General features: G+C 53.8%; 377 protein-coding genes, 2 tRNA genes and 1 pseudogene. 196 read left to right on the forward strand and 184 right to left on the reverse strand.

The features are described 5' to 3' along the window. Window positions 1-713 precede the first annotated feature (713 nt). A complete protein-coding gene (locus ACTUJZ_RS08845) occupies window positions 714-1,256 on the forward strand; it encodes a gamma carbonic anhydrase family protein (protein WP_463635947.1) in 543 nt (180 codons plus the stop codon). Here ACTUJZ_RS08845 and aroE read toward each other — a convergent pair. Further along, on the reverse strand, window positions 1,229-2,128 hold the full coding sequence (gene aroE, locus ACTUJZ_RS08850) for a shikimate dehydrogenase (RefSeq protein ID WP_463635948.1): 900 nt from the start codon (window positions 2,126-2,128) through the stop codon (window positions 1,229-1,231). The two genes, ACTUJZ_RS08845 and aroE, sit on opposite strands and share 28 nt — an antisense overlap. Between aroE and ACTUJZ_RS08855 the strand changes: the two genes are divergently transcribed. Next, entirely contained in the window at window positions 2,061-2,489 is a 429-nt protein-coding gene (locus ACTUJZ_RS08855) for a group II truncated hemoglobin (RefSeq protein ID WP_463635949.1), read from the forward strand. The two genes, aroE and ACTUJZ_RS08855, sit on opposite strands and share 68 nt — an antisense overlap. Before the next feature lie 2 nt (window positions 2,490-2,491). On the opposite strand, the gene hemF is transcribed toward ACTUJZ_RS08855, so the two are convergent. The 6 genes from hemF to ACTUJZ_RS08885 are packed head-to-tail and all read right to left on the reverse strand — an operon-like array spanning window position 2,492 to window position 7,271. Beyond that, window positions 2,492-3,406, reverse strand: coding sequence for an oxygen-dependent coproporphyrinogen oxidase (hemF, locus tag ACTUJZ_RS08860; protein ID WP_463635950.1), 915 nt, complete (start codon window positions 3,404-3,406; stop codon window positions 2,492-2,494). 1 nt (window position 3,407) lies between these two features. Continuing rightward, window positions 3,408-3,971, reverse strand: coding sequence for an L-threonylcarbamoyladenylate synthase type 1 TsaC (tsaC, locus tag ACTUJZ_RS08865; protein ID WP_463635951.1), 564 nt, complete (start codon window positions 3,969-3,971; stop codon window positions 3,408-3,410). Between the two features lie 19 nt (window positions 3,972-3,990). Then, window positions 3,991-4,527: a DNA topoisomerase family protein gene (locus ACTUJZ_RS08870; RefSeq protein WP_463635952.1), complete on the reverse strand. Its 537-nt coding sequence runs from the start codon at window positions 4,525-4,527 to the stop codon at window positions 3,991-3,993. Window positions 4,528-4,547: 20 nt separating this feature from the next. After that, entirely contained in the window at window positions 4,548-5,024 is a 477-nt protein-coding gene (locus ACTUJZ_RS08875; protein ID WP_463635953.1) for a DUF494 family protein, read from the reverse strand. 1 nt (window position 5,025) lies between these two features. Beyond that, the gene (dprA, locus tag ACTUJZ_RS08880) at window positions 5,026-6,144 is read right to left on the reverse strand and encodes a DNA-processing protein DprA (RefSeq protein WP_463635954.1); all 1,119 of its coding nucleotides are present in this window, start codon (window positions 6,142-6,144) and stop codon (window positions 5,026-5,028) included. A 38-nt stretch (window positions 6,145-6,182) separates the two neighbouring features. Then, complete coding sequence (locus ACTUJZ_RS08885; protein ID WP_463635955.1) at window positions 6,183-7,271, reverse strand: LysM peptidoglycan-binding domain-containing protein; 1,089 nt, start codon at window positions 7,269-7,271, stop codon at window positions 6,183-6,185. A gap of 194 nt (window positions 7,272-7,465) precedes the next feature. Between ACTUJZ_RS08885 and def the strand changes: the two genes are divergently transcribed. Genes def through trkA form a run of 4 tightly spaced genes read left to right on the forward strand, consistent with a single transcriptional unit; the run spans window position 7,466 to window position 11,658 of the window. After that, entirely contained in the window at window positions 7,466-7,975 is a 510-nt protein-coding gene (gene def, locus ACTUJZ_RS08890; RefSeq protein ID WP_463635956.1) for a peptide deformylase, read from the forward strand. An 8-nt stretch (window positions 7,976-7,983) separates the two neighbouring features. Continuing rightward, window positions 7,984-8,940, forward strand: a complete 957-nt coding sequence (fmt, locus tag ACTUJZ_RS08895) for a methionyl-tRNA formyltransferase (protein WP_463635957.1) — start codon at window positions 7,984-7,986, stop codon at window positions 8,938-8,940. Further along, window positions 8,937-10,250 carry a 16S rRNA (cytosine(967)-C(5))-methyltransferase RsmB gene (rsmB, locus tag ACTUJZ_RS08900; RefSeq protein ID WP_463635958.1) on the forward strand — a complete coding sequence of 438 codons (1,314 nt, stop codon included), beginning with the start codon at window positions 8,937-8,939 and terminating at the stop codon, window positions 10,248-10,250. The genes fmt and rsmB overlap by 4 nt, the downstream gene beginning before the upstream one ends. Before the next feature lie 28 nt (window positions 10,251-10,278). Continuing rightward, window positions 10,279-11,658, forward strand: coding sequence for a Trk system potassium transporter TrkA (gene trkA / locus ACTUJZ_RS08905; RefSeq protein WP_463635959.1), 1,380 nt, complete (start codon window positions 10,279-10,281; stop codon window positions 11,656-11,658). Window positions 11,659-11,694: 36 nt separating this feature from the next. Here trkA and ACTUJZ_RS08910 read toward each other — a convergent pair whose 3' ends face one another. Then, window positions 11,695-13,146: a TrkH family potassium uptake protein gene (locus tag ACTUJZ_RS08910; protein ID WP_463635960.1), complete on the reverse strand. Its 1,452-nt coding sequence runs from the start codon at window positions 13,144-13,146 to the stop codon at window positions 11,695-11,697. A 123-nt stretch (window positions 13,147-13,269) separates the two neighbouring features. Next, window positions 13,270-13,923: an isoprenoid biosynthesis glyoxalase ElbB gene (gene elbB / locus ACTUJZ_RS08915; RefSeq protein WP_463635961.1), complete on the reverse strand. Its 654-nt coding sequence runs from the start codon at window positions 13,921-13,923 to the stop codon at window positions 13,270-13,272. Window positions 13,924-14,332: 409 nt separating this feature from the next. On the opposite strand from elbB, the gene polA reads away from it, so the two are divergent. Then, window positions 14,333-17,089 carry a DNA polymerase I gene (gene polA / locus ACTUJZ_RS08920; RefSeq protein WP_463635962.1) on the forward strand — a complete coding sequence of 919 codons (2,757 nt, stop codon included), beginning with the start codon at window positions 14,333-14,335 and terminating at the stop codon, window positions 17,087-17,089. 349 nt (window positions 17,090-17,438) lie between these two features. Here polA and yihA read toward each other — a convergent pair whose 3' ends face one another. Then, the gene (gene yihA, locus ACTUJZ_RS08925; RefSeq protein ID WP_463635963.1) at window positions 17,439-18,047 is read right to left on the reverse strand and encodes a ribosome biogenesis GTP-binding protein YihA/YsxC; all 609 of its coding nucleotides are present in this window, start codon (window positions 18,045-18,047) and stop codon (window positions 17,439-17,441) included. 169 nt (window positions 18,048-18,216) lie between these two features. On the opposite strand from yihA, the gene ACTUJZ_RS08930 reads away from it, so the two are divergent. From ACTUJZ_RS08930 to ACTUJZ_RS08945, 4 genes are all read left to right on the forward strand, one after another. Further along, entirely contained in the window at window positions 18,217-18,840 is a 624-nt protein-coding gene (locus ACTUJZ_RS08930) for a c-type cytochrome (RefSeq protein WP_463635964.1), read from the forward strand. A gap of 346 nt (window positions 18,841-19,186) precedes the next feature. Next, entirely contained in the window at window positions 19,187-19,855 is a 669-nt protein-coding gene (locus ACTUJZ_RS08935; RefSeq protein ID WP_463635965.1) for a class I SAM-dependent methyltransferase, read from the forward strand. A gap of 6 nt (window positions 19,856-19,861) precedes the next feature. After that, on the forward strand, window positions 19,862-20,347 hold the full coding sequence (gene yihI, locus ACTUJZ_RS08940; protein WP_463635966.1) for a Der GTPase-activating protein YihI: 486 nt from the start codon (window positions 19,862-19,864) through the stop codon (window positions 20,345-20,347). Window positions 20,348-20,356: 9 nt separating this feature from the next. Further along, window positions 20,357-20,815: a DUF2489 domain-containing protein gene (locus ACTUJZ_RS08945; RefSeq protein ID WP_463635967.1), complete on the forward strand. Its 459-nt coding sequence runs from the start codon at window positions 20,357-20,359 to the stop codon at window positions 20,813-20,815. Here ACTUJZ_RS08945 and ACTUJZ_RS08950 read toward each other — a convergent pair. Further along, window positions 20,812-21,402 carry a DNA-3-methyladenine glycosylase I gene (locus ACTUJZ_RS08950; RefSeq protein ID WP_463635968.1) on the reverse strand — a complete coding sequence of 197 codons (591 nt, stop codon included), beginning with the start codon at window positions 21,400-21,402 and terminating at the stop codon, window positions 20,812-20,814. The genes ACTUJZ_RS08945 and ACTUJZ_RS08950 overlap by 4 nt on opposite strands. Before the next feature lie 115 nt (window positions 21,403-21,517). Between ACTUJZ_RS08950 and glyQ the strand changes: the two genes are divergently transcribed. The 3 genes from glyQ (at window position 21,518) to ACTUJZ_RS08965 (ending at window position 25,021) form a co-directional block, all read left to right on the forward strand. Continuing rightward, a complete protein-coding gene (glyQ, locus tag ACTUJZ_RS08955) occupies window positions 21,518-22,423 on the forward strand; it encodes a glycine--tRNA ligase subunit alpha (protein ID WP_463635969.1) in 906 nt (301 codons plus the stop codon). 2 nt (window positions 22,424-22,425) lie between these two features. Further along, on the forward strand, window positions 22,426-24,498 hold the full coding sequence (gene glyS, locus ACTUJZ_RS08960) for a glycine--tRNA ligase subunit beta (RefSeq protein WP_463635970.1): 2,073 nt from the start codon (window positions 22,426-22,428) through the stop codon (window positions 24,496-24,498). 76 nt (window positions 24,499-24,574) lie between these two features. Next, window positions 24,575-25,021: an early set domain-containing protein gene (locus tag ACTUJZ_RS08965; protein WP_463635971.1), complete on the forward strand. Its 447-nt coding sequence runs from the start codon at window positions 24,575-24,577 to the stop codon at window positions 25,019-25,021. A gap of 347 nt (window positions 25,022-25,368) precedes the next feature. On the opposite strand, the gene gyrB is transcribed toward ACTUJZ_RS08965, so the two are convergent. The 4 genes from gyrB to dnaA form a co-directional block, all read right to left on the reverse strand. Then, window positions 25,369-27,789, reverse strand: coding sequence for a DNA topoisomerase (ATP-hydrolyzing) subunit B (gene gyrB, locus ACTUJZ_RS08970; RefSeq protein WP_463635972.1), 2,421 nt, complete (start codon window positions 27,787-27,789; stop codon window positions 25,369-25,371). A 9-nt stretch (window positions 27,790-27,798) separates the two neighbouring features. Beyond that, window positions 27,799-28,887, reverse strand: a complete 1,089-nt coding sequence (gene recF / locus ACTUJZ_RS08975; RefSeq protein WP_463635973.1) for a DNA replication/repair protein RecF — start codon at window positions 28,885-28,887, stop codon at window positions 27,799-27,801. Window positions 28,888-28,973: 86 nt separating this feature from the next. Beyond that, window positions 28,974-30,077, reverse strand: coding sequence for a DNA polymerase III subunit beta (dnaN, locus tag ACTUJZ_RS08980; protein ID WP_463635974.1), 1,104 nt, complete (start codon window positions 30,075-30,077; stop codon window positions 28,974-28,976). Window positions 30,078-30,107: 30 nt separating this feature from the next. After that, complete coding sequence (gene dnaA, locus ACTUJZ_RS08985) at window positions 30,108-31,553, reverse strand: chromosomal replication initiator protein DnaA (RefSeq protein ID WP_463635975.1); 1,446 nt, start codon at window positions 31,551-31,553, stop codon at window positions 30,108-30,110. A 637-nt stretch (window positions 31,554-32,190) separates the two neighbouring features. Between dnaA and rpmH the strand changes: the two genes are divergently transcribed. From rpmH to mnmE, 6 genes are read left to right on the forward strand one after another with little or no spacing between them, the layout of a single operon-like run. Beyond that, window positions 32,191-32,325: a 50S ribosomal protein L34 gene (rpmH, locus tag ACTUJZ_RS08990; RefSeq protein ID WP_014290886.1), complete on the forward strand. Its 135-nt coding sequence runs from the start codon at window positions 32,191-32,193 to the stop codon at window positions 32,323-32,325. Between the two features lie 22 nt (window positions 32,326-32,347). Continuing rightward, entirely contained in the window at window positions 32,348-32,704 is a 357-nt protein-coding gene (rnpA, locus tag ACTUJZ_RS08995; RefSeq protein ID WP_463635976.1) for a ribonuclease P protein component, read from the forward strand. Continuing rightward, window positions 32,671-32,940 carry a membrane protein insertion efficiency factor YidD gene (gene yidD / locus ACTUJZ_RS09000; RefSeq protein ID WP_463635977.1) on the forward strand — a complete coding sequence of 90 codons (270 nt, stop codon included), beginning with the start codon at window positions 32,671-32,673 and terminating at the stop codon, window positions 32,938-32,940. The genes rnpA and yidD overlap by 34 nt, the downstream gene beginning before the upstream one ends. Before the next feature lie 10 nt (window positions 32,941-32,950). Then, window positions 32,951-34,615: a membrane protein insertase YidC gene (gene yidC, locus ACTUJZ_RS09005; protein ID WP_463635978.1), complete on the forward strand. Its 1,665-nt coding sequence runs from the start codon at window positions 32,951-32,953 to the stop codon at window positions 34,613-34,615. A 49-nt stretch (window positions 34,616-34,664) separates the two neighbouring features. Next, entirely contained in the window at window positions 34,665-35,147 is a 483-nt protein-coding gene (locus ACTUJZ_RS09010; RefSeq protein ID WP_463635979.1) for a YajQ family cyclic di-GMP-binding protein, read from the forward strand. A gap of 6 nt (window positions 35,148-35,153) precedes the next feature. Further along, window positions 35,154-36,536: a tRNA uridine-5-carboxymethylaminomethyl(34) synthesis GTPase MnmE gene (mnmE, locus tag ACTUJZ_RS09015; RefSeq protein ID WP_463635980.1), complete on the forward strand. Its 1,383-nt coding sequence runs from the start codon at window positions 35,154-35,156 to the stop codon at window positions 36,534-36,536. A gap of 76 nt (window positions 36,537-36,612) precedes the next feature. On the opposite strand, the gene ACTUJZ_RS09020 is transcribed toward mnmE, so the two are convergent. The 8 genes from ACTUJZ_RS09020 to ACTUJZ_RS09055 all read right to left on the reverse strand — a co-directional run bounded on the left by ACTUJZ_RS09020 (window position 36,613) and on the right by ACTUJZ_RS09055 (window position 43,205). Beyond that, on the reverse strand, window positions 36,613-37,272 hold the full coding sequence (locus ACTUJZ_RS09020; RefSeq protein WP_463635981.1) for a LuxR C-terminal-related transcriptional regulator: 660 nt from the start codon (window positions 37,270-37,272) through the stop codon (window positions 36,613-36,615). A 175-nt stretch (window positions 37,273-37,447) separates the two neighbouring features. Further along, a complete protein-coding gene (locus tag ACTUJZ_RS09025) occupies window positions 37,448-38,293 on the reverse strand; it encodes a hypothetical protein (RefSeq protein ID WP_463635982.1) in 846 nt (281 codons plus the stop codon). Next, a complete protein-coding gene (locus tag ACTUJZ_RS09030) occupies window positions 38,283-39,917 on the reverse strand; it encodes a fimbria/pilus outer membrane usher protein (protein WP_463636305.1) in 1,635 nt (544 codons plus the stop codon). Before ACTUJZ_RS09030 ends, ACTUJZ_RS09025 begins: the two co-directional genes overlap by 11 nt. Before the next feature lie 12 nt (window positions 39,918-39,929). Next, window positions 39,930-40,757: a hypothetical protein gene (locus tag ACTUJZ_RS09035; RefSeq protein WP_463635983.1), complete on the reverse strand. Its 828-nt coding sequence runs from the start codon at window positions 40,755-40,757 to the stop codon at window positions 39,930-39,932. Then, on the reverse strand, window positions 40,741-41,412 hold the full coding sequence (locus tag ACTUJZ_RS09040; RefSeq protein WP_463635984.1) for a fimbrial biogenesis chaperone: 672 nt from the start codon (window positions 41,410-41,412) through the stop codon (window positions 40,741-40,743). The genes ACTUJZ_RS09035 and ACTUJZ_RS09040 overlap by 17 nt, the downstream gene beginning before the upstream one ends. Window positions 41,413-41,414: 2 nt before the next feature. After that, entirely contained in the window at window positions 41,415-42,113 is a 699-nt protein-coding gene (locus ACTUJZ_RS09045; RefSeq protein ID WP_463635985.1) for a fimbrial biogenesis chaperone, read from the reverse strand. A 61-nt stretch (window positions 42,114-42,174) separates the two neighbouring features. Continuing rightward, window positions 42,175-42,402 carry a hypothetical protein gene (locus ACTUJZ_RS09050; protein WP_463635986.1) on the reverse strand — a complete coding sequence of 76 codons (228 nt, stop codon included), beginning with the start codon at window positions 42,400-42,402 and terminating at the stop codon, window positions 42,175-42,177. A gap of 359 nt (window positions 42,403-42,761) precedes the next feature. Next, entirely contained in the window at window positions 42,762-43,205 is a 444-nt protein-coding gene (locus tag ACTUJZ_RS09055; protein WP_463635987.1) for a hypothetical protein, read from the reverse strand. Window positions 43,206-43,598: 393 nt separating this feature from the next. Here ACTUJZ_RS09055 and mioC point away from each other — a divergent pair, with 393 nt between their 5' ends. The 17 genes from mioC (at window position 43,599) to ACTUJZ_RS09140 (ending at window position 58,941) form a co-directional block, all read left to right on the forward strand. Next, entirely contained in the window at window positions 43,599-44,033 is a 435-nt protein-coding gene (gene mioC / locus ACTUJZ_RS09060; RefSeq protein WP_463635988.1) for an FMN-binding protein MioC, read from the forward strand. A 1-nt stretch (window position 44,034) separates the two neighbouring features. Further along, window positions 44,035-44,697, forward strand: a complete 663-nt coding sequence (locus ACTUJZ_RS09065; protein ID WP_463635989.1) for a DnaT-like ssDNA-binding domain-containing protein — start codon at window positions 44,035-44,037, stop codon at window positions 44,695-44,697. Between the two features lie 44 nt (window positions 44,698-44,741). After that, a complete protein-coding gene (locus ACTUJZ_RS09070) occupies window positions 44,742-45,569 on the forward strand; it encodes an ATP-binding protein (protein ID WP_463635990.1) in 828 nt (275 codons plus the stop codon). A gap of 624 nt (window positions 45,570-46,193) precedes the next feature. Then, entirely contained in the window at window positions 46,194-48,095 is a 1,902-nt protein-coding gene (mnmG, locus tag ACTUJZ_RS09075) for a tRNA uridine-5-carboxymethylaminomethyl(34) synthesis enzyme MnmG (RefSeq protein WP_463635991.1), read from the forward strand. Between the two features lie 56 nt (window positions 48,096-48,151). After that, window positions 48,152-48,736 (forward strand): 16S rRNA (guanine(527)-N(7))-methyltransferase RsmG, encoded by a 585-nt coding sequence (rsmG, locus tag ACTUJZ_RS09080; protein ID WP_463636306.1) that lies wholly within the window; start codon window positions 48,152-48,154, stop codon window positions 48,734-48,736. Window positions 48,737-48,747: 11 nt separating this feature from the next. After that, window positions 48,748-49,542, forward strand: a complete 795-nt coding sequence (locus ACTUJZ_RS09085) for a ParA family protein (RefSeq protein WP_463635992.1) — start codon at window positions 48,748-48,750, stop codon at window positions 49,540-49,542. 48 nt (window positions 49,543-49,590) lie between these two features. Continuing rightward, complete coding sequence (locus ACTUJZ_RS09090) at window positions 49,591-50,475, forward strand: ParB/RepB/Spo0J family partition protein (protein ID WP_463635993.1); 885 nt, start codon at window positions 49,591-49,593, stop codon at window positions 50,473-50,475. Between the two features lie 197 nt (window positions 50,476-50,672). Further along, complete coding sequence (locus tag ACTUJZ_RS09095; protein WP_463635994.1) at window positions 50,673-51,056, forward strand: ATP synthase subunit I; 384 nt, start codon at window positions 50,673-50,675, stop codon at window positions 51,054-51,056. A gap of 81 nt (window positions 51,057-51,137) precedes the next feature. Beyond that, entirely contained in the window at window positions 51,138-51,998 is an 861-nt protein-coding gene (gene atpB / locus ACTUJZ_RS09100; protein ID WP_463635995.1) for a F0F1 ATP synthase subunit A, read from the forward strand. Between the two features lie 90 nt (window positions 51,999-52,088). Next, complete coding sequence (gene atpE / locus ACTUJZ_RS09105) at window positions 52,089-52,310, forward strand: F0F1 ATP synthase subunit C (protein WP_012520222.1); 222 nt, start codon at window positions 52,089-52,091, stop codon at window positions 52,308-52,310. Window positions 52,311-52,357: 47 nt separating this feature from the next. Continuing rightward, window positions 52,358-52,828, forward strand: coding sequence for a F0F1 ATP synthase subunit B (gene atpF, locus ACTUJZ_RS09110; protein ID WP_463635996.1), 471 nt, complete (start codon window positions 52,358-52,360; stop codon window positions 52,826-52,828). A 14-nt stretch (window positions 52,829-52,842) separates the two neighbouring features. Then, window positions 52,843-53,376 carry a F0F1 ATP synthase subunit delta gene (atpH, locus tag ACTUJZ_RS09115; protein ID WP_463635997.1) on the forward strand — a complete coding sequence of 178 codons (534 nt, stop codon included), beginning with the start codon at window positions 52,843-52,845 and terminating at the stop codon, window positions 53,374-53,376. A 13-nt stretch (window positions 53,377-53,389) separates the two neighbouring features. Further along, on the forward strand, window positions 53,390-54,931 hold the full coding sequence (atpA, locus tag ACTUJZ_RS09120) for a F0F1 ATP synthase subunit alpha (protein WP_463635998.1): 1,542 nt from the start codon (window positions 53,390-53,392) through the stop codon (window positions 54,929-54,931). A 53-nt stretch (window positions 54,932-54,984) separates the two neighbouring features. Next, window positions 54,985-55,845 (forward strand): F0F1 ATP synthase subunit gamma, encoded by an 861-nt coding sequence (gene atpG / locus ACTUJZ_RS09125; RefSeq protein WP_463635999.1) that lies wholly within the window; start codon window positions 54,985-54,987, stop codon window positions 55,843-55,845. 33 nt (window positions 55,846-55,878) lie between these two features. After that, window positions 55,879-57,279 (forward strand): F0F1 ATP synthase subunit beta, encoded by a 1,401-nt coding sequence (gene atpD / locus ACTUJZ_RS09130; RefSeq protein ID WP_463636000.1) that lies wholly within the window; start codon window positions 55,879-55,881, stop codon window positions 57,277-57,279. Between the two features lie 66 nt (window positions 57,280-57,345). After that, on the forward strand, window positions 57,346-57,762 hold the full coding sequence (locus tag ACTUJZ_RS09135) for a F0F1 ATP synthase subunit epsilon (RefSeq protein WP_463636001.1): 417 nt from the start codon (window positions 57,346-57,348) through the stop codon (window positions 57,760-57,762). Between the two features lie 228 nt (window positions 57,763-57,990). Beyond that, window positions 57,991-58,941, forward strand: a complete 951-nt coding sequence (locus ACTUJZ_RS09140) for a hypothetical protein (protein WP_463636002.1) — start codon at window positions 57,991-57,993, stop codon at window positions 58,939-58,941. Window positions 58,942-58,952: 11 nt separating this feature from the next. On the opposite strand, the gene ACTUJZ_RS09145 is transcribed toward ACTUJZ_RS09140, so the two are convergent. Further along, on the reverse strand, window positions 58,953-59,525 hold the full coding sequence (locus ACTUJZ_RS09145) for a tRNA-uridine aminocarboxypropyltransferase (protein WP_463636003.1): 573 nt from the start codon (window positions 59,523-59,525) through the stop codon (window positions 58,953-58,955). 31 nt (window positions 59,526-59,556) lie between these two features. On the opposite strand from ACTUJZ_RS09145, the gene ACTUJZ_RS09150 reads away from it, so the two are divergent. The 3 genes from ACTUJZ_RS09150 (at window position 59,557) to ACTUJZ_RS09160 (ending at window position 61,934) form a co-directional block, all read left to right on the forward strand. Continuing rightward, window positions 59,557-59,901, forward strand: a complete 345-nt coding sequence (locus ACTUJZ_RS09150; RefSeq protein ID WP_463636004.1) for an MGMT family protein — start codon at window positions 59,557-59,559, stop codon at window positions 59,899-59,901. Between the two features lie 52 nt (window positions 59,902-59,953). Beyond that, complete coding sequence (locus tag ACTUJZ_RS09155; protein WP_463636005.1) at window positions 59,954-61,150, forward strand: HD-GYP domain-containing protein; 1,197 nt, start codon at window positions 59,954-59,956, stop codon at window positions 61,148-61,150. 145 nt (window positions 61,151-61,295) lie between these two features. Beyond that, window positions 61,296-61,934, forward strand: coding sequence for an OmpA family protein (locus ACTUJZ_RS09160; RefSeq protein WP_463636006.1), 639 nt, complete (start codon window positions 61,296-61,298; stop codon window positions 61,932-61,934). 33 nt (window positions 61,935-61,967) lie between these two features. Here the strand turns inward: ACTUJZ_RS09160 and ACTUJZ_RS09165 are convergent, their stop codons facing one another. Continuing rightward, complete coding sequence (locus ACTUJZ_RS09165) at window positions 61,968-62,798, reverse strand: DUF5694 domain-containing protein (RefSeq protein WP_463636007.1); 831 nt, start codon at window positions 62,796-62,798, stop codon at window positions 61,968-61,970. 156 nt (window positions 62,799-62,954) lie between these two features. Between ACTUJZ_RS09165 and ACTUJZ_RS09170 the strand changes: the two genes are divergently transcribed. Continuing rightward, window positions 62,955-63,509, forward strand: coding sequence for a YceB family lipoprotein (locus tag ACTUJZ_RS09170; RefSeq protein WP_463636008.1), 555 nt, complete (start codon window positions 62,955-62,957; stop codon window positions 63,507-63,509). A 15-nt stretch (window positions 63,510-63,524) separates the two neighbouring features. On the opposite strand, the gene ACTUJZ_RS09175 is transcribed toward ACTUJZ_RS09170, so the two are convergent. Then, window positions 63,525-64,130 carry a lactoylglutathione lyase family protein gene (locus ACTUJZ_RS09175; RefSeq protein ID WP_463636009.1) on the reverse strand — a complete coding sequence of 202 codons (606 nt, stop codon included), beginning with the start codon at window positions 64,128-64,130 and terminating at the stop codon, window positions 63,525-63,527. A 115-nt stretch (window positions 64,131-64,245) separates the two neighbouring features. Beyond that, window positions 64,246-65,109 (reverse strand): YicC/YloC family endoribonuclease, encoded by an 864-nt coding sequence (locus ACTUJZ_RS09180; RefSeq protein ID WP_463636010.1) that lies wholly within the window; start codon window positions 65,107-65,109, stop codon window positions 64,246-64,248. A gap of 235 nt (window positions 65,110-65,344) precedes the next feature. Here ACTUJZ_RS09180 and rph point away from each other — a divergent pair, with 235 nt between their 5' ends. From rph to tusA, 3 genes are read left to right on the forward strand one after another with little or no spacing between them, the layout of a single operon-like run. Further along, a complete protein-coding gene (gene rph, locus ACTUJZ_RS09185; protein WP_463636011.1) occupies window positions 65,345-66,058 on the forward strand; it encodes a ribonuclease PH in 714 nt (237 codons plus the stop codon). A gap of 9 nt (window positions 66,059-66,067) precedes the next feature. After that, entirely contained in the window at window positions 66,068-66,709 is a 642-nt protein-coding gene (pyrE, locus tag ACTUJZ_RS09190; RefSeq protein WP_463636012.1) for an orotate phosphoribosyltransferase, read from the forward strand. Window positions 66,710-66,711: 2 nt separating this feature from the next. Further along, window positions 66,712-66,963 (forward strand): sulfurtransferase TusA, encoded by a 252-nt coding sequence (gene tusA, locus ACTUJZ_RS09195; protein WP_463636013.1) that lies wholly within the window; start codon window positions 66,712-66,714, stop codon window positions 66,961-66,963. A gap of 20 nt (window positions 66,964-66,983) precedes the next feature. Here the strand turns inward: tusA and ACTUJZ_RS09200 are convergent, their stop codons facing one another. The 7 genes from ACTUJZ_RS09200 to ACTUJZ_RS09230 all read right to left on the reverse strand — a co-directional run bounded on the left by ACTUJZ_RS09200 (window position 66,984) and on the right by ACTUJZ_RS09230 (window position 71,974). Further along, window positions 66,984-67,778, reverse strand: a complete 795-nt coding sequence (locus ACTUJZ_RS09200) for a DUF1206 domain-containing protein (RefSeq protein WP_463636014.1) — start codon at window positions 67,776-67,778, stop codon at window positions 66,984-66,986. A 19-nt stretch (window positions 67,779-67,797) separates the two neighbouring features. Continuing rightward, window positions 67,798-68,037 (reverse strand): hypothetical protein, encoded by a 240-nt coding sequence (locus ACTUJZ_RS09205; RefSeq protein WP_463636015.1) that lies wholly within the window; start codon window positions 68,035-68,037, stop codon window positions 67,798-67,800. Continuing rightward, window positions 68,037-68,486, reverse strand: coding sequence for a hypothetical protein (locus ACTUJZ_RS09210; RefSeq protein ID WP_463636016.1), 450 nt, complete (start codon window positions 68,484-68,486; stop codon window positions 68,037-68,039). The genes ACTUJZ_RS09205 and ACTUJZ_RS09210 overlap by 1 nt, the downstream gene beginning before the upstream one ends. A gap of 101 nt (window positions 68,487-68,587) precedes the next feature. Next, entirely contained in the window at window positions 68,588-69,175 is a 588-nt protein-coding gene (locus ACTUJZ_RS09215; RefSeq protein WP_463636017.1) for a YqaA family protein, read from the reverse strand. Window positions 69,176-69,181: 6 nt separating this feature from the next. After that, window positions 69,182-70,474 (reverse strand): metal-dependent hydrolase family protein, encoded by a 1,293-nt coding sequence (locus ACTUJZ_RS09220; RefSeq protein ID WP_463636018.1) that lies wholly within the window; start codon window positions 70,472-70,474, stop codon window positions 69,182-69,184. A gap of 83 nt (window positions 70,475-70,557) precedes the next feature. After that, window positions 70,558-71,133, reverse strand: coding sequence for a DUF1285 domain-containing protein (locus ACTUJZ_RS09225; protein WP_463636019.1), 576 nt, complete (start codon window positions 71,131-71,133; stop codon window positions 70,558-70,560). Next, window positions 71,120-71,974 carry a DUF3014 domain-containing protein gene (locus ACTUJZ_RS09230; protein WP_463636020.1) on the reverse strand — a complete coding sequence of 285 codons (855 nt, stop codon included), beginning with the start codon at window positions 71,972-71,974 and terminating at the stop codon, window positions 71,120-71,122. Before ACTUJZ_RS09230 ends, ACTUJZ_RS09225 begins: the two co-directional genes overlap by 14 nt. Before the next feature lie 276 nt (window positions 71,975-72,250). Here ACTUJZ_RS09230 and ACTUJZ_RS09235 point away from each other — a divergent pair, with 276 nt between their 5' ends. Further along, window positions 72,251-72,559, forward strand: a complete 309-nt coding sequence (locus ACTUJZ_RS09235; protein WP_463636021.1) for a DUF6482 family protein — start codon at window positions 72,251-72,253, stop codon at window positions 72,557-72,559. Here ACTUJZ_RS09235 and ACTUJZ_RS09240 read toward each other — a convergent pair. From ACTUJZ_RS09240 to ACTUJZ_RS09250, 3 genes are all read right to left on the reverse strand, one after another. Next, window positions 72,556-72,837 (reverse strand): hypothetical protein, encoded by a 282-nt coding sequence (locus tag ACTUJZ_RS09240; protein WP_463636022.1) that lies wholly within the window; start codon window positions 72,835-72,837, stop codon window positions 72,556-72,558. The genes ACTUJZ_RS09235 and ACTUJZ_RS09240 overlap by 4 nt on opposite strands. An 89-nt stretch (window positions 72,838-72,926) precedes the next feature. Continuing rightward, window positions 72,927-73,454, reverse strand: a complete 528-nt coding sequence (locus ACTUJZ_RS09245) for a DUF6702 family protein (protein ID WP_463636023.1) — start codon at window positions 73,452-73,454, stop codon at window positions 72,927-72,929. After that, window positions 73,444-75,918 (reverse strand): M1 family metallopeptidase, encoded by a 2,475-nt coding sequence (locus ACTUJZ_RS09250; RefSeq protein ID WP_463636024.1) that lies wholly within the window; start codon window positions 75,916-75,918, stop codon window positions 73,444-73,446. Before ACTUJZ_RS09250 ends, ACTUJZ_RS09245 begins: the two co-directional genes overlap by 11 nt. Before the next feature lie 207 nt (window positions 75,919-76,125). Here ACTUJZ_RS09250 and proB point away from each other — a divergent pair, with 207 nt between their 5' ends. The 3 genes from proB (at window position 76,126) to ACTUJZ_RS09265 (ending at window position 78,658) form a co-directional block, all read left to right on the forward strand. Beyond that, the gene (gene proB / locus ACTUJZ_RS09255; RefSeq protein WP_463636025.1) at window positions 76,126-77,226 is read left to right on the forward strand and encodes a glutamate 5-kinase; all 1,101 of its coding nucleotides are present in this window, start codon (window positions 76,126-76,128) and stop codon (window positions 77,224-77,226) included. A gap of 65 nt (window positions 77,227-77,291) precedes the next feature. Beyond that, entirely contained in the window at window positions 77,292-77,732 is a 441-nt protein-coding gene (locus tag ACTUJZ_RS09260) for an acyl-CoA thioesterase (protein ID WP_463636026.1), read from the forward strand. Then, window positions 77,729-78,658 carry a D-2-hydroxyacid dehydrogenase gene (locus ACTUJZ_RS09265; protein ID WP_463636027.1) on the forward strand — a complete coding sequence of 310 codons (930 nt, stop codon included), beginning with the start codon at window positions 77,729-77,731 and terminating at the stop codon, window positions 78,656-78,658. Before ACTUJZ_RS09260 ends, ACTUJZ_RS09265 begins: the two co-directional genes overlap by 4 nt. A gap of 7 nt (window positions 78,659-78,665) precedes the next feature. Here the strand turns inward: ACTUJZ_RS09265 and ACTUJZ_RS09270 are convergent, their stop codons facing one another. Together ACTUJZ_RS09270 and ACTUJZ_RS09275 are read right to left on the reverse strand one after the other, a co-directional pair. After that, window positions 78,666-82,403 (reverse strand): translocation/assembly module TamB domain-containing protein, encoded by a 3,738-nt coding sequence (locus ACTUJZ_RS09270; protein WP_463636028.1) that lies wholly within the window; start codon window positions 82,401-82,403, stop codon window positions 78,666-78,668. Then, entirely contained in the window at window positions 82,400-84,196 is a 1,797-nt protein-coding gene (locus ACTUJZ_RS09275) for an autotransporter assembly complex protein TamA (protein WP_463636029.1), read from the reverse strand. Before ACTUJZ_RS09275 ends, ACTUJZ_RS09270 begins: the two co-directional genes overlap by 4 nt. Before the next feature lie 199 nt (window positions 84,197-84,395). Between ACTUJZ_RS09275 and ACTUJZ_RS09280 the strand changes: the two genes are divergently transcribed. Next, window positions 84,396-86,417 (forward strand): alpha/beta hydrolase family protein, encoded by a 2,022-nt coding sequence (locus ACTUJZ_RS09280; protein WP_463636030.1) that lies wholly within the window; start codon window positions 84,396-84,398, stop codon window positions 86,415-86,417. Window positions 86,418-86,573: 156 nt separating this feature from the next. Continuing rightward, complete coding sequence (locus ACTUJZ_RS09285; protein ID WP_463636307.1) at window positions 86,574-87,749, forward strand: multidrug effflux MFS transporter; 1,176 nt, start codon at window positions 86,574-86,576, stop codon at window positions 87,747-87,749. 77 nt (window positions 87,750-87,826) lie between these two features. On the opposite strand, the gene ilvC is transcribed toward ACTUJZ_RS09285, so the two are convergent. Beyond that, window positions 87,827-89,308, reverse strand: coding sequence for a ketol-acid reductoisomerase (ilvC, locus tag ACTUJZ_RS09290; RefSeq protein ID WP_463636031.1), 1,482 nt, complete (start codon window positions 89,306-89,308; stop codon window positions 87,827-87,829). Between the two features lie 166 nt (window positions 89,309-89,474). Between ilvC and ilvY the strand changes: the two genes are divergently transcribed. After that, entirely contained in the window at window positions 89,475-90,338 is an 864-nt protein-coding gene (gene ilvY / locus ACTUJZ_RS09295; RefSeq protein ID WP_463636032.1) for an HTH-type transcriptional activator IlvY, read from the forward strand. Here the strand turns inward: ilvY and ACTUJZ_RS09300 are convergent. Both ACTUJZ_RS09300 and ACTUJZ_RS09305 read right to left on the reverse strand, forming a co-directional pair. Next, window positions 90,320-91,840: a YifB family Mg chelatase-like AAA ATPase gene (locus tag ACTUJZ_RS09300; RefSeq protein ID WP_463636033.1), complete on the reverse strand. Its 1,521-nt coding sequence runs from the start codon at window positions 91,838-91,840 to the stop codon at window positions 90,320-90,322. The two genes, ilvY and ACTUJZ_RS09300, sit on opposite strands and share 19 nt — an antisense overlap. 82 nt (window positions 91,841-91,922) lie before the next feature. After that, window positions 91,923-92,537 (reverse strand): trimeric intracellular cation channel family protein, encoded by a 615-nt coding sequence (locus tag ACTUJZ_RS09305; RefSeq protein WP_463636308.1) that lies wholly within the window; start codon window positions 92,535-92,537, stop codon window positions 91,923-91,925. Between the two features lie 461 nt (window positions 92,538-92,998). On the opposite strand from ACTUJZ_RS09305, the gene ACTUJZ_RS09310 reads away from it, so the two are divergent. From ACTUJZ_RS09310 to ilvA, 3 genes are read left to right on the forward strand one after another with little or no spacing between them, the layout of a single operon-like run. Then, on the forward strand, window positions 92,999-93,934 hold the full coding sequence (locus tag ACTUJZ_RS09310) for a branched-chain amino acid transaminase (RefSeq protein ID WP_463636034.1): 936 nt from the start codon (window positions 92,999-93,001) through the stop codon (window positions 93,932-93,934). Window positions 93,935-93,953: 19 nt separating this feature from the next. Continuing rightward, the gene (gene ilvD, locus ACTUJZ_RS09315) at window positions 93,954-95,804 is read left to right on the forward strand and encodes a dihydroxy-acid dehydratase (RefSeq protein ID WP_463636035.1); all 1,851 of its coding nucleotides are present in this window, start codon (window positions 93,954-93,956) and stop codon (window positions 95,802-95,804) included. Next, window positions 95,804-97,339, forward strand: coding sequence for a threonine ammonia-lyase, biosynthetic (gene ilvA, locus ACTUJZ_RS09320; RefSeq protein ID WP_463636036.1), 1,536 nt, complete (start codon window positions 95,804-95,806; stop codon window positions 97,337-97,339). The genes ilvD and ilvA overlap by 1 nt, the downstream gene beginning before the upstream one ends. Window positions 97,340-97,382: 43 nt before the next feature. Here the strand turns inward: ilvA and plsB are convergent, their stop codons facing one another. The 3 genes from plsB to ACTUJZ_RS09335 form a co-directional block, all read right to left on the reverse strand. After that, window positions 97,383-99,824 carry a glycerol-3-phosphate 1-O-acyltransferase PlsB gene (gene plsB / locus ACTUJZ_RS09325; protein ID WP_463636037.1) on the reverse strand — a complete coding sequence of 814 codons (2,442 nt, stop codon included), beginning with the start codon at window positions 99,822-99,824 and terminating at the stop codon, window positions 97,383-97,385. 116 nt (window positions 99,825-99,940) lie between these two features. Beyond that, on the reverse strand, window positions 99,941-100,357 hold the full coding sequence (locus ACTUJZ_RS09330; protein ID WP_463636038.1) for a DUF2177 family protein: 417 nt from the start codon (window positions 100,355-100,357) through the stop codon (window positions 99,941-99,943). Further along, entirely contained in the window at window positions 100,347-100,814 is a 468-nt protein-coding gene (locus ACTUJZ_RS09335; RefSeq protein ID WP_463636039.1) for a GNAT family N-acetyltransferase, read from the reverse strand. Before ACTUJZ_RS09335 ends, ACTUJZ_RS09330 begins: the two co-directional genes overlap by 11 nt. 353 nt (window positions 100,815-101,167) lie before the next feature. Here ACTUJZ_RS09335 and lexA point away from each other — a divergent pair, with 353 nt between their 5' ends. The 5 genes from lexA (at window position 101,168) to ACTUJZ_RS09360 (ending at window position 106,627) form a co-directional block, all read left to right on the forward strand. Beyond that, window positions 101,168-101,797 (forward strand): transcriptional repressor LexA, encoded by a 630-nt coding sequence (gene lexA / locus ACTUJZ_RS09340; protein ID WP_463636040.1) that lies wholly within the window; start codon window positions 101,168-101,170, stop codon window positions 101,795-101,797. A 588-nt stretch (window positions 101,798-102,385) separates the two neighbouring features. Then, window positions 102,386-103,507, forward strand: coding sequence for a cytochrome c oxidase subunit II (gene coxB, locus ACTUJZ_RS09345; protein WP_463636309.1), 1,122 nt, complete (start codon window positions 102,386-102,388; stop codon window positions 103,505-103,507). 9 nt (window positions 103,508-103,516) lie between these two features. Continuing rightward, on the forward strand, window positions 103,517-105,133 hold the full coding sequence (gene ctaD, locus ACTUJZ_RS09350; protein WP_463636041.1) for a cytochrome c oxidase subunit I: 1,617 nt from the start codon (window positions 103,517-103,519) through the stop codon (window positions 105,131-105,133). 2 nt (window positions 105,134-105,135) lie between these two features. Beyond that, window positions 105,136-105,717, forward strand: a complete 582-nt coding sequence (locus ACTUJZ_RS09355) for a cytochrome c oxidase assembly protein (protein ID WP_463636042.1) — start codon at window positions 105,136-105,138, stop codon at window positions 105,715-105,717. A 31-nt stretch (window positions 105,718-105,748) separates the two neighbouring features. Then, on the forward strand, window positions 105,749-106,627 hold the full coding sequence (locus ACTUJZ_RS09360) for a cytochrome c oxidase subunit 3 (protein WP_463636043.1): 879 nt from the start codon (window positions 105,749-105,751) through the stop codon (window positions 106,625-106,627). 3 nt (window positions 106,628-106,630) lie between these two features. Here ACTUJZ_RS09360 and ACTUJZ_RS09365 read toward each other — a convergent pair whose 3' ends face one another. Further along, window positions 106,631-106,840, reverse strand: coding sequence for a DUF2909 domain-containing protein (locus ACTUJZ_RS09365; protein WP_463636044.1), 210 nt, complete (start codon window positions 106,838-106,840; stop codon window positions 106,631-106,633). A gap of 60 nt (window positions 106,841-106,900) precedes the next feature. On the opposite strand from ACTUJZ_RS09365, the gene ACTUJZ_RS09370 reads away from it, so the two are divergent. Genes ACTUJZ_RS09370 through ACTUJZ_RS09395 form a run of 6 tightly spaced genes read left to right on the forward strand, consistent with a single transcriptional unit; the run spans window position 106,901 to window position 111,291 of the window. Continuing rightward, complete coding sequence (locus tag ACTUJZ_RS09370; protein ID WP_463636045.1) at window positions 106,901-107,551, forward strand: SURF1 family protein; 651 nt, start codon at window positions 106,901-106,903, stop codon at window positions 107,549-107,551. Window positions 107,552-107,554: 3 nt separating this feature from the next. Further along, on the forward strand, window positions 107,555-108,121 hold the full coding sequence (locus ACTUJZ_RS09375; protein ID WP_463636046.1) for a hypothetical protein: 567 nt from the start codon (window positions 107,555-107,557) through the stop codon (window positions 108,119-108,121). Window positions 108,122-108,134: 13 nt separating this feature from the next. Then, window positions 108,135-109,142, forward strand: coding sequence for a COX15/CtaA family protein (locus ACTUJZ_RS09380; RefSeq protein WP_463636047.1), 1,008 nt, complete (start codon window positions 108,135-108,137; stop codon window positions 109,140-109,142). Next, window positions 109,126-110,040 (forward strand): heme o synthase, encoded by a 915-nt coding sequence (cyoE, locus tag ACTUJZ_RS09385; protein ID WP_463636048.1) that lies wholly within the window; start codon window positions 109,126-109,128, stop codon window positions 110,038-110,040. The genes ACTUJZ_RS09380 and cyoE overlap by 17 nt, the downstream gene beginning before the upstream one ends. Then, window positions 110,037-110,702 (forward strand): SCO family protein, encoded by a 666-nt coding sequence (locus ACTUJZ_RS09390; RefSeq protein WP_463636049.1) that lies wholly within the window; start codon window positions 110,037-110,039, stop codon window positions 110,700-110,702. Before cyoE ends, ACTUJZ_RS09390 begins: the two co-directional genes overlap by 4 nt. Beyond that, window positions 110,692-111,291, forward strand: a complete 600-nt coding sequence (locus ACTUJZ_RS09395) for a GNAT family N-acetyltransferase (RefSeq protein ID WP_463636050.1) — start codon at window positions 110,692-110,694, stop codon at window positions 111,289-111,291. Before ACTUJZ_RS09390 ends, ACTUJZ_RS09395 begins: the two co-directional genes overlap by 11 nt. On the opposite strand, the gene ACTUJZ_RS09400 is transcribed toward ACTUJZ_RS09395, so the two are convergent. Then, on the reverse strand, window positions 111,288-112,355 hold the full coding sequence (locus tag ACTUJZ_RS09400) for a polysaccharide deacetylase family protein (RefSeq protein ID WP_463636051.1): 1,068 nt from the start codon (window positions 112,353-112,355) through the stop codon (window positions 111,288-111,290). The two genes, ACTUJZ_RS09395 and ACTUJZ_RS09400, sit on opposite strands and share 4 nt — an antisense overlap. Before the next feature lie 93 nt (window positions 112,356-112,448). Between ACTUJZ_RS09400 and ACTUJZ_RS09405 the strand changes: the two genes are divergently transcribed. After that, a complete protein-coding gene (locus ACTUJZ_RS09405; protein ID WP_463636310.1) occupies window positions 112,449-113,726 on the forward strand; it encodes an MATE family efflux transporter in 1,278 nt (425 codons plus the stop codon). Here ACTUJZ_RS09405 and ACTUJZ_RS09410 read toward each other — a convergent pair. Together ACTUJZ_RS09410 and nfuA are read right to left on the reverse strand one after the other, a co-directional pair. Next, window positions 113,686-113,943 (reverse strand): hypothetical protein, encoded by a 258-nt coding sequence (locus tag ACTUJZ_RS09410; protein ID WP_463636052.1) that lies wholly within the window; start codon window positions 113,941-113,943, stop codon window positions 113,686-113,688. The genes ACTUJZ_RS09405 and ACTUJZ_RS09410 overlap by 41 nt on opposite strands. Before the next feature lie 35 nt (window positions 113,944-113,978). Further along, window positions 113,979-114,557, reverse strand: coding sequence for a Fe-S biogenesis protein NfuA (gene nfuA / locus ACTUJZ_RS09415; protein WP_463636053.1), 579 nt, complete (start codon window positions 114,555-114,557; stop codon window positions 113,979-113,981). Between the two features lie 129 nt (window positions 114,558-114,686). Between nfuA and ACTUJZ_RS09420 the strand changes: the two genes are divergently transcribed. After that, entirely contained in the window at window positions 114,687-117,296 is a 2,610-nt protein-coding gene (locus ACTUJZ_RS09420; RefSeq protein WP_463636054.1) for a M14 metallopeptidase family protein, read from the forward strand. Here ACTUJZ_RS09420 and ACTUJZ_RS09425 read toward each other — a convergent pair. Then, window positions 117,259-117,969: a ComF family protein gene (locus tag ACTUJZ_RS09425; RefSeq protein WP_463636055.1), complete on the reverse strand. Its 711-nt coding sequence runs from the start codon at window positions 117,967-117,969 to the stop codon at window positions 117,259-117,261. The genes ACTUJZ_RS09420 and ACTUJZ_RS09425 overlap by 38 nt on opposite strands. 24 nt (window positions 117,970-117,993) lie before the next feature. Here ACTUJZ_RS09425 and bioH point away from each other — a divergent pair, with 24 nt between their 5' ends. The 3 genes from bioH to ACTUJZ_RS09440 all read left to right on the forward strand — a co-directional run bounded on the left by bioH (window position 117,994) and on the right by ACTUJZ_RS09440 (window position 119,944). After that, window positions 117,994-118,794, forward strand: a complete 801-nt coding sequence (gene bioH / locus ACTUJZ_RS09430; protein WP_463636056.1) for a pimeloyl-ACP methyl ester esterase BioH — start codon at window positions 117,994-117,996, stop codon at window positions 118,792-118,794. Window positions 118,795-118,858: 64 nt separating this feature from the next. After that, on the forward strand, window positions 118,859-119,086 hold the full coding sequence (locus tag ACTUJZ_RS09435) for a hypothetical protein (RefSeq protein WP_463636057.1): 228 nt from the start codon (window positions 118,859-118,861) through the stop codon (window positions 119,084-119,086). Window positions 119,087-119,089: 3 nt separating this feature from the next. Beyond that, a complete protein-coding gene (locus ACTUJZ_RS09440; protein WP_463636058.1) occupies window positions 119,090-119,944 on the forward strand; it encodes a putative metalloprotease CJM1_0395 family protein in 855 nt (284 codons plus the stop codon). A 7-nt stretch (window positions 119,945-119,951) separates the two neighbouring features. Here the strand turns inward: ACTUJZ_RS09440 and ACTUJZ_RS09445 are convergent, their stop codons facing one another. Beyond that, window positions 119,952-122,273, reverse strand: coding sequence for a Tex family protein (locus ACTUJZ_RS09445; protein WP_463636059.1), 2,322 nt, complete (start codon window positions 122,271-122,273; stop codon window positions 119,952-119,954). Between the two features lie 126 nt (window positions 122,274-122,399). After that, window positions 122,400-122,777, reverse strand: a complete 378-nt coding sequence (locus tag ACTUJZ_RS09450; protein WP_463636060.1) for a hypothetical protein — start codon at window positions 122,775-122,777, stop codon at window positions 122,400-122,402. Window positions 122,778-122,995: 218 nt separating this feature from the next. Here ACTUJZ_RS09450 and arfB point away from each other — a divergent pair, with 218 nt between their 5' ends. Then, a complete protein-coding gene (gene arfB / locus ACTUJZ_RS09455) occupies window positions 122,996-123,409 on the forward strand; it encodes an alternative ribosome rescue aminoacyl-tRNA hydrolase ArfB (RefSeq protein WP_463636061.1) in 414 nt (137 codons plus the stop codon). Here arfB and greB read toward each other — a convergent pair. Then, complete coding sequence (gene greB / locus ACTUJZ_RS09460; protein ID WP_463636062.1) at window positions 123,404-123,889, reverse strand: transcription elongation factor GreB; 486 nt, start codon at window positions 123,887-123,889, stop codon at window positions 123,404-123,406. The genes arfB and greB overlap by 6 nt on opposite strands. Before the next feature lie 178 nt (window positions 123,890-124,067). On the opposite strand from greB, the gene ACTUJZ_RS09465 reads away from it, so the two are divergent. Then, window positions 124,068-124,337 carry a hypothetical protein gene (locus ACTUJZ_RS09465; protein ID WP_463636063.1) on the forward strand — a complete coding sequence of 90 codons (270 nt, stop codon included), beginning with the start codon at window positions 124,068-124,070 and terminating at the stop codon, window positions 124,335-124,337. A gap of 244 nt (window positions 124,338-124,581) precedes the next feature. Here the strand turns inward: ACTUJZ_RS09465 and fkpA are convergent, their stop codons facing one another. After that, window positions 124,582-125,370: an FKBP-type peptidyl-prolyl cis-trans isomerase gene (gene fkpA / locus ACTUJZ_RS09470; protein ID WP_463636064.1), complete on the reverse strand. Its 789-nt coding sequence runs from the start codon at window positions 125,368-125,370 to the stop codon at window positions 124,582-124,584. A 206-nt stretch (window positions 125,371-125,576) separates the two neighbouring features. On the opposite strand from fkpA, the gene ACTUJZ_RS09475 reads away from it, so the two are divergent. Together ACTUJZ_RS09475 and ACTUJZ_RS09480 are read left to right on the forward strand one after the other, a co-directional pair. Beyond that, entirely contained in the window at window positions 125,577-126,536 is a 960-nt protein-coding gene (locus ACTUJZ_RS09475; protein ID WP_463636065.1) for a WD40 repeat domain-containing protein, read from the forward strand. Then, on the forward strand, window positions 126,529-126,768 hold the full coding sequence (locus ACTUJZ_RS09480; protein WP_463636066.1) for a SlyX family protein: 240 nt from the start codon (window positions 126,529-126,531) through the stop codon (window positions 126,766-126,768). The genes ACTUJZ_RS09475 and ACTUJZ_RS09480 overlap by 8 nt, the downstream gene beginning before the upstream one ends. Here the strand turns inward: ACTUJZ_RS09480 and ACTUJZ_RS09485 are convergent. Then, window positions 126,762-127,877 (reverse strand): DUF748 domain-containing protein, encoded by a 1,116-nt coding sequence (locus ACTUJZ_RS09485; protein WP_463636067.1) that lies wholly within the window; start codon window positions 127,875-127,877, stop codon window positions 126,762-126,764. The two genes, ACTUJZ_RS09480 and ACTUJZ_RS09485, sit on opposite strands and share 7 nt — an antisense overlap. Before the next feature lie 190 nt (window positions 127,878-128,067). Then, complete coding sequence (locus ACTUJZ_RS09490; protein ID WP_463636068.1) at window positions 128,068-128,274, reverse strand: YheV family putative zinc ribbon protein; 207 nt, start codon at window positions 128,272-128,274, stop codon at window positions 128,068-128,070. A gap of 145 nt (window positions 128,275-128,419) precedes the next feature. Here ACTUJZ_RS09490 and ACTUJZ_RS09495 point away from each other — a divergent pair, with 145 nt between their 5' ends. From ACTUJZ_RS09495 to ACTUJZ_RS09510, 4 genes are read left to right on the forward strand one after another with little or no spacing between them, the layout of a single operon-like run. After that, entirely contained in the window at window positions 128,420-130,321 is a 1,902-nt protein-coding gene (locus ACTUJZ_RS09495) for an ATP-binding cassette domain-containing protein (protein ID WP_463636069.1), read from the forward strand. Beyond that, entirely contained in the window at window positions 130,305-130,805 is a 501-nt protein-coding gene (locus ACTUJZ_RS09500; RefSeq protein WP_463636070.1) for a TIGR02444 family protein, read from the forward strand. Before ACTUJZ_RS09495 ends, ACTUJZ_RS09500 begins: the two co-directional genes overlap by 17 nt. A 7-nt stretch (window positions 130,806-130,812) precedes the next feature. Next, the gene (locus ACTUJZ_RS09505) at window positions 130,813-131,847 is read left to right on the forward strand and encodes a hydrolase (protein WP_463636071.1); all 1,035 of its coding nucleotides are present in this window, start codon (window positions 130,813-130,815) and stop codon (window positions 131,845-131,847) included. After that, entirely contained in the window at window positions 131,847-132,086 is a 240-nt protein-coding gene (locus ACTUJZ_RS09510) for a YheU family protein (protein WP_463636072.1), read from the forward strand. Before ACTUJZ_RS09505 ends, ACTUJZ_RS09510 begins: the two co-directional genes overlap by 1 nt. Here the strand turns inward: ACTUJZ_RS09510 and ACTUJZ_RS09515 are convergent. Together ACTUJZ_RS09515 and ACTUJZ_RS09520 are read right to left on the reverse strand one after the other, a co-directional pair. Next, window positions 132,083-132,478, reverse strand: a complete 396-nt coding sequence (locus ACTUJZ_RS09515) for a septal ring lytic transglycosylase RlpA family protein (protein WP_463636073.1) — start codon at window positions 132,476-132,478, stop codon at window positions 132,083-132,085. The genes ACTUJZ_RS09510 and ACTUJZ_RS09515 overlap by 4 nt on opposite strands. Continuing rightward, a complete protein-coding gene (locus tag ACTUJZ_RS09520; RefSeq protein ID WP_463636074.1) occupies window positions 132,468-133,001 on the reverse strand; it encodes an outer membrane beta-barrel protein in 534 nt (177 codons plus the stop codon). Before ACTUJZ_RS09520 ends, ACTUJZ_RS09515 begins: the two co-directional genes overlap by 11 nt. Window positions 133,002-133,291: 290 nt before the next feature. Between ACTUJZ_RS09520 and ACTUJZ_RS09525 the strand changes: the two genes are divergently transcribed. Continuing rightward, on the forward strand, window positions 133,292-134,899 hold the full coding sequence (locus ACTUJZ_RS09525) for an OpgD/OpgG family glucan biosynthesis protein (RefSeq protein WP_463636075.1): 1,608 nt from the start codon (window positions 133,292-133,294) through the stop codon (window positions 134,897-134,899). Further along, window positions 134,880-136,826 carry a glucans biosynthesis glucosyltransferase MdoH gene (gene mdoH / locus ACTUJZ_RS09530; protein ID WP_463636076.1) on the forward strand — a complete coding sequence of 649 codons (1,947 nt, stop codon included), beginning with the start codon at window positions 134,880-134,882 and terminating at the stop codon, window positions 136,824-136,826. Before ACTUJZ_RS09525 ends, mdoH begins: the two co-directional genes overlap by 20 nt. Here mdoH and ACTUJZ_RS09535 read toward each other — a convergent pair. From ACTUJZ_RS09535 to nudE, 3 genes are read right to left on the reverse strand one after another with little or no spacing between them, the layout of a single operon-like run. Then, window positions 136,823-137,401, reverse strand: coding sequence for a YceI family protein (locus ACTUJZ_RS09535; protein ID WP_463636077.1), 579 nt, complete (start codon window positions 137,399-137,401; stop codon window positions 136,823-136,825). The genes mdoH and ACTUJZ_RS09535 overlap by 4 nt on opposite strands. A 50-nt stretch (window positions 137,402-137,451) precedes the next feature. Beyond that, on the reverse strand, window positions 137,452-138,270 hold the full coding sequence (gene cysQ / locus ACTUJZ_RS09540) for a 3'(2'),5'-bisphosphate nucleotidase CysQ (protein ID WP_463636078.1): 819 nt from the start codon (window positions 138,268-138,270) through the stop codon (window positions 137,452-137,454). A gap of 3 nt (window positions 138,271-138,273) precedes the next feature. Further along, the gene (nudE, locus tag ACTUJZ_RS09545; protein ID WP_463636079.1) at window positions 138,274-138,837 is read right to left on the reverse strand and encodes an ADP compounds hydrolase NudE; all 564 of its coding nucleotides are present in this window, start codon (window positions 138,835-138,837) and stop codon (window positions 138,274-138,276) included. Between the two features lie 68 nt (window positions 138,838-138,905). On the opposite strand from nudE, the gene yrfG reads away from it, so the two are divergent. From yrfG to ACTUJZ_RS09560, 3 genes are all read left to right on the forward strand, one after another. Next, window positions 138,906-139,598, forward strand: a complete 693-nt coding sequence (gene yrfG / locus ACTUJZ_RS09550; protein WP_463636080.1) for a GMP/IMP nucleotidase — start codon at window positions 138,906-138,908, stop codon at window positions 139,596-139,598. Continuing rightward, the gene (gene yjjX / locus ACTUJZ_RS09555) at window positions 139,595-140,140 is read left to right on the forward strand and encodes an inosine/xanthosine triphosphatase (RefSeq protein ID WP_463636081.1); all 546 of its coding nucleotides are present in this window, start codon (window positions 139,595-139,597) and stop codon (window positions 140,138-140,140) included. Before yrfG ends, yjjX begins: the two co-directional genes overlap by 4 nt. Before the next feature lie 197 nt (window positions 140,141-140,337). Continuing rightward, on the forward strand, window positions 140,338-141,714 hold the full coding sequence (locus tag ACTUJZ_RS09560) for an NAD-dependent succinate-semialdehyde dehydrogenase (RefSeq protein WP_463636082.1): 1,377 nt from the start codon (window positions 140,338-140,340) through the stop codon (window positions 141,712-141,714). 101 nt (window positions 141,715-141,815) lie between these two features. Here the strand turns inward: ACTUJZ_RS09560 and ACTUJZ_RS09565 are convergent, their stop codons facing one another. Genes ACTUJZ_RS09565 through gspC form a run of 12 tightly spaced genes read right to left on the reverse strand, consistent with a single transcriptional unit; the run spans window position 141,816 to window position 153,158 of the window. After that, window positions 141,816-142,571 (reverse strand): type II secretion system protein N, encoded by a 756-nt coding sequence (locus tag ACTUJZ_RS09565; RefSeq protein WP_463636083.1) that lies wholly within the window; start codon window positions 142,569-142,571, stop codon window positions 141,816-141,818. Beyond that, window positions 142,568-143,047: a type II secretion system protein GspM gene (gene gspM / locus ACTUJZ_RS09570; RefSeq protein ID WP_463636084.1), complete on the reverse strand. Its 480-nt coding sequence runs from the start codon at window positions 143,045-143,047 to the stop codon at window positions 142,568-142,570. The genes ACTUJZ_RS09565 and gspM overlap by 4 nt, the downstream gene beginning before the upstream one ends. Beyond that, window positions 143,044-144,243: a type II secretion system protein GspL gene (gene gspL, locus ACTUJZ_RS09575; protein ID WP_463636085.1), complete on the reverse strand. Its 1,200-nt coding sequence runs from the start codon at window positions 144,241-144,243 to the stop codon at window positions 143,044-143,046. The genes gspM and gspL overlap by 4 nt, the downstream gene beginning before the upstream one ends. After that, on the reverse strand, window positions 144,243-145,232 hold the full coding sequence (gene gspK / locus ACTUJZ_RS09580) for a type II secretion system minor pseudopilin GspK (protein ID WP_463636086.1): 990 nt from the start codon (window positions 145,230-145,232) through the stop codon (window positions 144,243-144,245). The genes gspL and gspK overlap by 1 nt, the downstream gene beginning before the upstream one ends. Beyond that, window positions 145,229-145,861, reverse strand: coding sequence for a type II secretion system minor pseudopilin GspJ (gene gspJ, locus ACTUJZ_RS09585; protein ID WP_463636087.1), 633 nt, complete (start codon window positions 145,859-145,861; stop codon window positions 145,229-145,231). The genes gspK and gspJ overlap by 4 nt, the downstream gene beginning before the upstream one ends. Further along, window positions 145,854-146,264: a type II secretion system minor pseudopilin GspI gene (gene gspI / locus ACTUJZ_RS09590; protein WP_463636088.1), complete on the reverse strand. Its 411-nt coding sequence runs from the start codon at window positions 146,262-146,264 to the stop codon at window positions 145,854-145,856. The genes gspJ and gspI overlap by 8 nt, the downstream gene beginning before the upstream one ends. Further along, window positions 146,261-146,911, reverse strand: coding sequence for a type II secretion system minor pseudopilin GspH (gspH, locus tag ACTUJZ_RS09595; RefSeq protein WP_463636089.1), 651 nt, complete (start codon window positions 146,909-146,911; stop codon window positions 146,261-146,263). The genes gspI and gspH overlap by 4 nt, the downstream gene beginning before the upstream one ends. A gap of 5 nt (window positions 146,912-146,916) precedes the next feature. Further along, on the reverse strand, window positions 146,917-147,351 hold the full coding sequence (gene gspG, locus ACTUJZ_RS09600; RefSeq protein WP_463636090.1) for a type II secretion system major pseudopilin GspG: 435 nt from the start codon (window positions 147,349-147,351) through the stop codon (window positions 146,917-146,919). Then, window positions 147,351-148,571: a type II secretion system inner membrane protein GspF gene (gspF, locus tag ACTUJZ_RS09605; RefSeq protein WP_463636091.1), complete on the reverse strand. Its 1,221-nt coding sequence runs from the start codon at window positions 148,569-148,571 to the stop codon at window positions 147,351-147,353. The genes gspG and gspF overlap by 1 nt, the downstream gene beginning before the upstream one ends. 3 nt (window positions 148,572-148,574) lie before the next feature. Next, the gene (gene gspE, locus ACTUJZ_RS09610) at window positions 148,575-150,131 is read right to left on the reverse strand and encodes a type II secretion system ATPase GspE (RefSeq protein WP_463636092.1); all 1,557 of its coding nucleotides are present in this window, start codon (window positions 150,129-150,131) and stop codon (window positions 148,575-148,577) included. Between the two features lie 2 nt (window positions 150,132-150,133). After that, the gene (gspD, locus tag ACTUJZ_RS09615; RefSeq protein ID WP_463636093.1) at window positions 150,134-152,179 is read right to left on the reverse strand and encodes a type II secretion system secretin GspD; all 2,046 of its coding nucleotides are present in this window, start codon (window positions 152,177-152,179) and stop codon (window positions 150,134-150,136) included. Between the two features lie 16 nt (window positions 152,180-152,195). Beyond that, complete coding sequence (gene gspC, locus ACTUJZ_RS09620; protein WP_463636094.1) at window positions 152,196-153,158, reverse strand: type II secretion system protein GspC; 963 nt, start codon at window positions 153,156-153,158, stop codon at window positions 152,196-152,198. 122 nt (window positions 153,159-153,280) lie between these two features. On the opposite strand from gspC, the gene hslR reads away from it, so the two are divergent. After that, complete coding sequence (gene hslR, locus ACTUJZ_RS09625) at window positions 153,281-153,685, forward strand: ribosome-associated heat shock protein Hsp15 (RefSeq protein WP_463636095.1); 405 nt, start codon at window positions 153,281-153,283, stop codon at window positions 153,683-153,685. A 21-nt stretch (window positions 153,686-153,706) separates the two neighbouring features. Beyond that, complete coding sequence (gene hslO / locus ACTUJZ_RS09630; protein WP_463636096.1) at window positions 153,707-154,606, forward strand: Hsp33 family molecular chaperone HslO; 900 nt, start codon at window positions 153,707-153,709, stop codon at window positions 154,604-154,606. A gap of 3 nt (window positions 154,607-154,609) precedes the next feature. Here the strand turns inward: hslO and ACTUJZ_RS09635 are convergent, their stop codons facing one another. The 3 genes from ACTUJZ_RS09635 to ACTUJZ_RS09645 form a co-directional block, all read right to left on the reverse strand. Next, entirely contained in the window at window positions 154,610-156,436 is a 1,827-nt protein-coding gene (locus ACTUJZ_RS09635; protein WP_463636097.1) for a lipoprotein N-acyltransferase Lnb domain-containing protein, read from the reverse strand. 14 nt (window positions 156,437-156,450) lie between these two features. Next, on the reverse strand, window positions 156,451-156,807 hold the full coding sequence (locus ACTUJZ_RS09640) for an adenosine deaminase (protein ID WP_463636098.1): 357 nt from the start codon (window positions 156,805-156,807) through the stop codon (window positions 156,451-156,453). 309 nt (window positions 156,808-157,116) lie between these two features. Next, complete coding sequence (locus tag ACTUJZ_RS09645) at window positions 157,117-157,620, reverse strand: lactoylglutathione lyase family protein (RefSeq protein ID WP_463636099.1); 504 nt, start codon at window positions 157,618-157,620, stop codon at window positions 157,117-157,119. Between the two features lie 97 nt (window positions 157,621-157,717). On the opposite strand from ACTUJZ_RS09645, the gene ACTUJZ_RS09650 reads away from it, so the two are divergent. Next, window positions 157,718-158,611: a LysR family transcriptional regulator gene (locus ACTUJZ_RS09650; RefSeq protein ID WP_463636100.1), complete on the forward strand. Its 894-nt coding sequence runs from the start codon at window positions 157,718-157,720 to the stop codon at window positions 158,609-158,611. A gap of 50 nt (window positions 158,612-158,661) precedes the next feature. Here the strand turns inward: ACTUJZ_RS09650 and ACTUJZ_RS09655 are convergent, their stop codons facing one another. Then, a complete protein-coding gene (locus ACTUJZ_RS09655) occupies window positions 158,662-159,771 on the reverse strand; it encodes an NADH:flavin oxidoreductase/NADH oxidase (RefSeq protein WP_463636101.1) in 1,110 nt (369 codons plus the stop codon). Between the two features lie 150 nt (window positions 159,772-159,921). Here ACTUJZ_RS09655 and ACTUJZ_RS09660 point away from each other — a divergent pair, with 150 nt between their 5' ends. Beyond that, window positions 159,922-160,839 (forward strand): LysR family transcriptional regulator, encoded by a 918-nt coding sequence (locus ACTUJZ_RS09660; protein ID WP_463636102.1) that lies wholly within the window; start codon window positions 159,922-159,924, stop codon window positions 160,837-160,839. Between the two features lie 2 nt (window positions 160,840-160,841). On the opposite strand, the gene ACTUJZ_RS09665 is transcribed toward ACTUJZ_RS09660, so the two are convergent. From ACTUJZ_RS09665 to prmA, 10 genes are all read right to left on the reverse strand, one after another. Beyond that, window positions 160,842-162,332 (reverse strand): serine hydrolase, encoded by a 1,491-nt coding sequence (locus ACTUJZ_RS09665; RefSeq protein ID WP_463636103.1) that lies wholly within the window; start codon window positions 162,330-162,332, stop codon window positions 160,842-160,844. A gap of 52 nt (window positions 162,333-162,384) precedes the next feature. Then, window positions 162,385-163,695 (reverse strand): two-component system sensor histidine kinase EnvZ, encoded by a 1,311-nt coding sequence (envZ, locus tag ACTUJZ_RS09670; RefSeq protein WP_463636104.1) that lies wholly within the window; start codon window positions 163,693-163,695, stop codon window positions 162,385-162,387. 14 nt (window positions 163,696-163,709) lie between these two features. Then, window positions 163,710-164,432: an osmolarity response regulator transcription factor OmpR gene (gene ompR / locus ACTUJZ_RS09675; protein ID WP_463636105.1), complete on the reverse strand. Its 723-nt coding sequence runs from the start codon at window positions 164,430-164,432 to the stop codon at window positions 163,710-163,712. Window positions 164,433-164,549: 117 nt separating this feature from the next. Next, window positions 164,550-165,452: a phosphoribulokinase gene (locus ACTUJZ_RS09680; protein ID WP_463636106.1), complete on the reverse strand. Its 903-nt coding sequence runs from the start codon at window positions 165,450-165,452 to the stop codon at window positions 164,550-164,552. A gap of 90 nt (window positions 165,453-165,542) precedes the next feature. Further along, the gene (purD, locus tag ACTUJZ_RS09685) at window positions 165,543-166,832 is read right to left on the reverse strand and encodes a phosphoribosylamine--glycine ligase (RefSeq protein ID WP_463636107.1); all 1,290 of its coding nucleotides are present in this window, start codon (window positions 166,830-166,832) and stop codon (window positions 165,543-165,545) included. Between the two features lie 19 nt (window positions 166,833-166,851). After that, window positions 166,852-167,664: a class I SAM-dependent methyltransferase gene (locus tag ACTUJZ_RS09690; RefSeq protein ID WP_463636108.1), complete on the reverse strand. Its 813-nt coding sequence runs from the start codon at window positions 167,662-167,664 to the stop codon at window positions 166,852-166,854. Window positions 167,665-167,860: 196 nt separating this feature from the next. Beyond that, window positions 167,861-169,459 (reverse strand): bifunctional phosphoribosylaminoimidazolecarboxamide formyltransferase/IMP cyclohydrolase, encoded by a 1,599-nt coding sequence (gene purH / locus ACTUJZ_RS09695; RefSeq protein WP_463636109.1) that lies wholly within the window; start codon window positions 169,457-169,459, stop codon window positions 167,861-167,863. Between the two features lie 86 nt (window positions 169,460-169,545). After that, window positions 169,546-169,839, reverse strand: a complete 294-nt coding sequence (gene fis, locus ACTUJZ_RS09700; RefSeq protein ID WP_018982332.1) for a DNA-binding transcriptional regulator Fis — start codon at window positions 169,837-169,839, stop codon at window positions 169,546-169,548. A 31-nt stretch (window positions 169,840-169,870) separates the two neighbouring features. Then, window positions 169,871-170,869, reverse strand: a complete 999-nt coding sequence (gene dusB / locus ACTUJZ_RS09705; RefSeq protein ID WP_463636110.1) for a tRNA dihydrouridine synthase DusB — start codon at window positions 170,867-170,869, stop codon at window positions 169,871-169,873. 221 nt (window positions 170,870-171,090) lie between these two features. Further along, the gene (gene prmA / locus ACTUJZ_RS09710; RefSeq protein WP_463636111.1) at window positions 171,091-171,972 is read right to left on the reverse strand and encodes a 50S ribosomal protein L11 methyltransferase; all 882 of its coding nucleotides are present in this window, start codon (window positions 171,970-171,972) and stop codon (window positions 171,091-171,093) included. 203 nt (window positions 171,973-172,175) lie between these two features. Between prmA and ACTUJZ_RS09715 the strand changes: the two genes are divergently transcribed. Beyond that, window positions 172,176-172,934 carry a substrate-binding periplasmic protein gene (locus tag ACTUJZ_RS09715; RefSeq protein ID WP_463636112.1) on the forward strand — a complete coding sequence of 253 codons (759 nt, stop codon included), beginning with the start codon at window positions 172,176-172,178 and terminating at the stop codon, window positions 172,932-172,934. Between the two features lie 21 nt (window positions 172,935-172,955). Here the strand turns inward: ACTUJZ_RS09715 and ACTUJZ_RS09720 are convergent, their stop codons facing one another. The 3 genes from ACTUJZ_RS09720 to ACTUJZ_RS09730 form a co-directional block, all read right to left on the reverse strand. Further along, on the reverse strand, window positions 172,956-173,249 hold the full coding sequence (locus ACTUJZ_RS09720) for a high-potential iron-sulfur protein (protein WP_463636113.1): 294 nt from the start codon (window positions 173,247-173,249) through the stop codon (window positions 172,956-172,958). A gap of 205 nt (window positions 173,250-173,454) precedes the next feature. Next, on the reverse strand, window positions 173,455-174,090 hold the full coding sequence (locus ACTUJZ_RS09725) for a flavin reductase family protein (RefSeq protein ID WP_463636114.1): 636 nt from the start codon (window positions 174,088-174,090) through the stop codon (window positions 173,455-173,457). Next, a complete protein-coding gene (locus ACTUJZ_RS09730) occupies window positions 174,083-174,274 on the reverse strand; it encodes a zinc ribbon domain-containing protein (protein WP_463636115.1) in 192 nt (63 codons plus the stop codon). Before ACTUJZ_RS09730 ends, ACTUJZ_RS09725 begins: the two co-directional genes overlap by 8 nt. 102 nt (window positions 174,275-174,376) lie before the next feature. On the opposite strand from ACTUJZ_RS09730, the gene ACTUJZ_RS09735 reads away from it, so the two are divergent. From ACTUJZ_RS09735 to ACTUJZ_RS09745, 3 genes are all read left to right on the forward strand, one after another. After that, a complete protein-coding gene (locus ACTUJZ_RS09735) occupies window positions 174,377-174,670 on the forward strand; it encodes a hypothetical protein (protein ID WP_463636116.1) in 294 nt (97 codons plus the stop codon). A 115-nt stretch (window positions 174,671-174,785) separates the two neighbouring features. Continuing rightward, window positions 174,786-176,945 carry an exonuclease domain-containing protein gene (locus ACTUJZ_RS09740; RefSeq protein ID WP_463636117.1) on the forward strand — a complete coding sequence of 720 codons (2,160 nt, stop codon included), beginning with the start codon at window positions 174,786-174,788 and terminating at the stop codon, window positions 176,943-176,945. Between the two features lie 14 nt (window positions 176,946-176,959). Beyond that, complete coding sequence (locus ACTUJZ_RS09745; RefSeq protein ID WP_463636118.1) at window positions 176,960-177,229, forward strand: TIGR03643 family protein; 270 nt, start codon at window positions 176,960-176,962, stop codon at window positions 177,227-177,229. On the opposite strand, the gene ACTUJZ_RS09750 is transcribed toward ACTUJZ_RS09745, so the two are convergent. The 8 genes from ACTUJZ_RS09750 to cutA form a co-directional block, all read right to left on the reverse strand. After that, a complete protein-coding gene (locus tag ACTUJZ_RS09750; RefSeq protein ID WP_463636119.1) occupies window positions 177,226-177,672 on the reverse strand; it encodes a hypothetical protein in 447 nt (148 codons plus the stop codon). The genes ACTUJZ_RS09745 and ACTUJZ_RS09750 overlap by 4 nt on opposite strands. 200 nt (window positions 177,673-177,872) lie before the next feature. Next, window positions 177,873-178,751: a hypothetical protein gene (locus ACTUJZ_RS09755; protein ID WP_463636120.1), complete on the reverse strand. Its 879-nt coding sequence runs from the start codon at window positions 178,749-178,751 to the stop codon at window positions 177,873-177,875. A 295-nt stretch (window positions 178,752-179,046) separates the two neighbouring features. Beyond that, window positions 179,047-180,390 (reverse strand): acetyl-CoA carboxylase biotin carboxylase subunit, encoded by a 1,344-nt coding sequence (accC, locus tag ACTUJZ_RS09760; RefSeq protein WP_463636121.1) that lies wholly within the window; start codon window positions 180,388-180,390, stop codon window positions 179,047-179,049. Window positions 180,391-180,404: 14 nt separating this feature from the next. Beyond that, the gene (gene accB / locus ACTUJZ_RS09765; RefSeq protein ID WP_463636122.1) at window positions 180,405-180,866 is read right to left on the reverse strand and encodes an acetyl-CoA carboxylase biotin carboxyl carrier protein; all 462 of its coding nucleotides are present in this window, start codon (window positions 180,864-180,866) and stop codon (window positions 180,405-180,407) included. 13 nt (window positions 180,867-180,879) lie between these two features. Continuing rightward, window positions 180,880-181,320 (reverse strand): type II 3-dehydroquinate dehydratase, encoded by a 441-nt coding sequence (gene aroQ, locus ACTUJZ_RS09770; protein ID WP_463636123.1) that lies wholly within the window; start codon window positions 181,318-181,320, stop codon window positions 180,880-180,882. 178 nt (window positions 181,321-181,498) lie between these two features. Next, the gene (locus ACTUJZ_RS09775; protein WP_463636124.1) at window positions 181,499-182,263 is read right to left on the reverse strand and encodes a M23 family metallopeptidase; all 765 of its coding nucleotides are present in this window, start codon (window positions 182,261-182,263) and stop codon (window positions 181,499-181,501) included. A 3-nt stretch (window positions 182,264-182,266) separates the two neighbouring features. After that, entirely contained in the window at window positions 182,267-184,087 is a 1,821-nt protein-coding gene (locus tag ACTUJZ_RS09780) for a protein-disulfide reductase DsbD (protein ID WP_463636125.1), read from the reverse strand. Next, a complete protein-coding gene (gene cutA / locus ACTUJZ_RS09785) occupies window positions 184,084-184,413 on the reverse strand; it encodes a divalent-cation tolerance protein CutA (RefSeq protein WP_463636126.1) in 330 nt (109 codons plus the stop codon). Before cutA ends, ACTUJZ_RS09780 begins: the two co-directional genes overlap by 4 nt. 169 nt (window positions 184,414-184,582) lie before the next feature. On the opposite strand from cutA, the gene ACTUJZ_RS09790 reads away from it, so the two are divergent. From ACTUJZ_RS09790 to ACTUJZ_RS09810, 5 genes are all read left to right on the forward strand, one after another. Beyond that, a complete protein-coding gene (locus ACTUJZ_RS09790; RefSeq protein WP_463636127.1) occupies window positions 184,583-185,089 on the forward strand; it encodes an FxsA family protein in 507 nt (168 codons plus the stop codon). A gap of 236 nt (window positions 185,090-185,325) precedes the next feature. Next, window positions 185,326-185,616 carry a co-chaperone GroES gene (locus tag ACTUJZ_RS09795; protein ID WP_262992162.1) on the forward strand — a complete coding sequence of 97 codons (291 nt, stop codon included), beginning with the start codon at window positions 185,326-185,328 and terminating at the stop codon, window positions 185,614-185,616. 33 nt (window positions 185,617-185,649) lie between these two features. Next, window positions 185,650-187,296: a chaperonin GroEL gene (groL, locus tag ACTUJZ_RS09800; protein WP_463636128.1), complete on the forward strand. Its 1,647-nt coding sequence runs from the start codon at window positions 185,650-185,652 to the stop codon at window positions 187,294-187,296. Window positions 187,297-187,452: 156 nt separating this feature from the next. Then, a complete protein-coding gene (locus ACTUJZ_RS09805) occupies window positions 187,453-191,139 on the forward strand; it encodes an FG-GAP repeat domain-containing protein (RefSeq protein WP_463636129.1) in 3,687 nt (1,228 codons plus the stop codon). A gap of 118 nt (window positions 191,140-191,257) precedes the next feature. Continuing rightward, a complete protein-coding gene (locus ACTUJZ_RS09810; protein WP_463636130.1) occupies window positions 191,258-192,568 on the forward strand; it encodes an IS4 family transposase in 1,311 nt (436 codons plus the stop codon). 103 nt (window positions 192,569-192,671) lie between these two features. Here the strand turns inward: ACTUJZ_RS09810 and ACTUJZ_RS09815 are convergent, their stop codons facing one another. Continuing rightward, on the reverse strand, window positions 192,672-193,880 hold the full coding sequence (locus ACTUJZ_RS09815; RefSeq protein WP_463636131.1) for a serine hydrolase domain-containing protein: 1,209 nt from the start codon (window positions 193,878-193,880) through the stop codon (window positions 192,672-192,674). 142 nt (window positions 193,881-194,022) lie between these two features. Here ACTUJZ_RS09815 and ppiC point away from each other — a divergent pair, with 142 nt between their 5' ends. Continuing rightward, window positions 194,023-194,298 carry a peptidylprolyl isomerase PpiC gene (ppiC, locus tag ACTUJZ_RS09820; protein ID WP_463636132.1) on the forward strand — a complete coding sequence of 92 codons (276 nt, stop codon included), beginning with the start codon at window positions 194,023-194,025 and terminating at the stop codon, window positions 194,296-194,298. Window positions 194,299-194,353: 55 nt separating this feature from the next. Continuing rightward, a complete protein-coding gene (locus ACTUJZ_RS09825) occupies window positions 194,354-194,794 on the forward strand; it encodes a DUF2177 family protein (protein WP_463636133.1) in 441 nt (146 codons plus the stop codon). Window positions 194,795-194,857: 63 nt separating this feature from the next. On the opposite strand, the gene ACTUJZ_RS09830 is transcribed toward ACTUJZ_RS09825, so the two are convergent. The 3 genes from ACTUJZ_RS09830 to ACTUJZ_RS09840 are packed head-to-tail and all read right to left on the reverse strand — an operon-like array spanning window position 194,858 to window position 198,559. Then, the gene (locus tag ACTUJZ_RS09830; RefSeq protein ID WP_463636134.1) at window positions 194,858-197,056 is read right to left on the reverse strand and encodes a xanthine dehydrogenase family protein molybdopterin-binding subunit; all 2,199 of its coding nucleotides are present in this window, start codon (window positions 197,054-197,056) and stop codon (window positions 194,858-194,860) included. Beyond that, the gene (locus ACTUJZ_RS09835; protein WP_463636135.1) at window positions 197,046-198,068 is read right to left on the reverse strand and encodes an FAD binding domain-containing protein; all 1,023 of its coding nucleotides are present in this window, start codon (window positions 198,066-198,068) and stop codon (window positions 197,046-197,048) included. The genes ACTUJZ_RS09830 and ACTUJZ_RS09835 overlap by 11 nt, the downstream gene beginning before the upstream one ends. After that, window positions 198,068-198,559, reverse strand: a complete 492-nt coding sequence (locus ACTUJZ_RS09840) for a (2Fe-2S)-binding protein (protein ID WP_463636136.1) — start codon at window positions 198,557-198,559, stop codon at window positions 198,068-198,070. The genes ACTUJZ_RS09835 and ACTUJZ_RS09840 overlap by 1 nt, the downstream gene beginning before the upstream one ends. Before the next feature lie 301 nt (window positions 198,560-198,860). Here ACTUJZ_RS09840 and speA point away from each other — a divergent pair, with 301 nt between their 5' ends. Beyond that, window positions 198,861-200,777, forward strand: a complete 1,917-nt coding sequence (gene speA / locus ACTUJZ_RS09845) for a biosynthetic arginine decarboxylase (RefSeq protein WP_463636137.1) — start codon at window positions 198,861-198,863, stop codon at window positions 200,775-200,777. Between the two features lie 29 nt (window positions 200,778-200,806). On the opposite strand, the gene ACTUJZ_RS09850 is transcribed toward speA, so the two are convergent. Then, entirely contained in the window at window positions 200,807-201,907 is a 1,101-nt protein-coding gene (locus tag ACTUJZ_RS09850) for a serine hydrolase domain-containing protein (RefSeq protein ID WP_463636311.1), read from the reverse strand. Between the two features lie 251 nt (window positions 201,908-202,158). Between ACTUJZ_RS09850 and ACTUJZ_RS09855 the strand changes: the two genes are divergently transcribed. The 3 genes from ACTUJZ_RS09855 to ACTUJZ_RS09865 are packed head-to-tail and all read left to right on the forward strand — an operon-like array spanning window position 202,159 to window position 204,898. Further along, window positions 202,159-203,556, forward strand: a complete 1,398-nt coding sequence (locus ACTUJZ_RS09855; protein WP_463636138.1) for an AlkA N-terminal domain-containing protein — start codon at window positions 202,159-202,161, stop codon at window positions 203,554-203,556. Then, window positions 203,553-204,017 (forward strand): methylated-DNA--[protein]-cysteine S-methyltransferase, encoded by a 465-nt coding sequence (locus tag ACTUJZ_RS09860; protein ID WP_463636139.1) that lies wholly within the window; start codon window positions 203,553-203,555, stop codon window positions 204,015-204,017. The genes ACTUJZ_RS09855 and ACTUJZ_RS09860 overlap by 4 nt, the downstream gene beginning before the upstream one ends. Then, window positions 204,008-204,898: a DMT family transporter gene (locus ACTUJZ_RS09865; protein ID WP_463636140.1), complete on the forward strand. Its 891-nt coding sequence runs from the start codon at window positions 204,008-204,010 to the stop codon at window positions 204,896-204,898. The genes ACTUJZ_RS09860 and ACTUJZ_RS09865 overlap by 10 nt, the downstream gene beginning before the upstream one ends. On the opposite strand, the gene ACTUJZ_RS09870 is transcribed toward ACTUJZ_RS09865, so the two are convergent. Next, window positions 204,895-206,316: a sensor domain-containing diguanylate cyclase gene (locus tag ACTUJZ_RS09870; protein ID WP_463636141.1), complete on the reverse strand. Its 1,422-nt coding sequence runs from the start codon at window positions 206,314-206,316 to the stop codon at window positions 204,895-204,897. The two genes, ACTUJZ_RS09865 and ACTUJZ_RS09870, sit on opposite strands and share 4 nt — an antisense overlap. Window positions 206,317-206,523: 207 nt before the next feature. Between ACTUJZ_RS09870 and glmU the strand changes: the two genes are divergently transcribed. The 10 genes from glmU (at window position 206,524) to ACTUJZ_RS09920 (ending at window position 216,797) form a co-directional block, all read left to right on the forward strand. After that, a complete protein-coding gene (gene glmU / locus ACTUJZ_RS09875) occupies window positions 206,524-207,885 on the forward strand; it encodes a bifunctional UDP-N-acetylglucosamine diphosphorylase/glucosamine-1-phosphate N-acetyltransferase GlmU (protein ID WP_463636142.1) in 1,362 nt (453 codons plus the stop codon). A 103-nt stretch (window positions 207,886-207,988) separates the two neighbouring features. Further along, entirely contained in the window at window positions 207,989-209,026 is a 1,038-nt protein-coding gene (locus ACTUJZ_RS09880) for a Gfo/Idh/MocA family oxidoreductase (protein WP_463636143.1), read from the forward strand. A gap of 61 nt (window positions 209,027-209,087) precedes the next feature. Further along, window positions 209,088-209,864, forward strand: a complete 777-nt coding sequence (locus tag ACTUJZ_RS09885; RefSeq protein ID WP_463636144.1) for a DeoR/GlpR family DNA-binding transcription regulator — start codon at window positions 209,088-209,090, stop codon at window positions 209,862-209,864. Window positions 209,865-209,868: 4 nt separating this feature from the next. After that, complete coding sequence (gene glmS / locus ACTUJZ_RS09890; RefSeq protein ID WP_463636145.1) at window positions 209,869-211,701, forward strand: glutamine--fructose-6-phosphate transaminase (isomerizing); 1,833 nt, start codon at window positions 209,869-209,871, stop codon at window positions 211,699-211,701. Window positions 211,702-211,936: 235 nt separating this feature from the next. Next, window positions 211,937-212,140, forward strand: coding sequence for a tyrosine-type recombinase/integrase (locus ACTUJZ_RS09895; RefSeq protein ID WP_463636146.1), 204 nt, complete (start codon window positions 211,937-211,939; stop codon window positions 212,138-212,140). A gap of 68 nt (window positions 212,141-212,208) precedes the next feature. Then, window positions 212,209-212,865, forward strand: coding sequence for a hypothetical protein (locus ACTUJZ_RS09900; protein WP_463636147.1), 657 nt, complete (start codon window positions 212,209-212,211; stop codon window positions 212,863-212,865). Between the two features lie 23 nt (window positions 212,866-212,888). Then, a complete protein-coding gene (locus ACTUJZ_RS09905; RefSeq protein ID WP_463636148.1) occupies window positions 212,889-214,142 on the forward strand; it encodes a DUF3644 domain-containing protein in 1,254 nt (417 codons plus the stop codon). A 69-nt stretch (window positions 214,143-214,211) separates the two neighbouring features. Further along, window positions 214,212-214,655, forward strand: coding sequence for a hypothetical protein (locus ACTUJZ_RS09910; protein ID WP_463636149.1), 444 nt, complete (start codon window positions 214,212-214,214; stop codon window positions 214,653-214,655). Between the two features lie 180 nt (window positions 214,656-214,835). Continuing rightward, a complete protein-coding gene (locus tag ACTUJZ_RS09915) occupies window positions 214,836-215,504 on the forward strand; it encodes a hypothetical protein (RefSeq protein ID WP_463636150.1) in 669 nt (222 codons plus the stop codon). 786 nt (window positions 215,505-216,290) lie between these two features. Beyond that, on the forward strand, window positions 216,291-216,797 hold the full coding sequence (locus tag ACTUJZ_RS09920; RefSeq protein ID WP_463636312.1) for a WD40 repeat domain-containing protein: 507 nt from the start codon (window positions 216,291-216,293) through the stop codon (window positions 216,795-216,797). Between the two features lie 36 nt (window positions 216,798-216,833). Here ACTUJZ_RS09920 and ACTUJZ_RS09925 read toward each other — a convergent pair. Further along, window positions 216,834-217,007: pseudogene (locus tag ACTUJZ_RS09925) on the reverse strand (DUF6435 family protein). A gap of 188 nt (window positions 217,008-217,195) precedes the next feature. Here ACTUJZ_RS09925 and ACTUJZ_RS09930 point away from each other — a divergent pair. The 5 genes from ACTUJZ_RS09930 (at window position 217,196) to ACTUJZ_RS09950 (ending at window position 221,450) form a co-directional block, all read left to right on the forward strand. After that, window positions 217,196-218,152 (forward strand): mechanosensitive ion channel family protein, encoded by a 957-nt coding sequence (locus ACTUJZ_RS09930; RefSeq protein ID WP_463636151.1) that lies wholly within the window; start codon window positions 217,196-217,198, stop codon window positions 218,150-218,152. 170 nt (window positions 218,153-218,322) lie between these two features. Continuing rightward, the gene (locus ACTUJZ_RS09935) at window positions 218,323-218,661 is read left to right on the forward strand and encodes a hypothetical protein (protein WP_463636152.1); all 339 of its coding nucleotides are present in this window, start codon (window positions 218,323-218,325) and stop codon (window positions 218,659-218,661) included. Window positions 218,662-219,152: 491 nt separating this feature from the next. Next, a complete protein-coding gene (locus ACTUJZ_RS09940) occupies window positions 219,153-219,587 on the forward strand; it encodes a YeeE/YedE family protein (RefSeq protein WP_463636153.1) in 435 nt (144 codons plus the stop codon). A gap of 11 nt (window positions 219,588-219,598) precedes the next feature. Beyond that, window positions 219,599-220,021, forward strand: coding sequence for a DUF6691 family protein (locus ACTUJZ_RS09945; protein ID WP_463636154.1), 423 nt, complete (start codon window positions 219,599-219,601; stop codon window positions 220,019-220,021). Between the two features lie 43 nt (window positions 220,022-220,064). Continuing rightward, window positions 220,065-221,450, forward strand: coding sequence for an MBL fold metallo-hydrolase (locus tag ACTUJZ_RS09950; protein WP_463636155.1), 1,386 nt, complete (start codon window positions 220,065-220,067; stop codon window positions 221,448-221,450). A 117-nt stretch (window positions 221,451-221,567) separates the two neighbouring features. Here the strand turns inward: ACTUJZ_RS09950 and nagA are convergent, their stop codons facing one another. From nagA to ACTUJZ_RS09975, 5 genes are all read right to left on the reverse strand, one after another. After that, the gene (gene nagA / locus ACTUJZ_RS09955) at window positions 221,568-222,692 is read right to left on the reverse strand and encodes an N-acetylglucosamine-6-phosphate deacetylase (protein ID WP_463636156.1); all 1,125 of its coding nucleotides are present in this window, start codon (window positions 222,690-222,692) and stop codon (window positions 221,568-221,570) included. Then, complete coding sequence (locus tag ACTUJZ_RS09960; protein WP_463636157.1) at window positions 222,689-223,573, reverse strand: glucosamine kinase nucleotide-binding domain-containing protein; 885 nt, start codon at window positions 223,571-223,573, stop codon at window positions 222,689-222,691. The genes nagA and ACTUJZ_RS09960 overlap by 4 nt, the downstream gene beginning before the upstream one ends. A 100-nt stretch (window positions 223,574-223,673) precedes the next feature. Then, window positions 223,674-224,804, reverse strand: a complete 1,131-nt coding sequence (locus ACTUJZ_RS09965; protein WP_463636158.1) for an SO_0444 family Cu/Zn efflux transporter — start codon at window positions 224,802-224,804, stop codon at window positions 223,674-223,676. Beyond that, on the reverse strand, window positions 224,801-225,226 hold the full coding sequence (gene zntR, locus ACTUJZ_RS09970) for a Zn(2+)-responsive transcriptional regulator (RefSeq protein ID WP_463636159.1): 426 nt from the start codon (window positions 225,224-225,226) through the stop codon (window positions 224,801-224,803). Before zntR ends, ACTUJZ_RS09965 begins: the two co-directional genes overlap by 4 nt. A 60-nt stretch (window positions 225,227-225,286) precedes the next feature. Next, on the reverse strand, window positions 225,287-227,020 hold the full coding sequence (locus ACTUJZ_RS09975) for an alpha-amylase family glycosyl hydrolase (RefSeq protein WP_463636161.1): 1,734 nt from the start codon (window positions 227,018-227,020) through the stop codon (window positions 225,287-225,289). Between the two features lie 266 nt (window positions 227,021-227,286). Here ACTUJZ_RS09975 and ACTUJZ_RS09980 point away from each other — a divergent pair, with 266 nt between their 5' ends. From ACTUJZ_RS09980 to arsB, 3 genes are read left to right on the forward strand one after another with little or no spacing between them, the layout of a single operon-like run. Continuing rightward, on the forward strand, window positions 227,287-227,619 hold the full coding sequence (locus ACTUJZ_RS09980; protein ID WP_463636162.1) for a metalloregulator ArsR/SmtB family transcription factor: 333 nt from the start codon (window positions 227,287-227,289) through the stop codon (window positions 227,617-227,619). Window positions 227,620-227,631: 12 nt separating this feature from the next. Then, window positions 227,632-228,099, forward strand: coding sequence for an arsenate reductase ArsC (locus ACTUJZ_RS09985; RefSeq protein WP_463636163.1), 468 nt, complete (start codon window positions 227,632-227,634; stop codon window positions 228,097-228,099). 14 nt (window positions 228,100-228,113) lie between these two features. After that, entirely contained in the window at window positions 228,114-229,127 is a 1,014-nt protein-coding gene (arsB, locus tag ACTUJZ_RS09990; RefSeq protein ID WP_463636164.1) for an ACR3 family arsenite efflux transporter, read from the forward strand. A gap of 248 nt (window positions 229,128-229,375) precedes the next feature. On the opposite strand, the gene gpmA is transcribed toward arsB, so the two are convergent. Next, window positions 229,376-230,122, reverse strand: coding sequence for a 2,3-diphosphoglycerate-dependent phosphoglycerate mutase (gpmA, locus tag ACTUJZ_RS09995; RefSeq protein ID WP_463636165.1), 747 nt, complete (start codon window positions 230,120-230,122; stop codon window positions 229,376-229,378). Between the two features lie 185 nt (window positions 230,123-230,307). Between gpmA and ACTUJZ_RS10000 the strand changes: the two genes are divergently transcribed. Continuing rightward, a complete protein-coding gene (locus tag ACTUJZ_RS10000; RefSeq protein WP_463636166.1) occupies window positions 230,308-230,532 on the forward strand; it encodes a hypothetical protein in 225 nt (74 codons plus the stop codon). A gap of 30 nt (window positions 230,533-230,562) precedes the next feature. Here the strand turns inward: ACTUJZ_RS10000 and ACTUJZ_RS10005 are convergent, their stop codons facing one another. Then, window positions 230,563-231,603, reverse strand: coding sequence for an alpha/beta fold hydrolase (locus ACTUJZ_RS10005; protein WP_463636167.1), 1,041 nt, complete (start codon window positions 231,601-231,603; stop codon window positions 230,563-230,565). Between the two features lie 161 nt (window positions 231,604-231,764). Here ACTUJZ_RS10005 and ACTUJZ_RS10010 point away from each other — a divergent pair, with 161 nt between their 5' ends. Further along, entirely contained in the window at window positions 231,765-232,385 is a 621-nt protein-coding gene (locus ACTUJZ_RS10010; RefSeq protein ID WP_463636168.1) for a flavin reductase family protein, read from the forward strand. Window positions 232,386-232,408: 23 nt separating this feature from the next. Here ACTUJZ_RS10010 and ACTUJZ_RS10015 read toward each other — a convergent pair whose 3' ends face one another. Further along, window positions 232,409-232,885 carry a DUF2721 domain-containing protein gene (locus ACTUJZ_RS10015; RefSeq protein ID WP_463636169.1) on the reverse strand — a complete coding sequence of 159 codons (477 nt, stop codon included), beginning with the start codon at window positions 232,883-232,885 and terminating at the stop codon, window positions 232,409-232,411. A 321-nt stretch (window positions 232,886-233,206) separates the two neighbouring features. Between ACTUJZ_RS10015 and ACTUJZ_RS10020 the strand changes: the two genes are divergently transcribed. Together ACTUJZ_RS10020 and ACTUJZ_RS10025 are read left to right on the forward strand one after the other, a co-directional pair. Beyond that, window positions 233,207-234,499: an NAD(P)/FAD-dependent oxidoreductase gene (locus ACTUJZ_RS10020; protein WP_463636170.1), complete on the forward strand. Its 1,293-nt coding sequence runs from the start codon at window positions 233,207-233,209 to the stop codon at window positions 234,497-234,499. A gap of 87 nt (window positions 234,500-234,586) precedes the next feature. Beyond that, window positions 234,587-235,015: a hypothetical protein gene (locus tag ACTUJZ_RS10025; protein ID WP_463636171.1), complete on the forward strand. Its 429-nt coding sequence runs from the start codon at window positions 234,587-234,589 to the stop codon at window positions 235,013-235,015. Window positions 235,016-235,062: 47 nt separating this feature from the next. On the opposite strand, the gene ACTUJZ_RS10030 is transcribed toward ACTUJZ_RS10025, so the two are convergent. Continuing rightward, complete coding sequence (locus ACTUJZ_RS10030) at window positions 235,063-235,566, reverse strand: GNAT family N-acetyltransferase (RefSeq protein ID WP_463636172.1); 504 nt, start codon at window positions 235,564-235,566, stop codon at window positions 235,063-235,065. A 420-nt stretch (window positions 235,567-235,986) separates the two neighbouring features. Between ACTUJZ_RS10030 and ACTUJZ_RS10035 the strand changes: the two genes are divergently transcribed. Then, a complete protein-coding gene (locus tag ACTUJZ_RS10035; RefSeq protein WP_463636173.1) occupies window positions 235,987-237,294 on the forward strand; it encodes a sensor domain-containing phosphodiesterase in 1,308 nt (435 codons plus the stop codon). Here the strand turns inward: ACTUJZ_RS10035 and ACTUJZ_RS10040 are convergent. From ACTUJZ_RS10040 to ACTUJZ_RS10050, 3 genes are all read right to left on the reverse strand, one after another. Then, on the reverse strand, window positions 237,279-238,469 hold the full coding sequence (locus ACTUJZ_RS10040) for an MFS transporter (protein WP_463636174.1): 1,191 nt from the start codon (window positions 238,467-238,469) through the stop codon (window positions 237,279-237,281). The two genes, ACTUJZ_RS10035 and ACTUJZ_RS10040, sit on opposite strands and share 16 nt — an antisense overlap. Window positions 238,470-238,645: 176 nt before the next feature. Next, on the reverse strand, window positions 238,646-239,194 hold the full coding sequence (locus tag ACTUJZ_RS10045; protein WP_463636175.1) for a BON domain-containing protein: 549 nt from the start codon (window positions 239,192-239,194) through the stop codon (window positions 238,646-238,648). 188 nt (window positions 239,195-239,382) lie between these two features. Beyond that, window positions 239,383-239,799, reverse strand: a complete 417-nt coding sequence (locus tag ACTUJZ_RS10050; RefSeq protein WP_463636176.1) for a VOC family protein — start codon at window positions 239,797-239,799, stop codon at window positions 239,383-239,385. 157 nt (window positions 239,800-239,956) lie between these two features. Here ACTUJZ_RS10050 and ACTUJZ_RS10055 point away from each other — a divergent pair, with 157 nt between their 5' ends. From ACTUJZ_RS10055 to ACTUJZ_RS10065, 3 genes are all read left to right on the forward strand, one after another. Next, window positions 239,957-240,127, forward strand: coding sequence for a hypothetical protein (locus ACTUJZ_RS10055; RefSeq protein ID WP_463636177.1), 171 nt, complete (start codon window positions 239,957-239,959; stop codon window positions 240,125-240,127). 3 nt (window positions 240,128-240,130) lie between these two features. Then, complete coding sequence (locus tag ACTUJZ_RS10060) at window positions 240,131-240,895, forward strand: TSUP family transporter (protein WP_463636178.1); 765 nt, start codon at window positions 240,131-240,133, stop codon at window positions 240,893-240,895. Window positions 240,896-241,051: 156 nt separating this feature from the next. Next, window positions 241,052-242,146: a methyl-accepting chemotaxis protein gene (locus ACTUJZ_RS10065; protein WP_463636179.1), complete on the forward strand. Its 1,095-nt coding sequence runs from the start codon at window positions 241,052-241,054 to the stop codon at window positions 242,144-242,146. An 84-nt stretch (window positions 242,147-242,230) separates the two neighbouring features. Here the strand turns inward: ACTUJZ_RS10065 and ACTUJZ_RS10070 are convergent, their stop codons facing one another. The 4 genes from ACTUJZ_RS10070 to ACTUJZ_RS10085 all read right to left on the reverse strand — a co-directional run bounded on the left by ACTUJZ_RS10070 (window position 242,231) and on the right by ACTUJZ_RS10085 (window position 245,818). Further along, a complete protein-coding gene (locus tag ACTUJZ_RS10070) occupies window positions 242,231-242,962 on the reverse strand; it encodes a glucosaminidase domain-containing protein (RefSeq protein ID WP_463636180.1) in 732 nt (243 codons plus the stop codon). Window positions 242,963-243,219: 257 nt separating this feature from the next. Continuing rightward, complete coding sequence (locus tag ACTUJZ_RS10075; protein ID WP_463636181.1) at window positions 243,220-244,566, reverse strand: ABC transporter permease; 1,347 nt, start codon at window positions 244,564-244,566, stop codon at window positions 243,220-243,222. Between the two features lies 1 nt (window position 244,567). Further along, window positions 244,568-245,266, reverse strand: coding sequence for an ABC transporter ATP-binding protein (locus ACTUJZ_RS10080; RefSeq protein ID WP_463636182.1), 699 nt, complete (start codon window positions 245,264-245,266; stop codon window positions 244,568-244,570). Window positions 245,267-245,524: 258 nt separating this feature from the next. Continuing rightward, window positions 245,525-245,818, reverse strand: a complete 294-nt coding sequence (locus ACTUJZ_RS10085) for a YebG family protein (protein WP_463636183.1) — start codon at window positions 245,816-245,818, stop codon at window positions 245,525-245,527. A gap of 90 nt (window positions 245,819-245,908) precedes the next feature. On the opposite strand from ACTUJZ_RS10085, the gene ACTUJZ_RS10090 reads away from it, so the two are divergent. From ACTUJZ_RS10090 to ACTUJZ_RS10100, 3 genes are read left to right on the forward strand one after another with little or no spacing between them, the layout of a single operon-like run. Beyond that, on the forward strand, window positions 245,909-246,325 hold the full coding sequence (locus ACTUJZ_RS10090) for a S24 family peptidase (protein ID WP_463636184.1): 417 nt from the start codon (window positions 245,909-245,911) through the stop codon (window positions 246,323-246,325). Beyond that, entirely contained in the window at window positions 246,313-247,584 is a 1,272-nt protein-coding gene (locus ACTUJZ_RS10095; RefSeq protein WP_463636185.1) for a Y-family DNA polymerase, read from the forward strand. The genes ACTUJZ_RS10090 and ACTUJZ_RS10095 overlap by 13 nt, the downstream gene beginning before the upstream one ends. A gap of 16 nt (window positions 247,585-247,600) precedes the next feature. Further along, window positions 247,601-248,107, forward strand: a complete 507-nt coding sequence (locus ACTUJZ_RS10100; protein WP_463636186.1) for an HAD family hydrolase — start codon at window positions 247,601-247,603, stop codon at window positions 248,105-248,107. Here the strand turns inward: ACTUJZ_RS10100 and ACTUJZ_RS10105 are convergent. Beyond that, window positions 248,104-248,265, reverse strand: coding sequence for a hypothetical protein (locus ACTUJZ_RS10105; protein WP_463636187.1), 162 nt, complete (start codon window positions 248,263-248,265; stop codon window positions 248,104-248,106). The two genes, ACTUJZ_RS10100 and ACTUJZ_RS10105, sit on opposite strands and share 4 nt — an antisense overlap. A gap of 108 nt (window positions 248,266-248,373) precedes the next feature. On the opposite strand from ACTUJZ_RS10105, the gene ACTUJZ_RS10110 reads away from it, so the two are divergent. Beyond that, a complete protein-coding gene (locus tag ACTUJZ_RS10110; RefSeq protein ID WP_463636188.1) occupies window positions 248,374-250,269 on the forward strand; it encodes a ligand-binding sensor domain-containing protein in 1,896 nt (631 codons plus the stop codon). A gap of 171 nt (window positions 250,270-250,440) precedes the next feature. Next, on the forward strand, window positions 250,441-252,330 hold the full coding sequence (locus ACTUJZ_RS10115) for a hybrid sensor histidine kinase/response regulator transcription factor (RefSeq protein ID WP_463636189.1): 1,890 nt from the start codon (window positions 250,441-250,443) through the stop codon (window positions 252,328-252,330). On the opposite strand, the gene ACTUJZ_RS10120 is transcribed toward ACTUJZ_RS10115, so the two are convergent. After that, a complete protein-coding gene (locus ACTUJZ_RS10120; RefSeq protein ID WP_463636190.1) occupies window positions 252,323-252,805 on the reverse strand; it encodes a hypothetical protein in 483 nt (160 codons plus the stop codon). The genes ACTUJZ_RS10115 and ACTUJZ_RS10120 overlap by 8 nt on opposite strands. A gap of 365 nt (window positions 252,806-253,170) precedes the next feature. Here ACTUJZ_RS10120 and ACTUJZ_RS10125 point away from each other — a divergent pair, with 365 nt between their 5' ends. Beyond that, window positions 253,171-253,941 (forward strand): sugar-binding protein, encoded by a 771-nt coding sequence (locus ACTUJZ_RS10125; RefSeq protein WP_463636191.1) that lies wholly within the window; start codon window positions 253,171-253,173, stop codon window positions 253,939-253,941. Window positions 253,942-254,000: 59 nt separating this feature from the next. Here ACTUJZ_RS10125 and ACTUJZ_RS10130 read toward each other — a convergent pair whose 3' ends face one another. Both ACTUJZ_RS10130 and ACTUJZ_RS10135 read right to left on the reverse strand, forming a co-directional pair. Beyond that, window positions 254,001-255,713, reverse strand: coding sequence for a potassium/proton antiporter (locus ACTUJZ_RS10130; RefSeq protein WP_463636192.1), 1,713 nt, complete (start codon window positions 255,711-255,713; stop codon window positions 254,001-254,003). A 212-nt stretch (window positions 255,714-255,925) separates the two neighbouring features. Next, window positions 255,926-258,145, reverse strand: a complete 2,220-nt coding sequence (locus tag ACTUJZ_RS10135) for an ATPase, T2SS/T4P/T4SS family (protein ID WP_463636193.1) — start codon at window positions 258,143-258,145, stop codon at window positions 255,926-255,928. A 555-nt stretch (window positions 258,146-258,700) separates the two neighbouring features. Between ACTUJZ_RS10135 and rpsJ the strand changes: the two genes are divergently transcribed. From rpsJ to waaA, 12 genes are all read left to right on the forward strand, one after another. Next, on the forward strand, window positions 258,701-259,012 hold the full coding sequence (gene rpsJ, locus ACTUJZ_RS10140; protein ID WP_010179497.1) for a 30S ribosomal protein S10: 312 nt from the start codon (window positions 258,701-258,703) through the stop codon (window positions 259,010-259,012). A gap of 18 nt (window positions 259,013-259,030) precedes the next feature. Then, window positions 259,031-259,669, forward strand: coding sequence for a 50S ribosomal protein L3 (gene rplC, locus ACTUJZ_RS10145; protein WP_463636194.1), 639 nt, complete (start codon window positions 259,031-259,033; stop codon window positions 259,667-259,669). Between the two features lie 18 nt (window positions 259,670-259,687). Then, window positions 259,688-260,293 (forward strand): 50S ribosomal protein L4, encoded by a 606-nt coding sequence (gene rplD / locus ACTUJZ_RS10150; protein ID WP_137168355.1) that lies wholly within the window; start codon window positions 259,688-259,690, stop codon window positions 260,291-260,293. Beyond that, on the forward strand, window positions 260,290-260,589 hold the full coding sequence (gene rplW / locus ACTUJZ_RS10155; RefSeq protein ID WP_463636195.1) for a 50S ribosomal protein L23: 300 nt from the start codon (window positions 260,290-260,292) through the stop codon (window positions 260,587-260,589). Before rplD ends, rplW begins: the two co-directional genes overlap by 4 nt. A gap of 14 nt (window positions 260,590-260,603) precedes the next feature. Next, window positions 260,604-261,428: a 50S ribosomal protein L2 gene (gene rplB, locus ACTUJZ_RS10160; RefSeq protein ID WP_463636196.1), complete on the forward strand. Its 825-nt coding sequence runs from the start codon at window positions 260,604-260,606 to the stop codon at window positions 261,426-261,428. Window positions 261,429-261,442: 14 nt separating this feature from the next. Beyond that, a complete protein-coding gene (gene rpsS / locus ACTUJZ_RS10165) occupies window positions 261,443-261,718 on the forward strand; it encodes a 30S ribosomal protein S19 (RefSeq protein WP_013785731.1) in 276 nt (91 codons plus the stop codon). Window positions 261,719-261,729: 11 nt separating this feature from the next. Then, entirely contained in the window at window positions 261,730-262,062 is a 333-nt protein-coding gene (gene rplV, locus ACTUJZ_RS10170; protein ID WP_463636197.1) for a 50S ribosomal protein L22, read from the forward strand. 9 nt (window positions 262,063-262,071) lie between these two features. After that, window positions 262,072-262,773 carry a 30S ribosomal protein S3 gene (gene rpsC, locus ACTUJZ_RS10175; RefSeq protein ID WP_463636198.1) on the forward strand — a complete coding sequence of 234 codons (702 nt, stop codon included), beginning with the start codon at window positions 262,072-262,074 and terminating at the stop codon, window positions 262,771-262,773. Between the two features lie 2 nt (window positions 262,774-262,775). Beyond that, complete coding sequence (gene rplP / locus ACTUJZ_RS10180) at window positions 262,776-263,189, forward strand: 50S ribosomal protein L16 (protein WP_137168350.1); 414 nt, start codon at window positions 262,776-262,778, stop codon at window positions 263,187-263,189. Continuing rightward, on the forward strand, window positions 263,189-263,380 hold the full coding sequence (gene rpmC, locus ACTUJZ_RS10185; RefSeq protein ID WP_191023725.1) for a 50S ribosomal protein L29: 192 nt from the start codon (window positions 263,189-263,191) through the stop codon (window positions 263,378-263,380). Before rplP ends, rpmC begins: the two co-directional genes overlap by 1 nt. Beyond that, window positions 263,380-263,637 carry a 30S ribosomal protein S17 gene (gene rpsQ / locus ACTUJZ_RS10190; protein WP_463636199.1) on the forward strand — a complete coding sequence of 86 codons (258 nt, stop codon included), beginning with the start codon at window positions 263,380-263,382 and terminating at the stop codon, window positions 263,635-263,637. The genes rpmC and rpsQ overlap by 1 nt, the downstream gene beginning before the upstream one ends. Before the next feature lie 188 nt (window positions 263,638-263,825). After that, on the forward strand, window positions 263,826-265,154 hold the full coding sequence (gene waaA / locus ACTUJZ_RS10195) for a lipid IV(A) 3-deoxy-D-manno-octulosonic acid transferase (RefSeq protein ID WP_463636200.1): 1,329 nt from the start codon (window positions 263,826-263,828) through the stop codon (window positions 265,152-265,154). A gap of 259 nt (window positions 265,155-265,413) precedes the next feature. Here the strand turns inward: waaA and ACTUJZ_RS10200 are convergent, their stop codons facing one another. Beyond that, window positions 265,414-267,213 carry a cation:proton antiporter gene (locus ACTUJZ_RS10200; RefSeq protein WP_463636201.1) on the reverse strand — a complete coding sequence of 600 codons (1,800 nt, stop codon included), beginning with the start codon at window positions 267,211-267,213 and terminating at the stop codon, window positions 265,414-265,416. A 197-nt stretch (window positions 267,214-267,410) separates the two neighbouring features. On the opposite strand from ACTUJZ_RS10200, the gene ACTUJZ_RS10205 reads away from it, so the two are divergent. After that, window positions 267,411-268,310, forward strand: a complete 900-nt coding sequence (locus ACTUJZ_RS10205) for a hypothetical protein (protein WP_463636202.1) — start codon at window positions 267,411-267,413, stop codon at window positions 268,308-268,310. Between the two features lie 27 nt (window positions 268,311-268,337). On the opposite strand, the gene ACTUJZ_RS10210 is transcribed toward ACTUJZ_RS10205, so the two are convergent. Both ACTUJZ_RS10210 and ACTUJZ_RS10215 read right to left on the reverse strand, forming a co-directional pair. Then, the gene (locus ACTUJZ_RS10210; RefSeq protein ID WP_463636203.1) at window positions 268,338-270,257 is read right to left on the reverse strand and encodes a methyl-accepting chemotaxis protein; all 1,920 of its coding nucleotides are present in this window, start codon (window positions 270,255-270,257) and stop codon (window positions 268,338-268,340) included. A 177-nt stretch (window positions 270,258-270,434) separates the two neighbouring features. Continuing rightward, window positions 270,435-272,615 carry a M3 family metallopeptidase gene (locus tag ACTUJZ_RS10215; protein ID WP_463636204.1) on the reverse strand — a complete coding sequence of 727 codons (2,181 nt, stop codon included), beginning with the start codon at window positions 272,613-272,615 and terminating at the stop codon, window positions 270,435-270,437. A gap of 256 nt (window positions 272,616-272,871) precedes the next feature. Here ACTUJZ_RS10215 and ACTUJZ_RS10220 point away from each other — a divergent pair, with 256 nt between their 5' ends. After that, entirely contained in the window at window positions 272,872-273,396 is a 525-nt protein-coding gene (locus ACTUJZ_RS10220; protein ID WP_463636205.1) for a YgjV family protein, read from the forward strand. A 2-nt stretch (window positions 273,397-273,398) separates the two neighbouring features. Here the strand turns inward: ACTUJZ_RS10220 and purU are convergent, their stop codons facing one another. Together purU and thpR are read right to left on the reverse strand one after the other, a co-directional pair. Beyond that, a complete protein-coding gene (gene purU / locus ACTUJZ_RS10225; protein WP_463636206.1) occupies window positions 273,399-274,253 on the reverse strand; it encodes a formyltetrahydrofolate deformylase in 855 nt (284 codons plus the stop codon). A gap of 97 nt (window positions 274,254-274,350) precedes the next feature. After that, complete coding sequence (gene thpR, locus ACTUJZ_RS10230; RefSeq protein ID WP_463636207.1) at window positions 274,351-274,968, reverse strand: RNA 2',3'-cyclic phosphodiesterase; 618 nt, start codon at window positions 274,966-274,968, stop codon at window positions 274,351-274,353. A 92-nt stretch (window positions 274,969-275,060) separates the two neighbouring features. Here thpR and hrpB point away from each other — a divergent pair, with 92 nt between their 5' ends. Both hrpB and phbB read left to right on the forward strand, forming a co-directional pair. Next, window positions 275,061-277,553, forward strand: coding sequence for an ATP-dependent helicase HrpB (gene hrpB / locus ACTUJZ_RS10235; RefSeq protein WP_463636208.1), 2,493 nt, complete (start codon window positions 275,061-275,063; stop codon window positions 277,551-277,553). Between the two features lie 156 nt (window positions 277,554-277,709). Then, window positions 277,710-278,432 carry an acetoacetyl-CoA reductase gene (gene phbB / locus ACTUJZ_RS10240; protein ID WP_463636209.1) on the forward strand — a complete coding sequence of 241 codons (723 nt, stop codon included), beginning with the start codon at window positions 277,710-277,712 and terminating at the stop codon, window positions 278,430-278,432. Window positions 278,433-278,470: 38 nt separating this feature from the next. Here phbB and ACTUJZ_RS10245 read toward each other — a convergent pair whose 3' ends face one another. From ACTUJZ_RS10245 to phaR, 5 genes are all read right to left on the reverse strand, one after another. Continuing rightward, entirely contained in the window at window positions 278,471-279,688 is a 1,218-nt protein-coding gene (locus tag ACTUJZ_RS10245) for a lytic murein transglycosylase (RefSeq protein WP_463636210.1), read from the reverse strand. A gap of 74 nt (window positions 279,689-279,762) precedes the next feature. Beyond that, window positions 279,763-280,980, reverse strand: a complete 1,218-nt coding sequence (locus tag ACTUJZ_RS10250; protein ID WP_463636211.1) for a polyhydroxyalkanoate depolymerase — start codon at window positions 280,978-280,980, stop codon at window positions 279,763-279,765. Between the two features lie 104 nt (window positions 280,981-281,084). Beyond that, complete coding sequence (locus ACTUJZ_RS10255) at window positions 281,085-281,435, reverse strand: phasin family protein (protein ID WP_463636212.1); 351 nt, start codon at window positions 281,433-281,435, stop codon at window positions 281,085-281,087. A gap of 34 nt (window positions 281,436-281,469) precedes the next feature. Beyond that, entirely contained in the window at window positions 281,470-282,270 is an 801-nt protein-coding gene (locus ACTUJZ_RS10260; protein WP_463636213.1) for a phasin family protein, read from the reverse strand. Between the two features lie 162 nt (window positions 282,271-282,432). Then, on the reverse strand, window positions 282,433-282,852 hold the full coding sequence (gene phaR, locus ACTUJZ_RS10265) for a polyhydroxyalkanoate synthesis repressor PhaR (RefSeq protein WP_463636214.1): 420 nt from the start codon (window positions 282,850-282,852) through the stop codon (window positions 282,433-282,435). A gap of 242 nt (window positions 282,853-283,094) precedes the next feature. Here phaR and ACTUJZ_RS10270 point away from each other — a divergent pair, with 242 nt between their 5' ends. After that, complete coding sequence (locus tag ACTUJZ_RS10270; protein ID WP_463636215.1) at window positions 283,095-283,493, forward strand: DUF4168 domain-containing protein; 399 nt, start codon at window positions 283,095-283,097, stop codon at window positions 283,491-283,493. A gap of 69 nt (window positions 283,494-283,562) precedes the next feature. Here ACTUJZ_RS10270 and ACTUJZ_RS10275 read toward each other — a convergent pair whose 3' ends face one another. After that, complete coding sequence (locus ACTUJZ_RS10275; protein WP_463636216.1) at window positions 283,563-285,338, reverse strand: PHA/PHB synthase family protein; 1,776 nt, start codon at window positions 285,336-285,338, stop codon at window positions 283,563-283,565. A gap of 12 nt (window positions 285,339-285,350) precedes the next feature. Beyond that, window positions 285,351-285,593: a DUF6489 family protein gene (locus ACTUJZ_RS10280; RefSeq protein ID WP_463636217.1), complete on the reverse strand. Its 243-nt coding sequence runs from the start codon at window positions 285,591-285,593 to the stop codon at window positions 285,351-285,353. Between the two features lie 159 nt (window positions 285,594-285,752). Between ACTUJZ_RS10280 and mrcB the strand changes: the two genes are divergently transcribed. Then, on the forward strand, window positions 285,753-288,068 hold the full coding sequence (mrcB, locus tag ACTUJZ_RS10285) for a penicillin-binding protein 1B (protein WP_463636218.1): 2,316 nt from the start codon (window positions 285,753-285,755) through the stop codon (window positions 288,066-288,068). A gap of 131 nt (window positions 288,069-288,199) precedes the next feature. On the opposite strand, the gene ACTUJZ_RS10290 is transcribed toward mrcB, so the two are convergent. The 3 genes from ACTUJZ_RS10290 to ACTUJZ_RS10300 form a co-directional block, all read right to left on the reverse strand. After that, on the reverse strand, window positions 288,200-288,463 hold the full coding sequence (locus tag ACTUJZ_RS10290) for a hypothetical protein (RefSeq protein ID WP_463636219.1): 264 nt from the start codon (window positions 288,461-288,463) through the stop codon (window positions 288,200-288,202). A gap of 274 nt (window positions 288,464-288,737) precedes the next feature. Beyond that, a complete protein-coding gene (locus ACTUJZ_RS10295; RefSeq protein WP_463636220.1) occupies window positions 288,738-289,667 on the reverse strand; it encodes a DUF808 domain-containing protein in 930 nt (309 codons plus the stop codon). 59 nt (window positions 289,668-289,726) lie between these two features. After that, window positions 289,727-290,422: a hypothetical protein gene (locus ACTUJZ_RS10300; protein WP_463636221.1), complete on the reverse strand. Its 696-nt coding sequence runs from the start codon at window positions 290,420-290,422 to the stop codon at window positions 289,727-289,729. A gap of 205 nt (window positions 290,423-290,627) precedes the next feature. Here ACTUJZ_RS10300 and glnK point away from each other — a divergent pair, with 205 nt between their 5' ends. The 6 genes from glnK (at window position 290,628) to ACTUJZ_RS10330 (ending at window position 296,750) form a co-directional block, all read left to right on the forward strand. After that, the gene (gene glnK, locus ACTUJZ_RS10305; RefSeq protein WP_463636222.1) at window positions 290,628-290,966 is read left to right on the forward strand and encodes a P-II family nitrogen regulator; all 339 of its coding nucleotides are present in this window, start codon (window positions 290,628-290,630) and stop codon (window positions 290,964-290,966) included. 29 nt (window positions 290,967-290,995) lie between these two features. Next, window positions 290,996-292,240 (forward strand): ammonium transporter, encoded by a 1,245-nt coding sequence (locus tag ACTUJZ_RS10310; protein ID WP_463636223.1) that lies wholly within the window; start codon window positions 290,996-290,998, stop codon window positions 292,238-292,240. A gap of 330 nt (window positions 292,241-292,570) precedes the next feature. Continuing rightward, a complete protein-coding gene (locus tag ACTUJZ_RS10315; protein ID WP_463636224.1) occupies window positions 292,571-293,329 on the forward strand; it encodes a PRC-barrel domain-containing protein in 759 nt (252 codons plus the stop codon). A gap of 49 nt (window positions 293,330-293,378) precedes the next feature. After that, entirely contained in the window at window positions 293,379-293,918 is a 540-nt protein-coding gene (locus tag ACTUJZ_RS10320) for a hypothetical protein (RefSeq protein WP_463636225.1), read from the forward strand. Window positions 293,919-294,106: 188 nt separating this feature from the next. After that, on the forward strand, window positions 294,107-295,786 hold the full coding sequence (gene ggt / locus ACTUJZ_RS10325; RefSeq protein ID WP_463636226.1) for a gamma-glutamyltransferase: 1,680 nt from the start codon (window positions 294,107-294,109) through the stop codon (window positions 295,784-295,786). 55 nt (window positions 295,787-295,841) lie between these two features. After that, complete coding sequence (locus tag ACTUJZ_RS10330) at window positions 295,842-296,750, forward strand: Dyp-type peroxidase (RefSeq protein WP_463636227.1); 909 nt, start codon at window positions 295,842-295,844, stop codon at window positions 296,748-296,750. Here the strand turns inward: ACTUJZ_RS10330 and ACTUJZ_RS10335 are convergent. From ACTUJZ_RS10335 to ACTUJZ_RS10345, 3 genes are read right to left on the reverse strand one after another with little or no spacing between them, the layout of a single operon-like run. Continuing rightward, complete coding sequence (locus ACTUJZ_RS10335; RefSeq protein ID WP_463636228.1) at window positions 296,747-297,859, reverse strand: adenylate/guanylate cyclase domain-containing protein; 1,113 nt, start codon at window positions 297,857-297,859, stop codon at window positions 296,747-296,749. The two genes, ACTUJZ_RS10330 and ACTUJZ_RS10335, sit on opposite strands and share 4 nt — an antisense overlap. 19 nt (window positions 297,860-297,878) lie before the next feature. After that, window positions 297,879-299,159 carry a glutamate-1-semialdehyde 2,1-aminomutase gene (gene hemL, locus ACTUJZ_RS10340; protein ID WP_463636229.1) on the reverse strand — a complete coding sequence of 427 codons (1,281 nt, stop codon included), beginning with the start codon at window positions 299,157-299,159 and terminating at the stop codon, window positions 297,879-297,881. Between the two features lies 1 nt (window position 299,160). After that, window positions 299,161-300,177: an aspartate carbamoyltransferase gene (locus ACTUJZ_RS10345; protein ID WP_463636230.1), complete on the reverse strand. Its 1,017-nt coding sequence runs from the start codon at window positions 300,175-300,177 to the stop codon at window positions 299,161-299,163. A gap of 304 nt (window positions 300,178-300,481) precedes the next feature. Here ACTUJZ_RS10345 and ACTUJZ_RS10350 point away from each other — a divergent pair, with 304 nt between their 5' ends. Then, window positions 300,482-301,201 (forward strand): DUF2982 domain-containing protein, encoded by a 720-nt coding sequence (locus ACTUJZ_RS10350; protein WP_463636231.1) that lies wholly within the window; start codon window positions 300,482-300,484, stop codon window positions 301,199-301,201. Window positions 301,202-301,216: 15 nt separating this feature from the next. Here ACTUJZ_RS10350 and ACTUJZ_RS10355 read toward each other — a convergent pair whose 3' ends face one another. After that, window positions 301,217-304,357 (reverse strand): hybrid sensor histidine kinase/response regulator, encoded by a 3,141-nt coding sequence (locus tag ACTUJZ_RS10355; RefSeq protein WP_463636232.1) that lies wholly within the window; start codon window positions 304,355-304,357, stop codon window positions 301,217-301,219. Window positions 304,358-304,564: 207 nt separating this feature from the next. Here ACTUJZ_RS10355 and parC point away from each other — a divergent pair, with 207 nt between their 5' ends. Further along, the gene (gene parC, locus ACTUJZ_RS10360; protein ID WP_463636233.1) at window positions 304,565-306,871 is read left to right on the forward strand and encodes a DNA topoisomerase IV subunit A; all 2,307 of its coding nucleotides are present in this window, start codon (window positions 304,565-304,567) and stop codon (window positions 306,869-306,871) included. A gap of 36 nt (window positions 306,872-306,907) precedes the next feature. Beyond that, window positions 306,908-307,444, forward strand: a complete 537-nt coding sequence (locus ACTUJZ_RS10365; protein WP_463636234.1) for a heme NO-binding domain-containing protein — start codon at window positions 306,908-306,910, stop codon at window positions 307,442-307,444. Window position 307,445: 1 nt separating this feature from the next. Here the strand turns inward: ACTUJZ_RS10365 and ACTUJZ_RS10370 are convergent, their stop codons facing one another. From ACTUJZ_RS10370 to ACTUJZ_RS10380, 3 genes are read right to left on the reverse strand one after another with little or no spacing between them, the layout of a single operon-like run. Further along, entirely contained in the window at window positions 307,446-308,402 is a 957-nt protein-coding gene (locus ACTUJZ_RS10370; protein WP_463636235.1) for a sugar-binding transcriptional regulator, read from the reverse strand. Then, a complete protein-coding gene (locus tag ACTUJZ_RS10375; protein ID WP_463636236.1) occupies window positions 308,395-309,063 on the reverse strand; it encodes an HAD family hydrolase in 669 nt (222 codons plus the stop codon). The genes ACTUJZ_RS10370 and ACTUJZ_RS10375 overlap by 8 nt, the downstream gene beginning before the upstream one ends. A gap of 47 nt (window positions 309,064-309,110) precedes the next feature. Then, a complete protein-coding gene (locus ACTUJZ_RS10380) occupies window positions 309,111-310,376 on the reverse strand; it encodes a hypothetical protein (RefSeq protein WP_463636237.1) in 1,266 nt (421 codons plus the stop codon). A gap of 383 nt (window positions 310,377-310,759) precedes the next feature. Here ACTUJZ_RS10380 and ACTUJZ_RS10385 point away from each other — a divergent pair, with 383 nt between their 5' ends. Together ACTUJZ_RS10385 and ACTUJZ_RS10390 are read left to right on the forward strand one after the other, a co-directional pair. After that, complete coding sequence (locus ACTUJZ_RS10385; RefSeq protein ID WP_463636238.1) at window positions 310,760-312,475, forward strand: purine-cytosine permease family protein; 1,716 nt, start codon at window positions 310,760-310,762, stop codon at window positions 312,473-312,475. A 9-nt stretch (window positions 312,476-312,484) separates the two neighbouring features. Beyond that, a complete protein-coding gene (locus ACTUJZ_RS10390) occupies window positions 312,485-314,005 on the forward strand; it encodes a mannitol dehydrogenase family protein (RefSeq protein WP_463636239.1) in 1,521 nt (506 codons plus the stop codon). A gap of 85 nt (window positions 314,006-314,090) precedes the next feature. On the opposite strand, the gene ACTUJZ_RS10395 is transcribed toward ACTUJZ_RS10390, so the two are convergent. The 8 genes from ACTUJZ_RS10395 to rpe all read right to left on the reverse strand — a co-directional run bounded on the left by ACTUJZ_RS10395 (window position 314,091) and on the right by rpe (window position 322,581). Then, complete coding sequence (locus ACTUJZ_RS10395; protein ID WP_463636240.1) at window positions 314,091-314,897, reverse strand: 2-oxoadipate dioxygenase/decarboxylase family protein; 807 nt, start codon at window positions 314,895-314,897, stop codon at window positions 314,091-314,093. Between the two features lie 13 nt (window positions 314,898-314,910). Beyond that, window positions 314,911-316,380, reverse strand: coding sequence for a succinylglutamate-semialdehyde dehydrogenase (gene astD, locus ACTUJZ_RS10400; RefSeq protein WP_463636241.1), 1,470 nt, complete (start codon window positions 316,378-316,380; stop codon window positions 314,911-314,913). 15 nt (window positions 316,381-316,395) lie between these two features. Beyond that, the gene (gene astA / locus ACTUJZ_RS10405; protein WP_463636242.1) at window positions 316,396-317,430 is read right to left on the reverse strand and encodes an arginine N-succinyltransferase; all 1,035 of its coding nucleotides are present in this window, start codon (window positions 317,428-317,430) and stop codon (window positions 316,396-316,398) included. Between the two features lie 16 nt (window positions 317,431-317,446). Next, window positions 317,447-318,655 (reverse strand): aspartate aminotransferase family protein, encoded by a 1,209-nt coding sequence (locus ACTUJZ_RS10410; protein WP_463636243.1) that lies wholly within the window; start codon window positions 318,653-318,655, stop codon window positions 317,447-317,449. Window positions 318,656-318,950: 295 nt separating this feature from the next. Beyond that, the gene (locus tag ACTUJZ_RS10415; RefSeq protein ID WP_463636244.1) at window positions 318,951-320,111 is read right to left on the reverse strand and encodes an HDOD domain-containing protein; all 1,161 of its coding nucleotides are present in this window, start codon (window positions 320,109-320,111) and stop codon (window positions 318,951-318,953) included. Between the two features lie 139 nt (window positions 320,112-320,250). After that, complete coding sequence (locus tag ACTUJZ_RS10420; protein ID WP_463636245.1) at window positions 320,251-320,856, reverse strand: anthranilate synthase component II; 606 nt, start codon at window positions 320,854-320,856, stop codon at window positions 320,251-320,253. A gap of 10 nt (window positions 320,857-320,866) precedes the next feature. Then, entirely contained in the window at window positions 320,867-321,874 is a 1,008-nt protein-coding gene (trpS, locus tag ACTUJZ_RS10425) for a tryptophan--tRNA ligase (protein WP_463636246.1), read from the reverse strand. Between the two features lie 32 nt (window positions 321,875-321,906). Beyond that, window positions 321,907-322,581 carry a ribulose-phosphate 3-epimerase gene (gene rpe / locus ACTUJZ_RS10430; RefSeq protein ID WP_463636247.1) on the reverse strand — a complete coding sequence of 225 codons (675 nt, stop codon included), beginning with the start codon at window positions 322,579-322,581 and terminating at the stop codon, window positions 321,907-321,909. A 384-nt stretch (window positions 322,582-322,965) separates the two neighbouring features. Here rpe and ACTUJZ_RS10435 point away from each other — a divergent pair, with 384 nt between their 5' ends. The 3 genes from ACTUJZ_RS10435 to ACTUJZ_RS10445 all read left to right on the forward strand — a co-directional run bounded on the left by ACTUJZ_RS10435 (window position 322,966) and on the right by ACTUJZ_RS10445 (window position 324,512). Then, window positions 322,966-323,688 carry a TorF family putative porin gene (locus ACTUJZ_RS10435; protein WP_463636248.1) on the forward strand — a complete coding sequence of 241 codons (723 nt, stop codon included), beginning with the start codon at window positions 322,966-322,968 and terminating at the stop codon, window positions 323,686-323,688. Window positions 323,689-323,905: 217 nt separating this feature from the next. Then, window positions 323,906-324,172: a hypothetical protein gene (locus ACTUJZ_RS10440; RefSeq protein WP_463636249.1), complete on the forward strand. Its 267-nt coding sequence runs from the start codon at window positions 323,906-323,908 to the stop codon at window positions 324,170-324,172. After that, on the forward strand, window positions 324,126-324,512 hold the full coding sequence (locus ACTUJZ_RS10445; protein ID WP_463636250.1) for a DUF2970 domain-containing protein: 387 nt from the start codon (window positions 324,126-324,128) through the stop codon (window positions 324,510-324,512). Before ACTUJZ_RS10440 ends, ACTUJZ_RS10445 begins: the two co-directional genes overlap by 47 nt. Before the next feature lie 9 nt (window positions 324,513-324,521). On the opposite strand, the gene ACTUJZ_RS10450 is transcribed toward ACTUJZ_RS10445, so the two are convergent. The 10 genes from ACTUJZ_RS10450 to pilM all read right to left on the reverse strand — a co-directional run bounded on the left by ACTUJZ_RS10450 (window position 324,522) and on the right by pilM (window position 335,129). Next, complete coding sequence (locus tag ACTUJZ_RS10450) at window positions 324,522-325,370, reverse strand: Dam family site-specific DNA-(adenine-N6)-methyltransferase (protein WP_463636251.1); 849 nt, start codon at window positions 325,368-325,370, stop codon at window positions 324,522-324,524. 221 nt (window positions 325,371-325,591) lie between these two features. Beyond that, on the reverse strand, window positions 325,592-327,043 hold the full coding sequence (locus tag ACTUJZ_RS10455) for a sensor domain-containing diguanylate cyclase (RefSeq protein ID WP_463636252.1): 1,452 nt from the start codon (window positions 327,041-327,043) through the stop codon (window positions 325,592-325,594). Window positions 327,044-327,196: 153 nt separating this feature from the next. Next, complete coding sequence (locus ACTUJZ_RS10460; RefSeq protein WP_463636253.1) at window positions 327,197-328,675, reverse strand: SPOR domain-containing protein; 1,479 nt, start codon at window positions 328,673-328,675, stop codon at window positions 327,197-327,199. 26 nt (window positions 328,676-328,701) lie between these two features. Beyond that, window positions 328,702-329,769 carry a 3-dehydroquinate synthase gene (aroB, locus tag ACTUJZ_RS10465; protein WP_463636254.1) on the reverse strand — a complete coding sequence of 356 codons (1,068 nt, stop codon included), beginning with the start codon at window positions 329,767-329,769 and terminating at the stop codon, window positions 328,702-328,704. An 18-nt stretch (window positions 329,770-329,787) separates the two neighbouring features. Beyond that, window positions 329,788-330,306, reverse strand: coding sequence for a shikimate kinase AroK (gene aroK / locus ACTUJZ_RS10470; protein ID WP_463636255.1), 519 nt, complete (start codon window positions 330,304-330,306; stop codon window positions 329,788-329,790). Between the two features lie 271 nt (window positions 330,307-330,577). Next, window positions 330,578-332,263, reverse strand: a complete 1,686-nt coding sequence (locus ACTUJZ_RS10475) for a type IV pilus secretin PilQ (RefSeq protein WP_463636313.1) — start codon at window positions 332,261-332,263, stop codon at window positions 330,578-330,580. 82 nt (window positions 332,264-332,345) lie between these two features. Beyond that, window positions 332,346-332,888, reverse strand: a complete 543-nt coding sequence (locus ACTUJZ_RS10480; protein ID WP_463636314.1) for a pilus assembly protein PilP — start codon at window positions 332,886-332,888, stop codon at window positions 332,346-332,348. Then, window positions 332,878-333,495: a type IV pilus inner membrane component PilO gene (locus tag ACTUJZ_RS10485; protein WP_463636256.1), complete on the reverse strand. Its 618-nt coding sequence runs from the start codon at window positions 333,493-333,495 to the stop codon at window positions 332,878-332,880. The genes ACTUJZ_RS10480 and ACTUJZ_RS10485 overlap by 11 nt, the downstream gene beginning before the upstream one ends. A gap of 3 nt (window positions 333,496-333,498) precedes the next feature. Then, entirely contained in the window at window positions 333,499-334,077 is a 579-nt protein-coding gene (locus ACTUJZ_RS10490) for a PilN domain-containing protein (protein WP_463636257.1), read from the reverse strand. Beyond that, complete coding sequence (gene pilM / locus ACTUJZ_RS10495; RefSeq protein ID WP_463636258.1) at window positions 334,065-335,129, reverse strand: type IV pilus biogenesis protein PilM; 1,065 nt, start codon at window positions 335,127-335,129, stop codon at window positions 334,065-334,067. The genes ACTUJZ_RS10490 and pilM overlap by 13 nt, the downstream gene beginning before the upstream one ends. A gap of 142 nt (window positions 335,130-335,271) precedes the next feature. Between pilM and ACTUJZ_RS10500 the strand changes: the two genes are divergently transcribed. The 4 genes from ACTUJZ_RS10500 to ACTUJZ_RS10515 all read left to right on the forward strand — a co-directional run bounded on the left by ACTUJZ_RS10500 (window position 335,272) and on the right by ACTUJZ_RS10515 (window position 342,480). Next, on the forward strand, window positions 335,272-337,908 hold the full coding sequence (locus ACTUJZ_RS10500; RefSeq protein WP_463636259.1) for a penicillin-binding protein 1A: 2,637 nt from the start codon (window positions 335,272-335,274) through the stop codon (window positions 337,906-337,908). Window positions 337,909-337,971: 63 nt separating this feature from the next. Beyond that, on the forward strand, window positions 337,972-339,663 hold the full coding sequence (locus tag ACTUJZ_RS10505; RefSeq protein WP_463636260.1) for an NAD-dependent malic enzyme: 1,692 nt from the start codon (window positions 337,972-337,974) through the stop codon (window positions 339,661-339,663). Between the two features lie 485 nt (window positions 339,664-340,148). After that, window positions 340,149-341,000, forward strand: coding sequence for a glutathione-dependent disulfide-bond oxidoreductase (yghU, locus tag ACTUJZ_RS10510; RefSeq protein ID WP_463636261.1), 852 nt, complete (start codon window positions 340,149-340,151; stop codon window positions 340,998-341,000). Window positions 341,001-341,166: 166 nt separating this feature from the next. Further along, entirely contained in the window at window positions 341,167-342,480 is a 1,314-nt protein-coding gene (locus tag ACTUJZ_RS10515) for a Na+/H+ antiporter NhaC family protein (RefSeq protein WP_463636262.1), read from the forward strand. Window position 342,481: 1 nt separating this feature from the next. Here the strand turns inward: ACTUJZ_RS10515 and ACTUJZ_RS10520 are convergent, their stop codons facing one another. The 8 genes from ACTUJZ_RS10520 to argC form a co-directional block, all read right to left on the reverse strand. Then, window positions 342,482-343,345: an alpha/beta hydrolase family protein gene (locus ACTUJZ_RS10520; protein WP_463636263.1), complete on the reverse strand. Its 864-nt coding sequence runs from the start codon at window positions 343,343-343,345 to the stop codon at window positions 342,482-342,484. A gap of 160 nt (window positions 343,346-343,505) precedes the next feature. Continuing rightward, a complete protein-coding gene (locus ACTUJZ_RS10525) occupies window positions 343,506-343,904 on the reverse strand; it encodes a hypothetical protein (RefSeq protein WP_463636264.1) in 399 nt (132 codons plus the stop codon). Window positions 343,905-343,990: 86 nt separating this feature from the next. Next, the gene (gene argA / locus ACTUJZ_RS10530; protein ID WP_463636265.1) at window positions 343,991-345,307 is read right to left on the reverse strand and encodes an amino-acid N-acetyltransferase; all 1,317 of its coding nucleotides are present in this window, start codon (window positions 345,305-345,307) and stop codon (window positions 343,991-343,993) included. Between the two features lie 6 nt (window positions 345,308-345,313). Continuing rightward, entirely contained in the window at window positions 345,314-346,696 is a 1,383-nt protein-coding gene (gene argH, locus ACTUJZ_RS10535) for an argininosuccinate lyase (protein ID WP_463636266.1), read from the reverse strand. 10 nt (window positions 346,697-346,706) lie between these two features. Then, a complete protein-coding gene (locus ACTUJZ_RS10540) occupies window positions 346,707-347,918 on the reverse strand; it encodes an argininosuccinate synthase (protein ID WP_463636267.1) in 1,212 nt (403 codons plus the stop codon). 16 nt (window positions 347,919-347,934) lie between these two features. After that, window positions 347,935-348,846 carry an ornithine carbamoyltransferase gene (locus ACTUJZ_RS10545; RefSeq protein ID WP_463636268.1) on the reverse strand — a complete coding sequence of 304 codons (912 nt, stop codon included), beginning with the start codon at window positions 348,844-348,846 and terminating at the stop codon, window positions 347,935-347,937. Continuing rightward, on the reverse strand, window positions 348,843-349,637 hold the full coding sequence (argB, locus tag ACTUJZ_RS10550) for an acetylglutamate kinase (RefSeq protein ID WP_463636269.1): 795 nt from the start codon (window positions 349,635-349,637) through the stop codon (window positions 348,843-348,845). The genes ACTUJZ_RS10545 and argB overlap by 4 nt, the downstream gene beginning before the upstream one ends. Then, a complete protein-coding gene (argC, locus tag ACTUJZ_RS10555) occupies window positions 349,634-350,650 on the reverse strand; it encodes an N-acetyl-gamma-glutamyl-phosphate reductase (protein WP_463636270.1) in 1,017 nt (338 codons plus the stop codon). Before argC ends, argB begins: the two co-directional genes overlap by 4 nt. Before the next feature lie 410 nt (window positions 350,651-351,060). Between argC and ACTUJZ_RS10560 the strand changes: the two genes are divergently transcribed. The 6 genes from ACTUJZ_RS10560 to ACTUJZ_RS10585 all read left to right on the forward strand — a co-directional run bounded on the left by ACTUJZ_RS10560 (window position 351,061) and on the right by ACTUJZ_RS10585 (window position 357,219). Beyond that, on the forward strand, window positions 351,061-351,474 hold the full coding sequence (locus ACTUJZ_RS10560; RefSeq protein WP_463636271.1) for a methylglyoxal synthase: 414 nt from the start codon (window positions 351,061-351,063) through the stop codon (window positions 351,472-351,474). A gap of 30 nt (window positions 351,475-351,504) precedes the next feature. Beyond that, window positions 351,505-352,476: an alpha/beta fold hydrolase gene (locus tag ACTUJZ_RS10565; RefSeq protein WP_463636272.1), complete on the forward strand. Its 972-nt coding sequence runs from the start codon at window positions 351,505-351,507 to the stop codon at window positions 352,474-352,476. Window positions 352,477-352,562: 86 nt separating this feature from the next. Continuing rightward, window positions 352,563-353,027, forward strand: coding sequence for a tRNA (uridine(34)/cytosine(34)/5-carboxymethylaminomethyluridine(34)-2'-O)-methyltransferase TrmL (gene trmL, locus ACTUJZ_RS10570; protein WP_463636273.1), 465 nt, complete (start codon window positions 352,563-352,565; stop codon window positions 353,025-353,027). A gap of 100 nt (window positions 353,028-353,127) precedes the next feature. Then, on the forward strand, window positions 353,128-355,260 hold the full coding sequence (locus ACTUJZ_RS10575; RefSeq protein WP_463636274.1) for a TonB-dependent siderophore receptor: 2,133 nt from the start codon (window positions 353,128-353,130) through the stop codon (window positions 355,258-355,260). A 16-nt stretch (window positions 355,261-355,276) separates the two neighbouring features. Further along, window positions 355,277-355,804, forward strand: a complete 528-nt coding sequence (locus ACTUJZ_RS10580) for a hypothetical protein (RefSeq protein WP_463636275.1) — start codon at window positions 355,277-355,279, stop codon at window positions 355,802-355,804. 2 nt (window positions 355,805-355,806) lie between these two features. Beyond that, complete coding sequence (locus tag ACTUJZ_RS10585) at window positions 355,807-357,219, forward strand: PepSY-associated TM helix domain-containing protein (RefSeq protein WP_463636276.1); 1,413 nt, start codon at window positions 355,807-355,809, stop codon at window positions 357,217-357,219. Between the two features lie 58 nt (window positions 357,220-357,277). Here ACTUJZ_RS10585 and gpsA read toward each other — a convergent pair whose 3' ends face one another. Genes gpsA through ACTUJZ_RS10605 form a run of 4 tightly spaced genes read right to left on the reverse strand, consistent with a single transcriptional unit; the run spans window position 357,278 to window position 359,535 of the window. Next, complete coding sequence (gpsA, locus tag ACTUJZ_RS10590) at window positions 357,278-358,285, reverse strand: NAD(P)H-dependent glycerol-3-phosphate dehydrogenase (RefSeq protein ID WP_463636277.1); 1,008 nt, start codon at window positions 358,283-358,285, stop codon at window positions 357,278-357,280. A gap of 8 nt (window positions 358,286-358,293) precedes the next feature. Beyond that, entirely contained in the window at window positions 358,294-358,791 is a 498-nt protein-coding gene (secB, locus tag ACTUJZ_RS10595; protein ID WP_463636278.1) for a protein-export chaperone SecB, read from the reverse strand. Between the two features lie 55 nt (window positions 358,792-358,846). Beyond that, a complete protein-coding gene (grxC, locus tag ACTUJZ_RS10600) occupies window positions 358,847-359,101 on the reverse strand; it encodes a glutaredoxin 3 (protein ID WP_463636279.1) in 255 nt (84 codons plus the stop codon). An 8-nt stretch (window positions 359,102-359,109) separates the two neighbouring features. Continuing rightward, window positions 359,110-359,535: a rhodanese-like domain-containing protein gene (locus ACTUJZ_RS10605; protein ID WP_463636280.1), complete on the reverse strand. Its 426-nt coding sequence runs from the start codon at window positions 359,533-359,535 to the stop codon at window positions 359,110-359,112. Between the two features lie 157 nt (window positions 359,536-359,692). Between ACTUJZ_RS10605 and ACTUJZ_RS10610 the strand changes: the two genes are divergently transcribed. From ACTUJZ_RS10610 to ACTUJZ_RS10620, 3 genes are all read left to right on the forward strand, one after another. Continuing rightward, window positions 359,693-360,853, forward strand: a complete 1,161-nt coding sequence (locus ACTUJZ_RS10610) for a murein hydrolase activator EnvC family protein (protein WP_463636281.1) — start codon at window positions 359,693-359,695, stop codon at window positions 360,851-360,853. Window positions 360,854-360,897: 44 nt separating this feature from the next. Further along, window positions 360,898-361,653 (forward strand): divergent polysaccharide deacetylase family protein, encoded by a 756-nt coding sequence (locus ACTUJZ_RS10615; RefSeq protein WP_463636282.1) that lies wholly within the window; start codon window positions 360,898-360,900, stop codon window positions 361,651-361,653. 179 nt (window positions 361,654-361,832) lie between these two features. Continuing rightward, window positions 361,833-362,264: a MerC domain-containing protein gene (locus ACTUJZ_RS10620; protein ID WP_463636283.1), complete on the forward strand. Its 432-nt coding sequence runs from the start codon at window positions 361,833-361,835 to the stop codon at window positions 362,262-362,264. A gap of 4 nt (window positions 362,265-362,268) precedes the next feature. On the opposite strand, the gene ACTUJZ_RS10625 is transcribed toward ACTUJZ_RS10620, so the two are convergent. From ACTUJZ_RS10625 to rsgA, 4 genes are all read right to left on the reverse strand, one after another. Next, window positions 362,269-362,964 carry a glycerophosphodiester phosphodiesterase gene (locus tag ACTUJZ_RS10625; RefSeq protein ID WP_463636284.1) on the reverse strand — a complete coding sequence of 232 codons (696 nt, stop codon included), beginning with the start codon at window positions 362,962-362,964 and terminating at the stop codon, window positions 362,269-362,271. Between the two features lie 2 nt (window positions 362,965-362,966). Then, window positions 362,967-363,836 (reverse strand): DMT family transporter, encoded by an 870-nt coding sequence (locus ACTUJZ_RS10630; RefSeq protein WP_463636285.1) that lies wholly within the window; start codon window positions 363,834-363,836, stop codon window positions 362,967-362,969. Beyond that, window positions 363,837-364,712 (reverse strand): archaetidylserine decarboxylase, encoded by an 876-nt coding sequence (gene asd, locus ACTUJZ_RS10635; protein WP_463636286.1) that lies wholly within the window; start codon window positions 364,710-364,712, stop codon window positions 363,837-363,839. Window positions 364,713-364,815: 103 nt separating this feature from the next. Further along, a complete protein-coding gene (rsgA, locus tag ACTUJZ_RS10640) occupies window positions 364,816-365,844 on the reverse strand; it encodes a small ribosomal subunit biogenesis GTPase RsgA (protein WP_463636287.1) in 1,029 nt (342 codons plus the stop codon). Window positions 365,845-365,931: 87 nt separating this feature from the next. On the opposite strand from rsgA, the gene orn reads away from it, so the two are divergent. The 8 genes from orn (at window position 365,932) to ilvN (ending at window position 372,196) form a co-directional block, all read left to right on the forward strand. After that, the gene (gene orn, locus ACTUJZ_RS10645) at window positions 365,932-366,477 is read left to right on the forward strand and encodes an oligoribonuclease (RefSeq protein ID WP_463636288.1); all 546 of its coding nucleotides are present in this window, start codon (window positions 365,932-365,934) and stop codon (window positions 366,475-366,477) included. A gap of 117 nt (window positions 366,478-366,594) precedes the next feature. Next, a tRNA-Gly gene (locus ACTUJZ_RS10650) sits at window positions 366,595-366,669 on the forward strand. Window positions 366,670-366,711: 42 nt separating this feature from the next. Continuing rightward, a tRNA-Gly gene (locus ACTUJZ_RS10655) sits at window positions 366,712-366,786 on the forward strand. A gap of 315 nt (window positions 366,787-367,101) precedes the next feature. After that, the gene (locus ACTUJZ_RS10660; RefSeq protein WP_463636289.1) at window positions 367,102-368,376 is read left to right on the forward strand and encodes an MFS transporter; all 1,275 of its coding nucleotides are present in this window, start codon (window positions 367,102-367,104) and stop codon (window positions 368,374-368,376) included. A gap of 166 nt (window positions 368,377-368,542) precedes the next feature. Then, window positions 368,543-369,007: a hotdog fold domain-containing protein gene (locus ACTUJZ_RS10665; RefSeq protein ID WP_463636290.1), complete on the forward strand. Its 465-nt coding sequence runs from the start codon at window positions 368,543-368,545 to the stop codon at window positions 369,005-369,007. A 394-nt stretch (window positions 369,008-369,401) separates the two neighbouring features. Beyond that, the gene (locus tag ACTUJZ_RS10670; protein ID WP_463636291.1) at window positions 369,402-369,797 is read left to right on the forward strand and encodes a MaoP family protein; all 396 of its coding nucleotides are present in this window, start codon (window positions 369,402-369,404) and stop codon (window positions 369,795-369,797) included. A gap of 183 nt (window positions 369,798-369,980) precedes the next feature. Next, window positions 369,981-371,699, forward strand: a complete 1,719-nt coding sequence (locus ACTUJZ_RS10675) for an acetolactate synthase 3 large subunit (protein WP_463636292.1) — start codon at window positions 369,981-369,983, stop codon at window positions 371,697-371,699. Further along, entirely contained in the window at window positions 371,699-372,196 is a 498-nt protein-coding gene (ilvN, locus tag ACTUJZ_RS10680; RefSeq protein ID WP_463636293.1) for an acetolactate synthase small subunit, read from the forward strand. Before ACTUJZ_RS10675 ends, ilvN begins: the two co-directional genes overlap by 1 nt. Here the strand turns inward: ilvN and ACTUJZ_RS10685 are convergent. Then, window positions 372,193-373,116, reverse strand: coding sequence for a hypothetical protein (locus tag ACTUJZ_RS10685; protein ID WP_463636294.1), 924 nt, complete (start codon window positions 373,114-373,116; stop codon window positions 372,193-372,195). The two genes, ilvN and ACTUJZ_RS10685, sit on opposite strands and share 4 nt — an antisense overlap. 291 nt (window positions 373,117-373,407) lie before the next feature. Between ACTUJZ_RS10685 and tatA the strand changes: the two genes are divergently transcribed. The 7 genes from tatA to hemB are packed head-to-tail and all read left to right on the forward strand — an operon-like array spanning window position 373,408 to window position 378,937. Next, window positions 373,408-373,641, forward strand: coding sequence for a twin-arginine translocase TatA/TatE family subunit (gene tatA / locus ACTUJZ_RS10690; RefSeq protein WP_463636295.1), 234 nt, complete (start codon window positions 373,408-373,410; stop codon window positions 373,639-373,641). Continuing rightward, window positions 373,641-373,943 (forward strand): Sec-independent protein translocase protein TatB, encoded by a 303-nt coding sequence (tatB, locus tag ACTUJZ_RS10695; protein ID WP_463636296.1) that lies wholly within the window; start codon window positions 373,641-373,643, stop codon window positions 373,941-373,943. The genes tatA and tatB overlap by 1 nt, the downstream gene beginning before the upstream one ends. Then, entirely contained in the window at window positions 373,940-374,701 is a 762-nt protein-coding gene (tatC, locus tag ACTUJZ_RS10700; protein ID WP_463636297.1) for a twin-arginine translocase subunit TatC, read from the forward strand. The genes tatB and tatC overlap by 4 nt, the downstream gene beginning before the upstream one ends. Before the next feature lie 24 nt (window positions 374,702-374,725). Next, window positions 374,726-375,268 (forward strand): hypothetical protein, encoded by a 543-nt coding sequence (locus tag ACTUJZ_RS10705; protein ID WP_463636298.1) that lies wholly within the window; start codon window positions 374,726-374,728, stop codon window positions 375,266-375,268. After that, a complete protein-coding gene (locus tag ACTUJZ_RS10710) occupies window positions 375,269-376,036 on the forward strand; it encodes a TatD family hydrolase (protein WP_463636299.1) in 768 nt (255 codons plus the stop codon). Next, window positions 376,036-377,931, forward strand: a complete 1,896-nt coding sequence (locus ACTUJZ_RS10715) for a sensor domain-containing diguanylate cyclase (protein ID WP_463636300.1) — start codon at window positions 376,036-376,038, stop codon at window positions 377,929-377,931. Before ACTUJZ_RS10710 ends, ACTUJZ_RS10715 begins: the two co-directional genes overlap by 1 nt. A 4-nt stretch (window positions 377,932-377,935) precedes the next feature. Beyond that, window positions 377,936-378,937, forward strand: a complete 1,002-nt coding sequence (gene hemB / locus ACTUJZ_RS10720) for a porphobilinogen synthase (RefSeq protein ID WP_463636301.1) — start codon at window positions 377,936-377,938, stop codon at window positions 378,935-378,937. A 23-nt stretch (window positions 378,938-378,960) separates the two neighbouring features. Here hemB and ACTUJZ_RS10725 read toward each other — a convergent pair whose 3' ends face one another. Both ACTUJZ_RS10725 and rhlB read right to left on the reverse strand, forming a co-directional pair. After that, entirely contained in the window at window positions 378,961-380,472 is a 1,512-nt protein-coding gene (locus tag ACTUJZ_RS10725) for a Ppx/GppA phosphatase family protein (protein WP_463636302.1), read from the reverse strand. Window positions 380,473-380,475: 3 nt separating this feature from the next. Further along, complete coding sequence (gene rhlB, locus ACTUJZ_RS10730; RefSeq protein WP_463636303.1) at window positions 380,476-381,753, reverse strand: ATP-dependent RNA helicase RhlB; 1,278 nt, start codon at window positions 381,751-381,753, stop codon at window positions 380,476-380,478. A gap of 101 nt (window positions 381,754-381,854) precedes the next feature. Here rhlB and trxA point away from each other — a divergent pair, with 101 nt between their 5' ends. Both trxA and rho read left to right on the forward strand, forming a co-directional pair. Further along, window positions 381,855-382,181, forward strand: coding sequence for a thioredoxin TrxA (gene trxA / locus ACTUJZ_RS10735; RefSeq protein ID WP_139757485.1), 327 nt, complete (start codon window positions 381,855-381,857; stop codon window positions 382,179-382,181). A gap of 416 nt (window positions 382,182-382,597) precedes the next feature. Then, a complete protein-coding gene (gene rho / locus ACTUJZ_RS10740) occupies window positions 382,598-383,863 on the forward strand; it encodes a transcription termination factor Rho (RefSeq protein ID WP_463636304.1) in 1,266 nt (421 codons plus the stop codon). Window positions 383,864-384,182: the final 319 nt, after the last annotated feature.

A 384,182-nucleotide genomic window follows, 5' to 3' on the forward strand; every position in this document is an offset into this window, starting at 1 on the left:
CAAACTCTTCAATTAAAAATCGAATATATCTATGAATCGTCGGTTGACACTCTTAACGAGTGCCCACACAGATTGTCTTGTTATACATTGTTAAAGAACAGTGCGACTGACCAACTGGCCTTGCCGCTTGCTTCATTTACTCCCCGAAGCGGGATGCGCATTCTACGCGATTCGTTTTCGGCGTCAACACTTTTTTGAAATCTTTTTCTCAAAGCGTGTTAGCTTTAAACGGCTTCAGAAGAGTTATTTAAACCTTGCTGAAGCGAGGTGAGCATTCTACGCCACCCGGGTTATTTGTCAATACTTTTGATTAATTTATTTTTCAAAAGTATTTTTTGAAACCCTTGCCACCACTTGCTTTAAAAGTAAGTATTGACTAACTCTTCTGGTCTGTCTTGCGACTTTCCCGTTGAAGAGGTGGCGCATTCTAGAGATTTTTAGCGCACCGTCAATAACTATTTTCATAATTTACAAAATTGCGGTTTGTTTGCTGACAAACTGTTCAAAACGGTGGTTTTACAGGCTAATTCTACTTTGGGCTTCGTTTTTGACAATTAATGGTATCTGTCTGCCCCCATTGCCTAATGCGGAACGGATAGTAATAAGGCGCGCAGTTAGCCTACCTGCCCGCTCCTACGATCAATGTTGAGCATTTGGCCTTAAGGAACGACAACGCTGTATACTGACTCGCCCCTATCTATAAGGAGACAATAATGACTATCCGTGCTTATAAGAAGACTACCCCGCAGTTTGCCGCCGGTTGCTATATCGATGACTCAGCTGTGCTGGTTGGCGATATTGCTCTGGGTGAAGACAGCAGTGTGTGGCCAATGGTTGCAGCACGTGGTGATGTGAACCATATTCGTATCGGCAAGCGCACCAATGTCCAGGACGGGGCGGTATTACATGTCACCCGTCGTTCGGCGACCAATCCTGACGGCCACCCGCTGATCATTGGTGATGAGGTGACGATTGGTCATCAGTGCATGTTGCATGGCTGCCGGCTGGGAAACCGCATTTTGGTCGGCATGGGAGCGGTGATCATGGACGGTGCTGTGGTCGAGGATGATGTGCTGATTGGAGCCGGTACGCTGGTGCCCCCAAACAAGACATTACAAAGCGGCTACTTATATGTCGGTAACCCCATGCGCCAACAACGACCGCTGCGCCAGGCCGAGCTGGATTTTTTAGCCCAGTCGGCGCAAAACTATGTTGAATTAAAAGATGACTATTTGGCCGAGGTCGCCGCCAGCTGAGCGCGTAAGGCCTTGATGACCGGCCGGGTCTGAACTTGCTGTTCCGTCCAGATAGTGAATGCAGCGGCTGCCTGGGCCACCAGCATGCCTAAGCCGTCGGCGGTGTGCCGGGCGCCATGATGGCTGGCATGGCGCATAAACATTGTTGCGCGTTGCTGATAAACCATATCGTAGGCCAGTTCACAGGCGTTAAAGGCAATATGCTGGACATCTGGCAAGCTGTCGGACAAGCTTGCCGAGGTGGAATTGATCACAATGTCCGGGGTATACGACATCAGCCCGGCACTGCCCAGCGCCATGACCCGACTATCGCTGACCTCTTCACACAATTTTTTGGCTTTATGTTCTGTGCGGTTGGTGATGGCCAGTGTGGTGACCCCTTCATTTAATAACGGGTGGATCACACCCCGGCTTGCCCCACCCGCGCCAATGATTAACACCGCTTTGTCTGCCAGACTAATGCCCTGCTGTTGAATATCAGCCACCAGCCCCAATCCATCTGTATTGAACCCGGCCAGGCGTCGATCGGGCAAGCGTTTTAAAGTATTAACCGCACCCGCCAGACTGGCCGCATCGTCCAAGCTGTCGGCCAGAGCCGCGGCTTGTTCTTTAAAAGGCACCGTGACATTGCACCCTAAACTGGCAGGCTGGGTAAAAAAGTTGCGCACACTCTCGGCAAAACCCTCCAGTGGGGCTTCCAGTTTGTCATAGGTAATCGACAGCCCCACCTGTTTAGCAAACATCTGATGGATGCCAGGTGATAAACTCTGACTTATTGGATTTCCGAATACAGCAAACTTGTTCATGAAATTATTCAGCTTCTTAACCCGTAAAAAAGATTCTGCGACGCCAGCCTCACTGTATACCGCCATCGGGGGCCGCCCGGTGGTCGAGGCTATTGCGCACAGTTTTTACGATATCATGGAAACAGATCCGATGGCGCAGGAATTACTGGCGATCCATCCGCAGCCCATAGATGAGCTGCGCGACACTTTTTTTGTCTATCTGATGATGTGGATGGGCGGGCCGGACGAGTTTCAACCCCGTTATGGCCATCCGCGTTTGCGGGCACGGCATCTGTCTGTCACGGTGACGCCGGCATTAAAAGCCCAGTGGATGTATTGTATGCGCAAGGCGGTGATGCAGCATGTACCAAATCTCACGCTGGCCAATAAAATCCTGCAGCCGCTGGATCAACTGGCTGACCATATGGTGAATCAGCCAGACGCCTGATATTACCAGTCTGTGGGCTGCAGCCACTCTTGCAGGCGGGCTTCGGCACTGCCGGGGGCCGGATCATAACCATATTCCCAGCGCGCCAGCGGCGGCATCGACATCAATATGGATTCGGTTCGGCCGCCGGTTTGCAAACCAAATAAGGTGCCGCGGTCCCACACCAGGTTAAATTCAACATAGCGACCGCGCCGGTATAATTGAAACTGGCGCTCGCGTTCGCCATAGGCCATAGCCTTACGCCGCTCGACAATCGGGACGTAGGCGTCCAGAAAACTGTTACCCACCGCCTGCATAAAGGAAAAACTCTGTGCAAAGCCCCATTCGTTAAGATCATCAAAAAACAGGCCGCCTACGCCACGGGTTTCATTGCGATGTTTAAGAAAGAAGTAGCGGTCACACCAGGCTTTATAATCTGCATAAACCGTATCACCAAATGGCGCGCAGGCTTTTTTGGCCACACTGTGCCAGTGCTGCACATCTTCTTTAAATGGGTAGAACGGTGTCAGGTCGTAACCGCCGCCAAACCACCAGATGGGTGCCTCGCCAGGTTTTTCTGCAATGAAAAAGCGTACATTGGCATGTGAGGTGGGCACATACGGGTTGTGGGGATGGATCACCAGCGACACGCCCATGGCCTGAAAACTGCGGCCGGCCAGCTCAGGTCGCGATGCCGTGGCCGACGCTGGCAGGGTGGCACCCTGCACATGGGAAAAGTTAACCCCGCCCTGTTCAATCAACGCGCCATTTTTCATCACACGCGAGCGCCCGCCACCACCTTCCTCCCGCTGCCAGGTGTCTTCGGTGAAATGGCCAGACCCATCCGCCAGCTCCAGGGTTTGGCAGATGGTATCTTGCAGGGTCAACAGATACTGCTTAACCTGTTCAACATCTTGCGGGTTTACGGTGTTTGTCATATTACTGCCTGATTATTTGCCCGGTATCACCATCGCGGATGGTGCTGGGATTGGTATAGCCGCCAAGCGGACCCTCAATATAGAGCACGCCATCGCCAAAATAGGCTTTGGCTTCGGCCAGGCTACGCGCCGGTTCCTGCCCGGATGGATTAGCACTGGTGGAAACCAGCGGCTTACCTAGTTTTTCGCATAATTGTTTCACCTGCGGATGATTGGTCACCCGCACGGCGATTTTGCTGTGCGCGCCGGTGATCCAGGCCGGAGCACGGGCGGATTTGGGCAGCAGCCAGGTATTCGGGCCCGGCCAGCTGGAAAAAATTTCGGTGCGCCGGTCTAAGCGGATAGCGTTATCGTCCACATAGGGCAATAACCGCGAATAGGTATCGGCGATGAGGATCATGCCTTTTTCCACTGGGCGCTGTTTGATCGCCAGCAGGCGGTGAACCGCTTCTTCATTGTCCGGGTCGCAACCAATCCCCATGACCGCTTCGGTGGGATAGACCAATAGTTGGCCACCCACAAAGGCATCGACAATAGGATCGGACTGCGAGGTTGAGTCTGGCATCAGGTTGTTCTCTACGAAGTTATTGCTCTTGCTGATAATCGCAGGCTGGCTGGGGACAGCACACCTTGCCTTTTTTATTGATCAGCAACTGCCAGCCACATTCAGGGCAGGATTGCGCGATAGGCGGAAAATTTACCACATATCGGCAGGCAGGATAATCATCACAGGCAAAAAAGCGTTTGCCATACTTGTTGGTGCGCTCAAGCATGTGGCCTTTCTGGCACTTGGGACAGGTTATCTGGGTGTCCTGTTGTGTTTTAATCGGCTCTATATGATGACACGCAGGAAAATTAGTACAGCCGATAAACATGCCATAGCGGCCTTTTTTGATCGCCATGGTACAGCCGCACTCGGGGCAGTCGGTGCCGGCAATTTCTTTTAATACGGTGGTGTGGTTGTCATGCAGTGGCTTACTGAAAGTGCATGACGGATAAGCGCTGCAGCCCACAAACGGCCCGGCTTTTCCCTGGCGGATATGCAACGGCGCATCACACTCCGGGCAGGTGCCGTCCGCCTGGGACGGCCCGGAGAACAAACTAGAATCAATTTTTGACATGAACTCTCAGATAATGGGGCTTAGTGCAAGACGCCATTTGACTCTTCAAACAACAGATCTTCCATTTGTGCATAGGCATTTTCTTTACCCGGCACATTAAATAAGACCATCAGCACAACCCATTTAAGATCTTCTAAGCAAAATTCGGTGGAATCAATTTCCATGACCCGGTCAATGACCATTTCGCGGGTACTGGCATCCAGCACACTCACCTGTTCTAAGAACAGTAAAAAGCCACGACATTCCACATCCAGCCGCATTTGCTCATGCTGGGTATAAATCCGGCTGAGGCTGGTAGTGATCCCATTGCTCAGATACGGGGTTTTATCTGTTTCCTGCAGCGCAGCTAATTTTTCAAGCCAGGCCAATGCTTTGTATATTTCGTCATGATGAAAACCGGCACGCACCAGCTCTTCGGTCAGCTCGTCCTGATCGACCCGAATCTCTGTTTCGCTGTGGATAAAGTTTTCAAACAGATACATGAGGATGTCAAACATACTATTTTCCCCTCAGTTTAATGTAGCCGCCAGGAACAGCCGCTACCAGGCCACGCAGCTCATATTGTAATAATGATGCCAGCACGTGAGATACAGGCTGGTCGCTACGCTTACAGATGATGTCCACACTGGTAACATCATAATTCACACTAGCTAATAATTTATCGGTTGCCAAGCATTCTCCTTGACTTTTTTTGCTCTCAGACGTGCTTTTGACACGGGTATCGGCCACTAGCGGCGGCAATTCTGCCAGAATATCACTGGCCTGGCTGGCCAGTATTGCCCCTTGTTTAAGCAGATGATGGCAGCCGGCGGTAAGCGGGTTATAGATATTGCCGGGTATGGCAAATACATCACGGCCTAGATTTGTGGCCAATTTGGCAGTTATCAAGGTGCCACTTTTAATTGTGGCCTCTACCACTACAGTGGCATGGCTCAAAGCGGCAATCAGCCGGTTGCGCTGAGGAAAGTGCGCTGCCCGTGGCGCACTGCCCGGCCAAAACTCTGTAGCCACCGCCCCACCCTCCATTACAATTTGTTCATGCAGGCGCTGATGACGCCGTGGGTAAATGATATCGGGTCCGGCCCCGGTCACCGCCACTGTGCGCCCACCCTGACCAAGCGCGCCGCGATGCGCCGCCCCGTCAATACCGGTAGCCAGGCCGCTGGTCACACACCAGCCGGACGCAGCCAACTGGCTGGCAAAGTCAGTCGCCATCTCCAGCCCCTGGGCTGAAGCCCGGCGGCTACCCACCAGCGCAATTTGTGGCTGGGCCAGCCGTTCCACAGCCCCGGTCACATACAAGGCCAGCGGCGGTGACTGCAGCGCCTGTAACATCATTGGATAGCGGGCATCATCCGGGGTCAGTAAGTGATGCTGCTCACTGGCGGCCAGCCAATCCGTACAGCGGCTTACCACCTCGGGCTGCTGCAGTGCCAACTGCGCCTGCACCTGGGTACGCACGCCGTCATCGGCGCAGCGCCACTGGCCACTGATAAGCTCAGACGCACTGATCTTGAAGCGCGCCAATAGCGACAGCCACTGGCCCGGGGTGACCCGGGGAATGGAGCTTAAGCGCAACCAGGCTTGCTGGCTGTCACTTAATGTTGTTTCATGCATGCCGTTTCCTTACTGCACCACGGCCCGCAGCGCTTGGCTTAAGGCCGTGCGACGATATCGCCGTTTTTCACCATCTCCCGTGCTCGGGTGATGATGCCATAGCTGGCGTTTTCAAAGGTTTTAAATACCACCAGCTCACCAATTTTCAGCGCCGGCTGTACCACTGTTGAACCATCCTTGAACGGGCTGCGCACGGCATTGGCCTCACTGGCATATTTGGGCGCGTCGCCGTCAATAATATCCGGCCCCTGGGCGTAGATTCCCATCACCATGCCCGGCTGCAGGGCAGCGTCGCCAAGATTCAGCACCACCACATCGTTTTTACCTAACAGCTGATGCTGATGCAGATTGTCAATCACCTGCCCCTGTTGTTCGGTGGCCGGCTGCAAAATCATATTCTCTGGCGCTGAGAACTCGCCGGCATACAAACGGTCACCGCGGCGCGCTTCAAGATTCGACGCATCGACCTTCACCAGCCACTGGGTGGGAATACTGCTTTCCACCATGGACGCATCGGCAATGTGGTGAATCTGAATGCCCAGCACCGCGCCATCCACATCGGTGATAGTAGATTGTTTACGGATCACGCGATACTGATCGAAAGGCCGGCCGTAGCTGCGGCTAAGCACCAAATCTTCATTAATAAAGCGAATGTCGCCGGTTTGGTTGCCCAGCAGATGCGGCAGAATGTCGTATTGCTGTTGCGAAATAATTTCGTTTTGGTTGATGTAGGGTGCAATGGCACTCCAGGGCAGCGTGTTGATCGGCATCGGCTTGGTTTGCTTGACCGTCGACGGGCTCAAGGTCAGACGCTTTTTCTCGCGGGCCACTTCCAGCACCGGCTGGCCATCCACCATACGAATGCGCAGCACATCGCCCGGGTAAATCAGATGCGGATTCACAATCTGGGTATTGGTACGCCACAGCTGCGGCCACAGCCAAGGCTTGTCTAAAAACAAGTTGGCAATATCCCACAGGGTATCATCCTGCTGCACTGTATAGGTTTTTGGCGCATTGTCTTTCAGGGTCACCGCGGCCTGTACCCAGGATACCGGCAACCATACCAGTACCAGCAGCCACCCCCAGCGCGACGCCCATTTTTGTTGCTTGCCCAGGCTTGCGGTCATCGATCCCCACCCTTTGATTGTTGATTTTTTATCCAGCGCCATCATGTTACACTATCCAGTGAACGGCCTGATTGCCCGATTATCGCTGCACGTATAACCTTTATACGGTAGAATAGTACCCTATCTTCAGGTGTAAATAAGCCTGGCAATTGGATCGTATAGTAATTCATACAGCAAGAGTGTAATAACGACAGATGGCGATATTAGACGTATTACGGTTTCCCGACGAGCGGCTACGTACAGTGGCTAAGCCGGTGGCCGAAGTAACTCCCGAAATTAAGCAGCTGGTTGACGACATGTTCGAAACCATGCGCGACGAAAATGGTATTGGTCTGGCTGCGACCCAGGTCAACCGACACGTTCAGGTGGTGGTCATGGATGTTTCAGAAGACCAGGATCAGCCGCGTGTGTTCATCAACCCTGAAATCATTGCCAAAGACGGCAGCACCATCAGCGAAGAAGGCTGTTTGTCGGTGCCGGGCAACTATGCCAAGGTAGAGCGCGCCGAAGCAGTCACCGTTAAAGCGTTGGACGCAGACGGTGAAGAATTTGAGCTGGAAGCGCATGGCCTGCTGGCGATTTGTATTCAGCACGAACTGGACCATCTCAAAGGTAAATTATTTGTGGATTATCTGTCGCCGCTGAAACGACAACGCATCCGCAAAAAACTGGAAAAAGAAGCCCGTCTGGCCGCCAGAGCCTAAGGAGTCCTGTGGCTAACTCGCTGCGAATAATTTTTGCCGGTACGCCGGATTTTGCTGCTGACCACTTGCGCGCGCTGCTGGATACACAGCATCAGGTGGTGGCCGTGTATACTCAGCCAGACCGGCCCGCCGGTCGCGGCAAAAAACTGACCGCCAGCCCGGTGAAACAACTGGCCCAGGCCAATGACATCACCGTTCACCAACCAGCCAGCTTAAAAGCCGAGGATGCCCAGCAGACGCTGCGCGAGATCCAGGCCGATATCATGGTGGTGGTGGCGTATGGTCTGATCCTGCCTAAACCGGTCCTCAACACCCCGCCATTGGGTTGTATCAATGTGCACGGTTCTATTTTGCCGCGCTGGCGCGGTGCGGCACCTATTCAGCGCGCCATCTGGGCCGGCGATGCCATCAGCGGCGTGACCATTATGCAAATGGATGAAGGACTGGATACCGGTGCAATGCTGCATACTGCGACCCTGCCTATCGCGGCGGATGAAACCAGTGCCTCGTTGTACGATAAGCTGGCCACCTTAGGCCCTAAGGCGCTGGTAGACGTGCTCAACGATTTAGACAGTGCGGTTGCCACCGAACAGGATGACAGCCAGGCAACGTATGCCAAAAAACTGTCTAAAGAAGAAGCTCAACTGGACTGGCAACAACCGGCAGAACAACTGGCACGCAATGTGCGAGCCTTTAATCCCTGGCCGGTGGCCTGGTGTGACATCGCCGGCGAAAAAGTCAAAGTGTGGGCAGCTTCCGTCTGCTCCAATAGCAACGGCAAAGCGCCCGGTACTGTGCTGCAGGCAGATAAACATGGCATCGTGATCGCCTGTGGCGAGCAGGCACTGTGCATCACCAGTTTACAGTTACCCGGCAAAAAGCCGCTGCCAGCCGCCGATGTGATCAATGCCCGCATAGCCTGGTTCACGCCTGGCCAGCCGCTAGGTGGTGAACCTGCTGCATGAGCCGACTTCCACGCCAGCCCAATTTACGGGCCGATGCAGCCTGGGTGCTGTATCAAATTCTTGAGCAAGGCCAGTCCTCCCGCGAATGTTTAGCCACTGTCCAGCAGCGCCATAGCGCCAAGGACAATGGCTGGCTGCAGGAAATGACCATGGGCGCATTGCGCCAGGTACCGCAATTACAATTATGGCTGCGTCAACTGCTGGATACACCGCTAAAAGGCAGCAATAAGATTGTTGAGCATCTGCTGATGCTGGGCTTTTATCAACTGGCGTTTACCCGCGTATCAGCCCATGCTGCCGTGGCCGAAACCGTCAATGCCGTGCCTATGCTGGCCAGCCAGCGGTTAAAAGGGCTGGCCAATGCTATTTTGCGCAATTTTCAGCGCCAGCAACTTGATCAGCATCCCAGTGACAATCCGATTGTGCAAAGCGGCTTGCCCAAATGGTTGTACAAAGGCCTGGCCGAGCATTATTCCGACGCCCTGCCTGAACTGCTCACCCAGACCAATCAGATTGCGCCCTTGTGGCTACGGGTGAATACCTCCAAAGTGAGCCGCAAGGCATATCTGATGCATCTGCAGTCCGCTGGGGTGGACTTCACCCTAAGCGATGCCCATCCGGACGCTGTGGTGTTAACCGGCCGTTACGAGGTAACCGGGCTACCCGGCTTTGCCGAGGGCTGGTTTGCGGTGCAGGATGGCGCGGCGCAACTGGCCGCCGCCTACCTGGATGCCCAGCCTGATGAGCGTATCCTGGATTGCTGTGCGGCGCCGGGCGGCAAAACCGGCCATCTGCTGGAGCGCCAGCCGGCATTGGCGCATTGTCTGGCGCTGGATTTTGATGCCAGACGCCTGGACCGAGTGCGCGAAAATATGCAGCGCCTGGGCCATGCACCGGCGGTTGCCCAGGGCGATGCCGCCACCCCCGATGCCTGGTGGGACGGCCAGTTATTCGACCGTATTTTATTGGACGCGCCCTGCTCGGCCACCGGCGTGATCCGGCGCCATCCGGATATCCGCTGGTTACGTAAAAAATCCGACATTGCCCAGCTGGTCGAATTGCAACAGGCCATTTTACAAGCACTGTGGCCGCTGCTTAAACCCGGCGGTACCCTGCTGTATGCCACCTGTTCAATTTTACCCGATGAAAATCGCCTACAGATGCAGCGGTTTTTGCAGCACCAGCCGGATGCCAGTCTGGTGCCATTGCACAGTGGCGATACCGCGCAACATCCTGGCCGCCAGATCCTGCCCGGCGAGCAACAAATGGATGGTTTCTACTATTGCAGGCTGTTAAAGTCTGAAAAATAATGACATTACATAGCGATAGATCGGTTTAATGAAAATCATCATCCTCGGCGCCGGTCAGGTCGGCGGTACCCTGGCGGAAAACCTTGTTGGTGAAAAAAACGAAATCACCGTCATCGATGCCAACCCCAACACCCTGCGTACCCTGCAAGACCGGCTGGATTTGCAGGTAGTGGTGGGCGTGGGGTCACACCCGGATGTGCTGAAAAAAGCCGGCGCCGAAGATGCCGATATGCTGATTGCGGTGACCAGCAGTGATGAAAGCAATATGCTGGCCTGTCAGGTGGCCTACAGCTTATTCAAAACGCCCACCAAAATCGCCCGGGTTCGGTCTGAGCAATACATCATCTATCAGGAACAGTTGTATAAGCAGCAGGATATTCCGGTAGACCATATCATTGCGCCGGAACAGCTGGTCACCAAAGCTATCAAACGTTTGATTGATTATCCCGGCGCCCTGCAGGTAGTGGAATTTGCCGAAGGCAAAGCCAGCCTGGTGGCGGTTAAAGCCTATTATGGTGGCTTACTGGTTGGTCATGCGCTGTCAGCGTTAAAAGAACATATGCCCAATGTGGAAACCCGGGTGGCTGCTATCTACCGGCGTGGCCGGCCTATCCGTCCGTTAGGCACCACGGTTATCGAAGCCGATGATGAAGTGTTTTTTATTGCCGCGACCAAACATATCCGCGCGGTGATGAGTGAGCTGCAAAAGCTGGAGTCCAGCTACAAGCGGATCATGATTGCCGGCGGCGGTCTAATCGGTGCCGGGCTGGCTAAACGGCTTGAGCACAACCACAATGTGAAATTGATTGAGTTTGACCGTGACCGCGCCAACTATCTGTCGGCCCACCTGGATAAAACCATCGTATTTTGCGGCGATGCCTCCGACCCGGAGCTGTTAAGCGAAGAAAGCATCGAAGATGTGGATGCCTTTATTGCCGTGACCAATGATGATGAAGCCAACATCATGTCGGCCATGCTAGCCAAACGGATGGGCGCGCAAAAAGCCATGGTGCTGATCCAGCGCAGTGCCTATGTGGATTTGGTCCAGGGCGGCGAGATTGATATTGCTTTTTCACCGCAGCAGGCCACCATCTCAGCGCTGCTCACCCATATCCGTCGCGGCGACATTGTAAATGTGTACTCACTTCGCCGTGGGGCCGCAGAGGCTATAGAAGCCATCGCACACGGTGATGAAAATACCTCGCGCGTGGTAGGCCGCCAGATTGGCGATATTAAGCTGCCTCCCGGTACCACCATCGGTGCCATTGTGCGCGATGACCAAGTGATCATTGCCCACAGCGATACCGTGGTGGAAGCCAATGATCATGTCATTCTGTTTTTGGTGGATAAAAAATACATCAACGATGTGGAAAAAATCTTCCAGCCCAGCGCATTTTTCTTTGGCTAAGCTGGCCGGCTCCTTGGCTAAGCTTGCAGGCGCTGCCTAGCTGCGCCAAAAGGTGGGCGAAAACAGCACCAACAGCGAAAACACTTCCAACCGCCCGAACAGCATTGCAATCACCAGCAGCCATTTGCCCGGGTCACTGACCTCGGCATAGTTGGCCGCCACACTGCCCAGGCCCGGGCCTAAGTTGTTCAGGGTGGCTGCTGTAGCGGTGAAGGCCGAAAGGTTGTCCAGGCCAGTAGCAATCATGCCAATCATGATCACTACAAACACGATGGCATAGGCTGAGAAAAAGCCCCATACCGCTTCCACCACCCGATCTGGCATGGCCCGTTCACCCAGTTTGACCGAATACACTGCTTTAGGGTGGATCAGCCGGTCGATTTCACGCCGGCCCTGCAAAAACAGCAAGAATACCCGGATCACCTTCAGACCGCCGCCGGTAGAGCCGGCGCAGCCACCAATAAAGCTGGCAAAGATCAGGATAATCGGCAAAAAGGTTGGCCAGGAGGCAAAGTCGGTAGTGGCAAACCCGGCGGTGGTACTGATGGACACTGCCTGAATCATGGCCTGGTCGAGCGCTTCTTCGGCCGAGGTGTAATAGCCGGTCAGGACCAGCACCAAAAAACACAGGATTATCAGACTAGCCTGGATGGTGAAAAAGGCTTTGAACTCCGGATCGTGAAAATAATTTTTAAACGACCGGGCGCTGACAGCAGCATAATGCAGCGAAAAATTAAGCGCAGCGATCAGCAAAAACACCGCACATATCACATTGATCATCGGGCTGTTAAAATAGCCCAGGCTGGCGTCATGGGTCGAAAAGCCGCCGATGGCAACCGTAGAAAACGCATGGCAAATGGCATCAAACCAGCTCATCCCGGCCAGCCAGTAGGACACCGTACAGGCGGTGGTCAGCGACAGATAGATGTACCAAAGATGCTTGGCGGTATCGGCAATCCGCGGTGTCATTTTGGAGTCTTTGACCGGCCCGGGCATCTCGGCGCGGTATAACTGCATGCCCCCTACCCCCAGAATCGGCAGGATGGCCACCGCCAGCACAATGATCCCCATCCCGCCCAACCATTGCAGCTGCTGGCGATAAAATTGAATAGAGTGTGGTAAAAATTCAATGCCTTCAATCACCGTGGCGCCGGTGGTGGTAAGCCCGGAAAAGGATTCAAAAAAGGCATCGGTGACCGTCATTGACGGCTGTTCTAATAAAATAAACGGGATAGCACCAAAGCTGGCCAGTACGGTCCAGAACAAGGCAACAATCAAAAACCCTTCTTTAGCCCGCAGGTCACGGCGATGTTCGCGGTTGGGATACCACATGGCGGTGCCGGTCAGTACGCATAAGATAAACGCCATTACAAACGGTAAGCCACTGCCATCCTGATACAGCAGTGAGACCAGCGCGGGCGGGATCATGGTCACGCTGAACAGCGCCACCAGCAGCCCGAGAATACGTACAATCGCACGGTAGTGCATGGTTAACTAAGCCTTGTTTTTATTAGAACTACATCCTGGCAGACACGCGATTGTGGCTGACGCCCGGGTATTATGCGAAGAACCGGGCGAAAGGCAAAGCCTAAATCGCCCTATTGTATAGGCTTATTGCATCGACAGCACAGTTTCGACCATTTTTGTCAGGCCGGCTTCGGCGTCTAAGATATCGTCTGCCAGCATATAGGCAGGCGTGGTCACCAGTTTGGCGTCGGTATCCACAACAATCTCATCCACCACACAGCGCACATGCTGCGCGCCCATGGCATCGATACCCTGGGCTGCCGACTCGTCGGTGCCGATAGTCATCTTGGTTTTGTTGCCATACACCGAGGCCGCCAGGGCCGGCGCGATGCAGGCATAGCCGGCGGGTTTTCCGGCTTCGGCAAACGCGCGACACACCGCCAGCACCTGCTCGTCAGGCTGACTGTCTGCCCCTTGCAGCGCAAAAGTACACAGATTTTTTGCCGCACCAAAACCGCCCGGCAGGATCAGAGCGTCAAAGTCTTCCACCCGGCATTCTGTGACCGGCTTTATCTCGCCCCGTGCGATGCGCGCAGCTTCCACCAATACATTGCGGCTTTCGCCTGGCGCTTCTTCGCCGGTAAGGTGGTTAATCACATGATGTTGCGGTTTGTCCGGGGCAAAGCACTGGTACTGGGCGCCCTGGCGACGAATCGCCAGTAAGGTGATGACAGCTTCATGTAACTCAGAGCCATCAAACACGCCACAGCCACTTAAAATCACGGCAATTTTTTTCATTAACTGCTCCTGTTTAGCAATCGGGCTTTATATCGTTTTAGGGCAAAAAACGAACAAAGCGGTTAAAAAAAGTTCTGAAATAACACTTAGCCTGATGTTAACGGTATGCTACATTACTCCACCGTTTTGGGGAAAGCCGAAACCGCACAGAACATTAATCACGAAGTTATCCACATTTACTCGGATGTAAAATTACGCAAGGCAGCGGATCACATCTTTTTCTCTAAGCCAAGTATTTTCTGATCTTCCTCGCAGGATCCCCTGATTGAATTGGGGCTTGCACTGATCTGCCGGCTTTGTTAGATCACAAAGTTATCCACAAGCGATCACAAGTTCTTACTGCTGTGTATAGCGATCAGCCCAGCCCTATGGCATCCTTGCGATAATTTTTCCCACACGACGAAGGCATATGGCTAACATACAAAACCCACCGTTTATTCTGGTGGACGGATCGTCTTATCTGTTTCGGGCGTTTCATGGTTTACCGCCCCTGACCAACTCTAAAGGACAGGATACGGGCGCCATTTATGGCGTGATCAATATGCTGCGCAGCCTGATCCGCCAGTATCATCCTTCCAACATTGCGGTGGTCTTTGATGCCAAAGGTAAAACCTTCCGCGATAAGATCTATACCGACTACAAAGCAAATCGCCCGCCGATGCCCGAAGAGCTGGGCGCACAGATCCAGCCGCTGCATACCATTATCCGGGCTATGGGCCTGCCGATCATTGTCGAAGACGGCGTGGAAGCCGATGATGTGATTGGCACCCTGGCCCGCCAGGCGTCCGAGCAACAGATTGCCACGCTGATCAGTACCGGTGATAAGGATATGGCGCAGCTGGTCAATGAGCATGTGACGCTGATCAACACCATGACCAACACCGTGATGGACATTGACGGGGTTAAGCAAAAATTTGGAGTGCCTCCGGAGCTGGTCATTGATTTTCTGGCCTTAAAAGGCGACAAGGTCGATAACATTCCCGGAGTGCCGGGCGTGGGTGATAAGAGTGCCCAGGCGCTGCTCAATGGCATCGGCGGCATTGATGACATCTATGCCAATCTGGACAAGATTGCCGGGCTGGATTTTCGCGGCAGCAAGTCCATGGCCAAAAAGATGGCCGACCATGAAGAACAGGCGCGCCTGTCCTATGAGCTGGCCACTATCAAGTGTGATGTTCCGCTAGACTTTACCCCGGAAAGTCTGGTGCCGGATGAGCCGGACAATGCCCAGCTGGCAGAGCTGTTTGCCGAATACGAATTTAAACGCTGGCATAGCGAAGTGTCTTCGCAGGAGGCCGCCGAATCTTCCGCGGTCAACGATGCAACCAGTGAGACGCCGGAGCAGGCCATCGACACCAGTGGCTATGAAACCATATACGATGAAGACACTTTTGCCCGCTGGCTCGACAAGCTCAACAAGGCCGAGCTGTTTGCCATTGATACCGAAACCACCAGCTTAAACTACATGGAAGCAGAACTGGTGGGCATCAGTGTGTGTGTGGCCCCGGGTGAAGCGGCTTATATTCCGGTGGCCCATGACTATCCCGATGCGCCGGCACAGCTATCGCGCGAGTGGGTGTTAGAACAGCTGACTCCATTACTGGAAAGCACCAAGGCCCAAAAGATTGGCCAACATATAAAATATGATATGAATGTGCTGGCCAACTATGGCATCACCCTGCGCGGGGTGGCCTTTGATACCATGCTTGAATCCTATGTACTCAATAGCACCGCCAACCGCCATGATATGGACAGTCTGGCACTGGCCCATCTGGGTCACAAGACCATCAAATTTGAAGAGATTGCCGGTAAAGGCGCCAAGCAGCTGACCTTTAACCAGATCCCGCTGGAGCAGGCTGCGCCCTATGCCGCCGAAGATGCCGATATCACTTTGCGCCTGCACCAGGTGTTGTGGCAAAAGCTGGAAGCCGAGCCGGCGCTGAAAACCATGCTGGTGGATATCGAAATGCCCCTGGCCAGTGTACTGGCGCGTATGGAGCAGCTGGGCGTGTTTATTGATAGTCAGCGGCTGGCGCAGCACAGCCAGGATCTGGCCATTCGAATTGACGAGCTGGAGCGTCAGGTACACGACGAAGCCGGCGAGAAGTTTAATCTGGGCTCGACCAAGCAATTACAGCATATCCTGTTCGACAAGCTGGAACTGCCGGTGATTAAAAAGACCCCGAAAGGCGCCCCCTCCACCTCCGAAGAAGTGCTGCAGGAGCTGGCCCTGGATTACCCCATTCCTAAAATGATCATGGAATACCGCGGTCTGACTAAACTGAAAAACACCTATACCGACAAATTGCCCAAGATGACCCATCATCGCACCGGGCGGCTGCATACTTCCTATCATCAGGCGGTGACCGCTACTGGCCGATTGTCGTCTACCGAACCCAATTTGCAAAACATCCCGATCCGCAATGAAGAAGGCCGCCGGGTACGCCAGGCCTTTGTGCCGCGCGACGGCTATCAGATTGTGGCCGCCGATTATTCGCAGATTGAACTGCGCATTATGGCGCATTTGTCGCAGGACAAAGGCTTGCTGGATGCCTTCTCGCAAGGTAAGGATATTCACCGCGCCACCGCCGCCGAAGTGTTTGACTGTAACTTAGACGAGGTAACCGCGGAGCAACGACGCAGCGCCAAGGCCATCAACTTTGGGCTGATTTACGGGATGTCAGCCTTTGGCCTGGCTCGTCAACTGAATATACCGCGGCATGAAGCACAGCAATACATGGATTTGTACTTTGAGCGCTATCCGGGCGTGCTTAAGTATATGGACGACACCCGAGCCCTGGCCAAAGAAAAAGGCTATGTGGAAACCGTTTTTGGTCGTCGTCTGTATTTGCCGGATATCAAAGCCAGTAACGGTGCCCGCCGCAAAGGTGCCGAACGGGCAGCGATCAACGCACCGATGCAGGGCACCGCTGCCGATATCATCAAGATGGCCATGCTGCAGGTGGACGACTGGTTGCAACGCTCCGGCACCGACGAGGTGTACATGATGATGCAGGTGCACGATGAACTGGTATTTGAAATCAAAACCGAGGCAGTAGAACGCGCCAGTGCCAAGATCGTTGAACTGATGGAACAGGCTGCCACCCTGTCGGTGCCCCTAGAAGTGGAAGCCGGGACCGGCAATAATTGGGACGAGGCCCATTAAACAAGTAATATAATTACATATTTTTTGCTTATAACCGCAAAGCCTGGCTGTTTTGGTAATTTAATTACGGAAATGACTTGCGTTTTTGGTCGGTTATTGTACCCTTAGCAGCGTAGGGTACAGAGGTGAGAAAGCTGTTTTCAAACCTTTGCTTTAACCCCGGCCTGTGTTGCCGGGGTTTTTTTATGCCTGCGATTTTTTTCCCTCGAAGCATGACCTCGAAGTTAGCCTTCACACCCTTTTAAAAAAATCTTCACTCTGATGGAACTTATTGAGCAGGCGCTGACTCTTATCTACGGTTTTTATGTGTTTTCTCTTTGATTATCCCCACCCTGGCGTGGGGATTTTTTTATTCTGGCGCCTGGTCCAGAGCAAACCAGTGCAGCAGCTTTTGTTCCAGTTGCGGCAATCCCAGCTTGGAGTTCGCCGAAAACGCCTGCACGGTCACATCGCCCATAAACGCCAGCGCTGCTTCTTCGGCCATCATCACCTGTTGTTTACGCTTGCCTGATTTGAGCTTATCCGCCTTGGTCAGTACCGCCTGCACCGGAATGCCCGCATCGACCGCCCAATAGATAAGATCCTGATCCAGCTCTTTAAACGGATGGCGGATATCCATCAGCACCACCAGCCCTTTTAAGCTTTTACGCTTTTGCAGATATTCACCCAGCGACTGTTGCCACTTCTTTTTCATGGCCAGTGGAACCTGGGCAAAGCCGTAGCCGGGCAAATCAATCAAACGGCGATCCACCTCCAGCTCAAACACATTGATCATTTGGGTGCGGCCCGGCGTTTTACTGGTACGGGCCAGGTTTTTTTGCCGGGTTAACGCATTTAGCGCGCTCGACTTGCCGGCATTGGAACGGCCGGCAAACGCCACTTCGATCCCGGTGTCATCTTTAAGATGGCGGATGTCTGGCGCGCTGGTGGAAAAGGCGGCTTTGGTAAAATAAGTCATGGTGTCACCATTGGCACTGCAATTTTGGCTAAAATATGTCACCAGCATTGTACATTTTTACACCACCGCTTTAGTATGGTATTTGTACATCTGGCATCGTAAGTGTGCTAAATAACAATAATACCACGTAAATCCGCTGAACCCCTGGTTCCTTTACGGAAGATTACTTATGAAAAAACTGTGTTTGTTGGCGTGTCTTACCCTGAGTTTATCGGCCGGGGCACAATCAGACGGTGATATTGATGCTGGCCAGAAAAAATCAGCCACCTGTGCTGCGTGTCATGGTCAGGATGGTAACAGCAGTATTCCTATGAACCCTAAACTGGCCGGGCAGCATGTCAACTATCTGGTCAAGCAATTAAAAGAATTTAAGCTCGCCTCGCAAACCGGTGGCGAAGAAGGACGCAACAATGCGGTGATGAACGGTATGGCTGCCGCCCTTTCCGAGCAGGATATGCGCGATATCGCCACCTATTATTCTGAACAACAAATCAAACTCGGTAATACACCCGAAGAAGCGGTGGAACCCGGCCAGGCGCTGTACCGCGGCGGCGATCTGGAGCGCAACCTCACTGCGTGTATTGCCTGTCACGGGCCGCGTGGCAACGGTATGCAGTTAGCCGGCTTTCCGGACATCAGTGGCCAGCACCCCGAATACATTGTGGCGCAGCTCAAGGCATTTCAGGCGGGTACCCGGCACAATGATATGAACGGCATGATGCGGGACATTGCGACAAAATTGACCGAGGAAGAGATGCAAACCCTGGCCAATTACCTGGCCGGACTGCATTAAAATTCGTTGCACAACAGCGACATGTTAAATATCTGTTAACACAGGTGTTGTATTCAAAAATTTTTCGTGTAAGCTAACCCCTAGTTTTGAGAGCCGCTTGTCACGGGCCCGCAAAACCAATAATAATAAAAGTGATAATAATAATAAGAGCACGGAAGAACGGAAAAAGCGTCAGGAAGGCCCAAAACTAAAAATACCGCTCTGTAAAAAACAACAAAAAGGGGAGCACTTCTAGCAGTGGAAGCAATAAAAAAGCACATGAGGTGCAACGGGAGAAGTGTCATACGACACTAAAATATAGAGGTGATGACGCAAGTCATCACCTTTTTTCTTTTGCGGAACCATTATGATTGCCTGCCCGCTGTGTCATCACCCCGACAGTCATTTTTATCACCAGGATCGCCGACGCACCTATCAGCAGTGCCCCCGCTGTGATCTGGTGTTTGTGCCACCGGCCCAGTTACCGGATCGCACCACCGAACAGCATGAATACAGCTTGCATCAAAACACGCTGGATGATCCCGGCTACCAACGCTTTTTAGACAAAGCAGCCTCCCCGCTGCTACCTCACCTCGCCCCGGCCTCCAGTGGCCTGGATTTCGGGTGTGGCCCTGCACCGCTGTTGGCGCAGATGCTAACAGCTCATGGCCACAGCATGGCGGTGTACGACCCGCTGTATTTTGACCGGCCCGAGGCCTTACAACGCACCTACGATTTTATTACCTGTACCGAAGCCATCGAGCATTTTCATTTCCCTGCCACCGAGTGGCAGCGGCTGGATGAGCTACTCAAGCCCGGTGGCTGGCTGTGTATCATGACCAAGCGCGTACTGGATAAACAGCGCTTTGCCCACTGGCATTATAAGAATGATCCCACCCATGTATGCTTTTTTTCTGACCACACCTTTACCTTTTTAGGCCAAGTGCACGGATATAAGGTGCACCTTGTGGCTGCAGATGTCGTATTAATGCACAAGCAAAGTTATAATGTGGCTAACACAGAGCAACCAGATTGAGGGCTTATGCCTCGTAAGAAAAAATCCAGAAAAGTCGGCCAGATTGGCGTTCGCAAAGATCCCGACCACAAGTCCAAGCGCGTCACCGTCCCAACCGGTAAAAAACCGGGCAAAGGTAAGCAGCCGGGCTCGCGCAATGCCGATACTGATAATGGCGGTCAGCGCGGCGCCGGCAAGCAGGGCCAGCGTGATCCCAGAGTGGGCAGTAAGCGCCCTATTCAACTGATTAAAGCCGAGGAAAAAAAATACGCCACTCCGGCGGCCGAACTGGCTGCGCTGGAAGCCGATGACAAGCTGGCCATGCTGTTGGACAAGCTGGATAACGACCAGCCTATCTCTGCCAGCGAGCAGCAATATGTCGATACCAAACTGGAGCGGCACCGGGTGCTGTGCGAATTGTTGGGGCTGGACACCGACGACTCCGACGAAGAGGACGACACTGATCCGATGGACGAGCTGGACGCAATCAAACTCGACGACTATAAAAAATAGAGGTATTTTATGGTGTGGACCATCGCTGCCATCGTGGGCGTGCTGATTATTCTGGGGCTGGGATTTTATGCCGGCCGATTGTTGTTTTTACTCAAACAGCAAAACCATCGCCACGCTACCGCTCGGCAGGAGCGCACTACCACCATTACTGACAGCATTATCCTGATTGCTAAGGCAATGGAACAACAGCAATGCGAACTATCCGAAGGCGCCATCCGCATTTGTAATCTGTTAGAAGCATTGCCATTGAAGTCGCCCCCGGATTACCGGCAAAAATTTCCGCATATTTACGAGCTATTTGTGGCCATTAGCGGGTTTGCCATTTTAGAGGAGCGCCGTAAGTTACCGAAACAGGAAAAGCGTAAGCAAGACAGCGCCCGCGAAGAGATTGAGTCGGCACACGAAAGCCAGGTACTGGCCGAACTGCCTCATATCCGCGCGTATTGCGAACAGCTGGTTCAATCCTAGCGACGCGCCTCTTTACACGCTGCTGCATAACAGTGGCAGCGTGTTTCATGGTCGTTGACCATTCCTACCGCCTGCATAAAAGCATAGCAAATTGTTTCCCCGACAAATTTAAATCCGTGCTGTTTTAATGCCTTGGCCATAGCCTTGGACGCTGGTGTACTGGTGGGAATCTGAGCCTGATTATCCCAGGCATTAATGTGTGTCTTGCCATCGGTAAACTGCCAGATAAACTCACAAAATGGCCTCTTTTCTTCAATGGCCAGATAGCCCTTAGCGTTAGCTACAATTGCAGCGATTTTTTGCCGGTTGCGAATAATGCCGGGGTTGCTGGCACAGGCGCTCAGCTCAGCCTCGCTCATCTGCACAATTCGCTGGGGATCGAACTGGTGAAACGCTGCTTCGTAATTGGCTTGTTTTTTTAAAATGGTCAGCCAGGACAAGCCGGCTTGCTGGCCATCCAGACACAATTTGGCAAACAATTGCTGACTGTCGGTTTCAGGCCGGCCCCACACGGTATCGTGATAATGCAGGTATTGTGGATCCTGGGTGACCCAGCCGCAGCGGGGCAAAGAGGGATTTACAGACATAATTCTCCTGGCAACGTTGATTTTGTATGCATTTGCCGGCTCAGGCCTACATACTGTGCCTGACAAATTGTATACTATGCCACCTTTAATCCGTGAATAACAAAGCAGCGATTGTATGCCCAATTACGATATAAAAACCTTTCAGGGTCTGATCCTGGCATTGCAGGAATACTGGGCCCGTCAGGGATGTGTGATTATCCAGCCGCTGGATATGGAAGTCGGCGCCGGCACCTTTCATCCAATGACCTTTTTACGCTCGCTGGGCCCGGAGCCCATCAGCAGTGCCTATGTGCAACCTTGTCGCCGCCCGACCGATGGGCGCTATGGCGAAAACCCTAACCGTCTGCAGCATTATTATCAGTTTCAGGTCATGATGAAGCCTTCTCCAGATAATCTGCAGGAACTGTATCTGGGCTCGCTGAAAGAGCTGGGCTTTGACCCACTGGTCCACGATATCCGCTTTGTCGAAGACAACTGGGAATCGCCTACCCTGGGTGCCTGGGGCTTAGGCTGGGAAGTCTGGCTCAACGGCATGGAAGTCACTCAGTTCACTTATTTTCAGCAGGTCGGCGGATTAGAGTGTAAGCCGGTCACCGGTGAAATCACCTACGGGCTGGAGCGCTTAGCCATGTACATCCAGGGCGTCGATAGCATTTACGATCTGGTGTGGACCGATGGCCCCATGGGCAAAGTCACCTATCGCGATGTGTTCCATCAAAACGAAGTGGAACAGTCGACCTATAACTTCGACCACGCCAATGTCGACTTTTTGTTTGCCACTTTTGATGAGTGCGAGGCAGCCTCGAAAAAGCTGATTGACCATCGCCTGCCGCTGCCGGCGTACGAGCAGGTCATGAAAGCCTCGCATGCCTTCAACCTGTTGGATGCCCGTCACGCTATTTCGGTCACCGAGCGTCAGCGCTATATCTTACGGGTGCGCACACTGGCCAAAGCCTGTGCCGAAAGTTATTACCAAGCCCGTGAAGAGCTGGGCTTTCCACTTTGCCAAAAGGAGCAGTAACGGTGCGAACAGAAAACTTACTTATCGAACTGGGCACCGAGGAACTGCCACCAAAAGCACTCAAGCAGCTGGGCCAGAGTTTTGCCGATAACTTTCAGCAGGCGCTGCAAGGTGCTGAGCTGTCTTTTGATTCAGTCAACTGGTTTGCCGCACCGCGCCGTTTAGCACTGCATGTCACCGCGCTGGCTGAGTCTCAGCAGGACAAAGTGGTGGAAAAGCGTGGGCCAGCAGTATCAGCCGCCTTTGATGAAGCGGGTAACCCGACCAAGGCCGCCATGGGCTGGGCCAAGGGGAACGGCATTGAGGTTGACCAGGCCGAACGCATGGTGACCCCAAAAGGTGAATGGCTGCTGCATAATGCCAATGTGCCGGGCCAGCCCATTGCCACCTTACTGGAAAGCCTGCTGACCCAGGCGTTGGATAAACTACCCATTCCAAAGCCGATGCGTTGGGGCAACCATTCCACCCAGTTTATTCGCCCGGTACATACATTGACCGTGTTGTACGGCGCCGAAGTACTACCGGTTTCTGTCTTGGGCAAAGCCAGCGATCGTGTGGTTCAGGGCCACCGCTTTCACGGCGACAGCCGCTTTGACCTGGATCATGCCGATAATTACGCGCAAGCGCTCAAGCAACAGTATGTCGTGGCCGATTTTCGTGAGCGTACCGAACTCATTCGCAACGGCTTAGAAGCTGCTGCCAGCGAGCTGGAGCTTAATGCCGATTATGACACTGCCCTGCTGGAAGAAATCAGTGCGCTGGTGGAGTGGCCGGTGGTATTGACTGCCTCCTTTGATAAAGCCTTTTTGGCCGTCCCCAAAGAAGCACTCATCTACACCATGAAAGATGACCAAAAATATGTGCCACTGCTCAATGCCGATGGCTCACTGGCCAACACCTTTTTGTTTGTCACCAACATCGAAAGCCGCGACCCGTCCATGGTGATTAGTGGTAATGAAAAAGTAATTCATCCGCGTCTGGCCGATGCTGAGTTTTTCTTCAACGCGGATAAAAAGGTTAGCCTCGAAAGTCGCCTGCCCAGCCTGGCCGCCGTGTTGTTTCAAAAGCAGCTGGGTACGCTGGAAGAAAAATCGCAGCGCATCGCCCGCCTGGCTGAATTTGTTGCCGGCCAGATTGACGCCAACCCGGAGCATGCCAGCCGTGCTGGTTTGCTATCTAAGACCGATCTGATGACTGAAATGGTCATGGAGTTTCCGGAGGTGCAAGGCGTAATGGGTAAATATTATGCCGAGCATGATGGTGAGCCCTCAGACGTGGCGCTGGCCCTGTATGAACAGTATCTGCCGCGCTTTGCCGGCGATGTGCTGCCCTCAACCCCGGTCAGTGCAGCGGTATCACTGGCAGATAAACTGGACACCCTGGTGGGTATTTTTGGCATTGGCCAACTGCCTAAAGGCGATAAAGATCCGTTTGCCCTGCGTCGCGCGGCCATCGGTGTGTTGCGTATCATCAGCGAGCAAAACCTGAATCTGGATTTAGAAACTCTGGTGGCACAGGCGGTTGAGGTTTACGGAGACAAGCTCACCAATGCTGATACCCAACAACAGGTGGTCGACTTTGTATTGGGCCGTTTTGTGTCATTATTGCAGGACCAGGGCATTAGCATTGATGTGATCCAGGCTGTCTCGGCCCGCCGGCCTACCCGCCCGGCAGATTACACTGCGCGCATTGATGCAGTGGCTGCATTTAAACAACGCGAGGAAGCTGAGGCACTAGCTGCCGCCAACAAACGGGTGGCCAATATCCTGACCAAGCAAGGGATCACCGGCGAACCGGCCATTGATGCCAGCCTGTTGCAGGAAGCCGCCGAAAAAACCTTGTATGACGCACTGTCCCAGGTCAAGCCGGATGTAGATACCGCGCAGCAGCGTCAGGCCTATAACGAAGTGCTCAGCGCGCTGGCCACCCTGCGTGATCCAATTGATGCATTCTTTGATAATGTAATGGTAATGGCCGACGATGAGGCAGTGAAACAAAACCGGCTGGCTTTGCTGGTGATGTTGCGCAGCATGTTTTTGCAAACCGCGGATATCTCACTGCTCGATAAAGCCTGATGGCGAGATAGTTGAACCTTTGTAATATGCCATGCCCAACCTGTGTCGTTGGGCATTTTTTGCTTAAGGAGCAGGTGTGAAAAAGTTAGTGATTGCGGTCGCCGTGTCTCTGCTTGGTGGCTGTGCCAGCAACAGTGTGTTGAACCCATTACCGGGTGTCTCCGAAACCAAAAACATCGCTTTTGATGAGCTGTACTTACGCGGTGTATTTAACTGGTGGGAAGCCTCGTCCGGTTATCAGCTACAACGCGGTAATAGTAGCTGGTATGTGGATGTGGAATTGATTGCCGACGGCCAGCCGTATGATTTTAAACTGGCTGATGCAGTATGGTCTCCTGCCCAGACCTGTGGCGGCAAGTACAAAGGCCAGCCGGCAACCTTGAGCGGTACCACTTATCTGGTATGTGGCTCAGATGCTGAAAATGTGCAATTTGTTCCGGCCACCACAGCTACCTACCGGTTCTCTTTTGCCCGTGCCAGTGCGAATGAAATCCGCCTGGATATCAGCCGTGCCCCGCAATAATTAAGGAAATCCCGCTGGTTCTTTCACAGCCAGCGGCACTTTTTTCGCTTTTTCTACTATCCCACTTCGCCAACTTTCACCGCGCGTACGATTCAAACGCTTCTCATCGTGATTGCAGCTTTAGTTTATCTCCCTGCAGCGCTGTAAGGCTTGCGTTGTTGCCCACCCGCCCGCTATATCTGGCTGCCTCGCTAACATGGCTGGTGAAGCGCCTAAGGCCAACAATTAGCACTCTATCTGCCCGCTGACCAGCGCGTACTATCGCTCCCTGATTTAGCGAAATATACGCAAAAAAAAGCCACGCCCGAAGGCATGGCTTGTAATGCTTAGAAAGCAATACCCCAGACCTACACGTCGAGGTTTTCTACCTTCAGTGCATTGGCTTCGATAAATTCCCGACGAGGCTCGACCTGGTCGCCCATCAGGGTTGTAAACAATTGATCACAGCCAATCGCATCTTCGATGGTCACCTGCAGCATACGGCGCCCTTCCGGATCCATGGTGGTTTCCCACAGCTGGTCCGGGTTCATTTCACCCAGCCCTTTGTAACGCTGGATATACTGGCCTTTTTTCGCTTCGTTCATCAACCACTCAATGGCAGATTTAAACGAGTCAATGGGTTGCTTACGCTCACCACGCTGGACATAAGCGGTATCACCCATCATGCCGTTGATGGCTTCGTTTAGTGCGCGGATACGGCCGTACTCGCTGGAGTCGATAAAGTCATGGCCTATCTTATATTCATAATCGATACCGTGCATACGCATGATAATCGCGATATAAAATTCGCTGAGTTCATCATCGCGCTTGATTTCATAGCGGTAGGTGGCACCATCATTTTCTTTATCGTTCATGCTCTGCACAAACTTCTTCGCCACCTGATCCAGGGTATCCCGGTCTTTCAGGTCTGCCAGGTTTAGCGTGGGTGAGTAAATCAAGCGATACAAAATGGCCGGCGGCATCAGGCGATACAAACGCTCGATCATTTTTTCCACGCCCTGATATTGTTTCACCAGAGTTTCAAGCCCGGCGCCACTGATCCCCGGGGCATCTTCGCTGGTGTGCAGCGAAGTGCCGGTCAGGGCAATATTAGTCAGGTACGCAGTCAGCGCATCATCATCTTTGAGGTACTGCTCCTGCTTTCCTTTTTTCACCTTGTACAGCGGCGGCTGCGCAATATACACATAACCGCGTTCGATGATCTCTGGCATCTGGCGGTAGAAGAAGGTTAGCAATAAGGTCCGAATGTGTGAGCCATCCACGTCGGCATCGGTCATGATGATGATGCTGTGATAGCGAAGTTTGTCCGGGTTGTACTCATCCCGGCCGATACCACAGCCTAAGGCAGTGATCAGTGTGGCCACTTCCTGTGACGATAGCATCTTATCGAAACGCGCTTTTTCCACGTTCAGGATCTTACCTTTCAGCGGCAAAATCGCCTGATTTTTACGGTTACGGCCTTGTTTGGCAGAACCACCGGCTGAGTCACCCTCCACGATATACAGCTCGCTCAACGCCGGATCTTTTTCCTGGCAGTCAGCCAGCTTGCCTGGCAGACCCGCTAAGTCCAGGGCGCCTTTACGGCGTGTCATCTCACGGGCTTTTCGTGCTGCTTCCCGGGCGCGGGCGGCATCCAAAATTTTACCGGCGATGATTTTACTTTCGGTGGGGTTTTCTAATAAGAACTCCGCCAGCTTTTCATTCATTGACGACTCAACTGCCGGGCGCACTTCGGAGGACACCAGCTTATCTTTGGTCTGAGAAGAGAACTTTGGATCCGGGACTTTTACCGAAACAACCGCAGTCAGGCCTTCGCGAGCATCGTCGCCGGTGGCGCTGGCTTTGGCTTTTTTGTTCAGCCCTTCACTTTCCATGTAGTTATTCAGGGTTCGGGTCAATGCGCCCCGGAAACCAGCCAGGTGAGATCCCCCATCGCGTTGCGGGATGTTGTTGGTAAAACAGAAAATGCTTTCCTGGAAGCTATCGTTCCATTGCATCGCCACTTCTACCGAAATGCCATCTTCGCGGTCCAGACTAAAGTGAAACACCTTTTCATGCATCGGTGTTTTTTTCTGGTTCAAGTATTCAACAAAGGCGCGAATGCCCCCTTCGTACTTGAATAAATCTTCTTTGCCATCGCGCTCATCCACTAAGCGAATGGCCACACCTGAGTTCAGGAAAGACAGTTCGCGTAATCGCTTAGCCAGGATGTCATAGTGAAATTCCACATTGGTAAAGGTGGCGTCGCTTGGCCAGAAGCGCACCGCGGTACCGGACTTATCGGTTTCCCCCATGACTTCTAATGGCGCCTGCGGCACCCCATGATGGTATTCCTGCTCATGGGTTTTACCGTTACGACGAATACGTAGCTTTAATTTGCTGGACAGCGCGTTAACCACTGAGACACCCACGCCGTGCAGGCCCCCGGAAACTTTGTAGGAGTTATCATCAAATTTACCACCGGCATGCAGTACGGTCATGATCACTTCAGCGGCTGACACGCCTTCTTCCGGGTGCATTTCAGTCGGAATGCCACGTCCGTCATCGGAGACGGAGACAGATCCGTCCACATGAATTTGCACAACGATTTCCGAACAATAGCCAGCCAAGGCTTCATCGATGGAATTATCCACTACCTCGAAGACCATGTGGTGCAAGCCGGTGCCATCATCGGTGTCACCAATATACATACCAGGACGTTTGCGTACTGCATCCAGGCCTTTAAGAACCTTGATACTGGATGAGTCGTAGTTATTCTGCTCTGACATAATGTGTCTTTACTCCTCTTTCACCTGGCCATGTTCCACGTGAAACATTTTTTTATCATTGTATTTTTTTACAAACTTTAGCTGCTGCGATTCGATGGCGGTCACCACCACTTGTGTATCCATCGCTAACAGGCCGTCGATAAAGCGTTCGCGTTTATCGAGATCTAGTTCTGCCCCAACATCATCCAGTAAAAAGATACTCTTGCGTTGGGTTTGCTCGGTGAACAAGGCCGTCTGTGCTAGCTGCAGTGCAGCCACAGCCATTCGAAGCTGACCACGTGACAGCACTTCCTGAGCGTTAACGCCATCGACTTTGAAACGTAAATCTGCTTTGTGCGGGCCCACCGAGGTATGACCTACCCGACTGTCGTAGTCGAGCTTTTTGGCCAGGGCATCACTGAGTTCAGTGTCTTTATCCCAGCCGTGATAATATGCAATTTCGACGCTAAACTCTGGGAGAAAGTCAGCACAGATATTATCAAATATCGGCCTGAGATTATCCACATAGCGTTGTCTCATTGTATCTAATGTTGCCCCTGCTGTAACCAACTGTTCATGCCAGAATCGATGCTCAGGCGCATTTAATGAGGCTTGCTGTTTAAGTAAGGCATTTCGCTGACGAACTAATTTGCTGTAGCTTTGAAATAGACGATGAAAAGAATGTTCCACGTGGAACAATCCCCAATCACAAAAGCGACGTCGTTCGGCCGGAGAGCCTAAAATCAAATCAGTACTTTGTGGAGTGAATAGCTGTACTGGAATCAGGCTGACCAGGTCAGCAAGACGGTGAGAGTGTTCACCATTCACTGCACAGGTAAATTTATCATCGCGGGTACGCTCTAAGCCGACTTTAAATTGCAGGCCCTGCTCATCGTGCCCTTTAGCAAACACACTAAAGCCGCCCTGCTCATGCTGAATAACCGACGGATGTTTTTTGGTTCGAAACGAACGTCCAAAACCCAAATAGTATAAAGCTTCAATCAACGAGGATTTGCCACTGCCGTTTTTTCCGGTGATCACCGAAAGCTGAGGAGAAAGAGTCAGGGTTGCAGCGTGGATATTTCGAAAGTGGGTGAGCTGGACAAGGTCCAGTTTCATGATGCCGCTCTCACAAAAAGAAAAATTTAGAAAAGATAATGATTTTCAGGGCTGCCATCGCTATGTAGCAGCCCTTACTCAAATCATTACAACCGCATGGGCATAATAACATACAAGGCAGCATCATCCTCGGCTGCTTCGATCAATGCACTGGAATTGGAGTCTGATAAGGTAAGTTTAACTTGCTCAGTATTCATGGCATTCAGAACATCAATCAGATAGGCCACATTAAAGCCAATTTCTAAATCATCGCCCTGATAATCCACATCCACCATTTCCTCCGCTTCTTCCTGCTCAGGGTTGTTGGCGGTAATTTTAAGTTCACCACTGGCTAGATTCAGACGTACGCCGCGGAATTTTTCGTTCGACAAGATCGCCGCGCGGGAAAAGGCATCTTTGAGCACAGCCTTGCTGGCTATTACCACTTTGTCGCCATCCCGGGGTAGCACTCGACGATAGTCAGGAAACCGCCCATCCACCAGTTTGCTGGTAAAGATAAATGCCGGCGCCTGCAGACGAATATGGTTAGCACCAATCAGCACCTGAATAGGTTGGTCGTCATCATTGATCAACCGTGAAATTTCCAGCACACCTTTGCGCGGGATAATCACCTGCCGTGCCGGTAAACTGGCCTGCTCGAAATGCTGTCGGCATAGCGCTAACCGATGCCCGTCGGTAGCCACCGAGCGTACCAGATTTTCTTCGGTTTCCAGCGACATGCCGTTAAGATAATAACGCACATCCTGTTGCGCCATCGAAAAATTCACCGCATCGATCAATCGTTTCAGTTCACTGCCGGTCAGCGACAATTCTACTTCACTTTCCCAATCTTCCAGATTGGGATAATCATTGGCCGCCAGAGTTGATAAGGTATAACGACCGCGACCAGCGCGCAGCAGGGCTTTATTGGCATCTACCGAAAAATGAATTTGTGTTCCTTCAGACAAGCCGCGAATAATGTCGAATAACTTTTTTGCCGGTACAGTGATTTCCCCTTCGGTAATCTCACCCTCCAGCATCACGCTGGACACCAACTCGACTTCCAAGTCTGTTCCGGTTAACCACAAGGCCCCTTCTTTCACCTGGATTAATACATTCGATAAAATAGGCAGGGTATGGCGGCGCTCGACGGCACCAGAAACCATTTGCAACGGCTGTAAAAAATTTTCTCGGCTGATACTAAATTTCATCGATTTTTCTTCTCGCGTCGTGCTGTCTGGTTAAGAAGACAATGTCCGTATAAGGTTTTTATAGTCTTCCTTTATATCATGACTTTCTTCTCTAAGCTGCTCTATTTTTCGACAGGCATGTAGCACTGTGGTGTGGTCGCGCCCGCCAAAAGCATTACCCAATTCTGGTAAGCTATGGTTGGTCAGCTCTTTGGCCAATGCCATGGCGACCTGGCGTGGGCGGGCCACACTGCGACTGCGCCGCTTAGACAAAATGTCAGACACTTTAATCTTGTAGTAATCGGCCACTGTCTTTTGAATGTTATCCACAGTGACCAGTTTTTCCTGCAGTGCCAGCAAATCCCGCAAGGCTTCGCGCACAAAATCAATGGTAATGGGCCGGCCGGTAAAATTGGCATTGGCAATCACCCGGTTAAGCGCCCCTTCCAGCTCGCGCACATTAGAGCGTAAACGCTTGGCAATAAAGAACGCCACTTCATTGGGTAGATGTATGCGGTTTTCGGCTGCTTTACGCATCAGAATCGCCACCCGGGTTTCCAGCTCCGGTGGTTCGATAGCAATGGTCAGACCCCAGCCAAAGCGCGACTTAAGACGATCTTCCACCCCGTCAATTTCTTTTGGATAACGATCCGAGGTCAGAATGATTTGCTGATTGCCCTCCAGCAACGCATTGAAGGTATGAAAAAATTCTTCCTGCGAGCGTTCTTTATTGGCAAAAAACTGAATATCATCAATAAGCAGCGCATCTACCGACCGATAAAACCGTTTGAAATCTTCTATCGCATTGTTTTGTAATGCTTTAACCATATCCTGCACGAAGCGTTCAGAGTGCATGTAAACAATTTTGGCATCTTCACGATTGGCCACAATGCCGTTGCCCACTGCATGTAACAAGTGAGTCTTACCCAGACCAGTGCCACCATAAATAAACAGCGGGTTGTACGACCCGCCCGGATTATTGGCCACCTGGGTAGCTGCCGCACGTGCCAGCTGGTTTGATTTACCCTCAACAAAGTTATCAAATTGATAGTTAGGGTTAATATTACTCTTATGCTTCATGCCCTCAGGGATAGGGATCACACTGGGGGCGCGCTGCGGGCTGGCAGCCCGCCGTGGGGTCGGCGCCTGCTCAACTGGAGCGGGTTGCGGTGCAGCCGCCGGAGCCGGCGCGCTTTGCTGAGCCTGGGCTTGGGCCGGTGCCGGGCTGTCCTGACGCGGTGTCGTGGGTGCAGGCGCTGCCCGCGATACCACTTCTAAGCGCAACAGGGGAGCATCCGGCCCACAAAATTCGGTGAACAGGGCAGTGATTTTATCACGGTATTTATCGCGCACCCAATCCAGCACAAAGCGGTTAGGCGCGTACAGCGTAACTTCTTTAATGTCTTCGTGGGCACTCAGTGGCCTTATCCACATACTAAATTGCTGAGTCGGCAATTCCTGACGCAGACGGTCAAGACAATGATTCCATAAGGACATGTAAAATAGGGCTCCGAAAGTCGCTACGAGACCAACAATGCAGGACAGCAATACATCGCAGATGGACCTATGCTGATCACAGGTTACCCGCAAGCATTGGTTGGGTAATGAGCAGAGAAAGTTGTTTTTTATGTTATCGCTGTGGATTATCTTATTTTACACACAGAATGTAAACGGCGATCTTCGATGATCGCGCGGATCAGTACGCTAACCCACTAGTTTCTAGACAATATTTAGTTTTCTTTTATACCGCTGATCAGCATCAATCAAAGTCCTGTACAGGCGATCAGTGCTTAAGATCCGCGTTGAGCAAGACGATCATTCGCAGTTTTTGCACAGACCTTTGTGGATAACCCTCTTTGTTATGGATAATTATACACAGCAGCCCCCTGCCCGATGCTGTTTTTGGCCCTCCGGTTGGACACGCTCACCGTGCTGGCTAAAAAATGGCTAGTTTTTTGGCTTTATCCGGCCAATTCGATTGACAGCAGGCCACGGGATCTCTAGAATTCGGCATCCTTTTGGATAGGCAGTGTTCGTTACCTAACGACATCGGGGCGGCAACATACCGCTAGACCTGATACCCATCGTTATTTCAATACCGCCTGTGTTTAACTAGATAAGTGAGACTTTGGTCATGAAAAGAACATTTCAACCGAGCAACTTAAAGCGCAAGCGTTCACACGGTTTCCGTGCTCGTATGGCGACTAAAAATGGTCGTAAAGTACTAGCGGCACGCCGTGCAAAAGGTCGCGCTCGCCTTTCTGCTTAATATAAAGAAGTACGACTTCAAAGTGGGCGAAAATCATTTTTCCAGGGAGTTACGTCTGTTAACTCCCTCCCACTTTACCTATGTGTTTGATAACGCAACACCTGCTGTTTCTCCTGCCTTTACCCTGTTAGCCCGTCACAATACTGCAGACACACCACGTCTGGGGATTACGCTGTCTAAAAAACGGGTGCGCAAAGCCCATGACAGAAACCGGCTGAAACGCCTGATACGCGAAAGTTTTCGCCATCGTAAACAGGCCCTGCCCAATGTCGATATCATTGTGGTCGGCAAATCCGGTGCCGATAAGCTAACTAATCAGGAAGTGTTTGCCCTATTAGACAAGCAATGGAAAAAAATCATAAAACGCTGCGCAAAATAAGCATTCTGTTGCCGCTGCTACTGATCAAATTTTATCAGTGGTGCATTTCCCCCATGCTGGGCCAACGTTGCCGGTTTCATCCAACTTGTTCTTTTTATGCCATAGAAGCACTAAAAACACATGGTTTGCTAATTGGCGGTTGGTTATCCATCAAACGCATTATAAAATGCCACCCTTTGCATTCGGGCGGCTACGATCCGGTACCTGAAAAACACGACACTAAACACTCAAAATAAAGAGACCTCTATGGAATCGCAACGCAGTTTTTTGTTGATTGGCCTGGCGCTGGTCAGTTTTCTGCTCTGGCAGCAATGGCAGGAAGATTACGGCCCCAAGCCGGTTAAACCTGTTCAGTCACAGCAATCCACGCAAAATCTGGATGATGATATGCCAGCGGCATCTAATGCCCAGCTGGAAGACATGCCATCCAGTGATGGCGATGTGCCAGGCGCTGTTGCCCAGGCACCCGAACCGTCTGAGCGCATTGTTCGGGTTCGCACCAATGCGCTGGATGTGCAGATTGACCTGCGCGGCGGCGATGTGATCTCAGCAGATTTACCGGACTTTCCGGTCAAGCAAGGCTCTGATGAACCCTATAGCCTGTTACGTGCCGGTGATGGCCTGTATGTAGCGCAAAGTGGCCTGGTCGGCCGTAATGGTCCGGACAGCAGCCGTGATGGCCGCCCGCGCTATACCGCCAGCCAGAATGACTTTGTGATGCAGGGTGAACGTTTAGAAGTGCCGCTGACCTGGCAAAATGACCAGGGTCTGACCATTACTAAAACCTTTGTGTTTGAGCAAGATTCACACACGGTCGATGTGGTGTACAGCATTGCTAACCAGTCAGGCGAAGCCGTGCGCATGCAACAGTTTGCTCAGCTCAAGCAAACCACCGTAGTACCGGATGGCGGCAACATGTTTATGCCCACCTACCGGGGTGCCGCCTACTCCACCGAAGACGACCGCTACGAAAAATACGACTTTGGCGACATTGAAGATGAAGCGTTAAACAAAACCACGCCGGGTGGCTGGGTCGGCATGCTGGAGCATTATTTTGTATCAGCCTGGGTGCCGCCACAGGATCAGACTAATCAGTTGTACTCCAAGCTGTCTGGCAACCAGTACGCCATCATTGGCTTAAAAGGCCAGCCGGTGACCATCGGCGCCGGTGACAGTGCCACTATCAGTGCCAAGCTGTATATGGGCCCGAAAGACCAGGAAATCCTGGCCAACCTGGCTCGTGGCTTAGACCTGACCGTGGACTACGGTATTTTATGGTGGATTTCACAGCCGTTGTTCAGTCTGCTGCAGTTACTACACAGCCTGGTCGGCAACTGGGGGGTGGCCATTATCCTGATCACCGTGGTGGTCAAAGGAATCATGTATCCGCTGACCAAGAAGCAGTATGAATCCATGGCCCGCCTGCGCAACCTCGCGCCGAAGATGCAACAGCTTAAAGACCGTTTTGGTGATGATCGTCAAAAGATGTCTCAGGCCATGATGGAGCTGTACAAAAAAGAAAAAGTAAACCCCATGGGTGGCTGTTTACCGCTGCTGCTGCAGATGCCTATCTTTCTGGCTTTGTACTGGGTACTGCTGGAAAGTGTGGAATTACGCCACGCCGACTTTTTCCTGTGGATCACTGACCTGTCAGTGAAAGACCCGTACTTTGTGCTGCCCGTGCTTACCGGTGCCAGCATGTGGTTACTGCAAAAACTGCAGCCCACCACGGTCACCGACCCCATGCAGCAAAAAATCATGCAGTTTATGCCCGTGGCCATGAGTGTGTTCTTCCTGTGGTTCCCGGCCGGACTGGTACTGTACTGGTTGGTCAGTAACATCATCACGCTGATTCAGGCTAAAATCATTTATGCCTCGATGGAAAAGCGCGGGATAAAAACCGGAAAATAACCCCCATCAGCCCGCTTTTGCGGGCTGTTTTGTCAGTAAGGATAACCCTATGCCCTCATTTGATATTGTGTCAGAAATCAATATGGAAGAAGTGCGTAATGCCACTGAAAATGCCAACCGGGAATTGTCGACCCGCTTTGATTTTCGTAATGTGGAAGCCAGCTTCGAATACAAAGAGAAAACGGTGGTGATGACCGCGCAGGCCGAATTTCAGCTGCAGCAGATGGACTCCATGTTTCGTGGCGCCTGTGCCAAACGCGGCCTGGATACCTCGGCCATGGAGGTAAAACCCATGGATCAGCACGGCAAAACCTGCCGCCAGACCATTATCTTTAAACAAGGCATTGAGCAGCCGGTCGCTAAAAAGATTGTGAAGTTGCTTAAAGAGTCCAAGATCAAAGTTCAGGCCGCCATCCAGGGTGACCAGTTGCGGGTTACCGGCAAAAAGCGCGACGATCTGCAACAGGCCATGGCGTTGGTCAAAGCCGAAGATTTGGGCCAGCCGGTGCAATTTAACAACTTTCGCGATTAATCTGTTATGACAGCATTTTCCTCAGACACCATCGTGGCGCAGGCCACCGCCGCCGGTCGCGGCGGCGTGGGCATTGTGCGCGTGTCCGGGCCCCTGGCGCAACAGGTTGCTAAGGCTGTGGTACCGGCTTCCCTACCGGTGCGTAGCGCAGTTTATACGCCGTTTTACGATGTCAACGGCAACATTATTGACCAGGGCATTGCCTTGCTGTTCAAAGGCCCGAATTCGTTTACCGGCGAAGATGTGCTGGAGCTGCAGGGTCATGGCGGCCAGGTGGTGATGGATATGCTGATTGATGCGGTCTTGCACGTAGCCGGCACCCGCCTGGCCCGGCCTGGTGAGTTTTCCGAGCAGGCGTTTTTAAATGACAAGCTGGACTTGGCTCAGGCCGAAGCCATTGCCGATCTGATTGATGCCAGCTCGCAACAAGCCGTGCGCAGTGCGCTGCGCTCATTGCAGGGCGAGTTTTCTAATGCCATCACAACCCTGGCTGAACAGGTGGTCCAGCTGCGCATGTATGTCGAGGCTGCCATTGATTTTCCAGATGAAGAAATCGACTTTTTGTCTGATGGCAAGGTGGCCGGCGATTTAGCGCAGATTATCCAGGCGCTGCATATTGTTAAAGCCCAGGCCAAGCAAGGCACTCTGCTGCGCGAAGGCATGCAGGTGGTTATTGCCGGGCGCCCCAATGCCGGTAAATCCAGCCTGCTCAATGCACTGGCCGGCCGTGACAGTGCCATTGTCACCGATGTGGCTGGCACTACCCGGGATGTGCTCAAAGAGCATATACATATCAACGGCATGCCGGTGCATATCATTGATACCGCCGGGCTGCGCGATAGCCCCGACAAGGTGGAACAGATTGGCATCGAACGGGCCTGGCAGGCCATCGGAGACGCCGACCGGGTGTTGTTTGTAATTGATAGTACTCAGACTAGCGTCATCGACCCGTACGAGATCTGGCCGGAATTTATGGCGCGCTTGCCTGCCGGCATCCCCACCACGGTGGTGCGTAACAAAGCCGACTTGTCTGGTGAAGCGATAGGTGAGCAAGTTCTAACTACCGCCCATGGCGATATCACTGTAGTCGGGTTATCTGCTCAAACCCGCGCCGGCGTTGATAGCTTGCGTGATCATCTGGCTGCCACCATGGGCCTGGATACCACCAATGAGGGCCAGTTCATTGCGCGCCGCCGGCATCTAGATGCGCTGGCCGTGGCGCAGCAGCATGTTGACCAGGGCCAGGCGCAATTAGAAGAGAATATGGCGGGAGAGCTGTTAGCCGAGGAGTTGAGGCTGGCGCATCAGGCACTGACCGAGATTACCGGCGAGTTTACCTCAGACGATTTACTGGGCCGGATCTTTTCTTCATTTTGTATTGGTAAGTAGGACAAGGCGGACAGTATGAAGACGGCGTCGGTAACCCGTCCGTGGGTCACACAACAATACAGAGTGGCTGGCAAAATCAGGCGGAATAGGTACGGCTAAATTTTTCGATGGCTTCTTTGCGACAGCACACATTGAGCTTTTTGTAGAGTTTATAAATGTGGGTTTTCACCGTACTTTCGGCCACAAACAGGGCCTCGGCAATCTCCAGGTTGCTTTGCCCTTTAACCAGCCGTTCCAAAATCTGTTTTTCCCGTCGGGTCAGATTATCCTGATTGCTGACCGCCTGCAGATTCATCGCTGCCGGCTGATAATGTAGGAGCATCTGCGCCATCAGTTTGCGCGGCAACCAGAACTCCCCTTTGCGCACTGCATCCAGACACCTTGATAAATGCTCAATGGGCGCATTTTCGTGCAACACCCCTTTTAAATTGGGGCAGGCAAATAAAGTTTTTTCTGACATACACCGGGGCACATCGTACACCACCAAATCAGCGTTCAGGGTGGCACCGGCAATAAATTCCCGCCAGTTACGCTCCGCCAGTAAAAACCCCGATACCATAATGATATCGTGCTGCTTAAAGGGCGGCGCCGCACAGGCGTCGCTGAGGCTTTTACGGGTGAATTTATGATGGCCGTGTTTTTCGACTTCACGCTGAATAAACTGACTTTGGATACCATAATCACCCAGTAATAAAATGTTTGAGGCTACATCTTTATTATCAATTTGAGTTTGCATAACCATTTCTCAGTATGGTGCTTGAGCTTGTAAGTATTGTTAACGATATCTTCTATTTCAAGTGTGAAGTGTGGCTATCGTAAGACAGTGAAAACCGCTGGCAATCTGCTTACTGCTGCAGCCAATCTGCGCGATTTAGTTGGTGTGCATTCCCTGGCATGCCCGGCCAGAACAGCTACTGCTGTGTCAGCCTGGGTTCAATCGATATTTGCAGCGTATCGGCGTATTGTCCTCCGGGTTTGTGTTGGGTATCGCCAATGATAAATGTCATTGGCAGGGTTTGCCCTGGTGTAGGCTGTGTCCATGCGAGGCGAGCATCTTCCTGCGCTAAATCCACAGTATAGTCGGCTATCGACAAAGTGTAGGGAATATCCCACTGCGCGCTATCAGACTGATGCCGCAATGCGCCCTGATGTTGTGAATCTATGCGTACCGTGTAGCCGGTATTGCTTTGTACCCACAACCGCGGGCTGGTGATTTTTTTACCGGTCGTCAGAGTGCCCATATCCAACGCATACTGATCAGCGGCAATGCCGTAGAATTGGATCTTAGTCACCGGGGCAACACTGACAGCTATTGGTAGCAAGGCGATGGGTTCGTTTTGTGCCGCCAGGGTGGCCTCAATCTCGTTACGGTACTCACCAGCGGCCAGCCATTGCTGACCGCTAAATCGCAGGCCAATAATGGCTTCTGGCTGGCTATGTGACAGCCTGATTAGCCAGTGAACGCCGGATAACTGGCCACCGGCGCCTGACCAGTCGAACATCAGGCGGCCGCCCTCACTGCTTTGTAGCGCCTGGCTACCATCAGCCATAGACAGATTCACGGCTATTTCGCATTCTGGCGTACTGATGCTCGCGCTTATGTGGATGTCCTGCTGCAAGGCCACCGGCGCGCTGGAGAAAATATTATACGGGCTGGCTGTGGTTACCGGCGTAAGCCGCAGGTTACTGATCTCACAGGCCTGGACCTCAACGAAGCCAATCATCACTGCTAGCACACCTATTTGCTTAATCCACATAGACAGCCCCCATTCGTATCAACATTCCCTGGTCGTCATCTAACCGCAGTGTCACGGTGGCACTGCGTGTGGTATTCAGCTGCAACTCATAGTCGCCGGGTCGCAGCCCTGAGATGGCAAAGACCCCACTACGGTTGGTAAAAAACTCCACCGGGGTCTGAGTCTCATCGCCCAAATACACCGCTGTCCCGGCGACCAGGGCAATGGGCGCATCATCACTTAGACTGAGTAATTTTCCGATGACGGTAAGCACTGCATCCGAGCCCACCTGCAGGTTGTAGCCGCGTTTAAAGCCAGGCTGCAGCCAGAAAGCGCCATCCCCCAAATCATAGCCGGGGGGCAGGTTGTCTACCTCATAGCTTAGCTGTTGCGGGGTATAGGCCACCAGGTCCGGGACCAGCGCCGGCGCATCATCATTAAAGGCCCGCGCAACATGTTCCCCGGCTGGCCCCACGGCTACCCGGTGCCCGTCGAGGCTGTCGTGTTTTTTGACCAACGCAAACGCTTCACGAACTGGCCGCCCGATGGCCACCGTATCACCGGCAAAAGCCACCGACGATGCCACCGCCAACCGGGTATTATGACTGCGCCGATCCTCATCCAGACTTTCCAGGCGGGTAGCATGCCCGGCGCGGGCCTCATACTGGTTAGCAAAATAATTAAAGCCCACATCCACATCGGCATCGTTGTCTTCATCGTTGATAAACGAGCTGTAGCTGCTCATGCCGCCACTGTAGCCCACCTGATGTTGATAGGTATGATCCACAGCCAGCTGACGGCGCTCACTGTTGTAACGGCCCACCACCCGGGAGGTGTCACTCAGTGGCCAGCTTAAGGTTAATGCCGTACTCCACTGCGGCCCTTCGGAAGCATGATGCAAATAATTTAGCCGGGTACTCCAGGTGGCCGGGGTAGAAAAAAACCGGCCCGATAAACTGCTGCCAACGCTCCAGACATTCTGCGTGGTGTCATCCCCTGCGCGATACGAAAAATTGGCGGCCGCCCGTAATTCGTCACTGATTTGCACCGAGCCAAAGGCGGAGACAAAATGATTGACCGGATTCAGGCTGCCAGTCAGCCCGCTGATACTGTTAATGCCACTAAAATAAGCCGACTGATATTCATACAACAGATTAAATTGTGGGGTCAGTGTATTGGCCGGGTCGAATTGGGCATCAAAGGCCAGCCGTAACGCCTGGCCAGTGCCAAACTCCGGATGCTGACTATGTGATATCGCCAGTTCGGTGATCCCCAATTGATTGGCAAATAACGCTCGCCCGCCATACTGATAGACTGCCTCCCGCGATTGCGCGTTTAGACCCAGGGTGAGCCAGGGTGCCACCCCAACATCCACATAGCCATGCATTACCCGCTCATCAAACAGATACGCACTGTGGTTTCCAGCCAGCTCCCGGGGCGCCCCATACATCAGGCTATACTCAAATTCACCGGTATTGAGTAGGTTAAAGCCAGTTGCCACCGAAAAGCTTACGCGTTCTTGCTGGCCTGCCCGGTCAGTGATAACAAGCTCCACATCATTAAGGCCCTGCGCCAATGGAATATTGCTTAAATCATAACTGCCGGCATCCAGAATGAGGCGTTCTACAATCACGCCATCCACCATCACATCCACATTCTAGGTACGCTGCAGGGTAAATGCCTGGCTGGCCTGAGGGCGGGCATTGCGGGTTGGGATCAGGTTAAAGTCCCGAGTCAGCCCAATGCCCAGAATATCTTTACCATCCTGAAACGTGGTGCCCAAGTTGAACATATCACCTACGGTCAGCCGAGTGCCCTGGTCAGCAAAATCCAAATTTAAGCGGGTCCCCTGACGGGAAAACAATGCCGCAGCATCGGAGCGATTTTCTAGGCGTGCTTCGTACTGCAAATTAACCCGGCCAATATTGAGTGCAGCTTCAGTAAAGGCACTGTACACCCGTTGCTTGGAGGTTTGCTGCAACACATTTTGCACATCAGTAGCCGCGCCGGTCAGATTAATAAAGCCACTAAGAAATGCCGGGTCAATAAAGTCGGTATGCTGCTGATCACCGTCCAGCCTTAGCTGCTGTGTACGGCTGAGTTCGGCCGGCACTGATAACTGTAACTCCATGCTGGCAGCATCAAAGTTCAGCTGCAAACCGACCTGGGAAAAATGCGCCGCTGATAGTCTGCCATCATCGCCCAGCTGAGCCAGCTCAGCCAACGTATGCGGCTCCACCTTGTGCTCTAACAATTGCAAAGTACTGTCTTTGGGCACCATAATCTGGTTGTCAGCGGTAATAGTGACCTCGGTGTCGCCCAGTACACTGTCGCTGACTTTGATCAGCGACACCAGGGTAATGTCCTGCCCGGTAGGGTTAAGCATGACCGAGACAGCTGCAGCGGGTACGCTAACGGCAAAAAACAGGACCAGTGTTGCCGTCAGGCAGCAACGCCGGGTGAAAGACTTAGAAAACCAGGCCATGATATTGCCCCGCCGGAATGTCTTGGCCAACCGGCAAGCGGGTCACCGACTGTGGTGGAATAAAACGCTCGCCCAGCACCTCGTCCCACCGCTTTTCCTGCGCTTGTTCAGGCTGACTAAATGTCACCGCGCTGGTATAGGTAAACCGGTTTCCGCGGTTAACCAAAAATCGTTCGCCCTGCTCGTTAACCTGTAAAACAACATCTGCCTGGTGGTTATCAGCCACCACATGCAACAATGCACTGTAGTGCAGTTGAAAGGCGACCTGGGAGGCAGCAGGCGATGGTGTGGGCTCGGTCAGCGTCAGCTGGCTAAAGCGAATAAAATAGCTAAGTGACTGCTTCGGCGGGGTCTCTGCTAACCATTGCACCCGAAAGGTTTGTTTGGCCCCCGGCGCTAATACTGTGGCTGGTGGAAAAACCAGTAAATTATCATTACTGACCCAGTGGGTTGAATATGCACCATCTTTATCGAACTTTAATTTAAACACCCCCACTTCCAGGGGGAGTTTTTCACTGGATGTATTGGTAACAGTAAATTGTGACACCGCGCTTTTATCTGTATTCATTTCCACTACAGCAGGCGAAATAATTACAGCCTGGGCATAAAAATGAAAAAAGAATAATACCCACACTGCTCCTCGAAGCACGCTCATGATTATTCCTTCAATATTTGAATAGATAATGAGTCTGGATTGAAATTATCAAGCGGTTTCATTTTAAAAAACCGCGTGGAGTTAGGAAGAACTAATGTCCCTGCTAAAAGCTGGCCCACTTGTTTACCGCTGAGACGTATGTCGCGACTACCATCTGAAATTAACCAACGGGTGCGACTAAGACGGCCGTAACTATTGCCACTATTTTCTACTTCTATTAACCAGTCATTATTGTTTTGTTCAATGCTTTTGATAGCTAGCCGTGATTCGCTATTTTCTGGTGTAACATTGATCAGTGTATTGAATTGTAGCAGTAAGCCCATTTGCGCAGAATCGGAATGGTTACCAGCTACCCGCACTTGCTTTACAGCCACCCGATACGCCTTAGACTCAGAAATAGCCGGGTCGCCCAGATAGCGTATCATGACAGTTTGCGACCGACCGGGGGGAATCACAGCAGTCATGGGGATCACCAGCAGGTCTTCATCAGCCGGCGCGATGGTTTCCACCCCAAAGGCGTCCATGGTCATCGAATAAGAAAGGAGTTCGACAGTAAGGGGGGCAGGCGATGTATTATCAATACGCAATGTGGTTTGCGCGTATTTGCCGATAGGCCGCATGTCCATTGACATAGGTTCTACTTTGTATGCCTGCACACTGGCACACCAAAAACAACATAGCATGATAAGTAAACGGACCATGGTTATTTATCCTTGCCTGAAAGGGAAAATAGAGGCGGCATGGGCCGCCTCTGCAGGTAGATTAGTTAGAAGTGACGTTCACTGTCAGGGTGTCAGAATAACCACCCGCCCAGATAGAGCTTCCAACCGTAGTGACAGATAATGTCGCGGGAACGCCACCGGCAAGAAGAGACGAGCCTGGATAAGAATTGCTTTGTGAAAAATTGTTGGTTGCAAAGCCGCCCGGCGCATTCATTGTAAAGCTGCCAAGACCGGCGGGGTTAAAGGTTGCATCATAAGCCAATGCCACATCTTCAGCATCGTCTGATTCCAGGCCCCTTCGGCGCTTGTCAATGTCACGGTGGCGCCATCTACGTCGTTACATAAAAAGAACATACCGATAGATACATTCTGACCAGGGTTGGTGACATTACCAAAATCCAGTAATTGGGTGGCTAAGCCCTGACTTCACACGTGGGAGAAACAAATCCCACCAACTGGACATCCCCGGGGCCGGCATTGGCTTGAGAGGCAAAAATTGCGGTTACAGCTGCTGCACATAATGATAGCTTTTACATGAGTAAGCTTCCTGATTGTTTAGGTTGTTGTTGAGCCCATAAACAGCAGAGCGAGTGTTCCTGCAGTGGTCTGCAGAGGTGCTACCTGATGCTACATTGTGGCGTTATGTATGGAGGGGGTAACCTCGATTTCGATAACGTCTTTATAATGACCCGCGTAAAGCAGGTTGTTTTCTAGCGTAATACTCAGTTGCCCGCTGGTGGCAAACGGAATTACACCGGAACTGGTCACCGACTGACCTTCGTGTAAATCGGTGCTGGTAGTATCTAATTGCATATTGGCAATATTAAATGATGCCGATAATGAATAAAGATTGACTGTATTGCTGCCCTGCGCCAAATGTTTAAGCCCGCCATGTTGTGAAAAAAGCCTGACCCGCATCGGCTGATTGCAATAAATATCCAGCGGCAAACTTAAGCTTTTTTGCGTTGAAAAATCCATTTTATTGCCTGCCGGGAATTGTATTTCACATCGTGATTCGATCATGCCGTGAACAGACAATTCTAATGTGTTCGATAAGCCGATCGAGGACACACATAAACTCATCGACAAACAAATTAATCGTCGCTTTGTTAATTGGATAATCGAGATCATTTGTGAACAAATTTTAATTATCGTTAATGCTGAATAACTATAATTGCTATATTAAAAAATGAAGTAGTAATGCAGGTGGAACGTGGTGCCAAAAGTTGTAAAAAAAGTTGTAGGAGGACGAATTTACAAGGAATGAGGTTGTATTTTTCTCAATATAGCCAGTCACTCACAGGGATAACGTTCTACAGGAGCTGCTAAAGCCAGGCTGGCTTGTGTCGTTTTCATCGATCGTGGTATTTTTAGCCGGTATACTAGGGTGCTGACCCACCGCCAGCTTTTGCTAATAAGTCAGAGCTGCCGGTTTCTTCTTTTTCTCTCTTCGGAATTTTATCTATGTCTCAACACCTTACAATTTTAGTCGGTTCTGTGCTTGGGGCAGCCGAGTATGTGGCTGATGCCCTGGCCGAGTCCGCCCAGCAAGCCGGCTATACCACCGACATTCAGCTAAGCCCGGATTTAGACAACATCAAAACCGGTGCCACCTGGGTCATCTGTACCTCTACTCACGGGGCCGGTGAACTGCCAGACAATATTCAGCCTTTTGCCGAACAGCTCAAACAAGCCAGCCTGAGTGGTACTCAGGCCTATATCATCGGTTTGGGCGACAGCAGCTACGACACGTTTTGCCATGGCGCACTGGAGATGGAAACTTTGTTGCAACAGGCAGGCGCCACCTTGTTGGCAGAACCGTTACACATTGATGTGCTGAATCACCCCATTCCTGAGGATGCCGCGGTGGAATGGTTTGCAGGAAAACTGAGCGCCTAGCATGTTTACCCAGGCAGAATATCACGCACTGTGTGGCGGGCTGGCCAATGATGCCCGGGTATTATATTGCCTGGGCCTGCGGCCCACGGCTAATCTGGCCACCACCACCAGTGAACCGCTCAATTACAAATTTTTGCTGACTCTGCTCAATGCCGAACACAGTGCCGAGCCGCCGTACACTCGCGGCCGGCAAATCAACAGCTTATTACGCCATTTAGAGCAGGCTGGGCTGGTCGCCCTGCCCCAGCATTTAAGCTTTGAACAGACCCTCAATGGCAAAACGGTGTTGCTGCCGCTGTGTACCGAAAAGCAAGACGACTTTGCCCATCTGCACCGTCAACATCAGCCCATGCGCCCGTCCTGGCAACCGGATGCGGCTTTGTTTGAGCAAATGGCCAGCCTGATGGGACTCATCGATAAAACCTTCGATGAGCAGGATGTAGGCGACTTTATTGCTTATTGGCTGGGCCGTCCCAATGTCGTATTCAGCCATTTTCAATGGACTCAAAAATTTGCCTACGCGCAGCGCTATAAACGTTTAGCTACAGGCAGCACGCCCAAGCAAACCGTTGGCAGCCAGCAGGTGCCGGTTGCACCAGGTATTGAAGCAGATGATAATGCCCGAAAGCTGGTTGAAAAATATCATGCACGCAAGTCGTCGTGATAACCGCTTTTCCGCCACCTCACATGTAACAGAAGCGTTATACTATGGATTCAATCAAAGATCGTATTAATCGCCTGGCCCAGGCTTTGGGCAAAAAACAGGGTCCGGTGGACGATGAATATATCGATTACAACACCCTGAAAAAGCACTACGAACAACAGGCCAATGACGAAGTTCGCCAGATGCAGATGCGCTCGAAAAAAGAACGGATCACGGCTATCCACGGGCGCTCCGATTTGAATCCACACTGGACCTTCAGCAACCTGGTGGAAGACAGCGACGATGTGATTGAAGCGGTCTCTATCGCGCAGTCATTTATCGCCGCCCACGATGATCCTGCCTGGCGCCAGGCAGGCTCACACATGATGCTGTTTTACGGTGACTACGGGCGCGGCAAATCGCACATTGCCGGCGCCATCGCACACCAGCTGATCGATCAATACGAAATTTCGGTGCTGTACCGGCAACTCTCCACTTTGCTGGAGATGCGCTATTTTTCCTACGATTTTAGTGCCAAAGACGATATCGGTCAGAAGTTTCGTGCTGCCCACCAGGAACTGCTGGATGTGGACTTGCTCATCCTTGATGAAGTCTGTGTGAATGAAAGCGTGCTGAAAAAAAACACCCAAAGCTGGCTGGGCAACCTGTTGCGGCAACGGTTGGTGAATAAGAAAAACTGCATCTTGATTACCAATCATAACCTGGCCGAGCTGGAGCATGCCATCGGCCGCTACTGCTTTGAGAGTATCAAAGAATACGACACCTACCGGGTACGCTTTTCCGGACCATCACGGCGCGCCGGACTGGCTAGTGCCGAAGCCGAACCCTCAAGTGCGGCCCCTGAACGTTATCAACCCAATCAGGTTCGCTAATCTGATGTAACCAAGCGCTGGCCTTCAGCGCTTTTTTTTGGCCATTTTTCACTTATTATTTTTTAGGCAATGCTAGCGGCGCACTGATCACGATCGCCATTTGCGATCAATGTGGACAAGATCGCCTGTGCAAAACGATCTGCCTGCAGCACCCGCTACCGCCGGATCCTGCGATCATTTTGCCCACAACATCGACAACTTATCCCCATTAGGATCACAGTTTGATCACTGTTGTGGATATGATCCCCTAGCCCGCTGTGTATAAGCTTTGATCAGTAACGGCATAAGTTTGCCGCCAATTGCCAGTGTGGATAAGTAGGGGGTTTATACACAAGATCGCGCCCCGGTTATGATCGCCTCCATACACCAGTTGTTCATTGCGTAAGATCCTGTGATCTATACAAAATGATCGCTTATCAACAGATCTGCCCGATCCTAATAGATATAAATATAAAAAGATCTTAAGAGATCATATATTAATTAACGCCAGCCGATCCCTTACCAGCCGGGCATCAGTGCAGAAGATTTAACCATTTTCATTAGCCGCCAAGTCAGCTAAAATACGCGCCCTTTTTTCGAAAAAGTCTCAGATCATTTTCCCCCTGTGCATTTGTGAGGTTTGCCATGTTCTATCAACAAGAATTTGATGTCATTGTGGTTGGCGGTGGCCATGCCGGCACCGAAGCCGCAATGGCTGCAGCTCGCATGGGATCCAACACCCTGCTGCTGACACACAACATCGAAACGATCGGCCAGATGTCGTGTAATCCGGCGATCGGTGGCATCGGCAAAGGACATCTGGTGAAAGAAATTGATGCTCTGGGCGGCGCCATGGCGCTGGCTACCGATCAGGCCGGGATCCAGTTTCGCACGTTAAACTCCAGCAAAGGGCCAGCCGTGCGCGCTACTCGGGCTCAGGCTGATCGCAGTTTGTATCGTCAGGCGATCCGCACCATGGTAGAGCAACAGCCCAACCTCACCCTGTTCCAGCAAAGCTGTGACGATCTGCTGGTAAAAAATGATCGGGTGTACGGTGTGGTCACCCAGATGGGGCTGAAGATCAAAGCCAAAGCCGTGGTGCTCACAGTAGGTACATTTTTGGGTGGGACGATCCATATCGGCCTGGAAAATTATCGTGGCGGCCGCGCCGGCGATCCGCCGTCTATCGCGTTGGCCGATCGTTTGCGGGCGCTGCCGTTTCGGGTTGATCGCTTAAAAACCGGCACTCCGGCCCGTCTGGATGCGCGCAGCCTGGACTTTAGTGTGATGCAGGCGCAACCCGGCGATGATCCGGTGCCGGTGGTGTCCTACATGGGCGATCGCAGTATGCATCCAACGCAGATCCCGTGCTACATCACCCACACCAATGAAAAAACCCACGACATCATCCGCCGCGGCCTAGATCGCAGCCCGATGTTTACCGGAGTGATCGAAGGGGTGGGTCCGCGTTACTGCCCCAGCATCGAAGATAAGATCACCCGCTTTGCCGACAAAACCTCGCATCAGATCTTTGTGGAGCCCGAAGGCCTGACCAGCATGGAAGTGTATCCCAACGGGATCTCCACCAGTTTGCCGTTTGATATCCAGATGGAACTGGTGCGTTCCATCAAAGGCTTTGAAAATGCGCACATTGTGCGCCCGGGCTATGCCATCGAGTATGACTTCTTTGATCCGCGCGATTTGAAGCAAACGCTGGAAACCAAGTACCTGAATGGCTTGTTCTTTGCCGGCCAAATCAACGGCACCACCGGTTATGAAGAAGCCGGTGCCCAGGGCCTGGTGGCCGGCGCCAATGCCGCGTTGCAGGTCAAACAGGCTGACCCGCTGATGTTGCGCCGCGATCAGGCTTACATGGGGGTGCTGATCGACGACTTGGCTACCATGGGCACCAAAGAACCTTACCGCATGTTTACCAGCCGGGCTGAATATCGCCTGCTGCTGCGTGAAGACAATGCCGATATGCGTTTGACCAGCCTGGGCCGCGAGGTTGGCCTGGTGGATGATGCTCGCTGGCAGGCCTTCAATCAAAAAATGGAAGCAGTGGAGCAAGAGCAACAACGCTTGCGCAGTTTGTGGGTCCACCCGCAACATGCCGCCTGTGGCGAGCTGAACCAAAAACTGAAAAATCCCATTAGCCGTGAGCATTCGCTGGAAGAGCTGATCCGTCGGCCGGAGATGACTTACAGCCGCCTGATGCAGGTGGAAAGCTTAGGCCCGGGCTTAAGCGATCCTATCGCTGCTGAGCAGGTAGAAATCCAAATAAAATATGCTGGCTACATCACCCGCCAGCTGGATGAAATTGCCAAGACTCAGCGTCATGAAAATACGCTGTTGCCAAGAGATTTTGATTACAGCAAAATCTCCGGCTTATCCAATGAGGTGGTGGCCAAACTGACCGAAGCACGGCCCGAAACCATCGGCAAAGCCTCAAGAATTTCAGGCATCACACCGGCAGCCATCTCGTTGCTGCTGGTGTATCTGAAAAAACATGGCCTATTACGAAAACAGGAGCAAGCCAGCGCGTGAGCACTGCGGTAGATACAGCCAAACTGGCCAGAATACTGGAACAAGGCATCGCCACCATGGGCTTATCGGTGTCTGCTGAGCAACAGCAGCAACTGGTCGCCTATGTGACGTTGATGCACAAATGGAACAAAGCCTACAATCTGACCTCGGTGCGTGACCCCGAGCAGATGATGGTCAAACATATCCTGGATTCGCTGAGCATCATGCCGCATATCCACGGTACGCGAGTGATTGATGTGGGCACCGGCCCGGGTCTGCCCGGTATGCCGCTGGCCATTGTGTTGCCCCATTGCCACTTTACCTTGCTGGACAGTTTAGGCAAGCGGGTACGCTTTATGAAGCAGTGCGTGCACGAGCTGGGCCTGCCCGATGTGATGTGCGTGCACACCCGGGTTGAAGACCACCCCGGTGATCCGGCCTATGATGTGGTGCTTAGCCGGGCCTTTGCATCGTTAAAAGATATGTTGCACTGGTGCGCGCATCTGGTAGATTCAACAGGCAACTTCCTCGCCCTCAAAGGCCAGTTTCCGCACAGAGAGATTGAAGAAGTGAGTGATCACTTTCAAGTTATCAACGTGCAGCCGCTTGAGGTCCCCGATCTGGTCGGCGAACGCCATTTGGTGACAATTAAAAAAGCATAACAGGATGACGTGTGGCTAAGGTTATCGCGATAGCGAATCAAAAAGGCGGTGTGGGCAAAACCACCACCGCGGTAAATGTGGCAGCGTCGATGGCGGCGACCAAGCGCAAAGTCTTGCTTATCGACCTCGATCCCCAGGGCAATGCCACCATGGGCAGCGGCCTGGACAAATACGAAGTGGATGCCACCTGTTTTGAACTGTTAATTGAAGAAAAGCCCATCGATGAGGTAATTGTCAAAAATACCTCGGGCAAATACGATATCATTCCGGCCAACGGCGATGTGACCGCTGCTGAAATCAAGTTGATGGAAATGTTCGCCCGCGAGGTGCGCCTGCGCAATGCCTTGAGTTCGGTGATGGACTACTACGACTTTGTCTTTATTGATTGTCCGCCGTCACTGAACCAGCTGACGGTCAACGCGCTGGCTGCTGCCGATTCGGTGCTGGTGCCGATGCAATGTGAATATTACGCGTTGGAAGGCCTGACCGCCCTGATGGATACCATTCAAAAACTAGCCTCGGTGGTTAATCCGGCGCTGAAGATTGAAGGGGTCTTGCGCACGATGTACGATCCACGCAACCGTCTGGCCAACGATGTCTCAGAACAGCTCAAACGGCATTTTGGCGAGCAGGTGTATCGCACCGTGATCCCCCGCAATGTGCGGCTGGCCGAAGCGCCCAGCTTTGGTACGCCGGCCATGTATTATGATAAGTCGTCTACCGGTGCCAAAGCCTATCTGGCACTGGCCGGGGAAATTTTGCGCCGCCGTGATAAGGCCGGAGCGCCCGCTGCGCAGGCCAGCTAAGCCCGGTGAAGCAGACGCACAAGTCTGCAAAGAGTGATTGAGGAAATTATGTCAGCAAAAAAAAGAGGGCTGGGGCGTGGATTGGATGCTCTGTTGGCAACCAGCCAGTCATCGGCCCAAAAACAACAGGCGCAAGCCGACGCCGACCTGACCCCGGTGCAGTCTGAATTAAAAAAGCTGCCTATCGAATTATTAGGCCCGGGCAAATATCAGCCACGTAAAGATATGTCGCCCGAAGCCTTGGAAGAACTGGCTTCCTCCATCCGCTCGCAGGGCGTGATCCAACCCATTGTGGTACGCCAAACCGACGACCAGCGTTATGAAATTGTGGCTGGTGAACGGCGCTGGCGCGCGGCGCAGATGGCGCAACTGGAAGTGGTACCCTGTTTAATCAAAGATGTGCCGGATGAAGCCGCTGTGGCCATTGCCCTGATTGAAAACATTCAGCGCGAAGATCTGAATGCCATGGAAGAAGCGCAGGCACTGCAGCGGCTGATGCACGAATTTGACCTGACCCATGCTGAAGTGGCCGAAGCGGTGGGCAAGTCCCGCACCTCGGTGACTAACCTGCTACGCCTTAACAACCTGAACGATGATGTGAAGCTGCTGCTCGAGCACGGTGATATTGAAATGGGCCATGCCCGGGCATTGTTGGCATTAGAAGGTGAACACCAAAGTGAAGCCGCTCAGGTGGTGTCGGGCAAGGGCCTAACTGTACGGGATACCGAAAAGCTGGTACGCAAATTTTTAGAGCCGGCACCGGCAAAACCGGCAAAAGAGCGCGACCCGGATGTGGAAAAGCTGATGACTCGGTTATCCGAAAACTTAGGTACCGCGGTAAGCATTGATCACAACCCCAAAGGAAAAGGTAAAATTGTGATTAATTTCAGCGATCTGGAGCAGCTAGACGGAATTTTGTCAAAAATCCACTAGCAACAGCTGATTAACAATGTTGTAGTAGCACCGCATTAAATTTGCACAGAAAAACAGCATCGTATGGCTGCGCGTAACGAAATCGCGACAGAAATGTTTCAGAATCACTTTCAAAACCCGATGGACTGTTGAAAATTATCGGCAAAACAGTATACTTCTGACGCTTTTTAGTAGGGCAGAAGCCAAAGAGATGCGCTGTGCGACATGACCTGGTAAAAACCGGAAAACAGCTGGCCCGGCGTGCCTTAGTAGTGCAACTGCTGGTTAGCGGGGTTGCTACAGCAGTATGTGGCGCGCTAGTTAACCTGCATCACGCGCTGTCCTGGGGGCTGGGTGCTGCAATCAGTATTGTGCCCAATGTCGTCTTTGCCTGGTTTGCGTTTCGCTACGCCGGGGCGCGGCAAAACCAGCAGGTGGCCCGAAGTTTTAGCCAGGGTGCCAAGAGCAAACTGGTAATCAGTATAATTTTATTCGTTATTGCATTTAAGGGATTGCATGCAGCCCCTCTCACCCTCTTCGCGGGATTTGCAGTAGCGACGGTTAGCTACTGGCTAACCTTGCTTCAGCAGCACCAACAATGAAAAATAAGCTGCATGTGTACAACACAATAAGACACAGAAGCAAAGACAACCGTTTTTACACTTTCAACTTTGGGTTAAAACATGGCATCTGAGCAAACAACACAAGAGTATATTGTCCACCACTTGACCAATGCCACCATGTGTATGACAGACGATGGTCTGCAGACAAATTATGGTATGGGATTGGAAGAAGCCTCGACAGTGTGTCAGGAAGCCGGTTTTTGGGTATGGAACATTGATACTCTGGGCTGGTCGATTCTGCTGGGCGTACTGTTTTTATGGCTATTCCGCCGGGTCGCAAAAAAAGCCACCACTGGGGTTCCCAGCAAAACACAGGCATTTATTGAAATGACTGTTGAGTTTGTGAACGACAACGTGCGTGATTCATTTCATGGCCGCAACAAACTAATTGCCCCGCTGGGTTTGACTATTTTTGTCTGGGTTTTCCTGATGAACCTGATGGACTTAGTACCGGTTGACTTTTTACCGTGGGCTGCCGGCCAGATTGGCGCTGCTGCCACCGGTGTTGATCCGCATCATGTGTACATGAAAGTGGTTCCTACCACTGACCTGAACCTGCCGCTGGCCCTGGGCTTAGGCGTATTTGCCCTGATTTTGTTCTATTCCATCAAGGTTAAAGGTATCGGTGGTTTCACTAAAGAGCTGACCATGCACCCGTTTAACCACTGGTCGATGATCCCGGTTAACTTTATCCTGGAATCGGTGACCCTGCTGGCCCGCCCGTTCTCGCTGGCTCTGCGGTTATTCGGTAACTTATATGCCGGTGAGCTGATTTTTATTCTTATCGCAACTCTGGGCTTATGGCAGTTGCCGCTGCACTTCCCATGGGCGGTTTTCCATATTCTGGTTATCGTACTTCAGGCCTTTATTTTCATGATGCTGACCATCGTGTATCTAAGCCTGGCGCACGAAGACCACTAACGAAGTACCGGTGCTGGCTGCGCGTTCGGTGTTGCCAGTACTATCAAGTTTAACTTTCAACTTTAAATTTAACTTAAATCGGAGACGTAAATGTTATACATCGCTGTTGCACTATTGATCGGTCTGGGTGCCCTGGGTACTGCTATTGGTTTTGGTCTGCTGGGTGGTAAGTTCTTAGAATCTGCTGCTCGTCAACCAGAACTGGCACCTCAACTGCAAGTGAAAATGTTCATCGTAGCGGGTCTTATCGACGCCATCGCGATGATCGGTGTTGGTATCGCTCTATACCTGTTGTTCGCTGTTGGTGCTTAATTTTTTAACTAACCGTCTATTAGCGAACATTATGAGGAGGAGCGGTTGTGAATATTAACGCCACTCTAATTGGTCAATTAATCGCGTTTATCGTCTTTGTGTGGTTCTGCATGAAGTACGTCTGGCCACCATTGCTGGGCGCGATTGAAGAACGTCAGAAGAAGATTGCCGACGGCCTGGAAGCTTCTGATCGGGCTGAAAAAGACCTGGAACTTGCTCGGGAAAAAGCCACCGAGCAATTAAAAGAGGCGAAAGCGCAAGCAGCTGAAATTATCGAACAGGCCAAAAAGCGTGCCAATCAACTTGTTGATGAAGAAACGCAGAAAGGTCAGGCCGAACGCGAAAAAATTATCGCATCCGGTTATGCCGAAATTGAAGCTGAACGCAATCGTGCCAAAGAAGAACTGCGCAAGCAGGTGGCTGCCCTGGCAGTGATCGGCGCTGAGCGGATTCTTCAACGTGAAATCGATGCTCAAGCACAAAACGACATTGTTGAAAAACTTGTCGCTGAGCTTTAAGAGGGAGATGAGCCATGTCTGAATTGACAACCGTTGCTCGTCCTTACGCTAAAGCTGCTTTCGATTTTGCGGTCGAGCACCAAACCGTGCCCCAGTGGCAGGAAATGTTGACCTTTGCCGGTCAGGTTGCCGACAACGAAGCCATGCACCAGTTATTAACTGGTGCTGTGGCGCCGGAAACCCTGGCAGAGATGTTTATCAATATTTGTGGTGAACAACTTGACCAACATGGCCAAAACTTTGTGAAAGTTCTGGCAGAAAATGAACGTTTGCTTGTCTTGCCGCACATCAGTGTATTGTTTGATGGGTTTAAAGCTGAGTATGACAAAGAAGTTGAGGTTGACTTAACATCTGCGACAGAACTGAGTGCCCAGCAACAAGCGCAAATCAAGGCAACATTAGAAGAACGTTTGGCACGTAAAGTGAAGCTTAATTGTAATGTGAACCCTGACCTGATCGCAGGTTTTGTTGTCCAGGCCGGCGATACTGTTATCGACGGCTCGGTAAAAGCAAAACTGGCGCGTCTGGCGGACACGTTGCAAGCATAACGGGGATAAGAGCATGCAACTTAATTCCACTGAAATTGCAGAACTGATCAAAAAAAGAATTGAACAGTTTAATGTAGCCAGTGAAGCCCGCAACGAAGGTACTATCGTAGCGGTAACCGACGGTATTATCCGTATCCATGGCCTGGCAGATGTCATGCAAGGCGAAATGATTGAGCTTCCTGGTGGTCGCTATGCTATCGCACTGAACCTTGAGCGAGACTCGGTTGGTGCGGTTGTTATGGGCCCATACGCGGATCTGACAGAAGGCACTAAAGTGGCTTCTTCTGGCCGTATCCTGGAAGTTCCGGTTGGTCACGGTCTGTTAGGTCGTGTCGTAAACACCCTGGGTGAACCTATCGACGGTAAAGGCTCGCTGGACTCAGCAGGCTTTGAACCGGTAGAGAAGATCGCCCCTGGCGTTATCGACCGTCAATCGGTCGACCAGCCTGTACAAACCGGCTATAAATCTGTTGATGCCATGATCCCGGTAGGTCGTGGTCAGCGTGAGCTGATCATCGGTGACCGTCAGACCGGTAAAACCGCTATGGCGGTGGATGCCATCATCAACCAGAAAGGCACCGGTATTAAATGTGTGTATGTAGCTATCGGTCAGAAAGCGTCTACCATCTCTAACGTGGTACGCAAACTGGAAGAGCACGGCGCCATGGAGCACACCATTGTGGTGGCGGCTTCTGCGTCTGAGTCTGCAGCCCTGCAATACCTGGCACCTTACTCTGGCTGTACCATGGGTGAATACTTCCGCGATCGCGGTGAAGATGCCCTGATTGTTTATGATGATTTGTCCAAGCAAGCTGTTGCTTACCGTCAAATCTCTTTGCTGCTGAAACGTCCTCCTGGCCGTGAAGCTTATCCTGGTGATGTTTTCTATCTTCACTCGCGTCTGCTGGAACGTGCAGCACGGGTAAACGAGCACTATGTTGAGCGTTTTACCAATGGTGAAGTAAAAGGCAAAACCGGCTCATTGACTGCGCTGCCAATCATCGAAACCCAGGCGGGTGACGTATCGGCGTTCGTACCTACCAACGTAATCTCGATTACCGATGGTCAGATCTTCTTAGAAACTGACCTGTTTAACGCGGGTATTCGCCCAGCGGTTAACGCCGGTATCTCAGTATCGCGGGTTGGTGGCTCAGCACAGACCAAGATCATCAAGAAGCTGGGTGGCGGTATTCGTCTGGCCCTGGCACAGTACCGTGAACTGGCAGCGTTCTCGCAGTTTGCTTCTGATTTGGACGAAGCAACCCGTGAACAGCTGGAGCATGGTGAGCGTGTTACCGAACTGATGAAGCAAAAGCAATATACGCCACTGTCGATTGCCGACATGGGTGTATCATTGTTTGCAGTGGAAAAAGGCTTCTTGAAAGGTATCGAGCTAAACAAGATTCTGGACTTCGAAGCAGCGCTGCATTCTTACATGAACAGCGAACATGCTGAGCTGATGAAGACTATCAATGAGTCTGGAAACTACAACGACGAGATTGCCAATAAGTTAAGTGAAGCTTTGACTAAGTTCAAAGAAACACAAACGTGGTAATCGCCGGTGCCGGCCGTAAGGCTGGCACACTGTTGGGTTAACGGGAGATAGTCATGGCTAGCGGTAAAGAGATAAAAGGTAAGATTGGGAGTATTAAAAATACTCAAAAGATTACCAGTGCAATGGAAATGGTTGCTGCGTCTAAAATGAAAAAGGCGCAGGAACGGATGGCTACCGGCCGTCCCTATGCACAGAACATGCTTAAAGTGATTGGTCATATCGCAAACGGAAACCTGGAATACCGTCATCCTTACCTTGAGGATCGTGACGTGAAACGGGTTGGCTACATTGTGATCTCCACCGACCGTGGTCTGTGTGGCGGCTTGAACTCCAACGAGTTTAAAGCGGTTGCCCAGGACGTCAAAAAATGGCGTGAACAAGAGGTCGAGGTGGATTTTGCAGCCTTAGGTTCTAAGGCGTGTGCGTTTTTCAAACGGTACGGCGGCAAGTTGCTTGCAGCTGAATCCGGTTTGGGTGACAAGCCATCTGTCAGTGATGTAGTAGGCGTCGTCCGTGTCATGCTAAAAGCATTTGACGAAGGCAAGCTGGACCGGGTTTACCTGGTGTACAACGACTTTGTTAATACCATGACACAAAAGCCTGTGATCAATCAGTTACTGCCTTTGCCCAAGTCTGAAGACAAAGCATATCAGCATCGCTGGGATTACATTTACGAACCTGATCCAAAAGAAATCTTGGAATCATTGATGGTGCGTTATGTTGAATCCCAGGTGTACCAGGGCGTAGTGGAAAATGCTGCGTCAGAGCAGGCCGCGCGAATGGTAGCAATGAAAGCTGCTACCGATAACGCCGGCAACCTTATTGACGATCTGCAGCTGGTATACAATAAAGCGCGTCAGGCCGCAATTACGCAAGAAATCAGCGAAATTGTGAGCGGCGCCGCAGCGGTGTAGGCAAAGGTTTAAAAAAGATAACGAGGACAAATTATGAGTCAAGGTAAGGTCGTCCAAATCATCGGCGCCGTTGTGGATATCGAATTTCCACAAGATGCGGTACCTGGTGTATACGACGCACTGCGAGTCACCGACGGTGACTTATCCGGGCTAACCCTGGAAGTGCAACAACAATTAGGCGGCGGCATCGTGCGTGCCATCGCAATGGGGACCACCGACGGGCTGAAGCGTGGCCTACCGGTAGAAAACACCAATGCGCCCATCATGGTGCCAGTGGGTACAAAAACCCTGGGCCGGATCATGGATGTACTGGGTAACCCTATCGACGAAGCGGGTCCAATCGGTGAAGAAGAGCGTATGTCGATTCACCGTGCAGCGCCTAGCTACGAAGAACAGTCTAACTCACTGGAAATTCTGGAAACCGGCATCAAGGTTATCGACCTGGTTTGCCCGTTTGCCAAGGGTGGTAAAGTGGGTCTGTTTGGTGGTGCCGGTGTAGGTAAAACCGTAAACATGATGGAGCTTATCCGTAACATCGCCATCGAGCACAGTGGTTTCTCGGTATTTGCTGGTGTTGGTGAGCGTACCCGTGAAGGTAACGACTTCTATCATGAAATGAACGATTCAAACGTTCTGGACAAAGTGTCGCTGGTGTACGGTCAGATGAACGAGCCACCGGGCAACCGTCTGCGTGTCGCCCTGACCGGTCTGACCATGGCGGAAAAATTCCGTGATGAAGGCCGTGACGTACTGTTCTTCGTCGATAACATCTATCGTTATACCCTGGCGGGTACCGAAGTATCAGCCCTGCTGGGCCGGATGCCTTCTGCAGTAGGTTATCAGCCTACACTGGCTGAAGAGATGGGTGTACTGCAGGAACGGATCACCTCGACCAAGACAGGTTCAATCACGTCTATCCAGGCGGTATACGTACCAGCCGATGACCTGACGGATCCGTCGCCAGCCACCACCTTTGCTCACTTGGATGCAACGGTTGTACTGTCACGTGATATCGCATCACTGGGTATCTACCCGGCGGTTGATCCACTGGATTCAACCTCACGTCAGCTGGACCCGCTGGTTATCGGGCAGGAACACTACGACATCGCGCGTCGTGTTCAAACCGTTCTACAGCGCTACAAAGAGCTGAAAGACATCATTGCGATCCTGGGTATGGACGAGCTGTCTGAAGAAGACAAGCTGGTAGTAACCCGTGCACGTAAGATTCAGCGCTTCTTGTCGCAGCCGTTCTTCGTTGCTGAAGTATTTACCGGTGCCCCTGGTAAGTACGTACCATTGAAAGACACTATCAATGGCTTTAAAGCAATCTTGGATGGCGAGCACGACGAGCTTCCTGAACAAGCCTTCTACATGGTTGGTTCCATCGAAGAAGCTGTTGAGAAAGCCAAGAAAGAAAAAGCCAAGAAAGCGTAATGATGCTGGGGCAGCCGGTTAACCGGCTGTCTGGCATTACGCCGACTACCCACTTTGGAGGTTTGAATGGCAGCTATGACAGTTCATCTGGATGTGGTCAGTGCGGAAGAAAAGATTTTTTCAGGCCGCGTAGAAACAATACAGGTGACAGGCAGCGAAGGTGAGCTGGGTATTCATCCGGGTCACGCGCCACTGATCACTGCAATTAAACCTGGGATGGTGCGTTTAGTTAAACAGCACGGTGAAGAAGAAGTGATTTATGTGGCAGGCGGGGTACTGGAAGTACAGCCTGGCAATGTCACCGTTCTGGCTGACACCGCGGTGCGTGCAGAAGATCTGGACGAACAAGCCGCCGAAGACGCAAAACGTCGTGCTGAAGAGCACATCGCCAATCCAGGCGCTGACTTTGACTATGCAGAAGCCGCTCACGAGCTGGCCGAAGCCATCGCACAATTGCGGTTGATTCGCAAATTGCGAAAGTAAAGCAGCATACAGCATGCGCGAAAAACCCGGCTTTGGCCGGGTTTTTTTTATCTATCAGACTGGTCCGTTGAGCAAAAAAAGATCATCGAAAGATTGTGAGCGCTTTCAACAGCCAGTACACTAGCCAAAAACCGGCATAATGGCCGGTACATAAATAATAAAATCAATCAGCAGGACGCCGATTTCCAACAGTGTGAAGGACTTTAACGGATTGTCGTAAAAGGCCTGATGAACATTTTTATTCATTATCCGCAATATCAGCGCGCGCCGATCTGGCTGGCGCCGGCGTATTATGTTGCGGCCATTCTCGCGCTTCAGTATGTGCTGGTGGCGCTGTATGCCCCACCCTCGATGGTGTCGCCCTTTATGACCTGGTGCGGCCCGGTGTTGGTGCTCACCCCGGTTGTAGCGGCTCTGGCCGTGGTGCTACTGGGGATCTACCAACGGCTCAATGTGGCCATGCAAAGTTTTTTACTGACTACGCGCCAGTTAAGCTATTTTTGCGATTACCGTCGACGGGCGTACAACCGCTTGCGCAACCAGGCGCTGCTGGCAGCGCTGTTGACGATAAGCATGCTGGGCATGACGGTGTTAGCCGGCCAGCTACCGCCACTAACCCGCTTTTCGCTGGTACCGTATAGCCAGCTCATTCTGGCAGCCTGGTTGGGCTGGCTGGTGGTTTTTCAGTGCTGTAACCTGCCGCGCTTTATTGCCAAACATTTTTTTGTCTCGGCGCCAGACTCGCTGGATGCGTTCAGCCAACAACAGCGCTTTACCGATATCATTGATTATCTGATGTATGTGGTGGCTGGCGCAGCCCTCCTGCTGCCACTTATTGCACTGTATGTGCCAGGCGCTTCCCAGCTCCTTATCGCCCTGAGCCTGCTACTGGCGATTCTGACATTGTATGGCATGAGTCTGCATCTGCAGCATGCCCGTCAGGGCGAAGCGTATAAGTCTGCAGAGCTCAAGCGGCTGAAACGTAAACAACGTTATTTGCAGCAACATCCAGATTATGATGCCCGGGTTAAGCAACATGCGCAGCGCCGCCTGGATGCGCAGGCCGAAGCGTTGGATGCCTGGAGTGTGCCACCGGTCAGCCGCTCACTACAGTGGGTGGTGAGTTTGTGTGGCCTGGCGGTTCCGATTATGTGGCTGTTTAGTAGTATTCAGGGGTAGTAGCACAGCGCTTAGCGCCGGTGGTGTGCCGGCCCCTGCCAGTGCGCCTGCATGGCATCCTGCAAGTGCAGCAACGGCGTGCTGTTGACACCATAACCGGCCTGCAGGGTATAGGCGATAGCTTCTAAACTGGACAAGCTGGCAGCCTTGGAAGTGTGGCGAATAGCATAGCGAGTGCCCGGTGCCTGACTAAAATGCCACTGTGGCTGCGCGGATAACCACGGGTGCTGTTGCAATAAGCGGTACGCCTGACCCCAGGATCCGTCGAGCACGACTAACAGCTGTGGTGGCGCCTGGGTAAATACCGCTGATTCTAGCGGCGCGCTTTGCGCTGAAGGATAAATGAGGCCGCTGTGGCGTGTGCTGTAAGCATGCTGCAAGTCCGCTAGCGCAGCCGTATCATCGCTTGAGATCACCTGTAAGCCGGGCAACGCCAGTTGCGCCAGGCGCACGGTGTTTTTGGCATGGCTGGCTTCTTTAGGATGTTGCAGTACCACCAGATCGACCGGTGACGCAACTTCGGAAACGGCAGCGCATACACAAGTGGCGGCCGGATAGCCGCAGCGGTGGCAATAACAACGCATAGATGACACAGTAAGACAATAAGGCGTGAGTATGCCTCAGGCAGCCAGTTACGAGCAAATTTATCAGGTAGTGGCCCTTATCCCTCCGGGTCAGGTCGCCACTTACGGGCAAGTTGCCGATTTAGCCGGGTTACCGCGCCGTGCTCGCCTGGTCGGAACAGCCCTACGACACTGCCCAGCCGAACGCCAGTTGCCGTGGCACCGGGTTGTGCGGGCCAGTGGCCAGCTGGCCTTTTCACCCGGATCCGCACAGGCCATTGAGCAGCGTACCCGGTTACAACAAGAATGTGTGATTTTCAGCCACTGGCGGGTAGCGCTAAGCCGCTATCAATGGCAACCATCGCTGGCGGAAATGTTACACGCCCTTACGCACTAAATAATGGATTAATAGCGGCCGCAGTCTCAAGCGGCCTGAATATGAGTGATGTATGAGCAAGACAACCTTAACCGCGATTTCCATCGATGCCCTGAAACCGGGCATGTATGTTACAGAAATCACCCACCAGACCGGCGCGGTCAAAATCAAATCCAGTGGCCGGGTGGGCTCTCAGGCTGTGATCGACACGTTAAAAAAACGCGGCGTACGTAAGCTGATTGTGGACATGGCCAGGCAGGATCCGCCTGCCGACTCTGCTAGCGATACCAGCCAGGCTGCACCCGCAACCGCAAAGGAAAAACCGCAACGGGTCTCGTTTAGCTCGGAAATTATTCGCGCTGAAAAGCTGCACAAACAGGGTAAGGCAATTCAAAAATCCCTGCTGGCCACGGTCAAAAAAGGTTTACCCTTTGACGACAAGATCCCGCAGGATTTTTCGCAAAAGCTGGTGGCGTCCATCGACCGTAATCCCGATGCTCTGCTCTGCTTGACCAAAATCCGTGAAAAAGACGATTATCTGCTGGAGCACTCTCTTAATGTTGCCATCATACTGGCTAACTTCGGCCGCTACCTGAAGATGGACGATGCAGAGGTTGAAGCACTCGCGCACGCCGGCTTTTTGCATGATTTGGGCAAAATCCAGATCCCCGATGCTATTTTGCACAAACCCGGCCGTTTGTCCGATGATGAGATGCAGGTCATGAAGCAGCATGTGCAATTTGGCGTTGAGGCGTTACAACAAGCCAACATTGAACCGGCTTTGGTCCGCACGGTCAGTGAGCATCACGAGCGTCTGGATGGTCTGGGCTATCCGGCTGGCACCGCCGGGCAGGATATCTCACACGCCGGGCGGATGCTGGCCATCGCCGATATGTACGATGCCCTGACTGCCGAGCGGGTGTATAAACCCGGTATGTCCTGTCAAAAAGCGCTAAAGATTTTGCTCAGCGATTGTCCGGCGCGGCTGGACAAAGCGCTGGTGGATAAGTTTATTCATTGCATGGGCGTGTTCCCGGTGGGCAGTCTGGTCAAGCTGAATACCAACAAGCTGGCCATGGTCATGCAGCAAAATGCCTCGCCAGCCAAACCTGTGGTAAAAATCTTTTATTCCATCAGCGGCGGGCATTATGTGGAGCCAAAAGATGTGGATCTGGCCAGTGACAGCCGTTTTAGTATTGAGTCTGCCGCGCTGGCCAGTGATTACAACATCGATGTGAACAGTTTTTTTGAACGGTCTGTGGCCATTTAACCGTAACAAAGCGCACAGACCCGTTTCATGCTGGAATGGGTTTTGCTTTTACCAACAACTCAACAATCAACAACATAGGATGCGGATTGTGGTCAGCCCCTGCTGACTGGCGCTGTACCCTGACTATTTGTTTCACGAGGATGTTATGAAAAAACTACTGATTACCGGCCTGGTTGCCACCACTGTTGCACTCACCGGCTGTGCGAACAGCTCAAATACCCAAAAAGGTGCCGCCATCGGCGCGGTCGCTGGTGCCCTGTTGGGTAAAGCCACCGGCGATAATGATAAAAGTCGTTATGCGTGGGGGGCCGCGGTAGGTGCCATTGCCGGCGGCGCGATTGGTAATTATATGGATCGCCAGGAAGAAGCGTTACGTGAAGAGCTAGCCGATACGGGCGTGCAAGTGGTGCGTGAAGGCGACAACCTGAAACTGGTGATGCCGGGTGATATCACCTTTGCCACCGACAGTGCAGCGGTCAACAACCAGTTCAACCCGGTACTGAAGGACGTGGCCACAGTGGTTAACGAATACGAGAAAACGGTTCTGATGATCCAGGGCCATACCGATGACACCGGTTCAGAGCAGTACAATCAAAACCTGTCTGAGCAACGTGCCAATGCGGTAAAGAATCTGCTAATTTCAAACAATGTGAATCCTCAGCGGATCACTACAGCTGGCATGGGTGAATACCAGCCCAAAGTGCCTAATACCAGTGCCAGCAATCGCCAGACCAACCGCCGCGTGGAGCTGTCTATTCAACCGCTGCGCCAAAGCGATATCTAACTGTCTGCTGCAGGGCGTCACCACGCCCTGCCCTTACTCTGCCGGTACCTGTAGCACCTGGTCCAGCGGAATACGCTGATATTCCGGTGAGGCATCCAGCCAGGGGTTGAGCAGGCCCAGATGGCCGTTGCCGTAGATCACCACAATCCGGTCGCCCGGCTTTGCCGGAATGCGCTGAATATTGCGTAAGATACGCAAATTTCGACTAAACCAGCGGCCGGCTTCGAAGTCGGCACCAGTATAATCACCCGGCGTCTGTTCGTATTTAAACTGGGCCAGAAAATAGTTACCCAAGTTTTTTTCCAGATAGTCGGGCTGGTTTAATAACAGCAAGGCTTTGTGCAAACTGGACTGTGCCAGTGTAATGGGCTGCTTGCTTTCAAATCGCATGGCAGTGTCAGGGTGATCACTGAAACTGCGTTTAAACGCCTGATTTTGCATATCATCATTGATCAGTTGTTCAACATGCGCTGGCATGGCGCCCCAGGTATCCAGCGCATAGACGGTGGGCAGCCCGGCCTGTTTGGCTAGCCGAAAGCCCAGCTGGTAGGTTTCTGAGCGTGGCAGGTCAAACTGGCCGGCCAGATAGGCCTGATAATCGCGCTCAAGGGCCTCGGCCTTGGCAGTTTTATATTCCACCGCCACATGGGTGGGCGCTAGCTGATGCAGTTGTAACACAATATCTGCTAATTGCTGTTGATACTGCGGTGCCAGAATATCGATTTGGTCGGCTGCGGCCACCTTGATCCTGTCCTGATTGGGAAAGTTAAAATGAAAGGTGCCTACCGTGATAATCTCAATAGGCGCTCTGGCAGCTACAGTGGCGCTGACCAGCAGCAACAAGCACACAAACAATCGCAACATCGCAGTTCTCGCTAAGATTAAAATGTTAATGTAGCGAAACAGGATGCGATTGAAAAATAAGCAAAAAATAATATGCGCAAGTTACACATTGTTACCAAAGCGCGACACCTGAGCAGAGCAAAGTCAGGTGTTTGTCAGATAGGCTCAGGAGGCGTTATGAAGTTTCGAATCATTTTAGGGCTGGCTGTGATGCTGTTGGCCAGTTGCAGCACCCTGCCATCATTGACCAGCTATGCGGTCAGTGAACAACAGCTTAGCGACACCCTTAATGCACAACTCACCACATTGCAAAAGCAAGCAGCGGTGGCCGGCATCCCGGTTACCCTCAATGTCGACCACATCAAGGTCACCATTGGCCCGCAGCAACGCCAGGTGGTGCAATTAACTGCCGCGGCATCCGCCACCATAAAAGCCTTTGGCTTGCAGTACCCGGCCGGGCTGACTCTGGATCTGGAAGGCCAGCCATATTACGACAGTGAGCAAAAAGCCATTTTTGTACGCTCACTGAACCTGCTGGACAGCCAAGTGGAAGCCGGCGGCTATCGCGGCAACCTGGCGCCTTTGAGTCGCGAACTGATGCAGGTGCTTAATCATTATCTGGCGGCCCAGCCGGTCTACCGACTGGATACCACCAACCCGCTGGTTAAACTGGCCACCAGTAGCCCGCTTACGCTGGAAATTGAGCAAGGCAAACTGGTGCTACACCGTTAGGGGTTATCGGGCGCCTTAGTAGGCGCCTTTGCCATAGTGTAAATCATAGCTGTGGCTGTAGATCTCAATGATATTGCCAAACGGGTCTTCCATATAAATCATCCGGTAAGGCTTTTCACCCGGATAATAATAGCGTGGTTTTTCCATCCGCCGCTTGCCACCGGCATCGACAATTTTTTGCGCCAGACCTTCTAAATCTGGGTCCTGCACGGCAAAGTGAAATACGCCGGTTTCCCAGTATTTAAAATTGTTGTCAGGATTTTTCTGGCCTTCAAATTCAAATAACTCAATACCGACCTTGTCGCTGGTGGACAGATGGGCAATACGGTAGCTGCCCCAGCCCTCACCAAAGACATCGGTAGACATCTTACCCACAGCACTGTTGTCTTCTTTAATGGTGGTGGGCTCCATGATCACATACCAACCCAGCACTTCAGAATAAAACTCCACCGCTTTTTCCAAATCCGGCACCGAAATACCAATATGGGAAAACGCCCGGGGATAGGCTTGCTGGCTACTCTTGCTGTCAGCCGATACAGGGGTAGAATTTTGTGCCGCAGTAGCCCCGGCTGTCAGGGCGAGCGTCAGGGTCAACATAATGGATTTTAGAGATAATTGCATAAGTCCTCACGTGGTTTGCATTTGATGAGGCACAGCCTACGCAAACCACGTGAATATATAAAATTATCGATTGCTATTGATTTGATAACTAAAATTTATTGACTGAGTGGCTCTGTTACTCAATATTCTGGATCTGCTCGCGCATCTGCTCAATCAGCACTTTAAGCTCGACCGCCGATTGGGTGATGGTGGTGCTGATAGATTTAGAGCCTAAGGTGTTGGCCTCACGATTGAACTCCTGCATCATAAAATCCAAACGACGGCCGCAGGCGCCACCTTTTTTCAGGATCTTGCGGGTTTCGTTAACATGGGAGTTGAGCCGGTCGATTTCTTCGGCCACGTCCACTTTTTGCGCCAGCATGATCATTTCCTGCTCAAAGCGGCCCGGATCCAGCTCTACCTTAGCTTCTTCAAAGCGGCTTTGAACCCGTTCGCGCTGCCACTGCATGATCTCTGGCATATGGCTGTGCACACTGGCCACTTCCTGTTCGATGCTGTCCAGGCGTTGCTCAATCAAGGATTTCAGCGTATTGCCTTCGGTGCCGCGAGCTTCAACAAACTGATCCAGGGTAGTATCAAAGCCAGCCAGCGTCTCGTTGTGGATGGTATCCATATCGGCTTCTTCGGCGGCTATTACGCCAGGCCAGCGCAGCACATCCATGGGGTTAACCCCGGTGGACTGGCCATGAGACTGCACCCAGTCCGCAGCATGCATGACTTGTTTGGCCAGCTTTTCGTTTAACGTCAGGGTGGTATCGGCATTGTCACCGGCGGTAAAGCGCAAAGTGCATTCTACTTTGCCGCGGTTCAGGCGCTTACGAAAGCGTTCGCGCAATACCGGCTCTAAGGCGCGGAACTGCTCGGGCAAGCGAAAATAGGTTTCTAAAAAACGCTGATTGACCGAGCGTATCTCCCATACAGCGGAGCCCCAGTCTTGTTTGGTTTCGTGGCGGGCAAAAGCGGTCATGCTGTAGATCATAAAAAATCCATAGTTAGGTTAACCCCGTTGACCTGAGCAGTAGCTGCGTGCGACACGGCGATTTGCAGGTGGATAGGGGGGACGCAAATGTGTTGCCCTGATCATACGTGATTCTATGGGGTTCTGCCCACCCAATCTGCGCGGCAGGGCTTCTTTGATTCATATTCGCCGCCCAAATACGTTATACTTGCGGCCAATCTTTTTAAACGTATGCGCCTGTCTTTAGGAGAACATTATGCGTCCAAGTGGCAGAACTGCCAGTCAAATTCGTCCGGTTACCATCACCCGTAACTTTACCTGCCACGCCGAAGGCTCTGTGCTGATTGAATTTGGCAACACCAAGGTATTATGTAATGCCTCTGTGGAAGAAGGCGTGCCGCGCTTTATGAAAGGCCAGGGCAAAGGCTGGGTGACTGCTGAGTACAGCATGTTGCCGCGCGCTACCCATACCCGCAGTCAGCGTGAAGCCGCGCGGGGCAAGCAGGGTGGCCGTACCCTGGAAATTCAGCGTCTGATCGCCCGTGCACTGCGCGCCGCGATTGATTTAAAACTGCTGGGTGAAAACACTATCACGGTCGATTGTGATGTGATCCAGGCTGATGGCGGTACTCGCACTGCGTCCATCACCGGGGCATGTGTGGCGCTGGTAGATGCACTGACGTACATGCGCACCAAGGGCATTATCAAAACCAATCCGCTTAAACACATGATTGCCGCGCTGTCAGTGGGGATCCACGAAGGCAATGCAATTGCCGATCTGGAATACACCGAAGATTCTACCGCTGAAACTGACATGAACATTGTGATGACTGAAACAGGCCATCTGATTGAAGTGCAGGGCACCGCTGAAGGCGAGCCGTTCTCGTTTGAGGAGATGAGCGAGATGCTGGAGCTGGCCAAACACGGGCTGCGCGAATTGTTTGATGCACAAAAAGCCGCATTGGCGTAAGGGGGCCCCATGAAGCCGTTTCAGCAGGAGTTTATTGAGTTTGCCATCGACCGCGGTGTGCTTAAATTTGGTGAGTTCACGCTCAAGTCAGGCCGCACCAGCCCGTATTTTTTTAATGCCGGACTGTTTAACCGCGGCGGTGATCTGGCTAAGCTGGGCCGGTTTTATGCTGCCGCGCTGGCCGATGCCGGCGTCGAGTTTGATGTGCTGTTCGGGCCGGCGTACAAAGGGATCCCTATTGCCACCACCACAGCGGTGGCGCTGGCTGACCATCATAACCAGGATGTGCCGTACTGCTTTAACCGTAAAGAAGCCAAAACTCATGGTGAGGGTGGCAATCTGGTGGGCAGCCCGCTAAGCGGCCGGGTCATGCTGGTGGATGATGTGATCACCGCTGGTACTGCCATTCGTGAGTCCATGACCTTGTTGGAGCAAAGTCAGGCGTCGCTGGCCGGCGTGTTGATTGCACTGGATCGTCAGGAGCGCGGGCAGGGCGAGCTATCGGCCATTCAGGAAGTGGAGCGGGACTTTTCTACCCAGGTGATTGCCATTGTGACGTTGCAACATGTGGTGGACTATCTGGCGCAGCAGCCGGATCAACAGGACAGTCTGGCGGCCATCGAAACCTACCGTAATCAGTACGGAATTTAACGGTGAGCGAGCCGCACTCCTTTGACCAGGCGGACCACAAGCTGGACGCCATGGGTTTGCGCTGCCCCGAGCCGGTCATGATGATCCGCCTCAAGGTGCGCAAGATGGCCCCCGGTGAAACAGTGTATGTGACCGCGGATGATCCTTCCACCGCGCGTGATGTGCCCAGCTTTTGCCGCTTTATGCAACATACACTGGTGGATGCACAAACCGATTCCGTGCCGTATCAGTATCTGATCCAAAAAGGGGCGTAACACGCCCCTTTTTCTATGCTTCAGGTTTTGTGATAGCGGGCTTCCACCGCGCAAAAAATCCCAAAGGTCACCATGCCGATCCCCACCACCAGCAGGCCGTACTGGCCATAGCTTTGCTGTAAGATGGTTTGTAATGCTTCATGCAACCCGCCGGCTTCCTGGGGGTTGGCCTGCCAGGCAGCATTGACAAAAAAGCCGCCCACCAGCAGATACACAATGCCGCGGGCAAAAAAGCCCATGCGGCCAACATATTCGGCGACCTGGGTCACCCGGGCTGACATGCGGTGCCTGTCCAGCTTGTTCATAAACTTGGCTTTGAGGGTATGGTTAAACTGGATAAAGGCAAAGATGATGATCACGATGCCGATGGCGCCGACCAGATACACGCCCCATTGATTTTGCATCAGGTTGGAAGACACCTGCTCTGACGTGTTTTGACTGCCGCTGCTACTGCCACTGCCTTGCAAGGTTTTGAAGGCGAGGGTGGCACCCGAGGCATAAATGATGGCTGAGACCACGTAAAAGATACGGGTAATCACATCCGAGGTTTCTGACATATCCAGATTATCGATATTTAAGATGGCTTGAACCAACCGCCACAACACATAACAGATCATGCCCAACACCACCGCGCCCAGCAGGAACCGGCCGAAGGGTTGTTGCAATAACGACGCGAACACCTCGCTTTGACCTGGTGTGTCGGAACCCACCGCGCCCATGGCCGCGCGAATAATCAGTATGCCTAACAGGCCATACACCACGGTTTTTGCAGCATAACCGCCAAAGGCTAATACCCGTTTCCAGTCTGCGCTCACAACAATTTCCTTTATTTGATTAATTGTTATGCATACGCAGCCTCACCACGCTTTGTTTAACACGCTGGCAAATTATTGAGATGATTTGATTATTTTGAGCAAGAGCTGATGAAGCTGGGCTTTGGCCTGGGGGGGTGGGGCAGTGCAGTTCACTGGCAAAGATATGTTGTGTGGCCAGCAGCCGCTCCAGGGTGGCCAGCGGGACATCCAGCTGCACATAGCTGTCTTGCGCTGTATTGGCGGAAGATTTGTGTGCCATCAGTGCAATACGCGGTCATCGCCTCTGGCCGCGCCGCTGGTGTCGCTCAACGAGGCTGCAATGGCCTGAATCAGGCGCGAGAGCTGCGGCTGTTGCACATACAGCGGTAATAATGCCTGCAACTGTTGGTAAGTCTGGTCAATGACCTGACGGGCTGCCTGGGCTTCATTGGCCTGGCGGTAGTGGTCGGCTAAAAAGATAGCCAGTGCACCATAAGCGATAAAATCCTGCGAGACCTGCTCTGTCTCTGCTTCGGGTTCATTGAGCGAGAGCACCACAGCATGGGCAATCTCGTAGGCCTGACCGCTGCAATGAATGGCGCTGTGCTCATCACCTTCCTGCAAAAATCGCTGAGCGGTTTGCTGCATTTGCAGGCGTTGCTGCCGCGCATCCTCCGGGTGGGTCTGTAACCAACGTTTAAATTTGGTACTGATAAAATGGGCACGCATACCGGCAGCTCCTATGCATTCCGCTGTATTACAGCAAAGATGTAAATGAGAATTATTTGCAATAATAGGTGGGCTGCCGACATTCGTCAAGTGACGTTTACTTAACGGATCAGGGTCGCACCAAACCAGATAAGCAACACCAGGACAGTCAGGCCCAGGATCCCCCAGCCTTTATAACGGCGTAAAAAGGCTTCGGCCCGGTTGCCGGTGATATACACCACCCAGGCCAGGCCAAAATAGCGGATAGACCGGGCAATCACTGTGGCTAGCACAAACAGGCCCAGCGAAAACTGGGCTGCACCAGCCGCCAGCATGGCAATCTGAAAAGGTATGGGCGCAATGCCTAAGGTCATCACAAACCAAAAGCCTTCACGCTGCATATTTTGTTTGATTTGCTTGAACTGCTCAGGGTTAGAGAAGGTCTCAATCACCCAGTCGCCAATCAGATCAAACAAAAAGTAGCCCAGGGCATAGCCCAGCACAGCCCCCAGCAGGCAGCCGACGGTGGCCATCAGCGCAATCAGCCACAGCTTATCACGCCGCGCCTGCATCAGCGGCACCATCACCGCTTCTAAGGGGATGGGCACGATGGTCGACTCAAGCATGGAAGCAAGGGTGATCCCCGACAACAAATGTTTAGAATTTTTTAGCCGCCGGGTGCGTTCTTTTAGCGCTGCGCGTATGCCCATGGTGCCCTACTGATGTTTGACTACTGCCCCGTCTTTCATCACAAAAGACACTGACATCATTACGTCAATATCATCCAGTGGGTTTCCTTTAACTGCAATAATATCAGCCAGTTTACCCACCTCAATACTTCCTAAGGTATCGCTGACCCCTAACATGGTGGCGGCATCCATGGTAGCGCTGCGCAGTGCCTGCTCGGCCGGCATGCCGGCTTCCACCATGAAACCTAATTCTTTGGCATTGTCGCCGTGGGCCGAGACCCCGGAGTCGGTGCCGTAGGCGATATTCACACCAGCCTCATAGGCTCGGGTGAAGGTATCCTGGATCAGTGGGCCGATTTCGGCCGCTTTGGGGCGCACCAGGTCGGGAAAATAGCCGTCAATTTTGGCTTTTTCAGCAACAAACTTGCCGGCCATGATGGTGGGCACATAATAGGTGCCATGCTCTTTCATCAACGCGATGGCTTCTTCATCCATATAGGTGCCATGCTCAATGGAAGTCACGCCGGCTTTGATAGCGCGCTTCATGCCTTCTGTACCGTGGGCATGCACCGCCACTGTCATGCCATAATCGTTGGCGGTGGCCACGATGGCATTAAGCTCATCGGTCATAAACTGCGGGTTTTGGCCACTTTTGGCCACACTCAACACGCCGCCGGTGGCGGTAATTTTAATCACATCAGCGCCATCCTGATAGCGCTGGCGCACAGCTTCACGCGCTTCAGCCACGCCGTTGACAACGCCATCGACCGGGCCGGTGTCCGGGCGAATATGCTTGGCCATACTGTTGGTGGGATCAGCATGCCCACCGGTGGTGGCAATCGACTTAGCCGCGGTGTAGATACGAGGGCCTTCAAATAACCCGCCATCGATGGCATTACGCAGGGCCACGGTTTCATTGTAACTGTCACCTAAATTGCGCACGGTGGTAAAACCGGCATGTAAGGTTTTTTGCGCATAATGAGCCGCTTTTAGCGCATAGTCGGCTTCATTGTTGGTAAAGCGCTGCAGGTAGGTTTGCGGGCCGCCGTGCTGGGTGGATAAGTGCACGTGCATGTCCATCAGCCCCGGCAGCACCGTGTGCTCAGACAAATCAATCAGAGTGTCATCGCTGCCAGCGTCTTGCAGGCCATCATTGATGGCAGTGATGGTGTTGTCTTCGACAACCACAGTAACATTGCTGCGCAAGTTGTCGCTGGTACTGTCAAACAATTTGCCGGCATGAATGAGGGTGGCAGCCTGCAGGTCAGGAGCGATAGCGCCGGCCAGCAGCACCGCGGCAGTGAGTTTATTGAGTGTCATGGGTTTACCTTGTTGTTTTTAGTAAAAACCCACTCTAGGCGAGACCGCGCACAAATGTAAAGCGCGTGTAAAGCAGCCTCCGGCTATTTGGTCGCAGGCAGTTCGCCAATCACAAACGGCTCGTACTCACTGGTCACAATCAGCTGTTCCCGGCCCTGATGCTGGCGTTTTTCAGCTTCATCAATCAGCTGGTAATAGACATTCTGGTGCAGCCGTGCCCACAGGTTGGTGCGCACACAGACATAAGGGATGGGCGTGCTGTCTGGTGCCAGCAGCGCTGCCGGCGGCGTGCGTAATTCCAGTGGGTGGTTGGATGAAAGGGTCAGTTCATCACCCACATTCGTGGTAAACACAATGCCATCGTCTTCGTGGCGCCACTGAGTGATCAAAAACGGCACATCCTCCACCTGAATGCGCAGCTTTTCCACCGGCGTCACTAGAAAGTACTCTTCCTGCTCTTTTTTCAGTACCGTGGAAAACAGCCGGACCAGGCGCTGACGGCCAATGGGCGAGCCGGCATAATGCCAGCTGCCGTCGACCTTGATCACCAGCTCCATATCACCACACAGCGGCGGGTCCCACTGGTCCACCGGCGGGATGCGGCGCCCTGTATCACCGGCCGCCGCTTCGATTTGCTGGCTAAATCTAGTTAGATCCATCGTTTTGCTCAAGCATGGCTTTGATTTCCCGCAGCTTGGCTTTGATCCGACGCATGTTGTCCGGGCCAGTGCGCAGCAGTTGTTTTTGCGGGGCACTTAAATTTTCCAGCTGGGGATCGGCATATTTATATGCTACCGAATCGCTGTACACCTCTACCGGTACCGGCACTTCCGGGGTATTCAACAGCTCATTAATGGCATTGATGGCCACCTGATCAAACGACTGGTCAGGGTCACCAATTTCGGCATACTTTTCCTGGATCTGTGGCTTGTATTTGCTGTACAACTCCAGTAACTGCTCGTTTTCCATCGATTCCATCATTTGTACATACGGGGTATAACGCTTGTAGCTGGCGGCATCAATCCATTCTTTACCCGCCTGGTTGTACACCCTGAAGGTTTGGTCTGGCGCTTTCAATGGCTGTTGGGAACTCATTTTTTGGTTAGCCATATTAGTGACTGAAGCCACAAAACTTTGCAAAAGTCCTTCGTCTATTAAAAAGGTATTCACTTGGTCTTGGGGAGACACCTCAGATAATGAGGTTCGAATGCCATCATCGCTGCTGTCCAACGGTTCCGAGTCCACTTCAGGCTCGGGCATCGGCTCAGGGTCCTCCACCGGCTCGATTTCCACCGGCTCAGGTTCGGCAGGGGCTTCAAACGACTCTGATTCTTCTTCCATCGGGGCGGGCGCCTGCTCGGTGGCGTTCTCTGTCGGCACCTCTGCTTCAGGTTCCACATCATCAGACGGCCAAAATACGACTGCCACGATGACAATGATAATGATTGCTATCAATACAATATGCGGGGCTACCGTACGTTTTTCTGCCGGGTCACTCATAGCATTTCCACCATTTAAAATTTAATCCTTGGAACAACATGTTAGCAAAATCATACTGGTTAAACCGCGGCAGTGAAAGAGGCCTGACCGCGAATTATTAGATTTCCATCTTCGACTTATTTTCCTACATAAAAAGGCCAGAATTTGATCGTTTTGTGGCCAAGATTGTTAGCGCGAAATGGTCAAAGCAGTACTAAATCATTACAGAAGTTTAACCGCCTCCGCCCGGCCAGCGCCCTATACTGACAGCGTTATCTCAACCGGGCAGGAACAAACATGCAAAAATTTTTGTATCAGGACATTGTGCAGCAGTCGCCAACCATTGACTATCTGGAGGTGCAGTCTTTTGAGATGAATGTGTATCTGGTCAAGGTCACCGTGGGTGAGAAAACTGCTATGGTGTATGACAGCCAGGATAAACCCATGCGGTTTTTCAATGCCGGCCATATTCGTGAGGCCTTTGCGCAATGCACAGTGAACGAGTCGGTGATGACCCACGATACCCCGTATGAAGAGATGATTGGTAATCCGCCCAAGGCGCAGGGCAGCATAACCTTACCCTTTTCCATGGCGCTACCGTATTAAAGCGCCCACACCATGACCTGCAACATGATGGCCAGCGGGTTGCCGGCGGCAAATCCCCGCCAGCCGGAAAAGCCCAGCTGCCGTGCCAGCCAAATGCCGAGTACGCCGCCCCACAGCATGCCGCTGTACAACACCAAGGTGTGGGAATGGGTAAAATGCTGAGTGGCCCAGTACAGTGCCATTATCGTGAGACTTACGCCACAGCTAATCAAAATGCCGGCACGGACAGCCGCCGGAGTCAGGCGAATACGCCCGGCAAGAGAGGATAAAACAGGCATAACAGACAGTCCGTTGCCGCAATCAGAAAAAGAAGTTTCTTCATCATGCGTGCAACGTACTGAAATAACAAGCGAAAGCCGCTTATACTTTAGTGGTGACCGGCAAACTCCACTTCCAGTAGAGTGGCGTTGCCATCAAAGGTCAGGGTTTGCACCTCGCCCTGGCGTTCCACATTGAGGGTGTTGATTTGGTCCGGCCACAAGTCGCGTAGCGCATTGTGACGAATTTTAAGCCCCGCCAGCGCTGGCGGCTGGGCAGTTTCCTGATAAACCCACAAAAACTTGCCGTCTACTTCAAAACCGACAGTGTTCAAAGCCAGGCTGTCGCCATTGGCATCGAGCAGCGCAAAGCGGTCGGTGGCATAGCTGGCAAAGCGTTGCTGGGTCGCACGATCATCCAGAATATCCGCTTCTTTGTCGAACAGGCGTTTAACCGCATGCTCGGCATCGTGCAGGTTAAAGCGATGCATCACCTCAATATTTTCGGTGCGCGGGTTAAACAACACCGTGGTGATGGCAGCTTTTATCTGATGTGCCTGAACCGGACCAGCCAGGGCCACCAGCAGGGCCAGCAGGCCCCACGGTGATACCCAGGGACGACGTAACTTAGTTGTCATTGTCGTCGCTGTCTTCATCATCAGTTTTCAGCTCGGTTTTGCTGTCCTGCATAAGATCCTGATACACCCGACGGCTGCTCTTCTTGCTCTTATACGCCTCAATCCGTGAAGGAATAATGCGGCGCGGGTAGTAGTTGTTTTCCACATCCACATCGGCAGTTTCCCAACGCGGATCCACTACCACACTGACCAGCTCTTCGTCTTTTTCAGTGACGATCAGCTTGGATACCGCTTTAGGCGTACGGCGCCAGATTTCAGCCGGAATGCGCATGCTGCGCTTGCTGCCATCGGCAAATTCCATTTCCAGCAGAATCGGCATGACCAAACCACCTTCGTTGCTAAATTCCAGCACATAGTAGTTTTTGTCTTCACGTACCGCGCGCTCAAACGCCTTACGTTCCCACGGCTCCAGCTTATCTAAAAATTTACGGTATTTGTTGCGATCCTTGTTAGTCGGGGTGTACTGGTCGTTTTCATCGTAGTAATCACGAATGTCTTCAAAACGATCCACCCACAGCGTGCGACCTTCTTCGGCATTACGCTCAACGGTTAGCGACTGCGGCTTGTCCAGCTCAGCTTCACGGCGGCGTTTCAGGTCAATATCCGGATCTTCGGTGTCCAGACGCAGCTTGTAAACCCGGTCTAACGAAATATCCACATGATCGGTAGAGTAGAACCAACCGCGCCAGAACCAGTCCAAATCCACCCCTGAGGCTTCTTCCATGGTGCGGAAAAAGTCAGCCGGGGTCGGGCGCTTAAACATCCAGCGCTGGGCATATTCTTTAAACGCAAAGTCAAACAGCTCGCGGCCCAGGATAGTTTCACGCAGAATATTCAATGCCGCGGCGGGTTTGGTATAGGCATTGGGGCCTAAATGCAGGACCGAGTCAGACTGGGTCATGATTGGCACCTGCGATGAGGACTTCATGTAGCCGGTAATATCACGCGGCTCAACACCCCATGGAATATTCGGATCCCATTCGCGACCAGCCACACCGTCTAAGAAGCTGTTTAAGCCTTCATCCATCCAGGTCCACTGACGCTCGTCAGAGTTAACAATCATGGGGAAATAGTTGTGACCGATTTCGTGGATCACCACGCCAATCAAAAAGCGTTTTTCTGCCAGCGAATAGGTACGCGAACCATCATCCTGCAGCTCGGTGCGTGGGCCGTTGAAGGTGATCATGGGGTATTCCATGCCACCCACCGGGCCATTGACCGACTGAGCAACCGGGTAGGGGTAATCAAAGGTAAAGCGGTTGTACACGTCTAAGGTGTGAATGACAGACTCGGTGGAATATTTTTTCCACAGATCGCCACCTTCTTTCGGGTAGAACGACATCGCCATAACCAGCGGAGTGTCTTCATTGTCTTGCTCGAAGCCGCGTGCATCCCACATAAATTTACGCGAAGACGCCCACGCAAAGTCACGGATGTTATCGGCTTTAAAGCGCCAGGTTTTGGTTTTACTGGTGCCTTCTTTTTCGTTTTCCAGCGCTTCTTCAGCCGTTACCACAAACACCGGACGCTCAGCAGTTTCCGCTTTTTTCAGCCGCTCACGCTGGGTTTTGGTCAGCACATCAGAAGCATTTTGCAGGGTACCGGTGGATGACACAATGTGGTCAGCCGGTACTGTGATGCTCACATCATAGCTACCAAATTCCAGGGTAAATTCACCGCGCCCAATAAATTCTTTGTTGGTCCAGGCTTCATAATCGGTGTAAGCCGCCAGCCGTGGGAACCATTGGGCTAGCAGGAAGATATCATTGCCGCCTTCACGGGCATCATCCGGAAAATGCTCATAGCCGGCGCGCGCGCTTACCGCATCTTCTTCGACGATATTAAAGGCAAAATCGATATCCAGACGGGTTTTTTGGCCTGGTTTCAGTGGCTGGTTTAGATCAACCCGCATCAGGGTGCCGACAATCACATGATGTAATTTATCGCCCTGGCCGGTGGCCACTTTTTGAATGTCATAACCCAGTTCGTTGTCATCCACAAACTGCTGGCGGCGCAATGCACCCATGCTCAGCTTGGCCGGGCTGTCACCGGAGGCAGACTGGGTTGCCGGACCACGGTTACCAATGCCACCAAAGGTGGTGGTCAGCGCCGACATGGAGTCGTCGCGGAATTTATTCTGGTCCAGTTGGATCCACAGATAGTTCAGGGTATCCGGGGAATTGTTCTGGTAAGTGATTTGTTGCGACGCTTCAATCCGGCGGGCGGCTTCGTCCAGGGTCACATCAATTTTGTAATCCACCTGCTGCTGCCAGTACTGATGACCAGGCGCCCCGGCCGCATTGCGGTATACATTAGGAGTGGGCAGAGTTTCTTCCAACTGACGGAATTTATCTTCAAAGTCGCCTTTGGTTTGTTGTATCGCTGAACTGGCGGCGACAGGCAAATGCAACATCACAGACATTGCAGAAACCAGCCAGAACAGGCGGTTTTGGTTTTTTCTCATGCAGATTCCTTGCTATCAATGGCTAAGTAAAAGCGTCGAAGCCCCCATTCTAGCCTTGTTACGCAATGTTTTGCAGGGTTTAGCCGTATTTAGTCAAAAATTCACCGCAAATTAACGGCCTTAACCAGACATTAAAAAGCATTTTGTGCTGCACGGTTTGTGTGTATTCTGAGCATCTGAATGGCTTGTATTGGTCAATGAACTCCCATGACTCCGATTGTCTGGCAACGTGCCGTGGTAAAAGTGGGCAGCGCCCTGATTGCCCCTTCCGGGCAGGCCTGCAGTGGCCGCTATGTGCTGGAGCTGGCGCGGTTTATCAGCGCCAGTCAACGCGCCGGCAAGCAGATTATTCTGGTCTCCTCCGGCGCAGTGGCGGCTGGCCGTCCGCATATTGCGACCCGCCATCGGCCGACCATTGCGCAAAAGCAAGCCATGGCGGCCATTGGTCAGGCCCAGATGATGGCCAACTGGCAGCGCTATTTTGACCAGCCGTGCGCACAGATGCTGCTCAGCGCTGATGATCTGCGTCACCGCCAGCGTTATGTCAATATCCAAAATACCCTGCGCGAATTGCTGCGCCATCAGGCGCTGCCCATCGTGAATGAAAATGACACGGTCAGCGTGGATGAGCTCAAAGTCGGCGATAACGATAACCTGGCGGCCTATACCGCGTTAATGGCGCAGGCTGATACCCTGATCATCTGTTCGGATATTGATGGCCTGTACACCGCCGATCCCCGGCGCGACCCGCAGGCCAGTTTTATCCCACGTGTTGCCCGCATCACCGAGGCCACTCATCAATTGGCCGGTGGCGCCGGCACCGCGGTGGGCACCGGCGGCATGCAAACCAAATTACAGGCCGCTGAGCTGTGCGCCCGCAGTGGCATTCAAACCTGCATTATCAATGGCCACCAGCCGGCGGTATTTGATGCACTGCTTGCCGGGCAGGTGCAGGGTACGCTGTTTGACGCCCATGGCGATGTAGCCCAGGCCCGCGCGCTGTGGATCGCCTACACGCTGCGCGCCCGCGGGCAACTGGAGATTGACTCTGGCGCGCGCCAGGCCCTGACAAGCCATGGGGCATCGTTGCTGGTGTGCGGGATCACCGGCTGTCACGGGGATTTTCGCGCCGGCGATGCGGTCACCATTGTTTGTGACGGCGAACCGCTGGCCAAGGGTATAGTCAATTATGACAGTAAAGACTTACTCACCATAAAGGGTCTGCAAAGCGGGCAGGTGACAGCGGTGCTTGGCTATGCGCGCGGGCCGGCAGTGCACCGTGATGACTTGGTGCGCCTACAACGCTGACCACATTAGGCTGGGCTTCTGCTGCCGAACCCCGTATGCTGAGCCTTTTCTTCCAGGCGGTGCGTATGACGGACTTTACCCCTTCGGTAGCCGATTATCCCTACACGCTGGCCATCACAACCCGGCCGCAGGATTGTGATGCCCTGGGCTATATCAGCAATGTGGTGTTCTACAGCTTTTTCGATACCGCGGTGAGCCAGTTTCTGGCTGAGCGCTGTGAACTCGATATCAGCCAGGCAGCGATTGTGCCGCAGGTGACCCGTTCCCAGTGTCAGTACATGACCCGCGTCAGTTACCCCGAGCCGGTAGTGGTGGGCTTACGTCTGATCAAGCTGGCCCGCAACAGTGCTACCTTTGGGTTGTCGGTGTATGCCGGCGAGCAGCAGCGGCGCGCTGCCCACGGCCAGTTTATGCAGGTGTTTGTGGAGCGCACCAGTGGCAAGGTAGTGCCGGTACCCGAGGATGTGCACCGCGCGTTGCAGGCGCTGGCCGAGGATTTTGAATGAAAGCTGTAGTGCTGGATTTCGACTCGCTGCAGCCGGCCAGTCTGAATACCACTGCGTTGCATCAGTTACCGCTCGACTGGACCCTGTACGGCCACACCTCATCGGCGCAACTGGCCGAACGCATTCGCCAGGCTGATATTATCCTCACCAATAAGGTGATGCTCAGCGCCGAGGCTTTGCGACACAGCCCGTGCCGTTATATTGGTATCTTAGCCACCGGCACCAACAATGTGGACCTGGCTTATTGCCAGGCCAATCAGATTACCGTAAACAATGTGACCAACTATGGTACCGGCTCGGTGGTTCAGCATGCTTTGATGTTGCTGCTGAATCTGATGACCGTGTTTCGCCAGTATGACGATGCGGTTCGCCATGGGCGCTGGAGTCAGGCGAAGCATTTTTGTCTGCTTGATTACCCCATCACTGAACTGGCTGGCAAGCACGCGGTGCTGGTGGGCAGTGGCACGCTGGGCAGCGCGTTTGGCAAGGTGCTCACCAGCTTAGGCATGACCGTGACATTTTGCGCCCGGCCGGGCGCTGATGGTGACCCGCGCCCGTCACTGGATGCGTTGTTGCCAGACGCGGATGTGCTGAGCCTGCATTGCCCGCTGACCCCGGCCACCGATACCTTAATTGACGCGACCCGACTGGCGCGCTTAAAACCCGGCGCGGTGCTAATCAATACCGCTCGTGGCGGGTTGCTTGATGAAACAGCCTTGCTGGAGGCGCTTACAGCGGGGACGCTGGCTGGCGCCGCATTGGATGTGCTCAGCCAGGAACCGCCGCCAGCGGATCATCCCCTGCTTAACAGCGACCTGCCACAGCTTATCATCACTCCGCATGCTGCCTGGGGCGCCACCGAGTCACGCCAGCGCCTGCTGGATCAGGCACTGACCAAACTAACTGACTTTATTGCCGGCGGCTAACCCCAGCCTAATCCGGCGAGTCAGGTTGCTGTTGCTCCGTGGGGCCGGCTGCATCGGGCTCTTCACCCAAAAAGAACTGATAATACACATCCAGTGCAAACGCGGTTTGCTCTTCGATGGTGGTTTGTACCGCTTCCACATAAAAGCGTGGCAGTAAGCGGTAGCGCAGCGCCAGGTCGGGTGGGGCCGAGCGCCGGCGTACTGTTTCGGCGGTGTTATCATCGCTGCCCAGGCCCACATCAAAGTTATAGCGCACACTTAAGCGCTCGTTGATGCGCCCGCTTACTGACAACATAGGATCATTGCCACCGGCACCAGAGGTGGTGCCGATACTAAAATCCTGAATGCCAAAGGCTTCACCCAGCTGGCCCTGAATTTTATTGGTATTGGACAAGCCCATACCCAGCAGCATCGCAGCATAATTCGGATTACCTTCAGAGCGCCCCGGCGCACTGCCGGTGAGCAGATAACTTAGCGCATTGCTTTGATCCATGGTGGGGTTGGTAAACACACTGATGTTTGGATTATCGGCCGAGCCGTCAATGCGGATCCCGGCGATGACCCCATCGTCGGTTTTGGCTGGCGCACGAATAGCTTCCACCACCAGCAGCGGCTGGTCCAGCGGGCCGTTAAACTGCACTTCACCGGTGCGAATCAACAAGTCCTGGCCATAGGCCTGAAAGCGGCCATCCATGATTTGCAGCGAGCCATAGCCCACCGGTGCCGGCTGGGTTTTCACCTGTAGCTGGCCGGCCAGATTGGCAGCCAGGCCAAACGCCTCCAGTTTTACCTCACCATTTTTGTCACTGTCGATGATAACTTCCACATCGGCATCCACAATGCTGAGCGGATCTTCGCTGGGCGGTTCGCCCCGCAAATGCACATCTTTGGACGGGGCCACGGCACTTTCAGGCAACTCTTCAATTTTGATTCGGGCCCACGGCACCTTGACCTGGCCATTGACCTTCACCGCCTCTGGCGACACTGTGGCGGTAAGATCCGGCGACAGCCGTACGGTGATATCACGCTGCTGTACTTCTAATTGATCACCTTGTAACGCCAATTGCAGCAAGGGCTGAGCCGGGTCCTGCCAGTTCAGGCTGCCGGTCAGGCTGCCGGCGCCGGGGCCTAAGTTAAAGCGCCCGTCAAACTCAGCCTGCTGGCCGTCAAAGGTAATGGACTGGGTCCAGTTGCTGATGGTGGCCGGGGTATCTTCAATATCCAGATTGCCATCTTTCAGCTGCAAGGTGCCGTTGAGTAACGGCTGGTTTAGCGCGCCAGACAACGCAATATCGCCGTTCAGGGCGCCGCTTAATTCTCGAATCGCCGGCGAGATGGGTTTTAGCGGGGCCACCTTAATAGCCTCTAAGGTCAGCTCGCCTTCCAGCGGCGGACTGGCCACAAACGGCTGGGTGGTAAATGCTAGCTCTATGGCGCCTAACTGTGCGCTATCCAGCCGGGCCTGGGCTTCTAAGGTGTCCACATCCAGCGTACCACTGGCTTGTACCGCGTCGACTTCAATCGGAATGTGTTGCTGCTGGCCCAGCCGCCAGGTGGCCGGGGTCATCGACAGGGCAAACTGACCTTGCGGGGTGCCGCCTTTGGGCATTTTGCCGGTGGCTGATAATGACAGCGTGGCTGGCGGCGCTTCAGGGAGCAAGTCGCCTAACACTTCACTGGCCCATAAACCGGCCGGCAGCTGCTCGGCCTGAATATCCCAGCGCGCCACATCATTTTTGTACAGCAGATCATTAATACACAGGGTGCCATCTTCGCGAGAGGCCCAGCAGTGGGGAAAAATTTTGGTACTAAACGGGGTCGGCCGTACCGCCAGGGTGACACTGTCCTGCAGCACCCAGCGCGAGGCAAACACGCCCAGCTCGGTGTCCGACAACTGGCCTTTCCAGCGGCCGTCCTGCCAGCCTCCGGCAATGGCCAGCTCAACAAAATGATCGGCCAGCGACAGATCGATAGCCACCTGGTGGTCGCTGAGCTGGCCATCCAGCACGATGCTGCCATCTAATGCACCTTGCTGAGCCAGTGCCGGGCTCAGAGCCGCCGGTGCCCGCACTTCGGCAAAATCGATGCTGCCGCTGGCCCCCGGATCCTGCCAGCTACCATCAATATCCAAATCGGCGGTCACTGCACCACTAAATCCCGGATACAGGGTTTCCAGCTGGGTCAGGCGCGCTTCGATGGAGCCTTTGAGGAAGCGATTTTTTAATACCTGGCCGGCAATCTGGGCTTCGTTCTCACCATGGGTGACCTGTAAGCTGGTCACCAGCAATTCAGCTGGCCCGGAATAGACTGCCGAGCCGTTGGCTTTAAGCGCGTAACCGCGCTGGTCGGCGTTAAGACTCAGATCGGTGACACTTATGTGTAAGCCAGCACTGTCATAATTGAGCAGGCTGGTCAGCTCGCCATTGATGGCGGTGGGCCCGGCCGGCACTACTGTTTCACTCGATAAATTTTTAAGCCGGGTGGTGCCTTCCCAGCTGATGGCCTCGTTTAAATACAGAGTGCCGCTATTGACCACCCGGCCACCCAGCAAGCCGGCATCCAGTTTGTTAACCCGAATGTTGGAGCGCTGCAGCACGATGTCCAGGGTCACCGGCACCTGTCCTAACTGGGGGATCTGGGCTCCAGCGTCACCGGTGACCTGATAGTCGCCCATCTGGCCGTTGATATTGAGCTGGCCCGCCTGCAACTGCCCGTCTGCCATGCCCGGGATGGGCTGGGCCGGCCATTGCAGACTCAGGCTCACCGGTAAGCTATCGCTGAGCACATTCAGTGAGCCTTGTAGCTGGCCGGCATAGGCGCCTTCGGCTGATAGTGCCAGGCCCAGTTCCGCCAGCCCGCCGCGGGTTTCCAGGTCGATGCGCTGGGTGGCGCCGTCCGGCAGGATAAGCTGCGCGGTAAACTGGCTAGACAGCGGAAAGCGGTCGGCCAGCGAGGTGGTCAAAGAGCCATTAAGCGTACCTTGCGGGTGTTTCACGTGTAGCCGATTAAGTAGCATGCGAGTGTCGATAAATTCAAACGAGGCAAAATCCACTGACTCCACAGTTTGCTTGGTTTCACCCTGGTTGAGGGTGATATCGGTCAGCTCAAAATCTTCCACCGTCACCGGCAAGGGGGTGCGGATATCAGGTAGCTCCGGCGCGGTATACGACAGCGCATAACTGGTAGGCGCGGCCGGGGTCTCTGGCACGGCCGCCTGGTCGATGTTGATCACCAGGCCACTGGCGTGAACCGGGTTCAGCGCCAGCGTGTCATTTAGCCGGGCGCCCAGACGCAACTGCTGCAGGCCAATGGTCTGGCCGGGCAGGGCAATGGCGGTGCGGGTCAGGGTGGCCTGATTGAGGATCACCGACAACGGCAATTGCAACGGCTCATCGGACGGCGGGGTCTCTTCAGCCGGCGGCGGGCTACCCATCTGGCTGACACTCACATCGTTGGTCATCAGGGTATCAATACACACCTGCGATAAGGTAAAACAGCTAAGATCCAGGTTCAGATGAATTTGCCCGGCACTGACCTGCCATTGCGGGTTCTGCCAGCGTAAACCGCGCACCCAAAAATCACCCAGCGGCGAGCCAGCCACCTCATCAATTTCCAGATCAGCCACTGCCAGACTGGCCAGCGGGCCAAGCAGCGGGCTACCCATGGGACTGAGTAGCAGCGCCATCAGGACAAGCAACACCAGTAGCGGTGCCATCAACCAGGCTGCAATACGCCGTTTTCTCATAACTCAGGCCCTAACATAAAATGAAACCGCCAGGTGTTTTCGGTTTGTGAGAAGCCCCGGGCAATATAAAAACGCACCGGGCCGATGGGCGATAACCAGTGTGCGCCGGGGCCAACGCCGATGGCCGGATCCTGGTTAAATTCATTGGTGGCGGTGCCGATGTCAAAAAATGCCGCAGCGCGCCATTTGTCAGCCACCCGATAGGCATACTCGGTGCCGGCGGTGGCTAAGTATTTGGCCCCGGCATTTTCCCGTAAACCGGTGGCCGGGTTAAAAATATCATCATCGTCCGGCGCTATCTCTCGGTAGCCAAAGCCCCGCACACTTTGATCGCCACCGGCATAAAAACGCAGCGAGGCCGGTACCTCGGTAAAGCTGTTAGTATCGATGGCCCCGGTCTCGGCGCGCAGCATAAAACGGTGTTTGCCAAAGGTGCGAATGAACTTGGCCTCGGCAGTGATTTTGACGATGTCGATATCTGAGCCAAAGCCGTCGCGACCGACCTGAATGCCGGCCCGCAAATAGTTACCGTGGGTGATATTCAGCGGAGCATCTTTGGTCAGGTATTGTAGCGCATAACCGGGCAGCACCAGCTGCGTGGTTTGTTCAGGGGCCATATCCACCGGCAAGTCCACGCCCTCGGTTTGTTCGGCATCTTGCTGCACCTGATAGGTTTCGCGCAGATAGGTGGCCGAGTAGTCGGTTTGCCACGGCGAGTCGTCATCCTGCACCAGGCGATGGACCGACAACGACAAGGTCTGGCTTTCGGTGCCGGTGTCGTTGTAATCCAGCAACTGATAACCGGCTTCATATTTTAAATAATCACTGGTGAGATCTTTCATCGGCACCAGATAATTAAGGGTCAGGGATTGCTCCGGTGCGGACAAAAACAGCTCGCCATTGACACTGTGGCCGGAGGCATTGACCCACGGCCGCTCCCATTTCAGCCGCAGCCGGGCACCGGTGTCGGTGGCCGCACCCAGCCCTACATTAAAATTATCCCGCGGCTGGTGGGCAAGGGTCACTTCAATGGGGACCTGGGTGCCCTGCGCCTGGCTGACCACCGGGCGGGCAATAACCCGCGAAAAATAGCCGGTCTGGTTGAGGCGGCGGTTAAACTCGGTAAGTTGTTCGGAGGTGTAAGGCTCGCCGGTTTTAAACGGGCGCAGCTGGCCGATGATTTCGGCGGCTTTGTCATCGCCGTTTATGGTGACCTCCCCAAAGACGTAGCGCGGGCCGCTTTGGGCAATCAGTAGTATGTTGGCTGCGCGCTCTTCGCGCACCAGATCCAGCCGGGTGGCCTGCCAGTGAAAATCAAAATAGCCATGCTCTAGCGCATAGTTAAACATCTCACTTTTAAACCGCTCGTACACCGGCTGTAACATGACATCCCCGGGCTTGAGGGCAAAGCTGTTGAAGGTCTGGCGAAAGTCTTTATCAGCGCGACCGGCGCCGATGATTTCCCGGGTTACATTGGTAACCTGCAAGGGCGTGTCCAGGGTGATGTGCAGGATCACCTCATCCTCATCCTCCGGCTGCTCAACCCGGGTCTGGCTGTTGTAATAGCCAAACGGCTCCACCGCGGTGGCCACAGTGGAAGCCACCTCCTGCTGCCAGAATGGATCGCTCAACTGGGCCTGGGTCAACTCGAGGCTGTTCAGATGCAAACGAATATTGTTGCGCAGCTTGCTATCATCCACGCCTACCAGCTCGTATTCCAACTCGGCCAGTGCCGTGCTGCTTATCAGGCAAAACACTAAGCAGGCAAAACAGCGCACAAAACGGGCAATCATGAAGTATCACAAATCCTTGCGGTTACGCATAGCAGCTGTACATTCAGTGTTCTGTCGTGCCACACTGCGAGCAACGGCCGTGCTACGGTCTTTATTAGTCACTAGTATATTATCGCTGGGCCTGATGCGAAGATCAGGTAAGACAGATAACAATACTGTGCGGCCAGAACATTATGGTACGTCAAAAAAGGACATGTGTATGCAAGGATGGCATTCAACTGCAGGCTGGCGCCTGTTCATCGGGCTGTGGCTGCTGGCCACCGGTATCGGCCTCGCTCAGGCTAACAGCAAGGTTGCTAAGCCACCTACACAACTCCCCACCCAGGCGTTTAGCCAACTGCCCCAGGTCAGTGACATTCGTCTGTCGCCGGATGGTGAAAGAATCGCTTTTATTCAAAATATGGCTGAGGGCGACGACGGTATCAGTGTGTTGCAGGTGTATGACTTTGCCACGCAGACCCCGCATTATCTGCTGCGCTCCGACGGTGAAAAAGTCAAAATCAACTGGTTCCACTGGGTCAACTCCCAGCAGGTAGCGGTTAGCGCTCTCTATGAGGTCAAACAGCGCGGTGTACGCTATTACAAAACCCGCATGTATATCATTGATTATGCGCAAGGCGGGGCCAATCTACGCCCGGTGGTCAATGTTGATCGCATGCTTGAACGCCGTCGTGCGGCGCAGTCACCTCAATATCTGGATAAGGTGGTGGATTGGCTTAAAGACGACCCGCAGCATATTCTGATGGCCATCGATAATGACGTGGCGCACATGCCTTCGGTATACAAGGTCAATGTGAATAACTTTCGCCTGCAGCGCATTGAACGCGGTAAACGGCATATCCGTCACTGGATGACCGACCAGCAGGCGCGCCTGCGGTTAGGTATCGCGCAAAATTATGACAATGGTGAGCGCCGGGTTTTTATTCGCGCCAATGAAGAGGCCGACTGGCAGGAGCTGTTTGCCTATAATGCGCTCACCGATAAAGCCATCTCGCCCAAAGGCTTTGGCCTGAACCCCAATATCTTGTATTACACCGCGTATCAGGGCGACCTCAAAGCCTTGTTCAAAATGGATTTAACCAACCGTACCAGCAAACTGGTGTTTGCCGATCCTAATTATGATGTGGATGGTGGTCTGATTTATTCACCTGAAACCGGCGAGGCCATCGGCGTGCATCATGCGACGGCGTCGGGCGGCAAGCATTTCTGGACGCCGCGTTGGGCCCGCCTACAGACCAGCCTGGACAAAGCGATGCCTGACTTTGACAACACCCTGGTGAGCTTTAGCCAGGATGAAACTCATTATATTTTGTACTCGAAAAGTGATGGCCTGCCGCCGTATTACAGCCTGGGCAACACCCAAACCAACAAGTTGACCGTGCTGTTTAACAGCTACCCGCACCTGGCTGGCCTGACCCTGCCCACCCATCAGCCAATCACCTATACCGCGCGGGATGGGCTAACCATCGAGGGCTATTTGACCTTACCGGTACATGGTGAGCCGCCGTACCCGACCATCATTCATCCACACGGCGGGCCGGGCGCCCGCGACTTTGATGGCTTCGATATCTGGCTGGCCTATTTCACCCATCGCGGGTATGCCGTGCTGCGGCCTAACTTTCGCGGCTCCACTGGCTATGGCTGGGAGTTCGCCCAGGCCCGGATGCAAGGCTGGGGCCTGCAAATGCAGGATGATGTAACCGATGCCACCCACTGGCTGGTCAAACAAGGGCTGGCCGATCCCGACAAGCTGTGCATCGTGGGGGGCAGTTACGGCGGCTATGCCGCATTGATGGCCACGGTGAAAACCCCGAATTTGTTTCGCTGTGCGGTCAGTATCAACGGCGTCAGTGACCTGCCGGCACTGGTGCGCGATAACCGCCGCTTTTTAAATTATGAATTTGTTAAACAGCAACTGGGGGAGGACAGCGATGATATGGAGGCGCGCTCGCCTTATTATCACGCCGACAAAATCACCACGCCAGTGTTGCTGGTGCATGGCGAAGAAGACCGCTCCGTGCCGGTTAAACAAAGCCGGCGTATGGCTGAGGCGCTGGAGGATGAAGAGCATCCGGCGTTTCGCTATGTCGAGCTGGAAGCCGGCGATCACTATTTGTCGTTGCAGCGCAATCGTCACCGCACCTTTGCCGAGATGGACCAGTTTTTAAGCCGATATTTAGGCCGTCACTCAGCCACCCCGGCAGTCACCGCCAGCGAATAAAAAGCTTCGCCGGTGTGGGCTTTACGCTACACTGTCGCTTTTTAGCTGCCCGGCCTCTAACAAGCTGGGCGATGCGACAGGACTTCTTGCCTAGTGAAATCAGCTGCTGCCTCACGCCCCACGCCATCTCTGCCTTTGTATGAATTTGTTGCCTTAATGGCGCTGATGACCTCGCTGGTGGCCTTGAGCATCGACGCCATGCTGCCGGCGCTGACCCAGATTGGGCAGGCGTTGCAGGCTAAGGATGCGCACTCGGCACATCTGATTGTGTCGGTGTTTTTTGCCGGCATGGCGGTGGGCCAGCTGTTTTTTGGCCCATTTGCCGATGCCCGTGGCCGCCGGGCCACTATTTTGCTGGGCCTATGCATTTTTATGCTTGGGTCGCTGGTGTGCATGCAGGCAGAGTCCATGACCACCATGCTTATCGGCCGGCTGATCCAGGCTTTTGGAGTCTCCGGGCCGCGCATTGCAGCCATGGCGGTGATCCGCGATTTGTATGTCGGTGATGCCATGGCCCGGGTGATGTCATTTATTATGATGGTGTTTATTCTGGTGCCGATGCTGGCGCCCATCGTGGGGCAGACCGTGCTGCTGTTTTTTTCCTGGCGGCATATTTTTTCGCTGTTTTTGGTGGTGGCAGTCATTGCCGGCAGCTGGTTTTTTCTACGCCAGCCTGAAACCCTGATCAAAGCGCGGCGTCAGCGCTTTTCCTGGGCGCGATTCGGGCGCTCTTCCTGGTATATTCTTACTCATATATCGGTGATGGGGTATACGTTGGCGATGGGCTGTATCTTTGGGGCCTTTCTGGCGTATTTGAGTGCTTCGCAAACCATCTTTGTAGATTTTTATGCCACCGGCGACTGGTTCCCGCTGATATTTGCCACCCTGGCCTTTTCCATTGGCCTGGCATCGTTTTTTAATGGCACTATGGTGATGCGTTTTGGCATGAGCCGGCTGGTGCGAGTGGCGCTGTTGGGCGTGCTGGTGTTTGCGGTCGTTTTTAATCTGGTGATACTGGCCTACCAGGGTTTGCCGCCGTTACTGTTTACCTTATCCATCATGTTCAGCGGCTTTTTCTTTGTCGGCATTTTATTTGGCAACCTCAATGCCATGGCCATGCAGCCGTTGGGTGAAATGGCCGGGCTCGGCGCAGCTATCATCGGCTCGCTGTCCAGCATAATCGCGGTGCCGGTGGCCATGACCATCGATCACTTTCTGACCGATAATCTGTTTCCCATTGGGGTGGGCTTTCTGGTCTTTTTTGCAATGGCCTCGGTAGCCGTGCATTTTGCTGAGCAGGCCCGCGAAGCGCATGAGGCAGCGACGGCCTGATAAAAAAAGCCCGGCCAATGGGCCGGGCTATAAAGGTGGGGGCGAGTCATCGCCCCCCGTCGACAGAAAATGGTAACTTACCCTAATACAATCGCTTTCATATCGGTCATATAGCCGCGCAGTACCTTGCCCACAGTTTCCACTCCGTGGCTACGAATAGCGTCATTCACCTGCACTAGTCGGCGGTTGTCCACCTGATTGGAGGTGCTGGCCAGACCCTTACCGATGACCTCACCGGTCAGCTGCGGCATCAGCTTATCGCGCAGCAACGGGATGGCAGCATTGGCAAACAAATAGTTGCCATATTCGGCGGTATCAGAGATCACTACATTCATCTCATACAGGCGCTTACGGGCGATGGTGTTGGAGATGAGCGGTGTTTCATGCAGCGACTCGTAATAGGCGGATTCAGGCAAAATGCCGGCCTGCACCATCACATCGAAGGCCAGCTCCACCCCGGCTTTGATAAAGGCCACCAGCAGGATGCCCTGGTCAAAATAGGTTTGTTCAGCGATTTGGCCGGTGAAGGCGGGTGCTTGCTCAAAGCCGCTGGCGCGGGTGTCTTCCCGCCATTTATGCAGCTCAGCATCGCCCTGGGCCCAGTCGTCCATCATGCGACTGGAAAACGCGCCGCTTAAAATATCGTCCTGGTGCTTTTCGAACAGTGGCTGTAACAGCTGCTTGATCTGCTCGGCCAAATCATATGCCGCCAGTTTGGCCGGGTTACTAAGCCGGTCCATCATGTGGGTGACGCCGCCGATTTTAAGCGCCTCGGTGATGGTTTCGAGCCCCTGCTGGATAAGCGCAGCGGCATAGTCCGGTGCGATGTCGTCGCTGGTCATTTTTTCAAAGGCCAGAATGGCGGCAACCTGCTGCATGCCACACAAGATGGTTTGCTCGCCCATCAAATCGGATTTGACCTCGGCCACAAAAGAGGACTCTAACACCCCGGCCCGATCACCACCGGTGGCACTGGCCAGCGCCTTGGCAATCTTCCAGCCTTGTTGCTGGGGATCATTTTCCGGATGCACCGCAATCAGGGTGGGCACGCCAAAACCGCGCTTATACTCTTCGCGTACCTCGGTGCCCGGGCACTTGGGCGCGCACATCACCACCGTGATATCACTGCGAATTTGCTGGCCTTCTTCAACAATATTAAAGCCGTGAGAATAGCCCAGTGCAGCGCCCTGGCGCATCAATGGCATCACTGCTTCCACCACGCTGGCGTGTTGTTTGTCCGGGGTCAGGTTATACACCAGGTCGGCTTGCGGGATGAGTTGCTGATAAGTGCCCACGGTAAAGCCATTGTCGGTGGCCCGCTGATAGGACGGGCGCTGCTCATCGATAGCTGACTGGCGCAGCGCATAGCTGACATCCAGCCCCGAGTCGCGCATGTTCAGGCCCTGGTTGAGGCCCTGTGCGCCACAGCCGACGATCACAATTTTTTTGCCCTGCAGATAATTGCAGCCGTCTGCAAATTCACTGCGTGCCATAAAGCGACAGCGGCCCAGCTGGGATAACTGCTCGCGCAGCGGTAAGGTATTGAAATAATTTGCCATAAGATTTTTTTTCCGAACATTCTGCTTGCACATTTGAGCCCGACAGTGCCACCTGCCGACAGAGTATGTCTGCCACGACATGGATTGAGCCTAGGTCATTTGTTTTGTTTTAAAAAGTGATATATTCGCAATATTGTATTTCATTATTTGCAACGTGGCGGTATCCATGGACATAAAAAGCCTGCAGTTATTTAATCATCTGGCCAGCAGCCTGCATTTTGGCGAAACCGCACGGCTGATGTATGTGTCACCCTCCACCTTAAGTCGCAGTATCCAGCGGCTGGAGCAGGAAACCGGCGCCGCGCTGTTTGTGCGCACCAACCGAAGTGTGGTACTCACCCCGGCAGGCCATAAGCTGTTGGCCTTTAGCCGCAAGGTGGTGCGTGACTGGCAGGCGTTGCAGGCCGAACTGGATGAATCAGGCCAGGCGCTGACCGGCCAGCTCAATGTGTATTGCTCGGTGACTGCCAGCCAGAGCCACCTGCCGCGTCTGCTGACCCAGCTGCGCGAACGCCATCCGGCGGTAGAATTACGCCTGGTTACCGGCGATCCGGCGCTGGCCCTAAGTCAGGTACAAAGACGCCAGTGTGATGCCAGCATCGCCATTCATACCCCGGATTTTCCGGCCGAGCTGGCCTTTCGCGCCCTGGACGAAATACCACTGGATTTGGTTGTGCCGCGCAGCTGGGGCATCACCCGCCTTGATCAGCTCGACTGGCGTCAGCATCAGGTGGTGATGCCCGAACACGGCCCCACCCGCCGCATTGTGTATCACTGGTTTGCCGAGCAGGGGATCCGGCCCACGGTGTATGCCTCGGTGGGCGGCAATGAGGCCATTGTCAGCATGGTGGCCTTTGAATGCGGCGTGGGGTTTGTACCACAGGTGGTGTTAAACCACTCCACTCTGGCCAGCCAGGTGACCCGCATTGCAGTAAACTCTATTGAAGCCTATCAGCTGGGCTTGTGCTGTTTAAAACAGCGCCAGCAGGAGCCCTTACTGGCCGCGCTGTTTCAGCTTGAGCTCAATTGACTGATCATCACATCCAACGCGCGATAGCCCAGTGCTTCGCTGATATCGGCCTGGGTCACCCGGGCCCGGCCGTTCAGATCGCCAATGGTGCGCGCCACCTTGAGCACCCGGTGAAATACCCGCATGGATAATTTAAGCTGGGCGGCCGCCTGCTGCACAAACTGTAGATCAGCGTCGGTCAGGGCGCACACCGCGGCCAGCTCACCCGGGGCCAGCGCGCTATTGAGCTTGCCCTGGCGCTGTAACTGACGCTCACGGGCCAGCGCCACCTGGTGTTTGGCCTGTTCGGCCGAATCCGGTACGTCGTGGGCATCCGGCGCCCCACCAGCCAGATGATAGGCAGGCAGCCGTGGCACTTCCACCTGTAAGTCGATACGGTCTAAAAAAGGCCCGGAAATGCGGTTTAAATAGCGCAGGATTTCGTCGGGCGAGGTGCGCCCGTCATGCATATCCCCGGTGGGACTGGGGTTCATGGCCGCCACCAGCTGAAAGCGGGCCGGGTAGGTGGCCTGGCCTTGGGCCCGGCTAATTTTAATGTCACCGGTTTCCAGCGGCTCACGCAGCACATCTAAGGTACGGCGGCCAAATTCAGGTAATTCATCCAAAAACAGTACGCCATTGTGAGCCAGCGACACCTCACCAGGCAGCGGCTGGCTGCCGCCGCCGGTCAGCGCAATCGGCGAGCTGGTATGGTGCGGGCTGCGAAATGGCCGGCGCAGGAGATGTTCGGCTGCAGTGGCCTGGCCTTTCACCGAGGCGATGGCCGCCACCTGCAAGGCTTCTTCCAGCGACAGTGCCGGCATCAGCGATAACAAGCGGCTGGCCAGCAAACTTTTACCGGTGCCTGGTGGCCCCACCAACAACACATTGTGTTGGGCCGCCGCCGCCAGCACCAACGCACGCTTGGCCTGCTGCTGACCGATAATATCATCCCAGCGTGGTGCCTCGGTGGTGAGCATCGGGGCCTGGCCGGCCCAGGGGGTAAGCAGCTGGGTGCCGGACAAATGATGAAACACCGCCAGCAGGTCGGCGGCCAGATAGTGGCAGCCGCCGTCAATCAGACTGGCATCCTGGCTACTGGCCTGCGCACACAGCACACTGTGACCGGCATTGCGCGCCGCTAACAGCGCCGGGACCAGACCACGCACTGCCTTGAGGCTGCCATCTAAGCCCAGCTCGCCAATACATTCCACCCCGGCGCAAGCCTTGGCCGGCAACACGCCGCCGGCCAACAAAATGCCGATGGCAATGGGTAAGTCGTAGCGGCCGCCATGTTTGGGAATAGTGGCCGGGGCCAGGTTGACAGTGATGCGGCGCGCCGGAAATTCAAAGCCGCTGTTGATCAGCGCGCTGCGTACCCGGTCACGGGCTTCTTTGACACAGGTTTCGGCCATACCCACCAGATGAAAAGCCGGCAAGCCGTTAGACAGATGCACTTCTACCTGCACCGCCGGGGCACTGATGCCGTCCCCGGCCCGGGTATGTACCACGGCATAACCCATCGCCGCCTTCCTTACTCATTATGCTACCAAAGCAGTAAGCATAAAAAATTTTAGCCAGGCGGCCTACTGGCCCGAGGGCCAGTTAGTAGTCGGTTTTGAACACCGGCAGCTCCCAGTGCCAGCGCATGGCGCCTAACCGTAACAACACGGTGCTGGTCAGCGCAGCCACCACACACCACGAATTGGGCAGTTGCAGATAAAAGCAGATAGCATAGGCGGCGCCGCCCAGGATACAGGTCATGGCATACAGCTCGCCGCTAAGTACCAGAGGCACCTCACGGCAAATCACATCTCGCAGCAGGCCGCCAAAGACCCCGGTGATGGTACCCATAGTGATGGCCACCGCCATGCCGGCGTCATTGGACAGGGCTTTTTCGATACCCACCACATTAAACAGGGCCAGCCCGAAGGCATCGGCAACCAGCAGATAATGGTAGGGAAACAGTGAGGTAAAGCGCAGCCAGATGATGGTGCCTAACGCGGCCAGCACGGTGATGTACAGATAGTCGGTATCCACTACCCAGAATACCGGCAGGTCCAGCACCATATCGCGCAGGGTACCGCCGCCAATGGCTGTCACCGAGGCCAGCACCACCACGCCAAAACCGTCCATGCGTTTTTGGTAGGCCATCAGGGTGCCGGAGATAGCACACACCGCCACACCTGCCAGATTCAGGATATGCAGCCAGTCATCAATCATCATCTTGCCTTGGTTTGCGGGTTAGTCTGACAGCCGTTAGTCTGGCGAAATCGGTTGAAAAAGGCCACAGTTTCATGCTATTTCTTATGCACACAGTGCAAATCCGGTCGCCAGCCGGGTTGTGGGCCTGCTGCCAACCGGCCCGTCATTTCACACTGCCTGACCATGGCAGCATGAGCACACTGTGGAACAGATTTTTTTCCGAACATTCTGCCTGGCCTGCCTGTGTCTTCAGGTAGCGCACATTTTTGCCTTTTAGCCATCCTTCGGCCTGCTCTTGTTGCCATTGACCCTGTGTGCGCTGCGCACGCTGTAAAATATGCTGTCCATTTCTCGCGCCGTTGTGGCCGGGCTATTGGGTGTTTTACGCGTCCTGCGGTATGATTTGCGCTGGTCTTTTAACTTACTGCTAACACCGCAGTCCCGGGGGCGGGTAAGCCCCATCAAAAGGAACAAACATGGCTAAGCAACCTGCAGAACACATTTGGTTTAACGGCAACATCATGCCCTGGAAAGACGCCACCGTACATGTAATGTCACACGCCATCCATTATGGCTCATCGGTTTTTGAGGGTGTGCGGGCCTATAAAACCCCGGACCAGGGCACCTGTGTGTTTCGTTTGCATGACCACAATCGCCGTTTGTTCGATTCTGCCAAGGTTTACCGGATGACCATCCCTTACACCCTGGATCAAATCAACGAGGCCACTCTCGCCATCATTCGCAAAAATAACCTGCAGTCGGCGTACATTCGTCCCATCGCGTTTTACGGTGATATCGGCATGGGGCTGCAAGTTCCGTTTGGCCAGGAAGCCGAAGTGACCATCGCAGCATTCGAGTGGGGTGCCTACCTGGGTGAAGACGCCATTCAAAATGGCGTAGATGCCGGTATTTCATCCTGGAACCGCCTGGCCGCCAACACCATGCCGACTGGCGCCAAAGCTGGTGGTAACTACCTGTCGTCGCAGCTGATCTCGATGGAAGCCCGTCGCCACGGCTACGGCGAAGGTATCGCGCTGGACCGCAACGGTTACATCAGTGAAGGGGCCGGTGAAAATATCTTTGTGATCCGTGACAAGGTGGTTACCACCACGCCTAAAACCGCCGCCATCCTGCCGGGTATTACCCGCGATACTGTGATGACCCTGCTGCGCGATATGGGCTATGAAGTGCGTGAAGAAAATATTGCCCGGGAAGCCATGTACCTGGCTGATGAAATTTTGATGTGCGGTACTGCTGCCGAAGTGACCCCGGTGCGCAGTGTGGATGGCATTGCCGTAGGCAACGGCGGCCGCGGCCCGATTACTAAAGAAGTGCAGGACAAATTCTTTGGCCTGTTCAATGGTACCACCGAAGACAAATGGGGCTGGCTGACACCCGTTTATGACAACTAACCCAACTTAGGAGAGAGCAATGCCCAAGTTACGCTCTGCAACAACCACGCAAGGTCGCAATATGGCTGGCGCCCGCGCCTTATGGCGCGCCACCGGCATGAAGGATGCTGATTTTGGCAAACCCATTATTGCGGTGGCAAATTCGTTTACGCAATTTGTACCTGGGCATGTGCATCTTAAGGACATGGGCCAGCTGGTGGCACGCTCGGTAGAGCGCGCTGGCGGCGTGGCCAAAGAATTTAATACCATTGCGGTGGACGATGGCATCGCCATGGGCCACAGCGGCATGCTGTACAGCCTGCCGTCGCGGGAAATCATTGCTGATTCGGTGGAGTACATGGCCAATGCCCACTGCGCCGATGCGCTGGTGTGTATCTCTAACTGCGACAAGATCACCCCCGGCATGCTGATGGCCGCCATGCGCCTGAACATCCCGGTGGTCTTTGTATCCGGCGGGCCGATGGAAGCCGGCAAAACCCAGCTGTCTGACCAGCTGATCAAACTGGATTTGGTGGATGCCATGGTGGCCGCCGCCGATGACAAGGTCAGCGAAGCAGACAGCAACGAAATTGAACGCTCGGCCTGCCCTACCTGCGGGTCGTGCTCGGGCATGTTTACCGCCAACTCGATGAACTGTCTGACCGAGGCGCTGGGCCTGGCATTACCCGGTAATGGCTCGATGCTGGCTACTCATGCGGATCGCAAGGGTTTGTTTGAACAGGCCGGTGAGCTCATCGTGACCCTGTGCAAGCGTTGGTATGGTGATGACGATGCCAGCGCGTTGCCGCGCAATATTGCCAACCGCCAGGCTTTTGAAAATGCCATGAGCCTGGATATCGCCATGGGCGGCTCCACCAACACCATTTTGCATCTGCTGGCCGCGGCCATGGAAGGGGAGGTGGACTTTAACATGGCCGATATTGACCGCTTGTCACGCCGGGTACCCCACTTATGTAAAGTGGCTCCGGCCACCCCGCAATATCATATGGAAGATGTGCACCGCGCCGGCGGGGTACTGGGCATCTTGGCACAGCTGCACGCCGGCAACTTGCTGCACGGCGAGGCCATGCACGTTCTGGGGCAGCCACTGGCCGACGTGATCGCCCAGTGGGACATCACAGCCAATGACAATCCTCAGGCCGACCAGTTTTACCGCGCCGGCCCGGCCGGCATCCGCACCACCCAGGCCTTTAGCCAGGACTGCCGCTGGGACGAGGCCGACCGCGACCGCCAACATGGCTGTATCCGCACCATTGAACATGCTTACAGTCAGGATGGCGGGCTGGCTGTGCTCTATGGCAATCTGGCCAAAGATGGCTGTATTGTCAAAACCGCCGGGGTGGATGAATCCATCCTGAAATTTACCGGCAGCGCTCGTATTTATGAAAGCCAGGACAGCGCCGTGGCCGGTATTCTGGCCGATGAGGTGCAGGCCGGCGATGTGGTGATCATTCGCTACGAAGGCCCGCGTGGCGGCCCGGGCATGCAGGAAATGCTATATCCAACCTCGTACCTTAAATCCAAAGGCTTAGGCAAGCAGTGTGCCCTGATCACCGATGGCCGTTTTTCTGGTGGCACCAGCGGCTTATCCATCGGCCACTGTTCGCCGGAAGCGGCCAGTGGCGGCGGCATTGCACTGGTCGAAGAAGGCGACACCATTGTGATTGATATCCCCAACCGCACCATCAATATTGCCATCAGTGATGCGCAGCTGGCGCATCGCCGCCAGGCCATGGAACAACGCGAGCGGCCCTATAAGCCGCTTAATCGCCAGCGCCACGTATCCACCTCACTCAAAACCTTTGCCATGCTGGCCACCAGTGCCGATAAGGGCGCGGTGCGCGACCCGGCCAAGCTGGAAGAAATCTGATGTTAAGCGATCATGATTACTTAAAAAAAATCCTGCTGGCGCCGGTTTATGATGTGGCGGTCGCCAGCGAACTGACCACCATGAACCGGCTGTCCACCGAGCTAGGCAACACAGTATTGTTGAAGCGCGAAGACCAACAGCCGGTGAAATCTTTTAAATTACGCGGCGCCTACACCCGCCTGTGTGCGTTAAGCCCGCAGCAGCAGGCTGCTGGCGTGATTGCGGCTTCAGCAGGCAACCATGCCCAGGGGCTGGCCTATGGCGCCCGGGTCAAAGGCATTCAGGCCACTATCGTGATGCCCGAAACCACGCCGGAGATTAAGGTGGCCGCCGTGCAGCAATTTGGGGGTGATCAGGTCACTGTCATTCAGCATGGCACTAACTTTGACCAGGCCAGCCAGCACGCGCGAGCCCTGGCCGACCAGCATGGCTATACCTTTGTGCCGCCGTTTGATGATCCGGATGTGATTGCCGGGCAGGGCACGGTGGCCAAGGAGTTGCTGGAGCAACAACCGCAGCTGGATATGGTGTTTGTGGCGGTGGGCGGCGGTGGTCTGGCCGCCGGTATCGCGGTGTATTTAAAACAATTGAACCCGGCCATCCGCGTGATTGCCGTGGAAAGTGAAGAGTCGGCCTGTTTTGCGGCTGCACGCCAGGCGGGCAAGCCGGTGGCGTTGCCGTCGGTGGGTATTTTTGCCGATGGCGTGGCGGTTAAAACCATGGGCGAGGAAACTTTTCGACTGTGCAATCAGTTTGTCGATGAGATCATCACCGTCTCCAACGACGAGATCTGCGGCGCCATCAAAGATATTTTTGATGATACCCGGGTGATTGCCGAGCCGGCCGGTGCCTTGTCGGTGGCCGGGATCCGCAAATATGTGCGCGAACACGGGATAAGCGGTAAACGGCTGGGCGGTGTCTTGTGCGGGGCGAATATTAACTTTCACACGCTACGCTATGTCTCCGAGCGCTGCGAGCTAGCCGAGCAAAAAGAAGCGGTATTTGCTGCCACCTTGAAAGAGCAACCCGGCGCCTTTAAACAATTTTGTGAAGCATTGGGCGGTAAAACCATCACCGAGTTTAATTACCGCTACGGCCATGAACAGCAGGCCAAGGTGTTTGTGGGAGTCAAACTCAAACAGGGGCAGGCCGAGTTTGCCCGCTTGCAGGCGCATCTGGATGCGCATGGTTATGCCTGTGTGGATTTAAACCACAACGAACTGGCCAAGCTGCATGTGCGGCATATGGTTGGCGGGCGGCCGCCGGCACTGCTTAACGAGACAGTATTTGCCTTTGAGTTTCCGGAGTATCCCGGGGCGTTGCTGAGCTTTTTAAATACCCTGGGTGAGCGCTGGAACATTACCTTGTTTCATTATCGCAATCATGGTGCTGCCCGTGGCCTGGTGCTGGCCGGCTTCGAGCTGCCGCCGGCGAGCCGGCCGGCGTTTGATGCCCATTTGCAGGATTTAGGGTATAGCTACAGTGAAGTGACCGAAGATCCGGCTTATCGCCATTTTTTGGCGGCGACTGACTAGGAGCTGGCGGCGCCGGTATCAAAACCGGTGCCGCTATACTTGCCTACAGCTCCACATTTTCCAGGTGCTGGATGATCTCCGGCCACACCAAGGCCTGCACATCCTGACGTAGCGCGGCACTTTCTTCACAATGCTTTAGGCTGCCATCAGCGGTGGAGTCCAGCCAGTGGTTTTCCCGCAGCGCGGTGATAAAGCTGGAGAGGACATTTTTATCGTAAAATTCTGGCGAACTTAGCCCGTATAACACCGACAATCGCTCTGCCACCTTACGACTGGTGCGCTCCAGCTCACTGCGCGAAATTACTTTGGCTTTGGCGATGATCGCCAGCACCACCGCATAGCGCTGGAAGGTTTCCTGCATACAGCGGCTTAACAGCCAGGCAGCATGATAATCCTGGTTATTGGCTTCTGGCGGCAGCAGGCAGGCGTCATCCTGGCGCAGCAGCCCCTGGCTAAGCATTTGGTTGATGAGCTTGTCGGTATAGGCCAGTGCCTGATCCTGGCTCATATGTATAAATAGCTCGCGCTGCAACAGCGGATACAGGGCCGCCACCAGTTGCAGCACAGCATCGCGGCGACAGGCGCGGTGGGCAAACACCGCCGCCATGATGATGCCGGGCAGGGCAAACAGATGCAGAATATTATTACGGTAATAGGTCAGCAGCACTGCCGAGTCAGTTTGCGGGCGCACCAATTTGCCATAGCCGTCATTACAAAACTCAAAGCGATTAAGCTGCTGCATGTGGGCCACCATCTGCGCTCCGGTTTCATCCGGTACCGTACAGTCGGCAGAAAACGGCGCTTCGCGCTGCAAATGCAAAAAGGCATCCAGCGAGTGGGTCAGCTCTTGCTGGCTCATGGTTTTGTTTTTACTGGATAACAAACACAACGCGGTCAGTGCCATACCATTGATGGCGGCGGAGCGGTTGATGCGCAGCATCACCTCATTGGCCAGATCGTTGACCATGGGCGTCAGCCAGGCTGGTTTTTTGTCCGGATCGGCGGGCAATTTTTGTCGCCAGTCGGGCAACTGCTTTTCTAAAAACTGATTGAGCTGGATGGGCTCGCCAAAGTTCACATAGCCATAGCCATAATTTTTGAGCTTGCGGATGGCTGAGAAAATTTGCCAGTTCGACTCTTTTTTCTTGCCGCTGCCTTTGAGCTCTTTGAGGTAGCTTTTCACTTCCATCACATTTTCATAGCCGATATACACCGGCACAATGCTGACCGGGCGTTTAACCCCTTTAAGTACCGCCTGCATGGTCATGGCCAGCATGCCGGTCTTGGGCGGGATCAGACGGCCGGTACGGCTGCGCCCACCCTCCGGGTAGTATTTGACCGAATAGCCTTTGTTGAACAACAGCTCCAGGTATTCGCGAAACACTGCGGTGTACAACTTATTCCCGGCAAAACTGCGGCGTAAGAAAAACGCGCCCCCGCGGCGAAAAATTTTGCCCACCGGCCAAAAATTGAGGTTAATACCGGCCGCGATGTGCGGGGTTACCATGCCTTCGTGATAAATCACATAGGTCAGCAGCAGATAATCCATGTGGCTGCGGTGGCAGGGCACATAAATGATCTCATGGCCATTACGGGCCAGCTCGCGGACCCTCTCGCTGTGGGCCACGCCGATGCCGTTGTAAATTTTATTCCAGATGCGGGTCAGCAAACGATCGCCAAAGCGCACCAGACCTTCGCGGTAGTCTGCGGCAATCTCATCGATGTAGGCCCGAGCATCCTCACGGGCTTGTTGCGGGGAGCTTTTTTTGCCATCACCGGCTTCGCTGATAGCGCGTTTGACCGCCGGGGCACCGAGCACTGCATTGTGCAGCTCCTGGCGCTCCAGTAAGGTGGGGCCGGTAAGGCTTTGACGCTTACGCTGAAAGTGAGTGCTTGCTACGCGTACCAGCTTGTGGGCAATCTGGGCATCACTGCCATGCTGGGAAGCCATGGAGGCGCACGATACCGCCTTACTTAAGCTGATAAAATTATCGCGGCCCAAAAAGCTCACAATAAACAATTTACGCAGCCAGCTGGGGGTGGCCGCATCAGCAATCAGATCACTAAAGCCCGGGCTGCCTTTGCCCGGCGCACGGCCCCAGGAAATAAACACCGGCACCACCTGCACATCCAGTTGCGGGTTGTCCCGGTGCAGATGAAACAGATCGGTAAACACCGCTTCAATATCAGTATGAGTTTGCTGGCGCGCCCGCACCGGTTGGGTCTTGCGTAAAAATAAGCACGACGGATACTGACGGCCACCCAACATCAGGGTGTCGGTGGGGCTGGGCAGCCCCAGTTTTTGAGTGGCCATGCGCAGCGCCAGCTGGTCGGTCACAGAGTTGCTGGGCATCAGGTAAATGATTGGTTTGCCGGTATCAATGCCCAGCTCACTTTGCACATCGGTGGGAATGGTGTGCGGCTTCACCAGCCATTTAACGGGATAATGAAACACTGACAGAAGCGTTTTGCGTATCCACGACATGAAAAAAATCCTGTGAGTAAAAAAACCGGCGCAGTGTATCACATGTCTTGCATAAATCTGACTTTGACGCCCGCGCCGGGCTGGTGCCAGGTGTAACGCCCGGTTACGCCGGGTAGTTAGTCAAAGATTTTAAGCCGTGCCACGCCGGCCCCCACCGCAGCCAGAATTGCGGTGGCGATAGAGCCCCAGGCCCAATCTACCAGGGTCATGGTCAATGGCCAGCCGGCTACAATAGAATAAGCGGTTAGATTATAAGTCCCGTAGGCAGTGGCGCCCAGCACGAAGCCATAACCAAATGCCGCACCCCAGGGTTTTTGTCGCGTGGGATTTACCGCCAGAAACACCACCGATAAGCAGTACAACAGATAAAAAACTATCCAGGGCCAGGTGATAAACTGAGCGCGCAGCAGGTCTGCAAAATATTCGGTATACAGGGGCATGGCGATCACGCCCAGCCACAAGCCGTCGAGTACGCCAAAGGTGATAAGTATGGCCAGATAGGCCAGCGCCAGTGAGGCAAATTTAGTCTTCATGCAGGTGATAACGCATTTCCACAATGTTTGGTTCAAAACCCGCTGCCTGATAGGCCCGGATCGCCCGGCTGTTGTTGGCAAATACTTCCAGGCGCAGTTCATCATAGCCCTGCTGGCGAACCCACTGGCCCAAAAACTGCAAAATTTGCTGCGCCACGCCCTGGCGCCGAAATGCCGGTTTGGTATACATGAACCCCACATAACCATGATAAGCATGGCGCAAGTACGCCTTGGAGGCGCGCAACTGCACATAGCCTGAGCCAATCACCTGGGCCTGGGTTTCGGCCACCGCGACCCGGGTCGAAGGGTCCTCCAGCAGATCGGCCAGATTGTAATACTGATAAGCATGGGCCACCCGGCGCGGAATATAGTCGGCCTCAGCACTGATAATGCGCTGTTGAAACTCGCTTAGCACAGGCAAATCCGCCTGCGTCGCATTCCGGCAAAAAATCGTCATACCAAGCATTCCTTTGGATTTCTATTTTCAGCATAGCAAACTTACGTTGATGGGCATGGTGACAAATTAAATCGGCTATTGTTGGTGAGCCAAGCTGACCTCAAATCAAAAGCCCAGCGTAGAGCATTAGGCAGAACAACTTTGAGCGGAGACCGTCATGAATGATTTTTACGATGCGATGCTAATAGTTCTAGGCGAATTAGCGTTTACCGGCTAGCGACTTTAGACAATCGCCTTTACGCTTCTCGACGCGGATTTTGCCCAGCACACCAATAAATTAGCCGCTGAACCCTTGCCAAACCCGGCTGACTGTATATACTCTCAGTATAACTGTATGTAAAACCAGGCTGTGTATGCGTCCACTGACCCCCCGACAAACCGAAGTGCTTGAACTGATCAAAGCCAACATGCGCGAAACCGGTATGCCGCCGACCCGTGCCGAAATTGCCAGCCGTTTAGGATTTCGCTCGGCCAATGCCGCCGAAGAGCATTTAAAAGCGCTGGCCCGCAAAGGGGTCATCGAGATTTTACCTGGCACCTCGCGCGGTATCCGGCTCACCACGCCGCTGGAAGATGAAGCCAGTAATGACGAGGTGGGTTTGCCATTGATAGGCCGTGTCGCCGCCGGCGAACCCATTCTGGCTCAGGAGCATATTGAAAGCCATTACCAGGTCGACCCGGCTTTGTTTAAACCCCATGCCGACTTTTTGTTGCGGGTGGATGGCATGAGCATGAAAGACATCGGTATTTTAGACGGTGACTTGTTGGCGGTACATCGTACCACTGATGTACACAATGGCCAGGTGGTGGTCGCCCGGGTCGAAGACGATGTGACGGTAAAACGGTTCGAAAAACGCGGTCACGAAGTACTGTTGCATGCTGAAAATGATGAATTTGCGCCTATCAAGGTCGATTTAACCGCCCAGGCGCTGGCCATCGAAGGCCTGGCAGTTGGCGTGATCCGCAACGCCGACTGGATGTAAACCCACACTACCCAAGCTTTCACTTGCGTAGTGACAGCGGGCTCAGATTGCCTGTTGCATAAGCCGAAAAAAACTTAGCTCACTACGCTATGCATCAGCCCACTGCCTTCCAGTGGGCTTTTTTATACGCTTATAACCTGTGCGCTCACAAAACGTGAGTCTCACCTCTCTTTAGGATTGTTGCTTAGGGGCTGAACGGCAGCAGTGCACGTTTTGCCCCACTGATGCCTCGGACCTAATGATGCTTAGTTTGTCTGTGTCATTATCAGTACCAGTTGTTCCTTTTTGATTATCTTCTTGTCGACCGACATCTTTGTCGCACCGCCTTTGCCACATTCTTGCGAAGCCTTTAAGACCAGCCTTAATTCAGTTACTTGCTAATTTTTTAAACAAATTTTAATTAAAACACTAGACTCGGCGATTTATTTGTTTAATTCTTATACCGTTATTAACATAAAAATAACAACCACATAAAAAGATCTGGTACGGAAAAGATCACACAATATCGCGGGATTGGCGGCGGCCATAGCCATCAATCACCGTCCATCACGGAGGTGTGGAGTGAACAAGCTCGCAAGTATCGTAATGATGGCTCTGGGAACACTTTTTGTTACAGCCCTGGCGCAGGCACAAACCGATCAGCCATCGCAAATCAACTTACGCAGAGGGGTGACGGACATCAGTGGCCAGGTATATGACCTGCACATGTTGATGTTTTATATCTGCGTGGTGATTGCCGTGGTGGTGTTTGGAGTGATGTTTGTCTCCATGTATCTGCACCGCAAATCCCGTGGCGCTGAACCGGCCAAATTTCATGAAAGTGTCAAAGTCGAGATTGCCTGGACTGTGGTGCCATTTTTGATTCTGGTCTTTATGGCGGTACCGGCGGCCAAAACCCTGATCGCCATGGAAGATACGCAAGAGCCGGACATGACTGTACTGGTGACCGGATCGCAATGGAAGTGGCATTACAAATACATGGATTCGGATGTGGAGTTTTATTCGCTGCTGGCGACTCAGCGTGAGCAGATCAGCAATCGCTTTGAAAAAAATGAAAATTATTTACTCGAAGTGGACCGGCCGCTGGTTATCCCCACCGGTCAGAAAGTGCGCTTTTTGATTACCTCAGACGATGTGATTCATTCCTGGTGGGTACCGGATTTTGCGGTGAAAAAAGATGCCAACCCCGGCTTTATCAACGAAGCCTGGACCAAGGTTAACGAGCCGGGGTTATACCGCGGCCAGTGCGCTGAGCTGTGCGGCAAGGATCATGGCTTTATGCCCATTGTGGTCATTGCCAAAGAGCCGGCCGAGTTTGCCAGCTGGATGGATCAGGAGCAGGCCCGTCTGCGAAAAGCCAAAGAAGAAGAGCAACGTCTGCTAGCCATGAACATGAGCAAGGATGAACTGATGAGCGTGGGTGAAAAAGTCTACAACGCCACCTGTGCAGCCTGTCATATGCCAAATGGTGAGGGCCTCAAAGGCACCTTCCCGGCTCTCAAAGGCAGCAAGATGGCACTGGAAGATATGCAGGGCCATATCGACATCGTCGTTAATGGCAAAACCGGTACCGCCATGCAGGCCTTTGGCAAGATGCTTTCGCTCAAAGAGCTGGCGGCGGTGATCACCTACGAGCGTAATGCCTGGGGCAATAACACCGGTGAGCTGGTGCAGCCAAAAGATATCGACGCATTTAACAAAGGGCAATAGGAGCGCAGCATGGCCAATGTTTCTGAACATCCAACAACCGATGCACACGGCGCGGATGCCCATGATGACCATCATGAGCATCATATTCCCAAAGGGATCATGCGCTGGTTGCTGACCACCAACCATAAAGACATCGGCACCCTGTATTTATGGTTCTCGTTCATCATGTTTTTAACCGGTGGCGCCATGGCCATGGTGATCCGGGCTGAATTGTTCCAACCCGGCTTACAGATTGTGGAGCCTGATTTTTTCAACCAGATGACCACGGTACACGGGCTCATCATGGTATTTGGCGCGGTCATGCCTGCTTTTGTCGGGCTGGCTAACTGGCTGGTGCCGATGATGATTGGCGCGCCGGATATGGCGCTGCCGCGCATGAATAACTGGAGCTTCTGGATCCTGCCCTTTGCCTTTACCATCTTACTGGCATCGTTGTTTACCGAAGGCGGCGGCCCCAACTTTGGCTGGACCTTCTATGCGCCATTGTCGACCACCTACAGCAATGACAGCACAGCCCTGTTTGTGTTTTCGGTGCACATCATGGGGATCTCCTCCATCATGGGCGCTATCAATGTCATCGTAACCATCTTTAATATGCGCGCACCGGGCATGACCTGGATGAAGATGCCGCTGTTTGTATGGACCTGGCTGATTACCGCCTTTTTGTTGATTGCGGTGATGCCGGTGCTGGCCGGGGCGGTCACCATGGTGCTGACGGATAAATTTTTTGGCACCAGCTTTTTTGATGCCGCCGGCGGTGGCGATCCGGTGATGTTCCAGCATATTTTCTGGTTCTTTGGTCACCCCGAAGTTTACATCATGATCCTGCCGGCATTTGGCATTATCTCGCACATCATTCCTACCTTTGCCCGCAAGCCGTTGTTTGGCTATGCCTCTATGGTGTACGCCACCGCCTCCATTGCCTTTTTGTCGTTCATTGTGTGGGCCCACCACATGTTTACCACCGGCATGCCGGTGTACATGGAAATGTTTTTTATGTTTGCCACCATGCTGATTTCGGTACCCACCGGGGTCAAGGTGTTTAACTGGGTGGCCACCATGTGGCGCGGTTCGATGACCTTTGAAGTGCCGATGCTCTTCGCCCTGGCCTTTATCGTGTTATTTACCATTGGCGGCTTGTCCGGGCTGATGCTGGCTATTACGCCGGTGGATTTTCAGTACCATGATACCTACTTTGTGGTAGCCCATTTTCACTATGTACTAGTCACCGGGGCTATCTTTTCCATCATGGCGGCCGTGTATTACTGGCTACCGAAGTGGACCGGGCGCATGTTTAACATCGGTCTGGCCAAATGGCATTTTTGGTGCTCGCTGATCTCGGTCAATGTGTTGTTTTTCCCCATGCACTTTGTCGGGCTGGCCGGTATGCCACGGCGGATCCCTGACTACTCACTGCAATTTGCTGATTACAATCAGTGGATCAGCATCGGCGGGTTTGCCTTTGGGCTGTCCCAATTCATCTTTTTAGCGCTGGTGATCCAGGCCTGCCGCAAACAGGGCGAGCCGGTCAGTGACCGGGTGTGGGAAGGCGCGGAAGGGCTGGAGTGGGAAATTCCGTCGCCGGCACCGTACCACACCTTTGAAACGCCGCCGGTGGTGAAATAGCCATGGCCACTGCCAGCAACCACACCCTGGTGCTGCGGCTGGTGATTGTTGTCATCGGCATGTTTGGCTTTGGCTTTGCGTTGGTGCCCTTGTATGACGTGTTTTGCGATCTCACCGGCATCAATGGCAAAACCAGCGCCAACGCGGCGGTGTACGATGCGCCGGTGGTCGACACCAGCCGCGAAATCACGGTGGAGTTTTTGACCCGCACCCATACCGGCATGCCGTGGGAGTTCCGGGCCAATACTCAACGCATCAAAGTCCACCCGGGCCAGCTCAGCACGGTGGAGTTTTTTGTGCGTAACCCCATGCGCAAAGATTTTGTTGCCCAGGCCATCCCCTCGGTCTCACCGGGCGAAGCTGCGCTGTATCTGAATAAAACCGAATGTTTTTGCTTTAACCAGCAACCGCTGGCTGCTGGCGACCAGGCCACTATGCCCATGTCGTTTTATGTCGACCCGGCACTACCGGCAGAGATCACCTATTTTACTGTGCAATACACGCTGTTTGATGTCACTGAGCGGGCGGATTCTTTAGACGCCCAACCTAATCCTTACCTGAACCGCACGGCTCAGGGCGATTAACTGCAACGGAGCGAGCCGGATGGAGAAAGTCATGTCACAGTCCCACGAAAAATACTATGTGCCCGCCCAGAGTCCCTGGCCGATTGTCGGGGCGGTGGCGCTATTTCTTATTGCGGTGGGGGCGGCCAATGTAGTGATTGAATCCACCCGCGATACCGATGGCTATGGCGGGTATATCCTGGCCGCCGGCATGCTGATATTGCTGGTGATGATTGTCGGCTGGTTTAAAAATCAGATTGATGAGTCGATGGCCGGCCTGTACAGCGACCAGCTAGGGCGCTCCTATCGCCAGGGCATGGCCTGGTTTATTTTTTCAGAAGTGATGTTTTTTGCCGCTTTTTTTGGTGCTTTGTTTTATGCCCGTACCATTGCGGTGCCCTGGCTGGGTGGCGCCTCCAACAATGCCATGACCAACGCGGTATTATGGCCGGAGTTTCAGGCTATCTGGCCGCTGCTGACTACCCCGGATGGGACCTCCACCCAGGCCATGGGCCCTGGCGGGCTTCCCACTATTAATACCTTAATCCTGCTGGTGTCCTCGGTCACCTTGCACTACGCCCATGTCGGGCTGGAAAAAAACAAACGTAAACAACTGACCTGGCTGCTGGGAGCAACCATTCTGCTAGGTTGTGCCTTTTTGTATTTACAGGTGGAAGAGTACGTTCATGCCTACCGGGATCTGGGCCTGACTTTGCAGTCAGGAATTTACGGCAATACCTTTTTTATGCTGACCGGCTTTCACGGCATGCATGTGACCCTGGGAACCATTATTTTGATGGTGCTATTTTTTAGGGTGCTCAAGGGCCACTTCACCCCCGAAAACCATTTTGCGTTTCAGGCCGGCAGCTGGTACTGGCACTTTGTCGACGTGGTGTGGGTGATGCTATTTATTTTTGTCTACGTGTTGTAAGACTCAATAGGGCCGGGGGTTAGGGTGAATCAGTCCAGTGGCAACCGCAAGCAGAATCAATACGATGATGCACACCGAAGTCAGCACCCGGCGACCAATGTACTTGCTCATGGGCTGCCCGTTGGGGTCGTTTTTCATCATGACGCGCATGGCCAGAAACAAATTGATCACCATGTAGATCAGCAGCCCCACCACAATAACCTTGATAATCATCAGTCCATCCTTTCTCGCAAACCCGGCTGGCTGCCCCGCTGCTTAGCCGGGCTGCTCGTTGTGCTGGCAATTGGCACCATGGTCAGCCTGGGCCTGTGGCAACTGGACCGCATGGAACAAAAACAACAGCGTTTGGCTAGCATAGCGCAAAAAAGCGCCGCCGCGCCAATCTCTTTGGCGGCGTTGCCAGCCAACACCGATGTGCGGGATTTTCCGGTGCAATTCAGCGGCAGCCGCCAGGATACCAGCCTGTTTCTTATCGACAATCAAATTGAGCAAGGCCAGGTAGGGTATGCGGTGGTGGCTACCTATCTCACCGCAGCAGGTCCGGTAGTGGTCAACTTTGGCTGGGTGGCGGCGCCGCCTTACCGTCATCAGCTACCCGCTGTCACGCTGCCGCAAACCTTAGAAAGCGCTACCGGCGTGATTGCGGTGCCCGGCCACAACCCGGTGGTCAGTGAAACCACCACCGGCCTGACCCCGCCAGCCACTGTGCTCCAGCAACTGGATATCGACGCCGTGGCTACGCTGAGTGACACCCAATTACAACCCTACGTGGTGCAACTGACCGACCCGTCGGCGCAGTTTGTCCGCAACTGGCAGCCCGTGGTGATGTCCCCGGAAAAACATCTGGGCTATGCCATTCAATGGTTTGGCCTGGCACTGGCGGCCTCATTCATCGCCCTGTTTATTTATGTTTATCGGAGGTAACCCATGACCCAGCCTACAAAAACCACCAAACGCCTGACGTCATTTGGCATCCTGGCCGCTTTTGTAGTGCCAGTACTGCTGGCCAAGGTGGCACTGGAAAACGACTGGTTTAACCGGGCCTCTACCAATCATGGGGAGCTGATACAGCCGGTGATGGACTTTTCAGCAGCATTGTCGACTCAGCCACCCAAATGGCGCCTGGTCTATCACCTGCCGGCAAGCTGCGACAGCGCCTGTGAAAATGCGTTGTACAGCATTCACCAGGTGTGGCAGGCCCTGGGACGGGAGTCTGAGCGGGCCCAGGCCACCGTCGTGGTGAACCCGGCCAGTAATCCGGCCATGGTGGCGCGTTTACGCGCCGATGCGCAGGTCAGGCTGGTGGCTGCAGCAGAACAGCCTACCGATGCACGACTGACTCGCTTTGGCCAAAACACCGTGTACCTGGTGGATACCTTAAATAATGCCATGCTGCGCTACACCATCTCTGAGGACCGCCAGACTGCCATTATGGATAGCCGCGATATGCTGGCGGATGTCAAAAAGCTGTTGAAATTATCACGGATTGGATGACCGGGAGTCGCGTATGAAAAAGCTGGTGTTTTGCAGTTTATTGCTAGCCGTAGTGGTGATTGTACTGGGTGCTTATACACGGCTTACCGATGCCGGGTTAGGCTGTCCGGACTGGCCGGGCTGTTATGGGGAACTGTTTGTGCCCACCGGTACTGACAAGGTCGCTCAGGCCAACAGTGCCTTTCCAGAGCGGCCACTGGAGGCCAGCAAAGCCTGGAGTGAGATGATCCACCGCTATTTTGCCGGCGCCCTGGGTGTGCTGATTTTTGTGATTGCCGGGTTGGCCGTGTATCAACGCAACCCTGCCATGCCCCCCGGTCTGCCATTATTTTTATGTGCGCTGGTGGTGTTTCAAGCGGCGCTGGGGATGTGGACAGTGACATTAAACCTGCTGCCGGTGGTGGTAATGGGCCATCTGCTGGGAGGCTTTAGTGTGCTGATGTGCCTGTTTATCCTGCATTTGCGGCTGCACCCCATCCAATGTCGGGAACGGCTCAAATCGGCCCGGCGCATGAGTGCCTTTGCCATCGTGGGCATGCTGATCCTGGCCTGCCAGATTGCGCTGGGTGGCTGGACCTCGGCCAACTATGCTGCTTTAGCCTGTACCAACTTCCCGGTTTGTGAAGGGCAGTGGTGGAGCCAGTTAAATCTGCCGGCTGCTTACAGTGTGCCGTATGCCGACAATTATGAATTTGGCGTACATGATTATACCGCGCGCATGACCATGCATGTGGTGCACCGTGCCGGCGCGCTGGTCACCTTTATTTATTTACTAGCCTTAGGCATTGCGCTGCTGCGCTTACATTCGCGGCTGATGAATACCGCCGGGGGGGCGTTAATTGTGGTGCTGGTGGCGCAGGTGCTGCTGGGGATCAGCAATGTAGTAATGAGCCTGCCGCTGACCGTGGCAGTGGCCCACAACTTTGTGGCGGCCTGTTTACTGATGGTGATGGTGTGGATCACCTATTATCTGTCGATGATGCAGCGCGCATCAGGAGGCGAGCATGAGCAAACTGGCTGATACTTCCCATGCTGCCGGAATAACAGCCCGGCCAGGCTGGCGCGCTTATTACACCCTGACCAAGCCCAATGTGGTGCTGCTGTTGCTGCTCACCGCCCTGGTGGGCATGTGTCTGGCCACCCCCGATGGACTGCCGCTGGAGCGGGTAATGGCGGGGCTGGCCGGGATTGGCCTGCTGGCGGCCAGTGCGGCGGTGTGTAACCATGTGCTGGATCAACAGATCGATCGCCAGATGGCCCGTACTTATCATCGACCAGTGGCCAGTGGCAGTATCACGCCGGTCCAGGCGGTCATCTTTGCTGGGGTGCTGGGCACGCTTGGCATGGCAGTGTTACTGGTGTGGGTCAACCCACTCACAGCCTGGCTGACCCTGACCTCGTTGGTGGGCTATGCCGGTATCTATACCCTGTATTTAAAGCGCGCCACACCCCAAAATATTGTGATAGGCGGGCTGGCCGGCGCCGCTCCGCCACTGTTGGGCTGGGTGGCCATTACCGGTGAGGTGCATGCCCATGCGCTGCTGCTGGTGTTGATTGTGTACACCTGGACTCCGCCGCATTTTTGGGCGCTGGCTGTGCACCGGCAAAAAGATTATGCCCGCGCGGCCATTCCCATGTTGCCGGTCACCCATGGCATTGGGTTTACCTGTACCATGGTTTTAAGCTACACCGTGTTGCTGACCCTGGTATGTTTGCTGCCGTATCTGGTGGGCATGACATCGATGGTGTATCTACTGGCGTCCAGTGTGCTCAACCTGCTGTTTGTCGGGTATGCCTGGCAGTTAAAAGTATCAGATGATCCGCGCTGGGCCATGCGCACCTTTCGTTTTTCCATAGTGCATCTCATGCTATTGTTTGTGGCTTTATTGGTGGATCATTACGTACCGGTAACCTTATGAAACAAACAAGTGTGGTAGGCATTGTCCTGGTGGTGGCTTTTTTAGGCGGTATATGGGCGGCCATTGAAGTGGCGCCGTCAAAAGTCCCGCCCTTTGAGCCTGAGTATGTGTATTTTCAAGCCTACCCTGAAAGCCGCCCGCTGCCGGATTTTTCTCTGCAGCGCGCTGACGGCAGCCAGTTTACCCTGGCCGATCTGCAGCAGCAGTGGACCTTACTGTTCTTGGGCTACACCTTTTGCCCGGATATTTGCCCGGCCACCATGGCTGCGCTCAACCGTATTTACCCGCAATTACAACAACTCGACAGTGAGGCTCCGGTAAAAGTCATGTTTGTGTCGGTGGACCCGCAGCGTGATACCGCCGAGCGATTGGCAAGTTATAAACAGCATTTTAATGATGCATTTATTGCCGCCAGTGCGCCGCATGCTCAGCTTTTTCCGTTTGTGCGCAGCCTGGGGCTGATGTATTCGATGCCTGAAAGTACCGAGCAAGACAGCTATCTGGTGGATCACAGCGGGTCGGTGGCGGTGCTGGATCCGCAAGGGCGACTGGTGGGCCGCTTCAAGCCTGAAGCCACGCCCGGCCGGGTCAGCATCGCCAATCCTAAGCATATTCTGATTGACCTGCCTAAACTGATTGACTATTACCAGCATGAAAATTGATATCCGGCCCGCCCGGGTGGCGGATGCCGATGCGGCAGTGGCGTTATTGATGCTGGCCGCAGGCGACCTGCTGGTGCCCATTTTTGGCCGGGGTGAAACCGCCCAGGCGCAGACATTTTTACGCGCGGCCTGGCAGCATCGTTATGGCCAGTACGGGGCTGATAATCATTGGGTGGCGCTGTATCAGGGCGAGGTGGTGGGCCTGGTCACAGGCTGGCATGATCAGCTTCCGGCAGATTTTGACCGCCAGACCCTGGCCGCTATCACTGCGTTTTACGGGCTGGATGCCAGCATGGATGTGATCATGCGTAGCCAGCAGGTGACCGCAGCCTTGCATCCGCCCCTGGTCAAAGAGCTGGCAGTGGGCCATCTGGCGGTGGATCGGGCTCATCGCCGGATGGGCGTTGGCAGCGCCTTGCTAGCGCATATGGAACAGCAGGCCCGGCAACGGCACAAATTATCGCTGGTGCTGGATGTCCACAAATCCAACACCCGGGCCCTGCGTTTTTACACCGCCCAGGGGTTTACCGAACGCCAGGCGCTGGCCTATTTTATTCAGATGGGCCGAGGCGTCGCGCCAGCCGCTTAATCCGGATAACGGCCATCTTCCGCCGGCCGGAAAAACGGCTGTGAATACCAATAATAGCGGCCACTGGCCTGTTTTGATGGCGCGGTACAATTCACCCGCGAACGTCCCACCGGCAATCGGGCCGGCAAATCCACGGTTACCTTTTGGCTACCCCCTGTCACCGATAAGCGCTCACCATTGTAATAACAGCTCAGCTGAGCATGCTGTACATCCTCCCCGGCTAGGGTCAGGGTCAGCTGCTTAGGATTATCATCATGGGCAAGCTGAGGATCGGCCATGCTGCTGGCGGTGACTGGCATGGCCAGACTGGTCAGCTTGGTACGCAGACTATCAAGCTTGGCATACGGGCCGGCGGCAGCAAACCGCGGCAACGCGCGTAAATCAGAGTGTGGGCCCACCGGGCCGGAGTGCTGGCCAAATGCGACATAGCCGGCTGCTTCGGCCTTGTCAGCTAATGCGTTGTTGTACTCGCCAAACGGGTAGGCCAGCATCTTAAGCGGTGCATCCAGCTCCTTTTCCAGCTTTTGCTGGGCCTGCTGCACATTGCCCCACACCCGTGCCAACCAGGTGGATTGCGACTCGCCATCAGGCTGCGCCAGCATATGCAGATGGTCCAGCGTGTGGTTGGCAAAGGTCACATTTTGTTTGGCCATGTGGCGTACCTGATCCCAGCTGAGCTGGTCCTGGCGTGCCCCGATGGTATCTGGATTGATAAAGATGGTGTAAGGAAAGCCGTATTGTTTGAGCAGCGGGTGTGCATTGGTCAGAATATTTTCAAACCCGTCATCAAAGGTGATGGCCACTGCATTATCCGGCAGCGCGCGGTCATTTTGTAGCGCGCTGACCACCTCGGTAAGCGGCAGCACAGTGTGATGCTTATCCAGATACGCCAAATGCTGAGCAAATTGTTCCGGCGCAATACTGGTGCTGGCCGGTGTCTCAGTAGACACATGATGATACAGCAGAATAGCCGCGTTGGGGCTGGGGGCTGCCTGGGCCGGCAGACTGGCGCCAAGCCATACCACAAGCCCGGTGACGAGCCGGCGTAACATGGTACACTTCATGAAAACTCCCTGAAAAACTTAAACATTGTGACAAATCCCAAACCGCTGACCGGTGCTGCTGCGCACTGGCAAATGCTCAGTCTGGCCTTGCCCATGATTCTGGCCAATATTACCACACCCTTACTGGGCCTGGTGGATACGGCGGTTATGGGGCATATGGATTCAGCCGCGATGCTGGCCGGCGCCTCCATCGGCGCACTGATCCTGACTCAGATTTACTGGGTGTGCGGCTTTTTACGTATGTCAGCCACCGGTTTAAGTGCACAAGCCCGCGGCCAGGCTGATGCTGCGCCGGCCCGCGCTAAAGTATTTTATCAAACCAGCCTCATCGCGGTGATATTAGGGGCATTGGTGTTGGTGCTGCAATCCCCCATCTTGTGGGCCGGTCTTACTCTGGCGGATCCTAACCCGCAGGTCGGTGAACATGTCAGTGCGTATTTTTCGGTACGGGTGTGGGGCGCGCCTGCAGCCATGTTAAATCTGGCGCTGGTCGGTTGGCTGGTCGGCCAGCAACGCACCCGGGCGGTCATGCTGATCCAGATTGTGGGCAATCTGCTCAATGCCGGGCTGGATTTGTGGTTTGTGCTGGGGCTCAACATGTCGGTGGACGGTGTCGCGCTGGCCAGTGTCATTGCCGAATACAGCATGGCCTTCGGCGCTGCGGTACTCGGCCTGCTGACCTGCCGCGGTTATCCGCCGCAACTGGCCTGGTTTAATGCCGCGGCCCGGCGCATCCTGCTGCGCCTGAACGGCAACATGCTGGCGCGGAATCTGGCACTGCAGCTGTGTCTGGCATTTTTAACCCTGCAGGGTGCCCGCTATGGTGAAACTGCGGCCGCGGTCAATGCTATTTTAATGCAGTTTTTTGTGCTGATCGCGCTGGGCCTGGATGGCATCGCTTATGCTGTGGAAGCGCTGGTAGGGGAGTCGGCGGGCCGGCGCAGTGCCGAGCAAGTTAGCCAGCACACTCGGCGCGGACTGATGTGGTCCTGTGGCTTTGCGCTGGTCTATGCGGTGATGTTCTGGGTTGCCGGGCCGCAAATAATTGGGTTATTGACCGACATCAGTGCCTTACACCAAGCCGCCTTACCCTATCTGCCGCTGATGGTGATCCTGCCCCTGGTGGGCCACTGGTGCTTTTTGTTCGATGGCGTGTTTGTTGGCCTCACACGCTCGCAGGCCATGCGCGATACCATGCTACTGTGTGCGCTGGGAGTATTTTTTCCGGTGTGGTGGCTGTCCAAAGAACAGGGCAATCCGGCGTTGTGGTATGCCCTGCTGGCCTTTTTGCTGGCCCGCGGGGTGAGCCTGGCAGCAGTATTTTACCGGCTCAAGGCTCGTCACGCCTTGCTGGCTTCTTCATCGAATTAAAGCGGGTCAGGCGCTGCCAGAATAGACCGGCATAGCCGCTCATAGCCAGCGCAAAACTGGCCAGCAGCAGGGTTAGACTAAGCCAGTATACTAACGCATGATAAGGGCCGGCCACTACCAATAGCGCGGCACTGAGCATAAAGCCAACCAGGCCACTGACAAAGCGCTGCCAGCAGCGGGTGCTATCGGTGAGGGCGGCCCGCCAGGAGGCACGCATCGTCTTAATCGGCCGAGCAGGCGCGTACGCCCGCCTTAGTAATAAGAGTGCTCACCAGCAGTATGCTCAGTAGCATCACGCACACCTTTCAACTCGCCGGCAAACTCTTCCAGCATCTGTTTTTCGATGCCTTCTTTTAAGGTCACATCGACCATGGCACAACCATTACAGCCACCACCAAATTGGAGTACCGCATAGCCATCTTCGGTGATCTCCGTCAGTACCACTTGGCCGCCATGACTGGCCAGCTGCGGGTTCACTTCTGACTCAATCATATAGTTGACCCGCTCCACCAGCGGCGCATCATCCGGCACCTTACGTGCCTTGGCATTGGGCGCCTTCAGGGTGAGCTGTGAACCCATCTGGTCGGTGACATAATCAATTTCCGCTTCTTCCAAATAGGGCGCACTTTCCTGGTCCACCACGGCATCAAAACCGTTAAACTCAAAGCGAAGATCATTATCTTCTACGGCATTAGGCGGGCAATATGACACACCGCACTCAGCCGACGACGTGCCGGGGTTAATTACAAAAACCCGGATGTTGGTCCCAGATTCCTGTTTGTCCAGCAATTTTGCAAAATGTGCCTGAGCGTCTTCTGATATAGTGATCATAACTCTGTCCTGCGTCGAATCGTATTTGGACGATATAATAACAAATTTACCTGAGTAAAACAGTCAAGTATTGATGCATTTTACCAATCAGGCCAATTTATGTGTTGAAGATTAGAACGGAAACTCTGTATGCCAACTGTGTATAACATACAAACTGCCATCTGGCGCCGTACCCTGTTTATGGTGCTGACCCTGATATTTTGCAACCCGGCCCTGGCGGTGATTGACAAAATCTCTGCCGATGACGGGCAGGGCAAGCCAGCTGCCGCCTTTTTACCGGCTGACACTCGCTATGATGATGCTATCACCACCCCGGAAGCCTATCTGGGCGCCAATGTCGGCACCTGGCATGTACGGCATGACCAGTTGGCCGGCTATATGCGGTTGCTGGCTGAACAATCTAATCGGGTGTCGATTCAGGAGACCGGTCGCACACATGAAAACCGCCCGTTGTTATTACTGACCATTACCGCAGCCGACAACCAGCCCAAGGTGGCGCAATGGCGCCAGGCCCATCTCGACCGGCTGCAACGCGGTCGGGTCGACCAGGATGCACCGCTGTTTTTGTACATGGGCTACAGCATTCACGGCAATGAGCCGTCCGGGGCCAATGCCTCTATGCTGATTGCTTATTATCTGGCTGCCGGCAACAGCCAGGCGGTCAATGACTTGCTGGCCAACAATGTGGTACTGCTGGACCCGTCGTTTAATCCTGACGGGCTGTCGCGTTTTGCCCAGTGGGCCAATATGCACAAGGGCAAGCAACTGGCTGCCGATCCGGCCCACCGTGAGCATCGCGAAGGCTGGCCATCCGGGCGTACCAACCATTACTGGTTTGATTTAAACCGTGACTGGTTGTTGTTAACTCACCCAGAATCCCGCGCACGGATTACTCAGATGCAACGCTGGCGCCCCCATGTGGTGACCGACTTTCATGAGATGGGCACCAACAGCACGTATTTTTTCCAGCCCGGTGTGCCTAGTCGCAAAAACCCGAATACTCCGCAGGGCAATGTGACCCTGACCGAGGCGCTGGCCAAATTTCATATCGATGCGTTTGATCAGCAAGGCCAGCTGTATTTTTCAGAAGAAGGCTTTGATGATTTTTATTACGGCAAAGGCTCCTCTTACCCGGATGCGCTGGGCAGTATCGGGATCTTGTTTGAACAAGCCAGTAGTCGTGGCCATTTGCAGGATTCTATCAATGGGCCGCTGGCGTTTGCTGACACCATCCAAAATCAGGTGACCACCTCGTTATCCACCTTTGCTGGCTCGCTGGCCAACAAGCCCGCCTTGCTGCAATACCAAAAAGACTTTGCCGACAACACGCAAAAACTTATCGATAAAGATGACACTGCCGGCTATGTGATGGCCCGCCCGGCTGATCACGCGCGCTTTGACGCCATGCTAAGCCTGTTGGAGCAACACGGCATCGAGTACGCCTGGTTAAGCGATGCACTGAGCTGGGATGAGCACAACTTTGAAGCCGGCGAAGCGGTATTTGTCACCAACAATCAGCCCAAATACCGGCTGATCAAATCGCTGTTTTCGACCCGCACCAATTTTGTCGATAACACCTTTTATGATGTGTCTAACTGGAATTTGCCACTGGCATTTAACCTGAACTATGCAGCACTGCCTAAGCGTCGCGATGGCCGCCTGAAAACCGGTAGCGCGCCGGCTAAAACTACCCTGGCCGACGTGCCGGCGCAAAGTTATGCCTATACGCTGGATTGGCGCCATTATTATACGCCGGCCGCGGTGCAGCGGTTATTAGAGCAAGATGTAATGCTGCGCTCCGCCGGTAAAGCCTTTACGGCGACCACCGCGCAGGGCAAGCAACATGATTTTGCCGCTGGCACCATTGTCATCCCCACCGGGCTGGCGCAGCCAGACAACCTGGCCGAGTTGCTTAAGCAGGTGCAGCAAGACCTGGAGGTGCCGGTGTATGCTATTGCCTCAGGCCATACCACCAGCGGCATCGATCTTGGCAGCCGCGATATGCAACCGATCAAAGAGCCCAAAGTGTTGTTGGTGGGCGGCCGTGGCAGCCGCGAATACGATGTGGGCGAAATCTGGCATTACCTGGATACCCGGGTAGGCATCGCGCCCACTTTGGTGGAAACCCATCGCCTGGCCAGCCTGGCGCTGACCGACTATACCCATATCATCGTAGCCAGTGGCCGTTACACGTCGCTGGGTAAAAAGACCACCGAGGCGATCGACCAGTGGGTGAAGCAGGGCGGCACCCTGATTGGCCAGCGTACTGCGCTGCGCTGGTTTGCCGACCAGCAATGGCTGGATCTGGAAGTTGTCGAGCAAGAGACTATTGACGAGGCGTTTGATACCGAGACACTGTCGTTTGCCGATCAGCAGGACCTGTATGCCAAAAAGCTGATTGCCGGAGCAGTATACGAAGCCGACATTGATGCCACTCACCCGGTGTTTTTTGGCTATGAGCAAAGCCAGTTGCCGATGTTTAAAACCACCAACATGATTGTGAACACCGACAACTCACCCTTTACCACCCCGGCGACCTATACCCAGGCGCCGTTGTTGGCTGGGTACAGCGCCAGTGAGCTGACCAAACTGATTGGTAACTCTGCCGCGGTAGTGGCGCAGGCGCGCGGCCGCGGGGTGGTCATCGGCTTTGTGGACAATATTCAGTTCCGTGGCTACTGGCGCGGTACTGACAAGTTGCTTAGCAACGCAATTTACCAGTCGGTGCACTTACGTTAAGTTGCGCCTGTTGCGTCGGCGCCGGGGTCACTGCGATAGCCCACAGCTGGATGGACACCGTGGGTAGCTGGCGGCGAATTTGCCGGGCTAGCTGATCGGCTGTGCTGCCGGTGGTCACAATGTCGTCCACGATGGCCAGCTGGCTCACCGGAGGCAGCGCGCGTAAACTGAATGCCTGGCGCAAATTGGCGGCACGTTCGCGCTTGCCCAGCGAGGACTGGGCCGGGCCACCGCGCCGTAGGGCCCAGGCCGCATAGGTTGGGATACCGGTGCGCGCACTCAAAGCCCGAGCCAGGGCGCCGGCTTGGTTAAACTGGCGGTAGCCGTAACGCGCCGCAGCCAGCGGTACCGGCAGTAATACTTGCGGCCGCGCTAGCGTGGCCGCATTGTGGTGCTGGCAAAACCAGTCAGCCAGGGTGGGCACCACGCGCCGGTCATGCTGAAATTTGAGCCGTTTAAGCAAGGTACTAAACGGCCAGCTGTACCAGCCACAGGCATGTAGCGCGCATAGCTGGCGATGCTGTAAATGACGAGCAATCGCCGGGCGCAACAACAGATTGGTCGGGCCACCAGTGTGACTAAAAAAGTCGGTGTCCCGGGTACAAAATTTGCAAACCAGCTGCGTGCTTGGCTGCTGGCACAACACACAGCACGATGGCCATACAAAATTCATTCAATTCGCCTGACAGGTAACCTTATGAATGTAGAGCATACCACCACCCCCGCGCTCGTCACCCGTACCCAGGGCACAGGAAAAGATCTGGTTTTACTGCACGGCTGGGGCGTTAACAGCGGCGTATTTGCCTCCTTGCTGCCGCATCTGAGCCAGGAATATCGGGTCACCCTGGTCGATCTGCCCGGCTTTGGTCAGAATCATCAGTACCAGCCAGCGCACTATACCGTGGCGGGCCTGGCCGAGGCGGTGGCGCCGGCGTTGCCTGAAACCTGTATTGTGGGAGGCTGGTCGCTGGGCGGATTGGTGGCACAGCAACTGGCTCTGACTCAACCCCAGCAGGTCAGCGGCCTGGTGACCCTGGCGTCAAGTCCGCGCTTTATAGCCGGCCCGGGCTGGCCGGGGATCGCGCCACAGATGTTGGCTGACTTTGGTCAGTCGTTACAGGCCAGTGTGGCTAAGACCCTCGACCGTTTTTTGGCCATTCAGGCCATGGGCAGCCCGAGTGCCCGCCAGGATATCCGTCATATCAAACAGCAGGTGGCCACCTATCCAGACCCGGCACCCGATGCGGTAGCCGCCGCACTGGCACTGCTGGGGAATGAGGACTTACGTGCCCAGTTGCCACAAATCCGCCAGCCTACCTTACGCATCTTTGGCCGGCTGGATACTCTGGTGCCGGCAGCGGCCATCGATCTGATTTGCCAGTTGCATCCGCAGGCCGATACAGTGGTACTGCCCAGTGCCTCGCACGCCCCGTTTATTTCGCATCCCCAGCAAACCGCTGACATTCTATTGCGCTATCAGCCCTTTTTATGTGGCTAAATTTTTTACATTTGCTGATGAATGGTTAATACTTAATCATTAGTTTTTGCTTAAGGGAGGTGCTATGCAAATTTCTTCTTCTCCTGCCAGTGCATTTGCCTCGGCCCAGGCCGGCATGGCGCAGGCTACCAGTCAGGTGGATCAGGCCGCCAGCCAGATTGCCAGTCAGCAAGGTAACCTGACCAGCAATGCCGTGGCCCTGGTCAGCGGCGAGCAGGCGCATGCCGCCAATGCCAAGGTACTGGAAGCGGCCAGTGGCACCGTCGGTCATATCATCGATATCATGGTGTAATCTGTGAACATCACCCCGCCGGCGCCGGCCGGGCTCTATGCCCCGACGGTCAACCCGAATACCGAAGCGCTGCGCCGGGATAACCAGCAGCGTGAAGTTATTCCGGCTTCTGAGCAAGGTGCGCAGGGGCAGGGCTTAGGCGCTGACAGTGAAAAGCAACGTCCGCCGGGCAGCGCCCTGGTGTATGAGCGCCCGCAGCCAATGGCCGAGCGCCAGGCTACTGCCGAACAAAGTGGCAATGCCGACAACGCGGCGCAGGATGAGTCGGGTGAGCAGCCCGGTAATGACAGTGACCAGGCCAGCGCCGGCCGTGACCAGGCGGACGACAAACAGCAACAAGCCCGCAAGGCGAAAAAAGAGGCACAAGACGTTGCTCAACTGGAAGCGCGGGATAAAGAAGTGCGTATTCACGAACAGGCGCATGCAGCGGTGGGCGGCCAGTATGCTTCTGCGCCGCGTTATGAATACACCACCGGGCCGGATAACAAACGCTATGTTACCGACGGTGAAGTCAGCATTGATGTGAGCAAAGCCGCCACCCCGGCGCAAACCATTGAAAAAATGCAACTGGTACAGCGTGCTGCCCTGGCCCCGGCGGAGCCGTCAGCCCAGGATCGCAAAGTGGCTGCCGAAGCCGCGCAGCAAATAGCCACGGCCAAAAGAGAAGAGTTCGCTGCCAATAGCGAGCAGGTAACTGCCGATAGCCAACAGGTAACACCCACCAGCGAAGAAGTCATCACCCAGCGTGACACCCATGCTTCTGAACAAACCGCGCACCTTCGCGCCAGCCAGGTGATTGCGGCGACCTACCAGGCCGCCAGTCGTCCCTCAGACGCAGGCTTTTCTGCCTTAGCCTGAGCCTCAGCTATTTTTGTTTAGCCTTGGCAAAGGCGTCAGCAAAGGCATTACCCATGGCCTGATTGGCCTGTTGCGGCGTTTTAGCCGGGCGCGCTTTTTTACCCTTGTCAGCGCCAGCTTTTTTGCTTTTCTCGCCACCGGCTTTTTTCGCTGGCGCCGGGGTGTCGTCCAGGCGCATGGTAAAGGAAATCCGCTTGCGCGCCACATCCACTTCCATCACCTTCACTTTGACAATATCGCCGGCTTTAACCACTTCGCGCGGGTCAGAAATAAACTTGTCGGTCAGCGCTGAGATATGCACCAGGCCATCCTGATGGACACCCACATCCACAAATGCGCCAAAGTTGGCCACATTGCTCACCACCCCTTCTAAGATCATGCCGGGGGTCAAGTCGGCCAGGGTTTCCACCCCGTCTTTAAAGCTGGCGGTTTTAAATTCCGGGCGCGGATCCCGACCTGGTTTGTCCAGCTCGTGCAAAATATCCTGCACCGTGGGTAAGCCCACTTCATCGGTGACAAAGGTTTCCGGGGCCAGCCGCTTAAGCAGCTCGGTGTTGCCAATCAAATCGTTCACTGCAACATCTGCTTTACCGGCGATGGCATCCACCACCTTGTAGGACTCCGGGTGCACTGCTGAGCTGTCCAGCGGGTTGGTACCCTGATAGATGCGTAAAAAGCCGGCGGCTTGTTCAAAGGCCTTGGGCCCTAATCGCTCAACTTTTAACAGCCCCTTGCGGCCGTCAAAGGCGCCGTGGGCATCGCGGTATTGCACGATGTTATGCGCCAGGGTTTTGTTCAGCCCTGACACATAGCTAAGCAGGGCCGGCGAGGCGGTGTTCAAATCCACACCCACCGCATTTACACAATCTTCGATCACCTTGTCCAGCGACTTGCCCAGTTTGCTCTGGCTGACATCATGTTGATACTGGCCCACGCCAATGGCTTTAGGCTCAATTTTGACCAGTTCTGCCAGTGGATCCTGCAGGCGACGGGCGATGGAGACAGCGCCACGCAGTGACACATCCATGCCGGGCAGCTCTTTGGCGGCTAATTCAGAAGCCGAATACACCGAGGCACCGGCTTCGCTGACCATGATCTTTTGCGCTTTCACATCCGGGTTATTTTTTAGCATTTCGGCCACCAGCTTGTCGGTTTCCCGCGAGCCGGTGCCATTGCCGATGCTAATCAAATCCACTTTGTGCTGTTTGCATAACCCGGCCAGCGTGCGCGCGGATTTGTCCCATTGCTTTTGCGGCGCATGAGGAAAGATGGTGTTCGTGCCTACCACCTTGCCGGTAGCATCGACCACTGCCACTTTAACCCCGGTACGCAAGCCCGGATCCAGCCCCATGGTGGTTTTGGGCCCGGCCGGAGCAGCCATCAGCAAGTCATTGAGGTTTTTGGCAAACACCGTTATGGCTTCTTCTTCGGCGCGATCACGCAGCTGGCTGAAAAACTCGGTTTCCATATGTAAGCCGATTTTAATTTTCCAGGTCCACTGCACTACTTGTTGTAAAAAGGCATCGGCCGGGCGTCCGCGCTCCGCAATAGAATAATGCTGGGCAATGATGCTTTCACAGTATGAGGGCGCCTGGGCATCTTCCTGCTTGGGATCGGCATCCAGCGCTATGCTCAGCACACCTTCGTTACGTCCGCGAAACATGGCCAGGGCCCGGTGCGACGGCACGGCGGCCAGCTTTTCGCCATGGTCAAAGTAATCTTTGTATTTTTGCGCATCTTTTTCCTTACCGCTGACCACGGTGCTGCGGATAAAGGCATTATCTGTCAGATACTGGCGAATTTTGCTTAACAGCGCGGCATCTTCGGCAAATTGCTCCATCAGGATGTAGCGCGCGCCTTCCAACGCGGCTTTAACATCAGCCACGCCTTGCTCAGGGTTCACAAACTGGCCGGCCAGGCTTTGCGGGTCCAGGCTGGCATCGGCAAACAACTGTTCAGCCAGTGGCGCCAGCCCGGCCTCAATGGCAATCTGGCCTTTAGTGCGGCGGCGAGGCTTGTACGGCAGGTATAAATCTTCCAGCGTGGTTTTACTGTCGGCCTGTTCCAACTGAGCCTGCAATGCCGGTGTCAATTTGCCCTGCTCATCAATGGATTTGAGGATCACCGAGCGGCGCTCGTTCAACTCGCGCAGATAGGTCAGGCGCTGCTCTAAGGTACGTAGCTGGGTATCATCCAGCCCCTGGGTGGCTTCTTTACGATAACGGGCGATAAAGGGCACCGTCGCGCCGCTGTCCAGTAAGGCAACCGCTGCATCAATCTGCGCAGGCTGAACGGCCAATTCGGCGGCAATAGTGTGTGTGATTTTCATGAAAATGCGGTACTCAGAACAAGACAATGCCAGCAGGGTATCAGGACCGTTGCCAGGCACCTTGGGTTGAAAAAATTGGCCGTCAGTATAGCACCGAAAATTACCCCGTGCAGGGGCTTCGTGGCATCAGGGGTAGGGCTTGCCCAGCGGTTGTACAGTATGCCCGAAGCGCTGTTTAAGCAGGTCGCTGAACTGGCTGCCGGCCAGCTCTACCTGATATACCAGTTCCGCCCACTGTTCGGGCGGCGTGGCGTGCAGCGCATCTTGTAAGCGGGCCAGGCTCAATACAATACTGGTGGCATCCAGCACCTTGGCTACTTCATTAAGAGTGGTGATTTGGGTAGCGGCGCGCAGCCCGTCCTGGCTTTTTAACGCCATGTTAAGCCGGCTGAGTAAAATCGGCAGGTTGGCACAAAACCGCCCTACCACCTTTTCCATCAGCTGGTTATCCCCCCCGAGGCGGCGGTACAATTCGCAATCCTGAGCGTTTCGGTTTTCAGCCATGAAATATACAATATCAGTTATGGGTAAGGCTGCCTTCAGTAATCGGGAATGGCAGCAACTTAGTAAAAAGTATACAAAGTGATCGGCCGGTGTGCATGAAAAAACAGCACCTTTTGAACAAAAATTGATAAGTTACTAGAACATAAGAAAAAATACATGTACAGCGTTATTGACGTTTTTTTCGCCACTTTGCGTTTCCCGCAACCACAGGATGATCCATGATAGAAATAAATGCCAATCTGCGCCTGGAAGACAGCGATATTGAGATGAGCGCCATTCGGGCCCAGGGGGCCGGTGGCCAGAATGTGAACAAGGTTAACAGCGCAATCCACCTGCGCTTTGACATCGCCGCCTCGTCATTGCCGGAAGAAACCAAGGCGCGACTGCTAAAACAGCCCGACAGCCGGGTCAACAGTGACGGGGTGTTTGTGTTAAAAGCACAAAGTTTTCGCACCCAGGAACAAAACCGCGAGGATGCCCAGGCACGGTTAGTGGAGTGGATTGCCCAGGCGGTGAAGGTGCCCAAAAAGCGTAAGCCAACCCGGGCCAGTAAAGGCGCCAAAGAGCGCCGCATTCAGGCGAAAAAACAACAGGGTGAGCGTAAGCAGATGCGCAAAAAAATACCCCTATAGCTTATCGCCGGTGTCGTACCAGATGCGGTTGATCCACCATTCAAATTCGCCTGCCTCGGTACGTACCAGCACATCATCATCCACGGCCTTGCCTATCAGAGCGCGGGCCATGGGCGCATCCACCGAGATATAATCCTGGCGGCCAAAGATCTCGTCGTAGCCCACAATCCTCAAGGTCAGCACTTTGCCAGCGTCATTTTCAATTTCCACCCAAGCGCCAAAAAACACCCTGCCTTCCTGCTCGGGGGCGTAGTCCACAACCTTGAGCCGTTCTAAGCATTTGCCCAAATAGCGGACTCGGCGGTCTATTTCGCGCAGCCGTTTTTTATTGTATTGATAGTCGGCGTTCTCACTGCGATCGCCCAGGCTGGCTGCCCAGGTGACTTTGCGGGTCACTTCCGGGCGCTCTTCGCGCCACAGATAATCCCGTTCTTGTTTTAATTTAAGGTAACCCTTGCGAGTAATTAGCGGTGTTTTCACAGTTTTCTTGCCAAAATTTAATTTATGCACTAAATATTATACAAGCCCAGCATGATAAAAAGCATCGATAGACCATATTTATCAGGGAGAGTTGCGCGTGGACAATAATGAACCACCGGGGGATTCTGGTGTCTGATTATTATCCTTGTCAATGGACACGATCTAAAGAGAGTAACCTATGGTCAGTGAAAAAGTGAATGTGGGCCATAATCATAAACCCTCGGTATCGCGCAAAAATGGCCTGACAATCATGGGATTTCTGCTGTTTTTAACCGGCGCAGTGCTGGTGACCCTGGGTACCATCGAAGTTCTTAAGCATATTGATGAATATCAAACCGGACTGTTTTTGCTGGGTGGCCTGGTCTTGTTTAAAGCCGGCCACAGTATTTTGAAACATTGCGCCACCTTGCGGGTAAAGCGCGAGCGGCGTAATCATTTACTGCTATAACCTGTTGTCTTTTTGTTCCAAAAAAATTGTAGCAGGTTATGGTGCTGGCCTTAAAGCCCGCTATACTTAGTATGTTAATTCGATTAACGACCCACGAAAACGCCCACATTACTATGTGGACACGCGGATAAACCTGGTTCACGTTTATACACGTAGGGACAAGGTTGGCACGGATATGCCATAAAATGAAAAAAAGCCGAGGCACAAGGTGCGTCGGCTTTTTTTTAGCGGTTTGCAGTTTAAATTACTGCGCGGCTTCTTCTTCGCCTGCTTCGCTATCGTCTTCCATCACTTCCAGCAGTTCTACTTCGAAGATCAGGGTAGAGTTTGGCGTGATAGCACCGGTGGCGCGTTCGCCATAGGCCAGTTCAGGCGGGATCACAAATTCATATTTGGCGCCTTCCTGCATCAGCTGCACGCCTTCGGTCCAGCCTGGGATCACGCGGTTAAGCGGAAAGGTGGCGGGTTCGCCGCGCTTGTACGACGAGTCAAACTCGGTGCCGTCGATCAGGGTGCCTTTGTAATGCACTTTTACCGTGTCTTCGGCAGCCGGGCTGGCACCGTCGCCTTCTTCCAGCACACGGTATTGGATCCCAGACTCGGTGGTTTTTACACCATCCTTGTCGGCATTGTCAGCCATGTACTGCTGGCCTTTTTCAATGTTTTCTTCAGCTTGCTCAGCGGCGGCAGCCTGCTGTTTTTCACGCAGTTTTTGCTCGCCTTGTTGTGCCAGCTGCTGGATTTCTTCCTGGCTGAACAACAGTGAATCATTTAAGCCATCTTCGAAGCCTTTTTTCAGCGCCTGTTGATCCATGCTCAGGCCCAGCTGTTCTTGCTGCTCGGCACGATTGCTGACAAACAGCCCCATGCTGGCACCCATTGCGTAAGCATGCTTTTGCGCATCGGTCATGTCTTCTTTGGACATGCTGGTGGCTGTCTGTGTGTTGTTATTGGTTTCTTCCGTTGTATCCGGCTGACAGGCAAAAAGCCCAAACGCGGCAACTGTCGACAATGCGACCAGTGACTTACGCATAATTATTCTCCTTGTTGGTAAATTCAGAAGCCTGCGTGGGCCTGTTGGCCGCCGCTCAGGCTTATAAACTATGTATACTGTGTAGGCGCCGGGCGCCGATTACAAGAGTTTTACGCGATTAACTTGGCTTCATGCTATGGTGAGGCGGTTTTTCGCAAAGTATGTACGACAGAGGTGAGGTAAAAATGTTCCCCGGCAAAGCCTGGATGCTTGTTGTTTCTAGCCTGTTGGTGGCCTGTTCAGGGCCGGCCGAGTTGCCCGCCAATCAATGGCAGCATGCTAAAGACGGCGCATTTGCCGCAGACATTTCGCCGGACGGGCAACTGGCCGTGGTGTCGGCCGCCGGCAATGGCATCAATGTGTGGCGTGGCCGCGAGCCGGTGCCCTTGTATCACTGGTCGCATCAGGGCGAGGGCGTCAACTTGGTCAATGCGGTGCACATCTCGGCTGACAAGCAAGCGGTGGTCACCTCAGATCGCGAAGCTTTCGCCTTGTGGGACCTGGCCAACGGCGAGCCGCAAGGCTTCTGGCGCATTGATGAGTCCAGTATTCGGGCCATAGCGGTGGCCAACGATGGTCAGGGCATTCTGGTGGGACGGGCCAATGGCCAGGTGATGTACTTTGAACCGGGTAGCGGCCGGCGGCTGGAATTTTTTGGCCATCAGGAAAAAATCAACAGTGTGGATATCTCGCCGAATGGCAAGTATGCGCTAACTGGCTCCAATGATTATGTGGCATATCTGTGGAGCACCGACAGCGGCCAGATTATTCATACCTTTACCCATCCCAGCCGGGTGACCCTGGTGGCGCTGGATGATGCCGGGCGTTATATATTTACGGCTGACAGCCAGCAGCAGTCGCGGATCTGGAATGCACAAACAGGTGCACCGGTTGCCGACTTGCAGTATATTGCCCGCCAGAAAATTTTTACCGATGCTGTTTTTTCTGACGATGGTAAGTATTTACTGACTGGCTCGCCCACACGCAGCCTCGATTTGTGGGATGTACAAAGTGGTGAGCCCCGCGCCCAGTGGAGTGTGGCGCCCAAAGCCGGCGTGTCCCCGCCCAGCGCGGTGGTGTATGCCGTAGGTTTTACCGGCGACGGTCAGGTGATCTCAGAAAGCAGCAGCGGCCTGGCCGAATTATGGAGACTGCCCAATGAATGACAATCAAGATCCCGCGTCCCTTACCGATGCCTTGCAAGCCATCGAAGACCTGCAAACTAAGCTGGCTTTTCAGGAACACACCATTGATGAGCTTAACGAAGCATTGACCAGCCAACAGCATCAGCTGGAAAAGGTGCAGGTACAGCTGCGCCATGTGCTAGACAAGGTCAAAGCCATGGAGCCGTCCAGCATTGCCAAAATGAGCGAAGAAACGCCACCGCCGCATTATTGATTGGCATCGTCCTGTTGCTGCTCCGCTTTTTGCGCGCTGGCATCCTCCAGGGTGATACTTTTTTCCACATCGCCCCGCATGGCTTGGATAAAAGCGTTTTCCAAAATACCGCCAATGGTGGGTAGCACCGGCATCTGCGGGTCGCTCAACTCGCCCTCTATAGGGATCCGCGTGGCAATCTGATCTTCTGACTGATTTTCTACAAGCTCTGAGACAAAGGCCGAGCCGGCTTCCACCAGGCCCTCGAACAAGCCGCCATGTTCACCGGTCACATCTTCTTTCCAGGAAAAGATTTCCACCTGTTTTAAGATAGGTTTTACGTAGCCTTGCACATAGCCGTCATCACTGGCCAGTTCCATGGCCAACTCCAGTGTGCCGGCTTCTAAATCAAACGGTGCATAGGTGTCCAGCAAGGTTTTAAAATTGACCAGTGCTACCTCGCTGGCCTGCACATCAAGATCAAAGGTGGGTTTTTGGGTGGAAGGGTCCAGCGTGGCATTGACCGTTAAGGTACCCTGTTCCGCGGTCTCGCCTTTGGCATTGAAGTTGGCCACCAAATCGCGTGACAAATCCCGGCTGTTGACCAGGTTGGTGGCAGTGGCTTCAATGTCATGTAAGGCTATATCAATGGGCGGGGAAACATCCGGGTTGTAAAAACGGATGGCCCCGTTGTGGATAATTAAGCGGTCAATTTTTAAAGGAAATAACTGCTCGGCCAGATACAGCCAGTTTTCTGATTCGCCGGTCTGATCGCGGCTTTCGCCAGCCGCATCAATAAAGTTAATGGAAGGATCGGTAAGAATAATATCGCCCACCAGGGCGCCGTCAAACAGGGCCGACCACAGTAAACTGAAGTCGACATGGGCCGCTTCAAACAGTGGCCGTTGCGGGTCGCCGCCGTCGGGAATAATGATGACATTTTCCAGGCTGTAGGCCCCGCGCCACAGCATAATATCCACATCGCCGACCTGGCCGTAATAGCCCCCGGGTTGGCTTAAGGTACGGTTAATGTACCACTGCACGCCATAGGGCAGATAAATGCGCAGCCCCACTAACAGTAACACCAGGCCCACCAAGACACTGAGACACATCGATTTTTTGGTGGCCATGGTCATCGTCCTGAGAAAGTTGGGGGATCATACAATGAAGGAAGATCTATGCCAGCTTCTGCACGGGGTCTATACAGCGCGTTTTAAAATACGAATCAATGAGTTGTGACAGCCTATCAGCTTGGGCTGAAAGGCTATGGGTATCATGGCAGGGAAATTCTGCCAGTCGGCACCGGCTCAGTGGAAAAATTTACTCAGGCTTGAACAACCCAATCACATTGTCGGCACCTTTGCTCTGGCTGGAGACTGCCTGGTCGGTTTGTGCTTCGGTATAGTCACATTCCACACAGGTCAGCTTTTCCACATTGTGCTCAAAGTACAACATGATGGTGTCCATGGCTTTACATTTTGGGCAGATTGCGCCGGCAATAAAACGGCGGCGTTGATGATTACTCATAAGGCCTCGATAACATCAGTTTGGATAAGTATACCGCATTTGCTATGACTGTGGGACAAGGTGAGGTTAAACCCGTGTAAGACAAGCGTATAGCGAACAAATTTGCTACTATAGCGCGCCGTAATATTTTTCATGCAAGTCGATTATGATCAAGCTTTCCCAGGTGACCCTTATGCGCGGCAGCAAAGTGCTGCTGGATGCTGCCTCAGCACAAATCTTTCCGGGCCATAAAGTGGCCCTGATTGGCAGTAATGGCTGCGGAAAATCCAGCCTGTTTGCTTTGTTGCGCCACGAGCTAAGCCTGGATGCGGGCGAATGCAGTGTGCCAGCCCACTGGCGCATCGTCAGTGTGGCCCAGGAAACGCCGGCTGTGGCGCGGGCAGCCATTGATTATGTGATAGACGGCGATCAGCATCTGCGCCATCTACAGAGCCAGCTGGCCGAGGCTGAAAGCCGCAGTGACGGCCAGGCCATTGCCCGGTTGCATGCCGAGCTGGAACAAGCAGGGGCGTATGATGTGCAGGCGCGAGCGGCCACGATCCTGGCCGGATTGGGCTTTTCTAACACCCAGCTTAGCGCACCGGTCACCGATTTTTCCGGTGGCTGGCGTATGCGTTTGAACCTGGCGCAGGCACTGTTGTGTCCTTCTGACTTGCTGTTGCTGGATGAGCCCACCAACCACCTGGATTTGGATGCGGTGATCTGGCTGGAAAAATGGCTGCAGCGTTACAGTGGCACCTTGCTGCTTATATCCCACGACAAAGCCTTTATTGATGCCACCGCTGAACACATCATCAGTGTCGAGCAACAACAGCTGATCACGTATACCGGTAACTATTCTGCCTATGAAACCCAGCGCGCCGAACGTCTGCGCCTGCAAAATATTGAGTATGCCAAACAGCAGGACAAAATTGCCCATTTAGAATCCTTTATCACCCGATTTAAGGCCAAGGCCAGTAAAGCCAAACAGGCTCAAAGCCGGATTAAGCAACTTGAGCGCATGGAAACCCTGCTGCCGGCGCATGCCGCCAGCCAGTTTAGTTTTGCCTTCAGCCGTCCGGCAGACTTACCCAACCCGTTGATTCGGATGGATAAAGTACAATTAGGCTATGGTGATACCATGATTTTAGACCAGGTCCGGCTCAACCTGGTGCCGGGCAGCCGGATTGGCCTGCTGGGCCGCAATGGCCAGGGTAAATCGACCTTGATCAAATTGCTGGCCGGCACCCTGGCCCCCATGCGGGGTGACTTCACCAAAGCCCAGGGTCTCAATGTGGGCTACTTTGCCCAGCATCAGCTGGAATACCTGGATGCCGAGGCTTCGGCGCTGTTGCACCTGCAGCGTCTGGACAGCCGCGCTACCGAACAGCAGCTGCGCGACTTTTTAGGCGGTTTTGGCTTTCACGGCGATGCGGCATTAGGACCGGTGGCGCCCATGTCTGGCGGTGAAAAAGCCCGCCTGGTACTGGCCCTGCTGGTCTATCAAAAACCTAATCTGCTGCTGTTGGATGAGCCTACTAACCACCTCGACCTGGAGATGCGCCATGCACTGAATCTGGCGCTGCAAAGTTTTGAAGGCGCCATGGTGCTGGTATCGCACGATCGCTTTTTACTGGGCGCCGTGTGTGAGGATTTTTATCTGGTGGACCGCGGCCAGGTAGCGCCATTTGATGGCGACCTGGATGATTACCGCAACTGGATCCTGACCCAGCAAGCTACGCCAAAAGCCGACAAAACTGAAAAGCCGGCGGTGGATCGTAAAGCGCAAAAACGCCGTGAAGCAGAATTTCGCCAGGCAGTGGCCCCGCACACCAAGGCGTTGCAGCGCCATGAACAGCGCATGGAAAAACTTTCTGCTCAGCTTTCTGAACTGGAAAGCCGCCTGTCTGATACTCAATTATACGAAGATGCGCACAAAGCGCGTTTGATGGAATTGCTGGCGCAGCAAAAACAGCTGACCGACCAGCTCGAAGAAACCGAGATGGCCTGGCTGGATGCTCAGGATGCCATCGAACAGATGAGACAGGATTATGAGCACACCCACTAGCGAGCTGACCACAGCAGCCTTTTGGCAATACAGTACCGGGGTCTACGCCGACCCGGTGGTGGCTGCGCGGTGTTTGCAATTGCAGGATAGCGCCGGGGTCAATGTGAACATGCTGCTGCTGTTGTGCTGGTGCCTGACCCACGGCCGTTTGCTTACCTTAAAACAATGGCTGACTTTAAAAGCCGCCATTGCCCACTCTGAGCAGCAGTTACAGCGTCATCGCCAGCAGCGCCGCGCCGCTAAGCCGCAGCAGGACGCTGCAAGCCAGACACACACCGCTTATGCTGAGCTCAAACAACAGGAATTGGCACTGGAAGCCGAGCAGCAGGCAGAGCTGGTGACGGCGTTTAATAATATGCGCATCGACAGTGCCGACATTGCCGGTATCAATGCCAGCGTGGTGGCATTTATTCATGCCTATAGCCTGCGCGAGAATGCCGCGGCGATGACCGATCTTCGACAACTGATAAAGGACGTAGTGTAGTACCCTCATGACGCATCACAAAAACCTGCTGCACGGACGCATTGTAGACAGTGATTTTCGCGCTCCCTGGTGGGCCAAGAACCGCCACCTGCAAACCATCTGGCCTCGCTTTATTCAAAAGCGCCTGCCGCTATCGTATAGCTGGGAGCGGCTAACGCTGCCCGACAGTGATTTTATTGACCTGGCATGGGGCCCTAAGCCGGCCAAACCCACCGGCATTGTGGCCATGTTTCACGGATTGGAGGGTAGTATCCGTTCGCATTATGCCCACGACATGATGGCGGCCTTGAGTCACAGTGGCTGGCAGGTCGTAATGATGCATTTTCGCTCGTGTTCCGGCGAGCCCAACCGGCTGGCCCGGGCGTATCATTCCGGTGAAACCGAGGATCCTTCGTATTTTTTAGAGATGCTGCAACAACGCTTTCCGCATCTGCCCAAAGTGGCCATCGGCTTTTCGCTGGGCGCCAACATGCTGCTTAAACTGTTAGGCGAACAGCCGGCGCAAAAATGGCTGGATGCGGCGGTGGCGATTTCGGCGCCGCTTAAGCTGGGCGAGTGTGCTCGCAGCATCAACAGTGGCTTTTCCCGGGTGTATCAAAAATACCTGCTGGCCAGCATGAAAAACACGCTGAAAAAAAAGATGGCGTTTATTGATTATCGCAAGTTGATTCAGCTGACCCCGGCGGCGGTGGACAAAATTGACAGCTTTCGCGCGTTTGATGACAAGGTCACCGCTCCGCTACACGATTTTGCCGATGCCGAAGACTATTATGAACAGTGCAGTGCATTTCATTATTTAAGTGCCATCCACTGCCCCACGCTGGTGCTGCACAGTGTGGATGACCCTTTTATGAACCACCTGATTGTACCGCAACAAGAAGAACTGGCTAAGGCGGTGACCGTGGAGCTGAGTAATCGCGGTGGCCATGTGGGCTTTATGCAGGGCAGCATGTGGCGTCCACAGGTGTGGCTGCAACGCCGGGTTAATCAGTTTGTGGCGCAATTTTTACCGGCCGCCGAGCCAACTTCCAGGGAGTCCTAATGATCATACCGTTAGACCAGTTAGCGCCGGATACCGTGCGCGCCATTGCCGAGGCGTTTGTGCTGCGTGAGGGCACCGATTATGGCGCAGTGGAAGCCAGTTTTGCTGATAAAGTGAATGAGGTGATTGCCCGCCTCAACAGCGGTGAAGCGGTGATGGTATATTCTGAGTTGCATGAAACCGTGGATATCAAACCCCGTGACGCGGTCACGGGTGAGGCCGACGACAACGCCGGCTAGTCCGGCTCCACCACTTCAATGGTGACCGGCACCAGTCCCTGATCAAGCGGCGCCAGCATTCTAAAGGCGGTGCGGGTAAGATCCACCACCCGGCCTGGCACATAGGGACCACGGTCGGTCACCGTGACTATCACACTGTGTGAAGCATGTTGATGAGTGACTTTCAGGCGGGTCCCAAAGGGCAGCGAACGGTGCGCCGCGGTCAGTTCGCGGTGGTCAAAGCGCTGACCGCCAGCGGTCTGCTTGCCCTGATAATGCGCTGCATAATAACTGGCCTGGCCGCTTTGGCTGGACTGCAAGCCAGGCTGATGCGCACAGCCAGCGACCAGCATCCACAGGCTGGCCAGCCACAGCCAACCAGCATGCGACGGGCAGGTTAGCTTAAAACGCATACCGGACGGTCACCTGGGTAACGTCAGCATTGTCCAGATCTTCGTGGCTGACGCCTAATGCCCAGCGTGGGGCAAAATAATAATTGGCCGCAATTTTCAGCGTCACATCGCCATCATCCACATCGTAATAACCAATTTCACCGTTAAGCTCTAAATTGGGTACTACCATCGACCGTACACCGGCATTCAGGCTGTAACCGCTGTCATCACCAAAGCGGGTATCGATACGTTCAAAGTTAGCGCCCACATAGCCATCGGTCTGGCCGGTCAGGGCAAAGCGGTAACCGCCACCTAAACTCAGCATGTCGATATCCACATTGTCTTCATCATAGTGCTTCACATCGCCCACCAGATATAACCGTGGGTCCAGCTGGTAACGCCCTTCCAGCGCCAGGCCGTCTGGCTCGAAGCCACCGGTGTCCAGCTCACTGTAGCCGCCTTCGACATAGGTCCAGGGTAGGGCGGCTGCTGCAGGCATCGCGGTTAGTGCGCTTAACGAAGCCAGTAAAAGTGCATGTTTCATGAGTGTGTCCTTGTAGTCGTTAGGCATTTTTTTGCAGGCAATGAAGCAAATTGTTTGCCAGCTTCCAACTATTGCGTTGATCAGCGTGGTTTGTCAGGCTTAATGTGCTTATGCACACTTTCTTAAACAGTGCCGTGTAGCATACTGCTGTCGGTAACCGGCGACACTGCTTTCCTGCAGGTCAGTGCTCCAACTAACTGATCTGGGATGAAAGATTTTTCATATTAGTGTTGATATGCCTGGCCGCTGGCAGGGCGACCCGCCTGGTTGATAATTTCGGAGATTGTATTATGTTTCAACGCTTCCTGAGCTCTGTTCCGGTTGCCCAGCGCTATTGCTATCGCCTCCGGCCCGGCGCCCTGGCGGCCCTGCTGGTGGCCTGGATGTGCAGCGCCCTGGCCCAGGCTCAGGTGATAGAAGTCAGCGAGGACAATATTCCTGATCGCACCATCTTAAAGGCGGTGATTGATGATGCCCGCCAATCTGCCGGCAACGACTATGCGCCCGATGATCACGGCCTCGACCAGCAACTCAAAGACATGGATTATCAGGCCTACCGGGCCATTCGCTTTGATGCAGAAAAAGCGCTATGGAAAGGAAAAAGCCCTTATGAAGTGCAGTTTTTTCACCCGGGGTTTTTATACGATGAGCCAGTGACCATGATTGAAGTGGACTACGACAACAGCACCCGTGAGCTGGCCTTTGACAGTAGCATGTTTATCTATGGCAAACCGGCGAAGGGGCTGCAGGGCCTGACCGATGCCAACAGCGGCTTTGCCGGTTTCCGCCTGCACTATCCGCTGAATTCACAAGATTACAAAGACGAATTTGCGGTATTCCAGGGGGCCTCATATTTTCGCCTGGTGGGCAAAAACCAGGTGTATGGCATTTCGGCCCGCGGCCTGGCCCTGGATACCGCGTTGCCCGAGGGCGAGGAATTTCCTCGTTTCACCAAATTTTGGCTGATCCGACCCAGCCATGAAGACCGCATCAGTGTGTACGCCCGGCTGGAAAGCCCCTCGGTGGCGGGCGCGTTTGCTTTTACCCTGCATCCGGGAAAAAACACCAAAGCCGATGTGCAGGCCTGGCTGTTTGCCCGCAGTGATGTGAACAAACTGGGCCTGGCGCCCTTTACCAGTATGTTTTTGTATGGTGAGAATACTGAAACCCGCCATGATGATTATCGCCCGGAAGTGCATGACAGTGACGGCGTGCTGCTGCTTACCCACACAGGGGAACAAATCTGGCGGCCATTGACCAACCCTTCACGGCTGCAGATCACCTCGCTTAGCGACAGCGCACCACAGGCATTCGGAATGCTGCAGCGCGACGGCAACTTTAACAGTTATCTGGATGCTGAAGCCAATTATCATCAGCGCCCGGGCTTGTGGGTTACCCCCAAAGCCGGCTTTGATAAGGGTAAGCTGGAGATCGTGGAAATTCCTACCGATGCCGAAATCCATGACAATATCGTGGCCTATTGGGTTCCAGACACCCCGCTTAAAAAAGGCCAGAGCCGCTATTTTTCTTATCGCGTGCGCACTGTGGCCCAGGAGCCCAAACATTATGATAAAGCAGTGGTGGCGCGAACGCGCCAGGGCGCCAGCCATCTGCCAGGTTTTGAATCATCCGAAGCACAGTCGGTTCGCCGGTTTGTAGTCGATTTTACCCTGCCCAGCGGGTTTAGCCTGGATGCCGATAAGCTGGATCTGGTATTGGAGGCAAACCGAGGGACGGTTAAACAAGCCAAGCTATTTAAGGTCAATGGCAATGCCGAGATGCGTGCCACCTTTTTACTGCTGCCGAAAAACGACAAGCCGGTGGATATGCGCTTGTTTTTAGCCCACCAGGACAAGCAAATCAGCGAAGTCTGGAATTATGTCTACCAGCCCCAGTAGGGCTGGCCGTCAACCCGGCCAGCTGGTCACTCGGGCGCGCCGCTGGCGCCTGTTGATCATGGCGCTGCTGGTATTGCCATCGGCGGCACTGGCCAGTTACAGCCTGTTTGAAATTTTTCGACCCAATCAGCTGACCGCGCTGGAAGCCGGCCAGTTGATGTTTGCGGTAAGTCTATTTGTATGGCTGACCATGGCGTTTTGGACAGCCATTATTGGCTTTGTCTTAAAATTGCTGCACATCGACCCCTTGAGTTTACGCCGAGCGCTGCCCAGCCCGGACTCGCCACAGCTTACCCGGCGCCACGCAGTGATCATGCCGGTCTACAATGAAGATACCCATCGTATCATGGTGGGGTTTGAAGCCTGTGTGCGTGAGTTGCTGGAACATCCGCAAGGTCGGCAGTTTGATTTTTTTATGCTCAGTGACACCCGCGATGCGTTTAAGGCCCAGGCTGAGCTGGACGCGTGGCAGGATTTGCAGGCACGCCTGCGTGGACAAGACGGCTTGGCCAGCCGCTGTCATTACCGCCGGCGTGACAAAAATATCGGCCGCAAGGTAGGCAATGTCAGCGATTTTTGCCAGCGCTGGGGCGCTGCTTACGAAGGCATGATAGTACTGGATGCTGACAGCGTGATGTCCGCCACCCGCATGGTGGATTTGGCAGCCCGGCTAGAGCAAAATCCTGATGTGGCGCTGATCCAGACCATTCCGATGCCGGTGCGCCAGCGCTCGTTTTTTGGCCGCTTTGTGCAGTTTGCCGCGCATCTTTACAGCCCCATGCTGGCCACCGGCTTATCGTTTTGGCAAACCGACAGCGCCAACTACTGGGGGCATAATGCAATTATTCGCATTGAGCCGTTTATGGCGCATTGTGGGTTGCCGCGCTTACCGGGGCCAGCGCCGTTTGGCGGTGAGATATTAAGCCATGATTTTGTCGAGGCGGCGCTGCTGCGCCGGGCTGGCTGGCAATGTTATCTGCTCACCGATACCGATGGCAGCTATGAAGAAGTGCCGGCCAACATGATTGACTATGCCATCCGTGACCGGCGCTGGGTGCAGGGTAATATTCAGCACTTAGGCTTACTGGGGGTAACCCAGCTTAAAACCGCCAACCGCCTGCACTTTATCTTTGGCGCCTTTGCCTATATTTCGTCGATCATTTTACTGGCCGTGCTGGGGCTGGGCACCGCCGATGCCATCGTGCGCGCCACCACAGTACCGGATTTTTTCATGGCCCGGTATCAGCTGTTTCCAGACTGGCCCATTGCCAAAGCCGAAATGATGCTATGGACGCTATGGGGCACCATCGCCCTGTTATTTTTGCCCAAAGTACTGGGCGTGGTGCTGGCGCTGATTCAGCGGCGCCGCGCCTTCGGTGGCGTGTTTACCTTACTTAAAGGCGCTACCCTGGAGTTAATGATGGCAGTGCTAATAGCTCCCATCATGCTGTTTTACCACAGCTATTTTGTGTTAAGCGTGCTGATTGGCCACCAGGTACGCTGGGATGCGCAAGAACGGGAAGGGCGGATGGTGCCGTGGCGTGATGCACTGGTCTACACCCGCTGGATGACCGCGCTGGCGCTCATCTGGAGTGGCCTGACCGCGTATTTTACCCCGGTGCTGTTTGCCTGGCTGTTACCGGTGCTCACCGGCATGGTGTTTGGCGCTGCCATCATTCGCTACAGCAGCAGCGAGCGGGCCGGGGTGTGGTGCCGTAAGGTGGGTATTTTTGTCATCCCTGAAGAGTGCAACGAAGACAGTAGCTTACAGCGGGTGCGCCAGGCGCTGCCCGATTTTGCCATTGGTGAGCATCAGGCCGGCCCGCCGGCGCTACCGGCCGAGCACTGGCAAACCATGCCGGAACAGGATCTGTACAGTAAGCCGCTGCCCATGCGCAGTGGCCTCACTGCCTCGCCACGGCCTTAGTCAGCCTGTTGGTCAAATTGCACTGAAAAGGTCACCGGTACGGTCAGGGTAATACTGTTGAGTCCGGCAATGCCTTGCAGCAGTTCAACCCCTTCGGCCAGGCCAAAGTCGCCGGCACTTAAAAGCGTGGGCGCCACCGTGGTGACCTGAAACGTGGTATCGTCCAGGCGGGTGATGGCCACATTGAAGGTGGTGGCCACATTCTTGTCATGCAGATCAATGGCCCCTTCAATCACCCGGGTGGTAGCGGTACCCGAGGGCATTTGCATCACTTCAGGCGGCAATTGCGCGGTGAAGGTGGCATGAGGAAACTGGTCCACCATAAACAGTTTTTCCTGCATGCGGGTATCGCGGATTTCGATATTGGTATTTACTGATGCCAGCGGCACAGTCACGCTCAGCTGCCCATTGTCTTCCAGGGTGCCTTGAAGCTCTTCAAACTGATGCAGTTCGGTGATCTGGGCGTTTTTGGTGGTTAAAAAGTACAGCTGTGAATCACTGTTATCCAGTGTCCAAGTGGCAGCGGCGGGGAAGGCCAGCGCACCGGCCAGCAGTGTTCCTGCAAATAATTTCATAGATATCCTTGCTGTGGCGCACCGGCATAGCGGCCTAGTAGCGCCGAAGATTAAGGTTGAACAATGTCCTGCCAGGGCACCCGCTGGTCGCCCATCACCACAAAATCCGGGTTTTCCAGTGTGCGGCGCTGATTGTAAGTCAGCGGCTCAAAGGTGGTGGCCAGAATTTTTCCGCCGGCTTCTTCCACAATGCATTGGGAGGCCCCGGTATCCCATTCGCCGGTGATGCCAATACGCATAAACACATCGGCTTTACCTTCGGCAATAAAACAGGATTTGAGCGAGCAGCTGCCCAGCGGCAGGGTTTGGTAGATACGTTTGGCAGTCATGCGCGACATGATTTTTTCACGCGACTGGCGCCGGCTGATGGCAATCATCACCACCGAATTATGTGGGTCAGCCAATTTGCGTACATGAATGCGCTTGTGTTCATCCGGGCATTCTTTAAAGGCGCCCTGGCCTTTACTGGCATAATAAAGAGACTGCCCGGGTGGCCAGAAAATCACCCCGATGATGGGCTCATTGTTTTCAATCAGCGCAATATTGATGGCAAAGTCGCCGCTGCGGGCGATAAATTCCTGGGTGCCATCAATGGGATCAATCAGCCAGTAGCGCGGCCAGGACTTGCGCTCTTCTAAGCTGGCATGTTTGTTTTCTTCTGACAAGATCGGGATGTGCGGGGTGGCGGCTTTGAGCCGCTGGGTAATGATATCATTGGCCCGGTAATCCGCGCTGGTCACCGGCGAATCATCGTCTTTATGGTAGGCGTCAAAATCGCCGGTGTCATAGATAGACAACACCTCTTTGCCCGCTTCAATGGCCACTTCTTTGGCCAGGGCTAATAGGGTATGTATATCATCCTGTGCCATGGGTTATTGCTCCTTCAGCCATTGCTGCGCTAAAAACAGCGCCGCAATACAACGTGCTTCAATAAAATCATTTCGCGCCAGCAGGCTGGCTGCATCGCTCATTTTCCAGCGAACCACTTCGAGCGGCTCGGGCTCATCACCTTCTAATTGCTGAGGATACAAATCCCGGGCCACCACGATCCGCATTTCGGAATTAAAAAAGTTAGGTGCCATATTGACCTTGTGGATCTCATGCAGCGTATCCGCGCCAAAACCGGCTTCTTCCTGTAATTCGCGATTGGCGGCTTGCACCGCATTTTCGCCCGGATCGATCAAACCTTTGGGAAACCCCAACTGATAAGAATGGTTACCTGCGGCATACTCACGCACCAGCAACATGGTATCGTCATCCAGCATCGGCACAATCATCACGGCCCCCCGGCTGGTACCCGCCATGCGTTCAAACTGGCGGGTGGCGCCGTTGGAAAACTCCAGATCCAGCCGTTCCACCTTAAATAACCGGCTTTGGGCAACAATTTCGCGATGATGAATGTGTGGTAATGCTTTTGCGGGCTCTTTTTTATTCATACTGATCGTGACTGTTGTTCGCTATGATAAGATTAGTGTAAAGCTTAACGTATGAGAAGGAAACGCGTTTGCCAAATCTGCCCTGGCACCAGATCGACACTGTCTTACTGGATATGGACGGTACTCTGCTGGACTTGCATTTTGACAGCCACTTTTGGCTGCACCACCTGCCTGCTGCGGTGGCCGCGCAAACTAATCAATCCCTGACGGACTGCAAAGCCAGCCTTCGCCAGCATTATCAGCGGGTAGCCGGCACCCTTAATTGGTACTGCCTGGATTATTGGGCCACCCAGTTGCAGGTGGATATCATGGCGCTGAAACAGCAGCTGACCCATCTTATCCGCCTGCGTCCTGACACCGGGCCGTTTTTATCTGCTTTGCAGCAAGCCGGCAAGCAACTTATTCTCGTCACCAACGCACATCCTGCTAATTTAGCGCTCAAACTTGAGCACACCCAGCTGGATGTGCACATTGATACGTTAATTTCGACCCATGAGTTTGGTGTGCCCAAAGAATCCCAGGCATTATGGCAACAGTTGCAGGCCGCGCATCCGTTTGACCCGCAGCGCACCTTGTTTGTGGATGATAATCAGGCCATTTTGCAGGCCGCCCGGGAATTTGGCATTGCCCATCTGCTGGCGGTGGCTAACCCGGATAGTCAGCTGCCGGCTGTACATATTGAGCAATTTGCCGCCACCACCGACTTCCGCCAGCTGGTACCGGCCATTAACGCCGGTACTTTGGATGGGGGCAGCCAATGATCACCTGTCATGTGGGCTCAGCCAACCCGGTCAAAGTCAATGCCACTCGCCAGGCGCTTAGCGCTAACACTGGCCAGCCGGTCACAGTGACCTCTTGGTCCGCACCTAGCGGCGTACCCGACCAGCCGCTCAGTGAAGCTGATACCCGCCAGGGTGCCATTAATCGCGTACAACACTGCCTTGAAGCGGCCGGCCCTCAGGCTCGGGCACACGACTGGTTTGTGGCCATTGAAGGCGGTGCCGCGGCATTTACCGATGGCCCGGCTACCTTTGCCTATGTAGCCATTTATCATCACCAGCAATGGGCGATAGGGCGCAGTGCCAACCTGCCGCTACCACCGGCGGTGTTTAGCGCACTGCAACAGGGCGAAGAATTAGGGACAGTCATGGACCGAGTGTTTGGCACCACCAATATCAAACAGCAAGGCGGCGCCATCGGCCTGCTAACCAACCATCTGGCCACCCGGCAAAGTGTGTATGAACTGGCGCTGATTTTAGCATTAGCAAAGTTTAATCATTCAGACATGTATGCTGGCATGTAATTTTATTCATTCGGCAGCATGAAAATTTTCCTGTCTGCGCCTGCAAATTTACCGCTTTGGGGCTGAAGCTCGCGCCAAAGCGGTGCTAGTCAAAAAGCTTATTTTTCTGATTTTTCTTGAGTTTTATGTAGATTTCAGGGGCTGGCAGCGATGTTGCACCTGCTGTAAGAACATTCGTTCAAACCAGGAGGCATCACATGTCAAAAACGGTTGAAACTATCAATCCTGCAACCGAAGAAACGCTAAAGTCTTACACTCTGTTAAGCACTGACGAAGCCAAACAGGCGGTCGATAATGCGCACCAGGCATACACCAGCTGGCGCAAAACCGCGCTGGAAGAACGAAGCAAACTGCTGCATGCACTGGCCGATAAAATTGATGAACGGGCCGATGAGATTGTTGAGCTGATGATTAATGAGATGGGTAAGGTTAAGGCCCAGGGTTATCAGGAAGTTGAATTGTGTGCAGCCATCTGCCGTTATACTGCTGATAATGCTCCAGAGCAGTTGGCCGATGAAAAACGTTCCTATGATGGTGGTAATGCTATAGTGACCTACCAGCCCATCGGTGTGGTGCTGGGGATCCAGCCGTGGAACTTCCCACTGTATCAGGTCATTCGTTACAGTGTGCCAAACGTAATGGCGGGCAACACTACCGTATTGAAACACGCCGACAATGTGTTTGGTATGGCTGCCATGATCCAGGAGCTGTACGAACAAGCCGGCTTTCCCAAAAATGTATACCAGTCGCTGCACATCAGTGGCGAAACCGCCAGTGAACTGATTCAGCATGAACATGTGCGCGGTGTGACCTTTACCGGTTCGGACAAAGTCGGTAAAAAAGTCGCTGAAAATGCCGGTAGCCAGTCGAAGAAGACCGTACTGGAGCTGGGCAGTAATGATGCCTTTGTGGTACTTGAAGATGCCGACTTAAAAGTAGCGGTACAAGCTTGTGTGCAGGGCCGGGTTATCAACAATGGTGAAACTTGCGTCTCAGCTAAGCGCTTTATCATTGCTGACAAGGTCTATGACCAGTTCAAACAAGCTTTTGTGGCTGAATTTGAAAAACTGAAAGTGGGCGACCCACGAGACGAAAACACTGATGTCGGGCCCATGGCACGTAAAGACTTGCGCGACAAGCTACACGATCAGGTCAGAGAATCGATTGAAAATGGCGCAACCTGCACTATGGGTGGGGATATCACCAGCGGCAGTGGCTATTTTTACCCGCTGACAATCTTAGAAGACGTGGTGCCTGGCATGCCAGCCTACGACGACGAACTGTTTGGTCCGGTGGCTTCGTTTATTCGTGCCAAAGATGATGCCGATGCCATGCGAATTGCCAACGATTCACGCTATGGCCTGGGTGGCGGTATCTTCTCCAAAGACGAAGAACGCGCTATCGAACTCGCCCGCAGTGAATTTGATACCGGTATGGTAAATATCAACGGCTATTCACTGGCCCAGCCTAACCTGCCATTTGGCGGGGTGAAAGACAGCGGCTATGGGCGCGAACATGGCGGCTTTGGCATTAAAGAGTTTGTAAATGTCAAAACCATCTTCATCGCCGAATAAGGGTGTGTGAGTAAGTAAAAGCGGGTATTAGCCCGCTTTTTTTTGCGCAGTGTTTTATTAAAGCTCTCTGTTGCCGGTAGTGTCTTTTGAAAGGTATAGGGTTATAACTTAAACCGGGTATAACCCTCGGCATCTGGCTGACCAAAAAAGCGCGCGGCCTGGTGCACTTCTTCAGGCAGGTCAGCATCAGGTTTAAAGCGCCCCTCAACTGAGAATTGGGCAGGTTGGGGGGTAAATTGCGCCTGCATGGACAAGCCCAGCTTGTTGGGTGGGGTCACGGCGACTAAAAAATCCCCGTCCGCACAGCCTAAAGTGGCATTGTAGGTGCCAAAGCTGATGGGCCCTTGCGTGCCGGCTACTGCTGCATTAAGCCAGCTGCCCTGACCATCTAAGGTGTCACAGCGCCCGGCGTATTCGAGCTCGTTGATACGCAATTTAAAGCGTCCTGAGGCATTCACCGGCAAGGGTAGCGGAACCTGCGCCAAGACCTGGTCCACCGGCAGGTACAGAGTAAAGTCGCTCGCCGCGAATCTGTCTTGGCTAAACAAACCGGTACTGACCGGGCCATTGAATGAGACCGCTTCGGCGCTGCGCATATTGCCACCTTGCAGGGTAGCGCGCACAGTACCGGTCAGCAGTGCCAGAGGATGTAACTGCCAGCGCACATTGTCGACGGGCAGGCCATTGATCCGCACCTGCTGAGCGCGGCCCTGCCACAAGGTGCCATCAATGCCATACACTTGCACATTGGCCGGTAGCGGCAAGCGACTGGTGACCTGGCTGGCCGGAAGATACATAATAAGAAAAAATACAAAGGCACAGAGACCGGCCAGGCACCAGGCTAATTTGGCTTTCATGCAGTTCCCAATTGTAATCGGCGAATTTTCACCAGACCCGGGGCGCTGGCTTCGGTAACGTCCAGTTGCAGCACGCTAATGCCGCGCTGCTCCAGCTGGTGTAAAAAGCTCACCACCGCGTTGAACGGCGCTTCTTCAATCCACACCTGCAGCTCGTCATTGGCCGGCTGCATCCGTGATACCGGAATGCCTTGTTGCGCTGCTGCCTGGCTGACCGCCTGCGCCAGGGAGCCGGTAAAACGGGCACTGCTGGCGCCACTGCCGCGCAACTGGGCGGCCCGGGCGGCTTTTTCCTGCACCCAGCTAAGCAATTCCTGCTGGCTTTGCTGGCGCAGCTGGGCCTGCGCCACACTGTGGCTAAGCGGCGCCCAGATAGCAAAATAGAATAAGGCCACCACCACCATGACGCCGGCGGCCAGCACCATCTTTTGTTCGCGCTCGCTCAGGCTGCGAAATTTTTCACGGATTGTGTTCATGACTGGCTCCGAATGATCACATTGCCAATAACAGTCTCATCGCGGTTATTGATCGCCCCTTGCTCGACACTAAACCCCGCCTGCTCGGCTTCGCGACGAAATTGTTCCAGTGCCGCAAAATTTTGCGCCACAGCCTGCAGCCGGATTTCGGTACGGTTGGCATCAAAGCGCAGGGTTTGCGGACGTACCTGAGCGCCGCTAAAGGCCGGGCGCAGCTGATCCAGCATCACCAGCATGGAGGTGCCGCCACCGGTTTGCTGCATCTGGCGCAACTGCGCAGAAATGGTGCGACGCACATCGCGATAAGCGCCCAGGTCAGGAAAGCCTTGTTTAACCGCGGCATCGATCCGTGCACTAAGCGCTGCATTTTGTTGCTCAAGCTGATACAGGGTGACCGATTTTTCCACCAGCGCTGTGATCAATACCAGCGCGGCCAGGCCGGCAGCCAGCCGCCACTGGCGCAAAGCTCCGGTACGCTGGCGTTTAACCTTGTATTCGCCCTGCAATAAGTTGTGTTCGCGTTTGACCGCTTCGCGGGCCAGCACCTGCATGGGCAATTCCAGTGGTGCGCTGGCCAGCTCAATATTGGGCAGCTCGCTGGTATCGGCCTCGGTGTAGGTGGTCACCAGGACCGGTTCGCTGTGTTGTTTGGTCAGATGGGCAAAGGCCGGTTTGATCCAGCTCGATTCGCCTTGCAGGCCTTGCCACTGGGCATTGCGTAGCAACCACTCATCGTTAACCGCCAGCAGGCTCCAGCCCTCGGGGGTAGACGGCACCGCCAGTACATCGGGCAACAGGGTGTCACAATATAAGCCGGCATCGGCCAGCCAGCGCTGCCAGGTATCGAGCAGCTCGCGGCGCACCACAGCCACTGCCTGTTCGTTTTCAACCCGCGGCCCCAGCGCAAAAAACTGTTCACTGATGTCGGCAGCCAGCTCATCTTCCAGCATAAACGGAATCGCGCTGATGATTTTGCGCCCGGCGCGGGGCGGCAGGGTGACCCAGGTTAAGAGGATATCACTGGCTGGTGCCAGTACGATGGCACTGTGCTGGCCGGTGCGTTCCGGCAAGGAAGCCAGCGCGGCAGCATCGGGCAGCTCGCCGGAGGCTCTGACTTCATCCTGGCTGGAATCATACACCACCCATTGCACCGGGGCTTTGTCATGTGCGCCCACGCGCACCACCAGCTGTTCCATTAATCGACTCCTAAAAACTCGCGGCGTAATATTGTGGCCGGTGCCGCTTCGCTGGCCTGCAGTACCGAGGTCATGGTAAAGGAAGCGGCATTGTAACTGGCCTTAGTATGCAACAAAAAGTAGCTGCTGGTAACCGTAAACCAGCTGCGCCGGCTATCGTCCAGATTCAGCGCGGCCACCGCCGGTTCGGCCAAAAAGTCGGCCGCTTCTTCCCAGCCTTCTGGCGGGCGGCTGTTGATCACATCCTGGGCTTGCGCCAGGCTTAGCCCGGTAGCCCCGGCCAGCACCGCAGCGCGCGCTTCGGTGATGGTGTTTACATTGAGTGCCAATTCGGTCTGGCCGGGGATCACACATACCAGCGGCAGTAACTGGCGTAGCCAGGCGGGGGCTACGCCATGGATCAGACGTAATTCGGATTGTGCGGTCAGCAGCGCATTGGCAGCCAGATAGGGCGGTTGCTTGGCTTCATATTCGCTGTCCTCGGCACCGTACGGGCGAACCTGACTGTCGCTGTCCAGCCAGTCGGCCAGGCTGTCGCGCAGGGTATCGGCTTCATAGCTGCTGATCTCCAGCTCACTGGCCAGCAACATCTGATGAAACGCCGCCATGCCGGTACTGGGTTCATCGCCCTGCGCGGACTCGCCTAACACCGCGTTAAGATTAAAACAGCTTTGCATGTCTTCCAGCCGGGCTTCAATGCTGCCATTGGGTACCGGGTAGGCAAACGGCTGCGCCCAGGGCTGATCCAGCGCTATCTTATCGGCAGTTTGCTCAAACAGGGTTTTCAGTGACTGACGGGCAAAGGCCTCGGCGCCCATGGCATACCAGTAGGCCTGGTTATTGTCTTTAAGATTGGCAGTGCGCTGCACCTGCAGCTGTAAGCGGGTTGCCATTTCGGTGGCCAGAATGGTGACCAGCGCCACAATCATCAGCACGATCAATAATGCAACGCCGCCCTGGCGGGGGCGCTGAGGCAGCCGGCGGCTCATGGCTGACCCTCCTGCAACGCAAATTCCCGCCGGATCAGGCCAAATTCTTCGGTGGTAAATTCAATCGCCACCGCCAGTGGCAGGGTCGCGCCCACATAGCTTTCCTGCCAGGCAAATTGCGGCTGGTCAAAATTACCGGCAGCATTGCCATCGGCCACATAGAACTCAACATTAAGGTCACTAACACCGTCAAGCAGCGGTCGCACCATAGGCTCATAGCCAATGACATTGTCCACATAGTTACCGTGTAGCCGTTCTAAGATGTTGTCGTTGAGTCGGTATGCCACAAATTGCTGGGTACTGCGCGGCAGTAGTAACTGCGGGTTTTGCCAGCCGCCACGCACAAAGGCAATGCCATCGGCGTCACTGTCTTCGCTAACGCCACCTTTCATCACTATCTCGCGGGCTTCGCCTTCCACCCGCACCGGGCGGGCAATGGCCTGAAGCATGTCACGTTCAATGGTCAGCATGGCGCGCTGCAAATGCTGCAGACGGGCAAAGCGTTCTTCAGACAGCTCATTGCTGTCGATGACCGCAGTGAGTACCGCCGTGGAGGCCACGCCGATAAGCGCAAAGATGGCCATAGCCACCATGATTTCAATTAAGGTAAACCCGCGCTGCTTAGTCATCTCCATCCTCATCGCGAGCACCGCGCGGTGGCGGCGGGCTGACGAAGGTGGTGACACTGGTAATGCTGGTGCTGTAGCTGCTGTCCAGCCCCACCACAATTTCCACCTGGCGCAGTTTGTCATCGTTGGTTTTGTTCACCAGTTGTTGCCAGTACCAGGTGCGGTCGGCCATCTCGGTCTCGCCGCGAGCATTGTTTTTTGGTGGCCAGGTGGTGGCTAGCTGTAGTTGGTTCAAGCGGTTATTGGCCACCCAGGTGGCAAAGGTGATCTCTTCGATGCTGCCCACGCTGGCCAGATGTTCAGAGGCTGCTTTCATCACTGCGGTGCCGGTGATAGCAAAGATCAACAAGGCCACCATCACTTCCAACAGGGTCATGCCCTGTTGACCGGGCCCGCGCGTCATTGAGGCACCTGGGGCAGCGGCCCGGTCAGCGCCAGAGGCGGCACATCCTGGTTAGTCAGCTGATAGTAAGCCGGTGCATCGGCACCAAAGCGCGGCTCATAATGAAAAGTCAGTACAAATGGGGTGATTTCACCGCTGGACATGATCAGCACCTGTGGCGGTGGCAGCTGGCGGGCCTGCTCATCGCCGATACTGGTCTGGCTGTCATCCAGAGAAAAATTTTCGTCAAAGACCTCGCGGTCCAGCAATAGCTGGTCCTGATCCCAGGGTAAATCATCCAGGTTCAGGGAAAAAAAGAACGGCTCGGGCAGGGTCTGGGCGGCATAGGCTTTGCTGCCGGTGAGGCGTTGCCAGCGGTCATCGTCGTCCAGATAAACAAAATAATATTCGTTGGCCTCCGGCTCAAAGCGGATCCCCAATTGCTGCTGGTTCATCACCGCATAATCGGCGGCCATGTCGGTTACCACCTGCAGCCGGCGAGCGTGGCGTTCTAACTCTTCGGTTGGCGTGCTGCCAAACGCATTAAAGACAACATAGCCCACTGCCAGGCCCATGAGCAGCAGCACCAACATGACTTCAAGTAATGTGAACCCGCCGCTGCGCGTGCCCGCAAGCGGGCGCCACCGGGCTGCTGCCTGTCTTTGCATCTTGATTACAGGTATTCGTTCATGTTCCAGTTGCCGATATCATCTTCGGTGCCCATTTGCATATCCGGGCCGGCCGAATAAATATCTACCGCCGCCATCTCACCCGGGCTTAGCAGCTGATACGGCTGGCCCCACGGGTCTTCGGGCAGACGTTTGATGAAGCCTTCGCGCGGATAGCTGCGTGGGATAGGCTCAATGGTCGGCTCAGACACCAGTGCTTCCAAACCTTGCTCAGTGGTAGGAAAGCGGTTGGTTTTCAATTTGTACATTTCCAGCGCACTTTCTAGCTGCTGGATATCCACCGCGGCTTTTTTCAGTTGCGCTTCTTCCTGGTTACCCAAAATTGCGGGGGCTACCATTGAGGCCATGATGCCGATAATAAGCAGCACCACCATTACTTCAATTAACGAGAAACCGCGTGCGCGGGTAGGGGTCTTCATTACACATTCACCATATTATTTAATGCTAAGATTGGCTGTAGAATTGCCAGTACAATAAACAATACTACGCCTGCCATGGTTACAATCAAGAGGGGCTCAAACACCTTGAGCGACACACTGACCAGCGACTCAAATTCCCGGTCCTGATTATCGGCTGCCCGGGCCAGCATATTTTGTAACTCGCCGGATTTTTCACCCGAAGCAATCATATGCATCATCATCGGCGGAAAAATCCCGGTATTATCCAGCGCGGCGCGCAGGCTGCTACCTTCTTTGACATTCACCGTTGCCGCGGCAATTTGTTGTTTGATGTGGCGGTTTTCCAGCACATCACCGGCAATCCGCATGGCTTCAAGCAGCGGTACCGCACTGGCGGTCAAAATACTTAAGGTGCGGGCAAAGCGCGCGGTATTTAAGCCCTTTGATACCTTACCCAACAGCGGTAGCGACAGAACGACGCGGTGCCAACGCAGCCGCAGTGCCGGTTGTTGCAACACCCGCTGGATCGCAACTGCCAGCAGCATCAATGCCAGGAATAAAAACAAACCGTAGTTTTGCAACCACTCGCTGACCCCAATCAACACCTGAGTGATGGTGGGCAGATCTTGGCCCATATGATCAAACTGGCCAACAATTTTGGGCACCACCACGGTGAGCAATAACAGTACAATGCCGATGGCAAAAAACATCATCAGCGACGGATAAACCATGGCCTGGATGATTTGACTGCGGGTTTGCTGACGCCGTTCGGTGTAGTCGGCCAGCCGGTTGAGAACGGTATCCAGGTGGCCGGATTTTTCACCGGCCGCCACCATGGCCCGGTACAGATCATCAAATACCGACGGAAATTCGCTCATGGCATCGGCCAGGCCGTGGCCTTCCACCACTTTACTGCGCACCGCCATCATCATATTGCGGTGCGCTGGCTTGGAGTTTTGCTCGGCCACTGCCAGCAAGGCTTCTTCAATAGGCAGGGCGGATTCCACCAGGGTGGCCATTTGCCGGGTGATCAATGCCAGTTCGGCGGCAGAGACCCGCGGCCCGCGCAAACGAAAGCGCTGTTTGCCGGCTTTTTGTTTGTCGGCAACCTGTTCTACCTGAACTGGGATCAGGCCTTTTTCACGCAACTGTTGGCGTACCTGACGCGCATTATCCGCCTCCAATACGCCGTTATTGGTTTTGCCTTGCTGGGTGACTGCCTGATACGAAAATGCTGCCATCGCTTAGTCTTCCCGCGTGACCCGCAGCACTTCCTCCAGCGAGGTCATGCCGGCCAGCACCTTGCGACAGCCATCTTCGCGAATACTGGGGGTAGATTTACGCACATAGCGTTCGATGGCTTGTTCACCCTTGCCTTCATGCATCATGTCGCGGATGGTTTCATCAATTTGCAGCAATTCGTGAATGCCGGTCCGGCCACGATAACCAGTCTGGTTGCACGCGGCACAGCCTTTGGGCGCATAAATATCCGGATAGGAGGACAAGTCGGCCACACCCAGAACCTGGGCTTCCTGCGCGCTAGGCTTATGCGGCTGTTTACACTCCGGGCACAGGGTGCGCACCAGGCGCTGGGATAAAACAGCCAGCAGGCTGGAGGATAATAAAAATGGCTCAATGCCCATGTCTTCCAGGCGGGTAATGGCGCCGGCTGCGGTATTGGTGTGCAGGGTGGAGAGCACTAAGTGGCCGGTCAAACTGGCTTGCACGCCAATGTGCGCGGTTTCCACATCACGAATTTCCCCGACCATCACCACATCCGGGTCCTGACGCAAGATAGCGCGAAGGCCCCGGGCAAAGGTCATATCCACCCGAGGGTTAACCTGGGTCTGGCCAATGCCGGCCAGATCAAACTCAATGGGGTCTTCGACGGTTAAAATATTGCGGTCTTTGCTATTAATTTCCGACAACCCGGCATACAGGGTGGTACTTTTTCCCGAGCCAGTGGGGCCGGTGACCAGAATGATGCCGTGGGGTTTGCGGATCAGCTCGGAAAACACATCGCGGTTGGCCTTAGTCATGCCCAAATCGGTCAGATTCAGCCGGGCATTGTTTTTATCCAGCAAACGCAATACCACCCGCTCGCCGTGACTGGAGGGCATGGTAGACACCCGCACATCCACCGCGCGACCGGCAATACGCAAAGTAATGCGGCCATCCTGCGGTACCCGTTTTTCGGCAATATCCAGCTTGGCCATCACCTTGATGCGCGACACCAGCATTGACGACAGTTTGCGATTGGGGCGTAAGATTTCGCGTAACACGCCATCCACCCGAAAACGCACAATCAGCTGATTCTCAAAAGTTTCGATGTGGATGTCCGAGGCCCCCTCTTTGATGGCCTCGCCCAGCATCGCGTTGATGAGCTTGATGATGGGGGCATCATCTTCGCTGTCGAGCAAATCTTCGGTATCAGGCAGCTCATCGGCCAGCGCAAACAAATCGCTCTCGTTGCCCAAATCTTCCATCAGCTGTTTGGCCGCTGAGGAATCACGCTGAAACGCCTGGGTCAGCAGGTGATCGAACTGTTCATCCTCAATCTCGCTTAAGCTGAACGGCTCGCCCCAAAAGCGGCGCACCTCGGCAAACACCGTAAACGGGGTTTGCGCGGTGTAGTATAAAGTGGCTGGCTCGGTATTGGTTTCCAGCAGCACCCGGTTGCGCTTGGCAAAGCCAAAGCTTAACTGGCGCGGGCCGCCGTCGACCACTTCGGTGGCATCGTCTAAGGCGTTTTCCTGGGCATCCAGTGCCGCCTGCTGCAATTGGGCGTCATCGGTGTGCATACTCAGTCATCGTCCTTGCTGTCTTTTTCCAGAATGTATTCTTCAAATGACGGCGGCAGGCTCAAGGCATCATCCCATTCTGGCATGGTGGGCTGCTCATCTTCATTCAGGAACGACTCGCCACGCTGCTGATGACGCAACTGCTGGGCGCGAATATAATTGTATTTGCGATGACTGATCTGGTTCATAGTCACACCGTCGCGCACAATCTTGGGGCGTAAAAACACCATCAGATTACGCTTGCGAGTGCTGGTGGAAGTGGTTTTGAACAGGTTGCCCAGCACCGGGATATCCCCCAGCAGTGGCACCTTGGACACACTTTCCTGTACATCTTCGTCAATCAGGCCGCCCAGCACGATGGTGCCGCCATCATCCACAATTACCGTGGTTTTGATTTGACGCTTGTTAATCGAAATGTCTACTGAGGTCGCGCCACTGACACTGGAGACTTCCTGCTCGATGGTCAGCTGGACCGCATCACCTTCATTGATTTGCGGGGTCACTTTCAGTTTTACCCCCACTTCCTGACGCTCGACAGTCTGAAACGGATTGGCATTGTTATCACCAGTGGTGGTGCCGGTGATTACCGGGACTTCCTGGCCGACGATGAAGAAGGCTTCTTCATTATCCATGGTGGTCAGGTGTGGCGTGGCCAGCACGTTGGAGTTGGTGTCGGTGCTTACTGCCTGAACCACTGCGCCCCAGCCATTTTCAATGACCCCGGCAATCAGGCCGTTGGCCCCGCTCAGCAGGTTGGCCAGCGGCGTCAGGTTGCCTTCCACGGTGCGGCGGGTAGGAATGGCATCGCCATCACCGTCAAAGGTCACTTCGCTAACCTCACGATCTTCGGCCTGACGCAAGGCCACACCCAGTGCACCTACAGGCACCACACCATTATTAAACTGGGTGCCGCCGCCTTCTTCGGTCACCCACTGCACACCCAGTGTGGTGCCGTCACCTTCAAACACTTCAACGATAATCGCTTCTACCTGCACCTGCGCCCGGCGCACATCCAGCTGGCGAATAACATCTTCCAGTGACTGCATCATATCCGGCTCGGCGGTGATGACCACGGCATTAGAGTCCTCGTGGGCATCGATGGAGATATCCCGGTTGGCGCCCACCGTCCGGCGCGTGGTATTGCCGCCGGTATTTTCCTCAGCCTGAATGCTGGCAGAGACGCCCTGTAATACCTTCACCATGTCTTCGGCTTTGGCGTAATTTAAGAAAATCACGCGGGTGTTGCCGTTGGTTTCCAGCTCCTGGTCCATACGCTTGATAAGATTAACAATGCGGCTGCGCGCTTTTTCATCGCCACTGACAATCACCGAGTTGGTGCGATCGTCCGCCACTGCACGCGGCGCAGATTTGGCGTTGGCCGCGGCTTTGCCCTGGGAATTGTTGATGCTATCCACGATGCGCACCATCTCCGAGGCCGATGCATAGCGCAGCTTCACAATCTCAACTTCTTCGTCACCGGCCTGGTCCACCCGTTCGATGATTTCCACCAGGCGATTCACCACTGCCGCCCGGCCGGTCAGCATCATCACATTGGATGGGTCGTGGCTGACCACGTTGCCGCCACCGGCCTGATCATTGAGCTGGCGTAAGATGGGAGCCAGTTCGCGCACCGGCACATTGTATACCGGCACCACCCGGGTGATCATTTCATCGCCATCGCGCAGCGCGCCTTCCACCACCGGGATATTAGAGTGTTTAGCATCTTTAGAGCGCACCACTTTGAGCACACCGTTGGGCATTTCCACCACGGCAAAATCGTACACCTGCAGCACATTTAAAAAGAACTGGTAGTACTGTTCTTCATCCAGCATGTCGTAGCTGCGCACGCTGATTTTGCCGCGCACATTAGGGTCGACAATGATGGTGCGTTCCAGGTTTTTGCCCACAATGCTAATAAATTCATTGATATCGGTGTCTTTAAAATTCGGCATGTACTCAGCCGCGGTGACCGACAGACTCAGGCTCAGCAGCGCTGCGCAGGCCGCGGCGGTCAGTTTGGTAAGCAGGGTGCGATGTGCGTGCCTCATGGTTTTATTCCTGTTTTTATTCTGCACCGGCTTCTGGCATGTCCAGGTATACCGTGATGTATTCGCCGTCACGATCCAGTGTCAGCTCAATAGACTGAGCATTGCGCAATTCGTTCATTGCCGTCATGGTTTGCTGGGTATCGGTCAGGTCATAGCCGTTGATCTGGAGGATAATATCGCCGCTTTTGAGCCCGGCGGCCTCGAACAGCGTGGGCTTATTGCCAGGTTGCACCTGGTAGCCCATTAAGTTGCCATCTTCGCCGGTTTTCGGCGAAATAGCGATAAAATCGGTAAAACTGGCAGGTTGTTCGCGCAGCTGATTAGTGGCCTCGATGGCGTCATTGTCCAACTGGCGGGCGTCATCCTGGCTGGCGTTGCGGCCGGCCTGGGCATTGCTGGGCGTCATTCGGCTGGCTGGACGGGCCGGTGGCGTTTGCTGACGCTGGCGGTTGGCCTGGTCATAATCCACGCCCTCCAGCATCAGGGTTTCGTGGCGGCTGCCATTTTTAATAATCACTCTATCAGCCTGCACCTGATGCAGGGTGACATTGGTACCCTCTATTTTCTCACCCAGCCCGTATACCATTTGAGTGCCGCGGTTTTCGATAATCGCCGCAGCCTGAGCCACAATGGAACTGGCCACTACTCCGGTCAGAGTCAGATTAAGGGTGGTTTGCGGCGCATCGGTGACTTCTTGCTGAACCGGTTGCGGGGTCGCGTTATACTCACCAAACAGGTTTAACTGTTGTATTTGGGCCACACTGACCCCACGTTGGCCTGCAGATGAGCCAGTGGTGGGCATGGCGCGAGATGTCGGCGCGGTCGGCGCTTCCGGGGCGGGCACCAGTTGCCACACCAGGCGGGCCGCAAAGGCCAGTAGGTACAGGCTTAACAGCACAACAGCCAGCCGGCGCAGCCAGGCTTGATGGCGCACCAGGGTAGTGGTGAAAGCGTGATGATTGAATTTGTCGAATGTCATGCTGTCAACGAGGTACTGCTTTTAATAGTTAATATAGGGTAAACCGTACGTGAGCCGACCCATCATAGCCTAGTCGGTGCAAGACCCACAACACTAAAACGAAAGAGTGACGAATTTAATACATGAGCCAGTCTAGACAAGGGACCGAGCCGCAAAATGTGCGTCTCGACAAATGGTTGTGGGCCGCTCGGTTTTTCAAAACCCGGGCGCTGGCCCGCGAAATGGTGCAGGCCGGTAAAGTCCAGTACAACGGTCAGCGCAGCAAACCCGGCAAAGCTGTGGAAGTGGGAGCCATGATCTCGTTACCAGCTGGCTGGGACAATAAGGAAGTGGAGGTGTTGCAGCTGCACGATAAACGTCAAAGCGCGCCGCTGGCGCAGCAGCTGTATGTCGAAACCGAACAAAGTGTGGCTCGCCGTGAAGCCAACCAGGAAGCCCGCCGGCTCAGTGCGTTTCATAATCCCAAACCCGATGGCCGGCCGGATAAAAAACAACGGCGCGAAATCATTAAACTTAAACATAGCTGATGCCAGCAGGAATTATTTTCTATGATGCAATTTGATCAACTTCACCGCTTTTTAATCAACAAAGCCAATGTGCGCGGCGAGCTGGCGCGGCTGGACGACAGTCTGCAGCACATTGTGCACAGTTACGAGTACCCGGTGCAGGTGCAGCGCTTATTGGGCGAGATGGCCGCCGCCACCTGTCTGCTGACCGCCATTTTAAAATTTAAAGGCGAGATTGGCCTGCAGGTACAAAGCCAGGGCGCTGTCAGCTATGCAGTGGTCAATGCTACCCATGAGCATACTTTACGCGGTGTGGCGCGTTGGGATGAGTCGCTGGCCAGTCTGCCGGAAAGCTTTAGCGAATTGGTGGAAAAAGGCGTACTGGTGATCACCATCACCCCGCAGGATGGCGAACGCTATCAGGGGGTCGTAGCCCTGGATAAGCCGACGTTGGCCGAATGTCTGGAAGCCTATTTTGCCCAATCAGAGCAGCTGGCCACCACTGTGATGCTGCATACTGATTTAAGCGACCCGGAGCACAGCAAAGCCGCCGGCCTGCTGCTGCAGGTGATGCCGACTCAGGCCGCCAATACCAATGTGACGCAGGACACCGAATTTGAGCATCTGAGCAAACTGACCGAAACCCTGACCACTGAAGAGATGTTTGCGCTGCCGGTGGAAGATATTCTGTATCGCCTGTATCACCAGGAAGAAGTGGAGCTGTTTGAGCCCCACGCCATCCGCTTTGCCTGCAGCTGCTCTAAACAGCGCTCGGCCGAGGCCCTGCGCAATGTGGAAAAAGCCGAGCTGCTGCAGATTATCGAAGAAGAAGGCGCGGTAAAAATGAATTGTCAGTACTGCCATACCGAATATCGCTTCGATACCATCGACGTGGAGGCAATTCATGCCGGTCATTTTGATGCCGCGCCGGATCCGCAGTAAGGCTTAAAACTGGTAGTTAAGCTGGGCTTGGTAGCGGGTAAACTGCTCGCTACCGGCCACCCGTGATACCTGCCAGGTCAGGGTCCAGTCCCGGGCCATAAAATGGCTGGCTTGAAGCGACCATTGGGTGACCGGATCACGATCGTACTGGTTCACTGCACTGGCCACTTCCAGCTGCAACTTCGTTTGCCCGCCAAGATACCAATAGCCGCCCAGTCGGGGCTTCAGATACGGCTGTATCTGCTCATCATCAGCAGCCAGCCCGATGCCGGCTTCGGCATAAAACAACATCGTCTCGCCCAGCGCCTGGCTGAAACCGGCTGAGGCTTCTGCTCGCGCCACCAACTGGCGGGCCAGCGAGCGATCAAATACTCTGTCCAGGCCCACTTCAAGGCCACTGGATACATCGCCCCACAGCGGGTTGTAGGTCACTCGCGAATGCATCTGGTACACCATCAAATGATCCAGCAGCACGCGTTGCTGGGCGGGGATCCAGCTGACCTGAGTATCGCCCAGTACCAGCGAGGTCTCGCCGTTGAAGTTGCGATTATCGGCAAACATCGGGTTGGCTACCGGAAAATAACGCAGGGTCACTGCATCGGCGCCATAGCCGGTATCCCAGCCCACCGCCAGCAAGGCTTCTTTGTTGTTATTGGTCGGATTTTTATATTGGGTAACATCTAGCGCCAGGTGCGCAAAGCGTTCGGCCTGGTGCTGTAAGTGCTGTTGATTGGTGCGATAGGTTTCGGGTGTGATGCGGCCGCGCTGAAACGCCAGCTGGCTCAGGCTGCGGGCATACTCATAGGCGACAAAATCCTGCGCATCGGGTGTTGCAGCCCAGGCCGGCAACTGGCCATCCAATACTTGCCGGGTAAGGTCGGCCCGGGTGTGGGCATCGAGCATCGGATGCAGAGCCTGAACCTGCCATTTGGTGGCTGGCAATAAGCGGGCCTCGGCAATCAGTTGATGAGTGCGGGCAAAGCGCACCACATCGGCCGGGGTCGCCAGCCGATCAGTTGCGGCGATTTGTTGGGGCGCGGCCAGAGCCAGCAACAATTGTGTGACACTGGCACAGTTATAGGTGGCAAAAAAATAGTCGGGTTGAAAGCGGCCCAGCTCCCAAACCATGTCTCGAATAATGTCTCGCGCCAGCGCATCGGTCTGTAGCCGGTATTCCCACACATTGCGTTGCTCAACCTGGCGATAATGCCGGGCAATGGGCGCATACGGGGCCACCTGAAAAATGCCGGGCTTGCCCCACACCAGAGTATCCAGCATCAGTTGTGGAATATTAAGAGTATCCAGCTGGGTAAAAAAGGTAATGCCATGCTGCACTGGGAGCTGCTGATCATTCTGGCCGTCAAAGCGCAGCATGATATGGCCCATCATGGAGCTGGCCGAGGTCACATTTTCTGCGGCAAATACCAGATACAGATCATCCGCCGGCACTTTTTGCCGGTATTGCTGATAATCAGGGCAGGGCACTAATGACAGCGCGCCGGCGGCCAGGCTCAGCGCATGTTCAAGCAAGCGCTTGCGGGCGGGGTACTGGCAGGCTTGCCGTGGCGTGCGATAAATGGCGTCAACCGTAGCATCCAGTTCGCCAGCCAGTGAAAACGGCTGGCTCAGATACCCCCGGTAGTTAGGGTTTATCGGGGCATCACTGCGCACTTGCAAAATCGCCTGCCAGGGCGCACTGGCGGCAAAATTCTGATTGTGCAGCTGCTCCAGTGCCTGGGTCATTGCAGGGCGCTCGGCGGCACCGGCTGCGACGATCAGGCTACAGTAAAAACACAAAAAGGAAGCCCACAGGCTTCCTTTGTTTTTCATTCCGGGCATGTTCCTTAGCTACAAGGAACAGTCACAGAATCCTGGTAACGCCACATTTTGTCAGTACCGTAGTCGGTGGATGAACCAAATACGCCACCACTTAACAGGTTAACAAAAAAGGCCGTTTCCACTTCTTTGGTCAACGCCACATCTGAACAGTTGGCTTCCTGGGCTACTAAGATTTTGTCTTTGTTTTCTTTAGTGACCGTCACCACACCAGGTACCGTTTGGTTGGTACCGTCAACGGCGATGGTGGTTTGCTGACCGTTAGACGTGGTCACATTCAGTTTGTGGGTGTCTTCAGTCAAAATGCTGGCACAGCCAGAGGTCAAAACAGCAGAAGCAAGGATAAGTCCAAGTACTTTTTTCATTATATTCCCTTAAAATTTTAATGCCTTAGTTGGCAGGCAGCAAAACTTTACCCGATTTTAAGCAGGCATTCTATAAAAATTAGGGAAAGGGTGATCTGTTTGCCAAGTGTTTAAGTAGCGCGTGAGGTTGATGAAAAATTCATTCTATGCAGCAAACATTAAATTTTAAAACCAACTGCATAAGGCCGGCGTATATTATTTCGGCACTGAATATTCGCTGTCGGCGATGTTCTTGCCATTCCTTCGTTTGTCACTTTCTCATGGTGATGAGTTTTAGCCCGTCAATCCGTTGGCGGGCTTTTTTTGCGCTTATTCGTAGGCGCCGCTGGCGTAAGTCAGTTCATAGCTGTGGCTGTAAATTTCCAGAATATTGCCGAACGGGTCTTCCATATAAATCATCCGATACGGCTTTTCGCCCGGGTAATAATAGCGCGGCTCTGGCATGCGGCGCTTGCCGCCGGCTGCTTCAATGCGCTCGGCCAGGCCTTCCACATCTGGGTCCTGCACACAAAAATGAAAGATGCCGGTTTTCCAGTATTCAAAGTTATTGTCCGGGTTTTCCTGACCTTTAAACTGAAAAATCTCCAGGCCAATCTTATCGGCCGTGGATAAGTGGGCAATCTTAAATTCGCCCCAGCCCGGGCCGAACACATCGGTACACATCTGGCCGATGGGGCTGTCGTCTTCTTCGATGGTGGTGGGTTTCATGATCTGATACCAGCCCAACACCTCGGTGTAAAATTTAACCGCGGCCTCGATGTCCGGGACCGAAATACCAATGTGAGAAAATGTACGGGGATACGGCATTTGCATAGTGATACCTAGTTGGTTGAAAACACACTATGCAGCTTAGTCCGGCTAGGCTAATATGTGAAATTATCAGTTATTTTAAATTTGATAACATATTGTTATGAAGTTAAACCCAATCTGGCTGAAAACCTTTCGCACCCTGGTCGACACCGGCCATTTTACCCGTACTGCCGAGCGGTTGTTTATGACCCAGCCCGGGGTGTCACAGCACATTCAAAAACTTGAAGTCGCCTGTGAATACGCGCTGATCAGTCGCAATGGCCGCAGCTTCAGTGTCACTGCGCAGGGTGAAACTTTATATCGCTATGCTTGCGAGCTGGAAACAGCCGAGCAGCAGTTGCTGGCACGGTTAGGCGAAGATGATCCCCATCGCGGGCTGTGCCGCATAGGGTGTTCCGGCGCCAGCGCAGTCCGCCTGTACCGCCCCTTGCTCGCCTGGCAGCAACAGCATCCGGGGTTGGTGATTCATATGCAGGCCGCACCGTATCGCAGCATTGTGCAGCAAATTGGGGATGGCACGATTGATTTAGGCATTGTCACTGAGCCGCCCGATCCGCAGCATTTTACCGCCCAACCCATTGGCTGCGAAGCCATCGCCATCATTGTACCGGCCGCCAAGCCGCAGGGGGCACAGCCGTTGGCTGATTATCTGCAGCAACTGGGCATGATCCGACATCCGGATAGCGATTATTATATCACCCACTATTTGCAGCGCAGTGAGTCTGCCATATTGCGGGAGGTGCCGTTTCAGCGCATTCCCACCCGCAGTTTTATCAATCAGATCCATGATATTTTACTGCCGGTGGCCATGGGCCTGGGGTTTGCGGTGTTGCCGCGCAGTGTGATGGACACCTGCAGTTATCGGGATGAGTTGTCGGTGATGGGCAATATGCCGTTGATTGATGAGCCCTTGTATCTGATTCATCGCAAAGATCGCCAGCTGGCGGCGCGGTTTGAGGCGCTTAACCCCGTTCTCGCACACCATCTGGCGTAGCTCAGTGCTTGTATAAGGCCGTGACAAGGCGGTCACGGCCAGGATGGCGGTTAATGGCGCTCATCAGAGGGCGCGTAACGCTCCAGCCAGTGGGCATAAGGCGCCGGCATTACCCATGACGGGGTAGTCTGATTTAACTGCTTGGCCGCAAAATAGGTCCAGTGCGGGTTGGTCAGGTGCATCCGGCCAACCATCACCACATCCAGCTGCTCATTTTCTACAGTATCATTGGCTAGCTCCGGCGTATCCACACCCCAGGCAGTGGCCACCGGAATATCCGCCTGGTCACGCACCTGCTTAGCAATAGGCGCTAAAAAGGCCGGGCCCCACGGGATATTGGCTTCTGGAGTATTAAAGCCCATGCTGACACTGATAAAGTCCGCGCCGCCTTGCTTAAACTGGCGCACCAAGTCAATCGACTCGGCCAGGGTCTGCTCATCATTGCCATCATATTCAATCACGCCAAAGCGGATGGTCAGCGGCAGATGCTCCGGCCACACTTCGCGCACCGCAACCAGGGTTTCTAACAAAAAGCGGCCACGGCCGGCAGCATCGCCGCCGTATTCATCGGTACGCTTGTTAGCATGCGGCGAAAAGAAGCTTTGCGCCAGGTAGCCGTGGGCAAAATGCAACTCCAGCCATTCAAACCCGGCTTCCAGCGCCCGCTTGGTGCCGGCCACAAAATCTGCCTTAACCCGTTCGATGTCGGCTTTGGTCATGGCTTTGGGCGTGCGCGATAGATGCGCGCCAAATGCCTCGGCCGACGGGCCGATGGGTTCCCACGCATTGGGCTGATCCGCCGGAATATGATCATCGCCTTCCCACGGACGGTTGGCACTGGCTTTACGCCCGGCGTGAGCGAGCTGAATTCCGGCCACAGCGCCCTGGTCTTTGATGCGCTGGGCAATATTTTTAAGCCCCGCGGTGTGCTCGTCTTTCCAGATGCCCAGGCAGTTGGGGGTAATACGCCCTTCAGGCGAGACGGCAGTGGCCTCGACAATTACCAGACCGGCACCGCCGCGGGCAAATGAGGCATAGTTGGCTTCGTGCCACTGATTGGTGAAGCCGTCTTCTGCGCTGTACTGGCACATCGGCGGCACTGCCACGCGGTTGCGCAAGGTCACATCTTTTAGGGTGTAGCTGTCAAATAATGCAGACATAGTGGCTCCAGAATAAACCAAAATAAGCGCCAGCCGGGGGTACCGGTTGGCATAAAACAGATCCCGTCATTACTGCTGACGGCTGCTACCCAAGGTGAGGATGGTTTATACTAAGAAAAATGAATGTTTTGAATAAAGACTATTTAAAAATTGAATATCGCAAATAAAGACTTCAATCTGCTGTATTTATTCACGGTGCTGTATGAAGAGCGCAGCCTGAGCCGGGCGGCAGTGCGCATGAATCTTAGCCAGCCAGCGCTGAGCCACAAACTCAAAAAACTGCGCCACGAATTTGCAGATACCCTGTTTGTGCGCACCGGCCATGGTCTGGCTCCCACGCCCAAAGCCGTTAGCATGGCGCAACATATCTGTGCGCTGGTCAAATCGCTGGAGCGCTTTTATGTCGAAGCCCATGACGACAACTTTTTAGCCCGCGACGATACCATTACCCTCTACACCACCGATTTTATTGAGTTTATGCTGCTGCCGCAGCTCATTCCCCTGTTGCAGGCGCAGGCCCCCAATGTTCGCCTGGTTACTCGCAATACCGGCGGCCAGCTGCCACTTAAAGCTTTGGAAAATGGGGATTGTGATATTGCCATCGCTGGCTTTTATCAGCATCTGCCGGAGCATTTTTTTCGCCAGGGACTGGCGGCTTACGAGTTTGTGGTGCTTAGCGACCAGGCCAATACCAGTTGGGGCCAGGCCCAGACCCTGGCCAACTTTACTGCCTGTCAGCATGTGGTGACCACCTTGAGTGGCGATTTACGCGGTATTGTGGACAGCGCACTGCGTGACTGCGGGCAACAGCGCCAGGTGGTGGCAGGCGCAGCCAGCTTTTTTACCCTGCCCTATGTGGTGCAGGGGTCCCAGTTGTTGCTGACATGTTTAAAGCCGATTGCTGATCATCTGTGTAATGCGCATACCAGCTTGGCTCAGCATCCGGCCCCGGTGCCGCTGCCAGCCGCCCGCATTGAGCAGGTGTGGCACCCGCGAACCGCCGAAGATCCACTGCTGCGCTGGCTGCGCGGCCAAATCAAAACCGCGCTGGGCGGCGCAGCCGCTTAGCGCTAGTTGCACAAGACCGAATAGCTTTTGCTGGCCTGTTTGATTTGGGTCAGGCGGGATTTGGCATTATCACACCAGTAACATTGCTGCTCGGGGGCCAGCACCAGTGCGTTAACAAAACAGCGCTTGGCATCCTCGGGCTGATTGGCAGCCAGATAGGCCTCGCCCAGACTGTCCCATAAATTGCCGTCATCTTTAAACCGCTTTACATTTAAGCCCAACAGCGCGATAGCGGCCTGATGGTGACCACTATCCATTAACGCCAAACCAGCCCGATTAAGCACATAGCGCTCATTGAGTGCTGAATCAAAGCGCTGCGCCACTGCCTTGGCCAGTGCTTGCGGCGTCGACTGCCAGGTCAGGCTTAAACGCAGGATGTCGTGTACCGGGCCGGCGCGAAAGGCGGGTGGATTAAACACATCATCAAACAACATCAGCTCGGCACTTTCACTCATGCCGGGAGTGTCGTTGACCAGCGCATTGGAGGCAAACAGGATCACCTGGTCATCGCCCTGCAGCCAGCGAAAATCAAAATAAAACACGCCGTCTGAGCCATTGTGCGCAGCCATTTTTTGCCCCGAAGGTGACTCGGCAATGCTCCAGCCATAACCATACTGACTGGGCCCGCCTTCACTGACATAACCGGTGGTCAGCCGCTCGACCTGCTGCTCGCTGAGCACCACATGATTGCGCAGCGCCAGATACCAGTTGAACATATCATCGATGGTCGACACGATACCGCCATTGCCTTTTAACGCCCACGCTACCTTTTGGTCGCGCTGATAGCGTGACCAGTTGGACGATGTGGGGATCAGACCGGCTTTGTAGCCGGTGGCGATCACCTCCGGCGCCTTGCCGTACAAATAGCCGGTGTGTTGCATATTGGCCGGGGCAAATAGCCGGGTCTGCACAAATTGTTCGTAAGTCTGGCCACTGGCCAGTTCAATCACCTGCGCCAGCACCGAATAGCCAATGTTCGAATAATGGTAGGTTTCGCCCGGCGCACTGTGTAATGGCAACATCAGCAAGCGGTCAAAAAATTGCTCGGTGCCCAGATGGGTGAAGTCGTCCACCCCCAGCCCGCCGGGTAAGCCGGACGTGTGGGTCAGCAGCTGATGCAGAGTAATACCTTGTTTGTCTTCGGGGACGCCGGGAAAATACTTGGCCAGGGTGTCATCAACGCTTACAGATTGCTGTTGAGCCAGCACCAGAATAGCCGCGGCGGTAAATTGTTTAGTCACCGAGCCAATGTCCATCAGTGTGGCACTGGTCAGTGGGCGTTGCTTGTCGCGATCGGCCAGGCCGTAGCCTTTTTTCAGCACCACATTATTGCCGCTGGCAATGAGCATCACCCCAGCAAAACCACGCTCGACACTGCGGGTCAGATGATTATCAATGCGCTCAATGGCCCATTCCTGCTTGGGATTAGCACTGGCGGCCAGGCACAGCAGCAGGGTGGCCAGTGCGCCGATGCGCCATCGGGTCAACTTCATAAAGGGGTCCTTCTACATACTGGGGCTAATACGAATTGGCCCGCGAGCCGGCTTACACCGGTAACCAAAATTCGGCAATCAGGCCCTGGTCGGGATGATTGCGCAGCTCAATCTCGCCATTGTGGCTGCTGATAATGCGCCGAGATATTGCCAGGCCCAGCCCGGAACCGCCGCCGCCTCGGGCTTTGTCGCCCTGGGTAAAGGGGGTAAACATCGCCTGCAGGGTATCCTCGGCCACGCCCGGACCAAAATCCCTTACTTTACAATAGACCCGTTGCTGCGCCTGATCAAAAAGGCTGGTAATGGTGATATTGTCGCTGCCATAGCGAAACGCATTTTCTACCAGATTATCCAGCACCCGCTTGATGCCGATGCGACTAAGCTCAAGACTGGGCAGCTCGGCCAGCTTCAGGGTGATATGGTGCGATTCTTCTATGTGGCGAGCCTGCACCAGGTCACAAATCAGGTCATTCAAATCGGTGGTTTCGTAGCGCGCGGTAGAGCCTAAACGGGCATAATCGATGAACTGATCAATAATGGCATTCATGTCTTCGATATCGTGCACAATGCCTTCGCTGATCCATTCATTTTCTTCACTGAGCATCTCGGTGGCCAGCCGTATCCGGGTCAGCGGGGTGCGCAAATCATGGGAGATGCCGGCGGTCATCAGGGTGCGGTCATGTTCAAGTTGCTGAATGCCCTGATTCATGCGGTTAAAGGCCCGGGTCACTTCAATGATTTCGGCACTGCCCTGTTCTTTGAGCGGGGCCGGCACCTGGCCTTTGCCCACCTGTAAGGCAGCTTGTTGCAGGGCTTGTAATGGCCGGTTCAGACGGCGTACGAACAGCCAGCCGCCGACCACGCTGAGCACGCCGATGACCATCAGGTAGATGGTCAGTGGTGAGATATTGGCATCGGCCCAGCCGGTCAGCGGAATTTGGATCCACTGGCCGGGCTGGGCAGCCAGCGCAATCCATACCAGATAAGGTTGTTCCTGACTGCCATCGGTTGCCGGGCTACTGATGCGCACATCCGCGCGCTGGCGCAGCTGCGCCGAGACCTGATCGGACATAAACCGGTAGGCGGTGGCGCGGTTTAAGCCGGCGGCCTGCGCCTGACGCGGCGATAAGATACGGATGCCGGTTTGCTGCGTATATTCTGCCTGCGCGGTTTGTGAGGCGTTTAATACATCCTGGGCCAGCATGCTTTGCACCTGGGTGGCCAGCAGGCTGTTAATCTGCGCCGAGGTGGGGCGGATAAAATAGTAGGTGACCGACAGGTAAGACACCACCTGATTGATCAGCAATAGCACACCAATCAATAGAACCGTCTGACCAAATGCACTTTTGGGTAAAAATCGCATGCCCGGTGAGTGTCTCAGGGCGCTTTGCCGTCGGGCACAAACACGTAGCCTAAGCCCCACACGGTTTGGATATAGCGCGGATTGGCCGGATCGGCTTCCAACATCCGACGCAGACGCGAGACCTGCACATCAATGCTGCGTTCCAGCGCACTGTAATCGCGGCCACGGGCCAGGTTCATCAGTTTGTCGCGGGACAGCGGTTCGCGGGGGTGGGTAACCAGCGATTTAAGTACGGCAAACTCACCACTGGTTAACGACAGCGGGGTCTGATCGTCGGTCATCTCGCGGGTAGCCAGATTGAGCCGGTAACTGCCAAACTCGACAATCTGCTCATCGCGGGACGGTGCGCCTGGCGCATCAGCCTGCTGGCGGCGCAAGACTGCTTTGGCCCGGGCCAGCAATTCGCGTGGATTAAACGGTTTAGGTAGGTAATCATCTGCGCCCATTTCCAGGCCGATGATGCGGTCTACTTCATCACCTTTAGCGGTGAGCATAATAATCGGCAGGTCGTTGTCACTTTGGCGCAGACGGCGGCAAATCGACAGCCCGTCTTCACCAGGCAGCATCAGATCCAGTACCATCAAATGAAAATTTTCACGCTCCAGTAAGCGGTCCATTTGCTCGGCATTGGCCGCGCTGCGTACCTGATACCCTTGTTCAATCAGATAGCGCTCAAGCAAACCGCGCAAACGCATATCATCATCGACCACCAGAATTTTGGATGTTTCCTGACCCATTGCAGTTTCTCAGCCTTTTTTGTCACTATAACTACATCTTAGCGCTGACAAAAGTGGCTGGCCGGGGAATCGGCGCGCAGGAGTGTTACAAAAAATGTCCAGCCATGCCGGCAGCACTTAATCGTCGCTGATCCAATCCATCTGATGACCAGCGCGGCGCTTTTTATCCAGGATATCTTCAATCAGCGGGGTCAGGATAAGCTCCATGGCCAGCCCCATCTTGCCGCCCGGAACCACCAGGGTGTTGATGCGCGACATAAAGGCACCATCAATCATCTGCAACAAATAGGGAAAATCCACATTTTTCATTTCACGGCGAAACCGCACCACCACAAAGCTTTCATCCTGCGACGGAATTTCACGGGCGCTAAACGGGTTGGAGGTATCCACGGTGGGCACCCGCTGAAAATTGACATGGGTGCGCGAAAATTGCGGGGTGATGTAATGAAAATAATCATCCAGCCCGCGCACGATGCTGCTCATGACCGCTTCGCGGGAATGGCCGCGGTCGGTGGTGTCGCGCACAATCTTCTGGATCCACTCTAAATTAACGATGGGCACCATGCCCACCAGTAAATCCACATGCTGCGACACATCATTATCTTCGGTTTTTACCCCGCCATGCAGGCCTTCGTAGAACAATAAATCGGTGTTGTCCGGCAATGCCTGCCAGGGGGTAAAGGTCCCCGGCATCTGATTAAAGGGTACCGCGTCGTCAAAGGTGTGCAGATACTGACGATACTGGCCCTGGCCGGACTGGCTGTATTCGTGAAACAGCGATTCGAGCAGATCAAAATCGTTGGCTTTGGGGCCAAAATAGCTGATATGTCGGCCCTGCTCCTGGGCCTTGCGAATTTCCACTTCCATTTCCGGCCGGGTAAAGCGGTGAAAACTGTCCCCGCCCACCACCGCTGCGTTCACTTTCAGATTACGAAAGATATGCCGGATGGCATTGGTGGTGGTGGTGGTTCCCGCACCGGAAGAGCCGGTGATGGCAATGATGGGGTGTTTAACAGACATAGATGAATTTCTGCACAGAATCGAACCCTAGTTATAAGCTGCTTGGGGGGAATAATCAAGCGTGCCGACCCGCGGCCGGCACGCGGCTGATCAGGCCTGGCTTTCGCGGGCGATAGCGCGATGCGCAATATCGGTCCGGTAATACATCTCCGGCCAGTGGATATGCTGAATAAGCGAGTAGGCCTGTTGCTGGGCTGCGGTGACATTGGTGCCCAGCGCGGTGGCACACAACACCCGACCGCCACTGGTGACCACTGCATCGTCCTGCAATGCAGTGCCGGCATGAAAGACCTTGCCATCCTGTTGCGCAGCCTCGGCCAGCCCGCTGATGACCTCACCCTTGGCATAGCTGCCGGGATAGCCGCCGGCGGCTAACACCACACCTACCGCGGCACGCGGATCAAAGCTGATGCTTTCGCTATCCAGTTCTCCTATGCAGGCAGCCTGGCACAGGCTGACCAGGTCAGACTGTAAGCGCAGCATGATGGGCTGGGTTTCCGGGTCGCCAAAGCGGCAGTTGTACTCAATGACCTTGGGCGCGCCATCGGCATCAATCATCAGCCCGGCATACAAAAAGCCGGTGTACGGATGACCTTCTTTTGCCATGCCGTCAACGGTAGGCATGATCACTTCATCCATGATGCGCTGATGCACACTGTCGGTGACCACCGGAGCCGGCGAATAAGCGCCCATGCCACCGGTATTAGGGCCCTGGTCACCATCGGCCGCCCGTTTGTGGTCCTGGCTGGTGGCAAACGGCAGCACATGGGTGCCATCCACCATCACAATAAAAGAAGCTTCTTCGCCATCTAAAAATTCTTCGATGACCACCCGGCTACCCGCATCGCCAAAGGCATTGCCGGCCAGCATATCGCGGATCGCCGCTTCTGCGTCGGCTAGAGTTTGCGCCACAATTACGCCTTTACCGGCGGCCAGACCATCGGCTTTGACCACAATAGGCGCACCTTTTTCACGCACATAGGCCAGTGCCGGCTCAATGTCGGTAAAAGTGGCATAGTCTGCGGTTGGGATCCGATGGCGGGCTAAAAAATCTTTGGTGAAGGCTTTGGAGCCTTCTAACTGGGCTGCTGCCTGGGTCGGGCCAAAAATGGCCAACCCGGCGGCATTAAAGGTATCTACCACACCTGCTACCAGCGGCGCTTCCGGGCCGACAATGGTCAGTGCAACCTGCTGTTGCTGAGCAAACGCCAGCAACCCGTCAATGTCGGTCACCTGCAAGTCCACATTTTCCAGCTTCGGCTCACGCGCTGTGCCGGCATTGCCGGGAGCAACAAACACGGTGTCCACCTTGGCTGATTGCGCGGCTTTCCAGGCCAGCGCATGTTCGCGGCCGCCGCCGCCAATAACAAGTATGTTCATTCCTACTGTATTCCGTAAATTATTCGGGTTTAACAAATTTAAGGGTCATGCGATTACTCTCGCCCAACGCCAGATATTTAGCCCGGTCTTCTTCGCCCAGGGCCAGGGTTGGGGGCAAGGTCCATACCCCTTTAGGGTGGTCCGCATTATCCTGACTGTTGGCATTCACATCGCTTTCTGCCTGCAGCTCAAAGCCGGCTTTTTGCGCCGCGGCCACCACATAAGACTGCTTCATATAACCGCTTTTTTTCATGTCTTCGGTGGTGCCCGATTCAGGCAGCTGATGCTCCACCACCCCCAGCACGCCACCTGGTTTTAACGCGGTATAAAAGGCTTTAAATGCCTGTTCGATACCGGCATCGCCCTGGCGCATATACCAGTTATGCAGATTGCGGAAGGTCAGGACCCGATCAGCACTGCCGGCCGGGGCAATCTCGGTGGCTTTTTGCGGGTCGAAGGCGGTGATTTTGATATCCTGATAAGGGGCATGGTCGGCCACCTTCTGCTTAAAATTTTGCAGCGAGTTTTTAAAATAATCGCGGGTGTCTTCATCCACATGAAAATGCGCGGCTATCAGCTGACCATCGTCACCGATGATTTCTGCCAGGATATCGGTATACCAGCCGCCGCCTGGCCAAACCTCTACCACTGTCATATCCGGCTCGATACCAAAAAAGCGCAGGGTTTGCTGAGGATGACGGTATTCGTCGCGGGCTTTATCAGCCGCACTACGGTGTTCGCTTTGTACTGCATCAGAGATGGCATCGGCCATCACCACTGGGGCTGAGAAAGCCAGCACCGAGACTGTCGCCAGGCGTAACAATGTTTTCATGAGGGTTCCTTAACTTATTCTTGTGAAAGAGGTTTAGCCCGCTAACCACCCATGCGGGGCTGCATTTAATGTACCGCACCTGACGGTCAGGTCAAATGCTACTGAGCTGGATATGGCCGGGCCACCGGCCTGGTTCACAAAATAACTTAAGGCCACCGGTAGCCGGTACCGGTGGCAGACATAGCGCGCCTGGCGATTAATGGCGGAAATGGCGCATGCCGGTAAAGACCATGGCGATGCCGTGCTCGTTGGCCGCGGCAATCACTTCGTCATCGCGCATCGAGCCACCTGGCTGAATGACCGCTTTGATGCCCGCGGCGGCAGCCGCATCGATGCCATCGCGAAACGGAAAGAAGGCATCCGAGGCCATTACCGACCCGGCCACTTCCAGATTCTCGTCAGCGGCTTTAATCCCGGCAATTTTGGCTGAATACACGCGGCTCATCTGGCCAGCACCAACGCCTACGGTCATGCCGTCTTTGCTGTACACAATGGCGTTGGATTTGACATATTTGGCCACTTTCCAGCAAAACAGCAGATCTTGTAGCTGCTCATCAGTGGGCTTGACCTCAGTCACCACTTCCAAATTATCCTGCTCGACCATGCCAAAGTCGCGCTCCTGCACCAGCAGCCCGCCGTTAACTCGTTTAAAGTCATAGCCTTCGGTTAGCTGGCCGTGCCAGTCGCCACAGGCCAGCAGGCGCACATTCTTTTTAGCCGCGACAATGGCTTGCGCTTCGTCGTTTACTGAAGGGGCGATGATCACTTCGACAAATTGACGGTCGATGATGGCCTGCGCGGTGGCCGCATCCAATGGGCGGTTAAAGGCAATGATGCCACCAAAAGCCGAGGTGGGGTCGGTTTTAAATGCCCGATCATAGGCGCTTAAGATATCTTCACCAATGGCCACGCCGCATGGGTTAGCATGTTTGACGATGACACAGGCCGGCTGCTCAAATTCTTTGACACACTCCAGTGCCGCATCGGTGTCGGCAATGTTGTTGAACGACAAGGCTTTACCCTGGAGCTGCTGGGCCGTGGCTACCGAGGCTTCCTGAATCGTATTTTCTACGTAGAACGCAGCTTCCTGGTGGCTGTTCTCGCCATAGCGCAGGTCCTGCTTTTTGGTCAGCTGCATATTGTACGTGCGTGGAAACGCGCTGTGTTCATGCTCGCAATCTGCTTCGCATTCAGCATTATCCAACCTGGCACCAAAATAATTGGCAATCATGCCATCGTATTCGGCGGTGTGCTCAAAGGCTTTGATGGCTAAATCAAAGCGGGTGGCGTGGGTGACCGAGCCAGCATGCTCGCTCATCTCGGCCAGCACCCGGGCATAGTCCCCGGCGTTGACCACGATGGTGACATCGTTATGGTTTTTGGCTGCTGCACGCACCATGGTCGGCCCGCCAATATCGATATTTTCGATGGCATCTTCTAAGCTGCAGTCCGGGTTGGCGACTGTGGCCGCGAAGGGGTACAGATTGACCACGACCAAATCAATCGGCGCGATATCGTGTTTGGCCATCACTTCGCCATCCACCTCTCGGCGACCCAAAATGCCGCCGTGAATCTTGGGGTGCAGGGTTTTGACCCGGCCGTCCATGATTTCGGGATGGCCGGTATGCTCTGATACTTCGGTGACCGGCAGGCCGGCTTCGCTGAGCAATTTGGCGGTACCACCGGTGGAAAGTAATTCCACGCCGGCCTGGTGCAGGGCTTCGGCAAATTCAACAATCCCGGTTTTATCAGAAACACTTAAGAGCGCGCGCTGGATAGGTTTTGGTGTGTGCATAACAGGTCTTTTTTTACGTTGATGACAAGTGAAACAAAAAGAGCACCGAAGTAGGTGCTCTTTGGTGGGCTAAGGCCCGCAATATTTTAGTTCATGCCGTACTGCTTTAATTTTTTGCGCAGCGTGCCACGGTTGATGCCCATCATGATGGCGGCCCGGGTTTGATTGCCGCGGGTATAAGTCATGACTTCTTCGAGCAGTGGAGCTTCTACTTCAGCCAACACCAGTTCATACAGATTGTCGATATTGGCGTTATCCAGTTGCTTTAGGTATTTGTTCACTGCTTGTTTTACAGAATCACGCAGTGGCTTTTGAGCTTGAGTTTGAGAAGGCGTTGTTACTGTCGTTGTAAAAGGTGAAGTCACATTTTGATCGAACATAATACTGTCTTGCTCTATAAGTTAGTCATCACTATGCTGCAGGAGAAATCTGTCGGGTTTCTTGTTTCTGCAACGCTTGAAAATAATCGTCAAGTGCGTTGAGCTGTAATTCTGCTTGCTCAAGACCATTGAACGTTTTGCGAAACTGACGATCCGTATCGTGTTCCGCGAGATACCAGCCCACATGCTTGCGGGCAATTCGCACCCCGGCAGGCTCACCATAAAAGGCATGCACATTGGCAACATGTTCGTGCAATACCTGATGTTGTTCAGACAAGGGAGGCAGGGCTAAGGTTTCACCCGTAGTCAGAAAATGCTGGATTTGCTGAAAGATCCACGGATTCCCCTGAGCACCACGCCCAATCATCACGCCATCGGCGCCGGTGTAGTCCAACACCTCGCGGGCTTTTTGCGGTGACGTAATATCACCATTGGCAATCACAGGAATGGACACAGCCTTCTTGATCTCGCGAATGGTGTTGTATTCGGCGTCACCTTTATACATACAGGCCCGCGTTCTGCCATGAACCGCCAGCGACTGAATGCCATTTTGTTCGGCAATGCGTGCAATATCTACACCATTGCGATTATCCGGATTCCACCCTGTGCGAATCTTTAACGTGACCGGCACATCCACTGCCTGGACCACCGCCTGGACAATTGACTCGACCAGTTCGGGGTATTGCAGCAGGGCTGATCCCGCCAGTTTTTTATTCACTTTTTTTGCCGGACATCCCATGTTGATATCGATGATTTGTGCACCGTTGGCAACATTAAACTGTGCCGCCTGGGCCATCAGTTCGGGATCAGCGCCGGCAATCTGTACAGACCGGATACCGTCTTCACCGCTGTGATCCATGCGATGCATGGATTTGGCGGTATTCCACACCTTAGGGTTGCTCGACAACATTTCGGACACCACCAGGCCTGCGCCCATTCGGCGACACATTTGTCGGAACGGACGGTCGGTGACACCAGCCATCGGTGCCAACATCAAATTGTTGTCCAGGGTATACGGACCAATTTGCATGGTTAACAATCCAAAGTTGTGCGGAAAATAGCCACTCGGCTAAAACGGGGCGCTAAGTTTACGCATTTTGCCCAACCTTGAAAAGGCTAAAATTCACACAAAATTTGCGCCCGAGGGCTTGACAGGGATCGCAGGATTTGCGTTGCAGGGCTTGTATGGCAAGGGATCGGGGCGAGCCGCCCGCTCGGCGACCTGCCATTTTTTAGTGTGGCAGCAGCAAGTTAAGGGTGTTTTTTACCGCTGACCCGGGCCCAGTCGCCCTCTACCGCGCTGGCATCCAGGCTAAACTCGGTGCTATAGGCGGCTTCCAGTTTTTCTACCTGTTCGGCTAAAATTCCCGATAAAACAAGGTCTCCGCCGGGTTTGCACAGGCCGCTGATGACAGATTTAAGCTCCATCAACGGGCTGAATAAGATGTTGGCCATAACCACATCGGCCTGGATGTCGGGTTGGTCCTGGGGCAGATACACCTCGAGCCGTTCGCTGACATTGTTGCGCCGGGCATTTTCGGTGCTGGCCTGCAGTGCCTGCGGGTCGATGTCGATACCGATGACACGGGCAGCGCCCAGCTTTAGCGCTGCCAACGCCAAAATGCCGGAGCCACAGCCAAAATCCACCACGGTTTTACCGCTCAGCGGCAGTGCATCCAGCCAGCGTAGACATAGGGCAGTGGTAGGGTGGGTGCCGGTGCCAAAGGCCAGCCCGGGGTCCAGCATCACATTAACCGCATTTGGGTCAGGTACCTCACGCCAGCTGGGGCAGATCCATAAGCGCTCGCCAAACTGCAACGGATGAAAATTATCCATCCATTCGCGTTCCCAGTCTTTGTCTTCCAATGGGTCCAACTTATGGGCAAAGCCCGGGCCAAGGATGCGGGCTTGTTCTAACCGCGCGATCACAGCCTGCATATTGTGCGCAGCATCAAACAGCCCGACCACCTGGGTGTCTGGCCACAACAGGGTCTCACCCGGCTTGGGCTCATACATCGGGGTATCTTTGGCATCGATAAAGGTCACTGCCTGCGCGCCATTGGCGCTAAGCATGCCGCCCACCTGCTCGGCCAGCTCGGCAGAGGTATCGATTCGTAATTGTAACCAGGCCATAACAATCCAAAGTTTTATAAATAAAGCGCTATACTATCAAAAATGCGTGATGGCGGGCCATTGTTGGCACGATTAAACACGCTGCTAAATAACAGCATTGTGCAGGATGTGGCCTGCATGCAAGGATAGAATTATTCCTATGGGATGACACAGGATAGGTGGTCAGGATCATTAAATTATCAATAACGCTCGCATGCTTGTTGGTGCTTATCGGTAGCAGCGTCAGTAGCGCCGCGGCGCGGCAAATCGAGGTGGTTGCTGGGTGGGCCAAACCCCCCTATGTGATTGCCGACAACGACAGTGGCTTTGAGATTGAGCTGGTGCGCGAAATATTACAGGCGATGGGCCATTCGCTGAAGCCGACGTACATCCCGCTGGGACGTACCGTACGTCAGCTCGAGTCGGGTAATGCCGATATTGTGATGTCGGTGACCCTGTCGCATGATATTGACCCGGCGTTGTTAAGTGATGAGTATGTGCGTTATCAAAATACCGCCATTACGCTGGCCTCGCGTAAGCTGGCCATTACAGAACTGGAAGATTTGGCTGGTTTCACAGTGCTGGCATTTCAAACCGCAGACCGCATATTAGGGCCCCGATATGCCGCCATGGTGGCGCAACATGCCGGGTATGGTGAGATTGCTGATCAGCACCGCCAGGTCAAGATGTTGTTGTTGGGCAGTGTAGATGTAGCGGTGATGGACAAAAATATTTTTTCCTGGCTGCGCAGCCAGTTGCCGTTGTGGCAGCAAAAAGAAGTGCGATTTCACGATTTTTTTCAGCGTACCTCCAACCGCGCGGCCATTCTAGATGATAGTTTACGGGCGGGCTTTAATCGAGAGCTTGCGCGGATGCGCACCGATGGCCGCTATCAGGCGCTGGCTGATAAATACCGGCTGGATGTTAGCGCACCGCCGCCCAGCGTCAGCGACACCCGGGTGGTGCCCGCCACTGGGCTGTGAGCGGGCGCGCGGGCAACCTGCTTAACCAGGGCGTTTGACCCAGGCGCTACACCAGCCCTGGGCGTTGACCAGTTTGCCAGGGAAGATTGCACAGGGGCGCTGATCGTCGCCTTCATTGCCCTGGATATACATGCAATTAGCGCAATTTTGGCCGCTTTTTTCGGATTGCGGTGTGTAGTTGAGCGCCTTGGCGGTAGCATCACTGGCATCCAGAGCTTCCTGGGCGTGGGCACGTAAGGCCATGCCACCTACGGTCAGGCCAATCACCGAACCGCCGGCCAACCGTAAAAAACCACGACGAGTCATAGCAGTCATATGCAAGCTCCATACTATCCTAAACAAAAATCATTCTTTTTACGTAATGCCCACATACACAAAAACCTGCCCGAAGGCAGGTTTTTATATGGAGTAAGGACACACCCTGTGCTTACTGCCATTACGTCATTAGTATTCGAAATTAAGTGTACGCCCATTCCTAAAAAAATGCAGGTTTTTTTATTCTGCCCCAGGCGCATGATGTTTATTCATAAGGCGGCTTAGGTTTGGCATAGTCAAACCGGCCCACCGGGGTCAGCTGATGATAGGTATCCAGGCCGCTGACTGCGGCGATTTGCAGCGCCGCAAGGTCTACTTGGCCATCGGCATTAACGGCTGCCTCATCCACCCACACATCCTGGATCTGGCCAATCACCAGTTGGGTGTTATTAAGCGCAATGGGGATACACTCGCGCAACTGCATGGCCAGGCGTAGAGGGCTTTCGGCTACCCCCGGGGCATCAAAATGATCCGCGTACCAGGGGGTGAGCCCGGTCTGCGCGAATTCGCTGACATCAGCAGGATAGCGCGCGGCCGTGTGATGGGCTTGCTCGACCCAGGGCGTCGCCACCTGGTTTAAGGTATAAATGCCATGTTGCTGAATATTTTCCAGGGTATCGCGGCGCACAGTATGGGGGCGCATGATCATGCCCAGCAACGGCGGATCGGCACCGATATGCACTACTGAGGTCACGATGGCCAGGTTTTCCTGCTGCCGGCGGCCCTGGCTACTGCCCACCACACAGGCGCTTTTGGCCCCCGACAAGCAATTCACAAAGGTGGCGCGATAGCGTTTGTCCATGGCCGCCAGGTCGGCGGCACTGATATGCAGCTCACTCATTCTCGCGTTGTACATCAATGGTCAGATCAGGCCCCTGGCCATGCACAATCATTTCAATGGGCTGACAACACACCTGGCAGTCAATCACCTGCATCTGACCGCTGTCATTAATCTCATCAATTTCGACTTCGTTGGGTTCCATACAATAGGGGCAATGAAAGGTTGCCGGGGTGGCCAAGCTCATAGCAGTCCTTATTTAAAGTTTTGTCATCATACCTAGCAGTACGAATCGTATCGATGGCCGGATTGGTATAAAGGGTACTGCAGCAACACAGAAGGCGCGCTTATGAGTAAACGACTGGCAGCCGGTTACTGCCCGCTATGCCATCGCTATACCCGCTTAACCTTTCATCATTTGATTCCGCGTAAGATGCACCGGCGCACCTTTTTTCGTAAGCACTTTAGCCGTGAACAACTCAATGCTGGGGTGGCAGTGTGTCGCCAGTGCCATGATGGTATTCACCGCTTTTATTCTGAAATGGAGCTGGCCAAACAGCTAAACTCGGTCAGTCGTCTGCAGCAGGATGACAAGCTGGCGCGCTACTTCGACTGGGTCAGCAAGCAAGCTATTCGGGTGTAAGCCGGACTGGTTGAAATTTACTCTGTATAAATATACACTATTTAGTGTTGAGAAGTGCGCAGCCAGCCGGCTGCAGACGCACCGCCCCAAACCGGTTTTTCTGATATAGGCTGCCATGCAAAAAGTCCTTCCTGAACGCTATTACCTGGATCATTTTCACGAATTTTTACGCTTTTTTGACGGCCCCAGTCAGGCCCTGTTAAATTCCGAAAGTCAGCAATTTATCACGGCCTTCGGCCAGCTCTGCACTGATAAACAATGCATCATTGCCCGGGCCGCCAACCGTAAATATGCGCTGATCAACCGCCGCCAGTTTGATTATCCGGAGATCCACGCACCGCAGGCGCAACTGGACCAGTTGATTGACAGTGGCTGGTTTGCGCCGGCCCAGGATGTGGCCGAACAGGATTTTGCCGGAGTGGTGACCAAAGCGGACTTGCTGGCTTATCTGGCTGCGTACCCCATCGGCCAGCGTTTAAATCATCTGAAAAAAGCTGAGCTGGTCAACCTGTTGTTTACCCAGATTGGTCGCTATGGCTGGCCGCAAACCTTGCCGCAAACCGATTATCTGGTGAAAACCTTTGACCGGGCGCTGCGCTATCTGTTGTTTTTGTATTTCGGCAACAGCAAAGGCCGTCTCAATCAATTTTCCATGCGCGATTTAGGCATCATGCGCACCCGTCAGGATACTCAGGATGCCCAGCACGGACATTTTGGCAGCGGCGAAGAAGCCGAGGCTGCGTTTTTTTATGTCAATGCACTGGCCGACTTACCGTATTGGGATGACGCGCAGTTGGTGGCGCAGGCACGTGGGCCGTTTTTACCGGCACACGAGCCGGCCAGCCAGGCGTATGCCGATAAATTTTTGTTCAAACTGGGCAGCCGGCTGTTGCCCCTCGATCGCGCGCTGGCGTTGCAGGTACTGGAGCAGGCGCCAGGCGATGCCGCCCGTGAAAAATGGCTGCGTGAGCTGTACAAAGATGACAAAGAGCAGGCCCGCCAGGCTCTGGAGGCGGTGATTGATAATCCACCGTCAGACTTTGTGCTGGCTTTTGCTGAAGATTTTTATGCGCGCAAATTTCATAAAAAACGCACCAGTGCGCTGACCGACATGCTGCGCGATGCCAGCCGCACGCTGGCGCTGGATATCAGCCAGAATCAGGCGGTGGAGCGCGGTGTGATCAGTTATTACCGGCGCCAGGGTATTGCCGCCTGGCGAACCGAAAATACCCTGTGGCGGGCTTTATTCGGGCTGACCTTCTGGTCGCTATTGTTTGAACAGGACCAGCTGGTGACCGAATTTGACCGGCGCCCTAAAAGCTTAAAATACAATGCCTTTTACAGCACGTTTGAAATCCCTATCGAAGCGCTGCTGAGCCGATTCACCGATGGGCAACAATTGTTGCAGCACATTACCGCTACAGCTGCTGCGCAGTATGGCAAGGTGAACAGTGTGTTTATGTGGCGTAATAATCTGCTGGAGACCCCGCGGGAGCTGTTGGAACACGCGCCCCTGCCGGCGGTGATTGCCATGCTGCGGGCCATGGCCAAAGATTACCAGGGTTTATCTGATGGCTTTCCCGATATCATGGTGTGGCAGAATGGCGAGTTACGCTTTGAAGAAATCAAAGCGCCCGGCGATGTGCTGCGGCGCAACCAGCTGACCTCGATTCAGGCGTTGAAGCGGGCCGGGCTGCCAGTGCAAATTACTCAGGTCAACTGGGTGCACGATCCGCAACAGCCATATGTGGTGGTAGATATTGAAACCACCGGCGGCAACAATGGCTATCACAGGATCACCGAGGTAGGCATGGTCAAGCTGGTGGCCGGCAAGGTGGTGGATACCTGGCAGTCGCTGATCAATCCCCAGCGTCATATTCCGTCGTCCATTACCCGGTTAACCGGGATCAGCAATGAGATGGTGGCCGAGGCGCCGCTGTTTGCCGAGCTGGCCGACCAAATCGCCGCATTTACTGAAGATTGTGTATTTGTGGCGCACAATGTGAATTTTGACTACGGCTTTATCAAACAGGAATTTGCCCGCCTGGAGCAGGATTTTCGCCGGCCCAAACTGTGTACGGTGGTGCAAATGCGCCGTGCCTATCCAGGCTTGCCTTCTTATTCGCTGGCTAATCTGACCGCGCATTTTGATATTCAGATGACCCGGCATCACCGCGCCTTGTCAGATGCTGAAGCAGCGGCAGCCCTCTTAAATCTTGTTCATGAACGCCTGTTTGCCGATCAAGACAGGTACACTGATGCCTCTACTGGCTAATTGCAGGACTGCCCATGCACGATTTTGATTTATCAGAAACCGCCACGTCCCGGGTGATTGAAATGGCCTGGGAAGATCGTACCCCGTTTGAAGCCATCGAACGCTTGTATGACCTGAGCGAAAAACAGGTGATCACCCTGATGCGCCGTCAGCTCAAACCCACGGCGTTTCGCAACTGGCGACAACGGGTCTCCGGGCGGCGTACCAAACATCAATCACTTCGCCCGGCAGGTGTCAATCGCGGCTATTGCCCGTCACAGTATAAACCCGGTGGGGCAGGCTAATTATCACTTCTGGGCGGGCGCAGGGTGCTTACCGGCAATAGCAACGCCATGATCTGCTGCCGCCAGGGGGTGGGGAAGATATGCGCGTTGGGCGAGGTCAGCAGTGCCTGGGTGTCTTCGATATGGCCCAGCCAGTGGCTGTAATCGGGGTGGCTGCGTTGTAACGTATCTATCTGCTCAAACAGCTCAGCAATAAGCTCGTCTGATGCCTGCTCGGGATGAGCCTGTACATGCTCCACGAGCGCCCGTTTTACATAACTTTCCCATTCCGGCCGGTAGCTGTCATAGAGACGGTCAGGAAAATGGGTCAAATCAGCGATGTCCTGATGCAAATTGACGGTAGGCTCAGGCTTATCAAATAGCACGCGCAGCGCAAATAGCACTTCTATCGAAAGTCGGTCTACCGGCAACTGTTGTTTGAGTTGTTCAAGTGGATCGGTCATAACAGGTTTTCTCAGCGTTACCCCGAAGCCTAATAGTGCAGGCCGGGTGTTATCACTGTGACCATCGTGGCTGCCGATGGTTGAATTAAAAAAACGTAACGGCCTGGCCATGAACTGCCCGTGATAGCCAGACGTAACACATAACGCACTGTTAAAGTGTGTACGCGTTCTTGCTTTTGGCCCGTTTTTACGGGCCTTTTTTATATCTTGATGACTAACCCGGTCAGTAGTCGGTTGGTGCCTTCAACCCAGTCATAGCGGACAAACCAGTCAGTTTTAGGCAAAAAATCAATGCCTGAGCCCAACTCTAGCGACATATTGTGCCCCTCCCCAATAAAGTCCTCAGTTAATTCAGCGCGTGGGCCGAAGCTGTTACTGTTATAGGCATAATATATCTCATATTGAATATTGGTTCCCCATAACTGAGGTCCTTCGAAACCGATGACGACTTTGTTCTGGGAAGTATCAAGACGCTGAATGAGCTCAAACGTCAACGCCCGTTTATCGGCAAAATCATAGCGGTATTCGCCGCGGACAAAGCTGCCTTCCAGCATGCGCTCAAAGCCCAGCTCCATGGAGTGATGCGCATCAATGCCATGGGAATATTCTACTTCCAGATAATTTAGTTCATCGGGCCAGTCCAGCGCATGCGCCGGGTCCAGCGAATCCAGATAACCTGCCACCACCTCAAAGGCGGTATCATCATCTAATTGTACGACCTGGCGGGCGCCAAAAATCCAGCCATCTTTGGATAAGCCGGACAGCGACACCCGACCTTTGTATGTGGGAAGCCCGCCCACTTCGGTTTTGCCCCAGTCGTATTGTTTACGCACAAATAAGCGCCGCGCATACAGATAGTTGGTGCTGCCATCCAAACTGTTGTGACTGGAACTGAAATCATCCCCAGTCACTACCATGCTGTTCAGGCTCCAGGTGTCATCGTCAGTCAGATTGAGTTTAGGGTAGTAGCGAATACGGTACTGCCAGCGGTTGTCACGGTCGCTACGCTGGTCAAAACGGGTTTGAAAATCCAGCCGCTGATCAAAGCTGACCGCACCGGCGGCCCGGGTCCCGATCATAAACAGCCCCAGCACAAGGCATAAAAATCGCACAGACATATATCAACTCTTGAATAAGTCTTTAATTATACTGCGATAAGTGTGGCAGAGTTTTGTTACAAAAGGAAAAAGCCGGCGCCAGGCGCCGGCAAAGATATGGAGAGAGTCTCCATGAGGGTATTAAGAAATGAAAACACACATAAATCACGGGAGAAGTAATTTATGTGCTAAAGCATACCTGTTGAAGAGCCCGCCGGCCACGCAAAAAACCTAATCAAACCAATCGGTTTTTTGAAATGATCGGCGGTCAGGCGGCTTAGTTAATGCCCAGCTTTTTCTCCAGATAGTGGATGTTGGTACCGCCGGCAAAAAAGTTTTCATCCGCCATAATTGAACGCTGCAACGGAATGTTGGTTTTGATGCCATCAATCACCAGCTCATCCAATGCATGACGCATGCGGGCAATGGCTTCATCCCGGCTTTCGCCGTAGGTGATCAGCTTACCAATCATCGAATCATAAAACGGCGGCACAGTGTAACCGGCATAAATGTGCGAATCCCAGCGCACCCCTAAACCACCCGGTGAATGGAACATATTGATGTTGCCAGGGCTGGGGATAAAGGTTTGTGGATCTTCAGCATTGATCCGGCACTCGATGGCATGGCCACGAATTTGAATTTGCGACTGGTCAATGGACAGCGGCTGGCCGGCAGCGATACGCAACTGTTCTTTGATCAGGTCGACCCCGGTGATCATCTCTGATACTGGATGCTCTACCTGAATCCGGGTGTTCATCTCGATAAAATAGAACTCACCGTTTTCATACAAGAACTCAAAGGTACCGGCGCCACGATAGCCAATTTCTACACAGGCACGGCGGCAGCGATCGCCAATCTTGTTGCGCATCTGCTCAGACACACCCGGCGCCGGGGCTTCTTCGACCACCTTTTGGTGTCGACGCTGCATCGAGCAATCCCGCTCACCTAAGTGGATCGCATTGCCCTGGCCATCCGCCAATACCTGAATTTCCACATGGCGTGGATTTTCTAGAAATTTTTCCATGTATACGGTGGCATTACCAAATGCCGCACCGGCTTCGGCCTGGGTAGTAGCGATGGCCCGAATTAGCTCCGATTCTTTGCGTACTACCCGCATACCACGGCCACCGCCGCCACCAGCAGCTTTAACAATGATGGGGTAGCCGATACGCTTGGCAATGCTCTTATTGCGCTCTTCGTCATCGGTCAGCGGGCCATCTGAGCCAGGCACACAGGGCACACCGGCTTTTTTCATGGCATTGATGGCCGAGACCTTATCGCCCATTAAATTGATGGTCTCGGCGGTGGGGCCGACAAAGATAAAGCCGCTTTTTTCTACTGCTTCGGCAAACTCGGCATTTTCGGCCAAAAAACCATAGCCAGGATGAATGGCTATGGAATTGGTGACTTCTGCCGCCGCAATAATACGGGGAATATTCAGATAGCTTTCAGTGGCTGACGCTTTGCCAATGCAAATGGATTCATCAGCCAGCAAGACATGCTTCAGATTACGGTCGGCAGTAGAATGTACCGCCACCGTTTTAATGCCCAACTCTTTACAGGCACGCAAGACCCGCAGGGCAATTTCGCCTCGGTTGGCAATCAATACTTTATCTAACATAGGAAAATGCCTGTTTATTCAATCACGAATAAGGGTTGGTCGAACTCAACCGGATCTTGATTGTCGACCAGGATTGCAGTGACTTTACCGGCCTTGTCGGCTTCGATCTGGTTCATCATCTTCATCGCTTCAATGATGCACAACGTATCGCCAACGTCTACAGTCTGGCCTACTTCCACAAATGGCTTAGCGGTAGGCGATGAAGCACGATAAAACGTCCCCACCATTGGTGATTTCACCTGATGACCTGCCGGAGTGGTGTCGGTTGCTGTGGCTTCGGCCACCGGGGCTGCTGGAGCAGGCGCTGGCGCTGGTGGCTGGGCTGGTGCGGCCGGCATGGCATAGTTGACAGGCGCGGCAGCCGCGCTTGACCCACGGTGAATGCGTACAGACTCTTCGCCTTCGGTAATTTCCAGCTCTGAGATGCCTGATTCTTCTACCAGCTCAATAAGCTTTTTGATTTTTCTGATATCCATGATGTGTCTCTGTCTAATTGGTCGAGTTATAAGATTGGTGTAATGCAGTCAGCGCCAGGTGATAGCCCTGGGCGCCCAGGCCCACGATGGTGCCCTCTGCAATATCCGAAAAATAGGAGTGTTGGCGAAAGGCTTCGCGCTTATACACATTGGATAGATGCACTTCAATAAACGGGATCGCCACACTGAGTAGCGCATCGCGCAGGGCAATACTGGTGTGGGTAAACGCTGCCGGGTTGAAGATGATGGCATCAGTGTTGCCCATTGCAGCATGAATACGCTCAATCAGCGCATGCTCGGCATTGGACTGAAAATGGCTCAGCTGCACCTGCAACGAGGCAGCCTGGCGCTCTAGCCCGGCCACGATCTCATCAAGGCTTTGCTGGCCATACGTGGCCGGTTCACGTTTGCCCAACATATTCAGGTTGGGGCCGTTGAGTAACAAAATATCCATTAAAATGCTGCTATCTTTGGAGAAACGGGGGCTTTGTTTCCATATAAACAAATAATAATTGCACTTGCACGAAAAAAAGCCAGTTTCGGTTTCAGATTGTTCAACTTTTGGCGATTATAGAGATCGCAGTAATTTTAGCAGCAAAATACTGGTCTAATCAGGTAAGATGCGCGCAATGTTAGCGCGTTGGGGTGGCCTGGCTGAACACGAAGGGCACCGACATGGAGCGGCCGTCGGGCAGCACCCGGTGTACCGCAAAATGCAGGTGGGGCAGAGAGGAAAAACCGGTGTTGCCGCTGCGACCAAGAGGCTCGCCCGCCGCCACTTGCTGGCCACGCACCACATCCACGCCATCCTGTTGCAAATGATAGTACTCACCGGTGGTGCCATCATCGTGCAGCACAATGATGTAGTTGGCCAAATCGGCAAATGATTCATCCGGACCGCCCTGATCGCTGTCTTCCTTGATATCAATGACAGTACCGGCCCGGGCCGCATAGATAGGGGTACCCGGCGGCGCGGCGATATCCACCGCATGATAGGAACGCCCGGTGTGTGAATAACTGCCGCCTGGCCCCTGTACGATGGCATAGTCCCCCCGGGGTTGCAGTGGGTAGCGATACGTCACATCGGCCGGCGTGGCGCCCAGCACACCTGGCGCCCAGGTTACCCGCATGGTATGCCAAAAGCGCTGAGCACTGTCAGCCTGGCCCACAGAAACAGGAGTATCATCAGCCAATTCAGTGACCACCGGGGTGTTATCCAGCCCGGCGGTTAGGGTGACCACTACCGGATAGGGCCGGGTACGATACACGCTAACCTCGCCGGAGGTGTTATCCACTTTGTAGCAAAACCAGTCATCAAAGCAGCCGGGCGCGGCTGCTGCCGAGGCGGTGGCAGCAAGGCTAATTAGGGCGATGCAAAGCGCGCGCAGCAAGCTCATGGTTTACTGCTCCGCTTCGCCCAAATGCTCGCGTACATGGCGGGCAAAAGCCTCACCGGACAAAAAGCCCGCCACCCGGGCCTGTGGCAATTCATTGCCCTGCTCATCAAAAAACAAAATCGTCGGCAGGCCATCCACCTTATAATATTGGGTAAAAGCTTGGCTTTGCGCGTTGTCATAATCAGTTAAGTCTATCTGTACCCAGCGGGTGTTGCTTAATGCGTTAATCACCTGTGGATCCACAAAGGTGTATTTTTCAAATTCTTTGCAGGCGATGCACCAGTCAGCATACAAGTCCACCATCACCGACTGGTCTTGAGCACTGGCCTGAGCAATTTGTTGTTGCAGCTCTTCCACCGATTCTACCTGCACAAAGGGTGGATGCGCCGAGCTGGCCGGGTCGGGGACTAAGGTGCGCCAGGCCAGCATGGCACTGCCAAACAAGCCGACAAAAATCAGCAAAGTCCGTGCCCCCTTGGCAAAACTGGCGTGGCTGGCACTGTTGAGTACACTGTAATAACTAAACGCCGCCAGGCCCAGCGCCGCCCACAGCAAGTTACTGTAGGCTGACACCCACAACCGCTCCACAAACACAATTGCAACGCTGAGTAACATAAAGCCAAAGGTGACTTTAATCACATCCATCCACTGGCCGGCTTTGGGCAGCAGCCGGCCACCGGTCAGACCAAACGCAATCAGTGGAATGCCCATGCCCAGGCTCAATACATATAATGAGATAAAGCCTAACAGCTGGTCACCGGACTGGGCGATAAACAACAGGATGCCGGTTAACGGCGCGGTGGTGCAGGGCGAGGCAATCAGACCGGACAAGGCCCCCATCACAAACACTCCCAGCAGATTACCGCCACGCTGATGCTGACTTAGCTGGTTGAGCCGGGTTTGCCAGCTAGCCGGTAGTTGCAGGTTATATACGCCAAACATGGCCAGCGCGAGCACTGCAAACAGGGCAATAAACACGCCTAAGATCAGCGGGTGCTGCAACATGGCTTGAAAGCGCACCCCGGCTGAGGCCACCACCAGGCCTAACAGCGAGTAGGTGATGGCCATGCCCTGCACATACACCAGGCTTAAGATAAAGCTGCGCTGCCAGGTGGCGCGCTGGCCCTGGCCAATGATGATGCCGGATAAAATCGGGTACATAGGAAACACACAGGGGGTGAAGGCCAGCCCGATCCCTAAAAGTAAAAACAGCCCCATGGCCCAGGCACGGTTGTCCGGGTCGGCCAGCTGGTCTGCCAGCGAAAACTGCGCGCCGGGTGTTGGCTGACGGAAACTGTTTGCAGCCAGGTCAGTGCTTGTGGCCGACGCACTGCTGTCAGAAGGCCCGCCATTGCCGCTGACGGCATTTAGGTAGATCAGCTTGGTTTGGGGCGGATAGCAAAATCCGGCATCGGCACAGCCCTGAAAACGCAACGCCACTTTGTCATCTGCCTGCGCCTGCTCAACGGGCACCGAGAAACTGACCGTGTCGTAATACACCTGAGTCTGACCAAAAAATTCATCATGTTTGTCTTTGCCGGGCGGCAGCGTCAACTCGCCTAACCGGGCATCCTTGCTGGTTACCTTGAACTGGTGCTGATACAGATAATAGTCAGGCTCAATGGTAAAGCTGATATGCAGCTGGCCGTCGCGCTGGGTAAAGTCAAACTGAAACGCTTCGTCCACCAGCAAAAATTGTGGTTCTTTGGTGAATGGATCGGCAAAATCCTGAGACGGCAGTTGAGCCTGGGCGGCGCTGCCTGCCCACAGTGCGCCACACACGATTAACAGGCGTGAAAGTAATATAAGTAGCCGGTATATCATGGCGCTGTCGTCTCCGGGGTTTGTTCAATCACCCAGTCGCCGTAAGCCTGGCTGGCCGATACCGCATCCAATACCAGCCATTCGTGCACCTCATACGGATGCAAATCGGTGACCAGCGCCTGCGCGGCTGCCAGACAGGGCTGACGGGTTTTTATCAGCAATTGGTGTTCGGTGTCGGTGACCACCTTGCCTTCCCAGCGATAAGTAGCCTGGGCACCGGGGATGGCTTTGACACAGGCAGCCAGCTGTTGCTCTACCAGCGCGGTGGCGATGGCTTGCGCCGAGGCGGCATCAGGGGTGGTGGTCAACACCAGGCGTAACGACATAAAGCACTCCAATTGTCAGGGTATCCGACATTGTGACAAAAAATGGCTGGTAAAGTGAACAAATCATCGGGCGTAAGAGATACTTATCGCATAACCAGGCGCGCGATGCTTGTGTTCAGGCAGCTTGCCCCAACCATATCAGAGTGTCCGTTGAGAATGAGGATCGGATTTGCGTATTTTATTTTTATTGTTTGCCATCATGCCCATTATCGAAATTGCGCTGCTGGTGCAGGTAGGCGGCATCATTGGTGGCTGGAACACCATCGGCCTGGTGATTTTAACCGCGCTGGTGGGTTCGTACCTGGTGCGCCGCGAAGGGCTGGCCACCTTGCAAACCGCGCAGGCTAAACTGCAGCGTAATGAAATTCCGGGCAGTGAGCTGGTGCAGGGCCTGATGCTGGTGATTGCCGGTGTGCTGCTGGTCACCCCAGGCTTTGTGACCGACATCGTGGGCTTATTGTTTGTGGTGCCCGGCTCGCGCCACTTTATTGCCGGTCATTTAAGCAAGCATTTGCAGGCCCGGGTGGTGACTCAGGGTGGCTTTGGCGGGCCGGGCAATCCGTTTGGCCAGCAGGGCAGCCCGTTTGAGCAGTCAAAACCGCCCGGTGATGGTGATGTGTACGAAGGTCAGTACACCGACAAAACTGACCAGAATAACCGCGATCGCCTGCAATAATGGCAAAAAATCGTGGCCAGATAATCAGTTAGCAAATGGGCGCGGCAGGATGAAAAAAATTTGTATTTTTTTCATCAACCACCCTTGAGATCGCTGAACGATTACCCCATTTATCCTCGCAGTATTAAGTTTGAAGCGGTTGATTCACCGTTTCTTTTAAGCAAAAAGGCAACCTGATAACAGGGGCCTTCACTCTACTAACTTTTGTATAGTTGGAATTTTCAGGAGACTTGAAAATGGCAATTCGTCCTTTACACGACCGCGTAATTATTAAGCGCGCAGAGCAAGAATCCAAATCAGCAGGCGGCATCGTTCTGACTGGTTCTGCGGCAGAAAAATCTACACGCGGCGAAGTAATCGCAGTAGGTAATGGTCGCATCCTAGAAAACGGAGAAGTCAAAGCTCTGGATGTAAAAGTTGGCGACACCGTTATTTTCAACGACGGTTACGGCGTGAAAACAGAAAAGCTGGACGATCAGGAAGTATTGATCCTGAGTGAAAGCGACATTCTGGCAATCGTAGAATAAGACCTGTTGAACCGTATTTAGAGGAATTTGATCATGGCAGCTAAAGAAGTACGTTTTGGAGATGACGCCCGCACTAAGATGCTAAAAGGCGTAAACATCCTGGCAAATGCAGTAAAAGTTACTTTAGGCCCGAAAGGCCGCAATGTGGTACTGGATAAATCATTCGGTGCGCCTACCATCACCAAAGACGGTGTATCGGTAGCCAAAGAAATCGAACTGGAAGACAAGTTCGAGAACATGGGCGCGCAGATGGTAAAAGAAGTTGCGTCTAAGGCTAACGATGAAGCCGGTGACGGTACTACCACTGCAACGGTGTTGGCCCAGTCAATCGTGGTAGAAGGCTTAAAAGCGGTTGCTGCGGGCATGAACCCAATGGACGTGAAACGTGGTATCGACAAAGCAGTTGTAGCCGCAGTTGAAGCGCTGAAATCACTGTCTACAGATTGTGCTGACAGCAAGTCTATCGCCCAGGTAGGTACTATCTCTGCTAACTCTGACGAAGAAGTAGGTCGGATCATTGCTGAAGCGATGGAAAAAGTGGGCAAAGAAGGTGTTATCACTGTTGAAGAAGGCCAGGCCCTGCAAAATGAGCTGGAAGTGGTTGAAGGTATGCAGTTTGACCGCGGTTACCTGTCTCCTTACTTCATCAACAACCAAGAAAACGGCACAGTTGAACTGGACAACCCGTTCATCCTGTTGGTAGACAAGAAGATCTCTAACATCCGCGAACTGCTGCCTACTTTGGAAGGCGTAGCAAAAGCCGGTAAGCCGCTGCTGATCATCGCAGAAGATGTGGAAGGCGAAGCCCTGGCCACACTGGTTGTGAACAACATGCGCGGTATTGTAAAAGTTGCTGCCGTTAAAGCCCCAGGCTTTGGTGATCGTCGTAAAGCTATGCTGCAGGATATTGCTATCCTGACTGGCGGTACTGTGATCTCTGAAGAGATTGGCCTGGAGCTGGAAAAAGCTCAGCTGGAAGACTTAGGTACTGCTAAGCGCGTTGTTATCAATAAAGATGAAACAACAGTAGTAGACGGTGCCGGTGACGAATCCGCCATCGAAGGCCGTTGTGCACAAATCAAAGGTCAAATCGAAGAATCTTCTTCTGATTATGATAAAGAAAAACTGCAAGAGCGCCTGGCCAAGCTGTCTGGCGGTGTTGCGGTCATCAAGGTTGGCGCTGCCACCGAGATGGAAATGAAAGAGAAGAAAGATCGCGTTGAAGACGCTCTGCACGCTACACGTGCTGCGGTAGAAGAAGGCGTGGTCCCTGGTGGTGGTGTGGCTCTGGTTCGCGCAGCGGCCAAAGTACTTGACCTGCAAGGCGAAAACGAAGACCAGACTCACGGTATTAACCTGGCGCTGCGCGCTATGGAAGCGCCGCTGCGTCAAATCGCGACCAACGCCGGCGCCGAAGCGTCTGTTGTGGTTAACGCCATCAAAGGCGGCTCAGGTAACTACGGTTACAATGCTGGCAATGACACCTACGGTGATATGCTGGAAATGGGTATCCTGGATCCAACTAAGGTAACTCGTTCAGCGCTGCAGTTTGCTGCTTCAGTAGCCAGCCTGATGATCACTACCGAAGCCATGGTAGCCGAAGTACCAAAAGACGACGCACCAGCTGGCCCAGACATGGGCGGCATGGGTGGAATGGGCGGCATGGGCGGCATGATGTAAGCCACCCAAAGCTAACCGTTTGATTTAAAAGGCGCTCTTCGGAGCGCCTTTTTTTGTTTGCCAGAACTTTTTTATTGTTTATAAGTTTTTATCATGAAAATAGGGTATTCTCGCATCGCGCAATTGTAATGATTGATTTTTATTCAGGGATGAAATATGAAAAAGCAGTTTATGCTGGCGTCGCTGGCAAGTATTGTCTTATCTGCCTGTGGCGGCGGTGATGAATCATCAACTCCGGAGCCCGTGCCAGCGCCTGTTGAGGCTGCCCCGGTAACAGAACCGGTAACTAATGACCCAGAGCCACCTGCACCTGCCGAGCCGGAAACGCCCCCACCGGCTGATCCTTATAATTCCGATGAAACGCCGGACGTCTCCCCTTCGCAAGTGGTTCTGCAAGCCTACGATTACAGTAAAGAAAAAGTGGCTGCTGCTGCCCGAACCTTGGCCGATGGTCAATACACCGGTTTGACAGAGCAAGCGCAGATTACGCCGAGTTTGGCTCAATCTGTTTATCGTTATGTTTTTACTACTGAAATCGTGTCTTTACCGCACTTTTCCCCATTTTTTCTTCAAGAAGTTGCAGAACAAGATGGGTCAGTAGATGTGACCGTCAGCTGTGAATACGAGGGGTCGGTTACGTACAAGGGACAGTTTGACCCCGAATCCCTGGCCGGTACTGTAGTAATGCAGTTCACCAACTGTTTAGATTACAAGTACAGCTATTATACCTTAAACGGCATAGCGGTCATGCAGACCGAGAACAGTGATACTCTTCCAAGCAGCCATTCACTCTACTTCGATCAGCTCACTTGGCAACCAGATGAATCTATTGCCTTGTCCGGTTTCATCAACTACGTTGATAGTATTGTTGATGGGGTACACCAGAGGGAACAAAAGCGATATTTGTCGTTAAGCCACGGTAATGCCCAATATCTCATAGATTCCAGCATTAGAAGGCGTGAAACGCTTTCTGACGATGCTTTTGAAGCCACTGGACAATTTGCTAAGGGAACTGTCGGCGCTGTGTCATTTGGCATCAACTCTGATGAGCAGGGTGGACCATATTGGACAGACACTACGTTGACGTTTAATGACGAAGCCGCGCAAGTCCGGTTTGTAGCTGACTGGGTGCTGTACGAACAAGATACCGACAATGACGGAGAGTTCGACCACGGCCAATTTGTTAATGCTGAGTATAACTATCTTCGCGAGCCCATTGTAGACGATACGCTTACGCCTCTAAATGAGATGAGCTTCGCTCCCGCGGTCGAAGAGCCACTGGTACTAAATGCCCAACCAGCCAGTAGTCACCAAAATATTGAAGTGGCCCCGGGTGATATAATTGACGTGGACACACCTGATGCTGAGCTATCAATATCGTACAATTGGTACATCGATGATGTTTTGATTGAAGATAACCATAGCGCTGTCTTACCGGCATACTCATTTTCCGAAAGTGACTATATTACCGTTACCTTGGTAGTCGACGACGGTGAGCACCGGGTTGAAAGTTATCCAACTTCTATCTGGGTCCAAGACGCACCAATTGAAGTAACAGTGTCCGACTTTTCCAGTACGATCAGCGCTGGTGAAACCATTTCCTTTTCTGTGGGCATGACTACATCCGATTTACCGGACGAACAAAATATTGCCAGCTTTGTAGGCGGGCCAGAGGGCGCCAGTATCGACAGCGACGGCGTAATTACCTGGACCGCGCCAACCTCTCAGTTGTTCGAAACGCAGATTTATGCGTTTAATTTTGGCAACAAATTGAATCCTGCTGAACGAGCAGAAGTGGCGATAGAAGTTTCTGTTACCGTGGACAAGCCATTGCCAATGATGCGCTCAGGCGTTGAGATCCCTACAGCCAACAATAGCCACTGGGTCAGTGATTTTGATGGTGACGGCAACAACGAACTGTTGGGTACCGATAATCGCCAGCGCGTTTTCTTACATCAAATTGTTGATAACCAGCTGCAGCAAACCTGGCTGTATCCATATGGCTTTGGCGAGGACGAAAGAATCGTTCAGGTGCTGGCCAGTGATGCAGATCAGAATGGCATTTCTGAGATTCTGGTTATTACCACCACGACCATCTGGATGATAGATGACTTAGCCTCAGTTGCACGTCAGGTTTTGCAAAGCGAATCTGAAAGTGTATTAAAAATGGCCGTTCTTCAAGACATTAACAGTGATGGTACCCAAGAACTTATTTACGCCCAGGGGGATGAGTATGGCGACGAGCCCGTCACTGTGACAGTCGCGTCGCTTAATAGTTGGCAAGCCCCGTTACTAGAGTTGACTATGGACCATTTCACTAGCATGGCTGTTGGTAATGTAGACAACGATGCAGCGTGGGAGCTAGTAACCAATACTGGCTTGGTCTATGACCTGACGTCAGGGGCAAACGAATGGTTGCTGGGTATCCGGTTTAGTACTTCAGAAGTGACCACTGCCGATTTGGATGGTGATGCGGTTGATGAAATTGTAGCTGCAGATCGATATGGTAGCTTATACGTGTACTCTGCTGTCGATCGTACGCAGTGGGATTCAATCGAGTCGATCAACTTCTGTGATATTGAAAGTGTGGATCTGCAAAAAGACGGCACCGATGAAATTATCGCAGGAGATTGCCAGTCGGGCTATATCACAGCCTACTCTTGGGATGAAACCAATTTACTAGAGATAGCATGGCAGACAACCATGGGAGAGAGTGGTTCTTCCTCACTGGCATCAGGTGATATTGATAATGATGGCACCACCGAACTGATTTGGGGCACTGGTACAAATAGCTCGGGACGAGATACTGTAATGATCGCAGATGTCACGTCTACTTCAGCAACTGTGAAACAAGATCTATATGATGCACAGCTTGGTATCTTTACCGCAGCGGGTTGGTCTGAACTCACCAGCAATGATGAACAAGCCGTCTTTTTTACGCCATCAACCAATAGTGGCTATGATGCATCTCGCTACATAACAATGACTGCAAGTGGCGAACTGTCAGTCGGAAACGAAGTTTCCAGTAATTGGGACGGGAGTTACCATACATCGTTGGCTGACTTCAACAATGATGGTGCCGGCGATATTTTTGTACCGGCCACAGAGATCTACGATAATGCCTTTGCCGCTATTCAGTTACACAACGGAGAAGAGCAATGGTCGGTCACCGGGGCGTACGATGGTGAAATTGGTCTAATACAAACATTTGATGTCAATCAGGATGGTCATGAGGACGCGATTGTTGTGGATCGACGAGCTCTCAAAATCTACGACGTCCAAAATCAAGTGCTACTGGCTAATCAGGCATTTGACTCGAATATTATGGATTTTGATATCACTCTCAAAGATAACGAAGTTATGTTTGTGGTATCAACGCCTGATTATAGCGGCACTACATTAGCGCTCATGAGCTTCCAGGATACGGCCCTGGTTTCCCGTGCATCGATAACCGCACCGTGCAGCAACATTACTATTTTTGGTACTGCAGATGACACGCGCCTAGCATGCGCGCCCTCATCGTGGGGAGAAAACCAGTTTGTGAGCTTTTCGTTAGATACACAAAGCCTCACAAAGATAAGTACCCAAAAGTTGGATTATCAGATTGCAGCGATGGCAACTCATCCGATGGACCCGTTCAATCTAGTCGTGGCAGAAAATCTTGATACATGGGGCGTCAGTTTGTCACAAATGCGTGTGTTGTCAGAGATTGGACATACAATCTGGACAAGCCCATCGCTAATCGGCATTGTTAATGATGCAGCGTTATCTACACGAGAAAACGGAGATGGCAATATGGAAGTACTTTTTGCCACTTCTCAAGGCATGTACTGGCTGCAATAACAACGAAAGGCGCTCTTCGGAGCTAATGCCGAACAGTTAAGAATATTTTCATGATCGGTTGACCGATCCTTTGAAGGCTTCAAAATCCGATATCCGGCAACTGGTATCGGATTTTTTTATGGACGTTTCTCAAGCTCTCGACATTATCAATTCAGTAAAACAGCCTCAGGTTAAAGCGCTGTCAGACCTCATCCCACTAGAATTGATTGAGCAAGCATATCAGATGACTGATACGGTCACGTTGCGCAAGCGTAAGTTGCCGCTGGAATCATTGGTGTGGTTGCTTGTGGGGATGGCGCTGTACAACGACAAATCGATATCCGATGTCGTGAATCAACTGGACATTGTTGACCGCGAGGGTAAACCTTTTGTGGCGCCAAGTGCGTTGACACAGCGTCGCAAAACACTGGGGGAAAGTGGCGCAAAGGCGGTGTATCAGCACATGACCGCGCATTGGGTCAAACAGGCAAATCTACCTCAGTGGAACGGACTGACGCTGTTAGGCGTTGATGGTGTCGTCTGGCGTACCGAAGATACGCCCGAAAATGCCGAGGCGTTTTCACGCAAAAAAGATTCTCTTTATCCGCAGGTAAGAATGGTCTGTCAGATGGAGCTAAGTACTCACCTGATGACAGGAAGCGCGTTTGACAGTTATGCCGTCAATGAAATGAAGCTGGCCGAACAGCTTATCGAAACCACTCCGGACAATAGTGTCACCCTGTTCGATAAAGGGTTTTACTCCCTGGGCCTGTTACATCAGTGGCAGTACGAAGGGGAAAACCGGCACTGGCTTATTCCTGTGAAAAAGAACCTGCAATATCAAGAAATACGCTCTCTGGGACGCAACGACAAATTGGTAATATTAAGCAGTAACCCTCGCTCCAGGAAGTTATGGCCGGGATTACCCGATACCCTGACTGCTCGTATTGTAAGCCGAAAAGTTAAAGGCAAAACCTATGAAGTACTCACCTCAATGATCGACGCCATGCGCTATCCTGCAGCCGACATCGCAGACTTATACGGGCATCGTTGGGAAATTGAGCAGGGCTATCGGGAGCAGAAACAATACATGCTGGGTAACCGTCTGACCCTGCGTAGTCGCCTGCCTGAATTAGTGAAGCAGGAGCTATGGGGCGTATTGCTGACCTACAATCTGGTGCGATACCAGATGGTTCAGATGTGCTTTAATCTTAAGGGAAATTACCTGCCTTACCAGCTTAGTTTTAACGGTGCACTGGCTCAGGTGACGTCGCTGCTGGTTGGGCTGCCTTATTCAACGCCCGGCGCAATTCCCAGACAATACAAGTATCTGCATAAAATGGCTGAGCATCTTATTCTCGCGCCACGACGAGAACGAAGCTTCCCTCGGACAGTCAAACAACGACCACAACGATACAGCAGAAATAAAAATGCCGTTCACCTTAAGTGAACGGCATTACTCTTCGGAGCGCCTTTTTTATTGCTGCATGACTATACATTTTATTGGTTAACAGGTTCGTTACAAGCAAAGCACTAAGCCCGCAACAATTTAATCACTGGGTGTCTGCACTGTGCGTTGCGGTACTTTCCTGAGCCATCTGGTCTTTTGTATTGGCTGGAACAAGCAACTGCAAAAATTTACCCACCAGCGGATTTTTGTGTACCTCGGCGTGGGTCAGGGTGTTGATATTGGTGCGGATGCCGTCGGTGTTGCCCAATGCGATGAGAGTCAGGCCGGCGTCGGGAGCTTTAACCAAAAAGCCGGCATAAGCGTCGGGCCACCAGCCGCTGTGCCAGACCAGGCGCTGGCCCTGCCATTGCTGAACAAACCAGCCGTAGGCGTAGGGTGCCGGCTTGCCATCGGCCTCGGTAGGCGGGGTCCACATTTTGTCGAGCAGGGCTGGGGATAATATTTTGCCTTCATCCAGCGCAATACTATAGCGAGCCAGCTCATTAACGCTGGCGATGATGCCGGAGCTGGCGTTGAGCTCTGGGTTAGGTAATGGTGAGGGGGCTAGGTTATCAGCTTGCTCGGGTGCATGGCGAAAAGGCGGTGCCAGCTGGGTCAGGGCAGCGCTGCCATGATTATCACGCCAGCCGGCAGCGGTGTGGTCGAGGCCGGCAGGCTCAATGACATAGTGGCGCATCCAGTGGCGCCAGCTGTGGGCGGTATTTTCTTCCACCCAGTTGGACAGCCGGCCAAATACCACCGGGTTGTAAAAAAAGCGGCTGCCGGGTGTACCCTGTACGCGATGTTGCAACACCTGACGTAGGCTCAAGCTGGCATCGCAATCTATCGGCGCAATCTTCTCCCCCGAGTCCAGTGTGCCGCCGCCAAAAATAATCCCGCTTGAGCCGAGCCACTGGCACCGCCGGTCCCAGTCGCTCAAGGTGGTAAAGTCAGCCTCTAAATCGATATGGCCGTCTGCTTCCATGGCCAGCAAGGTGGCGGCACTAAAGGTTTTGCTGATAGAGGCCACCAGATAGCTGGTATCGGCGGTGGTGGGCTCTTCGGCATCATGGTCTTGCCAGCCGTAGCCTTTGGCAAAGATGATTTTGCCATCTTTTACCACCGCAACCGACAGGCTTAAGATGCTTTGTTGCTGGCGGTAAGCCTGCAAAAACTCGTCAAATTGCTGCACCGGGCCGGCCTGATGGTGCTCAGACGAGGTTGCTGCCAGCGCGCCGGTGGCGCTGAGCAGGCTCAAACCAAGCAAACCCAAAATCGACCAGCCGTTCAAAAACATACGCTTTATTCTCATTGATTTAGCTTTCCTTCGATAATATAGATAGCCTTCAAGCCTAGTCGAGCCTGGCTAAAACAGCTGAAAATTAGCTACGCATGAAGTGTAAGCGAATGTTGCGGTATACTAGCGGCTACCAACCCGGCCAGCAGGAGATTGTATGAAAGCAGCGGCTGTACATATTTTAGTTAAAACCGAAAAAGAAGCGCTGGCGCTTAAAGAACAACTGGCCAAGGGCGCTGATTTTGCCAAGCTGGCAAAAAAGCACTCCCTGTCTCCGTCAAAAAAGCGTGGCGGGGACTTGGGCGAGTTTCGCCGTGGCCAGATGGTCAAGGCGTTCGATGATGTGGTATTCAAAAAAGCGTTGCTACAGGTACACGGGCCGGTGAAAACCCGCTTTGGTTATCACTTGATCAAACCTCTCTATCGAAGCTGATCTGTTTGCCAGGGCTTGCGGTAAACACAGCCTCATTTCCACTTTACGCGTTTCTATGCTTGCGAATATAAAACATTTTGCGGTCAATATTGGTCTTGGCATGCTGGCCATTTTACTGTGTTTAGGTCTGATGGATGGACTCTGGCTGGGCTGGCTTGCCGGTGACGGGTATACCAATGAGCTGGGCAACAGTTTGCGCTCAGAGATTTTGTTGTGGCCGTGGCTGCTGTTTTATCTGCTCTACAGTGGGGTAATTTTTGTGCTGGCGGTGGTGGCCAATCGTGACCAGCCCTGGTTTTATGCCAGTATCGACGGCGCATTTTTAGGGCTTGCCAGTTACGGCGCCTACAACCTGGCCAGCTATAGTCTGCTGGCAAATTTTTCGTTGGCAGGCGCAGTGCTGCACTGGGGATGGGGGGTATTACTTACCGCCTGTTGTGCCACCGTCGGCTGGTGGGGTTTTCAGCAACGCCGCCAGCCTAATGGGGAAATGTAAACACATGCAAAATTTTAAGCCCCAAGTCCGCCGCCCCTGACGGGGGCGGACTTACTGCATGCGTTATTTTAACCCGGCTATTACTTTATCCGGGGTCAGTGGAAATGCCTTAACCCGCACACCCACTGCATCATAGACCGCATTGGCAATTGCCGCGCCAGCACCGGTAATGCCCAGCTCGCCGATCCCTTTGCTGCCCAATGGGCTGGCATGATAATCCGGCTGCTCGATAAAGCTGACACTGAGCTTTCCGATATCCCGATTTACTGCGATATGGTATTCGGCCAGATCGCAGTTGATAAACCCACCGCTGCGCGGGTCGCGCTGCAAATCTTCGAATAAGGCATAGCTGGTGCCCCAAATCATGCCGCCCTGTAATTGCGACGTCGCGGTTTGACGATTAAGGATCTGACCGGCCGAAAATACCCCGTGCTGGCTTTCTATCCGTACTTCGCCGGTGACCCGGCTAACCCGTACTTTAGCAAAATGTGCTCCGCACGAGTATTGCGCAAACTGTTCATGACCCTGGCCGGGGGCTACCGACCCGCTCGCTGTCAGTGTTTTGCCAATTAAGGTTGTTAAGGTATGGCGCTGCTGCTTGCCAGCCTGGCCTAATACCAACTCGTCCTCATCGATGCGCAGCTGACGGGTGGCAGCGGCCACCCCGACTTTTTGGCACAACAAACGGCCAAGCTGTTCACAGGCATTGTGCACCGCACCGGCGCTACTGGATGCGCCAAACGACCCGCCCGAGCCGCTGGAAGCCGGGTAACGGCTGTCGGCCAGCTCTATCTGAATGCGGTGGGCTGGCAGATCAAAATATTCTGATACCACCTGGCTTAAAATGGTGTAGGTACCGGTGCCAATATCGGTCATGTCGGTAAACACAGAAATCACACCGTCGGCACTTAGCTCCAAACGTGCCTCACTCTCCACCAGCGTATTCATGCGCATGGCCAGTGCCACGCCGTAACCCGTACTAAACTCATCATGTTCGGGGTACTGGCGCTGCTGCCAGTTAAATTCTTCGGCGCCCTGGCGCAGACAGTCGGCCAGATAGTGGCTGGAAAAAGGCTTGCCGGTGATAGGGTGGGCGGTGGCAATATTGGCCAGCCGGAATGCCACGGGATCCTGGCCTGCTGCAAGGGCCAGCTCATCTATGGCCGATTCAAAGGCCAGCGAACCAATGGCGTCACCCGGGGCGCGGACCGAGTCGATGACCGGGCTGTCAATGACTTTGACCCGATGCCGGCTGGAGATCGCAGGCGCCTGGTAAGTGATGCGTGCACCCGCTCCGGTGGCCTCGGCAAAGGCATAATCCCGGGCCATTGGCATCTGGCTGACATGCTGGATATGCTGCAGATGGCCCTGGTTATCGGCGGCTAAACGGATCTGCTGCCAGCTAAAGCCGCGGTGCGGCGCACTATGAAATACCTGGCGGCGGTGCAGGGTTACCTGTACCGGACGGCCCAGATGTAGCGTGCCCAGGCAGGCCAGAATAGCATCATTGTGCAGGCCCAGTTTGGAACCAAAACCGCCGCCGATAAAAGGGCTTTGCACATGAATATTTTCAGCCGGCAACTTTAAGGTGTTGGCCAGGCAGGTCACCGCACTGGCAATGATTTGCACGCTGGTGCGCACATGCAGGGTCTTACCGTCATACCAGGCCAGCGTAGCATGCGGCTCCATGGCCGCTGAGACCTGATTAGGCGTGGCATACTCGCTGTCAATCTGGCTGGCGGCATCGTCTTCTGCTGGCAGGCCACAATGGGCATCGGCGCTAAAACCGCCGTCCAGCGACTCCGGCGTGGTATCGGCCTGGTCCCGCTCGGTCAGCTCATCAAACCCTTCATGATCAAGGGTGTACTCCACCAGGCTGGCTGCATAGCGGGCCTGGGCTAAGGTCTCGGCCACCACCAGTGCCACCGGGAAGCCGGCGTAGCGAATGTGTGTATTGTGAAGTACTACACGGCTCTGACCAAAGCGAGCAGCATCAGCCGGCTCGGCAAAATCTTGTTGCTCGGGGGCATTGCGGTAGGTCAATACCGCATGCACGCCCGGCGCTTGTTCGGCAGCCTGGGTGTCCAGATGGGTTAGGGTAGCAGGCCCGCAGCGCGCGCCCACATAGGCACCAATCAGCGCAGGTTGGTCAAAGGGCTGTTCGCCGGCATACTGGGCCTGGCCAGTCACTTTCAAACAGCCGTCGAGGCGCTCGGCCGGCTCACCGACCTTCAGAGTATGGGTAATATGACTAGCGGGCATAGATTGCTCCCTGATGGCCGGGGTGCGCGCGCTGATGGGCGGCAGCCTGTTCCAGTACATGGGTTAACGTGCGTACTACCAACGGTATTTTAAAATCGTTACCGCCGGCACCTTGCGCATTGGCCACCACCAGCTCGCTGGCATCTTCAAACAGGCGGCGACTGACAGTTTTGCCGCGCAAAAAGGCTTCGGCCTGATCGGCATGCCAGGGCCGGGTGCCCACGCCGCCCAGCGCAATATTGACCGCACTGATGACGCCATCTTCCAGGGTCAACGTGCAGGCCACCGAGACCAGCGCAAAAGCATACGAAGAGCGATCGCGCACCTTACGATAGATATGCGTGCCATGAGCCTGGCGGGGAATACTCACTGCTGTAATTAGCTCATCCCCGGCCAGCACGGTTTCGATGTGCGGGGTATCGCCGGGCAGCCGGTACAGGTCGCGCACCGGAATATGGCGCTCGGCCCCACTGGCATTGCAGGTTTTTACCTTGGCATCCAGTGCCACCATGGCCACCGCCATATCCGATGGGTGGCTGGCAATACACTGCGCCGAGGTGCCCAATATCGCATGAATGCGGTTCATGCCGTCCAGCGCAGCACAGCCGGCGCCAGGAGTGCGCTTGTTGCACGGCTGCTGAGGATCGTAAAAATAATAACAGCGGGTGCGCTGTAATAAATTGCCGCCGGTGGTCGCGCGGTTGCGCAGCTGCACCGTGGCGCCGCTAAGCAGTGCCTGGCTGAGCACACTGAGCTCGGCATGCTGATAGGCAAAATTGGCCAGCGCCGTATTGGTGGCCATGGCGCCCACCTCTACCGAGTCAGGTTTTAAGGTAATATTGCGGGCGGCCTGCCAGGGGCTTAAGTCCACCAGTTTGACTGGGGTTTCCACCTGATGTTTCATCAGGTCCACCAGATTAGTGCCCCCGGCAATAAAGCGGCTTTGGTCAAAGTCGCCTAAACTGGCCAGCTCGCCCGGGTCGTGTAAGTGTGAAAGTGAAAAAGGCTGCATCAGGACGACTCCCCGACACCGGCCTGTTTCACTGCTGCCACAATGTTGGCATACGCCCCGCAGCGGCACAGGTTGCCGCTCAAACGCTCTTTGATATCTTCATCCGGGGCGGCATCCGGCTCAAACCACACGGTACTGGGCTGGCTCAGTTCGGCCTGCATGGCCACGCTGGAACAAATCTGGCCGCTGGTGCAAAAGCCGCACTGAAAGGCATCGCATTGTAAAAAAGCGCGCTGCACCGGATGCAGATTGTTCGGGCTGCCAATGCCTTCGATGGTGGTAACTTCACGGCCGCCAAGCTGGCAGGCCAGTAGCAGGCAGCTGTTCATGCGTTCGCCGTCCACCAGCACTGTGCAGGCGCCGCACTGGCCATGGTCACAGCCTTTTTTGGTGCCGGTTAAGGTCAGATGCTGCTGTAAAAAATCCAGCAGGGTGGTGCGGGGATCGTCAGGCAACGGGTGCGCCTGGCCATTGATTGAAACTGCCGGCATAGTTGGGTCCTTATGTGCCGTTAGGGCGCTGGACATCGCACGCAGCGCAGCGGGTGGTATTTTTGCTGATACGCGGTGTGGCTGATCAGGATTACCCGGGCAGGCAACAAAACTGAACAAAATAGCCGCACCTGGGTATTTACCTTCTCAGGGCCTGGGCCTATCGGGCGCTGGCAAAAGAATTTGAGTAAATTGCGTAAATTTCATAGCGTAGCGAGTGTGCATGATTATAATACGCGAACTTATCTGATATCCCGCCCGGCCGCTGTGGCCACCGGGCATAACAACTGGAGAGGCAACATTGTCTGAGTGGAGCATCGAAGAAGCTGAAAAGCTATACGGCGTATCTCGCTGGGGTGGTGGCTATTTTGAAGTGGGTGACAACGGCAACGTTCATGTTACCCCGGTACCGTCTGACAAAAGCATACGTATTGATTTTCAGGCCTTAATTGATGAGATTCGGGAAGAAGGCGTGCAATTTCCTGTCGTGGTGCGCTTTCACGATGTGTTGCGCTCGCAGGTAGCCAGCCTGAATACTGCCTTTCGCAGCAGCATTAAAGAAGCCGGCTATAAGGGCCAGTATAACGGCGTGTATCCGATCAAGGTGAATCAGATGCGCGAGGTGGTGGAAGAAATTGTGGATGCCGGCGCGCCGTTTAACTACGGGCTGGAAGCTGGCTCCAAAGCCGAGCTCATCACTGCGCTGGCGCTGAACACCAATGAAGACTCGCTGACCATCTTAAATGGCTATAAAGACGAAGAATTTATGCGTCTGGCGCTATTGGGCCGTAAGCTAGGCCGCAAGATGGTGGTGGTAGTTGAAAAATATACCGAACTGCTGTTGCTGGTCAAAATCGCCAAAGAGCTGAAAATCGACCCGATCATTGGCGTGCGCGCCAAGATGACCGTGAAAGGCCGTGGCAAATGGGAAGGTTCTGGCGGCGAACGCGCCAAGTTTGGGCTTACCATTCCGGAGATCATCAAAACAGCCCGCTATCTGGCCGAGCACAATATGAGCCACTGCTTTAAGTTGCTGCATTTTCATATCGGCAGCCAGCTGACCGACATTCGGGTGATCAAAGAAGCCATCAGCGAAGGCGCGCGTATCTATGCTGATCTGTTCAAGATGGGCTTTGAGCTAGATTATGTGGATGTGGGCGGCGGCCTGGGCATCGATTATGATGGCAGCGCCTCGACCAATGATTCATCACGCAACTATGCGATGGCCGAGTATGTGGCCGATGTGGTGTATGGCATGAAAGAAGTGTGTGATTTAGAAGGGGTGCCTCATCCTAATCTGGTTAGCGAAAGCGGCCGGGCTATCACTGCCCACCATAGCTGTGTGATCACTGAAATTGTGGGTGAAATTCGCTCCAACAGTGCCGAAGTGGATACCTCTGTGGCTGATGGTGAACATGTGTTTGTCAAAAATATCCGCGAACTGGAAGACTTTTTTGATGAGCAGTCCTCGATGCAGGAAGTGTTCAACGATGCCTCGCAATACAAAGAACAAGCGCTGGATGCATTCAAGCTGCGGGTGCTTAGCTTAGAAGAGCTGGCCAAGATTGAAACCATCTACTGGCGCATCATGGCGCGGCTGCGCAACTGGTATGCCAAGGAAGAATATGTGCCCGAAGAATTGCAGGAGCTGGATTACAGTCTGTCATCCCAGTATTTGTGTAACTTCTCGGTGTTCCAATCAGCGGCCGATACCTGGGCCATCGACCAGCTGTTGCCGGTGGTGCCCCTGACCCGCATGGATGAAAAACCCACGGTGAACTGTACGCTGGTAGATATCACCTGTGACAGTGACGGTAAGCTGGATCAATTTTCGGTGGGCCGTGAGATCACCGATATTCTGCCGATGCACCCGCTTAAACAAGGCGAGCATTATTATGCCGGCTTGTTTTTAACCGGCGCTTATCAGGATGTGATGGGCGACATGCACAATCTGTTCGGGCGCCTGAACGAAGTACATATCTATAGCTATGATGATGATCCGCAGGATTTTTATATCGAAGAAGTGGTAAAAGGCTCGTCGGTGCAGGATGTGCTTAACATCATGCAGTACAACCCGCGCGCCATGGCTTACGATGTGAAAAAGCTAATCGATAAGCAAGTCTCGGCCGGGGCGATTTTGCCGCGTGAAGGGGTGCGCTGGACCGATTTTTATGAAAATTGCTTAAGTGGTTATACCTACTTAAAAACCAGCAAGTAAGCGCACAATGCTATAACAAACACGCCGGCCTAGTTGCCGGCGTGTTGCTTATAAAAGCGTTTCCAGAATTCTGCGGTGGTAGTGTTGATCAGATTCGACTCAGCATTCATCAGCATCACATAGCCGGCCTTGGCCTCGACATCAAACGACACATCTGCCCGATATCCTTTGACCCAGCCACCATGATAATTCAGTTTGTGGCCGTCAAAATCATACACCCGCCAGCCCAGCCCGTAATGGGCGTCATTTAGATGACCGCGCCAGCCGCGCCGGTAAATCTCACGGGTGGTGCGCACCCGCGGGGTGGTCACATAGTCCACCAGTTCCGGCGGCAACACGGTGGGAAACTCGCCCAGCAGCGCCTGCAGATAGCGGGTCATATCATTGATACTGGCATTGACCCCGGCAGCCGGGGTAAAGCGATAATAATTGCTTTCGACCACGCCCTGACGCCATTTATTGCGGGCGATGGCAATATGCGGGCGGGCCCAGCGTTGTGAGGCCAGCAATGCGCCTTTACCCGCACTGGCGGTATGCATGCCCAGCGGGGTAAATAATTGCTCCTGAATTTGCCGGTGATACGAGGTATTTTGATTGACCAGATAATATTCGATGGCGCCAAACAGGGCATTTTGATAGGTATAACATTCCCCCGGTGCACAAATCGGCTCCAGCCGGGATAGATGATCCAACACTTTATTCAGCGGATAATCAGCTTCAATCAGATTGTCATAGGCATTAGGCATAAAGCCGCTGGACTGCCCGGCAATATGCTGCAACTGCAGTTGCTGTAAGCCATTTTGATCAAACGCGATATCCGGCACCAGCTGGCCAACCGGCATATCCCAGGCCAGTTCATCCCGCGCCACCAGTTTGGCTAACAACAAACCGGTAAATGATTTAGACACTGATGCTAAGCGAAAAACAGTATCGCCATTCACCGCCACCCCGTTGCGGCGGGTTTTACCATACACATACACCTGCGGCGACTGGCCTTGCTTGTAATACACAAAAGCATAACCCGGAATATTAAATTTATCCGCCTGATGCCGCACATGGCGAGCATAATCATCCACCCAGCCGGGTGCGGCTGCATACACTGCTGTGCTTGTTACGCCAGCGATCAGCAATAGCCAGCACCAAATGACCAGATAACCCTTACGCAAAATGACTCCTGTGGGTCAGCATCAAACAAATCCTCATTAATCCGGGTAAAAACAACGTGGTATTATGCGGTTGGGTGAGCATTGAATCAACCATTGCACATTGGTGGATCCCAGCCGGCAAGCATGGCGACTGTCAGTGCCGATTTCATCGCATCTGAGCGGGTAAAACAGGGTACACTGAAAACATTGCTACCCCGCTGCCAGGAGACTGCACCATGCCCGCACTGAGCGCTGATGATCCGCGCTGCGCTGCCTTTCGCCAGGCCCGGCTAAGCCGCGATGTGCGCTTTGACGGCGCATTTTTTGTAGCGGTAACCAGTACGGGTATATTTTGCCGGCCAGTGTGCCCGGCGCGCGTGCCCCAAGAACAGCATGTGCAATATTTTTGTCTGGCTGCCCAAGCTATGCAGGCTGGGTTTCGGCCCTGTTTACGCTGTCGGCCGGATAGCGCACCCGCTTCCCCAGCCTGGCGTGGGGTGGGCACCACAGTACAGCGTGCGCAGCATTTACTGGCTGCCCAGCCAGCACAGCCGGTGCAGCAGATTGCAGCCCGGCTAGGCATCAGCTCACGCTATCTGCATCAGTTGCTGACCCGCGAAATCGGTGTGGCCCCCAAACAATTACAATTGTTTAATCAACTATTGCTGGCCAAACAACTATTACAACAAACCAGCTTGAGCATTACCGATGTTGCAGCCGCCTGCAGTTTTCGTTCTGCCCGGCGCCTGCAACATTTGCTACGCCAGCACTGGCAGCTCAGCCCAACCCAATTAAGGAAACATTTTGTGACAACCTCGGTTTCTGCTGCAACCCAGCTGTTTATTGCCTGTCGCCAGCCTTATAACTGGCCGCAGGTGCAACGCTTTTTACGCCTGCATGCCATCGACGCGGTGGAGCAATTTACCGCCGATTCCTACGCCCGCGCATTTTGCTGGCAGGGCAGCGATGGCCATATTCTGGCTCGCTATGATAAGACTGCCGGCGGGTTTCAGGTCACCCTGCATCTGGATAACCCGGCTTTTATCCAACCCGTGCTGGCCAATCTGCGGCGCATGCTGGATACCGATACCGACCCGCAACTGATCCACACAGCACTGACTAACAGCGGTCTGCCAGAAGCGCACATCATGCCCGGCTTGCGCTTACCCGGCACCTGGGACCCTTTTGAAGCAGCCTGCCGGGCGGTGGTGGGCCAGCAAATATCCATGAAAGCCGCGGTGACCTATGCCAACCAGCTGGCAGAACGGGTGGATGCCAGCAATGCCTATGGCATAGTTTTTCCTGATGCGGCCAGTGTACTGGCCCAGCCGGTGGATTTTTTACGCATGCCGGCCACCCGCCAGCATACCCTGCGCCGGCTGGCCGAGGTCTTTGCCGACAATCCGACACCCAGCCGCGAAGCACTGCTGGCGGTTAAAGGCATTGGCCCCTGGACCTGTGACTACTGGCAACTTCGCGGGCATAATGCCTGCGATATTTATTTACACAGCGATCTGGTGGTGCGCAATACCGCCAACGACTATGCCCTGACCCCGGCTGCTGCTGCCCCCTGGCGCAGTTATCTGACCCTGCAACTGTGGGAAGTGGCATTACAACAACGAGCAGCAACATGATCTACACCCAATCTTTGGCCAGCCCTTTTGGCCCATTACAAGTGTGTGCCAGTCCCGAAGGGGTAACGGCTGTACATTTTTGTGAGCAGCCAGCACCAGCAGCGCCCAATGCCATCACCCGGCAGGCCTGTGAGCAGCTTGAGGCTTACTTTGCCGGCACCCTGCAGGATTTTTCCGTGCCACTGGCAGCCACCGGCACTGCCTTTCAGCAACAGGTATGGCGCGCCTTGCAAGAGGTTGGCTACGGCACTACCACCAGTTATGGCGCGATTGCCCATGCTATCGGCCGGCCCAAAGCCATGCGTGCGGTGGGCCTGGCCAATGGGCGCAACCCCATTGCCATCATTGTGCCCTGCCACCGCATTATCGGGGCCAATGGTAAACTGACCGGCTATGCTGGCGGCCTGACGCGCAAAGCCGGCTTACTGGCGCTGGAAAAAGCAGGTTTACCATGCCAGTAAAAGATGCGCTGGCTTTGATATTGTTGGGCGCAATTTGGGGCGCCTCATTTTTATTTATGCGGGTAGCCGCGCCGGAGTTTGGCGTATTTGCGCTGGTGGAAGTGCGCACTGTGCTGGCCACGCTGGTGTTATGGCCGGTGCTGCTGCTCAAACGTCAGGCCGGCGATGTGCGGCGCTTTTTCTGGCCTATTTGCGCCATCGGCGCCATCAACACCGCCATCCCGTTTGCGCTGTTTAATTTTGCCAGCCTGCACTTAGAAGCCGGGGTGAATGCGATTTTAAATGCCACCGCGCCAATGTTTGGTGCACTGGTGGCTTTTGTCTGGTTACAGGAACGCTTATCCAAACTGGCGGTAGCCGGGCTGGGATTGGGCTTTGCCGGGGTGCTGGTGATCAGCGAACAAAAAGTGCAGGGCGGTACGGTCTCGCTCTGGCCAATTGTGGCTGCCTGCACCGCTACGCTGTGTTACGGGCTGGCCGCGTATATGATGAAACGCTGGTTGCTGGGCGCTAAGCCACTGGCGGTGGCCGCCGGCAGCCAGGCGATGGCCTCTGTTCTCTTACTACCGCTGGCTATCTGGCACTGGCCGGCGACCTTACCGGGCCAGGCGGCGTGGGCCAATGCGATTGCGCTGGCGGTGGCAGGCACCGGCATTGCCTATATTTTGTATTTTCATCTAATTGCCGCCATCGGCCCAGCCAAAGCCATCACGGTGGCCTATCTGGTGCCACTGTTTGGTATTATCTGGGGCGTGGTCTTTTTGCACGAAACCTTGTCCGGCCAGACTTTGGGGGGTGGCGCGGCCATTCTGGCTGGGGTGGCCATGACCACCGGCCTTATCAGCCGCTGGCGACGCCCGCGGGCGGTGGTCTCGGGTTAGCTGGCCAGCTGCATACGAACCAGGTTATAGCCATCATGCTGAGCCTGGTACAGCGCATCTTCAGCATGGGCTGCCACAATAGCCAGCGGCCGGTGGGTAGCGGTAAACGACACGCCTAGCGAGGCGGTCAGGGTCAGTTGTAATGCGCGCTGAACCGGCGGCAGCTGGCTGATTTCATCGCGTAGCTGTTCGGCCAGACTAAAAGCTTCATGAGGACCGGTATCCGGCAGTAGCAAAATAAACTCCTCACTGCTCCAGCGCCCGATCACATCCACCTCGCGCAGCCGGGAATGTAAAAAGTTGATGACATGCTGCTGAATATCATCGGCGGTGGCACGGCCATAGGTATCCGCCAGCATGGCAAAATGGTCGATATCGATGACCACCACACTGACTGAATGATGATTATCCAGGATCTTGTTGTACGCCTGCTCGGTTTGATTGCGATCCGGCAAGCGCGCAGCGTGTGGCAGTACCACATCGGCATGTAAATTTTTGCGAAAATAATACAGCAGGTGATAAATCACAAAAAACAGTGCAAAGACCACCGCCAGCAACACCAGCACACTGGCGATAAACCCTTTGGAAATCGCGGTTTGGCGCTTATCCAGCGGACTTAGCAGATACACCGTCCAGTCAAACTGGTCGAGGCCCACCTCGGCCACCAAAAAGGTTTCATTGTGCATATCAATCAGCTGGTTGTTCAGGTCACGCTGGGCCTGGGCTTCTTCAGGCAGAGCACTGAACCAGCTTAGCTCGGTCAGGTGGGTAAACTGGGAGTGGCGCGCCACCAAACTGGCATCTGAAGAGAGCATGATGTTGTCGTGCTGGTCAACAATAAAAAAGTCATAGCCGTATTCGTGTTTATAGGATTCAAACACCTCTAAAAAGCGGCTCAGGCTCTGGCCCACACCAAAAAAACCTAAAAATTCGCCGTTGGCATCGAAAATTTTCAGGTCCATATAAATATGGGTGTCTTCCCATTTACCGATGTCGGCCACCACCCGCTGCGGGCGGTTTTTGTATTTAAAATACCAGTTCACCTGGCCTTCAATCAGCGCAATAGACTGACCATCCGACAAATACTGCTGGCGGGCACGCTCACTGGCCACAAAAAAGCGTAAATCAAATTCTTGTTCCAGCCGGCTCAGCATGGCCAGGGTGCGGGTTTTATCCAGCTCTGGTGCTTCCATCAGCGCCAGTAATTCCTGTGACTGGCTTAAGGCCTGCGCAATGTGCAACGGCTTAAGGATCTCTTCAGCAATCAGGGTAAAAGCCGGGGTGAGGGATTGTTGCTGAGCGCGGCTTTGTTCGGCCACCATATTGGAGATGGTAAAATGCACCAGTGCCACAATGGCAACCACCACCACTAAAAACAACACTAAAATGCTGCGATGCAGGGATCTGAAGGCTCTCAAACTGATGCATGCTCCTTTGCAAGAGGGGAACAGTGGCTATGGATACCTGCCACCGGACCAAAGTATATCGATTTGTGGCCAGCCCGCCTAGGATTTTGCCGCGATTAAACAAAAACCGCCGCGCTGCGTAATGATACGCTGACTAATGCAGTTGGCTTAGTTACACTACCTCCATTTTAGCTCGCAACTAACATTTAAGGATACTTCATGGCATTTTCGGTTGTTGTTCTGGCCGCGGGAAAAGGAACCCGCATGAAATCATCTTTGCCAAAAGTGCTGCACCCCATCGGGGGCCTGCCCATGGTGCAGCGTATTATCAATACGGTGGAAGACATGCAGGCCAATGCGGTGCATTTGGTCTACGGCCATGGCGGCGACCAACTGCAGGCCAGCATTAGCGGCCAGAATCTTAACTGGTGCTTACAGGCCGAGCAACTGGGCACCGGCCATGCGGTCCAGCAAGCCGCGCCCCATGTAAAAGACGATGAAGATGTGCTGATTTTAGTGGGCGATGCCCCGTTGATCACTGCTGAAACCCTGCAGCGTCTGGTTCAGGTAAAAGCAGAGTGTGACCTGGCCCTGCTGACGGTGGAGCTGGATGACCCCACCGGGATGGGGCGTATTGTACGGGCAGACAACGGCAACATCAGCGCCATTGTGGAACACAAAGATGCCAGCGATACGCAGCGCCAAATCCGTGAAATCAACACTGGCATGATGATGATGAGTGGCGCCGATCTCAAACGCTGGTTGGGCGAACTGAACAACGACAATGCCCAGGGCGAATACTATCTGACTGACGTGATTGCCATGGCCGCGGCCGAGGGCAAAACCATCCAGGCAGCGCAACCGGTGGACCCGGTGGAAGTGGAAGGGGTGAATAACCGTATTCATCTGGCCAAGCTGGAGCGCGCTTTGCAACATCGTCAGGCCAATGCGCTGATGACCGACGGCGCTACCCTGGCCGATCCGTTGCGCGTAGATATTCGCGGTACCGTCACCACCGGCCAGGATGTGTTTGTGGATGTGAATGTGGTATTCGAGGGCACAGTGACACTGGGCAATAATGTCATCATCGGCCCGAACTGTGTGCTGAAAAACTGCCAGATTGGTGATGGCGCGGTGATTGAAGCCAATAGTATTGTGGAACAAGCGCGGGTGGCAGAACAATGTACTGTGGGCCCGTATGCACGGCTGCGCCCGGGCGCGGTGATGCACAAAGGCGCCAAAGTGGGCAACTTTGTGGAAATGAAAAAAGCCACGCTGGGCGAGGGCGCCAAGGCTAATCATTTAACCTATTTAGGCGATGCTACTGTGGGCGCCGGCGCCAACATCGGCGCGGGTACCATCACCTGTAATTATGATGGGGCCAATAAATCACAGACGGTGATTGGCGAAAATGCCTTTATCGGTTCTAACTCATCACTGGTAGCGCCGGTAGAAATTGGTGCCAATGCCACGGTGGGGGCGGGCAGTACCATCACCAGCCGGGTGGATGACAATGCCCTGGCGGTGGCCCGCGGGCGCCAGCGCAATATTGCCAACTGGCCACGCCCCAGCAAAAAATAATCTTCTTAGCCGGTTTTTATCACCGGCTTTTTCTTGCCTTCCCGGTGTGGCTTGACTACATCTACCAGATAGCCACACTCTTTTTCGATACAGGAATGTGTGTATGCTTTCGACGCTGTTAGTCGGTTTTGGCTTTTCTGCCCAGACCTTTCATTTACCTTTTTTACAGGCCAACGCCCAGACTACGATAGGCGGCGTGGTGTCCTCGCGGCCCGACGCGGTGGCAGAGCACCTGCCTGGTGTGCCGGTCTTTGCCAGCCTGGATGAAGCGCTGGCTCAGCAGCAGCCTGACTGGTGTGTGATCACCACCCCCAATACCCTGCACGCCGAACAAGCCCGCCAGTGTTTGCAGGCCGGTGTAGATGTGCTGGTAGAAAAGCCATTCACCCTGTCTGTATCTGATGCCCAGGCATTGGTAGAAGAAGCTCAGCAGGCTGGTCGCCGGCTGCAGGTGTTCCATAACCGACGCTTTGACGGGGATTTTCTGACCATCCAAAAGCTTTTGGCCGAGCATCAGTTGGGTAGCGTGCGTCGCATGGTGAGCCGTTTTGACCGCTTCCGGCCACATCCACGCAATCGCTGGCGCGAAAATGCCGGGCCCGGGGCGGGTATTTTTTGGGATCTGGGGCCGCATTTGGTCGATCAGTGCGTGCAGCTATTCGGCCTACCGTTGTCTGTGCAAGCCAGTATCCGGGCGCTGCGCGATAACAGCCAAAGCGATGATTGTTTTGAAGTATGCCTGGATTATGCCGACAAACAGGTGGTGTTGGGCAGCTCGCCGTTTCAGGCCGGCCCCACCTTGCGTTTTGATGTGCAGGGCACCTCCGGCAACTACCGCAAGTACAACTTAGATCCGCAGGAAAACCAACTGCGCGCCGGTACCTCACTAGATGACCCGGCCTGGGGCAAAGAGCCGCGTACCGATTATGGCTGCTTGTTTAGCGCCGACGGGGCCTTTGAACAGCCCACCGAGCGCGGCGACTACCGGGCCTTTTACCGGAGTCTGATTGACCATTGTGTGGCCGGTACACCATCGCCATGTGATGCTCGCAGTGTACTGCCAGTGATGCAAATCATGGCGGCTGCACGAGCCAGTGCAGACGAAAACAAAACCATTTTCTTACAAAATAATCCAAATTAAATTGCAGTTCGTAAGAATTTTCGATTTAATAACTTTCAGTTTGAAATAATAAGTTTCGTTGATGCAAAAACGCAATACCCAACAACGCCGTCAGGCCATTGTCGAGTGGGTCAACCGGGAAGGTCAGGTGCAGGTGGAAACCCTGGCCGGCGAATTTACCACCTCTGAGGTGACCATTCGCAAGGATCTGACTGTGCTGGCCGAGCAGGGTCTGCTGGTACGCCAGTTTGGCGGCGCAGCCCCGTTACCGGTACCGGCTGACAGCACCGCCGGCCAAACCCGGGTGTCACAGCAAAAAACGGCTATCGGTAACGTGGCAGCTGGGTTGCTGGCCAATAACACGCGGCTATTGTTGGACAGTGGCAGTACCACAGCGTCGCTATTGCCGCATCTGGCCCGGCTATCGCGCCTGGTGGTCATGACTAATTCGCTCCATGCCGCGAATTATCTGACCCAGCAGGATAATGAGCCAACAGTGCTGATGACCGGCGGCACCTGGGACGCGCAATCGCAGTCGTTTCAGGGCCATATGGCCGAACAGCTGGTACAGGCCTACAGCTTTGACTTTGCTTTTATCGGCGCCTCGGGGCTGGATGTCGAGCGGGGCACCACAACGTTTAATGAATTGACCGGTTTAACCCAGACCATGGCGCAAGCCGCCTCCAAAGTGGTCATCATGGCCGAATCGGGCAAGTTTGCGCACAAAATGCCTAACCTGGAATTGCCCTGGCAGAGCATAGCGTATCTTATCACCGATGAGCACATCGACCCGGATACCAAACAACAAATTGAGCAGCAGGGTGTAACGGTACTGACCGCCAGCCCGGATGGAGAGTAAGATTATGTGTGGAATTGTTGGCGCTGTCGCCGAACGTAATGTCGTAGAAATTTTATTGGAAGGCTTAAAGCGCCTGGAGTACCGCGGTTACGACTCGGCCGGCGTGGCCCTGTTGCAGCAGGATGGTAGCCTGCAGCGCCTGCGCCGCACCGGCAAGGTGCAGGAGCTGGCCGATGCGGTTAGTCAGCATGGTGCGCCGGGCAGTACCGGTATTGCCCACACCCGCTGGGCCACCCATGGTGGGGTGACTGAAGACAATGCTCACCCGCACATGTCTAACGAGCGGGTTGCAGTGGTGCACAACGGCATCATCGAAAACTACCTCGACTTAAAAGAACAGTTAAGCGCCAAGGGGTATACCTTTACCAGCGACACCGACACCGAAACCATCGCCCACACAGTGGATCACGAGCTGCAACAGGGCGCAACGTTGTTGTCAGCTGTGCAGCGTGCGGTGAGCCAGTTTCACGGTGCCTACGGCACAGTGATCATGGACCGCGAAGATCCGTCCAAAGTAGTAGTGGCCCGCTCGGGCAGTCCGCTGGTGATTGGCTTAGGCTTAGGCGAAAACTTTATTGCCTCAGACCAGATGGCGCTGCTGCCTGTCACTCGTCGCTTTATCTTTTTGGAAGAAGGCGATGTGGCTGAAGTGAGCCGCCGCGAAGTACTGATTTTTGATAAGGACGGTGCGCCGGTTGAGCGTGAAATCATCGAATCAAACATTGAGCACGATGCCGGGGATAAAGCCGGGTACCGCCACTATATGCTCAAAGAAATTCACGAGCAGCCTACCGTGGTACGTAATACCTTGAAAGGTCGCCTGGATGAGCATGGCCTGATGGGCAATATTTTTGGTGAGCAGGCGGTGGAGATCCTGGCCCAGGTCAAACATGTGCAAATCATTGCCTGTGGTACCAGCTACCATGCCGGCATGACTGCGCGCTATTGGCTGGAGCACTATGCCAATGTATCGTGTGGCGTGGAGATTGCCTCAGAATTTCGCTATCGCAAATCCGTGGTGCATGAAAACAGCCTGCTGGTGACCATCTCACAATCCGGCGAAACTGCCGACACCCTGGCCGCTCTGCGTCTGGCCAAAGATTTGGGTTACATGGCCAGCCTGACCATCTGTAATGTGCCTGGCTCGTCGCTGGTGCGCGAATCCGACATGGCCTTTATGACCAAGGCCGGTGCCGAAATTGGCGTGGCCTCGACCAAAGCCTTTACCACCCAGCTCACTGCCTTTTTGATGCTGACCCTGGCCATTGGCGAGCACAACGGCATCTGCAGCGACGATAAAGCACAGATCGTGCGCGCGCTGCACAGCCTGCCAGCCAAGCTGGAAGAAACCCTGACCATCAGCGAAGGTATCGAAGATCTGGCCGAAGAATTTGCTGACAAAAACCACAGTCTGTTTTTGGGTCGCGGTGACCAGTATCCCATCGCCATGGAAGGAGCGCTCAAGCTTAAAGAGATCTCCTACATTCACGCCGAAGCTTATGCCTCGGGTGAGCTTAAGCACGGCCCGCTGGCGCTGATTGACGAAGAAATGCCAGTCATCGTGGTAGCGCCAAACAACGAATTGCTGGAAAAGCTCAAATCCAATGTGGAAGAAGTGCGCGCCCGCGGCGGCCTGATGTATGTGTTTGCCGATAAAAATGCCAAATTTAAAGGCGACGACACCATGCGGGTCATCAATGTACCGCACTGCGAGCCTGCTATCGCGCCCATCGTGTACACCCTGCCATTGCAGCTGCTGTCATACTATGTGGCACTGATCAAAGGCACCGATGTGGATCAGCCCCGCAACCTGGCCAAGTCGGTGACAGTGGAATAAGCACAGAGTATAAGGCGCCTCTTTTTGTAAGGGAGAGGCGGTTGAATTGCCGAGATCTAAAGAGGGTCATAGTGGCGAAGGCTACTATGGCTCTTTTTTGTAGGAGGCAGCCAGACGTTTCTTTATTGTCTTCAGGTATCAAGGAGGCGAGGGGGCTGCGTTGGCTGTGGACAGGCTTCATATAGTTAGAGTGGAATAGTCCGCTAAAGACAAACAGCGGACCCTAGGCCTATTAATGGCTGGCTTCAATATCAACGCCGCCTGTAATGTGTTTCGTCATTCAGCAGCAACACACATGCTCAGCAATGGTGCTAACCTTCGCCAGATTCAAGAATATCTAGGCCATGCAGACCTTTCTACTACGCAGGTGTACACGCATATAGTGCAGAGTGAATTGAATGAGTCGTATATGCGGTTTCATCCTTCTGCCCGAAATTAAAGTTTGTTGTAGGTTTTTCAGTAAGCTTTTAATATGATTAATTAATTTCCAACAAAAATACGGGCGCTATGCAAAAGGAATTGAACCAAGTTCATGAGCATATGATTAGGTTGGGGAGAGCTGCTCTCTCTCATGCAAACTATCATTCGTGCTTTCATAGTTTCGAAGGTGAGATGTGGGATGAAATGTCAGTGCTTCAAGCGGCACATGCTGCTGAAATTTTTATCAAAGCTAGAATTGCGCAAGAACACCCGTTATTAATTTTCGAAAAAATACCGCGTTCAAATCAAGCTGAGGTTGATATCCTGAGTTTTAAAGACTTGGTGAAAAGTGCGAAAACGTTTTCTTACTTGGACTTACCTGAACGGCTTTGGGCTGCAACAGGGATAAAATTACCTAATCATGAGTTGTATAAATCGTTTGGACAGCTTAGGAATACTATACAACATTTTACCGCGCCTGATGATTGGCCCTGCGATACAAAAACATTTATCTATGAGGTAATCGACCCGTTTATCAATCAATGTTGGGGGCTATATGCAATTGACCATCACGAGGATACTGACAGGTACAACAACATCGTCAATGTTTTAATCTCTAGTGAAACCCCTTTTCTGGTTTCTCCAACGTGTGAATCTGAAATGGGCGGTTGTGAGCAGCTCCTGTCTGGTTGTTCTGACAACTACAAAGCAATTATGGCAGATAAGTTTTCTTGGGATCGTTAGTTGATATAAAAAGTAAGGATACGATGAGTAGATATGAGAAAGTCGATTTGGCGTTCGAATTTTTAACTAGCCGCGAGCGCCAAGGCGAAGCGTTTACCATACGACAACTTGCCGATGCTACTGGATGGAAAGTCGATACATGCAGAACATACCCATCAAAGCGCTGGCATCAATATGTCGAAAGAGATGGGGATCAGTACACAAGTTCAGGTGTTTGCTTTTTAAGCAAAGAAGAATTCAGAGCTGTACATAGCCAAAAGTTACAACAAACGGCAGACATGTCAGCTAAAGGTGTCCTTATTCACAAAGCAAAGGAATTTGCTCTATTAGCAGTTTCAATCTACAACAACCCATACACTGAGTTTAAAACTTACGGCTTTATCGTAAATATAAATATCGCTTTCACCGCGTTGTTCCATGCGATTTTTGAAAAGCGGGGCGTGGACTATTTTCATTACGACCATGGTGGCAATCCAGTCGTGATTGATGGAGATAAGAAGGCATGGGAGCTTTCTGAATGTGTGGACCATTATTGGAGTGGAATAGAAAGCCCCGAAAAAGCAAATCTGAAGTTTTTAATTGGTCTTCGAAACAAAATAGAACATCGTAATTTACCTGCTATCGACTTGGCCGTTGTGGGAGAGTGCCAGTCAGCACTCAACAACTTTGAAGAGATAATTGTCCAAGAGTTTGGTGATGTCCATGCACTAACAACTTCACTTGCTTTTGCCATGCAACTTACACGTATTTCGGAACAAGCCCAAATAGATGCCCTAAAACAATTACAAAAAGAAAACTACAAAGTAGTTAAGGATTACATGGAGACGTATCGTGATGATTTGAGCGACGAAATTGCCCAAAGCCAAAAGTATAGACTTAGAGCTTTTTTGGTTCCCAAGTTAGGCAATCATGCTACATCGTCTGATTTGGCGGTTGAGTTTATCAATGTCAACAGCCTCTCTGAAGAGCAACTTCAAAATTACGAGCAGGCTGTCGCATTTATCAAGGGGGTGGAAAACCCCTTTAAATTAAAGCCTAAACGAGTAGTTGAATTGGTATCTAAGAAGATTCCCTCGTTTAACATGACATTGCATACTAAGTGTTGGAAGTTTTATGAAGCTAGGCCCAGAGAAACTGACAGGACATATGCGGGAGAGCATTCTGCTTATGTAGAGGGTTTCGACGGCTATTTATACTCCATGAAATGGGTTCAGTTCTTGAAAACTGAACTAAAGGATGAAGACAAGTTAGTACAAGTCAAATTGCAGACGATCTGAGCCTGAACTGCGGAGTGCACTTTGAATTGGGTGGAGAAATATCGGGACTTTGATTCCCCAAGAAAAAGAGTGAGTTATTTCCGTAGTCATGTCGTTAACCTTCATCGTGAAAGTTGGGCTTTAAGCGGAGGCATAGACCCTGCAATCCTAGCTGAAATTGAAGAGAGTTTTAAATACGGAAACTTTATTTCCTGTGTGTTGCTGTGCCAATTAGTCATTGAACATTCTTTAGCGCATTCATTTGTACTTACAGAGTATGAGGCTATCGCAACAAAAGGGTTTGCGAAACTCATTGCAGCAGCATTGGCTCATAAAGTCATTGATAGTGATTTGGCTGACCAGTTAACCTCCCTCAGAAAAATGCGAAATCCATACGTGCATCCTAAATTTGAAGATAGTAGCGGTACATATATACGTCGAGTCTTAGATACAAAAGTGGATTACAACGAGTTACCTGTCGCAGATGGTATTGAAGCTATCAGGATCTTGGGAAATTTTATTAATCAACGCTAAATCTGAACAACGACGGTTCATACACGCTTACTAATCTTGAGCTAGAGCGTGCTTATGAAAGTCCCATCCAGCAGCTAGATAATTTTACTTCAGTAAGTTAACCATTTATTTATCGTATTTTGGAAATCCAAAATACTCCATAATATCTACTCGACTTATTCACTACTCGAAGGAAAAAAATTGATAATTGCAATCTCATCTGCTGCTTTAGCGTTGCTCTCACTTTTTTTGAATCTGACTATGAGAAAGATGCAAGAAACAGAAAAACCTACCAAATATATTGGTCTAAATGCTGCCTGTTTAATTGGTATCGTAGCTCTCAACGCTGTAAGCCAAATAAATGCATCGAATGACAGCAAAGAACACAAACGCGCTGTTCTTGAACTCGATACTCTAGCTAAGATAAATCAATACATGATTCCAGCCTCTAAACAGGTTGTAATAATTATCAATAATTACGAAGCGGTACAGGAGTTCCTGTATTTTGAAGAAGCGATAAAGACTAACCCCGACGCCTCTCAATTGCTCAAGCAGCAACAAGATATGATAGTTGGAAAACCGTCATTTATAGAAGTAAAACAGGCACTTGGAGAACTAAAGGGAATCGCAGAACAAGTGCTAGCATTGTCTTTGCAGTACCCTACATTGATTCCAGAAGAAACAGTATCTTGGTCGAAAACCACCCTTGAGATAAAGTTATCCAACCTAAATCAGTTCATTGACCCATATGCGAGATATGAAGGTGAAATATCAAAATCAGTGATTAAATACATGGAAGATACTGGAAGGGCATTTGGTGTATCCGTTGGTAAAGTCAGAGCGATAACCGAAAAGATCACCTCAATCTAAATTAAGATTTGCCGACCATTTAATAGGATCGTAAGTCCGCTGTATCCATACAAACAATGTGCTTTACGATCCAAAACGAACTCCAACCCTAGCTCGTTTTTGGCCATTAAAAAGCTGTAGCGGCCGTCCGCTTCACGTACAAAGCTGCCAAACAACAATAGTCCTAATTCTGACTCCCTGTGGACTTCCCCTCCCCAACTGGTAAAGTTTGGCTGCGCGCTGAGGCAGTCTGTCAGGTGTTATTTTATAAATATAAAGGGATGTATCATCGGTATGAAAGACTTTTGCCGGCTGCGAGCCTTAGTAAGCTGGGCTCGCCTGGGGGTTGGAATGTGGCTTATCAGCTTGTTGATGGGATGTGGCAACGAGCCTGAGATGTTGCAGTCTTCTTCTTTGCACCGCTTTGTTGAGAACCCGGTAGTCTCGGCGGACTTAGCACAAGATGCCTCGTTGATTGCGCTGCTGACCGCGGATCAGCAGGTCAGTGTTTGGAATACGGTGGCGCAACAGCAAGTTCATGCCTGGGGCCCTGAGCGCTTCAACGGCGAAATCACCCGGCTCGTATTATCCGGTGATAAGCAGCGATTGGCGGTGGCCGGGCACTGGAGTGTCAGTTTGCTCAGCATGGTGGATGGCTCGGTCATCACCTCCTGGGATGTGCTGGGATTTCAAGCCAGTGCCACGGTTTCCCGGCTGTTTGTTGATCATACTGGTCACAAAGTGTTGGTCGGTATGACGGATGGGGCGGTATTGTTGGTGGATTTGCGTACTGGCAATGCGCTGAAACTGGACCATCACACCCTGCAGGTCACCCGGCTGGCCTATGCGGGTGACAGCCCGTTTGCATTATCGGGCTCCACCGATAAAAATCTGGCCTACTGGGAAATTGCCAGCGGCGATATCGCATATCAGCACACCTTTCGTTCCAGAATTACTGCGCTGGCAGTGGATGATGCGTCTGATAAGCTGTTTGTGTCTGATGCACTAACCGACCACTGGATTTTGGACAAACACAGCGGCGACAAACTATCAGCATTGTCTTACTTTGAGCGCTTTCGGTTTTTTCGCCACGGGCTGTTTGTTGAAAACGGCCAGTATCTGATTACCACCTCTCCCAAAAATGTTGTCACTCTGTGGGATGCAGCCAGCGGCGATGAGATTACCTCCTGGACCATCAAACGCTATACCGCCAATGCAACCGTGATGGACTTAACCACCAATGCCGCTGGTAATCTGGTGACGTTGAGCTCGGACGGGGTAGTCCAGGAGTGGGATTATCAACAATATCTTTGACCCGAAATACACCCGTGGTGGTTAGGCCAGGCCCACTTACTTCGCTGCTTCTGCCTGCTTGATTTGCTGCTCCAGCTGTTCTGCCTGGGCGGTCAGGGTCGAGTAGGTTTTTATATCGCCATTACGCTGAGCCATCATGGCTTTTTATAATAGCGTGGCGTGTTGCTTTTTTAGCTTTTTGGCCGGGTCGCGTTTGAAAAACGAAAACATGGTCTGTTCCTTTCAAAATGAATAGTTTTATTTTTGATAATAACCTGAAAAGTACGAGATGAGGGTTAAACTCAGGCAATCTGGCTGAGGGGAGCGTGTGATGAGTGACTATTATTTGAACCAACCCTCGCGTACTGCCGTTAATACCTGATACCGACTCCCCCGTTATAGCCAATCAGGGACTGTTTATGGCACACCGAATCTGCGTTTTGTTATTTAGTCTGCTTAGCATGGCGTCCTGGGCGCAGCAGCCGGATGCTGCATCGGATAATAAAAAGACGGTTGAAGATTTATCTCCGCTCCAGACCCTGGAAGAAACAGTCACGGGCATAGTCCACCAGTTTATTGAACATCTGCCGTATCTGTTTGCGGGTGTGGTGGTGATACTGCTGACCTGGCTGATGGCCAATCTGGTCGGAAAACTGGTGCATAAGCTCACCGGCCATATGCGTCAGTCGCTGAGCGAACTGCTGGTGCGCCTGGCGCATATCGGGGTGTGGCTGCTAGGTTTGCTGCTCACTGCCATGGTCATCTTTCCGGGGCTGACCCCGGCCAAGGCGTTGGGCGGGCTCGGGCTGGCGTCGGTGGCTATCGGCTTTGCCTTTAAAGAAATTTTTGAAAACTTTTTTGCCGGTGTGCTGCTGTTGTGGAAATACCCGTTTGAAAAAGGCGACTTTATTGAATGTGAGTCGATTCTAGGCAAAGTGGAACGCATTTCGGTGCGCATGACCACTATCCGAAAAACCAACGGGGAGCTGGTGGTGGTGCCCAATTCGTTTTTGTTTAAAAACGCAGTCAGTGTGCTGACCGACCAGGAGCTGCGCCGTATTACCATCATGACCGGGGTGGCTTATGATGAGGATGCTGATCAGGCCGTCAGCCTGATTGAAAAGACTCTCAAAGACTGCTCGACGGTGGACACCCAAAAACCCATCCAAGTGTTTTTGCACGGCTTTGGTAGCAGCAGTATTGATATTGAAGTGACCTGGTGGACCGGCCCGACGCCGCTGGATCATCGCCGCTCGCGTGGCGAAGTGGTCAGCGCGGTCAAACGTACGCTGGATGATGCCGGTATCGAAATTCCATTCCCGTATCGCACATTAACCTTCAAAGAGCCACTGGTGATGCAGCGCAACAAAGACTGACCGGTAAAAAGCCGGCAGTCGCTTTGTGCTCATGAGTAAAAGGCTGTGGCTGGGGCTGCCTGTTAGGGTGGGGTGTACACATTTTATGCAGGGGCGCTGCTGCCAGTGCACTGACATCAATGCGGTAGGACGTAGACGGATACTCATAACGTGAAAAAGGATACCCACAGATGCAACCGCGCTCTATTATCGCCCCCATGTGCGCCGGAGCCACTTTGCTGGTAAGTAGCGCTAGCCTGGCTAGCGGCGGACCGGCCCAACAGATGGCCGACTTTTTAGCCAACAACCCTGAGTTTGCCAACCAACAAAGCTTTTCGGTGGTGCTGCGTAAAGACAGTACTCAACAAACCGAAACCCTCCTAAGCAAAAATATGCAGCTGTTACCCTTAACTCAAGCGCTACCGGATGGCCAAGCACAACGCTGTACCACCCACCAGGCGGAAATCTGCCTGACTGAGAACCAGGCCAGCCGCACGGTCAAACAAGCCTGTGAGTGTGTGGATCCCTAATGCTATATTGCGGCTGTGAAATGCCATAGCCGCAATACGCCTTTGCAAGTTAGCCCTTCAAGCCTGTATTTGATATCATACCGGATGGCTACGTGATCAACTTTTACTGTACTTCAGGGTATAGCATTTCAAAAGAATGATTCAAAGTGGAGAGGTGTAGTTACACTGAATATCTATGGGTCAGGAAAGGTCGACTCGGTCTCCCAAAGACACTTTACTGTGCATTGCCTTTAACTACCCTGAATATCCAAGTTCGATAATTAAAATCCAATGACCTTGTAAGCCCAAACTCGTATTACCTGTGTTTAAGGCTAGCTCTCTAAAAAGTGAGGGTATTCCACTTCTGCGGTAAAGCAGGGGGGTGATCTAATCCGCCCAGTAAGCACGTTTCAATGGCGAAGATTCGTTCTAAGCATACAGTGATGCAATAAATTGTTGCTAGATTTTATTAGCTAAACAGCAAGATGTGGTTTGCATTGATAGGAGAGCCTATGGATTCCTGGACGTCTACACCATTCGAACCCTGGGCCGGCCTGACGGGCGGCTTGTTAATTGGCATTGCTGTTGTGTTTCTATTATTGGCCATAGGTCGGATTGCTGGGATTTCAGGTATTTCCGCAGGGGCACTGACGCGTCAAGGCCATGAACGGCACTGGCGCCTGGCTTTTTTATGCGGCATGTTACTGGCTCCCATAGTCTATGCACTAGTAGTGGGCCCCTTTCCAGTTCAAACTCAAGTAAATAGTGGGTGGATGGTTTTAGCCGGTTTACTAGTGGGCTTTGGCACCCGCTTGGGCAGTGGGTGCACATCTGGGCACGGAGTTGCTGGTTTAGCGCGTTTATCGCTTCGATCAACGGTTGCCACCTTAGTGTTTTTCGGCGCAGCTGTGCTTACGACCACATTTATTCGTCATCTATTGGGATAAAGGAGGGGGACGTGAAAACACTGTTTGCGGCTTTAGTTAGCGGCGCACTCTTCGGTCTGGGCCTGATTATTTCAGGTATGAGTAATCCGGCCAGAGTTCTCAACTTTCTAGACTGGAGTTCGAATTGGGATCCGACCCTCGCATTTGTAATGGGTGGGGCCGTGGCGGTGGCATTGCCCGGTTTTCATTGGGTGCGACAGCGTTCAAAACCATTATTTAGCAACTCTTTTGACATGCCCACAAGCACCTCAATAGATAAAAAACTTATCGCGGGGGCCTCTATTTTCGGTATTGGGTGGGGGATAGGAGGCTTTTGCCCCGGTCCCAGTTTGGTAGCGCTTACTACCCTGCACACTGATGTGTTGCTGTTCGTTGCAGCAATGTTGGTAGGTATGGTGCTCCATCACTGGCTCGTTCAACGCGGAAGAATTTAACGTCTTATCTTTTTCGTGCAGTTAACCAAATGGAGAGAAAGCAATGAAAGTTCAGCGTATCGAAACTCCGGGTATAGCGCATTATGCCTGGTTGCTGTCAGATGGCGAAGAGGCGCTACTGGTTGATCCCAGCCGTCATGTCCAACCTTATCTGGACGCAGCCCGCCAAGCGGGTGTCAGAATTACTCATATAGCTGAAACACACAGGCAGGAAGATTTTGTAATGGGTTCTGCCTGGTTGGCCAAGCGCACTGGAGCCAAAATCGTCAATGGAGATTTTGCAACATTTGGTCACGGAGACCTTCGGTTACAGGATGGAGACACCTTTCAAATTGGCAACCTTCGTATTGTAGCAATACATACACCCGGTCATACACCTGAAAGTATGTGTTATGCAGTCTACGAGAGTAAACAAGCAGAGACAGCATGGGCAATATTCACAGGCGATACGCTATTTTTTGGTGACACCGGCCGCACAGATTTACCCGATTCGGACAAGTCAGTAGAAAACGCCGAAAAAATTTATGATTCCATTCATCAAAAACTTGCAGGATTAGGGGATACAGCTTTAATCCTGCCTGCACACGGGCCGGGTTCGGTGTGCGGTAGTGGGATGGCAGATCGATCCTGGTCTACATTAGGCGATGAAAAAACCTACAACGATGTTTTTACGCTGTCACGTGCAGAGTTTTCGGCCAAAAAAGGCGGTGAGCGCTTACCTCGCCCTCCTTATTTCAGACAAATGGAAAAAATTAATTTAGACGGTGGGGTGCCTCCTGCAAAACTGTCAGGAGATGTCGCACTTCTGCCAGTAACGGATTTTGCTCGCCAAAGCGATGGAAATCATGTTTACGATACGCGCTTACCAGAAGCATTCGTAGGCGGACATATCCCTGGGAGCTACAGTATTTGGTTAGGCGGGCTGGCTGTTTTTGGTGGGTGGGTAGCCGAAGCAAACCAGCAGATTTTTTTGGTCACAGACCGAGAGTCTGACATCGACCCAGCTGTCCGCCACCTCAGTAATATTGGTATGGACAATATAAAAGGGGCCTTAGCTGGTGGATATGAAGCCTGGCGGGATGCGGGCCAACCATGGGCTCATTGTAATTCTGTATCACCTCGCACCTTGCATGATATAAAAGAGGCTCCCCAGATTTTAGATGTTCGCGAAATTGATGAATTTGAGTCTGGTCACATCCCCAATGCGATGCACTGCTATGTAGGGTATCTGGAAGAAAAAGCTTCAGACTTACCACTAGACAAAAATCGTCCTGTAGTCGTTACCTGTGGTGTGGGGCACAGAGCCGGATTAGCGGTTAGTCTGTTGCTTAAAGCTGGCTATACCCAAGTAAGTAATTTATTGGGAGGTATGAAGGCCTGGAAAGCATTGAATTACCCAGTGGCGAAAGAGAACAAGGCAGATAATTAATAACGAGGGGGGAGTAGCATGCCTCCCCTGCTTCACTTTTGAACCCGCGATGTGTTAAAGCGAGCAACATATGGCTATGAGAAGGGCAGCTGAATCCACGCTTTAAATACGCCAACTTTATATAGAGACAGGTTCGCCATTTTGCCAGCAGGCGGTCACATTCAATGCACTGTCTAACAGTATAAAGTTAGCGGTGGCTCCTGTCTGCAAAGAGCCAATCTCTGGCCGGCCTAAAAAAGCCGCCGGGGTCGAGGTGGCCATGGCCAGGGTGGCGTCCAGCGGTTGGCCAAGGGTAAGATACGTATTGGCAATGGCCTGCTGCATGGTCAGGCAGGAGCCGGCCAGGGTACCATCGGCCAGGCGCAGAGTATTGCCCTGGCGGGTAACCCGGGTGCCCTGGTAGTCAAAATAGTCGGTGTCGCTGGCCGCCGGGCCCATGGCATCGGTAACCAGCATCAGCCGGTCCGCCCCTTTGGCCTGCATGGCCAGCGTCGCGCTGACCGGATGCACATGTTCTAGATCCACAATCAGCCCGCAGAATACGTCTTTTTCATACAAACCACAGCCGACCACGCCGGGCTCGCGACTGGTCAGCGCCGACATCGCATTGTACAGATGAGTAACCCCGGTCGCACCGGCAGCCATGGCGGCACTGGCTTGTTCATAGCTGGCATTGGTATGGCCTAAGCTGACAATCACCCCTTGGCAGACCAGCCAGCGGATTTCCTGTGGCGAGACGGTTTCGGGGGCCACGGTGACCACTACCTGACCCAGATCTTTACGGGTAAATAGCTGTTTTTCAGCTTCGCCCAAACCGCGCACATGGGCGCTGCTGTGCATGCCCTTTTTGGCCTGGCTTAAATGCGGGCCTTCAAAATGAATGCCCACAAAGCGCGCGGGATCGGTTTGATGCATGCTGGCCTGGGTGTCTGCAGCCCGCTGCATAATGGCCAGGTCATCGGTGATGACAGTGGGCAGTACACTGGTGGTGCCATGCACCCGGTGGGCATCGGCCAGAGTCTGCCAGGTGGCCGGGGTGGGCGCGTCATTGACCTGGACCCCACCACCGCCGTTTACCTGCACATCCACCATGCCCGGTGCCACCAGACTATTTAGTACCTGAGCAGCGCCAGCGGTGGTATTGGGTGTGACGCTCACCACCTTGCCATCGGCTACAGCAAAGGTCACATCAGCCAGCAGTGTGTGGCCATCAAAAAACTGCGGTGCAAAAAACTCGGTCATACCCTGCTATCGTCTAAAAGGTGTTGGGCCAGCAGTGTAGCGCCTTCCAGCGGGCTTGCCAAAGCGTCTGAGAGACACTGGCGGCTCACCGGCGCCAGCCAGGGTTGCCAGGCTTGAGCCAGGCCGCCCAGCATGGCGATACGTAGTGGCTGCTGCTGATACAGCTGAGCAATCACCGCGTCCAGATAAGCTGCGCCCTCGCGCAAAAGCGCACAGGCGGCAGGATCCTGGGCGGCTGCGCAGTTAAACACTGAGGGTGCCAGGGCAGCAAACTCGGTCGGTTCGAAAGCTAAACTGGTAGCCACCAGCTGCGCAGGCAAATCGCTGCCCAATTGAGAGACCACGGATTCACACAAAGCATTGGCCGGTTGCATGCCTTCTAAGGTTTGTAAGGTGTGGCGCAAGGCCTGGCGGCCCAGCCAGGCGCCAGAGGCATCATCGCCCAGCACAAAACCGTGTCCGCCCCAGATTTTGATTCCCTGGTCACCGATACAGCAGGCTGAGCTGCCGGTACCGGTGATCACAATTGCGCCGTGTCTGGCGCGATGGGCGCCGGCGCAGGCAATGTGCAAATCGGTGGTAAATTGCACTTGGTGCAGGGGTAGCTGCCAGTGGGAAACCCGTGCCTCGCTGTCGGCCACATTCAGGCCGGCCAGCCCCAACACCGCCGGGATCCGGACAAATTCTGACTCCGGCAGCCCGCTTTGTTGTTGCAGCTTGGTGCAGGCATCAAGCACGGAGGCATAGGCGCGTGTGGCATTAGACGCCGGATTGGCCGGGCCGGTTTCCACATCCAGGGTGCGGCCACTGGCCAGATGCAACAAGCGTGCACGGCAGCGGGTACCGCCGCCATCCATACCAATAACCCAGGGTGATGTCATACCAAATTGCCCGCTGTGAACCAAAGCTGCCAGTGTACCTAGGCTGAAGCCCTGAGGCTACAGCCCAGGGAGGGTACGCTCTATCAAAACGTCCAAGTGGTTACGAACAGCAACTGGCCTGGTCGCCGGATTTATATTTTTCATGTAGCTGGGTGAGCAAATTTTTGGCCATCATCAGCGCCAGCACAATGGCACAGCCGATGTAAATCATCTCCACCAGTGTGTTGTGATGATGCTGACTGCCGGCAGTGACAATCAGATGCTGCCAGTCGAAGGCTGCAATCAGGCTGTTAAGGGCATAGCCTAGGCCAATACTGGCACTGACCACGCTAAATACGTACAACAGTAGCGAGCGCCGGCCCAGCTCTTTGTAAATCATGCCCATGGTCGACACATTGGTGGCCGGCCCGGCCAGCAAAAATACCAGCACTGCACCCGGGGATAAACCAACAGCCAAAAAGCCTACCGCGATTGGAGTGGAGGCGGTGGCGCAGATATACATGGGCACGCCAATCAGCGCCATCACCAGCATGGCCACCCAGCCATCACCCCACTGGGTTAAAAAGTCGGTGGGCACCCAAGTTTGAATGGCTGCCGCCAGGCCCAGGCCCAGTAACAACCACAGCATAATATCTTCCAGCAGCTGGCCACTGGCAAACTGCCACATGGCGCGAGCTTTGCCCGGTGTCTGGCGAGTTTTTACGGTTGGATGATCATGGTCGCAACAGCTGGACTCGGTGGTGGCGGCTTGGGTTTCTGCCGGGGCACTGCAACAACTGCTGGCCGGCGCTTTTGCTGGCTGGACAGCCGGCGTTTCTTCGCCGGCAAACCATTTCACCATGACTCCGGCATACAGCGCGCTTAAAATCGCCGCTACCGGGCGCACGATGGCATACAACGGGCCCAGCAGGGCATAGGACACCGACACCGAATCCACCCCGGTTTCCGGGGTGGACACCAAAAACGACACGGTGGCGGGTTTAGAGGCACCGCTGCGGCGCAGGCCCACCGCCGCCGGGATCACACCGCAGGAACACAAGGGTAGCGGCGCGCCGATCACTGCAGCCTTACCGATGGCACTGTAGCTGGCACTGCCCATATGGCGTTGCAAAATGCTCACCGGCACCAGTTCGTGCATGATGCCGGCCACCATTAAGCCCAGCAGCAACCAGGGTGCGGATTCCACAAACAAGGCGACAAAATTGTCCACCAACAGCAGTACATCATTCATAATGGATCATCCGACTCCAGCAGTTGCAAAATAGAGCAGTGTTGCGCACTTTGCGGCCCACCGCTGCACCGGGTATACAGGCGCTGCAGCGAGCGCTGAATGCGCTCCAGCTCGGCGATTTTTTGGCTGACCATGTCTAACTTGGCTTCGGTGCGCTGTTTTACCTCTTCACAGGTATGGCTGTCGGGCTGCAGTTTCAGCGCCAACAGTTCATGGATCTCATCAAGGGTAAAGCCCACCTGCTTGGCCCGCTGAATAAACAGCAGGCGGCTGCGGTCCTCATCGGCGAACAAGCGATAGCCGCTGGCCGAGCGGCGCGTCGCGGCCACCAGCCCTTTACTTTCGTAAAAGCGAATGGTTTCTACCGACACCCCGGCCGCCTGCGCCAGTTCGCCAATTTTCATCAAGGTCTCTGTGTTCATGCTGCCCAGTATAAACCCTCAAGTAAACTACAGGGTCAAGCATAAAACTTATTCAGCCGATTAACCAGCACCAAAAATGAAGATGCTGTAAGGCTCCAGAGTGACCCGGCCCTCGTCGGGGGTGATCTCCGTGGGCTGGCCCTGCTGCCAGGCAAACAGGCACTGGGGCTGGGATGGCAGGCCGTGTAGCTGATACTCAGTCACCTGCTGATTGGCCAGGCACAGATACACCCACACTGGCTGATCATCGGCTTCGTTGCGCCGCACATAGCCAAGCACCTTATGCTGCGGGTCACGATGCACCACCTCGGTCAGTGCGCCGGTCAGCCCGGCACTGGTGTGTTGCTGGTTGGTACGCAGCGCAATCAGCCGGCGAAAGCCTTCCACATAATGCGTGAACTCGTCTTTGCGTTCCCAGTCCAGGTCATGTTCGTCATCAAACCAGCCATGCTGTTTAAATTCCTGGCCCTGAAACAGCATCGGTATACCACAGCTGGTCATCACCAGCGCAGCAGCCAGCATGCCTTTGTGGTGCGCAAAAAAGTCCTCATCCACATTGCCCGGGGCCACTTCTTCCACCACCCGGGCCCGGCCATTGGCCACCTCATCATGGGATTCGGTATAAATCACCCGTGAAAACGGCCGGCCGCTGTAGGTATGAAGCACCGCCTGTTCCACCGGCTCCAGCGCCACCGTATTATCATCACCGGCGGTCAGGGTCTGGCGTACCGGGTGCACAAAACCGGCATCCCACTGGGCGGTGTAGCCGCAGCCGTCAGGCAGTGCATCGGTAATAAAGTGATGACTGTGCAGGTCTTCGGCCAGGGTGAGCTTATTGGCACACTGGCTGTGAATGTGTTCGTTGAGCTGGCGAATCAGGGTATAGGCTTCTTCGATATCATCGCTGCCATCGTCCACCCCGGACACACTGCGCATATAGGGCACCATATCCATGCGCAGCCCGTCGAGACGGTATTCGTTAAGCCACATCAGAGCATTGTCGATAAAATACTGACGCACTTCAGGCCGGCCATAATCCGGGCGGGTGTCGCCCCAGGGAGTGGCGCTGCGATAGTCATTGTAAAAATAGATACCGCCTTTGTTGTTTTCATGCCAGCCATCAAACTGCCACATATCCAGATCGCTGGGGCCTAAGTGGTTATATACCACATCCAAAATCACACTCATGCCGCGCTGATGGGCGGCATCCACCAGTTGTTTGAGCCCTTCCGGGCCGCCATAGGCGGTTTCCACCGCAAACGGGTAGGCCGGGTTGTACCCCCAGCTGGTATCGCCAGCAAATTCATTCACCGGCATCAGCTCGATACAGGTGATCCCCATATCGTGCAGTTCATCCAGCTTGTCGATGGCGGTGGCGAAGGTGCCGGCGGTGTCGGCATCCGGTTTGGCAAAAGTGCCGATATGCAGCTCGTAAATCACCTGCTGGTGGATGGGCGCTGGCACAAAGTCATGGCTTTGCCAGTCATGATCATCATCGTAGATGATGCTGTTGCCATCGCTGTGGGTCAGCAAGCGGGCGCGCGGGTCATTTTTTTGCTGCTTGTTGCCATGGTAATCCTCCATGGCAAACTGATATTGCTGGCCGTTGCGGGCGTCCGGGCAATCGCACCACCAGATACCATCTTCGGTCTGCTGCATGGGATGAGCGCTATCCGACCAGTCGTTAAACTCGCCCACCACCGCCATTGACTGCGCATGCGGCGCCCATACCGCAAATTGATACCCTTGTTCGGCCAAAGGCCACACGCCCAGATGTCCGTGAAAACCCGACATGGTTGTTCTCCACATGCAAAGTGGCTGTCCATTACAGCCATTAAATATTACTGAGCAAAGCCAGTGCCAGCCTGCTAAACCTTACTCTGCGCCAGCTGGAGCGCTTGCGAGCCATACTGACAGGTACTTTTTACAGGGTTGCGTGCACGCATTGTCAGGTGTTCAGTCTGAAGTTTAGGCGATAATACGTACGCTAAGCACTGGACACCCACAGCATTATCATATACGGTATTTCACATATCTGAAATTTCATATCTGAGGTGAGTGTGACGCCCTTATCGTTTTACAAATGTCTGGCCGACGACACCCGGCTACATATACTGCTGCTGTTAAGCGAGCACACCAGCTTGTGTGTGTGCGATCTGATTGATGCGCTGCGGTTAAGCCAGCCTAAAATTTCCCGCCATCTGGCGGATCTACGCAAATGCGCGCTGGTTACCGGCGAGCGGCGCGGCAAGTGGGTGCACTATCAACTGCATCCGGCGCTCCCCGCCTGGTGCTTAACTGTTTTAAATACCACCACGGAGCACAATCCGGCCTACCTGCAGGCAGCCCGCGATAATCTGGCTGCTGCCAGCGCGCCGGCCTGTTCGTCTTAAAAAGAGCCCATCATGAATATTTTATTTATCTGTACCCATAACCGCTGCCGCAGCATTTTAAGCGAAGCCATTGTTAATCAGCTGGCCGGGCCGGATGTACAGGCCAAAAGTGCCGGCAGCCAGCCAGCCGGGCAAGTTCATCCACAAACTCTGGCCTATCTGGAGCGCGCCGGCTATGCCACAGATGGGCTGAGCAGTCAGTCATGGGATGAGTTTGAACAGTATCCGGCCGATGTGGTGATTACCGTGTGCGATGCCGCTGCCGGCGAAGCCTGTCCGCTGTATCTTTCGCGTAGCTTAAAACTGCACTGGGGCCTGCCCGATCCGTCCAAGCTAACCGATCCGAAGGCGCAGGCTGAAGCCTTTAACCAGGTCATTGCCACCATCGAACAGCGTGCTCACGCGCTCAAAACTATCGCCCGCGCCAACCTCCAGGGTGATGCGTTGCGGGTGGCCTTAAACAAACTTGGCGCACGCTAAGCAAAGGAGTCAATATGGGATTTTTTGAACGCTACCTGTCGGTATGGGTGGCTTTATGTATTGTGGTGGGCGTGGCTGCCGGCAGCGTGATGCCGCAGGTCTTTGCCCAGGTTGCCGCGCTGGAAGTGGCTCATGTCAATCTGGTCGTCGCGGTGCTGATTTGGCTGATGATTTATCCCATCATGATCCAGGTAGATTTTAGTGCACTGAAGGATGTGGGTAAAAAGCCCAAAGGCCTGGCACTGACCTTAGTGATTAACTGGCTGATCAAACCGTTTTCCATGGCCTTGTTGGGCTGGCTGTTTTTTAAAGGCCTGTTTGCCGACTGGGTCGATCCGCAAACCGCCAGCGAATACATCGCCGGTATGATCTTGCTGGGAGTCGCCCCTTGTACTGCCATGGTCTTTGTGTGGAGCCATCTGACCCGCGGCGATGCCAATTACACCCTGCTGCAGGTATCGGTTAATGATGTCATCATGATTATTGCCTTTGCCCCGCTGGCTGGTCTGCTGTTAGGGGTATCGGACATTACTGTGCCCTGGGATACCCTGATGCTGTCAGTGGTGTTGTATGTGCTATTGCCGTTGGTGGCCGGAGTGATCACCCGCGCCCGTTTGCAGCGCCACGGCGAAGCTGCCATTAGTGGGTGGGTGGAGCGGCTTAAGCCCTTGTCGATCGTCGGCCTGCTTGCCACCCTGATACTGTTGTTTGGCTTTCAGGCCACCACGATTTTGGCCAAGCCACAAAGCATTGTGCTGATTGCCATCCCGCTGCTGATTCAGACTTACGGCATCTTTGCCATTGCCTATCTGCTGGCTAAGCAGCTCAACCTGCCGCACAATGTGGCTGCCCCAGCCTGCATGATTGGCACCTCCAACTTTTTTGAGTTGGCTGTGGCCGTGGCGATTTCGTTGTTTGGCCTGCAGTCGGGGGCCGCGCTGGCTACCGTGGTGGGGGTGTTGGTGGAAGTGCCGGTAATGCTATCGCTGGTGTGGTTTGCCAACCGTACCCGGCACTGGTTTGCGTAGGAAAAGCGCGCTTATCGAAGCCAGTTTTTTGTTATGGCCGTAGCCGCTGTGAAACGCCACTGCAATATTCATATCGGCATCCTTGGGTTGAAGAAACTTATCAGCCGATGGGCAATCACCCAGTAGCACCGACCTTGCTGGTTAGGCTCATCCGCGCCCAACAGCGCAATCAGGTTACTGTGACAGGCAGGCATAAAAAAACCGCCGGGGCAGCAGCCGCGACGGTTTTAGTAAAAAGGGGTGTTGGCTTACTTGGATTTACCCTGATTCGCCACCGAGTCCATCATTTTTTTGATTTCATCAGCATCGCCTAAATAATTTTTGGAGATAGGCTTCATGTCTTTGTCCAGCTCGTATACCAAAGGCACACCAGTCGGAATGTTGAGCTCCAGCACTTCTTCTTCGCTCATCCCATCCAGATATTTCACAAGCGCACGTAAACTATTCCCATGGGCTGCAATCACCACGCGCTGGCCATTTTGGATACTCGGGCGGATCACATCATGCCAGTAAGGCAGGACTCGCTCGATGGTCAGTTTCAGGCTTTCTGCACGTGGCAAAATGGCTGGATCGATGTTGTTGTAGCGGCGGTCATGCGCCGGGAAATGCTCGCTGTCAGTGTCCACTGCTGGCGGGGGCACATCAAAGCTGCGGCGCCACATTTTGACCTGATCTTCACCGTGTTTTTCTGCTGTCTCGGCTTTATCCAGGCCGGTCAGCGCGCCATAGTGACGTTCGTTCAAGCGCCAGTGGCGTTCGACCGGCAGATAATGCTGGCCCATTTCTTCCAAAGCCAGGTTTAGCGTCTTAATGGCCCGAAGCAGCACGGAGGTATAGGCCAAATCAAATTCAAAACCTGCTTCCTGTAGCAATTTGCCGGCATTTTTGGCTTGTGCTACACCGGTATCAGTCAAGTCGACATCATGCCACCCGGTAAAACGGTTTTCTAAATTCCATTGGCTTTCACCATGCCGGATAAGTACCAGTTTATACATAAAAAATTACCCTTAAAGGCTAAATATATTGAAGATAAGACGAAAAACACCGGCATCCGCCGGCCTGCCTGCCGCTACAGCGTATCATCTACCAAGCGCTGAGAAAAATCCACCCGGCGGCGCGTTGCCGATATGGCATACATTATGAATACACTGTATACAGGAGCACAGACATTACTGTCTGTGTGGTAGTAATCAATGCGCAGGTTATTGAGCATTATTTCGAGGTGGTTATGTGCTTTAAACATACCTTAAGCAAATCCAAAGTGCGCGAGCCGCATTCCATGGCTGAGCAGGACATTGAGGTGGCCTGCAACGTCAAACACTATCATTATCGGCCGCGCGGCACGCGTACCTCGCCTTTGGTGCGCAAGCCGGTCAAAATCCGCAGTCAGCCGGCACCCCATTAATTGGTGTCGAGTCCAGCGCCAAAGCCAGTCTCAGGGCTGGCTCTTGCGCACTACTGCTTCTAAAAACGGCGCCTTGAAGCGGCTAAAATCTTCGATGTGGGGCAGGTGCCCCAGGCCATCCAGCTCTACCACCTTGATATCCGGATAGGTCTGACTAATACGCTTGCCCAGGGTATCGTAACGGCCAAGCTTGTATTCCACGCCGCGGCGTTTACGGTCCTGACCCGGCGCAGTGCGGTCGCGAGTGCCTACAATCAGGGTGACCGGCATGCTCAGCGCATCAAACTCTTCCACTACCGGCTGGGTAAAAATCATATCATAGGTCAGCGCACTGACCTTGGCCAGAATCGGCCAGTCCGGGCCCTGGGTCCAGCCAATCAGGGGCTCGGCATGCTCAGCGTAGCGGGCGTTCCAGGTGCCGTCGTAATAATGCCGGGTCTGATAGGCGATGATGTCCTCGGGCATCTTTTTCAACTCACTGCGGTAAAACGCATCCGGGTCCTGGTAATGCACATAGTGAAGATAGTTTTCCAGCCCGATGGGATTGACCAGCACCAGGCGCTGGGTATTGCCGGGAAATAACAGTGCAAAGCGGGTGGCCAGCATGCCGCCCATGGAATGGCCCACCACCACCGTGCGGCGAATATTGAGCTTGTCTAACAAGCGCTGGGTATTGTGCGCCAGGTTGGCAAAACTGTACTGATAGTCGGTCGGTTTGGCCGATTTGCCAAAGCCGATTTGATCAGGCATCAACACGCCGTAGCCTTGCTCATGCAGCCAACGCGCAGTTTGCTCCCAATAAGCGCCGTTAAAATTTTTGCCGTGCAGCAGGGTAACTACCGGAAAACCATCACTGGCCGGCAGATACATGTAGGCCATTTGCAAAGTCATGCCCTGGGACTCAAACTCAAATTCTGACACGTCAAACGGGTAGGGCATACCCGTTAGCCTGGCGTCATACTGTAAGTGGGTATAATCACTGGTATCCGGCAACGCGTGTGCGCGCCCGCCATCGGTTAGCGCTGCGACCGCCCACAGCAGCCCCAGCAGTGCGACCATCCTGCCTATCATAATGTGTTCCTTGTGATTGATGTTGCTGCGATTTATACCGTTTGCGGACGCTGCGGTTCAATGCGACAGCGGCCTTTTTATTCTCTACCGATCATAAAGTAAGCTAACCCAAGGACGTCGCCCGGCCGTAGCAAGGCTAAACCGCGACCAAGGAAACCGCCATGCCGGACCAGACCCACTATTACGAACCCAGCCAGGGGCACGGGCTGCCTCACGACCCGTTTAACGCCATTATTGCCCCACGGCCGATTGGCTGGATCTCTAGCCAGGATGCTTCCGGCCAGCTCAATCTGGCACCGTACAGCTTTTTCAACGCCTTTAACTATGTACCGCCTATCATTGGTTTTGCCAGCGTGGGCTATAAAGACAGTGTGCGCAATATTGAACAAACCCGTGAGTTTTGCTGGAACCTGGTCAGCGCACCGCTGATGGACAAGATGAATCAAACCAGCGCCAAGGTGGGCAGCGAGGTGGATGAATTTGCTTTGAGCGAGCTGGCCACTGGCGCCTCACGGGTGGTGCGGGTGCCCCATGTGCAGGCCAGCCCGGTGGTGATGGAGTGCCGGGCTACCCAGATTGTGCAGCTCAACGATCAGGCCAACCAGCCGGTGGACGCCTACATGGTGTTCGGCGAGGTGGTGGGCGTACATATCGACAAGCAGTTTTTAAAAGACGGCGTGTACCAGACTGCCGCCGCGCAGCCGATGTTACGCGGTGGTGGCAGCGGCGATTATTTTACGGTGACTGAGGCTAACAAGCGGGTGATGCTACGGCCGGATTAGCCAGCCGTGGGGCGCCAGCCGGACTACAGCGGCGAGCTGGAACGTAGCTTGCCGGGTTTGTGGATGGTACGCACAATCTTGATAGCTCGTGTGGCCAGCCGCACTTCCACCAAAAACAGCAGCAGAGCGCAGATCAGTAAGAGCATGGCCAGCACAAACAGTACAATGATGGGCATTTTCAGATCCACGATCAGCAGCGACCCGGCGAACAGCAGGCCAATCACCAGGCAGATCATCAGCCCCGAGGCCACGCAAAAACCAATGGCCCAGTTGGCGGCGCGCACACGGCTCCACAACAATAAAATTTCTTGTTTTGAACGTTCCACTAGTTGCGGGTCGGCCAGGGTTTGCACCCGCCGTTCGGCTACCCGCACGCGATCTGAAATGCGCCCCAAACGGCCCGACATCACACTTAAAAAACCGGCTACACCGGTAAGCAAAAACACCGGGGCAACGGCAAATTCGATTAACTGGGACAAACTGGGAATCAGTGTATCCATAACACCATGTCTCCTGTGCGCACATACTAAAAAAAGATGACAGGCCGGGGCTATGCAAGTGTTTCGCCTTTTTGGCAAAAAACAGCGTAAACTAAAGCAACCCTATTTGCCGGCCCGTCTTTTTTCTTAGCATGCGGGCGTCCACGCGGTGCTTCAAGGATCTGATTAGCCCCAGCGCACGTGAACCATTGATACAAAATGCCGACAGGGTGAACGATCCTGCTGGCCCGTGCATAATAAGCGGGCAGGCTGATTTTCCCAGCCATGGCTATTTGTTAGAACGAAGTGGGCATGGCTGGAAAATTTACTGCAGGACTGAACATGAAACGTATCGTGGTGGTAGGCGGTGGCGCCGGTGGACTAGAGCTGGTGACTCGCTTAAGCAAATCGTTAGGCAAAGACAAACAGGCCGAAATTGTGCTGGTGGATAAAGCCCGCACCCATGTCTGGAAACCCCTGTTACACGAGGTGGCCGCCGGGGTCATCGATAAAAGTTCAGATGGCGTCGACTTTCGCATGCACGCGGTCAAACACCATTACCGTTTTGAGCTGGGCGAACTGAGTACCATCGCGCCGCAGGACAAGCATATTGTGCTTAACCCGCTGTTTGACGATAAAGGCGATGAAATTCTGCCGCAGCGCACCTTAGACTATGATTACCTGGTGCTGGCCATGGGCAGTGTCAGCAACGATTTTAATACCCCCGGCGTGCAGCAACATTGTTATGCTCTCGACTCGCTGGATCAGGCCGAAGCCTTTCACCGCGCGCTGTTGAACCAGTTGCTACGTATCAATCAGTCTGCGGTAGATAAAAGCGCGCTGCATGTGGCCATTGTGGGCGCTGGCGCCACCGGCACCGAACTGGCCGCGCAGCTGCACCATGTGGCTAACCTGGCCCAGGCCTATGGCATGCCGGATATGTCTTCTGAGCGGCTCAATGTCACCATCGTCGAAGCCGGGCCACGAATTTTACCGGCCCTGCCGGATCGCATCGCCATGTCGGCCAAACAAGCTCTGCAGGATTTGGGCATCACCCTGCGTGAAGGCACCAAAGTGGCCGAGGCCACCGCCCAGGGCCTGGTGACCAGCGATGACGAATTAATCAAAGCAGATTTGATGGTGTGGTCGGCCGGGGTTAAGGCGCCGGACTTTTTAACCGCTATGGGCATCTTTGACACCAACAAAGCCAACCAGATAAAGGTCAACGAGCATCTGCAAAGCCTGACCGACGACAGCATTTTTGTGATTGGCGATTGTGCCGGAGTGCAGCAAAAAAACGGTTCCTGGGTGCCGCCGCGCGCGCAGTCGGCGCATCAGATGGCGGATGTGGCCGGGGATAACCTGGTGGCGCTGATCAAAGGCAAAAGTCTGAAAAGCTTTACCTACAAAGATTATGGCTCGCTGGTGCACTTAAGTAAATACAGCACGGTGGGCAGCCTGATGGGCTCCCTGTCCAACAGCAGCATGTTTGTTGAGGGGCGGCTGGCCAAAATGGTGTATGTGTCGTTGTACAACAACCACCAGTTTGCCGTTCACGGTTGGGGCAAAGGGCTTATGACGCTGTTTGGGCGCAAGGTCAGCAACATCATGCGGCCCAAATTCAAACTGCATTAAGATTAAAAAGTGTGACCCATCTGCCCGGGTGGTACAAATTTCGCACAGCCTAGATTGCCTAATATCTCAACAATGAGGAGACTGGTAATGCGAACGGCAAACAACCCCCCTGCTATTGTGATGAAAGCGTTCACCTGGGCTTATGAAGAATTGGGACTAAGTAGTTGTGAAGCTTCACAACTTTTAGGTATCAGTGAAACTGCGCTACGCCAAACTGCGCTGGTTGGCTTTGAAGGCGACTCGCCCGAAAGCGAAATCCAGGTCGCGTTTATTCGTATGTACCATTTACTGTATACCATGTCAGATGGTGACACAGATTTAATGATTGACTGGTTTACCCGCCACAATCCGCATCTGGGCGTGGTGCCCAAAGAAGCCTGCCACAATCTGGCTGGCATCAGTTATATCAGCGATTATTTGCAAAGTGAACAAGCCCAACAACCCCTGACCGACTTATCGGTACTCATGTCGTTGCGTCAGGGTGATCATCAGGAGACAGTCGCAGTAGCACGGTAAATTTGGCAGGTGCAAAGGATTTGCCCGCGCCTACTCAAATTGGCGGGTTAATCAGGATAAAAGGCTTTAGGATAGGTCACAGCACCTTGCGGTGGCGCCCCTACAAAACTCTGACTCAAAAAATACCCTGCCGGGATCCCCGCATAGGTCAGGCGCCGAGCCTGGGCAAAGCCAAACCGGGTATAGTAGGCCGGGTCGCCCACCACCACACAGCCCTGCGCGCCGTTTTCGCGTAATTGTTGCAATGTACTTTCCACCAGGCGGCTGCCCCCTCCTAACGACTGAAAAGCCGGTAACACAGACACCGGGCCGATGGCATACCAGGATTTTGCCTGGCCGTTAATTTTGACCGCGCTCACCGCAATATGGCCAATCAGCTGGCCGTCCTGCTCGGCGACCCGTGACAAATATAGCTGACCCTGTTCGCGCAGTGTATCTACAATTTGATGTTCTTGATGGTTGGTATGTTCAGCCTGGCTGAATGCCTGTTGAATCACCGCACGAATCGTCGCGATATCCGCGGCGCGTTCGGAGCGAATCGTCAAAATCATGAGGCAAATATCCTTATGTAAAACAGCGATACCGACATAGTGCGGCGTCGAAGGACTATGCCAGAATCGCACCAAGTCGCCGGCGCCCGATGGTGGGCCTGATTTACGCTATACCGCGACTGCGGCAGGGGCTACACAGGTTGTATAAAACGCGAAAAGTTGTTGCTGATAACCGACAGGCAAAAAAAAAGCCAGGGTTGGAGAGCCCTGGCCAATATTGGAATACACATGGTTACTGAACTGGTTGAGATGGGATACCAACTCAGTGAGGAAGAGTATAGACACTGAACACAAAAGATTACACTAGGCGAATTTATATTCAGGTATGGGCAGCGATACATAACAGGCTGGTTAAATTTGATACACCAACAAGAGATGGCATGAGTGTGCCCTGCCAACCAATAAGGAACCTGGAGCCCGATGCAAATGGAGTCGCAGACCCGACCGGTGGCGCTGCCCGGTGCAGCTAACCCGCTTGAGGTACAACCTGGCTACACCGACCCGGCCGATATACAAAGCCTGGCCGATCTGGATAAATTACTGGACGCTATTCGCCAGTATCTGGACATGGATGTGGCGTTTACCGCGCGTTTTATGGCCGGCCGGCGCCGTGTCGAGCGAGTCTCGCTGGGGCCGGGAGCCGCCACGCCCCATCCGCTGACCCCAGCATCTAGCGATCCGCTGGATGACACCTTTTGTGGCAAAATCGTGGCCGGCCAGTTAGATGCGCTGACCCGGAATTGTCGCCAGCACCCGCTGGCCCGCCAACTGCGGGTGACCGATCAATACAAAATCGGTGCTTATATCGGTGTACCGATTGTGCTGGCCAGCGGCCAGGTGTATGGCACCCTGTGTTGTTTTGACCATCAGCCCAATCCCACGCTCACTGAGAAAGACGTGGAACTATTGCACAGAGTGGCAGGCTACATCGGCAACGTGGTGGGCCGCCTTTATGCCCGCCAGCAGGCCAATGAACATTTGCTGGCCGCCGTCACAGCGGTGCTGGAGCAGCGCCAGCTTAACGTGGTGTTTCAACCGGTATATTGCCGCGAAGCCGGTGGCTTTGCCTATTGCGAAGCCCTGGCCCGGTTTACCCCGCAGCCTTACCGGCCACCTAATGAATGGCTGCACGACGCCGCTGTGGTGGGCCTGGAGCTACAGGTGGAACAGGCAATCGTCAGCCAGGTAGTGCAGCGTATTGAGCAGGCGCAGCGCATCGGCCACCAGCTGGTGGTGGCCATCAATGCCAGCCCGCGGCTGATTGTCAGTGGTTTATTGCCCCAGCTGCTGACCGATGTCGCGCCCCACCAGGTGCGTATCGAGCTGACCGAACATGAACAAATTGAAAATTATCAGCAATTCCGGCAATGCCTGCGTCCGCTCAGCCAGCGCGGCTTCAAAATTTGCATTGATGATGTGGGCGCCGGATTTGCCAGTCTTAAGCATATTCTGGAGTTGGAGCCGGATGTGATTAAGCTGGACCTGAGCCTGGCCCATAATATTCATCATGATCGCAAACGCCAGGCGCTGATCACCGGGTTACTGGCCTTTGCCAGCAGTTTTGCCTGCCAGGTGGTGGCTGAAGGGGTGGAAACCGCCGCAGAATACCGGGCATTGCGCGAATTGGGCGTACGCTGGTTTCAGGGCTGGTATTTTGCCCGGCCGTTAGAATTTGACCAACTATTGAGCGCCGAGCCGCCGGCGTGTGCAAATTATTCTGCCGGATGACGGGCACGCCAAAAGCTTAGCCACAGCAGTATAGCCATCATCAGCATCAAACTGGCCGCCAGCCAAAACGGCAGCCGTTCGTCGATGCCATAAAGCCAGGCGGAGGCCGGCGGCCCCATGGTATAGCCCATGGCCGGCGAGGCGGTTAGCATCCCGGTTACCCGGCTTTGCCGTGCTGGCGCGCAGCGCATAGTGGCCACCGCCGCCAGCGACGGATAGGCCGCGCCCATGCCCAGCCCCAACAAGCCCATCGCCACGTATATGTGCAGGAGCTGTTGCTGGCTGGCCATCACCGCATACGCCAGCGCCAGCAGGGGCAGGGCGATGCGAATCAAAGCGGTAGCCGACAACAGTTGGCGCTGCACAACCCCAAACTGCACCAGCAAGGCGCCGGCCGCGCTGATCATCATGGCTGTACCGGTTAACTGAGCAGCGGTTACCGTGTCGTGACCGCCCACATCCATCAAAAAGAAACTTAAACTTTGTTGCATCAGCGCCATGCATACAAACAAGCTGACACAGCCGGCGACCAGCAAACGAACCTGAGCTCTGGCCGGCCCCGGTGTGACCGCCGACGGTGCGCTGACAGCGGTACTGGTCGCCGGGGGGGGAGGCAGCTTCCAGGCCACCAGCGCGATGGCCAGCAGTGTAAGCACCAGCACACTGTACAATGGCACCAACAGGCCGAATACCACCAACACACCGGCCAGCGGCGGCCCCAGGACCTGGCCTAAATTATTGGCCGAGGTGACTTTACTGATGGCTGCGGCGCGGGTGGCTGGCGTACTAATAGCCACCACATAGCCGACAGCGGCGGGTGGGGTGGCGGACATGATGGTGGATTGCAGGGCGCGGGCGACTAACAACGCCATCAGCAGCGCACTGCCGGTGATCGCGCCGGACAAACCGGCCCAGCCAATGGAAGCAAACACAAAGGTGCCAGCGGTGTAACCGCTTAATCCCAATAGCAACAGGCGGCGAAAGCCAACGCGGCCCGACACCCGACTCCAGCTATTGGCGCCGATGGCAAACACCAGCGCTGAGCTGGACATCAGAATGGCTACATCCAGCTCACTTAATCCGGCCTCGCGGCCTAGCGATGGCAGCACGGTTAAAAACACACTCTGGCCCACAGCGGTGGCCAGCAAGGCACAAAATAAAATCAGGTAGGTCATATCGCCTTATCGGTTGGCCCGGGCAAGAGGAAAAAGCAGCGCAGTATAGCATGACGTCGAAGTGGCTTAAAAAGGCTCACCAGTAATCGCACAACCTAAAAGCCCCAAAAAAAGCTCCCGCCAGTGGCGGGAGAAATCAGAGGTATAGTTCAGGCCGTGGAGGCCTGGAGGGGAGATTAACTGTCAATTGACAGTTCACTTTTGACGCTACCAACGTCAGCCGTGTTCGTTGCAATTGCCACTGCCTGTTCTGCCTCACTGGCCGAGCGCACCAGTCCGCGTAAAATGACACGGCGCTCACTCACATCCACCGAAATGTCGCGGTGGCGTAATTCCGCGCTCATCAACAAGCGGGCGCGGATCACAGTGGCAATTTTGGCATCGGTCACATCACCGGTTAACGATGCCCAATCCTGTTCATAGTCGGTGGCAGAGACCACCGATAAGTGGTTATCTACCGCTGTCACACCATCAATCGATGCGGCTAACTCGGACGCCAACTGCTTATCGACGTCGCTGGCAACCTTGCCTGTTAAAATCACAGTGCCATCGGTAACGTCCGTATTGATGTCCAGCGTATTCAGCCGCCCGTGGAACAATAAGATAGCCTCAACTTTGCCGTCTATCCAGGCATCCTGCGCCCGGTCCTGCCATTGGCTGGCTTGTGCATGGCCGGCGAGACATAACAATATCAGGCCGATAAGCAAACGCTGTGTGCGGTCCATGTCGCAGTTACCGTGATAATCGATATGAAAGGTTTTGCCAGATGCGTGCCAGGTAGGTGAAAGCGTGCTAAGTACCTGATTGTAATTGAGTATGATTGATTTCCCAGCATTTGACGCCAGGTCAGTGGGTAAAATTTTCCCGGCCAGTTGTCGGTTATTTCAGACACCGGCCGGACAGCAAACCGGGGTTAGGCAGTGGCCTGCATGCTTTCGCGTGGCCCGCGCAATTCCCATTTGTTGCCGTACAGATCGACAAAATGCGAGGTCATGGCCAGGCCGTCAAATTCCGGGTCGGTCAAAAAGGTGACTCGGGCCTGCTCATATTGCGCATAGGTTTGGGCAAAATTGCTTACCTCAAAAATTCCCACCACGCCATCGCCGGCTTGCTGGCCTACCTGGGCTTGTTCATCGCGGCTCACCGCACGTTTTAAGATGATCGACACCGCTGTGTTGGCCTGCGGCGCCACACTGACCCAGCGTGTCCCATCCGTACGGTACTGATTTTCTAACAAGGTAAAACCGAGCTGGTCCACAAAAAAAGCAATGGCGTCATCCTGGTCATCTACCAGTAAAATAAATGAGTGAAGAGCAATAGCAGCCGACATGGAAAATTCGCACAGTTATTAAGGGAGATCATGATGATAGGCAAGAAGGCTGATCAAGAAGATACAAAATATTACACTTAGGTATAATTTCTTAGCGTAACAAAGCGCCAGCTGGAGGCTACAGTGACATTAGCCCCGTCTTTGAAGGAGTATAATGATGGTCAAATCAATTGTAATGGTATTGCTGCTGCTGGCGACAACCTGGGCGATACTACGCGGCTGGTTGCTGGCAGCCGCTGCACTGGTCACACTGGCGCTGGTGTTCAATATCATCAGCTGGTTGCAGTTAAGCAAAGTGTTTGCCGGGCCCACCTACCGACAACCCTGACCCATGCCTAGCCTGGTTGAGCTGCTTACGGTAAACGGCCAGCTTAGCCTGGTGGTGGTGGGGCTGCTGAGCGCCACTGCATTTGCCACAGCCATGCTCACCGCCATGGTCGGCGTCGGTGGCGGAGTAGTGTTGTTAGCCGTGATGGCATCCTGCCTGCCCCCGGTGGCGCTGATCCCGGTGCACGGACTGGTGCAGTGTGGCGCCAATGCCAATCGTGCTTTGTTAACCTGGCGCCACATCGATTGGCGCTTGCTAGGCTGGTTTGCCGGCGGTGCGGTGGGTGGTGCAGCCCTGGCCAGCCAGATTGTCATCCAGCTTCCGCTGCACTGGCTACAAATCTCGGTGGCCGGCTTTATGTTATGGCTGGTGTGGGGCCCGCAATGGCGCATGGCAGGATTGCCGACCTGGGGGCACAGCCTGATGGGCGCGCTCACTACCTTCATCTCCATGTTTGTAGGCGCCACCGGCCCGTTGGTGGCAGCATTTATTCACAAAGCTCACGCCGACAAACTGACCACCACCGCCACCTTTGCCGCCTGCATGAGCAGCCAGCATGTGCTTAAAGGTTGGGTATTCAGTGCGGTGGGTTTTGCCTTTGTCCAGTGGCTACCGTTGATTGCACTGCTGATCATGGCCGGCTTTGCCGGAACCTGGCTGGGCTTACGTGTGTTGTTGCGTATTCCGGCCCGGCTATTTACCCGGCTGTTTTCAGTGGTGGTCACCCTGCTGGCTGTGCGCCTGCTGTATACCGCTCTTAATGGTTGAACAAAAAAACTTCAAGATCTTAGTAGCCCGCGCCGATAACCTTTTTTGTGGGCTATCGCCCGGTAGCTCCGCCGTCCAGGTTGAACTATTGGCCAATAGGTTTTTATTTAAAATATGTCAGTATTAACTGGCATTTGATTAATACAAGAGGCGGTTATGCTCGTCTTCAAGTCATCCTTAGAAGAAAAACAACAAGAGATTGCACGCTTATGTGCAGAAAAAGATGCGCTACATGAAAAAATCTACGCGCTGGAATCGGCCCTGGATGAAGAGCGTGGTAAAACGCAGGCGCTGACCAAACAGCAGCAAAGCGGTGGCGATGCGCTGACTAATGCGTTGCTGGAATCCATGAGCCAGGTAGCGGCAATTCGTGAGACAGTGGCGCATTCTTACCAGCTGATCCAGGAAGAAAGCAGCGCGGTGACCGATATCAACAGCCTGTTTACTACCAGTGCTGCCTCTTTGCAGGGCATTGGCCGGGATATGGAAGCGCTCAACGCGCGCATGGGACAGATGAGTGAGCGCATTGCCGGTTTGTCGGATACCGCCGATAGCATCAACAAGTTTGTTAGCACCATCACCAGCATTTCAGACCAAACCAACTTGCTGGCGCTGAATGCCGCCATCGAAGCCGCGCGTGCCGGCGATGCCGGGCGCGGGTTTAGCGTGGTCGCCGATGAAGTACGGGCGCTGGCTAATGAAACCAACAAGTCTGCCAGTGAAGTGGCCGAACTGGTGCAAGGCATTATTCAATCTACCAAAGCGGCTGTGGGGGCGGTGTCAGAATTGCAGGATAACAATACCAATCTGGCTGGTGGAGTGAGCGAGCTGAACCAGAGCTACGATCAGATGGTGACCTATTGTGGCAGCATGAAAGACACCATTCAGCTGGCGTCGCATCAAACCTTTGTGCAAACCGTGAAGCTGGACCATGTGGCCTTTAAGAGCGAGGTTTACAATGTCATTGGTAAAAAATCATCCCGTCAGCCAGACGAGCTAAGCGATCATCGCTCATGCCGACTAGGCCAGTGGATGCAACAGCAGAACGGCAGCAAACTGGCTCAGTCTGAAGCCTTTGTCCGATTGGATGCGCCTCATGCCAAAGTGCACCTGGCTGGTCGCGAAGCTATCGTGGCTGCCCGCCAGGGTGACCAGGAACAGGTACATCGTCAGTTGCGCGAGATGGAACAAGCCAGCCAGGAAGTGATGTCGCTGTTGGACCGTTTGGTCACCGACCATACGCCACGGTAGGCCAGAATCAGTATGGCCGGCGCTGCGCGCCGGCGGTCGTTCAATCCTCGGTGTAGTGCTGTGCCAGCTGTGGCTGGCACAGCATTATTCCTGATTTAGTTCCTCATCAAATTTGGTCAATTCGTTGTAGCGGATCATCTCGCGCAGCTCTTTGCCGTATTCTTCCCGCCGTTCAGAATAGTTATCCAGACCCCAGGTAAGTTCAAGCCCAGTGATGTCCTTTTCTGCTTCGCGCAATGATTGGCGGGTTTGACGCAAGGGCAAATAGGCCTCGTGGCGATTGATATTGAGCATATAACTTTCTACCGACGCACTGGGTGAGCGAAAATCTGCCACTTCGTGGTTCTGACCAGCGTCGCGACCATCCGGCACGATGCCGCAGCCTTGTTTAAAGCACCACTGGCCAAAAAAGTTATTGCCCTGCTGAGCAAAGCGGGAGGTACCCCAGGCACTTTCGTTGGCCCCCTGTGCCAGTGCCAGTGACGGCGGGATCACATCGACCCGGCGCAACATGGTGGTACAAAAGGCCTCATCAGACAGCTCAGCGGCGTCTACCCGGTAACGCTCGGCTAAAGAGGTCAACTTCGCCTTGGGATCCTCACCGGCACAGGCTTGTTTAACCGTCTCTCGTTGCGCCAGAATATCGGCATTGAGCTCATCGACAATGGGGGCAAAATAATCAAAAAACGCCGCCTTGCGCTCTGGACCAGCCGGATGCTGAGTAAAATCAGGCGGGGCGACCCGGGCAAAAAACGCTTGCCAGATAATGCCCGCTATCACTATTACGGCGACTCCCGCCACAATAAGTTTTTTCATATGTTTTCCTTTTTATCATTATTTACAGAAGCTTATATAAATTGATAAGCAGTTGGCAAATTAAGGAAAGTTTAGCTTAAACCGCGAACATACGATTCTATGGACAAGAAGAGGTGATAAGGTCAGCTCGGTACGCCAACATCTGGCAGGCGCGCCGGCGCGAACAGAACAGACCGGTTCTGTGCCAGGCGGGGTGAAATGTATGCTGGCATCAATGTATATCAGCTGACGTTGATTGGCGTGCTAGCACGCCGCGTCTAGCGTGAACTTAATCCCGCATGAAGTGCCTGACGGTAGGCCACAATAGCTGGCGCCAGGCTTACCAGCCAGGTCGCCAACATTACACAGGCGATGATCACCGCCGAATTGGCGCTGAATAAGCCACCGCTGATAAATAAGCCAAAGCGGCTGCTTAGCAGCTCGCTGCCCAGGCTGAGCAAAGTCATATCAAGGACAAACGCCAGCGCACAGGCAGAGCCACTGATCAATAGCGCCTCGGCCTGCACCAGCCATAATATGGTGCCGGGCCCGGCGCCAATGGCCCGTAATACGGCTATTTCATGTCGGCGTTCACGCATGCTGGCCAGCAACATGGTAATCAGGCCGGTGAGCGACGCCACCAGGATTAACGCCGAGATAGCCAGCAATAAGCGTTCTACCCAGCTCATCATTTGCCATAGCTGCATCAGGGTCATGCCAGGCAGTATGGCTTTGACTGGTGGTTGGGTTTGCTGATTAAGCTGATACTGTAATTGCAATGCAGCTGCCCGGCTGGTCAGGCCTACCAGCATAGCGCTGATTTCATCGGGCAGGTCCGCGCTGGACCCGGCTTCAGACGCAGAGGCATGGTTGGGCTGCTTTTTATGCTCGTGGTTGTGCACAGTGCCAGACTCTTGCGCATGCTCTTGGGTGGGGTTGGAAGGCTGCCTGTCCGCCTGGCGCAGGCTGCGCCTTATCGGGGTACGCGCGGGTGCCTGGTGCATCTGCTCAATGCCGCTTAACGGAACATGCACGGCTTTGTCCACCGACGTGCCGGTGGCGGCCAAAATACCCACCACGGTGAAGGGGTGAGCATCGTGCTGCTGAAAACTGACGTTGCCCAGCCCGTGGCCCAGGGTAATCTGCTCACCTAGCGTGTAGCCCAGTGCGGCGGCCACCTGGCTGCCCAGTACTGCTGACCGGGCATCTTCAAATGGCTGGCCTTGGGCAAAGTTCAAAGCATGCTGCTGGCCGTACCGATAATGATCGAAATACCGGTTATCGGTCCCTACCACGCGAAAGCCCTGATGGCTGTCGCCCAGCGACAATGGAATCAGCCACTCTACCAGCGGATGTTGTTCTAAACGTTGTGCCTGATCGTAATCCACCCCGCTGCTGGCATTGCCAATTCGAAATACAGAATAAAGCAGCAAGTTGATGTCGCCGGTGGGCGCTCCTACAATCAAATCCACGCCGGATACTGTGCGGGTAAAGCTTTGCTTGAGCTGGCTACGCACGGTTTCTACACCCAGTAGCAGGCTGACAGAAATCATAATCGAAAACACGGTGAGTAACACCGAGGCGCGGCGGCTGTTGAGGCTGGCTAACGCAATGCGCATCAACATATCAGCTGGCCTCCGAGCGTGGGTGAGCCTGATTCAGACTGGTCATGCTAACCTGTGCGTCAAAATAATGCGCCAGACTGGTATCGTGGCTGACAAATACCACCGCACTGTTGGCCGCCAGCTCCAGCAACAAGGCCATAAAGGTGTCGCGGGCATCGGCATCCAGTGCTGAGGTAGGTTCATCCACAATCACCAGTTCGGGCTGGTTGATAAGTGCCCGGGCGATGGCGACCCGCTGCTGTTGGCCAACACTTAAGCGGCTGGCGGCGGTTTGTAATACTGTGTCAGGTAACTGCAGGCGGCTAAGCAGCTCGGCGGCCTGCTCGCAGGTCTGGCGGGTCAGGGTGCCGCTAAAATGCGCGGCAGCCAAAATATTGTCGGCCACCGACAGGTACGGAATAAGATTAAACTGCTGAAACACCACACCAATATGGCGGGCACGAAATTTATCTTTAGCCCGCCCGGACAACGCCGAGAAGCGGGTGCCCAGCAACGACACCGAACCGCTGTCCGGTGTCAGTGCGCCAGCCAGCAGATTAAGCAGCGTGCTTTTGCCCGATCCCGAGGCCCCGGCCACAAACATTTTTTGCTGTGGCAATACCTGCCAGTGGGGAATATCCAAAACCGCCGAGGCTTTGGCATGGTAGGCAAACCGGACCTGGTCAAGTTGAATGGCCGCGGGTGACGCTGGGCTTGTCATATCGGTAGGCTATTGATTGTAATGAACAGATGCTCGTTATACCAATAGCCGCTGTGTGATTGCAACTGACTGTGATTGCAACACACAGCCTGCGGCTGCTTATCCGCTACTACTTCATTTGCCACTCGATCTACTACGCCAGCTATAAACCCAGCTACTAATTCGGCGATTAACCGACGGCACTTTATCATCGCCTGGCCCGGCGTGGATTGCACCTGTTTTGCCTGTCTGCTATTCCTCGGTCTGATGCAGGCCAGCTTATTGTTCGTTACCGGCCTTGAGCGTGACAATTTCGGCGCTGCTGTCTTCCAGCACAGTATCCAGCGCAGTGCCTTTGAGCAGCTTGCTAACCTTGTCTTTGTTTTTGGCCAGCAGCACAGACAATTCTTCCATCTGCTCTTCCTCCAGCCGCATTCCCAGGGCTGACATAAAGCCGGCCAGGTTGTCAGCAGTATCCAGCATTTTATCGTATTGATCGGCGGCTTTTTTATCGGTGGTCACAAGTTTCTCAACCCCTTTGTGCGTTACAACATATTGTACGGTAATGGCCATGATGCACTCCGATTTGTAATTTGACTTTAACAAGACGACATTAAATACTGTATATCTAAACAGTAGTAAAAGCAACCTGTGGTCATCAACATGTTAAAAGTCATTCCTGTTCACGCGCAGGCCGGGATCAGCGGTTTTCAGTCGCCCGCTGCCGAGTACCGTGAGCTCAAACTGAATCTGGACGAACTGCTCATCGAGCACCCGTCGGCCACCTTTATCGGCCAGGCCCGGGGCGACTCCATGACTGGCGTAGGTATATTTGACGGCGATCTGCTGATTGTCGATCGCGCTGCCCAGGCTTCCACCCTGGACGTGGTGGTGGCCAATTTAAATGGCAGCTTTGTGTGTAAATTGTTGGATCGCAGCCAGGCGCTGCTGCACTCGCCGGGCACCGCGCAGCCGGCCTACCGGCTTAGAGAGGGGGACGTCTTTGAAGAAGAGGGCATTGTGATCCGCTCTGTACGTCTGCACCGATACGCCAGCCAGCTCAGCCAATGTTTGCGCTAGTCGATGCCAACAGCTTTTATGCGTCGGCCGAAAAGGTGTTCGATCCCAGTATTCGCCAGCGCCCGGTGGTGGTGCTGACCAACAACGATGGCTGCATCTGCGCACTGTGCGACCAGGCCAAGCAAATCGGGGTAAAAAAGTTCGGCCCCTATTATCAGTCCAAGGCCTTGCTGGCCAAGCATAATGCGGTCATCCGCTCATCCAACTATGAGCTCTATGATGATTTGTCGAACAAAATGATGGAGATTATTGGGCGCTTTGCACCTCGCCAGCATGTGTATTCCATCGATGAATGTTTTTTGGACTTTGGCCAGTGGCAACCGCCGCAAGGTTGGTCAGCCTATGCCCGGCAGATCAAAGACCAGGTGATGCAGGAGCTACGGCTGCCGGTGAGTGTGGGCATTGCTGCCACCCCCACTCTGGCCAAAGCCGCCAGTTTTGCCGCCAAACGCCGTCGCAGCGGGCGGGGCGCAGCTTGTTTAGTGGCCCCGGCTGTTGTAGAGCAAGTGCTTAGTCAAATGGCGGTGGACGATGTGTGGGGTGTGGGCAAACGGCTTGCCAAGCGTTTGCAGGCCATGGGGATTAACCATGCACAGGCGCTAGCCGATGCGTCGCCACGCCAGCTGCGCAAGCATTTTTCGGTAGAACTGGAGCGCACTATTCGTGAGCTCAATGGCACGGTGTGTTTTGATTGGGAAACCTTACCGGCGCATAAAAAACAGGTGTTTTCGACCCGCGCGTTTGGCCAGCCGGTGACCGCCCTGGCCGACTTGCGTCAGGCTCTGGCCTGGCATGCTGAACGCTTAGCAGCAAAATTGCGTCATGATGGCCTGGGCGTTACTGGGCTCACCCTGTTTGCTCACGCTAACCCGTTTACCGAACAGCAGCCTTATCACAAAAGTGTGCATCACTCTTTTACCGAGCCTACCAATGACACCTTGCTAATTGCCAGGGCCATCACCGGGCACGCGGATAGCTTGTATAAGGCGGGGGTGAAGTTTCACAAATGTGGAGTGGGCGCGGTATCCGTCGCCACCATGGCCGGCCGCCAGGCCGACCTGTTCAGCCCGCAACAAGCTAACGAAGAATTAATGCGCTGTATGGACCAAATTAACGCCAGATATGGTAAGAATACATTAGGTATTGCAGCAAAAGGCTGTGTAGCCGAAGGACAGCCGGCAGCGTGGGCCATGCGCCGGGCGCATTTGTCACCACGCTTCACCACCCAGTGGAAAGATATTCCCAAGATTAGCTGTTAACCAGGGCGATACAAGCATGATTGATTTTTCTCAGACCGATGGCGTGATATTTGATTTGGATGGCACCCTGGTAGAATCCAGTCTGGATTTTTCGGCTATTCGGGCCTATCTGGGCTGCCCGGATAATGAAGACATACTCACTTTTATCGATCAGTTGCCCGAGGCGCACCAGCGCAGCGAGGCTCAAGAGTATGTGCTTAACCAGGAGCTTACTGATGCGCTAGGGGCGCGCTGGCTAGAAACCGGCCGTGCGCTGGTAGAGGCGTCGCAGGCTGAAGGCGTACCCATGGCGATTGTGACTCGTAATTGTCGCCAGGCCACCTTGCAAAAAGTGCAGAACAACCAGATCCCCATCAGCTACATCGTTACCCGTGAAGATGCCCCGCCCAAACCTGATCCCACCGCCTTGCTGCAGGTGGCCCAAGCCTGGGGCATTACCCCGGCGCGCTGTCTGTACGTGGGCGATTTTGACTACGATCGCATGGCCGCTGAGCGCGCCGGCATGCAGTTTTTATTGGTTTAGGGGATAGGGATGGGCTTGCCCACAGGCGGCCCCTTTGGCACAAGTAATTTTTGAGTTTCTTCTCCGGGAGTAGAATGCGAGGGTAATTTTGCTCCTGCGCTAACTTTATGCGTTTCTTCTAATGAAAGAAGTTTCAACTTATGACTAATTTTATTCACTTACCGTTCCTTCTATATTGATCATCACAGGCAACTATTCAGCCTGCCTTGTTAGTTTTTAGCGTATTTCGTTTTCACGCATTCACTTTACGGACATGGAGGTTCGAAGTGTGTAAATTGATAAAATATGTCCTCATTTTGACAGTTTGCTTTTTTTTAAAAGACAGTCTTGCTAAAAGTCTTTATCCGGCACAGGTTTCTAAAGTATTTGGCGACATTAAAACCGGCATGATCCTTTCTTTGGAAGTGACTGATGCAGGACTTTGGATAGGAAGCGAAAACGGTGTGGTGGGAGTAATTGGGAGCGAAGTTATCCACTTTTCAAAAGCATCCTCACATTTTTCCAGTAATTACATCTCAGATATACAGCATGTTGGTGGTGATAACTTACTGATTGTGGCATTTGGCGATGGTCTTTATCAACTTGACATGAAAAGTCATCGTTTACAAAAAGTGAATACTTTGCCGCGAAGTCTTCATGTAAACGCATGGACCCTGATGAGGTATGGAAGTGATGTAGCGGTAAACGCCGGTACTGATATTGTGGTTCTCGATGGCTTATCTTTTGAACCCAAATTCAGTCTTTCCGATGCGGTGGACGCTGTATCCCGCAATATAATTGATTTTGGAGTGGATGATGCTGGCGTTATCTGGTGGGTAGAGCAGCATAAAGGAGTCTTTTCCTTCGACCCCACTAACCGTGTTGTGGTGTCCTATCCACAAAAATCGTATTTTGAGACAGCTCATCTTTTTATGTCCATTCATGTCTCAAAGCAAAGCATCATAGTAGGCTCCGATAAGGGTGTTCACGTTTTTGATAAAATCAATGAGGTGTTTGATCTCATTGACCAAAGAGCAAATCCCGTAGGAATAGAACAACCTGTACTAGAAATTTCCGAAGACTTCGATGGCAATATATGGGTGGCAGCCGAAAGAGTGTATCGCCTAGATGCTGAAAATAAAGTGCTGACAAACCCTGAACAACTTTATCCGGTCTTCAATGCGGACTTTTTAAGCTCTGTGTGGAAAATCGACTTTGACAAGTTTAATAATGTTTATGCCGCTGATACCCAGCATGGACTGCTATCTCTTCCAAAGCGCTCTTCTGCCATACAGATTTTAAATCACAGTGGCGATTTGGAAACATCATTTATTAATGATGTGACTGTTGCCGGAAAAGCCGAAATTTTATTTTCTCTGGAAAATTCCGTGCTTGTGAACCAAAAGAAGAGCTCTCATTCTTTTAAGATAATGCTACCTGAGAAAGCTCGCTACTGGTTTGCTAAAGCGAATAAAAACATGATTCAGATCGTTGCTGAAGACGGATTAAGCTATATCTTCGATCGGCAAACGGGCAATTTGAGCTTCCCGACGAATTTATTTAGAGACCTCCCTAAAAACAGCCGGTTAAAAGATATTGTTCAGGCCAGTAATGGCATTTTCTTATTGATTGAAAGCGAGAACGGAAAACAGCTTTATTGGCACGATGGGCTAAAGTTTGAGCTTGTGCCGTTTACCAAAAATGCGACAAAGATCGTTCGCTATGACGACAATACCATCTATGCGGGCGTGGCAGGGGCTGGGATCTATAGCATCGCTGAGCAAAACGGACAGTTTAAGATTCGACAAAAACACAGCCACTTTTTCTGGAGCGACAATTGTATTTTGCCGCTATCCGCTAACAACACCTGGATGTGTAGCAACAAAAACGGCGGGTATATCAACTTGGGCTCAGACCGGCAGCAGTTCTTTGACCAGCTTGAAGGGTTGGTGGTACGCGGTGCCGGGCAAATTTCAGCCAATGAAATACTCTTAGCGAGCAATCAAGGTTTGTTTTATTTTCGGCAGCGCGATGGGCTGTTATTGCCTATAGATAGCAGTTTCGGTATTCGCGATGTCGATTTTGAATATGATGCCATCACCGCATCTTCTAATATGATTGTCGCTAGGGGCGATAACTTTACCTATTTGATTGACAAACAGAGGTTGGTGGAGTCAATCTAGCAATTTTTGGGCCAACAGTTCTCTCCCAGTGTCGTGCGAGTGGACGCATTTGATCGTAATACTCGTAATGCACTGGATTTAACAAGTCAAATAGATTGGCAAGATAAGCAAGGCCTACTCAAAGTTGCTTATCACACCAATACTTTGGCAGTGACAGCCACGGTTGCTCATTTGCTTGATCAAAACAATCTGCCAGTGCAATACCGATTGGACGCTGAACAAGCGCAATGGCGAACACTTACCAACAGTGACAACACCCTTTTATTAGATGTACTGGCTCCCGGTGAGCATACTCTACAGTTGCGAGTGCAGCATCCCTTAGAACGGGCGCAGCCGGTTACAGAGCTGAAGATTTACGTCGCCGCTCCCTGGTGGCGCAGTACAGGGGCCTATCTGAGTTATGGATGTTTGCTAGTAGTGGTTGGCTTGCTCATCCGATATCGAATTAATATAACTAAAACCCGCCACCAACAAGCGATTGCGCAGCGCGAACAGGAGCAGCGTGATCTGGTTAAAGCCAATAAAGCATATCTCAAAGCCAAAATAGGGCGCAAACAACAGCTGTTTTTACGTATTTCCCACGAGCTGCAAACACCCTTATCGCTGATCCTGGGGCCATTGCAGCAGATGCGCCAGACTCCGGGCGATAAGCAAAATACAAAGCGGATTGAAGTAATCAACCGCAATGCCCGGCGCCTGCATCTGTTGGTTAATCAGTTACTTGAGGTAGAGCGTCTGGATGCGGTCAAAGCGCAGCCGATGCAAAGTTATGCACTAGCCCAGCAATTGCCATTAATTTTGGCCAACTTAGAAGCGGTATTGCTGGCGCGTCAGCAAACTTTGGTGAGTAAGTTAAAAGTCACCGGCCATATTCGTTTGACCAGCAATGCGCTGGAAACCATTCTACACAACCTGCTGCGTTTTGCTGCCGGACGTACCCCGGCCAACGGCACCGTACAATTGCACGCAAAATGTGATGAATTGCATCTGCAGCTGCGCATTCTTACCTCTGGTGAACCGTTAGGTGAGCAGGAAGCCAGCCAGTTATTTCACCAGTTTACCGCGCCCGCCGACACTGCATTGCGTGAGGATTGGCAAAACAGCCTGGCATTGGTGCAGGAGGTGGTCTTGGCCAACGATGGCTGGCTGGGCGTGGATCCGTCGAGTGAGGACGGGATGTGTTTGCGTATCAGCCTACCCATGGTGTCGGCGGCCAAGACGGGAGAATCTGCCCCAGCGCTGGTCATGGAAGAAGTGCGGCCCGTGCCAGTGGTAGACCCCGACCGGCCGGTGATCGTTATTGCCGACAGTAATGCAGATATGCGTCGTTATTTATTGGAAGCACTCAAAACCCGCTATACCTGTTTAGAAGCGGGGGATGGCCGGCAGGTGATGCAGATTATTCGGTCGGTCACGCCGGCGCTGATTGTGTGTCAGGCGCAACTCACGCACACCAATGGTATCAGCCTGGCGACTTCCATCAATAACCCCTCTGAGCACGCGCACATCCCGTTTGTACTCACCTGCTATTCGCCTGATGCAGGTTTTCAGGAACAGTGTAGCCGTGCCGGCGTGGATGCGGTACTCAGTCAACCGGTGCAAGTGACCGACTTACAGTCCTGTGTCGCGAGATTGTTAACCCTGCATGAGCGGTATCGAAGGCAGGCTATCAATCCGGTGGCACCAAAGACTCCGTTTACAGTGCCACAGTTTTCCTGCAGCCGGGAGCAGGCATTTTATACCCGGGTGTTGGCAGTGCTGGAGCAGCATTATCAAAACGAAGGATTTTGCCGCGCCGACGCTGCGCAGGCGCTGGCCATTAGTGAGCGGCAGATGGCCCGAAAACTGGGTGCCTTATTTAACCAGCCGTTTAACGAATTGCTTAAACGCTACCGGCTGCATCAGGCTAAAGCATTACTAGAAGATGGGATGCAGATTACGCAGGTGGCCTTTGCGGTGGGGTTTGGCACATCGTCGTATTTTAGCAGCAGTTTTAAGGCAGAGTATGCCCAAACGCCCAGTCAGTATCAGGAAGGTGCCGCCCGGCTGGCGGCTAGCTGAGTTCGTCAATAAGATTCCCACAGCGACTGGAAGCCGGCTGGCGATGACGCAGGCGCTGGGCTTCATGTTCGACTTCGCGTTGCAGCACTTTTTGCACCTGCTCTAATCGGGCAAACAAGGCTTTTGAAGTGGGGCTACCTTTACTGTGACGGTGTTTCATAATCATCAGCTGCACTAATAAGGCTTCGTCACGCAGACTTTCAATCATGTCATCTGGTAGTGGCACCCCGGCAGGCTCATGGTATACCTTGGACGCTGGTTGGCGCTGTTCTTCAGCCGCGGCATATTGCCAGCACTGGCTGCGGCGGTTCGCTTTTGGCATGACCACACAATTGTCACTGGCTTGCTGGCGCTGGCGACGCAACTTGGCTTCGCGCAACGCCTGAGCATATGCTTTGGCGTGGCTATCTTCAGCATCCTCGGCAAACCCATCGGCGGCTGGTTCACAAATTTTAAAATTTGCAGACTGCTGCATCGCGGCGGATTGGCGCATCTGCATTAACGACGTTGCGTATGCGGGGAGCTGATTCAGTGTCATTGTTTTTCACATTCCGGCAAGCCGGGGTTTGTGCCTCATGATAGTTAATATCCGGGTCCTAAACGCTTATGCCAAAAACTGCTGTGGCTATCCTAACTTTGAATATGCATCGACGATGCCACATAAGAAAAATCTAAATTTCTGTTTGGCAGATATCTTTATGCTACTGATAAATATGAAGTTAATTTAAATTCATATGAGGTGGCACAGTTCTGCCTGTCACCCTGGGTGTAAAAAAATGTGACGAAAACAAGGTGGGCTGTGTAAGATCTGCTAAACCCTCATTCAATATGGAGCTGCCCATGACTCTTACTGCCTTTGCCCGTACTCTTACCGGCCCGGTGATATGCCTGGTAACCTGCTTGTCTAGCGCCAGCGCGCTGGCTGCCACGCCGGCTTCGGTGCCTTATGCTGCTGCCGGTGTCACGGTAGATGGTCATGCAGACGATGCGGTGTGGACGCAATCCAGCTGGGCCAGCCTGTCGCATTCTATGGCCGGATCCTTGCCCGATGCCGATGACTTCAGTGGCCGCTACAAACTTGCCTGGGACGAGCAGCAATTGTATTTGCTGGTAGAAATCACCGATGATGTGCTTATCGATCAGCACCCAGATCCTAAAAAGGCGTACTGGGACGATGATTGTCTCGAAATTTTCATTGATGCCGATGCCTCTGGGGGGAGCCATCTACACAGCTTCAATGCATTTGCCTACCATATTGCACTGGATGGCAATGTGGCGGATTTTGGCAACGCGGCCAATAACAATGGCGTGATCTTGTTGAACGATCACCTGGACAGCACATGGCGGCGGCAAACCGAGGCACCGCACACCATTATCTGGGAGGTGGCAGTGCGCATTTACCCGGATACTTTTACCACTACGCAACCCGGTGAGCCGCTGACGTTGTCAGCTGAACAGGTCATCGGCTTTATGCTGGCTTATTGTGATAATGACGGCAGCGCCACCCGCGAACATTTTATGGGCTCACATGCCATCACCCCAGTGAACGGCGATAAAAACCGCGGCTATATCGACGCCTCGGTCTTTGGAAAGATTCGCCTAGCCCGCTAGCGGACTCATATCGGTAAAGAACTCGCTAGCGGGCGCACGTAGGGTAGGTTAAGAACTTGCTAGTGGGCGCTCGCAGGCAAATAACCCACCTGCGTGATGGTGTCACCCTGATGCTCCTGCACGGTAAAGACGCCGGCCTGGTGAGTCACCACCGCACCGGCGGTCACATGAGGCAGGAGCCGGCATAAAAACTGGTTCAGGGTGGTGGTATCTGATTGCTCAAATTGTGCATCATAAAAGCGCGCCAGCATACCCAGGGTGGTGCCCCCGGCAAATCCTGCGGGTTGCGCGAACTGCACCGACACCCCGGTTTCTCCCGGGCGACTAAAGGCGGCATCTACAAACGGGCGCATGGCCGGCGGCAAGGTCACAAATAAATGGTCGCCAGTGGTCAGTAAGGTGGTGGGTTTGGGCGCGATCACCTTGGCCTCACGCACAATCATGGCAATCTCGACGCCTTGTGGTAACGGCAGCGAACGCAGAGTCTGGCCATTAGCCCGCGAGGTTTCACCCAGAGTAAGCTCGACAATATCCGCCTCCATATCCCCCAGCGAAGGAATTTCCAGGGTGGTCACCGGGCAGGCCGGTGGCGCTTCAATCAGGCTCAGCCTGCGGGCCACCCAGGGCAGGGTAGAGCCTTGTACCGTGGCCGAGATGAGCACCACAAAGAACACCACATTAAACACCAGGCCGGCTTCTTTTAAGCCAAACAGCAAGGGAAATATGGCTAAGATAATGGGCACCGAGCCGCGCAGGCCGACCCAGGCTACCAGGCTGATTTCCCGGCGTGAAAAGCCGGTTAAGGCTAATAGCGGGGCCACTGCCAGCGGACGGGCAATAAACACCAAAATGATGGCAATCACCAGCCCTTCGGCCCATACCTCGAGCAGCAGCGGTGGATTGACCAGCAGGCCCAACATCACAAACATGGCAATCTGGCTCAGCCAGGCCAACCCGTCCATAAACAAAAAGGTGGCATGCTGAAACACAAAGCGGCTGTTGCCAATCACCACCCCAGCGATAAAGGTGGCCAAAAATCCGCTGCCTCCCAGACTGGCTGAAGTGCCGAAGGCCAGCGCCCCACATACCGCAATCAGCACCGGATACAGACCCGATGCCACCAGTCCGATGCGGTTGATCAGCTTAATCACCAGCCAGCCCACACCCAGGCCGACGACCGCGCCAATGCCCATCTGTTTAACAAACAGCAGTGCCATCTGTGGTCCGGGCGACATCTCCCCGGTAATCAGCTCCAACAGTCCCACGGTTAAAAAGATGGCCATGGGATCATTGGACGCACTTTCTATTTCCAGGGTGGATTTAAGCCGGGCAGGCAGATGAATACCGGCGTTACGCAAAATGGAAAATACCGCCGCGGCGTCGGTAGAGCCAACAATGGCACCCAGCAGCAGACCGACCAGCAGAGGAATACCCAGAATATAGGAAGCGGCCATACCGGTGACACCAGCGGTCACCGCCACGCCAAGGGTGGCCAATAGCGAGGCGGGCTTCCAGACCTGACGAATGGCGGCCACCGAGGTTTGCAGGCCGCCGTCGAACAGGATAATGGCCAGCGCCAGCGTGCCTAGCGCGTGGGCTGTGTGGGCATCGTCAAATTCGATACCGCCGATACCCGCCTCACCAGCCAGCATGCCCACGCCTAAAAACAACACCAGCATAGGCAGGCCCAGTCGGGGCGATAATTTACTGGAAAGAATGCCGATAAATAATAGCCCGGAGGCAATCAGAATTTCGAAGTCGATGGCGAACATGGTGATTTTTTCCGATCTACAGATGACAAGACTGTCTGGTGGCTGCCACAGGGCGAAGCAACCAAGGCTATGCGAGAATCAGACCACAGGCGCAGGTTTAACGCCAGCCATATGCGGTAAGATCAATACCCTGTTCTATGAAGCCGCAATGCGAAGCTCAAGCGCCAGCCTGAGGCTGGCGCAACAAGAAGGGGGGGAAGGGCAACGTAAGATTATTCGGCGCCACTGATAATCTGGACCTGTGCCAGATCGGTGTCCCCTTTTAGGGCTTTAAATAGGGCATCCTGCACCAGGGTGCGCATGCCATCATCCATGGCCTGACTTTTCATCTGCGACACACTGGCTTCTTTGTACACCAGTGAGCGCAGCTCTGGGGTCATACCCAGCAGTTCGTGCACCCCGGTCCGGCCTTTATAACCGGTGCCGCCGCATTCGTCGCAGCCTCTACCGCGGTATAGTTGCAGCGGGCTGTCGATGTTTAGCTCGCTGATATAGTCACTGCCATACTGGCGCTGAATAAACGCCATATCATCGTCACTGGCCGGGTAGGCTTCTTTGCAATGCTTGCACAGGGTGCGAATAAGCCGCTGAGCCAGAATGCCGACACAGGCATCGGAAAAGTTCACCGGGTCCAGGCCCAAATCCAGCAAGCGGGTGATGGTTTCAGGCGCTGAGTTGGTATGCAGGGTCGATAACACCAGGTGGCCGGTGAGTGACGCTTCAATACCAGCATGGGCGGTTTCTTTGTCCCGCATCTCACCAATTAAGATAATATCCGGGTCGGCCCGTAAAAATGCCCGCAGCGCACTGGCAAAGGTAAAGCCAATTTTGGGGCTGACCTGAACCTGTTGCAAGCCAGCCTGCGTGATTTCCACCGGGTCCTCGGCGGTCCAGATTTTTTTCTCCGGAGTGTTCAGGTAGCCCAGTACCGCGTGCAGTGTGGTGGTTTTCCCTGAACCGGTCGGCCCCACCACCAGTAAGATGCCATGGGGCTTTTTGATCATGGTTTGCAGCCGTGACATGTTAGCCGGCGCCAGGTTCATCTTTTCAATGGGCATGGCCCCGCCCGAGGCCAGAATCCGCATCACCACACCTTCGCCGGCTACGGTGGGAATGGTGGCGACCCGCACCTCTACCGGCTGACCATTCATGGTAAAAGCCAGCTTGCCATCCTGGGGCACCCGTTTTTCGGCAATATTCAGATGGGCCATGATTTTAATCCGGGCAATCACCGCATTGTGATGGCCACGAGGGATCTGGTTCATGTCCCGGCAGACGCCGTCCACCCGCATGCGTACCCGGGTCGGGCCGCTTTTTTCCGGGTCGATATGAATATCCGAAGCATTTAAGCGTTTTGCATCGTGCAGGATACGGCTGACCAGGCGCACCACCGCCGGGGCATCGTCGGACAATTCATCCGACTGCTCTTCATTTTCTTCGGAGGCACTGCTGATTTCATCGAGAATTTCACTCATCTCGCCGGGTGCGGCGCCGCCGGAACCTTCGCCCAGGTATTGCAGCACGTGGGTGGGCAGGGCCACCGCAATCTCATACACATCAATGCCCATGGCGCTTTCAATTTCCATCAGCAACGCGGCATTGTTGGGCTCTGCCATCAGCACAATGGGATTGTCATGCACATCGCTGATCACCGCCACAAAGTTACGCTTTAAATAGGATAAATTGAGCTTGGAGTCATTTTGATACAGATGGTACTTATCCGGCAGATACGCGATAAAAGGCACCTGATAATGCACCGATAACGCATTGCCAATCTGTGCTTCATTTAAACGCTGCTCGGTCATCAGCCGCTGGATCACCTGGCGCCGGTCAGGGCTGCTTTGCACAATGTCTTGCAGCGCGCGTTCTTCGACCAGGCCCTGATGCAACAAGGAATCAAACGGATTGGCGGTGCCGCCCAGCTCATAGCGAAATTTTTTGCCCAGTACCTCGGCCACCTGTCTGGCCAGGTCGAGGTCGCCATCGGCAAAGACGCCGCTTTTTTTGTTAATAAACTGCATCACGCCCAGCAATACGCCGGCATTTAAGATGGGCACACACAAAATATTGTGCGTGCGAAAGGAACCAGATTTATCAAACTTGTCAGCAAACCGCAGCCGGGGGTGAATGGCATGCAGTTCATCGGTGTTGTAAGGGTCGCTGATCAACAGTGGCACCTGAGCCAGGGCCACATACCCGGCAATTGACAGCGGGCTGATGGGCACCTTGATTTCCGTGGTTTCCATGCCGGTTTTAAAACGCGCAATCAAATCCTGGTGCTGGCGACGGCGCTGAAAAATGCTCATGCGGGTGGCATCAAACAAGCGCAATAAAATGGTTTCCAGCTCGCTGTAGGCACCCATCAAGGTTGAGTGGCTGGTGAGCAGGTGGCTGATTTCGTCAAGGGTCGACTGATGATTACTGGGTATCATAACAACTCTGCAATAGATGTAGGGTCAACGCGGATAATCCTTTAACGTTTATATATGCCATCGGCACCCTGGCCAGGCTATTGACGTGCGGCCCCTTGCAAGGCACCTGCATAAAGTATAGCGTGGCCCGTCCGGGCGGCTTATCAGGCGTTTTGACACGATGGTACGTATGCCACCACCTTATACTGATAGCCTGCTGGCGGCAATCATTTTACACCCTGCAGGCACCGGCGTAGCGCTGGCTGGCTACGATCCGGATCGCCCGTGGCTGATCATTTTTTCTGCACAAAAAGGCTTGCAAATAAGCGCTACCTGTATATAATGCGCGCCTCTGCCCAAGTTAGGGCAAAAAATTTTAGCCGCAACCACACTGTTTTTAGGGTGGATGCCAACGTGACGGATTCGGTCCAGCTGGATTCAAACCTGTTACCGGCGTGCTAGAAGAAGAACAGGGTTCCGATTTGGAACCACCGGTTTACGCACATCCTTTCTTTCCATACCAAAAAGGGAAGAGAAAGGGTGAATTTTTTTGTTCTTTCGATTGGAGCTTAATCGATGCCAAATCAAAGAATTCGCATTCGTTTGAAAGCGTTTGATCACAAGTTGATCGATCAGTCTACGGCTGAAATCGTTGAAACGGCGAAACGCACTGGTGCTCAGGTCAGCGGTCCAATTCCACTGCCTACTCGCAAAGAACGCTATACAGTTCTGATTTCTCCGCACGTTAACAAAGACGCGCGCGATCAATATGAAATCCGCACTCACAAGCGTTTGGTAGACATCATTGAGCCAACTGATAAAACAGTTGACGCTCTGATGCGTTTGGACTTGGCCGCCGGCGTTGATGTTCAAATCAGCCTGGGCTAACAAGAGAGGGTTATAACAATGGCGATTGGTCTAGTCGGTCGTAAAGTGGGTATGACTCGCATCTTCACTGAAGATGGCACGTCTATCCCTGTGACTGTTATTGAAGCGACCCCCAACCGTGTTACTCAGTTACGCACTGAAGAAACTGACGGTTATCGCGCTCTTCAGGTTACTGCTGGAACCAAGAAAGCGAACCGCGTCAACAAAGCTGCAGCAGGTCATTTTGCTAAAGCTGGTGTTGAAGCAGGTCGTTCTTTAGTGGAATTCCGCCTGGAAGACAACGAAGGTGCCGACATTGAAGTAGGCAGTGAAATCACTGTTGAAATCTTTAACGACACCAAAAAAATTGATGTAACAGGTACATCTAAAGGTAAAGGCTTTGCCGGTGCTATCAAACGTTGGAACTTCAGTTCTCAGCGTATGACTCACGGTAACTCTTTGTCTCACCGTGCTCCTGGTTCAATTGGTCAAAACCAATCACCAGGTAAAGTATTCAAAGGCAAGAAAATGGCTGGTCAGCTTGGTAACAAGCAAGTGACTACGCAGTCTTTGGAAGTGGTACGTGTAGACCTGGAAAACAACCTGATCCTGGTCAAAGGTGCCGTACCTGGCGCGACAGGCGGCGATGTAATCGTCAAGCCTGCGATCAAAGCGTAACGCCTGGGGAGTGAACTGATGGAATTAACATTGAAAGATGCGCAAAGCGCTCTTGAAGTATCCGAAGCGACCTTTGGACGTGAATTCAACGAAGCCCTGGTACACCAGGTCGTTGTAGCTTACGGCGCCGGCGCTCGTCAGGGTACAAAAGCACAAAAGACTCGTGCTGAAGTACGCGGTGGCGGTAAGAAGCCATGGCGTCAAAAAGGCACTGGCCGTGCCCGTGCCGGTACTATCCGCAGCCCAATCTGGGTTGGTGGTGGCCGCGCGTTTGCTGCTAAGCCTCGTGATCACGAGCAAAAAGTTAACAAGAAGATGTACCGTGGTGCGATCAAAAGCATCCTATCTGAGCTGATCCGTCAGGACCGCCTGGTAGTGGTAGAAAAGTTCGGTGTTGATACACCTAAAACTAAAGCCCTTGTTGGCAAGCTGAACGAACTGGAACTGAATGATGTTCTGATCGTGACCTCAGAAGTAGAAGAAAATCTGTTTTTGGCGGCGCGCAACCTGTATAAGGTTGATGTTCGTGATGTAGCTGGTATCGACCCGGTAAGTCTGATTGCATTTGAAAAAGTGCTTATCACTGCTGATGCGGTGAAACAGCTTGAGGAGGCGTTAGCATGAACGAAGAACGTCTACTGAAGGTGCTAAAAGCACCTCACGTTTCAGAAAAATCGACTCTGGCTGCTGAAACCGGCAACACAGTTGTATTTAAAGTAGCGAAAGACGCCACTAAAGCGGAAGTGAAAGCAGCGGTTGAAAAGCTGTTTGAAGTTGAAGTAGAAGGTGTTCGTACTGTTAACGTTAAAGGAAAATCCAAGCGTCACGGTATGTCTTTCGGTAAACGCAGCGACTGGAAAAAAGCGTACGTTTCGCTTAAAGAAGGTCAGGACATCGACTTTGTCGGTGGCGCTGAGTAAGAAGGGGATTAGAAATGCCATTAATGAAAGCTAAGCCAACTTCTGCCGGTCGTCGTCACGTTGTTAAGGTCATTAATCCTGACCTGCACAAAGGCGCTCCTTACGCACCTTTGCTGGAAAAAAACAGCAAGTCTGGCGGTCGTAACAACAATGGTCGTATCACAGTACGTCACGTTGGTGGTGGTCACAAGCATCACTACCGCCTGATTGACTTTAAACGCAACAAAGACGGTATCGTCGGTAAAATTGAGCGTTTAGAATACGATCCAAACCGTTCTGCTAACATTGCTCTGGTACTGTATGCAGACGGTGAGCGTCGTTACATTCTGGCACCTAAAGGTCTTAAAGCTGGCGATCAGATTCAATCTGGTACCCAGTCTCCGATCAAAGCGGGTAACACGCTGCCTATGCGTAATATCCCAGTTGGTACCGTTGTACACGCGATTGAAATGAAGCCTGGCAAGGGTGCACAGATTGCACGTTCTGCTGGTGCTTATGCCCAGATCCTGGCTCGTGAAGGTAACTATGTTACTTTGCGTCTGCGTTCTGGCGAAATGCGTAAAGTATTGTCTGATTGCCGCGCCACTATCGGTGAAGTAGGTAATGCAGAGCATATGCTACGTTCACTGGGTAAAGCAGGCGCAAGCCGCTGGCGTGGTGTTCGTCCTACCGTTCGTGGTGTTGCCATGAACCCGGTAGATCACCCACACGGTGGTGGTGAAGGACGTACATCCGGTGGCCGTCACCCAGTTTCTCCTTGGGGTACTCCTACTAAAGGTAAGAAGACCCGAAGCAACAAGCGTACTGATAAACTTATCGTACGTCGTCGTAACAAATAAAGCGAGGATTCACCATGCCACGTTCTCTCAAGAAAGGTCCATTTATCGACCTTCACTTGCTGAAGAAGGTAGAGGCTGCAGTGGAAAAGAACGAGCGTAAACCAATTAAAACTTGGTCACGCCGTTCTATGATCATCCCAGATATGATTGGGTTGACCATTGCGGTCCATAACGGTCGCCAGCACGTTCCAGTCATCATCAGCGATGAAATGGTCGGCCATAAGTTGGGCGAATTTGCGCCAACGCGTACTTACCGCGGCCATGTCGCGGATAAGAAAAGCAAACGTTAAGGGGTAGGAAGATGGAAGCATTAGCTAAACACCGTTTTGCCCGCACGTCTGCTCAAAAAGCACGTTTGGTTGCGGATCAAATTCGTGGGATGCATGTCGAAAAAGCCTTGGAGCTTTTGACTTACAGCCCTAAGAAAAGCGCTGCGCTTGTCAAGAAAGTACTGGAGTCTGCGGTTGCTAACGCAGAACACAACGAAGGTGCTGACATTGATGAACTGCGCGTTGCAAAGATTTTTGTTGACGAAGGTCCAACAATGAAGCGTATCAAGCCACGTGCCAAAGGCCGTGCTGACCGTATCTTTAAACGCAGCAGTCACATCACTGTGGTTGTAGCGGATAACTAGGAGTAGATAATGGGACAGAAGGTACATCCTACAGGTATACGCCTGGGTATCAGCAAACCATGGACTTCTACCTGGTACGCTAATACCGCAGATTATGCAGACAACCTGTACAACGATCATCAGGTACGTCAGTATCTGACTAAGAAATTGAAAAATGCGTCTCTTTCTAAGATTGTTATCGAGCGTCCAGCCAAGAGCATCCGTGTGACAATTCACACTGCTCGTCCTGGCGTGGTCATCGGTAAGAAAGGTGAAGACGTAGAAAAGCTGCGTAACCATGTATCTAAGCTGGCCGGTGTGCCTGCTCAGATCAACATTGCAGAAGTACGCAAGCCCGAGCTGGATGGTCAGTTAGTAGCTGATAGCATCTCTAGCCAGCTGGAGCGTCGTGTTATGTTCCGTCGTGCCATGAAGCGCGCGGTACAAAATGCAATGCGTCTTGGTGCTAAAGGTATCAAAGTTGAAGTTAGCGGTCGTTTAGGCGGTGCAGAGATTGCCCGTACTGAATGGTATCGTGAAGGTCGCGTTCCACTGCACACTTTCCGTGCAGATATCGATTACGCAACCTCCGAAGCGTCAACTACCTACGGTATCATCGGCGTTAAAGTATGGATCTTCAAAGGTGAAGTTCTGGGCGGATTGCCTACGAACCAGGAGCCAACTCCTCCTCAACCTAAGAAGAAAGGCCGCAGCGCTAAGCGAGAGGGCTAATCATGTTACAACCTAAGCGTACGAAATTTCGTAAACAGCATAAAGGTCGTAACCGTGGTCTTGCTGTTGCAGGTAGCAAAGTAAGCTTCGGTACATATGGCCTGAAAGCAACTGGCCGTGGTCGTATGACTGCGCGCCAAATCGAAGCCGCGCGTCGTGCTATGACTCGTCACGTTAAGCGTCAAGGTAAAATCTGGATTCGGGTTTTCCCTGACAAGCCAATTACCGAAAAGCCTCTTGAAGTTCGTCAAGGTAAAGGTAAAGGTAACGTTGAGTACTGGGTATGCCAGATTCAACCTGGCCGTGTATTGTACGAGATGGAAGGTGTTCCTGAAGCTCTTGCACGCGAGGCGTTTGAATTGGCAGCGGCTAAACTGCCATTTAAAACAACCTTTGTAACTCGGACGGTGATGTAATGAAAGCGACTGAACTGAAAGACAAAAGCGTAGAAGAGCTGAATGCAGAGTTATTAAACCTGCTACGCGAACAGTTCAATCTGCGCATGCAGCACACAACCGGTCAGCTTGAAAAATCCGACCAGTTGAAGAAAGTGCGTCGTAACATCGCGCGTGTTAAAACCATTCTGACTCAAAAGGCTGATGCGTAATGACTGAGCAAAATATTCGTACAGTACAAGGTCGTGTGGTTAGCAACAAGATGGATAAAACCATCACAGTTGTAGTAGAGCGGTTTGTTAAGCACCCTATCTATGGGAAGTTCATCAGACGTTCAACTAAGTTGCACGCTCACGACGAAAACAATACCTGCAACCAAGGCGATATCGTGACTATTCGCGAATGTCGTCCACTGTCTAAAAATAAAAATTGGACACTGGTTGACGTGGTAGAAAAAGCCGGCGTATAAGCTGACTTTTCATGTCGATTAAAAAAGCCGCTCTGATGAGCGGCTTTTTTGTGTCTGAAACCTCTACTCTTGCGCACCGCGTTTCCTCCCTTGTTGCACTTCGCTGCTTTCAATCTGGCCTAATTGCCACAACAGGCTTGGCTTCTGCCGTCCACTGCTTACAATACCGCCCTGGCTTTTTTTCTGTAATGCACACGATGGTGACCCTTACCTCTTCTGACACCCTGGCTCAGACGCTGACCCGCTGGCTGTATACAGTGCTGCTGACCCTGCTGTTCCCGCTGGCTTATGTGGGCCTGCTCAAGCGCGGTGTGCGGCGCCAGCGCTATGACAATCATGCGCCGCTGTCCCGGCTGGGCTGGGTGGCCCGGCCGCCAGCTGAAGGCGGCTATCTGTTTCATTGTGTGTCGGTGGGCGAAGTGGTGGCAGCATCAGCGCTCATTAAGCCATTGATGGCCCGTGAGCCGCACACCCCGGTGACCATCACCACCACCACCCCCACCGGTTCAGCCCAGGTGCGCGCCATTTTTGGCGACAGCGTGCATCATTTTTATTTGCCGCTGGATGTTCCCTTGGCGATGCATACGATGCTGCGCCGGGTGGCGCCTAAACTGGTTCTGATCACCGAAGTTGAACTATGGCCTAACCTGATCGATGCCTGCACCCGGCGCCAGCTACCCTGTGTGGTGATCAATGCACGGATGACCGCGCGCTCGGCCCGGCGCTATCAAAAGGTCTCTTGGTTATTTACCCCCATGCTACGCAAGCTTACCCATGTGTGTGCGCAGGGCCCGGATGATTTTAAGCGGTATGTCGAATTAGGGATGCCACCCGCACGGCTTACTCAAACCAACAATATCAAATTTGATCAGGCTGCGGTGCCGCCCACTGGCGGTGCGCCCTTTATGGCGTTGGATAACACCCATCAGCCTGTGTGGGTGGCGGGCAGTACCCATGACCCTGAAGAAGAGGTGATACTGGCAGCCTACGATGCGCTGCATACGCAGTACCCGAACCTGGTGCTGGTGATTGTGCCACGCCACCCGGAGCGCTTTGACACAGTAGCAAAATTGCTGGAAGCGCAGGGCCGTAGATTTGTGCGCAGCAGTACGCAAAACCAGTTGCCAGAGGATTGCCGCATTGTGCTGTTAGATGAGATGGGTCGGTTAACCCAGGCCTTTCAGGTGGCGACCCTGGCCTTTGTTGGTGGCTCCATTGCCCAGCGTGGTGGGCACAATGCCCTTGAGCCAGCCGCATTAGGCTTGCCTGTGGTCATGGGCCCGCATACCTACAATAACCCGGTAATTTGCCAAACCCTGGCGGATGCTGGCGCGCTGCACATTGTGCCCGGGGCAAAAGAAATGCAGGCGGTATTGGCTGGCTGGCTGGACGATCCAAAGAGCGCTCGCCGGGCGGGTGATGCTGGCGCCCAGGTAGTCCAGCAAAATCAAGGCGCGGTGACTGCCAGCCTGGCTTGCATTGATACTATTTTGAAGAAAAAACAATCACATGGCTAAAATGCGAACCCCATTTTGGTTCACAGTGCAGCGTGAATTGCACCGCATCAGGGCGTGGTGTATAGGATTCGTTGAGTAAAATTAAGGTAAGTTTAGATAAAACAATGGTTTAGCGTGTTGGCCTGGCCCTTGCTCTATGACTGGGGTGCATCATTCGTACAACAACAGCAATAATGGTTCAGGCAACAACCGCGATGTGCACATATTCCAGGGAGCGCCCTCTGCCGCAGCGGCAGAGGGCATTTTCTGCAACCGGTGCTTAGACCGGTTCTTCTTCAGGCCGGATCAGGCTGATTAAACGCCAGTTGGGGGCCACCTCTAAATCTTCACCATGTAATATCACGTGTGTTTTATTCTGGGCATCAATGGCAATCAACGGCATAGCGCGGTCGCCGTACGTTTTCAGGTAGTCTTCGTAGCTGAATTCCTCGGTGATACGTGTGGTTTTAATTGTGGCGCCATGGGACACAGCCTGAGCCAGATAGCCATAAGTTACCCCTTCGTCGAACAAGGCCATCCGGCGAATATAATGTTTGCCTACCTGATGACTGGGGCGGGCATCCTGCTCGTTATTGGTCAGCCCCCACACCTTATCTTTGCCGATAGTGTATTCAAAATGATAGGCAATCAACGGGTTAAGCTGCTTATAGGGCGACATGATCAACACCGTACCCAGTCGGCTGATATCCATATGCCGCGCAGCATGGTCTGACGCCGGGTTGCCAAAATACACCGAGATTTCCTGCATACGGGCTTTGCGAATGGCATCCCAGTTGGTGTCGGCCACGGTCACCGGAATTTTTTGCTTATCGAGCTCTTTGGCCAGCATTCGGCTAAACTGACTGCCGCCAAACAGCAAAAAACCATTAGGCGGCGGCGCCCGTAATTTTAATAACTGTGCTACCGGCTTTGCCGTTAATGATTGCACCACCACGGTGGCAATAATCACCAAAAACACGATTGGCACAATTACTCCGGCGCCTTCATAGCCAAGCTCTTCGAGCTTGAGTGAAAACAGCGCGGAGACCGCAGCCGCCACGATACCGCGCGGGGCGATCCAGCTAAGCAGTGCCAGTTCACGAAAATTCAGCCCGGTGCCAATGGATGATACCGCTACTGACAGCGGCCGGGCGATAAACATTACCGCCAGCAGCACAATCACAATGCCCGAGCCGACATTGGCTACCGCTTGCAGATCGAGCCGCGTGGCCAGCAAAATAAACAGTCCGGAAATAAGTAATACACTTAAGGTTTCCTTGAACTCCAGAATGTCATCCACATCCACATTTTTCATGTTGGCCAGTACCATCCCCAGCACAGTCACCGCCAATAAGCCAGATTCATGGGCCACCGTATTGGAGGCGGCAAATACCCCTAAGATGATGGTCAGAACCGCGGTATTTTCCAGATAATGGGGAATCCACTTTTTGCGCAGACAGTACCCCAGCAGGTAGCCGCCCACCACACCTAAACCCGCGCCGATGCCGACGGTCTTACCAAATATCAGCGCAGTGTGGGTGACCGCTTCACTTTGTGAGGCCACGATATACTCAAAGACCAGTACCGCTAACAGCGCGCCGATGGGGTCAATGATGATCCCTTCCCAGCGCAAGATATTTGCCACATTGGTTTGCGGGCGCACCGTGCGGATCATCGGTACAATCACTGTGGGGCCGGTGACGGTAACGATGGCACCAAATAAAAAGGCCAGCTCCCAGTTCATGCCCAACGCATAATGGGCGGCCACCGCGGCCACGCCCCAGGTGACCGCGACCCCAATACTGCATAAATTTCGCACCATATTGCCGTGGCCGCGAATATCGCCTAATTTGAGGGTAAGCGCGCCTTCAAACAGAATAATTGCCACCGACAATGAGACTATCGGAAACAGCAGGTTACCAAATAAGGCATCGGCATCCAGCAGATTAAACACCGGACCCACCAGAATTCCTACGATCAACAACGGCAAAATGGCCGGCAGGCGAATTTTGTACGCAAGATACTGGCAGGCAATGGACAACAAACCAACACTGACCAGGCTAATGAGTGGATCTGACAAATTGCTTCCCTTACATAAAGTGTGCAGCGTTGAATTAACAGCACGTGATGGCAAAATTTTGTATGATTTGTACTAATTTGCGACCAAGACGGATGATATTGCCGTAAATAAACCCGGCCTTGCGCGCTACCCGCCACTCACTGGGCGGTGCATACCGCGCGTATGAGATTTTTGTCATCTGCAGATAGGGAGTTCTGATGCAGCAACCCGACCCTCATGTGAAGCCATGGCGGCCCCCCCTATTGGCCCGTCTGCTGGCTATCGGCCTGACCCTGCAAATAAGCAGTTGCAGCAGCACCACCACCAGTGACGCCTTGCGCGTAGATATCGTCAGTCGTCACCCGTTACCGGAGGTCTTAGCTGAAACGTCTGGTTTACGCTGCGCGGGTGACCAGGCGTATACCATTAATGATTCGGGCAATGCACCGGTACTGTATCGGTTGACCGCAGAGGGCCAGCTTGCCGGGCAAACTGCGCTGCCGGTGGCTAATCACGACTGGGAAGCGCTGGCAGCCAGTGGTTCAGCTATTTTTGTGGCGGATATCGGCAACAACCGCGGTAAGCGCCAGACTATCCGTATCCATCAGCTCGATGCCACCAGTTTGCAGCTTAAGGGCCAACTGGCGTTATCCTATGCCGGCAATACGCCGGCAGACAATCAGCCCTACGCTCATGATTTTGATGCCGAAGCGCTGGCGTACAAAGATAATCAATTGATATTGTTTTCCAAAAGCTGGCGCAGCGGCCGGGCCCGGGTCTATCAGATTGACGTACAAAAGCCGGCAACCTCGCTGACACCCACCGCGATGATTGATACATTGCCAGGGCTAATCACTGGCGCCGACTGGGATGCACGCAATAGCCGCTATGTGGTGGTTGGCTATCACACCAATGCCATTGGCTGGTTCACCCCATTTATTGCGACGGTGTCAGCCACCTTTGCGGTAACCGGGGTGGCTGAGCTGGGCGGACTGGCTCAGGTGGAAGCGGTGTGCGTTAATCAATCAGGTGACATCTGGCTGACTCAGGAGCGCTCTCCCTGGCAGGCGGCGCGCCTGATCCGCCTGCGTTTGTCAGGCGGTCACGCCGGTACGTGAAAGCCGGATTGCGTTGGCCGAGATGCGTTACAAGCGAAAGCGCTGAATTTGTGCTGCCAGGCCATCGGCAGCCTCATCCAGCTGCGCACTAATGGTAGCCAGCTGGCTGATGGTGGTGGCGCCCTCGGTGGTGCTGTCACTCATGCTGTGCATGGTGGCATTGACTGTCTCGAGCACACTGCGCTGCTCACCGGTGGCGCCGGCTATCTGAGTGTTCATCTGATCAATTTCACTGATGGCTGTGGTAATTTGTTGTAGTAAGGCATCAATGGTATGGGTATGGCTGACCACCTGCTCGGTTTGCGCCTGGCTGCGCTGCATTTGCACCACCGCCTGCTCAGAGTCTGCCCGCAAACTATTTATTTTATCCTGAATTTCATCGGTGGCCTCGGCTGCGCGCTGCGCCAGGTTGCGTACCTCATCGGCCACCACCGAAAAGCCACGACCATGCTCACCGGCGCGGGCGGCTTCAATAGCGGCATTCAGCGCCAGCAGATTGGTTTGCTCTGAAATACTGCGAATGGTGTCTAATATTGAGCCGATGGCGGCGGTGCGGGTATCTAACGAGGTGATGGTTACTGCCACCTGCCTGACCTGACCATCAAGGGTTTCAATCAGCTCCACGGCCTGGCCGGTCAATGCGCGACCCTGCTGAGTATCGCCAGCCGACTGGTTGGCATGGCTGGCTGCACTGTGCGCTGACTGCGCAATTTGCTGGGCTGAAGCGGACAATTGGGTCAGTGCACTGACCACCTGTAAAGTGCGGTCCCGCTGGGTTTGCGACAAAGATTCGCTGGTGCGGGCAGTACTGGCCACTTCATGGGCCGCCTGTTTAACCTGTTGATTGTCTGCTGCAACCGCGTGCATGGTGCGATGTAGCATGCTCACAAACTGATTAAAGCCGGCCACCAGACGTTGCATCTCTGGCTGCGCCGGAGCATCCAGCCGGGTGGTTAAATCGCCGCCGCGCTGGCCCAGCTGGTCAAAAGTGTCGGCCAATTGTTCCATGGGCCGGGTGATGGTACGGGCCACCATTAGCGCCAGCAGGGCAAAAATTACCGCAATGATGGCCGCTGCGATTAAATTGTTGCGCGTCACCTGATTCAGCTGAGTATACAATTCGTGCTCCGGGACCTGGGCTACCACATACCAGCCGGCGCGATTAACCGGGCTGCTGGCCAGCAGCATGGCGGTATCCTCGTGCTGCCATTCGGCCAGGGCAAAATCGCTCTCACCCAGTAACTGGCCGGCTACCGCCGGCGAGGTCAGGCTAGCCAGGCTGGCGCTACCCAACAAATTTTGGTCGGCATGGGCCAGCACCGAGCCGTTGCCATCGACCAAAAACAGCTGCCCGGATTCTGCCAGGCGTACTTCGTTGAGCACCGACATTAGGGCATCCACCGATTTGGATACCCCTGAAAGCCCGCGGCCCTGCACTTGTTGATAATTAACATATAACTGATAGCCACGCTTGGGATCATTGTACAGGCTGAGCGACTGGGCCTGGCCGCTGTCTTTATAGGCAAAAAACCAACCATCGCTGGCATCATTTTGCAGCGTGCGCAAAAAGCCATCCTGGTTCCAGTAGTTATGGGTCTGACGGTCAGCAAACGACACCACGCTCAGATCATTAAAGCTTGCCTGTTGTTGTAAATAGCGCAGCACCTGCGGTAACTGGGCCTGAGGCGCGCCGGCGGCGGACCACTGCAGGACCAGCGGATTGGTGGCTACCGCGTGGGCCACTGCCTGCATGGTACTGACCTCGGTTTCCACGCGCTGCGCGATATGATTCAGCATGCCGGGCAACTGGCCTTGTTCGACCTGCTCACGCAGCAACTGACGACTGCTGAAGTGGTTAAGGGTGCTAAGCAAAATTGCCACGGTGATCACGGCAACCAAAAGTAAACAGGATAATTTGTGTTTCAGGGATAACGCGCGAAATTGCATCAGACAGCCACCTTAATGCATTAGATCTGGGGCGGCAGGGGGCAACCACAGAACATAAAAGAAACAAAAGTAGCAGGTATTATAAGCAATGTCCTGGTTAAAAAAAGTGCCAGGCACATAAAAAAACCCGCCGCCAGCAAGCTGGGGCAGGTTAATAGTAAGTGCGCGTGTTAACGCTTAGTTTTTCTCTTCAGGTACCGGGAAACCACGGTCACGCATCAGCGCGTCAGTTTTGGCATCACGGCCGCGGAACTTACGATAGGCTTCGGCTGGATCCATGGCATTTCTGACCGAAAACAGATATTTTACTAACCGCTCGGACAGCTCTTCATCGTAAAATCCACCTGGCGCCTGGGCAAAGGCTTCAGACGCATCGGCAGTCAATACTTCGGCCCACATATAGCCATAATAAGCTGCTGCATAGCCTTCGCTGGAGAAGATATGGCCAAAGTGTGGGCTACGGTGACGCATCACCACTTCTTCGGGCATCCCCAGTTTTTCTAACTGAGTTTTTTCAAACTCATCCGGGTCGATGTCTTTAGGATCGGTGGTGTGATACAGCAGATCCATGATGGCCGAGGCCATATACTCGGTGGTCTTGAACCCTTCATTAAAGGTAGAGGCCCGTTTGATTTTGGCTACCAGCTCATCCGGGATCGGCTCGCCGGTTTTATAATGCACCAGGTAGTTATCAATCACTTCATCGGTGGTCAGCCAGCGCTCCAACAGCTGTGATTGAAACTCGGTGTAATCGCGTACGCCTGAGTGCGAAGTGGGGTAGGCCACATCGGCAGACAAAAAGTGCAGGGCGTGGCCGAATTCATGGAAGTAAGTTTCGGCATCATCCCAGGAAATCAGCGTAGGCTCGCCTTCCGGGCCTTTTACAAAGTTTGAGTTGTTAGATGACAATACGGTTTCTTTGCCATCAAAGGTGGTGTAATCCCGGTAGGTGGTTGCCCACGCACCGGAGCGTTTACCTTTACGCGCAAACGGGTCCAGATACCATAAACCGATATGCTCGCCACTGTCTTTGTCGGTAACTTCCCATACTTTTACATCCGGGTGGAATACCGGCACCTTGCCTTCCTCGACCGGCGCAAAGTCAAAGTTGAACAAGCGGCCGGCCACATAGAACATGGCTTCGCGCAGTTTATCCAGTTGCAGATATTCTTTGACTTCGTTGGAGTCCAGATCGTATTTAGCCTGGCGCACTTTTTCAGCATAGAAGCGATAATCCCATGGCTCGATGGTGATATCGTCGCCCTGCTTATCGGCAATGGCCTGCATGTCAGCCACTTCCTGTTCGACCCGGGCAATGGCTGCTGGCCATACCTTCATCATCAGGTCCATGGCGGCTTCTGGGGTCTTGGCCATGCGGTCTTCTAAGCGCCAGGTAGCATAATCTTCATAGCCAAGCAGCTCTACCCGCTCATCACGCAGCTTCAGGATCTGTTTGATCAATTCATTATTGTCCTGCGCGCCGCCATTGTCGCCACGATCATAATAAGTGCGCCATACCTTTTCGCGCAGATCGCGGTGTGTGGAATAGGTCAAAAACGGGTCCATCGAAGAGCGGGTGTTGGTGATGGCGTATTCACCTTCACGGCCACGCTCAGCGGCCGCGGCGGCTGCGGCGGTCACAAAGGTTTCTGGCAGGCCATCCAGCTGGTCTTTGCTGATGTAGGTGACATAGTTTTCTTCGTCCGCCAGCACATTGTTGGAAAACTCGGTGTGCAGTTTGGCCAGCTCTTCGTTAATTTCGGCATAACGAGCTTTTTTGTCGCCATCCAGCGTGGCGCCGTTACGGGCAAAGCTGTTGTAGGTCAGCCAGGTGACGCGCTGTTCTTCTTCGGTCAGGCTGTTCATCTCATCACTTTCATACACCTCTTTGACCCGTTCAAACAGTTTTTGATTCTGCGTAATCTGAGTAAAAAAGGCCGACAATTTTGGCGACATCTCGGTTTGGATTTCACGAAACTCCGGGCTGGACTTGTTTGAGCTCCAGATCCCCCAGTAAGTAAATACTCGCTTGAGCGGCTCACCGGCGCGCTCCATGGCCGCGATGGTGTTGGCAAAGGTAGGGGCTTCTGGGTTATTGGCAATTTCTTCAATCTCAGCCAGATTCAGCGCCATGCCTTTTTCTAAGGCAGGCTTTAAATCTTTTAGTTGCATGCTTTCAAATTGCGGCACACCGCTGTACGGGCCCTGGTATTCCTGCAACAACACATTATCAAATGCTGTTTGTTCAGCACTGGTGGCGGTGTCAGTTGTTGGTGTGGACACTTCTGCCTGATTACTACAGGCTGATAGTCCCAGCACCACAGCAGCGGCTGTCAGTGACGCCTTAAACTTTCCCATATTGCATTCCTGTCTTTTATTGTCGTTTTGTTAAAAAATTTATACTAGAGGATAGTGACGCGAAGTTAAATACACCGCATCGCCTCAACACCGTAGAAAGCTGTAAACTCATCGGATTTGCACGCAAATTCGCTGTCATAAAAAGGTCATAAAAAATTGCTTGCCGAAAAAATGGGCTGCAGCGTACACTGCGCAGCTTCTGGCCCCCGCCGGGATTTCAGCCTTATATATCGTGTTCTTTTTCTGGAGCCGCCCCATGTCCTACGAACTGCTGCTACACAGCGCGCCGGTGTGCCTGGCGCTGTTGTCATTCTGGTCCAACACCGAACAAAAACTGCTGCTGATTAATTTAGGCTTGTGTATCACCATTGCCACTTTGCTGGCTGTACAAGGTGCCTGGAGTGGGGTGGTGGTGATGAGCGTTGCGGGCATGAGCACCAGCTACCGTCTGCTTACTCAACGCCTGGTGAATCGGCATCTGACCGGAGTGCTGATTGTGCTGATGGCCGGGCTGATCGGCTACATCAATCAGCGTACCGGCAATACCGGCTGGCTGGAGATCCTGCCGCTGATGACCTTTATTCTGTATCGCTTTGGTGAGCTGCACTGTCGGGAGGCCGGCCTGCGCTTGTGCATGATCAGCGGCTCGGTGATATTTGCCGCTTATGCGCTGGTCAATCAGACCTGGGGCGTGGTGCTGACCGAAAGCTTATTTGCGCTGTCTAACAGCTGGTTTTATGTGCGCTTATTGCGCCGTCAGCGGCGTGCCGCCTGGCAGTAAGCTCAGGCAAACACCACGGTTTTGTTATGATGAATAATGACCCTGTCCTCTAAGTGATAACGCACCCCGTGGGCCAGCGCCGTGACCTCGCAATCTTTGCCCTTGCGCACCATATCGGCGGCACTGTCGCTGTGACTGATGCGCTTAACGCTTTGCTCGATGATCGGGCCTTCGTCTAAGTCGCTGGTGACATAGTGACAGGTGGCACCGATCAGTTTTACGCCTCGCTCATAGGCTTGCTGATAAGGCCGCGCGCCGGCGAACGAAGGTAAAAAGCTGTGGTGAATATTGATCGCCCGGCCGGCCAGAGTCTGGCACATATCCGCCGGCAGAATTTGCATGAAGCGCGCCAGCACGGTCAGGTCAGCCTGATGATCATGCAGTAAGCGGGCAATTTTGGCAAAGGCTGCTGCCTTGCCCAACTGATGAAAATCGACAAAATAAAACGGCACATTATACCACTGGGCAAATTCTTCCAGTTGCGGATGATTGGCGATGATACAGGGAATGTCACAGTACAGCTCGCCGGTGTGCCAGCGATGCAGTAAATCCACCAAACAATGGGATTCCAAACTGGCCAGTAAAGCCACTCGCTGACGGCGGGCGGAATCGCGTAATTGCCACTGCATCTGAAATTCTTCGGCCAGCGGCGTAAAGGCCTGCACAAAGCCGGCATAATCCAGGCTCAGATGTTCAGTACCAATCTCATGGCGCATAAAAAAGCGGCCGGTTTGTAAATCGGTGTGGTGACTGGCTTCGACAATGGTGGCGCGGTGGTCAGCTAAAAACTGCGCCACCCGGGCTACCAACCCAATCTGATCGGGGCAATCAATGACAAGCCGAAAAGTATGCTGCATGGCCTGGTTCGCTTAAAAAATGTGCCGGTCATGATGTTGTACCGGGGCCAGCTGAGAATGTAAAGCCTTTCGCTTAGCTGGCGCAAAACGCCGGCTGTTAGCGCTCAATCTGGCCTCGCCGCAACTGCTCACGAATAGACAATGCCGGGCGCAGCGGCCAGCTGTGGCGAATCGGATAGTGCACGCCGTGGCGCTGGCTGACCGACTCAAACAAATGAAAGTCACGGCATTGCCAGTGAACATCGGGTATGGTCAACGGCGGGGGCACTGCGGTGGTGGCCTTGCGGATCAAGGTGACGTGCGGCTGAAACGGCCGGCTATCCACCTGAATACCTGCTCGGCGTGCGGCTTTACGGACCTGCTTGGCCAGCTGCATCAGCTCCTCGGCAGGCTGGTTGGGCGCAGCATAGATGATTTTAGGCCCATTCCAGACCCCGGTGGTATCCAGGATCACCGGTACCGGCGGCGCTGACACTGTGTCCAGTTCATTGCACAAGGCTTCATGCTGGCGCGGGCTGAGCTGGCCCAAAAAGGCCAGGGTCAGATGTAAGTTGGCTGCCGGCACGGTTACCGGAATGGCCGGTTGGCCGGGCGCCGGGGGCGGGCGCTGTGGATCCGGCGCGCGAATATCCGGAAATGCCCGGTCTCGCCAGTCCGCCAGCGCCAACTTGGTCTCGGCCGGTAGTGCCAGGCCAACAAAACAGCGCATAGTCATACAGGCTCCCTGTCGGAAAAATTCATGCATTTACCCAGTGGGTACGTACAATAGCCAGACTAGAGTTTGTTTGCATTGGATAATTGCGTTTTATGTCTGATCCGACCCACCGTTTTCCCGCCCAGGCCATTGCAGGGCAAGTGTGTGACACCCTGGCCAGCACCGACTGCATTGTGGCAGCCCCGCCTGGTGCCGGTAAATCAACGGTGCTACCGCTGGCGCTGCTCAAACACTTTACCGATAAGACCATTGTAATGTTGCAGCCGCGCCGGGTGGTGGTGCGCAGTTTAGCAGCCTATCTGGCCGCGCAGCTGGGTGAATCGGTGGGCCAGACAGTGGGCTATCGGGTGCGCGGTGACAGCAAGGTTGGGCCTGATACCCGGTTAGAAATCATTACCGAGGGCATCTTGGCACGGCGGATTGCCCAGGATCCGGAGTTGGCTGGCGTCGATATCCTGATGTTTGATGAGTTTCACGAGCGCAATATTCACAGTGATTTTGGTCTGGCACTGGCATTGGAAGTGCAGCAGGGGCTACGCGACGATCTGCGTTTGCTGATGATGTCGGCCACCCTGGATGTGGAGGCGGTGCACACCTTATTGCCCGCCGCAGCGGTGGTGGAAACCAGCGGGCGCATGTTTGAGGTGACACTTAGCTACACCGGGCAGGTGGCACCAGCGCAACTGCATCAACAAGTGGCCCGCGAGGCACGCGCGCTGTGCCAGGCAGTGACCGGCGATGTGTTGGTATTTTTACCCGGCAGGGGCGCCATTCGCGCGGTCCAGCGCCAGTTAAACGAGATGCTGCCGACCGCGTCGGTGGTGGTGCACACCCTGTATGGTGCCGCGTCACGCCAGCAACAACAGGCTGCGCTGGTGGCTGACCCGCAGGGCCGCCAAAAAATCATTCTGGCCACCAATGTGGCCGAAACCTCGCTGACCATTGATAACATCGAAGGGGTAGTGGACAGCGGGTTGGAAAATCATGCCCAGTTTCACCCGGGTAGCGGCCTGACCCAGCTTACCCAGCAAATGATTTCCCAGGCATCGGCAGACCAGCGTCTGGGCCGGGCCGGGCGGCTACGTCCCGGTCGTTGCGTACGGCTGTGGGCCAAAGAGCAAACAGCACGCATGCGCCGCTTCGCCCAGCCGCAAATACTGTGTGAAGATGTCACCGCCTTGTTACTGGAGGCGCTGAGCTGGGGCAGTCAGCTGGATGAACTGGCCTTATTGGATGCACCTGGCACAGCGCAGCAAACCTATGCCCGTGATACTTTGCTGCAGCTTGAAGCCATCACCGTGAACTCGGCTGGTCTGTGGCAAATCACTGCATATGGCCGGCAGTTGGCCAGCTTGCCCTGTCAGCCGCGTTTAGCGCATGCCTTACTGCAAAGTATTCAGCGCGCTGCCGAATATCCGGGCCTAACCAGCGCCGCCGCCTGGATGGTGGCACTGGCCGAAGATAGCGGGCGGCATACCGCCTTTCGGGTCAGCGATCTGGTACAGCAGGCCGAGCCGGGCCAGCTGCAACGGCTGCGCAAACAAGCCCAGCGCCTGCTTAAACAGGTGGCGCCTACTGATACGCTGAGCACGCAGCCTGAGCCGGCGCTATTAGCTGTGGCAATATTACTGGCTTATCCGGAGCGTCTGGCCCACCGCCAGCATGGCCAGTGGAAGCTGGCCTCGGGCAAGGGGGCGGTGGTCGACGGCCCGGTTGGCGAGGCGCAGTGGCTGGCTATGCTACACGGCCAGCAACAGGGCGCCACTATTACCGTCCGCCAGGCTGAGCCAGTCAGCGAAGCGGTGGTCATGCAGCTATTTGAGCCCCAGATCCAGCAGGCCGCCGAGGTCAGTCTGGATCTTCAACAGGGCCTGATCCAGGCGCGCCAGGTGCGCCGCCTGTTTGCCCTGACTTTAAGCAGTGAGCCGCTGGCCAGCCCGCCCCCGGCCGCGCTGGCCAATGCTTGGTGGCAGCATTTGCAGGACCAGCCGCTCAGCGACTGGCCGTTGTCAGCCCGAACCCGGCAATGGCTCAATCGGCTGGCGCTGGCCCGGGAGCTGGCTCTGCCGCAACCCCAGGCGTTTGCCGAGCCGGATCCCTGGCCAACGGAGGAATCATTGTTACAGCAACTGGACCAGGAGGCATTGCACCGCGCACTGGGTCGTTGCCGACGCTACGAGCAGGTTGCTGATATCGCCTGGTTTACGTTGTTTAATCAGGCGTTGACCTGGCCGCAACAGGATGCGCTGGCGACTTTGTTGCCGGAAAACATAACAGTGCCGTCAGGCCACACCCACACCCTGGATTATCAGGCAGATGGTCAGGTTATTCTGGCGGTGCGCATGCAGGAAATGTATGGCCAGACTGCCCCATACACTGTTGCTCAGGGCCACCACACCGTGACCTTGTCGCTATTGTCACCGGCGGGCCGGCCGTTACAAAAAACCCAGGATCCGGGGCTGTTCTGGCAGGGCAGCTATCAGCAAATTCAAAAAGAGATGAAAGGCCGGTACCCCAAACATTACTGGCCGGATGATCCGAGTAGCGCTCAGGCCACCACCAAAACCAAAAGAGCAATGAATTGATTTTAAAGCGATTTCACATACTGTTTACAAAATAAGCGTTAAGCGCTCACAAAATAAACAGAAAAAGTTTAAAATTTAGGCTGTTCAGCGAGCAAATTTCGTGACTATACTGGCTGCGATCAATGGGATCGACACCTTACACACGGAGGATGCAACATGAGCAGAATCGCTCTGGTCACAGGCGGTACTCGCGGTATTGGAGAAGCCATTAGTGTGGCACTACACGAAGCAGGCTATCAGGTTATTGCTAATTATTGTGGTAATGATGAAGCCGCGCAAAAGTTCACTGACAAAACCGGCATCACCGCGCTAAAGTTTGATGTGTCAGATTTTGAAAAAACGCAGCAGGCAGTGCAGCAAATCGAAAATGATTTTGGCCCGGTAGATATTCTGGTCAATAACGCGGGGATCACCCGTGATGGTACAATGCATCGCATGGACGCTCAGCAATGGCATTCTGTGATCGAAACTAACCTGTGCTCTTGTTTTAACACCTCGCGTGCAGTCATCGAAGGCATGCGCGACCGTAAATTTGGTCGCATTGTGAATATTGGCTCGATCAACGGCCAGGCTGGCCAATATGGTCAGGTTAACTATGCCGCAGCCAAATCCGGCATTCATGGCTTTACCAAGGCTCTGGCGCAAGAAAGTGCAGCCAAGGGCATTACTGTCAATGCCATTGCCCCAGGCTATGTTGATACCGAAATGGTGCGTGCAGTGCCTGACGAGGTATTAGAAAAGATTATTGCTAAGATTCCGGTTGGGCGCTTAGGCTCACCCAAAGACATCGCTCGAACCGTACTGTTTTTGGTCGACGATGACGCGACCTTTATCACTGGCTCGACCTTATCGGTCAATGGTGGCCAGCACATGTATTAAGGCGCTTTTGTCCCGGGCAATAGCCCGGGGCGAGCGTGTTATAACGAGGCGCTGTCCTGGGCCACTGTAAGCCCCAGCGTCTGCATGACCTCCCGGGTTGGAAACCCATCGGCAATCATCTGATTGGCCAGCTGAAACTCACGGATCCCGGCACGGGTCGCCGGACCCAAAATCCCGTCGGGTTTACCTACTTCAAAGCCTTTTGCATTCAGGGTTTTCTGCAAACTCAAAATATCTTGGCGGGTATAGGCAGGCAGTTCCGGTAAGGCCTGACGTAAACCCGGTGAACCCGCAATTTGATTGGCCAGCGCGCCCACGGCGATGGCGTAAAACTCCGAGTTGTTCCAGCGCATGATCACACGAAAATTTTGGTAAGCCAAAAACGCCGGGCCCTGATGGCTGGCGGGCACGACGACATAGGCACTGATGTCACTGGCCGGTAAAGCTGCTCCGGAAGGCAGGGTAATGCCCTGTTCTTGCCAGGCGCTGACGCTGCGGCGATGTTGATATCCGGCCAAACGATAATCAAAGTCCTTGGGCAGAGCAATTTCCCGGCCCCAGCGAAAACCAGGCTGCCAACCCAGATTCGCTAAAAAGTTAGCCGCACTGGTCAAGGCGTCGGCTTCACTGTGCCACAAATTGATCTGGCCATTGCCATCCCCATCAGTGGCATACTGATAATAGGCGCTGGGCATAAACTGGGTGTGGCCCATGGCACCAGCCCAGGATCCCACCATGGTGTCGGGGCTTAACGACTCGCGTTCCATCAATTTAAGAGCGGTCATCAGCTCTTGGGTAAAGTAGGCACTGCGGCGGCGATCACAGGCCAGCGTGGCCAGCGAACTGAGCACCGGCATTTTGCCTTTATACCCGCCAAAATTGGTTTCCAGGCCCCAGAAGGCCAGTAGATAATGAGGCGGGATGCCGTACTCTTGTTCCAGTTTACGCAGTAGCGGGCCATGTTCTGCCAGCAATTGCTGACCCTTACTTACCCGCCAGTCGGTCACCCGTTTGCTGTAATAATCCGGAAAGGTGGTGACAAATTCAGGCTGACTGCGATCCAGCTCAATCACCCGGTCAATCTGTTCGATACTGGCAAAGGCGGTATCCACCACCGGCTGAGCCACGCCCTCGGTTACAGCCTGCTCGGCCAGGCGGGTTTTACATTGAGCAAAATCGGAGTCGGTTTGAGCTGTGGCCGGTAACGACAGCACCGCAGCACACATCCATCCCAGCGAAGAGAAAAAGCGTATCATAGCATTACCTTCTGAGTAAGAAGCGTCCATGCTATCTTAAAGAATGTGGTCAGGGCGAATGAAATTCGGCTGAATCAGTCGTTTTTGTGGATAAACTGAGTGATAAGCGGGCGCACCTGAGTGCGGAATTTGGAGCCACTAAAAATGCCGTAATGACCGGCCCCTTGCTGGACATGATGCTGGCGCAGCGTATCCGGTAGGGCATGGCAAATGGTATGTGCTGCCTGGGTTTGGCCCAACCCGCAAATATCATCGTCGGCACCTTCCACAGTTAGCAGTGGCGTGTTAGTGATGGCACCAAAATTAACCGGTTTGCCTTTGTAGGTGATGGTGCCTTCGGCCAATTCATTGTGCTTAAAGACCCGTTCGATGGTTTCTAAGTAAAATTCGGCCGGAATATCCAATACCGCCATGTATTCATCGTAAAAGGCCCGGAAGCGGTCTGCATCTTCTTCTTCACCCACCACCAGGTTTTGGAAAAAGTTCATGTATTTGCGCATATGCGCCTGTTGATTCATGCTAATAAAGCCGCCCAGTTGCATAAACCCGGGGTACACTTCCCGGCCTTCGCCGGGGTAACCGTGGGGCACCTGCATGATGGCCACATGGCGAAACCAGCTCATGGGATGCTGCTGGGCAAAGTCATTCACCCGCGTGGGATTTTGGCTGGTATCCAGCGGCCCTGCCATCAGGGTCAGGGTTTTGGGCGTGCACTCACTGCGCTGCTCGGCTAACACCGCGGTGGCGATAAGCGCCTGCACGGTGGGCTGGCAAATGGCCATTAAATGAGTATCGGGACCTAAAAACTCCAAAAACTGGATGAGATATTCCACATAGCAATCGAAGGTAAAGGGGCCATCACTCAACGGCACTTCTTTAGCATCGGCCCAGTCGGTGACATACACTTCGTGGTCGGGCAGCAGCGCATTGACGGTGCCCTTCAGCAGGGTAGCAAAATGGCCGGACAGTGGGGCAACCAGCAACACCTTATGAGTATCTTTGACGCCTATGCGATTAAAATGTATCAGATCGCAAAAAGGCATGCTCAGCGCAATTTCTTCACGTACCGGGTGGGTTTGCTCGCGAATGGTGACCTCATCGATATCAAAGCCTAACTTTTCATAACGTTGGGTCAGGCGCATGGCCGTTTCCAGCGAGGCTTTGGTGACACGGCCAGGTAAGGTATGGGACACCCAATTGGCCGGATGACTGGCCAGCGAATGCATCAGACTGAAGCCTTCGTGCATCACGTGGGCGGTGCGGGTCAGGTAATCGTACGCCTGGTAGTTCATAACAACACTCCTAAAGACAGACTTGAGACCGGGCACACAGGGCGGCAGCATCTCACCCAGGCGGGGGGACAGCTGATAACACTTGGTCATCAGCTGCAAACTGCTTAGGGTTGTTTGGCTGCGCTGGCAACTTTGGCGCTAACGTCATCGCTCATGCTCTTGAACATTTCGCCGGCTTTTTGCTGTGCCTCACTCATAATGGAATACGAGCTTTTGGCGGTTTCGGCCATTTTTTCCTGCACCGCTTCAAAATAAGCTTTTTGCGTTTCTGCCACAGCCATCACATCTTTTTGGTTGCTCAGTTTCTCAAAATACGTCATGCCTTCTGACATCAACGAGGAATATAAAGCATTTTGCTTTTCAGCTAGTTGCTGCACGGTGGTCAGGTTTAAAGAAGCCAGATCGTTCATCGGTTTCATGGCGGCTTTGAATTGTTCGTTCATTTGTTCAAACATGGTAGTGCTCCATTATGGGTTAACGAAATTTAATTTAACTGGTAGATTTTGCTGAATCGGTTTTAGTCGACGCTGGTGAGCCCGCTGATTTTGACGGGGCTGCCTTATGCGCCGACTTTTCTGACGACGCGCCACTGTTTTTTGCTGGCTGACTGGCCTGCTGACCCGCTTGGTTGCTCTCCGCAGTTGGTGCCTTGGCCGTGGACGAAGACGGTTTGACCGGCGCAGCGCTTTTGGTCTCCGTCACAGAGCTGGCTGCTGTTTTATCAGCGGGCTTGGCTTTGACCGATGGCCTGTCGACCGGGCGTTTGTCTGCGCGGGGCGACTTGCTCGAGCTGGCCTTGGCGGCTGGCTTTGTTCTGGTCTTACTGCTGGGTTTTTTAGCTGTGTCGCTGGCACTTTTGCGTGCAGCGTTAGTCTGGGCGCTAGGGGTCTTTGCCTCAGCGCTAGCCGCTTTTACCTCACCGCTAGTGGCCTCGGTACTGGCACGGGCGGACGCAGGGGCAAACGGCGTAACGGCTGACTGCTGCATGCCCTGTGAAAATAAGCCGGTGGCCTGCTGCTGAAACTGGGCGATGGTCTGGCAGGCATCTTTCGATGAACTGGCCAGCCGCTCGCGCAATGAAGCCGCGTATTCAGAATTTGCCGCCATAATGTTTTTGAACTCGGGGTCCACACTGACCGCTTCAACATATTTCATTGAATCGGACAGCATGCCGGCGACCAGTTCAGATTGTTGGCGAGCGAATTGCTCAGCAGCCTGAGTATGCAGCGAAAACCACGCCTGCATCGGCTGGTCAGCATCTTTTAGTGAAGCAGAAAAAAGACCAAACATGAAAATCTCCTGTACCAAGATAAGTATGCTGCGCTGCAGCATGGTGGTTAAATAGTATACAGGGAAGGGGAGGGGGTCAATGCAATTTGCTGCAAAGCAGCATTTGTTTTTATATCTTTTTTATCTGACAACCAATTTTTTTATGCAGCAATGCTTCACTAGTTACTTTTTCCCTTTACCTGTCCACAGGTGCATGTTGTCTTCCATGATTTTGCCAAACACTGACATAGGATGGTTGTCTATCAGGTTTTTCATCAGGCCCTGCATCTGGTCTTGCTGCTCCATTACATGCAGCAGGCTTTGCTCCAGGTAGGCACGGACAAAATCCTGCATGTCGGTGTCGTAATACCGAATCAGTTGTTTGAGCAACGAGTTGGTCAGCAGCGACTGGTTGTCGTTGGTTTCTGACTCACTGATTATTTGCAATAAAATGGATTTGGTCAGATCGGCATCGGTTTTTGAGTCCACCACCACAAAGTCTTTTCTGTCGCTGATCAGCGATTTGATGTACTCAAGATTGACATACTGGCTCTGGGCAGTGTCGTATAGCCGGCGATTGGGGTATTTTTTGATGGTGATCATACAGTTTGCCCAGCACAACAAAGGATCTTCAGAGTACCCATAACCGTCATAATGAGCAAGCGGGGCGCAATTGTGTGTGAAATAACCAACACTTTTGTCGGCCCTGGATCCTATGTTAGCGTGCCACTAAATGATAACCCTATGATTTGTTGAGCCCGAACCGAAGTTGGTACGAATCTGGCTTCTATCATGATGCGCGCCCTCGACCAGGGGCAAATTAACTACTGACCTGGAGTCAAAGTATGAACAAATTTGTTAAAACAATCGCCGCAAGCGCTGTTATTGCATCCTGTGCTTCTTTTACTGCCACGGCGCAACAAGCCTCTAACCAGGGACTTGAGCAGCAGTCGCAGCAGCAATCAGCCAGTTACGACGATGCTACTTTGCTCAAATTTACCATGGCAATGGAAGCGGTAAGTAATGTAGCCAACAAATACGATCCACAATTTAAGCAAGTGGAAAGCCCGGAAAAAGCGCAGGAAATTCAAAAGCAGGCGCAGTCTGAAATGGTGAGCGAAATCGAAAAGACCGGCCTGACAGTGGAAAAATACACCACTATCGCACAAAAAGTGCAAACCGATGAGCAACTGCGTGAACGCGTGTTAACCATTGCCCGTGAACAGCAGCAGGAAAACAGCTAATTAGCTTATCTTCTGGCGAACTCTTCGCCGCGACAAAAAGGCAGCCGAGGCTGCCTTTTTTGTGTCTGGCTATAATTGTTTTTGCACGTATCTGCCCGGCGCAGGTTCAATGGCCGGATAATCAGTATGGCTGCCGGGCCTCACCGCGCTCACCTTGGTGGCATCCTGATCCTGCATCCAACTGTACCAGTCGCGCCACCATGAGCCCGGTTTTTCGGTGGCTTCGGCAAACCATTGCTGCGCATCGTCGGGCAGCGCATCGTTGACCCAGTGCGGGTATTTGCCGCCTTGCTCAGGGTTGATAACCCCGGCCAGATGCCCGGAACCCGCCAACACAAACCGCTTCGGCCCTTTCACTAATTGCGTGCCCTGATACGCCCCCTGCCACAGCACAATATGATCGGCCACAGTGGCAAGAAAATACACGGGCATGTCGATTTTACGCAGATCGACCGCTGTTCCGTCGATGCGTATGCCACCGGGTACCTTAAGCGTATTGTTCATGTAGGTATGGCGCAGATACTGTTTAAAACAGGCTGCGGTGATGTTGGTGGGATCGCTATTCCAGTACAAAATATCAAACGGAGCTGGGTCCTGGCCTTTAAGATAATTATTGATAAAGTACGACCAGAACAGATTGTTTTCCCGCAACAGCGAAAAGCTTAAGCCCAATATCCGGCCATCATAGATCCCTTTAAGATCAGCATGATTCTCCATCATGGCGACACTTTCTTCGGTCAGGTAGTTACCAACTTCGCCCTGCTCGCTAAAATCCAGCAGGGTGGTCAGCAGGGTCAGTGAGCCGATGCGCTCATCCTGGCGGGCGCGCAGATAGGCAGCGGTCATACTTAGCAATGTGCCGCCCACACAAAATCCAACCATGTTGATCTTATCCTGACCGGTGACCGCCTGCACCACATCCATCGCTGCTAACGGGCCATGACGCATATAGCTGACAAAATCATGCCTGGCCAGACTGGCATCCGGGTTGACCCAGGAGATCATAAACACCGCGTAGCCTTCATCCAGCAAGCCTTTAACCACTGATTTTTTCTTATTCAGATCAAGGATGTAGTATTTATTGATAAAGGGCGGCACAAACAATACCGGCCGCGCATATTGCTGTTTGCCTGCCGGGGTATAGTGGATCAGCTGCATTAGCTCATTTTGAAAAATCACCTGGCCGGGGGTAGTCGCCAGATTTTCGCCCACGGTGAAGGCATCGCGGTCGGTCTGGGTCACCCGAAACGCCTCCAGCGGGCTTTGTTCCAGATCGCGTAAAAAATTTTCCAGCCCTTTGACCATGCTCTGGCCGTTGGTTTTAAGAATTTCTTCGCACACTTCCGGGTTGGATAACAAATAATTCGACGGTGACAGAGAATTTAAATACTGCCGCGTATAAAAGCGCACGCGCTCAGCCGTTTTGGCATCATCAAAGGTCATGGAATCCAGCATGCCCTGAAACATGCGGGTATTGATCAAATATGCCTGACGCAGATAACTGAACACCGGGCTTTGTTGCCACTGCGGATGAGCAAACCGGCTGTCTTTGGCATCGTGGGTCACCACCTCCTGCATCTGTTCGCCCATCAGGGCGCGGCTGGCTTGCTGCCACAAGGCTTGCTGGTCTTGCAAAAACTGCATATGGTGAGACACCAGGCTGGCAGTATCCACCTGGACATTGTCTTTTATCAGCTGGCTCAGGCCGGCCGGGTCAAACAGATTAGGCTGGGCGGCAGCGCCGCCAGGTTGGCGTTGGGACAGTACCTGTTGTACCAAGGCTGAAAATTGATTGGCATAATCGGTAAGCTGCTCCATTGCCGCCTGATAATCCTGATGTTGCATTGCAGCCTGCTCCTATTTTTTACTGCCTTGATTGGCGGCCAGATTATCAAAAAATGTTTGGTATAACGAAAACGCCTGCTGGCTGCCCTTGATGTAGGGTTGCAGCAGCGCCATCAAGGCTTCACTGTCGCCCTTGGCCAGCTGTTGCTGCATGGCAGCCAGCGTCGACTCGTGCAACTGACTCAAATCCGGCCAGCCAAACAGCTCGCGCGCTTCCTGCGGCGAAAGATCCACATCAATAGAAATCTTCATCATTCGTTCCCCACGAATATTAATCTTGAAGATCAGATGGTTAAGCCATTGCACTATGCAGTGTAAGGGTACTGCAGCCATTCTGACCGCTGAAGCACTGGAAATCGAACCGCGAAACCCGCAAAATCCGCCTCAAGTGTTGTTCTCATCATGGCATGATAAGTGGCTAAAAAACAAACTAAAGCGAAAAAAAATCGACGCGGGTTTGCCCCGTTATTTTTTAAACTGCTGATCGCAGGCCTGGTCGTGCTGGCCGGCTATCTGCTGTATCTGGATGCGCAAATCAAGCACACCTTTTCCGGTAACAAATGGGAAGTGCCCGCGCAGATTTTTGCCCGGCCACTGGTGCTGAACCAGGATTTAGAAATCACCCCGGCTGAGGTGCTCGATGAGCTGGAACTGCTGGGCTACCGCAAAGTGAGCCAGCCCAATGCCAGCGGTGAATATGCTTACTGGCAGCAAAAGCTGATTGTTATGCGCCGTGCATTTCAGTTTGCTGACGGGGTGGAACCGCTGCGCAAAATCACCTTGCAATGGCAGGGTGAGCGTATCACCTCCATCACCGACAATACCCAAGGCAAAGCCATCAACAGTATTCGGCTGGAGCCCTGGCTAGTCACCCGGCTGGTAAGCAGTTCCCGCGAAGACCGCATGCTGGTCAGCCTGGACAGTGTGCCGGAGATGCTGCCCAAAACCCTGACGCTGGTGGAAGACCGCGACTTTTATGATCATCATGGGGTGGCGCCGTTGTCGATTGTGCGCGCGCTGATTGCCAATATTAAAGCCGGGCGCACGGTGCAAGGCGGCAGTACCCTTACTCAGCAGCTGGTCAAAAACCTGTATTTGAGCCGCGAAAAGTCGCTTATCCGTAAAGCCAAAGAAGCGCTGATGGCCATCATCATTGATGCCCGCTACAGCAAGTCAGAAATTTTGCAGGCCTATATGAACGAGGTGTTCCTGGCCCAAAATGGCGATATGGCGGTGCACGGCTTTGGCCTGGCCAGTTATTACTTTTTTGACCGCCCGGCCAATGAGCTGAATGTACCGGAGATTGCCACCCTGGTGGCCATGATCAAAGGGCCGTCCTATTACAACCCGCGCCGCCATCCGGAGCGGGTGGAAGAGCGCCGTAATCTGATCCTACGCTTATTGTTTGAAGCCAACGAAATAAGCGCGGCCCAGTATCAGCACTATATTCAGTCTCCATTGGGCTTAGCCAGCGGGGCCAGCCTGGCCAGTGGCAAGCATCCGGCGTTTATGCAAAAAGTGCGGCAGGAACTCAAAGACATCCTGGCCGATCCCAGTTTGCGCGACTCCGGGGTTAAAGTGTTCACCACCCTGGACATTTATGCTCAGCGCCGCGCCGAGCAGGCCCTCACCACCACCTTGACCCAGCTGCAGCAAAACCGTGAGGCCAAACTGGAAGGGGCTATGGTGGTCAGTGATATCAGCAGTGGTGAGATCCGGGCCATTGTGGGGGCTCGCGAAACCGATTTTAACGGCTTTAACCGGGCGTTGGATGCACGCCGCCAGATTGGCTCGCTGATCAAACCGGCGGTGTATCTGACTGCACTGGAAGATCCTACCCAGTACAATCTGGCCACGCCGCTGGATGATAAGCCGATTACACTAAAAAGTACCGACGGGCAGCTGTGGTCGCCACGCAATTACGACAAAGAATTTCGTGATCAGGTGCCACTGGTGACCGGGCTGGTGGAGTCGCTCAATGTGCCCACCGTGAATCTGGGCATGGAGCTGGGGCTGGACAAGGTCGCCGATACGGTTAAGCGACTGGGGGTGGAAACCCGCATCAAACAGGTGCCGGCCATGACCCTGGGCGCAGTGAGCATGACCCCGCTGCAAACCAACCAGATGTACCAGACCATCTCCAACAATGGCCGCTATATCCCGCTGCACACGGTAACTGCGGTTGTGTCAGCCAGCGATAAGCTGGTTTGGAAGCACGCCGAATTTTATTCGCAGCGCGCCGATGAAGCCGCCACCTATCTGCTAAATTACGGGTTGTACAAGGTCACCCGTGAGGGCACGGCCAAGCGGCTCGGGCAGGCATTTCCGACCATCAACATGGGCGGTAAAACCGGCACCACCGATGATTACCGCGATGCCTGGTTCAGTGGCTTTGATCGCAACAATATCAGCACTGTGTGGGTGGGCAACGATGATAATGCCACGGTTAATCTGACCGGTGCCAGCGGGGCGCTGCCGGTGTTTATCAACTACCAGCGTCTGCAAAGCCCTAAATCTTTGTCACGGCGCTTTCCGGATGGCCTTGGCATTGCCCACTTTAGCCAGCAAACCGGTGAGGTGACGGTACCGGGGTGCCAGAACTCATTGAGTGTGCCGGCCATTCTGGCGGTCTTGCCGCCGCCGCGCAGTGATTGCCGGGGCCAGCCGGTCAAGGCCCCGAGTGACAAGCAGGAAGATAAAAGCTGGTGGGAGCGCTGGTTTGGTGAGTAGCGGTGACGCCGGCCGCTAGCGGCCGGCAAACCAGCGGCGTAATCCGGAAAAGACCAGGGCACTGGCGGCAAACGCCAGGATCGGGCCCATGGTTGCCAAAAACAGTAGAAGCGGGCTAATCATGAGCGCACTCATGCGTCGTTATCGTTAGTGGCCGGCGCTTTTGAGCGGGCGGTCAGACCAGCTTTGGCCGGGATCGGTGCCAGTACCCATTCCATACTGATATCGTGACGCACTTCTTCAGCCAGTTCCTGGCGGGTTTGCTGGGCTGATGCTGCCATCAGTTGCTCGGCTTGAGTCTGCGGGCACGGCTGCTTGGCGGTCGGGGTGGCATGGGCCAGGCTGCAGGTCAGGCCAATAGCGAATAAACAACTGAGTTTTTGCACGGTATTCATCATTTTTCCTTAATCTGAAGTGAACACTGCTCGGCACATCTGGCAGGTGGTAAAAGTAAGTCGCTGTGTTTGATGTAAAGGTTGTAGCGATTGTTGTGCCAGCTGCGAAAAAAATCATTATCCATATGATTCTTTTAGAGTTTTAATATTTTTTGTGAAAGGCGTGAATATCGCAGTTAGGGGATTTGGCGAATAAATGAAGAAAATGTAATGGCCGGTGGTGAAATTCACCACCGGCAACGTGCCACCACGTCGTTAGCACCTCGGACGGCGTTTAATGAGCGCTGGCAGGACGCCTGAAAAGCTTTTGGCCAACATCCCAGGCCACCACCAGTAAGCCACCGGCGACAAACCCACATACGCCGTCAATCAGGATACTGCTGAGCAGTTGAGGCATCGGCAGGGCAGCACTGCCTTGTGCCGCCAGATGATGCAGCGCTTCAATATTGTGGGTTAAAATGCCACCACCCACCAAAAACATGGCAATGGTGCCCACCAGCGCCAATGTTTTCATCAATATCGGTGCACTGACCAGCAATGCCCGCCCGCTGACGCGTTGCAAGCGGTTATAGCGCCCGGTAAGTGACTTGCGCAGTAAATACAGCCCAGCATCATCAATCTTTACAATGCACGCCACAATGCCGTACACACCCACAGTAATGGCCAGGCACAGTGCGGTGAGCACACCCAGTTGGGTGGTCAGGCTGGCCTGTTGCACGGTGCCTAATGCAATCACTACTATTTCGGCGGATAAAATAAAATCGGTGCGAATGGCACCTTTGATTTTTTCTTTTTCCATGGCTACCAGATCCACCTCGGCATCGGCCAGGCCGGCCAGCCGGGCTTCACGATCGTCAGGGTCGGCCGCATGAAACAGCCGGTGCAGCACTTTTTCGGCGCCTTCAAAACACAGGTACAAGCCGCCGGCGATCAGTAGCAGGCCAATTAATACCGGCACAAAGGCACTGATAAGCAGTGCGGCGGGCACCAAAATCACTTTGTTGAGCAGTGAGCCTTTGGCCACCGCCCACACCACCGGAAGTTCACGGTCGGGTTTGACCCCGCGCACCTGGTCGGCGTTTAACGCCAGATCATCCCCTAACACGCCAGCGGTTTTTTTGGCCGCCACCTTAGACATGGCCGCCACGTCATCCAACAGCGTGGCTATATCATCAATCAGCGCCAGTAAATTTGCTGCTGCCATCAGGATTCCTTGTTTCCCAAAACTGCCAGTGTGCACCGAAAGTCAGTAAATAGCGATAGTTAACGCGCGCGGCGCTGATCGATAAACTCATTAAAATCCGGCGGCTGACTGCAGCGCACGGTGCCACCGGCAGCCCGGCTAAGCGCGGCCACCACGTTATTAAACGCATTGTCACAGCGCACCATCTTTTTGGCCACCGTTGGGACAAAGACCTCTGGCTGGCCTTTACGCGGATCGATGATCACCGGATTGCGCCGGGCCTGGGCATCGGCTTGCGCTAACCCCTGCACTTCCTGTTGATGCCGCTGCTGAATAAATTGCCGGGCCGCGTGGGGATCAAAGCGGTGGGTCTGGGGCGTTGCAGGTGGTTGCCCGGCAGTGGCGGGTGCCACCGCCTCTGCCATTGCTGTGGGCTTAGCAGGCTGGGGGTCTGCGGCTTGGTTCTGCTCAGGGGCGGATGCCCGAACTGTTTCAGAATTTAAAGCCGGTGCCGCACTAGTCGAGGTTGTTGAAGGTGATGTTGTATCGGCTGACACAGCCGATTGCTGCGCCGGCGCGGGCAGCAGGCGAGCCTGGATTATCGGAGTGGCATTGTGGCTTAACTGTCGGGTATGGCTCAGGCCAGCCAGTAGCAGAAGCACGCCATGGGCCAGTATTACAGCAAGCCAGAGCCGATAAGCCGGCCGGATCGGTGTCGATGTTGAGGCTGCCCGGGTAGGCTGATTGGGCGCGTAAAACACATCGCTGGTGCTCATACCGTGTCATCCGTGTGGTGTTGCACAACATTCAGGCAAATCGCGGGTACTGCACTATAGTGGTGCGTTATTTTTGCGCAAAACTTGCCTGGTTTCCCATAAAGTTATGATTTTTGTCAGTTTTTATTTATGGCGTAAGTTTTGAATCGGTGTTGCTAACCACTAGAACGTGGGCCACTTACTTAGAATGCATGGGGAGCAACACATGAAACTAGTCACAGCAATCATCAAGCCGTTCAAGCTGGATGATGTTCGTGAAGCCATTTCCTATATCGGTATTGACGGTTTGACCGTCACCGAGGTGAAAGGTTTCGGACGTCAAAAAGGCCATACCGAATTGTATCGCGGCGCCGAGTACCAGGTAGACTTTCTGCCCAAGGTCAAACTGGAGATTGCGGTCAATGATGACCAGGTAGAACGCTTGACCGAAGTGATTGTGGAAGCTGCCAAAACCGGCAAGATCGGCGATGGCAAAGTGTTTGTCTACAACCTGGAACACGCGGTGCGGATTCGTACCGGTGAGTCAGACGCCGACGCCCTGTAAGTTGTTCACCGATTGCCAAGAGGACTACCATGGAAATTACATTTGAGCTTGGGTACGCCCTAGATACCTTTTACTTTTTGATTTGTGGTGCGCTGGTCATGTGGATGGCCGCCGGCTTTGCCATGCTCGAAGCCGGGCTGGTACGGGCAAAAAACACCACCGAGATCCTGACCAAAAATATTGCGTTGTTTGCTATCTCTTGCACCATGTACATGATTTGCGGCTACGGTATCATGTATGGCGGCGACGACTTTAGCTGGGTGCTTAGCGGCATCGTAGGCGATGGTGCCACCGGCGCCGAAGAACCAGCCACCTATGCACCATCCGCAGACTTTTTCTTCCAGGTGGTATTTGTCGCCACAGCCATGTCTATTGTGTCCGGTGCGGTAGCTGAGCGCATGAAACTGTGGGCCTTTTTGGCCTTTGCCGTGGTCATGACCGGCTTTATCTATCCTATGGAAGGTGCCTGGACCTGGGGCGGCGAATCAGTATTTGGTCTGTATACCTTAGGCGACCAGGGCTTTTCTGATTTTGCCGGTTCCGGCATCGTACACATGGCCGGTGCAGCAGCTGCTCTGGCCGGGGTGTTAGTGCTCGGCCCGCGTAAGGGCAAATACACGGTGGATGGAAAAATCAATGCCATCCCGGGTGCCAACCTGCCTCTGGCCACCCTGGGGACCTTTATCCTGTGGATGGGCTGGTTTGGCTTTAACGGTGGTTCAGTGCTGGCCACTGCCACCGTGGAGTCAGCGAACTCGGTGGCGGTAGTGTTTATGAATACTAACGCGGCGGCCGCCGGTGGGACTATCGCTGCACTGCTATTGGCCCGCGCCATGTTTGGCAAGGCGGATCTGACCATGGCCTTAAACGGCGCGCTGGCCGGTCTGGTGACCATCACTGCTGAACCGGCTACACCTACACCATTGTTGGCCACGGTATTTGGTGCCCTGGGCGGCCTGTTGGTAGTGTTTAGCATTGTGACCCTGGATAAAATGAAGATTGATGATCCGGTGGGTGCCATCTCTGTGCACGGTGTAGTGGGCTTCTTAGGCTTGTTGTTGGTGCCTGCCACCAATGGCGGCGCCAGTATTGGCGGCCAGCTGTTAGGCGCCATCACTATCTTTGTCTGGGTCTTTGCCACCAGCCTGGTGGTGTGGCTTGCGCTTAAAGCCATCATGGGCATTCGGGTGACCGCCGAAGAAGAATACGATGGCGTGGATGCCAGCGAATGTGGCCTTGAAGCCTACCCGGATTTTGTCGGCAGCCGCAAATAATCACTGCTTCGATATATGAGCGCTCCGTATGGTAGAGGGAGCGCTCTTATACTTGTAATAAATACAATTCAATTGGTTAAATCTAGAACGAAAATTCACCCATCACCTGCGAATTTACCACTCTTCCGCTAGTTGTCACTTACCTACCAATGTAAGGAACAAATTGTAAAAATATATTTATTTTAGCTGGTTATAGAATTTTTCAGCCAATTATGGCGGTGAATTGGAGGTGGCTAATCAAGCTTGGTGTAAACTTTGCTCCCAGTACGGTCGTGTGTCCTGAGGCAGTAATAAGGATCCCCCATATTGACTAGATACGAGGAGACGACTATGTCACACCGCAGATACCTGCACCGCCATTCTGTATACATTGCCCTTTCGCTAGCCGGTTTGACCACCTCAGCCTGGGTGGGCGCTGCTCAACAAGCGCCAGAAAAAGCACAGGTTGAAGTTGTTAAAGGCGAAACAGACGTAAAGGTAAAGCAGCCAGCCCCATCTGTAGATATAGACCAAAAGGACGCCAAAGTTGATGTAAAGGTGGGTGAGCCCGAAGTGGACATCCAATATGAAAAGCCTGACGTTAATATCCAACAACCGGAGCCGAAGGTGGATGTAGAGCAAGCCCAACCAGAGGTTATTGTGAATACAGCCGAACCTGAAGTGATCGTGAATAAGGCAGAACCTAATATCGAAATTCAGAAAAGTGAACCTGAAATAAAAATCGTTCGCAAGGATGCTTCCGGTAAATTACGAGACAATAGCGACATTGCTACTATAACCCAGCTTTCAATTGGGGACCTCGAAGAGAAAGTTATTAAAAATTCTGCCGGTGAAGAAGTGGGAGAAATCAGTCAGGTAGTAATGAATAAAAATACCCAGCAACTGGCACTAGTTATTGAAGCTGGTGGCTTTTTCGGGCTGGGTAGCTCGACGGTAGCAATGCCACTTGATGAGGTGAGGCTGGAAGGCAATGACCTTATCTGGAACGAGAACACCGATGTGGAACAACTGCCTGAATACACGCAATCGGGTTTTGCGGTGATATCTGAAAAACAAAAGCAGATAAAAGACATTGTACAAAGCAAATAACTGGCGCTGTAGTTTTTCATTATCATCAATATTATCGAAGGAGCTTATTATGAAAATAATTACTCTTGGAATTGCAGTATCAACTGCATTAGCTGCTCAGGGGGCCATGGCTGCACAACAAGATTCATCAGGTCTTCTGCATTCATCTTCAACATCAGAAACACCTCAACTACAGCAGGTGTTGAGAACGTACGATACCAATAGTAATGGTGAATTGGATAAAAAAGAGCTTGAGAGATACTTAGCTGATGCTCAGGCGAACCCATCCAATAATACAGCGCGCAAAGGCGATAAAGTAACGGTCACCCAACAGCCGGCCCAAGTAACAGTGGATCAAAAACCTGCGCAAATTACGGTCAAGCAGCCGAAACCAGAAGTTACTATTACGACTCAAGATCCTAATATTACAATTGAACAACGCGAGCCTGAAGTAAATGTCAGTCAATCTGACCCAGAGGTAAAGGTGCAAGCAGGTAAGCCTGCCGTGGAAGTGGAACGAGAAGACCCTGCTGTAAAAGTAAAGCAGCCTGACCCTGAGGTCTCAGTAGAATCCCAGGAACCTGAGGTTGAAGTCGACGAGAAATACTAGCTGAAATGTAAAAAATCTCCGTTTAATAAAGAGTATCGGCTGGATACTCTTTTTTTTCTGCAACAGTGCTCGGGGCAATAGCAGGCAAAGGTATCTTTCACCACGAAAGTCAGAATCTTAATTGTAGTTAAGCGTCATTTTTTTATTGTGGTAGATTAACAAAAACAAAAACAAACCAGAGAATAACTATGCGTTGGCTATTATTGATCGCATTTTGGGCAAGCAGCCCGGCTTGGGCTTATGACAGAATCACCGGTGAGGCGTTTGCCAGCCGCTCTGAGGTACTGGCCACTCAGGCCATGGCCGCCACCAGTCAGCCGTTGGCCACCCAGGTGGCCCTGCAGATCCTGCGTGACGGCGGCAATGCGGTGGATGCTGCGATTGCCGCGAATGCCATGCTGGGACTGGTGGAGCCCACTGGAGCAGGTATCGGCGGAGATATATTTGCCATTGTATGGGATGCCAAAACGCAGAAACTGTATGGATTAAATGGCTCTGGGCGCTCGCCGCAGAGCCTGGAGTATGCCGAGTTTAGCCGCCGCGGACTCACCCAGATCCCGGCCTTCGGCCCGCTGCCGGTGTCGGTGCCTGGTGCCGTCAGCGGCTGGTTTGCTCTGCATGAAAAATTTGGCCGGCTACCCATGGCCAAGGTGCTCAGCCCGGCCATTGGGTATGCCCGCCAAGGCTTTCCGGTCAGCCAGGTAGTGGCGTATTACTGGCAGGTCAATGCGGATCGTATCGGTCAGTATCCAGGGTTTGCTGAGACGTTTTTGCCCGATGGTAAGGTTCCGGCCACCGGCGACATCTTCAAAAATCCGGCGCTGGCAGCGACCTACGAAAAAATTGCCAGCGGCGGTGAAGCTGCGTTTTATCAAGGCGATATCGCCCGCACCATCGCTGCGTATATGCAGGAACAGGGCGGCTTTTTAAGTTACGACGACCTGGCCAGCCATCGCTCCCAGTGGGTGGAACCGCTGTCGGTCAATTACCGCGGTTATGATGTGTGGGAACTGCCACCCAATGGCCAGGGGATCGCAGCCCTGCAAATCTTAAATATCATGGAACAATACGATGTGGAAGGCATAGGCTTTGGCAGTGCCGACTATATCCACACCTTTGTTGAGGCTAAAAAACTGGCTTTTGCCGATCGCGCCAAATTTTACGCCGACCCCGAATTTGCCCCTGCGCCACTGAGCCAATTGCTATCCAAAGATTATGCCCGCAAGCGGCGCCAGCAGATTGACCCGGCCCGTGCTGCCACACGCGCCGATGCCGGCATTAATGAAGGCGATACCGTGTATCTGACTGTGGCCGATGCAGAGGGCAATATGGTGTCGCTCATTCAAAGTAATTATCGCGGCATGGGCTCAGGCATGACCCCGCCGGGCTTAGGCTTTGTGCTGCAAAACCGCGGGCAGCTATTTACCCTAGAGCAGGGCCACGCCAATGTGTATGCCCCGGGCAAGCGGCCGTTTCATACCATCATTCCGGCCTTTGTGACCAAAAATAATCAGCCCTGGCTGAGTTTTGGCGTGATGGGCGGGGCCACCCAGCCGCAAATGCATGCGCAAATTATCATGAACCTGATTGATTTTGGCATGAACCTGCAAGAAGCCGGCGATGCCCCGCGCATTGTGCACACCGGCTCCTCCAGCCCCACCGGGGCACGCATGCGTGATGGCGGGGTAGTGCATTTAGAATCGGGTTTTAGCATGCCAACCCAGCGCGCCCTGATTGAGCACGGCCATGTGCTGCAGCCGGCTTTGGGGGTGTATGGCGGCTACCAGGCCATATTGCGCAATCCTGATAATCAGGTCTATCACGGTGCCTCAGAAAGTCGTAAAGATGGACAAGCGGCCGGCTATTAGCCACACTCTAAAAAAATAACGAAAACAACCACCTGAAGGTGGCAAGGACCCACGCATGAGCCAACCGCAAAAAGGCGTCTGTGCTGAACCTAATCTGCATGCCCAGTATCTGCTGCTGAATGTCTCGGATGACGACAGCCAGGCGGTGCGGGCCAAGCTGGCCCGGGTACTGGCTATTTTTGACCATTATGAGCATGAACATTTTGAAGCCATGGTGACCGGCATGGTAGCGGTGGGCGCGCAATACTGGGACGAGTTGTACCCGGACAGCAAACCCGCTGAACTGGGCCCGTTTCCTACGCTGCAATGTGAAGATCGCGCAGCGCCGGATACTACCACCGATTTGTTTATTCAAATTCGCGCCGACCGGCTGGATATTTGCCATGCCATGGGCATTGAGGTGATGGATCTGCTGCGCCTGCATGTGGAGCTGGTGGAGCAGGTCCGGGGCTTTCGTTATTTAGATGGCCGGGATCTGAATGGCTTTATTTATGCCGCCGACAACCCACGCGGCATGCAACGCCGCCAGGTGGCCATTGTGGACGCGGAGGCGGCCCACGGTGCTGGTGGCAGTTATGTGCATGTGCAGCGTTATTGTCATGATTTGCGCCGCTGGCAAGCCTTGTCGGCACGCCAGCAGGAGCAGGTAATGGGCGTGACTCAGCAGCACAATCTGGCCAGTACTGAGCAATCAGAGTCTTCGCACTGTGTGCGGGCGCGCTCACCGGGCAATGAGCCAGGCTTGCTCAAACAAGGCATGCCCTATGGCGATATGCATACCCAGGGCTTGTTGTTTGTCAGTTGTGCAGCCAGTGCGCAGCCGTTTGCCGCCATGCTGCATAGCCAGATTGTCGGCACCAGCGACGGTGATTATGATCGCTGGCTGGATTTTTCCAATGCGGTGAGTGGCGGTGCCTATTTTGCTCCGTCGGTGACCTTTATCAATCAGCAAGCCCACACTTAGCGGGCAATAAACGCCTCGGCCATAATGGCGCCATCCCAGCCTTCAGGTAACGGTGTATTTTGCAACTGCCTGATCACATCCAGATGCAGTTGCGGCAACGGGTCAGTGGGGGCCAGTGCGCGTGCCTGTTCAAACTGCTCGATAGCCGCCTGCCATAATTGCTGTTTACGCAAGGTCAGGCCCTGCTCAATATACGGGGCGATGAGGCTTTTTTGCTGTTGCTGATCCTCAGGCAGATGGGCCAGCACTTCGTAAATTTCAATTGGCGCCTGGCGGCCTTTTACCCGCACCCAGTCCAGCAGGCGGGTGGCACCTTCAAACACACCGGAGACTGTATGCAGGGTATTGGCGCTTACAATGATATCGGCCTGATAACGCGGGCTTAGGGTTTCCAGCCGAAACGCGATATTGACACTGTCACCGATAACCGTGGTATCCATGCGGTCTTCTGAGCCCACGGTGCCGATAATCACCGGGCCAAAATGGATGCCAATGCCGATGCCCACCGGCTCATAGCCGCTTTTATGTCGGTGCGCATTGTACAACGCCAACGCTTTGCGTAAATCCAGTGCAGCCTGCAGGGCATCCGCGGCTTTTTGTGCTGCGCTGCCCCCAGGATGATCAAACAACGCCATAATGGCATCGCCGATAAATTTATCGATAAATCCGCGGTTTTGATGAATGGGCTCATTCATACGTAAAAAATACGAATTTAAAAAGCTCATCAATTGCTGCGGATCCATCTTTTCAGACAGGCCGGTAAAACCGCGAATATCACAAAATAAGATGGCCACTTCGTCTTCATCGGCGTGGCCCAGTTCCAGCTCCACCTGGCCATGCTTGGCAAAATGATCAACAAACTGGCGGGGAATAAATTTTTGAAAGGTGGTGGTGAGCTTGAGCGCTTCGTCAGCCCGCTGGGCAAAAAAGCGCTCTTTGTCCTGCTCGGTCTGAGCCACCGGGGTTTGCTGGTAGGCACTGCGAATTTGCTGCTCATGGCTGACCTGGCGGCGGGCACGCCACAGCAGCACGGTGACCACCGCGCCATATACAGTTAGGGCGGCCAGGCCGGCCAGCAGCCACCATCCGCTCAACGAAAAACCATCCATGTGTCAGCCGCCAGCCTTATCAAAGGGTTGCAAACACCGTGTCCACCGCTTCTAAGGTGGCATCGATAACCGCATCATCGTGGCAGCTGGACACAAAGCCCGCTTCATAGGAAGCCGGAGCCAGGTACACACCCTGTTCCAGCATGCCATGATAAAAGATTTTAAAGCGTTCCTGGTCGCAGTTAATCGCCTGCTTGTAATTGGTGACCTTGGGTTCGTCGCTAAAAAAGAAGCCAAACATGCTGCCGGCCACGTTAGTGGTCAGCGCGATGCCATGCTTATCGGCCAGTGCCTGCATGCCGTCGGCCAGGCGCTGGGTGCGGGCAAAAATTTGCTCAAAGATCTGCGGATCTTCCAGCTGTGACAAGGCGGCCAGACCGGCTGCCATAGCCACCGGGTTGCCCGACAAGGTACCCGCCTGATACACCGGGCCGGTAGGGGCTACGTGGGTGATGATTTCGCGTTTGCCGCCAAAGGCACCCACTGGCATGCCGCCGCCAATCACCTTACCCAAACAGGTCATATCCGGGGTGACGCCATAGCGTTGCTGAGCGCCGCCCTGGGCTACTCGAAAACCGGTCATTACTTCATCAAAAATCAGCACACTGCCATGTTCATCACATAACGCGCGCAGGCCTTCCAAAAAGCCGGGCTCTGGCAGGATGCAGTTCATGTTACCGGTCACCGGCTCCACGATAATACAGGCAATGTCGTCGGCATGTTCGGCAAACACCGCTTTGACACTGTCCAGGTTATTGTAATCCACCGTGATGGTGTGCTGCGCGGTTTCGGCCGGTACCCCGGGGGAGCTGGGCACACCCAGTGTGAGTGCACCCGAGCCGGCTTTAACCAGCAGTGAATCAGAATGACCGTGGTAACAGCCCTCGAATTTGATGATCTTATTGCGTCCGGTATAGCCGCGGGCAATCCGGATCGAGGACATGGTGGCTTCGGTACCCGAATTAACCATGCGCACCAATTCCATTGACGGCACCAGCTGGCGAATTTTTTCGGCCATCAAAATTTCGGCTTCAGTGGGTGCGCCATAGCTCAAGCCACTGCCGGCAGCTTCTATCACTGCTTCGCGAATAGCCGCATTATTATGGCCCAATACCATCGGCCCCCAGGACAACACATAGTCAATATAGCGTTTGCCATCGGCGTCCCACATGTACGGGCCATCGGCTTTAGTGATAAAACGCGGCGTGCCGCCGACCGCTTTAAACGCACGAACCGGAGAATTCACCCCACCAGGAATTGTCTGCTGGGCGCGTTCAAACAGGGCTTCAGATTTTTGCATATCAATCGCTACTCTTATTGCTAAACCATACAACATCACGTTCATACTGCGCGACCTTGTCCTCCACTCCCAGGGTCAGGGCAAACAGTGCCATTCTGACCAGCACGCCATTATCGGTCTGCCGAAAGATGGCCAGGTTGGGGTTTAGGTTCAAATCGTTGTCCAGCTCATTGGCTTCGGCCCGTGAGTCGCGCGGCAACGGATGCATAATGACAGTTTTAGACTGAAAATGGCGGGTATAAATGGCCTGGTTCAGGCGAAATTTTCCGCGGTATTTGTTGGCTTCATCCTGTGACGGAAACCGTTCTTCCTGGATCCGGGTCTGGTAACAGATATCTGCATCCATGTTGCCTTCCAGTTGCTCGGTAATGGTCAGTTTATGCCCGGCATTGCTGATGGCATCAAGCACCGGCCCCGGCATCGCCAGTTCTTTGGGTGAAATCAGGGTAAAATGTATATTGTCGAACAGACACAACAGGCGCGATAATGAATGCACCGTGCGGCCATAGCGCAAATCACCAATCATGGCGATGTGCAGCCCATCGATGCCTTTGCCCTGATATTCCAGCTCACGCTGAATGGTGTACAGATCCAGTAAGGCTTGGGTCGGGTGCTCATTGGCGCCGTCGCCGCCGTTGATGACCGGTACCCGGCTACCCTGGGCAAATTCGGCCACCGAACCGGCGGCCGGATGGCGCATGGCAATGATATCAGAATACCCGCTAAGCACCCGCGCAGTGTCATACAGCGACTCGCCTTTGGCCAGCGCTGAGCTCGACATACCGGTGGTTTCACGCACCTCACCGCCTAATAAGTTAAACGCGGTGCCAAAACTGACCCGGGTCCGGGTGCTCGGCTCAAAAAACAAATTGCCTAAGATGGCCCCGTCGAGCACGGTGGTGCGCTTTTCACGCCGGGCGTAGGGCTGCATGGTGGCGGCCACGGCAAATACCCGCTCAATGGCGTCGCGATCAAACTGGTTTACCGAAAGAATATGGTTGCCGGTGAACGAGGTCATGGGTTTCATCACAAAAGACTAAAGACCCAGCTAGAATAGCAAACTCTGGTCACAGTGTAGAGATAGCCTGGGGGAATAATTTACCCCGTACGATGACAATTTGATCATCTTAGCCAAAACCATGTTGCCAGCGGCCGAAAGCCGGTAAACTGGACACATAAGCAATCCGTATATACAGGCATGGCATCTACACCGAAAAAATCGTCAGCATCATCGCCCGGCTGGTGGCACACCCACTGTCCGCGCTGCCGACGGCTGCGCCTGTATGCCATTTGGGCGATTTTAATGTTGATAATATATTTTTATGTCTTCGAGTGAACAGTCTCCGATCTTTATCCGCGCGGTGTCGAAGCGCAATGGCTTGACCACCCTGATGCTCGGCGCAGGGGCGCTGACATTATCTGTGCTATGGCTGACCTTTGCGCCGGACTGGCTGTTTTTGGCCGGGATCTTTTTTACCAGCGCCTCGCTGGTCACCCTGCTGGTCGGCTGGTTTAAACTGCGCGAGCCCAATCACAGCATCGAAATTTCACCACAACAGATTGTCTATCATCATCGTCGCGGCAACTGGGTGATTGACTGGGATAATGTGCAGCGGGTGGATTGCCCACGGGTGCGTCAGGGCCTGGACCATGTCAATCTGGAGGCTGTCGGGATCCGCTTAAAACAGTATGCGCCGTTTTTGCAGGCGGTGTCCCCGCGCCTGGCTACCCATCTGCTGATGGAGCAGCGGCCGCTACTGTTGCACAATTTTGACAGCAACTGTGCTTCGGGCGATTGTTTTAACCAGGAATTGTTCGACGATAAGCACTTCAAACTGGAAACCGGCGAAATGCTGACCGGTATCAAAGCCATGCTAGCCAACCGCATGCAGCAACTTCGTACCCGCTTAGGCTATGACATCTATGTATCCGCGGCGGATTTGGACCGCAGCCCGGATGAGTTTGTGGCTCTGATGCGCCAGTGCCAGGCAGCGCGCAGCGAGCAGGCCGACGCGGCACAGCACGATCCGGAACGCGGCTAGTTAGCCACCCAGCAGTCATTGTGGAGTGCGGGTATCCAGCAGCAGGGCGTCGGCCTGATCCATGACCTGCTGGGCCTCGGTCAAAAAGGCGGGTAACAGCTCCCCCACCAACATCTTTTTGTCCTGTTTGAGGGCACTTTCCAGCTCATGGGCCAGTTGCTGCAGCCTGGGCACTCCCGTGTAGCAGCAGGCCCCATGCAGTTTATGCACTTCGGCGCGCATGGTGTCCATGTCGGCCTGCTGCCAGCTGTGCTCAATGATGGCCAGACTATCGGGCAACAAGCGAATAAAGTCGCCCAGTAACTCACGCGCTGTGTCGTCGCTGTGGTTGGTGCGCTTGATGGCCAGCTCCCAGTCCAGAGTGGGCTCGGCAGCACTGGCCGGTGTGTTGGTCTGGCACCAGCGGCGGATTAGCTCCAGCAAAGAGCCCAGGTCAATTGGCTTGGGTAGATAATCATCCATGCCCGAGGCCAGCAACCGTTCCTGTTCTTCTTTAAATGCATGGGCGGTCACCGCGATGATGGGGGTGCCCAGATTTAGCGGGGTTTTGCGAATTTGCGCTGTGGCTTGCAAGCCATCCATGCCCGGCATCTGCACATCCATTAAAATCAAGTCATACTCATGGTTCTGGCAGCGGTTTACGGCATCCATGCCACTCATGGAGGTGGTCAGGCTAACCGGACTTTGCTGCAGCCAGGTCTGCAGCAATTTAAGATTCATCTCCATATCATCCACCGCCAGGATCTGTACCTTGGGCAGGCTGTCGAGTTTGTTTTGCAATGGGTTTTTCAGTTTATTGGTTTTGTGCTGCAGCAAATCTTCCAGCTTGGACAGAGTCATGGGCATGCGCACCTGCGAATAAAAATGCTGGCTCAGGCTGGGATACTGGTTAAACGGTTCAGGCCCGGAATACCACAAGATGCGTTTGTTGGCCGGGATCTGGATCAGCTGGCTGAGCATGGCATCGCGGCTGTCCAGTTTGCTGACCGGCACCGTGGCAAATAAAAAGTCCGGTTTAGGGCCATCCAGGCACTGCAGACAAGCCAGGCTTTCCACGCTGGTGACCTGTGCGCCCAGCGCATGTAGCATGCCGGCACTGGCCCGCCGGGTTTGCGGCACCGGATCAAACAGCACCACGGTTTTGCCCTGCCACTGGCCACCCGGGGCCAGCGAAAATTTGTGACTAAGCCGGTTGACCCGCAAAGCGATGGTAAAGGTACTGCCCAGCCCCGGGTCACTGCGCAGATGCATGTGTCCGCGCATCAGCCGCACCAGCTCGCGGCAAATCACCAGGCCCAGGCCGGTGCCCTGATAACTGCGGTTTAGGGCATCATCCAGCTGAGAAAACGCGCTAAACAATTTTTTGCGATCCTGGCGTGAGATGCCAATGCCGGTATCTTCAATGGTAAAGATAATCTCGTGAATACCGTGGGCTAGGGCCTTGCCGCGCACTCCCAGGGTGACGGTGCCGCTGGAGGTGAATTTCAGCGCATTGCTGAGCAGGTTGTTGAGCACCTGTTTGATGCGAAATAGATCGCCAATCAGCTTCTCGGGCAAGGGCTCCAAATCAAATACAAATTCCAGCCGCTTGGAATGCGCCGACTTGGCCATGATCGTGACCATCTCTTCAAGCTCTTTATTAGGCGAAAAGGGCTGGTTGTTGATTTGCAGTTTTCCGGCTTCGATTTTGGAAAAATCCAGCACATCATTGACAATACTCAGCAGGTTGTCGGCAGCCGTGTTCACAATGCGCACCTGCTCTTGCTGATCGGCTGGCAGCGAGGCATTGCCCAGTTCGCGGCTAAAGCCCAGGATGGCGTTGAGCGGCGTTCGGATCTCGTGACTCATGTTGGCCAGAAACTGGGATTTGACATTGCTGGCCTTAATCGCATCTTTGCGGGCAATGTCGAGCCGCGCATTTTGTTCTTCGATGAGCTCCATGTTGTTGCGTAAGTCATCGGTGGCCTGCTGCACATCGGACTCCAGCTGGCCGCGGCTTTTTTCCATCAGTGCCAAAGCAAACAGGCAAGCCTGGGCAAACATGCTGGCCTGAAAGCAATACGCGGTGACCAGGTTGGCCGGCAGCAAGCCAATTAAGCCAAATATCCCCACGACAGCGCCTAGTGCCAGCACACCCCAGCCAATGACATAAAAACGGGCCGGGGCAAAACGGTTATAGTAAGCTTCAAAGCCGGCATATAAATAGGAGCAGATGGCGGCAATGCCAGCGCCATACACCAGGTTATGCTTCCAGGTCAGCGGCAAAATATTCAGCAGGCAAAAGATCCCCAATACTGTTTGCACCCCCAGCATGGTCAGCACGATGGGATGCGCGGTGGAGGCATTGTGTTTGGTGTCTAAAAAAATCAGTGAAAAGGCGCCAGCGGTGATGCCAATTACAATCGACAACATCTCATTGTGCACTGACAACCAAAAGGGGGAAGGGGCATCGTGAAATACCTGCAAGTGGCCGCCCCACACCAGCTGCCATAGCACCACTGCCAGCACATATATCACATACGCCAGCAGGCTGGTCTCATGCACCTGAACAAATAAGGCTAAGTTGTACACCGCCAAAATCAGCAGGCCGCCAAAAAACAGCCCCCATAACAGACTGTCGAATTGCCAGGCCACACTGTGCTGCGGCTCGGGGGTGACAGTGAGCGGTACAATTAAACTGGAGGAGTGGCTTTGCACCCGCACATATAATTCGATGGGGGTGGCAATGGGTAAATCGGCCCGCAGGGTGGGCACGCGAAATTTTTGGTCAGGCTGTAATTTGCCCTGCCGGCTGTGCTGCAAAATAGTGCCGTCGGCCACCAGATAAAAATCGACCCGGTCGAGCTGGGAAAAATTGATGGTAAACACCCAGTCAGACACGTTCGAGACATTGCTGATCTTATTGGCCAGCCACAGCCCGTGTTCGCGAAAACCAAAGTTGGGATTATTTTCGGTGTACCACTGAAAATCCGGCTTGCGTTGCAGCACTTCGTTGATGGTGAGTGGGCCGCTGGACTCGCTGTATAGGGCAAAGTTGCCCGACAAATTTACTGCGCTGTCTTCGTCAAACAGCTGGACGGTGGTCTGGGCGAGAGCGGGTTGTGCCAGGCCCAGGCCAAGCAGCAGTAAACTCCAGCAAATCAGGGCAAATCGCATTAGGTCAGACTTTCTTATCAGAATAGCCGCCTATTAAAACACCACTATTTCGACAATACAAAATTTCAGCGTGCGAGGTCGTGTATTTTGCGCTTGCTGCAGAGGCAACAGCCACGCGGCCGGCGCCCGGCCATGTTGCGTTACCCCCCGGTTTGGCTCACAATGGCCGCAGATCAGCGATTAATACTAACGATAACGAATACCTTCATGAGCGATCAGATCACTATCAGTCAGGACGGGGTGGAACAACTGCCACTGCGTCGCTTTACCGAAGATGCTTACCTCAATTATTCCATGTACGTAATCATGGACCGGGCGCTGCCCAACATTGCCGATGGCTTAAAGCCAGTGCAGCGGCGAATCATCTATGCCATGTCCGATTTGGGCTTGAGCGCCAACGCCAAATATAAAAAGTCGGCACGGACCGTGGGCGATGTGTTGGGTAAGTTTCACCCGCACGGCGATTCGGCCTGTTATGAAGCCATGGTGTTGATGGCGCAATCGTTTTCCTATCGTTATCCGCTGGTGGACGGGCAGGGCAACTGGGGCGCGCCGGATGATCCCAAATCGTTTGCCGCCATGCGTTACACCGAAGCCCGGCTGTCGCGCTTTTCGGAAGTGTTGTTAACTGAACTGGGCCAGGGCACGGCTGACTGGATCCCCAACTTTGACGGCACACTCAACGAGCCCAAGGTATTGCCGGCACGCTTGCCGCATATCCTGCTTAACGGCGTCAGCGGGATTGCGGTGGGCATGGCCACGGATATTCCGCCGCACAATGTGCGTGAACTGGCTAATGCCTGCGCGGCGCTTCTGGATAACAGCAAAACCGATCTGGATACTATCTTAGATTATGTACAGGGACCGGATTATCCCACCGAAGCGGAAATCATCACGCCGCGGGCGGAAATTCGTAAACTGTATGAAAGCGGCCGCGGCAGCATCAAAATGCGCGCGGTGTATCGTGAAGAAGCCGGTGACATTGTCATCACCGCCTTGCCGCATCAGGCTTCCGGGGCCAAGATTTTAGAGCAGATTGCCGCCCAGATGCAGGCCAAAAAACTGCCCATGGTCAGCGATTTGCGCGATGAGTCGGACCATGAAAACCCGACCCGTCTGCTGATCACACCGCGTTCTAACCGGGTCGATGTCCAGCAGCTGATGCAGCATTTGTTTGCCACCACCGACCTGGAAAAAAATTACCGGGTGAATCTGAATATGATTGGTCTGGATGGCCGCCCGCAGGTTAAAGATTTACGCACCATTTTGAGCGAATGGCTGGAGTATCGAAAAAATACCGTGACCCGCCGCCTGCAATATCGTCTGGAAAAAGTGCTGGCCCGGTTACATATTTTAGAAGGCTTGTTGATTGCTTTTTTGAATATCGACGAGGTGATTGAAATTATCCGCACCTACGATAAGCCTAAGCCGGAACTGATGCAGCGCTTTGGCCTGAGCGACAAACAAGCCGAAGCCATCCTCGAGCTTAAACTGCGTCATCTGGCCAAACTTGAAGAGATGCGCATTCGCAGTGAGCAGTCCGAGCTGGAAGCCGAGCGGGACAAGCTGCAACTAATTTTAGGCTCAGAGCGCCGCCTGAAAACCCTGGTGAAAAAAGAGTTGATGGCTGACGCCGAAACCTATGGTGATGAGCGTCGCTCACCGCTGGTGGAACGGGTGGAAGCCAAAGCCTTGTCAGAAAAAGAGCTGATCCCCAGCGAAGCAGTCACCGTGGTGTTATCGGAAAAAGGCTGGGCACGCTGTGCCAAAGGCCATGATGTGGATGTTGAAGGGCTTAACTACAAAGCCGGCGATGCCTATCAGGCCAGCGCGTCGGGGCGCAGCAATCAGCCAGTGGTGTTTATGGATACCTCCGGGCGCACCTTTGCCTGTGATGCCCATAATCTGCCTTCGGCCCGAAGCCAGGGCGAACCGCTGACCGGACGCTTTAATCTGGTGGGTGGCGAGCAGTTTTGCCATGTACTGATGGGCCAGGATGAACAGCGCTTTTTGGTGGCCTCGGATGCCGGCTATGGTTTTGTTGGTACCTTTGCCGACATGGTCAGTAAAAATAAAGCTGGTAAAGCCTTTTTGAGCCTGCCCAAGGCCGCCAAAGTATTGCCGCCAATAGCCGTGCCCCACGGCGGGGAGCCGCTGTGTATGGCCATCTCCAATGATGGTCGCATGCTGCTGTTTCCGCTTGCTGATTTACCCAGCCTGGGCAAGGGTAAGGGCAACAAGATCATGAATATTCCATCGGCCAAAGCCCAAAGTCGCGATGAGTTCGTAAAAATCCTGACAGTGGTGCCCGCCGGTGCGGCGGTCAAGGTGCATGCTGGTAAGCGTAATATGACCCTGTCGGCGGCGGATCTGGAACATTACCGGGGCGAACGCGGGCGCCGGGGCAACAAGCTGCCACGCGGCTTACAGCGGGTCGATGAGGTACAGGTACTGGCCCCGGCGGCAAGTGATGCGCCGGCCGACACTGCCAGCGAACCACAAGATAACGACTAAGTCAGTAATTCACACAACAAAAGGCTCATTCAACCTATGTTAGGAATGGTGTTCAACGCACTCAAAACCATGCTGGAAGAAAAAGTCTCGGCAGACTATGCCGAAGAAGTTTTTACCGCAGCAAAACTGGAGCACGACGGACACTATGAGGATAAGCAAACCTATCCGGACAGTGAACTGGGTAAGATCCTGAATGTGCTGGCAAAAGAGACTTATCACTCTCTGGATAGCCTGATGTACGATTTTGGCTATTTTTGGTTTGGCCATCTGGTGCATAGCCACGGGCAGATGCTGGCTGGCCGGGAAGGCCTGCTGGAGCTGCTGGAAGCGCTCGATGATGATGTACACAAAGAGGTCAAAAAACTGTACCCCAATGCCAGTGTGCCGGATTTTGAGGTCATGTCGCGCACCGAGCATGGCATGCGGCTGCGCTACCATTCGCCGCGGGATCTGGTGAGCCTGGCCGAAGGTATGCTGGATGCTGGCGCTGCCCATTTTAACCAAAATCTGAGCCGCGAAACCCTGCCCACCGGCACGCCGCACACCTATGAGTTCAGCCTGACCATTGAGTGAGTCAGTTGTTTAAAATTTGCATCGCTGTGTATTCATTGGTGATCAAAGCATTGATGATTTTTGAGCGTAGCGCGCCTCGAATGGCAGCCACCTTGTGCTCACCGGCGGCAATGCCAACCACCGAGCGGTTCTCAGCTGCCTTGAGCGGAGCGCTGGTGACTCGCTGATTAAACGGGGTATCCAGTTTGGCACCCTCCTGGTTGTAGACCCAGCTGATAATCTCGCCGCTGGCCCCGGCTTGCTCTAACTGTGATAACTCAGCATCGTCAATAAAGCCATCAATATACAAGGGACTGGTTGGCCCCAGGTTGCCGATGCCGACAAACAGAGCATCGGCCTGGTCAGTCAAGGTCAGCACCCGGGCTACATGCGGTTGGGCCTGCCACTGCAGGCGTTGAGCCTGATCTTGCGCCACTACCGGCACCGGCATGGGATAATGCCGGCCACCGATTTTTTCGGCAATTCTGACCGCCACATCATAGCGGGTGGCAGTGCCATCATGCGCAATATTGCCCACCAGCGAGACAACATTCAGCTCTGGTCGCCGCTGAGTCATAAGTTCATCCGCGCAGGCGCGTAACACCCGGCCTGTGCCAAAAGCGAGGGTTTTGGTGTCGGGGTTACGCAATTCACGCTCGATGGCGGCAGCCCCGGCCTGGCTGAGCCCGTCTGTGGAAGTTGGGTCATCACTGGCCGACGGCACTACCTCGCAAAAGCGTAAGCCGAAGCGCTGTTTAATATCGTGTGCCAATTGCATACAGCGGGCGATGGGATGCTCCAGACGGACTTTTATTAATCCTTCAGAGACCGCCAGAGCCACCAGCCGTTGGGCTGTCTGCCTAGAGACCTGCAGCTGACGGGCGATGTCATCCTGCGTCAGGCCAGCTACATAATATAACCAGCCCGCCCGGGCCGCTTCGTCTAACCGTTGCGTGTCTTGTTGGTTTTTTTTACTCATGATACTCACTGTTAAATAAAAGCGGATAACGCTCGGGCAATTGTGACCAGTGGGACAAACTTGTTGAAGGCGAAGATTGTCCGGTCAGGTGGCTGGCGCCAGTATAATGTAAAAATGGCATGCTGGCTGCCTGCGCAGCCTGTAACCCCGCCGGAGAGTCTTCAATTACCAGGCAGTGTGCTGGCGCAACCTGCAGCTGCATCGCCGTGTGCAAAAATAAGTCCGGGGCTGGTTTGCCGTGTTTAACCTCATCACGGGTAAAGCGCACATTTGGTGCAAAAAAACGCGCCAGCCCGGTCACATTCAACGCATGCTCAGTGCGCGCCGGGCTGCTGCTGGTGGCCAGGCAAAACGGCACCGTCAACTTACTAAGCACAGTGTCTATGCCGTCGGTGGGGCGTAGATGCTGAACAAATAATTCGCGCAGCAGCGTGTGAAACTGCTGCTGGTCGGTATCGCTAAACACCAGCGAAAAGTCCTGCTGCAACTTCGCCACCACATGCTGCATACTTTTGCCCAAAAAATGTTGCACAAAATAATCGCTGGTCAGTGTGATATGCTGCTTGGACAACAATATCTGCCAGGCGTTAAGCGCCAGCACTTCACTGTCGATAAGTACTCCATCACAATCAAAAATTACCAGTTGAATTTGTGGTTTCACATAGCCTCCTGCTGGCTGTTAGCGGTACCGGCTTCGCGCCGACCAAATCAAAATGTTACGGATAATTCGGCAGACACACCACCCCAGCGTGCACCGATCTGGCCGGCTGAGTTTGCTTCTTCATCCTGCACCACATATTCAAGCTTGAACAGGGTATGATCATTTATCCACCAGCCGCCGCCCAGCTGGGCCCGGTACAACCCGGTTTGCCCGCTGTCTGCCCAGTCACTGCGATTATCCGCCGCGCTATAGCGCCCCGCGACATACAGAGTATCAGCAATCAGCATGTGGCTTACTTCCAGCGCATAAAACAGCAGTTCACTGTCTGTGCGAATAAACTGGCTGGCCTGGCTGGCCACAGTAGGGCGGCGTGCGGTATCGGCAAAGCTAAACTCATCACGGCCCATCCCAACCCAGGCGCGCACCAGGGTTGATGCAGAGGCTTGCCAATAACTATTGAGTTGAATCAGCCGCGTATTCAGGCCGGGCAGCAGGCCCACATGGGTATCCCGGGCATTGCTGCCGCTGGCGGCAAAGTTATAGTTATCGCCGTCGCCTTGCACCAGCCCGGCTGTTTGTACCTGGTCAAAGCTACGCTGGGCCACCTGATCCCCCTGATGGCTGAAAAACCAGCCCAGGCTGACACCCCAGTGCGAGGCCAGGGTACGCAGCCCCAGTTTGCCAAAATAGTTGTAACCGCGACCGTCGCCATAGTCTTCAAAAAAGGTGGGAACGGTGACGCCGGCATCGGCATACCACTGAGCCTGCCAGGCGGGAACAGCTTGTGCCCAGCGTAATTGTGCGCCGGACTCTGCAGTGACAAAATCCACCGGTGAATTGCCGATCAATGGGTTTGTCTGCACTGCTGCGCCATCAGAATAGCCGCGAAAGTCAAACACAGTGGATACAATATTGCCCGCTCGCAGTGTCAGGGAAGGGGATCCTTTAGGTAGCAATTCCACATCAATAAAAGCCAGATCCTGTGATATTTCGAATTGGTCGTCGCTCCCAAAATCATTGGGTTCCTCACCCACATCGACATAAATGGCCACCGCATCGGTGACCTGAATATGTGCATCCAGATTGAAGCGCAAGCGTTGAAAACCGCTTTGCATGGTCTGGTTTGCTGGCGCTAAGGCGCCGTGTTGCGCATTAATGTGTTGAAAACCTTGCGCGATATACAGGTTGGCATCCACCCGCTCCTGCCAGCTGTCCAGCTTATCAGCGTTAACCGGCGCACAGAGCAGGCTAAAGCCCAGCGCAGCCAGTGGCGCCACATAAGTTTTACGGTTCAATAATACATCGCCATTCATAAGTCACCTTTTTGGGTAAATGCTATATAAATTGGCAAATGCTCAAGTTCTCATTAATCGTTGCAGAAATGTACAGCGTACGCAATGACAAATTTAACCTTTTGCTAACAAGTTGAGTTTTGACATCTCTAAAATTGTTTAAGTTGTTAAATGTAGTGAAGTTTTAGAAATAAGAGTAAAAGTCGCGAGGATCGTGAGAGTAGCCGGCAACACCTAAGGCGCTACAAAGTTAATGTTAATGCTGTTTACAACTTAATCTGCCTGTGTCAGCATTAATTGAGATTTAGTTCACTTGCAAAGCAAATGCTCAAGTTCAATGTTGCAGTTTTGGTGCTAGACCAGGCTGCGTATTTGCAATAGCAATGACGATAGGCAAAAGCATCATGAAAGCATCGGCAGAACCGGTTGATTTAAATAGTATCAGTGAAGAACAGCTTCCTGTGGCCAGGCATCGACTCAAAAGCTGGAAACATTTTCTTGGGTTGTATGCGGGCGAACACGTTGCCGCCACCGAATTTGTGTTTGGAGCAACTTTTGTCGCATTGGGCGCCAGTATGACGGACATCCTGGTCGGCTTACTGGTCGGCAATTTACTGGCGGTACTGAGCTGGACGCTGATCACCACGCCCATTGCGGTAGAAACCCGCATGAGCCTGTATACCTATTTGCAAAAGATTGCCGGGGACAGTATGACCCGGTTATATAACTGGGCCAATGTGATCATTTTCACTGTGATATCGGCTGCCATGATCACGGTGTCGGCCACAGCGGTACGTTTTGCCATCGGGATCCCGGCCCAATTGAATTGGTATCCAACCAGTTGGGCGTTTGTGGGTGTGGTATTAGCGGTTGGGTTGATTGTGGTTGTGGTGGCCATGTATGGCTTCAACGCTGTATCTGACTTTTCGCGTATATGCGCGCCCTGGCTATTCACCATGTTTTTAAGTGGGCCGTTAGTCTTGATGCCCGTACTGGCCGACACCGTGATAGGCACAACCGTGGTAAGTGGATGGGCCGACTTTATGCAAATTGGTAGTGCTTCGGTGTGGACCGGTACTTCGCTGGATGGCTCCCCGGGCATTGGCTTGTGGGAAGTGATTGGGTTTTCCTGGGCGGCCAACACCATCACCCACTTTGGGCTAATCGATATGGCGATTCTGCGCTATGCCAAGCGCAAGGTATATGGTTTGACTACGTCTGCCGGTATGCTGTTTGGCCACTATATTGCCTGGATCTCTGCCGGTATTATGGGCGCAGGCACAGCTGTGGTTGTGCAAAAATCTATCGGCCAGCTCGACCCCGGTGATGTGGCCTTTCATGCCTTAGGCCTGTCAGGGCTGGTCATTGTCATTGTGGCTGGTTGGACCACCGCTAATGCGAATCTGTATCGGGCAGGGCTGGCTGCTCAGGCTGTTTTTCCGCAATTTTCACGCAATCGTACGACATTGACGGTTGGATTGGTAACAGTGGCTATTGCCTGTTTCCCGTTTGTGTTTACCAAATTGCTGCCGCTGCTGACCTATGCTGGTCTGCTGGTTGTGCCGGTGGGAGCCATCGTCTTTGCCGAGCATATGCTGTTCCCGCGGATCGGCTTTTGCCGCTACTGGGCTCAATACAAAGGGTTAACCCACAGTGTCCCGGCGATTGCCAGTTGGGCTTTGGGGCTGGCCTTTGGCTTTACCCTTAATGCCCTCGATGTCATGTCGTTTTACTATCTGTTTATTCCTACCTGGTTGTTCACCATCGTGGTGTACACCACGATGGCAGCAGGCCATGGGGCAAATCAGGATTATCCCGAGCAGCGCGCCAGAATGGCTGCCTTTAACCAGCGGGTTGAAGATTATCAGCAACTGCAGGCCAGCCTCGAACCGGTGGCCCGGGATGACACCAGCTTGTTTTCCAGAAGCTTAGTCATCGTGGCGTGTCTGAGCCTGATACTGACCCTGCTCGCAGCCGCATTTACCTTTGTATTCAGTCCATCACTTAATGAGTATCACGTGCACCGGGACGGGTTCTATACCATCGCCTTTGGCTGCACGCTGCTTTATTTTTCTACCGCTTATTGGGCGATGCGTCGCCATAAAGCTTTATCCAGGTAAGAGGTTGCTATGTCTTTATCAATCAGCGCTAACACGCCCCCGCAGGCTATCAATCGCCGTAATCTGTACCAACTGCCGGCGCATATTCAGCTTCCGACTTATACAGCGCAAGAGACCACCACGGGTATTGTGCATATCGGTGTAGGGGGCTTTCATCGCGCACATCAGGCCATGTATACCGATGCACTGATGAATCGCAGCGACCAGAAAGCGTGGGGGATTTGTGGCATTGGTCTGCGCGAAGCAGACCGGTCAATGCAGAACGTACTGCAAAAGCAGGATCATTTATACACCTTGGTGGAACAGCCTGCTGAGGGGCAGCCGCAGGCAAGGATCATCGGGGCCATCACAGACTTTTTGCTGGCTACGGACAGTCCGGCCGCGGTGATTGAAAAGCTGGCAGAGCCCAATGTGAAGGTGGTGTCACTGACCATCACCGAGGGCGGCTATAACATGGACACCGCAACAGGTGAATTTATCTCCACCAATCCCGATGTGCAGCATGATCTGGCTAATCCGGACACGCCACGATTAGTGTTTGGCTATCTTTTGGCTGCTTTGCGGCGCCGGCGGGAACGTGCGCTGGCCCCCTTTACCCTGCTATCGTGTGACAACATTCAGCACAATGGTGATGTGTTAAAACACATGCTGTTGAGCTTTATTCGGTTGAGTGACGCCGAGATGGCCGAGTGGGTTGCGCACCATGTTAGCTTTCCCAACAGTATGGTGGATCGGATCACCCCTTCGACTACTGAGGCTGACCGTCAGGCTCTGCTGAATATGGGAGTAGAAGATAGCTGGCCGGTGGTGAGTGAACCATTTTGCCAGTGGATTATTGAGGACGATTTTGTCAACGGGCGGCCGGCCTGGGAGTTAGTGGGAGCGCAATTTGTGCCCTCTGTCGCGCCGTATGAAAAGTTAAAACTAAGGATGCTTAATGCCGGCCACTCGGTATTAGGCCTGTGCGGGGCACTGGCCGGTTTTTCGACCATCGATGCCAGTATCCAATCGGTGCCACTGCGCAATTTATTGTCAGCGTTTTTTCAACAGGAAGTGGTCCCCACCCTGGATCCGGTGGCAGGCATCAATGTTTCGGATTATCAGCGCACATTGGCAGAACGTTTTGCCAATCCAAATATCAAGGACTCGGTTACCCGCATTTGTGGCCAGAGCAGTGCTAAGATTCCGGTATTTTTGCTGCCTACGGTGGTAGAGAATCTGCAGGCGGGCCGTGCGATTAACATCAGTGCGCTGGTTATCGCCAGCTGGTGCTATTTGTGTGCTACCCAGCAGACGCAACACGGCCAGACGCTAGACATCGTGGATGACCAGGCCGCCCAGTTGCACGCGGCGGCGCACAGAAGCCCCACTGAGCCGTTAGCGTTCTTGTACCAAAAGGACATTTTTGGCGATTTGGTGCATCATGCTGAATTTAGCCTGGCTTTTGGCGAATATACCAATCGCCTCTTTGCAGGCGAATCTGTGCTGTCCCTTGCAGCCAGTTTGGGCCAAATCCAGCCTGTTCGGTAAACAGAGCCGGGCAAAAAAAAGCCCCGCACCGATATGTACCGGGCGGGGCTTTTTGTTTTAGCCAGTGGCTGATCCAACCAGAGGCTTACTTGGTGTTGGTGCTTTCAAAGATTTTATCGGCGGATGCTGCCACAAACCCTTGATAGTACTTGCCATCCGGCATTTTATAGCGCTGCGCAAATTCATAAAAACAGCTGGGGATCAGCTTGGACTCTGCTTCAAATTTGACGTAGGCATGGTCTGCCATCGTGGCCGACTGGGCCAGATACACCGACTCACCACCCTTGATTTCACCGCCTGAATTGTTCAGGGTGAAACCAGCATCTTTAAGCATCTGATTAACCTCAGCCAGTTCGCTGGCTTTTTTGAGGAAGTTCACGCTGACAGTGAAGTGGTTGGCGCGAAAGCCCCAGGCGGCTAGCCAGGCAGCGTATTCCGATTCTTCCAACAACATGTCGTATTCGGCTTTGGACAAGGTCCAGTGTTTGCCGGAATACAAAAAGTTGTCTTCCTGCACCGCATCGCTGTCCATCTGCTCAACCAGATGATGAATGATCTTTTGCGCTTTTTCAGATAAATCCTGCACCCGCAGTTCACTGATAAATACCTTGGGTTTGGTTTCATCCGGGTGCTCAAAATGCTTAGCATCCAGCTTTTTCGCCTCAAAGTCATACTGGCCTTTTTCTTCATAGCCTAACGCTAAAAAGTGGGCAGCCAGTTTGTCCAGCGATGTTTTGTCCAGATTGAAGGTCCGAAAGGCCACATGGTCATTCACAATCTGGTCATCATCTTCTTTGTCTGCCAGCAATTCGTGAATCTTGTACGCCGATGGCGTGATATTCACATAATCTTCCCACAGGTTGGCAAACAGAGTATCAACATCAGTATGCATAATTAACTCCCTCTTACATGGATAAGCCAGGGCTCAACTTGCCCGGCAAGGTGGCTTTTTCCAGTTCCACCGAGGCCACCGGGTAGGCGCAATAATCGGCTGCATAATAGGCACTGGCACGGTGATTACCGCTTTCGCCTACACCGCCAAAGGGTGCGGCACTGCTGGCACCGGTGATAGGGCGGTTCCAGTTGACGATGCCCGCGCGGATGCGCTCCAGAAAATACTGCCAGTCCTCGGCGCTATCCCCGATCAGGCCTGCTGATAAGCCATAGCTGGTATTATTTGCCTGTTCTATAGCTTGATCAAAATCGCTGTAACGGATCACTTTTAACAGCGGACCAAAATGTTCTTCATCTGCCATGCTGTCGGCAATGTCGGTCACATCAATGATGCCAGGAGTGGCAAAGCCTTTGTTGCTGTCTGGCTGTTCCAGCGCCAACAAGATCTTGGCACCTTGCTGCTCGAGCTCTTTTTGTGCTTCGACCATGTGCTTGGCGGCGGTGGCAGAAATCATCGCGCCCATAAACGGCTGGTCCTGCGCATCATAGTCATCCACTTTAATATTGCGGGTGACTTCAATCAGGCGCGCCAGGATCTGGTCACCCTGTTCCGTGGCTGGAATGAAAACCCGGCGGGCACAGGTACAGCGCTGGCCTGAAGTGATGTAGGCCGATTGTACGATATCGTGTACCGCGGCTTCGGTATCGGCCACATCGCGCACCAATAACGGGTTGTTACCGCCCATTTCCAGCGCCAGAATTTTACCCGGATGGCCGGCAAATTGTTCATGCAGCATTTTGCCCGTGCGTGAGCTGCCAGTGAAAAACAAGCCGTCGATACCTGCATGTGTGGCCAGCGCCTTGCCGGTTTCCACTTCACCCTGGACCAGGTTGATCACACCCGCTGGCAGACCAGCTTGTTCCCACAATTTCAGAGTTTCCTGCGCCACCATCGGGGTCAGGTCGCTGGGTTTGAAGATCACGGTATTGCCGGCCAGTAGCGCCGGAACAATATGCCCATTAGGCAGGTGGCCTGGGAAGTTGTACGGGCCAAATACCGCCACTACGCCATGCGGCTTGTGGCGAATGATGGCTTTACCCACCGGCATCGGATTTTCTACCGTGCCGGTACGCTCGTTGTAGGCGCGCTCGGAGATCCCGATCTTGCCGATCATGGCGCCCACCTCGGTTGCGGTTTCCCATTCTGGCTTACCGGTTTCTTTGGCGATAACCTTGGCCAGCGCTTCTTTATTTTGTTCCAGCAATTCGCCAAAGCGTTTGATGATGGCTAAGCGTGCATCTACAGACTTGCGCGCCCAGTCTGGAGCGGCCGCACGAGCGGCTTTAACCGCAGCGTCAACCTGGTTGGCAGACGCCGACTGGCCTTCCCAGATAACCGCGTTTTTGGCCGGATCCACAGACTTGATTGCATGACCTTGTCCGGCGACCCATTCACCATTGATAAAGTGTGTCGTTTGCATGGCGTTATCCTGTTGTTAGGTTCGAGAATGCACAGGTGCAAAGCGCACCTGCTCGCCGGCACTGATATTCAGTGCAGCAGCGGCCTGGCGGGATATCACCGCCACTTGTTTGTCATCGCTGACCACCATCTCGGTGGCCACAGCGCGAAAATCTGCCACCGAGGTATTGATAATGTAGTAGCTGCGGCCCTGGGCGGCGGTTTGATCGTCAATTACCACCGGCAGCTTACGGCTTTCCTGCGCGGTACGAATGTGGCTCAGGTTAGCCTCCACGGTTGGACCGGCATCAAAAATATCCACATAGCCACGGCAGCTAAAGCCTTCTTCTTGTAACAATTGCAGCGCCGGGCGGGTTTTATCATGGACCTGACCAATCACATCCTGGGCTTTTTGGCTCAGCAAATTGACATAAATTGGGTACTTGGGCATGAGCTCGGCAATAAACACCTTGTTACCAATCCCGGAAAGATAATCCGCAGTAGGAAAATCCATCGAGAAAAAATGCTCTTCCAGCCATTGCCAGAAGGGCGAGCGCCCTTCTTCATCACTGACTCCGCGCATCTCGGCAATGACGGTTTCTGAAAACCGCTCACGGTGCTCCATCATAAACAAAAAGCGGACTTTGGATAAAAACCGCCCATTAATGCCGCCGCGGGCACATTCGCGCAAAAACAGCGTGCAGATCTCTGTGACCCCGGTGTAGTCATTACAAAAGGTCAGAATATCCACAGTATTGTGGATATTCAGCTCGCGCGAAGCATGCACCACCTTGCCCAGATGATAATGATAAAACGCATCATCCAGGCCTACCGCCGCTTCGATGCCTGTGGTACCCACCACCTTGCCGGTCTGGGTGTCTTCCATTACAAACAAATACGACTCACAGCCAGGCTCCGTGACCTGGCTGTGAAAGCCTTCTTCGGCCTTGGCAATTTTGCTTTTCAGCAAACTTTCGTTGACCGGCAGAGAAGTAAAGCCAATGCCTGACTCCTCTGCAATGTCGTACAACGAAGCGTAGTCGCTTTGCCGGATTGGGCGAATAATATTCATGTTCGCTCTCTGCTGGTTACTTGGCGTTAACAACCGCAGCCACAGCCCGCTCAAAGCGCGCCAGACCTTCACGAATGTCTTCTTCAGGAATGATCAGAGATGGCGCGAAGCGGATGACATTCGCACCGGCTACCAGGCACATCAGATGCTCATTGGCTGAGGCGACCAGGAAATCACGGGCGCGGCCTTCGTATTCTTTAGTTAAAGCGCAGCCTAACAGCATGCCTTTACCACGCACTTCTTCAAACACATGGTATTTGTCGTTGATTTTACCCAGCAATTCGCGGAACAGCGCTTCTTTGGCTTCCACGCCTTTAAGCACTTCTGGCGTATTCACGATATCCAGAGCTTTTTCCGCCACCGCACAGGCCAGCGGGTTACCGCCGTAGGTGCTGCCATGGGTACCAGGTTTTAAGTGCTCAGCAATGGCTGCTGTGGTCAGCATGGCCCCGATTGGGAAGCCGCCGCCCAGTGATTTAGCAGTGGTCAGAATATCCGGCATTACGCCCAGGCCCATGTAGGCATACAGATGACCGGTACGGCCAACACCAGACTGCACTTCATCAAAAATCAGCAGTGCATTATGTTTATCACACAGCTCGCGCACGCCTTTAACAAAATCCGGATCCGGCTCAATGATGCCGCCTTCGCCTTGCAGCGGTTCCATCATCACCGCACAGGTGGTGTCTGAAATCAGCTTTTCAAAGGCTTCTAAGTTATTGTATTCACAATGATCGACCGCGCCTGGCTTTGGCCCAAAGCCGTCAGAGTAGGCTGCTTGTCCGCCCACCGTTACGGTGAAAAATGTCCGGCCGTGGAAGCCTTTGTTAAACGCGATGATTTGGTTTTTCTGCTCACCAAACTTATCCAGCGCCCAGCGACGTGCCAGTTTCAGGGCTGCTTCGTTGGCTTCGGCGCCTGAGTTGGCGAAGTACACCCGATCGGCAAAAGTGGCGTCGGTCAGTTTTTTGGCCAAACGCAGCGCTGGCTCATTGGTAAAAACATTGCTTAGATGCCACAACTTGCTGCCTTGTTCCTGCAACGCTTTGACCAGTTCAGGATGACAGTGACCCAGAACATTTACCGCAATACCACCGGCAAAATCGACGTATTCGGTACCATCCTGATCCCAGACGCGTGACCCTTCACCCTTGACTGGCACCATGCCGGCTGGGTTGTAGTTGGGCACCATTACTTCATCAAATGTGGCACGAGTTACATTCATAGGTCATTACCTCTGTATTGGGCATCCTGAGCCTTGCAAGCACGCAAAGTGGACGCAATAAGACAATAAATTGGCTTAATAGTATGCCATTAATATACGTATTTGTCTTGCCCCTGCTCCCCTGAAGCCCTTATTTTTCAAGGCTTTTGGCTTATTTTGCAGGAAAAGTGAATAACTATTTAGGTATCGTTGTTTACAACTGATTTACGCAAGGGGCTGGTCATCGGATGACCATGCCGCCGGCAACGGCACCGGCAGGGTGAGGCATGCTGCTGCATGAATATCCAAAAAATATTTAATCTGTGAGATCGGCGCTTAGCGGCAGGGTAAAAATATCCACGGCTTTAAGAGCATCCAGCGACCCACTGGGAAAGGCCAGCGGGCGTAAAGTCGCTTTGACTTCGTCGGTGGTAATCAAACGCTGCGAGTACAGCATGCGCACCTTACTGTATTCGCGGGCGCGGATCAGAATATCGTAGTAGGGGATTTCTTCGTCCGGCTGACCGGTGACCAGCCCGCGCAGGGCCGGGCGGATCGGCACCCGCTGTAAGGCCAGATGATCAAATATATCGGCACTCATTGAATCGGCAAATTTTTCCTGCATAGCAATCAGATAACTGGCCGACGGGCGAATTTTTAATAATCCATCATGCAAATCGCGTTCACGCTTGCGTTGGGCATCCTCAAGCAGTTTGCGGTGAGTGCCCTCAAACAGTTTGAAGTACAAGCGCGCCACCAGGCAGCGACCCATATTACTGAGCATGCCCATCACATATGCCGGATACGGTTTTTGTTGCCAGAAGGTAGCCAGGGTGCGTGCGCTTAAGGACGTACCGGTGGCGTACTGGCTAAACTTGACCTTGATCTGCGGGTAGGGGTCGGTGATCTGCGGCATCACGCGTTTAATTAATAACGACGGCAGTAATAAGCGCAGATTATCAATGCCTAAAAAGCTTAAGGCAGTGCGCAGATTTTCCACCACAATGATGCGGCCTTTTGAATCCCGGCGCCGAAAAGTGGGAGAGTTCACCACTTTGATCAGCTCATCATACAGCCATGGTGAGCCAGCCACCCAGGGCTCCAATTTGGAGATGGTGGCAGCGCGGGTCCCCAGACAATCCAGGATCTGTGACTGATCATCCACCTGGCCCACCGTATGGTCAAACAAGCTGGTGATATCTTCTGCCTGCTGTTCCAGGGCGGTCAGAATATGGCTGTGCAGCTGCTGACTGACCCGCTCTAAAAAAGACGCTTCAGACTCGGCCTCCAGGCGCTTGTTTTCAATCGCGACCTTTTCCACATGCAACAGCAAGCGCCGGGCATTATTTTGTTCCGACTCTTCAAACGTCACTTCGCCGGGACTGCGCCGGCCCACCATTGCTGCCACGCGCTGCGGGCACACCAGCAAGTTGTCGAAGCGCTCATTTATGGTTGGCAGATTGTCGCAGGTGGTCATGAATACAGCATTCCTGGATATGAGGGTGGCGTGGCATCTGTTACGCATGCCGGGTTCGCGTTCGCGAAACTGCCGGTTCAGACTCAGTGCAGCCCTCGGGCCATCCTGCGCCGTTAAAAGATCCTTAGATTATATAGTTTTATGCATAAACAGCAGTGCGGTCAAGTGCTGCAGCCTGAACAAAATGGTTAAGCAGGGTGTGACCGTGCTCGGTAAGCAGGGATTCGGGATGAAACTGGATCCCCCACACCGGCAGGCGGGTGTGGGATACCGCCATGATTTCGCGCTGGCCATCGGGTGTCTCACACCATGCATCGACGCGTAATTCTGCCGGCAATGAGGCAGGTTCGATTACCAAAGAATGATAACGGGTGGCCTGAAACGGGCTGGGCAGGCCGGCAAACAGCCCTTGTTGCTGGTGTATCACCGGTGACACCTTGCCATGACGTATGGCGCGGGCCCGGGTGATAGTGCCACCAAAAGCCTGGCCGATGGCCTGATGCCCCAGACAGACTCCTAATAACGGTATATTGCCGGCGGCATGCCGGATCGCCGCCAGGCTGATGCCGGCTTCATTGGGACTGCAGGGACCGGGCGAGATCACCAGCTTAGACGGCTGGCGCGCGGCAATATCGGCCACGGTAAGCTGGTCATTGCGCACCACCTCGACCTGTTCACCCAGCTCAACAAAATAGCGGGCCAAATTATGGGTGAACGAGTCGTAATTATCGATCAGCAACAGCACAACACATCCTCTAGGGGCGGCGAATAAAGCCTACTGTGTCATACACCTGCTGCAGGGTCTGACTGGCGCGGGCCGAGGCTTTTTCGGCGCCATCACGCATCACGCTATCCAGATACGCGCGATCTTCACGCAATTCGTGGAATTTTGCCTGAATGGGTTCCACCAGTGCCACCACGGCATCGGCCACATCGCCTTTTAAGTGACCATACATCTTATCGGTATACTCGGGCACCAGCGCATCGATGCTGCGGCAGGTGGCCAGTGACAACAGGGTCAGCAGGTTCGACACACCGGGCTTTTCCTGCGGGTCAAAGAAAATACGCGCCTGTTCGTCAGAGTCAGTCACCGCACGTTTAATCTTTTTGGTGATTTTTTTGGGTTCTTCCAGCAGGCCGATAAAGTTATTCGGATTAGCATCAGATTTTGACATCTTGCGCTCTGGCTCCTGCAGACTCATGATGCGCGCGCCAAACTCTGGAATAAAAGGGTCAGGCAGCGTAAATACATCGCTGTACAGATTATTAAAGCGCGTGGCGATGTCGCGGGTTAGTTCCAAATGCTGTTTTTGGTCTTCGCCCACCGGCACCTTGTCTGCCTGGTACAGTAAGATGTCGGCTGCCTGTAACACCGGATAGGCATACAAGCCCACATTGATATTGTTGATGTTGTTGGCCGACTTATCCTTAAACTGAGTCATGCGGTTAAGCTCGCCCATCTGGGCATAGCAGTTAAGGACCCACGACAGCTGTGCATGTTCGGGCACCTGCGACTGCACAAACAAGGTACTCTTGTTGGGGTCGATACCACAAGCCAGGTACAGCGCCAGTCCGTCCAGGCAGGCTTCGGTGAGTTGCTTGGGATCCTGGCGCACAGTGATGGCATGCAGGTCCACCAACATATACAAGCAGTCAAAATCATCCTGCATTGAAACCCACTGTTTAAGTGCGCCCATATAATTGCCAATGGTTAACTGACCAGAAGGCTGGCAGCCGCTCAATACAATCGGTTTCTTACTCATGATATCTACCTGAAACATTCAACAAAAAATACTTAGCGGGACACCCGGGCAAGCTCATCGCGCATCTGACCAATCACCGTGGCGTAATCGTCGGTGTTAAAGATGGCCGAACCGGCCACAAACATGTCGGCACCGGCTTCAGCCACCGCCCGAATGTTATCCACTTTTACGCCACCGTCAATTTCAATTCGGATATTTTTGCCGCTTTGGTCCACCCGCTGTCTGACTTCGCGCAGTTTAGCATAGGTTGTGTCAAGAAACTGCTGGCCACCAAAGCCAGGGTTGACCGACATGATCAGAATATGGTGCAGCTTGTCCATCACATAATCCAGATAATGCAGCGGCGTGGCCGGATTAAACACCAGGCCAGGCTGGCAGCCGGCATCAATAATGGCCTGAATCGAGCGATCCACATGTTCAGACGCTTCCGGGTGAAAGCTGATATAGCTGGCCCCGGCATCGGCAAATTTAGCAATCAAATCGTCCACCGGTTTGACCATCAGATGCACATCAATGGGCGCCGTCACGCCATAATCGCGCAGCGCCTGACACACCATGGGGCCAATGGTCAGGTTAGGTACATAATGGTTGTCCATAACATCAAAGTGCACCACATCGGCACCGGCGGCCAGTACCGCATCCACCTCTTCGCCCAGCCGGGCAAAGTCGGCAGACAAAATCGAAGGAGCAATCAGATAGGGCTGCATAAAAATCCTTAAATAAATGGTCACAGGCGGGCTCTATCCTACCGGCTTGCATCGAGTCAGACCAGCATCATCCTGCCACGTAGCTTGGCGGATTTTGTTCGTCAGTGCATATTTATGCGAATGCTAAGTGGCGGTAATGCTGCGCTTTTTTTGTGCAACGTACTTTTTTGTGCGTCCTGATGGTGCATAATCTGGGATTCACGCCTATATTTTATTTTGCTTATATAGTCGTCGCATAAATTCTTATTCATTGTAATCAGGTAGTTATGCATTAATTTAGGAGCGAAACAGGCGTTGGGCCGATGCCGGGCACCCGTTTTGCGTTAAGTGGATAACAGCGAAAAAACTCAGCGATTATCTACTTAACGTTTATGGAGAGCACACATGAAATACCCTCTTGTCGCCACACTTTGCGCTATTACTGCCGCCTCTTTCAGCACGAAAACCCTTGCCGGCGAAGCCACTGCTGATGTGAATGTCACCAACAACTATATCTGGCGCGGACTCACTCAGACCACTAATGAACCAGCAGTGCAGGGTTGTCTGGAATATACTGATGAAAGCGGCTTTTATGTTGGTACCTGGGCTTCTAACGTGCAGTATGCCGCTGATGATGTGTACTCATATGAGCATGATATCTATGCCGGTTACAGTGGCCAGATAAATGATTTTAGTTATGATATTGGCTATCTGTATTACAACTATGATTCGGCTGCCGAATTTGACTTTGCCGAAGTGTACGCCATGGTTGGCTATCAAAATTTTAGCGCCAGTCTGTTTGTACTGGCCAATACCGAAGCCGATGAAGCGCCAGGCCAGGATTTTGGTTTTGGCAAAGCCACTTATGTGTCACTGGATTACGCGGTTGAAATTCTTAACGGTACCGAGTTGGGGCTGCACGTGGGCAACCATCAGGGTGATTTTGCCGAAGCGTTTAACGGACTCACGGAAAGTTATAATGACTGGGCGGTGTCTTTAGCTAAAAACGGATTCAAATTTGCCGTAACAGGTACCGATATGGATAGCGATGAACCTGCTGCTGGCGGCGCGTACGACAATGATGAAATCAAGTTTGTGGTGTCTTACGGGGTAGAATTTCAACTGTAATTCTGTTGCGATGAGCCCGGGCTGATTCAACATGAATCGCCCGGTAACTGGCTTGTGTCAGCTCGTTAAGCATAAAAAACCCTACCTCGTAGGCTTTCTGATCTAACGATCAGCTTGTTCTGTGGTCAGTTTTGCCTATAATAAGGTTAAAATTTAGCCGGTGGCAGTTCCGATGACATCCCCGATATTCACAGCGAACAGAGTAAGAAAAGCAGGTGTGCTTAGTGCAGCCCTGGCCGGGCTCTGGATGCTGGTCGCTGTCAGCCCGGCGCCGTCATCGTCGCTCGGCTGCTTACCTGATGCGCAGGTGGCCACGCCAGCTACCCCGGTTTCTGATCCAACAGCCTCATGTGATCAGGCTGTAAGCTGGCAAACCTGGGTATTTGGGCAGCCTCGTTCTATGCAATTTCACTTTTATGATTTACTTGAGCTGCTGTATGGCGGTGAGTCCGACAGCCGCTGGTCGTCGGGCCATGGCCAGTAAAGAGCCTTCAGCAGGTAAAGAGCCTTCAGCGCGTAGAAAGCCCTCAGCGGATCTAGAGCCCTCAGCGGATCTAGAGCCTTCAGCGCGTAGGAAGCCCTCAGCGGATCAAGAACCTTTAGCGGGTAAAGAACCCTCAGAAAATAACCCCCCTTCAGCACAACCACACTGGTGGTCTGTTACCGTCAGTGTACTGGCTGCCGCCATTGGCGTGCAAAGCCAACACAATTATCGCCGTGACTTTGCCTCTGCAACGCCACTGCCATTTATCCTGTTGGGTGTGATCTTCACGGTGATCCTGGTGGCGAGCTTATTGCTACTGGTGCGCAGTATTGCTCACTAACTGACTTTTTCAGGCCAGTGTGACCTTGGCCAGCTCGGGGGGAGAAAAATACGCCAATACTTCTGCCGCGGGTTTGCGCAAATCGCCTTTTTGACTGATGGAGCGCTTCACCGACAAACTGGAAATGGCTGCGCCTTTGTACAACTGGCGAATGGCCGGCAAATCATGATTGGAGATCAACACCGGAATGCCGCGCTTAGTGGATGTACGCTGGGCCAGGCTGGCCAGCTTGGTTTGCGCATCCATGCCAAAGCCACGCGCGGCATAACTGGTAAAGGCCGCGGTTTTGCTGATGGGGGCGTAGGGCGGATCGCAATAAATCACATTCCCTTTGCGGGCGCGCGAAAATATCTTTTCAAAGGGCAGGCAGGTGAAGGTGGCACGCTGGGCTTTTTCAGCAAACACAAACATTTCATGGGCCGGAAAATACGGCTTTTTGTACCGCCCGAATGGTACATTGAAGCGCCCGCCGAGACTGTAGCGACACAAGCCGTTGTAGCCGTGACGGTTCAGATAAACAAACAACACTGCCCGATAATAGGGATCTTCGGTGTGGTTAAACTCTTCGCGCAGTGCGTAATAGGCGGTTTCCTGATTGTACTGGGCTGCAAAAAAACGCTGACTATCATGCACCAAAGCATCTGGCTGCGCTTTAAGCAGATTGTACAGATTGATCAGGTCCGGGTTGATGTCGTTGAGCAGGTAACGTTTGTAGTCAGTATTTAAAAATACCGAACCGGCGCCGACAAACGGTTCAATCAGTTTGTTGGCTTGCGGTAATTTCGCATTGATGTGCTCTACCAGACTGTATTTGCCCCCGGCCCACTTCAAAAAGGCCCGGTTTTTCTTTTGCATCATGCTGATTGATTACTACCTACACGCTGTCACCGTGCCCGGGTGGGACGGCTATCTCGAAATGCTCGTTATTATATGGAAGGTGTAGCGCTAAAAAGTCAGACCAAGCAGACCAACACATTACCCAGTTAGCAGCAGATTGTAGCCGTCATCCGCTATGGCGACAACCAGCAAACACGAAGCATTTTTTGCAGACGCGCTACAATGCGCCCTGCCAGCGAAGATTAATGTGCCTGCGACACCTTACTGCGCAGAATCTGGGCGTTGGATGAGATCTTTTTTTCCAGTTCATCGCGGCTGGCATGCCAAGATTGGGTGGGGCGCTGCACACAATTGCGCCCCGCTTTTTTGGCCCCGTACAAGGCAGCATCGGCAATGCTGACCAGCTCCACCGCATCCTGCGCCTGACTGGGCACCAGACAGGCAACCCCAAAGCTGGCAGTGACCGACAACATGGTGCCGTCATCCAACACTATGGGCGAATAGGCGATGGTTTTACGCACATGTTCTGCCAGTTCGCTGGCATCGCTTTCGGTGGTGTTGGGCAGCAAAATCGCAAATTCTTCGCCACCATAGCGCGCGGCAAGATCGGTGTGACGCAAAATATTGCGTTGCAGGCATTTGGCCACATGCTTTAAGCAAAGATCCCCAACCAGGTGACCGTGGGTGTCATTGAATTTTTTGAAGTGGTCAATGTCCAGTAAAATCAGGCTGACCGGTGTGCGTTCACGCATGCCGCGCTTAATTTCGGTGGTCATGCGTTCATCGAGCTCGCGCCGGTTAGCCAGCCCGGACAGCTCATCCATGGTGGCCATACGTTTTAAGGTCTGATTTTGCTTAACCACTTTATGTTGTAGCTGAATATTTTCGATAAGCAGGGCGATCACCACCGCACACGAAGACACCGTATTGAGAATGCGTGCGGCATACCAGCCGTAGCTAAATCGTGAGCCTGAATAAATGATTACGATCGCTTCGCACAGTGCCGCTAGCATGGCCAGGGCCAGCCAGGAATAGATGGCATTTTCAAATTTACCCTTGACCACCACGATGGTCAGTGCCAGGGCACAGCAAAACATCACAATGGGGCCATATACCAGTGACAGCGCATCAGAAAAATCGCGACCGTCAGAAATCAGGTTGGGTAGCGTGACCCAGGAGAATAAAGTGGCAGCCAGCAAGGCACCAATCACAATGACCTCGGTGCCAAATAAGCCAGCGCTCCAGCGCAAAGTGCGCGGGGTAACAATCGGGTTGCTGCCATCCACCAGCATGGCCACACAAATCAATACCGGAAAGCCAATATGCCAGGCCAGCCACAACCAGGCTGCATCGCCGTTGGAGGCGGTCACCAGCGAAAACTGATTCAGGCTATCGGCCAGCAGGGCCACCTGAAACGGGGCTAACAGCGCCACCCATAAATAGGCCATGCCCAGGATGGCAAAAGTCAGAAAACCGGTGCGACGGTAATGGGTAAACAACAAGATGGCGGAGATAAATTCCAGGATAAACACGGCGGTGCCATAGGCGCCTAAAAAGCCGATGGAGGGCACACTGGGAGTCTGGCCCACAGCCAGTGACCAGCCAGCACCCGCCAGCACCGCGGTGGCAAGCGCAGCCAAAATACAATACTGGAACGTATCAGGTTTGGTGGTTAACTGTGAATATTTCTGCATCTACATAATCTGGCTAATACTGGGATGACTCCCTTTATCCCAACCATGGCGCGTCGGGGCGCAGGTTCCGGTAAATCAGTTTGTACTTATACATGTGCCTGAGAGGCTTTGATCATGTTTGCAGGTGCAAAAAAAGTAGCAGGGTGATGTGGACTACGGTGTGGCTGGGCTGGTAGGTGCCCGCTCTAACTCGCCCAGTACGGCCTGTCCGGATTTAACAAAGGCCTGATCTTTACCCGGAAAATCGGGCACCAGCGCCAGCGCCTGGCGGGCACTGGTCAGCGAATCGAAGGGTTGTTTAAACAACAGTACAAACCAGTCGCCGCCATAGCGTTGGGTCTGATAGACCCAGACCTGGTTGCCCAGCTGATGGTCCTGCACAAACTGCCGCAATAACGCTAAATCCTTGAGGCCGGCCAGCTGAATGACAAAATCCTGCGCGGTCAACAACTCAGCCAGTTGCTGGTTGTCTGTGGTTGCCGGTGCAGCTGGCTTAGCAGGAGCAGACTGAGGGGTGGCGGCAGCCAGGCTGCGCTGACGCGCCGCGCGTTCGGCGGTCAGCTGGCGGGCCATGGCCACATCTATCTGGGGGCGGGCCGTGGGCTCTTGAGCTGGTGCATTGGTGGTAACAGTCAGTGTGCCAGGGGAATCGGCCTTAGCCTGGCGCTCCTGCCTGTTCAGATTATCTAACGCCGCCTGCCAGCTGGTAATGCGCGCATCACCCGCCGCGCTATCGGTGTCGGTATCCGTAGCCGGTACTTCGGGTGACGCCTTGGCAGGGGCCGGTGTTTCAGGCTGTTGTGTATCAGTCTGCATCGATGGGCTGTGCTTGCCAGGCGCTGCTGCAGGACTGTTCACCAACTCCTGATACGCCGAGCCAGGTGGCGGCGCGTTGTCGGCTGGCGGCAAAGCGGTGTCCAGTGGGGCAAATAACTGGCTGATTTGTGGACCATACTGCCAGCCCACCAGGCCAGCAAAACAGCCGACAAACACCAGAACCAGCAGGGTCAGTACCCAGGGGGAACGTAACCGGTTGACCGGCCGACTGGCAGCACCGGCGGCGCGCTCATCCAGGCGGGCCTGAAAGGCCTGGCGGCGCTGATTAATCAGCGTGTCTAAATCCGAGCCCACCTGCTGGGCCATCACCGACTGGCTGCTGATGAGCACCGGTGTCTGGCTATTGTTGGCCGGCAGCCAGGTTTTGGCCCGGCTAGCCCAGCCAGAATGGCCGAACAGCAGCACATTGACATGCTGCTTGTGGGCACTTTGCCGGCACGTTAGCACCAGCTCCCACAATTCCTGTAACAAGGCGTCAGGCAGATGTTCAGCCTGGGTGATGGTAATAAGCACCGGCCCGGCATGTTGCTGTAACCCGGCTAACAGCTGCGGCAATGACTGCACATAACTGCCCACCTGCTGGCCTAATAGCTGGCGACACAGCTGGCGCCGATAATCGGTCAGCTCCAGCCCGGTTTGCGCGGTCAGATAGGCAATCTCTGTGTCATCAGGCTGATTAAACACAAAGGCTTCGAGGGTTTTTTGCTGATGTGACACCGAGTCGCCACTGATAAAAATCAGTTGTGACGAATAGTGAACCAGATATTCGAGCCGTTCATGCAGGGGGGAGTGCATGGTCCATCCTTTGGCAGCCTACTGGCTTAGCTGAGCACGGTGTGCAGGATATCGTCGGTAACCTCAGCAGTGACCACCGCTGCACCGATGGTGGTGGGCAGCACAAACCTAATTTGCCCGGCTGCGACTTTTTTATCCCGGCGCATGTGTTTGACATAGTCTTCGACCGCCATATCGGTGGGACCAGAAACGGGCAGGTTAAATTTTTTCAGCAGGCTGCTGACCCGCTCTACCTCGGGGCGACCAAGCCAGCCTAATTCCGCCGCGGTCTGGCAGGCCTGCACCATGCCTGCCGCCACGGCTTCACCGTGCAGCCAGTTACCATAACCCTGTTCGGCCTCGATAGCGTGGCCAAAGGTATGGCCTAAATTAAGAATGGCGCGGATGCCGCCCTCGCGTTCATCCTGGGCGACCACCTCGGCTTTAATTTCACAGCAACGCTGAATGAGGGCGGCCAGGACGCTCGGCTCCAGAGCATTAAGGGCACTGTGCTCTTGTTCCAGGCGGGCAAAAAACGCTGCGTCATAAATAATGCCGTATTTGATCACTTCGGCCATGCCGGCGGCAAATTCACGGGGCGGCAGGGTGGCCAGGGTGTCGACATCAATGGCCACCAGCACCGGCTGATAAAATGCGCCGATCATGTTTTTGCCCAGTGGGTGGTTGACCGCCGTTTTGCCCCCCACCGATGAGTCGACCTGTGCCAGCAGGGTGGTAGGCACCTGAATAAAGGGCACGCCACGCTGAAACGTACTGGCCACAAACCCACACAGATCGCCAATCACCCCGCCACCTAAGGCAATCAGGGTGGTATCGCGGCTGGCATTAAGCTCCAGCAACCGGGTCATGATGTGCTCATACTGGGCCAGCGATTTGTATTGCTCGCCATCCGGGATGCTGATGGTGTCGATTTGCTTGTCACCACAGGCACGGCGCACAGTTTCTAAATACAGCGGGGCCACTGTGTTGTTGGTGATGATCACCGCCCGCGGGCCTTTGATAAACGGCACAAAAAAGCCAGCCTGTTGCAGCAGGCCGGCTTTAATGTGGATAGGATAACTACGCTCGTTTAACTCAACGGTTAACTGCGTCATGAGCGTATCTCCTTTTACTTAGAACAAGTCAATTTTACTGATGATTTGATTTGCCACTGCGCGGGCTGACTGGTCATCGGTATCAATGATGTAATCTGCGACTTCTTCGTACAGCGGGTTGCGCTGATCAGCCAGATCGCGCAATACTTCTTCAGGCTCACCATGCTGTAACAGCGGGCGACGCTTGTCGCGCTGGGTGCGGGCCACTTGCTTGTCGATCGTCGTTTGCAGATAGACCACGATGCCGCGGGCAGACAACCGGTTGCGCACCGCTTTGTTGGTGACCGAACCGCCACCGGTAGCTAGCACGATGCCCTGCTTGTCAGTCAGATCGTAAATGACATTCTCTTCGCGTTTGCGAAAACCTTCTTCACCTTCCAGGTCAAAAATCCACGTAATGTCTGCGCCAGTGCGCCGCTCGATCTCTTGATCGGAGTCAAAAAAATCCAGGTGAAGTTCGTCTGCCAGGTGTCTGCCAATGGTACTTTTGCCTGCGCCCATCGGGCCAACCAAAAAGATATTACGTTTTTCAGCCATATTTGCTTATATCACAACTTTCATTATGTTAAGGGCGGCACTTGTCTTACCTTCTCAGCCCACCCATTCTCGCGTGCTTATAATCTCGACTCATAAGCACCACTCCTAGAACCTCGCTTAAATTTCGAGAGCGGGATTATCTCAGTTTCATCTATGACGATGCAAGTTTTGTTGTTGTTTTAATCGGCAGGCAGGAAAAACAGGCGCTTAGACAGTGATAAACAGACCAAAATGCCGCTTTTTGGCGGCCTTTTGGTCTAACTGTCTGTTCTTACAATGTCTCGATGACAATCTTGGGTGTCACAAAGATAAGCAGTTCGCGTTTTTGGTAAACCTGCGATGTCTTTTTAAATAGCCGGCCCACCACAGGAAGATCACCAAACAGAGGAACTTTTGAAATATCATCGGTATTAAGTTGTTGGAAAATACCGCCTAGTACCACAGTTTCACCGTTTTGCACTAAAACCTGGGTTTTAATTTCCTGGGTGTCGATGGCCACCGCGGGGCCGGTGGAGGTTGAGACGGTCTCACCGCGAGTATCCTGGGTTACCACCAGATCCAGAATGACCCGATTATCCGGTGTAATGTGCGGCGTCACTTTTAAGCTTAATACCGCTTTTTTAAATTCTACCGAGGTAGCGCCCGACGAGGTAGCCTGCACATACGGAATTTCGGTGCCCTGCTCAATATAAGCTTCCTGCTGATTGGCCACGGTAATGCGCGGGCTGGCAATGATTTCGCCTTTGTTTTCTGATTCCAGCGCCGACAGCTCTAAATCCAGAATCGTGCCATCCACTAAGCTGGCCACCTGAAAGCCGATGCGCCCGGCAGCACTGGTCACCGGGAGGTTCACATTCAAACGGTTGGCGACCGAGGGCACCACGCCACTGGCCGCGGCATCCGCGCCTTCCAGCGAGCCAGACACCGACACATCGGTTTCACGGTCGGTCAGGCCCCAGCGTACACCCAATTCTTCGCCCACATTGTCACGCACTGTAACCATGCGAGACTCAATCAATACCTGTTTGACCGGAATATCCAATGCCTGCACAGTCAGGCGGGCTTCATCGATGGACTCCTGGGTATCGCGCACCAGCAAGGTATTGGTACGTTCATCCACACTGACCGAGCCACGCTCACTTAAAATGCCGCCTTCCTGGGATTTCAGCAGGGTGGCCATGGCCTGTGCCTTGGCGTAGTTGACGGTAATATTGGCGGTGGTCAGCGGGGCCAGATCTTTGACCTGCTTTTTGGACTGTAGTTGCTGGGTTTCGCGTGCCGCCAGCTCTTCACTGGGCGCCACCAGCAAAATGTTGCCATCCAACCGCTTATCCAAGCCTTTGATGCGCAGGATCATATCCAGCGCCTGGTCCCATGGCACCCCGGACAGCTGGATGGTGACATTGCCACTGACGGTGTCGGTGGTGACCAGATTAAAATCATTGACCTGAGCGATGATTTGCAGCACCTGGCGCACCGGCACATCCTGAAAATCCAGCGAAATGGGTTTGCCGGTATATTGTGACTGGTTTTGCAGAGCTTCCTGCTCGGCTTCACTCATCGGCGCAATTTCAATGCGCAGCTGGTTGTCATCGGTGCTGCTGTGCTTGACGGTGACCGGATCAACATAGTCAATTACCAGACGTGCTGCCTCATCATCCTGAAAACTTTCGATGTGGGTCACCGCGGTGCCAAACTGGGTGACATCCAGCTCCACAAACTGCTCTTCTGCCAACGCGACTCCCGGCAGCGTGATAGTGAGTTTGCCCTGTGACTCCACCAGTTGCGGGCTGGGCACGGTACTATCAAACTGCACCATGGTCACCGCGGTGTTACCTTTGGTGCGGGTAAAATCGATATTGGTCAGGGTATGCTGATAGCCCTGGGTATCGTCACTGTACGGGTCGAGCAATACCGGCTCTTCCTGCGCCTGAACCAGCGGCATGCCATGCAGCATGGCCAAAATTGTCAGCAGGGTGATCAACACGCCCCATTTAAAGCGTGAGGGCTGATTCAGCCGTTTATTAAAAATGTATCGCTCAGGCATTATTATTTTCTCCTGCTGGCGAGGCTAACGTCAGCGTGGTTTCTTCGCGTTGCCAGCAACCGGCTCCGTCGGGTAACAGTTGTTCAATTTTCACCGCTTGCGGATCAATGGTGGTAATGGTGCCGTAAAACAGGCCAATCCGGCTGCCTTTTTTGCCTTTTAACAGCGACCCATCAGCGGTTTTAAATAACACCCACTGCGTGCCCTGACTTTTAAAACTGCCGGTAAAGGCCAGTGCATCGAGCCCGTATTGCTCCAGCGATTCACGCTGGCGGCTGTAATCAGGCTGCACACAATTGGCTTGTGCGGCCTTTACCATAGGCTCGCTGCGATCCACCGGACGCACAAACGGGCTACGCAGGGTGCTGGCCGTATAATCAAAGGCCGGCTGGGCCGAAAATTCCGGGTACGGCTCAATTTTAACCTGGGTATTGGCTTTCACCTGTGCTGTGTACGCCGCCAAATCATCCATTTGCGGTGAGCAAGCGCTCACCAGGCCGGCTGCCAGCAGCAGTCCGATAGACTTATTCTGCATCACTGGGGCCCTCCGCCACATCATTGAGTGCCGTGCGGTAGGTTTTGGCCTGCAGCCGCAGCGCCAGGCGTTGCTCAGACTGTTCTAACGAAAAATCGTGTAATGTCACAATTCGCGGCAGACCGGCAATCTTCGACGCAAATGCGCCAAAGCTATGATAATTGCCGCTGACTTCCATTTCGATGGGCAGTTCAGTATAAAATTCTTTAGGCACATCACTTTGCCAGTTAAGCATCTTGAAGGTCAGGCCTGAGGCCGTGCCCACATAGGTAATGTCATCCAATAAGCCAGGAGTTTCATTACTGGTGGGCAATGAGCGCAGCATAGACGAAAAATCCTTTTTTATCATAGCTAATTGCGCTTTGTAAGCATCCAGATTCACGGCAATGCGATATTTGGCTTCAAACTGCATTTTCAGCTCAGCTTCTTTTTGCTCGGCGGTATCCAGTACCGGCAGCTTGGGCTGCACTAGCAACCACCAGCTGAGCCCGGCCACCAGCACTGCCACAAAGGCAGCCACCACGATACGCACTTCGCGCGGCCAGATGGCGATTTGTTCAAAGTCCAGCTCGTTGAGGGTTTTGAGTTTACTGACATCAAATTTCATGAGTTAGCCTTTTGCTGCGCTGTTAGCCGGGACAGGCGCCACCGACTGGCTGATATCAAAGGTCAGGGTAAAGCCGCTGACGGCATCGGCAGCCGATGTATCGGCCACAATTGACGATAACTCGCCACCGGTGAACACATCAGACTGTTCGATACGGCGCATAAAATCCGATAAGCGATTGTTAGACTCGCTAATGCCATCAATAATGATGCGATTGCCGGTGCGCTGCATGCTGCGAAATGACACCCCCGGCGGTACCACCCGGGCCAGCTCGTCAAACAGACGGGGCGCCACATTACGGCTAACCTGCAACTGGCCAATCAATGCCATGCGCTGCTCGATGGCATTTTTGCTTTCTTTGATTTTTTGGATCTGGCTGATTTGCGCATCCAGCAGACCAATTTCCTGGGTCAGATACTGATTACGCTGGTTTTGATGCTGAATTTGCTGATCAATGGCCTGACCAACGCCCCAAAAGATGCCGCCGACCACCAGGGCCACCAGGCCCAGTGTGGCGAGATATTGATTTTTTTGCTGCTGGCGCTGTTGCTCGCGCCAGGGCAGAAGATTTATATGTGCCATTGGCTAAAACTCCGGCTGGCCAGCCCGGCCGCGATGGCCAGCTGCGGGGTGATTTGACGCAAACGCGCCTGATCCAGCTGCTCGCTGATCTGCATATTGGCAAATGGGTCGAACAACTCGATGTCCAGCCCCAGATCTTGCTGCAATGCGTCTACCAGTGCCGCCAGGTTGGCGCCGCCGCCGGCCAGCAATAATTTTTGCGGGCGCTGGGCGTGGGTGGTGCTGATATACATCTGCAAGGCACGGTTGATTTGCTGGACCAGGTTGGCAGTAAAGATGGGCAGGGTTTCCTGCTGCCAGTTACCGGTCAGGGTGTTGCTGATAAGTTGCTGCTCAGCCTCGTCGGCTTCGATGCGCTGGATCAGAGATAAATCCTGCACCAGCATGCTCATACCAAAATTGTGTTCTTTGGAATACACCACCGCATTGTTTTGCCACACACACATCTGCAGCAAGCTGGCGCCGATGTTGATACAGCACACCCGCTCATCGTCATGGTGCGGATAAAAATGGCCCAATGCGTTGCCCAGCGCATAGCCTTCTACATCCACCACCTTAGGTTCCAGCGGGACTTCACGCACCAGTGTGATACGACTGTCCACCATGTCTTTGTGAGCCGCGCTTAACAGCACGTTGACCTTACCAGTATGGGTGGCGCTGGGGCCGAGCTCTTCAAAGTCCAGATACACTTCATCTAGTGGGTAGGGGATCAGGCTATCAGCTTCAATCTCAATCTGGCCTTCCAGCTCAAAATCGCTTTGGTTAGGCTCCATCTGTACCACTTTGCTAATGACCGAGGTGCCAGACACCGCAATGGCGGCATGTTTCACCTTGGTTTTTAAGGCATGCTGGACTTTTTTTAAGGCCAGACTCACCGCATCAAAATCGCGGATCTCCCGCTCATTGAACGCTGGCTTGGTGATGGGCTCGCAGGCATAGCCGGCCAGTGTGAACTGGTCGCCGGATTTTTCAATAAGTACCGCTTTGATTTGACGTGTGCCTATGTCAAGGCCCACAATAGGCGGTAGCTTTTTCCTAAACAACGATTTCATGGTTTTGACCGGTGATCCAAAGATTGGGCTCTACTCTAAACTAGAATCTTACGCACTTTTTTGCAGAGTATGGTTCTCTTAAAAGCACGTACGTATAAAATGTTAATCAATTAGGCAACTTGGCCTTGGTAATGAAGTCTTCGTGAAGTTACTCAAATCCCTCTTAATACTTATCTTTATTGGTGCGCTGACTGGCGCGGCCGGGCTCATCGGTATTTACTTTTATATCAAACCTGACCTGCCCAGTGTCACTGTCCTGAAGGACGTAAAATTACAAACCCCGATGCGCATCTATACTCAGGATGGATTATTGATCTCGCAATATGGAGTTAAACGGCGGATCCCGGTAAAACTTGAGGATGTGCCGCAGCAAATGATTGATGCGGTGCTGGCCACCGAAGACAGTCGCTTTTATGAGCACAATGGCATTGACCCCATCGGCATCGGCCGGGCGGCGCTCAATTTGCTGGTCACCGGCGAAAAACAGCAGGGTGCCAGTACCCTGACCATGCAGCTGGCCCGGGGCTTCTTTTTAACCCGGGAAAAAACCTACATCCGCAAAATCAAAGAAATCTTTATTGCCTGGCACATGGAGCAGTTGCTGACCAAACAGGAAATTCTGGAGTTGTACCTGAACAAGGTGGAGCTGGGCCATCGCTCGTTTGGATTCGGTGCTGCGGCCCAGGTGTATTACGGCAAACCACTGGCTGAGCTGGACCTGGCGCAAATGGCCACACTGGCCGGGCTGCCTAAAGCGCCGTCGGTGCTTAACCCCATCAGCCGCCCTGATCGCGCGGTAGAACGCCGGCGCGTGGTGTTGCTACGCATGCTGGATGAAGAATTGATTAGCCGCGCCGAGTTTGACCAGGCCACCACCGCGCCGGTTACCGCGCGTAAACACGGCGCCGAGATTGAAGTGGATGCGCCCTATCTGGCCGATCTGATTTATTCAGAAATGGTTAAGATTTATGGCAAAGAAGAAGCTGAGACCGGCGGCTATCAGGTGTATGCCACAGTGGACTCGGACACTCAGCTGGCCGCGCAGCAGGCAGTGGTGCGCAATCTGCACGATTATGATGAACGCCACGGCTATCGCGGGCCGCTAGGCTATCTGTACAACGCCCCAGCCGATCAGGAAGAAGAGGAAGCAGGCGAGGCTGATGAGCCGGCGTCTGAGGTTCTGGCTACCCGGCCGTCACGTGATGAGTTGATGGCAGCGCTGGCGCAGCAAACCCGCATTGCGCCGCTGGTTCCGGCGGTGGTACTTAAGGTCGAACAACAACAGGCGGTGGTGCTGGATGCCGATGGGCAACAGCGTACCCTGACCTGGCCAAATCTGGACTGGGCGCGCCCATATATCACCGACTCACGGCAGGGCGAAGAGCCTGAAACAGCCCATGATATTTTGCGTGAAGGTGCGCTGATTAACATCCGTCGTCAGGATGGCGAGTGGCGACTGGCGCAGATGCCAGCGGTCAGCGGCGCGCTGGTGGCGTTAAATCCACATAACGGCGCAGCAGAAGCCGTGGTGGGTGGCTACTCGTTTTATCAAAGCCAGTTTAACCGCGCCACCCAGGCCAAGCGTCAGGTCGGCTCTAACATCAAGCCGTTTGTGTACGCTGCTGCACTGGATACCGGCTACACCCCGGCATCGATTATTAACGATGCGCCGATCAACCAGTGGAATCAGGCCACCGGTGTCGCCTGGCGGCCAAAAAATTCACCGCCGGAATACGATGGCCCCATCCGCATGCGGGTCGCGCTGGGTAAATCCAAAAACGTGGTGTCAGTGCGCCTGTTGCGCGGGGTGGGGCTGCATGCTACCGCGGATTATCTGACCCGCTTTGGTTTTGCCAAAGAAGATATCCCACGCGACGAAACCCTGGCGCTGGGCTCAGGCTCCCACACGCCGCTGGAAGTGGCCCGGGGGATGGCAGTGATTGCCAATGGCGGCTTTTTAGTCCAACCGCATTTTATCCAGCGCGTGCACAACGAACAAAATGAGCTGTTGTGGCAGGCCGAGCCGGTCTGGGCGTGCGACCCCTGTGAACAGGATGGCCAGGCCCGCCAGGCCAAACCTACCGACAAAGAACAGCAACTGGCTGCTGCCTTAGGCGTGGCGGTGGATACTCAGGCGTCTGCGCCGATGCCGCACAAACGCCCGGCCCCACGGGTATTAAGCCCGCAAACCGCTTTTTTGGTGGCTGACATGATGCATACCGGGGTGCAGGCCAACGGTAGCTGGAGTAAAAAAACCTATTGGATGGGCACCGGCTGGCGAGCGAAAAATATCTTGCAGCGGGATGATTTGGCCGGCAAAACCGGTACCACCAACGATGCCCGCGATGCCTGGTTCTCAGGTTTTCAGCCGGATCTGGTGGCCACCGCGTGGGTCGGTTTTGATGATATGAACCGGAATCTGGGCCGCGCGACCCGCAACCAAAATCTGATCAACCGCAATCCGGAGCGCTTCAACTGGATCGGCAATGCCATGATTGGCACCGAAAGTGGCTCGCATGCCGCGCAGCCTGCCTGGATCCGTTTTATGCAGGCAGCGCTGGAAGACACGCCAGAAAAAGCCATGCCGGTGCCGGATGATATTGTGCGTGTACGCATTGATCGTACCAGTGGAAAGTTGACCCGGCGCACCGACCATACGACACTATTCGAATATTTTGCCAAGGGAACTGAGCCTGCTGTCTATGTGCTAGACGAAGAGGTGATAGATCCTGCTGAAGATGATGCAAAACGTACCCCCGAGCCAGAAGAAATATTTTAATGGCTGGCCCGCCAGCCGGCCGGGGGACGATTTTGTCTGCCTGAACCAACATTCGGAAGAACAATGTCACAAGACGATAACCGATATCTGTACATCCCCCACGCCGGGCCCTCACTGCTGGAAACCCCCCTACTGAACAAAGGCAGTGCCTTTACCGCCCGCGAACGGGCCTCGTTTAACCTGACCGGCTTACTACCGCCGCGCTTTGAAACCATCGAAGAGCAGGTTGAACGGGCGTACATGCAGTACAACACCTTTGATGATCCGCTCAATAAACATATTTATCTGCGTGCCATTCAAGACAACAATGAAACCCTGTTTTACCGGCTGGTGCAGCGTCACATCGATGAGATGATGCCCATCATCTACACCCCGACAGTGGGCGATGCCTGTGAGCAGTTTTCGGATATTTACCGCAGCTCGCGGGGCTTGTTTATTTCCTGGGAAGAGCGCCATCAGCTGGATGACATTGTGCGCAATGCCACCAAGCGTAAGGTTAAAGTGATTGTGGTGACTGACGGTGAGCGCATCTTAGGCCTGGGTGACCAGGGCATCGGCGGTATGGGCATTCCGATTGGTAAATTATCCTTGTACACCGCCTGTGGCGGCATCAGCCCGGCCTATACCCTGCCGGTGATGCTGGATGTGGGCACCAACAATGAAAAACTGCTTAACGATCCCATGTACATGGGTGCGCGTCATCCGCGCATCGGTCAGCAGGAGTACGACGAATTTATCGATATGTTTGTGCGCGCAGTCAAGCGGCGCTGGCCGGAAGTCATGATCCAGTTTGAGGATTTTGCCCAGCCCAATGCCATGCCGCTGCTCAACCGCTATCGCGACCAGATCTGCTGTTTTAACGACGATATTCAGGGCACCGCGGCGGTCACCCTGGGCACTATTCTGGCAGCCTGCCGCATGAAAGGGCAGCGGTTGTCTGACATGAAAGTGGTGTTTGTGGGGGCTGGGTCGGCCGGCTGCGGCATTGCCGAGATGCTGGTGCAGCAGATGGTGCAGGAAGGTATGAGAGACACCGAAGCGCGCCGCCAGGTGTACATGGTTGACCGCTACGGGCTGGTCACCGAAGGCATGGACGATCTGCGCGACTTTCAGGCTAAACTGGCCACTCCCCGCGAGCACATTGCCGACTGGAGCTTTTCCGGCGAATACGCCTCGCTGCTAGATGTGGTCAACTGTGCTGCGCCGGATATCTTAATCGGTGTGTCCGGCCAGCCGGGGTTGTTTACCGAGCAGGTGGTGCGCTCGATGAAGGCTAATTGCGCGCTGCCCATTATTTTCCCACTGAGTAACCCCTCGCGCCAGGTCGAAGCCCGCCCTGAGCAGGTCATTGAGTGGACGGACGGTGAGGTGATCATTGCCACCGGCAGCCCGTTCAAGCCGGTGGAATACCAGGGGAAGTCGTACCCGATTGCCCAGTGCAACAACAGCTATATTTTCCCGGGCATTGGCCTGGGCGTCATTGCCAGTAAAGCCAGCCTGATCAGCGATGAAATGCTGATGGCAGCCAGCAATGCACTGGCCTCGGCCTCGCCGCTGGCTAATACCGGCACAGGTGAGCTGCTGCCGCCGCTGACTCAGATTGCTGACTTAAGCCGTCAGATTGCCTATGCTGTGGCCCGGGTGGCCATGGAGCAGGATCTGGCACTGGAGATGACCGAAGAAGCGCTGCACGAAAGTATCCAGCGTAACTTCTGGCAACCAGAGTACCGCCCGTATAAACGGGTCAGCATTTAGCTCTTTTTCACATTCTATATGAGGCGCCTGTTACGGCGCCTTTTTTATGCGCCGTCGGTACACAGCAACAAGCCCAGCCGGGCCCTGACCCGCCACTCTCTGCTGGGCTGACCACCCTTCGCCGCCCTGGTTGGGCAAATCGGAAAATTTAGGCGTGCCGGGTGTTGCTGGTCTGCAACATTGCGCCCCCTTATCGAGCACATTTCGCTGTGCTAGTTTATTTAACTGAATGATATTTAACAATTAATTGAATGTGGCATAAAGCTTGATAGCTATTAGGTCCAATCCAAACTTAGGGTGACAGCGGCCGGTATGGCCGTGCACTCTGTACCATTTTGCGGGCAATGGAAGGCTCGCCTTTTCTTGATGTCGCCACCGGCTGTTAGCCGGTGGCAGACGCGTTAGCTTACACATCGGTGCGTAAGCACAACCAAACCTGACCGTCATACGTATGTGACCTCACATCCATCATGTCAGGAACGGTTATGAGCAAAAAAGACGAATACACGCCGCCAAAGGTCTGGAAATGGGAAAAAGAAGACGGCAGTGAGTTTTCTAAAACCAACCGGCCGACCTCCGGCCCCACTCATGAACAAGCCTTGCCGGTGGGCGACCATGATTTTCAGTTGTATTCCATGGCCACCCCTAATGGCCAGAAAGTGACCATCATGTTTGAAGAGTTACTGGAAGCCGGGGTCAAAAAGGCCGAGTACGATGCGTGGCCGATAAAGATTGGCGATGGCGACCAGTTTTCCACCGGCTTTGTGAATGTGAATCCTAATTCAAAAATCCCGGCGCTGATGGATCACAGTGTCAATCCGCCCATACGCCTCTTTGAATCCGGCTCCATTTTGCAATATCTGGCCGACAAATTTGGCAAGTTTGTGCCCAAAGATGCTATCGCCAAGACGGAATGCATGAACTGGCTGTTCTGGCAGGTGGGCTCAGCGCCGTATGTGGGCGGCGGTTTTGGCCATTTTTATTCGTATGCGCCGTATAAGATGCAATACCCCATCGACCGCTTCACCATGGAAACCAAACGCCAGCTGGATGTGCTGGACAAGCATCTGTCGTTTAATACCTACATGGCCGGCGATGAATACTCCATCGCGGATATGGCTATCTGGCCCTGGTATGGCAACCTGGTTTTGGGCAAATTATACAGCGCCGCCAAGTTTTTGCAGGTGGAAGAGTATGAGCATCTGATGCGCTGGGCCAAAGACATTGCCAAACGCCCGGCGGTCAAACGCGGCATTATCGTCAACCGCTTCTGGGGCGATGATGCACATCTGGCTGAGCGGCATAGCGCCAAGGACATCGATAAAGCCCTTAAATAACAATGCTTTGATTAGTGATAATGCGTCACTTGTCTACCGGGGCAGGCAGGTGACGTGCATCCAGGTATGAGTTACAGCCAATCAGCCTAAAAAGCTGGTTGCATCTTCGCGGCGTTGGGGTAGGCTGCTGCCTTTTTGCCAGTTGCAGGTAACAAGGGTGCAGGCCGTGGACTCATCAGCAAAACCCCAGTTTTTGGGTATTACCCCGATTTTCTTTTTTGTCAGTTTGCTGCTGTTCAGCGCCCTGATCACTCAGGACATTACCGCCATGCCGGTGCTGGTGGCCTTTGTCTGCGCAGCCGGCTTTGGCTTGTTGTTACAGCCCAAAGATCAACGCCTGACTTTGGCGCAAAAGGTTGAAGCATTTTGTCAGGGTGGCGGTAACAGCAACATCATCCTGCTGGTTTTTATCTTTTTACTAGCCGGCGCGTTTTACGCGCTGACTATCGATATTGGTGCCCGAGATGCCACGGTGAATCTGGCTTTAACTGTAGTGCCCCAGTCGCTGATCCTGCCCAGCCTGTTTCTGATTTGCTGTTTTATTTCCTTTTCCATGGGCACCTCCATGGGCACTATCACTGCACTGGCCCCGGTCGCGGTGGGGCTGGCCGATACCTTACAATTATCTGATGCTATGTTGATGGGGGTGGTAGTTTCCGGCGCCATGTTTGGCGATAACCTGTCTTTTGTGTCTGATACCACTATCGCAGCCACGCGCAGCCAACAGGTCAAACTGACCGATAAATTTCGCGCTAACTTGCTGGTGGTGGTGCCGGCGGCACTGATCACCGCCGGGCTATTGCTGGCCACCGACGTACCCGCCGGGGCAGCTGTAGAAACCACGGCCATCTCATGGCTGGAAATTCTGCCCTTTTTAGTCATCATCGGCTGTGCGCTGGCCGGGCTGAATGTGGTGCTGGTGCTGGCCGCTGGCATCGCCAGTGCCATTCTGGTAGGCCTGTTTAATGGCAGCTTGAGCCCGCTGGCAGCAGCACAAAGTGTCCAAAAAGGCATGGGTTGGATGCAGGAACTGGCACTGATTGCCATCACCATTGGTGGCCTGGTGGGCCTGATGACCGCCTACGGCGGCATCGCTTGGTTAATCAAGGTGCTGACCAAGCGGGTCAAAAGCAAACGCGGCGCTGAAGCCAGCATTGCCGGGCTGGTCAGTGTACTGGATGCCACCACCGCCAATAATACTATTTCCATTGTCACCGCCGGCCCCATTGCCCGGCGCCTGGGTCAGCAGTATCAGGCCGATCCGCGCCGGGTGGCCAGTTTGCTGGACATTTTTTCCTGTGCATTTCAGGGTATGGTGCCGTATGCCCCGCAGCTGCTGACCGCCGCTGCCATCGCTGGCATCTCACCGCTGAGCATTACCCCGTATTGCTGGTACCCCATGCTGTTACTGGTATGTGGCAGTGTGTCGGTAGCCACAGGCTGGCCGCGCTTTAAACAGCCGGCCGAAGAAGCTTTCTAGCTCAAACCGGCTGTAAATGCTCGTCGAAGAAGTTGGTCACCAGCGGCCACAGGCGTTGTGACTGGCGCGAGAAAAAACGCATATGGCCGATGGTATCCAGGCCACAGGCCGACGGGTATAAAATGCAGTAGCGGGCATTACAGCCTTCATACACTGCAATCATTTCTTTTAGATTGGCCTCGTTGGCGATGTCATCATCACTGGCAATGACCCACTTGGAGGGCACCGCCAGCGAGTCATACTGATGCTGGGTGACCTCGCGCCCGAAGCTTTCCTGTACATAACCCTGACCATTACACCATTGGCGCCATTGTCGGGCCACGCCGCGCGGCAACGGTTCGCCCATGCCGACCCAATGCGATTTGGTATGGCCAAATACAAAATTCGACAGCGGAATAAACACATTCATAAAAAAATGCGCTCTAAGGCGATAGCGCAGCTTCATATTGCGCAGCGAGCCCGATGAGCTGCCAAAATTCATAAAGGCGGTCAGTTTGTGGGCATTGTGCATCAGCCCGATGAGCTGACCGCCGGCGCTGTGGCCGACTAAAAAATAAGGCACGTCAGGAAAACGGGTCACCAGCGCATCCAGCGCTGCGGGCATATCCTGCTGGCCCCAGGCCACCAAATCGGCATCGCTGCGGCGAACCGAATGGTTGCAGGACTCGCCAATGCCGCGGTTATCAAAAGTGAGCACCGCAAAGCCATAATTGGCCAAAAAGCTGGCAAAGGCCGCATAAAACTGGCGTTTAATACCGGTGGCCGGGGCAATAACAATGGCGCCACGTGGTGGCGAATCGGGGGTAAACAGGGTGCCGGCCAGTTGATAGCCATCGTCGCAACACAGTGTGACAGGCTCTTGCATAAATCATCCTCATAACATCATCCCACCAGTAAAAGCCAAACCGCCACAAGAATCAACCCTGGGCACGATGACTAGACAAGTCGATGCGTGTGAAATTCCATGCGCAGACGCGAGTCAGTAAAACTTAATGTGGGCCGGTGGCAAGGCACCGGTACCAGGATCAGGAGCCGGCCGACTCGGGGATGGTTGCCTCGCACTGATCCCAGCCACGGCTGGCCAGCAATTCCAGCAGCGCGGCATTAAAATAGCGCGCATACACCTTGGCCACCGCCGCGTATTTTTCATAATCATAACTGCCGGGGGCATAATCGGTGTTGGCCATTTCTTTGGTACCAAACCGGGTCACCAGACAGGCGGGCACCTGTGGGGTGGTCACCTGGTCACCGTCGCGGGCGACCACAAAGCGAAAATCCCGTTTGCCAAAGGTTTCATTGGCATTGTATTCGGGCATGGCGGTGACCAGCTTGGTCATTTTTTTATCATTGGGCTGTTTTACATAACTGCAGCCGGTGATAAGCACCAGGCCCAGCACACCCAGAACCCATGGCATAGCTTTCATTGTGTCTACCTTTTTACATCGTCAACCGCGCCGGCTCGCTGGCCGGCTGCGGGCAGTGTACGCCAGAAGCCGGGGCAATGCCATGCTCAGCCGGGCAGTTGCAGGGTAAACACCTTGGAATTGCGCTGAAAGTTATACAGCTGTTGTTTGGCGGTGGGCAGCACATCTACCGAAGCCGGCACAAAGCCTTGTTCCAAAAACCAATGGGCAGTGAGAGTGGTCAGTACAAACAGGGTGTGGATCTGGCGCTGTGCCGCGCGCTCTTTGACCGCTTCTAAAATCCGTTCACCGCGGTGTTTGCCGCGATACGCATGGTGGGTGGCCACACAGGCAAGCTCGGCGCAGCCTTCGTCAGGATATTCGTACACCGCTGCGCAGCCGATGATCATGCCATCGCGTTCAATCACAATAAAATGATCGATCTCATCTTCTAAGCGTTCGCGCGAGCGTTTGACCAGCGCGCCACTTTGCTCTAGCGGTTTAATAAGTTTTAAAATGCCGCCCACATCATCAATGCTGGCGGCCCGCAATTGTTCATAATGATGCTCCATCACCAGGGAACCGGTGCCATCACGGGTAAACAATTCGGTCAGCAGAGCGCCATCTCGGGCATAACTGACACAATGCGCGCGGCCAACCCCAGCTGCTACACTGCTGGTTAATGCCTGTAACACCGTGGGCTCGGAGCTGATCTCGCCGGCGGTCATCAGTTGCTCCAGCTGAGGCCGCTCGATGGTCCGCAGCAATTTTCCGGAGGTATTATAGATACCCTCCTGGGCTGAGAACACAATCAGTTTATCGGCATTCAGCGCAATGGCAGCCTGAGTGGCCACATCTTCATGGGACAGATTGAACACCTCGCCGGTAGAGGAATAGCCCATGGGGGAAAGCAGCACAATGGAGCCATCATTAAGATGGTCATTGATGCCGGTGGTATCGATACGCCGCACCAGCCCGGTATTTTCATAATCCACACCGTCACGCACACCCATGGGTTTGGCCACCACCAGGTTGCCGCTGCATACCCGTATCTGGGCACCATGCATGGGCGAGTTAGGCAGGCCCATGGTCAGCAGTGCTTCAATTTGAGCACGCACCGAGCCGGCGGCATCTTTAACACATTCCAGCGTGGCTTTATCGGTGATGCGCACATCATGGGCAAAGCGCGCGTCGAGCTGGCGTAGCGCTACCCGCTGGTCAATTTGCGGGCGCGCCCCGTGCACCAGCACTAAACGCACGCCCAAACTGGCCAGCAGGGCAATATCATGAATGATGTGCGCAAAATTGGCATCTTCAATGGCTTCGCCGCCAAACATCAGCACAAAGGTTTTGCCCCGATGCGCATTAATATAGGGCAGGGAGTTGCGAAACAAGCTGATACCTTCGTGCTGCATAAGCGTCATGCCGGGTTATTCCTTCGCACCCAGCGCCGCGCGTTCGCGGGCCAGCGCCTGATGCACCGTGGCCAGACTGGTGCCGCCTAATACATTACGCTTGTTGAGGCCGTATTCCAGCTCCAGCACTTCAAAAACATCCTTATCAATGGCCGGGTGCACTGCCTGCAAGGTGTTCAGCGGCAGAGCTTCGATGGCACAGCCAGCATCCAGGGCCTGGCGCACCACCTGGCCAGCCACCTCGTGGGCAGTACGAAACGGGATCCCTTTGCCCACCAGATAATCAGCCAGCTCGGTGGCATTGGCATAGCCATGGCTAGCCGCCTGGCGGCAGCGCTCGGTATTCACCGACAAACTGTCGAGCACTTCACTGGCAATCAGCAGGCAGCAATGCCATTGATTGACCGTATCGATAGCGCCTTCTTTGTCTTCCTGCATGTCTTTATTGTACGCCAGCGGCAAGCCTTTCATAGTCACCAGCAGGCCTTGCAGTGCACCAAACACCCGGCCGCATTTGCCGCGCATCAGCTCCAGCGCATCGGGGTTTTTTTTCTGCGGCATCAAAGACGAGCCGGAGGTGACCGCATCGCCAAGCTGAATAAACCCGGCTTCGCCGGAATTGTAAAAAATCAAATCTTCGGCCATGCGCGAAATATGCATCATGCTGGTACTGGCACAAAACAGCAGCTCGAGCACAAAATCTCGGTCTGACACCGCATCTAAGCTGTTTAAACACGGGCTGGCAAAGCCCAGCGACTCGGCCAGTTGCTGGCGATCGATGGGATAGGTGGTGCCGGCCAGCGCACCGCTGCCCAGTGGGCACTGATTGAGCCGGGCACTCAAATCCGTTAGCCGACTGGCATCGCGCTTGAACATTTCCACATAGGCTAAACACCAGTGTGCAAACAGCACTGGCTGGGCCCGCTGCAAATGGGTGTAGCCGGGTAAAATCGCGTCGCGATGGCGCTCGGCCACCGCCACCAGGGCTTGAGTTAGCTGCTGCAGATCCTGCTGCAGCGAGGCCACATGCTGGCGCACCCACAAGCGAAAATCGGTGGCGATCTGATCATTGCGGCTGCGCCCGGTGTGCAGCTTGCGGCCGATATCACCAAGCTGCTCAATCAACGCTGCTTCGACAAAACTGTGGATGTCTTCTTCGTCACTGGCAGCAAAATCCAGGCTGCCGGCTTCGGCCTGTTCTTTCATTTGGCCCAGTGCGTCGGTCAGCTGACCCGTTTCTTCGGCACTTAATACCCCGGCCTGATGCAGCGCCTCGGCCCAGGCCATAGAGCCTTGCAGGTCTTGCACTGCCAGCGCCTGATCAAAGGGCAGCGAATCATTGACCTGGCGAAACATCGAACTGCTGCTGCCGGCAAACCGGCCTCCCCATAATGGCATAACAGGCTCCTTATTGTTGCTGGGCTTTTAAGGCAGCAATCCGGCTGGACAAGCTGTACAGGCGGATAAAGCCTTCGGCGTGTTGCTGGTTGTACACATCATCGGCACCAAAGGTGGCAAAATCTTCTGAATACAGGCTGTTAGGCGAGCGCCGCTGCACCACGGTGGCCTGGCCTTTGTACAGTTTGACCACGATATCGCCGGTGACTTTGACCGCCAGCGCCTGGGCGGCAGCCAGCAGTGCATCATTAACCGCAGTAAACCAGCGCCCGTCATACATCACATGGGCAAACTCCAGGCCCACCTGCTCGCGAAATTTTAGTGCGGCCTTGTCCAGCACCAGGGTTTCCAGCGCTTTGTAGGCTTTCATTAAGACAGTACCGCCGGGAGTTTCGTAACAGCCACGGGATTTCATGCCCACCAGGCGGTTTTCTACAATATCAATGCGGCCGATACCGTGGGCGCCGGCGCGTTGGTTGAGCTCACTGAGCGCAGCAAACGGGCCTAAGGCCTGGCCATCGATGTGGGTCAGCCGGCCCTGGTCAAAGCTAAGCATAACCATGGCTGGGTCATCCGGCGCCTGCTCGGGCGAACAGGTCATGGTCCAGACCTGCTCTGACGGGGCGTGCCAGGGATCCTCTAACTCGCCGCCTTCGTGTGAGATATGCCAGGCATTGGCATCACGGCTGTAAATTTTGGTGGCCGAGGCGCTGGTGGGGATATCGCGCTCAGCCAGGTAATTGAGCAGATCTTCCCGCGATACCATGTCCCATTCGCGCCAGGGGGCAATTACCGTTAAGTCCGGCGCCAGCGCAGCAAAGGTGCTTTCAAAGCGCACCTGATCATTGCCCTTGCCGGTACAGCCATGGCTTAAGGCATCGGCGCCGACCTTGCGGGCAATCTCCACCTGGGCTTTGGCAATTACCGGCCGTGCCATGGCGGTGCCCAGCAGATATTCGCCTTCATACACAGCGCCGGTCTGCAGGCTGGGGTAAATATAATCGCGGACAAATTCGTCTTTTAAGTCAACAATGTGGCATTCGCTGGCACCTGAGGCGATGGCTTTGTCATGCAAGCCTTCCAGCTCTTCGTCGCCCTGACCGACATCGGCGGCAAAGGCCACGACTTCACACTGATAATGCTCTTTTAGCCAGGGAATGATGGCCGAGGTATCCAGCCCGCCAGAATAAGCCAGTACAATTTTGTTGATAGATTTGGTCATAATAATAGGTGTCCTCTTAGTGGCCCAGTAAATGGGTCAAAATGGCATTTTGTGCGTGCATCCGGTTTTCTGCCTGTGCCAGCAGTAACGACGCCGGCCCGTCCATCACCGCGCTGCTGATTTCTAAGTCGCGGTGAGCCGGCTGGCAATGCATCACATAACGCGCCTGGGTGTGTTCAAGCAGGTCAGCATTGACCTGATACGGCATAAAGGTCGCCTGAATGTCGGCCAACGGGGTGTCATCGCCCATGGACAGCCAGGTGTCGGTGTACAGCACATCGGCGCCGCGGGCATCGCTGGGCGAATGGCTGTAACTGATGGTCGCGCCGGTCTGTTGGCCGATTTGGCTGGCTTTGGCCATGATCGCCGGGTCGGGCTCGTGGCCGGCCGGGGTGATTACGCGTTGATGGCAGCCCAGTAAGGCACCCACAAGCAACAACGAATGGGTCACATTATTGCCATCGCCCAGATACGCCAGGGTCAGCCCTTGCACGCGGCCATAGGTTTCATACAGGGTCAGATAATCGGCCAGTGCCTGGCACGGGTGATAGGTATCACACAGGGCATTGACCACCGGCACTTTGGAAGCCTGGGCAAATTGCTCCAGGGTTTGGTGCTGATACACCCGAGCGACGATGGCATCAGCCCAGCAAGCCAGATTGGCGGCGGTGTCCTGAGCATCCTCGCGGCCGGCCAGCTTACCGGCCTGGCTGTCCAGATAAACCAGTTGTCCCCCCAGTTTGTGCACGCCAATTTCAAAGCTGACCCGGGTGCGCAGGGAGGGCTTTTCAAACAAGGCCACGATGGATTTGCCGGCCAGCACGCTGGCATAGCGATGCGGACTTTGCTTGATAGTCTGGGCCAGCTCCAGCAGTTGCTGCGCACCGGCCGGGGTCCAGTCGGCAAAGGTCAGTAAATCTTGTTTCATAAAGGGTCTCCTGCCGGTGTGGGCATCGGATAAATTCGGGTGCCGCAGGTATGCGCCACAATCTCGGTTAGCGGATCTTCCCAGCTGGCGATGGTCACCGGCCGGCCCAGGGTGGTGGCAGCGCTTAGCGCCGCATCGGTTTTAACTTTCATGCCATCGCGCACTACCTGTTGGACTTGCAGGGCCTGCAAATCGGCCAGGGTCAGGTTGCCCAACAGCTGGCCCTGGGCATCCAATACTCCGGGGACATTGGAGAGCAGCAATAAGTCGGCGCCCAACAGCCCGGCAATGGCCGTGGCTGCCTGATCCGCATTGACATTGAGCAGCCGCCCGCTGGCATCACAGCCGATGGAGCTGATAATCGGCAAAAAGTGCGCATCAAACAGCTGCTGTAGCAAGGTGGGATCGCCTTGTTGCGGGCTGCCCACCGCGCCCAGTTCGGGCTGGCGCGGACTGCACGGCACCAGGTTGCCATCCAGTAATGAAATGCCCACCGCGATGTGGCCGGCCTGCAGCGCCTGGCTGCACAATTGTTTGTTGGCCGCACCGGCCAGTGCTGCGGTGACCAGCGGCATCTGATCATCCGGGGTCACGCGCAACCCGTCATGCCACTGGCTGGATTTGCCAGCCTGGGCTAATAAGGTGTCGACCATGCGACCGCCGCCGTGTACCAGTACTACCTGGCGCTGCTGACGTAACGCAGTCAGCTGACTGAATAACTGCTTGAGGGTGGCCGGGTGCTCGAGCACCGCGCCGCCGATTTTGATGACCACCGGAGGTAACTGGCTCATGGCAATAACCCCAGCTCACCCGGCCACTGGTGCATCAGGTTGGCGCATTGCACCGCCTGACCTGCCGCGCCTTTGAGCAAATTATCCAGCGCACTGCCAATCACCGCATAGCCGCTGTGGGCATCGACCTGCCAGTGGACATCCACAAATGGGGTGTGGGCCACATCATCAGCCTTGGGGAACTGGCTGCGTAGGCGCACCAGAGGCTGCTGGGCATAGGCGGCTTCATAGGCGGCCGCTACCTGCGCTGCGGTGACTCCGGCGGCCAGTTTAACCGTGCTGGTGGCCACAATGCCGCGTTTAAAATTGCCCAGATGCGGGGTGAAGATCACCGGTGTGCCCAGATAGGTTTCTATTTCTGGGGTGTGACGATGGTTAAGCACCCCATACGCCTGCAGGCTGACCTCACTGAAGCTGCTGCCCAGAGCGGCTTTGCGCCCGGCACCGGTGACCCCGGATACCGCGTTGATCACCGGCCGGGTGGACGCATCCAACAGACCGGCTGCGGCCAGCGGTTTTAAGGCGGTCAATGCGGCGGTGGGGTAGCAGCCTGGCGCGGCCACAATCTGGGCCTGGCGGATAGCATCGGCATGCCATTCGGCCAGCCCGTAGACGGCTTTGGCCAAACCGGTATCGGCCGTGTGGGCAAAGCCATAGTGGGCAGCAAATACCGCCTGGTCGGGCAGCCTGAAGGCACCGGATAAATCAATCACCTTCGCGCCGGCAGCACTTAATGGCTCCACCCATTTGTGGCTGGCCTGATGCGGGGTGGCCAGAAAAATCACATCCATGGTGTTGGCCAGGGTTTCCAGCAGGCTGTCGCTGAGTGGCTCGAGTTCGTACTGTTGCAAATGGGCCAGTGCGCCGTGTAAATCCGCCAGCGAACAGCCAGCATCAGCACTGTTGGCCGAGACCAGGGTGCGTTTTAACGCCATCTTCGGATGATGATGAATCAAATTCACCAGCTGGGCGCCGCTGTAACCACTGGCCCCTAAAATTGAAACATTTAGCATAAATAGTCGGCTTTATTGAGAAGCAAAAAAATCACTTTTTACCTTTGCTGAATGCTGTTGAAGCGCATTACCACCAGCAAAGGTAAAAAGTGCGCTACGGCACACACCTTAGGATAGGCGAAAAAGTCGTCGTATGACGGATGTGATGTAGCCAGCTGCGGGAGGGCAGTGTGTCAAAGTGGCGCGTAGCGCCGCGCCGGGCGTAATCTGGGGCATAACAATCGGTGTCCTGATAATAGGCTGCAGTTAAGCGTTAGGGTCATCTTACCGTGATAGAATAATTATGCAATAAAACTATATAATTATTTTGCCTGGTCGGAACTGCCACCGCCGCAGGCAAAAGCAGTTGCAATCTGGCGGGGCTGTGCGTATACCTGTGGCCAGGTTTTCGCAGGCAGACATACATAAAAATGACGCAAAAACGTATTGCCCTGGTGGCACATGATCACAAAAAGGCCGCCTTACTGGCGTGGATCAACAAACATCTTTCGGTCATGCAGCAATGCTCAATCATTGCCACCGGCACCACCGGGCAGCGCATCATTGAAGAAACCGGCCTGACCGTGGAGCGATTGAAAAGCGGCCCATTGGGCGGCGATCAGCAAATAGGCGCGCGCATTGCCCAGGGCGAATTGGATGCGCTGTTTTTTTTCTGGGATCCGCTTAACCCAGCGCCTCATGATCCTGATGTCAAAGCTTTGCTGCGGTTGTGCTCGGTGTGGAATGTGCCGGTGGCCTGTAGCAGTGCCACCGCCGACTTGATGGTCACCTCACCGCTGTTTTTAAGCCCGGATTTTCAACCCGAGCAGCCGCACTATGGCTAAATAGCGCTGGCGCTGAACACTGGGAGGGTCATGTCCATCACACTTATCAACGAGGCTGATCTGGCGCAGGCCATGGTCAGCCGCATTGAGCCTTTTTGGCAGGATGCGGTAACTCAGGCGCAGTTTCGTGGTGCCCATGGGGTCACGGTGCATTATGCCTGGGCGATCCCGCAGCAACCCACCCAGGCTGTACTCATCAGCTCCGGGCGGATCGAGTCGTTACTCAAATACAAAGAAGTGATGTTTGATTTGTATCAGCAGGGCGCAGCGGTGTTTATTTTGGATCATCGGGGCCAGGGCCTGTCCGGACGCATGTCAGACAACCCGCAGCATGGCTATGTGGCGCGTTTTGATGATTATGTCAGCGACCTGTTGTATTTTCGTCAGCACATCATCCCGCCATTGTGTCGCTTACCCGTCCAACTACTGTGTCATTCTATGGGCGGCGCCATTGGCACTCTGGCCATGTTGACTGCCCCTGATGCTTTTACCCGCGCAGTATTGTGCGCGCCCATGTTTGGCATTCGTCCGGCACTGCCAGCCGCCCTGGCCAACCTGCTGGTGTGGGCAGGTAGCTGGGTCAACCGTCGCCGCGGCCAGCCGGTGGACTATTTTTTTGGTCAGCGTGGTTATCAGGAAGTGCCCTTTACCGACAATAAACTCACCCATAGCGAAGTGCGCTATCAGCTTTTTCGCCAGCTGTATGCCCGACAACCGGAAATACAGCTGGGTGGGGTCACGCCGCAGTGGCTGGGCGCGGCGCGCCAGGCGATGCAGCATATCGAGCAGCACGCAAGCCAGCTTAGCCAGCCTGTATTGTTGTTCAGCGCCGGTGACGACAAGGTGGTGGATAATCGCGCCCAGGCTCGGGTGGCGGCAAAGATGCCAGCCTGTGAGCAGGTCACCATTGACGGCGCGGCCCATGAATTGCTGATTGAAGCCGACCGTTTTCGCCAGCCGGTGATGCAACAAGCCTGGGCATTTTTAAGCGCCGACACCTGACCCACCGTGCAGTGAGCGGCGATGACTTGTCTGGCGCGAACATTCCCTCTATGCTTGCCGGGTTTTTTAAACCAGAGGCTAAGCCCATGCTTGATGTGGTGTTATACCAACCCGAAATTCCACCCAATACCGGCAACATTATTCGTTTATGTGCAAACAGTGGCTTTGCCCTGCATCTGATCGAGCCACTGGGTTTTGCCTGGGACGACAAGCGAGTGCGTCGGGCTGGTCTGGATTATCACGAATTCGCCCAGGTACAACGCCATGCCAGCCTGCAAGCCTATATGGAGAGTAGACAGCCTAAGCGTATTTTTGCCTGTACCACCAAGGGCCAGTCATTTCATTCCGATGTGTCCTATCAGCCCGGCGATGCGCTGATCTTTGGCCCGGAAACCCGCGGCTTGCCGGAAGACTTTATTTTTTCGTTGCCCCCGGAACAGCGGGTGCGTATTCCCATGTTGCCGGGCAGCCGCAGCATGAACCTGTCTAATGCGGTGGCGGTGTTTGTGTATGAAAGCTGGCGACAGCAGGGTTATTCTAACGCCCGGTAAACACAAATCTTTATGCAAATGAGAACTATTGCTATTTACAATTGTTAGTGGGCAGGCTAGAGTGACGCCACACTCACTCACATAAGAACCGCATTTTGCTATGAAAAATCTGTCGTTAATCGCGTTAGGCGTGCTGGCTGCCACTTCATTTTCTGTTACTGCTGAACAAGTCGCCGAGGCCCAGGCACCGGACGGCGCGGAGCTGGAAAAAATTGAGGTGACCGGCGTGCGCAGTGCCTTTGGTGCTACCAAAACCAGCATTCCCATCGTAGAGCTGGCGCGTTCGGTATCGATAGAAACCGCGGCGGACTTAGAAGACAAAGGGGCCTTTAACCTGGCTCAGTCGGTTACCTACATGGCCGGGGTAACCGGCGAATCCTACGGTTTTGCTACGCGGGTGGACAGCATCAGCAGCCGCGGGTTGCGGGTGCCGCGCTACCGGGATTCGATTCAGGAATTATTTGGCAACTACAACTCGACCCGCGCCGAAATTTACACGCTGGAGCAGGTGGAATTACTTAAAGGCCCGGCCTCGGTGTTATACGGCCAGGGCTCTCCCGGCGGGCTGGTCAATGCGGTATCCAAAACCCCCAATATGAGCGCTGGCAATGAAATCATGCTGCAATATGGCAGCTTTGACCGCAAACAGGTCAATGTGGATTTCAATGCAGCCCTGACCGAAGATGAACGCTGGCTCGGCCGGGTAGTAGGGATCTGGCGCGAGTCTGATACCCAGGTAGAGTCTGTGGATGACAATACCAAGGTGCTGATGCCCTCAGTGAGCTTAGCCCCGTCCAAAGATACCAAGCTCACGCTAATCGGCTTATTTCAGGACACCGGCAGCGACACCGGCGCGCAGTTTGTCCCGGTGGAAGGCACCTTAGAGCCGCTGGCCGATGGTAGCTTTTTGCCCGACCAAAATGTGTATGCCGGTGAGCCGGGCTTTAACCGTTTTGATACCCAGTCCAACCAGGTCACCCTGTTAGGGGAGCACCGCTTTGACGATACCACCGAGTTGACCTTCACCGCGTTATGGCGCGAGGGCGAGGCCGATTATCATCAGGCCTGGCCGTCGTTTTTAGGTGACGGGGTGTCGCGTTATCTTAATAATATCGCCGGCGCCGAGGTGGCCACCAACACCACTGTGCCGCGGACCTTTTATCAGGCCGACAACACCTTTGATCAGCACGCTATCGATATCCGCCTGGGCAAAGCGCTGAAAACCGGTGCGCTTACGCACAATCTGTTAGCCGGGGTGCAGTACCAAAATGTCGACACGGATTCGAATTTTGCGTCTTTTTATGGCGGCGGTTTGTTAGACGGTGATTTTTCGTTTGCGCTGGATTTGGCTAACCCGCAGTACACCGGGGCGCCCGACCAGAGTGTGTTTGATGCGCTGTATGTCGACCAGCTAGAGCAAAATGTCAAAGATGTGGGGTTGTATCTGTCTGAACAGATTTCCATTGATAATTGGCGGGTGACGGTGGGTTTACGTCACGATAAGGTGGAAAACAGCAATGGCACGGTTGAGCAGGATGATTCGCAAACCTCCTATTCGGCTGGTGTGCTGTACCGCTTTGATAATGGTCTGTCGCCGTATGTCAGCTATGCCGAGTCATTTGAAGCGGTGGTGGGCCTGGACAACAATGGAAACCAGTTGCAGCCTGAAGAAGGTCGTCAGTACGAAGCCGGGATAAAATATGCCTTTGATAGCGTACCGGGCTTTATCACACTGGCCTGGTTTGATATCGAAGTGTCTAACCTGCCTAACCCCAATGCATTACCCGATGATGCGGCGCAGCAGCAGGGTAAAACGTCGCTGACCGGAATCGAACTGGAAAGCCGTGTGGTCTTGGGTGAGGTGACCGCGGAACTGAACGCTGCGGTGCTGGATGCAGAAGATCCCAACGGCTTTGAACTGTCTGCCCAGCCCGACAGCAATGCGTCTTTGTGGGTCACCTGGCAACCCCAGGAGGTTGAGGGCTTTCGCATGGGCGCCGGAGCCCGCTATGTCGGCCAGTCGGTAGCAGAAAATGGTGTGTTGCGCTATGAGACCCCCGACTACACCCTAGTGGATCTGATGCTGGAGCAGGTGGTGACCAACAATCTCACCGCTCGGTTGAATGTGCGTAACCTGACCGATAAAACCTATCTGACCTCGTGTCTGACCCGCGGCGATTGTTTCCCGGGTGTGGAGCGCAACATTACCGCCTCGTTAAGCTACCAGTTTTAAGTAAAGGAGAAAGCGGGTGACCATCATCCTGGCTCTGCTACTGTGCGCAAGCGCAGTAGCAGGTGTGTATCTAAGCTGGCGACAAGGACGTGCTCTGGGCTGGGTCACTGCACTGCTGCTACTGGTCCTATCGGCGCTGGTTTTTAGCGTCACCACCGGGTGGGAAAAAGGCCTGACCTACGCCTTATTTTTGCCGGCTCTATTTATCTGGCTGCCAATTTTTCGCGAGCACACCCGCTCGCCGTTTGTCGTAAAAACAGTTACAGCCAAAGCGCAGGATTTTCGGCTGCCACGCATCCTCCTGCATACCGCCACCGGCCTGACCGTATTAGTGCTGCAATTGTTATTCAGTGTGATCATCACGCTGGCACTGGTGCAGGGGTTACCCATGGCCGAAACCGGCCAACTGGCGCTGGTGGTGGTGATCCAACCCATTCTGTGGGCTGCCATGATTTATCATTATTTGGGTCGCACCGCACGGCTTAAACCACTGGGCGGCCAGTTGCTGGTGAGCCTGCTGTGTGGCCTCACTCTGGTACTGTAAGCATGAGTTTATTATCGCGCACGCCTGCGTTGCGGGCACATAACTGGTTAGGGGTCTTTTTAGGCGTTTTTTTATATCTGCTGTGTTTATCGGGCACGCTGGTGGTGTTTAATCAGGAACTTGAGCGCTGGGAGCAGCCTGGTGTGCCTGAGTTTAACACTGTCACGGCCGAGGCGGCGGATAAAGCGCTATCCACCTTTATTGAACAAAACCCGGCCCAGACTGAGCATTATCATGTGGTCCTGCCCACCTCGGGTATTCCGCGGCTGGTGGTGGAAAATGACCATAGCGCGTTTTTTGCCGACCAGCAGGGCAACCTGCTGCAGCAGGAAGCGTTTCCCTTCTCGAAGATGATCCTGGATTTGCATTACTATCTGCACCTGCCCAGCACCTGGGGGCTCATTGTGGTCAGCGCCCTGGGCGCTGCGATCTGTGCTCTGGTGGTCAGTGGCTTTTTTGCCCACAAACGGTTGTTGCGTGATGCGTTCAAATTACGCCGCGGCGGCGATGGCCAGAAAGGGCGCATTGATTTGCATAATCGCTTTGGGATCTGGGCCTCGCCCTTTCATCTGGTGATTGGCATCACCGGTACCTATTTTGGCCTGGCCGGGGTAGTGCTGACCCTGGTGGCGTATTTAGATTATGGTGGTGATCGCCAGGCGGTGATGGATAAGGTGTTTACGCCCGAGCCTCAGCTGGAGCAGTCGCTTCAAATGCCAGAGATCGGCACTGCACTGCGTGCCTTTGAGCAGATGAGTACCGGCCATTCGCCGATTTTTGTCACAGTGCACGATGTGGGCACCCCGCAGCAGTTTATTGAGCTGTACGCCCAGGTACCGGATAAGATGATTTATTCGGAAAATTACCGCTTCACCAGCGCCGGAGAGTTTATCGGCACCGGTGGCTATACTGACGGGCACTGGGGCAAACAACTGGTGTATTCGCTGTACCGGATGCATTTTGGTGATTTTGCCGGGGTGCCGGTCAAGCTGCTGTATTTTGTGCTTGGCGTGATGCTTACAGCGCTGTGTGTGTCGGGCATGGACATCTGGCTGCAAAAACAGGGCAAGCCGGCCCGATTAGTGCGCTTATGGGCAGCGTTGGTGTGGGGCAGTGTGGCTGCCCTTGCCTTAAGCGCATTGGCCTCACTGGTCACGGCCTGGCCGTTAGCCGTACTGTTTTGGAGCCTGCTGGGTTTGGCGGTGTTGATGGGGCTGGGGCTACCGTGGCTAGACGCCCGGCGCTGGCTGCTGATCTGTACAGGCTGTTTGCTAGTGCTGCTGCTGGCCTACGTGCTGGTTCATGGGGGCAATAGTTTCAGTAGCGCAGCCTGGCCGGTCAATCTGGCGCTTGCCGGGCTGGCACTATGGTGTGGCTGGCGAGCCCGCGCGCCGGTGCATCAAAGCCAGGGCTAACCGCACACAAATAAAAAAACGGGCCATCGGCCCGTTTTTTTATTCTGCTGCAATAAGGCTAGTGCTCGGCTTTTAAATCCCGGGCCAGCAGGCTGACCGCAGCTTCTTTGGGCGCTTTACCCTGATACAGCACCGCGTAGATTTGCTCGCAAATCGGCATCTCTACCTGCATCCGGCTGGCCAGTGTATGCACTTCCTCAGTATTACGAAAGCCTTCTACCACCTGCCCAATTTCCTGCATCGCCTGCTCCACTGACTTGCCCTGACCCAGGGCCAGACCAAAGCGCCGGTTGCGCGACTGGTTGTCGGTACAGGTTAGTACCAAATCGCCTAAGCCAGCCATGCCCATAAAGGTTTCCGGCTGCGCGCCTAAGGTCACCCCCAAGCGAGTCAGTTCGGCCAGACCGCGGGTGATAAGCGCGGTGCGTGCATTGGCGCCAAAGCCCAGGCCATCAGCCAGGCCGGCCCCGATGGCAATCACATTTTTAACCGCGCCACCCAGCTGGACGCCGATAAAATCCGGGTTAGTGTAGACCCGAAACGACTTGCTGCAATGCAACTTGTGGGCAAAATCTTCAATCAGCGCCTGACAGGTCGACGATAAGGAAATGGCGGTGGGTAAACCGGCTACCATTTCTTTGGCAAAGGTCGGGCCCGACAATACGGCTAGCGGATATTGATCACCCAGCACATCCAGCGCGACATCTCGCAGCAGACGACCACTGCCTGGCTCCAGTCCTTTGGTCGCCCAGATGATGCGATGCTCATCGGTAAGCAACGGTTTGAGTGCTTCCAGCATAGCTTTAAATGCATGACTGGGTACCACCACCAAGATGTCGCGGCTGGCCGCCACAGCCTGGGCTAAATCCGGCTCGATAACCAGCGCATCAGGAAACCGGGCGCCGGGTAAATAGCGCGCATTTTCCCGCTGGCTTTGCAATTCCTGGCAATGCGCGGCATCCCGCCCCCAAAGATAGGTGGCGTTATGATTGCGGGCCAGACAAAAAGCAAGGGCGGTGCCGTACGACCCCGCCCCCAGGACTGTGATTGCGTTAGTCGCTGCCATTGCTGTGCTTACGCATCCAGATTTTGTTGGCTTTGCTGCTCTTGCTGCGCACGCTTTTGCATGTAGGCAGCAAAGATCGCTTCAAAGTTTACCGGCGCCAGGTTCAGTGGCGGGAAGGTACCGCGGTTAACCAGGTTGGAGATGGTTTCACGGGCATACGGGAACAACACAGACGGGCAGAAGGCACCCAGGGTGTGCGCGCGATTCGCTTCAGGCATCTCACCGATGGCAAAAATACCGGCTTGCTGCACTTCACACAAAAAGGCGGTTTCTTCGCCCATGGTGGCGGTGACTGTAACTGACAACGTTACCTCAAACACAGTCTCGTCAATCTTGGCGGTTTTGGTATCCAGGTCCAGTTTGATTTCCGGCTTCCATTCTTTGGTAAAAATGGTCGGTGCATTCGGCGATTCAAACGAGATGTCTTTGGTGTAAATGCGCTGAATATTAAATTGTGCGCCCTGTTCTTGCTGCGCAGCGCCGTTTGCTTGATTTTCTTCTGCCATGAGAGTTCCTACGTTGTTGTTCTACTCAGCGCTGAGGTCAGCGCCCAGGCCAGCCTTAGGCCAGCAATGTATTTAATTTGTCTTGTGCTTCCAGTGCGAACATGTCGTCGCAACCACCGACATGGGTGTCGCCGATGAAAATCTGCGGCACTGTGTAACCGCCATTGGCCCGCGCAATCATTTCATCACGCAATTCCGGCTGTACATCAATGGCAAATTCGGTGTACGCCACGCCTTTTTCATCCAACAGTGCCTTGGCACGGTGACAAAACGGACAGTACCCCTTGGTATAAATCTCTACTTTATTCATAACGTCTCTTACTTTGCCAGCGGCAGGCTGGCATTTTGCCAGGCATTCATGCCGCCTTTTAAAACCTTCACTTCGCTAAAGCCCGCTTTAGCCATGGCGCCGGCAATGGCGCGGCCGCTTGAGCCCATGGCACATACCACAATAATGGGTTTGTCCTTTTGGTTTTCAAGCTTTTTAAAATCCCGCTGTTTAAGCTCTTCAGGCTTAATCTGGCGTGCGCCCAGAATGTGCCCGGCTTTGAATTCTTTGGCCGAGCGGGTATCCAGAATAACAGCATCTTTTTTATTTACCAGTTGGGTCAGCTCATGGGTGCCCACTTCCTTGACCGGCGAGGTGAACCCGCTGATGAAACTGTAAATAAGCACTACCACCAGTGCCACCCAGACACCGGCTAAAATAATATTGTTGCTCGCAAATTCGATGAGCTGATCCATGACTTCTACCCTTACAGACCAAAAATGAGAGCAAAGTATATAGAAAATCTGTTCAGAAACCAGCATTGTGCTTGAATCGCCCGCCACCATTGCAGCTTGCTGAAGGCGCCAAAACCTGCTGAAATACTCGATACAATAAAGATTTAACAGCAATTGCATGAAACTGACGCGAGAGGCCATGGCACGCTGGTGTACTGTGTGGCTGATGCTGGCTGCATTCACCGGCGCAGCGGGCGTGACAGGTGTGGCGTACGCCCAGCAACAAGAACAACAACAGCTCGAAGCCTTGCAAGCCAAGCTTAAGCAGCGTCAGGCCAGTCTGCGCGAAAGCCAGGCCAGCGCCGAGGAATTGCAAGCAGTGCTGGCCGCCTCTGAACGGGAAATCGGCGAGGCCGCCCGCGCGCTCAATACCACTCAGCAAGACCTTAGCGCCAACCAGGCGCGTCAGGATGAATTACAGCGCGAGCAGCAAACCCTTAAACAAGCCATCGTGGCACAGCAGGATATGCTGGCCAGTCAGCTGCGTAGCGCCTTTATGGCCGGCCATTATGATTATGCCAAGATGATGTTTTATCAGCAGGAGGCCAAATCCTTTGAGCGCGTGCTGACCTACTACAAATACATCAGCGAAGCCCGCCAGCAGGAAATCACCACGTTTAAAGACAATGTCGCCCGGTTGCAGGATGTTACCGCGCAACTGGACCAAAAAGCGAAAGAGCTGCAACAACTGGCAGCCCGCCAGCGCAATCAGCAGGCTGCACTGCAGGCGCGGCAACAAGATCGTGAGCAGACCCTGGCTCAGCTCAATCAACAAATTGCCACCGATGCCGCGCGCATCGAAGAATTACAGGCTTCTGAACAAGCCTTGATTGAAGCCATTGAACAAGCCCGCCGGGCTGCAGAACAGGCCAAGCTCGCCATGGACGGACTGGCGCAGGCCAAGGGCGCGTTGCCGCCACCGGCCAGCGGTAAGGTACGCCGGTTATTTGGTGCCCGTCGCCAGGGTCAGGTGCGCTGGAAAGGCATTGTGGTGGAAGCCTCCGAAGGCAGTGCAGTCAGTGCCATCGCCGCCGGCCAGGTGCTGTATGCCAACTGGCTCAAAGGGTTTGGCCTGGTCACCATTGTTGACCACGGCAAAGGTTATATGTCGGTGTACGGGCATAACCAGGCGCTGCTCAAACAAGCCGGTGACAAGGTCGCTCAGGGGGATACTATCGCGCTGGTGGGCCAAAGTGGGGGCCAGAGTAATCCTAATCTGTATTTTGAAATCCGCCACAAGGGCAAAGCTCTGAATCCCACCGCATGGCTAAAATTGTGAGGGGGCCGGCCAGGCGCGTGCTTATCCATGCCATGCTGACACTAATGCTTTTACCGCTGAGCCTGCCAGCCAGTGCCGAGGCGCCACCAACTCCACGCATCGTGATCATTATTGATGATCTGGGCTACCGGCAAAGCGATCGCGTCGCCCTGGCACTGGATCCGCGCATCACCTTTTCAGTGTTGCCCCACACCCCATTAGGTGCTCAGCTGGCCCGCGAAGCAGCCGGGCAGGGCCGTGAGGTGATGCTGCATCTGCCAATGGAATCGTTATCTGGCGCGCGGCTAGGGCCGGGGGCACTGACCAGCGCCATGGCCCCGGCGGTGCTGGCCGCCACCACCGCACAAGCGCTGGCGGCGATACCCGAGGCAGTGGGCGTGAATAATCATATGGGCAGCGCCCTGACTCAGCAGCGCCAGGCGATGCACAGTGTGTTAAGCGTGGTCAAAGCCCATAACTTGTATTTTATTGACAGCCGTACCACCGGTGCGTCGGTAGCCCAGCAGGTGGCTACCGAGCTGGCTATTCCCAGCCAGCGCCGGCATATTTTTTTGGACAATCAGCGCCATCCGGCGTATTTGCAGCTGCAGTTTGTGCGGCTGGTAAATCAGGCCAAACGCACCGGCCTGGCGATTGGCATTGGCCATCCTCATCCAAACACCCTGGCATTTTTGCAAACTCTGCGCTTTGCCGATTATGGTGTCGAACTGATCCCGGCCAGCCAGGCTTTGCCGGTTTCTGAACAGCCTGTTGAGCCTGCCACTCCACATGCTGTGGTTCAGGAACAGGCGCCGCGCTAAACCATCACAAGTTACGATGACCCGGTGCCGGTCAGCCCGCGTAACAAGGCGAATGGCTTCAGCCCGGCCGGGTATTTGCAGGTGGTGAAGAAAGATTAAAATTGTGTTTTGCTGGTTTCTTCTGCAGGGACGATGTTATAATATAACGTATTCGCTCACTAAGGTTCGGACGTACCCATATGGCACTTACCACTGACAATCCGACAAAACTCGACAAACTGGGGATCTGGATCTCAGGCTTGTGCGCGTTTCATTGTTTGTCACTGCCGATCCTGATCCCGCTGCTGCCACTGGTCTCCTCGACCTTTTTTGCTCAGCTGTGGTTTGAGCGAACCATTCTGATTTTTTCCATGGTGGTGGGCGCGGTGGCGCTTATCAGTGGGGCGATCCGCTATCACAGTCAGCTGTATCCGGTGGTGATGCTGGCCGCTGGCGGGTTGATCTACTGGCATAAAAACATGTTCGGTGAACAGTTTGAACCCTTCACCATTGCCGCCGGAGCGCTGTTAATTGTGGTCGCGCACATGAAGAATATGCGTTTGTGCCGGCAATGCCGGTGCTGCAAATCACCCGCTTATCACGAGCAGCTAAGCAGCCAGACAGCCAAATAAGACTTTAGCCGGTAATCAGGGTCTGCCGAGCCAGTTCCGGCACGTTGGTAAAAATGCCATCCACCCCCCAGTCAGCCAGCATTTGCATATCCTGCGGATAATCCACGGTAAACACCAATACCTTGTGGCCCAGTTGATGGGCCATCTGCACAAATTGCTCATCTACCACATCCAGGCTCACATGTACCGAATAGGCCGCCAGATGCTGAGCAAAATGTAAATCATCTTCCGGATAAGAAGCCACCAGCGCGCCGATGCGCACCTGCGGACAGTATTGTTTGATCTGGCGCAGCCAGCGGTGATTAAACGCGGAGATGATCACATTGTCCCAGTTCAAAGCGCTGTAGGTCATGGCGGCTTCTAACTGATAGGCCCACAAGCGGGCATCATACAGGTGCTTGATTTCAATATTGCACAAGGCATGTGCCGGTAAGCAGGCCAGCGCTTCATTGAGCACCGGGATCTGCTGGCCCTGCCCGGCATCCAGCTGACGCAATTCAGATAATGGCGTCTCCAGTAATTTACCCTGGCCATTGGTGGTGCGGGATAACCAGCGATCATGAAATACCAGGATAGCTTCGGGATGCTGGTAGGTATCAAATTCCACCCCGGACGCCTGCTGTTGCATGGCCAGTTCAAACGCGGCCAGTGTGTTCTCTGGAGCTTGCCAGCTGGCCCCGCGATGCCCGAAAATCCACATACTTATGCTGCCTTGTGCTGTTGGTGGGTTTTGACCGTTTCAAAAATCGAGGCGGAAGTAATCAACACGCCGCCCACCAGGGTTTGCCAGGTGGGTTGCTCACCCAACAATAGCACTGCCATGACCACGCCGTAAAATGGCTGCATACAGGCAATCAGCGAAAAGGTTTTGGCTTTCAGATGGGCCAGACAGGCGGCAATCAGTGCATGGGGCAGGGCGGTAAACAAGGTGCCCAGGGTCAGCAGTAGCGCCCAGCTGTGCCAGGAGGCGTCGCCCAACTCCGGAGAGGCCAGTGGGGCCACACAGATACACACCAGCAAAATTTGCCAGGCCATGGCTTTGGCGCCCGAATAATGAGAAAAATATTGACGATGAACCAGATTACGCAGTGAATACAATACCGCCGAAACAATGCCGACCACCACGCCTAGAGTGACATCATTGGCCAGACTACGCTCCGGCACAATTAGCGCAATGCCAACTAACACCAACAGCGCACTCACCAGATCCTGCCAGTGCAGGCGGGCGCGTTCAAAAAACGGCTCAATGAGCACCGTGATAACCGGAAAGGTAAACAGCGCAATCATGCCCACCGCGACTCCGGCATACTGCATGGCGGCAAAATAGGTCACCCAGTGCAGTGCCATCAGGATCCCCAGCGCCACCGCAATGCTGTAATCGCGTTTGCTTTTGAGGCGAAACGAGGTGCCCGACATCCACATAAATAAAAACAGCGCCAGACAGGCAAAGACCGAACGGCCTAAGGTGATATCTTTGGCAGATAACGGGATGATCTGCGAAAATAACGCGGTACCGCCCAGCAGTACCACGGTCAGATGCAAGGTGATCAGGCTGCGTTTAACCGGGTCCATCTACACCGCAGCAGATTGTTGCTTATCAGTGGCAAAGGCTTCACCCAGCCGGGTAATCTGCTCGGGTGCCAAATCGATGAAGTCGATAGCACCGGGTTCAAAACAGGCCACAATGGTGGAGCCCAGTTTAAACCGGCCCAGCTCTTCGCCCCGTTCAAGGTGCACACTGTGCTCGCCCTCAGTGGGATACTGCCAGTGCTGCACGGTCTTTCCGGCCGGCGGGGTCACCGTACCGGCCCACACAGTTTCAATACTGGCCACAATGGTGGCACCCACCAGCACCATGGCCATCTTGCCCACTGGGGTGTCAAATAAGGCGACCACACGCTCATTACGGGCAAAAAGTCCGGGAATATTTTGTGCTGTTAACGGATTGACCGAAAATAACTCGCCAGGGACATACAGCATATCGGTCAGGGTGCCCTCCACCGGCATGTGAATCCGGTGATAATCACGCGGAGCCAGATAAACAGTGGCGAATTTGCCACCTTTAAACGGCGCGGCGATGTCGGGCTTGCCGCCCAGTAAGGTAGTCAGGCTAAAGTCGTGGCCTTTGGCCTGAAAAATACTGTCTTGAGTAATATCCCCATACTGGCTGACTGCGCCATCTACCGGGTGCACCAGGGTGCGCTCGTCACCTTCCAGTGGCCGCACTTCGGGTTTAAGCGGGCGGGTAAAAAATTCATTGAAGCTGCGGTAATGTTCAGGCGCTTCATGCAGCGCTTCCTGCATATTCACCTTGTAGTGGCGAATAAACAGTTTGATTAGCGCGGTGGTCAATTTACCAGCGCGGGCCGCAGCCAGTTTGCCCACCAGGCGGGACAACAAATGTTTGGGTAAAATGTATTGCAGATTGACTTTAAACCAGTCCAACACAGCCTTCTCTCCTTTCTTTGACCCGGCGATTGTACCTTATCTTTATCCGAGAAAAAGAAATTTACGGTTATGAGACCGTGTTGGATGGCATAACGACATTGGCTTAAAACGGATTGCTGTGACTGGGCCGATTTTCCGCCATGGAGGTTAAAATTTTATGATAACTGGCATAGCGTGTAGCGGTGATGTGGCCATCTTCCATCGCCTGGCGGATCAGACAGCCCGGATCGTTAAGGTGCTTACAGTCGCGAAACTTGCAGCCGCCCAGAAATTCACGAAATTCTACAAAGCCCCAGGTGACCCGCTCTTCAGGCAGGTGCCATAAACCAAATTCACGCACCCCGGGTGAGTCAATCAGATCGCCGCCGGCCGGCAGATGCAACAATTTGGCGGCGGTGGTGGTGTGCTGGCCCAGCCCGGATGTATCAGAAATGGCGCCGATTTGCTCTTCAGCATCCGGTAATACCTGATTGATGATACTGGATTTGCCTACCCCAGACTGACCAACAAAAATGCTCACTTTATCATTGAGCAAATCATTAATCGCATCAATGCCTTGTTGGGTTTTACAGCTGGTCAGCAACACCTGATAGCCCAGCTGCGTGTACACTTCCAACTGCGCATTCACCTCTTCCAGGGTTGGCTCATCCAGCAACTCGGCTTTGTTTAGCACGATAATCGGCCGAATGCCGATATCTTCACAGGCCACCAGGTAGCGGTCGATAATATTAAGTGACAGCGCCGGCATTACCGCACTGACAATAATGATTTGGTCGATATTGGCAGCAATGGGTTTTACCCCATCATAAAAATCCGGGCGGGTGAGCACCGAGTGGCGATCTTTAACCAGCTCAATTACCCCGCTGACGCCCTCATCACTGTCATCACCGGGCTCAAACAATACCGTATCCCCACACACCACCGAGTCGATGGTGCGCCGAATATGGCAACGCGAGACGGTGCCGGCGCTATCTTCCACATCGGCATGCTTGCCAAAGCGGCCGATCACCTGGCCGGTGTGCAAATTCGCCGTATCCGTTTGGGCTGCCTGGTGTTTTTTATCCAGGCGGCGCTGCCGGTTGGCGGCAACCTGGCGCTTTTGACGGTGAGTGAGTTTTGGTTTTTTCGCCACGATTCCAATGATAAGTTAGCGTATACTACAGCAATCATACCGCGTGTGTGGCCTGTGTGCCATGCTATTAACCAAAGGATCGCCAAAATGAGCAAGCATGATTTAAACCTGGTCTGGATTGATATGGAAATGACGGGTTTAGACCCTGAAACCTGCAAAGTCCTCGAAATTGCCACCATTGTGACCGATCCCCAACTCAATATTCTGGCCGAAGGGCCGGTAATTGCGGTGCATCAACCCGATGCGGTGCTTGATGGTATGGATGATTGGTGCACCAAAACCCACGGCGAAAGTGGTTTGACTGCACGCTGCCGTCAAAGCCAGGTGGACGAACAGGAAGCCGCGCGCCAGACCCTGGCCTTTCTGGCCGACTATGTGGACAAGGGCAAATCGCCCTTGTGCGGTAATACCATCGGCCAGGACCGCCGCTTCATGGTTAAATACATGCCTGAACTGGAAGCGTATTTTCACTATCGCAGCATCGATGTGTCGACCATCAAAGAGCTGGCCCGGCGCTGGAAGCCTGAGGCGCTGGACGGTTTCACCAAAAAAGGCGTACATCTGGCACTGGACGATATTCGCGAATCTATCGCCGAATTACAGTTCTATCGGGAAAAAGTGTTTAGTATTTAGACGTTCAAACACAAAAAATGGAAAAACTGCAAATTAGGTATTGCGCATCGTCAGAATTTTTGTACAATGCGCCCCACTTTTACGAGACACCCATTTCGTAAGACGCTTGAATGCAGTGCGGGAATAGCTCAGTGGTAGAGCACAACCTTGCCAAGGTTGGGGTCGCGAGTTCGAATCTCGTTTCCCGCTCCAATTCATGTCATCTCTATACAAAACCGTCTGGTTTTATTGTGCGCGGGAATAGCTCAGTGGTAGAGCACAACCTTGCCAAGGTTGGGGTCGCGAGTTCGAATCTCGTTTCCCGCTCCAAATTTTCTTAATAAAAATCCTTAAGCATTACGAACTAAATCATTTCGCGACCCGTCGCGACAACGTGGTTGCCAGTTACGCATCTCGTTTCCCGCTCCAAATTTTCTTAATAAAAATCCTTAAGCATTACGAACTAAATCATTTCGCGACCTGTCGCGACAACGTGGTTGGCTGAAATGCAGCTTGTTGCCTGCTATTCAATCCATTGCTGGCCGTGGCTGGGGGCGAATTGCCACACAATAGCCGCTCAATGCTGGCAGCCTGCGCGGTTGTGTTTTACGCTAGCGAAACACAGGGTATGGCAACGGGGTAGTTGTGCGCGGCTTTTTTTCATTGTATCTGACAAACTTATTTTTGGTCTGTGGCAGTGGGTTATTAACCACCTATCTTGCCCTGTATTTAGGCCAGCAAGCTGTTTCAACAGCCTGGATTGGTTTGTTGACCACCTTTTATTACGTCGGCCTGTTGTGCGGTGCCAAGGTGGGGTATTACCTGATCAAATCTGTTGGGCACATTCGCTCGTTTGCTGCCTGTACCGCGGCGGTGACCGCCTGTGTGGCCATGCATGGCATCACCGATAATCTAAGCATATGGTTGCTGCTAAGAGTCATTGTTGGCATCGGTATGATGTGTAATTTTATGGTGCTGGAAAGCTGGCTCAACGAGCAGGCCAACCATGAACAGCGCGGGCGGGTGTTTTCGCTGTATATGATCACCTCGTACCTGGGGACGGTGCTTGGCCAGCTGGCCCTGGCTCAATTTCCTGAATTAGGGTATGCCCCGCTGTTCTTGGTGTGTATCGCGGTAGCGATAGGCATCATCCCCATCGCGCTGACCCGGCGTATTCACCCCAAACCGCTCAAACCCCTCACGGTGAGCTTTTTCAGTTATGTACGACTGGTCCCGCAGTCACTGACCGCAGTGGGCTTTGCCGGGCTCATCAACGGCAGTTTTTACGGCCTGGCCCCTACCTTTGCCAGCCAGGCCGGGTTTGATGCTCAAGGCATCGCCTGGTTTATGTCGGTGACCATTTTTGCCGGCCTGCTGGCCCAGTGGCCTATGGGGATCCTGTCTGACAAAATCCGCCGCAGTGTGCTGCTGCGCATCAATGCTGTGATCCTCACTGTTGTTGCCAGTATTTTGTTTGTGGCGCCTCTGAGCCACGGGCAAATCATGCTGGTCAGTTTTGGCTTCGGGCTGGTGGCGTTCACCCTGTACCCACTGGCTTCTGCGCTGGCCAATTCACGGATTGGCGATGAAGACCGGGTAGGGGTGTCCGCCGCATTGCTGGTGGCGTTTGCCGGGGGGGCCGGACTCGGCTCCACCTTGCTGGCCCAGGCTATGACCCTGTTTGGACATACCGCCCTGTACGGCGCCATCGCCGCGCTGGCGCTATTGATGTTTATGCTGTTGGCCTTTATCGATGTACGTCAAAAAGCCGAGCGGCCGGCCCATTCCGATTATGTGGTAAGTGCGTCTGATGTCACCACCTCGCCCCTGGCAGCCACCCTGGACCCGCGTATCGAAGATACCGTGGCGCAGGAACAGTTGCTGGTGGTGGAAGAGGGCGACGAGCCGGCGCGCACCTGAGCCGGGGGCGCCCGCCTTGCGTTTTGTTCAGAGGCAGTTTATGTTATCTGGTCTTACCAGATGCTAGCTCTGAGCGCTGCAGAACTCGCTATAACAAAAGTATGGTGAAAAAGGTATAAAAAATACCTGTTGCGGCATTCCTACAACAAAAACGATAACGCTAAATATGACCGATAATTATTTACTTAAAATCTACGCCAAATTTTTGAAGCTGCCACTGGGCAGGAAGTTGTTTAGCTGGAATTCAGCGCGCCGCGCACCATACTTTTCTACCATCTCTCCGCTTATTACCGAGTTGCGCCCAGGCCTTTGTGAAGTCACCTTTAAAAAACGCAAGCTGACTCAAAACCATATTGGCACGGTGCATGTCATCGCAATTTGCAATGGCCTGGAAATGGCCATGGGCTTTATGTGCGAAGCCTCCATTCCCAAACATTTGCGCTGGATCCCCAAAGGCATGCAGGTGACCTATCCAGCCAAAGCCGATACAGATATCCGGTGTGTAGCTGAAGTGCCGCGAGGGGCCTGGCAGCCAGGTGATTTGCCGGTATCGGTCAAAGCTTATGACTCGGCCGGCACCGTAGTCGTAGAAGGCACCATCACCATCTGGGTGAGTGAAAAAAGAAAGTAGCGCCCTTTATTCGGCCTCGCGGTGAAAGCCGCGATCTCCCTGCATTGTCGTCGATGTTTAAAGCGTCGCGCTGTACCAAGGAGACCCCGGCCTGCGCCGGGGTGACTAACTAAAAATATCATCGTGGCGAACGCCACGACCTCCTGCTATTCCCGCATCAGTCTAATGTACAAGCCTCGTCACCGGCTCAAGGAGGCCCCGGCCTGCGCCGGGGTGACTAACCAAAAGTATCATCGTAGCGAAAGCCGCGACCTCCTACCACTGCCAGCAAAGTAATTTGTCTAATTGACAGACTCTGCGATCGTGACTAAAACCAACAGGGTTGCATAAACAAACAACTGGTTTGTGCGCAGGATCGCAGCGGTACAACGCTGCTTGAGTGTGGAGTGACGTGATGACAAAACTGACCCGTGATGCACTGACCCGCCGGCAATTTGCCGACCGGCGCCATTATCCGTACGGCTTTGCCCGCTCGGGCGACTTTTCCATTCGTGAAAGCCAGTTATTGAGCCAGCATGGCAGCCTGATCGCAGCGCTGCTCGACGGCCAGTTGCTGCCCGAATCACCGCAAGAGCAAGGCTATATTGATGTGGCTATGGGCAAGCGACACGCTGAGTCAGCGGTGGAAAAAGTCTGGTACAAATATCAAACCCGTATCAACCGGCCCAAAACCGGCAGTATTTATGGCTGCAAGGGGGGCGATGCCGCTATCGCTGATGCCGCAGACTCACTGGACGAAGACAATGATGATCTGCCGCTGGCCGACGATGATATTGTAAATAAAATGTAAAGTTGATCCTCTTTGGTGGCGTATTTATGCATGCTGCCAAATGATTCATCCTATTTATTGTCTATATAGGGATAATTATCTCGCCTTTTTTGTTTTTTACTGTTTTATCTTGCAGCCCTGTTCGCTATAGTCCGGCTATGTGCTGAGCAAAATTGCTCCAGGTAACCAACAGGAGAGACGACAGTGAAAATGATGTCGGGCGCCGCAATGGTGGTGGAAGCATTAAAAGATGTGGGCGTGACCCATGTATTCGGTTATCCCGGTGGCGCGGTATTGGATATTTATGATGCGCTATTTGCTCAGGAGGCGGTGAAACATGTGTTGGTGCGCCATGAACAGGCGGCTGCCCATATGGCCGATGGCTATGCGCGCTCTACCGGGCAAACCGGCACAGTTCTGGTCACATCCGGCCCCGGTGCCACCAATACCATCACCGGCATTGCGACCGCCTATATGGACTCAATCCCCATGGTGGTGTTGTCTGGCCAGGTGCCGTCCAAGCATATCGGCGAAGATGCCTTTCAGGAAACCGATATGGTGGGCTGCTCACGCCCGGTGGTCAAACACAGCTTTTTGGTCAAACGCGCCGAAGATATTCCCATTGCCATTGCTAAGGCGTACTACATCGCCAATACCGGCCGGCCTGGCCCGGTGGTGGTGGATTTGCCCAAAGATATCGTGAATGTCCAGGAGCAGCATCCCTACCATTTTCCCGAAGATGTGAGCCTGCGCTCTTATAACCCCACCCGCAAAGGGCATGGCTTACAAATCAAAAAGGCCATGGCCAGTCTGCTCAAGGCCAAACGGCCGGTATTGTATGTGGGCGGTGGGGCGATTGCCTGTGGTGCCTCGGCCGCGGTGACCGAACTGGCTGAGCTGGTAGGCGCGCCGGTAACCTGCACGTTAATGGGCTTAGGCGCCATCTCCGGCACCCACGAGCAGTTTGTGGGGATGTTGGGCATGCACGGCACCCTGGAAGCCAATAAAGCCATGCACAATGCTGATTGCATTGTGGCACTGGGCGCGCGCTTTGATGATCGGGTTACCAACAATGTCGACAAATTTTGCCCGCATGCCGAAATTGTGCATGTGGATATCGACCCGGCGTCTATTTCCAAAACCGTCAATGCCCATATTCCGGTGGTGGGCAGTGTGGATGAAGTCACCCAACAGTTTTTAACGTATCTGGACAAACAGGATCTCAGTGAGCAGGCCACCCGGCTGTCAGAATGGTGGGAGCAAATCAATCAGTGGCGCGCTCAGCAGTGCCTGAATTTTACCCGTGAGCCCGATACCATCAAGCCGCAGGCGGTGATCCAGTCGTTGTACCAACACACCCAGGGAGAGGCGTTTATCAGCTCTGATGTGGGCCAGCATCAGATGTTTGCTGCCTTGTATTATCCGTACAAGCGCCCCCGCCAGTGGATCAATTCGGGCGGTCTGGGCACCATGGGCTTTGGCCTGCCCGCAGCCATGGGGGTGCAGTTTGCCCACCCGGATGCGATGTCAGTGGTCGTCACCGGTGATGGCAGCATCCAGATGAATATCCAGGAACTGTCCACCTGTTTGCAATACAACCTGCCGATTAAGATCATCTCGCTGAATAACCGTGCGCTGGGCATGGTGCGCCAGTGGCAGGACATGATATATAAAGGCCGTCACTCGCATTCGTACATGGAATCCATGCCCGACTTTGTCAAACTGGCCGAGGCCTACGGCCATGTGGGGATCCGGGTGTCCCACCCCGATGAACTGGACGAAGCCATGGCCCGGTGTTTTAGCTACACCGACCGCCTGGTGTTTATGGATATCTCAGTTGACCAGAATGAGCATGTCTACCCGATGCAGATCAAAGCCGGGGCGATGGACGACATGCGCCTGAGCAAGACGGAGCGAACCTGATGAAGCGAATCATTTCAGTATTAATGGAAAATGCCCCGGGGGCATTATCGCGGATCGTGGGCGTCTTTTCCCAGCGCGGCTACAATGTGGATTCTTTGTGCGTGGCGCCCACAGACGATCCTTCACTCTCGCGTCTGACCATCACCACCCATGGTGATGACAAAGTGATTGAACAAATTACCAAGCAGGTGAACAAATTAATCGATGTGCTCAAAGTGGTGGATCTGACCGAAAATGCGCACATCGAACGGGAGCTGATGCTGATCAAGGTGGCCACTCGCACCGAAACCATGCGCGCGGAAGTCAAACGCAATGCCGACATCTTCCGCGCCCGCATTGTGGATGTGAATGCGCTCAACTACACCATTGAGATCACCGGTACCACCGATAAGCTCGATGCCTTTTCCAGTACCCTGGCACAGTGTGCTGAAATCATTGAATCATCGCGCACCGGTGTGTGCGGCCTGGCACGCGGAGAGCGGGCGCTGCGCCCTTAGGAACCGTAATAGGCTTCGATGCGCAGCGCAACCCCGAACGAGGGCTTGAAGTCTTCATCCCGTAAGAACAACACAAAGGGTTCAATCTCGTAAAACAGCCACTCCCGGGTAGGGTTGGTGCGGTAACGGGCGCTGGTGTAAATTTCGTTGAGGCGGTAGTCCGGGCGCGAACCGCCTTCAGTAAACAGGGTGTAGATGATGGCGGTTTGATCGTCCACCGGCTGTAAATACTGGCCTTCGTGCTGCCATACCCAGTCTTCCGAGCGGTCGCGATAATAATAGCGGTTGTTAAAGCGAAACACATGCTGGTGGTCGCTGATATACTGAATGGTCGCCCCTAACTCGCCGCCCAACTGGTCACGGGTGTAGGCGTAGGCTTCGGCATCGTAAAACAACGCCAGTTGGTCTGAAAAAGCAGCCATATCGCTAAACCGCGCTTGAGCATACACCTGGGCGCGCCGCCCTGTACCAATTCGGTAGCTCATTTTAGCATCGTCGCTGGCCTGGTATTGCAGGGCAATGGTGGTATTGCGCCGGCGGTTTTCAATCGGCTGACGGGCTGCTTTGATCGACGCTTTTTGTTGCTGGGTGTCGGCATCATCGCTAAACAATAAATCCACCCGGTTTTCCAATGCCGGCAGCTTCACCCGGATATTAAAGCGCACATCAAATTCGTCCATATCGCGGGTACGTGGCTCCCAGCCCAGGCTGATGCGGCCTTCGGCCCGCGCATATTTATGATCGTCGGTGCCTTTCATGGCAAAAAAACTGTCGATCTGCTGCACGGTATAATTCATCGACTCGGTCAGATTTTGTTGCCAGGAGTCCATCCAGCTCGGCTCCTGAGCCGGCGCTAATGCAACATCGGCATGATAGCTGGCCACCGCAGCCTCTGCCGCGGGAGTTCCGGGTAACATCATTGCACTACATACCAAGATCGCCAAACACGCCATACCTTGCCTTTACTGCATATCCTTCTACCTAAGCATTAAGTTATATGGTGGTTAAGTCAAATAGATCGGTCCAGCTGTCATGAAAAAGTTGTAGAGCAGGGTTTAGATAGCTTTAAAGACCTTGGCAAACACACGCGGGCCCTTGCCAGTAAAGCGCTATAGCTGTGGCCATAAGTGCTTTAGCTAGAAGCGAAAAGATGTGGTGAAAGCTGGGCACGGCAATGGCATACTGTAGTGACTTATTGTGAGGAGAGATGTATGGGCATTAGTATGTGGCAGCTGCTGATAATCCTGGTGATTGTGGTGTTACTGTTTGGCACCAAGCGGCTCAAAAGTATTGGCTCGGATCTGGGCGGTGCCATCAAGGGATTTAAAAAAGCGGTCGATGACGATGAGCAAAAAGATGCCGATTTCGACAGCAAAAAATCGGTAGAACAAAAAAAAGACGCCGCGCCAAGTACCAGTCAGAGTAAAACAAAAGAAAAATCCTGATGTTTGATATCGGCTTTTGGGAATTGCTGGTCATTGGTGTGCTGGCGCTTTTGGTGCTGGGGCCTGAGCGCTTGCCTGGTGCCATTCGCAGTACGCTGAACACCATCCGAGGGATCCGCAATGCGGCCACCGGCTTTAAACATGAAATGGAGCACCAGTTACGGGTGCATGAGTTACATGAAAACCTAAAAAAAGCCGAACAGCAGGGCCGTGAGCAAATCTCCCCTGAAGTGCAAAAAAGTGTCGACGAGCTCAAGCAGGCCGCTGAGTCAGTGCAAAAGCCCTATAAGAAAGACCCATGACAGATACCTCAAACCTGATTTCGCACCTGGTGGAGCTGCGTAACCGCATTTTACGTGCTCTGGTCAGCGTACTAGTGGTGTTCTTGTGCCTGGTGTATTTTGCTGAAGACTTGTACCAGTATCTGGCCCGGCCGTTGATGCAGGTACTGCCAGCGAATTCGTCAATGATCGCCACCGATGTGGCCTCGCCATTTTTTGCCCCGTTTAAGCTCACCCTGGTATTGTCATTTTTTATTGCCATTCCGTATGTGCTCTATCAGGTCTGGGCATTTGTTGCTCCCGGCTTGTACAAAAATGAAAAAAAGCTGGTGATGCCACTGTTGGTCTCCAGCACCCTGCTGTTTTACGCCGGCATTGCGTTTGCCTATTTTGTGGTGTTTCCGCTCGCCTTTGCCTTTTTTACCAGTGTGGCGCCCGCCGGGGTGACAGTGAGTACCGACATCTCGGCCTATCTGGATTTTGTGCTGAAATTATTTTTTGCCTTCGGTATCTCGTTTGAAATTCCCATCGCCATCATTTTGTTGTGCTGGACCGGTGTGACCGATGCAGCGTCACTGCGTGCCAAACGGCCCTTTGTGATTGTCGGGGTGTTTGTGATTGGCATGTTGCTAACCCCGCCGGATGTGATTTCACAAACTTTGCTGGCGGTCCCCATGTGGCTGTTGTTTGAAGTTGGGGTGTTGATAGGCGCGATTTACGCCCGCCCGTCACAAAATGACAGCCAGACTGAGCCATCTTCTGCTACCAAACATAAATAACCCAAACTAACAACAGGAGCAGCTATGCGAATCTTTTTACTGGCCGGGATGCTGGCCATCTGGGCATGCCAGGCCACCGCCCACCCGGGGCTGGTGCAAAAATTACAGGAATGCCGGGGTCTGGCAGATGATACTCAGCGTTTGGCCTGCTTTGACGATGTGGCAGACAGCACCACCAGTTCAAGCAAAACCACCACAGCTAAAGCGCCTCCCGCACCGACTCACGATGCGCCCGAAAAGGCTGCTGAACCTGTTGCGAATACCGCTTCAGCACAAGCTGCGCAGCCAGAACAACCGGTGCAGCCCACCGCCGATTTTGGTATGGAGCAACAGCAACGCCAGCAACTGGCTGATCGCCTAAGCGCCACTGTGACCAAGGTAGAAAAAAATCGCCGCGGTAAGCTGACCCTGACTCTGGATAACGAGATGGTTTGGCGGCAGACCGATGACGGCTATTTTCGGGTTCGCGCCGACGATGCGGTCACGATTGAACGGGGTGTGTTAGGGGTCTTTTACTTAGGCCGCGAAGGGGTCAACCGACGCATCAAAGTGGAGCGGATCAAATAGATGCAGTGGTTTGATGCCGGGGTTAATTTGCTGGACCGGCGCTTTGATGCTGCCGCGGTGATCGAGCGTGCCCACGCTGCGCAGGTGACCCGCTTGTGTGTGATCACTACAGAACCAGACGAATGGGCGGCAGCCGCTGAGTTGTACGCGCAATATCCGGAGACAGTGTGCTACACCGTGGGGGTCCACCCGCACAATGCGCGGCTGGTGAGCGAGCAAGACTTATCCGATCTGGAAGCCGCAGCCACCCAGCCCGGCGTGGTGGCCATCGGCGAATGCGGACTGGATTTTAACCGTGATTTTTCGCCTCGCCCGGTGCAGCAAGCGGTGTTTGAAGCGCAGTTAGCCATTGCCGCGCGCTTACAGTTACCAGTCTATCTGCACGAGCGTGATGCTTTTGAACAGCAGCAAGCCTGCCTGTCTGCCACCACGTTACATGGCGGCGTGGCGCATTGCTTTACCGGCACTGCCGAGCAGCTAAACGCATATCTGGCGCTGGGCTTGCATATTGGCATCACTGGCTGGGTGTGTGATGACAAACGCGGCGCCGAACTGCAGCAAGCGGTACCGCATATCCCGGCTGACCGCCTGGTGCTAGAAACCGATGCGCCCTATTTGTTTCCCAAAACGGTGCGCCCGCGCCAGCGTAACAATGAACCGGCGCTGCTACCGGCGGTGGCCGAGCAGGTGGCCACTTTGACCGGGCGCCCGTTGGCTGAATTGAGCCAACAAACTGTAACCAATACCCAGCGCTTATTTGGTTTGTAATGCCGAACGCTGTACCGACTTCTCGCCTCACCACGCCGCGTAATTATGATGGCTGGGTGCTATGTGTGTTTGTGCTCATCGCCGCCTTTTTGATTTTTTTATATCAGGCGTTGACCCCATACAGTAGCCAGCCGGCTGCCATTGATGAGTTGCGTTACGCCAGCGAATCGGCCGAGCCGGTGACCGCCCAGCAGGCGCGACAGTGGCCGGCAAGCCGTTGGGCAGCAGGTGCTAACCCGGTCAACCTGGGCATGCAGGATGAAGCGTACTGGTTTGCATTGACGCTGAAGCCGGCGACGGTCAGCCGCATCCTGGAAATCAATTATCCGCTGTTAGACTTTGTGGATATCCATATCTATCAGGGCGAGCAGGACCAGCCCCTGATCCATTATCGTGGCGGCGACAACAGCCCCTACGCCAGTCGCCCGCTGATGCTGCCTACCCTGGCCTATGAAGTGCCCTCTACTACCGAGCCAGTCACTGTGCTCATCCGGGTCCAAAGTGCCGGGGCCATCAAGCTGCCGTTGCGGCTGTGGCAAAAAAATACCTTTTTATCTTACACTGCCAGCAATAATTTGATGATGGGCTTGTTCCTGGGTGTGCTCATTGCCATCGGTGTAAGCAATTTTTTTCTGTTTATCACCAACCGTAGCGCCACCTTTTTTGTCTATTCGGGCTACGTGATCTCACTGGCGTTGCTGGTGGCTGCCCTGCACGGCATCGGCTATGCTCTGTTTTGGCCTGAGCAAACCTGGTTTCAAAGCCGCGCAGTGGCTATTTTTGCCAATGCCACCATCATGTTCGCAGTGCTGTTTTCTGACCGTATCTTAAGCGTGGCCCGGTATAGCCCGCGCTTGTCGCTGATCTTAAAAGTCCTCGCCAGCTTGTTTTTTATCAGTTTGCTGGTCAGTTTTGTGCTGCCTTATGGGTTTTTGATCCGCGTCTTTTTGGTCATGGTCAGTTTTACCGTGCTGTTCACCTTAAGTGTGGGGATCTGGATTGCCCTAAAAGGGCTGCCCATCGCCCGCTATTATGCCTTTGCCTGGTTTATCCTGCTAATGGGGGCCTTTACCGCCAGTCTGGATAATTTAGGGGTGGTCAGCTCACCCATTTCCTTTAATTATTTACTGATGCTGGGCGCCGGTATTGAAACACTGCTGTTGGCACTGGTGCTGGCCATCAACTACAGTCATCATCGCGAGCAGATGCTGGCTAGCCGTGAACAGGCCCTAAAGCAGGAAAAAGATATGCTGGCGACCCGCGAAGAGTTGTTCAATGTGCAGCAAAAATACCAGGCCGAGCTGGAATACCAGGTGGAAGAGCGTACGTTAGAATTAGAGGTCGCATTGCGCGAGTTGTCCGATGCCAATCAGGAGTTGGAAAATATCAACACTCTGGACTCGCTGACCGGGGTGCGTAATCGGCGCCATTTTGATAAGCGCTTTTTGGCCGAATCCCGGCGCAGCCGGCGTGAGCAAACCCCGTTATCGTTGGCCATCATTGATATTGATCATTTCAAAACCATCAATGATAAATTTGGTCATAGCATCGGCGACAGTTGCCTACAACAGGTGGCCGAGCGGCTTAAGCACACCTTGAGACGGCCATCCGATGATCTGTGTCGGTATGGGGGGGAAGAATTTGTGGCCTTGTTGCCCAATACCGATTTGGCCGGCGCCGAGCTGGTGGCCGAAACGATGCGCCTGGCGTTCGCGGACAGGCCGCTGGCAGTGAATGAGCAACAACTGTCTATCACCATTAGTATCGGGGTAGCCACCGCGGTGATCGCCGCGGATGCGGACCAGCAAGCGCTGTTTGAACATGCTGATGCGTTGTTATACCGCGCCAAAACTGCTGGCCGCAACCGTGTGGCCAGCGCTCAGTTAACAGGATAAAGCTATGACCTATTCAACCTACCCGGCCCGCCGCATGCGCCGGCTTCGTGCCCACTCAGCCCTACGCGATATGGTGTGCGAGCATCATTTAGCCCCGCGGGATCTGATTTATCCGATTTTTATTCTGCCGGGGGAGGGCCAGCGTGAAGCCGTACCCTCCATGCCGGGCATTTTCCGCCAGTCGGTGGATTTGTGGCTGACCGAAATTGAGCAACTGATGGCACTGGGGATCCATACCTTTGCGCCGTTTCCGGTGACCCCGGCGGAGTTGAAATCTGTCTGCGCCAGTGAAGCCTTTAACCCTCAGGGGCTGGTGCAACAGGCAGTACGCCAGTTTAAGCAACGCTTTGCGGATATTGTACTGATGACCGATGTGGCGCTGGACCCGTTTACCTCACACGGCCAGGACGGGCTGATTGACGACAATGGCTATGTGCTTAACGATGACACCATCGAAGTGCTGGTGAAGCAGGCTTTATCTCACGCTGAGGCCGGTGCCGATATGGTGGCGCCGTCAGATATGATGGATGGGCGTATCGGCCAGATCCGCCAGGCACTGGAACAGGCCGGTCATGTGAATACCTGTATCATGGCCTATTCGGCCAAATATGCCTCGGCGTATTACGGGCCATTTCGTGACGCGGTCGGCTCGGCTGGCAATATCAAAGGCGGCAATAAAAAATCCTATCAGATGGATCCGGCCAACTCGAATGAAGCTATCCACGAAATCATGCTCGATTTGCAGGAAGGCGCGGATATGGTGATGGTCAAACCCGGCATGCCGTACCTGGATATTGTGCGCCGCTGTAAACAGGAATTACAGGTGCCCACCTTTGCCTATCAGGTCAGTGGTGAATATGCCATGCATCAGGCGGCCTTTGCTAATGGCTGGCTGGAGGCAGACAGTGTTATCTTAGAATCCCTGCTGGCCTTTAAGCGGGCCGGAGCCGATGGCATTTTGACTTATTTTGCGCCGCAGGCTGCGCGGCTGTTGCAGCGCCGTTGAGTTGCGGCCCGGCAGCCGCCTGGTTAGCGGCAGTCCAGCTCCCAGCCGGCTCGGTGTTGCAGCCAGCGCTCATTGGCCAGCTCAGCACTGATAAGCGGGTGGCCGGCTAGCCAGCCTTCCGGTAAGGTCAGCACCCAGCGATTATTTTCCACGCTCAGGTTAACCTCTGGAATATGCTTATTGTGGCGGCGTAAACACAGCACGGTCGCCAGGCGTAAGATGCGCACCAGCGCCAGCAGCATGGGTTTAACTTCATGATGGTAGTTATCAAACAAAGCCGGGTTTACCGCCAGGCGATGCGATAACACCAAATCACGAATGGCTTCGCGCTGCAAGCGGGTATAGCCGGGCAGGTCAATATGCGACAAGATATAGGCACCATGTTCGTGGTGCTTTTTGTATTCGATATGCAAGCCGATTTCATGCAGGGTGGCCGCCGCGCCTAACACTGCCTCGGTATCCAGATGGCAAATTGCTGCCTGGGCACATAACTGACGGCACAGATTCAGCGCAACCCCGCGCACCGCATCGGCATGGGCTTTTTCAATGTGAAAGCGTTCGATGGTGTGATTAAGGGTTTGCTTGCGCCGGTCATTATCCTGCAAATTATCCAACATGCCGTAAATCAGCCCTTCGCGCAGCGCCCCCGCAGAGATGTTCATGGTGCTGATATTAAGCCGCTCGAACAGGCAAATCAGGATCGCCAGGCCACTGGGGAAGATGGGTTTGCGCGAGTCTTCCAGCCCTTCAATATCCAGCGCTTCAATTGAACCGCATGCAATGCACTGTTGTTCCAGATCTTTTAAATAATCCAGCCGGATAGCATCACTGATTTGCTGGGTCACCAGGATTTCGGTGATGGCCTGCGGGGTGCCCGAAGCGCCCAGACAGTTTTGCCAGTCAAAGCACAAAAAGGTTTCACTGACCTCATCAATCAGTTTGCCGGCAGCCGCCTTGGCGGCAGCAAAATTGGCCGCGGTGATTTTGCCGTGCATAAAGTACCGCTCCATAAAGGTCACACAACCCATATCCAGACTTTTCAGATGGATGGGCTGCATATCGTTGCCAATAATGATTTCGGTACTGGCACCGCCAATATCGATTACCAGTGAATTGCCCTGGTTGGCCGAAGTGTAGGCCACACCGAGATAAATCTGGCGCGCTTCTTCTTCGCCGCTGATCACTTCCAGCTTATGCTGCAAAATGCTTTCAGCCCGACGAATAAAGGTTTGCGCATTGGTGGCCAGGCGTAACGTGGCGGTGGCCACGATACGCACATTGGAGGCCGGGATATCCTGCAGCCGTTCAGCAAAGGTTTGCAGGCATTGCCAGCCGCGCTCCATGCTGACTTCATCCAGCTCCATGTTTTCATTTAAGCCGGCGGCCAGCCGGACTTTTTGTTTAACCTTGCCGATGATGTGCACATTGCCATTAACAACATGGACCACGACCATATGAAAACTGTTTGACCCTAAATCCACCGCTGCATAATGCTCGCTGTGCGTCAGGGTATCGTGCTGGATTTCTGGCTGCATAGGCTAATTTTTCTTGGCTGAAGGTTTACCGCGCCCCCGGCCGCGTCGATTGGAATTGCGAGCATTGGGCGTACGTTTACGCTGACGCGCGCGAGGCGGCCGGACATCGTCCAGCAGGGCTGTACGATCATAATCGGTGACCGGAATCGCATGCTGAATATACTGCTCGATGGCGGGTAGGTTCAGCGCATACTTCTCGCAGGCAAAGCTAATGGCGGTGCCACTTTTGCCGGCGCGGCCGGTACGCCCGATACGATGCACATAATCTTCGGCGTCGTCAGGTAAATCATAGTTGAAAACATGCGATACTGCATCAATGTGCAAGCCACGCGCGGCCACATCGGTGGCGACCAGGATATCCAGCTGGCCTTTGGAGAAATCATTTAAGATGCTCAGGCGCTTTTTCTGCGGCACATCGCCACTCAACAAACCCACCCGGTGGCCGTCATTTTCCAGCCAGTCATTGACCTTTTCGCAGGCATGTTTGGTATTGGCAAACACAATCGCCCGCTCTGGCCATTCTTCTTCCATTAGCGTCAGCAGCAAGCGCATCTTGTCATCGTCTGACGGGTAAAACAGTTCTTCGCTAACCCGTTTGGCGGTTTTGGTTTCCGGCTCCACCTGTACGTGGGTGGGGTTGTTCATGTGCTCGTAAGCCAGTTCCTGCACCCGGTAGCTCAGGGTGGCGGAAAATAACATGCTCAGACGCTCAGTGGCAGGCGGCATGCGCCGGAACAAAAAGCGAATATCTTTGATAAAGCCCAAATCGAACATGCGATCGGCTTCATCTAAGACGGCCACCTGAATATTATCCAGGCTAAACACATTTTGTTTATAGTAATCGAGGATCCGCCCGGTGGTGCCGATAATAATATCTACACCTTGCTCTAGCACTTCGCGTTGACTTTGGTATCCTTCACCCCCATATATCAACCCAAGCGATAATCCGGTGTGCTCGCTAAGTGGCTTGGCATCATTATAAATTTGCACTGCCAGTTCACGGGTAGGCGCCATAATGATAGCTTTAGGACCATGTGCACCGGTTTTGGGCTGGTCAGCTTTACCTAGCAGGTAATCAAATGTAGCCACTAGGAAAGCGATGGTCTTACCGGTACCGGTCTGGGCCTGGCCAGCAACATCCAGCCCTTCTAATAAGGGCGGTAAGGCTAAGGCCTGAATCGGTGTACAATGGGTGAAATTTGCTGATTGAAGTGCCGAAAGTACCTTGTCATTGATAGGCAAATCGGAAAAATTGGTTTCGGTTAAATGAGTTGTTTGCATAGCTTATAGCTTATCAGTGCTTGCATTAAAAAAGACAGTTTCTTATAACACTTATGGTGTGGCTGAACAAATCAGCGACTGACCAATCGATGGAGAACAGAATGAGCGACAAAATTATCCAGTTAACTGACGACAAGTTTGAAGCAGACGTAATCAATGCTGACGGTCCTGTGCTGGTAGACTTCTGGGCTGAGTGGTGCGGCCCTTGTAAGATGATCGCACCGATCTTGGAAGAAGTTGCTTCCGAGTTTGAAGGCAAGTTAACAGTTGGTAAGTTGAATGTCGATGAAAATAATGAAACGCCGCCTAAATATGGTATCCGCGGCATTCCTACCCTGTTATTATTCAAAGGCGGCAACGTAGCAGCGACCAAAGTGGGTGCGCTTTCTAAAGCTCAGCTGACCGAATTCTTGAACGAAAATCTGTAAGAGAGTTAAAGAATTTAAAAAAGCGGCACCTTCGGGTGCCGTTTTTTATTGGTAATTTACCACGCTGAACCAGGCAGTTTTATCCAGCAGGTCCTACCATTGCAAAAATGCCCGGATAACCGTAATTAATCCTGTTCAAAGGGTAAGACGGTGTACTATTATTGACCACATCCACGGCACAAGTGGTGCTGAAAAATCAGATCTTTGCCAAGCATTAAAAATCGATCTTTTTTTCCAATTCGCAGGTAAAACGCTGGACGAGTACTTATTATGGTGCTAACGTTTTTATAGCTCTCATCTGAGCAGCGTTCTGCTAGCCCATATTCCGGGTATACATAACCTTTTCTCATTAATGTTTAAGTGACCGAGTAGTCTGTAAGCGAAGTCCAAGCACACAAGCATAAAGACCCACCAGTATGAATTTAACTGAATTAAAGAACAAACCAATCAGCGAATTGGTTAACCTGGCCGAAGAAATGGGCCTGGAAAATATGGCGCGAGCCAGAAAGCAAGACATCATCTTTTCCATTTTAAAAACCCACGCCAAAAGCGGTGAAGATATCTTCGGTGACGGGGTTCTGGAAATTCTGCAAGATGGGTTTGGCTTTCTTCGTTCAGCAGACTCCTCGTATTTGGCCGGCCCGGATGACATCTATGTTTCACCCAGCCAAATTCGTCGCTTCAACTTACGCACAGGCGATACCATCGCCGGCAAAATTCGCCCACCTAAAGACAGTGAACGTTATTTTGCCCTGCTAAAAATCCGCGAAGTTAACTTCGACAAGCCTGAAAATTCCCGTAATAAAATCCTGTTTGAAAACCTGACGCCACTGCACGCGGCATCGCGCCTGCGTATGGAACGTGGTAATGGCTCAACCGAGGACATCACTGCACGGGTACTGGATTTGGCTTCGCCTATCGGTAAAGGCCAGCGTGGTCTGATTGTGGCGCCGCCCAAAGCCGGTAAAACCTTATTGTTACAGAACATCGCCCAGTCTATTGCGGCCAACCAGCCGGAATGTGAACTAATGGTGTTGCTGATTGACGAACGTCCGGAAGAAGTTACCGAAATGCACCGTCTGGTACAGGGTGAAGTGGTTGCTTCAACCTTCGACGAACCAGCCAGCCGTCACGTGCAGGTCGCTGAAATGGTGATCGAAAAAGCCAAGCGCCTGGTTGAGCACAAAAAAGACGTGGTCATTCTGCTGGACTCAATCACCCGTTTGGCACGTGCCTATAACACCGTGATCCCTTCCTCGGGTAAGGTATTGACCGGTGGTGTGGATGCCAATGCGCTACATAAGCCCAAGCGCTTCTTTGGTGCTGCGCGTAACGTGGAAGAAGGCGGCAGCCTGACCATCATCGCTACGGCGCTGATTGATACCGGCTCGAAGATGGACGAAGTCATCTACGAAGAATTTAAAGGTACCGGTAACATGGAACTGCATCTGCATCGTAAGATTGCTGAAAAGCGGGTCTTCCCGGCCATCGACTTCAACCGCTCGGGCACCCGTCGTGAAGAATTGCTGACCAGCCAGGACGAACTGCAAAAGATGTGGATCCTGCGCAAGATTGTGCATGAAATGTCAGAAGTGGACGCCATGGAATTCTTGATTAACAAGCTGTCCATGACCAAGACCAACGATGAATTCTTTGATGCCATGAAGCGTCAACGCAGCTAATAGCAGCATGATTTGAAAAAAAGCGCACCTCCGGTGCGCTTTTTTTATGCTTGTAAAACACGAGGGAGACCCCGGCCTTTGCCGGGGTGACAGGGGAGGGAGGTGCCGTCGCGGCTCTTTTTAAGTCATCGCGGCGCAGGCCGCGTACTCCCACTATGACTGACTAGGGTAGCATTTGCTCACTAAGGCGGTAGCCCAGGGAGATCCCGACTTTCGCGATGTATGGACTCCTCCACCCCCGGAGGAGTATTTTGGTTATCGCCAAACAACCTCTAAAAGGAGTCCATACATGGCTGAATCTAACGTAATTGCTATCGAC

Source organism: Alteromonas sp. WD8-37 (assembly GCF_055326825.1).

What these genes read in the sequence shown, in the direction of transcription:
- ACTUJZ_RS08845 (WP_463635947.1), top strand. Translation starts at nt 714, where the DNA reads ATGACTATCCGTGCTTATAAGAAGACTACCCCGCAGTTTGCCGCCGGT.
- ACTUJZ_RS08855 (WP_463635949.1), top strand. Translation starts at nt 2,061, where the DNA reads ATGAAATTATTCAGCTTCTTAACCCGTAAAAAAGATTCTGCGACGCCA.
- aroE (WP_463635948.1), bottom strand. Translation starts at nt 2,128, where the DNA reads ATGGCGGTATACAGTGAGGCTGGCGTCGCAGAATCTTTTTTACGGGTT.
- hemF (WP_463635950.1), bottom strand. Translation starts at nt 3,406, where the DNA reads ATGACAAACACCGTAAACCCGCAAGATGTTGAACAGGTTAAGCAGTAT.
- tsaC (WP_463635951.1), bottom strand. Translation starts at nt 3,971, where the DNA reads ATGCCAGACTCAACCTCGCAGTCCGATCCTATTGTCGATGCCTTTGTG.
- ACTUJZ_RS08870 (WP_463635952.1), bottom strand. Translation starts at nt 4,527, where the DNA reads ATGTCAAAAATTGATTCTAGTTTGTTCTCCGGGCCGTCCCAGGCGGAC.
- ACTUJZ_RS08875 (WP_463635953.1), bottom strand. Translation starts at nt 5,024, where the DNA reads ATGTTTGACATCCTCATGTATCTGTTTGAAAACTTTATCCACAGCGAA.
- dprA (WP_463635954.1), bottom strand. Translation starts at nt 6,144, where the DNA reads ATGCATGAAACAACATTAAGTGACAGCCAGCAAGCCTGGTTGCGCTTA.
- ACTUJZ_RS08885 (WP_463635955.1), bottom strand. Translation starts at nt 7,271, where the DNA reads ATGACCGCAAGCCTGGGCAAGCAACAAAAATGGGCGTCGCGCTGGGGG.
- def (WP_463635956.1), top strand. Translation starts at nt 7,466, where the DNA reads ATGGCGATATTAGACGTATTACGGTTTCCCGACGAGCGGCTACGTACA.
- rsmB (WP_463635958.1), top strand. Translation starts at nt 8,937, where the DNA reads ATGAGCCGACTTCCACGCCAGCCCAATTTACGGGCCGATGCAGCCTGG.
- trkA (WP_463635959.1), top strand. Translation starts at nt 10,279, where the DNA reads ATGAAAATCATCATCCTCGGCGCCGGTCAGGTCGGCGGTACCCTGGCG.
- ACTUJZ_RS08910 (WP_463635960.1), bottom strand. Translation starts at nt 13,146, where the DNA reads ATGCACTACCGTGCGATTGTACGTATTCTCGGGCTGCTGGTGGCGCTG.
- elbB (WP_463635961.1), bottom strand. Translation starts at nt 13,923, where the DNA reads ATGAAAAAAATTGCCGTGATTTTAAGTGGCTGTGGCGTGTTTGATGGC.
- polA (WP_463635962.1), top strand. Translation starts at nt 14,333, where the DNA reads ATGGCTAACATACAAAACCCACCGTTTATTCTGGTGGACGGATCGTCT.
- yihA (WP_463635963.1), bottom strand. Translation starts at nt 18,047, where the DNA reads ATGACTTATTTTACCAAAGCCGCCTTTTCCACCAGCGCGCCAGACATC.
- ACTUJZ_RS08930 (WP_463635964.1), top strand. Translation starts at nt 18,217, where the DNA reads ATGAAAAAACTGTGTTTGTTGGCGTGTCTTACCCTGAGTTTATCGGCC.
- ACTUJZ_RS08935 (WP_463635965.1), top strand. Translation starts at nt 19,187, where the DNA reads ATGATTGCCTGCCCGCTGTGTCATCACCCCGACAGTCATTTTTATCAC.
- yihI (WP_463635966.1), top strand. Translation starts at nt 19,862, where the DNA reads ATGCCTCGTAAGAAAAAATCCAGAAAAGTCGGCCAGATTGGCGTTCGC.
- ACTUJZ_RS08945 (WP_463635967.1), top strand. Translation starts at nt 20,357, where the DNA reads ATGGTGTGGACCATCGCTGCCATCGTGGGCGTGCTGATTATTCTGGGG.
- ACTUJZ_RS08950 (WP_463635968.1), bottom strand. Translation starts at nt 21,402, where the DNA reads ATGTCTGTAAATCCCTCTTTGCCCCGCTGCGGCTGGGTCACCCAGGAT.
- glyQ (WP_463635969.1), top strand. Translation starts at nt 21,518, where the DNA reads ATGCCCAATTACGATATAAAAACCTTTCAGGGTCTGATCCTGGCATTG.
- gyrB (WP_463635972.1), bottom strand. Translation starts at nt 27,789, where the DNA reads ATGTCAGAGCAGAATAACTACGACTCATCCAGTATCAAGGTTCTTAAA.
- recF (WP_463635973.1), bottom strand. Translation starts at nt 28,887, where the DNA reads ATGAAACTGGACCTTGTCCAGCTCACCCACTTTCGAAATATCCACGCT.
- dnaN (WP_463635974.1), bottom strand. Translation starts at nt 30,077, where the DNA reads ATGAAATTTAGTATCAGCCGAGAAAATTTTTTACAGCCGTTGCAAATG.
- dnaA (WP_463635975.1), bottom strand. Translation starts at nt 31,553, where the DNA reads ATGTCCTTATGGAATCATTGTCTTGACCGTCTGCGTCAGGAATTGCCG.
- rpmH (WP_014290886.1), top strand. Translation starts at nt 32,191, where the DNA reads ATGAAAAGAACATTTCAACCGAGCAACTTAAAGCGCAAGCGTTCACAC.
- yidD (WP_463635977.1), top strand. Translation starts at nt 32,671, where the DNA reads ATGGAAAAAAATCATAAAACGCTGCGCAAAATAAGCATTCTGTTGCCG.
- yidC (WP_463635978.1), top strand. Translation starts at nt 32,951, where the DNA reads ATGGAATCGCAACGCAGTTTTTTGTTGATTGGCCTGGCGCTGGTCAGT.
- ACTUJZ_RS09010 (WP_463635979.1), top strand. Translation starts at nt 34,665, where the DNA reads ATGCCCTCATTTGATATTGTGTCAGAAATCAATATGGAAGAAGTGCGT.
- mnmE (WP_463635980.1), top strand. Translation starts at nt 35,154, where the DNA reads ATGACAGCATTTTCCTCAGACACCATCGTGGCGCAGGCCACCGCCGCC.
- ACTUJZ_RS09020 (WP_463635981.1), bottom strand. Translation starts at nt 37,272, where the DNA reads ATGCAAACTCAAATTGATAATAAAGATGTAGCCTCAAACATTTTATTA.
- ACTUJZ_RS09025 (WP_463635982.1), bottom strand. Translation starts at nt 38,293, where the DNA reads ATGTGGATTAAGCAAATAGGTGTGCTAGCAGTGATGATTGGCTTCGTT.
- ACTUJZ_RS09030 (WP_463636305.1), bottom strand. Translation starts at nt 39,917, where the DNA reads ATGGTGGATGGCGTGATTGTAGAACGCCTCATTCTGGATGCCGGCAGT.
- ACTUJZ_RS09035 (WP_463635983.1), bottom strand. Translation starts at nt 40,757, where the DNA reads ATGGCCTGGTTTTCTAAGTCTTTCACCCGGCGTTGCTGCCTGACGGCA.
- ACTUJZ_RS09040 (WP_463635984.1), bottom strand. Translation starts at nt 41,412, where the DNA reads ATGAGCGTGCTTCGAGGAGCAGTGTGGGTATTATTCTTTTTTCATTTT.
- ACTUJZ_RS09045 (WP_463635985.1), bottom strand. Translation starts at nt 42,113, where the DNA reads ATGGTCCGTTTACTTATCATGCTATGTTGTTTTTGGTGTGCCAGTGTG.
- mioC (WP_463635988.1), top strand. Translation starts at nt 43,599, where the DNA reads ATGTCTCAACACCTTACAATTTTAGTCGGTTCTGTGCTTGGGGCAGCC.
- ACTUJZ_RS09065 (WP_463635989.1), top strand. Translation starts at nt 44,035, where the DNA reads ATGTTTACCCAGGCAGAATATCACGCACTGTGTGGCGGGCTGGCCAAT.
- ACTUJZ_RS09070 (WP_463635990.1), top strand. Translation starts at nt 44,742, where the DNA reads ATGGATTCAATCAAAGATCGTATTAATCGCCTGGCCCAGGCTTTGGGC.
- mnmG (WP_463635991.1), top strand. Translation starts at nt 46,194, where the DNA reads ATGTTCTATCAACAAGAATTTGATGTCATTGTGGTTGGCGGTGGCCAT.
- rsmG (WP_463636306.1), top strand. Translation starts at nt 48,152, where the DNA reads ATGGGCTTATCGGTGTCTGCTGAGCAACAGCAGCAACTGGTCGCCTAT.
- ACTUJZ_RS09090 (WP_463635993.1), top strand. Translation starts at nt 49,591, where the DNA reads ATGTCAGCAAAAAAAAGAGGGCTGGGGCGTGGATTGGATGCTCTGTTG.
- atpB (WP_463635995.1), top strand. Translation starts at nt 51,138, where the DNA reads ATGGCATCTGAGCAAACAACACAAGAGTATATTGTCCACCACTTGACC.
- atpE (WP_012520222.1), top strand. Translation starts at nt 52,089, where the DNA reads ATGTTATACATCGCTGTTGCACTATTGATCGGTCTGGGTGCCCTGGGT.
- atpH (WP_463635997.1), top strand. Translation starts at nt 52,843, where the DNA reads ATGTCTGAATTGACAACCGTTGCTCGTCCTTACGCTAAAGCTGCTTTC.
- atpA (WP_463635998.1), top strand. Translation starts at nt 53,390, where the DNA reads ATGCAACTTAATTCCACTGAAATTGCAGAACTGATCAAAAAAAGAATT.
- atpG (WP_463635999.1), top strand. Translation starts at nt 54,985, where the DNA reads ATGGCTAGCGGTAAAGAGATAAAAGGTAAGATTGGGAGTATTAAAAAT.
- atpD (WP_463636000.1), top strand. Translation starts at nt 55,879, where the DNA reads ATGAGTCAAGGTAAGGTCGTCCAAATCATCGGCGCCGTTGTGGATATC.
- ACTUJZ_RS09135 (WP_463636001.1), top strand. Translation starts at nt 57,346, where the DNA reads ATGGCAGCTATGACAGTTCATCTGGATGTGGTCAGTGCGGAAGAAAAG.
- ACTUJZ_RS09140 (WP_463636002.1), top strand. Translation starts at nt 57,991, where the DNA reads ATGAACATTTTTATTCATTATCCGCAATATCAGCGCGCGCCGATCTGG.
- ACTUJZ_RS09145 (WP_463636003.1), bottom strand. Translation starts at nt 59,525, where the DNA reads ATGCGTTGTTATTGCCACCGCTGCGGCTATCCGGCCGCCACTTGTGTA.
- ACTUJZ_RS09150 (WP_463636004.1), top strand. Translation starts at nt 59,557, where the DNA reads ATGCCTCAGGCAGCCAGTTACGAGCAAATTTATCAGGTAGTGGCCCTT.
- ACTUJZ_RS09155 (WP_463636005.1), top strand. Translation starts at nt 59,954, where the DNA reads ATGAGCAAGACAACCTTAACCGCGATTTCCATCGATGCCCTGAAACCG.
- ACTUJZ_RS09160 (WP_463636006.1), top strand. Translation starts at nt 61,296, where the DNA reads ATGAAAAAACTACTGATTACCGGCCTGGTTGCCACCACTGTTGCACTC.
- ACTUJZ_RS09165 (WP_463636007.1), bottom strand. Translation starts at nt 62,798, where the DNA reads ATGTTGCGATTGTTTGTGTGCTTGTTGCTGCTGGTCAGCGCCACTGTA.
- ACTUJZ_RS09170 (WP_463636008.1), top strand. Translation starts at nt 62,955, where the DNA reads ATGAAGTTTCGAATCATTTTAGGGCTGGCTGTGATGCTGTTGGCCAGT.
- ACTUJZ_RS09175 (WP_463636009.1), bottom strand. Translation starts at nt 64,130, where the DNA reads ATGCAATTATCTCTAAAATCCATTATGTTGACCCTGACGCTCGCCCTG.
- ACTUJZ_RS09180 (WP_463636010.1), bottom strand. Translation starts at nt 65,109, where the DNA reads ATGATCTACAGCATGACCGCTTTTGCCCGCCACGAAACCAAACAAGAC.
- rph (WP_463636011.1), top strand. Translation starts at nt 65,345, where the DNA reads ATGCGTCCAAGTGGCAGAACTGCCAGTCAAATTCGTCCGGTTACCATC.
- pyrE (WP_463636012.1), top strand. Translation starts at nt 66,068, where the DNA reads ATGAAGCCGTTTCAGCAGGAGTTTATTGAGTTTGCCATCGACCGCGGT.
- ACTUJZ_RS09205 (WP_463636015.1), bottom strand. Translation starts at nt 68,037, where the DNA reads ATGGCACACAAATCTTCCGCCAATACAGCGCAAGACAGCTATGTGCAG.
- ACTUJZ_RS09210 (WP_463636016.1), bottom strand. Translation starts at nt 68,486, where the DNA reads ATGCGTGCCCATTTTATCAGTACCAAATTTAAACGTTGGTTACAGACC.
- ACTUJZ_RS09215 (WP_463636017.1), bottom strand. Translation starts at nt 69,175, where the DNA reads ATGGGCATACGCGCAGCGCTAAAAGAACGCACCCGGCGGCTAAAAAAT.
- ACTUJZ_RS09220 (WP_463636018.1), bottom strand. Translation starts at nt 70,474, where the DNA reads ATGACACTCAATAAACTCACTGCCGCGGTGCTGCTGGCCGGCGCTATC.
- ACTUJZ_RS09225 (WP_463636019.1), bottom strand. Translation starts at nt 71,133, where the DNA reads ATGGATCTAACTAGATTTAGCCAGCAAATCGAAGCGGCGGCCGGTGAT.
- ACTUJZ_RS09230 (WP_463636020.1), bottom strand. Translation starts at nt 71,974, where the DNA reads ATGAGTGACCCGGCAGAAAAACGTACGGTAGCCCCGCATATTGTATTG.
- ACTUJZ_RS09235 (WP_463636021.1), top strand. Translation starts at nt 72,251, where the DNA reads ATGCAAAAATTTTTGTATCAGGACATTGTGCAGCAGTCGCCAACCATT.
- ACTUJZ_RS09240 (WP_463636022.1), bottom strand. Translation starts at nt 72,837, where the DNA reads ATGCCTGTTTTATCCTCTCTTGCCGGGCGTATTCGCCTGACTCCGGCG.
- ACTUJZ_RS09245 (WP_463636023.1), bottom strand. Translation starts at nt 73,454, where the DNA reads ATGACAACTAAGTTACGTCGTCCCTGGGTATCACCGTGGGGCCTGCTG.
- ACTUJZ_RS09250 (WP_463636024.1), bottom strand. Translation starts at nt 75,918, where the DNA reads ATGAGAAAAAACCAAAACCGCCTGTTCTGGCTGGTTTCTGCAATGTCT.
- proB (WP_463636025.1), top strand. Translation starts at nt 76,126, where the DNA reads ATGACTCCGATTGTCTGGCAACGTGCCGTGGTAAAAGTGGGCAGCGCC.
- ACTUJZ_RS09260 (WP_463636026.1), top strand. Translation starts at nt 77,292, where the DNA reads ATGACGGACTTTACCCCTTCGGTAGCCGATTATCCCTACACGCTGGCC.
- ACTUJZ_RS09265 (WP_463636027.1), top strand. Translation starts at nt 77,729, where the DNA reads ATGAAAGCTGTAGTGCTGGATTTCGACTCGCTGCAGCCGGCCAGTCTG.
- ACTUJZ_RS09270 (WP_463636028.1), bottom strand. Translation starts at nt 82,403, where the DNA reads ATGAGAAAACGGCGTATTGCAGCCTGGTTGATGGCACCGCTACTGGTG.
- ACTUJZ_RS09275 (WP_463636029.1), bottom strand. Translation starts at nt 84,196, where the DNA reads ATGATTGCCCGTTTTGTGCGCTGTTTTGCCTGCTTAGTGTTTTGCCTG.
- ACTUJZ_RS09280 (WP_463636030.1), top strand. Translation starts at nt 84,396, where the DNA reads ATGCAAGGATGGCATTCAACTGCAGGCTGGCGCCTGTTCATCGGGCTG.
- ACTUJZ_RS09285 (WP_463636307.1), top strand. Translation starts at nt 86,574, where the DNA reads ATGGCGCTGATGACCTCGCTGGTGGCCTTGAGCATCGACGCCATGCTG.
- ilvC (WP_463636031.1), bottom strand. Translation starts at nt 89,308, where the DNA reads ATGGCAAATTATTTCAATACCTTACCGCTGCGCGAGCAGTTATCCCAG.
- ilvY (WP_463636032.1), top strand. Translation starts at nt 89,475, where the DNA reads ATGGACATAAAAAGCCTGCAGTTATTTAATCATCTGGCCAGCAGCCTG.
- ACTUJZ_RS09300 (WP_463636033.1), bottom strand. Translation starts at nt 91,840, where the DNA reads ATGGGTTATGCCGTGGTACATACCCGGGCCGGGGACGGCATCAGTGCC.
- ACTUJZ_RS09310 (WP_463636034.1), top strand. Translation starts at nt 92,999, where the DNA reads ATGGCTAAGCAACCTGCAGAACACATTTGGTTTAACGGCAACATCATG.
- ilvD (WP_463636035.1), top strand. Translation starts at nt 93,954, where the DNA reads ATGCCCAAGTTACGCTCTGCAACAACCACGCAAGGTCGCAATATGGCT.
- ilvA (WP_463636036.1), top strand. Translation starts at nt 95,804, where the DNA reads ATGTTAAGCGATCATGATTACTTAAAAAAAATCCTGCTGGCGCCGGTT.
- plsB (WP_463636037.1), bottom strand. Translation starts at nt 99,824, where the DNA reads ATGTCGTGGATACGCAAAACGCTTCTGTCAGTGTTTCATTATCCCGTT.
- ACTUJZ_RS09330 (WP_463636038.1), bottom strand. Translation starts at nt 100,357, where the DNA reads ATGAAGACTAAATTTGCCTCACTGGCGCTGGCCTATCTGGCCATACTT.
- ACTUJZ_RS09335 (WP_463636039.1), bottom strand. Translation starts at nt 100,814, where the DNA reads ATGACGATTTTTTGCCGGAATGCGACGCAGGCGGATTTGCCTGTGCTA.
- lexA (WP_463636040.1), top strand. Translation starts at nt 101,168, where the DNA reads ATGCGTCCACTGACCCCCCGACAAACCGAAGTGCTTGAACTGATCAAA.
- coxB (WP_463636309.1), top strand. Translation starts at nt 102,386, where the DNA reads ATGGCTCTGGGAACACTTTTTGTTACAGCCCTGGCGCAGGCACAAACC.
- ctaD (WP_463636041.1), top strand. Translation starts at nt 103,517, where the DNA reads ATGGCCAATGTTTCTGAACATCCAACAACCGATGCACACGGCGCGGAT.
- ACTUJZ_RS09355 (WP_463636042.1), top strand. Translation starts at nt 105,136, where the DNA reads ATGGCCACTGCCAGCAACCACACCCTGGTGCTGCGGCTGGTGATTGTT.
- ACTUJZ_RS09360 (WP_463636043.1), top strand. Translation starts at nt 105,749, where the DNA reads ATGTCACAGTCCCACGAAAAATACTATGTGCCCGCCCAGAGTCCCTGG.
- ACTUJZ_RS09365 (WP_463636044.1), bottom strand. Translation starts at nt 106,840, where the DNA reads ATGATTATCAAGGTTATTGTGGTGGGGCTGCTGATCTACATGGTGATC.
- ACTUJZ_RS09375 (WP_463636046.1), top strand. Translation starts at nt 107,555, where the DNA reads ATGACCCAGCCTACAAAAACCACCAAACGCCTGACGTCATTTGGCATC.
- ACTUJZ_RS09380 (WP_463636047.1), top strand. Translation starts at nt 108,135, where the DNA reads ATGAAAAAGCTGGTGTTTTGCAGTTTATTGCTAGCCGTAGTGGTGATT.
- cyoE (WP_463636048.1), top strand. Translation starts at nt 109,126, where the DNA reads ATGAGCAAACTGGCTGATACTTCCCATGCTGCCGGAATAACAGCCCGG.
- ACTUJZ_RS09390 (WP_463636049.1), top strand. Translation starts at nt 110,037, where the DNA reads ATGAAACAAACAAGTGTGGTAGGCATTGTCCTGGTGGTGGCTTTTTTA.
- ACTUJZ_RS09395 (WP_463636050.1), top strand. Translation starts at nt 110,692, where the DNA reads ATGAAAATTGATATCCGGCCCGCCCGGGTGGCGGATGCCGATGCGGCA.
- ACTUJZ_RS09400 (WP_463636051.1), bottom strand. Translation starts at nt 112,355, where the DNA reads ATGAAGTGTACCATGTTACGCCGGCTCGTCACCGGGCTTGTGGTATGG.
- ACTUJZ_RS09405 (WP_463636310.1), top strand. Translation starts at nt 112,449, where the DNA reads ATGATTCTGGCCAATATTACCACACCCTTACTGGGCCTGGTGGATACG.
- ACTUJZ_RS09410 (WP_463636052.1), bottom strand. Translation starts at nt 113,943, where the DNA reads ATGCGTGCCTCCTGGCGGGCCGCCCTCACCGATAGCACCCGCTGCTGG.
- nfuA (WP_463636053.1), bottom strand. Translation starts at nt 114,557, where the DNA reads ATGATCACTATATCAGAAGACGCTCAGGCACATTTTGCAAAATTGCTG.
- ACTUJZ_RS09420 (WP_463636054.1), top strand. Translation starts at nt 114,687, where the DNA reads ATGCCAACTGTGTATAACATACAAACTGCCATCTGGCGCCGTACCCTG.
- ACTUJZ_RS09425 (WP_463636055.1), bottom strand. Translation starts at nt 117,969, where the DNA reads ATGAATTTTGTATGGCCATCGTGCTGTGTGTTGTGCCAGCAGCCAAGC.
- bioH (WP_463636056.1), top strand. Translation starts at nt 117,994, where the DNA reads ATGAATGTAGAGCATACCACCACCCCCGCGCTCGTCACCCGTACCCAG.
- ACTUJZ_RS09435 (WP_463636057.1), top strand. Translation starts at nt 118,859, where the DNA reads ATGCAAATTTCTTCTTCTCCTGCCAGTGCATTTGCCTCGGCCCAGGCC.
- ACTUJZ_RS09445 (WP_463636059.1), bottom strand. Translation starts at nt 122,273, where the DNA reads ATGAAAATCACACACACTATTGCCGCCGAATTGGCCGTTCAGCCTGCG.
- ACTUJZ_RS09450 (WP_463636060.1), bottom strand. Translation starts at nt 122,777, where the DNA reads ATGGCTGAAAACCGAAACGCTCAGGATTGCGAATTGTACCGCCGCCTC.
- arfB (WP_463636061.1), top strand. Translation starts at nt 122,996, where the DNA reads ATGATAGAAATAAATGCCAATCTGCGCCTGGAAGACAGCGATATTGAG.
- ACTUJZ_RS09465 (WP_463636063.1), top strand. Translation starts at nt 124,068, where the DNA reads ATGGTCAGTGAAAAAGTGAATGTGGGCCATAATCATAAACCCTCGGTA.
- fkpA (WP_463636064.1), bottom strand. Translation starts at nt 125,370, where the DNA reads ATGCGTAAGTCACTGGTCGCATTGTCGACAGTTGCCGCGTTTGGGCTT.
- ACTUJZ_RS09475 (WP_463636065.1), top strand. Translation starts at nt 125,577, where the DNA reads ATGCTTGTTGTTTCTAGCCTGTTGGTGGCCTGTTCAGGGCCGGCCGAG.
- ACTUJZ_RS09480 (WP_463636066.1), top strand. Translation starts at nt 126,529, where the DNA reads ATGAATGACAATCAAGATCCCGCGTCCCTTACCGATGCCTTGCAAGCC.
- ACTUJZ_RS09485 (WP_463636067.1), bottom strand. Translation starts at nt 127,877, where the DNA reads ATGGCCACCAAAAAATCGATGTGTCTCAGTGTCTTGGTGGGCCTGGTG.
- ACTUJZ_RS09490 (WP_463636068.1), bottom strand. Translation starts at nt 128,274, where the DNA reads ATGAGTAATCATCAACGCCGCCGTTTTATTGCCGGCGCAATCTGCCCA.
- ACTUJZ_RS09495 (WP_463636069.1), top strand. Translation starts at nt 128,420, where the DNA reads ATGATCAAGCTTTCCCAGGTGACCCTTATGCGCGGCAGCAAAGTGCTG.
- ACTUJZ_RS09500 (WP_463636070.1), top strand. Translation starts at nt 130,305, where the DNA reads ATGAGCACACCCACTAGCGAGCTGACCACAGCAGCCTTTTGGCAATAC.
- ACTUJZ_RS09505 (WP_463636071.1), top strand. Translation starts at nt 130,813, where the DNA reads ATGACGCATCACAAAAACCTGCTGCACGGACGCATTGTAGACAGTGAT.
- ACTUJZ_RS09510 (WP_463636072.1), top strand. Translation starts at nt 131,847, where the DNA reads ATGATCATACCGTTAGACCAGTTAGCGCCGGATACCGTGCGCGCCATT.
- ACTUJZ_RS09515 (WP_463636073.1), bottom strand. Translation starts at nt 132,478, where the DNA reads ATGCGTTTTAAGCTAACCTGCCCGTCGCATGCTGGTTGGCTGTGGCTG.
- ACTUJZ_RS09520 (WP_463636074.1), bottom strand. Translation starts at nt 133,001, where the DNA reads ATGAAACATGCACTTTTACTGGCTTCGTTAAGCGCACTAACCGCGATG.
- ACTUJZ_RS09525 (WP_463636075.1), top strand. Translation starts at nt 133,292, where the DNA reads ATGTTTCAACGCTTCCTGAGCTCTGTTCCGGTTGCCCAGCGCTATTGC.
- mdoH (WP_463636076.1), top strand. Translation starts at nt 134,880, where the DNA reads ATGTCTACCAGCCCCAGTAGGGCTGGCCGTCAACCCGGCCAGCTGGTC.
- ACTUJZ_RS09535 (WP_463636077.1), bottom strand. Translation starts at nt 137,401, where the DNA reads ATGAAATTATTTGCAGGAACACTGCTGGCCGGTGCGCTGGCCTTCCCC.
- cysQ (WP_463636078.1), bottom strand. Translation starts at nt 138,270, where the DNA reads ATGGCACAGGATGATATACATACCCTATTAGCCCTGGCCAAAGAAGTG.
- nudE (WP_463636079.1), bottom strand. Translation starts at nt 138,837, where the DNA reads ATGAATAAAAAAGAGCCCGCAAAAGCATTACCACACATTCATCATCGC.
- yjjX (WP_463636081.1), top strand. Translation starts at nt 139,595, where the DNA reads ATGATCACCTGTCATGTGGGCTCAGCCAACCCGGTCAAAGTCAATGCC.
- ACTUJZ_RS09560 (WP_463636082.1), top strand. Translation starts at nt 140,338, where the DNA reads ATGTCAAAAACGGTTGAAACTATCAATCCTGCAACCGAAGAAACGCTA.
- ACTUJZ_RS09565 (WP_463636083.1), bottom strand. Translation starts at nt 142,571, where the DNA reads ATGAAAGCCAAATTAGCCTGGTGCCTGGCCGGTCTCTGTGCCTTTGTA.
- gspM (WP_463636084.1), bottom strand. Translation starts at nt 143,047, where the DNA reads ATGAACACAATCCGTGAAAAATTTCGCAGCCTGAGCGAGCGCGAACAA.
- gspL (WP_463636085.1), bottom strand. Translation starts at nt 144,243, where the DNA reads ATGGAACAGCTGGTGGTGCGCGTGGGCGCACATGACAAAGCCCCGGTG.
- gspK (WP_463636086.1), bottom strand. Translation starts at nt 145,232, where the DNA reads ATGAGCCGCCGGCTGCCTCAGCGCCCCCGCCAGGGCGGCGTTGCATTA.
- gspJ (WP_463636087.1), bottom strand. Translation starts at nt 145,861, where the DNA reads ATGACTAAGCAGCGCGGGTTTACCTTAATTGAAATCATGGTGGCTATG.
- gspI (WP_463636088.1), bottom strand. Translation starts at nt 146,264, where the DNA reads ATGACGCGCGGGCCCGGTCAACAGGGCATGACCCTGTTGGAAGTGATG.
- gspH (WP_463636089.1), bottom strand. Translation starts at nt 146,911, where the DNA reads ATGCAAAGACAGGCAGCAGCCCGGTGGCGCCCGCTTGCGGGCACGCGC.
- gspG (WP_463636090.1), bottom strand. Translation starts at nt 147,351, where the DNA reads ATGAAGACCCCTACCCGCGCACGCGGTTTCTCGTTAATTGAAGTAATG.
- gspF (WP_463636091.1), bottom strand. Translation starts at nt 148,571, where the DNA reads ATGGCAGCATTTTCGTATCAGGCAGTCACCCAGCAAGGCAAAACCAAT.
- gspE (WP_463636092.1), bottom strand. Translation starts at nt 150,131, where the DNA reads ATGCACACCGATGACGCCCAATTGCAGCAGGCGGCACTGGATGCCCAG.
- gspD (WP_463636093.1), bottom strand. Translation starts at nt 152,179, where the DNA reads ATGAGGCACGCACATCGCACCCTGCTTACCAAACTGACCGCCGCGGCC.
- gspC (WP_463636094.1), bottom strand. Translation starts at nt 153,158, where the DNA reads ATGACATTCGACAAATTCAATCATCACGCTTTCACCACTACCCTGGTG.
- hslR (WP_463636095.1), top strand. Translation starts at nt 153,281, where the DNA reads ATGAGCCAGTCTAGACAAGGGACCGAGCCGCAAAATGTGCGTCTCGAC.
- hslO (WP_463636096.1), top strand. Translation starts at nt 153,707, where the DNA reads ATGATGCAATTTGATCAACTTCACCGCTTTTTAATCAACAAAGCCAAT.
- ACTUJZ_RS09635 (WP_463636097.1), bottom strand. Translation starts at nt 156,436, where the DNA reads ATGAAAAACAAAGGAAGCCTGTGGGCTTCCTTTTTGTGTTTTTACTGT.
- ACTUJZ_RS09640 (WP_463636098.1), bottom strand. Translation starts at nt 156,807, where the DNA reads ATGAAAAAAGTACTTGGACTTATCCTTGCTTCTGCTGTTTTGACCTCT.
- ACTUJZ_RS09645 (WP_463636099.1), bottom strand. Translation starts at nt 157,620, where the DNA reads ATGCAAATGCCGTATCCCCGTACATTTTCTCACATTGGTATTTCGGTC.
- ACTUJZ_RS09650 (WP_463636100.1), top strand. Translation starts at nt 157,718, where the DNA reads ATGAAGTTAAACCCAATCTGGCTGAAAACCTTTCGCACCCTGGTCGAC.
- ACTUJZ_RS09655 (WP_463636101.1), bottom strand. Translation starts at nt 159,771, where the DNA reads ATGTCTGCATTATTTGACAGCTACACCCTAAAAGATGTGACCTTGCGC.
- ACTUJZ_RS09665 (WP_463636103.1), bottom strand. Translation starts at nt 162,332, where the DNA reads ATGAAGTTGACCCGATGGCGCATCGGCGCACTGGCCACCCTGCTGCTG.
- envZ (WP_463636104.1), bottom strand. Translation starts at nt 163,695, where the DNA reads ATGCGATTTTTACCCAAAAGTGCATTTGGTCAGACGGTTCTATTGATT.
- ompR (WP_463636105.1), bottom strand. Translation starts at nt 164,432, where the DNA reads ATGGGTCAGGAAACATCCAAAATTCTGGTGGTCGATGATGATATGCGT.
- ACTUJZ_RS09680 (WP_463636106.1), bottom strand. Translation starts at nt 165,452, where the DNA reads ATGTCTGTTAAACACCCCATCATTGCCATCACCGGCTCTTCCGGTGCG.
- purD (WP_463636107.1), bottom strand. Translation starts at nt 166,832, where the DNA reads ATGAACATACTTGTTATTGGCGGCGGCGGCCGCGAACATGCGCTGGCC.
- ACTUJZ_RS09690 (WP_463636108.1), bottom strand. Translation starts at nt 167,664, where the DNA reads ATGAAAACATTGTTACGCCTGGCGACAGTCTCGGTGCTGGCTTTCTCA.
- purH (WP_463636109.1), bottom strand. Translation starts at nt 169,459, where the DNA reads ATGCACACACCAAAACCTATCCAGCGCGCGCTCTTAAGTGTTTCTGAT.
- fis (WP_018982332.1), bottom strand. Translation starts at nt 169,839, where the DNA reads ATGTTCGATCAAAATGTGACTTCACCTTTTACAACGACAGTAACAACG.
- dusB (WP_463636110.1), bottom strand. Translation starts at nt 170,869, where the DNA reads ATGCAAATTGGTCCGTATACCCTGGACAACAATTTGATGTTGGCACCG.
- prmA (WP_463636111.1), bottom strand. Translation starts at nt 171,972, where the DNA reads ATGGCCTGGTTACAATTACGAATCGATACCTCTGCCGAGCTGGCCGAG.
- ACTUJZ_RS09720 (WP_463636113.1), bottom strand. Translation starts at nt 173,249, where the DNA reads ATGACTGCTATGACTCGTCGTGGTTTTTTACGGTTGGCCGGCGGTTCG.
- ACTUJZ_RS09725 (WP_463636114.1), bottom strand. Translation starts at nt 174,090, where the DNA reads ATGAGTGAGCTGCATATCAGTGCCGCCGACCTGGCGGCCATGGACAAA.
- ACTUJZ_RS09730 (WP_463636115.1), bottom strand. Translation starts at nt 174,274, where the DNA reads ATGAGCTTGGCCACCCCGGCAACCTTTCATTGCCCCTATTGTATGGAA.
- ACTUJZ_RS09735 (WP_463636116.1), top strand. Translation starts at nt 174,377, where the DNA reads ATGAGTAAACGACTGGCAGCCGGTTACTGCCCGCTATGCCATCGCTAT.
- ACTUJZ_RS09740 (WP_463636117.1), top strand. Translation starts at nt 174,786, where the DNA reads ATGCAAAAAGTCCTTCCTGAACGCTATTACCTGGATCATTTTCACGAA.
- ACTUJZ_RS09745 (WP_463636118.1), top strand. Translation starts at nt 176,960, where the DNA reads ATGCACGATTTTGATTTATCAGAAACCGCCACGTCCCGGGTGATTGAA.
- ACTUJZ_RS09750 (WP_463636119.1), bottom strand. Translation starts at nt 177,672, where the DNA reads ATGACCGATCCACTTGAACAACTCAAACAACAGTTGCCGGTAGACCGA.
- ACTUJZ_RS09755 (WP_463636120.1), bottom strand. Translation starts at nt 178,751, where the DNA reads ATGATCGGGACCCGGGCCGCCGGTGCGGTCAGCTTTGATCAGCGGCTG.
- accC (WP_463636121.1), bottom strand. Translation starts at nt 180,390, where the DNA reads ATGTTAGATAAAGTATTGATTGCCAACCGAGGCGAAATTGCCCTGCGG.
- accB (WP_463636122.1), bottom strand. Translation starts at nt 180,866, where the DNA reads ATGGATATCAGAAAAATCAAAAAGCTTATTGAGCTGGTAGAAGAATCA.
- aroQ (WP_463636123.1), bottom strand. Translation starts at nt 181,320, where the DNA reads ATGGATATTTTGTTACTCAACGGCCCCAACCTGAATATGTTGGGCAAA.
- ACTUJZ_RS09775 (WP_463636124.1), bottom strand. Translation starts at nt 182,263, where the DNA reads ATGAGCTTGCTGCGCGCGCTTTGCATCGCCCTAATTAGCCTTGCTGCC.
- ACTUJZ_RS09780 (WP_463636125.1), bottom strand. Translation starts at nt 184,087, where the DNA reads ATGATATACCGGCTACTTATATTACTTTCACGCCTGTTAATCGTGTGT.
- cutA (WP_463636126.1), bottom strand. Translation starts at nt 184,413, where the DNA reads ATGTCGTTACGCCTGGTGTTGACCACCACCCCTGATGCCGCCTCGGCG.
- ACTUJZ_RS09795 (WP_262992162.1), top strand. Translation starts at nt 185,326, where the DNA reads ATGGCAATTCGTCCTTTACACGACCGCGTAATTATTAAGCGCGCAGAG.
- groL (WP_463636128.1), top strand. Translation starts at nt 185,650, where the DNA reads ATGGCAGCTAAAGAAGTACGTTTTGGAGATGACGCCCGCACTAAGATG.
- ACTUJZ_RS09805 (WP_463636129.1), top strand. Translation starts at nt 187,453, where the DNA reads ATGAAAAAGCAGTTTATGCTGGCGTCGCTGGCAAGTATTGTCTTATCT.
- ACTUJZ_RS09810 (WP_463636130.1), top strand. Translation starts at nt 191,258, where the DNA reads ATGGACGTTTCTCAAGCTCTCGACATTATCAATTCAGTAAAACAGCCT.
- ACTUJZ_RS09815 (WP_463636131.1), bottom strand. Translation starts at nt 193,880, where the DNA reads ATGAGAATAAAGCGTATGTTTTTGAACGGCTGGTCGATTTTGGGTTTG.
- ppiC (WP_463636132.1), top strand. Translation starts at nt 194,023, where the DNA reads ATGAAAGCAGCGGCTGTACATATTTTAGTTAAAACCGAAAAAGAAGCG.
- ACTUJZ_RS09825 (WP_463636133.1), top strand. Translation starts at nt 194,354, where the DNA reads ATGCTTGCGAATATAAAACATTTTGCGGTCAATATTGGTCTTGGCATG.
- ACTUJZ_RS09830 (WP_463636134.1), bottom strand. Translation starts at nt 197,056, where the DNA reads ATGCCCGCTAGTCATATTACCCATACTCTGAAGGTCGGTGAGCCGGCC.
- ACTUJZ_RS09835 (WP_463636135.1), bottom strand. Translation starts at nt 198,068, where the DNA reads ATGCAGCCTTTTTCACTTTCACACTTACACGACCCGGGCGAGCTGGCC.
- ACTUJZ_RS09840 (WP_463636136.1), bottom strand. Translation starts at nt 198,559, where the DNA reads ATGCCGGCAGTTTCAATCAATGGCCAGGCGCACCCGTTGCCTGACGAT.
- ACTUJZ_RS09855 (WP_463636138.1), top strand. Translation starts at nt 202,159, where the DNA reads ATGCCCGCACTGAGCGCTGATGATCCGCGCTGCGCTGCCTTTCGCCAG.
- ACTUJZ_RS09860 (WP_463636139.1), top strand. Translation starts at nt 203,553, where the DNA reads ATGATCTACACCCAATCTTTGGCCAGCCCTTTTGGCCCATTACAAGTG.
- ACTUJZ_RS09865 (WP_463636140.1), top strand. Translation starts at nt 204,008, where the DNA reads ATGCCAGTAAAAGATGCGCTGGCTTTGATATTGTTGGGCGCAATTTGG.
- glmU (WP_463636142.1), top strand. Translation starts at nt 206,524, where the DNA reads ATGGCATTTTCGGTTGTTGTTCTGGCCGCGGGAAAAGGAACCCGCATG.
- ACTUJZ_RS09880 (WP_463636143.1), top strand. Translation starts at nt 207,989, where the DNA reads ATGCTTTCGACGCTGTTAGTCGGTTTTGGCTTTTCTGCCCAGACCTTT.
- ACTUJZ_RS09885 (WP_463636144.1), top strand. Translation starts at nt 209,088, where the DNA reads ATGCAAAAACGCAATACCCAACAACGCCGTCAGGCCATTGTCGAGTGG.
- glmS (WP_463636145.1), top strand. Translation starts at nt 209,869, where the DNA reads ATGTGTGGAATTGTTGGCGCTGTCGCCGAACGTAATGTCGTAGAAATT.
- ACTUJZ_RS09895 (WP_463636146.1), top strand. Translation starts at nt 211,937, where the DNA reads ATGGCTGGCTTCAATATCAACGCCGCCTGTAATGTGTTTCGTCATTCA.
- ACTUJZ_RS09900 (WP_463636147.1), top strand. Translation starts at nt 212,209, where the DNA reads ATGCAAAAGGAATTGAACCAAGTTCATGAGCATATGATTAGGTTGGGG.
- ACTUJZ_RS09905 (WP_463636148.1), top strand. Translation starts at nt 212,889, where the DNA reads ATGAGTAGATATGAGAAAGTCGATTTGGCGTTCGAATTTTTAACTAGC.
- ACTUJZ_RS09930 (WP_463636151.1), top strand. Translation starts at nt 217,196, where the DNA reads ATGGCACACCGAATCTGCGTTTTGTTATTTAGTCTGCTTAGCATGGCG.
- ACTUJZ_RS09935 (WP_463636152.1), top strand. Translation starts at nt 218,323, where the DNA reads ATGCAACCGCGCTCTATTATCGCCCCCATGTGCGCCGGAGCCACTTTG.
- ACTUJZ_RS09940 (WP_463636153.1), top strand. Translation starts at nt 219,153, where the DNA reads ATGGATTCCTGGACGTCTACACCATTCGAACCCTGGGCCGGCCTGACG.
- ACTUJZ_RS09950 (WP_463636155.1), top strand. Translation starts at nt 220,065, where the DNA reads ATGAAAGTTCAGCGTATCGAAACTCCGGGTATAGCGCATTATGCCTGG.
- nagA (WP_463636156.1), bottom strand. Translation starts at nt 222,692, where the DNA reads ATGACCGAGTTTTTTGCACCGCAGTTTTTTGATGGCCACACACTGCTG.
- ACTUJZ_RS09960 (WP_463636157.1), bottom strand. Translation starts at nt 223,573, where the DNA reads ATGACATCACCCTGGGTTATTGGTATGGATGGCGGCGGTACCCGCTGC.
- ACTUJZ_RS09965 (WP_463636158.1), bottom strand. Translation starts at nt 224,804, where the DNA reads ATGAATGATGTACTGCTGTTGGTGGACAATTTTGTCGCCTTGTTTGTG.
- zntR (WP_463636159.1), bottom strand. Translation starts at nt 225,226, where the DNA reads ATGAACACAGAGACCTTGATGAAAATTGGCGAACTGGCGCAGGCGGCC.
- ACTUJZ_RS09975 (WP_463636161.1), bottom strand. Translation starts at nt 227,020, where the DNA reads ATGTCGGGTTTTCACGGACATCTGGGCGTGTGGCCTTTGGCCGAACAA.
- ACTUJZ_RS09985 (WP_463636163.1), top strand. Translation starts at nt 227,632, where the DNA reads ATGAATATTTTATTTATCTGTACCCATAACCGCTGCCGCAGCATTTTA.
- arsB (WP_463636164.1), top strand. Translation starts at nt 228,114, where the DNA reads ATGGGATTTTTTGAACGCTACCTGTCGGTATGGGTGGCTTTATGTATT.
- gpmA (WP_463636165.1), bottom strand. Translation starts at nt 230,122, where the DNA reads ATGTATAAACTGGTACTTATCCGGCATGGTGAAAGCCAATGGAATTTA.
- ACTUJZ_RS10005 (WP_463636167.1), bottom strand. Translation starts at nt 231,603, where the DNA reads ATGATAGGCAGGATGGTCGCACTGCTGGGGCTGCTGTGGGCGGTCGCA.
- ACTUJZ_RS10010 (WP_463636168.1), top strand. Translation starts at nt 231,765, where the DNA reads ATGCCGGACCAGACCCACTATTACGAACCCAGCCAGGGGCACGGGCTG.
- ACTUJZ_RS10015 (WP_463636169.1), bottom strand. Translation starts at nt 232,885, where the DNA reads ATGGATACACTGATTCCCAGTTTGTCCCAGTTAATCGAATTTGCCGTT.
- ACTUJZ_RS10020 (WP_463636170.1), top strand. Translation starts at nt 233,207, where the DNA reads ATGAAACGTATCGTGGTGGTAGGCGGTGGCGCCGGTGGACTAGAGCTG.
- ACTUJZ_RS10025 (WP_463636171.1), top strand. Translation starts at nt 234,587, where the DNA reads ATGCGAACGGCAAACAACCCCCCTGCTATTGTGATGAAAGCGTTCACC.
- ACTUJZ_RS10030 (WP_463636172.1), bottom strand. Translation starts at nt 235,566, where the DNA reads ATGATTTTGACGATTCGCTCCGAACGCGCCGCGGATATCGCGACGATT.
- ACTUJZ_RS10035 (WP_463636173.1), top strand. Translation starts at nt 235,987, where the DNA reads ATGCAAATGGAGTCGCAGACCCGACCGGTGGCGCTGCCCGGTGCAGCT.
- ACTUJZ_RS10040 (WP_463636174.1), bottom strand. Translation starts at nt 238,469, where the DNA reads ATGACCTACCTGATTTTATTTTGTGCCTTGCTGGCCACCGCTGTGGGC.
- ACTUJZ_RS10045 (WP_463636175.1), bottom strand. Translation starts at nt 239,194, where the DNA reads ATGGACCGCACACAGCGTTTGCTTATCGGCCTGATATTGTTATGTCTC.
- ACTUJZ_RS10050 (WP_463636176.1), bottom strand. Translation starts at nt 239,799, where the DNA reads ATGTCGGCTGCTATTGCTCTTCACTCATTTATTTTACTGGTAGATGAC.
- ACTUJZ_RS10055 (WP_463636177.1), top strand. Translation starts at nt 239,957, where the DNA reads ATGGTCAAATCAATTGTAATGGTATTGCTGCTGCTGGCGACAACCTGG.
- ACTUJZ_RS10060 (WP_463636178.1), top strand. Translation starts at nt 240,131, where the DNA reads ATGCCTAGCCTGGTTGAGCTGCTTACGGTAAACGGCCAGCTTAGCCTG.
- ACTUJZ_RS10065 (WP_463636179.1), top strand. Translation starts at nt 241,052, where the DNA reads ATGCTCGTCTTCAAGTCATCCTTAGAAGAAAAACAACAAGAGATTGCA.
- ACTUJZ_RS10070 (WP_463636180.1), bottom strand. Translation starts at nt 242,962, where the DNA reads ATGAAAAAACTTATTGTGGCGGGAGTCGCCGTAATAGTGATAGCGGGC.
- ACTUJZ_RS10075 (WP_463636181.1), bottom strand. Translation starts at nt 244,566, where the DNA reads ATGTTGATGCGCATTGCGTTAGCCAGCCTCAACAGCCGCCGCGCCTCG.
- ACTUJZ_RS10080 (WP_463636182.1), bottom strand. Translation starts at nt 245,266, where the DNA reads ATGACAAGCCCAGCGTCACCCGCGGCCATTCAACTTGACCAGGTCCGG.
- ACTUJZ_RS10085 (WP_463636183.1), bottom strand. Translation starts at nt 245,818, where the DNA reads ATGGCCATTACCGTACAATATGTTGTAACGCACAAAGGGGTTGAGAAA.
- ACTUJZ_RS10090 (WP_463636184.1), top strand. Translation starts at nt 245,909, where the DNA reads ATGTTAAAAGTCATTCCTGTTCACGCGCAGGCCGGGATCAGCGGTTTT.
- ACTUJZ_RS10095 (WP_463636185.1), top strand. Translation starts at nt 246,313, where the DNA reads ATGTTTGCGCTAGTCGATGCCAACAGCTTTTATGCGTCGGCCGAAAAG.
- ACTUJZ_RS10100 (WP_463636186.1), top strand. Translation starts at nt 247,601, where the DNA reads ATGATTGATTTTTCTCAGACCGATGGCGTGATATTTGATTTGGATGGC.
- ACTUJZ_RS10120 (WP_463636190.1), bottom strand. Translation starts at nt 252,805, where the DNA reads ATGCAGCAGTCTGCAAATTTTAAAATTTGTGAACCAGCCGCCGATGGG.
- ACTUJZ_RS10125 (WP_463636191.1), top strand. Translation starts at nt 253,171, where the DNA reads ATGACTCTTACTGCCTTTGCCCGTACTCTTACCGGCCCGGTGATATGC.
- ACTUJZ_RS10130 (WP_463636192.1), bottom strand. Translation starts at nt 255,713, where the DNA reads ATGTTCGCCATCGACTTCGAAATTCTGATTGCCTCCGGGCTATTATTT.
- ACTUJZ_RS10135 (WP_463636193.1), bottom strand. Translation starts at nt 258,145, where the DNA reads ATGATACCCAGTAATCATCAGTCGACCCTTGACGAAATCAGCCACCTG.
- rpsJ (WP_010179497.1), top strand. Translation starts at nt 258,701, where the DNA reads ATGCCAAATCAAAGAATTCGCATTCGTTTGAAAGCGTTTGATCACAAG.
- rplC (WP_463636194.1), top strand. Translation starts at nt 259,031, where the DNA reads ATGGCGATTGGTCTAGTCGGTCGTAAAGTGGGTATGACTCGCATCTTC.
- rplD (WP_137168355.1), top strand. Translation starts at nt 259,688, where the DNA reads ATGGAATTAACATTGAAAGATGCGCAAAGCGCTCTTGAAGTATCCGAA.
- rplW (WP_463636195.1), top strand. Translation starts at nt 260,290, where the DNA reads ATGAACGAAGAACGTCTACTGAAGGTGCTAAAAGCACCTCACGTTTCA.
- rplB (WP_463636196.1), top strand. Translation starts at nt 260,604, where the DNA reads ATGCCATTAATGAAAGCTAAGCCAACTTCTGCCGGTCGTCGTCACGTT.
- rpsS (WP_013785731.1), top strand. Translation starts at nt 261,443, where the DNA reads ATGCCACGTTCTCTCAAGAAAGGTCCATTTATCGACCTTCACTTGCTG.
- rplV (WP_463636197.1), top strand. Translation starts at nt 261,730, where the DNA reads ATGGAAGCATTAGCTAAACACCGTTTTGCCCGCACGTCTGCTCAAAAA.
- rpsC (WP_463636198.1), top strand. Translation starts at nt 262,072, where the DNA reads ATGGGACAGAAGGTACATCCTACAGGTATACGCCTGGGTATCAGCAAA.
- rplP (WP_137168350.1), top strand. Translation starts at nt 262,776, where the DNA reads ATGTTACAACCTAAGCGTACGAAATTTCGTAAACAGCATAAAGGTCGT.
- rpmC (WP_191023725.1), top strand. Translation starts at nt 263,189, where the DNA reads ATGAAAGCGACTGAACTGAAAGACAAAAGCGTAGAAGAGCTGAATGCA.
- rpsQ (WP_463636199.1), top strand. Translation starts at nt 263,380, where the DNA reads ATGACTGAGCAAAATATTCGTACAGTACAAGGTCGTGTGGTTAGCAAC.
- waaA (WP_463636200.1), top strand. Translation starts at nt 263,826, where the DNA reads ATGCACACGATGGTGACCCTTACCTCTTCTGACACCCTGGCTCAGACG.
- ACTUJZ_RS10205 (WP_463636202.1), top strand. Translation starts at nt 267,411, where the DNA reads ATGCAGCAACCCGACCCTCATGTGAAGCCATGGCGGCCCCCCCTATTG.
- ACTUJZ_RS10210 (WP_463636203.1), bottom strand. Translation starts at nt 270,257, where the DNA reads ATGCAATTTCGCGCGTTATCCCTGAAACACAAATTATCCTGTTTACTT.
- ACTUJZ_RS10215 (WP_463636204.1), bottom strand. Translation starts at nt 272,615, where the DNA reads ATGGGAAAGTTTAAGGCGTCACTGACAGCCGCTGCTGTGGTGCTGGGA.
- ACTUJZ_RS10220 (WP_463636205.1), top strand. Translation starts at nt 272,872, where the DNA reads ATGTCCTACGAACTGCTGCTACACAGCGCGCCGGTGTGCCTGGCGCTG.
- purU (WP_463636206.1), bottom strand. Translation starts at nt 274,253, where the DNA reads ATGCAGCATACTTTTCGGCTTGTCATTGATTGCCCCGATCAGATTGGG.
- thpR (WP_463636207.1), bottom strand. Translation starts at nt 274,968, where the DNA reads ATGACTATGCGCTGTTTTGTTGGCCTGGCACTACCGGCCGAGACCAAG.
- hrpB (WP_463636208.1), top strand. Translation starts at nt 275,061, where the DNA reads ATGTCTGATCCGACCCACCGTTTTCCCGCCCAGGCCATTGCAGGGCAA.
- phbB (WP_463636209.1), top strand. Translation starts at nt 277,710, where the DNA reads ATGAGCAGAATCGCTCTGGTCACAGGCGGTACTCGCGGTATTGGAGAA.
- ACTUJZ_RS10245 (WP_463636210.1), bottom strand. Translation starts at nt 279,688, where the DNA reads ATGATACGCTTTTTCTCTTCGCTGGGATGGATGTGTGCTGCGGTGCTG.
- ACTUJZ_RS10250 (WP_463636211.1), bottom strand. Translation starts at nt 280,980, where the DNA reads ATGAACTACCAGGCGTACGATTACCTGACCCGCACCGCCCACGTGATG.
- ACTUJZ_RS10255 (WP_463636212.1), bottom strand. Translation starts at nt 281,435, where the DNA reads ATGTTTGAACAAATGAACGAACAATTCAAAGCCGCCATGAAACCGATG.
- ACTUJZ_RS10260 (WP_463636213.1), bottom strand. Translation starts at nt 282,270, where the DNA reads ATGTTTGGTCTTTTTTCTGCTTCACTAAAAGATGCTGACCAGCCGATG.
- phaR (WP_463636214.1), bottom strand. Translation starts at nt 282,852, where the DNA reads ATGATCACCATCAAAAAATACCCCAATCGCCGGCTATACGACACTGCC.
- ACTUJZ_RS10270 (WP_463636215.1), top strand. Translation starts at nt 283,095, where the DNA reads ATGAACAAATTTGTTAAAACAATCGCCGCAAGCGCTGTTATTGCATCC.
- ACTUJZ_RS10275 (WP_463636216.1), bottom strand. Translation starts at nt 285,338, where the DNA reads ATGCAACATCAGGATTATCAGGCGGCAATGGAGCAGCTTACCGATTAT.
- ACTUJZ_RS10280 (WP_463636217.1), bottom strand. Translation starts at nt 285,593, where the DNA reads ATGATGAAGATTTCTATTGATGTGGATCTTTCGCCGCAGGAAGCGCGC.
- ACTUJZ_RS10290 (WP_463636219.1), bottom strand. Translation starts at nt 288,463, where the DNA reads ATGAATACCGTGCAAAAACTCAGTTGTTTATTCGCTATTGGCCTGACC.
- ACTUJZ_RS10295 (WP_463636220.1), bottom strand. Translation starts at nt 289,667, where the DNA reads ATGGCAGCAGCAAATTTACTGGCGCTGATTGATGATATAGCCACGCTG.
- ACTUJZ_RS10300 (WP_463636221.1), bottom strand. Translation starts at nt 290,422, where the DNA reads ATGAGCACCAGCGATGTGTTTTACGCGCCCAATCAGCCTACCCGGGCA.
- glnK (WP_463636222.1), top strand. Translation starts at nt 290,628, where the DNA reads ATGAAACTAGTCACAGCAATCATCAAGCCGTTCAAGCTGGATGATGTT.
- ACTUJZ_RS10310 (WP_463636223.1), top strand. Translation starts at nt 290,996, where the DNA reads ATGGAAATTACATTTGAGCTTGGGTACGCCCTAGATACCTTTTACTTT.
- ACTUJZ_RS10315 (WP_463636224.1), top strand. Translation starts at nt 292,571, where the DNA reads ATGTCACACCGCAGATACCTGCACCGCCATTCTGTATACATTGCCCTT.
- ACTUJZ_RS10320 (WP_463636225.1), top strand. Translation starts at nt 293,379, where the DNA reads ATGAAAATAATTACTCTTGGAATTGCAGTATCAACTGCATTAGCTGCT.
- ggt (WP_463636226.1), top strand. Translation starts at nt 294,107, where the DNA reads ATGCGTTGGCTATTATTGATCGCATTTTGGGCAAGCAGCCCGGCTTGG.
- ACTUJZ_RS10330 (WP_463636227.1), top strand. Translation starts at nt 295,842, where the DNA reads ATGAGCCAACCGCAAAAAGGCGTCTGTGCTGAACCTAATCTGCATGCC.
- ACTUJZ_RS10335 (WP_463636228.1), bottom strand. Translation starts at nt 297,859, where the DNA reads ATGGATGGTTTTTCGTTGAGCGGATGGTGGCTGCTGGCCGGCCTGGCC.
- hemL (WP_463636229.1), bottom strand. Translation starts at nt 299,159, where the DNA reads ATGCAAAAATCTGAAGCCCTGTTTGAACGCGCCCAGCAGACAATTCCT.
- ACTUJZ_RS10345 (WP_463636230.1), bottom strand. Translation starts at nt 300,177, where the DNA reads ATGACCTCGTTCACCGGCAACCATATTCTTTCGGTAAACCAGTTTGAT.
- ACTUJZ_RS10350 (WP_463636231.1), top strand. Translation starts at nt 300,482, where the DNA reads ATGTCTTCGAGTGAACAGTCTCCGATCTTTATCCGCGCGGTGTCGAAG.
- ACTUJZ_RS10355 (WP_463636232.1), bottom strand. Translation starts at nt 304,357, where the DNA reads ATGCGATTTGCCCTGATTTGCTGGAGTTTACTGCTGCTTGGCCTGGGC.
- parC (WP_463636233.1), top strand. Translation starts at nt 304,565, where the DNA reads ATGAGCGATCAGATCACTATCAGTCAGGACGGGGTGGAACAACTGCCA.
- ACTUJZ_RS10365 (WP_463636234.1), top strand. Translation starts at nt 306,908, where the DNA reads ATGTTAGGAATGGTGTTCAACGCACTCAAAACCATGCTGGAAGAAAAA.
- ACTUJZ_RS10370 (WP_463636235.1), bottom strand. Translation starts at nt 308,402, where the DNA reads ATGAGTAAAAAAAACCAACAAGACACGCAACGGTTAGACGAAGCGGCC.
- ACTUJZ_RS10380 (WP_463636237.1), bottom strand. Translation starts at nt 310,376, where the DNA reads ATGAATGGCGATGTATTATTGAACCGTAAAACTTATGTGGCGCCACTG.
- ACTUJZ_RS10385 (WP_463636238.1), top strand. Translation starts at nt 310,760, where the DNA reads ATGAAAGCATCGGCAGAACCGGTTGATTTAAATAGTATCAGTGAAGAA.
- ACTUJZ_RS10390 (WP_463636239.1), top strand. Translation starts at nt 312,485, where the DNA reads ATGTCTTTATCAATCAGCGCTAACACGCCCCCGCAGGCTATCAATCGC.
- ACTUJZ_RS10395 (WP_463636240.1), bottom strand. Translation starts at nt 314,897, where the DNA reads ATGCATACTGATGTTGATACTCTGTTTGCCAACCTGTGGGAAGATTAT.
- astD (WP_463636241.1), bottom strand. Translation starts at nt 316,380, where the DNA reads ATGCAAACGACACACTTTATCAATGGTGAATGGGTCGCCGGACAAGGT.
- astA (WP_463636242.1), bottom strand. Translation starts at nt 317,430, where the DNA reads ATGAATATTATTCGCCCAATCCGGCAAAGCGACTACGCTTCGTTGTAC.
- ACTUJZ_RS10410 (WP_463636243.1), bottom strand. Translation starts at nt 318,655, where the DNA reads ATGAATGTAACTCGTGCCACATTTGATGAAGTAATGGTGCCCAACTAC.
- ACTUJZ_RS10415 (WP_463636244.1), bottom strand. Translation starts at nt 320,111, where the DNA reads ATGACCACCTGCGACAATCTGCCAACCATAAATGAGCGCTTCGACAAC.
- trpS (WP_463636246.1), bottom strand. Translation starts at nt 321,874, where the DNA reads ATGAGTAAGAAACCGATTGTATTGAGCGGCTGCCAGCCTTCTGGTCAG.
- rpe (WP_463636247.1), bottom strand. Translation starts at nt 322,581, where the DNA reads ATGCAGCCCTATCTGATTGCTCCTTCGATTTTGTCTGCCGACTTTGCC.
- ACTUJZ_RS10435 (WP_463636248.1), top strand. Translation starts at nt 322,966, where the DNA reads ATGAAATACCCTCTTGTCGCCACACTTTGCGCTATTACTGCCGCCTCT.
- ACTUJZ_RS10445 (WP_463636250.1), top strand. Translation starts at nt 324,126, where the DNA reads ATGGCGGTGAGTCCGACAGCCGCTGGTCGTCGGGCCATGGCCAGTAAA.
- ACTUJZ_RS10450 (WP_463636251.1), bottom strand. Translation starts at nt 325,370, where the DNA reads ATGATGCAAAAGAAAAACCGGGCCTTTTTGAAGTGGGCCGGGGGCAAA.
- ACTUJZ_RS10455 (WP_463636252.1), bottom strand. Translation starts at nt 327,043, where the DNA reads ATGCAGAAATATTCACAGTTAACCACCAAACCTGATACGTTCCAGTAT.
- ACTUJZ_RS10460 (WP_463636253.1), bottom strand. Translation starts at nt 328,675, where the DNA reads ATGCACTCCCCCCTGCATGAACGGCTCGAATATCTGGTTCACTATTCG.
- aroB (WP_463636254.1), bottom strand. Translation starts at nt 329,769, where the DNA reads ATGACGCAGTTAACCGTTGAGTTAAACGAGCGTAGTTATCCTATCCAC.
- aroK (WP_463636255.1), bottom strand. Translation starts at nt 330,306, where the DNA reads ATGGCTGAAAAACGTAATATCTTTTTGGTTGGCCCGATGGGCGCAGGC.
- ACTUJZ_RS10475 (WP_463636313.1), bottom strand. Translation starts at nt 332,263, where the DNA reads ATGCTGCATGGCATGCCGCTGGTTCAGGCGCAGGAAGAGCCGGTATTG.
- ACTUJZ_RS10480 (WP_463636314.1), bottom strand. Translation starts at nt 332,888, where the DNA reads ATGCAGAATAAGTCTATCGGACTGCTGCTGGCAGCCGGCCTGGTGAGC.
- ACTUJZ_RS10485 (WP_463636256.1), bottom strand. Translation starts at nt 333,495, where the DNA reads ATGAAATTTGATGTCAGTAAACTCAAAACCCTCAACGAGCTGGACTTT.
- ACTUJZ_RS10490 (WP_463636257.1), bottom strand. Translation starts at nt 334,077, where the DNA reads ATGGCACATATAAATCTTCTGCCCTGGCGCGAGCAACAGCGCCAGCAG.
- pilM (WP_463636258.1), bottom strand. Translation starts at nt 335,129, where the DNA reads ATGAAATCGTTGTTTAGGAAAAAGCTACCGCCTATTGTGGGCCTTGAC.
- ACTUJZ_RS10505 (WP_463636260.1), top strand. Translation starts at nt 337,972, where the DNA reads ATGTCACAAGACGATAACCGATATCTGTACATCCCCCACGCCGGGCCC.
- yghU (WP_463636261.1), top strand. Translation starts at nt 340,149, where the DNA reads ATGAGCAAAAAAGACGAATACACGCCGCCAAAGGTCTGGAAATGGGAA.
- ACTUJZ_RS10520 (WP_463636263.1), bottom strand. Translation starts at nt 343,345, where the DNA reads ATGCAAGAGCCTGTCACACTGTGTTGCGACGATGGCTATCAACTGGCC.
- ACTUJZ_RS10525 (WP_463636264.1), bottom strand. Translation starts at nt 343,904, where the DNA reads ATGAAAGCTATGCCATGGGTTCTGGGTGTGCTGGGCCTGGTGCTTATC.
- argA (WP_463636265.1), bottom strand. Translation starts at nt 345,307, where the DNA reads ATGACGCTTATGCAGCACGAAGGTATCAGCTTGTTTCGCAACTCCCTG.
- argH (WP_463636266.1), bottom strand. Translation starts at nt 346,696, where the DNA reads ATGCCATTATGGGGAGGCCGGTTTGCCGGCAGCAGCAGTTCGATGTTT.
- ACTUJZ_RS10540 (WP_463636267.1), bottom strand. Translation starts at nt 347,918, where the DNA reads ATGACCAAATCTATCAACAAAATTGTACTGGCTTATTCTGGCGGGCTG.
- ACTUJZ_RS10545 (WP_463636268.1), bottom strand. Translation starts at nt 348,846, where the DNA reads ATGAAACAAGATTTACTGACCTTTGCCGACTGGACCCCGGCCGGTGCG.
- argB (WP_463636269.1), bottom strand. Translation starts at nt 349,637, where the DNA reads ATGAGCCAGTTACCTCCGGTGGTCATCAAAATCGGCGGCGCGGTGCTC.
- argC (WP_463636270.1), bottom strand. Translation starts at nt 350,650, where the DNA reads ATGCTAAATGTTTCAATTTTAGGGGCCAGTGGTTACAGCGGCGCCCAG.
- ACTUJZ_RS10560 (WP_463636271.1), top strand. Translation starts at nt 351,061, where the DNA reads ATGACGCAAAAACGTATTGCCCTGGTGGCACATGATCACAAAAAGGCC.
- ACTUJZ_RS10565 (WP_463636272.1), top strand. Translation starts at nt 351,505, where the DNA reads ATGTCCATCACACTTATCAACGAGGCTGATCTGGCGCAGGCCATGGTC.
- trmL (WP_463636273.1), top strand. Translation starts at nt 352,563, where the DNA reads ATGCTTGATGTGGTGTTATACCAACCCGAAATTCCACCCAATACCGGC.
- ACTUJZ_RS10575 (WP_463636274.1), top strand. Translation starts at nt 353,128, where the DNA reads ATGAAAAATCTGTCGTTAATCGCGTTAGGCGTGCTGGCTGCCACTTCA.
- ACTUJZ_RS10585 (WP_463636276.1), top strand. Translation starts at nt 355,807, where the DNA reads ATGAGTTTATTATCGCGCACGCCTGCGTTGCGGGCACATAACTGGTTA.
- gpsA (WP_463636277.1), bottom strand. Translation starts at nt 358,285, where the DNA reads ATGGCAGCGACTAACGCAATCACAGTCCTGGGGGCGGGGTCGTACGGC.
- secB (WP_463636278.1), bottom strand. Translation starts at nt 358,791, where the DNA reads ATGGCAGAAGAAAATCAAGCAAACGGCGCTGCGCAGCAAGAACAGGGC.
- grxC (WP_463636279.1), bottom strand. Translation starts at nt 359,101, where the DNA reads ATGAATAAAGTAGAGATTTATACCAAGGGGTACTGTCCGTTTTGTCAC.
- ACTUJZ_RS10605 (WP_463636280.1), bottom strand. Translation starts at nt 359,535, where the DNA reads ATGGATCAGCTCATCGAATTTGCGAGCAACAATATTATTTTAGCCGGT.
- ACTUJZ_RS10610 (WP_463636281.1), top strand. Translation starts at nt 359,693, where the DNA reads ATGAAACTGACGCGAGAGGCCATGGCACGCTGGTGTACTGTGTGGCTG.
- ACTUJZ_RS10615 (WP_463636282.1), top strand. Translation starts at nt 360,898, where the DNA reads ATGCTTTTACCGCTGAGCCTGCCAGCCAGTGCCGAGGCGCCACCAACT.
- ACTUJZ_RS10620 (WP_463636283.1), top strand. Translation starts at nt 361,833, where the DNA reads ATGGCACTTACCACTGACAATCCGACAAAACTCGACAAACTGGGGATC.
- ACTUJZ_RS10625 (WP_463636284.1), bottom strand. Translation starts at nt 362,964, where the DNA reads ATGTGGATTTTCGGGCATCGCGGGGCCAGCTGGCAAGCTCCAGAGAAC.
- ACTUJZ_RS10630 (WP_463636285.1), bottom strand. Translation starts at nt 363,836, where the DNA reads ATGGACCCGGTTAAACGCAGCCTGATCACCTTGCATCTGACCGTGGTA.
- orn (WP_463636288.1), top strand. Translation starts at nt 365,932, where the DNA reads ATGAGCAAGCATGATTTAAACCTGGTCTGGATTGATATGGAAATGACG.
- ACTUJZ_RS10665 (WP_463636290.1), top strand. Translation starts at nt 368,543, where the DNA reads ATGACCGATAATTATTTACTTAAAATCTACGCCAAATTTTTGAAGCTG.
- ACTUJZ_RS10670 (WP_463636291.1), top strand. Translation starts at nt 369,402, where the DNA reads ATGACAAAACTGACCCGTGATGCACTGACCCGCCGGCAATTTGCCGAC.
- ilvN (WP_463636293.1), top strand. Translation starts at nt 371,699, where the DNA reads ATGAAGCGAATCATTTCAGTATTAATGGAAAATGCCCCGGGGGCATTA.
- ACTUJZ_RS10685 (WP_463636294.1), bottom strand. Translation starts at nt 373,116, where the DNA reads ATGATGTTACCCGGAACTCCCGCGGCAGAGGCTGCGGTGGCCAGCTAT.
- tatA (WP_463636295.1), top strand. Translation starts at nt 373,408, where the DNA reads ATGGGCATTAGTATGTGGCAGCTGCTGATAATCCTGGTGATTGTGGTG.
- tatB (WP_463636296.1), top strand. Translation starts at nt 373,641, where the DNA reads ATGTTTGATATCGGCTTTTGGGAATTGCTGGTCATTGGTGTGCTGGCG.
- tatC (WP_463636297.1), top strand. Translation starts at nt 373,940, where the DNA reads ATGACAGATACCTCAAACCTGATTTCGCACCTGGTGGAGCTGCGTAAC.
- ACTUJZ_RS10705 (WP_463636298.1), top strand. Translation starts at nt 374,726, where the DNA reads ATGCGAATCTTTTTACTGGCCGGGATGCTGGCCATCTGGGCATGCCAG.
- ACTUJZ_RS10710 (WP_463636299.1), top strand. Translation starts at nt 375,269, where the DNA reads ATGCAGTGGTTTGATGCCGGGGTTAATTTGCTGGACCGGCGCTTTGAT.
- ACTUJZ_RS10715 (WP_463636300.1), top strand. Translation starts at nt 376,036, where the DNA reads ATGCCGAACGCTGTACCGACTTCTCGCCTCACCACGCCGCGTAATTAT.
- hemB (WP_463636301.1), top strand. Translation starts at nt 377,936, where the DNA reads ATGACCTATTCAACCTACCCGGCCCGCCGCATGCGCCGGCTTCGTGCC.
- ACTUJZ_RS10725 (WP_463636302.1), bottom strand. Translation starts at nt 380,472, where the DNA reads ATGCAGCCAGAAATCCAGCACGATACCCTGACGCACAGCGAGCATTAT.
- rhlB (WP_463636303.1), bottom strand. Translation starts at nt 381,753, where the DNA reads ATGCAAACAACTCATTTAACCGAAACCAATTTTTCCGATTTGCCTATC.
- trxA (WP_139757485.1), top strand. Translation starts at nt 381,855, where the DNA reads ATGAGCGACAAAATTATCCAGTTAACTGACGACAAGTTTGAAGCAGAC.
- rho (WP_463636304.1), top strand. Translation starts at nt 382,598, where the DNA reads ATGAATTTAACTGAATTAAAGAACAAACCAATCAGCGAATTGGTTAAC.